Annotated in this window: 429 protein-coding genes, 12 tRNA genes, 3 rRNA genes, 8 pseudogenes, 1 CRISPR repeat array, 3 riboswitches and 2 other annotated features (2 of these 458 running past the window's edge); of the genes and pseudogenes, 363 read left to right on the forward strand and 89 right to left on the reverse strand. The window is 43.1% G+C overall.

What is annotated here, in order from left to right:
- The 7 genes from HBA50_RS02630 to HBA50_RS02660 all read left to right on the forward strand — a co-directional run.
- Positions 1–552, forward strand: the 3' portion of a protein-coding gene (locus HBA50_RS02630; RefSeq protein ID WP_045500896.1) for a PTS transporter subunit IIBC. Its footprint begins 1,641 nt before the window's first position; the window shows 552 of its 2,193 coding nt (coding positions 1,642–2,193); its start codon lies off the left edge, out of view; its stop codon occupies positions 550–552.
- Between the two features lie 17 nt (positions 553–569).
- A complete protein-coding gene (locus HBA50_RS02635) occupies positions 570–1,385 on the forward strand; it encodes an endonuclease/exonuclease/phosphatase family protein (RefSeq protein WP_045500898.1) in 816 nt (271 codons plus the stop codon).
- Between the two features lie 221 nt (positions 1,386–1,606).
- Positions 1,607–2,302: a cell wall-active antibiotics response protein LiaF gene (liaF, locus tag HBA50_RS02640; RefSeq protein ID WP_045500900.1), complete on the forward strand. Its 696-nt coding sequence runs from the start codon at positions 1,607–1,609 to the stop codon at positions 2,300–2,302.
- Entirely contained in the window at positions 2,299–3,318 is a 1,020-nt protein-coding gene (locus HBA50_RS02645) for an envelope stress sensor histidine kinase LiaS (protein ID WP_045500902.1), read from the forward strand. Before liaF ends, HBA50_RS02645 begins: the two co-directional genes overlap by 4 nt.
- The gene (locus HBA50_RS02650; RefSeq protein WP_045500904.1) at positions 3,296–3,928 is read left to right on the forward strand and encodes a response regulator transcription factor; all 633 of its coding nucleotides are present in this window, start codon (positions 3,296–3,298) and stop codon (positions 3,926–3,928) included. The genes HBA50_RS02645 and HBA50_RS02650 overlap by 23 nt, the downstream gene beginning before the upstream one ends.
- Positions 3,929–3,965: 37 nt before the next feature.
- Positions 3,966–5,366, forward strand: coding sequence for a bifunctional Cof-type HAD-IIB family hydrolase/peptidylprolyl isomerase (locus HBA50_RS02655; protein WP_045500955.1), 1,401 nt, complete (start codon positions 3,966–3,968; stop codon positions 5,364–5,366).
- Positions 5,366–5,728 (forward strand): S1 RNA-binding domain-containing protein, encoded by a 363-nt coding sequence (locus HBA50_RS02660; RefSeq protein WP_005591890.1) that lies wholly within the window; start codon positions 5,366–5,368, stop codon positions 5,726–5,728. The genes HBA50_RS02655 and HBA50_RS02660 overlap by 1 nt, the downstream gene beginning before the upstream one ends.
- A gap of 47 nt (positions 5,729–5,775) precedes the next feature.
- Here HBA50_RS02660 and cysK read toward each other — a convergent pair whose 3' ends face one another.
- Together cysK and HBA50_RS02670 are read right to left on the reverse strand one after the other, a co-directional pair.
- Positions 5,776–6,705 carry a cysteine synthase A gene (cysK, locus tag HBA50_RS02665; protein WP_045500906.1) on the reverse strand — a complete coding sequence of 310 codons (930 nt, stop codon included), beginning with the start codon at positions 6,703–6,705 and terminating at the stop codon, positions 5,776–5,778.
- Between the two features lie 116 nt (positions 6,706–6,821).
- Positions 6,822–7,457, reverse strand: a complete 636-nt coding sequence (locus tag HBA50_RS02670; RefSeq protein ID WP_045500908.1) for a YigZ family protein — start codon at positions 7,455–7,457, stop codon at positions 6,822–6,824.
- 56 nt (positions 7,458–7,513) lie between these two features.
- Here HBA50_RS02670 and HBA50_RS02675 point away from each other — a divergent pair, with 56 nt between their 5' ends.
- The 27 genes from HBA50_RS02675 (at position 7,514) to ldcB (ending at position 29,686) form a co-directional block, all read left to right on the forward strand.
- Entirely contained in the window at positions 7,514–8,815 is a 1,302-nt protein-coding gene (locus HBA50_RS02675; RefSeq protein ID WP_045500910.1) for an ATP-dependent helicase ComFA, read from the forward strand.
- Entirely contained in the window at positions 8,812–9,477 is a 666-nt protein-coding gene (locus HBA50_RS02680) for a ComF family protein (protein WP_045500912.1), read from the forward strand. The genes HBA50_RS02675 and HBA50_RS02680 overlap by 4 nt, the downstream gene beginning before the upstream one ends.
- Before the next feature lie 81 nt (positions 9,478–9,558).
- Positions 9,559–10,101 (forward strand): ribosome hibernation-promoting factor, HPF/YfiA family, encoded by a 543-nt coding sequence (gene hpf / locus HBA50_RS02685; protein ID WP_045500914.1) that lies wholly within the window; start codon positions 9,559–9,561, stop codon positions 10,099–10,101.
- Between the two features lie 149 nt (positions 10,102–10,250).
- Positions 10,251–13,364: a pilus expression-regulating Snf2 family helicase gene (locus HBA50_RS02690; RefSeq protein ID WP_045500916.1), complete on the forward strand. Its 3,114-nt coding sequence runs from the start codon at positions 10,251–10,253 to the stop codon at positions 13,362–13,364.
- 41 nt (positions 13,365–13,405) lie between these two features.
- Positions 13,406–14,068 (forward strand): divisome accessory protein ZapJ, encoded by a 663-nt coding sequence (gene zapJ / locus HBA50_RS02695; protein WP_045500918.1) that lies wholly within the window; start codon positions 13,406–13,408, stop codon positions 14,066–14,068.
- A 32-nt stretch (positions 14,069–14,100) separates the two neighbouring features.
- Positions 14,101–15,435, forward strand: coding sequence for a UDP-N-acetylmuramate--L-alanine ligase (gene murC / locus HBA50_RS02700; RefSeq protein WP_045500919.1), 1,335 nt, complete (start codon positions 14,101–14,103; stop codon positions 15,433–15,435).
- A gap of 11 nt (positions 15,436–15,446) precedes the next feature.
- On the forward strand, positions 15,447–15,950 hold the full coding sequence (locus HBA50_RS02705) for a GNAT family N-acetyltransferase (RefSeq protein WP_045500920.1): 504 nt from the start codon (positions 15,447–15,449) through the stop codon (positions 15,948–15,950).
- Positions 15,950–16,447 (forward strand): GNAT family N-acetyltransferase, encoded by a 498-nt coding sequence (locus tag HBA50_RS02710; RefSeq protein WP_045500921.1) that lies wholly within the window; start codon positions 15,950–15,952, stop codon positions 16,445–16,447. Before HBA50_RS02705 ends, HBA50_RS02710 begins: the two co-directional genes overlap by 1 nt.
- A gap of 97 nt (positions 16,448–16,544) precedes the next feature.
- Positions 16,545–18,314, forward strand: coding sequence for an endolytic transglycosylase MltG (gene mltG, locus HBA50_RS02715; protein WP_080940905.1), 1,770 nt, complete (start codon positions 16,545–16,547; stop codon positions 18,312–18,314).
- A gap of 64 nt (positions 18,315–18,378) precedes the next feature.
- Positions 18,379–18,861: a transcription elongation factor GreA gene (greA, locus tag HBA50_RS02720; RefSeq protein ID WP_005592281.1), complete on the forward strand. Its 483-nt coding sequence runs from the start codon at positions 18,379–18,381 to the stop codon at positions 18,859–18,861.
- 78 nt (positions 18,862–18,939) lie between these two features.
- The gene (gene nth, locus HBA50_RS02725; RefSeq protein WP_045500922.1) at positions 18,940–19,569 is read left to right on the forward strand and encodes an endonuclease III; all 630 of its coding nucleotides are present in this window, start codon (positions 18,940–18,942) and stop codon (positions 19,567–19,569) included.
- A 413-nt stretch (positions 19,570–19,982) separates the two neighbouring features.
- Positions 19,983–21,529, forward strand: a 16S ribosomal RNA gene (locus HBA50_RS02735).
- Positions 21,530–21,582: 53 nt separating this feature from the next.
- Positions 21,583–21,655, forward strand: a tRNA-Ala gene (locus HBA50_RS02740).
- 126 nt (positions 21,656–21,781) lie between these two features.
- Positions 21,782–24,679 (forward strand): 23S ribosomal RNA (locus HBA50_RS02745).
- Between the two features lie 100 nt (positions 24,680–24,779).
- Positions 24,780–24,895, forward strand: a 5S ribosomal RNA gene (gene rrf, locus HBA50_RS02750).
- The 16S, 23S and 5S rRNA genes sit together here with 10 tRNA genes alongside, the layout of an rRNA operon.
- A 29-nt stretch (positions 24,896–24,924) precedes the next feature.
- Positions 24,925–24,997, forward strand: a tRNA-Val gene (locus tag HBA50_RS02755).
- A 4-nt stretch (positions 24,998–25,001) separates the two neighbouring features.
- A tRNA-Asp gene (locus HBA50_RS02760) sits at positions 25,002–25,074 on the forward strand.
- 30 nt (positions 25,075–25,104) lie between these two features.
- Positions 25,105–25,177 (forward strand) — tRNA-Lys (locus HBA50_RS02765).
- 5 nt (positions 25,178–25,182) lie between these two features.
- Positions 25,183–25,264 (forward strand) — tRNA-Leu (locus tag HBA50_RS02770).
- A gap of 15 nt (positions 25,265–25,279) precedes the next feature.
- A tRNA-Thr gene (locus tag HBA50_RS02775) sits at positions 25,280–25,352 on the forward strand.
- Positions 25,353–25,370: 18 nt separating this feature from the next.
- A tRNA-Gly gene (locus HBA50_RS02780) sits at positions 25,371–25,442 on the forward strand.
- 5 nt (positions 25,443–25,447) lie between these two features.
- A tRNA-Leu gene (locus tag HBA50_RS02785) sits at positions 25,448–25,533 on the forward strand.
- A gap of 18 nt (positions 25,534–25,551) precedes the next feature.
- Positions 25,552–25,625 (forward strand) — tRNA-Arg (locus HBA50_RS02790).
- Positions 25,626–25,673: 48 nt separating this feature from the next.
- Positions 25,674–25,747 (forward strand) — tRNA-Pro (locus HBA50_RS02795).
- Between the two features lie 273 nt (positions 25,748–26,020).
- Positions 26,021–27,151, forward strand: a complete 1,131-nt coding sequence (locus tag HBA50_RS02800; protein WP_045500986.1) for a DUF6574 domain-containing protein — start codon at positions 26,021–26,023, stop codon at positions 27,149–27,151.
- Between the two features lie 18 nt (positions 27,152–27,169).
- Positions 27,170–28,894 carry a TcaA second domain-containing protein gene (locus HBA50_RS02805; RefSeq protein ID WP_045500988.1) on the forward strand — a complete coding sequence of 575 codons (1,725 nt, stop codon included), beginning with the start codon at positions 27,170–27,172 and terminating at the stop codon, positions 28,892–28,894.
- Positions 28,895–28,903: 9 nt separating this feature from the next.
- Positions 28,904–29,686: an LD-carboxypeptidase LdcB/DacB gene (gene ldcB / locus HBA50_RS02810; protein WP_045500990.1), complete on the forward strand. Its 783-nt coding sequence runs from the start codon at positions 28,904–28,906 to the stop codon at positions 29,684–29,686.
- 195 nt (positions 29,687–29,881) lie between these two features.
- Here ldcB and HBA50_RS02815 read toward each other — a convergent pair whose 3' ends face one another.
- Complete coding sequence (locus HBA50_RS02815) at positions 29,882–30,676, reverse strand: peptidylprolyl isomerase (protein WP_045500992.1); 795 nt, start codon at positions 30,674–30,676, stop codon at positions 29,882–29,884.
- A gap of 55 nt (positions 30,677–30,731) precedes the next feature.
- Entirely contained in the window at positions 30,732–31,151 is a 420-nt protein-coding gene (locus tag HBA50_RS02820) for an NUDIX hydrolase (RefSeq protein WP_045500994.1), read from the reverse strand.
- A 566-nt stretch (positions 31,152–31,717) separates the two neighbouring features.
- Here HBA50_RS02820 and HBA50_RS02825 point away from each other — a divergent pair.
- The 3 genes from HBA50_RS02825 to gloA2 all read left to right on the forward strand — a co-directional run bounded on the left by HBA50_RS02825 (position 31,718) and on the right by gloA2 (position 34,767).
- The gene (locus HBA50_RS02825; protein ID WP_045500996.1) at positions 31,718–31,900 is read left to right on the forward strand and encodes a PspC domain-containing protein; all 183 of its coding nucleotides are present in this window, start codon (positions 31,718–31,720) and stop codon (positions 31,898–31,900) included.
- A gap of 71 nt (positions 31,901–31,971) precedes the next feature.
- Positions 31,972–34,275 (forward strand): DNA translocase FtsK, encoded by a 2,304-nt coding sequence (locus HBA50_RS02830; protein ID WP_045500997.1) that lies wholly within the window; start codon positions 31,972–31,974, stop codon positions 34,273–34,275.
- Positions 34,276–34,380: 105 nt separating this feature from the next.
- Entirely contained in the window at positions 34,381–34,767 is a 387-nt protein-coding gene (gloA2, locus tag HBA50_RS02835; protein WP_045501000.1) for an SMU1112c/YaeR family gloxylase I-like metalloprotein, read from the forward strand.
- Positions 34,768–34,869: 102 nt separating this feature from the next.
- Here the strand turns inward: gloA2 and HBA50_RS02840 are convergent, their stop codons facing one another.
- Positions 34,870–35,217: a DUF3397 family protein gene (locus HBA50_RS02840; RefSeq protein WP_005589256.1), complete on the reverse strand. Its 348-nt coding sequence runs from the start codon at positions 35,215–35,217 to the stop codon at positions 34,870–34,872.
- A 149-nt stretch (positions 35,218–35,366) separates the two neighbouring features.
- Between HBA50_RS02840 and rplK the strand changes: the two genes are divergently transcribed.
- The 7 genes from rplK to HBA50_RS02875 all read left to right on the forward strand — a co-directional run bounded on the left by rplK (position 35,367) and on the right by HBA50_RS02875 (position 41,499).
- The gene (rplK, locus tag HBA50_RS02845; protein ID WP_001085808.1) at positions 35,367–35,792 is read left to right on the forward strand and encodes a 50S ribosomal protein L11; all 426 of its coding nucleotides are present in this window, start codon (positions 35,367–35,369) and stop codon (positions 35,790–35,792) included.
- Positions 35,793–35,889: 97 nt separating this feature from the next.
- Positions 35,890–36,579: a 50S ribosomal protein L1 gene (rplA, locus tag HBA50_RS02850; RefSeq protein WP_045501006.1), complete on the forward strand. Its 690-nt coding sequence runs from the start codon at positions 35,890–35,892 to the stop codon at positions 36,577–36,579.
- 129 nt (positions 36,580–36,708) lie between these two features.
- Positions 36,709–38,160 (forward strand): APC family permease, encoded by a 1,452-nt coding sequence (locus HBA50_RS02855; RefSeq protein ID WP_045501008.1) that lies wholly within the window; start codon positions 36,709–36,711, stop codon positions 38,158–38,160.
- Between the two features lie 312 nt (positions 38,161–38,472).
- Positions 38,473–39,408, forward strand: a complete 936-nt coding sequence (locus HBA50_RS02860) for a manganese-dependent inorganic pyrophosphatase (RefSeq protein WP_045501010.1) — start codon at positions 38,473–38,475, stop codon at positions 39,406–39,408.
- An 86-nt stretch (positions 39,409–39,494) separates the two neighbouring features.
- Positions 39,495–40,007: a YiiX/YebB-like N1pC/P60 family cysteine hydrolase gene (locus tag HBA50_RS02865; protein ID WP_045501012.1), complete on the forward strand. Its 513-nt coding sequence runs from the start codon at positions 39,495–39,497 to the stop codon at positions 40,005–40,007.
- Entirely contained in the window at positions 40,000–40,653 is a 654-nt protein-coding gene (locus tag HBA50_RS02870; RefSeq protein ID WP_045501014.1) for a DUF1803 domain-containing protein, read from the forward strand. The genes HBA50_RS02865 and HBA50_RS02870 overlap by 8 nt, the downstream gene beginning before the upstream one ends.
- A 96-nt stretch (positions 40,654–40,749) precedes the next feature.
- Positions 40,750–41,499 (forward strand): CPBP family intramembrane glutamic endopeptidase, encoded by a 750-nt coding sequence (locus tag HBA50_RS02875; RefSeq protein ID WP_045501016.1) that lies wholly within the window; start codon positions 40,750–40,752, stop codon positions 41,497–41,499.
- 24 nt (positions 41,500–41,523) lie between these two features.
- Here the strand turns inward: HBA50_RS02875 and HBA50_RS02880 are convergent, their stop codons facing one another.
- Complete coding sequence (locus HBA50_RS02880; protein ID WP_045501018.1) at positions 41,524–42,969, reverse strand: UDP-N-acetylmuramoyl-L-alanyl-D-glutamate--L-lysine ligase; 1,446 nt, start codon at positions 42,967–42,969, stop codon at positions 41,524–41,526.
- An 86-nt stretch (positions 42,970–43,055) separates the two neighbouring features.
- Here HBA50_RS02880 and HBA50_RS02885 point away from each other — a divergent pair, with 86 nt between their 5' ends.
- The 5 genes from HBA50_RS02885 (at position 43,056) to mgtA (ending at position 50,882) form a co-directional block, all read left to right on the forward strand.
- Positions 43,056–44,684: a putative polysaccharide biosynthesis protein gene (locus HBA50_RS02885; protein ID WP_045501020.1), complete on the forward strand. Its 1,629-nt coding sequence runs from the start codon at positions 43,056–43,058 to the stop codon at positions 44,682–44,684.
- Between the two features lie 151 nt (positions 44,685–44,835).
- The gene (locus HBA50_RS02890; RefSeq protein ID WP_045501022.1) at positions 44,836–45,930 is read left to right on the forward strand and encodes a cystathionine gamma-synthase; all 1,095 of its coding nucleotides are present in this window, start codon (positions 44,836–44,838) and stop codon (positions 45,928–45,930) included.
- Position 45,931: 1 nt separating this feature from the next.
- Complete coding sequence (locus tag HBA50_RS02895) at positions 45,932–47,098, forward strand: MalY/PatB family protein (protein WP_045501024.1); 1,167 nt, start codon at positions 45,932–45,934, stop codon at positions 47,096–47,098.
- A gap of 52 nt (positions 47,099–47,150) precedes the next feature.
- Positions 47,151–47,306: riboswitch (M-box (ykoK) riboswitch) on the forward strand.
- Between the two features lie 146 nt (positions 47,307–47,452).
- A complete protein-coding gene (locus tag HBA50_RS02900; RefSeq protein WP_045501026.1) occupies positions 47,453–48,064 on the forward strand; it encodes a glutathione S-transferase family protein in 612 nt (203 codons plus the stop codon).
- Between the two features lie 157 nt (positions 48,065–48,221).
- Positions 48,222–50,882, forward strand: a complete 2,661-nt coding sequence (gene mgtA / locus HBA50_RS02905; RefSeq protein WP_045501028.1) for a magnesium-translocating P-type ATPase — start codon at positions 48,222–48,224, stop codon at positions 50,880–50,882.
- Between the two features lie 69 nt (positions 50,883–50,951).
- On the opposite strand, the gene zwf is transcribed toward mgtA, so the two are convergent.
- From zwf to HBA50_RS02930, 5 genes are all read right to left on the reverse strand, one after another.
- Positions 50,952–52,415, reverse strand: coding sequence for a glucose-6-phosphate dehydrogenase (gene zwf, locus HBA50_RS02910; protein WP_045501030.1), 1,464 nt, complete (start codon positions 52,413–52,415; stop codon positions 50,952–50,954).
- A 121-nt stretch (positions 52,416–52,536) separates the two neighbouring features.
- Positions 52,537–53,901, reverse strand: coding sequence for an MFS transporter (locus tag HBA50_RS02915; protein WP_045501032.1), 1,365 nt, complete (start codon positions 53,899–53,901; stop codon positions 52,537–52,539).
- Between the two features lie 193 nt (positions 53,902–54,094).
- On the reverse strand, positions 54,095–54,910 hold the full coding sequence (locus HBA50_RS02920) for a TIGR03943 family putative permease subunit (protein WP_045501034.1): 816 nt from the start codon (positions 54,908–54,910) through the stop codon (positions 54,095–54,097).
- On the reverse strand, positions 54,907–55,812 hold the full coding sequence (locus HBA50_RS02925; RefSeq protein WP_045501036.1) for a permease: 906 nt from the start codon (positions 55,810–55,812) through the stop codon (positions 54,907–54,909). The genes HBA50_RS02920 and HBA50_RS02925 overlap by 4 nt, the downstream gene beginning before the upstream one ends.
- Positions 55,809–55,946, reverse strand: coding sequence for an SPJ_0845 family protein (locus tag HBA50_RS02930; RefSeq protein ID WP_142322377.1), 138 nt, complete (start codon positions 55,944–55,946; stop codon positions 55,809–55,811). Before HBA50_RS02930 ends, HBA50_RS02925 begins: the two co-directional genes overlap by 4 nt.
- A gap of 171 nt (positions 55,947–56,117) precedes the next feature.
- On the opposite strand from HBA50_RS02930, the gene HBA50_RS02935 reads away from it, so the two are divergent.
- From HBA50_RS02935 to HBA50_RS02975, 9 genes are all read left to right on the forward strand, one after another.
- Complete coding sequence (locus tag HBA50_RS02935; RefSeq protein ID WP_045501038.1) at positions 56,118–58,250, forward strand: Tex family protein; 2,133 nt, start codon at positions 56,118–56,120, stop codon at positions 58,248–58,250.
- Positions 58,237–58,686 (forward strand): SprT family protein, encoded by a 450-nt coding sequence (locus HBA50_RS02940; RefSeq protein WP_045501040.1) that lies wholly within the window; start codon positions 58,237–58,239, stop codon positions 58,684–58,686. Before HBA50_RS02935 ends, HBA50_RS02940 begins: the two co-directional genes overlap by 14 nt.
- 104 nt (positions 58,687–58,790) lie before the next feature.
- Positions 58,791–59,063, forward strand: a complete 273-nt coding sequence (locus HBA50_RS02945) for a PspC domain-containing protein (RefSeq protein ID WP_045501097.1) — start codon at positions 58,791–58,793, stop codon at positions 59,061–59,063.
- A 141-nt stretch (positions 59,064–59,204) separates the two neighbouring features.
- The gene (locus HBA50_RS02950; RefSeq protein WP_045501042.1) at positions 59,205–59,696 is read left to right on the forward strand and encodes an NUDIX hydrolase; all 492 of its coding nucleotides are present in this window, start codon (positions 59,205–59,207) and stop codon (positions 59,694–59,696) included.
- 143 nt (positions 59,697–59,839) lie between these two features.
- Complete coding sequence (gene hprK, locus HBA50_RS02955) at positions 59,840–60,775, forward strand: HPr(Ser) kinase/phosphatase (RefSeq protein ID WP_045501044.1); 936 nt, start codon at positions 59,840–59,842, stop codon at positions 60,773–60,775.
- Positions 60,768–61,547: a prolipoprotein diacylglyceryl transferase gene (gene lgt / locus HBA50_RS02960; protein ID WP_045501045.1), complete on the forward strand. Its 780-nt coding sequence runs from the start codon at positions 60,768–60,770 to the stop codon at positions 61,545–61,547. Before hprK ends, lgt begins: the two co-directional genes overlap by 8 nt.
- A 12-nt stretch (positions 61,548–61,559) precedes the next feature.
- Positions 61,560–61,955 carry a DUF948 domain-containing protein gene (locus HBA50_RS02965; RefSeq protein WP_045501047.1) on the forward strand — a complete coding sequence of 132 codons (396 nt, stop codon included), beginning with the start codon at positions 61,560–61,562 and terminating at the stop codon, positions 61,953–61,955.
- 15 nt (positions 61,956–61,970) lie between these two features.
- Positions 61,971–62,402 carry a YtxH domain-containing protein gene (locus HBA50_RS02970; protein WP_005589465.1) on the forward strand — a complete coding sequence of 144 codons (432 nt, stop codon included), beginning with the start codon at positions 61,971–61,973 and terminating at the stop codon, positions 62,400–62,402.
- Between the two features lie 180 nt (positions 62,403–62,582).
- A complete protein-coding gene (locus tag HBA50_RS02975; RefSeq protein ID WP_045501049.1) occupies positions 62,583–63,425 on the forward strand; it encodes a C39 family peptidase in 843 nt (280 codons plus the stop codon).
- 49 nt (positions 63,426–63,474) lie between these two features.
- Here the strand turns inward: HBA50_RS02975 and HBA50_RS02980 are convergent, their stop codons facing one another.
- Positions 63,475–63,765: a DUF3270 family protein gene (locus tag HBA50_RS02980; RefSeq protein ID WP_045501051.1), complete on the reverse strand. Its 291-nt coding sequence runs from the start codon at positions 63,763–63,765 to the stop codon at positions 63,475–63,477.
- A gap of 129 nt (positions 63,766–63,894) precedes the next feature.
- Here HBA50_RS02980 and HBA50_RS02985 point away from each other — a divergent pair, with 129 nt between their 5' ends.
- Positions 63,895–64,824: a peptidase U32 family protein gene (locus HBA50_RS02985; RefSeq protein ID WP_045501053.1), complete on the forward strand. Its 930-nt coding sequence runs from the start codon at positions 63,895–63,897 to the stop codon at positions 64,822–64,824.
- Positions 64,825–64,953: 129 nt separating this feature from the next.
- Here HBA50_RS02985 and HBA50_RS02990 read toward each other — a convergent pair whose 3' ends face one another.
- A complete protein-coding gene (locus HBA50_RS02990) occupies positions 64,954–65,517 on the reverse strand; it encodes a TetR/AcrR family transcriptional regulator (RefSeq protein ID WP_045501055.1) in 564 nt (187 codons plus the stop codon).
- Positions 65,518–65,659: 142 nt separating this feature from the next.
- Here HBA50_RS02990 and HBA50_RS02995 point away from each other — a divergent pair, with 142 nt between their 5' ends.
- The 6 genes from HBA50_RS02995 (at position 65,660) to HBA50_RS03020 (ending at position 72,166) form a co-directional block, all read left to right on the forward strand.
- Positions 65,660–66,361 carry an ABC transporter ATP-binding protein gene (locus tag HBA50_RS02995; protein WP_045501057.1) on the forward strand — a complete coding sequence of 234 codons (702 nt, stop codon included), beginning with the start codon at positions 65,660–65,662 and terminating at the stop codon, positions 66,359–66,361.
- Position 66,362: 1 nt separating this feature from the next.
- Entirely contained in the window at positions 66,363–69,086 is a 2,724-nt protein-coding gene (locus HBA50_RS03000) for an FtsX-like permease family protein (RefSeq protein ID WP_045501059.1), read from the forward strand.
- 95 nt (positions 69,087–69,181) lie between these two features.
- Positions 69,182–70,030: a metallophosphoesterase family protein gene (locus HBA50_RS03005; protein ID WP_045501061.1), complete on the forward strand. Its 849-nt coding sequence runs from the start codon at positions 69,182–69,184 to the stop codon at positions 70,028–70,030.
- Between the two features lie 57 nt (positions 70,031–70,087).
- Positions 70,088–70,540, forward strand: a complete 453-nt coding sequence (locus HBA50_RS03010) for an Rrf2 family transcriptional regulator (RefSeq protein WP_002931101.1) — start codon at positions 70,088–70,090, stop codon at positions 70,538–70,540.
- 226 nt (positions 70,541–70,766) lie between these two features.
- Entirely contained in the window at positions 70,767–71,624 is an 858-nt protein-coding gene (locus tag HBA50_RS03015) for a VOC family protein (protein ID WP_045501065.1), read from the forward strand.
- A 35-nt stretch (positions 71,625–71,659) separates the two neighbouring features.
- Positions 71,660–72,166, forward strand: coding sequence for a methylated-DNA--[protein]-cysteine S-methyltransferase (locus HBA50_RS03020; RefSeq protein WP_045501067.1), 507 nt, complete (start codon positions 71,660–71,662; stop codon positions 72,164–72,166).
- Positions 72,167–72,217: 51 nt separating this feature from the next.
- Here HBA50_RS03020 and HBA50_RS03025 read toward each other — a convergent pair whose 3' ends face one another.
- Positions 72,218–73,300 (reverse strand): M24 family metallopeptidase, encoded by a 1,083-nt coding sequence (locus tag HBA50_RS03025; RefSeq protein ID WP_045501069.1) that lies wholly within the window; start codon positions 73,298–73,300, stop codon positions 72,218–72,220.
- Between the two features lie 262 nt (positions 73,301–73,562).
- Between HBA50_RS03025 and yycF the strand changes: the two genes are divergently transcribed.
- From yycF to HBA50_RS03200, 34 genes and pseudogenes are all read left to right on the forward strand, one after another.
- Positions 73,563–74,264, forward strand: a complete 702-nt coding sequence (gene yycF, locus HBA50_RS03030) for a response regulator YycF (RefSeq protein WP_045501071.1) — start codon at positions 73,563–73,565, stop codon at positions 74,262–74,264.
- A complete protein-coding gene (gene vicK / locus HBA50_RS03035) occupies positions 74,257–75,621 on the forward strand; it encodes a cell wall metabolism sensor histidine kinase VicK (protein ID WP_005589490.1) in 1,365 nt (454 codons plus the stop codon). The genes yycF and vicK overlap by 8 nt, the downstream gene beginning before the upstream one ends.
- On the forward strand, positions 75,614–76,414 hold the full coding sequence (locus HBA50_RS03040; protein ID WP_037586201.1) for an exodeoxyribonuclease WalJ: 801 nt from the start codon (positions 75,614–75,616) through the stop codon (positions 76,412–76,414). The genes vicK and HBA50_RS03040 overlap by 8 nt, the downstream gene beginning before the upstream one ends.
- A gap of 312 nt (positions 76,415–76,726) precedes the next feature.
- Complete coding sequence (locus HBA50_RS03050; RefSeq protein WP_015605195.1) at positions 76,727–77,086, forward strand: YbaN family protein; 360 nt, start codon at positions 76,727–76,729, stop codon at positions 77,084–77,086.
- A gap of 145 nt (positions 77,087–77,231) precedes the next feature.
- Positions 77,232–77,921, forward strand: coding sequence for a ribonuclease III (gene rnc / locus HBA50_RS03055; RefSeq protein ID WP_045501072.1), 690 nt, complete (start codon positions 77,232–77,234; stop codon positions 77,919–77,921).
- Positions 77,921–81,457 (forward strand): chromosome segregation protein SMC, encoded by a 3,537-nt coding sequence (gene smc, locus HBA50_RS03060; protein WP_045501073.1) that lies wholly within the window; start codon positions 77,921–77,923, stop codon positions 81,455–81,457. The genes rnc and smc overlap by 1 nt, the downstream gene beginning before the upstream one ends.
- Before the next feature lie 366 nt (positions 81,458–81,823).
- Positions 81,824–82,508: pseudogene (locus HBA50_RS03065) on the forward strand (AI-2E family transporter); the annotation flags it as partial.
- Positions 82,495–83,790: a hypothetical protein gene (locus tag HBA50_RS03070; RefSeq protein ID WP_015605191.1), complete on the forward strand. Its 1,296-nt coding sequence runs from the start codon at positions 82,495–82,497 to the stop codon at positions 83,788–83,790. The pseudogene HBA50_RS03065 and the gene HBA50_RS03070, both read left to right, overlap by 14 nt.
- Before the next feature lie 4 nt (positions 83,791–83,794).
- Positions 83,795–84,022 (forward strand): annotated as a pseudogene (locus HBA50_RS03075) (nucleoside deaminase); the annotation flags it as partial.
- Between the two features lie 332 nt (positions 84,023–84,354).
- Entirely contained in the window at positions 84,355–85,146 is a 792-nt protein-coding gene (locus HBA50_RS03080) for a Cof-type HAD-IIB family hydrolase (protein WP_015605189.1), read from the forward strand.
- Positions 85,146–85,964: a Cof-type HAD-IIB family hydrolase gene (locus tag HBA50_RS03085; RefSeq protein WP_015605188.1), complete on the forward strand. Its 819-nt coding sequence runs from the start codon at positions 85,146–85,148 to the stop codon at positions 85,962–85,964. The genes HBA50_RS03080 and HBA50_RS03085 overlap by 1 nt, the downstream gene beginning before the upstream one ends.
- A 3-nt stretch (positions 85,965–85,967) precedes the next feature.
- Complete coding sequence (gene ftsY / locus HBA50_RS03090) at positions 85,968–87,476, forward strand: signal recognition particle-docking protein FtsY (protein WP_015605187.1); 1,509 nt, start codon at positions 85,968–85,970, stop codon at positions 87,474–87,476.
- Between the two features lie 156 nt (positions 87,477–87,632).
- Complete coding sequence (gene upp, locus HBA50_RS03095) at positions 87,633–88,262, forward strand: uracil phosphoribosyltransferase (protein ID WP_015605186.1); 630 nt, start codon at positions 87,633–87,635, stop codon at positions 88,260–88,262.
- 171 nt (positions 88,263–88,433) lie between these two features.
- On the forward strand, positions 88,434–89,024 hold the full coding sequence (locus tag HBA50_RS03100) for an ATP-dependent Clp protease proteolytic subunit (protein ID WP_015605185.1): 591 nt from the start codon (positions 88,434–88,436) through the stop codon (positions 89,022–89,024).
- 86 nt (positions 89,025–89,110) lie between these two features.
- Entirely contained in the window at positions 89,111–89,380 is a 270-nt protein-coding gene (locus HBA50_RS03105; RefSeq protein ID WP_015605184.1) for a DUF2129 domain-containing protein, read from the forward strand.
- 99 nt (positions 89,381–89,479) lie between these two features.
- The gene (locus HBA50_RS03110) at positions 89,480–90,640 is read left to right on the forward strand and encodes an ABC transporter substrate-binding protein (RefSeq protein WP_045501074.1); all 1,161 of its coding nucleotides are present in this window, start codon (positions 89,480–89,482) and stop codon (positions 90,638–90,640) included.
- Positions 90,641–90,779: 139 nt separating this feature from the next.
- Positions 90,780–91,661, forward strand: coding sequence for a branched-chain amino acid ABC transporter permease (locus HBA50_RS03115; protein WP_005589506.1), 882 nt, complete (start codon positions 90,780–90,782; stop codon positions 91,659–91,661).
- A 3-nt stretch (positions 91,662–91,664) separates the two neighbouring features.
- Positions 91,665–92,618, forward strand: coding sequence for a branched-chain amino acid ABC transporter permease (locus HBA50_RS03120; RefSeq protein WP_005589507.1), 954 nt, complete (start codon positions 91,665–91,667; stop codon positions 92,616–92,618).
- The gene (locus tag HBA50_RS03125; RefSeq protein ID WP_005589509.1) at positions 92,618–93,382 is read left to right on the forward strand and encodes an ABC transporter ATP-binding protein; all 765 of its coding nucleotides are present in this window, start codon (positions 92,618–92,620) and stop codon (positions 93,380–93,382) included. Before HBA50_RS03120 ends, HBA50_RS03125 begins: the two co-directional genes overlap by 1 nt.
- Positions 93,382–94,092 (forward strand): ABC transporter ATP-binding protein, encoded by a 711-nt coding sequence (locus HBA50_RS03130; protein WP_045501076.1) that lies wholly within the window; start codon positions 93,382–93,384, stop codon positions 94,090–94,092. The genes HBA50_RS03125 and HBA50_RS03130 overlap by 1 nt, the downstream gene beginning before the upstream one ends.
- Before the next feature lie 818 nt (positions 94,093–94,910).
- Entirely contained in the window at positions 94,911–95,753 is an 843-nt protein-coding gene (locus HBA50_RS03135) for an NAD(P)H-hydrate dehydratase (protein WP_045501078.1), read from the forward strand.
- Between the two features lie 221 nt (positions 95,754–95,974).
- Positions 95,975–96,199 (forward strand): helix-turn-helix domain-containing protein, encoded by a 225-nt coding sequence (locus tag HBA50_RS03140; protein WP_045501079.1) that lies wholly within the window; start codon positions 95,975–95,977, stop codon positions 96,197–96,199.
- A 101-nt stretch (positions 96,200–96,300) separates the two neighbouring features.
- Positions 96,301–97,641 carry an exodeoxyribonuclease VII large subunit gene (gene xseA / locus HBA50_RS03145; RefSeq protein WP_045501081.1) on the forward strand — a complete coding sequence of 447 codons (1,341 nt, stop codon included), beginning with the start codon at positions 96,301–96,303 and terminating at the stop codon, positions 97,639–97,641.
- On the forward strand, positions 97,619–97,831 hold the full coding sequence (locus HBA50_RS03150; protein ID WP_045501082.1) for an exodeoxyribonuclease VII small subunit: 213 nt from the start codon (positions 97,619–97,621) through the stop codon (positions 97,829–97,831). Before xseA ends, HBA50_RS03150 begins: the two co-directional genes overlap by 23 nt.
- Positions 97,828–98,703, forward strand: coding sequence for a polyprenyl synthetase family protein (locus HBA50_RS03155; RefSeq protein WP_045501084.1), 876 nt, complete (start codon positions 97,828–97,830; stop codon positions 98,701–98,703). Before HBA50_RS03150 ends, HBA50_RS03155 begins: the two co-directional genes overlap by 4 nt.
- A complete protein-coding gene (locus HBA50_RS03160) occupies positions 98,696–99,520 on the forward strand; it encodes a TlyA family RNA methyltransferase (RefSeq protein WP_045501086.1) in 825 nt (274 codons plus the stop codon). The genes HBA50_RS03155 and HBA50_RS03160 overlap by 8 nt, the downstream gene beginning before the upstream one ends.
- Positions 99,504–99,935, forward strand: a complete 432-nt coding sequence (locus HBA50_RS03165) for an arginine repressor (protein ID WP_045501088.1) — start codon at positions 99,504–99,506, stop codon at positions 99,933–99,935. The genes HBA50_RS03160 and HBA50_RS03165 overlap by 17 nt, the downstream gene beginning before the upstream one ends.
- An 8-nt stretch (positions 99,936–99,943) precedes the next feature.
- Positions 99,944–101,602 carry a DNA repair protein RecN gene (gene recN, locus HBA50_RS03170; RefSeq protein WP_045501090.1) on the forward strand — a complete coding sequence of 553 codons (1,659 nt, stop codon included), beginning with the start codon at positions 99,944–99,946 and terminating at the stop codon, positions 101,600–101,602.
- A gap of 52 nt (positions 101,603–101,654) precedes the next feature.
- Positions 101,655–102,383 carry a metallophosphoesterase gene (locus tag HBA50_RS03175; RefSeq protein ID WP_045501093.1) on the forward strand — a complete coding sequence of 243 codons (729 nt, stop codon included), beginning with the start codon at positions 101,655–101,657 and terminating at the stop codon, positions 102,381–102,383.
- Positions 102,384–102,671: 288 nt separating this feature from the next.
- Complete coding sequence (locus HBA50_RS03180; protein ID WP_166492629.1) at positions 102,672–110,642, forward strand: SHIRT domain-containing protein; 7,971 nt, start codon at positions 102,672–102,674, stop codon at positions 110,640–110,642.
- 185 nt (positions 110,643–110,827) lie between these two features.
- Entirely contained in the window at positions 110,828–111,661 is an 834-nt protein-coding gene (locus tag HBA50_RS03185; protein WP_045498438.1) for a DegV family protein, read from the forward strand.
- Positions 111,662–111,771: 110 nt separating this feature from the next.
- Positions 111,772–112,047 (forward strand): HU family DNA-binding protein, encoded by a 276-nt coding sequence (locus HBA50_RS03190; protein ID WP_005589527.1) that lies wholly within the window; start codon positions 111,772–111,774, stop codon positions 112,045–112,047.
- A 196-nt stretch (positions 112,048–112,243) separates the two neighbouring features.
- A complete protein-coding gene (locus HBA50_RS03195; protein WP_045498442.1) occupies positions 112,244–112,945 on the forward strand; it encodes a DUF4947 domain-containing protein in 702 nt (233 codons plus the stop codon).
- 70 nt (positions 112,946–113,015) lie between these two features.
- Positions 113,016–114,287 carry a TRZ/ATZ family protein gene (locus HBA50_RS03200; RefSeq protein ID WP_045498445.1) on the forward strand — a complete coding sequence of 424 codons (1,272 nt, stop codon included), beginning with the start codon at positions 113,016–113,018 and terminating at the stop codon, positions 114,285–114,287.
- A 121-nt stretch (positions 114,288–114,408) separates the two neighbouring features.
- Here HBA50_RS03200 and HBA50_RS03205 read toward each other — a convergent pair whose 3' ends face one another.
- Complete coding sequence (locus HBA50_RS03205) at positions 114,409–115,602, reverse strand: L-lactate MFS transporter (RefSeq protein WP_005589531.1); 1,194 nt, start codon at positions 115,600–115,602, stop codon at positions 114,409–114,411.
- A gap of 340 nt (positions 115,603–115,942) precedes the next feature.
- Here HBA50_RS03205 and HBA50_RS03210 point away from each other — a divergent pair, with 340 nt between their 5' ends.
- Both HBA50_RS03210 and HBA50_RS03215 read left to right on the forward strand, forming a co-directional pair.
- Positions 115,943–116,395 (forward strand): peroxide-responsive transcriptional repressor PerR, encoded by a 453-nt coding sequence (locus HBA50_RS03210; RefSeq protein ID WP_166492630.1) that lies wholly within the window; start codon positions 115,943–115,945, stop codon positions 116,393–116,395.
- 151 nt (positions 116,396–116,546) lie between these two features.
- Positions 116,547–117,239, forward strand: coding sequence for a phosphoglycerate mutase (locus tag HBA50_RS03215; protein ID WP_045498451.1), 693 nt, complete (start codon positions 116,547–116,549; stop codon positions 117,237–117,239).
- Between the two features lie 236 nt (positions 117,240–117,475).
- On the opposite strand, the pseudogene HBA50_RS03220 reads toward HBA50_RS03215, so the two are convergent.
- A pseudogene (locus HBA50_RS03220) lies at positions 117,476–118,036 on the reverse strand (transposase); the annotation flags it as partial.
- A gap of 103 nt (positions 118,037–118,139) precedes the next feature.
- Here HBA50_RS03220 and gtfB point away from each other — a divergent pair.
- The 4 genes and pseudogenes from gtfB to HBA50_RS10225 all read left to right on the forward strand — a co-directional run bounded on the left by gtfB (position 118,140) and on the right by HBA50_RS10225 (position 120,744).
- The gene (gene gtfB / locus HBA50_RS03225; protein WP_045498456.1) at positions 118,140–119,468 is read left to right on the forward strand and encodes an accessory Sec system glycosylation chaperone GtfB; all 1,329 of its coding nucleotides are present in this window, start codon (positions 118,140–118,142) and stop codon (positions 119,466–119,468) included.
- 70 nt (positions 119,469–119,538) lie between these two features.
- Positions 119,539–119,715, forward strand: coding sequence for a hypothetical protein (locus HBA50_RS03230; RefSeq protein ID WP_045498459.1), 177 nt, complete (start codon positions 119,539–119,541; stop codon positions 119,713–119,715).
- Positions 119,716–120,146: 431 nt separating this feature from the next.
- A pseudogene (locus tag HBA50_RS10525) lies at positions 120,147–120,248 on the forward strand (KxYKxGKxW signal peptide domain-containing protein); the annotation flags it as partial.
- A 343-nt stretch (positions 120,249–120,591) separates the two neighbouring features.
- Positions 120,592–120,744, forward strand: a complete 153-nt coding sequence (locus HBA50_RS10225; protein WP_243746228.1) for a hypothetical protein — start codon at positions 120,592–120,594, stop codon at positions 120,742–120,744.
- 82 nt (positions 120,745–120,826) lie between these two features.
- Here HBA50_RS10225 and HBA50_RS10230 read toward each other — a convergent pair whose 3' ends face one another.
- The 26 genes from HBA50_RS10230 to HBA50_RS10335 form a co-directional block, all read right to left on the reverse strand.
- Complete coding sequence (locus HBA50_RS10230; protein ID WP_243746229.1) at positions 120,827–121,159, reverse strand: hypothetical protein; 333 nt, start codon at positions 121,157–121,159, stop codon at positions 120,827–120,829.
- A gap of 1,317 nt (positions 121,160–122,476) precedes the next feature.
- Positions 122,477–122,605 (reverse strand): hypothetical protein, encoded by a 129-nt coding sequence (locus HBA50_RS10465; RefSeq protein WP_279539037.1) that lies wholly within the window; start codon positions 122,603–122,605, stop codon positions 122,477–122,479.
- A 321-nt stretch (positions 122,606–122,926) separates the two neighbouring features.
- Positions 122,927–123,067, reverse strand: a complete 141-nt coding sequence (locus tag HBA50_RS10235; RefSeq protein WP_243746230.1) for a hypothetical protein — start codon at positions 123,065–123,067, stop codon at positions 122,927–122,929.
- 63 nt (positions 123,068–123,130) lie between these two features.
- On the reverse strand, positions 123,131–123,280 hold the full coding sequence (locus HBA50_RS10240) for a hypothetical protein (RefSeq protein ID WP_243746231.1): 150 nt from the start codon (positions 123,278–123,280) through the stop codon (positions 123,131–123,133).
- Between the two features lie 39 nt (positions 123,281–123,319).
- Entirely contained in the window at positions 123,320–123,469 is a 150-nt protein-coding gene (locus HBA50_RS10245) for a hypothetical protein (RefSeq protein WP_243746232.1), read from the reverse strand.
- Positions 123,470–123,532: 63 nt separating this feature from the next.
- Positions 123,533–123,658 (reverse strand): hypothetical protein, encoded by a 126-nt coding sequence (locus tag HBA50_RS10470; protein WP_005589548.1) that lies wholly within the window; start codon positions 123,656–123,658, stop codon positions 123,533–123,535.
- 99 nt (positions 123,659–123,757) lie between these two features.
- Positions 123,758–123,907, reverse strand: a complete 150-nt coding sequence (locus HBA50_RS10250; RefSeq protein WP_243746232.1) for a hypothetical protein — start codon at positions 123,905–123,907, stop codon at positions 123,758–123,760.
- Between the two features lie 63 nt (positions 123,908–123,970).
- On the reverse strand, positions 123,971–124,096 hold the full coding sequence (locus HBA50_RS10475; RefSeq protein WP_005589548.1) for a hypothetical protein: 126 nt from the start codon (positions 124,094–124,096) through the stop codon (positions 123,971–123,973).
- 99 nt (positions 124,097–124,195) lie between these two features.
- Positions 124,196–124,345 (reverse strand): hypothetical protein, encoded by a 150-nt coding sequence (locus tag HBA50_RS10255; RefSeq protein ID WP_243746233.1) that lies wholly within the window; start codon positions 124,343–124,345, stop codon positions 124,196–124,198.
- A 63-nt stretch (positions 124,346–124,408) separates the two neighbouring features.
- Positions 124,409–124,558, reverse strand: a complete 150-nt coding sequence (locus HBA50_RS10260; protein WP_243746234.1) for a hypothetical protein — start codon at positions 124,556–124,558, stop codon at positions 124,409–124,411.
- Between the two features lie 216 nt (positions 124,559–124,774).
- Positions 124,775–124,924 carry a hypothetical protein gene (locus tag HBA50_RS10265; protein WP_243746234.1) on the reverse strand — a complete coding sequence of 50 codons (150 nt, stop codon included), beginning with the start codon at positions 124,922–124,924 and terminating at the stop codon, positions 124,775–124,777.
- A gap of 63 nt (positions 124,925–124,987) precedes the next feature.
- Positions 124,988–125,137 (reverse strand): hypothetical protein, encoded by a 150-nt coding sequence (locus tag HBA50_RS10270; protein ID WP_243746235.1) that lies wholly within the window; start codon positions 125,135–125,137, stop codon positions 124,988–124,990.
- A 63-nt stretch (positions 125,138–125,200) separates the two neighbouring features.
- Positions 125,201–125,350: a hypothetical protein gene (locus tag HBA50_RS10275; protein ID WP_243746231.1), complete on the reverse strand. Its 150-nt coding sequence runs from the start codon at positions 125,348–125,350 to the stop codon at positions 125,201–125,203.
- Positions 125,351–125,413: 63 nt separating this feature from the next.
- Positions 125,414–125,563 (reverse strand): hypothetical protein, encoded by a 150-nt coding sequence (locus HBA50_RS10280; RefSeq protein WP_243746235.1) that lies wholly within the window; start codon positions 125,561–125,563, stop codon positions 125,414–125,416.
- Between the two features lie 63 nt (positions 125,564–125,626).
- Complete coding sequence (locus HBA50_RS10480; protein WP_005589548.1) at positions 125,627–125,752, reverse strand: hypothetical protein; 126 nt, start codon at positions 125,750–125,752, stop codon at positions 125,627–125,629.
- Between the two features lie 99 nt (positions 125,753–125,851).
- Positions 125,852–126,001: a hypothetical protein gene (locus HBA50_RS10285; protein WP_243746233.1), complete on the reverse strand. Its 150-nt coding sequence runs from the start codon at positions 125,999–126,001 to the stop codon at positions 125,852–125,854.
- 63 nt (positions 126,002–126,064) lie between these two features.
- Positions 126,065–126,214: a hypothetical protein gene (locus HBA50_RS10290; protein WP_243746234.1), complete on the reverse strand. Its 150-nt coding sequence runs from the start codon at positions 126,212–126,214 to the stop codon at positions 126,065–126,067.
- A 216-nt stretch (positions 126,215–126,430) separates the two neighbouring features.
- Positions 126,431–126,580, reverse strand: coding sequence for a hypothetical protein (locus HBA50_RS10295; RefSeq protein ID WP_243746234.1), 150 nt, complete (start codon positions 126,578–126,580; stop codon positions 126,431–126,433).
- A 63-nt stretch (positions 126,581–126,643) separates the two neighbouring features.
- Positions 126,644–126,793 (reverse strand): hypothetical protein, encoded by a 150-nt coding sequence (locus tag HBA50_RS10300; RefSeq protein ID WP_243746235.1) that lies wholly within the window; start codon positions 126,791–126,793, stop codon positions 126,644–126,646.
- A gap of 63 nt (positions 126,794–126,856) precedes the next feature.
- Positions 126,857–127,006 carry a hypothetical protein gene (locus HBA50_RS10305; RefSeq protein WP_243746231.1) on the reverse strand — a complete coding sequence of 50 codons (150 nt, stop codon included), beginning with the start codon at positions 127,004–127,006 and terminating at the stop codon, positions 126,857–126,859.
- A gap of 63 nt (positions 127,007–127,069) precedes the next feature.
- Positions 127,070–127,219 (reverse strand): hypothetical protein, encoded by a 150-nt coding sequence (locus HBA50_RS10310; protein WP_243746235.1) that lies wholly within the window; start codon positions 127,217–127,219, stop codon positions 127,070–127,072.
- A gap of 63 nt (positions 127,220–127,282) precedes the next feature.
- Entirely contained in the window at positions 127,283–127,432 is a 150-nt protein-coding gene (locus HBA50_RS10315; RefSeq protein WP_243746232.1) for a hypothetical protein, read from the reverse strand.
- Positions 127,433–127,495: 63 nt separating this feature from the next.
- Positions 127,496–127,645: a hypothetical protein gene (locus HBA50_RS10320; RefSeq protein ID WP_243746232.1), complete on the reverse strand. Its 150-nt coding sequence runs from the start codon at positions 127,643–127,645 to the stop codon at positions 127,496–127,498.
- Positions 127,646–127,708: 63 nt separating this feature from the next.
- Positions 127,709–128,503 carry a hypothetical protein gene (locus HBA50_RS10325; protein ID WP_243746236.1) on the reverse strand — a complete coding sequence of 265 codons (795 nt, stop codon included), beginning with the start codon at positions 128,501–128,503 and terminating at the stop codon, positions 127,709–127,711.
- Positions 128,504–128,566: 63 nt separating this feature from the next.
- The gene (locus HBA50_RS10330) at positions 128,567–128,869 is read right to left on the reverse strand and encodes a hypothetical protein (protein WP_243746237.1); all 303 of its coding nucleotides are present in this window, start codon (positions 128,867–128,869) and stop codon (positions 128,567–128,569) included.
- A 69-nt stretch (positions 128,870–128,938) separates the two neighbouring features.
- Positions 128,939–129,928 (reverse strand): hypothetical protein, encoded by a 990-nt coding sequence (locus HBA50_RS10335; RefSeq protein ID WP_243746238.1) that lies wholly within the window; start codon positions 129,926–129,928, stop codon positions 128,939–128,941.
- Positions 129,929–129,944: 16 nt separating this feature from the next.
- Here HBA50_RS10335 and HBA50_RS10340 point away from each other — a divergent pair, with 16 nt between their 5' ends.
- Entirely contained in the window at positions 129,945–130,349 is a 405-nt protein-coding gene (locus HBA50_RS10340) for an LPXTG cell wall anchor domain-containing protein (RefSeq protein ID WP_235285277.1), read from the forward strand.
- Positions 130,350–130,624: 275 nt separating this feature from the next.
- On the opposite strand, the pseudogene HBA50_RS03240 reads toward HBA50_RS10340, so the two are convergent.
- Positions 130,625–131,807 (reverse strand): annotated as a pseudogene (locus HBA50_RS03240) (IS110 family RNA-guided transposase).
- A gap of 559 nt (positions 131,808–132,366) precedes the next feature.
- Between HBA50_RS03240 and pbp2b the strand changes: the two are divergent.
- The 16 genes from pbp2b to HBA50_RS03320 all read left to right on the forward strand — a co-directional run bounded on the left by pbp2b (position 132,367) and on the right by HBA50_RS03320 (position 149,060).
- Positions 132,367–134,424: a penicillin-binding protein PBP2B gene (gene pbp2b, locus HBA50_RS03245; RefSeq protein WP_005589560.1), complete on the forward strand. Its 2,058-nt coding sequence runs from the start codon at positions 132,367–132,369 to the stop codon at positions 134,422–134,424.
- A gap of 50 nt (positions 134,425–134,474) precedes the next feature.
- Complete coding sequence (gene recR / locus HBA50_RS03250) at positions 134,475–135,071, forward strand: recombination mediator RecR (protein ID WP_045496451.1); 597 nt, start codon at positions 134,475–134,477, stop codon at positions 135,069–135,071.
- Positions 135,072–135,219: 148 nt separating this feature from the next.
- On the forward strand, positions 135,220–136,266 hold the full coding sequence (locus HBA50_RS03255) for a D-alanine--D-alanine ligase (protein WP_045496454.1): 1,047 nt from the start codon (positions 135,220–135,222) through the stop codon (positions 136,264–136,266).
- Between the two features lie 104 nt (positions 136,267–136,370).
- Positions 136,371–137,744: a UDP-N-acetylmuramoyl-tripeptide--D-alanyl-D-alanine ligase gene (locus tag HBA50_RS03260; RefSeq protein WP_045496457.1), complete on the forward strand. Its 1,374-nt coding sequence runs from the start codon at positions 136,371–136,373 to the stop codon at positions 137,742–137,744.
- Complete coding sequence (locus HBA50_RS03265; protein ID WP_045496460.1) at positions 137,731–138,342, forward strand: NUDIX hydrolase N-terminal domain-containing protein; 612 nt, start codon at positions 137,731–137,733, stop codon at positions 138,340–138,342. Before HBA50_RS03260 ends, HBA50_RS03265 begins: the two co-directional genes overlap by 14 nt.
- Before the next feature lie 191 nt (positions 138,343–138,533).
- On the forward strand, positions 138,534–139,226 hold the full coding sequence (locus tag HBA50_RS03270; protein ID WP_045496463.1) for a YwaF family protein: 693 nt from the start codon (positions 138,534–138,536) through the stop codon (positions 139,224–139,226).
- 108 nt (positions 139,227–139,334) lie between these two features.
- A complete protein-coding gene (locus HBA50_RS03275) occupies positions 139,335–140,015 on the forward strand; it encodes a YwaF family protein (protein ID WP_045496465.1) in 681 nt (226 codons plus the stop codon).
- A 295-nt stretch (positions 140,016–140,310) separates the two neighbouring features.
- The gene (locus tag HBA50_RS03280) at positions 140,311–141,855 is read left to right on the forward strand and encodes a peptide chain release factor 3 (RefSeq protein ID WP_045496468.1); all 1,545 of its coding nucleotides are present in this window, start codon (positions 140,311–140,313) and stop codon (positions 141,853–141,855) included.
- Positions 141,856–142,172: 317 nt separating this feature from the next.
- The gene (locus HBA50_RS03285) at positions 142,173–143,084 is read left to right on the forward strand and encodes a magnesium transporter CorA family protein (protein ID WP_045496471.1); all 912 of its coding nucleotides are present in this window, start codon (positions 142,173–142,175) and stop codon (positions 143,082–143,084) included.
- A gap of 180 nt (positions 143,085–143,264) precedes the next feature.
- Entirely contained in the window at positions 143,265–144,158 is an 894-nt protein-coding gene (locus HBA50_RS03290) for an ABC transporter ATP-binding protein (RefSeq protein WP_045496474.1), read from the forward strand.
- Positions 144,155–145,369: an ABC transporter permease gene (locus tag HBA50_RS03295; RefSeq protein WP_045496477.1), complete on the forward strand. Its 1,215-nt coding sequence runs from the start codon at positions 144,155–144,157 to the stop codon at positions 145,367–145,369. Before HBA50_RS03290 ends, HBA50_RS03295 begins: the two co-directional genes overlap by 4 nt.
- A gap of 129 nt (positions 145,370–145,498) precedes the next feature.
- Positions 145,499–146,224, forward strand: coding sequence for a UMP kinase (pyrH, locus tag HBA50_RS03300; protein WP_005589574.1), 726 nt, complete (start codon positions 145,499–145,501; stop codon positions 146,222–146,224).
- 19 nt (positions 146,225–146,243) lie between these two features.
- A complete protein-coding gene (gene frr, locus HBA50_RS03305) occupies positions 146,244–146,801 on the forward strand; it encodes a ribosome recycling factor (protein ID WP_005589576.1) in 558 nt (185 codons plus the stop codon).
- A gap of 99 nt (positions 146,802–146,900) precedes the next feature.
- The gene (cvfB, locus tag HBA50_RS03310; RefSeq protein WP_005589579.1) at positions 146,901–147,755 is read left to right on the forward strand and encodes an RNA-binding virulence regulatory protein CvfB; all 855 of its coding nucleotides are present in this window, start codon (positions 146,901–146,903) and stop codon (positions 147,753–147,755) included.
- Positions 147,756–147,971, forward strand: coding sequence for a YozE family protein (locus tag HBA50_RS03315; protein ID WP_005589581.1), 216 nt, complete (start codon positions 147,756–147,758; stop codon positions 147,969–147,971).
- Positions 147,972–148,061: 90 nt separating this feature from the next.
- Positions 148,062–149,060 carry a PhoH family protein gene (locus HBA50_RS03320; RefSeq protein WP_045496483.1) on the forward strand — a complete coding sequence of 333 codons (999 nt, stop codon included), beginning with the start codon at positions 148,062–148,064 and terminating at the stop codon, positions 149,058–149,060.
- Between the two features lie 62 nt (positions 149,061–149,122).
- On the opposite strand, the gene nrdF is transcribed toward HBA50_RS03320, so the two are convergent.
- From nrdF to nrdH, 3 genes are all read right to left on the reverse strand, one after another.
- On the reverse strand, positions 149,123–150,088 hold the full coding sequence (nrdF, locus tag HBA50_RS03325; protein WP_005589584.1) for a class 1b ribonucleoside-diphosphate reductase subunit beta: 966 nt from the start codon (positions 150,086–150,088) through the stop codon (positions 149,123–149,125).
- Between the two features lie 126 nt (positions 150,089–150,214).
- On the reverse strand, positions 150,215–152,374 hold the full coding sequence (gene nrdE / locus HBA50_RS03330; protein WP_045496489.1) for a class 1b ribonucleoside-diphosphate reductase subunit alpha: 2,160 nt from the start codon (positions 152,372–152,374) through the stop codon (positions 150,215–150,217).
- Positions 152,375–152,468: 94 nt separating this feature from the next.
- Complete coding sequence (nrdH, locus tag HBA50_RS03335; RefSeq protein WP_005589588.1) at positions 152,469–152,687, reverse strand: glutaredoxin-like protein NrdH; 219 nt, start codon at positions 152,685–152,687, stop codon at positions 152,469–152,471.
- Between the two features lie 442 nt (positions 152,688–153,129).
- Here nrdH and HBA50_RS03340 point away from each other — a divergent pair, with 442 nt between their 5' ends.
- The 15 genes from HBA50_RS03340 to budA all read left to right on the forward strand — a co-directional run bounded on the left by HBA50_RS03340 (position 153,130) and on the right by budA (position 171,771).
- Positions 153,130–153,393 carry a phosphocarrier protein HPr gene (locus HBA50_RS03340; protein WP_005589589.1) on the forward strand — a complete coding sequence of 88 codons (264 nt, stop codon included), beginning with the start codon at positions 153,130–153,132 and terminating at the stop codon, positions 153,391–153,393.
- Between the two features lie 4 nt (positions 153,394–153,397).
- On the forward strand, positions 153,398–155,131 hold the full coding sequence (gene ptsP / locus HBA50_RS03345; RefSeq protein WP_045496492.1) for a phosphoenolpyruvate--protein phosphotransferase: 1,734 nt from the start codon (positions 153,398–153,400) through the stop codon (positions 155,129–155,131).
- 235 nt (positions 155,132–155,366) lie between these two features.
- On the forward strand, positions 155,367–156,791 hold the full coding sequence (locus HBA50_RS03350) for an NADP-dependent glyceraldehyde-3-phosphate dehydrogenase (RefSeq protein WP_045496494.1): 1,425 nt from the start codon (positions 155,367–155,369) through the stop codon (positions 156,789–156,791).
- Between the two features lie 380 nt (positions 156,792–157,171).
- On the forward strand, positions 157,172–159,085 hold the full coding sequence (gene glgB, locus HBA50_RS03355) for a 1,4-alpha-glucan branching protein GlgB (RefSeq protein WP_045496496.1): 1,914 nt from the start codon (positions 157,172–157,174) through the stop codon (positions 159,083–159,085).
- Positions 159,086–159,088: 3 nt separating this feature from the next.
- The gene (locus HBA50_RS03360; protein ID WP_045496498.1) at positions 159,089–160,231 is read left to right on the forward strand and encodes a glucose-1-phosphate adenylyltransferase; all 1,143 of its coding nucleotides are present in this window, start codon (positions 159,089–159,091) and stop codon (positions 160,229–160,231) included.
- Complete coding sequence (gene glgD, locus HBA50_RS03365) at positions 160,221–161,360, forward strand: glucose-1-phosphate adenylyltransferase subunit GlgD (protein WP_045496500.1); 1,140 nt, start codon at positions 160,221–160,223, stop codon at positions 161,358–161,360. The genes HBA50_RS03360 and glgD overlap by 11 nt, the downstream gene beginning before the upstream one ends.
- The gene (gene glgA, locus HBA50_RS03370) at positions 161,357–162,787 is read left to right on the forward strand and encodes a glycogen synthase GlgA (protein ID WP_045496505.1); all 1,431 of its coding nucleotides are present in this window, start codon (positions 161,357–161,359) and stop codon (positions 162,785–162,787) included. Before glgD ends, glgA begins: the two co-directional genes overlap by 4 nt.
- A 133-nt stretch (positions 162,788–162,920) precedes the next feature.
- On the forward strand, positions 162,921–165,317 hold the full coding sequence (locus HBA50_RS03375) for a glycogen/starch/alpha-glucan phosphorylase (RefSeq protein WP_045496508.1): 2,397 nt from the start codon (positions 162,921–162,923) through the stop codon (positions 165,315–165,317).
- Between the two features lie 142 nt (positions 165,318–165,459).
- Complete coding sequence (locus HBA50_RS03380) at positions 165,460–165,960, forward strand: phosphatase PAP2 family protein (protein WP_045496511.1); 501 nt, start codon at positions 165,460–165,462, stop codon at positions 165,958–165,960.
- A 148-nt stretch (positions 165,961–166,108) separates the two neighbouring features.
- Positions 166,109–167,050: a mannose-6-phosphate isomerase, class I gene (manA, locus tag HBA50_RS03385; RefSeq protein ID WP_045496514.1), complete on the forward strand. Its 942-nt coding sequence runs from the start codon at positions 166,109–166,111 to the stop codon at positions 167,048–167,050.
- Between the two features lie 190 nt (positions 167,051–167,240).
- Positions 167,241–168,410, forward strand: a complete 1,170-nt coding sequence (locus HBA50_RS03390; protein ID WP_045496517.1) for an AI-2E family transporter — start codon at positions 167,241–167,243, stop codon at positions 168,408–168,410.
- A complete protein-coding gene (locus HBA50_RS03395; RefSeq protein ID WP_142322396.1) occupies positions 168,403–169,632 on the forward strand; it encodes a tetratricopeptide repeat protein in 1,230 nt (409 codons plus the stop codon). Before HBA50_RS03390 ends, HBA50_RS03395 begins: the two co-directional genes overlap by 8 nt.
- A 99-nt stretch (positions 169,633–169,731) precedes the next feature.
- Positions 169,732–170,037 carry a DUF4298 domain-containing protein gene (locus HBA50_RS03400; RefSeq protein ID WP_045496522.1) on the forward strand — a complete coding sequence of 102 codons (306 nt, stop codon included), beginning with the start codon at positions 169,732–169,734 and terminating at the stop codon, positions 170,035–170,037.
- A gap of 150 nt (positions 170,038–170,187) precedes the next feature.
- Positions 170,188–170,937 (forward strand): PHP domain-containing protein, encoded by a 750-nt coding sequence (locus tag HBA50_RS03405; protein ID WP_045496525.1) that lies wholly within the window; start codon positions 170,188–170,190, stop codon positions 170,935–170,937.
- Positions 170,938–171,051: 114 nt separating this feature from the next.
- A complete protein-coding gene (gene budA, locus HBA50_RS03410; protein ID WP_045496527.1) occupies positions 171,052–171,771 on the forward strand; it encodes an acetolactate decarboxylase in 720 nt (239 codons plus the stop codon).
- Positions 171,772–171,938: 167 nt separating this feature from the next.
- On the opposite strand, the gene fbpA is transcribed toward budA, so the two are convergent.
- Positions 171,939–173,588, reverse strand: coding sequence for an Rqc2 family fibronectin-binding protein FbpA (gene fbpA / locus HBA50_RS03415; RefSeq protein WP_045496530.1), 1,650 nt, complete (start codon positions 173,586–173,588; stop codon positions 171,939–171,941).
- Between the two features lie 172 nt (positions 173,589–173,760).
- Positions 173,761–173,994 (forward strand) — a binding site (T-box leader).
- A gap of 123 nt (positions 173,995–174,117) precedes the next feature.
- On the opposite strand from fbpA, the gene trpX reads away from it, so the two are divergent.
- The 9 genes from trpX (at position 174,118) to HBA50_RS03460 (ending at position 183,563) form a co-directional block, all read left to right on the forward strand.
- Positions 174,118–175,125: a tryptophan ABC transporter substrate-binding protein gene (gene trpX / locus HBA50_RS03420; RefSeq protein ID WP_045496532.1), complete on the forward strand. Its 1,008-nt coding sequence runs from the start codon at positions 174,118–174,120 to the stop codon at positions 175,123–175,125.
- A 312-nt stretch (positions 175,126–175,437) separates the two neighbouring features.
- Positions 175,438–176,484, forward strand: a complete 1,047-nt coding sequence (gene pheS / locus HBA50_RS03425; RefSeq protein WP_045496534.1) for a phenylalanine--tRNA ligase subunit alpha — start codon at positions 175,438–175,440, stop codon at positions 176,482–176,484.
- A 164-nt stretch (positions 176,485–176,648) separates the two neighbouring features.
- Positions 176,649–177,161: a GNAT family N-acetyltransferase gene (locus HBA50_RS03430; protein ID WP_045496537.1), complete on the forward strand. Its 513-nt coding sequence runs from the start codon at positions 176,649–176,651 to the stop codon at positions 177,159–177,161.
- Between the two features lie 141 nt (positions 177,162–177,302).
- A complete protein-coding gene (gene pheT / locus HBA50_RS03435) occupies positions 177,303–179,708 on the forward strand; it encodes a phenylalanine--tRNA ligase subunit beta (RefSeq protein WP_045497682.1) in 2,406 nt (801 codons plus the stop codon).
- A 114-nt stretch (positions 179,709–179,822) separates the two neighbouring features.
- Positions 179,823–180,545: a hypothetical protein gene (locus HBA50_RS03440; protein ID WP_045496540.1), complete on the forward strand. Its 723-nt coding sequence runs from the start codon at positions 179,823–179,825 to the stop codon at positions 180,543–180,545.
- Between the two features lie 26 nt (positions 180,546–180,571).
- On the forward strand, positions 180,572–180,964 hold the full coding sequence (locus tag HBA50_RS03445) for a YbgA family protein (protein WP_045496543.1): 393 nt from the start codon (positions 180,572–180,574) through the stop codon (positions 180,962–180,964).
- Positions 180,965–181,149: 185 nt separating this feature from the next.
- Positions 181,150–181,581 (forward strand): SP_0198 family lipoprotein, encoded by a 432-nt coding sequence (locus HBA50_RS03450; protein WP_045496548.1) that lies wholly within the window; start codon positions 181,150–181,152, stop codon positions 181,579–181,581.
- Positions 181,582–181,835: 254 nt separating this feature from the next.
- On the forward strand, positions 181,836–182,897 hold the full coding sequence (locus HBA50_RS03455; RefSeq protein ID WP_045496550.1) for an ABC transporter permease: 1,062 nt from the start codon (positions 181,836–181,838) through the stop codon (positions 182,895–182,897).
- A complete protein-coding gene (locus HBA50_RS03460; protein ID WP_045496552.1) occupies positions 182,898–183,563 on the forward strand; it encodes an ABC transporter ATP-binding protein in 666 nt (221 codons plus the stop codon). It begins immediately after the preceding gene.
- Between the two features lie 106 nt (positions 183,564–183,669).
- On the opposite strand, the gene HBA50_RS03465 is transcribed toward HBA50_RS03460, so the two are convergent.
- The 3 genes from HBA50_RS03465 to HBA50_RS03475 all read right to left on the reverse strand — a co-directional run bounded on the left by HBA50_RS03465 (position 183,670) and on the right by HBA50_RS03475 (position 186,064).
- Positions 183,670–183,855, reverse strand: a complete 186-nt coding sequence (locus tag HBA50_RS03465) for a hypothetical protein (RefSeq protein ID WP_045496555.1) — start codon at positions 183,853–183,855, stop codon at positions 183,670–183,672.
- A gap of 1 nt (position 183,856) precedes the next feature.
- On the reverse strand, positions 183,857–185,230 hold the full coding sequence (gene mnmE / locus HBA50_RS03470; protein WP_045496558.1) for a tRNA uridine-5-carboxymethylaminomethyl(34) synthesis GTPase MnmE: 1,374 nt from the start codon (positions 185,228–185,230) through the stop codon (positions 183,857–183,859).
- A 219-nt stretch (positions 185,231–185,449) separates the two neighbouring features.
- A complete protein-coding gene (locus HBA50_RS03475) occupies positions 185,450–186,064 on the reverse strand; it encodes a CD20-like domain-containing protein (RefSeq protein WP_052687620.1) in 615 nt (204 codons plus the stop codon).
- A gap of 229 nt (positions 186,065–186,293) precedes the next feature.
- Between HBA50_RS03475 and rpiA the strand changes: the two genes are divergently transcribed.
- The 9 genes from rpiA to cas6 (HBA50_RS03520) all read left to right on the forward strand — a co-directional run bounded on the left by rpiA (position 186,294) and on the right by cas6 (HBA50_RS03520) (position 194,840).
- The gene (gene rpiA / locus HBA50_RS03480; RefSeq protein ID WP_045496563.1) at positions 186,294–186,971 is read left to right on the forward strand and encodes a ribose-5-phosphate isomerase RpiA; all 678 of its coding nucleotides are present in this window, start codon (positions 186,294–186,296) and stop codon (positions 186,969–186,971) included.
- A 13-nt stretch (positions 186,972–186,984) separates the two neighbouring features.
- Complete coding sequence (locus HBA50_RS03485) at positions 186,985–188,196, forward strand: phosphopentomutase (protein ID WP_045496566.1); 1,212 nt, start codon at positions 186,985–186,987, stop codon at positions 188,194–188,196.
- A gap of 25 nt (positions 188,197–188,221) precedes the next feature.
- Positions 188,222–189,034 (forward strand): purine-nucleoside phosphorylase, encoded by an 813-nt coding sequence (locus tag HBA50_RS03490; protein ID WP_045496569.1) that lies wholly within the window; start codon positions 188,222–188,224, stop codon positions 189,032–189,034.
- 158 nt (positions 189,035–189,192) lie between these two features.
- Positions 189,193–189,900: a purine-nucleoside phosphorylase gene (gene deoD, locus HBA50_RS03495; protein ID WP_045496572.1), complete on the forward strand. Its 708-nt coding sequence runs from the start codon at positions 189,193–189,195 to the stop codon at positions 189,898–189,900.
- Between the two features lie 2 nt (positions 189,901–189,902).
- Complete coding sequence (locus HBA50_RS03500) at positions 189,903–190,679, forward strand: Gbs1250 family HEPN protein (protein WP_045496576.1); 777 nt, start codon at positions 189,903–189,905, stop codon at positions 190,677–190,679.
- Entirely contained in the window at positions 190,672–191,403 is a 732-nt protein-coding gene (locus HBA50_RS03505) for an NAD-dependent protein deacylase (RefSeq protein ID WP_045496579.1), read from the forward strand. Before HBA50_RS03500 ends, HBA50_RS03505 begins: the two co-directional genes overlap by 8 nt.
- A 113-nt stretch (positions 191,404–191,516) precedes the next feature.
- Positions 191,517–192,410, forward strand: coding sequence for a CRISPR-associated endonuclease Cas1 (cas1, locus tag HBA50_RS03510; RefSeq protein WP_243746239.1), 894 nt, complete (start codon positions 191,517–191,519; stop codon positions 192,408–192,410).
- A 50-nt stretch (positions 192,411–192,460) separates the two neighbouring features.
- Positions 192,461–192,793 carry a CRISPR-associated endonuclease Cas2 gene (gene cas2 / locus HBA50_RS03515; RefSeq protein WP_045496582.1) on the forward strand — a complete coding sequence of 111 codons (333 nt, stop codon included), beginning with the start codon at positions 192,461–192,463 and terminating at the stop codon, positions 192,791–192,793.
- Between the two features lie 1,312 nt (positions 192,794–194,105).
- Positions 194,106–194,840, forward strand: coding sequence for a CRISPR-associated endoribonuclease Cas6 (cas6, locus tag HBA50_RS03520; RefSeq protein ID WP_045496584.1), 735 nt, complete (start codon positions 194,106–194,108; stop codon positions 194,838–194,840).
- A gap of 110 nt (positions 194,841–194,950) precedes the next feature.
- On the opposite strand, the gene HBA50_RS03525 is transcribed toward cas6 (HBA50_RS03520), so the two are convergent.
- Positions 194,951–195,859 carry a LysR family transcriptional regulator gene (locus tag HBA50_RS03525; protein WP_005589634.1) on the reverse strand — a complete coding sequence of 303 codons (909 nt, stop codon included), beginning with the start codon at positions 195,857–195,859 and terminating at the stop codon, positions 194,951–194,953.
- 110 nt (positions 195,860–195,969) lie between these two features.
- On the opposite strand from HBA50_RS03525, the gene HBA50_RS03530 reads away from it, so the two are divergent.
- From HBA50_RS03530 to HBA50_RS10585, 13 genes and pseudogenes are all read left to right on the forward strand, one after another.
- Positions 195,970–196,785: a hypothetical protein gene (locus HBA50_RS03530; protein WP_045496587.1), complete on the forward strand. Its 816-nt coding sequence runs from the start codon at positions 195,970–195,972 to the stop codon at positions 196,783–196,785.
- A gap of 145 nt (positions 196,786–196,930) precedes the next feature.
- The gene (locus HBA50_RS03535) at positions 196,931–197,776 is read left to right on the forward strand and encodes a hypothetical protein (RefSeq protein ID WP_045496590.1); all 846 of its coding nucleotides are present in this window, start codon (positions 196,931–196,933) and stop codon (positions 197,774–197,776) included.
- A gap of 27 nt (positions 197,777–197,803) precedes the next feature.
- The gene (locus HBA50_RS03540; protein ID WP_045496592.1) at positions 197,804–198,769 is read left to right on the forward strand and encodes a hypothetical protein; all 966 of its coding nucleotides are present in this window, start codon (positions 197,804–197,806) and stop codon (positions 198,767–198,769) included.
- A 210-nt stretch (positions 198,770–198,979) separates the two neighbouring features.
- Positions 198,980–199,786, forward strand: coding sequence for a dihydroorotate dehydrogenase electron transfer subunit (locus tag HBA50_RS03545; protein WP_045496595.1), 807 nt, complete (start codon positions 198,980–198,982; stop codon positions 199,784–199,786).
- A 12-nt stretch (positions 199,787–199,798) separates the two neighbouring features.
- Positions 199,799–200,737 carry a dihydroorotate dehydrogenase gene (locus HBA50_RS03550; protein WP_045496598.1) on the forward strand — a complete coding sequence of 313 codons (939 nt, stop codon included), beginning with the start codon at positions 199,799–199,801 and terminating at the stop codon, positions 200,735–200,737.
- 203 nt (positions 200,738–200,940) lie between these two features.
- A complete protein-coding gene (gene pyrF, locus HBA50_RS03555) occupies positions 200,941–201,633 on the forward strand; it encodes an orotidine-5'-phosphate decarboxylase (RefSeq protein WP_045496601.1) in 693 nt (230 codons plus the stop codon).
- Positions 201,634–201,680: 47 nt separating this feature from the next.
- Positions 201,681–202,310 (forward strand): orotate phosphoribosyltransferase, encoded by a 630-nt coding sequence (gene pyrE, locus HBA50_RS03560; RefSeq protein WP_005589648.1) that lies wholly within the window; start codon positions 201,681–201,683, stop codon positions 202,308–202,310.
- Positions 202,311–202,422: 112 nt separating this feature from the next.
- Complete coding sequence (locus tag HBA50_RS03565; protein ID WP_045496603.1) at positions 202,423–203,949, forward strand: glycosyltransferase-like membrane protein; 1,527 nt, start codon at positions 202,423–202,425, stop codon at positions 203,947–203,949.
- A gap of 59 nt (positions 203,950–204,008) precedes the next feature.
- Complete coding sequence (locus HBA50_RS03570; RefSeq protein ID WP_045496606.1) at positions 204,009–204,662, forward strand: uracil-DNA glycosylase; 654 nt, start codon at positions 204,009–204,011, stop codon at positions 204,660–204,662.
- Between the two features lie 8 nt (positions 204,663–204,670).
- Complete coding sequence (locus HBA50_RS03575) at positions 204,671–205,135, forward strand: NUDIX hydrolase (protein ID WP_002904550.1); 465 nt, start codon at positions 204,671–204,673, stop codon at positions 205,133–205,135.
- A gap of 12 nt (positions 205,136–205,147) precedes the next feature.
- Positions 205,148–206,416, forward strand: coding sequence for a dihydroorotase (locus tag HBA50_RS03580; protein WP_045496617.1), 1,269 nt, complete (start codon positions 205,148–205,150; stop codon positions 206,414–206,416).
- Positions 206,417–206,557: 141 nt separating this feature from the next.
- Positions 206,558–208,744, forward strand: a pseudogene (gene nt5e / locus HBA50_RS03585) (cell surface ecto-5'-nucleotidase Nt5e); the annotation flags it as partial.
- 12 nt (positions 208,745–208,756) lie between these two features.
- Positions 208,757–208,816: pseudogene (locus HBA50_RS10585) on the forward strand (hypothetical protein); the annotation flags it as partial.
- Positions 208,817–208,997: 181 nt separating this feature from the next.
- Here the strand turns inward: HBA50_RS10585 and plsY are convergent.
- Complete coding sequence (plsY, locus tag HBA50_RS03595; protein WP_045496624.1) at positions 208,998–209,642, reverse strand: glycerol-3-phosphate 1-O-acyltransferase PlsY; 645 nt, start codon at positions 209,640–209,642, stop codon at positions 208,998–209,000.
- A 222-nt stretch (positions 209,643–209,864) separates the two neighbouring features.
- Here plsY and parE point away from each other — a divergent pair, with 222 nt between their 5' ends.
- The 28 genes from parE to HBA50_RS03740 all read left to right on the forward strand — a co-directional run bounded on the left by parE (position 209,865) and on the right by HBA50_RS03740 (position 241,816).
- The gene (gene parE, locus HBA50_RS03600) at positions 209,865–211,814 is read left to right on the forward strand and encodes a DNA topoisomerase IV subunit B (protein WP_045496628.1); all 1,950 of its coding nucleotides are present in this window, start codon (positions 209,865–209,867) and stop codon (positions 211,812–211,814) included.
- 11 nt (positions 211,815–211,825) lie between these two features.
- A complete protein-coding gene (locus HBA50_RS03605) occupies positions 211,826–213,130 on the forward strand; it encodes a hypothetical protein (RefSeq protein ID WP_045496631.1) in 1,305 nt (434 codons plus the stop codon).
- A 189-nt stretch (positions 213,131–213,319) separates the two neighbouring features.
- The gene (locus HBA50_RS03610) at positions 213,320–214,066 is read left to right on the forward strand and encodes a DUF6261 family protein (RefSeq protein WP_045496634.1); all 747 of its coding nucleotides are present in this window, start codon (positions 213,320–213,322) and stop codon (positions 214,064–214,066) included.
- A 37-nt stretch (positions 214,067–214,103) separates the two neighbouring features.
- Positions 214,104–215,186: a hypothetical protein gene (locus HBA50_RS03615; protein WP_045496637.1), complete on the forward strand. Its 1,083-nt coding sequence runs from the start codon at positions 214,104–214,106 to the stop codon at positions 215,184–215,186.
- Positions 215,187–215,347: 161 nt separating this feature from the next.
- Positions 215,348–216,175, forward strand: coding sequence for an aminoglycoside 6-adenylyltransferase (locus HBA50_RS03620; protein WP_045496640.1), 828 nt, complete (start codon positions 215,348–215,350; stop codon positions 216,173–216,175).
- 29 nt (positions 216,176–216,204) lie between these two features.
- The gene (locus HBA50_RS03625) at positions 216,205–216,765 is read left to right on the forward strand and encodes a RelA/SpoT-related domain-containing protein (protein ID WP_045496643.1); all 561 of its coding nucleotides are present in this window, start codon (positions 216,205–216,207) and stop codon (positions 216,763–216,765) included.
- 23 nt (positions 216,766–216,788) lie between these two features.
- On the forward strand, positions 216,789–217,511 hold the full coding sequence (locus HBA50_RS03630; protein ID WP_052687616.1) for a hypothetical protein: 723 nt from the start codon (positions 216,789–216,791) through the stop codon (positions 217,509–217,511).
- Between the two features lie 7 nt (positions 217,512–217,518).
- Entirely contained in the window at positions 217,519–219,969 is a 2,451-nt protein-coding gene (gene parC / locus HBA50_RS03635) for a DNA topoisomerase IV subunit A (RefSeq protein ID WP_045496646.1), read from the forward strand.
- A 140-nt stretch (positions 219,970–220,109) separates the two neighbouring features.
- Complete coding sequence (locus HBA50_RS03640) at positions 220,110–221,135, forward strand: branched-chain amino acid aminotransferase (protein WP_045496649.1); 1,026 nt, start codon at positions 220,110–220,112, stop codon at positions 221,133–221,135.
- Positions 221,136–221,228: 93 nt separating this feature from the next.
- Positions 221,229–221,459 carry a DUF2969 domain-containing protein gene (locus HBA50_RS03645; RefSeq protein ID WP_045496652.1) on the forward strand — a complete coding sequence of 77 codons (231 nt, stop codon included), beginning with the start codon at positions 221,229–221,231 and terminating at the stop codon, positions 221,457–221,459.
- A 50-nt stretch (positions 221,460–221,509) separates the two neighbouring features.
- Positions 221,510–221,590, forward strand: a tRNA-Tyr gene (locus HBA50_RS03650).
- Positions 221,591–221,599: 9 nt separating this feature from the next.
- Positions 221,600–221,671 (forward strand) — tRNA-Gln (locus HBA50_RS03655).
- Between the two features lie 163 nt (positions 221,672–221,834).
- Positions 221,835–223,037 (forward strand): 30S ribosomal protein S1, encoded by a 1,203-nt coding sequence (gene rpsA, locus HBA50_RS03660; protein ID WP_015604624.1) that lies wholly within the window; start codon positions 221,835–221,837, stop codon positions 223,035–223,037.
- Positions 223,038–223,188: 151 nt separating this feature from the next.
- A complete protein-coding gene (locus tag HBA50_RS03665; RefSeq protein ID WP_200893256.1) occupies positions 223,189–223,926 on the forward strand; it encodes a matrixin family metalloprotease in 738 nt (245 codons plus the stop codon).
- A gap of 4 nt (positions 223,927–223,930) precedes the next feature.
- Entirely contained in the window at positions 223,931–224,296 is a 366-nt protein-coding gene (locus HBA50_RS03670) for a hypothetical protein (RefSeq protein WP_045496665.1), read from the forward strand.
- A gap of 425 nt (positions 224,297–224,721) precedes the next feature.
- Positions 224,722–225,555: a PRD domain-containing protein gene (locus tag HBA50_RS03675; RefSeq protein WP_045496669.1), complete on the forward strand. Its 834-nt coding sequence runs from the start codon at positions 224,722–224,724 to the stop codon at positions 225,553–225,555.
- A gap of 24 nt (positions 225,556–225,579) precedes the next feature.
- Complete coding sequence (gene lacF, locus HBA50_RS03680) at positions 225,580–225,897, forward strand: PTS lactose transporter subunit IIA (RefSeq protein ID WP_045496673.1); 318 nt, start codon at positions 225,580–225,582, stop codon at positions 225,895–225,897.
- Positions 225,897–227,603, forward strand: coding sequence for a lactose-specific PTS transporter subunit EIIC (locus tag HBA50_RS03685; protein ID WP_045496676.1), 1,707 nt, complete (start codon positions 225,897–225,899; stop codon positions 227,601–227,603). The genes lacF and HBA50_RS03685 overlap by 1 nt, the downstream gene beginning before the upstream one ends.
- Positions 227,604–227,834: 231 nt before the next feature.
- Positions 227,835–229,241 (forward strand): 6-phospho-beta-galactosidase, encoded by a 1,407-nt coding sequence (lacG, locus tag HBA50_RS03695; RefSeq protein WP_045496679.1) that lies wholly within the window; start codon positions 227,835–227,837, stop codon positions 229,239–229,241.
- 223 nt (positions 229,242–229,464) lie between these two features.
- Complete coding sequence (locus tag HBA50_RS03700) at positions 229,465–231,360, forward strand: ABC-F family ATP-binding cassette domain-containing protein (protein WP_045497688.1); 1,896 nt, start codon at positions 229,465–229,467, stop codon at positions 231,358–231,360.
- Between the two features lie 262 nt (positions 231,361–231,622).
- Positions 231,623–232,519, forward strand: a complete 897-nt coding sequence (locus tag HBA50_RS03705) for a membrane protein (protein ID WP_045496682.1) — start codon at positions 231,623–231,625, stop codon at positions 232,517–232,519.
- 4 nt (positions 232,520–232,523) lie between these two features.
- Positions 232,524–233,411 carry a hypothetical protein gene (locus HBA50_RS03710; RefSeq protein ID WP_045497692.1) on the forward strand — a complete coding sequence of 296 codons (888 nt, stop codon included), beginning with the start codon at positions 232,524–232,526 and terminating at the stop codon, positions 233,409–233,411.
- A gap of 83 nt (positions 233,412–233,494) precedes the next feature.
- Complete coding sequence (locus tag HBA50_RS03715; RefSeq protein ID WP_045496686.1) at positions 233,495–234,358, forward strand: Rgg family transcriptional regulator; 864 nt, start codon at positions 233,495–233,497, stop codon at positions 234,356–234,358.
- Between the two features lie 78 nt (positions 234,359–234,436).
- Entirely contained in the window at positions 234,437–235,627 is a 1,191-nt protein-coding gene (locus tag HBA50_RS03720) for an MFS transporter (protein WP_045496689.1), read from the forward strand.
- Positions 235,628–235,872: 245 nt separating this feature from the next.
- Positions 235,873–236,277, forward strand: a complete 405-nt coding sequence (locus tag HBA50_RS03725; RefSeq protein WP_045496692.1) for a PaaI family thioesterase — start codon at positions 235,873–235,875, stop codon at positions 236,275–236,277.
- The gene (locus HBA50_RS03730; RefSeq protein WP_045496695.1) at positions 236,258–237,019 is read left to right on the forward strand and encodes an HAD family hydrolase; all 762 of its coding nucleotides are present in this window, start codon (positions 236,258–236,260) and stop codon (positions 237,017–237,019) included. The genes HBA50_RS03725 and HBA50_RS03730 overlap by 20 nt, the downstream gene beginning before the upstream one ends.
- Positions 237,020–237,177: 158 nt before the next feature.
- Positions 237,178–237,936, forward strand: a complete 759-nt coding sequence (gene tpiA, locus HBA50_RS03735) for a triose-phosphate isomerase (protein ID WP_045496698.1) — start codon at positions 237,178–237,180, stop codon at positions 237,934–237,936.
- A gap of 64 nt (positions 237,937–238,000) precedes the next feature.
- Complete coding sequence (locus HBA50_RS03740) at positions 238,001–241,816, forward strand: GBS Bsp-like repeat-containing protein (protein WP_045496701.1); 3,816 nt, start codon at positions 238,001–238,003, stop codon at positions 241,814–241,816.
- Positions 241,817–241,847: 31 nt separating this feature from the next.
- On the opposite strand, the gene HBA50_RS03745 is transcribed toward HBA50_RS03740, so the two are convergent.
- Genes HBA50_RS03745 through HBA50_RS03760 form a run of 4 tightly spaced genes read right to left on the reverse strand, consistent with a single transcriptional unit; the run spans position 241,848 to position 246,424 of the window.
- Positions 241,848–243,083, reverse strand: coding sequence for an aminoacyltransferase (locus HBA50_RS03745; protein ID WP_045496704.1), 1,236 nt, complete (start codon positions 243,081–243,083; stop codon positions 241,848–241,850).
- Positions 243,084–243,097: 14 nt separating this feature from the next.
- On the reverse strand, positions 243,098–244,312 hold the full coding sequence (locus tag HBA50_RS03750; RefSeq protein ID WP_045496707.1) for an aminoacyltransferase: 1,215 nt from the start codon (positions 244,310–244,312) through the stop codon (positions 243,098–243,100).
- Positions 244,312–245,121 (reverse strand): sugar-phosphatase, encoded by an 810-nt coding sequence (gene yidA, locus HBA50_RS03755; protein ID WP_045496709.1) that lies wholly within the window; start codon positions 245,119–245,121, stop codon positions 244,312–244,314. The genes HBA50_RS03750 and yidA overlap by 1 nt, the downstream gene beginning before the upstream one ends.
- A gap of 1 nt (position 245,122) precedes the next feature.
- Entirely contained in the window at positions 245,123–246,424 is a 1,302-nt protein-coding gene (locus HBA50_RS03760; protein WP_045496713.1) for an HD domain-containing protein, read from the reverse strand.
- Between the two features lie 117 nt (positions 246,425–246,541).
- On the opposite strand from HBA50_RS03760, the gene HBA50_RS03765 reads away from it, so the two are divergent.
- The 3 genes from HBA50_RS03765 to HBA50_RS03775 all read left to right on the forward strand — a co-directional run bounded on the left by HBA50_RS03765 (position 246,542) and on the right by HBA50_RS03775 (position 250,714).
- The gene (locus tag HBA50_RS03765) at positions 246,542–246,946 is read left to right on the forward strand and encodes a YwiB family protein (protein WP_045496716.1); all 405 of its coding nucleotides are present in this window, start codon (positions 246,542–246,544) and stop codon (positions 246,944–246,946) included.
- A gap of 191 nt (positions 246,947–247,137) precedes the next feature.
- Positions 247,138–249,834 (forward strand): cation-translocating P-type ATPase, encoded by a 2,697-nt coding sequence (locus HBA50_RS03770; protein ID WP_045496719.1) that lies wholly within the window; start codon positions 247,138–247,140, stop codon positions 249,832–249,834.
- A gap of 88 nt (positions 249,835–249,922) precedes the next feature.
- Entirely contained in the window at positions 249,923–250,714 is a 792-nt protein-coding gene (locus HBA50_RS03775) for a DUF2785 domain-containing protein (RefSeq protein ID WP_045496722.1), read from the forward strand.
- On the opposite strand, the gene HBA50_RS03780 is transcribed toward HBA50_RS03775, so the two are convergent.
- A complete protein-coding gene (locus tag HBA50_RS03780) occupies positions 250,708–251,568 on the reverse strand; it encodes a metallophosphoesterase (protein WP_045496725.1) in 861 nt (286 codons plus the stop codon). The two genes, HBA50_RS03775 and HBA50_RS03780, sit on opposite strands and share 7 nt — an antisense overlap.
- A gap of 280 nt (positions 251,569–251,848) precedes the next feature.
- On the opposite strand from HBA50_RS03780, the gene prfB reads away from it, so the two are divergent.
- The 3 genes from prfB to ftsX all read left to right on the forward strand — a co-directional run bounded on the left by prfB (position 251,849) and on the right by ftsX (position 254,610).
- Positions 251,849–252,944, forward strand: a protein-coding gene (gene prfB / locus HBA50_RS03785; RefSeq protein WP_142322394.1) for a peptide chain release factor 2 whose coding sequence is annotated in 2 segments (ribosomal slippage) — positions 251,849–251,920 and positions 251,922–252,944 — 1,095 coding nt in all. Because the reading frame shifts where the segments join, the coding sequence is not laid out codon by codon here.
- 54 nt (positions 252,945–252,998) lie between these two features.
- On the forward strand, positions 252,999–253,691 hold the full coding sequence (gene ftsE / locus HBA50_RS03790; RefSeq protein WP_045496731.1) for a cell division ATP-binding protein FtsE: 693 nt from the start codon (positions 252,999–253,001) through the stop codon (positions 253,689–253,691).
- On the forward strand, positions 253,684–254,610 hold the full coding sequence (gene ftsX / locus HBA50_RS03795) for a permease-like cell division protein FtsX (protein WP_005589699.1): 927 nt from the start codon (positions 253,684–253,686) through the stop codon (positions 254,608–254,610). Before ftsE ends, ftsX begins: the two co-directional genes overlap by 8 nt.
- A gap of 476 nt (positions 254,611–255,086) precedes the next feature.
- On the opposite strand, the gene HBA50_RS03800 is transcribed toward ftsX, so the two are convergent.
- On the reverse strand, positions 255,087–255,719 hold the full coding sequence (locus HBA50_RS03800; protein WP_045496734.1) for an MBL fold metallo-hydrolase: 633 nt from the start codon (positions 255,717–255,719) through the stop codon (positions 255,087–255,089).
- 132 nt (positions 255,720–255,851) lie between these two features.
- Between HBA50_RS03800 and HBA50_RS03805 the strand changes: the two genes are divergently transcribed.
- From HBA50_RS03805 to HBA50_RS03845, 9 genes are all read left to right on the forward strand, one after another.
- The gene (locus tag HBA50_RS03805) at positions 255,852–258,296 is read left to right on the forward strand and encodes a bifunctional DnaQ family exonuclease/ATP-dependent helicase (RefSeq protein ID WP_045496737.1); all 2,445 of its coding nucleotides are present in this window, start codon (positions 255,852–255,854) and stop codon (positions 258,294–258,296) included.
- Between the two features lie 115 nt (positions 258,297–258,411).
- Entirely contained in the window at positions 258,412–259,386 is a 975-nt protein-coding gene (locus HBA50_RS03810) for a YeiH family protein (RefSeq protein WP_045496740.1), read from the forward strand.
- A gap of 12 nt (positions 259,387–259,398) precedes the next feature.
- Positions 259,399–260,631, forward strand: a complete 1,233-nt coding sequence (locus HBA50_RS03815) for an FtsW/RodA/SpoVE family cell cycle protein (RefSeq protein ID WP_045496743.1) — start codon at positions 259,399–259,401, stop codon at positions 260,629–260,631.
- A 36-nt stretch (positions 260,632–260,667) separates the two neighbouring features.
- Positions 260,668–261,216, forward strand: a complete 549-nt coding sequence (locus tag HBA50_RS03820; protein WP_045496746.1) for a DJ-1 family glyoxalase III — start codon at positions 260,668–260,670, stop codon at positions 261,214–261,216.
- A gap of 122 nt (positions 261,217–261,338) precedes the next feature.
- Positions 261,339–261,917, forward strand: a complete 579-nt coding sequence (locus HBA50_RS03825) for an HAD-IA family hydrolase (protein WP_045496749.1) — start codon at positions 261,339–261,341, stop codon at positions 261,915–261,917.
- A gap of 1 nt (position 261,918) precedes the next feature.
- On the forward strand, positions 261,919–263,868 hold the full coding sequence (gene gyrB, locus HBA50_RS03830; protein WP_045496752.1) for a DNA topoisomerase (ATP-hydrolyzing) subunit B: 1,950 nt from the start codon (positions 261,919–261,921) through the stop codon (positions 263,866–263,868).
- 85 nt (positions 263,869–263,953) lie between these two features.
- Complete coding sequence (ezrA, locus tag HBA50_RS03835; protein ID WP_045496755.1) at positions 263,954–265,678, forward strand: septation ring formation regulator EzrA; 1,725 nt, start codon at positions 263,954–263,956, stop codon at positions 265,676–265,678.
- 100 nt (positions 265,679–265,778) lie between these two features.
- Positions 265,779–266,450 (forward strand): phosphoserine phosphatase SerB, encoded by a 672-nt coding sequence (gene serB / locus HBA50_RS03840; RefSeq protein WP_045496758.1) that lies wholly within the window; start codon positions 265,779–265,781, stop codon positions 266,448–266,450.
- A complete protein-coding gene (locus HBA50_RS03845) occupies positions 266,435–267,568 on the forward strand; it encodes a glycerate kinase (RefSeq protein ID WP_045496761.1) in 1,134 nt (377 codons plus the stop codon). Before serB ends, HBA50_RS03845 begins: the two co-directional genes overlap by 16 nt.
- 122 nt (positions 267,569–267,690) lie before the next feature.
- Here the strand turns inward: HBA50_RS03845 and HBA50_RS03855 are convergent, their stop codons facing one another.
- Both HBA50_RS03855 and HBA50_RS03860 read right to left on the reverse strand, forming a co-directional pair.
- On the reverse strand, positions 267,691–268,050 hold the full coding sequence (locus HBA50_RS03855; protein WP_045496763.1) for a nuclear transport factor 2-like protein: 360 nt from the start codon (positions 268,048–268,050) through the stop codon (positions 267,691–267,693).
- A complete protein-coding gene (locus tag HBA50_RS03860; protein WP_045496765.1) occupies positions 268,047–268,505 on the reverse strand; it encodes a DUF1694 domain-containing protein in 459 nt (152 codons plus the stop codon). The genes HBA50_RS03855 and HBA50_RS03860 overlap by 4 nt, the downstream gene beginning before the upstream one ends.
- Before the next feature lie 184 nt (positions 268,506–268,689).
- On the opposite strand from HBA50_RS03860, the gene eno reads away from it, so the two are divergent.
- The gene (gene eno, locus HBA50_RS03865; protein WP_015604660.1) at positions 268,690–269,994 is read left to right on the forward strand and encodes a surface-displayed alpha-enolase; all 1,305 of its coding nucleotides are present in this window, start codon (positions 268,690–268,692) and stop codon (positions 269,992–269,994) included.
- A 76-nt stretch (positions 269,995–270,070) separates the two neighbouring features.
- The gene (locus HBA50_RS03870) at positions 270,071–270,655 is read left to right on the forward strand and encodes a hypothetical protein (protein ID WP_045496769.1); all 585 of its coding nucleotides are present in this window, start codon (positions 270,071–270,073) and stop codon (positions 270,653–270,655) included.
- 59 nt (positions 270,656–270,714) lie between these two features.
- Here the strand turns inward: HBA50_RS03870 and HBA50_RS03875 are convergent, their stop codons facing one another.
- The gene (locus HBA50_RS03875; RefSeq protein ID WP_005589722.1) at positions 270,715–270,900 is read right to left on the reverse strand and encodes a hypothetical protein; all 186 of its coding nucleotides are present in this window, start codon (positions 270,898–270,900) and stop codon (positions 270,715–270,717) included.
- 31 nt (positions 270,901–270,931) lie between these two features.
- Entirely contained in the window at positions 270,932–271,948 is a 1,017-nt protein-coding gene (locus tag HBA50_RS03880) for a lactonase family protein (RefSeq protein ID WP_045496772.1), read from the reverse strand.
- A 237-nt stretch (positions 271,949–272,185) separates the two neighbouring features.
- Between HBA50_RS03880 and HBA50_RS03885 the strand changes: the two genes are divergently transcribed.
- From HBA50_RS03885 to HBA50_RS04070, 36 genes and pseudogenes are all read left to right on the forward strand, one after another.
- Positions 272,186–272,452 carry a hypothetical protein gene (locus tag HBA50_RS03885; RefSeq protein WP_005592220.1) on the forward strand — a complete coding sequence of 89 codons (267 nt, stop codon included), beginning with the start codon at positions 272,186–272,188 and terminating at the stop codon, positions 272,450–272,452.
- Between the two features lie 28 nt (positions 272,453–272,480).
- Positions 272,481–273,746: an efflux RND transporter periplasmic adaptor subunit gene (locus HBA50_RS03890; protein ID WP_045496776.1), complete on the forward strand. Its 1,266-nt coding sequence runs from the start codon at positions 272,481–272,483 to the stop codon at positions 273,744–273,746.
- Positions 273,733–274,407 carry an ABC transporter ATP-binding protein gene (locus tag HBA50_RS03895; RefSeq protein WP_005589728.1) on the forward strand — a complete coding sequence of 225 codons (675 nt, stop codon included), beginning with the start codon at positions 273,733–273,735 and terminating at the stop codon, positions 274,405–274,407. Before HBA50_RS03890 ends, HBA50_RS03895 begins: the two co-directional genes overlap by 14 nt.
- A gap of 11 nt (positions 274,408–274,418) precedes the next feature.
- Complete coding sequence (locus HBA50_RS03900) at positions 274,419–275,636, forward strand: ABC transporter permease (RefSeq protein WP_045496780.1); 1,218 nt, start codon at positions 274,419–274,421, stop codon at positions 275,634–275,636.
- A 21-nt stretch (positions 275,637–275,657) separates the two neighbouring features.
- On the forward strand, positions 275,658–276,314 hold the full coding sequence (locus HBA50_RS03905; protein WP_045496783.1) for a response regulator transcription factor: 657 nt from the start codon (positions 275,658–275,660) through the stop codon (positions 276,312–276,314).
- Entirely contained in the window at positions 276,311–277,687 is a 1,377-nt protein-coding gene (locus HBA50_RS03910) for a sensor histidine kinase (RefSeq protein WP_045496786.1), read from the forward strand. Before HBA50_RS03905 ends, HBA50_RS03910 begins: the two co-directional genes overlap by 4 nt.
- Before the next feature lie 350 nt (positions 277,688–278,037).
- Positions 278,038–278,238, forward strand: coding sequence for a F0F1 ATP synthase subunit C (locus tag HBA50_RS03920; protein ID WP_005589732.1), 201 nt, complete (start codon positions 278,038–278,040; stop codon positions 278,236–278,238).
- 33 nt (positions 278,239–278,271) lie between these two features.
- On the forward strand, positions 278,272–278,985 hold the full coding sequence (gene atpB / locus HBA50_RS03925) for a F0F1 ATP synthase subunit A (protein WP_045496788.1): 714 nt from the start codon (positions 278,272–278,274) through the stop codon (positions 278,983–278,985).
- A gap of 22 nt (positions 278,986–279,007) precedes the next feature.
- Positions 279,008–279,502, forward strand: coding sequence for a F0F1 ATP synthase subunit B (gene atpF / locus HBA50_RS03930; protein WP_005589735.1), 495 nt, complete (start codon positions 279,008–279,010; stop codon positions 279,500–279,502).
- Positions 279,502–280,038 carry a F0F1 ATP synthase subunit delta gene (locus HBA50_RS03935; protein WP_045496791.1) on the forward strand — a complete coding sequence of 179 codons (537 nt, stop codon included), beginning with the start codon at positions 279,502–279,504 and terminating at the stop codon, positions 280,036–280,038. Before atpF ends, HBA50_RS03935 begins: the two co-directional genes overlap by 1 nt.
- Positions 280,039–280,053: 15 nt before the next feature.
- Complete coding sequence (gene atpA / locus HBA50_RS03940; RefSeq protein WP_045496794.1) at positions 280,054–281,559, forward strand: F0F1 ATP synthase subunit alpha; 1,506 nt, start codon at positions 280,054–280,056, stop codon at positions 281,557–281,559.
- A gap of 15 nt (positions 281,560–281,574) precedes the next feature.
- Positions 281,575–282,453, forward strand: a complete 879-nt coding sequence (locus HBA50_RS03945; protein ID WP_005589739.1) for a F0F1 ATP synthase subunit gamma — start codon at positions 281,575–281,577, stop codon at positions 282,451–282,453.
- A 37-nt stretch (positions 282,454–282,490) separates the two neighbouring features.
- Positions 282,491–283,897: a F0F1 ATP synthase subunit beta gene (atpD, locus tag HBA50_RS03950; RefSeq protein ID WP_005589740.1), complete on the forward strand. Its 1,407-nt coding sequence runs from the start codon at positions 282,491–282,493 to the stop codon at positions 283,895–283,897.
- A gap of 7 nt (positions 283,898–283,904) precedes the next feature.
- Positions 283,905–284,327 carry a F0F1 ATP synthase subunit epsilon gene (locus tag HBA50_RS03955; protein ID WP_005589741.1) on the forward strand — a complete coding sequence of 141 codons (423 nt, stop codon included), beginning with the start codon at positions 283,905–283,907 and terminating at the stop codon, positions 284,325–284,327.
- An 87-nt stretch (positions 284,328–284,414) separates the two neighbouring features.
- Entirely contained in the window at positions 284,415–284,645 is a 231-nt protein-coding gene (locus HBA50_RS03960; protein ID WP_045496797.1) for a DUF1146 family protein, read from the forward strand.
- A 68-nt stretch (positions 284,646–284,713) separates the two neighbouring features.
- Positions 284,714–285,994, forward strand: a complete 1,281-nt coding sequence (gene murA / locus HBA50_RS03965) for a UDP-N-acetylglucosamine 1-carboxyvinyltransferase (protein ID WP_045496800.1) — start codon at positions 284,714–284,716, stop codon at positions 285,992–285,994.
- Entirely contained in the window at positions 285,987–286,175 is a 189-nt protein-coding gene (locus tag HBA50_RS03970; RefSeq protein WP_045496803.1) for a DNA-directed RNA polymerase subunit beta, read from the forward strand. Before murA ends, HBA50_RS03970 begins: the two co-directional genes overlap by 8 nt.
- Positions 286,176–286,246: 71 nt before the next feature.
- Complete coding sequence (locus HBA50_RS03975; protein WP_045496806.1) at positions 286,247–287,095, forward strand: DNA/RNA non-specific endonuclease; 849 nt, start codon at positions 286,247–286,249, stop codon at positions 287,093–287,095.
- A 206-nt stretch (positions 287,096–287,301) separates the two neighbouring features.
- On the forward strand, positions 287,302–288,261 hold the full coding sequence (locus HBA50_RS03980; RefSeq protein WP_045496809.1) for an ROK family glucokinase: 960 nt from the start codon (positions 287,302–287,304) through the stop codon (positions 288,259–288,261).
- 45 nt (positions 288,262–288,306) lie between these two features.
- Positions 288,307–288,714 (forward strand): hypothetical protein, encoded by a 408-nt coding sequence (locus HBA50_RS03985; protein WP_045496812.1) that lies wholly within the window; start codon positions 288,307–288,309, stop codon positions 288,712–288,714.
- A gap of 83 nt (positions 288,715–288,797) precedes the next feature.
- On the forward strand, positions 288,798–289,637 hold the full coding sequence (locus HBA50_RS03990; RefSeq protein ID WP_045496815.1) for a thymidylate synthase: 840 nt from the start codon (positions 288,798–288,800) through the stop codon (positions 289,635–289,637).
- A 134-nt stretch (positions 289,638–289,771) separates the two neighbouring features.
- Entirely contained in the window at positions 289,772–290,257 is a 486-nt protein-coding gene (locus HBA50_RS03995) for a hypothetical protein (RefSeq protein ID WP_045496817.1), read from the forward strand.
- 153 nt (positions 290,258–290,410) lie between these two features.
- Complete coding sequence (locus HBA50_RS04000; RefSeq protein ID WP_045496819.1) at positions 290,411–290,923, forward strand: dihydrofolate reductase; 513 nt, start codon at positions 290,411–290,413, stop codon at positions 290,921–290,923.
- Between the two features lie 218 nt (positions 290,924–291,141).
- Entirely contained in the window at positions 291,142–292,371 is a 1,230-nt protein-coding gene (clpX, locus tag HBA50_RS04005; protein WP_005589758.1) for an ATP-dependent Clp protease ATP-binding subunit ClpX, read from the forward strand.
- 9 nt (positions 292,372–292,380) lie between these two features.
- A complete protein-coding gene (gene yihA / locus HBA50_RS04010; RefSeq protein ID WP_005589759.1) occupies positions 292,381–292,968 on the forward strand; it encodes a ribosome biogenesis GTP-binding protein YihA/YsxC in 588 nt (195 codons plus the stop codon).
- A 292-nt stretch (positions 292,969–293,260) separates the two neighbouring features.
- On the forward strand, positions 293,261–293,968 hold the full coding sequence (locus tag HBA50_RS04015) for a glucosaminidase domain-containing protein (RefSeq protein ID WP_045496823.1): 708 nt from the start codon (positions 293,261–293,263) through the stop codon (positions 293,966–293,968).
- Between the two features lie 136 nt (positions 293,969–294,104).
- Complete coding sequence (gene mmuM / locus HBA50_RS04020) at positions 294,105–295,052, forward strand: homocysteine S-methyltransferase (RefSeq protein ID WP_045496825.1); 948 nt, start codon at positions 294,105–294,107, stop codon at positions 295,050–295,052.
- Between the two features lie 115 nt (positions 295,053–295,167).
- Positions 295,168–295,965: a formate/nitrite transporter family protein gene (locus HBA50_RS04025; protein ID WP_045496828.1), complete on the forward strand. Its 798-nt coding sequence runs from the start codon at positions 295,168–295,170 to the stop codon at positions 295,963–295,965.
- 128 nt (positions 295,966–296,093) lie between these two features.
- Positions 296,094–296,435 (forward strand): hypothetical protein, encoded by a 342-nt coding sequence (locus tag HBA50_RS04030; protein WP_015604705.1) that lies wholly within the window; start codon positions 296,094–296,096, stop codon positions 296,433–296,435.
- Between the two features lie 60 nt (positions 296,436–296,495).
- Positions 296,496–296,630, forward strand: a sequence feature (ribosomal protein L10 leader region).
- 38 nt (positions 296,631–296,668) lie between these two features.
- Positions 296,669–297,169 carry a 50S ribosomal protein L10 gene (gene rplJ / locus HBA50_RS04035; protein ID WP_001287273.1) on the forward strand — a complete coding sequence of 167 codons (501 nt, stop codon included), beginning with the start codon at positions 296,669–296,671 and terminating at the stop codon, positions 297,167–297,169.
- Positions 297,170–297,242: 73 nt separating this feature from the next.
- Positions 297,243–297,611 carry a 50S ribosomal protein L7/L12 gene (gene rplL / locus HBA50_RS04040; RefSeq protein ID WP_001196964.1) on the forward strand — a complete coding sequence of 123 codons (369 nt, stop codon included), beginning with the start codon at positions 297,243–297,245 and terminating at the stop codon, positions 297,609–297,611.
- 316 nt (positions 297,612–297,927) lie between these two features.
- Positions 297,928–298,656 (forward strand): CRISPR-associated endoribonuclease Cas6, encoded by a 729-nt coding sequence (cas6, locus tag HBA50_RS04045; RefSeq protein ID WP_166492632.1) that lies wholly within the window; start codon positions 297,928–297,930, stop codon positions 298,654–298,656.
- Positions 298,657–298,733: 77 nt separating this feature from the next.
- A complete protein-coding gene (locus HBA50_RS04050) occupies positions 298,734–298,892 on the forward strand; it encodes a hypothetical protein (RefSeq protein WP_160290160.1) in 159 nt (52 codons plus the stop codon).
- Between the two features lie 118 nt (positions 298,893–299,010).
- Positions 299,011–299,499 (forward strand): annotated as a pseudogene (gene cas1 / locus HBA50_RS04060) (CRISPR-associated endonuclease Cas1).
- Positions 299,500–299,663: 164 nt separating this feature from the next.
- Positions 299,664–300,488: a CRISPR direct-repeat array (repeat unit 29 nt; unit sequence GTTATACCTTACCTATAAGGAATTGAGAC).
- A gap of 226 nt (positions 300,489–300,714) precedes the next feature.
- Positions 300,715–302,451, forward strand: coding sequence for an ABC transporter ATP-binding protein (locus HBA50_RS04065; RefSeq protein WP_045496841.1), 1,737 nt, complete (start codon positions 300,715–300,717; stop codon positions 302,449–302,451).
- A 9-nt stretch (positions 302,452–302,460) separates the two neighbouring features.
- On the forward strand, positions 302,461–304,233 hold the full coding sequence (locus tag HBA50_RS04070; protein ID WP_045496844.1) for an ABC transporter ATP-binding protein: 1,773 nt from the start codon (positions 302,461–302,463) through the stop codon (positions 304,231–304,233).
- A gap of 91 nt (positions 304,234–304,324) precedes the next feature.
- Here the strand turns inward: HBA50_RS04070 and HBA50_RS04075 are convergent, their stop codons facing one another.
- Both HBA50_RS04075 and HBA50_RS04080 read right to left on the reverse strand, forming a co-directional pair.
- A complete protein-coding gene (locus HBA50_RS04075; protein ID WP_045496846.1) occupies positions 304,325–305,008 on the reverse strand; it encodes a B3/B4 domain-containing protein in 684 nt (227 codons plus the stop codon).
- 56 nt (positions 305,009–305,064) lie between these two features.
- Complete coding sequence (locus HBA50_RS04080; RefSeq protein ID WP_045496848.1) at positions 305,065–306,078, reverse strand: YdcF family protein; 1,014 nt, start codon at positions 306,076–306,078, stop codon at positions 305,065–305,067.
- Positions 306,079–306,308: 230 nt separating this feature from the next.
- Here HBA50_RS04080 and brnQ point away from each other — a divergent pair, with 230 nt between their 5' ends.
- The 13 genes from brnQ (at position 306,309) to HBA50_RS04145 (ending at position 320,749) form a co-directional block, all read left to right on the forward strand.
- Complete coding sequence (gene brnQ / locus HBA50_RS04085) at positions 306,309–307,640, forward strand: branched-chain amino acid transport system II carrier protein (protein WP_045497698.1); 1,332 nt, start codon at positions 306,309–306,311, stop codon at positions 307,638–307,640.
- A 237-nt stretch (positions 307,641–307,877) separates the two neighbouring features.
- Positions 307,878–310,490 (forward strand): PavB family fibronectin-binding SSURE repeat adhesin, encoded by a 2,613-nt coding sequence (locus HBA50_RS04090; RefSeq protein ID WP_166492633.1) that lies wholly within the window; start codon positions 307,878–307,880, stop codon positions 310,488–310,490.
- Between the two features lie 80 nt (positions 310,491–310,570).
- Positions 310,571–311,269 carry a response regulator transcription factor gene (locus HBA50_RS04095; RefSeq protein ID WP_045496853.1) on the forward strand — a complete coding sequence of 233 codons (699 nt, stop codon included), beginning with the start codon at positions 310,571–310,573 and terminating at the stop codon, positions 311,267–311,269.
- Positions 311,266–312,300, forward strand: coding sequence for a HAMP domain-containing sensor histidine kinase (locus HBA50_RS04100; RefSeq protein WP_045496856.1), 1,035 nt, complete (start codon positions 311,266–311,268; stop codon positions 312,298–312,300). Before HBA50_RS04095 ends, HBA50_RS04100 begins: the two co-directional genes overlap by 4 nt.
- A gap of 143 nt (positions 312,301–312,443) precedes the next feature.
- On the forward strand, positions 312,444–313,154 hold the full coding sequence (gene ccdA2 / locus HBA50_RS04105; RefSeq protein WP_005589794.1) for a thiol-disulfide oxidoreductase-associated membrane protein CcdA2: 711 nt from the start codon (positions 312,444–312,446) through the stop codon (positions 313,152–313,154).
- Between the two features lie 27 nt (positions 313,155–313,181).
- Positions 313,182–313,502 (forward strand): hypothetical protein, encoded by a 321-nt coding sequence (locus tag HBA50_RS04110; protein WP_005589795.1) that lies wholly within the window; start codon positions 313,182–313,184, stop codon positions 313,500–313,502.
- A 68-nt stretch (positions 313,503–313,570) separates the two neighbouring features.
- On the forward strand, positions 313,571–314,134 hold the full coding sequence (locus tag HBA50_RS04115; protein ID WP_037586209.1) for a TlpA family protein disulfide reductase: 564 nt from the start codon (positions 313,571–313,573) through the stop codon (positions 314,132–314,134).
- Positions 314,135–314,149: 15 nt separating this feature from the next.
- Positions 314,150–315,268, forward strand: a complete 1,119-nt coding sequence (gene msrB / locus HBA50_RS04120; RefSeq protein WP_045496859.1) for a peptide-methionine (R)-S-oxide reductase MsrB — start codon at positions 314,150–314,152, stop codon at positions 315,266–315,268.
- A gap of 59 nt (positions 315,269–315,327) precedes the next feature.
- Positions 315,328–316,062, forward strand: coding sequence for a response regulator transcription factor (locus HBA50_RS04125; protein ID WP_045496862.1), 735 nt, complete (start codon positions 315,328–315,330; stop codon positions 316,060–316,062).
- Positions 316,059–317,762, forward strand: a complete 1,704-nt coding sequence (locus tag HBA50_RS04130) for a cache domain-containing sensor histidine kinase (protein WP_045496864.1) — start codon at positions 316,059–316,061, stop codon at positions 317,760–317,762. The genes HBA50_RS04125 and HBA50_RS04130 overlap by 4 nt, the downstream gene beginning before the upstream one ends.
- Before the next feature lie 186 nt (positions 317,763–317,948).
- Positions 317,949–318,656 (forward strand): thiol-disulfide oxidoreductase-associated membrane protein CcdA2, encoded by a 708-nt coding sequence (gene ccdA2 / locus HBA50_RS04135; RefSeq protein WP_045496866.1) that lies wholly within the window; start codon positions 317,949–317,951, stop codon positions 318,654–318,656.
- A gap of 12 nt (positions 318,657–318,668) precedes the next feature.
- The gene (gene sdbB, locus HBA50_RS04140; protein ID WP_045496869.1) at positions 318,669–319,220 is read left to right on the forward strand and encodes a thiol-disulfide oxidoreductase-associated lipoprotein SdbB; all 552 of its coding nucleotides are present in this window, start codon (positions 318,669–318,671) and stop codon (positions 319,218–319,220) included.
- Positions 319,221–319,354: 134 nt separating this feature from the next.
- Positions 319,355–320,749, forward strand: coding sequence for an IS1182 family transposase (locus HBA50_RS04145; protein ID WP_045499729.1), 1,395 nt, complete (start codon positions 319,355–319,357; stop codon positions 320,747–320,749).
- Positions 320,750–320,838: 89 nt separating this feature from the next.
- On the opposite strand, the gene HBA50_RS04150 is transcribed toward HBA50_RS04145, so the two are convergent.
- From HBA50_RS04150 to HBA50_RS04160, 3 genes are read right to left on the reverse strand one after another with little or no spacing between them, the layout of a single operon-like run.
- The gene (locus HBA50_RS04150; protein WP_045496876.1) at positions 320,839–322,071 is read right to left on the reverse strand and encodes an NAD(P)H-dependent oxidoreductase; all 1,233 of its coding nucleotides are present in this window, start codon (positions 322,069–322,071) and stop codon (positions 320,839–320,841) included.
- A gap of 22 nt (positions 322,072–322,093) precedes the next feature.
- Complete coding sequence (locus HBA50_RS04155; RefSeq protein WP_015604723.1) at positions 322,094–322,702, reverse strand: NADPH-dependent FMN reductase; 609 nt, start codon at positions 322,700–322,702, stop codon at positions 322,094–322,096.
- A 19-nt stretch (positions 322,703–322,721) separates the two neighbouring features.
- Entirely contained in the window at positions 322,722–323,651 is a 930-nt protein-coding gene (locus HBA50_RS04160; protein WP_306452458.1) for an FAD:protein FMN transferase, read from the reverse strand.
- A gap of 242 nt (positions 323,652–323,893) precedes the next feature.
- Between HBA50_RS04160 and nox the strand changes: the two genes are divergently transcribed.
- The 12 genes from nox (at position 323,894) to HBA50_RS04225 (ending at position 337,609) form a co-directional block, all read left to right on the forward strand.
- The gene (gene nox / locus HBA50_RS04165) at positions 323,894–325,273 is read left to right on the forward strand and encodes a H2O-forming NADH oxidase (RefSeq protein ID WP_045496881.1); all 1,380 of its coding nucleotides are present in this window, start codon (positions 323,894–323,896) and stop codon (positions 325,271–325,273) included.
- Between the two features lie 234 nt (positions 325,274–325,507).
- Positions 325,508–326,326, forward strand: a complete 819-nt coding sequence (locus HBA50_RS04170; protein WP_045496883.1) for a PrsW family intramembrane metalloprotease — start codon at positions 325,508–325,510, stop codon at positions 326,324–326,326.
- Between the two features lie 182 nt (positions 326,327–326,508).
- Positions 326,509–328,062: a ClC family H(+)/Cl(-) exchange transporter gene (locus tag HBA50_RS04175; RefSeq protein ID WP_045496885.1), complete on the forward strand. Its 1,554-nt coding sequence runs from the start codon at positions 326,509–326,511 to the stop codon at positions 328,060–328,062.
- Positions 328,063–328,188: 126 nt separating this feature from the next.
- Positions 328,189–329,061, forward strand: coding sequence for an iron uptake system protein EfeO (gene efeO / locus HBA50_RS04180; RefSeq protein ID WP_045496887.1), 873 nt, complete (start codon positions 328,189–328,191; stop codon positions 329,059–329,061).
- A 4-nt stretch (positions 329,062–329,065) separates the two neighbouring features.
- The gene (efeB, locus tag HBA50_RS04185; RefSeq protein WP_045496890.1) at positions 329,066–330,274 is read left to right on the forward strand and encodes an iron uptake transporter deferrochelatase/peroxidase subunit; all 1,209 of its coding nucleotides are present in this window, start codon (positions 329,066–329,068) and stop codon (positions 330,272–330,274) included.
- The gene (locus tag HBA50_RS04190; protein ID WP_045496893.1) at positions 330,252–331,949 is read left to right on the forward strand and encodes an FTR1 family iron permease; all 1,698 of its coding nucleotides are present in this window, start codon (positions 330,252–330,254) and stop codon (positions 331,947–331,949) included. Before efeB ends, HBA50_RS04190 begins: the two co-directional genes overlap by 23 nt.
- Positions 331,942–332,649: a twin-arginine translocase subunit TatC gene (gene tatC, locus HBA50_RS04195; protein ID WP_045496895.1), complete on the forward strand. Its 708-nt coding sequence runs from the start codon at positions 331,942–331,944 to the stop codon at positions 332,647–332,649. Before HBA50_RS04190 ends, tatC begins: the two co-directional genes overlap by 8 nt.
- Positions 332,649–332,834, forward strand: coding sequence for a twin-arginine translocase TatA/TatE family subunit (locus HBA50_RS04200; RefSeq protein ID WP_045496898.1), 186 nt, complete (start codon positions 332,649–332,651; stop codon positions 332,832–332,834). Before tatC ends, HBA50_RS04200 begins: the two co-directional genes overlap by 1 nt.
- Before the next feature lie 170 nt (positions 332,835–333,004).
- Positions 333,005–333,988, forward strand: coding sequence for a GMP reductase (guaC, locus tag HBA50_RS04205; RefSeq protein WP_037586165.1), 984 nt, complete (start codon positions 333,005–333,007; stop codon positions 333,986–333,988).
- A riboswitch (purine riboswitch) is annotated at positions 333,983–334,080 on the forward strand. Its footprint overlaps the gene before it by 6 nt.
- 101 nt (positions 334,081–334,181) lie before the next feature.
- Positions 334,182–334,763 (forward strand): xanthine phosphoribosyltransferase, encoded by a 582-nt coding sequence (locus HBA50_RS04210; RefSeq protein WP_045496909.1) that lies wholly within the window; start codon positions 334,182–334,184, stop codon positions 334,761–334,763.
- A gap of 1 nt (position 334,764) precedes the next feature.
- Positions 334,765–336,030: a nucleobase:cation symporter-2 family protein gene (locus HBA50_RS04215; protein ID WP_045496911.1), complete on the forward strand. Its 1,266-nt coding sequence runs from the start codon at positions 334,765–334,767 to the stop codon at positions 336,028–336,030.
- A gap of 238 nt (positions 336,031–336,268) precedes the next feature.
- Complete coding sequence (locus tag HBA50_RS04225) at positions 336,269–337,609, forward strand: MATE family efflux transporter (RefSeq protein WP_045496913.1); 1,341 nt, start codon at positions 336,269–336,271, stop codon at positions 337,607–337,609.
- 53 nt (positions 337,610–337,662) lie between these two features.
- On the opposite strand, the gene HBA50_RS04230 is transcribed toward HBA50_RS04225, so the two are convergent.
- Positions 337,663–337,845 (reverse strand): 4-oxalocrotonate tautomerase, encoded by a 183-nt coding sequence (locus HBA50_RS04230; protein WP_005589823.1) that lies wholly within the window; start codon positions 337,843–337,845, stop codon positions 337,663–337,665.
- A 167-nt stretch (positions 337,846–338,012) separates the two neighbouring features.
- On the opposite strand from HBA50_RS04230, the gene HBA50_RS04235 reads away from it, so the two are divergent.
- The 32 genes from HBA50_RS04235 to HBA50_RS04390 all read left to right on the forward strand — a co-directional run bounded on the left by HBA50_RS04235 (position 338,013) and on the right by HBA50_RS04390 (position 369,285).
- Entirely contained in the window at positions 338,013–338,594 is a 582-nt protein-coding gene (locus HBA50_RS04235; protein ID WP_045496915.1) for a thymidine kinase, read from the forward strand.
- Positions 338,595–338,619: 25 nt separating this feature from the next.
- Complete coding sequence (gene prfA, locus HBA50_RS04240; protein WP_045496918.1) at positions 338,620–339,699, forward strand: peptide chain release factor 1; 1,080 nt, start codon at positions 338,620–338,622, stop codon at positions 339,697–339,699.
- Positions 339,699–340,529 carry a peptide chain release factor N(5)-glutamine methyltransferase gene (gene prmC, locus HBA50_RS04245; RefSeq protein WP_045496921.1) on the forward strand — a complete coding sequence of 277 codons (831 nt, stop codon included), beginning with the start codon at positions 339,699–339,701 and terminating at the stop codon, positions 340,527–340,529. Before prfA ends, prmC begins: the two co-directional genes overlap by 1 nt.
- A complete protein-coding gene (locus HBA50_RS04250) occupies positions 340,522–341,112 on the forward strand; it encodes an L-threonylcarbamoyladenylate synthase (RefSeq protein WP_045496924.1) in 591 nt (196 codons plus the stop codon). The genes prmC and HBA50_RS04250 overlap by 8 nt, the downstream gene beginning before the upstream one ends.
- 47 nt (positions 341,113–341,159) lie before the next feature.
- Positions 341,160–342,422: a serine hydroxymethyltransferase gene (gene glyA, locus HBA50_RS04255; RefSeq protein WP_045496927.1), complete on the forward strand. Its 1,263-nt coding sequence runs from the start codon at positions 341,160–341,162 to the stop codon at positions 342,420–342,422.
- A gap of 1 nt (position 342,423) precedes the next feature.
- Positions 342,424–343,398, forward strand: coding sequence for a nucleoid-associated protein (locus HBA50_RS04260; RefSeq protein ID WP_045496930.1), 975 nt, complete (start codon positions 342,424–342,426; stop codon positions 343,396–343,398).
- Entirely contained in the window at positions 343,398–344,000 is a 603-nt protein-coding gene (locus HBA50_RS04265) for a lysozyme family protein (RefSeq protein WP_045496933.1), read from the forward strand. The genes HBA50_RS04260 and HBA50_RS04265 overlap by 1 nt, the downstream gene beginning before the upstream one ends.
- A gap of 86 nt (positions 344,001–344,086) precedes the next feature.
- Positions 344,087–344,920 carry an alpha/beta fold hydrolase gene (locus tag HBA50_RS04270; RefSeq protein ID WP_045496936.1) on the forward strand — a complete coding sequence of 278 codons (834 nt, stop codon included), beginning with the start codon at positions 344,087–344,089 and terminating at the stop codon, positions 344,918–344,920.
- Between the two features lie 29 nt (positions 344,921–344,949).
- Positions 344,950–345,447, forward strand: a complete 498-nt coding sequence (locus tag HBA50_RS04275; RefSeq protein WP_045497701.1) for a GAF domain-containing protein — start codon at positions 344,950–344,952, stop codon at positions 345,445–345,447.
- Positions 345,447–347,111 (forward strand): DNA polymerase III subunit gamma/tau, encoded by a 1,665-nt coding sequence (gene dnaX / locus HBA50_RS04280; protein ID WP_045496939.1) that lies wholly within the window; start codon positions 345,447–345,449, stop codon positions 347,109–347,111. Before HBA50_RS04275 ends, dnaX begins: the two co-directional genes overlap by 1 nt.
- Positions 347,112–347,149: 38 nt before the next feature.
- Positions 347,150–347,341, forward strand: coding sequence for a DUF3272 family protein (locus HBA50_RS04285; protein WP_045496942.1), 192 nt, complete (start codon positions 347,150–347,152; stop codon positions 347,339–347,341).
- Between the two features lie 209 nt (positions 347,342–347,550).
- Positions 347,551–348,834, forward strand: coding sequence for a 3-phosphoshikimate 1-carboxyvinyltransferase (gene aroA / locus HBA50_RS04290; RefSeq protein WP_045496946.1), 1,284 nt, complete (start codon positions 347,551–347,553; stop codon positions 348,832–348,834).
- Entirely contained in the window at positions 348,827–349,303 is a 477-nt protein-coding gene (locus tag HBA50_RS04295) for a shikimate kinase (protein ID WP_045496948.1), read from the forward strand. Before aroA ends, HBA50_RS04295 begins: the two co-directional genes overlap by 8 nt.
- A complete protein-coding gene (pheA, locus tag HBA50_RS04300; protein WP_045496951.1) occupies positions 349,300–350,148 on the forward strand; it encodes a prephenate dehydratase in 849 nt (282 codons plus the stop codon). Before HBA50_RS04295 ends, pheA begins: the two co-directional genes overlap by 4 nt.
- Positions 350,145–351,482, forward strand: a complete 1,338-nt coding sequence (locus tag HBA50_RS04305; protein WP_045496953.1) for an LCP family protein — start codon at positions 350,145–350,147, stop codon at positions 351,480–351,482. The genes pheA and HBA50_RS04305 overlap by 4 nt, the downstream gene beginning before the upstream one ends.
- A gap of 181 nt (positions 351,483–351,663) precedes the next feature.
- Positions 351,664–353,022 carry a 23S rRNA (uracil(1939)-C(5))-methyltransferase RlmD gene (gene rlmD, locus HBA50_RS04310; RefSeq protein WP_045496954.1) on the forward strand — a complete coding sequence of 453 codons (1,359 nt, stop codon included), beginning with the start codon at positions 351,664–351,666 and terminating at the stop codon, positions 353,020–353,022.
- A gap of 44 nt (positions 353,023–353,066) precedes the next feature.
- The gene (locus tag HBA50_RS04315; protein ID WP_045496956.1) at positions 353,067–353,873 is read left to right on the forward strand and encodes an alpha/beta hydrolase; all 807 of its coding nucleotides are present in this window, start codon (positions 353,067–353,069) and stop codon (positions 353,871–353,873) included.
- Between the two features lie 11 nt (positions 353,874–353,884).
- Positions 353,885–354,739 (forward strand): ADP-ribosylglycohydrolase family protein, encoded by an 855-nt coding sequence (locus tag HBA50_RS04320; protein WP_045496963.1) that lies wholly within the window; start codon positions 353,885–353,887, stop codon positions 354,737–354,739.
- 29 nt (positions 354,740–354,768) lie between these two features.
- Positions 354,769–355,158, forward strand: coding sequence for a DUF7668 domain-containing protein (locus HBA50_RS04325; RefSeq protein ID WP_045496965.1), 390 nt, complete (start codon positions 354,769–354,771; stop codon positions 355,156–355,158).
- Positions 355,159–355,405: 247 nt separating this feature from the next.
- A complete protein-coding gene (locus tag HBA50_RS04330) occupies positions 355,406–356,071 on the forward strand; it encodes a hypothetical protein (protein ID WP_045496968.1) in 666 nt (221 codons plus the stop codon).
- 310 nt (positions 356,072–356,381) lie between these two features.
- The gene (locus tag HBA50_RS04335; RefSeq protein ID WP_045496971.1) at positions 356,382–358,148 is read left to right on the forward strand and encodes a glycoside hydrolase family 13 protein; all 1,767 of its coding nucleotides are present in this window, start codon (positions 356,382–356,384) and stop codon (positions 358,146–358,148) included.
- 113 nt (positions 358,149–358,261) lie between these two features.
- Positions 358,262–358,573 (forward strand): hypothetical protein, encoded by a 312-nt coding sequence (locus tag HBA50_RS04340; protein ID WP_045496973.1) that lies wholly within the window; start codon positions 358,262–358,264, stop codon positions 358,571–358,573.
- Positions 358,574–358,800: 227 nt separating this feature from the next.
- On the forward strand, positions 358,801–359,688 hold the full coding sequence (locus HBA50_RS04345) for a DUF4300 family protein (RefSeq protein ID WP_045496975.1): 888 nt from the start codon (positions 358,801–358,803) through the stop codon (positions 359,686–359,688).
- 54 nt (positions 359,689–359,742) lie between these two features.
- Complete coding sequence (locus HBA50_RS04350; protein ID WP_045496978.1) at positions 359,743–359,934, forward strand: hypothetical protein; 192 nt, start codon at positions 359,743–359,745, stop codon at positions 359,932–359,934.
- Positions 359,927–360,382, forward strand: coding sequence for a hypothetical protein (locus HBA50_RS04355; protein ID WP_045496980.1), 456 nt, complete (start codon positions 359,927–359,929; stop codon positions 360,380–360,382). Before HBA50_RS04350 ends, HBA50_RS04355 begins: the two co-directional genes overlap by 8 nt.
- Positions 360,383–360,517: 135 nt before the next feature.
- On the forward strand, positions 360,518–361,030 hold the full coding sequence (locus HBA50_RS04360) for a DUF6630 family protein (protein WP_045496981.1): 513 nt from the start codon (positions 360,518–360,520) through the stop codon (positions 361,028–361,030).
- 192 nt (positions 361,031–361,222) lie between these two features.
- The gene (locus HBA50_RS04365; RefSeq protein WP_045496982.1) at positions 361,223–362,650 is read left to right on the forward strand and encodes an AcpB/EbpR/MafR family transcriptional regulator; all 1,428 of its coding nucleotides are present in this window, start codon (positions 361,223–361,225) and stop codon (positions 362,648–362,650) included.
- A 157-nt stretch (positions 362,651–362,807) separates the two neighbouring features.
- Positions 362,808–364,316, forward strand: coding sequence for a glycerol kinase GlpK (glpK, locus tag HBA50_RS04370; RefSeq protein WP_045496990.1), 1,509 nt, complete (start codon positions 362,808–362,810; stop codon positions 364,314–364,316).
- A 68-nt stretch (positions 364,317–364,384) separates the two neighbouring features.
- Complete coding sequence (gene glpO, locus HBA50_RS04375; protein WP_045496993.1) at positions 364,385–366,211, forward strand: type 1 glycerol-3-phosphate oxidase; 1,827 nt, start codon at positions 364,385–364,387, stop codon at positions 366,209–366,211.
- Between the two features lie 70 nt (positions 366,212–366,281).
- Complete coding sequence (locus HBA50_RS04380) at positions 366,282–366,986, forward strand: MIP/aquaporin family protein (RefSeq protein WP_045496996.1); 705 nt, start codon at positions 366,282–366,284, stop codon at positions 366,984–366,986.
- A gap of 191 nt (positions 366,987–367,177) precedes the next feature.
- Positions 367,178–368,215, forward strand: a complete 1,038-nt coding sequence (locus HBA50_RS04385) for a M42 family metallopeptidase (protein WP_045496999.1) — start codon at positions 367,178–367,180, stop codon at positions 368,213–368,215.
- A 119-nt stretch (positions 368,216–368,334) separates the two neighbouring features.
- Positions 368,335–369,285 (forward strand): alpha/beta fold hydrolase, encoded by a 951-nt coding sequence (locus HBA50_RS04390; protein WP_243746240.1) that lies wholly within the window; start codon positions 368,335–368,337, stop codon positions 369,283–369,285.
- 72 nt (positions 369,286–369,357) lie between these two features.
- On the opposite strand, the gene HBA50_RS04395 is transcribed toward HBA50_RS04390, so the two are convergent.
- A complete protein-coding gene (locus tag HBA50_RS04395) occupies positions 369,358–370,806 on the reverse strand; it encodes an alpha-amylase (RefSeq protein ID WP_045497005.1) in 1,449 nt (482 codons plus the stop codon).
- Positions 370,807–370,985: 179 nt separating this feature from the next.
- Here HBA50_RS04395 and HBA50_RS04400 point away from each other — a divergent pair, with 179 nt between their 5' ends.
- The 4 genes from HBA50_RS04400 (at position 370,986) to HBA50_RS04415 (ending at position 378,252) form a co-directional block, all read left to right on the forward strand.
- Entirely contained in the window at positions 370,986–374,030 is a 3,045-nt protein-coding gene (locus HBA50_RS04400; protein WP_045497007.1) for a CocE/NonD family hydrolase, read from the forward strand.
- A gap of 124 nt (positions 374,031–374,154) precedes the next feature.
- Positions 374,155–375,768, forward strand: coding sequence for a M20/M25/M40 family metallo-hydrolase (locus HBA50_RS04405; RefSeq protein WP_045497013.1), 1,614 nt, complete (start codon positions 374,155–374,157; stop codon positions 375,766–375,768).
- A gap of 110 nt (positions 375,769–375,878) precedes the next feature.
- Positions 375,879–376,622, forward strand: coding sequence for an ABC transporter ATP-binding protein (locus HBA50_RS04410; RefSeq protein ID WP_045497015.1), 744 nt, complete (start codon positions 375,879–375,881; stop codon positions 376,620–376,622).
- Positions 376,612–378,252, forward strand: coding sequence for a hypothetical protein (locus HBA50_RS04415; RefSeq protein ID WP_045497017.1), 1,641 nt, complete (start codon positions 376,612–376,614; stop codon positions 378,250–378,252). The genes HBA50_RS04410 and HBA50_RS04415 overlap by 11 nt, the downstream gene beginning before the upstream one ends.
- A 117-nt stretch (positions 378,253–378,369) precedes the next feature.
- Here the strand turns inward: HBA50_RS04415 and HBA50_RS04420 are convergent, their stop codons facing one another.
- The 3 genes from HBA50_RS04420 to HBA50_RS04430 all read right to left on the reverse strand — a co-directional run bounded on the left by HBA50_RS04420 (position 378,370) and on the right by HBA50_RS04430 (position 380,412).
- Complete coding sequence (locus tag HBA50_RS04420; RefSeq protein ID WP_045497020.1) at positions 378,370–379,128, reverse strand: CPBP family intramembrane glutamic endopeptidase; 759 nt, start codon at positions 379,126–379,128, stop codon at positions 378,370–378,372.
- 191 nt (positions 379,129–379,319) lie between these two features.
- Entirely contained in the window at positions 379,320–379,967 is a 648-nt protein-coding gene (gene trhA, locus HBA50_RS04425) for a PAQR family membrane homeostasis protein TrhA (RefSeq protein ID WP_005590131.1), read from the reverse strand.
- A complete protein-coding gene (locus tag HBA50_RS04430) occupies positions 379,951–380,412 on the reverse strand; it encodes a DUF1836 domain-containing protein (RefSeq protein WP_179856633.1) in 462 nt (153 codons plus the stop codon). The genes trhA and HBA50_RS04430 overlap by 17 nt, the downstream gene beginning before the upstream one ends.
- Before the next feature lie 155 nt (positions 380,413–380,567).
- Here HBA50_RS04430 and yaaA point away from each other — a divergent pair, with 155 nt between their 5' ends.
- Positions 380,568–381,296 carry a peroxide stress protein YaaA gene (yaaA, locus tag HBA50_RS04435; protein WP_045497024.1) on the forward strand — a complete coding sequence of 243 codons (729 nt, stop codon included), beginning with the start codon at positions 380,568–380,570 and terminating at the stop codon, positions 381,294–381,296.
- 279 nt (positions 381,297–381,575) lie between these two features.
- Here yaaA and HBA50_RS04440 read toward each other — a convergent pair whose 3' ends face one another.
- The 4 genes from HBA50_RS04440 to coaA form a co-directional block, all read right to left on the reverse strand.
- Positions 381,576–382,304: a TraX family protein gene (locus HBA50_RS04440; protein ID WP_045497029.1), complete on the reverse strand. Its 729-nt coding sequence runs from the start codon at positions 382,302–382,304 to the stop codon at positions 381,576–381,578.
- A 301-nt stretch (positions 382,305–382,605) separates the two neighbouring features.
- Positions 382,606–383,124, reverse strand: coding sequence for a DNA topology modulation protein (locus tag HBA50_RS04445; RefSeq protein WP_045497032.1), 519 nt, complete (start codon positions 383,122–383,124; stop codon positions 382,606–382,608).
- Between the two features lie 67 nt (positions 383,125–383,191).
- Positions 383,192–383,428 carry a 30S ribosomal protein S20 gene (gene rpsT, locus HBA50_RS04450; RefSeq protein ID WP_001274000.1) on the reverse strand — a complete coding sequence of 79 codons (237 nt, stop codon included), beginning with the start codon at positions 383,426–383,428 and terminating at the stop codon, positions 383,192–383,194.
- Between the two features lie 70 nt (positions 383,429–383,498).
- Positions 383,499–384,419 (reverse strand): type I pantothenate kinase, encoded by a 921-nt coding sequence (gene coaA, locus HBA50_RS04455; protein ID WP_045497038.1) that lies wholly within the window; start codon positions 384,417–384,419, stop codon positions 383,499–383,501.
- A 93-nt stretch (positions 384,420–384,512) separates the two neighbouring features.
- On the opposite strand from coaA, the gene HBA50_RS04460 reads away from it, so the two are divergent.
- The 8 genes from HBA50_RS04460 (at position 384,513) to HBA50_RS04495 (ending at position 392,280) form a co-directional block, all read left to right on the forward strand.
- Entirely contained in the window at positions 384,513–385,100 is a 588-nt protein-coding gene (locus HBA50_RS04460; protein WP_045497041.1) for a class I SAM-dependent methyltransferase, read from the forward strand.
- 2 nt (positions 385,101–385,102) lie between these two features.
- Positions 385,103–386,380, forward strand: coding sequence for a pyrimidine-nucleoside phosphorylase (locus HBA50_RS04465; RefSeq protein WP_045497042.1), 1,278 nt, complete (start codon positions 385,103–385,105; stop codon positions 386,378–386,380).
- A 17-nt stretch (positions 386,381–386,397) separates the two neighbouring features.
- On the forward strand, positions 386,398–387,060 hold the full coding sequence (gene deoC, locus HBA50_RS04470; RefSeq protein ID WP_045497045.1) for a deoxyribose-phosphate aldolase: 663 nt from the start codon (positions 386,398–386,400) through the stop codon (positions 387,058–387,060).
- Entirely contained in the window at positions 387,047–387,436 is a 390-nt protein-coding gene (locus HBA50_RS04475; RefSeq protein ID WP_045497048.1) for a cytidine deaminase, read from the forward strand. Before deoC ends, HBA50_RS04475 begins: the two co-directional genes overlap by 14 nt.
- A 71-nt stretch (positions 387,437–387,507) precedes the next feature.
- Positions 387,508–388,563, forward strand: a complete 1,056-nt coding sequence (locus HBA50_RS04480) for a BMP family lipoprotein (protein ID WP_005590144.1) — start codon at positions 387,508–387,510, stop codon at positions 388,561–388,563.
- 136 nt (positions 388,564–388,699) lie between these two features.
- Positions 388,700–390,214: an ABC transporter ATP-binding protein gene (locus tag HBA50_RS04485; protein WP_045497051.1), complete on the forward strand. Its 1,515-nt coding sequence runs from the start codon at positions 388,700–388,702 to the stop codon at positions 390,212–390,214.
- A gap of 13 nt (positions 390,215–390,227) precedes the next feature.
- Complete coding sequence (locus tag HBA50_RS04490; RefSeq protein ID WP_045497054.1) at positions 390,228–391,322, forward strand: ABC transporter permease; 1,095 nt, start codon at positions 390,228–390,230, stop codon at positions 391,320–391,322.
- Position 391,323: 1 nt separating this feature from the next.
- Entirely contained in the window at positions 391,324–392,280 is a 957-nt protein-coding gene (locus tag HBA50_RS04495; RefSeq protein WP_045497057.1) for an ABC transporter permease, read from the forward strand.
- A 100-nt stretch (positions 392,281–392,380) separates the two neighbouring features.
- Here the strand turns inward: HBA50_RS04495 and HBA50_RS04500 are convergent, their stop codons facing one another.
- A complete protein-coding gene (locus tag HBA50_RS04500; protein ID WP_045497060.1) occupies positions 392,381–393,313 on the reverse strand; it encodes a polysaccharide deacetylase family protein in 933 nt (310 codons plus the stop codon).
- 132 nt (positions 393,314–393,445) lie between these two features.
- Here HBA50_RS04500 and HBA50_RS04505 point away from each other — a divergent pair, with 132 nt between their 5' ends.
- The 8 genes from HBA50_RS04505 to HBA50_RS04540 all read left to right on the forward strand — a co-directional run bounded on the left by HBA50_RS04505 (position 393,446) and on the right by HBA50_RS04540 (position 401,939).
- Positions 393,446–394,732 carry a homoserine dehydrogenase gene (locus HBA50_RS04505; RefSeq protein ID WP_045497063.1) on the forward strand — a complete coding sequence of 429 codons (1,287 nt, stop codon included), beginning with the start codon at positions 393,446–393,448 and terminating at the stop codon, positions 394,730–394,732.
- A 1-nt stretch (position 394,733) separates the two neighbouring features.
- Positions 394,734–395,600, forward strand: coding sequence for a homoserine kinase (thrB, locus tag HBA50_RS04510; RefSeq protein WP_045497066.1), 867 nt, complete (start codon positions 394,734–394,736; stop codon positions 395,598–395,600).
- Between the two features lie 165 nt (positions 395,601–395,765).
- Entirely contained in the window at positions 395,766–396,668 is a 903-nt protein-coding gene (gene murB, locus HBA50_RS04515) for a UDP-N-acetylmuramate dehydrogenase (RefSeq protein WP_045497076.1), read from the forward strand.
- A gap of 203 nt (positions 396,669–396,871) precedes the next feature.
- Positions 396,872–398,029, forward strand: a complete 1,158-nt coding sequence (locus tag HBA50_RS04520; protein WP_045497085.1) for an ABC transporter ATP-binding protein — start codon at positions 396,872–396,874, stop codon at positions 398,027–398,029.
- On the forward strand, positions 398,010–398,816 hold the full coding sequence (locus HBA50_RS04525) for an ABC transporter permease (RefSeq protein WP_045497088.1): 807 nt from the start codon (positions 398,010–398,012) through the stop codon (positions 398,814–398,816). The genes HBA50_RS04520 and HBA50_RS04525 overlap by 20 nt, the downstream gene beginning before the upstream one ends.
- Complete coding sequence (locus HBA50_RS04530; protein ID WP_005590157.1) at positions 398,813–399,586, forward strand: ABC transporter permease; 774 nt, start codon at positions 398,813–398,815, stop codon at positions 399,584–399,586. Before HBA50_RS04525 ends, HBA50_RS04530 begins: the two co-directional genes overlap by 4 nt.
- Positions 399,583–400,653 (forward strand): ABC transporter substrate-binding protein, encoded by a 1,071-nt coding sequence (locus HBA50_RS04535; protein WP_045497092.1) that lies wholly within the window; start codon positions 399,583–399,585, stop codon positions 400,651–400,653. Before HBA50_RS04530 ends, HBA50_RS04535 begins: the two co-directional genes overlap by 4 nt.
- A 134-nt stretch (positions 400,654–400,787) precedes the next feature.
- A complete protein-coding gene (locus HBA50_RS04540) occupies positions 400,788–401,939 on the forward strand; it encodes an iron-containing alcohol dehydrogenase (RefSeq protein WP_045497094.1) in 1,152 nt (383 codons plus the stop codon).
- Positions 401,940–402,053: 114 nt separating this feature from the next.
- On the opposite strand, the gene HBA50_RS04545 is transcribed toward HBA50_RS04540, so the two are convergent.
- The gene (locus tag HBA50_RS04545) at positions 402,054–402,869 is read right to left on the reverse strand and encodes a Cof-type HAD-IIB family hydrolase (RefSeq protein WP_045497096.1); all 816 of its coding nucleotides are present in this window, start codon (positions 402,867–402,869) and stop codon (positions 402,054–402,056) included.
- A 137-nt stretch (positions 402,870–403,006) separates the two neighbouring features.
- Here HBA50_RS04545 and proB point away from each other — a divergent pair, with 137 nt between their 5' ends.
- From proB to HBA50_RS04635, 11 genes are all read left to right on the forward strand, one after another.
- Complete coding sequence (proB, locus tag HBA50_RS04550; protein WP_045497099.1) at positions 403,007–404,116, forward strand: glutamate 5-kinase; 1,110 nt, start codon at positions 403,007–403,009, stop codon at positions 404,114–404,116.
- A gap of 97 nt (positions 404,117–404,213) precedes the next feature.
- The gene (locus HBA50_RS04555; protein ID WP_045497102.1) at positions 404,214–405,476 is read left to right on the forward strand and encodes a glutamate-5-semialdehyde dehydrogenase; all 1,263 of its coding nucleotides are present in this window, start codon (positions 404,214–404,216) and stop codon (positions 405,474–405,476) included.
- Between the two features lie 2 nt (positions 405,477–405,478).
- Positions 405,479–406,324 carry a pyrroline-5-carboxylate reductase gene (gene proC, locus HBA50_RS04560; protein WP_045497105.1) on the forward strand — a complete coding sequence of 282 codons (846 nt, stop codon included), beginning with the start codon at positions 405,479–405,481 and terminating at the stop codon, positions 406,322–406,324.
- A gap of 228 nt (positions 406,325–406,552) precedes the next feature.
- On the forward strand, positions 406,553–407,164 hold the full coding sequence (locus HBA50_RS04565) for a TetR/AcrR family transcriptional regulator (RefSeq protein ID WP_045497108.1): 612 nt from the start codon (positions 406,553–406,555) through the stop codon (positions 407,162–407,164).
- An 18-nt stretch (positions 407,165–407,182) separates the two neighbouring features.
- Positions 407,183–408,949 carry an ABC transporter ATP-binding protein gene (locus tag HBA50_RS04570; protein WP_045497111.1) on the forward strand — a complete coding sequence of 589 codons (1,767 nt, stop codon included), beginning with the start codon at positions 407,183–407,185 and terminating at the stop codon, positions 408,947–408,949.
- Positions 408,942–410,687, forward strand: coding sequence for an ABC transporter ATP-binding protein (locus HBA50_RS04575; protein WP_045497114.1), 1,746 nt, complete (start codon positions 408,942–408,944; stop codon positions 410,685–410,687). Before HBA50_RS04570 ends, HBA50_RS04575 begins: the two co-directional genes overlap by 8 nt.
- Before the next feature lie 91 nt (positions 410,688–410,778).
- Positions 410,779–412,050, forward strand: coding sequence for a DUF2130 domain-containing protein (locus tag HBA50_RS04580; protein ID WP_045497117.1), 1,272 nt, complete (start codon positions 410,779–410,781; stop codon positions 412,048–412,050).
- A 9-nt stretch (positions 412,051–412,059) separates the two neighbouring features.
- On the forward strand, positions 412,060–412,503 hold the full coding sequence (locus HBA50_RS04585) for a GNAT family N-acetyltransferase (RefSeq protein WP_045497121.1): 444 nt from the start codon (positions 412,060–412,062) through the stop codon (positions 412,501–412,503).
- A gap of 101 nt (positions 412,504–412,604) precedes the next feature.
- Positions 412,605–413,483, forward strand: coding sequence for a tRNA pseudouridine(55) synthase TruB (gene truB / locus HBA50_RS04590; RefSeq protein ID WP_045497124.1), 879 nt, complete (start codon positions 412,605–412,607; stop codon positions 413,481–413,483).
- Positions 413,484–413,768: 285 nt separating this feature from the next.
- A complete protein-coding gene (locus tag HBA50_RS10485) occupies positions 413,769–425,384 on the forward strand; it encodes a collagen-flanked surface repeat-containing protein (RefSeq protein ID WP_045497127.1) in 11,616 nt (3,871 codons plus the stop codon).
- 115 nt (positions 425,385–425,499) lie between these two features.
- Positions 425,500–426,648, forward strand: coding sequence for a glycosyltransferase (locus HBA50_RS04635; RefSeq protein WP_045497130.1), 1,149 nt, complete (start codon positions 425,500–425,502; stop codon positions 426,646–426,648).
- 326 nt (positions 426,649–426,974) lie between these two features.
- Here the strand turns inward: HBA50_RS04635 and pepT are convergent, their stop codons facing one another.
- Positions 426,975–428,198: a peptidase T gene (gene pepT, locus HBA50_RS04640; protein WP_045497132.1), complete on the reverse strand. Its 1,224-nt coding sequence runs from the start codon at positions 428,196–428,198 to the stop codon at positions 426,975–426,977.
- 280 nt (positions 428,199–428,478) lie between these two features.
- On the opposite strand from pepT, the gene HBA50_RS04645 reads away from it, so the two are divergent.
- The 4 genes from HBA50_RS04645 (at position 428,479) to HBA50_RS04660 (ending at position 433,391) form a co-directional block, all read left to right on the forward strand.
- The gene (locus HBA50_RS04645) at positions 428,479–429,111 is read left to right on the forward strand and encodes a copper homeostasis protein CutC (protein WP_045497134.1); all 633 of its coding nucleotides are present in this window, start codon (positions 428,479–428,481) and stop codon (positions 429,109–429,111) included.
- 11 nt (positions 429,112–429,122) lie between these two features.
- Positions 429,123–429,794 carry an MmcQ/YjbR family DNA-binding protein gene (locus HBA50_RS04650; RefSeq protein WP_045497136.1) on the forward strand — a complete coding sequence of 224 codons (672 nt, stop codon included), beginning with the start codon at positions 429,123–429,125 and terminating at the stop codon, positions 429,792–429,794.
- 112 nt (positions 429,795–429,906) lie between these two features.
- A complete protein-coding gene (locus HBA50_RS04655) occupies positions 429,907–431,655 on the forward strand; it encodes an ABC transporter ATP-binding protein (protein ID WP_045497139.1) in 1,749 nt (582 codons plus the stop codon).
- Complete coding sequence (locus HBA50_RS04660; protein WP_045497142.1) at positions 431,652–433,391, forward strand: ABC transporter ATP-binding protein; 1,740 nt, start codon at positions 431,652–431,654, stop codon at positions 433,389–433,391. Before HBA50_RS04655 ends, HBA50_RS04660 begins: the two co-directional genes overlap by 4 nt.
- A 158-nt stretch (positions 433,392–433,549) precedes the next feature.
- Here HBA50_RS04660 and HBA50_RS04665 read toward each other — a convergent pair whose 3' ends face one another.
- The 3 genes from HBA50_RS04665 to HBA50_RS04675 form a co-directional block, all read right to left on the reverse strand.
- Positions 433,550–434,857, reverse strand: coding sequence for an aminotransferase-like domain-containing protein (locus HBA50_RS04665; protein ID WP_045497147.1), 1,308 nt, complete (start codon positions 434,855–434,857; stop codon positions 433,550–433,552).
- 138 nt (positions 434,858–434,995) lie between these two features.
- Positions 434,996–435,508 (reverse strand): transcription repressor NadR, encoded by a 513-nt coding sequence (locus HBA50_RS04670; RefSeq protein WP_045497149.1) that lies wholly within the window; start codon positions 435,506–435,508, stop codon positions 434,996–434,998.
- Between the two features lie 38 nt (positions 435,509–435,546).
- Positions 435,547–436,071, reverse strand: a complete 525-nt coding sequence (locus HBA50_RS04675; RefSeq protein ID WP_045497152.1) for an ECF transporter S component — start codon at positions 436,069–436,071, stop codon at positions 435,547–435,549.
- Between the two features lie 207 nt (positions 436,072–436,278).
- Between HBA50_RS04675 and HBA50_RS04680 the strand changes: the two genes are divergently transcribed.
- The 5 genes from HBA50_RS04680 (at position 436,279) to HBA50_RS04700 (ending at position 440,316) form a co-directional block, all read left to right on the forward strand.
- Entirely contained in the window at positions 436,279–436,617 is a 339-nt protein-coding gene (locus HBA50_RS04680; protein ID WP_005590197.1) for a zinc ribbon domain-containing protein YjdM, read from the forward strand.
- Between the two features lie 8 nt (positions 436,618–436,625).
- Complete coding sequence (locus HBA50_RS04685) at positions 436,626–437,252, forward strand: Pr6Pr family membrane protein (protein WP_045497154.1); 627 nt, start codon at positions 436,626–436,628, stop codon at positions 437,250–437,252.
- Between the two features lie 285 nt (positions 437,253–437,537).
- On the forward strand, positions 437,538–438,065 hold the full coding sequence (gene pyrR, locus HBA50_RS04690) for a bifunctional pyr operon transcriptional regulator/uracil phosphoribosyltransferase PyrR (RefSeq protein ID WP_005590199.1): 528 nt from the start codon (positions 437,538–437,540) through the stop codon (positions 438,063–438,065).
- Positions 438,062–439,342 (forward strand): uracil-xanthine permease family protein, encoded by a 1,281-nt coding sequence (locus HBA50_RS04695; RefSeq protein ID WP_045497156.1) that lies wholly within the window; start codon positions 438,062–438,064, stop codon positions 439,340–439,342. Before pyrR ends, HBA50_RS04695 begins: the two co-directional genes overlap by 4 nt.
- 56 nt (positions 439,343–439,398) lie before the next feature.
- A complete protein-coding gene (locus HBA50_RS04700) occupies positions 439,399–440,316 on the forward strand; it encodes an aspartate carbamoyltransferase catalytic subunit (protein ID WP_045497159.1) in 918 nt (305 codons plus the stop codon).
- Positions 440,317–440,462: 146 nt separating this feature from the next.
- Here the strand turns inward: HBA50_RS04700 and HBA50_RS04705 are convergent, their stop codons facing one another.
- Both HBA50_RS04705 and HBA50_RS04710 read right to left on the reverse strand, forming a co-directional pair.
- A complete protein-coding gene (locus HBA50_RS04705) occupies positions 440,463–441,029 on the reverse strand; it encodes a LytS/YhcK type 5TM receptor domain-containing protein (RefSeq protein ID WP_045497162.1) in 567 nt (188 codons plus the stop codon).
- 4 nt (positions 441,030–441,033) lie between these two features.
- On the reverse strand, positions 441,034–442,011 hold the full coding sequence (locus HBA50_RS04710) for a nucleoside hydrolase (protein WP_045497164.1): 978 nt from the start codon (positions 442,009–442,011) through the stop codon (positions 441,034–441,036).
- A gap of 121 nt (positions 442,012–442,132) precedes the next feature.
- Positions 442,133–442,177, reverse strand: a riboswitch (PreQ1 riboswitch).
- A gap of 133 nt (positions 442,178–442,310) precedes the next feature.
- On the opposite strand from HBA50_RS04710, the gene HBA50_RS04715 reads away from it, so the two are divergent.
- From HBA50_RS04715 to whiA, 4 genes are all read left to right on the forward strand, one after another.
- On the forward strand, positions 442,311–442,694 hold the full coding sequence (locus tag HBA50_RS04715) for a RidA family protein (RefSeq protein WP_005590207.1): 384 nt from the start codon (positions 442,311–442,313) through the stop codon (positions 442,692–442,694).
- A 67-nt stretch (positions 442,695–442,761) separates the two neighbouring features.
- A complete protein-coding gene (rapZ, locus tag HBA50_RS04720) occupies positions 442,762–443,652 on the forward strand; it encodes an RNase adapter RapZ (protein WP_045497166.1) in 891 nt (296 codons plus the stop codon).
- Positions 443,649–444,626, forward strand: a complete 978-nt coding sequence (locus HBA50_RS04725; protein ID WP_045497168.1) for a YvcK family protein — start codon at positions 443,649–443,651, stop codon at positions 444,624–444,626. Before rapZ ends, HBA50_RS04725 begins: the two co-directional genes overlap by 4 nt.
- A complete protein-coding gene (gene whiA / locus HBA50_RS04730; RefSeq protein WP_045497171.1) occupies positions 444,623–445,534 on the forward strand; it encodes a DNA-binding protein WhiA in 912 nt (303 codons plus the stop codon). Before HBA50_RS04725 ends, whiA begins: the two co-directional genes overlap by 4 nt.
- Positions 445,535–445,567: 33 nt before the next feature.
- Here the strand turns inward: whiA and HBA50_RS04735 are convergent, their stop codons facing one another.
- Positions 445,568–446,536, reverse strand: coding sequence for an NAD(P)/FAD-dependent oxidoreductase (locus HBA50_RS04735; RefSeq protein ID WP_045497174.1), 969 nt, complete (start codon positions 446,534–446,536; stop codon positions 445,568–445,570).
- A gap of 110 nt (positions 446,537–446,646) precedes the next feature.
- Complete coding sequence (locus HBA50_RS04740) at positions 446,647–447,963, reverse strand: FAD-containing oxidoreductase (protein WP_045497178.1); 1,317 nt, start codon at positions 447,961–447,963, stop codon at positions 446,647–446,649.
- Between the two features lie 193 nt (positions 447,964–448,156).
- Here HBA50_RS04740 and HBA50_RS04745 point away from each other — a divergent pair, with 193 nt between their 5' ends.
- The 8 genes from HBA50_RS04745 (at position 448,157) to rpsU (ending at position 453,992) form a co-directional block, all read left to right on the forward strand.
- On the forward strand, positions 448,157–448,513 hold the full coding sequence (locus HBA50_RS04745) for a DUF1304 domain-containing protein (protein ID WP_045497181.1): 357 nt from the start codon (positions 448,157–448,159) through the stop codon (positions 448,511–448,513).
- A gap of 109 nt (positions 448,514–448,622) precedes the next feature.
- Complete coding sequence (locus HBA50_RS04750; RefSeq protein WP_005592027.1) at positions 448,623–449,000, forward strand: BlaI/MecI/CopY family transcriptional regulator; 378 nt, start codon at positions 448,623–448,625, stop codon at positions 448,998–449,000.
- A gap of 15 nt (positions 449,001–449,015) precedes the next feature.
- A complete protein-coding gene (locus HBA50_RS04755; RefSeq protein WP_045497184.1) occupies positions 449,016–450,539 on the forward strand; it encodes a M56 family metallopeptidase in 1,524 nt (507 codons plus the stop codon).
- Positions 450,540–450,840: 301 nt separating this feature from the next.
- Entirely contained in the window at positions 450,841–451,572 is a 732-nt protein-coding gene (locus tag HBA50_RS04760) for a polyphosphate polymerase domain-containing protein (RefSeq protein WP_045497187.1), read from the forward strand.
- 11 nt (positions 451,573–451,583) lie between these two features.
- Entirely contained in the window at positions 451,584–452,267 is a 684-nt protein-coding gene (locus HBA50_RS04765; protein WP_045497191.1) for a DUF4956 domain-containing protein, read from the forward strand.
- Positions 452,268–452,446: 179 nt separating this feature from the next.
- Complete coding sequence (locus tag HBA50_RS04770; protein WP_371259032.1) at positions 452,447–453,019, forward strand: class I SAM-dependent methyltransferase; 573 nt, start codon at positions 452,447–452,449, stop codon at positions 453,017–453,019.
- Positions 453,020–453,032: 13 nt separating this feature from the next.
- On the forward strand, positions 453,033–453,656 hold the full coding sequence (locus HBA50_RS04775; RefSeq protein WP_005591933.1) for a Type 1 glutamine amidotransferase-like domain-containing protein: 624 nt from the start codon (positions 453,033–453,035) through the stop codon (positions 453,654–453,656).
- A gap of 159 nt (positions 453,657–453,815) precedes the next feature.
- The gene (gene rpsU / locus HBA50_RS04780) at positions 453,816–453,992 is read left to right on the forward strand and encodes a 30S ribosomal protein S21 (protein ID WP_000048054.1); all 177 of its coding nucleotides are present in this window, start codon (positions 453,816–453,818) and stop codon (positions 453,990–453,992) included.
- 98 nt (positions 453,993–454,090) lie between these two features.
- On the opposite strand, the gene mscL is transcribed toward rpsU, so the two are convergent.
- Positions 454,091–454,477: a large conductance mechanosensitive channel protein MscL gene (gene mscL, locus HBA50_RS04785; RefSeq protein ID WP_045497200.1), complete on the reverse strand. Its 387-nt coding sequence runs from the start codon at positions 454,475–454,477 to the stop codon at positions 454,091–454,093.
- Positions 454,478–454,614: 137 nt separating this feature from the next.
- On the opposite strand from mscL, the gene dnaG reads away from it, so the two are divergent.
- The 3 genes from dnaG to HBA50_RS04800 all read left to right on the forward strand — a co-directional run bounded on the left by dnaG (position 454,615) and on the right by HBA50_RS04800 (position 457,996).
- A complete protein-coding gene (dnaG, locus tag HBA50_RS04790; protein WP_080940850.1) occupies positions 454,615–456,417 on the forward strand; it encodes a DNA primase in 1,803 nt (600 codons plus the stop codon).
- Between the two features lie 2 nt (positions 456,418–456,419).
- Positions 456,420–457,532: an RNA polymerase sigma factor RpoD gene (gene rpoD / locus HBA50_RS04795; RefSeq protein WP_005590235.1), complete on the forward strand. Its 1,113-nt coding sequence runs from the start codon at positions 456,420–456,422 to the stop codon at positions 457,530–457,532.
- Positions 457,533–457,657: 125 nt separating this feature from the next.
- Positions 457,658–457,996 (forward strand): metal-sulfur cluster assembly factor, encoded by a 339-nt coding sequence (locus HBA50_RS04800; protein ID WP_045497205.1) that lies wholly within the window; start codon positions 457,658–457,660, stop codon positions 457,994–457,996.
- 82 nt (positions 457,997–458,078) lie between these two features.
- Here HBA50_RS04800 and birA read toward each other — a convergent pair whose 3' ends face one another.
- Both birA and HBA50_RS04810 read right to left on the reverse strand, forming a co-directional pair.
- Positions 458,079–459,014 carry a bifunctional biotin--[acetyl-CoA-carboxylase] ligase/biotin operon repressor BirA gene (gene birA, locus HBA50_RS04805; protein WP_045497208.1) on the reverse strand — a complete coding sequence of 312 codons (936 nt, stop codon included), beginning with the start codon at positions 459,012–459,014 and terminating at the stop codon, positions 458,079–458,081.
- A gap of 14 nt (positions 459,015–459,028) precedes the next feature.
- Positions 459,029–460,030: a LacI family DNA-binding transcriptional regulator gene (locus tag HBA50_RS04810; RefSeq protein ID WP_045497211.1), complete on the reverse strand. Its 1,002-nt coding sequence runs from the start codon at positions 460,028–460,030 to the stop codon at positions 459,029–459,031.
- Between the two features lie 197 nt (positions 460,031–460,227).
- Here HBA50_RS04810 and HBA50_RS04815 point away from each other — a divergent pair, with 197 nt between their 5' ends.
- Positions 460,228–461,373, forward strand: the 5' portion of a protein-coding gene (locus HBA50_RS04815) for a galactokinase (protein ID WP_045497214.1). It continues 33 nt past the right edge of the window; only the first 1,146 of its 1,179 coding nucleotides appear in the window; its start codon is at positions 460,228–460,230; its stop codon lies beyond the right edge, outside the window.

Here is a 461,373-nt window from a genome sequence, read left to right on the forward strand (position 1 = left end):
GATATCCAAGACTTGTTGGATTCAGGAGAAGTGATTCCTGAAACTCTACCAAGCCAAAAAGCTGAGTCTGCAGCTGCAGCAGTTAGCTACAAAGGTGTGACAGAAGCAATCGAAACAGTTGCTGATGGTGAAGTTGTCAAGTTGGAAGATGTGAAAGATCCAGTCTTCTCACAAAAAATGATGGGTGATGGATTTGCGGTTGAACCAGCAAATGGCAAGATCTATTCTCCAGTAGCTGGTAAAGTGACAAGTGTCTTCCCTACAAAACATGCTCTTGGTCTTTTGACTGAAGCTGGTCTTGAAGTTCTTGTTCATATCGGTTTGGATACTGTTAGCCTTGAAGGCAAACCTTTTGAAGTACATGTAGCAGAAGGACAAACCGTTGCTGCAGGTGATCTATTGGTAACAGCAGATTTGGCGGCTATTAAAGAAGCGGGTCGTGAAACAACCACTATCGTTGTCTTCACAAATGCTCCAGCAATCAAATCAGTAGCAGTTGAGAAATTCGGTAAAGTCGCTCCTAAGACAGTTGTGGCTAAAGTAGAATTGTAAGATAGAAAAGAGAAATCATGGCAAAATTCCTGACTTTAAATACTCATAGTTGGATGGAAGAAGAGCAAGAAAGCAAGCTAAATCAGCTAGCTGAGCGGATTCTTCAAGAAAAATATGATGTCATTTGCCTGCAGGAAGTCAATCAATTAGTGGAGTCTGAACAGGTTGTTCAGGCTCCCTTCTATTATGCGGTAGATGGCGCCATTCCGATTCATCAGGATCACTATGCCCTGTGTCTGGTTGAAAAGCTAGCTGAGGCAGGTCTGGACTATTACTGGTCTTGGGCTTATAATCATATTGGTTTTGATATTTACAATGAAGGGGTTGCAATTCTGTCCAGAAAGCCTCTGAAGGCAAGAGAACTCTTGGTGTCTGATGTCAATGATCCAAGTGACTACCATACGCGTAAAGTCTTACTGGCAGAAACAGAGCTCGATGGTCAACTCATCACGGTTGCTTCTTGTCACTTATCTTGGTGGGATAAAGGCTTCCAAGAAGAATGGGCCAAGTTTGAATCTGAGCTTTTGCAAGTTGAGACTCCGCTAGTTCTCATGGGTGATTTTAACAATCCTGTTGATTATGAAGGCTATCAGCACATTATCCAAAGTCCACTTGCTCTCCAAGACAGCCATAAGGTGGCTGACCAAACGATTGGTACAGCGACGGTCGAAGGCGATATTGCTGGCTGGGCAGGAAATAAAGATGCTCTAAAAATTGATTATATCTTTACAAGTAAAGATTTCAATATTGAAAGATCTGCTGTTGTTTTTGATGGGCAACGTGGTCCAGTCGTTAGTGACCATTTTGGCTTGGAAGCACAAGTCCATTTCTAAGCTTGTCTGAACAATAGAAATAAACTAAAAATCGTTTTAAATGTTTGTTTTGCTTAAACAGCATTTGAAGCGATTTTTTGCTTTTTAGAGGAAAAGTGCAAAGAAGTCTAGAGCCTAGAAGTTCTGCTGCTAAAGATAGGATAATCTTTCCATTTCATGCCTCAGACGGAGGTTTTTTTGCTTAATTTTGTTACAATAGAGATGTAAGGAAGGGAATAGCTATGTGGAAAGTTCAATTATTCATCTTTGTTGAAGCGATTCTATTATCAATGGCGCTGGTTACCATGCTGGCTGCCGATTTTTCACGTGTTGTTCTCATCATGCTACTCTTTCTCTTGTTTTTATATTATTATTTCGGCAAGCAGAGAGGCAATTCGCTGTTAGTCGCGACTATGATTGTCTTCTTTTTCATTGTCATGCTCAATCCTTACGTTATAGCCGCTGTGCTCTTTGCCTTGATTTACGGCATGATCGTAGCCTATCCTTATCTGTACAAGGAAAATCAGGAGACTCATCTTTTCTTTGAAGATGCGACCGAAGTTCGGGCTGAAAAAAATCGTTGGTTGGGGGATTTGCAGCATTTTTCAAAGGATGACTGCCAGTTTCATGATATCAACCTTTTAAGAATGATGGGTAAGGACACCATTCACTTAGAAGATGTCATTGTGGTCAATCATGATAATGTGATTGTGATTCGTAAGGGATTTGGGGATACCAAGATCGTCATTCCTTTGGATGTGGAAATTCAGCTTCAGATCAATACCCTATACGGAGACTTGAATTTTTTAAATCATCCGCCACGTAAGCTACGCAATGAAACGATTTCGTTGACAACGCCTGACTATAAGAGAGCCAGCAAAACTGTAAAAATTGTTTTGGTCAGCTTTTTAGGGAATGTGGAGGTTGTTAGAAAGTGAAAAAAACAAGTTATTTGCTTATTTTTCTCTATACCTTCTTTGTTTTAGGGATTATCTTTCATTACATTTTTAATCTTTTTAATTTAGAATGGCAAAAGCTGCTGAATAATCTGGACTTGCTCCAGTCCTTTGCTTTCTTTGTTCTGGTTCTGGGCTTAGCGCTGACTATTTTCTTGGCCGCTGCTGCGCGCTTCCTTCAGCATCTGTCTCTTTCTCAAGTTCAAAAGAATTTAAAAGCTATTTTAGAAGGCGGTGACATACAAGAAACTGGGCAGGTAGAACTGGACGATTCTCTCGTCCGCTTGAAAGAAAAGTTGGATAGTTTAACCGAAAATTTGCAGAAATCAGAGAATCAGGCTTTACAGGCTGAAGAGAAGATTATTGAAAAAGAACGCAGACGGATTGCTCGCGACTTGCATGATACGGTCAGTCAGGAGCTATTTGCTGCCAATATGATTCTCTCAGGTGTCGCTGGAAACGTGGAGCGTCTTGATAAAGACAATCTCCAACAACAGTTAAAGGGAATCGCAGACATTCTAGAGACAGCGCAAAAAGATTTGCGGATCTTGCTCTTACATTTACGGCCGACAGAGTTGGAAAATCGGACCTTGGTAGAGGGCATGAATGTCTTAATCAAAGAATTGACAGATAAGTCGGACTTGACTGTCCAGTTTAAGCATGAGGTGGTCAGCCTGCCCAAGCAGATAGAGGAGCATATTTTTAGGATTATTCAAGAAATCATCAATAATGCTTTGCGCCATGCTCAGGCTAGTCGTCTGGACCTCTATCTCTATCAGACGCCAAATAGACTCAAACTCAAGGTTTCTGATGACGGAATCGGTTTTGATCCAGCTAGCTTGACTGACATGAGTTATGGTTTGAAAAATATTGAAGATCGAGTGCATGATATGGCTGGCACCCTGAAGATTCTGACGGCTCCCAAAAAAGGAGTTTCTATCGAAATCAGTGTTCCATTGTTAGAGGGGGAAAAGGATGAGAATATTACTAGTGGATGATCATCAAATGGTCAGATTGGGCTTAAAAAGCTTTTTTGAATTACAGGACGATATTGAAGAAGTAACAGAGGCTACAAATGGTAGAGAAGGTGTCGAAAAGGCTCTGGAAAGCCGTCCAGATGTGATTATGATGGATATTGTTATGCCAGAGATGAGTGGCATTGATGCTACTTTGGCTATCTTGAAAGAATGGCCAGAGGCAAAGATTTTGATTTTGACGTCCTATCTGGACAATGAAAAAATCTATCCTGTCTTGGATGCCGGTGCCCGTGGCTATATGTTGAAGACTTCCAGTGCGGATGAAATTCTCCACGCCGTCAGAAAGGTTGCAAAGGGTGAATTTGCCATTGAAACAGAAGTCAGTAAGAAGGTCGAATACCATCGGAATCATATAGAGCTTCACGAGGATTTGACAGCGCGGGAGCGGGATATTTTGGGGCTTTTAGCCAAAGGTTATGAAAACCAGAGGATTGCTGATGAGCTCTTTATCTCCTTGAAAACGGTCAAGACGCATGTGTCCAATATTTTGTCTAAGCTAGAAGTGAGCGATCGGACACAGGCAGTTGTCTATGCTTTTCAGCATCATCTTGTTCCGCAAGATGATTTTTAATGATATAATAGAGAAGATTAAATTGAAAGAGGAAGATATGAAGGCGAAATTAAAATATAAGGCAAAAAAGATTAAGATTGTTTTCTTTGATATCGATGATACCTTGCGGGTCAAGGAAACAGGCTTCATCCCAGAATCCATCAAAGTTGTATTTAAGCAACTGAGAGAAAAGGGAATTCTGACAGGAATTGCTTCTGGTCGTGGCATTTTTGGAGTCGTTTCAGAAATTCGTGACTTGGATCCTGATTTTTTTGTTACCTTGAATGGGGCTTATGTTGAAAATAGAAAAGGCGAAGTCATTGCAAAAACGGTCATTCCGCAAGAATGCGTGGAATCCTACATTTCCTGGACCAAGGAAGTGGGCATTGAGTACGGTTTGGTAGGCAGTCACGAAGCGGCTTTGTCTGTTCGCAATCCTATGATTTCGTCAGCAATTGATATCATTTATCCAGATCTGGATGTCAATCCTGATTTTTATCAAGATCATGAAATCTATCAAATGTGGACTTTTGAGGATGTAGGTGACAGTTTGCAGTTGCCAGAAGATTTGGCCAAGTCTCTACGTATGGTACGTTGGCATGAGCATTCATCGGATGTCGTACCGAAAGAAGGTTCAAAGGCAGCTGGCGTTGCCAAGGTCGTGGAGCACCTCGGTTTCAAACCAGAAAATGTTTTAGTTTTTGGCGACGGACTCAATGATTTAGAATTATTTGACTATGCAGGGCTCAGTATTGCTATGGGAGTTTCCCATGAGGAATTGCAGAAAAAGGCTGATTTTGTCACAAAAACGGTCGAAGAAGACGGGATCTTTGACGCCTTGGAGCAATTGGGCATGGTGGAGAAAGAATTGACCTTTCCACAGCTCCATCTTGACGAGGTTCAAGGCCCAGTTGCAAAGATCAAAACAAACTATGGTGAACTGAAAATTCAACTCTTCCCAGACCAAGCACCCAAAACAGTTGCTAACTTTATCGCCTTATCAAAGGATGGCTACTATGACGGAGTAATCTTCCACCGAGTTATCAAAGATTTTATGATTCAAGGTGGCGATCCGACAGGTACTGGTATGGGCGGAGAGTCTATCTACGGCGAACGCTTTGAAGATGAGTTTTCACCGGAACTTTATAACATTCGTGGTGCCCTATCAATGGCGAATGCTGGACCAAATACCAATGGCAGTCAGTTCTTTATTGTCCAAAATAGCAGTCTTCCCTATTCAACCAAGGAACTGACTCGGGGAGGATGGCCGAAGTCGATCGCTGAAGTTTATGCTAGCAAGGGCGGGACACCGCATTTGGACCGTCGACATACTGTGTTTGGGCAGCTAGTGGATGAGGCATCTTATGAAGTTTTGGATAAAATTGCAGCGGTTGAAACAGCTTCAATGGATAAACCACTTGAGGATGTTGTCATTGAGACGATTGAGGTTATAGACTAATGAAAATCGGAGATAAGTTAAAGGGCAAAATTACTGGGATTCAGCCCTACGGTGCCTTTGTCGAACTAGAAAGCGGTCTGATCGGCCTCATTCATATTTCTGAGATTCGGACGGGCTATATCGACAATATTCACGATATTTTGAAAATTGGTGATCAGGTTCTTGTGCAGGTAGTAGATTATGATGAGTTTTCTGGTAAGGCCAGCCTGTCAATGCGGACTTTAGAGGAAGAAAAACATCGTTTACCAAGACGGCATCGCTTTTCAAACGATCGTTGCAAAATTGGATTTGCGCCCTTAGGTAAGCAATTGCCAATCTGGATAAGGGAAGCCAAAGCTTTTCTGAAAGAACAAAAAGAGTAAAAAATTCCTACCCAAACGGGTAGGAATTTTGTTAACTCTTTTCACGATTAAGCGTCAAATTCGTAGAGAGCGGTAGATAGGTAACGTTCACCATTATCAGGTGCTAGGGCAAGGACTTTCTTACCAGCTCCTAGTTTTTTAGCGACTTCAATGGCTGCAAAAATAGCCGCAGCAGATGAAATTCCGACTAGGAAACCTTCCTGACCACCAATATGGCGTCCTAACTCTAGCGCTTGATCAGAAGTCACGCGGACAATACCATCATAGGATGCTGTATCCAAGGTCTCTGGAATGAAGCCAGCTGAAAGTCCTTGGATTTTGTGAGGACCTGGTTTCTCACCAGAAAGGATAGCAGATTCGTCTGCTTCAACCGCATAGATTTGGACATTTGGATTCGCTTTTTTAAGAGCATGAGAAACACCAGAGATAGTTCCACCAGTTCCGACACCACCAACAAAAGCATCCAGTCCAGTTTCACCGAAAGCAGCAATAACTTCTGCTCCTGTTGTTCGTTCGTGAACTTCTGGATTGGCTGGGTTGTTAAATTGTAGTGGCAACCAGCCATTTCGCTCTTGGGCGATTTCTTCTGCCTTGGCAATAGCCCCTTTCATTCCTTCGCTACCCGGAGTCAAAACTAGCTCCGCTCCATAAGCTTGGATAATCTTGCGACGCTCCACACTCATAGTTTCTGGCATCACAATGACAACCTTGTAGCCTTTAGCTGCTCCAACCCATGAAAGGCCAATGCCAGTATTTCCGCTGGTTGCTTCAACGATAGTATCGCCAGGCTTGATAAGGCCATCGCGCTCAGCCGCCTCAATCATACTGAGAGCAATCCGATCTTTGATAGAAGAGCCAGGATTGAAGGCTTCTAACTTGACGTAAACCTCAGCAGCTCCTTCAGGAACGATATTATTTAATTTAACAATTGGCGTTCTTCCAACTAATTCTGTGATATTTTGATAAATGTTTGCCATTTTTCCTACCTCAATACTTTAATGAGACTAGTATAAGCTGAAAGTGGCACTTTGTAAAATATAAAAAAGCTATGACTACGATAAAAATTCTTTATCACTAGGCCTAGCTGTTAAGATTATTCAACTGTTAAGGGAATTTCAACCTCGCGCAAACCTTGATCATCAATTTGGATTTTTCCATTGAAAAACTCGATTAATTTCTGCTCTAGCGTTTCTTTCTCTTGTTTGTCAATATAGATGGTTGTGGCAACTAGATCTGTGAACTCTGTATCGAATTCGATCAGATCTTCGGCTTTCAAAAAGTTATCGAAGTTTTGGTACTGGCTATAAGACATTTTAAGGCGCAAGCCGGCCTGTTCCTTAATTTCAATGAGACCAATTTCTTTGATTGCCAAGGCGACGCTGCCTGCATAAGCCCGAATGAGTCCACCAGCTCCTAGCTTAATCCCACCAAAATAGCGCGTGACCACAAAGCAGACATTGGTCAGTTGGTGATTCTCCATGACACCGAGCATAGGAACGCCCGCTGTACCGCTGGGCTCACCGTCATCACTGGTTCGTTTGATCTCACTTTTTTCTCCGACAATAAAAGCAGAGCAATTATGAGTGGCTTTATAGTGCTCTTTTTTGATGGCAGCAATAAAATCCCTGGCTTCCTCTTCTGAGTAAACGCGCTTGGCGTGGCAAATGAAACGAGATTTTTTAATTTCTTCCTGGGCTTGGCCGTCTTGTCTAATTGTTCTATATTCCATAGTTTTATTGTACACAAAAAAATAGATTTTTCCAAAAGTTTTACGAATAAAAAAGTATGTTAGAAAGAAATGATTGCCTAGGTAGGATATTTACAAAAGATCAGATCAGTCCCGAACTGCGCTTGCAGGCCCAGCAGTTACCCAGTATGCGAGAGGAAAGGAGAAAGTTATTTTGCGGCCGCTGTGGCTCTCAAGTAGACAAGGAGAACTACCAGCTACCTGTCAATGCCTACTATTGTAGGGAATGCGTGATTTTGGGGCGAGTTCGGAGTGATCAAGAACTCTACTATTTTCCGCAGGAAGATTTTCCAGAAAATCAGGTACTCAAGTGGCAGGGGCAATTAACAGCCTTTCAAGCGAAAGTTTCTCAGGGACTGTTAGAGTCAGTTGCTCAAAAGCAGAATAGCCTAGTCCATGCAGTGACTGGGGCGGGCAAAACGGAAATGATTTATCAGGTGATCGCAGAAGTGATTGATCGTGGAGGTGCCGTTTGCCTAGCCAGCCCTCGGATTGATGTCTGTTTGGAGCTTTATCGCCGGCTCAAGCTGGATTTTGCCTGCCCTATTTCGCTTTTGCATGGAGAATCCGAGCCATATTTTCGCAGTCCCTTGGTCATTGCTACCACTCATCAGCTTCTTAAATTTTATCGAGCCTTTGATTTGTTGATCGTGGACGAGGTGGATGCTTTTCCTTATGTGGACAATCCTGTGCTCTACCATGCCGTGAAGCAGTCGGTCAAGGAGGAGGAAACGACAATTTTCTTAACTGCCACTTCGACGGATGAGTTGGATAAAAAAGTCCAAAAAGGAGAACTAAAACGCCTTAGTCTTCCTCGCCGCTTCCATGGCAATCCTTTGATTGTGCCCCAAAAAGTTTGGCTGGCAGATTTTCAAAAATATCTATCGAAAAAGAAACTACCGCCTAAATTGAAGAAATATATCGAGAGACAGAGAAAAACAGGCTTTCCTTTACTGATCTTTGCCTCGGAAATCAAAAGAGGTCAAGAATTTGCGCAAGTTTTAGAAAAGATTTTTCCAGCGGAAAGAGTCGGATTTGTGGCTTCAACAACTGAAAATCGTTTAGAAATCGTTGAAGAGTTTCGCAAGCGAGAAATTACCATTTTGGTTACGACAACCATCTTAGAGCGTGGTGTGACCTTTCCCTGTGTAGATGTTTTTGTTCTAGAGGCCAACCATCGTCTCTTTAGCCGTAGCGCCTTGGTGCAGATTTCTGGTCGAGTGGGACGTAGCATGGAGCGACCGACGGGAGATTTACTCTTCTTTCACGACGGCACCACACGTTCAATCGAAAAAGCGATTCGTGAAATCAAGCTGATGAACAAGGAGGCCGGCCTATGAGAAATTGCCTGTTATGCAGCCAGGCAGTAGAAGAAAATAGGACTTTTTCTTCCTTGATTTTATTGCAAAAAGAACAAAATATAATTTGTAAGAATTGTCGAGCAGGATTTGAAGCGATTTCCTCTATCCATTGCCCACGCTGCTGGAAGGAGGGAGAGACGGAAGTCTGCTCGGATTGTCAAATATGGGAAGCGCAAGGCTATTTGGTGAAGCATCAGGCTTGCTTTCTTTATAATGATTTGATGAAGGATTTCTTCAGCAAATACAAATTTCAAGGGGATTATCTTTTAAGATTTGTGTTTGCAGAAGTTCTCAAAAAAAGTCTCAGAAACTTCAAAGAATATACTCTGGTTCCTATTCCAGTCAGTCCTGAAAAACATCAAAGCCGAGGTTTTAATCAGGTGGAAGGCTTCTTGCAAGCAGCTGGCTTGCCTTATAAACAGTTGCTTGAAAAGGAAGATATGATTGCCCAATCCAGTAAAAATCGCGAAGAACGATTAAACAGTCAGCAATGTTTCACATTGGCAAAAGATGTCCTTCTACCAGAAAAAATTCTTCTGATAGACGATGTGTACACGACTGGAAAAACCTTGCAATTAGCTCGAGAATTATTGCTGGAAGCAGGTGTGAAAGAAGTTTTGACATTTTCACTCGCAAGATAAGAAAATATTTGCAAAAAAAGAATGAAAGCGTTATAATGATATTGTAAATAAAACATTTATGTTTAGAAAGAAGGTACTTATATGCTTAAATATAGTATCCGTGGTGAAAACCTAGAAGTAACTGATGCTCTCCGTGACTACGTAGTTTCTAAACTTGAGAAGATTGAGAAGTATTTCCAAGCAGAGCAAGAACTTGATGCACGGGTAAATTTGAAAGTGTACCGGGAGAAGACGGCGAAAGTCGAAGTAACGATTCCTCTTGGTTCTATTACCCTTCGGGCAGAAGATGTTTCGCAAGATATGTACGGATCTATCGACCTAGTTATCGATAAGATTGAACGTCAGATTCGTAAGAATAAGACAAAGATTGAAAAGAAAAATCGGAACAAGGTTGCAACTAGCCAGTTGTTCACTGATGCTTTAGTAGAAGAAGCTGATGCAGCATCTTCCAAAGTAGTACGTTCTAAGCATATTGATTTGAAACCAATGGATCTAGATGAAGCTATTTTGCAAATGGATTTGTTGGGACATGACTTCTTCATCTATACAGATGTTGAAGATAGTACAACGAATGTTATCTATCGTCGTGAAGATGGAGATATCGGTTTGTTAGAAGTGAAATAATGTAGAAAAGCCGTCCAATGGACGGCTTTTTGTTGTAGGGAAAGCTCTCGCTCATTCTACTTCAAAGAATGTTTACGAATAAAGAAATTCTATTTCGTTTTTATAGCTGTCCTATGGTATAATAAAGGGATAAATGTTAGGTGGTAGGTATGGCTAAATTAATTCCTGGTAAAATTCGAACGGAAGGAATTGCCCTCTGTGACAGCAAAAAAGTCGAAATTCTTGACGTCAAAGATTCCTTTTTATACACGCGCGTGGACCAGTACAATCTGCGCTATAGTCTAGATGATGAGGCAGTTTTCTGCTCCTGTGACTTTTTCCAAAAGAAGAAGTACTGTGCCCATCTGGCCGCCTTGGAATATTTTTTGAAAAATGATTCGGCGGGTAAAGATCTGCTGGCGAAGATGACAGAAAAAGAGTCTTCTAGTCAAGAAGCCCAGAAATTGGTTTCTTTTGGCAGTCTATTTTTGGATAAGATTTTGCTAGATAAATCCAGTCAGCAAATGCGTTATGAGCTATCAGCGACTGGACAGGAAGATGCTTACACAGGACAATTTTTATGGAGTCTGCGGATCAGCCGGCTACCGGATGAGCGCTCTTATGTAGTGCGTGATATTTTGTCCTTTTTGAGAACCTTGAATAAGGGTGGGCATTATCAAATCGGTAAGAACTACTATGATCCTATCCGAATGGAGAATTTTGATGAAGCTAGTCAAGACCTACTAGAATTTTTACGGGGCTTGGTGACGGATTATAAGGGACAGGACTCTTCGTTGGTCTTTCCCAATGCTGGACGGCACCTTTATTTCCCAGCCAGTCTTTTTGAGGAAGGTGTGACTCGCTTGATGAATCTCACTTCATTTCGTTTAGAATATAGCTTTTATGATTATGCTGAGGTATTTTTCCAAGATTTGCATGAAGAGGCGGAGATTTATCAGTTTGAGGTGCAAGAACGGGAAAACTTTTTTGAGCTGCTGATATCTGAAAAGAATTATAAGATGCTCTATGGGGGGCAATTTATCTTTCATAATCAGACCTTCTATCAACTGACAGCTCAGCAGACCAAGTTAATCAAGGCATTACAGGAATTGCCGATTGAGCATGAGCGCGTCAAGCGCCTGCAGTTTGATGTGTCTGAGCAGTCCAAACTAGCAGTAAGCTTACTCGAGTTCAAAAAAATTGGCCGTGTGACAGCACCTGAGCGACTGTTCATTCATGATTTTACCGTGGATTTCAATTTTTATTTAGGGACTGACAAGCAAGTATTGCTGGATCTTGTCTTTGATTATGGTAGTCAGACTGTCACCAGTCGTGAAGAGCTGAGAAACCTACCCTTTGCCAGTAATTTTGAGCGAGAACAGCAAGTTTTTAAAGCAATGCTGGAGGCAGGTTTTGCAGATGATTTTATCAGCCAGCGTCCGCCTTTACGACCCGAAGAAATTTACCGTTTCTTCTCTGTCTTGATTCCGCACTTTAGAGCATTGGGCAATGTCTACTTGTCAGATGAGCTACTGGGCCTATCTCAAACAGAACCTCCGAAGGTTTCCATCAGTATGAATGGTGGGCTCTTGGATATCGGATTTGATTTTACTGGTATCGATCAGTCTGAGGTGGATGATGTTCTAGATTCGTTGCTGAGCCAAAAGGATTACTTTATCAGCAAGACGGGTCAAGTTGTGATTTTTGATGAGAATAGTAAGCGAATCAGCCAGACCTTGCAACAATTGAGAAGCAAACATTCTAAAAATGGGGTTATCCAAACGCATAGCTTGGCTGCCTATCAACTCTCTGAATTGTTCAAAGATCAGGAAAGAGTTGACTTGTCGGAAGATTTTCGCCAGCTGGCTTATGATTTGATCCATCCTGAGGATTTTCCTCTGCCTAAGCTGAAAGTTCAGGCCGAGCTTCGAGATTATCAGGAGACAGGAGTGAAATGGTTATCCATGCTGAATAAATATGGATTTGGCGGTATTCTAGCCGATGACATGGGCTTGGGAAAGACTCTTCAGACCATTTCTTTCTTGACTGCTCATTTGACCAAGTCTAAGAAAGTTTTGATTTTGGCGCCGTCGAGTCTAATTTACAACTGGAGTGATGAGTTTGCCAAATTTGCTCCAGACCTAGATGTGGCCGTTGTCTATGGACTGAAAAATGTTCGAGATGCTGTGATTGCAGAAGACCATCAGATTACCATTACCAGCTATGCTTCCTTCAGACAAGATGTTGAAGAGTATCAGGGACTTCATTTTGACTATTTGATATTGGACGAAGCGCAGGTCATGAAGAATGACCAGAGCAAGATTGCTCAATATCTGAGGGCTTTTGAGGTGGAGCGGACTTATGCCTTATCTGGGACGCCGATTGAAAATCATCTCGGTGAACTTTGGTCAATTTTTCAGATCGTCCTTCCGGGCTTATTACCGAGCAAGAAAGCTTTTTTGAAGATGCCGACAGAAACAGTTGCGCGCTATATTAAACCCTTTGTCATGAGGCGTAAGAAAGAAGAAGTCTTGCAGGAGCTTCCTGATTTGATTGAAGTCTCTTACCGTAACGAACTTGCAGATAGTCAAAAGACGATTTATCTAGCACTGCTCAAGCAAATGCAGGAGCGAATTCTCCATGCAACGGAGGAAGAAATCAATCGCAGCAAAATTGAAATTTTGTCTGGTCTTATGCGACTCCGTCAAATCTGTGATACTCCTAAGCTTTTTATGGATGATTATGATGGGGAAAGTGGCAAGCTGGAAAGTTTGCGTGAGCTATTGGATCAGATCCAAGACGGTGAACATCGTGTTCTGATATTTTCACAATTCCGTGGCATGCTGGATATTATCGAGCAAGAACTGAGCCAGATGGGAATGGAGTCCTTCAAAATCACAGGCTCAACTCCAGCAAAAGAACGTCAGGAGATGACCAAAGCCTTTAATCAAGGAGAAAGATCAGCCTTTCTGATTTCTCTTAAAGCTGGTGGTGTGGGTCTCAATCTAACTGGTGCAAATACTGTTATTTTAGTGGATCTTTGGTGGAATCCCGCAGTAGAAGCTCAAGCTATTGGTCGGGCTCATCGTATCGGTCAGGAACGGAATGTAAAAGTTTATCGTATGATTACACGGGGAACTATAGAAGAAAAAATTCAGGAATTACAGGACACCAAACGAAATCTAGTTTCAACGATTCTAGATGGTGCAGAGTCTCGCTCCAGTCTTTCGATGGAAGAAATTCGAGAAATTCTTGGAATTTCTTCTGAATCGCTTGAAAAATAGTTTGAATAGTTTATAATAATGAAGAGTTGAAAGGACATGCTATGACAAATACTAAATTTCCTATAATTGCTGATGACGAAATCATGTTGACAGAAATGCCGCACATGAATTTGTACGATGAGTTGGATCTGATTAGCAACATTAAAGGGGACTACCAGGACCGTAATTATTTAGAATGGATGCCGATTGCTAAGCCAGAAAATCCTGCTCCTAGTCAAACTGTAAGTAAAACTAGAAAGAAGCAAGCTCCAGTTACGGACTTTAAAAAGCCAATTGATAAGAAAGATCCAGCTATTCGCTATGCTGAGCAAGCACGAGAGGAAGCTCGAGCTGATCTGAGAAAAAAACGTTCGGCTGCTTATTTGACAAGCAAGCTCCCAAATAAGGTTCGTAGTCGGAAAGTGGCACCTCCTTTTGAGGGAAATCCAGTTAAACCAACAGCCCCTTTCCAAAAGGAAAATCCAGGTGAGTTGACGAAGTTCAGTGATAAGCTAAAGCAAGATAGCTACATATTAGCGGATGTTCAGTCTCAACCTCTCATAGAAGTACCAACGAATCCAGAAAAAAAGAGAAAGAATAACTATGACTTTCTCAAAACCAGCCAAGTCTATAACAAGGGCAAGAAGCGAGAAAAACACAATAAGCATAAAAAAGCACAGGAATTGGACATCACCAAGTTGAGTTCAGATGCCCAAGGGCAATAAGGCTTCAGTTGTTTAAGATTTAAGGAGTAATCATGACGAAAACCTATCATTTTATCGGAATTAAGGGCTCAGGTATGAGCGCTTTGGCTTTGATGTTGCATCAGATGGGCCATAAGGTTCAAGGAAGCGATGTTGATAAATATTATTTCACTCAGCGTGGTCTGGAGCAGGCTGGGATTCCCATTTTGCCTTTCGATGAGAAAAATCTCCAGTCAGATTTTGAAATTATTGCCGGTAATGCCTTCCGTCCAGATAACAATGTGGAAATTGCCTATGCAGATGCCAATGGTATTAGCTACAAGCGCTACCATGAATTTTTGGGTAGCTTTATGCGTGACTTTGTCAGCTTAGGAGTAGCAGGTGCTCACGGGAAAACTTCTACAACGGGTATTCTTTCTCATGTTCTGTCTAATATCACAGATACTAGCTATCTAATTGGGGACGGTACAGGTCGCGGTTCTGCTAATGCCAAGTATTTTGTCTTTGAATCAGACGAGTACGAACGTCATTTTATGCCTTATCATCCGGAATATTCGATTATCACCAATATTGACTTCGATCATCCAGATTATTTCACAAGCTTGGAAGATGTCTTTAATGCATTCAACGACTACGCCAAGCAGATTACCAAAGGGCTCTTCGTTTATGGTGAAGACGAACAACTACGCCGTATTACTTCAAATGTGCCGATTTACTACTATGGCTTCAAGGAAGAGGGTAATGACTTTGTCGCTCACGATCTCTTGCGTTCCACCAGTGGTTCAGGCTTTAAAGTTTCCTTCCGCGGGCAAGAGCTAGGCGAGTTCCAGATTCCAAGCTTTGGCCGTCACAACATTATGAATGCGACAGCGGTCATCGGTCTCCTCTACATTGCAGGTATTGACTTGAATCTAGTAAGGGAACATCTCAAGACCTTTAGTGGGGTTAAGCGCCGCTTTACAGAAAAGATTGTCAACGACACAGTCATTATTGATGACTTTGCCCATCATCCAACGGAAATTATCGCGACTCTGGATGCAGCTCGTCAGAAGTATCCAAGCAAGGAAATTGTGGCCATCTTCCAGCCGCACACCTTCACTCGGACCATTGCTCTCTTGGACGAATTTGCGGAAGCCCTCAATCAGGCTGACTCAGTTTATTTAGCTCAGATTTACGGATCTGCGCGTGAGGTGGACAAGGGTGATGTTAAGGTAGAAGATCTGGCTGAAAAGATTGTGAAGCGGGCCAATGTTATTGATGTGGACAATGTTTCTCCGCTTCTTGACCACGATAATGCAGTTTACGTCTTTATGGGAGCTGGAGATATCCAAACTTATGAGTATTCCTTTGAACGTCTCTTGTCCAATCTGACTAGCAACGTTCAGTAGGAGGCGCCTGGATGGAAGCACCGATTCGAATCAGACAGGCTGACTTGAGCGACTGGGAAGAAATTCTTGCAATTGAGCAGCTGAATTTTCCAGCAGCAGAAGCAGCTAGTGCAGAAGTTCTAAAAGAGCAGATTGCTGATACTTTTTTGCTAGCAGAGTTGCATGGTCAGCTGGCGGGCTATATTGTTGGACCAGCTATTCAGGCGCGATATTTGACAGATGACCTCTTTAGCAAAGTGAGTGCCAATTCTCCAGAAGGTGGCTTCATTGCCGTCCAAAGTCTGTCCGTCCATCCGGATTTTCAGAGGCAGGGTGTCGGAACTTTGTTGATTGCAGCTCTCAAGGAGACAGTTGTTCAGGAACATCGGCAGGGCATTAGCCTTACCTGCCATGATGAGCTGATACCTTATTTTGAGATGAATGGTTTCGTCCACGAAGGGATTTCTGACTCAACTCACGGTGGGGGTGTTTGGTCTGATATGGTATGGGAAAATCCCAATTTTAAGGAGAAGTGATGATTATCCGTCAAGCTCAAATGGCTGATTTAGATGCCATTTATGCTATCGAATTGGAAAATTTCAGTCCAGAAGAGGCTATTAGTCATGAAATATTGGCAAAGCACATTGAAACGATTCCTTCAACTTTTTTGGTTGCAGAAAAAAGTGGCAAGATTTTGGGCTATTTAGAAGGTCCTGTCCGACCAGAACGCTATTTAAAAGATATTTCCTTTACGGAGGACGTTGAAGATTATAGCTATCTGGCTGGCGGATTTATCTCTGTGACCAGTCTATCTATTTCTAAAGAAGCACAGGGCTTAGGAGTCGGAAAAGCCTTGTTGGACACTATGAAGGAAATTGCGATTGCAGATGAACGCCACGGTATCAATCTCACTTGTCATGATTATTTGATAGCTTACTATGAGCAACATGACTTTGTCAACGAAGGCCGTTCAGCCTCAACGTATGCAGATGAAGTATGGTTTGATATGGTTTGGGAAAATCCTCAGATATAACTTTCATAAATAATATAGTTTTAAAAGTCGGAGATGATTGCATTTATCTGACTTTTAAGATATAATGTTAGGGATTATGAAGAAGGAGATCAAGTTTTTGACTGAAAATTCACAGGATAACGAAAAGACGCTGAGTTTTAAAGAGAAAATTTTGAATGAGTTGGCAGCAGCCAATGGTACCCAAAATCACTCAGTTCAGGAAGAAGCGCAGCCTCTTTTAGGTAAAGAAATGGAATTGGCGGAGAGCTTGGAATCTCTCGTTTCTGCTGTTGAAAAATCTCATGAGGTTCTAGAGAAGGATACTTCAGTAGAGGAAGAACCTAGTAAGATCAAAGTAGAAGAGTCAGTGGAACAAAGCGAGCCTACGGTTCATACTCAGGCAGATGTGCTAGAAAATATAGTTCGTAATTCTACGATTTCAGAAGTTCCATCAAATTTTGATGGACCAGGACAAGCTGATGTTGCTAAGAAGGAAAATATAGAGTCTGGAGAGGTTCAAACTTCTGTACCTCATTCAGAAGCTTATCAAGAAAAGGCAGTACCAGTTGCAGGTGAGATAAAAGAAACAGTGTTAGCTGATTCAAACACTACAGATGAAAGAGAAGTAAAAAAAGACTTTTCTACTGCAGAACCAACGCTAAGCCGTAGAGATGTTGCTCATGGAAAGAAACGTTCACGTGCAGATCGTACCAATAGTAGTAAAAAGAAAAAACGTAAAAACGGCCTAGCCAATCGAATCGTGATGACAGTCTTGGTGCTTTTCCTATTGGGCCTTGGTATTACTGGTTTTGTAGGATACAATTATGTCTCTTCAGCGCTGAAACCAGTAGATGCCAAATCAGCAGAGTATGTGACAGTGGAAATTCCTGCTGGTTCTAGCACCAAACAAATCGGAGAGATTTTAGAAAAGAAAGGCCTGATTAAGAACGCTCAAGTCTTTAATCTTTATTCAAAAATCAGAAGTTATGGTAATTTCCAATCTGGTTACTATAATCTTCAAAAGAGTATGGACTTAGACACGATTGCTAAGCAATTACAAGAAGGTGGAACAGATACACCACAGCCTCCAGTTCTTGGCAAGATAACAATTCCTGAAGGATACACCTTGGAGCAGATTGCCGAAGCAACTACTGTCAATGCTGCAAAAACTGCGAACAAGAATACTAAAACACCATTCAGCAAGGAAGATTTTCTAAATAAAGCTCAAGATGAAGATTTTATTGCAAAAATGGCAGCTAAATATCCGCAGCTTCTAGCAACTTTGCCGAGCAAGGATAGTGGTGTTAAATATCGTCTTGAAGGTTATCTTTTCCCAGCTACTTATGATTATGGAAAAGAAACCACGGTTGAAGAACTGATTGACCAAATGTTGGCTGCTATGAATACCAATCTATCGCAGTATTACTCAACAATTGAGTCTAAGAATCTGACGGTCAATGATGTTTTAACCCTTGCCTCTTTAGTTGAAAAAGAGGGATCAACTGATCAGGATCGCAAAGATATTGCGAGCGTCTTTTATAATCGTTTGAACCAAGCTATGCCACTTCAGAGCAATATTGCGCTTCTTTATGCTCAAGGAAAACTTGGTCAAAAGACAACTCTTAAAGAAGATGCTGAAATTAATACAAATCTTGACTCGCCTTATAATGTGTACAAGAAGCAAGGTTTGATGCCTGGTCCAGTAGATAGTCCAAGCCTGTCTGCTATCGAAGCTACTATTAATCCAAGTAAGACAGAGTACTTGTATTTTGTAGCAAATGTGGAGACAGGGGCTGTATATTTTGCAAATACCTACGAAGAACACGCTAAGAATGTGGAAGAACACGTTAATAGCAAATTAAACCAATCAGGTGAAAGTTCTAACTAAATTATGTGGTTTTCCACATAATTTTGTTTTATCAAAAAATAGAAAGAAGAGAGAAAATAAAGTAATGGCTGAAAAAACTTATCCTATGACCCTTGTAGAAAAGGAAAAATTAGAACAAGAATTAGAAGAATTGAAATTGGTTCGACGTCCAGAAGTAGTAGAACGTATTAAAATTGCTCGTTCTTACGGAGATTTATCAGAAAATAGTGAATATGAAGCAGCAAAGGATGAGCAGGCTTTCGTTGAAGGACAAATTTCAAGTCTAGAGACTAAAATTCGCTATGCTGTGATTGTTGATAGCGATTCAGTTGCTAAAGATGAAGTTGCCATCGGTAAAACTGTTACTATTCAAGAAGTCGGTGAGACTGAAGAAGAAGTATACATTATCGTTGGTTCAGCTGGTGCGGATGCTTTTGCTGGAAAAGTTTCAAATGAAAGCCCAATTGGTCAAGCATTGATTGGTAAGAAGACTGGTGATATTGCAACAGTAGAAACACCAGTTGGCAGTTATGACGTCAAAATCCTAAAAGTTGAAAAAACAGTCTAAGAAAGGTCGAGCTCGCTCGGCTTTTTCTTTATCAATTTATGCTATAATATAGAACAAACAAAGGAGATTGTATTACTGATGGTTTTATCAAAAAAACGAGCACGCCATGTCATCGAGGAGATCATTGCCCTATTTCCTGATGCCAAACCGAGTTTAGATTTTAGAAATCACTTTGAGCTACTCGTGGCAGTCATGTTATCCGCTCAAACGACAGATGCTGCAGTTAATAAAGCTACACCAAATCTATTTTTAGCTTATCCTACTCCAGAAGCTATGGCAGCAGCATCCGAGGCGGATATTGCCAAGCACATTTCACGCTTAGGACTTTATCGAAATAAGGCCAAGTTTCTAAAAAAATGCGCCCAGCAACTCTTGGACGATTTCAATGGACAGGTGCCTCAGACTCGGGAAGAATTAGAAACTTTAGCTGGGGTGGGGCGTAAGACAGCTAACGTGGTCATGAGTGTAGGGTTTGGTATCCCAGCTTTTGCCGTTGATACGCATGTTGAACGCATTTGTAAACACCACGATATTGTCAAAAAGTCAGCAAGTCCTTTAGAAGTTGAAAAACGTGTTATGGACGTTCTCCCACCTGAACGTTGGTTAGCTGCGCATCAGGCTATGATCTACTTTGGTCGGGCTATTTGCCATCCCAAAAATCCAGAGTGCGAACACTATCCTCAACTTTACAATTTTGATCATATTTAAGTTAGTGTCTGTGGATACAAATTTTTACTAGGCGATGAGCGCTTTAAGGGACGTAAAAGAATATTGCGAGAGTTAGAGGAATATTTAAGCGATTTTAGCAGCACGGTGATATAGTGGATAGGGGAGAGGTAAGAGGGAGAGGTTGGCTTTCCCTTTTAATTTATTGAGTTATAGGTAGTTATAGAGGTGTTAGGAAGAAAAGATGAAAAAAAGATAAAAAAATTTCAAAAAAGTGTTGACAAGGGGATAGATAGGTGATATACTGATATAGTTGTCGCTTGAGAGAGCGATAAAGACCTTTGAAAACTGAACAAGACGAACCAATGTGCAGGGCGCTACAACATATGTTGTAGTACTGAACAAAGAAAAAACAATAAATCTGTCAGTGACAGAAATGAGTGAGAACTCAAACTTTTAATGAGAGTTTGATCCTGGCTCAGGACGAACGCTGGCGGCGTGCCTAATACATGCAAGTAGAACGCTGAAGGAGGAGCTTGCTCTTCTGGATGAGTTGCGAACGGGTGAGTAACGCGTAGGTAACCTGCCTGGTAGCGGGGGATAACTATTGGAAACGATAGCTAATACCGCATAACATTGACTATTGCATGATAGTCAATTAAAAGGTGCAATTGCACCACTACCAGATGGACCTGCGTTGTATTAGCTAGTTGGTGGGGTAACGGCTCACCAAGGCGACGATACATAGCCGACCTGAGAGGGTGATCGGCCACACTGGGACTGAGACACGGCCCAGACTCCTACGGGAGGCAGCAGTAGGGAATCTTCGGCAATGGACGGAAGTCTGACCGAGCAACGCCGCGTGAGTGAAGAAGGTTTTCGGATCGTAAAGCTCTGTTGTAAGAGAAGAACGAGTGTGAGAGTGGAAAGTTCACACTGTGACGGTATCTTACCAGAAAGGGACGGCTAACTACGTGCCAGCAGCCGCGGTAATACGTAGGTCCCGAGCGTTGTCCGGATTTATTGGGCGTAAAGCGAGCGCAGGCGGTTAGATAAGTCTGAAGTTAAAGGCTGTGGCTTAACCATAGTACGCTTTGGAAACTGTTTAACTTGAGTGCAGAAGGGGAGAGTGGAATTCCATGTGTAGCGGTGAAATGCGTAGATATATGGAGGAACACCGGTGGCGAAAGCGGCTCTCTGGTCTGTAACTGACGCTGAGGCTCGAAAGCGTGGGGAGCAAACAGGATTAGATACCCTGGTAGTCCACGCCGTAAACGATGAGTGCTAGGTGTTGGGTCCTTTCCGGGACTCAGTGCCGCAGCTAACGCATTAAGCACTCCGCCTGGGGAGTACGACCGCAAGGTTGAAACTCAAAGGAATTGACGGGGGCCCGCACAAGCGGTGGAGCATGTGGTTTAATTCGAAGCAACGCGAAGAACCTTACCAGGTCTTGACATCCCGGTGCCCGTCCTAGAGATAGGATTTTGCTTCGGCACACCGGTGACAGGTGGTGCATGGTTGTCGTCAGCTCGTGTCGTGAGATGTTGGGTTAAGTCCCGCAACGAGCGCAACCCTTATTGTTAGTTGCCATCATTCAGTTGGGCACTCTAGCGAGACTGCCGGTAATAAACCGGAGGAAGGTGGGGATGACGTCAAATCATCATGCCCCTTATGACCTGGGCTACACACGTGCTACAATGGCTGGTACAACGAGTCGCAAGTCGGTGACGGCAAGCTAATCTCTTAAAGCCAGTCTCAGTTCGGATTGTAGGCTGCAACTCGCCTACATGAAGTCGGAATCGCTAGTAATCGCGGATCAGCACGCCGCGGTGAATACGTTCCCGGGCCTTGTACACACCGCCCGTCACACCACGAGAGTTTGTAACACCCGAAGTCGGTGAGGTAACCTTTTAGGAGCCAGCCGCCTAAGGTGGGATAGATGATTGGGGTGAAGTCGTAACAAGGTAGCCGTATCGGAAGGTGCGGCTGGATCACCTCCTTTCTAAGGAAAAACGGAAGCCATTGGTCGTCATGTTTAGTTTTGAGAGGTCTTGTGGGGCCTTAGCTCAGCTGGGAGAGCGCCTGCTTTGCACGCAGGAGGTCAGCGGTTCGATCCCGCTAGGCTCCATTAGGATAGTGATGACTATTCTAAACTTGTCCATTGAAAATTGAATAACTATATCAAATAGTAACAAGAAAATAAACCGAAACGCTGTGAATATTAATGAGTTTAAGACTGAAAGGTCAAAAATAAGGTTAAGTTAGTAAGGGCGCACGGTGGATGCCTTGGCACTAGGAGCCGAAGAAGGACGTGACAAACGACGAAATGCCTCGGGGAGCTGTAAGTAAGCGCAGATCCGGGGATGTCCGAATGGGGGAACCCAACAGGTACTACCTGTTACCCATCTCTGTTAAGGAGATGAGGAGGAAGACGCAGTGAACTGAAACATCTAAGTAGCTGCAGGAAGAGAAAGCAAAAGCGATTGCCTTAGTAGCGGCGAGCGAAACGGCAGGAGGGCAAACCGAAGAGTTTACTCTTCGGGGTTGTAGGACTGCAATGTGGACTCAGATTTTATAGAAGAATGACATGGGAAGGTCAGCCAAAGAGAGTAAGAGCCTCGTATTTTAAATAGAATCTGTACCTAGCAGAATCCTGAGTACGGCGGGACACGCGAAATCCCGTCGGAATCTGGGAGGACCATCTCCCAACCCTAAATACTCCCTAGTGACCGATAGTGAACCAGTACCGTGAGGGAAAGGTGAAAAGTACCCCGGAAGGGGAGTGAAATAGAACCTGAAACCGTGTGCCTACAACAAGTTCGAGCCCGTTAATGGGTGAGAGCGTGCCTTTTGTAGAATGAACCGGCGAGTTACGTTATGATGCGAGGTTAAGTTGAAGAGACGGAGCCGTAGGGAAACCGAGTCTGAATAGGGCGAATTAGTATCATGATGTAGACCCGAAACCATGTGACCTACCCATGAGCAGGTTGAAGGTGCGGTAAAACGCACTGGAGGACCGAACCAGGGCACGTTGAAAAGTGCTTGGATGACTTGTGGGTAGCGGAGAAATTCCAAACGAACTTGGAGATAGCTGGTTCTCTCCGAAATAGCTTTAGGGCTAGCGTCGACATAAAGATTCTTGGAGGTAGAGCACTGTTTGGGTGAGGGGTCCATCCCGGATTACCAATCTCAGATAAACTCCGAATGCCAATGAATTATGGTCGGCAGTCAGACTGCGAGTGCTAAGATCCGTAGTCGAAAGGGAAACAGCCCAGACCACCAGCTAAGGTCCCAAAATAATTGTTAAGTGGAAAAGGATGTGGGGTTGCACAGACAACTAGGATGTTAGCTTAGAAGCAGCTATTCATTCAAAGAGTGCGTAATAGCTCACTAGTCGAGTGACCCTGCGCCGAAAATGTACCGGGGCTAAAACAATTTACCGAAGCTGTGGATACCTTTATAGGTATGGTAGGAGAGCGTTCTATGTGTGGCGAAGGTGTACCGTGAGGAGCGCTGGAACGCATAGAAGTGAGAATGCCGGTATGAGTAGCGAAAGATGGGTGAGAATCCCATCCACCGTAAGACTAAGGTTTCCAGGGGAAGGCTCGTCCGCCCTGGGTTAGTCGGGACCTAAGGAGAGACCGAAAGGTGTATCCGATGGACAACAGGTTGATATTCCTGTACTAGAGTATGAAGTGATGGAGGGACGCAGTAGGCTAACTCGTGCGTACGAATGGATGTACGTCTAAGCAGTGAGGCGTGGTATGAGTCAAATGCTTATACCTGTAACGTTGAGCTGTGATGGGGAGCGAAGTTTAGTAGCGAGTGAGTGATGTCACACTGCCAAGAAAAGCTTCTAGCGTTGTATCATACTCTACCCGTACCGCAAACCGACACAGGTAGTCGAGGCGAGTAGCCTCAGGTGAGCGAGAGAACTCTCGTTAAGGAACTCGGCAAAATGACCCCGTAACTTCGGGAGAAGGGGTGCTGACTTTGGTCAGCCGCAGTGAATAGGCCCAAGCAACTGTTTATCAAAAACACAGCTCTCTGCTAAATCGTAAGATGATGTATAGGGGGTGACGCCTGCCCGGTGCTGGAAGGTTAAGAGGAGTGCTTAGCGGTAACGCGAAGGTATGAATTGAAGCCCCAGTAAACGGCGGCCGTAACTATAACGGTCCTAAGGTAGCGAAATTCCTTGTCGGGTAAGTTCCGACCCGCACGAAAGGCGTAATGATTTGGGCACTGTCTCAACGAGAGACTCGGTGAAATTTTAGTACCTGTGAAGATGCAGGTTACCCGCGACAGGACGGAAAGACCCCATGGAGCTTTACTGCAGTTTGATATTGAGTGTCTGTGCCACATGTACAGGATAGGTAGGAGCCTATGAGATCGGGACGCCAGTTTCGATGGAGGCGTTGTTGGGATACTACCCTTGTGTTATGGCCACTCTAACCCGGATAGGTGATCCCTATCGGAGACAGTGTCTGACGGGCAGTTTGACTGGGGCGGTCGCCTCCTAAAAGGTAACGGAGGCGCCCAAAGGTTCCCTCAGACTGGTTGGAAATCAGTCGCAGAGTGTAAAGGTATAAGGGAGCTTGACTGCGAGAGCTACAACTCGAGCAGGGACGAAAGTCGGGCTTAGTGATCCGGTGGTTCCGCATGGAAGGGCCATCGCTCAACGGATAAAAGCTACCCTGGGGATAACAGGCTTATCTCCCCCAAGAGTTCACATCGACGGGGAGGTTTGGCACCTCGATGTCGGCTCGTCGCATCCTGGGGCTGTAGTCGGTCCCAAGGGTTGGGCTGTTCGCCCATTAAAGCGGCACGCGAGCTGGGTTCAGAACGTCGTGAGACAGTTCGGTCCCTATCCGTCGCGGGCGTAGGAAATTTGAGAGGATCTGCTCCTAGTACGAGAGGACCAGAGTGGACTTACCGCTGGTGTACCAGTTGTCTCGCCAGAGGCATCGCTGGGTAGCTATGTAGGGAAGGGATAAACGCTGAAAGCATCTAAGTGTGAAACCCACCTCAAGATGAGATTTCCCATAACGCAAGTTAGTAAGAGCCCTGAGAGAAGATCAGGTAGATAGGTTAGGAGTGGAAGTGTGGCGACACATGTAGCGGACTAATACTAATAGCTCGAGGACTTATCCAATTTTCATTGAGCGCAGCTTTTGGCAAGTATTGTGAGCTTTGAGTAGTTATTCAATTTTGAGTTGACAAGGCAATAAGATATTGCAAGTTAATTCAGCAAGTTAAGTGACGATAGCCTAGGAGATACACCTGTACCCATGCCGAACACAGAAGTTAAGCCCTAGAACGCCGGAAGTAGTTGGGGGTTGCCCCCTGTGAGATATGGTAGTCGCTTAGCAGGATAGGAAGTCGGAGTACTTCCTTTTTGGGAGTTTAGCTCAGCTGGGAGAGCATCTGCCTTACAAGCAGAGGGTCAGCGGTTCGATCCCGTTAACTCCCATATAGGTCCCGTAGTGTAGCGGTTATCACGTCGCCCTGTCACGGCGAAGATCGCGGGTTCGATTCCCGTCGGGACCGTTGGAATTGTTAGACAGTTTCAAGAAGAAAGACTCGTTAGCTCAGTTGGTAGAGCATTTGACTTTTAATCAAAGGGTCACTGGTTCGAGCCCAGTACGGGTCATAAGCGCGGGTTTGGCGGAATTGGCAGACGCACCAGATTTAGGATCTGGCGCTTTAGGGCGTGGGGGTTCAAGTCCCTTAACCCGCATAGAAATATAAATGAGCCGGCTTAGCTCAGTTGGTAGAGCATCTGATTTGTAATCAGAGGGTCGCGTGTTCAAGTCATGTAGCCGGCATTTTTTTTGGATAGAGATGCGAACGTAGTTCAGTGGTAGAACACCACCTTGCCAAGGTGGGGGTCGCGGGTTCGAATCCCGTCGTTCGCTTTGAGGCCGGGGTGGCGGAACTGGCAGACGCACAGGACTTAAAATCCTGCGATTGGTAACGATCGTACCGGTTCGATTCCGGTCCTCGGCATAGCGGATATGCGACAGGGCACCCTTAGCTCAACTGGATAGAGTACCTGACTACGAATCAGGCGGTTAGAGGTTCGACTCCTCTAGGGTGCATGAATGGAAACGAGGTCATATGACTCCGTTTTACTTATGACTTATGATCGGGAAGTAGCTCAGCTTGGTAGAGTACTTGGTTTGGGACCAAGGTGTCGCAGGTTCGAATCCTGTCTTCCCGATATGCTAATTCATAAAAGACAACGGCTATATGCTGTTGTTTTTTATTTTATGGGTTCTGGTTTTTTGCTTTTCCATAATGTCTCTATAATTTATAAGTTTTCGTAAATTAGATAGTATCCATATAGGATGTGGTCTTTTTACTTTTTGATTAAAGTATTTGGCTTACTTCATATTTTTTGCTATTTATGCGTGCCTATTGCCTTGATTGAATTTTTACCTGATTTTTTGTATACTAATATGAGGATAATCATTTATTGATGGGAGACTTTTATATGTTAAAGCAAGATTGGCTCGAATATTTTGAAGCTGTGAATGGTCGTTCAGCAACGGATACAGAAATTTCTCAAGCTTTGCTGGCTGGTGAATTTGTGGAACCTGAGGTGACAAGTACGAACCAAGTTGGAAGTGAAACTGGCTCAATCATATCAGACTCTGTTCCAGCACAAGGAGGAGCTTCAAACGGTGAATATTATGTTCAGCCGCAAAATAGTTTTAAGGAACAGAATGGGCAGGCATCGTCCACTCAGCCAACTGGGCAGCAATATCAAGAGCTTCCTCAGCAACAGCTTAACCAAAATCAATTTGCTAATCAAATACAATCATTTGCCCAGCAGAGCCATCCTTATCAACAGCCAAATGGTGGGCAACCTAACCAGTTTGTTGGACAGCCTCAATCTTCTGGTCCGCAAAGCTTTAACCAGCAAGTCTATCAAAACAATCAGCAAAGTCAGTTCAATGGGCAGAATTTTCAGCACGGGTCACAGGCATATTACAGTCAGCAACAGCCGGCGCAACCAAGTGAATTTTCTAAAACAATGAAAGGTTTCTGGGCTTGGCTTGTTTCTGCTTGGAAGTCGCCAACTTCAGAAGTTGAAAGTAATAAATTAAATGGCTATCTTTCCCTAGGATTGACTGTTTTCTTTGCAGCTATTGTGGTGAATTATAATTTTTATAATATTATTTCTTCGGTGAGTTTTGGCTTTTACAGTGGTCCGACTTTTGATTTTAGACTTTTCTTGGTCTCACTGATAGCGGCAGCCCTCGTTCTTTTCTCCATTATTTTAGGAGGCTTTGCTGTAAAACGCATGGTCTATAAGGATGGAAGCTTTAGCTTTAATAAGGCATTTGACTGGTATGGCAGACTCTATGCGATTGTCTTACCTTTTGTGGCTCTTTCTGCTTTATTTAGCTTACTTGGGATTATGTCTGTATCCCTCTTCCTAGCATGGATTGGCTTAGTGTTAATTGGGGTCGGTGCAACCTTTGCTTTGATTTATTCAAAATCTAGCACGTCAATGGATCCTTTTTATAAATATTTACTGGCAATTATTGTCAATAGTGTGATTACATTTATCTTTACTTTCATCGCTTTCTCATTACTGATGAGTCTTATGATGATGTAAAGTTCTGGGAGGTGATTTATGGCAACGAAAGAAAAATGGGTTGAGCTTTTTGAGCAAGTCATTGGTAGAAAGCCAACCGCAGATGAGTTTTTAGAAGGAAAACGTTCTGACTTTGATCCCAAGAAGATTATTTCTATTGCGGCTCCTGCAGGACAAAGTAACGATAGGCTAGCTGAAGAGAAGCAAAGCTCGGTGACTCAGGAACAAAATTTGGGGCAAGAGGAGCCAGCTGTAGAGTTTCTCAAAGAAGAATTTGTTGAGGCTTCTCCTAAAGAAGAAAAGAAAGAGATTTCAGAATCGGATCAATACCAAGAGCAACGGGAAAATTGGCTACAAGCTTTCGAGACGAATATTGGTAGAAAGCCGACTAAAGAGGAATTTTTAGAAGCACGAAATCAAGGTTTTCTTAATCTACCTATTCGCTCTGAATTACTGGATTCGGAATTACCACAGAAAGCAATAAAAAAAGCAGAAAAAAGAATGTCGAAGAAGAAGGCCGTGATGATTGCTTTTCCTCTTATTCTACTTTTTGTTTTGTTGGCAGCCTTTCTTTATTTGAGCTCAGTGACAGGTGTTAAAGTTGTTACGGATGATTTTGCAAAAGCGGTTACTAAAAAAGATTATGATGGAATCGCAGACCTTCTCTCTACGAATTCAGATAAGTGGACACGTGCAGATGCGAGGGCTTTAGTCGAGCACTTAGAGAGTCAAGAAATCAATATTGAGACCGAGCTGGACAACATTGCTAAGTCAAAGGGAAAATCAGCCTATATTGATGACAATCAGAATAAACTTTTAGGTGTAACTGAAAAAAGCAAAAAATTTGGGATTTTTCAGGAATATCAAATAGTGGCCTATCCAGTAGAGGTGAAGGTTAACACGAACTTAGACAATGCGAGCATCAAAGCAGGAGATAAGAAAAGCCTTCCTTTGAGTAATAATGCTGAGACGAATATTGGCAAATATCATTTTATCAAGCAGGAATTTACCCTGAAAGGGAAGACGGAAGTCGGAGAGATTGAGAGTAAGATCCAGCTTGATTTAGCAACTGCTAAGAATAATGAAATTAAATTGGATCTTAAGTCTGAAAAGAAACGATTGAAGGTTACTATGCCAGCAGAAGCTTCAAATGCAACAGACCTTAAAATTGTTGTAAATGGCAAGGAAATTGGTAGTAGCTTAGAAACAGATATTCAAGTTGTACCACATCAAGAACTGGAAGTTTATGCTAAGTTTGTTGTTGCTGATAACACTTTTGTAACCAACAAGGAAAGTATTGTTGTCAAGGGAGACACGCTTGATGTTGCTTTATCTTTACCTAAAGAAGTGACAGATAAGATCAAAGAAAAGGACGAAGAAGCTAAAAAGGTAGAAGCTAACAAGGCAAAAATCACTAATTTCCTTAGCGAATATCGCACGGCTGTTTTCAGATCGGTCTCTAATCGTTCTAATTATTATGCTCAATATTATGACACTTCTAGTCCATCATACAAAGAGATGGTTGAGTGGACTACAGGTGGTGGTGTCAAGAAGGCGAAAATTGATTATTACGATCCAGGAGCTTTGGATATCCGTGAAGTGAGAGAGGAGAACGGCTCTTATATTGTGACGACTTATGAGGACTATACAGTTCACTATATTGATAGTACTCCAAATAGTGTCAATCGAAAAAATAAAACTTACTATTTGAAGCCGACTGGAAATTCCTTTGCAATCTACAATATTGAAGTTTCAGAAAGTTAGTGGAATACAATGAAATATAATAAAGTTATTTTTCTAGCAATGGCAGTCTTGCTTTTAAGTGCTTGCTCAGCAGCCAAAGACAAGACTGAAAGTAGTACAAACAAGCAGGCAAGTAGCTCAAAGGTATCTGTTGAAAAAAAAGAGGCTGAAAAAGACCGGTCATCTAGCCAAGATACAAGGAGTGAATCGGATAGTGCGGAGTCTAAGAAGGAGCAAAAGCAGGACGTAACTGTTGATAAAAATGTTTCTTACAACGGAAGCTACTATAGCGTTCAAGGGAAATATGACGAAATAGTCATCGCCAATAAACACTATCCATTATCAGCTGATTACAATCCAGGTGAGGATCCGACTGCTAAAGCAGAACTACTTAAGTTAATCGCAGATATGCAGTCCAAAGGTTATCCTATCAGCAACCAATATAGCGGTTTTCGTAGCTATCAAACTCAGGTCGGCCTTTATCAAAGTTATGTGAATCGAGATGGACTAGCTGCGGCTGATCGCTATTCGGCAAGACCAGGCTACAGCGAGCACCAAACTGGTTTAGCATTTGATCTGATTGATAGTAGCGGCAATCTGGTTGAAGAAGCTGGAGCTAGTCAGTGGCTCTTGGACAATGCCTATAAATATGGTTTTGTAGTACGCTATCCTGTTGGCAAGGAGGGGTCTACTGGCTATGTGCCTGAAAGTTGGCATTTACGCTATGTAGGAAAAGAGGCCAAGGAAATTTCCGAATCTGGTCTCACACTGGAAGAGTATTATCATTTTACAGGTGGTAATTATGTCCAGTAAAATCTAAGTGCAGACTCAGCGTCTACCTTATTCTCAAAAGTTAGAAGCTACATATCTCACTTTAAAAGTGGAGTTGAGCTGCTGTATGATTAGAAAAATACATAGTAAAACCAGTCCTCTTTTGGGGACTGGTTTTTTGTTTTGTTGACACTAAGACCTAACTCATAAGATGAGAGAACTCGAGTTGACTTTTTCCTATTCTTTTATAATTTCAATCTTTTCGATTTTAATATCTGTTTTGGGTTTATCTTTATCGCCAGTTTCTGTGGCAGCGATTTTGTCTACTACGTCCATTCCTTCAATAACTTGACCAAAGACGGTATAGCCGCCGTCAAGGCTTGGATTTCCGCCGTTTTTGTAAGCTTCAATGATTTTAGCTGGGAAGGTGTCGGTCGGTAATTGTTTGGATAAGTCTTTCTTGCTTTGGTTGATGAAAAATTGACTGCCGTTGGTGTCTTTTCCAGCATTAGCCATGGCTAGTGCACCGCGCAAGTTGTAGAGGTAAGGAGAATATTCATTTTTGAAGCCATTTCCTGAGTCAATAGACTCATTCTTGCCTTTCCAAATGGATTCGCCACCCGTGCCATCTCCTTTAGGATCGCCGGTCTGAATCATGAAATCATTGATAACGCGGTGGAAAATCACACCGTCATAATAGCCTTCCTTTGCATGTGTCAGAAAATTTTCGACAGCTAAAGGAGCGTATTTAGGAAACAGCTTGAGGCGAATGTCTCCTTGTGTTGTGATAATCTTGACTTCAGCCTCATCTTCGGCAACTTCTGTAGATAATTGTGGGAAGTTGGCATTTTCATTGGTCATGGCATCCTTGTACTGTTCACGGAGTTTTTGAGCTTCAGCTGCCTCAGAACTGGTATCGGTAGCAGAAGACTGCTTAGGAGCATTGGAGGACTTGGTAGTAGAATCTTCTTTAGTGGAGCAGCCTGTCAGAGCAAGTGCAGATAAAAGACTAAAAAGAATGATTTTTTTCATAAATAACCTTTCTATGCATAAGTTTATGAACTATTGCTATTTTACTATAAGTGCTTTAGTTTTTCAAACTTTCCTGCGTCAGTAATTCCAAGAGCAGGGATTTGAGGCTTTCTGGACGCAGATTGTGGTTGTAAAGTTCTTGCAAGCTGATCCATTCGGGCTGGTAAATGTTTTGGAGACTACTGCGCTGGGCTTCCTCGCCCTGCATGAGGGGAGTCTCAGCCGTACTTAGACTGGTGTAGAAATAATACTCCTCTTTTCCCTGATTGTTAAAGGAAAAAGCTGTGTGCAGCTGGTCAGCAGAAAAGCTAAGATTGACTTCTTCTTTCATTTCCCGTAAGACGGCTTCTAAAGGTCCTTCTCCAAGTTCGATAGTCCCACCGGGAATCACGAAATACTCTTGTCCATTCTTCCAGCGGTGAATCAGCAAAATCTTGTCCAAGAAAGGATTGTAGACAATCACACCTGCTCGCATACTATTCTCCTTTCCGATATTTTCTTCTAAATAGTCTAGCAAAAATAGCTAAAGATTACCAATCTGAGCTATAGAAACACTTTCTTGAAATTTCTGCTTACGAGAAAAAATATTTAAGATAGATTGAATGTGATACATCAGAAATGGAGCGCTTATACCTAGAATTTTAAAGAAGTTATATTGTTCATCTGGTTTTATAGCGGCCTTTCTAATAAATGTTCTTTTAGTAGGCCCCTTGGTCAAAGAACTGGCCGTTCGTTTTTTGAAAGATCATCATAAGCGCTGGCAAAATATTAGGGTGTGTCCTTGTCAATGGAACTTTATTTGGGAACTTGGGAAACAAATTTTGTAATGGCTGTTTCCCTTAACTTTTTCTTGGTTGGTCCGTTCTCGCGTTTTATACTAGGCCGTATCCAAAAACCTTTCCTTGGTTAAGACAAGTCGAAGATTTTGAGGACGATAGTGAAGTTCCGACAATTATTTTAGGGAAAATTATGGTAGAATAAGACAAGAATCATTCGTTTAATCTAACAAAAATTTGTAATGTAGTTGAAGGGAGTTTAATTATGGCAAGACGTTTAACAAGAAGTGCTGACGATAAAATCATTGCGGGAGTTTGCTCCGGCCTAGCTCGGTATTTTAATATAGATCCGGTCATCATCCGTGTCATCTGGGGAGTCTCCTTTTTCCCTTATGGAATTGGACTTCTTCCCTACCTCATTTTCTGGTTGATTTTGCCAGAGGAATAAAGCGGAAACTAGTTGCAAAAGGCAGCTAGTTTTCTCTTTAGTAGATCTTAAAATATGGTATAATGAAAGTTATGGCAAATAAGAAAAATACAAGAAACGGTCGGACTACGAGACGGCCGACAAAAGCGGAATTAGAAAGACAGAAAGCGATTCGACGGATGATAGTCACCTTTGTTTTGGCTATCGCTTTGTTGTTTGCTGCTTTGAAGCTGGGCGCTTTTGGAGTCACCATTTATAATTTAATTCGGGTTCTGGTAGGGAGTCTGGCTTATGTGGCGATTCTAGCTGCCTTGTTTTATCTCTTTTTCTTTAAGTGGCTGCACAAACATGAGGGGAAGATCTCGGGCTTTATCAGCTTTTTCTTAGGACTAAGCTTAATTTTTCAAGCCTATTTTGTTCATGTTTTGCATTTGAAAGGTCAGGTTTTATCCACGACGCTTACGCGAGTCCTGACAGATTTGATGGCCTTTAAAGTGACCTCATTTGCTGGTGGGGGGCTGATTGGGGCGGCTCTTTATGCTCCGATTTCTTTTCTTTTTTCAAATATCGGCTCCTATTTCATTGGTCTGCTCCTGATTTTGTTGGGGGCTCTGCTCATGAGTCCATGGTCGCTTTATGATCTTGCTGAGAAATTTAGCTTGGCTTTCCAAAACTGGAGAGAAAAAGAGGAAGAAAAACGTCAGCTTCGTTTTCTTGAGCAGGAGGAGAAAGCTGCACAGGCAGCTATGCAAGCCATTGAGGTAGAGCAGGCAGAGACTGAAGTGGATCCTGAAACGGGGGAGATTTTAGATGGTGAGGATTTGTCCTATTCGCCAATAGACTTTGATGAGGCGGAATATGCTGAATCGGGAGAGTATGATCCTCATGAGCAACTAGGCTTTGGCCGAGAAGAGGAAATAGAAGAAGCAGAGGCGGACACAGATGTAGAAGTGGATTTTACAGCTAAAGAAAATCTAGACTATAAACTACCGACTATCAATCTCTTTGCGCCTGACAAGCCTAAAAATCAGTCCAAGGAAAAGAGGATTGTCCGAGAGAATATCAAGATTTTGGAAGAAACATTTGCTAGCTTTGGGATTAAGGTTACTGTCGAGCGAGCTGAAATCGGACCTTCTGTCACCAAGTACGAGGTTAAGCCAGCTGTCGGTGTTCGTGTCAATCGGATTTCCAATTTGGCTGATGATTTGGCTCTTGCCCTAGCTGCTAAGGATGTGCGGATCGAGGCACCCATTCCTGGGAAATCCCTGGTCGGGATTGAGGTACCTAACTCTGAAATCGCGACTGTGACTTTCCGAGAACTTTGGGAACAGTCGAAGACAGATGCCAGCAAGCTCCTAGAAATCCCACTTGGGAAGGCTGTCAACGGCTCTGTCCGTTCCTTTGACTTGGCTAAGATGCCTCACCTCTTGGTGGCTGGCTCTACTGGATCTGGTAAATCTGTGGCCGTCAACGGTATTATCGCCAGCATTCTCATGAAAGCCAGGCCCGATGAAGTCAAGTTTATGATGGTGGATCCTAAGATGGTGGAGCTGTCTGTTTATAATGACATTCCCCACTTGCTTATCCCCGTTGTGACCAATCCTCGCAAGGCCAGCCGCGCTCTGCAGAAGGTTGTAGACGAAATGGAAAATCGCTATGAACTCTTCTCCAAGGTCGGTGCCCGTAATATCGCTGGCTACAATGCTAAAGTAGCTGAGTACAATGCTCAGTCAGAGTATAAGCAAGTGCCCCTGCCTTTAATCGTCGTCATCGTGGACGAGCTGGCAGACCTTATGATGGTGGCTAGCAAGGAAGTGGAAGACGCCATTATCCGTCTGGGACAGAAAGCGCGTGCGGCTGGGATTCACATGATTCTAGCTACCCAGCGGCCATCTGTGGATGTTATCTCTGGTCTGATTAAGGCCAATGTGCCGTCTCGTATTGCCTTTGCTGTGTCCAGCGGGACAGATAGTCGGACCATTCTAGACGAAAATGGAGCAGAAAAGCTTTTGGGACGTGGCGATATGCTCTTTAAGCCGATTGATGAAAACCACCCAGTTCGTCTGCAGGGCTCCTTTATCTCAGATGAAGATGTGGAGCGTATCGTAGCTTTTGTCAAGAATCAAGCTGAAGCTGATTATGACGATAGTTTTGATCCAGGCGAAGTATCTGAAAGTGATTTGGATACTGGCGGGGGCGATGATGAAGGCGATCCTCTCTTTGAGGAAGCCAAGGCCTTGGTTATCGAGACTCAGAAAGCCAGCGCCTCTATGATCCAGCGGCGACTCTCGGTCGGCTTTAATCGGGCTACTCGTCTCATGGAAGAGCTGGAAGCAGCAGGTGTTATCGGTCCAGCCGAAGGAACGAAGCCGAGAAAAGTGTTGCAGACAAGTTAAACATTTTCCCGAGCAGTTGGTTAACAAGAATAATATCCTGAAAATACAAATCTGCCAGCAGTTAGCCGGCAGATTTTCTCTACTGAAGAATGAAAGGAAAAAGTTATGAAACTAGATAGCATTCACCATATTGCGATTATTGGCCATGATTATGACAAGACTAAGGATTTTTATGTGGAAAAGCTGGGCTTTGACATGCTGGATGAGCACCATCGACCCGACAAGCAGGACATTCTCTTTAATGTCCGCAAAGGAAATCTGACGCTGGAAATTTTCATCAAGGAAGAAGCTCCCAAGCGGCCAGCCTTGCCAGCTCCAGAACATACTGGGTTGCGGCATCTGGCTTTCCGAGTGACAGATGTCGAAGAAATGCTAGCGGAATTTGACCGATTGGAGATTCCCCATACCGATCTGCGCTATGACGACTTTGACGGCCGTAAGATGGCTTTCTTCTTTGATCCAGATGGCTTGCCTCTAGAGATTCATGAATAAAACTAGGAGAATCGGAGGGGCTTTGTTTCTCAACAGAAGAATAATTCATAAGATTTGCATATGAAAACCCATCGGCTTTGCCCGATGGGGTGTGTTTTACATTTATAAAAAGAGAGCGATGACCATGGCTAGGTACATAAAGAAGGTTAAGATAAAACCAGCCCGCCAGAAGAATTTAAAGAACTTGGGATAGTAGAAAGTCCGTTTTTTCCTAAGAAAATAAGCTGTGATGGCGATAGCTAGGCCAGACAATACTAATAATAGGTGGGGTAAAAGACTATGGTAGAAGGCCTTGTCTGAAATGATATACAACTCTATAGCAAAAAAAGGGAAAGCCAAATCTGCAAAATTCAAGCCAAATTTTCTTAGCCTGAAGACCTTCACCGCGATAATCGATAAGATAAGTGTTAAAAAGATAAATAATACAGAAGCAATTTTTAATAATACCATGTAACTATTTTACCATAAAAACGAGAAAATATAAGAATTTTTCTTGCATTTTGAAAAGATTAGTGTATAATAGAAAAGTATGCAAAAAGCATACTTGTGGGAGGTAAAAATCTCTAATTACCGCCAAAACCACAAAGGAGGATTTAAAAATGGCTAAAAAAGTCGAAAAACTTGTAAAATTGCAAATCCCTGCTGGTAAAGCTACTCCAGCTCCACCGGTTGGACCTGCTCTTGGTCAAGCTGGTATCAACATCATGGGATTCACAAAAGAGTTCAACGCTCGTACAGCTGACCAAGCTGGTATGATCATTCCAGTTGTTATCTCAGTATACGAAGACAAATCATTTACTTTCGTTACAAAGACACCACCAGCTGCTGTTCTTTTGAAAAAAGCTGCAGGTGTTGAAAAAGGATCAGGTACACCTAACAAAACGAAAGTTGCTACAGTTACTCGTGCACAAGTACAAGAAATTGCAGAAACTAAGATGCCAGATTTGAACGCAGCAAACATTGAGTCTGCAATGCGTATGATCGAAGGTACTGCTCGTTCTATGGGATTCACTGTTGTTGACTAATCAATAACACCCCCAATATAACCCGCAAGACTTCATCATTTCGAGGAGTGACGTGGGAGATGAAAATCGATTGAACCACTTACAAGGAGAATAGAAAATGGCTAAAAAAAGCAAACAACTTCGTGCTGCTCTTGAGAAAATCGACAGCACAAAAGCATACAGTGTAGAAGAAGCTGTAGCACTTGCAAAAGAAACTAACTTTGCAAAATTTGACGCAACTGTAGAAGTTGCTTACAACTTGAACATCGACGTTAAAAAAGCTGACCAACAAATCCGTGGCGCAATGGTATTGCCAAACGGTACTGGTAAAACTTCACGCGTTCTTGTTTTCGCACGTGGTGCAAAAGCTGAAGAAGCAAAAGCTGCAGGTGCAGACTTCGTTGGTGAAGATGACCTCGTTGCGAAAATTAACGACGGTTGGTTGGACTTTGATGTAGTTATCGCTACACCTGACATGATGGCTCTTGTTGGACGTCTTGGACGTGTCCTTGGACCACGTAACTTGATGCCAAACCCTAAAACTGGTACTGTAACGATGGATGTTGCTAAAGCAGTTGAAGAGTCTAAAGGTGGTAAGATCACTTACCGTGCTGACCGTGCAGGTAACGTTCAAGCAATCATCGGTAAAGTATCATTTGAAGCTGAAAAATTGGTTGAAAACTTCAAAGCTTTCAATGAAACAATTCAAAAAGCAAAACCAGCTACAGCTAAAGGAACTTACGTAACAAACTTGTCTATCACAACAACTCAAGGTCCTGGTATCAAAGTTGATGTAAACTCACTTTAAGAATATGAATTGAACTACCTGCGGGTAGTTCTTTTTTTGGACAAAATGTGGTGAAGACGGTTACAAAATCTTTAAAACATGTTATAATATTACGGATCTATTTATTTTATATTCAAAGGAGATGATATGATGAAAAAAGATCAGAACCAGCTGACTTGGCTGATGGTTTCCCTGATTGCCTTTAACATGGTTTGGGGGCTGGGAAACGTAGTCAATAACTACTCCCAACAGGGGATTTCGGTTGTTGTTTCTTGGATTCTTATCCTAGCCATTTACTTTATTCCTTATGCTTTGATTGTAGGGCAGTTGGGATCGACCTTCAAGGAAAGTGGCGGCGGTGTTAGTGCATGGGTTGAAAAGACTTCTACCAAGCGCTTGGCTTATTTTGCAGCTTGGACTTACTGGGTCGTACATATCCCCTATTTGGCTCAAAAGCCGCAGGGAGTTTTGATTCCTTTAGGTTGGGCTATCCAAGGCAATGGCGATTTTTTGAGCAGCTTGGATTTCCATTGGATTGTTATTCTTAGCTTGCTGATTTTCGGTGCCTTCCTCTACTTGTCCACCAAGGGGCTGTCCACACTTAAAGTGATTGGGGGCTTGGCTGGAAGTGCCATGCTGATTATGTCCTTCCTCTTTGTTCTCTTAGCGGTTGGTGCGCCTTTTATCAAGCCGGACATGCAATTTGCGACGGCTAATATGGACAAGCTAAGCACTTATATTCCTAATTTTGATTTTTCATATTTTACGACTATTTCGCTCTTGGTCTTTGCAGTCGGTGGGGCTGAGAAAATCTCGCCTTACGTTAATCAGACTCGCAATCCAGCTAAGGAATTTCCAAAAGGAATGATTATCATGGCCATCATGGTTGGTGCCTCTGCGATTTTAGGTTCTCTGGCTATGGGTATGCTTTTTGATGGCAGCAATATTCCTGAAGATTTGATGCGCAATGGTGCCTACCAAGCCTTCCAAATGCTGGGTAACTACTGGGGTGTGGGCAATGTGCTAGTCGTTATCTATGCCCTGACCAATATGGTCGGACAGATTGCAGCCTTGGCCTTCTCTATTGATGCTCCTCTACAAATCTTGCTCAATAATGCTGATGAGGAATTTGTTCCAAGCTGGCTACGTAAGCGGACATCAAAAGGTGTGCTGATTAACGGTTACATCTTGACAGGGATTTTGGTCAGCTTCTTGATTGTCCTACCAATCTTTGGAATCAAGGAAATTGATGGTCTGGTTAAATGGATGACCAATCTTAACTCAATCGTTATGCCCATGCGTTATCTCTGGGTATTTGTGGCTTACATGCTGCTCAATAAAGCTTGGAAAAAGTACAAGGATGCAGAGTACAAGTTTACCAAAAATCCAAAAGTTGGCTTTGCTATTGGAGCTTGGTGCTTCCTCTTCACAGCCTTTGCCTGCATTTTAGGTATGGTTCCTAAGGTAGACTACGCAGCGGATCCAGCAGGTTGGCGCTTCTCTCTGATGACAAATATCTTGACGCCGATTATCTTGATTAGTTTGGGAGTCATCTTGCCTATTTTGGCTAAGCGTGAGAAAAGACAGTCGCTTAAGCAATAGTGACAATTGCCACTATCCTTAAATTGATAAAGTTTTCAGTCCTATCTTATGATAGGGCTGATTTTTATAAAAATTTCTTGTTCTTTTACAGGAAATAAACATGATAAGGCAAGCCTTTCTTCTGGAGGACATTCATCGAAGATGATATTTGTATCGAAGGTTAAGATTGGCTGATTATTTTGAAGGTTTAGCTTTGCCTTCTATTGCAAAGCTGCAATTTTTCTCAAGAAAATGTCCTTCTGCTTTTGAGAAATGCCCATAATTGTGGTAAAATAAGTGGAATAAATATTATTAAAAACGAAGAGGTTCATCATGTCTAAAATTTTAGTTTTCGGTCATCAAAATCCTGATTCAGATGCAATCGGGTCTTCTTATGCTTTTGCTTACCTAGCGCGTGAAGCTTACGGTTTGGATATAGAAGTAGTTGCACTTGGAACGCCAAATGAAGAAACAGCTTTTGTCTTAGATTATTTTGGAGTAGAAGCGCCGCGTGTGATCACATCTGCTAAGGCAGAAGGGGCTGAGCAAGTCATTTTGACTGACCACAATGAATTCCAACAATCTGTTTCAGATATTGCTGAAGTGGAAGTTTATGGCGTTGTGGATCACCACCGTGTAGCCAACTTTGAGACTGCAAGCCCACTTTACATGCGCTTAGAGCCGGTGGGATCTGCTTCTTCTATCGTTTACCGTATGTTCAAGGAGCACGGTGTAGCTGTTCCAAAAGAAATCGCAGGTCTTATGTTGTCAGGTTTGATTTCTGATACTCTTCTTTTGAAATCACCAACAACTCATCCATCTGACAAAGCTATTGCACCAGAATTGGCTGAATTGGCGGGTGTTAACTTAGAAGAATACGGTCTTGCTATGCTTAAGGCTGGTACAAACTTAGCTAGCAAGTCTGCGGAAGAATTGATCGACATTGATGCCAAAACTTTTGAACTCAACGGAAACAAGGTCCGTGTAGCGCAAGTCAACACTGTTGATATTGCTGAAGTTTTGGAACGCCAAGCAGAAATCGAGGCAGCAATGCAAGCGGCTATTGCAGCAAATGGCTATTCTGACTTTGTTTTGATGATTACAGACATCGTTAACTCAAACTCAGAAATCCTTGCAATTGGCGCAAACATGGACAAGGTAGAAGCAGCTTTCAACTTCAAACTTGAAAATAACCATGCCTTCTTGGCTGGTGCCGTTTCACGTAAGAAACAAGTGGTACCTCAGTTGACTGAAAGCTTTAACGCTTAATTTCCTGAGTGGTAGCTCAAAATAGGAAACACTGGTTTTCCACACATGTAAAGGAGTTTCGGCTCCTTTTTTGATAGACGAGAGAAATGAAGATTCAAGATTTACAAAATGGTGACCTGCTGTTCACAGTCGGCCAATCCGAGATGGCAGCAGCGATTCGGACAGCAACGGGCTCCTATAGCCATGTGGGTATCTTTTTTGATGGTGAGATTTACCATGCAACGCAGGAAAAGGGAGTGGCCCATCAACCCTTGAGCCAGTTTTTGGAAGAAGAGGACATCTATCATGTCTTTGCTTATCCAGAGATAGATGCCTCTGCTGCCTTCAAAGAAGCCAAATCCCATCTGGGAAAGTCCTATAATGCTAGTTTCTATCCTGAGAGCGAGGGCTTTTACTGCTCGGAATATATTGCTCAGATTTTGCCAATTTTTGAGACCATTCCCATGCAGTTTGCTGATGGTAAAAATGTGGTTTCTGCGTTTTGGCAGGCTTATTATGAGGAATTGGGCTTAGCAGTGCCTGTAGGACATCCTGGAACCAATCCCAGTCAGTTGGCTCAGTCAGCCAAGCTCATTTTTAAAGGAGAGCTCCATGATTAAAATTCTCAATCCGACTCGGCTGACACGACAGCCCTTATTTGAAAAACTAATCAATTATCTAGATCAGCAGGATAATGTGATTTTAAGAGAAATCAAACGTGAGTTTGCGGGCTTTCCCAATCTAGATCGCTTCATGGAGGAATGTATCAAGGAGGGCTATATTCGGCGGGAGAATAAGCGCTATTATCAGCAAGTCCCGCTTTTGGAGAAACTAGAAAATCTATCTTTGAATCAGGAAATCTTTATTCGAGATGATAGTCCGATCTATCAAGAATTGTTGAATTTGAGCTTTGAGACTCAGCTTGCTAATCAGACTAATGCGGCTATTCTGCTGGAAAAGACCGATTTTCAGAGAGATAAACTGACCTTGTCCAATTATTTTTATAAAATGCAGCGACAGTATCCGCTGTCTGAGGAGCAGAAGCCCCTTTATGCTATCTTGGGAGATGTGAATCCAGAGTATGCCCTCAAGTATATGACGACTTTCCTCCTCAAGTATGTCCGTAAGGATGAGCTCCTGCAGAAGCGCCGAGACATTTTTGTCGATAGTCTGGTGATTCTAGGTTACATTCGTCAGAATGAGACTGGCAAGTATGAGTTGAAGGCTAGCTTTGACAAGGAATGCCTAGTGTTCCAATTGGACTGATAGTTTTTAGAATGAGGGAAAAATTAGACAGCCCCACCTGTCATTTTGCCATGTTCTGTGCTATAGTAGTATATAGAATTTGGGAAAGGAATTAGAATGACAATGTTGAAAAAAATCTATCCCGAGCAACCACTAGAGAACCTTAGGTGGTTCGATATGTTGATTTTAGCAATTATTATGTTTGGTCAATTTATTTACTCCTCAACAATAAATTGGCTGACGATGTCCAGCTCTGTAGGACAAGCAATCGTGCCCAGACCAGAGGATGAAAATTTTGCCTTGCTGAGCAATTTGAAATTGCAAGTTTTCCTGCTGGTGTTGGCACTTGTCTATCTAGGCACCCGTCATTATGATTTCAAACAGCTGAAACTACGCTTGTCTTGGTCTATTCTTTGGGCGCCCTTGATTTTTGCGGTTGTCGGTCTGACTTCTGATGTGATAGCAGCTTTAGTCGGTTCCTATAATTATTTTGACTTAGAAATCTTGCAGCATATCGACTGGACCTTTGTCGAAGTTTTTCGCAAACTAGCTGCACTGGGACCTGTCGTCATTCTTTATTCCCTCTTCAATGGTGTTTATGAGGAATTCTTTTTCTTAGGCTTGCTAACATCAGTAAAAGAAGAGAGCAAATGGTGGGTTTTAGGCTTTTCAACGCTGGTTCGCTTTTCTGTCCATACCTATCAGGGGCTAGTCTCTGCTTTTCTGATTGGCGTGGTCTTCGGTCTATTCTATTATTTCTTTTATAAATACAAGGTTAAAAACTTGTTGCCTTTCTTTTTGGCACACGCCTTTGCTGATATGGTAGGCAGCAGCTTGCTCTACGTCTTAGTGATGTGGAATGGATAATAAAAAGGACTCGAAAGTCCTTTTTTATATGTATTTTTCTGCCAGTGTATAATCACCGGGATAAGGAACCTTTTGGTCATTGATGATTTGGTAGGTATCTGCTCCCTTGCCAGCTAGAATGACTGCATCGCCTTTAGCATTGGTTAGGCTGAGGGCTTTTTTGATAGCTTCTTCGCGGTCAGCAATCATATCCACCTCAAAGGAAATGTAGCTAGCAATTTCTTTTGCGATAGCAATTGGATCTTCGCGATTTGGATCATCTGCGGTCAAAATGACTTTGATTTCAGGATGCTGATTGAGTAGGAGGCCAAAGTCCTTGCGTCGACTTTCTCCCTTATTGCCAGTAGCCCCTAGTACAAGTATAGTCTGTCCTTTTTGATGTTCTTGAACGACAGACAGCAACTTAGCCAAACTGTCGCCGTTGTGGGCGTAGTCCACGAAGACCTTGGCGCCGTTTGACTGGGTCAAGACCTCCATGCGTCCTGGCACTCGTGTCTGGGCAATACCAGCTTGAATATCTTCCAATGAAGCTCCAAGTCGTAGGCAGGCTAGGCCAGCAGCAATGGCATTTTCCTGATTGAAGCGTCCAATCAGCTGGATATCGTAGGCACCAGCCAACTTTCCTTGCGCTTCAAAGGAGAAGGCTTGCGATTCTTGAATACTATTGGCGGAGTCTGCTCCATAGAAGTCGTGGTCATAGTTGGCCACTTGCTCAGCCAAAACTTGAAAATGATCCATGCCACTATTGACGACAACAGCTCGGCTATTGTCCATCAAGAGTCTCTTGTGGTAGAAGTAGTCTTCAAAAGTCGGATGCTCAATCGGGCCGATATGGTCAGGGCTGATATTGAGGAAGACCCCCACATCAAAGGTTAGTCCGTAGACCCGCTTTTTAAGATAGGCTTGGCTGGAGACTTCCATGATGAGATGGGTACGACCATTGGATACAGCTTGAGCCATCATCTCAAAGAGGTCTAAGCTTTCAGGAGTGGTCAGGGTTGATTTAAAGAAAGTTTTGCCGTCCAGAGTGGTATTCATAGTAGAAAGCAGGGCCGGTTTGTGGCTTTGTTTTAAAATATTATAAGCGAAATAAGCCGATGTGGTCTTGCCCTTAGTACCAGTGAACGCCAAAAGTTTGAGTTTTTGCTCTGGGTGACCGTAAAATTCCATAGCAATGAGGCTCATGGCTTGTTTAATATCATTGACCAAGAGTACTGGAATTCCGACTTCGAAGTCAGTTTCACTCAGGTAAAACCCTAGCCCAGCTGCTACAGCCTTTTCTAAAAATTCCCGCTTGAAGTGCTCGCCCTTGACAAAAAAGAGGGTTCTGCTGTCAGCTTGACGACTATCATAGCTAATCTTATCAAAGGTTAAGCCCTGATAGTTGAAGTAGTAGTCTCCATCAGCGATGATTTCACGAAAATTTTGGTCTTTTTTTAAAATATCTAGTATTGTTTCAATTTTTATCATATCTCTATTGTAAACCGAAAGGCTATGTTTTACAAGAGGCAAGGAAAAGTTTATAATAAAAGAAGAACAAATAGAAGAGGTTTTCTATGAGCCAAGAAACAACAAGCCAGCAGCAGAAAATGCTAAGAGGGACTGCCTGGCTGACTGCTAGTAATTTTATCAGCCGCCTTCTTGGGGCTGTTTATATCATCCCTTGGTACATCTGGATGGGCCAGCACGGGGCAGAGGCCAATGGTCTTTTTACCATGGGCTATAATATCTATGCTTGGTTCCTTTTGGTTTCCACAGCAGGAGTGCCGGTGGCTGTTGCAAAGCAGGTTGCTAAGTACAATACGATTGACAAGGAGGAACACAGCTTTGCTCTCATTCGAGAGTTTCTCAAGTTCATGCTGGTATTGGGATTGATCTTTGCAGTCATCATGTACTTGATGGCACCGGTTTTTGCCTCAATGTCTGGTGGCGGGGCTGACTTGATTCCAGTCATGCAGAGTTTGTCTTGGGCTGTGCTCATTTTTCCGTCTATGAGTGTCATTCGGGGCTTCTTCCAAGGGTTTAACAATCTGAAACCATATGCCATCAGCCAGATTTCGGAGCAGGTAATTCGGGTGATCTGGATGCTACTGACAGCTTATTTCATTATGAAAATCGGTTCAGGTGACTATGTTGAAGCCGTGACCCAGTCTACCTTTGCTGCTTTTGTCGGGATGCTGGCAAGTATGCTCGTCTTACTTTTCTATCTAGCAAAAACGGGTATGCTACGCTCTATCCTGAGAAAGCCAAAAAAATCTGCGGGAATTAGCGGTCGCTCCCTTCTCTGGGATACGATACGAGAAGCCATTCCCTTTATCATTACAGGCTCTGCTATTCAGCTTTTCCAGATTATTGACCAGGCGACCTTTATCAACATTATGACCCAGATTAGCGATTATACGAAATCAGAGCTCCTAGTACAATTCGCCTATTTTTCAGCTAATCCGAATAAAATCACCATGATTTTAATTGCGGTGGCAACTTCTATCGGTGGTGTCGGTATTCCTCTCTTGACCGAGAATTATGTCAAGGGTGACTTTCGCTCGGCTGCCCGCCTAGTGCAAGATAATCTTAGTATGTTGCTCTTCTTTATCTTTCCGTCAACAGTGGGAGCAGTTATGGTGGCTAGCCCGCTCTATACCGTTTTCTATGGTAAGCCAGATAGTCTAGCACTAGGGCTCTTCATCTGCGCTATGCTGCAGACGATCATTCTCAGTGCCTATACAGTTCTCGCTCCGATGATTCAAGCTCTGTTCCAAAACAAGAAAGCCATTCTCTACTTCTTTTATGGGGTTCTTGTCAAGCTCAGTCTGCAGGTGCCGATGATCAATCTCTTCCATGCTTATGGTCCCTTGATTTCAACGACCGTCGGTCTTTTACTGCCAATCTTCTTCATGTTTAGAGAAATTCGCAAGGTTGTTGGTTTGAATCCTAAGAACCTCTTGAAGCGTCTGCTGTTGAGTATGATTCTCACAATTGCCATGGTGATCTTGGTTCTGCTTGTCGAGTATCTACTAAGCTTCATCTTCCAACCAACTGATCGGATATACAGCTTTATCTATGTCGCTGCCGTTGGAGGAGTCGGAATGCTTGTCTATATCGTACTGTCTCTCAAGGTTCGGCTCATAGACCGTTTTATCGGACAAAAGGCAGATAGTTTACGCCAACGATTAAGAATGAAATAAGAAACGAAGAGTCGTTCAGCGACTCTTTTTTTATGGATTGTTACTCTATAGTTTCAGACTATAGCTAGCTCTTGAAAAGAAAAAAGCTCAAGACTTTCTTAAGATGTTACAATAGAAAGGTAGAATATTTTTAAAAAAGAGGAACGGTTAAATGGAGAGAGAGCGGAAATTAAATACCTTGTTGGCTCAAGCGGGAGTAAAAACAGACACAACAACGGGTGCCTTAACAACACCCCTGCATTTTTCAACGACCTACCAGCACCCTGAGTTTGGCCAGTCCACAGGATATGACTATACTCGAACCAAGAACCCTACACGGGCTAGCTTGGAAGAGACTCTAGCTGCTATCGAAAGTGCAGATTATGCCCTAGCGACTAGCTCTGGTATGTCGGCTATTGTGCTGGCCTTTAGCGCCTTTCCAGTCGGCAGTAAGGTTTTAGCTGTTCGAGATCTTTATGGTGGCTCTTTCCGCTGGTTTGCTCAGGTCGAAGCGGAAGGACGCTTTGCCTTTACCTATGCTAATACGGAAGAAGAACTATTGAACAATCTGACAGAGGATATAGATATTGTCTATATCGAGACACCGACCAATCCTCTTATGGTAGAGTTTGACATTGCCCGCATTTCCCAAGCGGCTCATGAGCGAGGAGCAGCTGTCATTGTGGACAATACCTTCTACAGTCCTATTTACCAAAGACCGCTGGAGGATGGAGCTGATATTGTTCTGCACTCAGCGACAAAATATTTGGGTGGGCACAATGATGTCTTGGCTGGAGCTATCATGACCAATGATACTGCCATCTATGACAAGCTTTTCTATAATCTCAATACAACTGGAGCAGTCCTGTCTCCATTTGACAGCTATCTGCTTTTGCGTGGTCTCAAGACCTTGGCTCTCCGCATGGAGCGCTCTACTCAGAATGCGCAAGAAGTCGTTGCATTTCTGAAGTCATCTCCTGCAGTAAAAGAAGTTCTCTATCCAGGTAAGGGCGGCATGATTTCCTTTAAAGTTGTCGATGAAAGCAAGATTCCTCATCTCTTAAATAGCCTGAAAGTCTTTACCTTTGCAGAAAGTTTAGGTGGAGTGGAGAGTTTGATTACCTATCCGACAACCCAGACTCATGCAGACATTCCTGCTGAAGTGCGTCATTCCTATGGCTTGACTGATGATTTGCTGCGCCTGTCAATTGGGATCGAAGATAGTCGAGATTTGGTAGACGATTTACGAGCAGCCTTGGAGGACTAATATGGGAAGTTATAACTTTGAAACAGCACCCAATCGGATTGGTCAGCATACTTATAAATGGAAAGAGGCGGAGAAAGACAGTCAAGTCCTGCCAGCCTGGATTGCGGATATGGATTTTGAAGTCTTGCCTGAAATCAAGCAAACTGTGCATGATTACGCTGATCAGTTAGTCTATGGCTATACCTATGCTAGTGAGGAGTTGATCGATGCTGTTCTAGCTTGGGAGCGGGATGAGCATGGCTATACCTTTGACAAGGAGGCCTTGGTCTTTATCGAGGGAGTTGTCCCTGCTATTTCGACGGCTATCCAAGCCTTTACCAAGGAAGGTGATGCCGTTCTAATCAACACTCCTGTATACCCTCCTTTTGCCCGCAGTGTCAAGCTTAATAATCGTCAGCTGATTACTAATTCCTTGATAGAACAGGACGGTCTTTTTCAGATTGACTTTGAGCAGCTGGAGCGGGACATCGTAGACAATGAAGTTAAGATTTACGTGTTGTGCAATCCGCACAATCCTGGCGGTCGAGTTTGGGAAGAGGACGTTTTAGAGAAGATTGGTCGTCTCTGCCAAAAGTATGGCGTTCTCGTGGTCTCAGATGAGATTCACCAAGATTTGACGCTGTTTGGACATAAACACCAGTCTTTCAATACTGTCTCGCCTGACTTTAAGGACTTTAGCCTGATTCTAGCCAGTGCGACCAAGACATTTAATATTGCTGGTACTAAAAATTCCTATGCAGTGATTGAGAATCCTAGCTTGCGACAAAAGTTTCAAAAGCGCCAACTAGCTAATAACCAGCATGAAATTTCGGGTCTTGGTTTTCTAGCGACAGAAGCTGCCTATCGTCATGGCAAGCCTTGGTTGACAGAGCTCAAGGCTGTCTTAGAGGAAAATATTGATTTTGTAGTCGATTATTTTGCTAAGGAAGAACCACGTCTGCGGGTCATGAAGCCTCAAGGAACTTATCTGGTTTGGCTGGACTTTTCAGCTTATGGACTGACAGATGATCAGCTCTTCCACTTGCTTCGAGAAGAGGCTAAGGTTGTCTTGAATCGGGGAAGTGATTTTGGCCAAGAAGGCAAAGGACATGCTCGTCTCAATACAGCTGCGCCGAAGACTATGATCAAAGAGATTTGTCGACGGATTGCGGAAGTTTTGGCAAAATAAAATAAAAATAGCTCTCTTTATTGACAATCTTTCTAAAGAGGAGTATAGTAATAGTATCAATCGGTAGGTGAGGCTACCATAAGGATACGGATGACTACCGCAAAGCAGTGGAGACACTACTCGTTGGTCAACAGTCCTGATCGCAAAGGTCAAGACTAAGCTCATTTCATCGCCTTATGGAGTTAAAGCTTGAACGGTGAATGCTTGTTTTATCTGTATTTAAAACAATGAAGCGAACAACCTGACATGCAAACAACCCTGCCTAGAATTGGCAGGGTCTTCTTTTTGACTGAATGCATTTTAAGAATGCAAATAGTTAATAGCTCACCTCTTAAAAAAGAAGGAGAAATAGTAATGAAATTATGGTATTCTAGTACCAGTCCTTTTGCGCGTAAAGTCTATGCTACAATTTTACACCATCATTTAGAGGAGCAAGTGGATATTCAGAAAGTTCAGGTGGCTTTCGACAAAAATTCACCGCATAATCAAGATAATCCTTTGGGTAGAATTCCTGCTTTTCAAGCTTCCAATGGAGAATGGTTGTATGGTAGTGATTTAATTTCCCAATATTTAGACGAGCTAGGTCAGGAAACTCCGCTTTTTCCTAATGGAATAGAGAAGTGGCGCGTTTTGAACATACTGTCTGTTGCTGAAGGAATCTTGGAAAACACAATGCCGATGGTTGCGGAAAAAATTTTTCATGAAAAAAAGCATTGGTGGAAAGACAGACATCAGCAAATTGAAGAGAGAAATGTCCGGAGTTTGGCTTTATTAGAGAAACTGGCTACTGAGCAAGGACTTTCTTTAAATATTGCAACAATCCAAATAGTTGCTCTTGTAGATTGGTGGAATTTACGTGAAGAAGTCATTGGATTTTCTTTGAAAGAAAATTTTCCAGAATTGCAAGAATGGACACAGGAGATGAATGCTACTTTTGATGTCTTGCAGGCATCTTGGGATTATTAACTACATTTATAAACTAAGAAAGGAGAAGTACGATGCAAATTGACGATCATCCGGAACCGCACATACACAGCCAATCGCTGATTTGTGTCGTTCTGTCCTCATAAAGTGATTGGTCCCTGTGTATGAAAATTATCAATCATACATAAAGGAGAAACCAATGAAAACAGTAAAAGAAAGATTAGTTGCTGCTTTGCAGCTTTCTGTACAAGAAACTCTGGCATTTTACAAGAGTTCCTTTCGCGGCCTGACAGAAGAGCAGGTTGAAGAAAATCGTGACCTCTATGGTGAAAATGTCATTACGAAGGGTCAGGAAGACTCTATTTTCAAGAAGATTTACGAGTCTATTATTAACCCCTTTACAGTCATCTTATTGGTGATTGCTCTGGTGTCCTTAGTGACAAATGTCTGGCTGGCCAAGCCTGGTGAGGAAGATCCGACAACTTCCATCATCATTGTTGTTTTGGTGCTGATTTCCGGCGGCATCCGTTTTATTCAGGAATTGCGGAGCGACCGCGCTGCTAGCAATCTATCTCGGCTGATTGTCAACACAGCTACGGTTATCCGTGAAGGAGCAGAGCAGGAACTTCCCATTGATGAGCTTGTTGTAGGAGATATCATCAAACTTAGTGCCGGAGACATGATTCCTGCAGATGTACTGTTGCTGGACTCGCGTGATTTCTTTGTTCAGCAGTCCGGCCTGACAGGAGAAAGTGATGCAGTAGAAAAGATCTGTTTGACCAAGGCAGATGGTCAAAATCTCGATAGCCTTTTAGAAACAGAGTCGCTGGCCTTTATGGGAACCAACGTTATTTCCGGGAGAGCTACAGCTCTGGTGCTGGTGGTTGGCGATGAGACCATGATGGGAGCCATTGAGCAGACGTTGAACACTTACGATGAGCCAACCTCTTTTGAGCGCGAGATGAATAGTATTTCCTGGCTCTTGATTCGTCTGATGCTGGTCATGGTGCCAGTTGTCTTCTTCATCAACGGTCTGACTGACGGTGACTGGCTGGAAGCAGGTGTCTTTGCCCTCAGCGTTGGAGTCGGCCTGACGCCAGAAATGCTGCCTATGATTATCACGGCGAGCTTGGCTAAAGGTTCCATTATTATGGCTCAGGAAAAGGTCGTGATTAAGAAGCTGAACGCTATTCAGGACCTAGGAGCTATTGATATCCTTTGTACGGATAAGACGGGCACACTGACCCAAGACGAGATTGTCTTGGAATACCCACTGGATATTCATGGTGATTTGGACTTGGCAGTGCTCCGTCGGGCCTTTCTCAATTCCTATTATCAAACAGGCCTTAAAAATCTCATGGATCGGGCTATTATCAATCGGACGGAGAAAGAAGCCGAAAAGCATGAGATTGTTCGTGACTTAGACCAAACCTTTAAGAAAATTGATGAACTGCCTTTTGACTTTGAACGCCGTCGCATGAGCGTTATCGTTAAGGATGATGAGGATGTCATCAGCATGGTGACCAAGGGAGCCTTGGAGGAAATGCTGGCTATCTCTAGCTATGTAGAATACAAAAATCGTATTACAGAACTGACTGAGGATATCCGTCAGGAAATCCTTGCTGAAGTGGCCCAACTCAACGAGCAAGGGCTGCGCGTGCTTGGTGTTAGCTACAAGTCAGACTTAGAAGAAGATTATGAGTATGAAGTGAAGGATGAGTCCGATATGATTTTGACGGGCTATCTGGCCTTTCTAGATCCACCTAAGTCATCTGCGGCTCCAGCTATTGAAACCTTGGCCGAATATGGTGTTTCCACTAAGATTTTGACGGGCGATAATGATAAGGTAACCCAAGCAGTCTGTGAAAAGGTTGGGTTAGATGTAGACAATATCTTGCTAGGTGTAGAGGTAGATGCTCTATCTAATGAGGAATTGAGTCAGGCAGTGGAGAACACGACAGTCTTTGCCAAGCTCTCCCCTGACCAAAAAGCTCGGATTATCCTTCAACTCAAAGCCAATGGACACAAGGTTGGCTACATGGGTGATGGTATCAATGATGCGCCTTCTATGAAGGTAGCAGATGTTGGTATTTCTGTTGATACAGCTGTCGATATTGCCAAGGAAACGGCAGATGTCATTTTGCTGGACAAGGATCTCATGGTTCTGGAGAAAGGGCTGGTAGAAGGTCGCAAGGTCTATGCCAACATGACCAAGTATATCAAGATGACGGTCAGTTCCAACTTTGGAAATATCTTTTCTCTTCTTTTTGCCAGCATTTTTCTGCCTTTTCTGCCTATGGCACCAGTTCATCTGATTGTCCTCAATCTAGTTTATGATTTGTCTTGTATCGCTCTGCCCTTTGATAATGTAGATAGTGAATTTCTCAAGAAGCCTCATATTTGGTCAGCTAGCTCTATTACCCGTTTTATGGCTTGGATCGGGCCTATCTCATCCGTTTTTGATGTTTTGACTTATCTGGTGCTTTACTTTATCATCGTGCCTATGATCACAGGAGGCAGCTATCAAGCTAGTACTGAACAGGCAGCGACCTTTATCACTCTTTTCCAAACAGGCTGGTTTATTGAGTCTATGTGGACCCAAACCATGGTCATCTACATGCTACGCTCGCCTAAACTGCCTTTTGTGCAAAGCCGTCCTGCTCTTTCCGTCATTGTGACGACCATGGCGGCAGCGCTCTTTGTCACTTCCTTGCCATATAGCCTCTTTGCGTCAGTTCTGAAGACTGCCCCGCTCAATGGCACCTATTTCCTTTGCCTTTTCTTGATTATTGTGCTTTATATGGTTAGCGTAACCCTTGTGAAAGGCCTTTATATCAAGCGTTACAAGGAATGGCTGTAATAGAAGTGCTAGCAGATGTTTAAGAATAATAAAAAAGATTGGAAAATTTTCCAATCTTTTTTATATGTATTATTCTTTATCAGGTTGCCATTGCCAGCTTGCTCCAAATTGGGCGAGTAACTCGAAGGAGGCTTCTGGTCCCATAGATCCGACAGGATATTCATGGAGTGGCACTTGATTTTGGCTCCAGAGTTCTTCGATGCGATCGATGAGCTCCCAGCTGGCTTTTACTTCGTCCCAATGGCTGAAATTAGTTGAGTCGTTATTAAGGACATCAAAAATTAGTTTTTCATAAGGGTCTGGAGAGGCTCCTGAAGCTGTGGCATCTGTCCGATAATCTAATGAGATGGGAGCTAGATTAAAGAGTTCCCCCACTTCCTTGCCATTGAGGCTGAGTGAAATCCCCTCAGTTGGCTGGATATAGATGGTTAGGACATTTGGTTTGAGAGGCTCACCAAAGATAGAGTCCATTTGTTTGAAAACGATGTTGACATGGGTGCCTTTTTTGGTGAGGCGTTTCCCTGTTCGGAAGAAGAAAGGAACGTCACGGAAGCGGTCGCTATCAATGAAGAAAGCACCAGAGGCAAAGGTTTCGGTCGTAGATTCAGGGTTGACATTTGGTTCGCTACGGTAAGAAATGTATTTTCTACCGTTGATTTTGCCAGACTTGTACTGGCCGCGAATGAAGAAGCGTTTCAAATCTTCTTCGCTCGGCTGAACGAGGCGTTCAAAGACCTTGACCTTTTCTGCTCGGATATGGTCTTTGGTAAAGCTTTTTGGTTTGTCCATGGCCAGTAGTGAGAGGAGTTGTAGGGTGTGGTTTTGTACCATATCACGAAGGGCACCGGATTGATCATAGTAGCCACCGCGTTCTTCAACTCCCAACTTTTCAGCAAAGGTAATCTGTACATTATCAATGTATTGGCGGTTCCAGACATTTTCAAAAAGCAGATTAGCAAAGCGGATGGCAAAAATCTTTTGAATCATTTCCTTGCCTAGATAGTGGTCAATGCGGAAAATCTGTTCTTCGTCAAAGGTTGCCAGTAGATCTTCGTTAAGTTTGCTGGCAGTTGCCAAATCTGTCCCAAAAGGTTTTTCGACAATCAGGCGTTCAAATCCTTTTCCATCAACGATTTGCTCAGACTTGAGATGCTTAGCAATAGTCCCGAAAAATTGCGGCGCCATAGAAAGGAAGAAGAGTTTATTATTTTCTGCCTGGTATTGCTCGTTGAGCTTGTTTTGCAGCTTGCGCAATTCGATATAATGCTCGGTATCTTGCACATCATGGCTTTGATAATAAAAGTGGCTGGCGAACTCTTGAGCCTGCTCGGCACTGTCGGCTAGGTCTGAGATTGACTCGACAACGACCGACTCGAAATATTCCTTGCTCCAAGGTCTGCGGGCGGTTCCGATAACGGCAAAATGTTGCGAAAGATTGCCAGATTTATAAAGTCGAAAGAGGGAAGGATAAAGTTTTCTTTGAGCCAAGTCTCCGCTGGCACCGAAAATTGTAATAATAACTTTTGAAGACATGAGATCTATTACCTATCTAAATGTGATTGTCTCTATTTTATCACAATTTTCAGAAAAATTGTATTTGAAAAATCTGGATTTGACCAAAGAAAATATCCCGAGGGGAAGTCGGGATAGAAAATTAGGCTTCTTTCTTCTGATGAATCGCTCGAAACAGGAAATAGTAGAAAATAAAGTTGCCTATTGCGAGAAGGAGCAGTAGGCTGAAGACATTGTGGGCGCCGCTTGTCGTATCGGGGGCTTGATTGAGCAGGACGGCCGCAATTGCTGTTCCCAAGGCACCAGCAAAGGTTTGTGCTAGTTGAAAGAGGGCAGTTACATCCGCTGCCTTTTCTCTGCTGACTTGTGAGGCCGATAAAGCCATAGTATTGTTGAAGGCCATGTTGCGCCCTAGAGTAAAGAGGATATAAAATCCTAAGATTAAAGGCAGATTGAGCCAGCTTGTAAAAAAGCTAAAGATAATCATGACCAGAAAGACTAGGCTATTGCCGCCTAGCAGAGATAGTTTTGGGCCTTTGCTATCGTACAATTTCCCCAGAAAAGGCGACATAAAAGCCCCGATCATAGTTCCGGGAAGGAGGGAAAATCCAGCTTGGGCAGTAGAGACATTCTTGGCCAGTACGAGAAAGTTGGGAATGAGAAAGTTGCTGGAAAGGTTGGAGAATTGGAAGATTAAAAAGGGAAGAATTCCAAAGAAAATCGTTGGTTCTTTCAAGATACGGATGTCCAGAAATGGATCTTGAACAGTCAGACTCCGCCAGATAAAAAAGGCAAAGGAAAGGAAGAAAATGGCTAGATAAAGCCAATTGACACTATCACCACCTTCCAAACTGGAGATGGTCATCAGTGAAAAGGAAAGAGCCGTTGCGAGCGAGAGAAAGCCCAGCACATCAAAGGGACGCTTGCTCTTGCCTGCCGAATTTTCCAAATTAACATAAGCCAGTAAAAAAGAGAGAATGGAAACTGGCATGATAAAGCTGTAGATCATGTGCCAGTCGAAGGAACCAATCATGAAGCCTCCGTAGGTCGGGCCGATGGCTGGTGCTATGCTGATGACTAAGCCGCTTAGCCCCATATAAAAGCCGATTTTCTGCCGAGGGACCCGCTCCACGATGAGATTAAACATAAGTGGAATGGCAATCCCAGTCGCTCCCCCCTGAAGGATCCGTCCAAGCATAAGGAAAGTAAAGTCTGGGGCAATCATAGAAAGCAGATTTCCAAGGGTAAAGATGGAAAGCGAGGTAAAGAGGATATGGCGTTCCGTCCAGTTGTGGGACAGAGTTGCGCCTAAAGTTATGGTAATAGCGGCAGCCAGTAGATAGCCAGTGGTAATCCATTGTAGTACCCCTAGGCTCAGGCCAAAGACCTGACTCAGGTGGGGAAAGGTCACATTCATACTAGTCTCTGAAAGAATTCCAGCAAAGGTGATTAAGGCTACAGCTAGAATAGAAAGCAAATCTCGTTTCCTTACTTTTTCTTGATTCATAAAAAGAACTCCTTTTCAAATGAGATAGTATTATTGTAGCATGATTTTCCAAGATAAGAGAGAGAAAATTAGAGAGCGAGCTTCATCAAGTCTCTTCTAATTTAGAAAAGTCGGTCAGAGCAACTTAGTAAAGGGTAGAGAATGGCATATAAAAGAAACACCCATGAAAATGGATTTTCACAGGTGTTTGATTCTAAAAGACCCGATAGACGTAGGGATTGTCCGGTTTTTCTACCTTATCAAAGCTTTCAACTTCTAGAGTTGGCAGGCTTTGTCCCAGACTTTTATGGTAGTGCATGGCAAGTTTCCCCTTGGCATGAATCCAGGTATTATCCTCGAAATGCTGGGTATTTCCAGTCGTCAAGAGGCCATAGACACCTGAGTCGGCGATACAATGGATAATACCGAAGCGAAAGAGAAATTGGCTCTTCTGGTCGCTGGGGTCGTTGTAGACAAAGCCAGTGAACTCCAGCGTTTTGCCTACAAACTCGTCGGGATAATCATAGATGACCTCCATGACTTCCATGTAGTTCTCAGTCGTGACCTGAATGGCATCTTGCTTGACATATTTCTTGGCGGCAGCACGCATTTCTTTTTCGTAAGCCCCTTTGGTAAAGTAGGTGCTGGTGTCCGGCTTCAAGTATTGGCTGGTTGTGCCTTCGTCCTGCTGGACGGCTGCAGAAGTTCCCTCAGCCAGTGGGAAATGAAATCCTTTGGCCGAAACTGTGGTCGAATCCAAGGTTACAGTTGGAAAGAAAATTCCCACAAAGAGCGGAATGACAAGGAGCAGCACGCTGCCTAGCTTGGCCCAGCGAGTGCTTAAATGACTGTGGACCTCCATCTTTTTCATCCAGATAATGAGCTGCACGACAGCCAAGACAAAGGACAGAATCATAGACAAGTAGGCCAAATAGGAATAGTGGAGATTGATATATTGATTAAGCTTGCCCGTCAGCTGTAGATACATAGTAATCTCAAAGTAGCCGACTAAGATTAGAAATCGAATCATAGCACTACCCCCACAAGCCAAGAGTAAAGAAAGACGACGATGGTAACCAGACTGATAAATTGCCAGATAAAGCGTGTCTTAAAGTAGTTTTTCATCATCAGCAGATTCTTGACATCTAGCATAGGACCAATGACCAAGAAAGCTAAGACTGGCGATAGGCCGAAGCTAGCGATTAAGGAACTCCCGATGAAAGCATCGGCTTCGCTGCACAGTGAGAGCAAGAAGGACAGCAGCATGAGCAGAAGAATAGCAACAGCTGGTGTCGAGCTGATAGAGGTCAGGATTCTAGTTGGCACATAGACTTGTACGATGCTGGCGAAGAGACAGCCAAAGACCAGATAGCGACCTGTATCGAAAAATTCGTCAATGGCCTGCACAAAGACTTGAAAAAGCTTTTGTCCCTTGCGGAGATGTGAAAAGTCATGCTCATGAACAGCCTTGCGATTTTCTTTTTGGATATTGCTGTCTGCAAAGAAGCCCAGAAAAATCCCTAAAAGAATAGCCACGACCATAGAACCTAAAGCACGCAGCAGAGCCATTCGGAAGGAATTTCCAAAAGCTGAGTAGGTCGCAAAGAGTACGATGGGGTTGATGACTGGAGCTGTAACCAGAAATGGCACAGCTGTGTAACTGGGAACTTTCTTTTCCAGAAACCGGTTTATAATGGGAACGATTCCGCACTCACAGGAAGGAAAGACTATGCCAATCAAGCTTCCAAAGAAAATCCGAGCCCATTTGTTCTTGGGCAGGAAACGATAAACTTTGTCTGGCGTGACATACACCTCGATAAAGCCAGAAATAATACTTCCGATTAAGACAAAAGGCAGGGCTTCAATGATAATGGAGAGAAAGATGGCACCAGCCTGTAAGACGCTGGAAGGAAGGTTAGAAAAGAAGCTCATGCTTTTTTAGCCTTGTCTTGCGCTTCTTTTTTCTTTTTGTCATCTGGAAATTCTACTTTTTCAAGCTTAGGCAGGGTCGCAAACTCCTCGAACATCTTATCTAAATCATCTGTTTTGGTAAATTTCACAGCCATAGGGCCACCTCATTTCTAAAATAATAATTCTATTATACTACCAAACGAAAAAAAATGATATTTTCAGCCATGATGGATCAGAGAGAGCGGACTCATCCTAGCAAGAAAAAGATGGATTAAACTAGCCTTTATAGATTTTTCAGCTTCATATTATGATATAATAGAAGCGTTATGGAAAATTTAAATATTGAAAAAATTGCCCAGAAATTGGGCCTTAAAGAAAAACAAGTATCACAGGTCCTAGATCTGACTGCTGAGGGAAATACAATTCCTTTTATTGCTCGTTACCGTAAAGAAATGACGGGAAATCTAGATGAGGTCGAGATTAAGGCGATCATTGATTTAGACAAGAGTATGACTGCCTTAGCAGAGCGTAAAGCGACGGTCTTAGATAAGATTGAGGAGCAGGGCAAACTAACGGATGCTCTTCGCTCTGAGATTGAGGCTGCTGAGAAGCTGGCTGATGTGGAAGAACTTTATCTGCCCTACAAGGAGAAACGCCGTACCAAGGCTACCATTGCGCGTGAAGCAGGTCTCTTTCCTTTGGCCCGCTTCATCCTACAGGATGCGGCTAACTTGCAGGAAGAGGCTGAGAAACTGACTAGTGAAGCCTTTCCAACAGCAGAAGCTGCTCTTGCTGGAGCAGTGGATATTCTGACCGAGGCGATTTCTGAAGATACTAAGCTGCGGGCTTGGACCTACCACGAGATACAGACCAATTCTTCTATCGTATCCAGCCTCAAAGACGGCGACTTAGATGAAAAGCAGGTCTTCCAGATTTATTATGATTTTTCTGAAAAAGTAGCGACTATGCAAGGCTACCGTACCTTGGCTCTTAATCGTGGTGAGAAGCTAGGTGTTCTCAAGGTTGGTTTTGAGCACAATTTGGAGAAAATCCTGCGCTTCTTTGAAGTACGCTTCAAGGTGAAAAACGCCTATATTATCGAAGCTGTCCAGCAAGTAGTTAAAAAGAAAATCATTCCAGCCATGGAGCGTCGTATTCGGACTGAGCTGACTGAGGTGGCTGAAGATGGAGCGATTCAGCTCTTCTCAGAGAACCTCCGCAATCTCCTCCTGATTGCCCCTCTCAAAGGTCGTGTAGTACTGGGCTTTGACCCAGCCTTTCGGACAGGAGCCAAGCTGGCTGTTGTGGATGCGACAGGCAAGATGCTGACGACTCATGTCATCTATCCAGTTCCACCAGCAAAGCCAGCTCAGATTGAAGCTTCTAAGAAAGAGTTGTCAGAGCTGATTGAGCGGTTTGGCGTGGAAATCATTGCCATCGGAAACGGCACTGCTAGCCGAGAAAGCGAAGCCTTTGTAGCAGAAGTTTTGAAATCTCATCCAAATGTCAGCTATGTTATCGTCAATGAGAGCGGAGCATCTGTCTACTCAGCTAGTGAACTAGCTCGTCATGAGTTTCCAGATTTGACGGTTGAAAAGCGCTCAGCTATTTCCATTGCCCGCCGTCTGCAGGATCCTTTGGCAGAGCTGGTCAAGATTGATCCTAAGTCTATCGGGGTTGGCCAGTACCAGCATGATGTCAGCCAGAAAAAGCTGTCTGAAAGTCTGGACTTTGTCGTTGATACCGTGGTCAACCAAGTCGGGGTCAATATCAACACTGCCAGTCCTGCCCTGCTGGCCCATGTAGCTGGTCTTAATAAAACTATCTCAGAAAATATTGTCAAGTACCGGGAAACAGAAGGCTTGATTCGGTCTCGTGAGGCCATCAAGAAAGTTCCGCGTCTGGGCGCAAAAGCCTTTGAACAGGCAGCCGGCTTCCTGCGTATTCCTGAAAGTGATAACCTGCTAGACAATACAGGCGTTCACCCAGAGTCTTATAAGGCGGTGGAGGAGCTCTTTAAGCGTCTGGAAATCAGCAGTTTGGATGAGGCAGCCCAAGCGAAATTAAAGGCTGTTCAGGTTGCTAGTTTGGCTGCAGAGCTGGGCTTAGGAGAAGAAACCCTCAAAGACATTATTGCAGATTTGCTCAAGCCTGGCCGAGATTTGCGTGATTCCTTTGACGCGCCAGTTTTGCGGCAGGATGTCTTGGATATCAAGGACCTGCGCATTGGTCAAAAGCTGGAAGGCGTTGTCCGCAATGTCGTCGATTTCGGAGCCTTTGTGGATATCGGTATCCACGAAGACGGTCTTATCCATATTTCTAAAATAAGTAAAAACTTTATCAAGCATCCTAGCCAAGTTCTATCAGTCGGTGATTTGGTCACTGTCTGGGTGGATAAACTGGATGTGGAGCGGGAGAAGGTCAATCTCTCTTTGATAGCGCCAAATGAATCTAACTAACTACGTTAAGAAGGTGTCGCTGGAAGATTTTGGCTGGGAATTTCGCCACCAAGCTTATTGGAACAAGCGACTTCGGACGACTGGGGGACGCTTCTTTCCTAAAGACGGCCACCTGGATTTCAACCCAAAAATCTATGAAACTTTTGGGCTGGATATTTTCCGAAAAATTGTTCGTCATGAGCTCGTCCACTATCATCTCTATTATCAGGGTAAAGGTTACCGCCATGGAGATAGAGATTTTAAAGACCTCCTTAAGCAAGTTGACGGTCTGCGCTACGCTCCATCCTTGTCCGACTCGCAAACCTTTCTCATCTATGAATGCTTGAGCTGTGGAGCACTTATCCGTCGCAGACGCAGAGTCAATCTTCAAAAATATCGTTGCGGTTGTTGTAGAGGAAAATTAGCATTCCTAAAAGAGGAGATAAACGGAAGCTAAGCGAACAAAAAAAACGAATAGATGCAGAATCAGCCTTCGGGCTGATTTTTTTGTTCGACCACTATGATAAAATAAAGGAAAGAATGAGAGTTGAGGTCATCATTATGAAAACTAAGTTTTATAAATTAAGAAGAAACCGAGTAATTTCAGGGGTTTTGTCGGGATTGGCTGATAAATTTAACTTTGATCTTGGCTTGTTACGCTTTTTATTCATCATCTTTACAGTTTCCAATTTGGGCTTAGGCATTTTGATTTATATTTTGCTGGCTGTCGTGATGCCTTATAAGGAAGACGTGGAAGCGGAAATGTATGGAACCGGCCCTCGTAAAATGAAAGATGCCGAGCCAATCAATGACAATGACGGTTGGTTTTGGTAAAATAACAAATATAAAATTCGGGAGTATGCCCGAATTTGTGCTAGATGTAGAGGAAACGAAAAGAGAGAATCTAGGGAAACGCAGCTGACGGAATCTGGAAGCTGATGCCGAAATACGAATGACTTTATCCAAGGAGGAAATATGACAGAAGTTTGGAATGCCTATGACTTGAATCGAAATCAGCTCCCGCATCTCCTAGTTCGAGGAGAAAACATTCCTGAAGGGCAATTTCATCTCTGTGTCAATGTTTTGGTTCGCCATCAGGATGGCGATATTCTCTTTATGCGGCGGTCAGCAAATAAAAGTCTCTATCCTGGCTACTACGAGTTTGGAGCGGGAGGAAGTGTGCTGGCGGGAGAGGATAGTCTGACAGCAGCCCTGCGGGAACTGGAAGAAGAAACAGGCCTGGTTCCCGACAGTATCAGACTGTTGGAGCAGGTGTGCTCTGTCGAAGACCAGTGCCACTTTGATTTCTATGAAGCGGTGGTGTCTAGTGACAAGAATCAAGTCCGCTATCAGGCAGGCGAAACCGATGCTCATCTCTGGCTACCTCTAAATGAAATACCAGTCTTTATTGAGAGCCATCCTTGCTTTCAAAATCAAAAAAGAATTCTCAAAAAATGGATTGGCTAGTTATTTTGACTGGCCTTTTTGCTGGTTGGGAGATGTTTTCACAAGCATCTAGGGAAAAATCCTGCTTAAATTCCAATCTTAAAAACTCTTTTAGGGTAAAAATTTGCTATAATAGAGAAAGATAAATTTGAAGGGAGCAGGGAATGTCTGTAAAGGTCAAAGATTTGATTGAAAAAGTCCGTTTACGCATCGTTTACGGCAGTGATGACCTCTTGGAAAAGGAGATTTCGACATCGGATATTTCGCGGCCAGGCCTTGAAATGACCGGCTATTTTGACTACTACACGCCAGAACGGATTCAGCTGATTGGGATGAAGGAGTGGTCTTATCTGATGAAGATGACATCCCACAACCGTCATCAAGTCCTTTTGAAAATGTTTCAACCAGAAACGCCAGTTGCCATTGTGGCGCGCAATTTGGAGATTCCTGAAGAAATGCGGCGAGCAGCTGAAGAAAAGCAAATCGCGATTCTTACCAGCCGCACATCAACCAGCCGTCTATCAGGGGAAATTTCTAGTTTCCTTGACTCACGCTTGGCGGTCAGAACCAGTGTCCATGGCGTATTGATGGACATCTACGGAATGGGCGTGCTGATTCAAGGGGACAGTGGTATTGGTAAAAGTGAAACTGGTCTTGAGTTAGTTAAGCGGGGCCATCGTTTAGTGGCGGATGACCGGGTCGATATCTTTGCAAAGGATGAAATGACTCTCTGGGGAGAGCCTGCTGAGATTCTTCGCCATCTCTTAGAAATTCGCGGTGTCGGCATTATCGATGTGATGAGCCTTTATGGAGCTAGTGCGGTCAAGGATTCTTCACAGGTGCAGATTGCTGTCTATCTGGAAAATTATGATACCAATAAGACCTTTGACCGTCTGGGTAATAATGCAGAAGAACTGGAAGTTTCCGGTGTCAGAATTCCTCGGATCCGCATCCCAGTTAAGACAGGACGCAATATCTCTGTAGTGATTGAAGCCGCAGCTATGAACTATCGGGCTAAGGAAATGGGCTTTGATGCCACCAAGATTTTTGAAGAACGACTGACTAATCTGATTAGCCAGAATGAGGTGAAAGATGCTTGATCCAGTAGCTTTTTCAGTCGGTCCCTTTAGTATTCGTTGGTATGCGATTTGCATTGTCACTGGCTTGATTTTAGCCGTCTACTTGGCTATGAAGGAAGCGCCACGCAAGAAGATGATTCCAGATGATATTCTTGATTTCATTCTGATTGCCTTTCCCTTGGCCATCCTTGGAGCGCGGCTCTACTATGTGATTTTTGAATGGTCTTATTATGGCAAGCACTCTCTGATTGAGATTTTTCAGATTTGGAATGGTGGTTTAGCCATTTACGGCGGTTTGATCACTGGTGCCCTTGTCCTTTATTTCTTTTCTCAGAGAAGGCTAATCAATCCTGTTGATTTTTTGGATATTGCAGCGCCTAGTGTCTTGATCGCTCAGAGTATCGGCCGTTGGGGCAATTTCTTTAACCAAGAAGCCTATGGAGCGGTGGTCAAAAATCTTAATTATCTACCGTCCTTCATCCGCAATAATATGTACATAGATGGTGCTTATCGCCAGCCAACCTTTTTGTACGAGTCCCTTTGGAATTTACTTGGTTTTGCCCTACTGCTGATTTTACGCCGCCGCCCTAAATTCTTCCATCAGGGAGAATTGGCAGCCTTTTACCTGATTTGGTATGGTTTTGGCCGGATGATTATTGAGGGTATGCGGACCGACAGTCTCATGTTCTTGGGTATTCGTGTATCTCAGTGGCTGTCTGCAGCTCTGATTTTACTAGGCATCGGCATTATGATTTACCAAAGAAAAAAACAAGCCCCCTATTATCAAGAATGAGAGGAGAATATTATGCTTGAAATTGCTTATACTTTAGTTGCTGTCGCTTTGATTGTCTTTCTAATCTACCTGACCCTCACCGTCAAAACTCTCGGTGATAAGGCTGCAAAAATGCTGGATGAGACAGAAAATACGATCAAAGTGTTGACTTCTGATGTTAATGTCACCCTGCATCAAACCAATGATTTGATTGCCAAAGTCAATGTGTTGACAGATGATATCAACCACAAAGTAGCAACGATTGATCCACTTTTCAATGCGGTGGCAGACCTATCCGAATCAGTCTCTGATTTAAACGATCAGGCGCGTGTTTTAGGAAAGAAAGCAGTCGCAGCAGGAAGCACGACAGCCAAAACAACAGCAGGTCTAACGGCCCTTCGTTTGTTTACAAAATTATTCAAAAAATAAGAAAGTAGGTTTACTATGGGAAAAATTTCATCACTTTTATTAGGTGCTGTGTCTGGTGCAGCTGCAGCGTACTTTCTCACCAGCAAAAAAGGTAAAGAAATCACTGAAAAAGTTCAAGACTTTGTCGTTGATTATCGTGAAGATCCAGACAAGACTCACGAAGCAGTTGTCCAATCAGTAAAGGACTTTTCAGATCAGGCTGTCAAGGCCATCAACCAAACCAAGGAAAAGGTTGAAAATGGCGAAATTACAGCTGAAACAGTATTGGAGTCTGTTAAGGATACGACCAAGTCAGTAGTAGACTATTCGCAGGATAAATTCCAAGAAATCAAAGAAAAGTTTGAAAAAGAAGAGGAAATTCTTGAAGAAGAAATTTCTGATATCGTGGTGGAAGAAGGAGAAAAAGCCCCTTCAGAAGAAATCATCATTGATTTAGAAGATAAGTAAATTCAAACTAGATATACAAGATGAGGCTGGGACAAAAGAGTCCTAGCCTCATCTTGTATTAGAATTGCACCTTTGTCGCAGTGGTATAGGAAGCAAAAATTACTACTATTTAGTTTTCCCTCAGCCATCTTGATTTCCAGGAAAGAAAGCGTTATCATATAAATAAAAGGGGGTGTCGGTATGAAAAATTTAAAAGTACTTGCCTTGCTTGGTTTAGGCTGCTGCTTACTAGCCTGTTCTCGGCAGAAAGCTTCAGAGTCCCCTCAGTCTAGAAGTTCTGACTCTTCTTCTAAGGCTTCGAGCACAAGTCAAGCCCGCTCGAAAACAGCTAGCAGTAGTCAATCTAGTGCAAATCAATCTATCCCTAGTCAGAGTTCGACTTCTACGGAGTCAGAAAGCTCTAGTCAGACCAGTGAAAAGGCCAGAGAAGAGGAGACACAGCCTTCTAGCAAAGAAGCATCTTCCCCAATCAGAAAGCGCCTGGAAGTTCCCATGCAGATCCAGCGAGCTTGGAATACTTGCGCACCGACCTCTGTCAGTATGATTTTAGCCTACAGGGGCGTTCAGGCTAGTCAGGAGGAATTGGCACGAGCGATGGGGACCGATGAGACCTTCGGCACCCATAATGTCAATGTAATCCGTGTCTTAAATCAATATTTATTTGGTTATGCGGAAGTGCCGGCAGGTCAAGCGGGCTACCATCTTGGTACAGTGACTAGTAGCGCCTCGAATTCTGAAGATATGCGGCTCTTTAAAGAGCGCCTGCGCAAGAATATTGATGATGGTTATCCGCTCTACTATACGATTGATAATGCCTCCATCTACCCAGGGCATAAGGGTGAACACAATGTTGTGGGTACGGGCTATGAATTATCAGCAGACGGCAGTGATATCCTTGCAGTTTATTACATTGATCCATCCTATACCGTTCAGGATCCAGTCTATGGAGGGCTGAAAAAGGTAACTCCAGAAGAATTGTTGGCAGCTATGTGTGCTTGTCAGGAGCCAAATTACGCTTGGTAAAGAAACGAAAAAACGAGATCTTTTGATCTCGTTTGATTTAATTCGTGAATTAACGGCGTTTCTTTCTCCGAACAGTGCGATAGCCTTGAATAACCATGAGGCTCAGGACTACAGCAAGTGTGAAAGATAGGAAAGTGCTTATCTTTGCAGATAAGAAGATAAAGCTAAAAAAGACTGTCAAAATACAGAATAAAGCGATATTTATAAAGAAAAATAGCTCACGTAATTGTGATGCTGATTCTGCTTGGGGCAGGTATTCTTGATAGGATACTTCCTTAGTTTGTTCTGTCGAATCATGCAGGGGCGCTGATTCAAACTGTTTAAAATCTCTTACAGCCATTGTCTCTCTCCTAGTAGTACCTTATCATTCTATCACGTTTCTATGATTAGATATATTACAAGATAGTTACAAAACGAATAAAATCGAATTAAGAAATCATAAATCCTATTTTTTTGGTATAATAATGATATGAAAAAGATAATTATTACAGCAACAGCTGAAAGTATAGAACAAGTTCAAGCCTTATTGGAAGCAGGAGTAGATCGTATTTATGTCGGTGAGGAAAAATACGGTCTTCGTTTACCGCATAACTTCACTTATGACGAATTAAATCGTATTTCTCAAATGGTTCATCAGGCAGGAAAAGAAGTGACCGTTGCCGTCAATGCTTTGATGCATCAGGACATGATGGACCAGATCAAGCCTTATTTGGATTTTCTTCAGGAAATTGAAGTGGACTATATCACCGTTGGGGATGCAGGTGTATTCTACGTCTTGCAGCGGGATGGTTATAAGTTGAAAACGATTTATGATGCTTCGACCATGGTTACCAGCAGCCGCCAGATTAATTTTTGGGGCAAGAATGCTGGGGTATCAGAAGCTGTTTTGGCGCGGGAAATTCCATCGGCAGAACTCTTTAAAATGCCGGAAATCCTTGAAATTCCAGCAGAAGTCTTAGTTTATGGTGCGAGCGTTATCCACCACTCTAAACGTCCACTTTTGCAAAATTATTATAACTTTACACACATCGATGATGCGAAATCAAGAGAGAGGGATCTCTTTCTTGCGGAACCGAGCGATCCTCAGAGCCATTATTCAATCTTTGAGGACAAGCATGGGACTCACATTTTTGCCAATAATGACTTGGACTTGATGACCAAGTTGATAGAATTGGTTGACCACGGCTTTACGCATTGGAAGTTGGAAGGGCTCTACACTCCTGGTCAGAATTTTGTTGAGATTGCTAAGCTCTTTGTTCAGGCAAGGGACTTGATTGAAAAAGGTGAATTTAGCCATGACCAAGCTTTCTTGCTAGATGAGCCACTTCACAAATTGCATCCGAAGAATCGTTTCCTTGATACAGGATTTTATGATTACGATCCAGACATGGTGAAATAGACAGGATTTTGTTGCCTTTATCTAAGTGGGCATCACCAAAAAGCTATTTGCTCACCAGAAACGTTTTAAGAAAAGGCACAGATGAATCTGCGCCTTTTTGAGTTTTCATCTATAAAAATGGAGTGCTGGTCATGATTTCCAATAATCATAATTGTAGGTAGCTAGGATCATTTGAGTAATTTCTTCGGGCTTCTCCTGAGCTCCGCCGGCTATCCAAAGAGAAATAATCCCCTCAACACTGGATAGGAAGATTTCCAAGGCGTATTTCTGAGGGATATGAAAGTTCTCCTCTAAAAAACGCTGGGTAGCAGCTTTTTGCTTATCGCTCAGAATGATACTGGTTATAAACTCTCGAATAGCCCCGCGAAAGTCAATATAATGGCTTCTGGTCAGGGCATTGATCAGACGTTCATTAGCACGCAGTATATGAAATTTGGCTATCATGAACCGTTTGGAATATTCGCCTTCTTCTTCAAAAAGACTATAACTATAAAGTTGGGAAATGATGTCGCTTTTTAGACTTTCAACCATCTGATATTTATCTTGGTAGTGGAGGTAGAAGGTGCCGCGATTAATCCCTGCCCGTTTGCAGAGTTTGCTGATGGAGATATTATCAAACCTTTCCTCTGATAGTAGCTGGATCAGGGCTTCTTTGATGTCTTCCTTGGTACTAGTTTTCCGTTTCTGGACCATTTTTTCTTCCTTTTTGCTTAAATCAACACTTTGTTGATTTTTGATTATTGCTTTTTGTCTAAGCTCATTATATAATATCTGTGATTTAGAATCAACACTTTGTTGATTTAAGGAAAAGAGCTTTGAAAAGGAGAGAGACGATATGGCTTACATTGAAATGAAACATAGTTTTAAACGTTATCAGGTAGGTGACACGGGGATTGTCGCCAATCATGATATTTCTTTTGAGATTGAAAAGGGGGAACTGGTCATTATCCTGGGTGCTTCTGGAGCTGGTAAGTCTACGGTGCTCAATATCCTCGGAGGTATGGATACCAATGATGAGGGAGACATTCTGATAGACGGTCAGAATATTGCTGACTACAATTCCCACCAGCTGACGGACTATCGTCGCAATGATGTGGGCTTCGTCTTTCAGTTTTACAATTTGGTGCCCAATCTGACGGCCAAGGAAAATGTTGAATTGGCTTCTGAGATTGTCAAGGATGCCCAAGATCCAGTAGCGGCTCTGACCGCAGTGGGACTAGAAAAGCGCCTCAATAATTTTCCAGCGCAGTTGTCAGGCGGGGAGCAGCAGCGAGTGTCTATTGCTCGGGCTGTGGCCAAAAATCCCAAGATTTTGCTCTGCGATGAGCCGACAGGAGCTCTGGACTACAATACTGGTAAGCAAGTGCTGCAAATCTTACAGGATATGTCCCGCAATCAAGGAGCGACAGTGATTATCGTAACCCACAATGCTGCCTTGGCTCCCATTGCTGACCGGGTTATCCGCATGCACGATGCGAGGGTCAAGAGTGTTACAGTCAATGAAGAGCCTCAGGATATAAGTACATTGGAGTATTGATATGAAGAGAAAGATTTATTGGAAAGATATTCTGCGCTCCTTCACTAGCTCTAAAGGACGTTTCCTATCTATTTTAATCCTCATGATGCTGGGTTCTCTAGCTCTCGTGGGGCTCAAGTTCGCTCCACCCAATATGCGCAGAACAGCAACAGATTATTTGAAAGAGCAGCGAACTATGGACTTGGCTGTTATGGCGGACTATGGTTTGGATAAAGCGGATCAGAAAGAGCTGGAAGCTATCAAGGGAGCTGATGTCGAGTTTGGCTATCTGACAGATGTCACCGTAGACGAGGAGGCTCTCCGAGTATTCTCAGATACCAAGGATATTTCAAACTTTCAAGTGACCTCTGGCCGTCTTCCTAAGAATGAGCAAGAAATTGCCTTGGCTAGCTTTTGGTCTAAGAAATATAAGCTTGGTCAGGAGATTGATCTAACCGAAAAAGCAGGCAGTCGGTCAGTTCTGAAAAACAAGACCTATAAGATTGTGGGATTTGTCAACTCGGCAGAGCTCTGGTCTGATAGAAATCTGGGCAATACGACTAGTGGCAGCGGGGCTTTATCAGCCTATGCTGTAGTTAGCCCCAAGGCCTTTGATACAGATGTTTACAGTATTGCTCGCCTGCGCTATCATGATTTAGAAAAGCTGGCTCCCTTTTCTGAAAGCTATCAGGAGCATTTGGAGCAGCACCAGACTGCTTTGGACAAGAGCCTTGAAGATAACGGAGTGGCTCGCTTTAAGCGATTAGAGGCAGATGCCAAAAGCACCATTCAGAAGGGCCAAGATAAGATTGCTCAGGCTGAGAGTGAGCTGACCCAAGGGAAAAAGCAATTAGAGCAAGCTCAGAGTCAGCTGGATCAGCAAAAAAGCCAGCTAGAAGTAGCTCAAGCTGCTTCTATCCTAGCTCCCGATCAGCTCGGTCAGAGCCGGCAGCAGATTCAGGAAGCTGAGTCCCAGCTCAATCAGAAAAAATCTGAGCTGGCTCAGGCAGAGAAAGATTTGTCTGCTAACAAGGACAAGCTAGCTGACGCTAAGGCAAATCTTAGTCGATTGAAAGAGCCGGCCTATCATAGCTATGACCGCAAGTCCCTGCCAGGTGGGAATGGCTATCATATGTATAAAAACTCCATGAATAGTATTGCGTCGATTGGTAATATCTTCCCGGTGGTGCTCTATCTGGTGGCAGCAATGGTGACCTTTACCACTATAACGCGCTTTGTCGATGAGGAGCGAACAAATGCAGGTGTCTTTAAGGCTCTAGGCTATCATAGCCGAGATATCATTCGCAAGTTTGCTCTTTACGGTTTGGTGGCGGGGAGTCTAGGTACCCTCATAGGGATTCTGCTGGGACATTATTTCTTATCGGGAGTGATTTCTTCTATTATTACCAGAGGAATGGTGCTTTCTGTCCCGCATGCATATTTTTATGTTTCCTATAGTATACTGGCCCTTGGACTTTCCCTTCTATCCAGTGTTCTCCCTGCCTATTTGGTAGCAAGACGGGAGCTGACAGAGGAAGCAGCACATCTGCTTTTGCCCAAGCCACCGGTCAAGGGCTCCAAGATTTTCTTGGAAAGACTGCCCTTTATCTGGCGACGTCTTAGCTTTACTCAGAAGGTCACAGCTCGCAATATCTTTCGCTATAAGCAGCGGATGTTTATGACTATCTTTGGTGTGGCGGGTTCGGTTGCCCTGCTCTTTGCCGGCCTAGGACTTCAGTCTTCTATTGGTGGTATTCCCAAACGTCAGTTTGAGGAGATTCTGCGATACGACTTGATTGTCGCTGCCAATCCTGGGGAAAATCAAGCCGAACAAGATAAGCTGAAAAAGATGTTGGCAGATGACTCGATTGCTGCCTATCAGGAGATCCACAGTGAAACTTTGACGGAGAAATACAAAGGGAAAAAAGAAACAGAGTCAGTCACTTTAATGGTTACGGACAAGGAAAATTTTAAACCGTTTATTTCTATGGAAAGTCCTGACAGCCGACAGAAGCTGTCCCTGAAGGACGGTGCAGTTGTTTCGGATAAATTGGCCCGTATAGCTGGAGTTAGCCCCGGTGGCAGTATAGAGCTGGGTGGCAAGTCTGTCAAGCTCGCAGCAGTCAATGAGAATCATTTTGGCCATTTTGCCTTTATGAAGGCAACTGACTACCAGAAGATTTACGGGAAAAAGCCTGAGAAAAATGCTTATCTAGTGCGACTCAAGGATTCTTCCAGCAAAAATATTGTGGACAAAGCCAATGAATTTATGAGCCTCAAGTCTGTCAAGAGTGTTTCGCAAAATGCTAGCATGGTGCAGCAGTTCAACGTTCTAGCTAATTCTCTTAATAATACGATGATGATTTTAGTGCTGATTTCCATTCTTCTAGCAGTCGTCATTCTCTACAATCTGACCAATATCAATGTAGCCGAGCGGATTCGCGAACTGTCCACTATCAAGGTTTTGGGTTTCCATAATAAGGAAGTGACCCTCTATATCTATCGAGAGACCATTATCCTGTCAGTGATTGGGATGGCAGTTGGGCTTCTAGGCGGTTTCTTCCTGCATCGTTTTTTGATTGAGAAGGTTGCGCCTAGCATTATCAGCTTAAACCCTCAAGTAAGTCCCTCAGTCTATCTGTTTCCTCTAACAGCAGTGACTCTTATTCTGACCTTGCTTGGCTTCTTTGTCAACTACCGCTTCAGACGGGTGGATATGCTGGAAGCGCTCAAGTCTGTCGATTGATAAAAAAACATTTCAAAACTTTCACTCACTTGATGGGTGGAAGTTTTTTTGAACTTTGATATAATATTCCTTGTAAAGAAAGAGAAAGACATACGATGACACGAAAAATTGCCTTATTATCCGATGTGCATGGGAATAGCACAGCCCTGGAAGCAGTACTGGCGGATGCGGAAAGCCAGCAAGTGACAGACTATTGGTTTTTGGGGGACTTGCTCCTGCCAGGAACCGGTCGCAGAAATATCTTAGATAGGATGGAGCAGCTGCCCATCAGCCTTCAGGTTAGAGGGAATTGGGAAGACAGTCTCTGGCATGCCCTGCACCAAAAGCTGGATTTGGATCGTCCCAGCCATCTCTACCTGACCCGGCTCTGTCATTTTGTCCTAGAGAAAATCCGTCCTGAAGAGATTGACCACATGCAAGAACTTCCTCTGCAAATCTTGACAGAAGTAGAGGGATTGAAGATTGCGGTCAGTCACCATCTGCCAGATAAGAATTGGGGGCGGGAGCTGATTCATATTGGTGAGCAGAGCGATTTCGACCGTCTTTTTGAAGGAAACGACTGCGCTGTCGCTGTTTATGGTCATATTCACCAACAGTTTCTCCGCTACGGGACTAAGGGCCAGTTGATTATCAATCCCGGCTCTATTGGTCAGCCATTCTTTCTAGATTCGACTTTGCGTCAGGACTTGCGAGCCCAGTATGCCATTTTAGAGATAGATGAGACGGGTCTGGCTGATGTCGACCTTCGGCGCGTGGCTTATGATGTGGAGCAGGAACTACGATTGGCTCGGGAGCTCCACTTGCCTTACTATGAGATTTATCGAGAGAGTTTGGTCAATGGTATCCACCATACCCACAATCACGACTTGTTGCGAGAGATTAGCGAGCGTGAAGGCTATGCAGATGAGATTGCGGCTTTCTTAAAGTCTGGTCGTAACTCTTGAAGTTACACCATTTTTGAGATATAATAGTGAGAGAAAATGATGAGGGAGGAGAAAAAAATGCAGATTTCTAGCCGTTTTACCATTGCCACCCATATGCTGATTGTTCTGGCTTTGGAGGGAAAAAAACAAAAACTGACAAGTGATATCCTTGCTGGCAGTGTCGGCGTCAATCCAGTTATTATCCGCAAGACCCTGTCCCAGCTCAAGAATGCCGGAATGATTACCGTTGCTCGTGGGACTGGAGGAGCAGAGATTGCCAAAGATTTGAAAGACATTAGCCTGTTGGACGTCTATAGTGCGGTTGAATGTCTGGGCAAGAGCGGCCAGCTCTTTAGCTTTCATGACAAGCCCAATCCAGACTGTCCTATCGGTAAGAACATTCACAATGTCTTAGATGACCGCTTGGCTGCTATTCAGGCAGCCATGGAAGCTGAATTAGCTCAGACCAGCCTTGACGAAGTTGTCGCAGCAACCGAAAAAGAAATTAAAGAACAATCTGTTTCCCAGTGAGCAGGTTGTTTTTTTGTTAAGAATTTTCCGAGATGTAATTATTGATATTACATTAGAATGTGCTATACTAATAGATGTAATAAAAACAATTACAATCTGAATAATCCTTCGGAGCAAATGGAGATGTGGAAGACTGCATCAAGAAACGTATTTCTGTTTTGGGAATAAAAAGAAAGATTGGGCAGGAAAACTACTGAACTTTAAAATTAAAGAGAGGAGAAAGAACATGACTTTTGAATATCAAAGCAAAATTTATCTAGGAGAGGTGGCACTTTATGTTGCCGATTTAGCAAGACAAAAGGACTTTTATCAGCGTGTTTTAGGGCTGGAACTTTTGGAAGAGCAGGACGGACAGGTGGCTTTGGGCAGGGACGGACAAGTGCTGGTGAGACTTTTAGCGACCAGTGACCGGCAGACCGTCAAGTCGGCTTACGGTCTTTATCATCTGGCGCTTTTGCTTCCAAGCCGTCAAGCCTTAGCAGATATCCTGAAGCATTTATCCGAAAATAAAGTACCTATGGTTGGAGGAGCGGACCACGGTTATAGTGAAGCTATTTATCTGGAGGATCCAGAAGGCAACGGCATTGAGCTTTATCGGGACAAGCCTCAGGCTGATTGGGATATTCGAGAAGATGGCCGCATTATCGGAGTGACGGAAGCGCTTGCGGCTCAAGAAATCTATGAACTAGGTCAGGAAATCCAGCCGTTTAGTATTGCCGAAGGAACTCGTATGGGCCATGTCCACCTGTCTGTGAAAAATAGCAGAGCAGCCAGTCATTTTTACCAAAAGCTTCTAGGCTTGGAGGATAAATTTTCTGTACCTTCTGCTAGCTGGCTGGCATCCGGAAACTATCATCATCATTTAGCAGTCAATGAATGGGGAGGTTCTCACTTGAATCATCGCCAACCGAAGCAACTGGGACTAGCCTATTTTGAAGCGCAAGTAGAAGGAAAAGAAGACCTAGTAGCTATTTATGAAAATGCTCAGGTCTTACAAGCGCCAGTCCGATGGATTAGCTCCCAAGAGCTAGAAGTCACAGACCCAGATGGGATTGTGGCAAAAATTAAGACAAGAGTGGTATAATAAGGCATATCAAGAAGATCGAAGAAAGAAAAAATATGTACAAGACTTATTATACATCGCCGATTGGCCGGATTCTCATCTTGACGGACTCAAATGCCTTGTTGGGACTTTGGCTTGAGGGACAGAAATATTTTGGGGCAGGCTATGATTTGGAGCAAGCAGAGGAGGAAGAGACAGAAGTCAGCCGACGCGTCTTTGCTTGGTTGGACGCTTATTTTAAGGGAGAAAATCCCGCAATAAATGAAATTCCATTGGCACCTCAAGTAACTGAGTTTAGAAGCAAGGTTCTGACTGTGCTGCAGAAGATTCCCTATGGGCAAACGGCTACCTATTCAGATATTTTGCGAGAATTGCAGGCTGAGTATGGAAAAATTGGCTCGGCTAGAGCAGTCGGTGGTGCCATCGGTCATAATCCTATTTCCCTTCTGATTCCTTGTCATCGGATTGTCGGAAGCGACGGCAAATTGACCGGCTATGCCGGCGGTCTGGATAAAAAAGCCTTTTTGTTGAAACTAGAGGCGGGGGAGAAAACAACAGGATAAATAAAACTATTAAGAAACTAAAAAAGCACCAATCGGTGCTTTTTTAGTTTCTTAATCAAAATACAGCAAGTCCTTGCTGGTTTCGGTGAAGAGTTCAAAGCCATTCTTGGTGACATAGCCGCAGTCCTCGATGCGGACGCCGACCTTGCCAGGGATGTAAATACCAGGCTCGACAGAGAAGCACATGCCCTCTTCGATGACCATGTCGTTGCCCTCCATGATGGATGGAAATTCGTGGACGTCCATACCGATACCGTGGCCGAGACGGTGATTGAAATACTCACCATAGCCCGCTTTTTCGATAACCTCACGGGCGGCGCGGTCTACTTCATGAGCTGTGACGCCTGGTTTGATAAAATCAAGTGCAGCTTGTTGGGCTTCCAGAGTCAGATAGTAGATATCCTTTTTGAACTGATCTGGCTGGCCGACAGCGACAGTCCGTGTCATATCACTGGCATAGCCATTGACCATGCAGCCCAAGTCAAAGAGGAGGAGGGCGTTGTTTTCAATTTTATTGGCACCGGGAATGCCGTGCGGATTGGCTGCGTTATTGCCTGTCAGAACCATGGTTTCAAAGCTCATTTCATAGCCTTCTCGCTTGATGGCAAAGTCGATTTGAGCGATGATGTCTGTTTCAGTATTTTCTAGTGAAATATTGTCGAAACCGATATTGACAGCCTTGTCAGCATATTGACCGGCTACTAGCATTTTCTGGATTTCATCGGCTGACTTGATCAAGCGCAAGCGGTTAATGTAAGGGGTCAGATTGACAAATTCAGCCCCATTAAAAACAGTACGCAGGCCGTGATACTTAGTTAAAATCAGATTATCAAACTCGACCGCTACTTGTTTGAAGGATTGAGATGGTAGAGAAGCCTTGATCTTTTCCCAAGGATTTTCAGAATCGACATAGCCTATAACTTGAAAGTCTACGGTAGAAGAAGCACGCTCAACTTCTAGTGCTGGTACGAAAAGGAGTGGCTCATGGTCAGTGTAGACGAATAGGAACATTTGGCGTTCATGTGGATCGCTGTAAAAGCCTGTTAGGTAATGAATGGTTACAGGATCAGAGATTACAGCCACATCCTGCTTTTCATTTTCAAGATAAGTGATGATTTGATTGATTTTTGTCATAGTTCAACCTTCTTTCTATGCCTCTATTTTTGCAGAAAAAGTGAAAAAAATCAAGGATTTTAGTGAGGATTCCTTATCATTGCTTGGAATTTTCGCAAGAGGGAAAGCTAAGGTAAAATTTCTATAAGAATGTTGGAATATAGTGTGCGAAAATAGTATTTTTTAAGGAAAATTTGATATAATAGTGCTTATGGAGCGGTAGGACAGATACAAAAATAATAGATGTCTAAGCTTAAAAATTGTATAGATATGAAGGTAAAAAATGAAAAAAATATTAGTTGTAGATGACGAGAAGCCAATCTCGGACATTATAAAGTTTAACATGGCTAAGGAAGGCTATGAAGTACTGACAGCCTTTGATGGTAAGGAAGCTCTAGAAATGTTTGAAGCAGAGCAACCGGATATCTTGATTCTGGATTTGATGTTGCCAGAAGTGGATGGACTGGATGTTGCCCGGACCATTCGCAAGACCAGCAATGTGCCGATTATTGTACTTTCGGCCAAAGATAGCGAGTTCGATAAGGTAATTGGTCTGGAGATCGGTGCCGATGACTATGTGACCAAGCCCTTTTCAAATCGTGAATTATTGGCTCGGGTCAAGGCCTTGTTGCGCCGTTCTGAACTAGTCCCAGATAGTCATGTGGATGAGAGCAGTCCAAAGGAACTGTTTATTGGGGATTTGCAGATTCTTCCAGATGCTTTTGTGGTGAAAAAACATGGGAAAGAATTGGAATTAACCCATCGTGAATTTGAACTTTTGCACCATTTGGCGACTCATGTTGGTCAGGTCATGACGCGTGAGCATTTGCTAGAGACCGTCTGGGGCTATGATTACTTTGGAGATGTGCGGACAGTCGATGTGACTATTCGCCGTCTGCGCGAAAAAATCGAAGATACTCCAAGCCGTCCGGAGTATATCCTGACTCGCCGCGGTGTCGGTTATTACATAAGAAATAATGATTGAAACGCTAAAAGAATTCGTACTTTCTCCTGACTTTGTCTTTTCACTGATTGTTGTCGGCTTTATCATCGTCGTGGCTCTTTTGCTACTGGAAAATCGACGAGATACTCAAAAGCTGGTGCAGTTAAACCAAAAGATCAAAGGATTGATTGCAGGAGATTATTCAGAAGTTTTAGATATGCAGGGCAGTCCTGAAATCACGGACATGACCAATTCCATCAATGATCTCTCTGAAGTCATCCGCCTGACGCATGAAAATTTGGAGCAAGAAACCAAGCGTCTATCCAGTATCCTGTCTTACATGACGGATGGCGTGCTTGCGACCAATCGCCGAGGACAGATTATTACCATCAATGACATGGCAACCAAGCAATTGGGTGTCAAACGTGATGATGTCCTTAATACCAGTATTTTAGATTTGCTGGATATTGCTGATGAGTATGATCTGCGCGAATTGATCACCAAGGTTCCAGAATTGACTATTGATTCTCAAGATGAAAATGGTGAATATGTAAGCCTGCGGGTTCGCTTCGCCTTGATCAGACGGGAGTCAGGTTTTATATCAGGGTTGGTAGCAGTGCTACATGATACAACGGAGCAGGACAAGGAAGAGCGGGAGCGTCGGCTTTTCGTTTCCAATGTTAGCCATGAATTGCGGACGCCTCTAACCAGTGTGAAATCCTATCTGGAAGCCTTGGATGATGGCGCTCTGTCAGAGCCTGTTGCACCGGAATTTGTCAAGGTTTCACTAACCGAGACAAACCGTATGATGCGGATGGTGACGGACTTGCTTAGCTTATCGCGGATTGATAATAATACCAGCCATCTGGATGTTGAGCTGACCAATTTTACAGCCTTTATCACCTATATCCTCAACCGTTTTGATAAGATAAAAAATCAGGATGAGACCAAAAAATATGAGATTATCAGGGATTATTCAATTACACCGATTTGGGTAGAGATTGACACGGATAAGATGACCCAGGTGATTGATAATATCATGAACAATGCCATCAAGTATTCGCCTGATGGTGGGACGATTACGGTTTCTGTGAGAACAACAGATGTTCAGTTGATTCTCTCGATTTCAGATGAAGGTCTGGGCATTCCCAAGCAGGATCTGCCAAAGATTTTTGATCGTTTCTATCGGGTGGATAAGGCCCGCAGTCGAGCCCAGGGAGGAACGGGCTTGGGTCTGGCTATTGCTAAAGAAATTATCAAGCAGCATCATGGCTTTATTTGGGCCAAGAGTGAGTATGGCAAAGGATCTACCTTTACCATTGTTCTTCCATATGATAACGATGCTGTCCGTGTAGATGACTGGGAAAATGAAGAGAATGTAGAAAGTGAACATGACTAAGGGATTTCAATATAGTATTCTAGCATCAGGCTCGAGTGGCAATTGCTTTTATCTGGAAACAGACCAGAAACGACTGCTTGTTGATGCTGGTCTATCAGGGAAAAAAATTACGAGTCTTTTGAGCGAAATAGATCGCAAACCAGAGGATTTAGATGCTATTTTGGTCACCCATGAGCACAAGGATCACATCCATGGTGTGGGGGTTTTGGCGCGTAAATACAATCTAGATATTTATGCCAACGAAGCAACCTGGCGAGCGATGGAAAAGGACTTGGGCAAGCTGGATGCTAGTCAGAAGCATATCTTTGAAATGGGTAAGATGAAGACTTTTGGCGATTTAGATGTCGAAAGTTTTGGAGTGAGCCATGATGCGGCTGCTCCCCAGTTTTATCGCTTTATGAAGGATGGCAAGAGCTTTGTCATGCTGACGGATACGGGCTATGTCAGTGACCGCATGGCAGGAGTCATTGAGAATGCAGATGCTTATTTGATTGAGAGCAATCATGATATCGAGATTCTCCGGAGCGGTGCCTACCCGTGGAGCCTGAAACAGCGCATCCTGTCTGACTTGGGGCACTTATCCAATGAAGATGGTGCGGAAACTATGATTCGTACACTTGGCAATCGCACCAAGCGCATCTATCTGGGGCATCTGAGCAAGGAAAATAATATCAAGGAGTTGGCTCATATGACCATGGTCAATCAACTGGCTCAAGCAGACTTGCCAGTGGGCCATGATTTCCAGGTCTTCGATACTTCTCCTGATACAGCGACGCCTTTGGTAAATATCTAATCATCAGTCGTTCAGAAAGAGAGTGGGACAGAAATCGGTAATTCGTTAGAATTCGATTTCGTTGTCCCACCTCCGCACAGTTGAGTAGGGCTGTAAAAGCTGATGAAATCAGCGTGGTAGAGCCCACTCAACCACTGCGTCTTGCTCAACAAACCAAAGACAATTGAGAGTCTGGGATTTTTGTCCCAGCCTCTTTTTTAGGATTGACAAGGATTGCTTTTTATGGGAAACTAGTTTTATATTTTTTAGCTTGTTTTTTATACTAGAAAGGAAGCTAAAGAATGACCATGAAAACGTACGTGAGGAAACCAAATGCGCTTGATTTATTTTGTGATTGCCTGCTTATCTTTGGCCTTAGGAGTGCTGGGGATTTTTCTGCCCCTTCTTCCTACGACTCCTTTTTTACTTTTGTCTATTGCTTGCTTTTCGCGCAGTTCCAAGCGGATTGAGAATTGGCTTTATCACACCAAGCTATATCAGACCTATGTTGCAGATTTTCGGGAGACAGGTTCGATTGCTAAGGAGCGCAAGAAAAAGATTATCGTATCCATCTATATCTTGATGGGAATTTCCATTGCGTTAGCTCCGATAATTTGGGTAAAAATTTTCTTATTCGCCCTGACAATCTTTATTACCTATTATCTTTTCAAGGTCATCCCAGATAAGGAATAGGCCAGGAATTACGCTAAGAAGACAAGTAAACAAGTGCGTTGGCACTTGTTTTTTGGTATAATGGTAGATGGTTCACAAAGAACATCATTTTAGAAAGGATGGATTGGACTCATGCTCTGCCTTGGCCTAGCATGAAAAAGAAATTATGGAACAATTAAAAGATGCACTGCTGGAGCAGTTTGGGCTGGTGTTTGAAGACAGCAGTCTGCTAGAGACCGCTTTTACTCATACCAGCTATGCCAATGAGCACCGCCTCTTAAAAATTTCACACAATGAACGCCTGGAATTTTTAGGAGACGCTGTTCTGCAGCTGATTATTTCTGAGTATTTATATAAAAAATACCCCAAAAAACCAGAAGGAGATTTGTCAAAACTACGCTCCATGATTGTTCGGGAGGAGAGTTTGGCTGGCTTTGCACGGGACTGTCAGTTCGATCAGTTTATCAAGCTGGGTCGCGGTGAGGAAAAGTCAGGAGGCCGCAATCGCGATACCATTCTGGGTGACTTATTTGAGGCCTTTTTGGGTGCCCTTCTTTTGGATAAGGATGTGGAGACTGTCAAAGACTTTATTTACCAAGTCATGATTCCCAAGGTAGAAGCAGGTGACTTTGAGCAGGTGACTGACTATAAGACTAAGCTGCAAGAACTCCTACAGGTTAATGGGGATGTGGAGATTGTCTATCAGGTTACAGATGAGACAGGGCCAGCCCATGCTAAGAACTTTGCTGTGGCTGTGTTAATCAATGGTCAGAAAGCGGGTCAGGGACAAGGCCGTTCTAAGAAACTGGCTGAGCAGGAAGCTGCCAAGGATGCATTTGAAAAGGAAAGTCACTAATGTTTTTAAAGGAAATTGAAATTCAGGGCTTCAAGTCATTTGCAGATAAGACCAAGGTGGTTTTTGACCAAGGTGTGACTGCTGTTGTTGGTCCCAATGGCTCAGGCAAGTCCAACATTACAGAGAGCCTGCGCTGGGCTCTGGGTGAGTCGAGTGTCAAGAGTCTGCGGGGTGGCAAGATGCCCGATGTCATTTTTGCAGGGACGGAGAACCGCAAGCCCCTCAACTATGCTTCGGTCGTTGTGGTTTTGGATAATCAGGATCAGTTTATCAAGCAAGCAAGCAAGGAAATCCGCGTCGAGCGCCATATCTATCGCAGTGGTGATAGCGAGTACAAGATTGACGGCAAAAAGGTCCGTCTGCGCGATGTCCATGACCTTTTCATGGATACAGGACTGGGACGGGATTCTTTCTCCATTATTTCCCAAGGAAAGGTCGAGGAAATCTTTAACAGTAAGCCAGAGGAGCGTCGGGCTATTTTTGAAGAAGCGGCCGGAGTGCTCAAATATAAGACCCGTCGCAAGGAAACAGAAAGCAAACTAGCGCAGACTCAAGACAATTTGGATCGCTTGGAAGATATTATCTACGAGCTGGATAGTCAAGTCAAGCCACTGGAAAAGCAGGCTGAGACGGCCAAGCGCTTTTTAGAACTGGATCATGAGCGTCAGGAGCTTTATCTGGATGTCTTGGTGGCTCAAATCAAGGCGAATAAAACTGATTTGACGGCGGCAGAAGCTGATTTGGAGAGTATCAAGCAGGAACTAGCGGCCTATTATACGAAACGGGATGAATTGGAGCGTGAAAACCAAGAGATTAAGGTTAAACGTCAGGAAGTGAATCAAAAACTGTCTGACGATCAGGCCAGTCTTTTGGAGTTGACGCGTTTGATCAGTGATTTGGAACGCCAGATAGACCTAGCTAAGCTGGAATCTAGTCAGGCGGCCAGCAGCCGTTTGGAAAATGAAGAACGCTTGGCTGGGTTGAGAGAAAAAAGCCAGCAGCTGACAGCTGATATTTCCTCCAAGGAAGCTCATCTGGCTGATTTAGTAGTCCAGTTGACAGAAAATCAAGAGGCTATGAGCCAGTTGGAAGCAGAATTGGCGGACTTTTCAGATGACCCAGACCAGTTGATCGAAAATCTGCGGGATCGTTACGTCAAGCTCATGCAAGAAGAAGCGGACTTGTCCAACGACTTGACCTCGCTAGAAAATCGTCTGGAGAATGAGCGGAGCCAAGCGGCCAGCAAACAGGCAGAGTTTAGCAAACTACAGGCTGATTTAAAAGCTGGTAGAGACGAAGAAGCGGCTCGACAAGCAGAATTGGAAGCGGCACAGGCTGCCCTCAGAGACTTGCTAGATCAGTATCAGCAGCAGGAGGAGCAGGTCGAGAAGTTGGCGACTGCTTATCAAAATGAGCAGACCAGCATGTTTGCCCTGCTGGATGATTTGAAAAATAAAAAAGCCCGTGCAGCCAGTTTAGAAGCTATTCTTAAAAATCACAGTAATTTCTATGCAGGTGTAAAAAGTGTCCTGCAGGAAGCTGATCGTCTGGGTGGCATTGTCGGGGCAGTCAGCGAGAAATTGAGCTTCGATCCTCATTACCAGACCGCTTTGGAAATTGCGCTGGGGGCAAGTAGTCAGCATATCATCGTTGAGGACGAAGGGGCAGCGACCAGAGCCATCGATTTTCTTAAGAAAAATCGGGCTGGTCGGGCTACCTTCCTACCTCTGACGACCATCAAGGCTCGTCAACTTCCCGAGCAAAATCAATCCAGAATTGAGGCTAGTTCAGGCTTCTTAGGTATAGCTTCGGAGCTGGTGACCTATGAGCCAGGTTTGGAGAATATTTTCCAAAATCTATTGGGGACAACCGCTATTTTTGATACGATTGAGCATGCGCGTGCGGCTGCTCGTCAGGTTCGTTACCAAGTCAGAATTGTAACGCTGGACGGAACGGAACTGCGCACAGGCGGTTCTTACGCCGGAGGAGCCAATCGCAATAATAACACAATCTTTATCAAGCCTGAACTGGACAGCCTGCTTGGAGAAATGGAGCAGCAGTCCCAGAAGCTGAAAGCTCAGGAGCAGCAAGTCGAAAGCTTGCAGTCTCAGCTATCAGAGGCCAAGCAAGCCTTGGAAGCCATCAAGTCTGAGGGTGAGCAAGCCCGCTTGACGGAGCAAAGAGTCAAGTTGGCCTACGAACAGATTGCAGAGCGGGTTGCGGAACTCAGCCAGCTGGAGCAACTCCAGGAGCAAGATTTGGCTAATCAGACTGAAGCAGCAGGCCTTGCTGAAAAGAAAAAAATGGAAGAGCGGCTGTCGGCTATCGAGGCTTCCAAAGTAGCCATTACTGCTGAAATCGAGCAAGTCAAGTCGAATAAAAACGCTGTTCAGGATCGTTTCGATCAGCTATCGGCTAACTTGTCAGAACTGAAATTGAAGAGCACGGAGCTGACTTCTAGCCAGCGCTTTGAGAAGAATGATTTGTCGCGTTTGCTAGAGGAGAAGGCTGCTCTGGACAAGGAAGTCGTTACTTTGCAGCTTTTGATAGAGCAAAAGGAAGAAGCGGTCAGCCAGAAGGTGGATATTTCCGTCTTGGAAGAGCAGCTTAAGACTGCCCAAGAGAAAAAGACAGACTTGGATCAGAGCCTCATCCGACTCAAATTTGAGCTGGACGACTTAGAGGGCCAGTCTGAGGATATTCTAGGGAACTTAGATCAAGCCCGTCAGCAAAACGAAAGTCTGATTCGCCGTCAGGCCAAGGCAGAGGCTGAAAAAGAGAAATTTTCAGATGCCTTGCGTCGTCTGCTGACTAATCTGACGGATAATTACCAGATCAGCTTTGAAGAGGCTGATCAAAGAGCGCGTTCTTTGGAAAATCTTGCAGCTGCAGAAGCCCAAGTCAAAGACTTAGAAAAGGCTATTCGTGCTTTGGGACCGGTCAATCTGGAAGCAGTAGAACAATTTGAAGAAGTCAGCAACCGACTGAATTTCCTCAAAAGTCAGCGGGACGATGTCCTCTCAGCCAAAAATCTTCTCTTGGAAACCATTGAAGAGATGAATGACGAAGTCAAGGAACGTTTCCAAACAACCTTTGAAGCCATTCGTGAAAGCTTCAAGCTGACCTTTAGCCAGATGTTTGGCGGCGGTTCAGCTGACCTGATCTTGACAGAAGGCGACCTGCTGACAGCTGGGGTAGAGATTTCGGTTCAGCCTCCGGGCAAGAAAATCCAATCTCTCAATCTTATGAGTGGTGGAGAAAAAGCCCTGTCAGCCTTAGCCCTTCTCTTCTCCATCATCCGCGTCAAGACCATTCCGTTTGTTATCTTGGATGAAGTTGAGGCAGCTCTGGATGAGGCCAATGTCAAGCGCTTTGGGGATTATCTCAATCGCTTTGACAAAGAAAGCCAGTTTATCGTTGTGACCCACCGTAAGGGAACCATGTCTGCAGCAGACTCTATCTATGGAGTAACCATGCAGGAGTCAGGAGTTTCCAAGATTGTGTCGGTCAAGTTAAAAGATTTAGAAAGTTTATAGTATGAGTATAAAATTAGTAGCAACAGAAATCGGAATAAGGTAATTGATACAATAGAATACTAAGAAAGCCTTTGAATAAGTTGTTTCAAGGCTTTTTACTGTCTATAGATAGAAGGAAATGGGTATCAGAAATACTTTGATTCTATGGAGACACCCTTGATTTGTTAAACGTTAAATTGCATGTTTCGAAAGTCAATCATCTTGAGGCAGTATAACTGCATAATAACATTTCTTTCGTCAATAGAAAGTAGGAGTTATAGTAAATTGTGAGAATTCTTGGTATAATGAGGATAATAAATAAAAAATAATTTGAAGGCACAGGTATGTTGATGGAAATAAACTAGGTTATAGATAATACAAAAGCGTATATCGTCTGTCATTACATTCCTTGGCGGATTTACAACGAATATTATAGGCTCTTCTCAAATGTGTTCTCTGTGATTATGGGGATTTTCTTCATGATTAATATTCTCGTAAGTAAGGAAATACTCGCACGTTTAACGCTTCGCATTCTCAATGTGGTGTTGCTAAAAGACAAAATTGAGCACATTCTTATGTCGGGGAAGTCATCGTGGATACGTATGACCGTTTCTTGATGAGTCAAATCATCGAGGCGGGAATTGTTGGGGTTATGATTTTTGCCGCATACTCTCTTGTAGGGTTGCCATATGCAGGACTTGTTGGGGTGCTGGCCGGAGTATTCTCGTTCATTCCGAATATCGGGCCGTTTATGGCGTGCGGAATCGTAATGCTCTTCATCTTTACAGAAAGCCCAATTCAAGCACTCATTTCGGTTGTCGTCTTTATGGTCGTTCAAACAGTGGAAGGCAATGTCGTCTATCCTAGGGTTGTCGGCAGTTCCGTAGGGTTGCCAACGGCTCTAACCCTTGCTACTACGTTAATCGGTGGAAATCTCTTTGGTTTAGTAGGAATGATTTTCTTCACACCAATCTTTGCCGTGATTTACCGTCTCGTGAAAGAATGGATGGAGAAACATGAACAAGCTGCTCCAGTGGTAGCTGTAGGAGGTATTATTGATGAAGAAAATTAGCGACTTAGGGATTACGGGGAAAAAGCTCCTCTTTGAAGGGATTGCGTTCCTTGTTGCTGGGATATTGCTCCTTATATTCGGACCAAGCTTCCCAGAATTGATGTTACGTCTGTTTTTAACATTCTTATGGGCCCGTGAACTATGGAATTTCTTATTCCGTTGGTTTAGTAAAGCGGCATCTAAAGACCCGTTATGGCTGAATATAGGGAAATTTTCCCTTTACGGATTTTTAGCAGGAAATCAATTCTTCCTGTCATTGCCGATTGCGATTGTAAGCATCTTGATGGGACTCAATGAAGTGATGAAGGCGGGAATTAGTGGTGTGACATACTATATTTATGTCAAAGATGATATTCGCCCGCGATTTCGCTTGCTCTTTGATACCATTTGGCTTTCAGTTGTCGGGGTAGCCACTTTAATTTCTCTTGGGGGCGACGGCAATTTGCAAATGTTCTTCCTTTCGCTCTATTTTATCGGGTATGGGATTAGCAATATTCGGGACGGCTGGTTCTTCGAGGCCGAAGTTGGAAAGAAAGTCCTTCGCAGACGCTTGCGTCGTGGGATGCCGCTTGTATTTGCTGCACTGATTCCTCGAGTAACCTTACAAAAAATTAATGATGCGTTGGAACTTGGAGAAGGCGAAACGGCTTCAGAAATTTACGACCGTGCCAAAGAAAATGCAGAACCAAACTTAGAGATGTTTATTCATGTCACAAAAGACGGGTTTGGAGCCATCGGGCATGTCGACCTGTGTTATAAGGGCCGCATTATTTCATTCGGAAACTACGATACGAATTCGGAGCGCCTCTTTGGAACGATGGGGGACGGGGTACTTTTCAGTGCCGACCGTGAAAAATACATCGAATTTTGTAAACGCGAAAATCATAAGACCCTACTGGGATATGGTCTTGCCTTGTCTCCAGAACAACTCGCGGCCATCGATAAGGAAATCGCCAAATTGATGTCGCTGACAGTGCCTTGGGATCCACCGAAAATGGTGAAACCTAAGCATCCTGGAATCGACAAAGAAGAACCAATGTATGCCTACAAGCTCAAACAAGAAGCAGATGCACTCTTGTATAAATTTACCTCTTCAAAATTCAAGACGTATTTTGTGATGAGTACCAACTGTGTATTGCTAGCCGATACGATTGTCGGGACAGCAGGCACCGATATTTTAAGCGCCCGAGGATTTATTTCACCAGGAACGTACCAAGATTACTTAGATAAGGAGTTTGAGAGACCGCATAGTCTAGTCGTGACGAAGCGCGTCTATCAGTAAGAACATGGAACTTCATGAAAAAGAATTCTTTATGAGGGAAGCGTTGAAGGAAGCGCAGAAAGCCTATGACCAAGCGGAAGTGCCAATCGGGGCTGTCGTGGTCTTGAATGGTGAAATTATTGGGCGTGGTCATAACTTACGTGAAAAGGAACAAGACGCCACGCTGCACGCCGAAATCAAAGCCATTCGCCAGGCAAACCAACACCTTGGAAGCTGGCGACTCGAAGACTGCTAAGTCAGTTTGTAGACCACGCTTCGCCAGAACGTATTTGCCAAATAGCAAAACATAAATTGAATTTAGGATAACTAAATATATAAAAAGTTTATGTGATGTTATTTTATAAAATAAAAAAGTAAATAGATATAGTATAAACAATATCAAAAACGGTCAGGTCATAGAAATATGATCTGACTGTTTTTCATCTGTGGAATGAAGTGTTAGTTTTATGATATAATATAAAGGATTAACAGAGATGAGAAATGATGGGGGTTGCCTAAATCCTTAAAAGATGCATACCCTAAATGCCCTTTGCACACCCCTAATTCAAAAAAGGAGATAATTGTATGATAAGACTCATTGCCACAGATATGGACGGGACTTTTTTAGATGACAAGGGTCAGTTTGATATGGAGCGGCTCAAGCACCTGCTAGCTCAGTTTAGAGAAAAGGGCATCTACTTTGCTGTTGCCAGTGGTCGAGGGATTCTCTCTCTTGAGAAGCTCTTTCATGAAGTTCGGGATGATATTATCTTTATCGCAGAAAATGGTAGCCTAGTAGAGTTTCAAGGAAAAGATCTATACGAAGCAACCATGCCAAGAGAATTTTATCTAAAGGTATTTGACAAGCTTAAGGAGTCGCCTTTTGTCAATATCAATGAGTTGCTTCTGACAGGGAAAAAAGGCTGTTATGTGCTAGAGACAGTAGATCCGACTTATCTCTCTTTCAGCGCTAATTATAATGAAAATATCCAAAAAGTTGCTGATTTTAGTGAGATTACAGACGAGATTTTTAAATTCACGACCAATTTCAGCGAAGAAACAGTGGCCGACGGCGAAGCCTGGGTCAATGAAAATGTCGCAGGTGTCAAGGCGATGACAACAGGCTATAAGTCGATTGATATCGTGCTGGACTATGTGGATAAAGGCGTGGCTCTTGTCGAGCTAGCTAAGAAGCTAGGCCTAGAAATGGACCAGGTCATGGCTTTTGGCGATAACCTCAATGACCTGCATATGATGCAGGTGGTGGGGCACCCGATTGCACCAGAAAATGCACGGCCGGAAATTTTGGCAGTTGCGAAAGAAGTGATTGGCCACCATGCGGCCCAATCTGTTATGACCTACATGGAGGGCTTATAATGGCTGATATTAAATTGATCGCTTTGGACTTGGACGGGACGCTTTTGACTACGGATAAAAAGATTTCTCAAGGGAATCTGGCAGCGCTCAAAGCGGCTCAGCAGCAAGGTGTCAAAGTTGTATTGACCACAGGGCGTCCGCTTAAGGCTATGGAATTTTTCCTGCATGAGCTGGGCACTGATGGTCAGGCAGATGAATACACCATTACCTTTAATGGTGGTCTAGTTCAGCGCAATACAGGCGAAATTTTGGATAAAACAGTTTTTGCCTACGATGATGTAGCTAGAATTTATGAAGAGACTGAGAAATTGGGTCTGCCTCTGGATGCGATTGATGGGGGCTTGGTTTATCAGATTCAATCAGACCAAGTATCGCTCTATGCGGAGTTTAATCCAGCTCTGAACTTTGAATCCATTGCTTTTGAAGACCTTTCTAGCCAAATTACCTACAATAAGTGCGTCACAGCCTTTGCTCAGGAACCGCTGGATGCAGCCATTCCTCATATTGCGCCCGAACTGTTTGACCAGTATGAGATTTTCAAATCACGGGAAATGCTGCTGGAATGGTCACCGAAAAATGTCCACAAGGCGACTGGTTTGGAGAAACTGATTGCCCACTTGGGAATTGATAAAAGCCAAGTTATGGCCTGCGGTGACGAAGCCAATGATCTGTCAATGATTGCTTGGGCTGGGCTAGGAGTTGCCATGCAAAATGCTGTGCCAGAAGTCAAGGAAGTCGCAGAAGTTGTCACTCCGATGACCAATGATGAAGATGCAGTTGCTTGGGCCATTCGGAAATATGTATTGAAGGAGAACTAAAGAATGGGATTATTTGACCGTCTTTTTGGACGTAAAAAAGAGGAACTTGAAGAAAAGCCCCAGTTAGAGGAGCAGGCAGAGGAGAGTTATCAGACTACAGAGACTGAAGTCCCATTTGAGGCAGAATCCCAGCCTCTTGCTGCTTCCAATGAAGAAACAGCGGAAACTCAGGAAGTAGAGTTTGTGTTAGAAGAGAAGATAGAGTCTACAGATTCAGCAATTTCTGAGCAGGAATTTGCCCCAACTACTCAACAAGCTGACTTATCTGAACCAGTGCTTGAAGACGAGGAAAGTCCTGAACAAGTTTTGGCTGAGGCAGAAGAGCAGTCTGAAACTTCAGCAAATCAAGCGTTGGAAAGTAGTAGCGAATCAGAAGCGGCGACTGAAAGCAGAGATTATTACCAAGAATTACAGGAACGTTTGGCTGCAGCGAGAGAGCAAATTAACTACGAATCAGAGCAAGAAGTATCTAGTGAGCAGGAAGCAAGCACTTCTTCAAAAGTAGACTCGACCGAGTATGGAGAAGAGGCAGAGGAAGAACTGACTCCCGCAGAAACATCTGAGAGTTCTACTGAATACCAAGAAGAGAGTGTTCAAGACAAGTATGACCGCAGTCTAAAAAAGACGCGGACTGGCTTTGGTGCTCGTCTCAATGCCTTCTTTGCTAATTTCCGCTCAGTTGACGAAGATTTCTTTGAAGACTTGGAAGAATTGCTGATTACCAGTGATGTCGGTGTGCAGGTAGCTTCCAATCTAACTGAGGACTTGCGCTATGAAGCACGCCTGGAAAATGCTAAGAAACCAGAAGCCTTGCGCCAACTAATCATTGAAAAATTGGTCGATATCTATGAGAAAGATGGCCGCTTTAATGAAAAAATCAATTTCCAAAACGGTTTGACTGTCATGCTCTTTGTCGGAGTAAATGGCGTAGGCAAGACGACCTCAATCGGTAAATTGGCCTATAAATACAAGCAAGAAGGTAAAAAAGTGATGCTGGTGGCAGCAGATACCTTCCGAGCTGGAGCAGTTGCCCAGCTGGCTGAGTGGGGTCGCCGAGTCGATGTGCCTGTTGTGACTGGCCCAGAAAAGAGCGATCCAGCCAGTGTCGTGTTTGACGGTTTGGAAAGAGCCAAGGCTGAAAATGTTGATATTCTCATGATTGATACAGCAGGTCGCTTGCAAAATAAAGACAATCTCATGGCAGAGCTGGAAAAAATCGGTCGCATTATCAAGAGGGTAGATCCAGCAGCGCCGCACGAAACCTTTCTAGCTTTGGATGCCTCTACGGGTCAAAATGCGCTGGTTCAGGCCAAGGAATTTTCAAAAATTACGCCTGTGACAGGTATTGTCCTGACTAAGATTGACGGAACTGCGCGCGGTGGTGTTGTTCTTGCCATTCGTCAGGAATTGGATATTCCAGTGAAACTGATTGGTTTTGGCGAGAAAATTGACGATATCGGCGAGTTTAATTCTGAGAACTTTATGAGAGGCCTCTTAGAAGGTTTGGTGTAATAGTCTATCTGATGGTGATTTGATAAAGCCTAAATTGAAATCAAACTCTTCTATCAAAAAGTAACTAAAATGGATGAAAAGGTTTGCTTGTTGCAAGCCTTTTTTCTTCTTTTTTGATATAATAAGAAGAATAAAATGAAAGAAGGAAATCCAATCATGGGAAAACTTGAAGTTATCGCTCATCCGCTCATTCAGCATAAATTGTCTATCTTGCGTCGTACAGATACCTCTACTAAAGCTTTTCGTGAATTAGTAGATGAAATCGCAATGCTGATGGGATACGAAGTTTTGCGCGATTTACCACTTGAAGATGTAGAAATTGAAACACCAATTACGAAAACAGTTCAAAAGCAGATTGCAGGGAAAAAATTGGCTATTGTCCCAATCTTGCGGGCTGGTATCGGTATGGTGGATGGTCTCCTGAGCTTGGTTCCTGCTGCTAAAGTCGGCCACATCGGAATGTACCGTGATGAAGAAACCCTGAAGCCCGTTGAATATTTGGTGAAATTGCCAGAAGACATTGATCAACGTCAAATCTTTGTTGTCGATCCAATGTTGGCTACGGGTGGTTCTGCTATTTTGGCTGTGGATTCACTTAAAAAACGTGGCGCAAGCAACATCACCTTTGTCTGCTTAGTGTCTGCTCCAGAAGGTGTCAAAGCCTTGCAGGATGCTCATCCTGATGTAGATATCTTCACTGCTGCCCTTGATGATCACCTCAATGAACACGGCTACATCGTTCCAGGTCTCGGAGATGCTGGTGACCGCCTCTTTGGTACAAAATAATAGCTAGAAGTTACAAAAAGGAAAGTTCTGCCAAACCGATGGATTCATGCTTTCCAAATCAAAGATAGACTTAGCGCTGCTTTCTGTCATCCGGCAGAGAAAGCAAATATTTGACCTTTTTTGACCAAAAAGATATAATAATGAATAGATCGAATGAAGGAGAAAATATTCATGATTCCTGTAGTTATTGAACAAACCAGCCGTGGTGAGCGTTCTTATGACATTTACTCACGCCTTTTAAAAGACCGTATTATCATGCTGACAGGTCCTGTTGAGGACAATATGGCTAATTCTGTTATTGCGCAATTGCTTTTCCTAGATGCACAAGACAGCACCAAGGACATCTATCTTTATGTTAATACTCCTGGTGGCTCTGTGTCAGCGGGATTGGCGATTGTAGATACCATGAACTTCATTAAGTCTGATGTGCAGACAATTGTCATGGGAATGGCAGCCAGCATGGGAACCATCATTGCATCTAGCGGAGCTAAAGGCAAACGTTTCATGCTTCCAAATGCAGAGTATATGATCCACCAGCCAATGGGTGGTACTGGTGGCGGTACTCAACAAACAGATATGGCTATTGCAGCAGAGCATTTGCTCAAGACTCGTAAGACCTTGGAGCAAATTCTTGCTGATAATTCTGGTAAATCGGTTGAGCAAATTCATGCAGATGCAGAACGTGATTACTGGATGAGTGCTCAAGAAACTCTTGAATATGGTTTCATCGATGAAATCATGGCTAATAATAATCTTAGCTAGTTTTCATTTATAACTACGAAAAATGCCCCATTTGCGGGCTTTTTTTGATATAATCAATAGAGTACAAATGACCAGAGAGGATTGTCATGTTTAAAAAAGAGGAACGAATGGGTTTCATCATTCATCTATACTATAATCGCGATGCAAAGAAGCTGGCTCATGTTGGAGATATTATTTATCATTCTAAGAAACACCGCTATTTGCAGCTTTATGTGGCAAAAGATCAGGCAGATTCTCTGAAGGAGAGCCTGTCAAAAGAGTCCTATATCAAAAAAATCCAGACTTGCGAGATCCAAAATTTGGATACGAATTTTGTTGGAAGTTTATTTAGAAACCAAGAAAACGCTATTATTTAAAAAAATGTCTTCTTTGGGTTGACAATTGTCAGATAATTCGGTATATTCTTACTATATCATTTGCAAACATAGCAAAAAACAAAATAGAGGAGATTATTCATGAAGAAAAAATTTGCACTTTCGCTTGTAGCTTTTGCTAGTGCTGCGCTTCTAGCAGCCTGTGGAGAAGTTTCTACAAACAACTCATCTGCTACTGGAACAGAAATCGGTAAAACACTTAAGTTCGGTTTCAACTTTGAAGAAACTGGCGCTGTAGCAGCTTACGGTACTGCAGAACAACACGGTGCTCAACTTGCTGTTGATGAAATCAACGCAGCTGGCGGTGTAGACGGTAAGAAAATCGAAGTAACTGATAAAGACAACAAATCAGAAACTGCAGAAGCTGCTACTATTTCTACAAGCTTGGTAACTCAAGATAAAGTTAATACAATCATTGGTCCTGCAACTTCAGGTGCCGTAGCTGCCGCAATTGCAAATGCTGGTAAAGCAGGAGTTCCTTTGGTAACACCAAGTGCAACACAAGATGATTTGACAAATAAACAAGATTATTTGTACCGTGCAACTTTTACTGATGGTTACCAAGGTAAAATCATTTCTAAATATGTAACTGATACTTTGAAAGCTAAAAAAGTTGTTCTCTACTATGATAATTCAAGCGATTATGCAAAAGGAATGGCAGAAGCTTTCAAGAAAGAATATAAGGGTGAAATCGTTGCGACAGAAACTTTCGCTTCTGGTGACTCAGACTTCCAAGCTGCTTTGACAAAAATCAAAGGTAAAGACTTTGATGCACTGATTGTGCCAGGTTATTACACAGAAGCTGGTAAATTGGTGAACCAAGCGCGTGGTTTGGGAATTAACCAAACAATCGTTGGACCTGATGGATTTAGCGATGCCAAGTTTGTTGAGCAAGCAACTCCAGCAGCAGCAACTAATGTTTATTATGTATCTGGTTTCTCAACTTCAGGTGACATGACTGATAAAGCGAAGAAATTCGTTGCAGCTTACAAAGCTAAATATAACGAAGAACCTTCAATGTTTGCAGCCCTTTCATATGACGCAGTTTATATGGCAGCAGAAGCATCTAAGGGTGCAAAAACATCTGTAGATATTAAAGATAACCTTGCTAAGTTAAAAGACTTTGAAGGAGTTACTGGATCTATTACCATCGATAAAGATCATAATCCTGTGAAGACAGCCTTGATGATTGGTTTGAAAGATGGTAAAGTAGAAACTGTTGAAACAGTTAAACCTGAATAAAGGGTCTGAGGCTGGGGATAAACCCAGTCTTTGACTTGTTTCTTACTTGCTTATGATGTTTGAGTAGAGACGGCAAGACAAGGCTTCGTCTGAGATTGTTGTTTCTGCTCTTATTTTATATTAGAAAGAGTGGTGTGGAATGCTCGAACAATTTCTTCAGCAATTGGCTAATGGATTGATTTTGGGGAGTGTTTATGCGCTTCTAGCCTTGGGTTATACCATGGTTTATGGAATTATCAAATTGATTAATTTCGCGCATGGAGACATTTATATGATTGGTGCTTTTATGGGATATTACCTGATTAACACCCTTCACCTAAACTTCTTTGTAGCCCTTATTTTATCTATGGTTGGAACAGCGATCCTTGGTGTAGTGATTGAGTTCTTAGCCTATCGTCCTTTGCGCAATTCAACGCGGATTGCAGCTTTGATCACAGCAATTGGGGTTTCTTTCCTCTTGGAGTACGGGATGGTCTTCTTTGTAGGTGCCAATACTCGTTCCTTCCCTCAAGTGATTAAAACAGTGCGTTATACGCTTGGGCCAATTTCGATTTCCAATATTCAATTGATGATTTTGGGAATTTCTATTTTACTCATGGTTGGTTTGCAGTTTATTGTGCAAAAGACGAAAATGGGTAAAGCTATGCGGGCTGTTTCCGTGGATAGCGATGCTGCCCAGCTGATGGGGATTAATGTCAATCGTACGATCAGCTTTACTTTTGCCTTGGGTTCAGCCTTGGCAGGAGCAGCAGGGGTGCTGATTGCTCTTTACTACAACTCACTTGAGCCACTGATGGGAATGACACCAGGTATCAAGTCCTTCGTTGCGGCAGTTTTGGGAGGAATTGGTATCATCCCTGGGGCAGCTTTGGGTGGTTTTGTAATCGGCCTCTTGGAAACTTTTGCAACAGCAGTTGGACTGTCAGATTTCCGTGATGCGATTGTGTATGCGATCTTGATTATCATTCTATTGGTTCGTCCAGCTGGTATTCTAGGTAAAAACGTGAAAGAGAAGGTGTAATGTATGAAAAATAATTTAAAAGTAAATGCGTTATGGCTTGCTCTGATCCTCTTTGGCTATCTATTGATGACAGTGCTTGCTAGCACAGGTATTCTCAATCCTTTCTATCTGCAAATCTTTGAGCAGATTGGGATTAATATTATCTTGGCTGTTGGCCTCAATCTTATCGTTGGTTTTTCTGGGCAATTCTCGCTTGGGCATGCTGGCTTTATGGCCATTGGTGCCTATGCAGTAGCTATTATGGGCTCTAAATCTCCAAACTATGGCACTTTCTTTATTGCTATGTTGGTTGGCGCTGTGATTGCGGGTGCTGTGGCCCTGCTTGTTGGTATTCCGACCCTGCGCTTAAAGGGAGACTATTTGGCGATTGCGACCCTTGGTGTTTCTGAAATTATCCGGATTCTGATTGTCAATGGAGGTGACCTGACTAATGGTGCGGCAGGTATCCTATCCATTCCTAACTTTACCTCTTGGCAGTTGGTTTATGTCTTTGTCGTAATTACAACTATTTTGACTCTTAACTTCCTCCGCAGTCCTATCGGACGTAGCACCTTGTCTGTTCGTGAAGACGAGATTGCGGCAGAGTCTGTCGGTGTCAATACAACAAAAATTAAAGTCATTGCTTTCGTTTTTGGAGCCATTACAGCTTCTATTGCAGGTTCTTTGCAGGCTGGATTTGTTGGCTCTGTTGTACCAAAAGACTATTCCTTTATCAATACAATCAATGTCCTGATTATCGTCGTTTTTGGCGGCCTTGGATCAATGACTGGAGCAATCGTTGCGGCAGTAGTATTGGGTATCCTCAATATGCTTTTACAAGATATCTCAAGTGTTCGGATGATTGTTTATTCGCTTGCCCTGATCTTGGTGATGATTTTCCGTCCAGGCGGCTTGCTTGGTACTTGGGAATTTAGCTTGGCTAAGCTCTTTAAAAAGAATAAGGAGGTCAAAGAATAATGGCACTTCTTGATGTAAAAAAATTAACCAAAAATTTTGGAGGACTAACAGCTGTTAGTGACGTGACTCTGGAATTAAACGAAGGGGAACTGGTCGGTCTTATCGGGCCTAACGGTGCTGGAAAAACAACTCTTTTCAACCTTTTGACAGGTGTTTATGAACCGAGTGAGGGAACGGTTACTTTGGATGGTCATTTGCTGAATGGCAAAACACCTTACAAGATTGCAACACTGGGTCTCAGCCGGACTTTCCAAAATATTCGTCTTTTTAAAGATTTGACAGTGTTGGATAATGTACTGATTGCTTTCGGTAATCATCATAAACCTCATGTGTTGGCTTCTTTCTTCCGTCTTCCAGCATTTTATAAAAATGAAGAGGAATTGAAAGCAAAAGCTCTAGAATTGCTGGCTATCTTTGACTTGGATAAGGAAGCAGAAACCTTGGCTAAAAATTTGGCTTATGGTCAACAGCGTCGTCTGGAGATTGTCCGAGCGCTTGCCACAGAGCCAAAGATTCTCTTCTTGGATGAGCCAGCTGCTGGGATGAATCCACAGGAAACAGCTGAGCTGACTGCCCTGATCCGTCGGATTAAAAATGAATTTAATATTACCATCATGCTGATTGAGCATGATATGAGTCTGGTTATGGAAGTAACTGAGCGCATCTACGTACTAGAATACGGTCGCTTGATTGCCCACGGCACACCAGATGAGATTAAGAATGACAAACGCGTTATTGAAGCTTATCTAGGAGGTGAAGCCTAATGTCCATGCTCAAAGTTGAAAATCTATCTGTCCACTATGGCATGATTCAGGCTGTCCGTGATGTCAGTTTTGAAGTCAACGAAGGAGAGGTTGTTTCCCTTATCGGTGCCAATGGTGCTGGTAAAACGACCATCCTCCGCACGATCTCTGGTTTGGTTCGCCCAAGTGCTGGGAAGATTGAATTTTTAGGCAATGAAATTCAAAAAGTTCCTGCTCAAAAGATTGTGGCTGCAGGGCTTTCACAGGTTCCAGAAGGGCGCCATGTCTTTCCAGGCCTGACCGTTTTGGAAAATCTTGAAATGGGAGCCTTTCTTAAGAAAAATCGTGAAGAAAATCAAGCCAATCTCAAAAAGGTCTTCTCTCGTTTTCCACGCTTGGAAGAGCGTAAGAACCAAGATGCAGCGACCCTATCTGGTGGTGAGCAGCAGATGCTAGCTATGGGACGAGCGCTCATGTCTACGCCTAAGCTCTTACTCTTGGACGAGCCGTCAATGGGGCTGGCTCCAATTTTCATCCAAGAAATCTTTGATATCATTCAAGATATCCAAAAGCAGGGGACAACTGTGCTTTTGATTGAGCAAAATGCCAATAAAGCACTATCTATCGCAGACCGTGGTTATGTTCTTGAAACAGGAAAAATCGTTCTATCTGGAACAGGCCAAGAGCTCCTCGCTTCTGACGAAGTCCGCAAAGCATATCTAGGTGGTTAAAAAGGTCCAGTGGACCTTTTTAAGTTGCGGATAAAGAAAACGAGGTTTTCGTCAAAATGTCTGGGAGACATTTTTAGGTTGTTGATAGAAAGTTATGATAGTAACTTAACATTTAGAAAAGGTCCAGTGGACCTTTTTAAGTTGCAGATAAAGAAAACGAGGTTTTCGTCAAAATGTCCAGTGGATTGTTTCAGGTTGCAGATGGGAACTCGTGGCAGCGAGTTTTCGCTTATTAAGGTCCAGTGGACCTTTTTTGTTTTCAAGATAAATTTGTTTATTTGGATGAGCCGATAGTCGTTTTTGATTACAACTAAAAAGTTACATTAGCAGCTGCATGTTTTTAAAAATCCGCTGGGCCCTTTTTAGATGAGGCTAGAGTTTCGTGGTATAGTTTTCTTTGATGAAAGTCTCCATTTTTTTAGGTACTGTGGTAGTAAGCAATGTAATAGTCCCACAGAAATCTTGCTCTGAATTTATTTCTTCATTTTAAGTATCAAGCGAAAATATGGTAAAATATGGGAGAAGAAAAATTGCTCGGGTCGAAATAAAGATTGGAAATTTCGGAAATAATTTGTCAAAGTATAGGATATGCTTATAGGCGATAACTGGCGAGATGGAGAGTCATTTTAGCTTTTGATTTTGAAGTGAAGAAAGAAGCTGTTGTCTGTTCGGCTTTATATCATTCTCTTACGCAACTAGAATTCAATAAAGATATGCCTATCAGGGATAGAAAATGGTAGTCGAGTTTCTTTGCTTGGTTTGCTCGAGCGAGTAATATTGGTTTTTGAAAACATTTAAATGATTATAGAGGATGAAAGATGAAACTAGTCAGTGACAGGCTTTTGAAAAAGGTTATTATAAATCGATCGCTAGACAGCCATAAAGGTGACTATGGACGCCTGCTCTTGATTGGCGGGACCTATCCCTACGGAGGGGCTATTATCATGGCTGCCTTGGCCGCAGTAAGGAGCGGAGCTGGTTTGGTGACTGTTGCAACTGAACGGGAAAATATTCCTGCCCTCCATGCCCATTTGCCAGAGGCTATGGCCTTTGATTTGCGGGAACAAGAGCGGCTGATAGAGCAGATCCGCAAGGCTACTGTTATTTTAATCGGACCGGGTTTGGCTAAAAATTCTTTAGAGAAATCGGTACTACAGCTGGTTTTACAGCTTGTAAACAAGCAACAAATCTTGATCATGGATGGGGGCGCTATCTCACTTTTTGCCAAGCAAGCTCTGCCTTTTCCAAACTCCCAGACAATTTTTACCCCTCACCAGAAAGAATGGGAAAGCTTGTCTGGCTTGCCCATCGAGTCGCAGGACGAAAAATCTAGCCAAAAGGCTGTTGACCAATTTCCTAAGGGAACTCTAGTTGTACAGAAAAGGAATGGAACGCGAGTTTTTCAGAGTGGAGAAAAGGATATTTATCAACTGCCGGTTGGTGGTCCCTATCAAGCAACTGGTGGTATGGGAGATACCTTGGCAGGGATGGTTGCCGGCTTTGCAGGTCAATTTCAGCAGGCTTCACTTCTTGAAAGAGTAACAGCTGCGACCTACTTGCATTCAGCCATTGCGGATGAGTTAGCCAAAGAAGTTTATGTGGTATTACCGACAGAATTGAGTCAACAAATTTCAACTTGGATGAAAAATTTTAGTCAATAAATCTTGGGAGGCTTGGAAAAATCCGAGCCTCTTTTTGTGGATTAGGAAATCTTGCCTTAGTTAGGAAAAGTCTAGGATTCATCAATTTTCTCACATATTTACTTTTTTAATTTATAGAAAAAAGTTAATACGATAGAAAACTTTTTTGTGCTATAATAAAAACAAAGTATGAGAGTTAAAAGTATAAAAACTAGTAGAAAAGGATAAGTGCAAAAAGTCTTATGTCAGAGTTAAGGATAGCAATTGGAAAAAAAATTCGAGAACTGCGGGAACAACGGAAAATGACAAGAGAATTGCTGTGTGAAGATGAGACTCGTTTGACAGTCAGACAGCTTGCTCGGATCGAGGCAGGCGATTCGATTCCTAGTTTACTAACCTTAGAATTCATTGCGCAACAGTTGCATATCGAAATGTATCAAATTATCAAGGAAAGTACAAAATCTTAGTGATTTTTATCCTGAAAATTGAGAACTTGGAAGCACTGACTTCCTCAATTTTTTGGTATAATAAAAGTCACGCAAATACTAGAAAATAGAAAGAGAGTGGCATGCCAGATTATTTATCGGTTTCTACTTTGACCCGTTATCTGAAGATGAAGTTTGACCGAGATCCTTATTTGGAGCGGGTTTATCTGACAGGTCAGGTCTCTAATTTTCGCAAGCGTCCCAATCACCAGTATTTTTCCCTCAAGGATGAGAAGGCAGTGATTCAGGCGACTATCTGGTCAGGTGTCTATAAAAAGCTTGGTTTTGAACTAGAAGAGGGCATGAAGGTCAATGTCATTGGTCGTGTGCAGCTCTATGAACCAAGTGGTTCCTATTCGATTGTCATTGAAAAGGCCGAGCCAGACGGCATTGGCGCCTTGGCTGTTCAGTTCGAGCAGCTCAAGAAAAAACTGGGAGAAGAAGGTCTTTTTCAAGATAAATTTAAACAAGCCTTGCCTCAATTTCCTAAGAAAATTGGGGTGGTGACCAGTCCTAGTGGAGCTGTCATCCGAGATATCATCACGACAGTCAGTCGCCGTTTTCCTGGCGTGGACATCCTGCTTTTTCCGACCAAGGTTCAGGGCGAAGGAGCTGCTGCCGAGGTGGCGACCAATATTCGTCGAGCCAATGAGCGGGAAGATTTGGATGTTTTGATTATTGGTCGGGGCGGCGGATCCATCGAGGATCTTTGGGCTTTTAATGAAGAAATCGTCGTACGAGCTATATTTGAGTCCCAGATTCCGATTATTTCCAGTGTGGGCCATGAAACGGACACGACGCTGGCTGACTTTGTGGCAGACCGACGAGCAGCAACTCCCACAGCAGCAGCTGAATTGGCAACGCCAGTCACCAAGCTGGATCTTCTGGGGCATTTGAGTCAGCAGCAAAATCGTCTGGCAAATGCAGCTTTAAATCGTCTGGCTTACCAGCGGGAACGCTTGGACAAGCTGGCTTCCTCTGTTATTTTTCGGCAGCCAGAGCGACTTTATGATGGCTATCTGCAAAAGTTAGACCAGCTTAATCTGCGTTTAAAGCAAAAAATTCGCGAATATTATAGTGAAGAAGTCCAACAGGTCAAGATTCTCCAGCATCGCTTGGAGTCTCTGTCACCTCTGCGACAGGTGCAGCGCTATCAGGAGCAGGTTCACCAGCAAGAACGCTTGTTGCGTAGCAATATGGCGATTATCTATGACCATAAGGTGGCTGAAGCCAAGCGGCTGTCAGATGCGCTACTCATGCTGGATACCAGTCGCATTGTAGCGCGGGGCTATGCTATTATCCAAAAAAATGAAACAGTAATCGAGTCCAGTCAGGATATCAAGGAGAAGGACCAGCTGACCATTCTCATGCGGGATGGTCAAGTCCAAGTTGAGGTAAAAGATGTCAAAAGACAAGAAATTTGAAGAAAATTTAGCTGATTTGGAAGCTATTGTCCAGAAGCTGGAAAATGGGGATGTGGCCTTGGAAGAGGCAATCGCTGAATTCCAGAAGGGCATGCAGCTGTCTAAAGACTTGCAAAAGACGCTAGATCAGGCAGAAAAGACCTTGGTCAAGGTCATGCAGGCTGATGGCAAAGAAACGGATATGGAATGACAAGAGAGTTTAAAATCAGGCAAATTGGCCTGACGATTCAAGATTTTTATCAGGTCAAGGAAGTGTCAGCGGATTTGACTGAGACCATTCTCTATTCTGTCGAGGCTGGTGGCAAGCGGATCCGCCCTCTCTTGCTTTTGGAGTTGCTGGAGGGATTTGGTCTGGAATTAACTCCCGCTCACTTTCAGGTGGCAGCAGCTCTGGAGATGATTCACACTGGCAGCCTGATCCATGATGATTTGCCAGCTATGGATAATGATGACTACCGCCGAGGCCGTCTGACCAGCCACAAGAAATTTGGGGAGGATATGGCCATTTTGGCTGGAGATTCTCTCTTTTTGGATCCTTATGGGTTGGTGGCAATGGCAGAGCTCCCTAGTCAGGTCAAGGTGGAGCTGATAGCAGAGCTGTCTCTGGCGGCTGGCTCCTTTGGTATGGTGGCTGGGCAGGTTTTGGATATGCAGGGAGAAGGCCGCAAGTTGACCATGGATCAGCTCCAGACCATCCATGCCAATAAGACAGGTAAGCTCTTGGCCTATCCTTTTGTAGCGGCTGGGATCATTGCTCAGACTGGTCAATCAGTTCTAGGGAAGCTTCGTCAGGCGGGAGAGCTCTTGGGTTTGGCTTTTCAGGTGCGGGATGATATTTTAGATGTGACGGCTAGTTTTGAGCAGATCGGTAAGACACCGCAGAAGGATCTGGCGGCTGAGAAATCAACTTATCCAGCCTTGCTAGGCTTAGATGGAGCCAGAGACTTTTTCGATGAAACGCTGGAACAAGCAAAAAGCCTGCTGGAGCAACTAGAAAAAGAAAGTGATTTTTCAGCGGAAGAAATTCAAAAAATAATAGAAAGTTTGAGACTGGATGGCTAAGGAAAGAGTGGATGTACTGGCCTATCGACAAGGCCTCTTTGAGACCCGAGAACAGGCCAAGCGTGGAGTGATGGCTGGTCTGGTCGTGTCACTTGCGAATGGAGAGCGCTTTGATAAGCCAGGTGAAAAAATCGATGATGGAACAGAGCTCAAGCTCAAGGGAGAAAAACTTAAGTATGTCAGTCGGGGCGGCCTAAAATTAGAAAAGGCTTTGCAAGTCTTTGGCCTTTCGGTGGCAGAACGAGTGGCCTTGGATATCGGAGCTTCAACTGGAGGATTTACCGATGTCATGTTGCAGGCGGGAGCACGACTAGTCTATGCTGTTGATGTCGGCACCAACCAGTTAGCCTGGAAACTCCGCCAAGACGAACGGGTTGTCAGCATGGAGCAGTTCAATTTTCGCTATGCCGAGCCAGCTGATTTTAACTTTCGGCCCAGCTTTGCCAGCATTGATGTCAGCTTTATCTCGCTTAGCTTGATTTTGCCGGCCCTCTATCAGATTTTAGAAGAGGGAGGTCAGGTCGTGGCTTTGATCAAGCCTCAGTTCGAGGCTGGCCGCGAGCAGATTGGCAAGAAGGGGATTATCAAGGACAAGAAGGTTCATTTGGCGGTGCTGGAAACCGTGACAGCCTCTATGCTGGAAGCGGGTTTTTCAGTCAAAGGATTGGATTTTTCTCCGATTCAGGGTGGGCATGGCAATGTTGAATTTTTAGCCTTTCTGGAGAAAAGTGAGCAGCCGAAAAATGACTTGGAGCAAGACTTAGTTGCTGTCGTAGAGGCAGCCCACAAGGAATTTAAAGATGAAGAAGAAAGATAGATTAGAGAAAATCAGACGATTTGTCAGTGAATTTGAGATTGGTACCCAAGAGGAAATTGTGGAACATCTCAGGGAATCTGGAATTACAGCGACACAGGCAACGGTTTCACGAGATATCAAGGAGCTAGGGATTGTAAAAATCCCTTTTAAAGATAATACCTATATCTATGATCTTCCCAAAACAGCTACCAATAGTCTGAAGCTGGCTGAAAATAATATTTTGGCCTGTCAAAATCTAGGAAATATGCTCAATCTCAATCTGGTGCCAGGGAGTGCGGCGGTAGTCAAGCGCCATCTGAGTAAAGAATTTGCTGAGGAAGTTTTCAGCATCATTGCGGATAATGACAGTATCCTAATCGTTGCAGTGAGTGAAAGTGCAGCCCAAAAAGTCACGGCTGAAATCAATAATTGGTAGGAAAGCCTATGTTATTAGAAATTTCAATTAAAAATTTTGCCATTATTGAGGAGATTTCCCTTAATTTTGAGCAAGGTATGACGGTTTTGACCGGGGAAACCGGAGCCGGCAAGTCTATTATTATTGACGCCATGAACATGATGCTAGGTAGTCGTGCGACGACGGATGTGATTCGCCATGGAGCGCCCAAAGCTGAGATAGAGGGACTTTTTTCGCTGGAAAATAGCCGAGCTTTGCGAGAGATTTTTGAGGAGCAGGGCTGGGAGCTGACCGATGAGCTGATTATCCGTCGGGAAATTCTGCAAAACGGCCGCAGTGTCAGCCGTATCAATGGCCAGATGGTTAATTTATCTGTTCTAAAGGCTGTCGGCCAGCACTTGGTGGATATCCATGGTCAGCATGATCAGGAAGAGCTGATGAGACCCCAGCTTCATATTGCCATGCTAGATGAGTTTGGCTCAGCAGACTTTTTGCATCTCAAAGGCCGCTATCAGGAAACCTTTGACCGCTATCGAAGCCTGCGTAAGCAAGTCCTGACTCTGCAGAAAAATCAGCAGGAGCATAAGGCCAGAATTGAGATGCTGGAGTTCCAGATGGCGGAGATCGAAAGTGCAGCCCTAAAAAGCGGTGAAGATACTGCCCTGCATCAGGAGCGAGATCGTTTGCTCAACCACAAGCTAATTGCCGATACGCTGACCAACGCCTATACTATGCTGGATAATGAAGACTTTTCCAGTTTGACCAATGTCCGCTCAGCTATGAATGACCTTGAGTCTATCGAGGATTACGATCCAGCCTACAAGGAACTGTCTGGTAGCTTGTCAGAGACTTATTATGTCTTGGAAGATGTCAGCAAGCGCCTAGAGGATATTTTGGATGGACTGGACTTTGACGGAGATCGGCTGCTGCAAGTGGAGAGTCGCTTAGACTTGATTAACAGCATCACCCGTAAATACGGCGGCCAAGTAGATGATGTGCTGGAATACTTTGCTCAGATTTCCAAAGAATACAGCCTTTTAACTGGCAGCAACTTGTCCTCAGAGGATATGGACCGAGAGCTGAAGACCTTGGAGAGAGAGCTGGTAGAGCTGGCCCAGGAGCTGAGTCAGGCTCGTCATGGTCTAGCAGCCCAGCTGGAAGCGGAAATCAAGCAGGAGTTGCAAGAACTTTACATGGAAAAGGCGCGCTTTAAAGTACAGTTCAGTAAGGGCAAGTTCAACCGTGAAGGAAATGAGCAAGTAGAGTTTTACATCTCAGCCAATCCGGGAGAGGATTTCAAACCTTTGGTGAAGGTTGCCTCTGGCGGCGAACTCTCCCGTCTCATGTTGGCTATCAAGTCAGCTTTTTCTCGTAAGGAAGGCAAGACCAGCATTGTTTTTGACGAAGTGGATACGGGCGTTTCTGGCCGTGTGGCTCAAGCCATCGCTCAGAAGATTTACAAGATTGGCTCCAACGGTCAAGTCTTGGCAATTTCCCATCTGCCGCAGGTCATTGCGATTGCCGATTATCAGTTCTTTATTGAGAAGATTTCGGATGAGAATTCGACCGTCTCGACGGTTCGCCTGCTGACGGCTGACGAGCGTGTTCAGGAAGTTGCTAAGATGCTGGCTGGTGAAGATGTGACGGAGGCTGCTTTGACTCAAGCCAAAGAATTATTAAAGAAATAAACAAGCGAGACTGAGACACTAGTGTTTCGGTCTCCTTTAGAAGGTGGCGCGTATGACAGAATATTTTGCAATTGGTGATGTCCATGGCAAGGCTGGCATGCTTGATGAATTGCTCCAGCATTGGGACGGTCGTAGCCAACTAGTCTTTCTAGGCGATTTGATCGATCGTGGCGAAGACAGCCGAGCAGTTTTGGAGCGGGTCAAGGACTTAGTGGACCAAGAAGGAGCTGTTTGTCTGTCTGGCAATCATGAGTATATGTTTCTGACTTGGCTGGACAATCCTGAAAAGTCTTATGACCACTATCGACGCAATGGCGGAGATACGACAATTAATTCGCTTTTAGGCCGGCCTCTCAATGCTCCTGTAGATGGAGTGGCAGACGCGGAACGTGTCAAGACGGAGGCGGTAGATTTAGTAGATTTTATTCGCCAGATGCCTTTCCTATTGGAGACAGAGCAGTACATTTTTGTCCATGCCGGCCTAGATTTGGAGCTGAAAGACTGGCGAGAGACCAGTGATTATCAAAAAGTTTGGATTCGCGCGCCATTTCATGAAGGCAGCAATCAGACTGGCAAAAGGATTGTCTTTGGCCATACACCGACATTTTACCTCTTGCATAAGGCACCGGGAACTGATCAGCTATGGATGACTGAGGATGGCAAGATTGGCATGGATGGCGGAGCTGTTTATGGCGGAGTCCTCCACGGAGTTCTCTTTGGTCATAATGGCATCATAGAGCAGTATGCGATTAGAAATGACGGTTTTGCTGCGGAGGACTGAGAAGCTGTCTACAAATGCCAAATAGTGTAACTTACCAGCATCTTGAATATTCCCTGCCGGTAGAAAGAAATCAAGAAGATTGAAGAAGTATAGCTAGCTATCTTTTTCAATTTTTTTTGGGTTGGATGAGATAATTTCTACTGAAAAAATAGGCGAATATCTATATTTATATAGGGTGAATTTGCTATCCTATAAGTAATCATAAACCCTTAAATAATAATTCAAAATATATGCAATTCCTCTTCTTTATGCTATAATAGTTATCGAAAAAGCAAAAAGGAGGAAAAGATGTTTTTCCAGGATAGAAAGATAAAGTATTCAATCCGCAAATTATCAGTTGCTACTGTATCACTTGCGATTGGATTTTTGTTTGCACCCGCAGCGATTGGAGCGGGTCAAGTAGCCCATGCGGATGAGCTTGTGGCTACAGCTCAAGTAGAAAATAAGTCAGAAAATCAAGTCTCGGTGGGAACTTCTGAACCAGCGAAAACAGAAACTCAAGAGACTGTCTCAGTAACGCCTTCTGCACCCGTGCAAGTAGAAAGTAAAGAGGCTATCACAACAACAGTTCCTGCGCCAGCACAGACAGAAACGCAAGGGGATAACCAAGCCTCATTGAAATCTGCTACGCCTGCTGAGACAGAGGCAAGTCAAGCGACAGATTCGACTATTTTTAAAAATGCTCAGCCAGCTACAGGCACAAGCCAACCAGCTGCAGCCACTGCTCAACCTGCTTCAGCAAATGCAAGTCTAAATAAGAGCGCTTTAGAGAACTACCTCAAAAACTTGCGCAGCAAGGACTTTTCAAGTAAGACAGACGATAGTCTAGAAATCTTGAATGGCGTAATGACGGCTGCTGATGGTGTGCTTCAAACTGCAACAAAGCAAGAAGAAATTGATAAGGTTTATCGCAATCTCGTGAACTTTGTCAATTCTGGTCTTCGTGATAAAAATCCGAAGTTCATCCCAGATCAGGATAAAACTCCTCGCTCAGCACTTTATGAGTTTGAAAGTGCTACACCAGGAAAAACAACTCCGCTTGCTCTGAACTACTTGAAGCCAGAAGATACAAAAATCTACAAAAAGGGCGATAAAGTAAAGGCCATCCAGCCAACTGAAACAACTTATGTAGAGTATGATGGAAGTGGTAGATGGACCTTTAAGGGCTATGACCATGATAGTCAGGTGATTGACAAAGATGATGTTTTCTTCACAGGTAAGTGGGAATTTACGCCGACACCATATAAGGCTACCTATAGAGCGGTTAATGGCTCACCTGGAAAAACTCCGCCATCTTATGTTGCAAATTGGAGTCCAGAAGATAGAAGAAGATTTGCTGAGGGTGAAGTAGTAAAAGCAAAAGAATTTCACTATGTTTTTTATACTTCAGAAGAATTTCCTAACCGAAAAGGCTATTGGGCTTTGACTGGCTTTGATGCTCCAAGTAAAGTGGCAAACAATGGCGATGTAGAGTTCGTAGGAACTTGGAAATACTTTGAGGATGTCACTGTATCCTACAAACCTATGAACCAGCACGATTTTGAGAATTTTTATCATTTACCAAGTAGTCCTAAGACCTCACGTGACGAATATAAATTACCTCTTCCTAAGGAGATAAAAGATCTAGAAAGTAGGCTATACGATTACAAGCTTTCTCTCAATCAGTTTGATGAACGCCATGAGTATTTACCTAAAGATATACTGGATACGGTAGCAGCCTTGCTTCGCTACGATGAAGCTCAAAATCTCTACAAACCCTTCTATGATGCGGAAAATGAAGGAAATTGGACCTTTGAGGAAGATGTAGTAGATTTAACCTTCAGTCGTGAACTAGAGCGGGCGGCTACATATGGGGAAATACCAAAAGTTACAATACCATTGGAGTTTGTATTTAAAGGGGTTCCTCGGAAACCGACTTATGAGTTTATCAGCGATAGCTCAGATAAGCCTCTTCCAGCGGAAATTAATAATTTGAAGCCAACAAATATGCCTGAATGGGAGTATGCAAAGAGAAAGCAATACCCGAAAGGTGAGATGGTTCAGTCTGTTAGACCGATTCAAGAGTCCTACTATGACAAAACTAACAAGGGTACCTGGACCTTTAAAGGTTACGATTTTAAAGAAAAGCCAGTGAGCGAGTGGGATCACAAAGGATGGAACCTTAAGTTCACAGGTACTTGGACTTTTGTAGCAGACAAGTATTCAGAAAACTATGAGTTCATCAGTAAGGATCCTAGCCTATCTCTACCAGAGGAAGTTAAAGCCCTAACGCCAAGTAATACAAATACCTATAATGATGGCGATACTGTAAATGCAGTAGCTCCCCTTAAGACGACCTACATGGACTTTGCCAACAAGGGAACTTGGAAATTTGAAGGCTATGACGCTGATAGTAAAGTGGTCAATAAAGATAAGGTCCTCTTTACAGGTACTTGGTCCTTCACACCACACAGAGATAAGGTTGTTTCCTTTAATTTTGTCAGTGATACTCCAGGGAAGACTATTCCTGATGATTTGAAGGCACAAATCCCTGCTCCTATCACGACATCTCCAGATGAGTATTCTGATAATGTCAAGAATGTCCTTCGCGATTTTTACACATACACAGATGAAGAAAATGATGGTACATGGGTTTCTAAGCAACCTGAGGAAGTGGAAAAGCCAACTGACGATGAGGACTCTACTTACACTCTCCACTGGACCTTTGAACCGACCAAGCGTAGTGTTTATTATGACTTCTATACAGATTCAAAAGATGATTCTGGTCAAACGATCTATCCGCCATCAACTTTGTATAATCTAATCACTTACGAAAGAGAATTTGTCAAGGGTGAAAAAGCTCGCGTTAAAATGCCATCTAAAACAAGATTTGAGGATCCTGATGGCCGAGGGACTTGGGTATTTGATGACTACTATGAAGATGATAATACGACTATTTCTCCACGTGTGAAAACAGTCGAGGCAGGAGACGTTATCTTTAGAGGGAAATGGATTTTGGTTCCTACCAATCAGTCTGATACGATCTATAGGGTAGAGTATAAATTTACTAACTCGACTCCTGCTTATCCTCTTCCAAATAAGATTCGCGATATGCTTCCAGCTGGCACTGATTTCGTTGGACGAGCTGACGATTACAAAGATGCAAGCAAGCTTGACACATCTACAGTAACTGTTCCGACAGGTACTTGGACTTTCCATGGTTTTGATACAGCTAAATACGGAAAAGCTATTGCAGGAACGAAAGTCAAAACCATAACTGGAACGTGGAGCTTTGAGCCAAATGGTGTCGACTATCAGTTCCAATCAACTAATCCTGATTTCGTATTACCAGATCATATCACCAAGTTGACTCCGAAAAACCCAATTGATTATAAGATGGGCGGTCTGTTCCTTACAGAAGTAGATGCTGAGCAACCAAGTGAAACGACTTATGTTGACACAGCAAACAAGGTAACTTGGACATTTGCAGGATACGATAAAGAAAAAATTGTTGTAGCAAAAGGCAGACAGACTTTCCTTGGAAGCTGGGTGCCTACTCCAAATCCAGAATATGTATTCAAATCTTCTGACGCGCGTGTTCCATTGCCACAAAGTATTTTGGGAATGCTGCCAAGTGATGAGGCTTCTTATAAGGTTGGAGACACCATTGTAGCCAAACAGCCTGCTAAAGAATCAGTAGTTGAAGAAGAAAAAGACTATGTCTGGACCTTCAAAGGTTACGATCAGAAGAATGCGGCCTATAATGGCAAGCGCGTGACATTTACAGGTATCTGGGAAGCAACGCCTAGACCGCATCATGTAAGCTATACTTTTGAAAGCGAAACGGCTGGTGTTGATTTGCCTGAATTTATCCAGAAGAAAGCACCAAAAGACAGCTCAAGCTATTACAACACGCAAAAAGTTGTACCAGAAGAGCCGACAACAAAGACTTACAAAGATGATGTGAATGATGGTACCTGGACTTTCGCTGGTTATGATGCCAAAAGTAAGATTGTGAAAAAAGCTGATTTGACTTTCACAGGTAAGTGGGCCTTTGAAGCCAACAAGTATCAAGCTACTTATCGCTTCGAGAGCGCAACAGCAGGTAAGCAACTTCCAGCAGCCATCGCAGCATTGACTCCAAGCGACAGTGCAACTTATGTGAATGGTGCCTCTGTTTCCGCTCAGCAACCAGCGCAAGCGACCTACACAGACACAGTGAACGATGGCACATGGACCTTCAAGGGCTATGATGCAGCTAGCGCCGTTGTTAACAAGGCTGATGTAGAGTTTGTAGGGAAATGGGCCTTTGAAGCCAACAAGTATCAAGCTACTTATCGCTTCGAGAGCGCAACAGCAGGTAAGCAACTTCCAGCAGCGATCGCAGCATTGACTCCAAGCGACAGTGCAACATATGTGAATGGTGCCTCTGTTTCCGCTCAACAACCATCTCAAACTACATACACAGATACAGTGAATGATGGCACATGGACCTTCAAGGGCTATGACGCAGCTAGCGCCGTTGTTAATAAGGCCGATGTAGAGTTTGTAGGAAAATGGACCTTCGAAGCCAAGAAGTACCAAGCTACTTATCGCTTCGAGAGTGAGACAGCAGGTAAGGCTCTTCCAGCAGCCATCACATCATTGACCCCAAGCGACAGTGCAACTTATGAGAATGGTGCCTCTGTTTCCGCTCAACAACCATCACAAACCACTTACACAGATAGTGTGAATGACGGCACATGGACCTTCAAGGGCTATGATGCAGCTAGCGCCGTTGTCAACAAGGATAATGTAGAGTTTATAGGTAAGTGGGCCTTTGAAGCCAACAAGTACCAGGCTACTTACAGCTTTGCAAGCGCAACAGCAGGTAAGCAACTTCCAGCAGGTATCGCAACGTTGCTTCCAAGCGACAGTGCAAGTTATGAAAATGGCAATACTGTTTCCGCTCAACAACCATCTCAAACCACCTACACAGACCCAGTGAATGATGGCACATGGACCTTCAAGGGCTATGACGCATCTAGCGCCGTTGTCAACAAGTCCGATGTTGAGTTTGTAGGGAAATGGGCCTTTGAAGCTAATAAGTACCAAGCAAGTTACCGCTTCGAGAGTGAGACGGCAGGTAAGCAACTTCCAGCAGGTATCGCAACGTTGCTTCCAAGCGACAGTGCAAGTTATGAAAATGGCAATACTGTTTCCGCTCAACAACCATCTCAAACCACCTACACAGACCCAGTGAATGATGGCACATGGACCTTCAAGGGCTATGACGCATCTAGCGCCGTTGTCAACAAGTCCGATGTTGAGTTTGTAGGGAAATGGGCCTTTGAAGCTAATAAGTACCAAGCAAGTTACCGCTTCGAGAGTGAGACGGCAGGTCAAGCACTTCCAGCAGCGATCGCAGCATTGACTCCAAGCGACAGTGCAACTTATGTGAATGGTGCCTCTGTTTCCGCTCAACAACCATCACAAACCACTTACACAGATACTGTGAATGATGGCACCTGGACCTTCAAGGGCTATGACGCATCTAGCACCGTTGTCAACAAGGCTAATATAGAGTTTGTAGGAAAATGGGCCTTTGAAGCCAACAAGTACCAAGTTACTTACAGCTTCGAGAGCACAACAGCAGGTAAGCAACTTCCAGCAGCCATCGCAGCATTGACTCCAAGCGACAGTGCAACTTATGTGAATGGTGCCTCTGTTTCCGCTCAACAACCATCACAAACCACTTACACAGATACTGTGAATGATGGCACCTGGACCTTCAAGGGCTATGACGCATCTAGCACCGTTGTCAACAAGGCTAATATAGAGTTTGTAGGAAAATGGGCCTTTGAAGCCAACAAGTACCAAGTTACTTACAGCTTCGAGAGCACAACAGCAGGTAAGCAACTTCCAGCAGCCATCGCAGCATTGACTCCAAGCGACAGTGCAACTTATGTGAATGGTGCCTCTGTTTCCGCTCAACAACCATCACAAACCACTTACACAGATACTGTGAATGATGGCACCTGGACCTTCAAGGGCTATGACGCATCTAGCACCGTTGTCAACAAGGCTAATATAGAGTTTGTAGGAAAATGGGCCTTTGAAGCCAACAAGTACCAAGCTACTTACAGCTTCGAGAGCACAACAGCAGGTAAGCAACTTCCAGCAGCCATCGCAGCATTGACTCCAAGCGACAGTGCAACTTATGTGAATGGTGCCTCTGTTTCCGCTCAGCAACCAGCGCAAGCGACCTACACAGACACAGTGAACGATGGCACATGGACCTTCAAGGGCTATGATGCAGCTAGCGCCGTTGTTAACAAGGCTGATGTAGAGTTTGTAGGGAAATGGGCCTTTGAAGCCAACAAGTATCAAGCTACTTATCGCTTCGAGAGCGCAACAGCAGGTAAGCAACTTCCAGCAGCCATCGCAGCATTGACTCCAAGCGACAGTGCAACTTATGTGAATGGTGCCTCTGTTTCCGCTCAGCAACCAGCGCAAGCGACCTACACAGACACAGTGAACGATGGCACATGGACCTTCAAGGGCTATGATGCAGCTAGCGCCGTTGTTAACAAGGCTGATGTAGAGTTTGTAGGGAAATGGGCCTTTGAAGCCAACAAGTATCAAGCTACTTATCGCTTCGAGAGCGCAACAGCAGGTAAGCAACTTCCAGCAGCCATCGCAGCATTGACTCCAAGCGACAGTGCGACTTATGTGAATGGTGCCTCTGTTTCCGCTCAGCAACCAGTGCAAGCGACCTACACAGACACAGTGAACGACGGCACATGGACCTTCAAGGGCTATGACGCAGCTAGCGCCGTTGTCAACAAGGCTAATGTAGAATTTGTAGGTAAATGGACCTTTGAAGCCAACAAGTACCAAGCTACTTACCGCTTCGAGAGCGCAACGGCAGGTAAAGCTCTTCCAGCGGCTATCACATCCTTGACTCCAAGCGACAGTGCAACATATGTGAATGGTGCCTCTGTTTCCGCTCAACAACCATCCCAAACCACATACACAGATACTGTGAACGACGGCACATGGACCTTCAAGGGCTACGACGCAGCTAGTGCAGTTGTCAACAAGGCAAATGTTGAGTTTGTAGGAAAATGGGTCTTTGAAGCTAAGAAGTACCAAGCTACTTATCGCTTCGAGAGCGAAACAGCAGGTCAAGCTCTTCCAGCAGCCATCGCCGCATTGACCCCAAGCGACAGTGCAACATATGTGAATGGTGCCTCTGTTTCGGCTCAACAACCATCCCAAACCACATACACAGATACTGTGAACGACGGCACATGGACTTTCAAGGGCTACGACGCAGCTAGTGCAGTCGTGAACAAGGCAAATGTTGAGTTTGTAGGTAAATGGGAATTCAAAGCAAATCCGAAAAATTCTGAAACTTATACGCCTCAGGTAACGGAAGAAATCATCAAGATTGGAGACAAACCAAACTTGATCGATAATGTGACGAACTTGCCAAGCCTTCCAGCTGGGACTAAGGTAGTCGATATCACGCCTGCGGGTCAAATAGATACTACAAAACCAGGTACTTATAGCGGTACAGTCCGTGTTGACTATCCAGATGGTTCTTCTACTGAAGTTTCTGTACCAGTTAATGTTTTGCCTGCACCGGTAACTGAAACCTATAAAGTGACTTACCGCTTCGAAAGTGCTACGGCAGACAATAACTTGCCAACAGAAGTATTGAGCTTACTTCCACAAAGTGGAACATATACTACAAGTTCTTCTGCAGCGATTGCTTTTGTTCCAGAAGCACCGATGCCTGTAGAAGTGGCTGCTGCAAATGGTACTTGGAAATTCCTGGGCTATGAAAAAGTGGAAGAGGAGACAAGTTTGACCTTCGTAGGTAAGTGGGCCTTTGAAGCGAAGCAAGTTCCTAGTCCTCAACCACGACCGGAACCAGCACCGCAGCCGAAACCAGAACCTCAACCAGAACCAGCGCCACAACCGCAACCGGTTCCGAAACCAGAACCTCAGCCAAGTCCAGTTCCACCAGTGACTCCAGAAGTGAAGCCAACTCAAGAGACTGATTCAGAAGCTAAAGTTCAAACGGATCAGTTGGCGAAGAAGCCTGAAAGCAAACCTGTTCCAAATGCTAAGCCAGCTGTTCCAACTCCTGCAGGAGATAAGACTAAACAAGCGACCTTACCAAATACAGGTAGCACTGCTCCAGTTTCAATCGCGGGAGCGACGACAAGTGCTCTTCTTGCGGGTCTAGGATTCATGATTCTTGGTCACAAGCGCAAAGATGATGAGGCTTAAAAGAGCATCTCTTTGTGTAAGCTTTGGCTAGTGCCTCAATCAACTAGTTAAGAGTCTTCTAAGTAGTGTTTGACTTAGAAGGCTCTTATTTTTCTGAGATTTATGGATTAAGCTAAGATTGATTCACAAAAATTTAGGATTTTTTGGTATAATAGACTCAATAATAGGATAAAAGTAGGGAAAATATGGCAAAAATTAAAATTGTGACAGACTCTTCGATTACGATTGAGCCTGAACTAGCAAAAGATTTGAATATTACGATAGTTCCTTTGACAGTCATGATTGACGGTGTAGTCTACTCGGATGCAAATTTGAAAGAGGGAGAATTCCTTCGGTTGATGAAGTCTAGTAAAAATCTACCTAAGACTAGCCAACCACCAGTTGGAGTATTTTCTGAGGTTTTCGAAGATTTGTCAGCGGAAGATGTCCAAATTATCTCGATTCACATGTCTCATGCTTTATCTGGCACTGTAGAGGCAGCTCGTCAGGGTGCTACCTTGGCTAAGGCTGATGTAACGGTTGTCGATAGTTCTTTCACGGACCAAGCGATGAAGTTCCAAGTCGTTGAGGCTGCTAAAATTGCAAAAGCTGGAGCGAATTTGGAGGAGATTTTAGAAAAACTTGAGGAAGTCAAAGCCAAGACGGAGCTATACATCGGCGTATCAACCTTAGAAAATTTAGTCAAAGGTGGTCGTATCGGCCGTGTGACCGGTCTGATTAGCTCGCTTTTAAATATTCGTGTCGTCATGCAGATGACAAATCATACCTTGACTCCTATTGTCAAAGGAAGGGGCGCTAAAACCTTCAAGAAATGGCTGGATGACTTGAAAGAGTCTCTGAAAGAGAAGGAAATTGAAGAAATAGGAATTTCCTATGCGGGTGGACCAGAATTTGCCAATCAAATGAAGGAAGAGTTACAAGAGTTTGTTGAAAAACCAATCTCTGTCTTAGAAACAGGTTCCATCATCCAAACTCACACTGGAGAAAATGCATGGGCCGTTCTAGTTCGCTATAAATAGAGTAAATTATTTGTAAAATGTCTGCTTAAGACTTGACCTAGGCGCTTTTTTTAGATATGATAATATCTGTTAGGGTTATTAACCCAGAAAAAAATTGGAGGATTTGTTAAATGGCTAACAAACAAGATTTGATCGCAAAAGTGGCAGAAGCTACAGAATTGACTAAAAAAGATTCAGCAGCAGCAGTTGACGCTGTATTTGCAGCAGTTACAGAATACCTTTCAAAAGGTGAAAAAGTTCAATTGATCGGTTTTGGTAACTTTGAAGTTCGTGAGCGTGCAGCACGTAAAGGTCGCAACCCACAAACTGGTAAAGAAATCACAATCGCAGCTTCTAAAGTTCCAGCTTTCAAAGCAGGTAAAGCTCTTAAAGACGCTGTTAAATAAGACAAAAATTAAAAGCCTACTGTATCAGCTTCCTAGCTTGTGCAGTAGGTTTTTTCTTATGTTTTGGTATAACATTAATCATCTGAACTTTCTAGAAGACATAGTATTTGTTTATTAGAGAAGGCAGCAAAAATCAGGATACTCCTTCTGATCAATTTAAAATATGATATAATGTAGCTAAGAAATGGGGGTAGCTATGAATTTTAAAAGAGTAATAACCTTTTTAACCATGCTTGTGGCTGTTATAGCTTTGACAGCTTGCTATTATCCAAGGAAAAGAGTTCCTAGGTCTGAAGCCTCTTCTGTCCAAAAGGTGAAAATACCAAAGAAATCAGAATCGACGAAAGCTACAGGCTCCAGTCAGCAAGAAAAATCAAAGAGTAGCCAGACCTCATCATCTAGTGCTCCAGCTTCTGAGAGTAAGGCGACAAGTTCGCCAGATGAAGTAACGGATGGTTTGCCTCAAGATGCACAGTCTGCCAATAAAGACAAGATCTATGCAACAGGTAATGCCAAGGTGTATTATCGTTCTTTTGAAGGAGGATTTAGTGCTCAAACGCCTGATTTCAAAGGCTATACAGAGGAGCAAGTCAAAAAGGTTCTTGGCGAGCCAGAGGCCGTCATAAAGGATCCGAATTACATTAAGGACACTTTTAAAGCTCAGGAGTTAGAAAATATAAAAGAGCTCTATCGAGGTCAGCATGTGACGGAAGAGCAGGCAAAAGCTTTCTATGTAACAGCAGCGGATATTGCACAGGCAGCTAGCTTGAACCAAGACCATCAGTTGGAGAGTGACTATATTTTATATAGCTATAAGCAACATAAAATTAATCTGATTTTCTCTAAAGGAGAGTTGTATTATATGACTCCCAATCCTGATTATCTTTATTTTAAATAATCTTGGAAAATTCTTGCGCTAGTTTACTAGGCTTGCTATAATAGCTAAAACGAAATGAGAAGGAGCAAGGATGAAAGCTTATACAAATGTCAATCTGGTGACCTGTGACAGCGCATTTCATGTTTATTGGGAAGGTTTACTTGTGGTTGAGGATGAACGCATTGCCTACTGTGGTCCCTATGACGAGGCCTGGCTAGAACAGTGCAGCGAGCTGGTGGATTATGAAGGAGCATGGATCATGCCAGGGCTGGTCAACTGCCATACGCACTCAGCCATGACCTTGCTGCGTGGGATTCGTGATGACAGCAATCTACATGAATGGCTGGAGGATTATATCTGGCCAGCAGAAAGCCAATTCACATCGGCTCTAACAACCAAAGCTGTCCAGCTGGCTCTAGCTGAAATGCTCCAATCGGGAACAACGACTTTTAACGATATGTATAATCCTCAAGGGGTGGAGATTGACCGAATCTATGAGACTGTGCGGCAGTCTGGTATGCGCTGCTATTTCTCACCAACCCTCTTTAGCTCAGAGTCGGAAACAGCCGAAGAGACTCTGGCACGTACTCGGGCCATTATTGAGGAAATCCTCGCTTATGAAGATGAAGATTTTAAGGTCATGGTGGCGCCGCATTCGCCCTATGCCTGTGACGAAGATCTACTCAAGGGCAGTCTTGAGCTAGCTCGTGAGCTGGATTTGAAGCTTCATATCCATGTGGCAGAGACTCAGGAAGAAAATAAAATCATCCTGGAGCGCTATGGTAAACGGCCTTTGGCTTTCTTGAAAGAGCTTGGCTACTTGGAGCAGCCAGCCATTTTTGCTCACGGGGTTGAGCTCAATCCGTCAGAGATTGCGGATTTAGCGGCTTCTCCAGTCAGCATCGCCCACAATCCTATCAGCAACCTCAAGCTGGCTTCTGGTGTGGCTCCAGTGACAGACTTACTAGCCGCTGTGGTGACCGTTGGCTTAGCGACGGACTCTGTCGCTTCTAATAATAATCTGGACATGTTTGAAGAAGGTCGGACAGCAGCCCTCCTCCAGAAGATGCGAGCAGGAGATGCGACCCAGTTTACGATCGAGCAGGCCTTGAAAGCTTTGACCATTGAAGGAGCCAAGGCACTAGGATTGGATAACAAAATTGGCAGTCTGGAAGCGGGCAAGCAAGCCGATTTCATTGCCATTCAGCCTAAGGGACGACTTCACCTCTATCCTTTGGAAAATATGCTGTCGCACCTAGTATACGCAGTCAAGGGTAGCGATGTTCAGGATGTCTACATTGCTGGGCAGCAGGTTGTCCGAGACGGCCAAGTGCTGACCGTTGATCTAGAATCGTTCCGTTAAACATAAAAGCCGAGTTTGTCTCGGCTTTTATACTAATCAGAAGAGCTCTTTTCACTTTCTGCTGGCTAACAGTTTCTTTGTCAAAGAAAAACTCTGGGTTACCCCAGAGTTAGTAATAGATTTAAGCTTTCTTTGATTTAGAAATATAGAATAATTGTAGGACGATACCAAGGAGTGCCATACCAATAACGATGTAGAAAGCCATTGAATAGTCTCCCTTGTTTGCTTGAGCAAGTCGAGCTCCCAACTGTGGTCCGGCAATAGCTGCAACACCATAGGCCGTGAACATCCAGCCGTAGTTTGTACCGACGTTGGCCACGCCCCAATTTTCGGCTGTAATACCTGGGAAAGATCCAAGGAAGCCACCGAAGGATAGGGCGACAAGCATGACGCCTAAGATTGCAAGGATGCTTCCCTCCCCTTTAAAGAGAGCGGTCAGCGCCAAGCCACCAGCGACGGCGCCAAACATGGCGATTACAGTAGGGTAGCGCCCGATTTTGTCCGATACAGCTCCCCAGAAGATTCGTCCAAAAGTATTGGCAATAGAAACCAGCATAACGAATAGAGTGGCTTCTCCAACTAGTTTATATTGGTCAGAGATAGACGCTGCTGAACCGATAATCATCATACCACCAGTAGCACCTAAAATGTAGATGAGCCACAGCAACCAGAAGTTGCCTTCGCGTAGCATTTCTTTGTGAGTTTTTCCTGTCGGTGAAGAACTTCCTGCTGCTGGAGCAGCTACTGGAGCTTTTTCCATGACAAGAGAAGAGCAGCAGATAACGACAAGTAGGGCAATTCCCAGAACTTTAAATGTAGAATAAACGCCCATTGAAGCGATGAGAGTTTTGGCAAGTGGTCCGATGATTAGTGGTCCAAGTCCAAAGCCAGCAGCGGTTAAACCACCCGCGAGCCCTTTTTTATCAGGGAACCATTTGGTAGCGACAGAAGTTGAAGCGCCATAGGCTGATCCGATACCGAGACCAAGGACAACCCCGTAGGTTAAGTAGAGTACAGGAAGAGAAGTTGCAAATCCTGTAGCAAACATACCAGCACCAAAGAGAATGCCTCCTAGAAAGACAAATTTCTTAGGGCCTAATGAATCGACTTTAGGTCCGAAAATAATCATGCCGATTGGCACCATTGCAAAAGAGATACTGAAGGCTAGAGAGGTTTGAGCTTGCACCCATCCTTGGCTAGCATTGGCTTCCAGCAGCGCTTTTTGAAAAACAGACCAGGCGTATCCAGCACCTAAAGAAAGGTTGGTTAAGATAGCTGCTGCTAAAATGAACCAGCGATTTGGTGTTTTTTTCATAATGATATCCTCATTTATATATTTTTTCTAAAAAGTGATAGAAAACCAGCTGTACCCAAATAGTTGTCCTGCATGTTTCCTGCAAGGCAGGTAAAATAGCAGAAGTTTGGCTACAGAATTTCTTACTATAAAACTGATATATTAAAATTAAGCGCTTACATATTTGTTAACATCTCTATCATATCGTGCTTTGAGGCAAAAATCTACTTAATTAAAATGAATAAGTCTATTAGGCAGATTAATATTTTTCCTTATTTACAATCATTCTTAATAGAAAATCTATGTTTGTCATGATATAATGGAAATAAGCTAGAATGAATGTGGATGGAGTATAGAGAAGATGAATGAAGAGTATGAAAAGAATTACCAGGAAGTAATTGAACATCTGAGGCTGAAAGGTGTTCGAATCACAGAGACGAGAAAGGCCGTGATTGCTTTTATCATCAGCAGTCATGACCACCCTAGCACAGAGATGATTTACCAAGCCCTCTTGCCTGAATTTCCCAATATGAGCTTGGCGACTGTTTATAACAACCTAAAAGTGTTGATTGATGAGGGCTTTGTATCTGAGCTCAAAGTCCGAAATGACACGACGACCTATTATGATTTTATGGGGCATCAGCACCTCAATGTCATTTGTGAAAAATGTGGTCGGATTGCGGATATGGACTTGGATTTGCCAGACGTTCAGCAGGAAGCAGCAGAGCAGACCGGTTATCAAATCACCAAGAGTCAGATGGTCGTTTATGGTATTTGTCCAGAGTGCGCCCAGCAAGAACAAGTGGCTAGCTAGAAGTCTTGAGTGAGAATTAATTTTTTCAAAAGTCTGAGCAAGTGGAAAATTTCACAAATATCTCACTGAGACTAGATTTTTGAGAGAAAATTTTGTAAAATAGAATAGATAAACGGGGCAAACCCCGGAAAATAAAAGGAGAATCCATCTAATGGTAAAATTGGTTTTTGCTCGCCATGGTGAGTCTGAATGGAACAAAGCTAACCTTTTCACTGGTTGGGCTGATGTAGATCTTTCTGAAAAAGGGACACAACAAGCAATCGACGCTGGTAAATTGATCAAAGAAGCAGGTATCGAATTTGACCAAGCTTACACTTCAGTTTTGAAACGTGCGATCAAAACAACAAACTTGGCGCTTGAAGCAGCTGACCAACTTTGGGTTCCAGTTGAAAAATCATGGCGCTTGAACGAACGTCACTACGGTGGTTTGACTGGTAAAAACAAGGCTGAAGCTGCTGAACAATTTGGTGATGAGCAAGTTCACATCTGGCGTCGTTCATACGATGTATTGCCTCCAAACATGGACCGTGATGATGAGCACTCAGCTCACACTGACCGTCGTTACGCTTCACTTGACGATTCAGTTATTCCAGATGCTGAAAACTTGAAAGTAACTTTGGAACGTGCCCTTCCATTCTGGGAAGATAAAATCGCTCCAGCACTTAAAGATGGTAAAAATGTATTCGTAGGAGCTCACGGTAACTCAATCCGTGCCCTTGTAAAACACATCAAACGCTTGTCAGACGACGAAATCATGGACGTGGAAATCCCTAACTTCCCACCATTGGTATTCGAATTCGACGAAAAATTGAACGTAGTTGCTGAATACTACCTTGGAAAATAATTGATGATAGAGCTCTGCCTAGCAGGGCTTTTTCTCATTATTGGAGAAAAATTCGGCTCTTTTCTACCATTTGTCAAGTCTATCAAGGCTTTAAGTAAAAAAAGAGATAAGACAGTAGCTATTCTGAGGTTACTGTCTTATTTTTAACACTTTTTGATCCATAAAAGGGCATGCTAAAAAACACCTTATCTGGTATTTTTGAAACAAGGTGTTACCATAATACGGCATAGACAGCCTTATCGATTTTGGGTCAAAGAATAATCGTAAAGTTTGTTATGCGTAATGAGGTAATACATTGTTCGAATGAGACGATGTATAGAGGCAATCGTAAGTGGCTTAGTTGAAGCTATTGTCGATTGTCTTTTTCGTTTCTCATAAAAGTCAGCGATATGGCAGGGATTGGTATGACTAGCTGAAGCGATGTTGTGAATGCACTTGAACAAGATTTTTCTGGCATAGGGATTACCTCGTTTAGTGATGTGTTCCTTAGCGAGAAAGTTCCTAGATTCATAGTGTCTCAGGTCAATGCCAATAAAAGCATTGAATTGATTGGTAGACTGAAAGCGATGAATATCTCCCAATTCGCCAATGATAGATGTCGCTGTGGTTTCTGCGATGCTAGGAATTGACCGTAAGATGTCATACTCTGGTAAAGGCTGAGCTAGAGCTACCATGTCGTTTAAGACAACTTGTCTGCGTTCAGAAAGACGAAGCAATTCTTGAGCATAGTAGCGAACCTCTTCAAGCATTGGAGAGGTTTTCTTGACCGCACAAAAAGATTGTTTAGCGAGTGAGATAGCTGAGCCTTACCTTGATGAGCATATTGCCCAGCGCTGGTCTGATCTGGTTCGATCGGCTCAGACCAACTAAGTAGGATTCAGAAAGAAAGGCATAACCACTATGATTTGTTTGTTTGACCGCTATGATCAAGCAAGTTTTGATTTGTTACGTTCATTAAAAGCAACAGGACTTGATTGTCCTGTTGTTGTTGTACAAGACGATGGCTATCTTTCACCAGATGTCGAGTCTCCTTACAGTTATTTTACAGGAGATTTGGACACACCAGAGGGCCGTCCAATTTATTTTAATCTTGTCCCCAAACCGCATCTATGGGAGATTCGCTCTAGCAATGTAAATGGCGAAATCTTGGATATGGGCAAGAAGCGTGCGAATATTTTCTATCGCCAACCGACACATGAAAGACGTGTGCGGGCTGTCGAATGGTTGGATACAGAGGGGCAAGTCCGAGCGGCAGATATCTACAATCGCAAAGGACGGCTTTTTGCACAAATAACCTACGACCAGACACAACGTCCGACCCATACTCGTTATTTTGACCAGAGCAATGTCGTGGTCATTATGGAAAATCATCTGACTGGTGATATCATCTTGACACTTGAAGGAAAGCGTCATATTTTTAAATCTAAACAAGAATTTGTCGTCTTTTATCTGCAATATCGTGGATATGATACAGATCGTATTATTTATAATTCTCTAGCAACCCCCTTCTTGGTGGCCTACGCTCTTCGTCCTAAAAATGGTCGTGCAGAAGATGTTCTTTTCTGGCAGGAGCCTATCGGAGAAGCCTTACCTGGAAATATGAAAGTAGCTATGAAAATGCCTCATCGCAATATCCGCATCGCTGTTCAGGACAGGCAGGTATATGAGAAAATTCAAAGCTTGGCAACACCGGAAGAAAAAGTCTATTTCCACAATATTGGTTATATTTATGATTACCAACGTCTTAATAATATGAATCCAGAAGCCTTGATTTTGACCAATAGTGATCAGCTTGAGCAAATAGAGCAGCTCTTGACTCAGCTGCCAAATGTACATTTCCATATTGGAGCCATCACAGAAATGTCTGGCCATTTGATGGGGCTCAATCGTTATCCGAATGTTTCGCTTTATCCAAATATTCGTCCGGCAAAGGTTGCAGAGCTTTTTGAGAGATGTGACTTGTATCTAGATATCAATATCAGCGATGAAATTCTTAATGCTTGTCGCACAGCTTTTGAGAACAACATGTTGATTCTCAGTTTCACAAATACTTGTCATAGCCGTCGATTTATTGCGGATGATCACATTTACGCACCAGAAAATGTCTCAGGCATGGTGGATAAGATTCAAAGTGCCCTTGCCCATTCATCAGAGATGGAAGCAGCACTTACTAGACAGAAACAGGCTGCTAATCAAGCTAGTTTGGAGCAATATAAGGCCATTATTTAACCAGATACATGAGAACTTGCTTTCGATGAGGGCAAGTTCCTTTATGCAGATTTAGTAAGGGAGGACAATCATGCCAGAGAAGCAAAAGGGAATTCTGCAGGAACATATCAACGAGCAACTAGATAATCGTAGGAGACCGTTGAAAAGAGAGAAGCAAGAGTTTAGTATGATTGCAGTGTTAGGTGGCATTCTCTTTCTTATCACCCTCTTGGTCACAATCATCATGCAGTTGGGACACTTTTTCTAGGATTTTTTCTGGATGGAGGAGGTCTCTGGAAAAGATGAACCTTGACGAGCAAATCGTCAAGGTTTTTTTGCCTCTATCTAATTGAACTAGTGTGAAAGGGGGGAGTAGAGGTTCAAAAGATAATAAAACGCTTTCAACAATTTGAAGCTTAAAAGCGGATTTTCTGAAAAAATTAGCTATTTTCATTTGTTATTTTACATATAATTACTTGAAAAAGGGAATCCGTTTTGGTAAAATGATGAGTGGTATATACTGGATAAAAACGGCTGGTATATCCCAGATGGAATCTGCTTTTTCTGAGTCAAAGGGATAAAAACTGAAACTGACTGCAACTTTTATTAACTCTGGTTTTGGGAGGCAGCGCAATCTACACTTTGTTAATGGTCATGAGATTAACAAAGGGTCGCAATTGGATAAAAGAAAGGAATCGAATGTTTCGAAGTAAAAAATTTAACAAAGATTTCGAGATCGTAGATGAGAAAAAGCGTTATAAGCTTTACAAGTCGGGTAAAAACTGGGTAAAAGCCTCGAATTCTCAATTGGATCTCTTCCGTATCGGTGGGATGGGCGAAGTTGTCTCTAGTACCCTGTCAGACACTGAAGAACTTGATCACGCATACCTTAGTTTTAACACGCTAGCGGGTATAGGGGGAATCCTGGCCGCGGGGGCTGCAGGATTTGTGATGACTCAAGAGCAAACTGTTTATGCGGATGAAACATCTGAGTATACAGAAAAGGATAAAACAGTCATCGCAGCTGAACCGAAAGCGGCTGAAACAAGTGCCAACTCAATCATCGCTCAAGCGCAAGCAGAAGTAAAGAAAGCTCAAGCAGAACAAGCATCTGCAACAGCTTCTGTATCAGTCAGTCAATCTGTTGAGGATCAAGCGAGTGCGAGTCAGTCAGTTTCAGTCAGTCAATCTGCCTCAGCAAGTCAGTCAGCTTCAGTCAGTCAATCTGCCTCAGCAAGTCAATCAGCATCAGCTCCTACATCAGTCTCAGCAAGTGCAAAAGCATCTGCATCAGTAAGCTCTACACCATCAGAATCAGCAAGCGCTCAAGCACCTGCCTCTGTAGTTGAGAGTGCATCAGTTGTTAGCGAACCATCAGCTCAGGCTTCTGTGTCTACCTCAGCTTCTGCATCGCTCAACCTTAAGGTCAACCCTGAGGTAAGTCTTGTATCAGGTAGTGCTAACCAAAGTTTGGCAAGTGCAGCTCTTAGCACAAGCCAAGCAGCAACGACAAGCAACAATATCGCAGCTGGTGTGATAGCGGATAAGAACCAAGCCCAAGGCAAGGATACAACCAAGCAAGCTGAGAAAAACCAAAAGGTAGACAATACTGTAGCGACTGCACCAAAGACAGGGTATTCTGGATTTAGAGCAAATCCGATCGATACTGGATCAAAAGAACCTTTCTTTCTAAATACCGATCCATATAGCATCAACTCTCCAGAAACAAGTGGTCGTTTAAATAGACAACGGGTCTTTCTGGGACGAGCAGGTGTTCCTTTCTCGGTAACATATTACATGCATAAGTCTCAATTTGATGCGGACGAATATCCTTACGGTTCATATAAGGATAGTGAGTTTGCAGGACTTTCTGCAAGAACAACTCTAGAGACTCGAAACTGGCAAGAAGCACAAGAGAAATATAATATTACCTCGGAAACAGGTCGTGTGGAAGTGGCTCCTGGACGTTATATTCCATATGTAACTTTCAAGAGTGATAATCCAAAAGCATTTAATAGTAGTGTCAATCTGGATGTGACCTTTGATGGACGTAGCTTTCCTCAAACCAGCATATTCATGAACCTTACTACTACTCAGTTTAAGGGACCTGCTGTAACGTATGATGCTGAAGGGAAACAAGAAGCACTGGCTCCTCTTGCAAAATATAAAGTAGGCGATAGAGTTAATGAAACTTTATATTTCCATAATGATAAACAGTATAGATATGAGCAAGATGCTAAAAATTCTATGCTTTTGTACACTGGTAATGGTGGTACAACCAAATATAGTGGCTTGAGGTATGTTACAGGGGTGGAAAGGCGTGCTGATTTCACCTATGTTCCAAAACTCACTATTACAGGGACGGTTTTAACTGAAAATCCTAATGTACTCGTCAGACAGACTAATGGATCGGGAGGTAAGGATGCTGACTTCTTTACCTATCTAGGCCGTCCAGAAGAAGTTGTAACTGAGGCTGCGCAGGAGTCAATTATCAACAAGAGCAAAGACTCACTAATTCCTTCCCCTGAACCACTAGTTCCTGAGCTTGAAGTCGGTAAACGAGTTAATGAAACTTTATATGTTCATGATGGTAATAACAAAGGAGATAAGTCTGTTGGCTCTTGGCAAAGTTCTTACCTTGCAGATCAAGCGGTTGAACTGATTCATGGTAAGAAAGAACTAGAAGCTCTTGGATTAACAGTTACTACTAAAAGCAATGAACCAGGGGCTGGTAAAACTGGCTATATCCCATCTATCCAAATTTCTGGAACGCCTACTGGAACAGGAACTGTAACACTCAAATATAAGATCACTGACGAAGCGGGACAGCTTAACTTTAAGGACATTCAAGTAAATGTTAAAGAAAGCGGATCCCTTAGCCAATCAGTTTCAGCTTCTGTATCTGCAAGTCAAAGTGCTTCAGCATCTATCTCAGCAAGCATCAGTGCGAGCCACTCAGCATCAAGCTCAGTAAATGCTAGCCAAAGTGCATCAGCAAGCCAATCAGCCAGCGCATCCGTATCAGCTAGTCAAAGTGCTTCAACCTCAGTAAGCGCGAGCCACTCTGCGTCAATTAGTTCGAGCCAAAGCGCTTCAGCATCTATCTCAGTAAGCATCAGTGCTAGCCACTCAGCATCTGTATCAGCTAGCCAAAGCACTTCAGCATCAGTAAGCTCAAGTCAATCAGCTTCAGCTTCTGTAAGTGCAAGTCAATCAGCTAGCGCATCAGTATCTGTAAGTCAATCAGCTTCAGCTTCTGTAAGTGCAAGTCAATCAGCTAGCGCATCAGTATCTGTAAGTCAATCAGCTTCAGCATCTGTATCAGCTAGCCAAAGCACTTCAGCGTCAGTATCTGCAAGTCAATCAGCTTCAGCATCTGTATCAGCTAGCCAAAGCGCGTCAGCATCAGTAAGCTCAAGTCACTCAGCTAGCGCATCAGTATCTGTAAGTCAATCAGCTTCAGCATCAGTAAGTGCTAGTCACTCAGCATCTGTATCAGCTAGCCAAAGCGCATCAGTTTCTGTATCTGCAAGCCAAAGTGCTTCAACCTCAGTAAGCGCGAGCCACTCTGAGTCAATTAGTGCGAGCCAAAGTGCTTCAGCCTCTATCTCAGCAAGCATCAGTGCTAGCCAATCAGCCTCTGTATCAGCTAGTCAATCAGCTTCAGCGTCTGTATCTGCAAGTCAAAGTACTTCAGCATCAGTAAGCGCAAGCCAAAGTGCCTCAGCTTCAGCATCTAACAACCAGAACTCAGCGTCTATCTCAGTAAGCGCGAGCCACTCTGCGTCAATTAGTGCGAGCCAAAGTGCTTCAGCCTCTATCTCAGCAAGCATCAGTGCTAGCCAATCAGCTTCAGCGTCTGTATCTGCAAGTCAAAGTACTTCAGCATCAGTAAGCGCAAGCCAAAGTGCCTCAGCTTCAGCATCTAACAACCAGAACTCAGCGTCTATCTCAGTAAGCGCGAGCCAGTCTGCGTCAATTAGTGCGAGCCAAAGTGCTTCAGCATCTATCTCAGCAAGCATCAGTGCTAGCCAATCAGCCTCTGTATCAGCTAGTCAATCAGCTTCAGCGTCAGTATCTGCAAGTCAAAGTACTTCAGCATCAGTAAGCGCAAGCCAAAGTGCCTCAGCTTCAGCATCTAACAACCAGAACTCAGCGTCTATCTCAGTAAGCGCGAGCCAGTCTGCGTCAATTAGTGCGAGCCAAAGCACTTCAGCATCAGTAAGTGCTAGTCAATCAGCTTCAGTATCAGCTAGCCAATCAGCCTCTGTATCAGCTAGTCAATCAGCTTCAGCGTCTGTATCTGCAAGTCAAAGTACTTCAGCATCAGTAAGCGCAAGCCAAAGTGCTTCAGCTTCAGCATCTAACAACCAGAACTCAGCGTCTATCTCAGTAAGCGCGAGCCAGTCTGCGTCAATTAGTGCGAGCCAAAGTGCTTCAGCATCTATCTCAGCAAGCATCAGTGCTAGCCAATCAGCCTCTGTATCAGCTAGTCAATCAGCTTCAGCGTCAGTATCTGCAAGTCAAAGTACTTCAGCATCAGTAAGCGCAAGCCAAAGTGCCTCAGCTTCAGCATCTAACAACCAGAACTCAGCGTCTATCTCAGTAAGCGCGAGCCAGTCTGCGTCAATTAGTGCGAGCCAAAGCACTTCAGCATCAGTAAGTGCTAGTCAATCAGCTTCAGTATCAGCTAGCCAATCAGCCTCTGTATCAGCTAGTCAATCAGCTTCAGCGTCTGTATCTGCAAGTCAAAGTACTTCAGCATCAGTAAGCGCAAGCCAAAGTGCTTCAGCTTCAGCATCTAACAACCAGAACTCAGCGTCTATCTCAGTAAGCGCGAGCCACTCTGCGTCAATTAGTGCGAGCCAAAGCACTTCAGCATCTATCTCAGCAAGCATCAGTGCTAGCCAATCAGCCTCTGTATCAGCTAGTCAATCAGCTTCAGCTTCTGTATCTGCAAGTCAAAGTACTTCAGCATCAGTAAGCGCAAGCCAAAGTGTCTCAGCTTCAGCATCTAACAACCAGAACTCAGCGTCTATCTCAGTAAGCGCGAGCCACTCTGCGTCAATTAGTGCGAGCCAAAGCACTTCAGCATCTATCTCAGCAAGCATCAGTGCTAGCCAATCAGCCTCTGTATCAGCTAGTCAATCAGCTTCAGCATCTGTATCTGCAAGTCAAAGTACTTCAGCATCAGTAAGCGCAAGCCAAAGTGCCTCAGCTTCAGCATCTAACAACCAGAACTCAGCGTCTATCTCAGCAAGCATCAGTGCTAGCCAATCAGCCTCTGTATCAGCTAGTCAATCAGCTTCAGCTTCTGTATCTGCAAGTCAAAGTACTTCAGCATCAGTAAGCGCAAGCCAAAGTGTCTCAGCTTCAGCATCTAACAACCAGAACTCAGCGTCTATCTCAGTAAGCGCGAGCCACTCTGCGTCAATTAGTGCGAGCCAAAGCACTTCAGCATCTATCTCAGCAAGCATCAGTGCTAGCCAATCAGCCTCTGTATCAGCTAGTCAATCAGCTTCAGCATCTGTATCTGCAAGTCAAAGTACTTCAGCATCAGTAAGCGCAAGCCAAAGTGCCTCAGCTTCAGCATCTAACAACCAGAACTCAGCGTCTATCTCAGTAAGCGCGAGCCAGTCTGCGTCAATTAGTGCGAGCCAAAGTGCTTCAGCCTCTATCTCAGCAAGCATCAGTGCTAGCCAATCAGCCTCTGTATCAGCTAGTCAATCAGCTTCAGCGTCTGTATCTGCAAGTCAAAGTACTTCAGCATCAGTAAGCGCAAGCCAAAGTGCCTCAGCTTCAGCATCTAACAACCAGAACTCAGCGTCTATCTCAGTAAGCGCGAGCCACTCTGCGTCAATTAGTGCGAGCCAAAGTGCTTCAGCCTCTATCTCAGCAAGCATCAGTGCTAGCCAATCAGCCTCTGTATCAGCTAGTCAATCAGCTTCAGCGTCTGTATCTGCAAGTCAAAGTACTTCAGCATCAGTAAGCGCAAGCCAAAGTGCCTCAGCTTCAGCATCTAACAACCAGAACTCAGCGTCTATCTCAGTAAGCGCGAGCCAATCTGCGTCAATTAGTGCGAGCCAAAGTGCTTCAGCCTCTATCTCAGCAAGCATCAGTGCTAGCCAATCAGCCTCTGTATCAGCTAGTCAATCAGCTTCAGCGTCAGTATCTGCAAGTCAAAGTACTTCAGCATCAGTAAGCGCAAGCCAAAGTGCCTCAGCTTCAGCATCTAACAACCAGAACTCAGCGTCTATCTCAGTAAGCGCGAGCCAGTCTGCGTCAATTAGTGCGAGCCAAAGCACTTCAGCATCAGTAAGTGCTAGTCAATCAGCTTCAGTATCAGCTAGCCAATCAGCCTCTGTATCAGCTAGTCAATCAGCTTCAGCGTCTGTATCTGCAAGTCAAAGTACTTCAGCATCAGTAAGCGCAAGCCAAAGTGCTTCAGCTTCAGCATCTAACAACCAGAACTCAGCGTCTATCTCAGTAAGCGCGAGCCACTCTGCGTCAATTAGTGCGAGCCAAAGCACTTCAGCATCTATCTCAGCAAGCATCAGTGCTAGCCAATCAGCCTCTGTATCAGCTAGTCAATCAGCTTCAGCTTCTGTATCTGCAAGTCAAAGTACTTCAGCATCAGTAAGCGCAAGCCAAAGTGTCTCAGCTTCAGCATCTAACAACCAGAACTCAGCGTCTATCTCAGTAAGCGCGAGCCACTCTGCGTCAATTAGTGCGAGCCAAAGCACTTCAGCATCTATCTCAGCAAGCATCAGTGCTAGCCAATCAGCCTCTGTATCAGCTAGTCAATCAGCTTCAGCATCTGTATCTGCAAGTCAAAGTACTTCAGCATCAGTAAGCGCAAGCCAAAGTGCCTCAGCTTCAGCATCTAACAACCAGAACTCAGCGTCTATCTCAGCAAGCATCAGTGCTAGCCAATCAGCCTCTGTATCAGCTAGTCAATCAGCTTCAGCTTCTGTATCTGCAAGTCAAAGTACTTCAGCATCAGTAAGCGCAAGCCAAAGTGTCTCAGCTTCAGCATCTAACAACCAGAACTCAGCGTCTATCTCAGTAAGCGCGAGCCACTCTGCGTCAATTAGTGCGAGCCAAAGCACTTCAGCATCTATCTCAGCAAGCATCAGTGCTAGCCAATCAGCCTCTGTATCAGCTAGTCAATCAGCTTCAGCATCTGTATCTGCAAGTCAAAGTACTTCAGCATCAGTAAGCGCAAGCCAAAGTGCCTCAGCTTCAGCATCTAACAACCAGAACTCAGCGTCTATCTCAGTAAGCGCGAGCCAGTCTGCGTCAATTAGTGCGAGCCAAAGTGCTTCAGCCTCTATCTCAGCAAGCATCAGTGCTAGCCAATCAGCCTCTGTATCAGCTAGTCAATCAGCTTCAGCGTCTGTATCTGCAAGTCAAAGTACTTCAGCATCAGTAAGCGCAAGCCAAAGTGCCTCAGCTTCAGCATCTAACAACCAGAACTCAGCGTCTATCTCAGTAAGCGCGAGCCACTCTGCGTCAATTAGTGCGAGCCAAAGTGCTTCAGCCTCTATCTCAGCAAGCATCAGTGCTAGCCAATCAGCCTCTGTATCAGCTAGTCAATCAGCTTCAGCGTCTGTATCTGCAAGTCAAAGTACTTCAGCATCAGTAAGCGCAAGCCAAAGTGCCTCAGCTTCAGCATCTAACAACCAGAACTCAGCGTCTATCTCAGTAAGCGCGAGCCAATCTGCGTCAATTAGTGCGAGCCAAAGTGCTTCAGCCTCTATCTCAGCAAGCATCAGTGCTAGCCAATCAGCCTCTGTATCAGCTAGTCAATCAGCTTCAGCGTCAGTATCTGCAAGTCAAAGTACTTCAGCATCAGTAAGCGCAAGCCAAAGTGCCTCAGCTTCAGCATCTAACAACCAGAACTCAGCGTCTATCTCAGTAAGCGCGAGCCAGTCTGCGTCAATTAGTGCGAGCCAAAGTGCTTCAGCATCTATCTCAGCAAGCATCAGTGCTAGCCAATCAGCCTCTGTATCAGCTAGTCAATCAGCTTCAGCGTCTGTATCTGCAAGTCAAAGTACTTCAGCATCAGTAAGCGCAAGCCAAAGTGCCTCAGCTTCAGCATCTAACAACCAGAACTCAGCGTCTATCTCAGTAAGCGCGAGCCAGTCTGCGTCAATTAGTGCGAGCCAAAGTGCTTCAGCATCTATCTCAGCAAGCATCAGTGCTAGCCAATCAGCCTCTGTATCAGCTAGTCAATCAGCTTCAGCGTCAGTATCTGCAAGTCAAAGTACTTCAGCATCTGAATCAGCAAGCACAAGCATGAGCAACAGCGTGTCCGCCTCAATCAGTGCATCTGAATCAGTAAGCACAAGCATGAGCAACAGCGTGTCTGCTTCAATCAGTGCTTCAGTATCAGCAAGCACAAGCATGAGCAACAGCGTGTCTGCCTCAATCAGTGCAAGCCAATCAGCAAGCACAAGCATGAGCAACAGCGTGTCTGCCTCAATCAGTGCTTCAGTATCAGCAAGCACAAGCATGAGCAACAGCGTGTCTGCTTCAATCAGTGCTTCAGTATCAGCAAGCACAAGCATGAGCAACAGCGTGTCTGCTTCAATCAGTGCTTCAGTATCAGCAAGCACAAGCATGAGCAACAGCGTGTCTGCTTCAATCAGTGCTTCAGTATCAGCAAGCACAAGCATGAGTAACAGCGTGTCTGCCTCAATCAGTGCATCTGAATCAGCAAGCACAAGCATGAGCAACAGCGTGTCTGCTTCAATCAGTGCTTCAGTATCAGCAAGCACAAGCATGAGCAACAGCGTGTCTGCTTCAATCAGTGCTTCAGTATCAGCAAGCACAAGCATGAGCAACAGCGTGTCTGCTTCAATTAGTGCATCTGAATCAGCAAGCACAAGCATGAGCAACAGCGTGTCTGCTTCAATCAGTGCTTCAGTATCAGCAAGCACAAGCATGAGTAACAGCGTGTCTGCCTCAATCAGTGCATCTGAATCAGCAAGCACAAGCATGAGCAACAGCGTGTCTGCTTCAATTAGTGCATCTGAATCGGCAAGCACAAGCATGAGTAACAGCGTGTCTGCCTCAATCAGTGCAAGCCAATCAGCAAGCGCGTCAGTATCTGCAAGTCAAAGTACTTCAGCATCTGAATCAGCAAGCACAAGCATGAGCAACAGCGTGTCAGCGTCAATCAGTGCTAGCCAATCAGTAAGCACAAGCATGAGCAACAGCGTATCAGCGTCAATCAGTGCCTCAGTATCAGCAAGCACAAGCATGAGCAACAGCGTGTCTGCTTCAATCAGTGCTTCAGCATCAGCAAGCACAAGCTTGAGTAACAGCGTATCAGCGTCAATCAGTGCTTCAGCATCAGCAAGCACAAGCATGAGTAACAGCGTGTCAGCATCAATCAGTGCATCTGAATCAGCAAGCACAAGCTTGAGCAACAGCGTGTCTGCCTCAATCAGTGCAAGCCAATCAGCAAGCGCGTCAGTATCTGCAAGTCAAAGTACTTCAGCATCTGTATCAGCTAGCCAATCAGCAAGCACAAGCATGAGCAACAGCGTGTCTGCCTCAATCAGTGCAAGCCAATCAGCAAGCACAAGCATGAGCAACAGCGTGTCTGCCTCAATCAGTGCTTCAGTATCAGCAAGCACAAGCATGAGCAACAGCGTGTCTGCTTCAATCAGTGCTTCAGTATCAGCAAGCACAAGCATGAGCAACAGCGTGTCTGCTTCAATCAGTGCTTCAGTATCAGCAAGCACAAGCATGAGCAACAGCGTGTCTGCTTCAATCAGTGCTTCAGTATCAGCAAGCACAAGCATGAGTAACAGCGTGTCTGCCTCAATCAGTGCATCTGAATCAGCAAGCACAAGCATGAGCAACAGCGTGTCTGCTTCAATCAGTGCTTCAGTATCAGCAAGCACAAGCATGAGCAACAGCGTGTCTGCTTCAATCAGTGCTTCAGTATCAGCAAGCACAAGCATGAGCAACAGCGTGTCTGCTTCAATTAGTGCATCTGAATCAGCAAGCACAAGCATGAGCAACAGCGTGTCTGCTTCAATCAGTGCTTCAGTATCAGCAAGCACAAGCATGAGCAATAGCGTGTCTGCTTCAATTAGTGCATCTGAATCAGTAAGCACAAGCATGAGCAACAGCGTGTCTGCTTCAATCAGTGCTTCAGTATCAGCAAGCACAAGCATGAGTAACAGCGTGTCAGCCTCAATCAGTGCATCTATCTCAGCAAGCACAAGCATGAGCAATAGCGTGTCAGCCTCAATCAGTGCTTCAGTATCAGCAAGCACAAGCATGAGCAACAGCGTGTCTACTTCAATCAGTGCATCTGAATCAGCAAGCACAAGCATGAGCAACAGCGTGTCTGCTTCAATCAGTGCATCTGAATCAGTAAGCAACAACTCAAGTAGTACTTCAGTTTCAACAAGTACTTCAGTAAGCTTGAGTAACAGCGTAAGTACATCTACATCACTTAGCAATAGCGTTTCAAACAGTTTGAGTACAAGTGCGTTACAACAATCTAACTCATTCAGCTATAGTAAGGGTGAGCCAACAAGCGAATCTAAGCCAGAGTTTAACCTTCCTAGCTACCTTGAATCTGTAAGTGCAAGTGAGTCAGTCTCAACAAGCACAAGCATGAGTGACAGCGCAAGTACCTCAGCTAGCTTGTCCGACAGTGCTTCAATCTCAAGTGCTACAAATCACTCTCAAGCACCTAAGCCACAGCCTGCACAACCAGGACAAGTCAAAGTTACTCCAAACGCTAAGGCTTTACCAAATACAGGAACTGCAAGTAACCAATTTGCTGGTCTTGGATTAGGAGTAGCTGCCTTGGTAACTGCCTCTCTTCTTGGTAAGAAGAAGAGATCAGCAGCTTCTGAAATGGATTTAGAAGACTAAGTTCCAAAAATCGGCTACAATGAAATTTTGTTGATATCATTTTAGCGATGAAAATAAGAACCCCGGATGGCTCAAGGCTATCTGGGGTTTTTCGGCTCTTTTCTACCATTTGTCAAGTCTATCAAGGCTTTAAGTAAAAAAAGAGATAAGACAGTAGCTATTCTGAGGTTACTGTCTTATTTTTAACACTTTTTGATCCATAAAAGGGCATGCTAAAAAACACCTTATCTGGTATTTTTGAAACAAGGTGTTACCATAATACGGCATAGACAGCCTTATCGATTTTGGGTCAAAGAATAATCGTAAAGTTTGTTATGCGTAATGAGGTAATACATTGTTCGAATGAGACGATGTATAGAGGCAATCGTAAGTGGCTTAGTTGAAGCTATTGTCGATTGTCTTTTTCGTTTCTCATAAAAGTCAGCGATATGGCAGGGATTGGTATGACTAGCTGAAGCGATGTTGTGAATGCACTTGAACAAGATTTTTCTGGCATAGGGATTACCTCGTTTAGTGATGTGTTCCTTAGCGAGAAAGTTCCTAGATTCATAGTGTCTCAGGTCAATGCCAATAAAAGCATTGAATTGATTGGTAGACTGAAAGCGATGAATATCTCCCAATTCGCCAATGATAGATGTCGCTGTGGTTTCTGCGATGCCAGGAATTGACCGTAAGATGTCATACTCTGGTAAAGGCTGAGCTAGAGCTACCATATCGTTTAAGACAACTTGTCTGCGTTCAGAAAGACGAAGCAATTCTTGAGCATAGTAGCGAACCTCTTCAAGCATTGGAGAGGTTTTCTTGACCGCACAAAAAGATTGTTTAGCGAGTTTTATCAGTTTATCAGTCAGGTAAGCAATACGCTTTTCAGAGATGCGTTTGGAGGTAGATTGACGGATAATCTCATACAAGTCACTTTGAGATAGGCTTAATACAAACTCTTTACATGGAAAAGCTATCACTAAGTTCCAATATTGCTCTCCAGTTGGTGTGGATAAGAGATTTTCCAATTCAGGAAAGGTGACTTGTAGGACCTTGTGCAGACGGTTTTTAGCTCGAACAAGATCTTCAGTCATATTTTGATAGAAACGGCTTAAATCACGCAGGTGTTGATAAACTTCTTCCTGCACGTAAGTTGGTTTACGATTGTGCACAAGCTGAGATTTAGCCAACTTTTCAGCGTCAATTTTATCTGTTTTACGAACTCGCAGACTGTCCAATTGCTAGCCGTATATAAGCGTAACCAGATTCCTCAAGAAAGGCCTGAAGACGCCGAGAATAGACGCCTGTGGCCTCAAATATAATCTCAGGGTTATGAACAGTTTTCAAGTCCCCCAACAGGCGATTGAATCCAATGGCATCATTGAGTATGGTGTAGCCATGAACCTTCTCACCGTTGACTAAAATTGCCACCTCAGAACTTGTTTTACTTACATCCATTCCAAATACTGCACGCATGACATTACCTCTTTTGTCTTGAATAATTCCATGTTTTAGTGATTTTATTTTCAATACGCGACGTTTAGCGTCCCACATACTTTGATCAAACTCCACCTAAAACAAGGTGTCTTGCCAATTTGTCAAGCGACGTCTAGCGCCATAGAGCCCTACGACTTTACAAGACACCACTACTTTAACATAAAGAAAAAGTAGTGAGTACTCTCTTCCGTCGGAGATTTCTTCACTACTAATCTTAGTATGTTTGTCAACTGTAGTGGGTTGTTGAAAAGTTACAACCTGGAGAGGACCAAATTTGTTCTCTCCTTTTTGATATTCAAAGCGACGAGAATTCTAGTTTTAAAGTTGTCAAAGTTCCGAAAGCTAAAAGCGTTGCGTTTGAGTAGGTAAGATCTAAGGCGTTTATAATTTTAGATCCATAATTCCTACAGTGGTTTTACCCACTACAGAAATTATAGATTTTCTCATTATTGGAGAAAAATTCTTTTTCGATCCTTTTAGATTTCCATGCTTCATTGCTGGGGAAATGTGGTAAAATAAAAGATAGATTTTTACGAGAATGAGAGAAGAAATGTCTAAGAGGAAATTTGATAGCCATTCTATCACAGGCCGACTCTACCTTCTATTTGGAATTGTCGGAGCCTTATTTTTGGTGCTGATCGCTCGTCTGGGCTACATGCAGGTCGTCAATCAAGAATTTTATACAGATAAATTAGCTAAAGCAAGTAAAACAAAGATAAAATCGAGTTCGGTTCGTGGGCAGATCTATGAAGCTTCAGGCAAGCCCCTGGTGGAGAACACAACCAAGCAAGTGGTGACCTTTACGCGAGATAATAAACTGACAGCAGAAGAAATCCGTGAAACAGCACAAAAGTTACTGCAGTATGTGTCCGTGTCTGACCTAAAGGTGACCGAGCGCCAAGAAGTTGACTATTATCTGGCGGATAATAAAGTTTACCGAGAAGTGGTTGAAAAATTACCCAAGGAAGAAAAATTTGATACAGATGGCAATCGTTTACCTGAAGCCAAGATCTATAAGGCAGCAGCGGAGAGTATTGATCCAAGCCAGCTAGGCTATACAGATGAGGAAAAGAGGATTATCGCTCTATTTAGCCAGATGAATGCTGTTCCAAACTTTTCAACAGGGACGATTCAGACGGATGATTTGACGACGGAGCAGGTCGCTACGATTGCGTCCATCGGCAAAGAGCTTCCGGGTATTAGTATTTCAACCAGCTGGAACCGGAAAGTTTTGGAAACATCGTTGGCTTCAATTGTTGGTCAAATTTCAACCGAAAAAACAGGTCTGCCAGCTGAGGAAGCGGATGACTATGTCAAGAAGGGCTATTCTCTGAATGACCGAGTGGGAATTTCTTATCTGGAAAAAGAGTATGAGTCTGTTTTACAAGGAAAACGAGCAGAGAAAGAAATTCGGCTGGACAAAAATGGCAACATGGAGAGCGTTGAGACCATTTCTGAGGGAAGCAAAGGGAACAACCTGAAGCTAACCGTAGATCTGACCTTCCAGCAGGGTGTTGAGGATATTCTTAGAAATGCCTTTAATATGGAGCTAGCCAAGGGCAACGCCACCTATTCAGAAGGTGTCTATGCCGTGGCTATGGATCCCAATACGGGGTCAATCTTGGCCCTGGCTGGTGTCAAGCACGATCTGGAAACAGGCGATATCTCAGCGGATGCGCTGGGTACCATTACAAATGTTTTCGTTCCAGGTTCTGTCGTCAAGGCGGCTACCTTAACCGCTGGTTGGCAGTACGGAGCTATTTCTGGGAATCAATCCTTGGTCGATCAGCCGATTCTTTTCGCGGGTTCTGCTCCCATCAATTCTTGGTTTACGGCCTATGGTTCTCGCTCTATTACAGCGGTGGAGGCGCTGGAATATTCGTCTAATACCTATATGGTTCAGGTGGCCCTAAATATGCTTGGGACTCCGTATAGCCCAAATATGGCCTTAGGAACCAACAACGTCGATGCTTCAATGAAAAAACTCCGTTCGACTTTTGCAGAATATGGTCTAGGGACTGAGACAGGAATTGATTTACCGACAGAATCTACAGGCTATATTCCCAAAAACTTCACAGTCAGCAATTATATTACGGATGCTTTTGGTCAGTTTGATAACTACACACCACTTCAGTTGGCTCAATATGCGTCGACAGTAGCCAATAACGGTAAACGGGTAGCTCCGCATCTGGTTGAAGGTATTTACGCCAACAATGACCAAGGTGGACTGGGAGACTTGATTGAGAAGAAGGAAACAAAAGAATTAAATCAGGTCAATATTTCTGAGGAAAATATGGCTCTGATAAAACAAGGTTTCTATCAGGTGGTTAATGGATGGAGTGGCTTTACAACTGGACGGACGATTGCGCAGGGCGCTATGGTTTCTATCAGCGCCAAAACAGGTACTGCTGAAACCTTTGTCAACGGTGGTACATCTGCTATCAACACCAATGTTGTATCCTATGCACCAAGCGATAATCCTAAAATAGCTGTAGCCGTGGTATTTCCGCACAATACTGACCTTTCCTCAACGGTCAGCCACAGTATCACCCGTGATATTATCAACCTTTATAACCAACAGCACCCTATGAATTAGAAAGGAAAAGCAGTAGAATCGGATCAAGATTTTACTGCTCAACTATTATTATGCTTTATCCAACTCCTATCGCTAAATTGATTGATAGCTTTTCCAAACTGCCGGGGATCGGCATCAAGACAGCTACTCGTCTGGCCTTTTATACCATCGGGATGAGTGACGATGATGTCAATGAATTTGCCAAAAATCTACTAGCTGCCAAGCGTGAGCTGACTTACTGCTCTATCTGTGGCAATCTGACGGACGATGATCCTTGTGCTATCTGTACGGATCAAACGCGCGATCAGACTGTGATTCTGATCGTTGAGGATAGCCGCGATGTGTCTGCTATGGAAAATATCCAAGAATACCACGGCCTTTATCATGTTCTCCACGGCCTCATCTCCCCCATGAACGGTGTAGGACCAGATGACATCAACCTCAAGAGTCTCTTGACTCGCTTGATGGACAGCCAAGTGACGGAAGTGATTGTGGCTACTAATGCAACGGCTGACGGAGAAGCGACTTCTATGTATATTTCTCGAGTGCTCAAGCCTGCAGGCATCAAGGTGACTCGTCTGGCCCGCGGATTGGCTGTCGGCGCTGATATCGAATACGCAGACGAAGTGACCCTGCTCCGAGCGATTGAAAATCGGACAGAATTGTAAGATGAAAGAAAGATTTCCTGCTGAAAAACAGCTTTGGGAGTCTTTTTTCTATTCAAAAATGCGGGGAAATATGGTATACTGAAACAGTCTAAAAAGAAGATGGGGCAACCCAAAATGAACTTATAGCTAGAAATGTTAGGATAAGATAATGGTCAAACAAACCTTGATTTTACTATACGGTGGCCGCAGTGCTGAGCGAGAAGTTTCAGTCTTGTCGGCTGAGAGTGTCATGCGAGCTATCAACTATGACAAATTTTCTGTCAAGACTTATTTCATCACAAAAGCTGGCGATTTTATCAAGACGCAGGAATTCACAGAAAAGCCGTCTGCAGATGAAAAGCTCATGACTAATGCAACGGTTGATCTTTCACAGCAAGTCAAACCGAGTGATATTTATCAGGAAAATGCAGTTGTCTTTCCTGTTCTTCATGGTCCTATGGGCGAGGATGGCTCTATTCAAGGCTTTCTTGAAGTGCTGCGGCTTCCTTATGTGGGCTGCAATATCTTGTCTTCAAGTGTTGCCATGGACAAAATCACTACCAAACGTATTCTGGAATCTGCTGGAATCCCACAGGTTCCTTATGTAGCAGTGATTGAGGGTGAAAATCTGGAAGAAAAAATTGCCGAAATCGAAGAAAAATTGACTTATCCGATTTTTACCAAACCGTCTAACATGGGCTCTAGTGTCGGTATTTCTAAGTCTGATAATCAAGAGGAGCTGCGGGCGGCGTTGGATTTGGCCTTCAAGTACGACAGCCGTGTCTTGGTTGAGCAGGGAGTCAATGCGCGTGAGATTGAGGTTGGTCTCTTAGGAAATTATGACGTTAAGAGTACCTTGCCGGGCGAAGTGGTCAAAGATGTGGCTTTCTACGACTATGAAGCCAAGTATATTGACAATAAGATTACCATGGATATTCCTGCAAAAATCTCGGATGAGGTTATTTCAGTCATGCGTACGAATGCTGAGACAGCCTTTCGTGCCTTGGGCGGACAGGGATTGGCGCGCTGCGATTTCTTTTATACCGAAGAGGGGGACATCTTCCTCAATGAGCTCAATACCATGCCTGGCTTTACTCAATGGTCTATGTATCCCTTACTTTGGGAAAATATGGGACTGCCTTATTCTGAGTTGATTGAGAAATTGGTAAATCTAGCTGAAGAGGCCTTTGCTAAGAGAGAAGCGCATCTTTTATAATTATGATATAATAGAGGGACTGAGATGACAGACTGAGTGTTCAACATTTGGTCTGGGCTCACTCCCTTCTTTTTTGGGAAAAAGCGGAAAAATGAGTTGAAAACATGAAATTAAATTTATATGAAATAGCAGAAGTCTTGGCTGCCAAAAATGATGTCACTCAGTTTGAAAATGTGACTTTTCGAAATGCTGAATTTGACAGCCGTTTGATTGAGGCGGGGGATCTTTTTATCCCGCTTAAGGGCGCGCGTGACGGCCATGACTTTATCGCGACAGCTTTTGCTCAGGGAGCTGCAGCTACCTTGTCTGAGCGTCCAATAGCAGAAGGACCTTACGTCTTGGTCGATGATGTGCTGGCGGCCTTTCAAGGCTTGGCTCAATACTATCTGGAAAAGACAGGCGTAGATGTGCTAGCTGTGACGGGCTCCAATGGGAAGACCACAACCAAGGATATGCTGGCTCAGCTACTGGCTACTAGCTACAAAACCTATAAAACCCAGGGCAACTATAATAATGAAATCGGTCTGCCCTACACGGTGCTCCACATGCCAGACGACACAGAAAAGCTAGTTTTGGAAATGGGACAGGATCATTTGGGAGATATTCATCTTCTGTCTGAAATTGCCAAGCCAAAGACTGGCATTGTGACCTTGGTTGGTGAAGCTCACTTAGAATTTTTCGGAAGCCGTACGGAGATTGCTAAAGGCAAGATGCAAATTGCAGATGGCATGAGGAAAGGTGGTCTGCTCTTGGCTCCAGCTGACAAGATTGTCAATGACTTTCTGCCAGACCAGCAAAAAGTAGTCCGCTTTGGTCCCGATGCAGATATTTGTCTGACGCGTCTAGAAGAGCGCAAGGACAGCTTGACCTTTGAAGCGAATTTTATGGAGCTGGTGATTGACTTGCCCGTGACTGGCAAATACAATGCGACCAACGCTATGATCGCCTCTTACGTTGCCTTGCAGGAGGGTGTCAGTGAGTCGGCGATCCGTCAGGCTTTTGCCCAGCTGGAATTGACCCGCAATCGAACCGAGTGGAAGAAGGCGGCTAATGGGGCCGATATCCTGTCAGATGTCTACAACGCCAATCCAACAGCCATGCGTCTGATTCTTGAGACTTTTTCAACGATTCCAGCCAGTCAGGGCGGCCGCAAGGCTGCGGTATTAGCCGATATGAAAGAGCTGGGAGCTGACTCCAAGCTCATGCACGGAGCCATGATTACCAGTCTCAATCCAGAGATTATAACCGATCTTTTCCTCTATGGAGAGGATATGGAAGCCCTCTATGTCTATGCTCGGGAAATCTATCCACCAAATCGGGTGCATTATTTTGTCAAAAATGCTGACAAAGACCAGTTTGAAGATTTGACCAAGACCGTTAAGACTTGGTTGCAATCTGCCGACCAAATCTTGCTCAAGGGCAGTAATTCTATGAAGTTGGATAAACTAGTGGAGGCCTTGGAGCATGGGGACAAGTGATACAGCTTTAATTTTGCAACGACTGCTGGCTATAACGGATACAGGTTTGTCTTTTGCAGCAAGTGACTTTGATCGAGAACGCTATACGGATATCAGAGACAATCTGAATCAGCTGCTTAGCGAGACCAGTCATCTGGAACCGGATGAGCTGTCTGACTTGCTCCGTCCGACAGATTTTTATGCGACTCCTTTGGTCGATGTCCGAGCTTTTATCGTTCAGCAGGGCAAGATTTGTCTAGTACGAGGACAGCAAGAGGAGACATGGGCTCTGCCGGGTGGTTTCTGCGAAGTAGGCTTATCTCCCAAAGAAAATATAGTAAAAGAAATTCAGGAAGAAACGGGATTTCAAGCTAGCGTAGTGCGCTTGCTGGCTGTCTTTGATAGCAATAAATTTCAGCCACAAAGTAAGCAGTATGTCAAGCTTGTGTTTGAATGTCAGCTGAAAGAGGGAGATTTTCACCCCAATTTAGAAATTGCCGAGCTGAGTTTCTTTGCCCCACAGAATTTGCCTCTTTTATCCGAGAAAAGGATAACAAAAGAGCAGATGCAGCTTCTCTGGGATATTTATCAGAATCAGCAAGAACAATATATAGACTAGATTGAAGTTGATGCTGACTAGATGCTTATATCCAGTAGACCAGATAATCTAGCTCAATCTGTCCAGAGTTGTAATGGCCAGAAGCTATTACTCTAGGAAGTTGAAAACTTTTTGAAAAAAATTAAGGACTTTGCTAGGAAGAGCAAGCCCAGTGGCCTTAAAAATTATTTATTAGGATGAAAATTTAAAAGATGAATTTACTAGATTTTTTTACTAGTCACAAAACAGAACCGCCTGTGATGACGCCTTTTGCTTATATTCTGCTTTTGATGAGCCTAGTGTCCGTCATCTATGTTGCTAGTCGTTATTTTGAACAAAAGAAAGTGCAGACTTTTTTTAGAGTTGCCCAAATCGTGCAATTAGTCTCTTTGTATGGCTGGTACTTGGTTATTCAGGAGCCTTTGTCGGAGAGTCTCCCCTTGTATCATTGCCGAGTCGCTATGTTTGCTGTCTTGCTACTGCCAGATAAAGTAGCTTATAAGCAATATTTCGCCTTATTGGGAGTATTTGGACCGATTTGCGCCATTGTCTATCCGATTTTGGACCCCTATCCATTTCCGCATATCACGCTATTTTCATTTTTCATCGGTCATTTAGCCCTTTTAGGCAATTCGATTATTTACCTGATGAAGCATTATGATAGACTAAATCTGTCCTATCGCCGTATCGTAGAAATCACCTTTGGCTTAGATTTCCTCATCTTACTTGGAAATATTGCATTCGGGGGCAACTACGGTTTCTTAAAGGAGCCACCTCTGGTAGGAGATCATGGTATGCTTGGCAACTATATGATCGTGTCTGTGGTCTTAGCGACTGCCTTGCTTCTATTTTCTTACTTGTTCAAAGAAATGAAGGAAAGACAGGCAGAGCGATTGACCCAATAAAGATTGGAAGAGGAAATGATTTCTCTAGCAACTAGGAAAATTCTGCCTAGATTTTCAATCTGACTGCGAGTTTGAACATACAGATTTTAAAAGTAGAAAGGAAACTGGATGCATCATTTTTTGACTACCAACCAAACTGAACCACCCTTTGTTTCAGCATTGGCCTATTCTTTGATGATGGCATTGCTTTTGCTGTCTATCTACGCATCGATAAAATACCATAAGAATCCTAGCTTTATCAAAAGCATGAAAATTCTTCAATTGTGCCAACTGGCAGTTCTTTATAGCTGGTATGTGGGTTTTCAGCTTCCTCTTGCAAATAGTCTGCCTTTGTACCATTGCCGTTTGGCCATGTTTGCGGTGGTCTTTCTGCCAGATAAATGGCCCAGCAAGCAGTATTTCGCTCTTTTAGGAGCCAGCGGGGCAGTCTTCGCCCTCGGCTATCCAGTCTTTGATCCTTATGATTTCCCGCATATTACCAGCTTCTCTTTCCTGATTGGTCACTATGCCCTCTTGGTTAATTCCCTGATTTATCTGATGAATCACTACGACAAGACCCAGCTCAAGAAATATACGATTGTCCTCTATACTTTTGTGCTTGATGCCTTTCTTGTCGGTGTTAATCAAGTGACGGGTGGGAATTACGGTCTGCTAAAAAGCCCGCCTTTTATCAGCCAGCACAATCTTTTAGTAAAATATCTAGCTGTGTCGATTATTTTGTCCGCTACCTTGCTTCTTTTTGATGAAATATTTAAGAAACGGTGGAAAAAGCAGCTAGAAATTGTTTAAAATGAAATTTTGTAGCTCCTGTCAAGTTTAGTTGGCAGGACTTTTCTTAAATCTGATTTTAATCTCACTCTTTGCAATTTTCCTCTTTAGCAGTGTCATTGTCAAATTTTAAGACAAATTTGACAAAAATAAAGAATAGAATCGCTGGAAAGAGCGATTTTTATGTTCTTCAGATAATTGAAAAAAAGCGCTAAATCCGCTATAATAGGTAGGTTGAAAGGATTAGAATATTCCAATGTAAAATATAAAAATACTGACATTCACCATTATCCTAAAATGAAAGAAAGAGAAGAAAATGACTTTACAAGAAGAAATTAAGAAACGACGTACCTTTGCCATTATTTCCCACCCAGACGCGGGGAAAACGACCATCACTGAGCAGTTGCTCTACTTTGGGGGCGAAATTCGTGAGGCTGGTACTGTAAAAGGTAAGAAGACAGGGACTTTTGCCAAGTCTGACTGGATGGATATCGAGAAACAACGTGGGATTTCGGTAACCTCATCTGTTATGCAGTTTGACTACGACGGCAAACGCGTCAATATCCTAGACACACCAGGGCACGAGGACTTCTCTGAAGATACCTATCGGACCTTGATGGCGGTGGATGCTGCGGTCATGGTCGTGGACTCTGCCAAGGGTATTGAGGCCCAAACCAAGAAATTGTTTGAGGTTGTCAAACACCGTGGAATTCCCGTCTTTACCTTTATGAACAAGCTGGACCGTGATGGACGTGAGCCACTAGACCTCTTGCAAGAATTGGAAGAAGTCTTGGGCATCGCCAGCTACCCTATGAACTGGCCAATCGGGATGGGGAAAGCCTTTGAGGGTCTCTATGACCTCTATAACCAACGTTTGGAGCTCTATAAAGGGGATGAGCGTTTTGCTAGTTTAGAAGACGGAGACAAACTTTTTGCGAGCAATCCTTTCTATGAGCAAGTCAAGGATGATATCGAACTCTTAAATGAAGCAGGAAACGAGTTTTCAGAGGAAGCTATTTTAGCTGGTGAGTTAACCCCAGTCTTCTTCGGTTCAGCCCTGACTAACTTTGGGGTGCAGACCTTCCTTGAGACCTTCCTCAAGTTTGCTCCAGAACCTCATGGACACAAGAAAACAGACGGAGAAATTGTGGATCCTTATGACAAGGATTTCTCAGGATTCGTCTTTAAAATCCAAGCCAACATGGACCCTCGTCACCGTGACCGTATTGCCTTTGTCCGTATCGTATCGGGGGAATTTGAGCGCGGTATGAGTGTCAATCTGCCTCGTACTGGGAAGACTGCTAAACTGTCGAATGTTACTCAGTTTATGGCGGAAAGTCGTGAGAATGTAACCAATGCCGTAGCAGGAGATATTATCGGAGTTTACGATACCGGTACTTATCAAGTTGGGGACACCTTGACGGTTGGAAAAAATAAGTTTGAATTTGAACCACTGCCCACCTTTACACCTGAGATTTTCATGAAAGTTTCTGCTAAGAACGTCATGAAGCAAAAATCCTTCCACAAGGGGATTGAGCAGTTGGTTCAAGAGGGAGCCATTCAGCTTTATAAGAATTACCAAACAGGCGAGTACATGCTGGGCGCCGTCGGCCAACTCCAGTTTGAAGTCTTTAAACACCGCATGGAAGGCGAGTACAATGCAGAAGTGGTTATGAGCCCAATGGGTAAAAAGACGGTTCGTTGGATCAAGCCGGAAGACCTAGACGAGCGCATGTCTTCAAGCCGCAATATCTTGGCCAAAGACCGCTTTGACCAACCAGTCTTCCTCTTTGAAAATGACTTTGCCCTCCGCTGGTTTGCGGACAAGTATCCAGATGTAGAGTTAGAAGAGAAGATGTAAATCGTTACAAATGACTAGCAACATAAAGTTGCTGTCATTTGACGGTAACCGCTATGGCGGTTTACCTAAACGCTTCACTAGGAAAGTAAGCGTAGTGCCTAACTGCCTCACTAACTCATCGGTGAACAAAAATCGTTTCCGCCTCTTCGTGTCGTAGCTAGTGATTTGATTTAGCTAACTTCCTTACAGCTATATTTAAAAGATGATTAGACTTGATGGCTTTCTTGTCAGGACATGGGAGCTTTGGCTATGAGGATAAGTGTGGACGTTAGGCGTGAGCTATTAGACAATCATTCTAGATCCCAGAAAGGAGTTCTATGTTTCTGGAAAGAAAACTAAAAGACCAATCTGTCTGGATCAACATTGACTCAGATGATGTTAAAAAGAATGGGCAGATTTATCAGGATTATAATATCGACCTTGAAACCATCGAATATGCGCTGGATAAAAACGAGCGAGCTCACATGGACTACAATCGCGAGAATGGGACGGTTCTTTTCATCTATAATGTGCTAAATTTAGCGACAGAGAAGGACTACTATGAGACTATTCCGATGACTTTCGTGGTGCAGCAGGATCGTCTTATCACCATCAGCAATCAAGACAATGCCTATGTGGTTGATATCATGAAGGCTTACACGGAGCATCATGAGCCTGTGTCAGTCTATAAGTTTCTTTTTGCCAGTCTAGAGTTGATCTCCAATTCCTACTATCCGGTCATAGAGCAGATGGACAAGCGAAAGGATGAGCTTAACAGACTTTTGCGTCAAAAGACCACCAAAAAGCAGCTGTTTGCTCTATCGGACTTAGAAACCTCCATGGTCTATCTAGTAGCAGCATCCAAGCAAAATAGTATACTGCTGGAGCATATCAAGAGCCATGCTGTTTATCGTGGCTTTGATGAACTAGAAACCGAGCAGTTTGAAGATGCCATGATTGAGGCACGTCAGCTGGTGTCAATGACGGATTTAATTGCTCAGGTTCTTAGCCAGCTTTCGGGCTCCTACAATAACATCCTGAACAACAATCTGAATGATAATTTGACTGTCTTGACCATTATTTCAGTTCTTCTGGCAGTTTTAGCAGTCATCACTGGCTTCTTTGGTATGAATGTCCCACTGCCTTGGGCAACGGACAAGAATGCCTGGCTCTACATTGTCACCATCAGTATTGTTCTTTGGGTTCTTCTGACCAAGCTTCTCAACTGGGTGGTCAATAAAGAGCGATGAATAAAATACATTAAACGAATGAGGCTTTCGAGCCTCATTTTTTTGTGGTGTTAGCTGGAGTGAGTTTTATATTCTATTTATGAAAAATAGAGAGAAAATTTCTTGTATACTAGGACAAAAAGTTGAAAACCTGCTTTCAAAGTAGTATAATAATCTTAGTATCATAACAGGAGGTTTCATATGCTGCATGTAGAAAAACTAGAAAAAAGTTTTGGGCAAAAGCAAGTGTTGTTCGGTATTGATTTTGAAGCCCAGCCGGGGCATATCCTTGGTTTGATTGGGAAAAACGGTGCTGGGAAAACAACGATTTTTCACAGTATTTTGCGCTTCCTAGACTATAGTGGAGAGATTCGTTTCGAAGGGCAGGCTATTGAGCAGGAGACCTATAGCAGGATTGGCTATCTGCCAGAGGAAAGAAGCTTGATGCCCAAGCTGACGGTCTTTGAGCAAGTGCGCTATCTGGCAAATCTAAAAGGAGTGCCGACCGCTGTTGTTAAAGAAAAACTGCCCCAGTGGATGAAAAAACTCCAGGTCAAGGGGAAATTAACCGACAAAATCAAGAGTTTGTCTAAGGGGAACCAGCAAAAGGTTCAGCTGATTATCACGCTTTTGCATGAGCCAGACTTGATCATCTTAGATGAGCCTTTCAGCGGTCTGGATCCTGTCAATACTGAAATTCTAAAGGAAGTCATTATTGAGGAGAAAAAGCGCGGAGCGACGATTATCTTCTCGGATCATGTCATGACAAATGTGGAAGAGCTGTGCGATGATGTCCTGATGATTCGTGACGGGCAAGTGGTCCTCAATGGGGATGTACAGGCAGTCCGCAACCAATATGGCAAGACTCGTCTTTTCGTTTCAAGTGACCTGTCCCAGGCTGAATTAGAAGCCCTGCCCCATGTTGTCAAGGCGACACAGACCAAGCAAGGAATCTGGAAATTGATTTTGGACGACGAAACAGCTGGTCCTGAATTGTTTAGTCGCTTGACTAAGGGAAACTATGTAGCAACTTTCGACCAGCAGGCACCGACAATTGATGAAATTTTTAAATTAGAATCAGGGGTGGAAGTATGAAACAAATGTTAATCGTCATCAAAGAAACCTACCTGCGTCATGTCAAGTCTTGGAGTTTTGTCTTTATGGTCTTGTCTCCTTTTCTCTTTCTTGGGCTAAGCTTGGGGATTGGCTATCTGCAGGGAAGCTCCATAGCCTCTTCTCAAAAGGTAGCAGTGCTGACCCAGCTTGATTCTGTCAGAGAAGTTTTAAGAGCTGAAGATCAGCTGACCTTTGATTACAAAGATGAAGCCGCAGCCAAGCAGGCTGTAAAAGATAAGAAAATCGCGGGCTATCTGACGATTGAGGAAAGAGATGGACAGCTTTCTGCCACCTACTATGCAGAAACCAGTATGAATACTGCAACGAAAATGGCTCTTTCTAATTCCCTTATCCAGGTTCAGCAGGCTTTAAACTTGGCTCAGGCCAATTTATCAGATGAGCAGAGTCAGATTCTTGCGCGGACAGTCCAGTTTGAAGAAAAAATTGATGAAAATAAAGAAAGCAAGAAGATGGTTCAGACCTTTGCTGCAATGGGGCTGGGCTTACTGCTCTATATGATTCTGATTACTTATGCCAGCGTTACTGCCCAAGATGTGGCCAGTGAAAAGGGTACAAAAATCATGGAAGTTATCTTCTCTAGTATTAAGGCAACCGATTATTTCTATGCTCGTATGATTGGGATTTTTGCGGTGATTCTTAGCCATCTAGGCATTTATGTGCTTGGTGGGTTGGCAGCCCTTCTCTTTGCGAACAGGATTCCACTTGTATCTCAAGTCTTGAAGAGCAATCCGGCTATTCAGCAGTATATCGGAGAAGCTGTTTCCTTGAATACTCTAGCTTTTGTAGCAGTTAGTATCTTTATGTATGTCGTCTTGTCGGCCTTTCTTGGTTCCATGGTGGCACGAGCAGAAGATACAGGAAAAGTCCTTTCGCCAGTTATCATGCTGATTTTAGTCGGCTTCATGGGAGTTTCAGCTTTGGGGGCAGCAGGAGATAATGTGATTTTGAAGGTTGGTTCTTATCTTCCTTTCATCTCAACCTTTTTCATGCCTTTCCGAGCTATCAATGGTTATGCGACCAGCTTGGAAGCTTGGATTTCTCTAGGAATTACAGTTGCTTTTGCGGTTATGATGACAGTTTTCATCGCGCGAATCTACTCCAGCCTTGTCCTGCAGACGGATGATTTGGGAGCTTGGAAGACCTTCAAACGTGCTTTAAAATATAAATAAATCACAACTTCACTGGAGTCATCTGGTGAAGTTCTCTTTTTGTATTTTAATTTAATATTTTGAATAATAGGGCTAGGTAAAAAGTGGAATTTATGGTAAAATAGTACAGACAAAACAAGGAGTAGAAAAATGGTAGAACCTAAATATAAGCGTATTTTGATTAAACTATCTGGAGAAGCTTTGGCTGGCGAAAAAGGTGTGGGTATCAATATCGCCACTGTTCAAAAGATGGCTGAAGAAATCAAGGAAGTCCATGAACTGGGCATTCAAATTGCCTTGGTTATCGGTGGCGGTAATCTTTGGCGAGGCGAGCCGGCAGCAGAAGCAGGCATGGATCGTGTTCAAGCGGACTATACTGGCATGTTGGGAACAGTTATGAATGCACTTGTAATGGCAGATTCTCTGCAGCAAGTGGGCGTTGACACTCGCGTTCAAACAGCAATTGCCATGCAGCAGGTAGCTGAGCCTTATATTCGTGGACGTGCTCTTCGTCACCTAGAAAAAGGTCGGATTGTTATTTTCGGTGCTGGTATTGGTTCACCATATTTCTCAACAGATACGACAGCTGCTCTGCGGGCTGCGGAAATTGAGGCAGACGCTATTCTCATGGCTAAAAATGGTGTAGATGGAGTCTACAATGCCGATCCAAACAAGGATAAAACAGCTGTGAAGTTTGATGAATTGACCCACCGTGACGTTATTAACAAAGGCTTGCGTATCATGGATTCGACTGCTTCTACCCTTTCTATGGACAATGACATTGACCTAGTCGTCTTTAACATGAATGAACCTGGCAATATCAAACGAGTGGTCTTTGGCGAGCAAATCGGGACAACTGTCTCAAATAATTTATAAAAATCAGGGAGAAAAGAAAATGGCAAATGCAATTGTAGAAAAAGCAAAAGAAAGAATGACCCACTCGCACCAAAGCTTGGCGCGTGAATTTGGTAGCATCCGTGCAGGCCGCGCTAATGCTAGCCTTTTGGATCGTATCCATGTGGAATACTATGGAGTAGAGACACCGCTTAACCAACTCTCTTCTATCACAATTCCAGAAGCGCGTGTTCTTTTGGTGACACCTTTTGACAAGTCTTCTATCAAGGATATCGAGCGTGCGATCAATGCCTCTGACTTAGGTATCACACCATCTAGCGACGGATCTGTCATTCGTTTGGTTATTCCAGCTCTGACGGAGGAAACTCGTCGTGAATTGGCTAAAGAAGTGAAAAAAGTCGGTGAAAATGCTAAGATTGCGATTCGTAACATCCGCCGCGACGCTATGGACGAAGCAAAGAAACAGGAAAAGGCTAAAGAAATCACTGAAGATGAATTGAAAGTTCTTGAAAAGGATATCCAAAAAGTCACTGATGATGCAGTGAAGCATATCGATGACATGACAGCGACTAAAGAAAAAGAACTTCTAGAAGTTTAATATTTTAGCAGAATCAAAACTCAGTTGGCCTAGGCTGGCTGAGTTGTTTTAACATAAAAATCCTTGCGATTAGAAGAGGCAAGGTAGAAGTAGGACTATATGAACACAAATCTTGCTAGCTTCATCGTGGGGATTATCACAGATGAAAACGATCGTTTTTACTTTGTCCAGAAGGATGGACAAACCTATGCCCTTTCTAAGGAAGAAGGGCAACATGAGCTCGGTCAATCTGTCAAGGGTTTTGCCTATAGCGATATGAAGCAGAAGCTTCGCCTGACGACTCTTGAAGTCACAGCTACCCAAGAGCAGTTTGGCTGGGGAACAGTGACGGAGGTTCGCAAGGATCTCGGCGTCTTTGTCGATACCGGTTTGCCAGATAAGCAAATCGTCGTGTCACTAGACATCTTGCCAGAAATCAAGGAACTTTGGCCTAAGAAGGGCGACCGCCTCTATATTCGTCTGGATGTGGACAAGAAAGACCGCATCTGGGGTCAACTGGCTTATCAGGAGGATTTCCAGCGTCTGGCTCGTCCTGCCTACAATAACATGCAGAACCAAAACTGGCCAGCCATCGTTTATCGCCTCAAGCTTTCTGGTACCTTTGTCTACCTGCCAGAGAATAATATGCTGGGCTTCATCCATCCGAGCGAGCGCTATGCAGAGCCACGTCTGGGGCAGGTCTTGGACGCACGAGTGATTGGCTTCCGTGAAGTAGACCGCACCCTTAACCTCTCCCTCAAGCCTCGCTCCTTTGAAATGCTGGAAAATGATGCTCAGATGATTCTGACTTATCTGGAGAGCAACGGCGGCTTCATGACTTTGAACGACAAGTCTTCACCAGACGACATCAAGGCTACTTTTGGCATTTCCAAAGGCCAGTTTAAAAAAGCCCTGGGCGGTCTCATGAAAGCCGGTAAAATCAAGCAAGATCCGACTGGGACGGAGCTGGTTTAAATGAGAAAATCTTTTTACAGCTGGCTAATGACAGAGCGCAATCCTAAAAGTAATAAGCCCAAAGCTATTTTGGCGGATTTGGCTTTTCAGGACACGGCCTTTCCCAAGCATACGGATGATTTTGATGAGGTCAGTCGTTTTCTGGAGGAGCACGCAAATTTTTCCTTTAACTTGGGCGAGTTTGATGCGATTTGGGAAGAATATCAGGCCCATTAAGTGGATAGTGGCTAGGGATAGTCATTTTCTGCTTGCTTTGATATAATAAAGATAATTCATTCAAAAAAATAAAGTAGAGAGGTTCTTTGTTTGCAGGAACATTCAGTAGAATTGAAACTGGGCCATCCAGATGATGCCTTTCATCTCTTTGGCTCTAATGAACGCCATCTGCGCCTGATGGAGCAGGAATTAAATGTCACCATCCATGCCCGAACCGAGATTGTGCAGATTCTGGGCACGGAGGCCGCCTGTGAGGAGGCTCGCCAGGTCATTCAGGCTCTCTTGGTCTTGGTCAATCGTGGTATGACTATCGGAACGCCCGATGTGGTAACAGCCATTACCATGGTCAAAAATGACGAGATTGATAAGTTTGTAGCTCTTTATGAAGAAGAGATTATCAAGGACAGCTATGGCAAGCCGATTCGGGTCAAGACACTTGGCCAGAAAATCTATGTGGACAGTGTTAAAAATCATGATATCGTCTTTGGTATCGGGCCAGCTGGAACAGGGAAGACTTTTCTAGCGGTGACCTTGGCCGTGACAGCTCTCAAGCGTGGGCAGGTCAAACGCATCATCTTGACGCGACCAGCGGTAGAAGCCGGTGAGAGTTTGGGATTTCTGCCTGGTGACCTTAAGGAAAAGGTAGATCCTTATCTGCGACCGGTCTATGATGCCTTGTATCAGATTTTGGGCAAGGACCAGACGACGCGTCTGATGGAGCGAGAAATCATTGAGATTGCACCCCTGGCCTATATGCGGGGGCGGACGCTGGATGATGCTTTTGTCATTCTGGATGAAGCGCAGAATACCACCATCATGCAGATGAAGATGTTTCTGACACGTCTCGGCTTCCAGTCCAAGATGATTGTCAATGGTGACATCAGTCAGATTGATCTGCCTCGCAATGTTAAGTCTGGCCTCATTGACGCTCAAGAGAAATTGAAAAATATCTCCCAGATCGATTTTGTGCATTTCTCAGCCAAGGATGTGGTTCGCCATCCAGTAGTGGCGCAAATTATCCGTGCCTATGAACCTCCAGCTCCTAAGAAAGAGGATAGTGAAGTAGCTGAAGACAAAAGCACTAGCTGAGGATAAATGATAAAAAACGACTAACTTGATGAGCAAGTTAGTCGTTTTCTAGTGTCTGCAAATTATTTGGTTAAACCGTAGTTGTAGTCATCGTCTTGCATGGCTTCAACTTCACCAAGAAGGTAACCATTTCCGACTTGAGAGAAGAAGTCGTGGTTAGATGTTCCTGTTGAGATTCCGTTCATGACGATTGGATTGACATCGTCTGCTGAATCTGGGAAAAGTGGATCCTGTCCTAGGTTCATGAGGGCCTTGTTGGCATTGTAACGAAGGAAGGTTTTCACTTCTTCGGTCCAACCAACACCGTCATAGAGACTTTCTGTATAACCCTCTTCATTCTCGTAGAGAGTGTAGAGCAGATCGTACATCCATTCTTTGAGTTTTTCTTGCTCTTCTTCTGGCAATTCGTTGAAACCAAGTTGGAATTTGTAACCAATGTAAGTTCCGTGAACAGACTCATCACGGATGATCAGTTTGATGATTTCCGCAACGTTGGCCAGTTTGTTGTTACCGAGATAGTAGAGGGGTGTAAAGAAACCAGAGTAGAAGAGGAAGGTTTCAAGAAAAACACTGGCAATCTTCTTTTCAAGGGGGCTACCATTGAGGTAGATTTCATTGATAATTTCTGCTTTTCTTTGTAGGTATGGGTTTGTGTTAGTCCATTCAAAGATTTCTTCAATTTCAGCCTTGGTATTCAAGGTAGAAAAGATAGAAGAGTAAGATTTTGCGTGAACGGACTCCATAAATTGGATGTTGTTGAAGACGGCTTCTTCGTGGGCAGTACGGACGTCCTTGCGTAGGGCATCTACACCAGATTCAGATTGGAGGGTATCCAGCAATGTCAATCCTCCGAAGACCTTGCCGACCAAGTCTTTTTCTTTGTTTGATAGTTTTCTCCAGTCGTCTAGGTCATTTGACAAGGGGATACGCGTATCGAGCCAGAATTGCTCCGTCAGCTTTTCCCAAGTTGATTTGTCAATGACATCTTCGATAGCATTCCAGTTTATGGCTTTATAGTATGTTTCCATGATAATCTCGCTTTAAACTTCTAATACTTGCTTATGTCGCCGATGGAATGATTTCCTTGGCGACATTGCGATAGGTGTTTTTTTATTTTGTTGAATTTAAATGGTGTAATTGTAAATTGTTACTTACTAGATCACACAGCTTTCACATTGGTTAGCTCCTACTTCGCCGCCATCGTCAGTAAAGGTGCGGACGTAGTAGATGGACTTGATTCCCTTGTTGAAGGCATAGTTACGCAGGATAGAAAGGTCACGGGTTGTTTGCTTGCTTTCTTTTTTCCACTCGTAGAGGCCCTTAGGAATATCGCTGCGCATAAAGAGTGTGAGTGAAAGTCCTTGATCCACGTGCTCAGTTGCGGCTGCATAGACATCGATCACCTTGCGCATGTCCATGTCATAGGCGCTGGTGTAGTAAGGAATGGTCTCAGTTGACAAACCTGCCGCAGGATAGTAAATCTTACCGATTTTCTTTTCCTGACGTTCTTCGATCCGCTGAGTGATTGGATGGATTGAAGCAGAAACATCGTTGATGTAGCTGATAGAACCATTTGGTGCAACAGCTAGGCGGTTTTGGTGGTAGAGACCGTCCGCTTTTACCTTGTCACGAAGTTCTGCCCAGTCAGCAGCGGTTGGGATAAAGATATCTTTGAAAAGTTCCTTCACACGGTCAGACTTAGGTACAAATTCACCCGTCAGGTATTTGTCAAAGTAAGTGCCGTTGGCATAGTCAGATTTTTCAAAGTTGTGGAAGGTCACGCCACGCTCACGAGCGATATTGTTAGACTCAACTAAAGTCCAGTAGTTCATGAGCATGAAGTAGATGCTGGTGAACTCTACAGCTTCCGCTGATCCATAATCGATCAGCTGCTGTGCCAAGTAGCTGTGCAGTCCCATAGCTCCCAGACCAAAGGTATGCGCCAGACTGTTACCGTTGTCGATAGAAGGCACAGCTGTGATGTGTGAGCTGTCAGTGACAAAGGTCAAGGCGCGTGTCATAGTCCGGATGGATTTTCCGAAGTCAGGCGAAGTCATCATATTGACGACGTTAGTAGAACCCAAGTTACATGATACATCTGTTCCTAAGTGTAGATACTCTTGAGCATCATTCAAGAGGCTAGGCTCCTGAACTTGTAGGATTTCTGAGCAAAGGTTGCTCATGATGATTTTACCGTCAATTGGATTGGCACGGTTAGCTGTATCGATATTTACGACATAAGGATAGCCAGACTCTTGTTGGAGTTTAGAAATCTCTGTTTCCAAATCACGGGCCTTGATCTTAGTCTTGGTGATATTAGGATTGGCAACTAGCTCATCGTATTTCTCTGTGATATCGATATAGGCAAATGGTACACCGTATTCACGTTCGATTGAGTAAGGGCTGAAGAGATACATATCTTCATTCTTGCGCGCCAATTCATAGAACTTATCTGGAATGACAACACCGAGTGAGAGGGTTTTGACCCGAACTTTTTCGTCAGCATTTTCTTTTTTGGTAGAAAGGAAAGCGATGATATCTGGGTGGAAGACATTGAGGTAAACAACTCCAGCTCCCTGACGTTGGCCCAGCTGGTTAGAATAGGAGAAGCTATCTTCAAACAGTTTCATAACAGGAACAACGCCAGATGCAGCTCCTTCATAACCCTTGATAGGCGCTCCAGCTTCTCGCAGATTGCTGAGGGAAATACCGACCCCACCTCCGATACGAGACAATTGCAGGGCAGAGTTAATGGAGCGGCCGATTGAGTTCATGTCATCAGTTACTTGGATGAGGAAACAAGAAACCAATTCACCACGACGAGCCCGGCCAGCATTGAGGAAGCTTGGTGTAGCCGGTTGATAGCGCTGGTGGATGATTTCATTAGCAATATCCTTGGCAATGGCTTCATCTCCGTTGGCAAAGTAGAGGGCGTTGAAGAGCACCCGATCTTCCATGCTTTCCAAATAGTATTCACCATCATTTGTCTTCAGTGCATACTGGTTATAGAATTTATAGGCAGCCATGAAAGATTTGAACTTGAAATCTTGAGCATGGATAAAAGCAGACAATTCTTCAATGTATTCAGGAGAATAGAGTTGGATAAATTCTTTTTCCAAGTAGTTCTCTTCGATTAAGTATTGAATTTTTTCAGTAATAGAAGCAAACTTCATCGTGTTTGGTTCAACATTTTCTTTAAAGAAGGCTTCCAAGGCTTCTTTGTCTTTGTGAAGCATGATTTGCCCATTGACTGGACGGTTGATTTCGTTATTTAGACGGAAGTAAGTCACATCTTCTAAGTGTTTGAGTCCCATAATTTTCCTTTTTCTAAAATGTCTTTTGCTTTTACAAAATAAACGGCTCCTACGAATGATAGGAGCGGCAACAAAGCTCTAAATACTGGCGAGATTATGATAATTTTTTAAGTTTACCAGGCTGGAAACCAGAAAATGCTTCAGTTGGTGTTTGAATAACAGGCGCTGCATTGAAACCGAGGCTTTTAACATGGTCGATGTATTCTGGTTGCTCATCAAGGTTGATTTCGCGATATTCTACATTGTTGGTATCAAGAAAACGCTTGGTCATCTTGCATTGAACACAATCGTTTTTAGAGTAAATAGTTACCATTAGATGATTCCTCTATACTTTCATTTTCTTAAATTTAAATCTGAAACTAGTATATCTAAAAGCGAATTCGATGTCAACAGTTTTGAACTAAATATTGTATGATATTTTCTTATAGCAACTATTGAGATACAATATATAGTGTGTAAAACATCGAAATAAAGATAAATAACCACAAGGAGTAACAGCGCTTACTGTACTTTAAGCGAAGCTAGACCAAGAAGAATTCATTATAAGGAAGAAAGCCTTGAAACTATTTCGGAAAGAGAGGGAGTTGACGATTGAATCTACTATTTTAAAACAGAATTCATTTTCAAAGTCTAACGAAATATTTTGTAAGCGGGCTATAAAATTCTTGAAAAAGATTTCAAAAAGTGATATAATATCAACTTGTAAGGGTTATCACTTTAACTCAAAAAGAATTATTTTAAAGGAGAGTCTAACTATGGCTTCTAAAGATTTCCACATTGTGGCAGAAACAGGTATTCACGCGCGTCCAGCAACATTGTTGGTACAAACAGCTAGCAAATTTGCTTCAGATATCACTCTTGAGTACAAAGGTAAATCAGTAAACCTTAAATCAATCATGGGTGTTATGAGTCTTGGTGTTGGCCAAGGTGCTGACGTTACAATCTCAGCTGAAGGTGCAGACGCGGATGATGCTATCGCTGCTATCTCAGAAACAATGGAAAAAGAAGGATTGGCATAAGAAAATGACAGAAATGCTTAAAGGAATTGCAGCATCTGACGGTGTTGCTGTTGCTAAGGCATATCTATTAGTTCAACCGGATTTGTCATTTGAGACTGTTTCAGTCGATGATACGAATGCAGAAGAGGCTCGTTTGGATGCAGCTCTTGAAGCTTCACAGAACGAGCTTTCTGTTATCCGTGAGAAAGCAGTAGATAGCCTTGGTGAAGAAGCAGCTCAAGTATTTGACGCTCACTTAATGGTACTCGCTGACCCTGAAATGGTTGGTCAAATCAAAGAAACGATCCGTACTAAGAAAGTAAATGCGGAAGCTGGTCTGAAAGAAGTTACAGACATGTTTATCGCTATTTTTGAAGGTATGGAAGACAATCCATACATGCAAGAACGTGCGGCAGATATTCGTGACGTAACGAAGCGTGTTTTGGCAAACCTTTTGGGCAAGAAATTACCAAATCCAGCTTCTATCAATGAAGAATCAGTTGTAATTGCACATGACTTGACTCCTTCTGATACAGCTCAATTAGACAAGAAATTTGTTAAGGCGTTTGTAACCAATATCGGTGGACGTACAAGCCACTCTGCAATCATGGCGCGTACGCTTGAAATCGCAGCGGTATTGGGAACAAATAATATTACTGAACTCGTTAAAGACGGCGATATCATCGCAGCTAATGGTATCACTGGTGAAGTAATCATTAACCCAACTGAAGAGCAAGCAGCAGCATTTAAGGCAGCTGGTGAAGCTTATGCGAAGCAAAAAGCTGAATGGGCTCTCTTGAAAGATGCTCAAACAGTGACTGCCGATGGCAAACACTTTGAACTCGCTGCTAACATTGGTACACCAAAAGACGTTGAAGGTGTCAATGCAAATGGTGCTGAAGCCGTAGGTCTTTACCGTACAGAATTCCTTTACATGGATTCACAAGACTTCCCAACAGAAGACGAGCAGTACGAAGCATACAAGGCTGTACTTGAAGGAATGAATGGTAAACCTGTTGTCGTTCGTACAATGGATATCGGTGGAGATAAGGAACTTCCTTACTTCGATATGCCGCATGAAATGAACCCATTCCTTGGTTTCCGTGCATTGCGTATCTCTATCTCTGAAACTGGTGACGCTATGTTCCGTACACAGATCCGCGCTCTCTTGCGTGCTTCTGTCCATGGACAATTGCGCATCATGTTCCCGATGGTTGCTCTCTTGACAGAATTCCGTAAAGCTAAAGCAGTTTACGAAGAAGAAAAAGCGAAATTGCAAGCTGAAGGCGTTGCTGTAGCGGATAATATCCAAGTGGGTATCATGATTGAAATTCCAGCGGCAGCAATGTTGGCGGATCAATTTGCCAAAGAAGTTGACTTCTTCTCTATCGGTACTAACGACTTGATCCAATACACAATGGCTGCCGACCGCATGAACGAACAAGTTTCATACCTCTACCAACCATACAACCCATCAATCCTTCGCTTGATCAACAATGTTATTAAGGCTGCTCACGCTGAAGGCAAATGGGCAGGTATGTGTGGGGAAATGGCCGGTGACCAAACAGCTGTGCCGCTTCTTGTCGGAATGGGCTTGGATGAATTCTCTATGAGTGCAACTTCAGTTCTTCGGACTCGTAGCCTTATGAAGAAATTGGATACGAAGAAGATGGAAGAACTTGCACAACGCGCATTGACTGAATGTGCAACGATGGAAGAAGTTCTTGAACTTGAAAAAGAATATCTTGACTTCAATTAATCTGAAAATTAAGATCAGGAAATTTTCCTGGTCTTTTTTACTTTTCTTCAGCGTCATAGTAGACCTAGTGTAGAAAGTGAGACTCGATGAAAAATCGAGAAATATGGAGAGTTCATATAAACAAAAGAAAATGATTTGTGAAATTTGTGAAAAATTTCCTTAAATTTATAAAATTTAGTTGAAATTTTCAGAAAATTTGATAAAATGATACTTAATAACATTTTGGAGGGGACACGTGACACAATATAAGAACTATATAAATGGAGAGTGGAGAGCTTCTGAAAATGAAATCACCATCTCATCTCCTATCAATAATGAGATTTTAGGAACTGTGCCTGCCATGAGTCAGGCAGAGGTTGATTATGCGATGGCGAGCGCCCGTGCGGCTTTGCCAGCTTGGCGCGCTCTTTCAGCGGTTGAACGTGCGGCTTATTTGCATAAGGCTGCGGATATTTTGGAGCGTGATCAGGAGAAAATCGGCGAAATTCTGGCAAAAGAAGTTGCTAAGGGCATTAAAGCGGCAGTCGGAGAGGTAGTCCGAACAGCAGACTTGATTCGCTATGCAGCTGAAGAGGGGATTCGTATTCACGGTCAGGTTATGGAAGGCGGGGGTTTTGAAGCTGCCAGCAAGAAAAAACTAGCTGTAGTCCGCCGTGAGCCTGTAGGAGTTGTATTGGCTATTGCGCCATTTAACTACCCAGTTAATCTGTCTGCTTCTAAAATTGCTCCTGCCCTTATCGGCGGAAATGTCGTGATGTTTAAGCCACCTACTCAAGGTTCAATCTCTGGTTTGCTCTTGGCTCAGGCTTTTGCTGAGGCAGGTCTGCCTGCTGGTGTTTTCAATACCATCACTGGCCGCGGTTCAGAAATCGGAGACTACATCATTGAGCATAAGGAAGTAAACTACATTAACTTTACTGGCTCCACTCCAATCGGTGAGCGCATCGGTAAGTTAGCTGGTATGCGTCCAATTATGTTAGAATTGGGTGGTAAGGATGCTGCAGTTGTGCTGGAAGATGCCGACTTGGAGCATGCAGCTAAGCAGATTGTTGGCGGAGCATACAGTTATTCCGGTCAGCGCTGTACGGCTATTAAACGTGTCATTGTCATGGAGAGCGTAGCAGATAAATTAGCGGCGCTGATTAAGGCAGAGGTAGAGAAACTGACGGTTGGGGATCCCTTTGATAATGCGGATATCACACCAGTCATTGATCATGCATCAGCAGATTTCATCTGGGGCTTGATTGAAGATGCTCAAGAAAAGGGAGCGTCAGCCTTGACAGAAATCAAACGTGAAGCAAATCTCATCTGGCCTGCCTTGTTTGACCATGTGACACTAGATATGAAATTAGCTTGGGAAGAGCCATTTGGTCCTGTTCTTCCGATTATTCGTGTGACTTCCCTTGAAGAGGCTATTCAGATTTGTAACCAGTCAGAATTTGGCCTGCAATCTTCAGTATTTACAAATGATTTTCCGAAAGCATTTGAAATTGCTGAAAAATTGGAAGTGGGTACTGTACACATCAATAACAAGACCCAGCGTGGTCCAGATAACTTCCCATTCCTTGGTGTTAAGGGGTCTGGAGCCGGAGTGCAAGGGATTCGGTACAGTATCGAAGCGATGACACAAGTGAAATCCATCGTGTTTGATGTGAAATAATGAGAAAGGCGGCTTTGTGCGGCCTTTTTTCTTACATTGATGAACTTGTAATTCTATAACAAGTGTTCGAACAATATAAAAATAAGCAAGCCTTTATATTTTCGATTACTTATCATTTTAAAATGTAAATTTACATATTGGTCTATACAAATTTTAACCGTTTTATCTCTATTTTTATATCAAATAATTAAGGTAAAAGCCTGTAGAATTAGTATTTCATGAGATCTTCTTCAATGGCCTGTTGATATAGTAATTCATTCTTTTGAAGGAATTGGGCTTTTGAAATTTTTGATATAGTTTTTGGAAATTTACTTGAAAAATATAAGAAAATGGGGTAAAATAGAAACATAGAAAACGCTTACAAATAGAAAGGTGACTAAATGGACAAAAAAGAAGCATTAAGAACCTTTACAACAGGTGAAAACTTTCATTTGCAGCATTATTTGGGAGTGCATCAGGATGTGGTGGATGGCAAGGCTGGCTACACCTTTAGAGTCTGGGCTCCAAATGCGCAGAATGTGCATCTGATTGGAGATTTTACCAACTGGTATGGAGAGCAGATTCCTATGACTCGCAATGAAGGTGGTGTATGGGAAGTCTTCACGGAGTTGCCTAAGGAAGGAGATATTTACAAGTACAATATCAAACGCAGTAGTGGTCAGGAAATCTTGAAAATTGATCCGCTGGCTATCTATTTGGAAGAGCGCCCGGGTACGGGAGCTATTGTTCGGACTATTCCAGAGAAGAAGTGGCAAGATGGACTTTGGCTGGCTCGGAGAAAGCGTTGGGGCTTTTTTTCAAGACCGGTCAATATCTATGAAGTGCATGCTGGATCTTGGAAACGCAATCCTGACGGCAGTCCATATTCTATGGCTCAGCTTAAGGAGGAGTTGATTCCTTATCTGGTCGAAATGAACTACACGCACGTTGAGTTCATGCCGCTCATGGCCCATCCTTTGGGACTCAGCTGGGGTTACCAGCTCATGGGCTACTTTGCCTTTGAGCATACTTATGGAACGCCAGAGGAATTTCAGGACTTTGTCGAGGAATGTCACTTGAATAATATTGGTGTCATTGTGGACTGGGTTCCAGGTCACTTTACCATCAATGACGATGCCTTGGCCTACTATGATGGAACACCAACCTTTGAGTACCAGGATCATGACCGAGCTCATAACTATGGCTGGGGTGCCTTGAATTTTGATCTAGGAAAAAATGAAGTGCAATCTTTCTTGATTTCTAGTATCAAATTCTGGATTGATTTCTACCATCTAGATGGGGTTCGTGTGGATGCGGTTAGCAACATGCTCTATCTAGACTACGATAGTGGTCCTTGGCAGCCAAACAAGGACGGCGGTAACCGTAACTATGAAGGCTATTATTTCTTGCAGCGTTTGAATACAGTTATCAAGCTGGCTCATCCAGATGTCATGATGATTGCTGAAGAGAGCTCGTCCGAAACCAAGATTACGGGCATGAGAGAGATGGGCGGTCTGGGCTTTGACTTCAAGTGGAATATGGGCTGGATGAACGATATTCTGCGTTTCTATGAAGAAGACCCGATTTACCGCAAGTACGATTTTAATCTGGTGACCTTCAGCTTTATGTATGCTTTTTCTGAAAATTTCCTCTTGCCTTTCTCTCACGACGAAGTCGTTCATGGTAAGAAGAGCATGATGCATAAGATGTGGGGTGACCGCTATAATCAATTTGCTGGTCTCCGCAACCTCTTGACCTATCAAATCTGCCATCCAGGCAAGAAATTGCTCTTTATGGGTTCAGAATTTGGTCAATTCCTAGAGTGGAAGTCAGAAGAGCAGCTGGAATGGTCAAATCTGGACGATCATATGAATAAGCAGATGCAAACCTTCACTTCTGCCCTCAACGCCTTTTATCGAGATAATCGTCCGCTTTGGGAGATTGATCTTAGCTACGATGGCATCGAAATCATTGATGCCGACAATACCGATCAGAGCGTCCTTTCCTTTATTCGTAAGACGGAAAAAGGAGATATGCTGGTCTGTGTATTCAACATGGTGCCAGTAGAGCGCAAAAACTTTACCATTGGTGTGCCAGTGGCAGCTGTTTATGAAGAAGTATGGAATACTGAATTAGAGAAATGGGGAGGTGTTTGGAAAGAACACAACGAAACAGTTCAGTCTCAAGAGGGACTATGGAAAGATTATCCGCAGACCTTGACCTTTACGCTACCAGCTTTGGGAGCAAGTATTTGGAAAATCAAGCGTCGTGTGAATGTTCGTAAAAATGCTAAAAAAGATTCCACAAAGGAGTAGGATATGAAGAATGAAATGCTAGCTTTGATTCTTGCCGGTGGGCAAGGAACTCGTCTTGGAAAGCTCACACAAAGTATTGCGAAACCAGCAGTACAGTTTGGTGGTCGTTATCGTATTATTGATTTCGCGCTGTCGAACTGTGCCAACTCTGGGATTAACAATGTCGGTGTGATTACCCAGTACCAACCACTTGCTTTGAACAGTCACATCGGGAACGGTTCAAGCTGGGGCTTGGATGGTATCAATACAGGTGTATCTATTCTTCAGCCTTACTCTGCCAGTGAAGGAAATCGTTGGTTTGAGGGAACTAGCCACGCTATTTTCCAAAATATTGACTATATTGACAGCATCAATCCTGAATATGTTTTAATCCTATCTGGAGACCATATCTACAAGATGGACTATGATGATATGCTCCAATCCCACAAGGATAACAGCGCTAGTTTGACGGTTGCCGTCTTGGATGTGCCTCTCAAGGAGGCTAGCCGTTTTGGTATCATGAATACCGACGCTAACAATCGGATCGTTGAATTTGAAGAAAAACCAGAAAATCCTAAATCTACCAAGGCTTCTATGGGAATCTATATCTTTGACTGGCAACGTCTCCGCAATATGCTGATTGCTGCTGAAAAGAGCAATGTAGATATGTCCGACTTTGGTAAGAATGTTATCCCTAACTATCTTGAATCTGGCGAAAGTGTTTATGCTTATGAATTTAACGGCTACTGGAAAGACGTTGGTACGATTGAGTCACTTTGGGAAGCTAATATGGAATACATTAGTCCAGAAAATGCTTTAGACAGTCGTGATCGTCAGTGGAAAATTTACTCACGTAACTTGATTTCACCACCAAACTACCTTGGTGCAAATGCTCATGTTGAAGATTCTTTGGTAGTTGACGGCTGTTTTGTGGATGGAACTGTTAAGCATTCTATTCTTTCAACAGGCGCTCAAGTTCGTGAGGGTGCAGAAGTCACTGATTCTGTCATTATGAGTGGCGCTATCATTGGTCAGGGAGCTAAGATTAAACGTGCGATCATTGGTGAGGGTGCTGTTATTTCTGATGGTGTGGAGATTGACGGGACAGATGAAGTGCAAGTAGTCGGATATAATGAAAAAGTGGGGGTACCAACAGATGAAGATTGATAAATATTCAGCGATTTTAGGAAATACGGTCGGTTTCCACGACATGTCAACCTTAACAGAACATCGTCCAGTTGCTAGTTTGCCATTTGGTGGGAAATACCGTTTGATTGACTTCCCACTGTCTAGTCTTGCTAATGCTGGTGTTCGTAGCGTCTTTGGTATCTTCCAACAAGACAATATCAGCTCTGTCTTTGACCATATTCGTTCAGGTCGTGAGTGGGGCTTGTCTACACTTTTGAGCCACTACTATCTAGGCATTTACAATACTCGTGTAGAAAGTAGCACAGTTGGTAAGGAATATTATGAACAGTTATTGACTTATCTGAAGCGCTCAGGCTCTAACCAAACTGTAGCCCTAAACTGTGATGTATTAATCAATATTGACCTTAATCAGGTCTTCCACTTGCATAACACAACCCAGCAACCGATGACAGTGGTTTACAAGAAATTGCCATCTAAAGATATTTCAGATGTCAATGCAGTTCTGCAAGTCAGTGAAACAGACCATGTCCTAGGGCATAAGCTGCATAGTGATAGAGACGAGGGCGAGCTCTTCAATATGTCTACAGATATTTTTGTAGTAGATACGCCTTGGTTGATTGAAAAATTGGAAGAAGAAGCCCAAAAAGAATTCCCACAAAAACTGCGCTATGTTCTTCGGGACTTGGCAGCTGAAGTTGGAGCTTTTGCTTACGAGTATACAGGTTATCTGGCAAATATTTACTCTGTTGAATCATACTATAAGGCCAATAAAGATATGCTTGATCGGCAGAAATTCTACTCTCTCTTCTCACCAAATCAAAAGATTTATACAAAGGTGAAAAACGAAGAGCCGACTTACTATGCAACAGGATCGAAAGTAAATCGCTCTCAGTTTGCGTCAGGTAGTATTGTAGAAGGTGAAGTTGTAAACTCTGTTATTTCGCGGAATACAAGAATTTTAGCGGGTAGCAGTGTCAAAGACAGTCTCCTCTTCCCGCGCGTTGTCGTTGGAAAAAATGCAGTGGTAGAATATGCAATTGTGGACAAGGGCGTTGAGATTGCTGAAGGAGTTGTCGTTCGAGGGACAGCTGAACATCCAGTTGTCCTGAAGAAAGGTCAAAAAGTTACAGAGGACATCGTTTCATGAAAATTTTATTTGTAGCAGCAGAAGGGGCACCTTTTTCAAAGACGGGTGGTTTGGGGGACGTTATCGGCGCCCTCCCCAAATCCTTGGTCAAAGCTGGTCATGAAGTGGGGGTTATTCTGCCATATTATGACATGACGGATGCTAAATTTGGTGATCAAGTTGAAGACCTCTTCTCTTTTGAAGTCAGTGTCGGTTGGCGTCGGGAATATGTCGGTGTCAAAAAGATTGAGTTGGAAGGTGTCAACTTCTACTTTATCGATAATCAGCATTATTTCTTCCGTGGACATGTCTATGGTGATTTTGATGACGGTGAACGCTTTGCTTATTTCCAATTAGCAGCAATCGAACTGATGGAGCGCATTGACTTTATTCCAGATGTTCTCCATGCGCACGACTACCATACGGCCATGATTCCTTTCTTGGTCAAGGAAAAATACCGCTGGATTCAGGCCTATAACAACATCAAGACAGTACTGACTATTCATAATTTAGAGTTTCAGGGACAATTTCCGGATAGCATGCTTTGGGAACTCTTTGGTGTCGGCTATGAACGTTATGCAGACGGCACTCTCCGTTGGAATGACTGCCTCAACTGGATGAAGGCGGGCATTCTCTATGCAGATCGCGTGACAACTGTTTCACCGAGCTATGCCAACGAAATTCGGACAGCTGAGTTTGGCTGCGGTCTGGATCAGATTCTTCGGATGGAGTCAGGCAAGCTGGTCGGCATTGTCAATGGTATCGATACAGATATCTACAATCCAGAAACCGATAAATTGCTGGCTTACCACTTTAACAAAGATGATTTGACTGGGAAATTGGAAAATAAACGAGCTCTTCAAGTAAAAGTAGGCTTGCCAGTTCGGGATGATGTTCCTGTCGTTGGTATCGTCTCTCGATTGACACGTCAAAAAGGTTTTGATTTGGTGGTGGAAGAGCTGCATAATCTGCTTCAGGAAGATGTGCAAATTGTGCTACTTGGAACAGGTGACCCTGCATTTGAACGGGCCTTCGCTTGGTTTGGCCAGGCTTATCCTGAAAAATTATCCGATAATATCCTTTTTGATGTTACTTTGGCTCAGGAAATCTATGCAGCCAGTGATATTTTCCTTATGCCGAGCCGCTTTGAACCTTGCGGTCTATCTCAGATGATGTCTATGCGTTACGGGACACTGCCACTGGTTCATGAGGTTGGTGGTTTGCGTGATACGGTTGAACCTTTCAATGTCTATAGTGGACAGGGAACAGGCTTTAGCTTCAATAACTTCTCTGGTTATTGGCTAACATGGACTTTCAAAGAAGCCCTCAATCTTTACTGGCATGACCAAGAAGCTTGGCATAGTCTGCAAATACAGGCGATGGAAAGAGATTTCTCTTGGGATACAGCCAGTCAAGCATACAGTGATTTATATGAGTCACTACTCTAGTATGTTGCATTAGAACAGCAATCCTCTCTTGTTTCTGACAAGAGAGGATTTGTCGGGTAAGTGGTCTTTCTCATGTTGACATCTTATCCAGACGGATGCTTTTCCCTAAAAGAAAGAAAGTTGATTGGTAAAAATGGAATTAAATAAAGAACAGTTTATCCGAGATTTCAAGGATACTTTGCACGAACGACAGCTGATTAAGATTGCGGATGCTACACCTGCCGAGCTTTTTCAAGCACTCGCTAGTACCATTCGTAAATATATTACGCCACTGTGGTTGGAGCGCCGCAATAAACTCGTGGAACAGCAGCAAAAAACAGCTTATTATTTCTCAATTGAGTTTCTGCCGGGACGTATGCTGGAAACTAACCTACTCAATTTGGGCATTCTCAATACGGTCAAGGAAAGCTTTGCTGAGCTAGGAGTTGATTTTGAGGATGTAAAAAATGCTGAGCACGACATGGCGCTGGGAAATGGAGGCCTTGGTCGCTTGGCAGCGGCTTTTATGGACTCGCTAGCTACAACGGGCTATCCAGGTTTTGGAAATGGGATTCGCTATCGCTACGGTCTTTTCAAGCAGAGAATCGTGAATGGCTATCAGGTGGAAATTCCAGATGATTGGTTTGGCAGTCTGGGCAATGTCTGGGAAACCCGTAAGGATCACGGCATTGTGGATGTTAAAATCTTTGGTAATGTCTACTTGCGTGCCAATGAAGAAGGCCGCATTGTACCGGTTTATGAGAATTCTAAAACTTTGCGTGCTGTGCCTTATGACGTGCCTCAGATTGGCTTTGGCAATGACAATATCAACAATCTCCGTCTATGGGATGTTGAAATCCCAGAAGAATACGAACTGGACTATCCAACTATTGAAGCCCGTCGACGGGTGCAGGATATTACAGCCATTCTCTATCCAGACGATTTTAGCTACGAAGGAAAAGAACTGCGCCTGATTCAGGAATACTTCATGACCAGCGCAGGGCTGCAAACCATTATCAAATCCTACCTCAAGCAAGGTCGTCCGCTCAAGGATATTCATGAGAAGGTTTCTGTCCATATCAACGATACCCACCCAGCAGTTGCGCCAGCTGAGTTTATGCGCCTTTTGCTGGATGACTATGGTCTCGAGTGGGCAGATGCTTGGAATGCGACGGTCAAGACTATGAGCTACACCAACCACACCATTCTGTCTGAAGCTTTGGAAAAATGGGATGCGGAGCTCTTCAAGAATGTCCTGCCACGGGTTTATCAAATTATCCTAGAAATAGACAATCGCTATGTGGCTGAAATGGCTGGACGTGGACTTGATCCGCAAGTCATCGAAAACACTCGGATCGTCAAGGACAATCAAGTCCACATGGCTCACTTGGCTATCATCGGTGGTCATTCAATCAATGGTGTTGCCAAACTCCACACCGAACTGCTCAAAGAAGACACCTTGCGTGATTTCTACAGTATTTATCCAGAGAAGTTTAATAACAAAACCAATGGGATTATTCAGCGCCGCTGGCTGCAGATTGCGGACCAGCCTCTGTCAGCTGAGATTGATAAGCTGATTGGTAAGGGCTGGAGAAGTGATATCCATGAGCTGCGCAAGCTTTTAGAATTCAAGGATGATCAGCAAGTGCTGGGCGATTTCTACCGAGTGAAGCAAGAAGCTAAGGCTCGTCTGGCTGACTTCATCAAGGAATCAACAGGAGTAGAAGTTTCTACAGAAGCTATCTTTGATGTGCAGGTAAAACGCCTCCACGCCTACAAACGTCAGCTGCTTAACTTGCTTCATATCATCAAGCTTTATTGGGACCTCAAGGACAATCCAGACAAGGACATGGTACCGCGCGTTTTTATCTTCGGTGCCAAGGCTGCTCCAGGCTACCACTTTGCCAAGTCGGTCATCAAGCTAATCAATGAAGTAGCCAATCTGGTCAACAAGGATGAAAGCCTGCAAGGCAAACTCAAGGTTGTTTTCCTAGAAAACTACCGGGTCAGCCTGGCTGAGCTCATCATTCCAGCAGCAGATGTATCAGAGCAAATTTCTCTGGCTTCCAAGGAAGCTTCTGGTACTTCCAACATGAAGTTCATGATGACAGGTGCCATTACCCTAGCTACACTGGACGGAGCCAATATCGAAATCAAGGATGAAGTCGGTGACGACAACATTGTCATCTTCGGGATGGACAAGGACCAAGTTTACGAGCACTATGCCCGCCATGATTACTACTCACGCGGTGTCTATGAAAGCAATCCAGACATTCGTCTGGTGGTCGACACCTTTGTTAATGGAACGATTCCAAACGTTCGTGAAGAAGGCTCTGAAATCTACGAAGCCCTTATCACCCACAATGATGAATACTTCCTCTTGGAAGACTTCCATGCTTACATGGAAGCTCAAGAGAAGATTGATGCTCTCTATCGTGACAAAGAAAAATGGGCCCGCATGAGCCTGATTAACATCGCTACATCTGACAAGTTCACCTCAGATGATACCATTGAGCAATATGCCAAGGAAATCTGGAACTTGGAGAAATAAGGCTCTTCATAAAACATGAATACTAAGAGATTGGGGCTTGAGTCTCAGTCTCTTTTGCTATCCATCTACCATCTTATCTAGAAATATGCTATAGTAGAGAAAGTATGAGAATTCGACTTTTTGAAAAGCAGGGTAAGCAAGCATGAAAGACTACGCGATTTTTTATCAACAATTAACGGCTCCCTTTCGCAGTTGTCCTAGGATAGTGAAAGGGATGGCTTATTTTAATAGGGGGATGACTGTTTTTATGCCTCTGGTGTATGGATTGGTCTTGATTGATGCCTTTCTGACGGAAGGTTGGAAAGGGCTGCTTGCTTTTTTTCTCCTTCCAGCTATTGGATTTGGTCTCTTGTCAGCGATTCGTAAATGGCTGAATCAAGCACGCCCTTACGAAAAATGGTCTATTCAACCCTTGCTGGCCAAGGATACATCAGGCAAGTCCATGCCCAGTCGACATGTCTTTTCGGCGACAGTGATTTCCATGTGCCTGCTCTACTTTTTCTGGCTGCCGGGACTTATCTGCCTCTTGCTTTCAGCAGGGTTAGCTGCAGTGCGCGTGATTGGCGGAGTGCACTATCCAAAGGATGTAGTGATAGGATACCTTTGCGGAATTTGCTGGGGAGCTTTAGTCTTTTTATTATAAATGTCTGGCGAGAGCCAGATTTTTCTTTGTAAAGTAAGTTGAGGAGTAGACAAAGTGCCCGAGTCTATATTATAATGTAAGCAGTACCAAACTTTTATCATCAAGGATTGCCTGATTTTGGATGTAAAAAATATTTAAGGAGACTATTATGTCAGAACCGTTATTTCTAGAGTCTGTGATGCAGGAGAAAATTTGGGGCGGCACTAAGCTGCGTGATGTTTTTGGCTATGAAATCCCCAGCGACCATGTGGGAGAGTATTGGGCAATTTCGGCTCATCCGAACGGTGTCTCAACCGTCAAGAATGGCCGTTTTGCAGGTCAGAAGCTAGATGCGCTCTATGCCGAGCACCGTGAACTCTTTGGCAATCGTCCAGAGCCCGTCTTTCCACTTTTGACAAAGATTTTGGATGCCAATGACTGGCTCAGCGTTCAGGTCCATCCAGATGATGCCTATGGATTAGAGCACGAAGGAGAGCTTGGCAAGACAGAATGCTGGTATGTTATCGCTGCAGACGAAGGGGCAGAGATTATCTACGGTCATAATGCCCAGAGCAAGGAAGAGTTGCGCCAGCAGATTGAGAGCAAGGACTGGGACCATCTTCTGACCAAAATTCCAGTCAAGGCTGGTGACTTCTTCTATGTACCAAGTGGCACCATGCATGCCATTGGTTCAGGCATTCTGATTTTAGAAACTCAGCAGTCTAGCGATACTACTTATCGGGTCTATGACTTTGATCGTAAGGACGATGCAGGCAATCTTCGTGAGTTGCATTTGGAGCAATCGATTGATGTTTTGACTATCGGAGAGCCTGCTAATAGCTGTCCCGTTACTATTCAGGCAGACGATTTGACCTCTACTCTTTTGGTGGCCAATGACTTCTTTGCTGTTTACAAGTGGGATATTGCTGGTTCTGTTGAATTTAAAAAGACTGCAGATTACAGCTTGTTCAGTATCTTGGAAGGTGCTGGTGAGCTGACAGTAGATGAATCAGTGTATCCAATCGAAAAAGGCTCTCATTTCATCCTGCCGAGCGATGTCACAGAGTGGACCTTGTCTGGCGACTTGCAACTAATTGTCAGCCATCCATAGTGAAAAAATACATGGACCGAGTGCTCATCTCGGTCTATTTTTCTTTATTTTCGCAGAATGAATAGAGAAAACAGGACTTTAACTTCAATCGGTGAAAAAGTCCGATAAATGAGGCATTTCATCATGGTTGCTTGAAGAATTTTTTTTTGAAAAATGGTACAATGAAATGGAATATTCAAAGGAGTCGAATATGGAACATAAAGAAAAAGATTTTAGTTTATCCTGGTTTTTTAGATGGTTCTTGGATAATAAGGCCATTACCGTATTTTTGGTGACCTTGCTCATTGGTTTGAACATTTTTATTCTTAGCAAAATTAGCTTTATTTTTACACCGGTGATTGAGTTTATTGGTGTCATTATGTTACCAGTGATTTTGGCTGGGCTGCTTTACTATCTGCTCAATCCCATTGTCGACTGGATGGAAAAGCGTAAGATTAACCGTGTGGCTGGGATTACAATTGTCTTTGTCTTGATTGGTGTTTTGATTGTGTGGGGCTTGGCGGTTGCTATTCCTAACTTGCAGCATCAGATAGTGAGTTTTTCAAAAAATGTTCCCGCCTATCTCAAGCAAGCCAATAAAATGATTGATGATGTTTTGACCAATCATATTTCAGATGATTTGAAGCCACAAATCGAGCAAGTTACGAATAAGTTATCGACTCAGATCACTTCATGGGCCAGCAATTTTTCATCTAAGGCAGTTAATTGGGCTAGCAATTTGATTAGTACAGCTTCACAAATCATTGTGGCTATTATCATCGTGCCTTTTATTCTTTTCTATTTGCTGCGCGACGGGAAAAATCTCAAAGGATATATGGTTCAGTTCTTGCCAACGAAATTCCGCGAGTCATTTGGTCAGGTTATGACAGATATCAATACCCAGTTGGCCAATTATGTTCGTGGTCAGGTGACCGTAGCAATCATCGTGGCTCTTATGTTTATGATTTTTTTCAAGATCATCGGCTTGCGGTACGGTGTGACTCTAGCCGTTGTGGCAGGAGTTTTGAACTTGGTGCCTTATCTGGGAAGCTTCCTTGCCATGTTGCCGGCTTTGGTTCTTGGATTGATTGCTGGTCCGATCATGCTGTTGAAAGTCATTATCGTCTTTATCGTGGAGCAGACCATTGAGGGGCGCTTCGTGTCTCCATTGATCTTGGGAAGTCAATTAAGCATCCATCCGATTACGATTTTATTTGTTTTGCTGACTTCAGGAGCCATGTTTGGTATCTGGGGTGTCTTGCTGGGAATTCCAGCTTATGCATCAGCCAAGGTTGCCATCACAGCGCTCTTTAAGTGGTACAAGAAGGTTAGCGGTTTGTATGAAGAAAGTGTTCAAGAATTAGGAGAAGGCAGTGAATAAGAGTGAACGAATGTTAACAGCCCTGCAAAATCAGGATTTAGCACAGGCTGAGAAGTATTTTGAAGAGGCTTTGAGCCAAGATACCGATCAAGAGTTATTAGAATTAGCCGATTACTTAGAAAGTATCGGCTTTTTCCCTCAAGCCAAGCGAATTTATGAAAAATTAGCTCCGCTCTTTCCGGAATCCTATATCAGTCTGGCAACGATTGCTGCTGACGATGGTGACTTGGAAGAAGCTTTTGCCTATTTAGAGGAAATTAACTCGGAAAGTGAATGGTATGTGGCAGCTCTCTTGGCCAAGGCTGACCTCTATCAGCTAGAGGGATTGCCAGATGTGGCACGGGAGAAATTGCTGGAAGCTGCCAAACTGTCAGACGAACCTTTGGTGACTTTTGGTTTAGCAGAAATTGAGTTTGAATTGGAAAATTTTGCCCAGGCCATCAAGGAATATGCCCAGCTAGATAATCGCTCTATCTACGAGCAGACAGGCGTGTCCACCTATCAGCGTATCGGCCTTTGCTACGCCAGTCTGGGGAAAATCGAAGCAGCCATTGAATTTTTGGAAAAGGCTGTGGAGCTGGAGTACGACGAAGAGACGGTCTATGAATTAGCAGCTATCTTGTATGAGCAAGAGGAGTACCAAAAAGCTAATTTGTACTTCAAGCAGCTGGATACGATTTCGCCGGATTTTGAAGGCTATGAGTATGCCTATGCGCAGTCTCTCCACGCGGAGCATAAGACGGAGGAAGCCTTGGAAATGGCTGAGCAAGGCTTGACCAAGAATCCTTTCGAGACTCGCCTTCTGCACCTTGCTTCCCAACTATCTTACGAACTGCATGATGTGGAAAAATCTGAAAACTACTTGCTGGCAGCTCAGGAAAATGCAGATGATTTAGAGGAAATTGCTCTACGTCTGACCAATCTCTATCTGGAGCAGGAACGCTACGATGAGGTCTTAGCTTTTGAGGAACAAGATCTAGACAATGTCTTGACTCGCTGGAATCTGGCACGTGCTTATCAGGCCTTGGAAAATCTGGAGAAAGCTGGGGAGCTTTATCAGGAGCTGGCAGTTGACTTGCAGGAAAACCCTGAATTTCTGGAAGAATATGTTTATTTATTACGCGAACTAGGGCGTGTGGAAGAAGCGAAAATACAGGCTGGTAAGTACCTGCGTTTGGTTCCAGATGACACTGCTATGGCAGATTTGTACGAAAGTTTGTAAAATTTTATTGAGAAAGCTCTTTTGTACTGCCTTTCGGGTATATTAGCAAGAAGATTTTCTTGCTAACACGATAGTTTGATTAAAGAAGGAGTAGAGATATTGTCCCAACTGAAACGAATTCAAGAAATGGAAGAGCATTTGAATAAATACGCTCAGACGCTGGCTGCAGCTCAATCTGCTTTGGCTGAGCTGGAGGCCAGCCAGAAGAATTATATCCAGCTCCGAGATTATTACACCAGCCAAGTTTTCTTTGACGATTTGGAATTTTCCAATCGACCAGACTTTCCTGAGGATGTGGCCTGTGGCGTTCTGAGCGAAGATGCTGTTTATGACCTGATGGGAGAGCACTTTGAGACGGCGTTGCAGCTGCTAGACCTATCCAGTGCCATGCTGAAAGAAAGGTAAAGGCCTAGGAAGAAATAAAATGGCTTCTGTCGAAAGGCTAGAGCATGGACAACGTCAACGAAAGGATCGGAATGTGGGAAATATAAAACAAGGGCCGACCAACCGTTGACATTATTAAAGGAACACAAGATTTGCAGAAAGGCGGCAAGCATGCGCGACAATCATCTTCATACCTATTTTTCCTATGATTCTGAGGCGGATTTTTCTGACTATCTGGACCATTACGAGGGCGAGATTGTCACCACCGAGCACTATGATTTGTCCAATCCCTACCCTTACCAAGCTGCCTCGCCCCATGATGATGTACCTGACTATGCGGCTTATTCAGCAAAAATAGCAGAGCTAAACCAGCAATATGGCAACCGCATCAAAAAGGGGATTGAAATTGGTTACTATGCTCCGCGTAAGGCCGATATTTTAGCTTTCCTAGCCGACAAGGAATACGACCTCAAGCTCCTGTCTGTCCACCACAATGGCAGTTTTGACTATCTGGAAGAGCCTGTCTTGCAGCTGGACAAGATGGAGTTAATTCCTCGCTACCTGAGAGAGCTAGAGGAGGCTATCGAGGCTGTGCCAGCAGATGTCCTAGCCCACTTTGACTATGGTTTTCGAAAATTTGCGCTTACCGTGGAGGAGTTAAAAACTTTTGAACCGCAGCTGCGACAGCTTTTTCAAAAGATGATCGACTATGATCTGGCCTTTGAACTTAACTGCAAGTCCATGTACCTCTATGGCCACGAGGAACTCTATCTCTACGCTCTTGGTCTGATCAAGGAGCTGGGTGGTCAGCGCTTTTCAGTTGGCTCCGATGGTCACAAACTAGAACATTTTCGACTTAAGTTTGACCGTGTGGCTCAAATCCTCGCTAATGCCGGTATTGAGGAAAGTCAGTTGATTTAAGGCTACCGTGCGTTTTTTCAAACTTCTATTAAACGATTTTTTTGAATTTCGACCAGAATATGATATACTTAATTATCTTAGAAAATACAGAAATTTGTTGATATAGGAGAAAAAATGGCAGAGCCAGTGAAATTATTTCAGTATAACACCCTAGGAGCTTTGATGGCTGGACTTTATGGTGGGAGCATGACGATTGGGGAGCTCCTGAAATACGGCGATTTGGGGATTGGTACACTGGATTCCATTGATGGGGAATTGATAGTTCTTGATGGTAAGGCCTATCAGGCTAAGGGATCTGGCGATGTGCCTGAAGTTGTAGAAGTTTCAGATGATGTAACGGTGCCCTACGCTGCGGTTGTTCCCCACCAAGCGGAGGTCATTTTCCGCCAACGATTCGAAATGACAGATGAAGAGCTGGAAGAGCGAATTGAATCCTATTACGATGGAGAAAATTTATTCCGCTCCATCAAGATTCATGGAGAATTTTCCCACATGCATGTGCGAATGATTCCAAAATCAACCTCAGAGAAGAAATTTGCTGAAGTAGCCGTGAGTCAGCCAGAGTACCATGCTGATAATGTCTCCGGCACCATTGTTGGCTTTTGGACACCCGAAATTTTCCACGGTGTCAGTGTAGCCGGCTATCATCTTCACTTTATTTCAGACGACCATACCTTTGGTGGTCACGTTATGGACTTTGTTATCAAGGAAGGGATTGTGGAGCTAGGTGCTGTCGATCAGTTGGATCAACGTTTCCCAGTTCAAGACCGTAAGTTCCTTTTTGCAAAATTCAATGTCGATGAAGTAAGATCGGACATGGACAAGGTTGAGTAGTCAATTACTGTGACAATTGTTTACTTTTGATAAAAAAAGAGGCTAGGAATCTGCCGTCCCAACCTCTGAAAGATAACTAGAATTTTAAATTTAGTAAGTTTGAGGAGTCTTGGCTCCTCTTTTGTTTTTCAATATCCGCCAAATCCATATTTTAGAAACAGATTAGTTTACATTTTCATGCTTCTAATCTTTTCTTCATCTGGTGTGACGCGCAGGGTTTTCTGGCCTGTATAGGTGACAAATCCTGGCTTGCCACCGGTTGGTTTGTTGAGTTTTCTGACTTCAATCATGTCCACTTGGACCAGATTAGAGAGTCTAGCCTTGGAGAAGTAGGCTGCTAGCTCGGCAGCATCTGTCTTGACTTCATCGCTGGGCTGAAGATTACCGGTGATGACCACATGGCTACCCGGAATATCCTTGGCGTGGAACCAAAGCTCGTCCTTCTTAGCCATCTTAAAAGTCAGTTCGTCATTTTGGAGGTTGTTGCGGCCGACGAGTATAATGGTTTGACCGTCAGTTGCCAAATATTTCTCTGGTTTCTGCCTTTTCTGGATTTTCTCTCTTTGGCGTCGTCGGATAAAGCCGGTCTGGATTAGTTCCTCTCGGATTTCCGCAATTTCAGTTAGGCTGGCCTGAGCAAGGGCGGTTTCCACGCTCTCTAGATAGAGAATCGTAGCCCGAGTCTCCTCAATCAAACTGGTCAGATGTTTGACGGCTTCCTTGAGCTTCTGGTAGCGTTTAAAATAGCGCTGGGCATTTTGGTTTGGGGTCAGGGCCTTGTCAAGTGCAATGATAATCTTCTCACCTGTGTAGTAATTATCCAGTTCCACCTGATCCTGATCGTTGGGCACCTGATGGAGAAAGGTGGTCAAGAGTTCCCCTTTTTGGCGGAATTCTTCTGCATTCTCCGTTGCTAGGAGCTCTTCCTCTTGCTTGCCCAACTTTTTCCGGTTCTTTTCCAACTCATTTTCTACCCTGCGGATGAGTTCGCTGGCCTGCTGGTTGACCCGATCGCGCTCAGCCTTGTCCTTATAGAAAGTGTCTAAAAGCTCGGATAACGTGGACATTTGGGTCTTGCTGTCAGAAAATAGCAGAGCAGAGAAGGATTTTTCGGTCAGGCTTGGCTGAGTCGGACTGGCAAAGAAGGCTCGGAAAGTTTTGAGCTTGTCAGCGGTCAGACGACCACTGAGTTCAGTAGCCGTATCCCGACCCAAGCCCTGAAAAATCTGCTGCAGGCGTTTGGGCTCTAAGTCTTCAGTATGTAAGATTTCAAAGAGCTTTTCATCACCCACAGTGAAAGGATTGAGACTACCTGTTTGAGGCGGTGCGACATGGGTTGAGCCTGGGAGGATCGTTCGATAGCTATTTTGCGAAAATCCGACATGTTTGATGGCTTCAATAATCTTGCCACTAGCCTTGTCCAAGAGAATGATATTGCTGTGCTTGCCCATGATTTCGATGACCAGAGTCACAGCCACGCTATCTCCGATTTCGTTCTTATTGGAGACGCTGATTTCCAAAATCCGGTCATTCTCCACTTGCTGGATCGCTTCAATAACAGCGCCCTGCAGGTATTTGCGCATGACCATGATAAAGGTATTGGGAACAGCAGGATTTTCAAACGTAGTATCTGTCAGTTGGACGCGTCCAAAGACCGAGTGGGCTGACAGGAGCAATTTGTGACTTTTTCGATTGCTGCGAATCTGCAAGACCAGCTCCTGTTCAAAAGGTTGATTAATCTTTTGAATGCGGCCACCCAGCAGTTCGCGGCGCAGCTCCTCTGTCATGTGGTGTAAAAAAAATCCGTCGAAAGACATGCTTTTCTCCTTGAAACTTGCTAAAGAAGATTATAACAAAAAACCAAGCTAAAAGCTCCTAAAGTCTCATCAAAAAGAAATTTATTTTTTGTCAATGATTATCGATATAAACAAAAACCGAACATTTTATAAAAATTTTCAAAAAGGTCTTGACATCTTTTCAGGAAAAATTTACAATATAGGAAATTAGAAAAGTAGTAGATGCATTTGTTTTTAGCGAGCTTGTGGTTGGTGGAAATGAGCAACAAATCTTTACGAATTGGGCTAATGGATAAATATGAATTTGAAACAATAAGAATTCGGTAGGCACACCTTACAGTGCAGCTTGTTTGATGACAAGACAGAGATATGGGGAATATTAGCTATTTTCCATAATTGAGGTGGCACCGCGATTTACGCCCTCACACAGAATACCTGTGTGAGTTTTTTTGTTGCTTATTATAAAAAAACAAGGAGAATTGCCTATGTTTAAACGATGGCGTCCCTAGGGATTGAATAGAAAAAATGAAATAAAGAAATGGAGAAAAATATGAAAAATAAACGTTTAATGACTATTTTGGGCCTCTTGGCTATTTTGGTAATCGGTGGAATGGCTTATTCCAGCTTGAGCGGAAAGAGCAACGGATCTAAGACTGGCGACGATAGTAAGACAGTCAAGGTTGGTGTCTTGCAATATGTCAGCCACCCTTCGCTTGATTTGATTTACAAGGGAATTCAAGATGGTCTAGCTGAGGAAGGATACAAGGGCGACAAGATCAAGATTGACTTTATGAATGCTGAAGGAGATCAGAGCAAGGTTTCTACTATGAGTAAGCAGCTGGTGTCCAATGACAATGATGTGCTGATTGGGATTGCTACTCCATCTGCGCAAGGACTAGCTGCGGCTACTAAGGACAAGCCTATCGTCATGGGAGCTATCACAGATCCAGTCGGAGCAAACCTAGTGAAAAATCTGGACAAGCCAGGTGGCAACATCACTGGTGTTTCTGACCACAATCCAGCTAAGCAACAACTAGAGTTGATTAAAAAATTGACGCCAAATGTGAAAACAATCGGTGCCCTATATTCTAGCAGTGAAGACAACTCCAAAGCTCAGGTAGAAGAGTTCAAAAAATTGGCTGAAGAGGCAGGCTTCAAGGTAGAGGAATATTCTGTTCCTTCAACCAATGAAATTGCATCAACCATGAATGTCATGACTGGTAAGGTTGATGCTATCTGGATTCCAATTGACAATACCATTGCGTCAGCATTTGCGACAGTTGTGTCCAGCAATAAAGAAGCTAAGAAACCGATTTATCCAAGTGCGACAGCCATGGTAGAAGAAGGCGGTCTTGCCTCTGTCGTTGTAGACCAGTATGACCTCGGTGTTGCGACAGGTAAAATGGCTGCTAAAGTCCTTAAAGGTGCCAAGCCTGCTGATACTGCAGTAGATATTTTTGATAAAGGTAAATCTGTTATCAATACTAAAAATGCCAAAGAACTCGGTATCACTGTACCAGAAGATACTCTCAAAGAAGCAGGACAAGTGATTAAATAGAAAGAAAGGAAGTCTGTTGCTCAACGGACTTCCTTTTCTTCTTGTAAATTCTATAACTGAGCTTGCGAAATGTTTAGAAATCTGTTAGAATGAATTATAATTGAATAGCAATCCGCAAGACCAGTAACCTAGGGGAAGTTTAACAGGGAAGGGAGCCAGCGACTGAGAGCTCTCTAGATGAAAGCTAGGCGAATTCACTTGCTTTGGGGTTGGTAATTAAGGTCTGGCTTGCCAGATAAAAAACGGATGGTACCGCGTGTCAACGCTCCGCTTCGGTGTGAGTGAGACCGTGGTTTTTATTTTGGAGGAACTATGTCAACAATTGAAGAACGATTGCAGAGTCTGCGTGAGGAAACTTTAGCACAATTGCAGACCATTACTCTGGAAAATGCTAAGGACATGCAGGAGCTGAAAGTATCTGTCCTAGGGAAAAAAGGAAGTCTGACTGAGATTCTCAAAGGGATGAAGGATGTTTCTGCTGAGATGCGCCCTATTATCGGGAAGTACGTCAATGAAGCACGAGATGTGCTGAATGCAGCCTTTGAAGAAGCTGCTCAAATCTTGGAAGAGCAGAAAGTCGCAGCCCAGCTGGCCAATGACGCCTTGGATGTAACCCTGCCAGGTCGTAAGATTCCAGCTGGAAATCGCCATATTTTGACCCAAACAAGTGAAGAAATTGAAGATATCTTTATCGGTATGGGCTATCAGGTTGTGGATGGTTTCGAGGTTGAGTCAGACTACTACAACTTTGAGCGGATGAACCTGCCTAAAGACCACCCTGCGCGGGATATGCAGGATACCTTCTACATCACAGAAGAGATCCTCTTGCGTACTCACACATCTCCTGTCCAAGCTCGTGCGATGGATGCCCATGACTTTAGCCAAGGGCCACTCAAGATGATCTCTCCAGGACGTGTTTTCCGTCGCGATACAGACGATGCGACTCACTCTCACCAGTTTCACCAGATTGAAGGTCTGGTCGTAGGGGAAAATATCTCTATGGCTGATTTGCAAGGAACCTTGCAGCTGATTATTCAAAAAATGTTTGGTGCAGATCGTAAGATTCGTCTGCGTCCATCTTACTTCCCATTCACAGAGCCATCTGTCGAAGTGGACGTATCTTGCTTTAAGTGTGGTGGTGCCGGCTGTAATGTCTGCAAGAAGACTGGCTGGATCGAAATCATGGGAGCTGGAATGGTGCACCCAAGTGTCTTGGAAATGAGTGGCATCGATTCAGAGAAATATTCTGGCTTTGCTTTTGGTCTCGGTCAAGAGCGGGTGGCCATGCTTCGCTATGGTATCAACGATATCCGTGGCTTCTACCAAGGCGATGTACGTTTTTCACAGCAGTTTAAGTAAGAAGGCAGTGGAATAGGACTTTAAGTAAGCCTATTGCGATAGGTCTGATTAGCAATGTTTGCAGACTTGAAATGCGTAGCAAAGATGCTCGTTAGTTTAGTTGCCTATAAGACGATTTTAGCTGGGAATATCGCTCACAGCTGCTTCTGGGAAAGGAATGCCCTATGTTAGTTAGAGTTCGGCCAGAGGATCTGGATATGTTGCGGGAGTTGGAAGTGCAGACCTACCAAGAAACTTTTGGCCCTTTCATTAAGCAGGAAGACTTGGAGCATTATTTTGCCCATGAGCTGGCGCGTGAAAGGCTGGAGTTGGAGTTGGCAAATCCTGAGTCTGAGCATTATTTTGTACTGGACAAGGAAGAAAAAATCGCTGGTTTTCTCAAGTGTAACTGGGGTCAGGCTCAGACAGAGCAGGAGTTGGAAGATTCCTTTGAAATTCAACGGATTTATGTGCTTGCCTCCCATCAGGGTCTCGGCTTGGGCAAGGAAATGTTTGAATTTGCCCTAGAAGAAGCCCAAAAACGTGGTTTTAGCTGGGCTTGGCTGGGCGTTTGGGAAAGAAATTTCAAGGCTCAGAATTTTTACTTTAAATATGGCTTTGAAAGGTTTAGCCAGCATGAATATATCACTGGTGACACAGTCGATATTGACTGGCTTTTAAGGAAGAAATTAAACTAAAAAGACGATAACATCGCTGTTTATTGGGCTTTTAGTGAAAACAGAAATTTATAGAGAGGAATCAAATACGACCGAAGATAGAACGGACTGGCTTTGTCTATGAAATCAAAGTTAGTTTTGGTCGGTTGTAAAATCATAAATATGTTAGTTAGTTATAAATGGTTAAAAGAACTGGTTGATTTGGATGTGACGAGCGCCGAGCTGGCAGAGAAAATGTCCACAACTGGTATTGAAGTAGAAGGAGTCAGCTCGCCAGCTGAAGGTCTTTCGAAAATTGTTGTCGGCGAAGTTCTGAGCTGCGAGGATGTACCTGAAACCCACTTGCACCTCTGTCAGGTCAATGTCGGTGAAGGAGAGCCTCGCCAGATTGTCTGTGGCGCACCGAATGTCCGCGCTGGAATCAAGGTCATGGTGGCTGTACCAGGCGCTCGCATTGCGGATAATTATAAGATTAAAAAAGGAAAAATCCGTGGGCTAGAGTCGTTGGGCATGATCTGCTCTCTTGGTGAGCTGGGAATTTCAGATTCTGTTGTGCCAAAGGAATTTGCGGATGGCATTCAAATTTTGCCAGATAGTGCTGTACCAGGAGATGAGGTATTCACTTATCTAGACCTGGACGATGAGATTATCGAGCTTTCTATCACGCCAAACCGGGCTGACGCTTTGTCTATGCGTGGGGTAGCGCACGAAGTAGCAGCTATCTACGATAAGCCTGTTCATTTCAAAGAATTTCCTTTGACTGAATGGGATAAAGAGGCTGCGGCTAGCTTGTCTGTTGCCATTGAGAGCGAAAAAGCACCGTTTTATGCAGCTCGCATTTTGGACAATGTGACTATTGCTCCGAGTCCTCAGTGGCTGCAAAATCTCCTCATGAACGAAGGAATCCGTCCGATTAACAATGTAGTGGACGTGACTAACTACATCTTGCTCTACTTTGGTCAGCCCATGCATGCCTTTGATTTGGACACATTTGAGGGTGACCAGATTGTTGTCCGAGAAGCGCGTGCTGGTGAGAAATTAGTGACGCTGGACGGCGAAGAGCGTGAGCTGGAAGTCGGAGATTTAGTCATTACTGTGGCGGATAAGCCAGTGGCACTTGCTGGTGTCATGGGCGGAGCGGCAACCGAAATCTCTGACAAGTCGACTCGTGTCGTTCTAGAAGCGGCTGTCTTTGATGGCAAGTCAATTCGTAAGACAAGCGGGAGACTTAACTTGCGCTCGGAATCATCTTCTCGCTTTGAAAAAGGGATCAACCTGGCAACTGTTAATGAAGCTTTGGATGCTGCGGCAAGCATGATTGCAGACTTGGCAGGTGCAACTGTTCATGCTGGTATTGTCCAAGCAGGACAGTTAGATACGACTGACAAGCAGGTTTCGACTAGCCTTTCTGATGTTAACCGAGTTTTGGGAACAGATTTGACTTATGCGGATATTGAAGATATTTTCCGTCGTCTAGGTTTTGGTCTTAGCGGATCTGCGGACTCCTTCACAGTCAGCGTGCCTGCTCGTCGCTGGGATATCAGTATTCCAGCAGATCTTTACGAGGAAATTGCTCGTATTTATGGCTACGACCGCTTGCCAGTTTCCCTACCTCAAGATGCTGGAACGGCTGGCGAATTGACGACCACTCAGAAGCTACGTCGCAAGGTTCGGACGGTGGCTGAAGGAGCAGGGCTGACCGAGATTATTTCCTATGCCTTGACTACGCCAGAAAAAGCTGTCGAATTTACGCTTAATCCTACAAATCTAACGGAGCTTATGTGGCCTATGACAAGGGAGCGCAGTGTTCTCCGCCAAAATATGCTCTCAGGCATGTTGGATACTGTCAGCTACAATGTTGCTCGTAAAAATAAGGATTTAGCCCTGTATGAAATTGGGAAAATCTTTGAACAAACAGGCAATCCGAAGGAAGAACTGCCTAACGAAATCAATAGCTTTGCCTTTGCCCTAACTGGCTTGGTAAGTGAAAAGGATTTCCAAACGCCAGCGACTCCTGTGGACTTCTTCTACGCTAAGGGTGTGGTTGAAGCGCTCTTTGACCGCCTAGGATTAGAAGCTGATTATCAAGCAACTGACCAGCTTAAGAGTCTGCACCCAGGTCGGACAGCGCTGATTTCGATCAAAGGTCAACCAGTGGGCTATGTTGGGCAGGTTCATCCAGTGACGGCCAAGGCTTATGACATCCCAGAAACCTATGTGGCGGAGCTCAATCTGACGGCTATTGAGGCGAGCCTTGAGCCAGAACAGCCTTTTACAGAGATCACCAAATTCCCAGCTGTTACTCGCGATGTGGCCTTGTTGCTCAAAGCAGAGATCAGCCACAGACAGGTTGTTGAAGCGATTCAAGCTGCCGGAGTGAAACGTTTGACGGATATCAAGCTCTTCGATATCTTCTCTGGTGAAAAATTAGGTGTTGGCCTCAAGTCTATGGCCTACACTCTGACCTTCCAAAATCCAGAAGACAGCCTGACTGATGATGAAGTGGCTAAATACATGGAAAAAATTGAAAAATCCTTGGAAGAAAATGTTGGAGCAGAAGTGCGCTAGTATATACAAAGAGAAGCAGTCCTTTGGGCTGCTTTTGACTATAAAAGAGCTTTATAAAAGTCTTGATTTATGGTATTCTAGTCCCAATAAAGATTTTACAGAAAGAATATTTTAATGGGATATAAAAGAAGTTATGCAGCTGAAATTGTAGCTATTATTATTGTTATTATTGGAACCTTCATATTCATTGGGGTAATGCAATCACCAAATAGTAGTGGTGGGAACCACAGTGATCGCTTAGAACAGCTAGAGTCTGAACGAAAAGATGCAAAGTTGAATGAAAGCCCGATGACTATTGAAAAAGCCAAAACCTTGGTTAATTCGGATTTTGCACCTGAGAATGAAACACCAGAAGAAGAGCAAAAAAGACTGCAAGCTTTTGTAGAGACCTATAATAAACAATTAGAGTCTGAACAAGCTTCTATCCAAAGAGAAAAGGAATCTGAGCAAGAAATTCTCAATCAAAATAATGAATATGTGGGTCCAATTCTGATTGGTGCAGGTATTATAGTTACTATTTTAGGTGTTTCGGCTTATAAGAAAGCTCATGAGCCTGCAGCTTTTACTATTTCTGATGATAAGATTGATGTTAAACCCTCTGTTTTCCAAGATATAAATCACATTAATTTAACAAATATTAAGCAAATTGAGTATGAAATTAGACGTGCTTATTCTAAAAATTCGAGATCAACTTATCGCATACTTTATTTTAAAGACGAAGAAGGAAAAACACTGGAAGAGATTGACTTGAATGATCTTGTTGATGCTGATTTCAATACCATTTATAAAGAAATCAGTAAACGAGCTCCGCATATCGAATGGATTTTTCCGGAATAAAAGGAAAGATTGTAGGAATATTAATCATGGAAAATTCAAACCAAATATCCCAATGTCAGACTCTTTGGGCTAGAAATAAATATCAGGTGCTCAGTCATTCCAGTAAGATCTATCTGGAAATCCGCCAATATCTGAAAAGCGACTCGGTGGAAGCAGCACATGTCCAAGACTTGATTGATCAGGCGGTAGCCCTGCCTGAAAACCGAGGTCAGGTCTGCAATGCCTTTCAGCATGTTTGGGGCTATTTTAAGAAAAAAGCCAGCCCAGCTGAAAAAGAAAATTTTATGCTTCTTTTAGAGCGATACCAAGTAGGTCAGGTGGAGCAGGAGGTTTTGGTAGAAGCTGTGAAAGATTTGCTTCAAAAGTACCCCAATCCCTATCTGCAACAGTCAACCTTGATATTTGGTGATAAGGCATAAGGCTCGGCCATCAAGGATGACTAGCTTTGATCCTCTAAAAGAAGCAATAGATTGTATATCTCCAGTTTAATAAGGCTGGGGAATTTTTTATTTTTAGATAAAAAAATGCTATATGATTGACAAACAAAACAGACAATTGTAGAATATAATTATAAACTACAAATGTAGAAAAAGGAGAAAACACTATGACTATTTCGAAAAAAGCCTTTACTGGAATCTTATCATTGACAGTCGCAGTTCTATTGACTGCTTGCTCAGGCAATGCTAATCAGGGAGGAAATGCTAACTCATCACAAAATACCCAAAGCCAAACATCACAGCCTGCGCAAGAACAGGCTTCTTCATCCAATGCAGGTCAGACCAGCAATATAAACGGACGCTACCAAGCAACCGACCATGATGGAGACCAACATGTCCTCGAAATCAATGGTAGGACTGGTACTTGGACTGAGACCGAGGTCGATGGTAGTAAGGAAATCAAGCAGGTACAGGTAGATGCAGCGAACCAAAGACTAATTGTCGGTGACGATGTCAAAAGTTACCGACAAAATGGCAATCAGCTGATTGTGGACGAACTAGATGATGATCCAGACACTCTGACCTTTACCAAGCAGTAAAGCGTTTCTCAATCTGCTCAGAAAAAGAGTGTGCGAAGCGTAAAGAAAAAGAAACAAGAACGGTTTCGGTATATGAACTGAAGCCCTTGTTTCTTTTTATTTTATGAATTTCTTTCAAGGAAAGTTTCTTACTTAGGGAATCGCTATACGACTTAGTGATTTTCGTGTGAATCTAGTTACCATTAGTCTCATATGTTTTTCTAGCTTGATTCTTTATGATATAATGATCTTTAATATCTTAAAGGAGGACAGCTTTGTTTTTAGCTTTTAAAGAGATTATCTACAGCCGTGGACGCTATCGTTTAGTGGTTGCTGTGGTCTTTCTCATTACCTATATGGTTTTCTTTTTATCCAGTCTTTCTGTCGGTTTGGCTAGGCTCAATCGCTTGGCTCTGGACCAATGGCATGCTGAGTCGATCGTCTTGTCGGAGTACGCCAATAAGAATCTAATAGCTTCGACTCTCAAGGAAGAGGAATACAGCCGCCTGCTTCAAGGGGACTCAATTGCGGCTTTGGGACAAACGTCAGCAGTGGCCAATTATGAAGATGGGACTGATAAACTCAATGCTCAGGTTTTTGGTCTTTCCTGGGATAGTTTTCTAGCGCCTGATATTATTGAGGGACGTCCTGCTGAAACCGCTTATGAAGTCATTGCGGATAAGCGCCTGCAGCAAAAAGGTCTAAAACTAGGCGATCAGCTTCAGCTCAATGGCAGTGAGCGCCTCTATCAGGTTGTTGGTTTCACAGAGGATAATACCTTCTTTACGCAACCTGTAATTTTTATGGATCTAGATGATTTCAGGGAATTAAAGTACGGCTCTAGTCAGGTTAAGAATATCAGCGCACTTGTGGTCAAAGATAGTCAAAAAATTGAAGAAACAGGGCTCAGTCAGCTTTCTATGAGTGATTTTATAGAAAATATCCCTGGTTATCAGCCTCAGGTTCTGACTTTTTCCTTTATGATTGGGGCCATGGTTCTGATTACCTTTTTAGTATTGGGGATTTTCATGTACATTATCACCATTCAGAAGATCCAACTTTACGGTATTATGCGTGCCCAAGGGATTGCCAGTGGGAAGATTATTGCTTCTATTTTCTGGCAGATTCTCATCCTATCCACTCTGGGAATCAGCTTAGCTGTCTTGGCTCTTTTGGGAACCCAGCTAGTCTTGCCGGCTTCTATGCCTTTTTACAGTGACTGGCGAGCTTATGCTGGCTTGATTGTCCTGATTGTTTTCATGTCACTTGCTGGCGGGCTCTTGTCCATTCATAGGGTTCTGAAAATTGACCCTATCACAGCGATTGGAGGTGAGTAAATGCCAATTATAGAACTAAAAGGGGTTACAAAAGAATATGGTCAAGGGCATACGCTGGTCCAAGCCTTGAAGCCAACTGATTTCCAACTGGAAGCTGGGCAGTTTGTAGCTATTATTGGGCCATCAGGGTCGGGTAAAACAACTTTTCTGACCTTGCTAGGGCATTTGCAAACTCCCTCAAAAGGACAGATTCTCCTGCATGGGAAAGATACCTCCCAGCTCAAGGAAAAGGAACGGGCTGCTCTACGTTTCAATGATTTTGGATTTATTTTGCAGGCTTCCAATCTCATTCCTTTTTTGAAAATAGAAGACCAGTTTCAGCTAATTGATCGTTTGTCTAAAAAAGAAAGGACAGATCTGGACAGTTTGATTGAGCTGCTAGATCTAAAAGACACGCTCAAACAGTATCCCAAAGAATTGTCTGGCGGGGAAAGGCAGAGGGCTGCTATCGCTAGAGCGCTTTACAACAGCCCTGATATTATCTTGGCTGATGAGCCGACAGCTAGTCTGGATACGGAGCGGGCCAAGCGCGTGGTCCATCTGCTCAAAGAAGTGACTCAAAAATTCAACAAGAGCGTGGTCATGATTACCCATGATACTCGCCTACTGGACGAGGTTGACAAGGTCTATGAAATGCAAGACGGAGTGCTGACTCAAGTCCGATGAAGATGTAGCCAATCAAAAAATAGTTTGGGACAAGGAGAGTGCCACGATTCATGATCAGGCAAATCTTTAGCTGGATTGAATAGACAAATAAACACGGTTCTATTTTTCAAGAACCGTGTTTCGTTTTCTTCATTTTTTGGTGATTTTCAGGATTTATTTTGGTAGTGCGGGCCTTGTGGAGGAGAACCTCCAACCAGCTGCGTTCTTTGAGGCGCTCTCTGACTTGTCCATTCTTTCGACTTTCTAAGTATTCGCCCAGATTTTTTGATTTGATAAACTCTGTGATTCCCATATTATTTTCCTAGGCAGAATTGGCTGAAGAGCTGGGTGATGAGCTCGTCTGGAGCAGCATCACCAGTGATTTCGCCAAGGATTTCCCAAGTGCGGGTCAGATCGACTTGGAGGAGATCCACAGGCATGCCTAGTTCCAGTCCCTGATTGACGGCTTGCAGGCTTTCGACAGCCTTTTCGATGAGAGAGATGTGACGGGCATTGGACAGATAGGTGGCGTCTTGCTCGACAATTCCAGCATTCTCAAAGAAGAGCTGATTGATGCGATCCTCGATTTTATCAATATTTTGATTGTGAAGAACGGATATCTTGATTGCATCAGTCGGCAGCTGGTCTAGCTCAATCTTTTCTTCAAGATCAGTCTTGTTCAGTAGGACGATGCGATTGCTGTCTTGGCTGATTTCAAGTAATTGTTTGTCTTGGTCAGTCAGAGGTTCGCTGGCATTGAGAACCAAGAGAACCAAATCAGCTTCCTGTAAGGCTTTTTTAGAGCGCTCAACGCCAATCTGCTCCACAAGATCATCCGTTTCCCGAATCCCTGCGGTATCAATAAGCTTGAGCGGTACGCCGTTAATATTGACATACTCCTCGATCACATCACGAGTTGTCCCCTCAATATCGGTCACAATAGCCTTGTCCTCGCGCAGAAGATTGTTGAGCAGGCTGGATTTGCCGACATTAGGTCGACCGATGATAGCAGTCGAAATCCCTTCGCGAAGAATCTTGCCGCGTCGAGCAGTTTTGAGGAGATGGGTCAGAAGTTGCTCGAATTCAAGTGTTTTTTCACGAATGATTTCTGTCGTTGCTTCCTCAACATCGTCGTACTCAGGATAGTCGATGTTGACCTCGACCTGAGCCAGTGTGTTGAGGATTTCCTGGCGGGTGCTATTGATAAGGTCGGAGAGAGAGCCGTCCAGCTGTTTGACAGCATTGTTCATAGCTTTATCTGTCTTGGCTCGGATGATGTCCATGACAGCCTCAGCCTGAGTCAAATCCACGCGCCCGTTAAGAAAGGCTCGCTTGGTAAATTCGCCAGGTTCTGCCAGTCTAGCCCCCTCGCGGATAGCCAGTTGCAGGATTTCATTGGTCACTGCAATCCCGCCGTGGGTGTTGATCTCGATGATATCCTCGCGTGTGAAAGTCTTGGGAGAGCGCATGGCCCCGACCATGACCTCATCCAGAATCTCCTGATTTTGAGGGTCAACGATATGGCCGTAGTTGAGTGTGTGGCTGGCCACTTTACTTAAATCCTTACCTCTAAAGATTTTTTGGGCAATAGCAAAGCTGTCAGTCCCGCTTAGTCTGACGATACCGATGGCTCCTTCCCCAAGAGGGGTCGAAATCGCAGCGATTGTATCAAATTCTCGTGTTATCATGTATATCCTTTCTGAAAATCTATTTTGCAAACATCTGTCTCAAATTCATCCAAAAAGTTTTTGAGATTTGTGCATCATTTTGTCATTGCTTTGCATCAATTAATAGGTATAATAGGAAAGTGGTAGTTAAATCCTTGTGTCTCAGTAAAATGCGATTGATGGCTAGAGTTCTTTCCAATATTGGTAGAAGATAAATAGCTGTCGGGTAGGAAATTTATGTTATTCTAAACCTGTTCCTATCTTGCTAGTCAGTAGGAAAGAACCGTCTTCATTTTTTGAAAAAGTTAGGATGACGGCTTGATATTTGCTTCCTCCTGGTAAGTAGGTGATTGTTTTTAATTCAGAGCCGCTGACAGTGGAAGTGGTTTCGTCAGTTGGTTTGCCGTGGTCGCGAATGACGTCGTCGTATTTTGTTCCGCCTGCACCTCTTTTCAAAATATCACCCTCTTTGAGTGCATCAAATTCTGCTTTTGTCCATGTAAACGTCGTACTTTCTTCTTTTTCCTTTTCTTCTTCTCTTTCTGACGAATCAATATAGGAACGATAAGTGCTCGAAAGAGTATCAAACCTTTTTCCCATTTCATTGAACATACGGGAATAGAATGATAGAGTGACCAGTGCTATAATTAAGGAGAAAAAGGAAATGACAGAGCCAATAATGGCCAAAGTTTTCGGTTTCTTTTGGTTAATAATGAGACCGATAATAGCAAGGATAAGAGCAATAGTACCGATAAAAAAAGATAGATAATTGATGATTGGTATCCAGGAGCCAAGTAAAGCGATTGCTCCAAAGACAATGGCTAAAATACCTAAAACTTTATTTTCTTGCTGCATCATAACAACCTCCTCAGATTTTCTATAGCTTACTACTTGAAATATGTATTTCTTTTAGTAATTTGCCTATCTTCATTGTAGCGTAAAATAGAACTAGGAGCAAGATTTTAAGGAGATTTTCGTGAAATGGAGCACTGTTAAAACGTGAAGAACCGTTTAAAGAGCTGAAAACACTTTCAAATTTCAAAGAATTGTGATATACTAAACACAGTTGATTTGAGGAGGTGCTATGGAAACTCTAAAGAAACTAGCAGGCATCAAGGCTGCTGAATTTGTCGAAGACGGGATGGTGGTCGGTCTGGGAACAGGTTCGACTGCTTACTATTTTGTCGAGGAAATTGGTCGACGTATCAAAGAGGAAGGCTTGCAGATTACTGCAGTCACCACCTCTAGCGTGACTAGCAAGCAAGCAGAAGGCTTGGGCATTCCGCTGAAATCCATTGATGAAGTGGATCAGGTCGATGTGACCGTTGATGGAGCCGATGAAGTGGATCCTCAGTTCAACGGCATCAAAGGCGGAGGCGGAGCCCTGCTGATGGAGAAAGTTGTCGCGACCCCTACCAAGGACTACATCTGGGTGGTTGATGAAAGCAAATTGGTTCAAAAGCTAGGTGCTTTCAAGCTGCCAGTCGAAGTAGTGCAATATGGTGCAGAGCAAGTTTTCCGTCGCTTTGCTGAGGCAGGCTACAAGCCAAGTTTCCGTGAAAAAAATGGCCAACGTTTTATCACGGATATGCAGAACTTCATTATTGATCTAGATCTAGGTGTAATCGAAAATCCAGTCGAATTTGGCCGAGAATTAGATCATATCGTGGGCGTTGTTGAGCACGGCCTTTTCACCAAAATGGTCAACAAGGTGATCGTCGCAGGACAAGGTGGCGTGAACATTTTAGAAACAGACAACTAGAAAAGAGGTTTTTATGTCAAAATTTAATCGTATTCACTTAGTCGTTATGGACTCGGTCGGCATTGGGGCAGCACCAGATGCTAACAATTTTGTTAATGCAGGGGTGCCAGATGGAGCTTCCGATACGCTGGGACATATTTCCAAAGCAGTCGGTCTAGACGTGCCAAATATGGCTAAGCTGGGTCTGGGCAATATTGAGCGTGAGCAAGCCTTGAAAACTGTACCAGCTGAGGAAAATCCAAGTGGTTACTATACTAAATTAGAAGAAGTTTCTTTAGGTAAAGATACCATGACAGGCCACTGGGAAATCATGGGGCTGAATATTACTGAGCCTTTTGATACTTTCTGGAACGGCTTCCCAGAGGAAATCTTGACTAAAATTGAAGAATTTTCTGGTCGCAAAGTTATTCGTGAGGCGAACAAACCTTATTCTGGCACGGCAGTTATTGACGACTTCGGGCCTCGTCAGATGGAAACTGGCGAATTGATTATCTATACTTCTGCAGATCCAGTTCTTCAAATTGCGGCCCACGAAGAAGTGATTCCTTTAGACGAGCTCTATCGTATCTGTGAATTCGCCCGCTCTATTACCTTGGAACGCCCTGCGCTTCTAGGACGGATCATCGCTCGCCCTTATGTAGGTGAGCCAGGCAACTTCACTCGTACACCCAATCGCCATGACTATGCAGTCTCTCCATTTGAGCCAACTGTTTTGGACAAACTCAATGAAGCAGGTATTGATACCTATTCTGTTGGTAAGATTAACGATATCTTCAACGGTGCAGGTATCAACCACGACATGGGTCACAACCAATCCAATAATCATGGAGTGGACAATCTAGTCAAGGCTATCCAGTCTGAGGACTTCAAGTACGGCTTCTCATTTACCAACTTAGTGGACTTCGATGCTCTTTATGGTCACCGTCGTAATCCGCATGGCTATCGTGATTGTCTGCAGGAGTTTGACGCTCGCTTGCCAGAAATCATTGAAAACATGCGTGAAGATGATTTGCTCATGATTACCGCTGACCATGGTAATGACCCGACCTATGCCGGAACAGATCACACTCGTGAGTACATTCCGCTCTTGGTCTTTGGTAAATCCCTCAAGGGGAATGGTCACTTGCCTGTCGGACATTTTGCGGACATTTCAGCAACCATCGCTGACAACTTCGGTGTGGATAAGGCCATGATTGGTGAAAGCTTCTTGGACAAATTGGTATAAGCATAGAGAGTGAGGAAAATATTTTATGGCAACATTATCTGAGAAAATCAAAGCAACGGCCGCCTTCTTGAAAGAAAAAGGGATGACAGAACCTGAATTCGGCTTGATCCTGGGATCTGGTTTGGGAGAATTGGCTTCTGAAATCGAAAATGCCGTTAGTCTTGACTATGCGGATATTCCAAACTGGGGCCGCTCAACTGTCGTTGGCCACGCTGGTAAATTAGTCTATGGAGATTTGGCAGGGCGTAAAGTCTTGGCACTGCAAGGTCGTTTCCATTTCTACGAAGGAAATCCTCTCGAAGTTGTTACTTTCCCGGTGCGCGTGATGAAGGCTCTTGGTGCGACAGGTGTTATTGTGACAAATGCTGCCGGTGGTATTGGATATGGTCCTGGTACTTTGATGGCTATTTCAGACCATATCAACATGACGGGTCAAAATCCTTTGATCGGTGAAAACTTGGATGAATTTGGCCCACGTTTCCCTGATATGTCTAAATCTTACACTCCAGAATACCGTGTAACTGCTCATCAAGTCGCTGATAAGCTTGGCATTAAGCTGGATGATGGTGTCTATATCGGTGTTACCGGTCCAACTTACGAAACGCCAGCAGAAATCCGTGCTTATAAGACACTCGGAGCAGATGCAGTTGGCATGTCTACTGTTCCAGAAGTCATCGTGGCTGCCCACTCAGGCTTGAAAGTCCTCGGAATTTCATGCATTACCAATCATGCTGCCGGCTTCCAAGAAGAACTCAACCATGAGGAAGTGGTTGAAGTAACAGAGCGTGTCAAAGGTGATTTCAAACGACTACTTAAAGCCATTCTTGCTGAATTGTAAGAAAATAAAATATTAAACGAAGGAAAGGTAGAGTGAAGTGTTCAGATTTGAACACGAGCGGAAAACTTGGAAAATAGATAATCTGACTGAGAAATCCTGATTTCTCGTCAGATTCCTAATTTTCAGTCGTTTTCTTGTCGCTCTTTGTATCATAAATTATGTCTATCCATATTGCTGCTAAACAAGGTGAGATTGCTGATAAAATTCTCTTGCCAGGCGATCCGCTTCGTGCTAAGTTTATTGCGGAGAATTTCCTTGAAGATGCTGTTTGTTTTAACGAAGTGCGGAACATGTTTGGCTACACTGGTACTTACAAGGGTCAGCGGGTTTCTGTCATGGGAACGGGCATGGGAATGCCGTCTATTTCCATCTATGCGCGTGAGCTGATTGTTGACTACGGTGTGAAAAAGCTGATTCGTGTGGGAACGGCTGGTTCGCTCAATGCAGATGTTCATGTTCGTGAATTGGTTCTAGCTCAAGCGGCTGCGACCAACTCAAACATTATCCGCAATGACTGGCCTCATTATGATTTTCCGCAGATTGCCAGCTTTGATTTGCTGGACAAGGCTTATCATATTGCCAAAGACTTGGGCATGACAACCCATGTCGGAAATGTTTTGTCGTCAGATGTCTTTTATTCGAACTATTTTGAAAAAAATATCGAGCTGGGCAAATGGGGCGTCAAAGCTGTTGAAATGGAAGCAGCAGCCCTTTACTATCTGGCTGCTCAGCACCAAGTAGATGCTCTGGCTATCATGACCATTTCTGATAGTTTGGTCAATCCTGACGAAGATACGACAGCAGAGGAACGTCAAAATACCTTCACTGATATGATGAAGGTTGGTTTGGAAACCCTGATTGATTAAGCATGAATTTAGATTTAAAAGAGGAAATTCTCTTTGCGATTTCCCGTTACGACTATGCTTATGCCTATAAGCTGGCGCAACAGTTGATGAGCGGCTCACCAGTTTTGACAAAATTGTTGCATATTCTGGCAGAGCGAAGAGAGCTCAATATTCTGCCAGCCATGGATGAAGAGTTGAAGACTGCCTTGCAGACGCAAAGCGGTTTTCAGCTTTTTTGTCATACCGATTTGGCTGATGAGCAGCTGGCCAACTATCTCTACGATTTGGAAGCCAAGCTGCGCAATGAGCAGATTATTGACTTCGTTCGGGCGGTCAGCCCAGCGATTTATCGGATTTTCATGCGCTTGATCAAGCTGGAAATTCCTGATATTGAGCACTTTATCCATAATTCTCGTAAAGCCAGCTATGACCGCTGGAAGTTTGAACGGATGCGGGAGTCGGATTATGCTGCCTTGCATGATTTTCATGCAGAGAGCACGGTCAATTCATCCAGTCTGACAGAGCTAATTTTGCATTTGGATCTGCCGGAGTCTGTCAAGGAAGAGGTCAGACAGCTGCGGGAGTTGGAGAAGTCAGTCCGAAATCCGCTGGCTCATCTGATTAAGCCCTTTGATGAGGCAGAATTATATCGGACAACTGGTTTTTCCTCCCAGCATTTTATGGAGATTTTGGTGGATTTGGCGCGCTTTACAGGGATTGTCTACGATCGGGAACAGTTTTATTTTGATGAGGCAAATCGCTTGGTTAAAGCTTTATTGACAGGAGAGGAAAATGGATAAAATACAGCAGTTGCAAGACATGATTGACCAAAGTCAGCATATCGTCTTTTTCGGTGGGGCGGGTGTCTCGACCGAGTCCAATATCCCTGACTTTCGTAGTTCGGATGGGATTTATAGTGTCAAGTTAGGTCGGCATTTTACAGCAGAGCAGCTAGTTTCGCATACCATGTTTGAGCGCTATCCGCAGGAGTTTTTCGACTTTTACAAGAAATACCTGCTCTATCCAGATGCCAAGCCCAATGCGGCTCACGCCTATCTGGCTCATCTGGAGAAGACCGGCAAGCTCAAGACTGTAGTGACGCAAAATATTGACAGCCTGCACGAAATGGCTGGTTCAAAAAATGTCCTCAAGTTGCACGGCAGTGCGGATAGAAATTTCTGTCTAAACTGTCAGCGATTTTACGATTTGGAGGCATTTCTAGCTCTGTCTGGGACGGTGCCCTACTGTCCTGACTGCGGCGGCGTGATCAAGCCCGATGTGACCCTCTATGAAGAGTCTTTGGATATGGAGACTTTCCAGCAAGCTGCGCAGGCCATTCATCAAGCCGACTTGCTGATCATCGGGGGCACCTCCTTGGTGGTCTATCCCGCAGCCAGTCTCATCCAGTACTTTGCTGGCAAGCATCTGGTCGTTATCAACAAGACCAGTATTCCACAGGACAAGCAAGCTGACCTCGTCATCGAAGGCAAGATTGGGGAAGTGTTTGCGCAGTTGAGGCAGTAAAACTAAAAATGTTTTTTGCTAGAAATGTTTGGTTAGAAAATAAAAATAGGATTTTTATGGCTGATTTATATATTCAAAATTCGTCTTGTAGCTTGTCGGTGAGGGAGCAGCGTGTGCTTGTGAGAAACGAGGAGCAGATTCTTTTGAAAGAAATTTCTTTTAATCTGATTGATAATATCTTGGTCTTTGGTAATGCTCAGCTGTCTACTCAGCTACTGAAAGCCTGGGCTAATAGGGACATTTTTGTGTTCTATTTCTCGAGCAAGGGCGAGTTTCTATTTTCCTTTGATTCTTTTAGGAAGGAAGATTTTGAAAAGCAGCGCAGTCAGGCTCGGGCTTCTTTTGACTCGGACTTTTGCTTGGGCATCGCTCGGAAAATCGCTGCGGCCAAGATCGGAAATCAGCTCAATCTGCTCCAAGCTTTTGATGAAAATGACCTGCTGGACCAGGAGGATTTCAAACGCTTTGGAGATGCGCTGGTGAATCTCGAGCAAGCGAGAAGCATAGCGGAAATTATGGGAATCGAAGGAAGACTGGCTAAATCTTACTTTTACCTCTTGAACTTACTGGTCATTGATGGTTTTCATTTTTCTGGTCGGAGTCGGAGGCCAGCTCTGGACAAGTTTAATACCCTGCTAAACTTTGGCTACTCTATTCTTTATTCTTGCTTTATGGGCTTGATTCGCAAGAATGGTCTGAGCTTGGGCTTTGGAGTGATGCATCAGCCACATGACCATCATGCTGTCTTGGCGAGTGATTTGATGGAGGAATGGCGGCCAGTGATCGTGGATGATACGGTGCTGGGGCTGATCAATCGTCAGGAGATTCTTGAAGAGCATTTCATTGAGAAGGAAGATGGTATCTTTTTGACGCCTGAAGGGATCGAAATCTTTTCTCGGGCTATGAGGGAGAGGATCTTTGAGATTCATCACTATGTCGAGCTGGATAAAAACCGCTACACTTTTCTATACGCGGCTGATCAGCAAATCCTTGATCCGGAGCTTTGAAGCCTTGGATCCAGCTGAGTATGTGTCGAGCTATACGGAAGGAGGGAAAGATGGTCTTCTTTAATCTTGATGATGATGAAAAAGAGTTTGCCAGAAAGAAAACGAAATTTTGTCTGGTCATTTATGATATCGTGAGCCATAAGCGACGCCTGAAGCTATCAAAGCTTTTAGAAGGCTATGGTGTGAGGGTTCAGCGTTCCTGCTTTGAGCTGGCTCTTGATAAGCTGGACTTTGACTGCCTTGTGAGGGAGCTGAGGGCCTTTTATCAGGCAGAAGAAGGGGACAATATCATTATCTATCTGGGGCACAAGGAAGAGGAGGCTGGGACAAAAGTCCTAGCCTCTCAATTGTCTTTGGATTGTCGAGCAAGACGCAGTGGTTGAGTGGGCTCTACTACGCTGATTTCATCAGCTTTTACAGCCCTACTCAACTGTGCGGAGGTGGGACGACGAAATCGAATTCTAACGAATTACCGATTTCTGTCCCACTCTCTATGATGGCGCGGAGTTGATAGACGATATTTTGTTCTTTTAAGCTTTGATTTCTGGGCTAGGCATGGTATAATGAGGTTAGGGTTTAACTAGTTTTTAGGGGACACAAGATGTAGTGGTGGGGCTTCTGCGCATCTGTACAAGATATGGCGTTAGACCCCCCCTAAACCTCGAGAGGGGACGGAAACTTCCTGTTCTACCGTCAATCCAGCCGCTTTCGCTTTGGTTAGCCCCCCCCTAAACCTCGCGAGGGGACGGAAACAATCATCTTTGTAATGCTAAAGTGAAATTCCTTATCGGTTAGAACCCACTAATCCTCGCGAGGGGACGGAAACCCAGCCTCGTCAGTTTGACCGATGGCCATGTAATTGGTTAGAACCCCCTAATCCTCGAGAGGGGACGGAAACTCATTAAGCCTGTTAATCTTGATGATTGCTGCCATCGTTAGAACCCCCTAATCCTCGAGAGGGGACGGAAACGAAACGTATAGTCTCGCACAGATACCATTTCAAACGTTAGACCCCCCTAATCCTCGCGAGGGTACGGAAACGGAGCACGGCGGACATTGATAGCATCCACAGTCAGGTTAGACCCCCCTAAACCTCGCGAGGGGACGGAAACAATCATCTTTGTAATGCTAAAGTGAAATTCCTTATCGGTTAGAACCCACTAATCCTCGCGAGGGGACGGAAACAAATTGACGACGACCATTGATGATGACAGGGCGCTTTGTTAGAACCCCCCTAATCCTCGCGAGGGGACGGAAACTCAACTGCTCTAGAGTGAGTATCATTGTAGTAAGAGTTAGAACCCTCCATATCCTCGAGAGGGAACGGAAACGGATTTGCTGATTTTGCTTGTCGATAGTCTGCATGCTGTTAGATCCCCCAAACCCTCGCGAGGGGACGGAAACTCATTTTGGTAATCGGTCATTGGTTTACCGATTTTGTTAGCCCCCTCCTAAACCTCGAGAGGGGACAGAGTAGATGGGGGCTTTTTTACTTTCCCTCAGCTTCTTGCTTTGCCAAGAAAGAAGGATCTTGACTGCTTAAGCTTTTTTAAACGCTTCAAAAAAATTGACAACGCTTTCAAAACTTGATATAATAAGCTGAGTAAATAATAATCGTTCTAAAGGGCGCCATGAAATCGGTGAAAGATTCTTTTGCCTTTTTCGGGCGCTTTTGCAGTATAGAGAGGAGACCGTGTGAAGAAAGTAGAGTTACATTTATCAAAAACAAGACTAAAAGACGAAGAATTGATCAGTAAACTTCAGGGCTTTTTGATGGCGCAGATTTCGCCAGACTTTGCGACCTTTCTACATGAGCAGGAGACCAATCCCTACTCGCTGAATCTGAGCTCCAGGCACGATGAGTCGGTGTGGGTTGTCAATTTGCTTTCAGAAGAGGCGGAACAGCAAATGCTAGCTCCCTTATTAAACTTGGAAACCATCAAGCTAGAGAGCTATGCTGAGGAAATCCTTGTCAAAAAGGTGGAAATCCACTCCTTGTCCCAGCAGAACTTGCTGGATATTTACCAAGATGATGATGCTTCCCACCTGATACGGGTGCATTTTTATACGCCAACGACCTTTAAGCGACAGGGGCAGTTTGTGCTATTTCCAGACACGCGTCTGATCTTTCAAAGTTTGATGCAAAAATATAGTCGACTGGTGGAAGGAAGAGCGGAAATCGAAGAGGAGACCTTACAGTTTTTAGCAGACCATAGCCAAATCACCAGCTATCATCTAAAAAGTCATTATTTTCCAATTCATGGACGAAAATACCCCGCCTTTGAAGGCAGGGTGACAATTCAGATAAAGGGAGCATCCACACTAAAAGCTTATGCACAGATGCTCCTAAGATTCGGTGAGTATGCCGGAGTCGGCACAAAGTGTAGCCTAGGAATGGGAGGGATGAGAATTGAAGAAAGAAAAGGTTGATTGACCCTCACCCTTTCCCCTACCTGATAGACCTGAAGGGAAAACAAGTTTCAAAAACAGAAAAAACACCTAGATCCTGCAGTAATCTGCCTGCTTCTAGGTGTTTTACTTTATTTATCAAACTGTACTTCCTCAATCAGGTACTCGATAAAGCGCTCGCCCATCTTGGACAGGCTGGCTTTTTCGTGCTGGATATAGACCAGCTCGATTGGGTCATCGATATCCAGAGGGATGGAGACGATATTGTCTCCGTTGAGGTTACTGTTGAGAATACCGGTCGCAATCGTGTAGCCGTCCAGACCGATCAAAAGATTAAATAGGGTTGCACGGTCGCTGACGACGATAGATTTTTTATGGTGCTCCTGAGAGAGAATTTCCTCAGAAAAGTAGAAGGAGTTGTGAGTACCTTGGTCATAGCTGAGATAAGGGAAATCTTCCAAGTCTGACAGTTGTACCAGCTTTTTCTTGGCCAGCGGGTTGGACTTGCTGACAAAGATATGGGGCTGAGCTGTGAAGAGGTGAGTCGCAATCAGATGGCTATCATCCAGCATTTTAGAGAGGACATCACGGTTGTAACTATTGAGGAAGAGGACACCGATCTCGCTGCGGAAGTTCTTCACATCATCAATGATTTCCCAAGTCCGAGTTTCCCGTAGAAAGAGCTCGTATTTCTCCATATCGCTTTTTTTGAGCAGGGAGACAAAGGCATTGACCACAAAGGCATAGTGTTGGGCAGAGACGCTAAAAAGCTCGCGGTGGGCGACAGGATTTTTGTATCGCTCTTCTAGAAGCTGAGTCTGCTCCACCACTTGGCGGGCATAGGAAAGGAACTCCATGCCGTCCTTGGTCAAGGTGATTCCTTTGGGATTGCGAATGAAAATCTCGATGCCCATTTCATTTTCCAAATCCCGCACAGCGTTGGACAAGCTAGGCTGGGTGATAAAAAGTTGCTTGGCAGCCTCGTTCATGCTGCCTGTCTCGACGATTTTGATAATGTAGTGTAATTGTTGAATTCTCATAGGTCTATTTTATCACAAACTGGGGATTTTTTCCTGATAAATCAGAAGTTTAGCAAATGTTTGCCTGCTAAAGTTTCCTATGCTAAAATGAAGGAAATAAGGAGGGCGATATGGCCAAAGAGGATGACTATAAAAATCGTTCGGTAGGACTACCCATCACTATTTTTATAGTATTTTTGACAATTTGCTTAATGATTCCACTTGGGAAGGTGATGATCATGTGGGGGCTTAAATCAGCTTATGAGGGACTTGGGCGAAGCAGTGTGTCTTCAACTGTTCGTCAAAAGTCATCAGAGGAGCTTAGGCTAGAAGAGAAAGTTTTAGAGAGAGGAAACCATCGTTTTACATGGACAACTGATGACATCATCAATCTGCAAATTAAGGATACCACTGCTGGTCAAAACGGAGCTTCTCTGGATCAAATCCTTGAAAAGCATGGCAAAGCTTCAAGTTTTTTTTATACTGAGAGCAATGAAAATATTGAATTAAACTATACAAGTGAGATTACTCAAGGCCATCATAGTAGTTTAAGGTTGACATTTGAAAAAGATGGATCAGGTTATCATCTCATTGGAAAGAGCGCGAATATTCTTGATGAGGCCTATCCAAGGTTGCCTCAGGGAGATAGTCCCCATCTATGGACAAAGGATGACATTGCTGGTTTACAAGTTCGTGACGAGAGCACAGGCAATCTTGGTATGTCCTACGATGAAATCATTCAATTATTTGGCCTACCTAGAGAATCAGAAGTGGTTATTTCTCACTTGGATGTGGCAGATAGTCAGCATATTGGCTTGGAACTCAAATACTTAACATCAGATGAAAGATATAATAATGAATGGGTTCATTTAATCTTTCATCGTCAAGAAGATGGCGTCTTTCGGTTGACGACAGTTACTAGTCATATCGATAGAAGAGAAAGATAGGGAGACTGATGGTCTCCTTAGGTAACCAAAGCAAGCAGAAAAGACGGGGAATTTGGGCTTTCTTCTGTATAAACAGACTGAAGTACATTTTGCAATCTTAACCTATTCATGATATGATAAGTTTTTAGACTGATAAGGAGCAGTGATGAAGAGACAAGAAGATTCGTTTGAAGATATTGCTTTTGAGCTAGAAAAGGAAACCCATAAGTCTAAGTTTTTGCCGTTCATGGTAGTAGCTATTGTTGTATTTTCTCTCATTGGAACAGTTTTTTTGACACTTTCTCTGTCAGAAAAAAGCAAAGCTAAGCAGACGCCAACTCCGTCTAGCCAGATTAGTTCGTCATCAAATAGTTTGGAAGATGAGAAAGCTGAAGCAGAACAATTCGCTAAAAGTCTTATTGTTTCTCCAGAAAAAAGCGGTCCCTTTCTTTGGACAGTTGAAAAGGCAGTCGCGCTTCCCATGAACAAATACAAGGGCGGAGCCGTCTTGGAAGATGTTTTAAAGGAATTTGGGAAACCAGTTCAAGGTGGGGCCTGGATTGATTTTTTGCCAAATCATAAAGTTCAAAAACATATTCGCCTTGTCTGGGAATCGAAAAATGGTAGTACGGGCTATGTATCTTTAACCTTTGCTGAATTTGATGGTGTCTATAAGGTTATTTCAAAATACCATTTTAGTCTTTCAAGTGATAAAATTCAGGTGGATAACAATCCTAAAAGATCCTTTTTATGGACGCAAGCATACATCGATAGTCTTGTTATTGGTGCTAGAGAAGGAACAGCTAAAGGTACACCATATGATGAGATTGTTTTAAAAGTCGGCTTACCTCTATATCAGACGATTTCTGGAGACGACAATCAACTGAAGATGCGGGTTGATTATGTTAATCCGCATTCTTGGCAAAATCCAGAACAATTGAAAAGAGTTCATTTAGAATTCTACAAGCAAGGAGATGGTAGATGGCGTTTGGTGTCTAAAGAAAGTGAGTAAACTAAATCGATAAGAAAGAGGAGGAAAATGAGGAGAAGTAGCAAGAAAAAACGTGATCTTCATTCGTTTAGAGAGATCAAAAGAGACCTTTATCGTCAACAAAAGCTAAAACGAGAAGAGCTCAGCACGATGACGATGCAGGAGGAGAGAAAAAGAATTAGCTTGGCTTTTACCCTTCTTTGTGTGGCAATCTCTTTTGCTTTGTTCTTTGGCTTCTATTATTTATCGCAACAGGTTCCTAATAAAGCTGAACTGAAGTACAAATATGACGATAAATCCTCGTCAGTTAGTGGAGATAGCTCGGCTAGTCAGCAAAATGATGATGAATCAAAATTGACCCAAGAACAAAAGGAGCTGAAAAAGAAAATTGTTGAGGAAGATGAAGAGAAGTTTGCTTTTAATTGGACATTGGATAATTTTGTAGAGCTCAAGGTGGAAAATGGGGGGACTAATAGCCCAACTTTAGAAGAAGTCATTGCGAAATACGGTAAGGGTTCAAATGTGAGTTTTACCGAAAATGGATTGACACTAACTTATAAAACAAGAATTGTAGATGTTCCGAGATATGGTTCATCAGGACATCCTCAGGAAATCAATTTGGTTTTTTATGACCCTGATTCGAATGGCAAGAACTATTATTTGATAAGTAAAAGTGCAGTATATTTAGATGACAGTAACTATCCTTCAGCGACGAAAGACGAATTTGTCTTTAAGTGGAAGCCAGAAGATATGGATACATTAAAAATAGGCGATAGCCAGCATGGCAAAGGCGGGATGACCTATCAAGAGGTTGTTGGGCGTTTTGGACTTCCTTCAGAACTTAATATTTATGGAAGTGGCATGAGCGATAGCCCCTTATCACTACGGGCCAATTATAGAAACTTTCGAAATCTAGAACGAAAATATGATTCAGTAACCCTGATTTTCAAGCGGCAGGAAGATGGCAGTTTTTATCTGGCAAATGCAAATAGTGAATTTGACAAGAGCTGGTAAGGCTGTGGTAAGTCGGAGACATGAAAATTCTAATAATTTTTATGCCTTGACATTCCTCATCTCTAACGATATAATGTTTACAATTTAACCTTTAATCAAGTCCAGTGAGGCTGCAAGGTAGGAAAAACGGTATAAGAGGCAATTTGACTGCCTTGTTTTTTGCGAAACCTTGCTGCGGCGAGGTTTTTTCTTGTAGAAAGTGAGGTTGTCATGGTTAGTGATAGTTGTAAAAAGAGATTTGGCAAGATTATGCTGGAGCAGATGGAGCTGCTGGAGCAAGTAGAAATTGCGCCTCAGATTTTTTCGATGCGCCTGAAAGGCCAGATGGTGAGCCAGATGCAGGTCGGGCAATTCCTGCATATCCGAGTGCCAGATGATAGCAAGCTGCTGCGGCGTCCGATTTCTATATCGGAGATTGACCGAGAGCAAGGTATCTGCCGGATTATTTATCGGGTCGAAGGTGGCGGGACGGCCATTTTCTCTCAGCTTCCTGTCGGTAGCTATCTTGATGTCATGGGGCCTCAGGGTAATGGCTTTGATTTGTCTCCGGTAGAAAAGGGCGACAAGGTCTTGATCATTGGTGGTGGTATCGGTGTGCCTCCTCTCTTACAAACGGCCAAAGAACTGCATGCTAAGGGTGCCCAGGTTACAGCAGTATTAGGATTTGCCAATCAATCTGCGGTTATTTTGGAAGAAGAATTTCGTGAGTGTAGCCAGTTGTTTATCACTACAGATGATGGGACTTATGGTCAAAAAGGCTATGTATCAACCATTGTCGATGAGCTGACAGAAGAGTTTGCTGCGGTCTATTCTTGTGGGGCGCCCGGTATGCTCCAGTATGTGGATCGAAAATTTCACGATCATCCCCATGCCTATCTATCGATGGAGTCTCGCATGGCTTGTGGCATGGGCGCCTGCTATGCCTGCGTCGTTCATGTAGCAGGTCAGGATGAAGCGGTCAATAAGCGGGTTTGTGAAGACGGTCCAGTTTTTGAGACTGGGACTATCGTGCTTTAGGAGGATAAGGAAATGACTGAAAATCGTTTGAAAATTTCTCTGCCAGGCTTAGAGCTGAAAAATCCAATCATTCCAGCTTCAGGTTGTTTTGGTTTCGGTCAAGAGTATGCCAAATACTATGATTTGGATCTACTGGGCTCTATCATGATCAAGGCGACGACGCAAAATCCTCGCTTTGGCAATCCAACGCCCCGTGTGGCTGAGACGCCAGCTGGCATGCTCAATGCTATCGGCCTCCAAAACCCAGGTGTCGATGCCGTTTTGGCCGAAAAACTTCCTTGGCTGGCTCAGCACTATCCAGACTTGCCGGTTATTGCCAATGTGGCTGGTTTTTCCAACGAAGAATATGCTTATGTATCTGGAAAAATCTCCCAAGCTCCCAATGTCAAGGCGATTGAGCTCAATATTTCCTGCCCCAATGTGGATCATGGCAATGCGGGGCTTTTAATCGGACAAGTCCCTGAGCTAGCCTATGAAGCAGTAAAAGCAGCAGTTGCTGCCTCTCAAGTTCCAGTCTATGTCAAATTGACCCCCAGCGTAGCAGATATTACCCAAGTAGCCAAGGCGGCAGAAGATGCGGGCGCGAGCGGTCTGACCATGATCAATACCTTGGTGGGAATGCGTTTCGATCTGAAAACGAAGCGGCCGATCATTGCTAATGGAACAGGTGGCATGTCTGGTCCAGCTGTCTTTCCTGTAGCACTCAAGCTGATTCATCAGGTCGCTCAGTTTACCAAACTGCCAATCATCGGCATGGGGGGAGTTGACTCGGCAGAGGCAGCGCTGGAGATGTTTATCGCTGGTGCATCGGCCATCGGCGTCGGAACAGCGAATTTTACTGACCCGTATGCCTGTCCCAACATTATAGAAAAGCTTCCGCAAGTCATGGATAAATACGGCATTGAAAGCTTAGAAAGCTTGAGAAAAGAAGTCAGAGAAAATTTACTTTAAGCTCTATTTTCTCTTGACAAACTTCCCAGTAAATTATAGAATGTTTAAGATAAAACCTTTAAAGAAGTCCAGAGAGGCTCTAAGGCGCATACGTTTAAAATGGCAGATTTTGCCACATTTTCGTGTAACCTTGCTCTCGGGCAAGGTTTTTTCTATGATTGTAATCATCCTTATAGTAAGTAACAAGCAAGGAGAAAAACTGCATGCGTGAAGAACGTCCTATTATCGCCCTAGACTTTCCATCTTTTGATGATGTCAAAAACTTTCTGGAGCATTTTCCTGAAGATGAAAAACTGTACGTCAAGATCGGCATGGAATTCTTTTATGCCATTGGTCCAGAAATTGTGCATTATCTGAAAGGCTTGGGACATAGTATTTTCCTCGATTTGAAATTGCACGACATCCCTAATACTGTGCGTTCAGCTATGTCTGTTTTGGGAACATTTGGGGTTGACATGGTGACAGTTCATGCGGCTGGTGGCGTTGAGATGATGCAGGAGGCAAAAAAAGTTCTCGGTGACAATGCGAAGCTAGTAGCGGTGACCCAGTTGACTTCGACCAGTGAAGAAGATATGCGCGACTGCCAAAATATCCAAACAACCGTGCAAGAATCCGTTGTCAATTATGCCAGAAAAGCCAAGGAAGCTGGGCTGGATGGGGTTGTTTGCTCGGCCTTGGAAGTTGAGCTCATCAAGGCAGCCACGGCGGACGATTTTCTTTGCGTGACACCGGGTATCCGGCCGGCCGGTGCTGAAATCGGTGACCAAAAGCGGGTCATGACACCGCAGGAAGCCCACCAGATTGGCAGTAATTATATTGTGGTTGGTCGCCCGATTATTCAGGCTGAGAATCCTTGGGATGCTTATCACGAAATTAAGAAACAGTGGAATAGCTAAATAAGAATTTTAAATGAAACGAATAACAGATGTATAAGGAGTAAAAAATGACTTTAGCCAACGATATTGCACGTGACTTGTTGAAAATCAAAGCGGTTTACTTGAAACCAGAGGAGCCTTTTACTTGGGCTTCTGGGATTAAATCACCGATTTATACCGATAACCGAGTGACTTTGGCCTATCCAGAGACTCGGACCTTGATTGAAAATGGCTTTGTCGAAAAGATTCGTGCGGAATTTCCTGATGTGGAAGTGATTGCGGGCACGGCAACGGCGGGCATTCCTCACGGTGCTATCATTGCCGACAAGATGAATCTGCCTTTTGCATATATCCGCAGCAAACCCAAAGATCATGGAGCAGGCAATCAGATTGAAGGCCGAGTGGCTCCTGGTCAAAAGATGGTTGTGATTGAAGATTTGATTTCCACTGGTGGCTCTGTCTTGGATGCTATTGCGGCAGCCAAGCGTGAAGGAGCAGATGTAATCGGTGCTGCAGCTATCTTCACCTACGAATTACCAAAAGCAGATAAGAACTTTGCGGATGCAGGTGTGAAGTTGGTGACCTTGTCTAACTACACAGAACTTATCCACTTGGCTGAGCAAGAAGGCTACATCAATGCAGAAGGATTGACTTTGCTGAAGAAGTTCAAAGACGATCAAGAAAACTGGCAAAATTAAGAAGGTACGAGGAGGCGGGACTAGCATGTTCCTGTCTCCTTTTTAGGATTTACTTGGCCTCTGCTCACTTTTTAAAATAGCAAAAAGTGCCTGATTTTGTTATAATAAAGCCATGTCTAAGATTTATCATATCACTTTTTTGATTCTACAAAAAATCATGCTGGTATTGAGTCTTCATTGGCTGTTTACAGCTATTTTTCATGTGTCGCAGTTGAGTAGCTTGGCTCTGATTTTGTTTGGAGTCTTGGCGATCTTAGCGAATCGCTATCGGTTTCAGCTTAAAAAGTTTTATCATTTTCTCATGAGGCACAAGCTGGCCATTGCTTTAGCAGCTCTCCTTTTTCAGCTCATCATGCTCCTATCGGCTGAGCTTTTGATTCGACGGGATGCGGCGGTGGTTTTTACAGGGGCTTTCAAGTATCTGAAAGAGTCCTCTATTTCCAGCTATCTAACGCGCAATCCTAATAATCTGCCCCTCTTTCTCTATGAGCGTTTTTTCTTTAACCTTTTTGGCGATGCAGCGCTCTGGATTATGCAGGGACTCAATCTTTTTTACGTCAATATTGCGTCTTGGATCCTCTACAAAGGCTGTCAGCGATACTTTTCGCAGGCTACATCAGATGCAGTTTTTAGCCTTTATGTGGCCTTGGTCGGATTTTCGCCATACTACATGTCCATGTACACGGATATTCCTCCCTTGCCTTTGATTAGTTTGCAGATTTTTCTGGCTCTCAGTCTGTTGGAAAATAAGGACGATAGTCGCCAAATCATTGCTAGAAGCCTTTTATTAGGAATTCTAACCAGTCTTGCCTTTTTGATTCGTCCGACAGTGATGATTCTGTTGATTGCTGTTTTTGGAGTTTTGTTTCTGAGACAAAACTGGAAAAAGTTTTTCTTGACTGCTGCGGTCTTTGCCCTAAGCTTTTCAGCTGGCTACCTTCCGCTTCATTATGGTCTAGCCCACCAGACTGAAGTGCCGATTATCCAAGGCCAAGGACTGGCCAAAGGGCCACTACTTTTCATCAATCTGGGGCTAACCAATATCGGTCACGATCAGGAGGACATGAAGGAAGGGTTGTTGCAATATGTGGAACCCGACAAGCGGGCTGACTACAATAATGGCATGTTTGCCAGGGAAAATGTCATCAAAGAAATCAAGCGCCGTCTGAAAGAATACACTCCGCTGACCTTTCTACAACACCTGTATTATAAACACTCTTTGACGGTTGCTGAAGGGAACTTGGGTTGGCTCTATCGCAGTGTTGAAAATGAAAAGACACCTTATATTTCACCGCTTTATGAGTTCACAAAAGACAATGCATTTGCTCAGTTTATCCGTGACTTTTTCCTCAATTCTGATAAGAATAGTTTTCGTTTTTATTCGCTGCTCAAGCAGGCAGTTTGGATTATTATGGCTTTGGGGCTTGTCTTTGCCCTTTGGAAATACCGACCAAATGATTCCTTGAATTTCTTAATTTTGGCAGTCTTTGGTGGCCTCCTCTTTTTGCAAATTTTTGAGGGAGGCAAGACCCGTTATCTGATTCAGTTTTTGCCACAGATTTTGATTCTATCTGCTGTTGGCTTGACCCAATATCCGCTCGACTTGACTCGCATGAAATTTTGGGAAAAGAAGGTCTAACTAGACTTGTCAGCTTAGTTGCCCGTAAGTATGGAATGTAAAATAAAAAGGAGACATGTATGCAGCATTCAGCTTGGCACGCTTTGATTAAGGAGCAGTTGCCGGAAGGTTATTTTGCAAAAATCAATCATTTTTTAGACGAAGTGTATGCTTCAGGGACCATTTACCCACCTCGGGAAAAGGTGTTTAATGCGATTCAGACGACGGATTTAGCGGATGTTAAGGTGGTTATTTTGGGGCAGGATCCCTACCACGGACCGAGACAGGCACAGGGATTGAGTTTTTCGGTGCCTGATGACATTCCAGCTCCGCCTTCTTTGCAGAATATTCTCAAAGAACTGGCAGATGATATCGGAGTGAAAGAGTCGCATGATTTGACTTCCTGGGCTCAGCAGGGTGTTCTCTTGCTCAATGCTGGTCTGACAGTGCCTGCTGGTCAGGCCAATGCGCATGCCGGCTTAATCTGGGAGCCTTTTACTGATGCTATTATCAAGGTCGTCAATGCAAAGTCGGATCCAGTTGTCTTTATCCTATGGGGGTCTTACGCCCGCAAGAAAAAAGCCTTGATTAGTAATTCCCAACATTTGATTATCGAGTCGGCCCATCCAAGCCCCCTCTCTGCTTATCGAGGTTTCTTTGGCAGCAAACCCTTTTCACGTACCAATGAATTCTTAGTGGCTAAGGGCTTGGAGCCAATCGATTGGTTAGCATAGGAGGTAGTATGGTTCAGTTAGCAACGATTTGTTATATCGATAATGGGCGGGAATTTCTCATGCTGCACCGCAACAAAAAGCCCAATGATGTTCATGCTGGGAAGTGGATTGGTGTCGGTGGCAAGCTAGAGCGAGGAGAAACCCCGCAGGAATGCGCTGCTAGAGAAATTTTAGAGGAAACAGGTCTAAAGGCCAAGCCTGTTCTCAAAGGTGTTATTACTTTTCCAGAATTTACTCCCGACCTGGACTGGTACACCTATGTTTTCAAGGTGACGGAGTTTGAGGGGGAACTGATTGACTGCAATGAAGGGACTTTGGAATGGGTGCCCTATGATCAGGTTTTATCTAAACCAACCTGGGAAGGCGATCATACCTTTGTTGAGTGGCTACTGGAAGATAAGCCCTTCTTTTCAGCAAAGTTTGTTTATGATGGTGATAAACTGCTCGACACGCAGGTCGATTTTTACGAGTAAAGGAGATAAAAAATGCTACTAATCAAGAATGGCCGTGTAATGGACCCTAAGTCTGGTCTGGATCAAGTGTGCGATGTGCTGGTGGAGGGCAAGAAAATTGTCAAAATCGGCCAAAATCTGGAAGCGGCTGATGCCCAAGTCCTAGATGCTAGTGGTTTGGTCGTTGCCCCCGGTCTGGTCGACATTCACGTTCACTTCCGGGAGCCGGGCCAGACTCATAAAGAAGACATTCACACAGGAGCCTTGGCAGCGGCAGCGGGCGGTTTTACAACGGTTGTTATGATGGCCAATACCAATCCGACCATTTCTACAGTTGAAACCCTGAAAGAAGTGCTGGAGTCAGCTAGTCGTGAAAATATCCATATCAAGTCCGTCGCGACGATTACTGAGAATTTCGATGGTCAGCATTTGACAGACTTCAAAGCTCTCTTGGCAGCTGGTGCAGTAGGTTTTTCTGACGACGGTATTCCGCTGACCAACGCTGGCATTGTCCGCCAAGCCCTCGTAGAAGCACGCAAAAACAATACTTTTATCAGCTTGCATGAGGAAGATCCCAACCTCAACGGCATCCTCGGTTTCAATGAGCATATCGCTAAAGAGCATTTTCATATCTGTGGCGCGACAGGTGTGGCCGAATACAGTATGATTGCCCGCGATGTTATGATTGCCCACGATGCTAAAGCTCATGTGCATATCCAGCATTTGTCCAAGGCTGAGAGTGTAAAGGTGGTCGAATTCGCTCAGAAGCTAGGCGCTCAAGTCACTGCTGAAGCAGCACCTCAGCACTTCTCGAAGACAGAAGCTCTGCTATTGACCAAGGGCAGCAATGCTAAGATGAATCCGCCTCTGCGCTTAGAATCGGATCGTCTGGCCGTTATCGAAGGGCTCAAATCGGGTGTCATTTCTGTCATTGCGACGGACCACGCACCTCACCATGCCGACGAGAAAAATGTAGAAGATATCACTAAAGCACCTTCTGGCATGACTGGTCTTGAGACCTCGCTTTCTCTAGGTCTGACCTACTTGGTTGAGGCTGGTCATCTAAGCTTGATGGAACTTTTGGAGAAAATGACAGTCAATCCAGCTAGTCTCTACGATTTTAATGCTGGTTTTCTAGCCGAAGAAGGCCCAGCGGATATCACTATTTTTGATCCTAAAGCTGACCGTCTGGTTTCCGACCATTTTGCCTCCAAGGCAGCCAATTCACCTTTTGTTGGCGAAGAGCTCAAAGGCCAAGTCAAATATACCATCTGCGATGGGGAAATCGTCTTCCAAGCCTAGCAGACATTCATATAAAATCAACGTTCCATGTTATTTTGGAACGTTTTTCGTATTAAGAAGAATGATTCTTTGAAATAGCATTCCCTTTTTACAGAAAAAACAGTATAATAGTAGAAAAAACATAGACTGGAGCTTTTATTTATGAAAAAGAAGCATCTTATTTTACCTGTTTTGTCGACGGTTCTGTTGGCACCTGCCTTTTTGGACCATCAAGTTGCTGCGGATGAGGTTCAGCCAGCAACTGCTGTAGCAAATGTGAGTGACTCAGCTCCAAAACCAGCTGACACGGATTTAGCACAAGCAGGTGGCGTTTCTGCCGATGAAGCTAGCGTAAATGCGGCCATCGCAGCTAATGCTCAAGATGTATCAGGAGCGTCTGACGCAAGCTTGCCTGAAGCTACCATCCTTCATACAAACGATGTGCACGGTCGTATCGTCGAAGAAAAAGGTGTTATCGGAGATGCCAAACTTGCAACAGTTATCAAGGAAGAACGTGCGAAAAATCCTCAAACGCTGGTTGTAGATGCAGGAGATGCTTTCCAAGGTCTGCCAATTTCTAACAGCTCCAAAGGGGAAGAGCGAGCGAAGATTCTCAATGAAATCGGCTATGATGCTATGGCGGTCGGAAACCATGAATTTGACTTTGGTTTGGATGAAGCCAAAAAATACAAAGAAATCCTCAATTTTCCACTTCTCAGTGCTAATACCTATGCCAATAATGCCCGTGTGTTCCAAGCATCAACTATTGTGGACAAGGATAAGAATGTAGAAGGTGATGAATTTGTCGTGATCGGGGTGACCACTCCTGAGACAGCTACCAAAACGCACCCCAAAAATATTCAAGGTGTGACTTTTGCGGATCCAATCACAGAGGTTAATCGCGTGATTGACGAAGTTGAAGCACGTGCAGCAGCTGAAGGCAAGACTTACAAAAACTATGTCGTTCTGGCTCACTTGGGTGTGGATACTACGACACCAGTTGAATGGCGCGGTTCTACCTTGGCTGAAGCTCTTTCTAAAAACGCTAAGCTGAAGGGCAAGCGGGTTACAGTGATTGACGGCCATTCTCACACAGTAGAGTCCACTACTTACGGTGAAAATGTGACCTACAACCAAACTGGTAGTTATTTGCACAATATCGGTAAAGTTACTTTCAAGGCCAACCAACTTCTGGGCAATCCTCAGCAAATCCCAGCTGCAACAGCTAAAAAAGCTAGTCCAGACCCAGTTGTAGCAGAAATGGTCAAGAAGATCAAGGAAAAATACGATGCAGAAAATGCTAAGGTAATCGTGGCCAATAGCCCTGTTGAGCTTAACGGTGACCGTGAAAATGTCCGCGTTCGAGAAACCAATCTGGGGAATGTGGTAGCAGATGCCCTTTACAAATACGGACAGACAGGCTTTGCCAACAAAACAGACTTGGCTGTGACCAACGGTGGCGGCCTACGGGAAACCATTGCCAAAGACAAGCCAATCACAAAGGGAAGTGTCATCGCTGTATTGCCTTTTGGAAATACCATTTCTCAAATCAAGGTAACAGGTCAGAATATCGCAGATATGTTTGCCAAATCTTTAGGCTCCATTCTGCAAGAAAAAGATGGAAAACCTGTCTTGGATGAAAACGGCCAACCATTGCTAGAGCCAAGCGGCGGTTTCTTGCAAGTCTCTGGTGCCAAAGTTTACTATGACACAACTCTGCCAGCAGAGAAACGGATCCTTCGCATCGAAATCAAAAACAAAGAAACAGGTGCTTATGAAGCCCTTGACTTGGCTAAGACCTATTACCTGACAACCAATGACTTCCTAGCAGCTGGTGGTGATGGTTATACCATGCTGGGTGGTGCGCGTGAGGAAGGTCCATCTATGGACGTGGCCTTTGCAGAATATCTGGAAAGTGCAGATTTGACAGCTTATGCAGCAATCAATCCAAATTCTCGCACGATTTCTATGTCTGCTAGCAAGGATACAGATGGAGATGGTTACACAGATATCGAGGAAATCCAGCAGGGCACTGATCCAAAAGATGCCGCTTCTAAGCCTGGACAAAGCAATCCAGCAAACCCAACCAATCCGACTAACCCAGCAAATCCTACCAACCCAACTAATCCAACAGTTCCAACAAGACCAAGCAATCCAGTGGCTCCGAGCCAGCCTAATCATCCGGTTGTGCCTGAGACAAAACCACAAGAACAACCTTCTGTTGAGAAGCCAAATACAGCTCAGCCAGCAGCTAATAAGGCGACTTATCAAGCTCCAGCACAGGTTCGTCCGACAGAAGTAGCAAGCAAACAAGGAACTCTTCCGAAAACAGGAAGCAAGAATCCTTTCCTTCTTTCTATGTTTGGCTTGGTATTCGGAATGCTGGGTGCAGCAGGCCTGAAAAAAACTCAAAAAGATTAAAAAAATGAGGCTGGGACAAAAGTCCTAGCCTCTCAATTGTTTTTTTGGATTGTCGAGCAAGACGCAGTGGTTGAGTGGGCTATATTACGCTGATTTCATCAGCATTTACAGCCCTACTCAACTGTGCGGAGGTGGGACGACGAAATCGAATTCTAACGAATTACCGATTTTTGTCCCACTCTCATTTTTTTGGATTTTGCTTGGTCAGGTTGATGCCCCAAGGGATTAGGTTTTCAGTTTTATTTCGAATCCGCTGGATATTGTCCCGATGACGAAGGATGATAATAGTTGCTAAGAGAATGATAATCAGGGTAAAGAGGAAATCATAGCTAGGTAGGATAAAGCCTAAAGCAGGGAAAATCAAGACAGATAGGCTAGCCACGCTTGCAGAAACCACGCTAGCGAGGGAAATCATACTTCCCAGATAGAGGGTTGTCACAAAGACCAATATCAGATAGATAAAGAAAGCGGGTGAGAAGCCCAGAACAGCTCCTGCACTAGTCGCTACGGCTTTGCCACCCTTAAAGCCAGCAAAGATTGGAAAGGTATGGCCAATCACGGCCAAGAGACCAAAAATCAGTGGTGAAATCCCTTCAATATGTAGGAAAAGCGGCAGCAGCGTTGCCAGTGTACCTTTGAAAAAGTCAATGGCAAAGGTGGCAGTGCCGGCCGTCTTTCCCAAAATCCGGAAAGTATTGGTCGTGCCGGTATTGCCACTGCCGTATTCGCGGAGATTCTTTTTAAAGAAAATCTGTCCAATCCACAAACCTGTCGGAATGGAGCCCAGTAAATATGCTAGTAATAATCCAATTATCGTGTTCATCATGATTTTATTATACCATGATTTGGAACTTGGACAAAGGACTATGATAAGAATATTTTTAGAGAATTGTCTAGTCTGACGCCTGCAGCTAGGCTGCCTTTCTCCAAAATCACTTAAAATCCAGATTCTATCAGCCTTTAAAGGGTATTTTGTAGAAAAAAACTTTGCAAAATTTATCAAAAACTTGTAAGATAATAAGGATGACTATCATGCAGGAGGTTCCTTGTGGCAAAAAAGGAAATCAATATTAACAATTACAATGACGATGCCATTCAGGTATTAGAAGGGTTGGATGCGGTCCGCAAACGTCCAGGGATGTATATCGGATCGACCGACGGAGCGGGACTTCACCATCTGGTCTGGGAGATTGTGGACAATGCAGTCGATGAAGCCTTATCAGGCTTCGGTGACCGGATCGATGTGACGATTAATAAAGACGGCAGTCTAACCGTTGCAGACCACGGACGCGGAATGCCAGTCGGTATGCACGCGATGGGCATTCCCACGGTTGAGGTTATTTTCACCGTTCTCCATGCTGGGGGTAAGTTCGGTCAAGGGGGTTATAAGACCTCGGGCGGTCTCCACGGTGTAGGCTCCTCTGTTGTCAATGCCCTATCCAGCTGGCTGGAAGTGGAAATCACGCGCGACGGGGCTGTTTACAAGCAACGCTTTGAAAATGGGGGAAAACCAGTCACCACGCTCAAGAAAATCGGCACTGCACCTAAGTCCAAGTCTGGGACCAAAGTAACCTTCATGCCGGATGATACGATTTTTTCAACGACAGACTTCAAGTACAACACCATTGCGGAGCGGCTTAAGGAATCAGCCTTCCTACTCAAGAATGTCCGCCTGTCGCTGACCGATGCTCGCACTGGCGAAGAAGTAGAATTCCACTATGAAAACGGGGTTGAGGACTTTGTCAGCTACCTCAATGAAGACAAGGAAACCCTGACTCCTGTCCTCTATTTTGAGGGGGAGGAGAGTGGTTTCCAAGTTCAAGTGGCCCTCCAGTATAACGACGGCTACTCCGACAATATCCTGTCTTTTGTCAATAACGTCCGCACCAAGGATGGCGGTACCCACGAGACGGGACTCAAGACCGCTATTACCAAGGCCATGAATGACTATGCTAGAAAGACAGGCCTGCTCAAGGAAAAGGACAAGAATCTGGAAGGCTCAGACTATCGCGAGGGTCTAGCTGCTGTTCTTTCTATCCTAGTTCCAGAGGAGCACCTGCAGTTTGAAGGCCAGACCAAGGACAAGCTGGGCAGCCCTTTGGCTCGTCCTGCCGTGGACTCCATCGTCTCTGACAAGCTGACCTTCTTCCTCTTGGAAAATGGTGAGCTAGCATCTAACCTTATCCGTAAGGCCATCAAGGCCAGAGATGCCCGTGAGGCAGCCCGCAAGGCGCGTGACGAAAGCCGCAATGGCAAGAAGAATAAGAAAGACAAGGGCTTGCTCTCTGGTAAGCTGACTCCAGCCCAGTCCAAGAATCCAGCCAAGAACGAACTCTATCTGGTCGAGGGAGACTCTGCCGGTGGCTCTGCCAAGCAAGGCCGTGACCGTAAGTTCCAAGCCATCCTGCCTCTGCGTGGTAAGGTTATCAATACTGCTAAGGCTAAGATGGCTGACATTCTCAAGAACGAAGAAATCAACACCATGATCTACACCATTGGAGCGGGTGTTGGGTCAGACTTTACCCTTGAGGATGCCAACTATGACAAGATTATCATCATGACCGATGCGGACACCGACGGTGCCCATATCCAGACCTTGCTGCTGACCTTTTTCTATCGCTATATGCGCCCGCTGGTCGAGGCCGGCCGCGTCTATATCGCCCTGCCGCCTCTCTACAAGATGTCCAAGGGCAAGGGCAAAAGCGAAGTCGTTGAGTATGCCTGGACTGATGGCGAGTTGGATGACCTGCGCCGTAAGTTTGGCAAAGGAGCTATGCTTCAGCGCTACAAGGGGCTCGGTGAAATGAACGCCGACCAGCTCTGGGAGACCACCATGAATCCTGATACCCGCACTCTTATCCGTGTCACCATCGAAGACTTGGCCCGCGCCGAACGCCGTGTCAATGTCCTCATGGGTGACAAGGTCGAACCACGCCGCAAGTGGATTGAAGATAATGTTAAGTTTACGCTTGAGGAGAGTGGGGAAGTTATTTTTTAGGAGAATAATATATGGATAAACAAAAACTAGCATCTTTTGCATTTGGTATAACTGGATTAGATTTAGATAAATTGCTAGAGGGAACAGGGCTAAATGAGAAAATAGAACGCCAAGAAATTCAAAAAGCGGTAAGCGATTTTGAAAATATAATATTGGAGAGACACGGCGACAATCCGAGTTATGATGATATAGCCAAATTCTGGAAGGAAAATCAAGTTTTTGAAGAGCTTGTGAAGATTCGCTATTCATTGAATAGTAATTATAACAGTTATGAAGGGTTTAAAGATTTCCTTAGTAGAAAGGATAGACCCCAAGATTTTAATGATTCCCTATCATCTGAATTGATGGATGAATTAGATAAATGCTTGATTAAAGCTGTTCAAAAAGCTTCTAATATGAGTCAATCTGATTTAGGAGCTCATTCTGAAATGCATGAGAAAACTAGAGATAAAATCTCTGAGTTACAGGAACAAGGCAGCAAGCAACATCAGGAGCTTTTAGAAGCGATTAAACAAGTGCAGAGTCCGGATATTTCAGATTTTGATTGGTATTTTGAAGCTATCGAGTTAGAAGGTCGTTCTGTTAACTGTTATGAATTGAAATCTCAGTATGAAGATTTAGTATTGAAGGATGTCAATTTTTGGTATGTCAATAAGTTATGGAAAAAGACGCTTGAATACGAAATCAATCGAGCTTTAACATGGATTGAATTAATTGAACATAAAATAAATTTTATAGATAAATTATCTGAAATGGATATGCTAAAAATCTTAGGAGATAAATCTGTTACCTTATATCAAAAATCTGATTATCAGAATATGAAAATGTGTTTTGAAGGATTATCTTTTAGAGAGCACTATCTACAAAGTAAAGCTATTTTTGAAGATTTGTTTTCCGATGGAACTTCAGATAAATGGATTGTGACGAATAAAGCCGAAATAGGGGATATCAAAGTTGGGAGTAAACTTTCTAATAGAATGATGAAAGGTTTCAAAAAATTCTATACCTTTGATTGTGTTGGCGGACCAGCACAATTGGTGAATGATTTTTTCTATGAAGGGAAAAGTCTTTTGGTTATTGAAGGAACTTTTAAAGGTAATAAAATTTATACTGTGTTTGAATTTACGACTTCAAGTCAGGCTAATACAAGAAATCTAATCCCGAGCAGACCCCAATCGTTATCTGATGAAGATGATAAAATTATTGAATTAATAGAAAATTCAATTAAAAAAGGCTTATCTTATGATTTAGATGACATTATTACTTATAGTCATCTATTAAGCATGAAGAATTACTTTATTGAACCTTTGGATTAAAAATGATATATATCCTAGTATTTCACCTCTAAAATAAAAAATGATACATCAAGATTTTCTTGTTTCAGAGCAAAAAACTAAATCCCATATATGTGATTTGCATTTTTAGAGTAAAAACCGAACGTTTACATGTGTTCCGAGCAATTTTGGAGCAAAAGATTAAAAACCACATGAAGAAAGAGGAGTTTTATGAAAAAAGAATATGGAATCACTAGTTTAACTGTACGCAATTTAGAAAACAACGAATTTTTCCAGCTCATGTCTGAGAGCATGGAGGAGATTGCGGCTTTTAATAAGGCTAACAAGGTGGATGCTATTTACACGACTAAGCTGGCGGAGATGGAGCAGCTTTTGGCTAAGCTACAAGGCGGGCTTCATCAGACCAAGTCCAGCAAGCTGGTGGCTAGTTTGGATCAGGCTGACCGCGAGCGTGACGATGCTTTGGCTACGCTCCAGTCTTTGGTTCGGGCCTTTGCACGGGTCAAGGACGCAGCGACCAAGGAAGCCTACGAGACCCTATCTCAGCTCCTGAAAAACTACAGTGGCCTAGCTAGCACTAGCTTTGAAAAGGAGACGGAAGGCATCAACCATCTGCTTCAAGAGCTGAAAAAGCCGGCCTACCAGACAACACTGAGCAAGCTTCATCTGGAAGCCCATGTCGACAGTCTGGCTGCTGCTCAGAAAGCTTTTAACAAGATCTACAAGGAGCGACTGACTGAGCTCAAGGGCAAGGCTCCAAGCCAGAATAAGACTGTCCGCCTCAAGCTGCAAGAAATCTATGATTTCCTTGTGGACTTCACCGCCATCGGTGCTTACGCTTATCCCGAAAGAACTCACATGGTCAATCTCCGTGACCACCTCAACACTATCCGCAGCCGCTACAAAAAACGCAAACCTGCTAAGAAGGTGAAAGAAGAAGTGGCGGGGGCGAAGTAGAAGTTTCTTGTAAATACATTTTGGCAAGGAGAATGCTATGTTTACTGAACAAAGAATATTACAAAGACTTGGATTAGAAAATCAAGAAGAATTACTTGTTTTTTTAGACCTTAGCAATAGACTTGATAAGATTAAATATTTCTATCCCGAATTTCAATTCAGCACAAATAATTTGATTGAAATGTCATGGGAAAATAATGGATATTTTAAGCTAACCGGATTCGATAATGAAAAAACAAAGGAAACCACTTCTCTTAGAAGAGGGTGGGAAACGATTTTAAAGTTTCCCGCTAAAAGTGATGATTTGGGATCATTAAACGAAACTCCGGATGCTTTTCCGAAAGGAAATATTCCCAAAGGGGATGGTGAAGATTGGTACTTTCACAGAGGACATGTTTTTGCGAGAAGATTCCATAAATATGTAGTTGGATATAAAATTTTAAATGCTCAACATCAGGATACCCAAGAAAAGTGGTCTAAAATTTCTATCGATTCTCGGGATAAAAATCTTTTTACACAATTTTCTAGAGCAAATAAAGAGCAAGCAGAAATCGAAGAAAAAGTGCACCGGTTATTGCTAAGCGAAGAATCAGTCTATTATGAAGTGAAACTGGTCTTTAAAAATTCAAGTGACAAATATCCTATTGGAACTGAAATATTTTTTGTACCCATATCATCACCAGATGAGTTTAACCACTATTTTATTCCAAATGTTGATTCTGGTTTTGATTTAGAAAGCTCACAAACGGACTATGATGATTTTTATAAGAATGGATATAGTGAAGAAGATCATAGAGAGTTTTTTGCTGATAGTGATAGAAAACATAGAAATTGGCAGATTAGCGAGAATGAATCTTGTACTATAGAGTCGAATGGTGGTAATTTTTCTATTAGAGAATTATCTAAGATAGCGGTAGATAGTCTCATTGAAAATCTGAAAAAAAACAATAAAATAACTACATGTAGTAAGTATGTGCAACATGGTGAACAATGGACATTTTTAGGTCAAGCATTAACTCATTACCCTTCTACAGGTACGCTATTATTACAGGGGAATAAATTGCAAGAATTTGAAAAGGTCAAACAATGCCTTTTAGACTATCTGTCTAAGGAATACTGACAGTACAATCTTGATATTAACTGATTCTAATAGACTAAATTAGAAAAGAAAGAAGAGTAATATGTAAAACAATTCGATAAAAAATCTGATTGACCATTTCTGTTATTTTATAGTCCTGCTCTTTTCAAAACTAATATAAACAAAAATTAGAAGGTATTCCCATGAGAACTGAATCTGAAATGTTTGATGTGATTTTGCAAACCGCAAAAGTGCTACAAGTCAACGCTGTCGCCATGTCCGGCTCACGGACAAACCCAAATGCCCCCAAGGACGAGTTCCAAGACTATGATGTGGTCTACATTGTGGAGGATTTGGATGGTCTGACGGCCGACCTTGCTTGGTTGGAAAGGTTTGGCAAGCGCATCATCGAGCAGCATAACCTACTTGACCATCGCCGCCTCTATCTCATGCTCTTTGAAGATGGCAATCGGATAGATTTGACCCTCTGCCCCAAAGAGCACATCAAAGAGTGGGTGAATAGTGAAGCAGATTTCACGGTGCTGGATGACACGCAGGGGCTTTTTGAGTCTTATGCACCGACACCCAAGCGCTATTGGACGGCACCAGCCAGTGCGACTGACTTTTACAAATCCTGCAATGAATTCTGGTGGGTGTCAGCTTATGTAGTCAAGGGCATTTATCGAAATCACCTTGTCTATGCGACGGATCATTTGTATGGAATCTGCCAGCAAGAATTGCTCAAGATTTTAGCTTGGCAAGTAGCAGCAGATAAGGGTACGGTTGATGTTGGTAAGAACTACAAGTACCTCTTTCAGTATTTGCCTGCTGAGAAAGGGAAAGAATTTACAGCCTTGCTTGACTTTTCTGAGCAGAAAAGCCTCACCAAGTCTCTCTTAGCTACCATGGACTTTTTCCACAAAGAAGCACAAGATTTCTCTCTCAAAACCGGCTTCCCTTATGACAAAGAAACCGCAGAGAAGATGATTGAGTATGCTGAAGAGAGAGTGAAGAAGTTTGGGAATAACTAGAAAAATGAAAAAGTGAGAGGAGAAGACTCATGATCGAAAAAGTGGAACGCCTCATTACAGAGATTAATCGTATTCATCTAGAATATTCTAAAGATTATTTTGAAACTGGTAAGGTGGAGAAAATCAATCTCAAGCATACCTTTTCAAAAGTTCCGACTAAAGCGATTTTGGCCTACCGTCTGAATTTACATGAGTCAATTAATGACTATCTGATGAAAGCGGAGGTCCAAGATATTGCCTATGTTTATCGTGTCAAAACTTCTGAGTCTATTTTAGATAAAATTACACGTTTTTCCGAGCGTCAAGAGGGCTATCCTGTGAATTCCATTCTTAATGATATTTTTGGTGCTCGTATGATTTTAAGTTCCAAAGAGATAGCTCAAGTCATGGATAAATTAGATGATTGGCAAGAGATGTACGGACTAAAAAACTGGTATTTACGTGATAAAGATGGCTATGTCGGTATTCATATCTATTTTAAAAATAAAAGTAATTTTTACTATCCATGGGAACTCCAACTTTGGGATAAGAAAGATGTAGATAGCAATATCGCCAGTCATATCAAGTATAAACGAGGATTTGTGAGGTAGGAGAGTGAATAAGAGTAGTAACTATGACACCGGAAATGTTTGAGAGATTAATCAATGCGATTGATTCAACAGATTGGATTTCAAATGTGATTGGAATTTTTTCAATCGTCATTCCTATTTGTTATGCAATTTCTATTTCAAAGAAAGATACTAAAGAATTAGATGAACGGCAAAAAAAATTGGAAGAAATTCAAGGAGATATTAGAGATAATATAAAACTTTTATCTGAGTATCAGGTGAAAATTGGATTGTATGAAAAGAGATTAAATTTATATCATTTTTTTAAAGATTTAGGTGATAATTGGACTTTTTATTATGATCGTGTGCAGAGTAATCCTTATATAGTACCACTTAATTATTTTTGTAAAGAATATTTTATATTAAATCAAATAGAAATTAATGTCCATGAATTGAAAGCTCCTCAAATTGACAAATTAGTAGAATATCTTACAGAAAAACATAATATACATGATAGAGAGTTTGAAAATTTAAAATTATATTATTCTTTATCTGAAGCTGATATTACTTTAGTTGAGGAAATTAAAAATCATTTTGTGGTAATTTATGGAGAATTATTAAACCTCCTAGAAGGAATAAAAAATAATCGTCCTACTAGCGTAAACTTTAAAAGTAATGGAGAGCTATATAATGTTTTTAAAATAGAAAATGAAAAAGGTGAGAGTACACAGTATGCAAGTCTATTAAAATTTTTAGAAACAGAGTTGTTAATCAACTATAAAAAATGAGGGAAATATGTCTAACATTCAAAACATGTCCCTTGAGGACATCATGGGAGAGCGCTTTGGTCGCTATTCCAAATACATCATTCAGGAGCGGGCCTTGCCAGACATTCGCGATGGCTTGAAGCCTGTTCAGCGCCGTATTCTTTATTCCATGAACAAGGACGGCAACACCTTTGACAAGGGCTACCGTAAGTCTGCCAAGTCAGTTGGGAACATCATGGGGAATTTTCACCCCCACGGTGACAGCTCCATCTACGATGCCATGGTTCGCATGTCTCAGGACTGGAAAAACCGTGAGATTCTCGTTGAGATGCACGGGAATAATGGTTCCATGGATGGTGATCCACCAGCGGCGATGCGTTATACTGAAGCACGCTTGTCTGAGATGGCTGGCTATCTTTTGCAGGATATCGAGAAAGATACCGTTCCTTTTGCTTGGAACTTTGACGATACTGAGAAGGAGCCGACTGTTCTGCCGGCGGCCTTTCCTAATCTCTTGGTCAATGGAGCAACTGGGATTTCAGCTGGTTATGCGACGGATATTCCGCCTCATAATCTAGCTGAAGTCATTGACGCGGTCATCTATATGATTGACCATCCGTCTGCCAAGGTGGACAAACTCATGGAGTTTCTGCCTGGTCCAGACTTCCCGACAGGAGCCATTGTCCAAGGTCGAGATGAGATTAAGAAAGCTTACGAGACTGGGAAAGGTCGAGTTGTAGTGCGTTCCAGAACTGAGATCGAAAAGCTGAAAGGCGGAAAAGAGCAAATCGTCATTACCGAGATTCCTTACGAGATTAATAAAGCGGTCTTGGTCAAGAAAATCGACGATGTGCGGGTCAATAACAAGGTAGCTGGCATTGCTGAGGTGCGGGACGAATCCGACCGGGACGGTCTTCGCATTGCCATCGAGCTCAAGAAAGACGCCAATACCGAGCTGATTCTCAACTATCTTTTCAAGTACACTGATTTGCAAGTCAATTACAACTTCAACATGGTGGCGATTGACAATTTCACGCCTCGTTTGGTGGGGATTGTGCCAATCTTGACCAGTTATATTGCCCACCGCAAGGAGATTATTCTGGCTCGCAGCCGCTTTGACAAGGCCAAGGCTGAAAAACGACTTCATATCGTGGAAGGACTGATTCGGGTTATTTCCATCTTGGACGAGGTGATTGCCCTGATTCGTGCTTCAGAAAACAAAGCAGACGCCAAGGAAAATCTTAAAGTCAGCTATGATTTCACTGAGGAGCAGGCTGAGGCTATCGTCACTCTCCAGCTCTACCGTTTGACAAATACAGATGTAGTGGTTCTGGAAGAGGAAGAAGCAGAGCTGCGCGAGAAGATTGCCATGCTGGCTGCCATTATCGGCGATGAGCGAACTATGTATAACCTCATGAAGCGGGAGCTCCGCGATGTCAAGAAGAAGTTTGGCAATCCCCGTCTCAGTGAGCTACAGGATACAGCAAACGCCATCGAGATTGATACAGCTAGTCTCATTGTTGAGGAAGAGACCTATGTCAGCGTGACACGTTCTGGATACATCAAGCGGACTAGTCCTCGTTCCTTCTCAGCTTCAACCTTAGAAGAAATGGGCAAGCGTGACGATGACCGACTGATTTTTGTTAGCCCGGCCAAGACGACTCAGCATTTATTGATTTTCACCAGCCTGGGAAATGTTATTTATCGGCCTGTTCATGAGCTGTCAGATATCCGCTGGAAAGAAATCGGAGAACACCTCAGCCAGACTATCAGTAACTTCGATACCAAAGAAGAGGTTATCTATACGGAATTGCTGGACAGTTTTGAGGAAGGCACTTACTTTGCAGCGACTAAACTGGGACAAATCAAGCGAGTGGAGCGCAAGGAGTTTAGTCCTTGGCGGACCTACAAGTCTAAGTCCCTTAAGTTTGCTAAGCTGAAAAATGAAGACGATCAGGTCATTGCTCTGGCGCCGATTAAGCTGGATGATGTTATGCTCGTGACCAAGAATGGCTATGCTCTTCGCTTCAATATTGAGGAAGTACCAGTTATCGGAGCTAAGGCAGCTGGGGTTAAAGCCATCAATCTCAAGAAAGACGATGTCCTAGCGGCAGCCTTTATCGCCAATACAGACTCACTTTACCTCTTGACTCAGCGTGGTTCGCTCAAGCGTATGGCAGTCGCAGATATTCCTGTTACCAGTCGGGCAAATCGCGGTCTTCAAGTTCTGAGAGAGCTTAAGACCAAGCCCCATCGTGTCTTTGCAGCTGGACCAGTCTTTGGCGAAGCAGCAGATTTTGACCTCTTTACTACTGAAGCAGAAGCCAGTGAAGAGCAGATTTTGCAAGTGCTTTCTAATAAAGGAACGGTCTATGAAATCAATCTGGCTGATCTTAGCCTGTCTGAGAGAACCAGTAATGGCAGCTTCATCTCTGATACTATTTCAGACGAAGAAGTTTTCTCAGCTTATATCAAGTAATCAACAAGCCAGTTCACACGAACTGGTTTTTTAAAAAATAAATTTTCAGAAAATTGAAAATAATGATTGAATTTTTCAGAAAAAGGTGTACAATAGGGAGTATCTATAAATTGAAAGATAAGGAAAAGAGGAAAAAGACTATGACAGTAAATCTTGATTGGGAAAATCTTGGCTTTTCATATATGAAATTGCCCTATCGCTATATCGCTTATTATCGGAATGGTCAGTGGGAGGAAGGACAGCTGACAGAAGATGCGACCCTGCATATTTCTGAGTCTTCACCAAGCCTTCACTATGGCCAGCAGGCTTTCGAAGGTCTAAAGGCTTATCGTACCAAGTATGGTAGTGTTCAGCTTTTCCGTCCAGATGAGAATGCTAAACGCCTGCAACGCACATGCGATCGTCTCTTGATGCCACAAGTTTCAACTGAAATGTTTGTGGAAGCTTGTAAGGCTGTTGTCCGCGCCAATGAAGAATATGTACCGCCATATGGAACAGGGGGAACTCTCTACCTTCGTCCCCTTTTGATTGGTATCGGAGATATCATCGGGGTAAAACCAGCAGAGGAGTATATTTTTACGATTTTTGCTATGCCAGTTGGAAACTACTTCAAGGGTGGTTTGGTTCCAACCAACTTCTTGATCCAAGACGAATATGACCGCGCAGCTCCACATGGTACGGGTGCGGCCAAGGTCGGTGGTAACTACGCAGCTAGTCTCCTACCAGGTAAGATGGCTAAGTCTCGTAACTTTTCAGACGTTATCTACCTAGATCCGTCAACTCATACCAAAATTGAAGAAGTCGGATCAGCCAACTTCTTTGGAATTACAGCAAACAATGAATTTGTGACTCCGCTTAGCCCATCCATTCTCCCATCCATTACCAAATATTCCCTGCTTTACTTGGCAGAGCATCGCTTGGGCTTGACGCCAATTGAAGGTGACGTTCCGATTGATAACTTGGATCGCTTTGTTGAAGCAGGAGCTTGTGGTACGGCAGCAGTTATCTCGCCAATTGGAGGAATCCAGCATGGCGATGATTTCCATGTATTCTATAGCGAGACAGAAGTCGGACCAGTGACTCGCAGACTCTACGATGAGCTGACTGGTATCCAATTTGGTGATGTAGAAGCTCCAGAAGGTTGGATTGTAAAAGTAGACGAATAACTTTAAGAGCCTTTCGAGGCTCTTTTTATTGAGGAAATCACTTGCCAGCTTTGCTATTTTTGTGTAAAATAGAAACTTGAAAGAGGTAGAAGAATGAGTAAAAAAGATAAAAAAATTGAGATTCAGATTGCGGATAGTAAGGTGAAGCTTGGCGCGGATCAATTTGATGGCTACACCCTTTCTATTGGGAAAAAAGTCATTGGCGAGATTGCTGAGTTTGACGGCCAATTTGCTATTATCAAAAATGGCAATGTTGAAAGTTTATATAAAAAGCTTGAAAAAGCAGTGGAAACTTTGATTGAAACCTACAATTTAGGAAAATAAGGGCTTGCGCTTTTATTAGATTAATGATATAATTGATATCGTTGATTGTCGGAGAGATAGCGAAGAGGCTAAACGCGGCGGACTGTAAATCCGCTCCTTCGGGTTCGGGGGTTCGAATCCCTCTCTCTCCATTTCATCATTGGGGTATAGCCAAGCGGTAAGGCAAGGGACTTTGACTCCCTCATGCGTTGGTTCGAATCCAGCTACCCCAGTTCTTAGGTAATATATCAGATAAAGGATAAAATATCGTCGGATATTTTATTTCTTTATAGGGTGGAAAACGGTAAAAGATAAATCAATGTCGTTTGCGGGTGCTTAGGAAAATAATTATAAGTATGTCAAGTAGTATACTTGATTGTTGGAGGATTTTTTTAGATGAATGAATTTGAAGATTTGCTAAACAGTGTTAGCCAAGTCGAGCCAGGTGATGTCGTTACTGCTGAAGTATTGACAGTGGATGCTAACCAAGCTAATGTTGCCATTGCTGGTACTGGTGTTGAAGGGGTTTTGACTCTGCGTGAGTTGACAAATGATCGTGATGCTGACATCAATGACTTTGTGAAACCAGGTGACACACTTGAATTGCTTGTTCTTCGTCAAGTAGTAGGTAAAGATACAGACACAGTTACTTACCTAGTATCTAAAAAACGTTTAGAAGCTCGCAAAGCATGGGACAAATTGGTTGGTCGTGAAGAAGAAGTTGTTACTGTTAAGGGCACTCGTGCTGTTAAAGGTGGACTTTCTGTTGAGTTTGAAGGACTTCGTGGATTTATTCCAGCTTCAATGCTCGATACTCGTTTCGTTCGCAACACTGAACGTTTTGTAGGTCAAGAATTTGATGCTAAGATCAAAGAAGTAGATCCAAAAGAAAACCGCTTCATCCTTTCACGTCGTGAAGTTGTTGAAGCAGAAGCTGCAGCAGCGCGTGCAGAAGTATTTGGTAAATTGAATGTTGGTGATGTTGTGACTGGTAAAGTTGCTCGCATCACAAGCTTCGGTGCTTTCATTGACCTTGGTGGTGTTGATGGTTTGGTTCACTTGACTGAACTTTCTCATGAGCGCAACGTTTCACCAAAATCTGTTGTTTCAGTTGGTGACGAAATCGAAGTGAAAGTTCTTGATTTGAACGAAGAAGAAGGCCGCGTGTCACTTTCACTTAAAGCTACAACTCCTGGACCATGGGATGGTGTTGAACAAAAACTTGCTGCTGGCGATGTAGTTGAAGGTACAGTAAAACGTTTGACTGACTTCGGTGCTTTCGTTGAAGTATTGCCAGGTATCGACGGACTTGTTCACATCTCACAAATTTCACACAAACGTGTTGAAAATCCAAAAGATGCTCTTAAAGTTGGTCAAGAAGTAACTGTTAAAGTTCTTGAAGTGAATGCTGCTGCTGAGCGTGTATCACTTTCTATCAAGGCTCTTGAAGAGCGTCCAGCTCAAGAAGAAGGCCAAAAAGAAGAAAAACGTCAATCTCGTCCACGTCGTCCACGTCGTCAAGAAAAACGTGACTTCGAGCTTCCAGAAACTCAAACTGGTTTCTCAATGGCTGATCTTTTCGGTGATATCGAATTGTAATTTACTTAAGAAGAGGCTGAGTTTCTCAGCTTCTTTTTTCGTCTTTTCAAGTGGGACTTTGTATCCGAGTCATTTATTGCGATACTTGCTCTTTATGCATATTCAGTTTTATTTAAGCGAAAGATGCTAGACTAAATCTCTCGTGCATTCTATGAGAAAGGAGGCTGCCGTGAAGTTTATTTTCAATTCTATTAGATTCATAGTTAGCTTGGTTTGGCGGCTCATCTGGGGGCTTATTTGGTCTGTGGCACTCAGTTTTCTTGTTCTTGTAGGTGTTTTTTATTTTACTACTTCGACAGAGACGGGGGCAGAGGGATTATCGCAGGCTCTTCGAACTACTGTTACTCAAGTGGATCAATTTTTAACGCATCAAGGACTTTCCACTGGTCTTCAGACTAGTGAGGGAATTCAGCCCAATCAGCTGACAGATGAGCATAAAGGGACGGGAGCTCGCTGGGAGAAGGCTGGTGCTACGGTATATATCGATACCACGAATGCAACTTTACGTTCAGCCTATCAGGAGGCTATTAATTCCTGGAACCAGACAGGAGCTTTCACCTTTCAAATCATCAATGACAAAGAAGAAGCGGATATTGTTGCGACGGAGATGAATGACGGCAGTGTCAGTGCAGCTGGTGAGGCAGAGTCCAAGACCAACCTGCTGACCAATCGTTTCACCCATGTGACTGTTCGCCTTAATAGTTACTACTTGTTGGACAGACGCTATGGTTACTCTCATGAGCGGATTGTCAATACAGCAGCGCACGAATTGGGCCATGCTATCGGATTAGACCATAATGAGGAGGAATCAGTGATGCAGTCGGCAGGCTCATTTTATAGTATTCAGCCAGCAGATATCCAGGCTGTAAAAGACTTGTATCAATCATAAAGGTATGCTAAAAACGATTTTTAATTTTATTAGACGCTTCCCAGAGCAAGTTTTCCTCTTTCTTTTTAATTCAGGAATTTTTGCTTGGCTGTGGAAAAGCGGCAGCGATATTGCTAACCAGCTAGGCGTGACAGCAGCTTGGGAAGCTCATGTTCCAGCGCCTATTCAGGCCTTCTTTGGAGAGAATGTTGAGACCGTTCAAGGATTTTTCCAGCATTCGGCCATTATGTGGCTGATTGGTTCTATGATTATTCTTTGGATTGTTCGTTTTGTCAAAGGGATGATAAAGCTAAGTCTCTTTGTTTTGATTATTTTGCTGGGCATTTATCTGGTCATGCAAAATCAAGAAGTTCTAGGGAGTTTTCTGTAAACTACAAGCAATTTATAGAAGAAAATTCTTCTAATACGAAGAGACTTAATTGAGCGAGAGCAAGTCTTTTATAGCAAATTCAGAGCAAGCTTTCCGAGAAGTTTTTAGGAAGTCTTTCACTGTTTGCTCTTGGTTCCTACTTTTATCTAAAATCGAGGATTCAAGCTTGAAAAAGCTTGATGAGCGTTGGTCATGCTTAGTAAAAAAAGGCTTTTAAAAAATATTTTAAAAAAAGCAAAAGAAAGGGTTTACATTCACGTTTTGATATGCTATAATGAAACCACAAATTGAATAGGGTGAGCGTTACTAAGTTGGATTAGGCGTGACCGCAAATGAATTGGAAGAGGCAAGTGCTCTTGTATTTTCCGTTTATTTGCGGTCATTTTTATTTCACGAAAACCCAAGAAAATGATAAGGAGGGAACTATGTATCGAATCATACTTCCTATGAATAACAATGTTGCTCTAGCCAAACATGAAAATGGTGAAGAGGTTGTTCTGATTGGTAGTGGGATAGCATTCAATAAGAAAAAGGGTGATCCTGTTCTGGAAAGTAAGATTGAGAAAGTCTTTCGTATGAGAACGGAAGAGTCCAAGGAAAACTTTGTGGCCTTGCTCAAAGATGTTCCACTGGACTTTATCACAGTGACCTATGATGTGATTGACACGCTTTCCAAGAAATACCATTACCCAGTCCAGGAGTATATCTATGTCACACTGACGGACCATATCTACTGTTCTTATCAAGCGCTTCAGCAGGGGCGGTACAAGAGCAGTGACCTGCCAGATGCTTCAGGTAAATATCCCATTCCTTATCAAATTGCACAAGAAGCAGTGGCTATTTATCGGGAACGACTCTTAGAAGCCTTTCCGGAGGATGAAATAAATAGAATTGCTTATCACTTTATCAATGCAGAAGGGGTCTCCAATCCAGCAGGCCAGGGTTATTTGGATCAGCGGAAGGAAATTCTAGCTGCTGTAGAAGAAGAGCTAAGAAAACAGGGAATAAAAAGAACATCGGATAATAGCAACTTCTATGATCGGTTTATGATTCATCTCAATTACTTCTTAGATTACTTAGACAGAAGCCGAGATGATAATGTTTCACTGTTAGAAATGGAAAGTCAGATTAAACTGACCTATCCTCAAGCCTATCAAATTGGAACCAGCCTCTATGATATTATTGCCCAGAAAACTGGAATAGATTTGTATCATAGTGAGCGAGTTTATCTGGTCTTACATATTCAACGATTACTATAAGGAACATTAAATGGAGGATCTATCATGAATAGAGAAGAAGTAACATTACTTGGTTTTGAAATCGTAGCCTACGCGGGCGATGCTCGTTCCAAGTTGCTGGAAGCATTAAATGCAGCGCAGTCTGGAGAATTTGCCCGCGCTGAAAGTTTGGTGGAAGAAGCAAATGCTTGTATTGTCGAAGCGCACCATGCTCAGACCAGCCTTTTGACCAAAGAAGCTGCTGGTGAGGATTTGGCCTATAGCGTGACCATGATGCATGGTCAAGACCACCTGATGACAACCTTGTTGCTCAAGGATTTGATGAAACACATGATTGAACTATATAAAAGAGGAGTAAAATAATGAACAAACTCATTGGACTTATTGAGAAAGGGAAGCCTTTCTTTGAGAAGATTTCTAGGAATATTTATCTTCGTGCTATTCGGGATGGCTTTATCGCTGGTATGCCAGTTATCCTCTTCTCATCTATCTTTATCTTGATTGCCTATGTGCCAAATGCATGGGGCTTCCATTGGTCTAAGGACATTGAAACTTTCTTAATGACCCCTTATAGCTATTCAATGGGGATTCTTGCTTTCTTTGTGGGCGGGACCACTGCAAAGGCTTTGACGGACTCTGTCAATCGCAGCCTGCCTGCGACCAACCAGATTAACTTCTTATCTACTATGCTGGCTTCTATGGTCGGCTTCCTCCTCATGGCCGCTGAGCCTGCCAAGGATGGTGGTTTCCTGACAGCCTTTATGGGAACAAAAGGTCTTTTGACAGCTTTCATCGCAGCCTTTGTGACCGTTAATGTCTACAAAGTTTGTGTGAAAAATAATGTCACCATTCGTATGCCAGAAGAAGTTCCACCCAATATCTCGCAAGTATTTAAAGACTTGATTCCATTTACTGTATCAGTTGTTCTGCTCTATGGTTTGGAACTGCTTGTTAAAGCAAGTCTGGGAGTAACCGTTGCAGAATCTATCGGAACGCTTCTTGCTCCACTCTTCTCAGCGGCAGATGGCTATCTGGGAATCACTCTTATCTTTGGTGCTTATGCCTTCTTCTGGTTCGTGGGAATTCACGGTCCGTCTATCGTTGAGCCTGCCATTGCTGCTATTACTTATGCCAATATCGATGCCAACTTGGCTCTAGTTCAAGCTGGTCAACATGCGGATAAGGTTATTACTTCTGGTACTCAAATGTTCATCGTTACTATGGGTGGTACTGGTGCGACCTTGATTGTTCCTTTCCTCTTCATGTGGATCTGTAAGTCTGAGCGTAACCGTGCAATTGGACGGGCATCTGTTGTCCCAACCTTCTTTGGTGTTAATGAGCCTATTCTCTTTGGTGCTCCAATCGTACTGAATCCGATTTTCTTTATTCCATTTATCTTTGCACCTATCGCAAACGTATGGATTTTCAAATTCTTTGTTGATACCTTAAACATGAACTCCTTCTCAGCCAACCTTCCTTGGGTGACACCTGGACCTCTGGGAATTGTGCTAGGTACCAACTTCCAGCTTCTGTCCTTTGTTCTTGCAGCCCTTCTTGTCGTAGTGGATGTGGTTATTTACTATCCATTTGTCAAGGTTTATGACGAACAAATCTTAGAAGAAGAACGTTCTGGCAAAGCCAACGATGCTCTTAAAGAAAAAGTAGCTGCTAACTTTAACACTGCTAAAGCGGACGCTATCCTTGAAAAAGCAGGAGTGGATGAAGAAGCTCCAGCGCAAAACAATATTAGCGAAGAAACCAATGTTCTGGTGCTCTGTGCAGGTGGTGGTACTAGTGGATTGCTGGCCAACGCTTTGAATAAAGCAGCAGCTGAATACAATGTTCCTGTCAAAGCAGCAGCGGGTGGCTACGGTGCTCACCGTGAAATGCTGCCTGAGTTTGACCTGGTTATCTTGGCCCCCCAAGTTGCCTCCAACTTTGAAGACATGAAGGCGGAAACTGATAAATTGGGTATCAAGCTGGCTAAGACTGAAGGCGGCCAATACATCAAACTAACCCGTGATGGTAAAGGGGCGCTTGCCTTCGTTCAGGAGCAATTTAACAACTAAATCTGTTTATTTGAGATGAAGCAACTTGATAGAGAGTGGGACAAAAGTCCTAGCCTCTCAATTGTCTTTGGATTGTCGAGCAAGACGCAGTGGTTGAGTGGTCTCTACTACGCTGATTTCATCAGCTTTTATAGCCCTACTCAACTGTGCGGAGGTGGGACGACGAAATCGAATTCTAACGAATTACCGATTTCTGTCCCACTCTCCAAATGTTATTGAAAGGAAAATAAGATGACAAAAAGCTTACCTAAAGATTTTATTTTCGGTGGTGCAACAGCAGCCTATCAAGCTGAGGGAGCAACCCATACAGATGGCAAAGGACCTGTTGCCTGGGATAAGTACCTAGAGGATAACTACTGGTACACGGCAGAACCTGCCAGTGACTTTTACCACAAATACCCTGTGGATCTGAAATTGGCTGAAGAGTATGGTGTCAATGGTATTCGGATTTCCATTGCCTGGTCACGGATTTTCCCGACGGGCTATGGCGAGGTCAATCCAAAAGGTGTGGAATTTTACCATAATCTTTTCGCAGAATGCCACAAGCGTCGTGTAGAACCTTTTGTGACCCTTCACCACTTTGATACACCAGAGGCTCTTCATTCAAATGGAGATTTCCTCAATCGGGAAAATATTGAGCACTTTGTGGACTATGCGGCTTTCTGTTTTGAAGAATTTCCAGAAGTTCGCTATTGGACGACTTTCAATGAAATTGGTCCCATTGGTGATGGTCAGTACTTAGTTGGGAAATTCCCTCCGGGTATCCAGTATGACTTGGCCAAGGTTTTCCAATCTCATCACAACATGATGGTCTCCCATGCCCGTGCTGTTAAGCTCTATAAGGACAAGGGCTACAAGGGTGAAATCGGTGTCGTTCATGCACTTCCTACAAAATATCCTTACGATCCAGAAAATCCAGCAGATGTCAGAGCAGCAGAGTTGGAAGATATTATCCATAACAAGTTTATCCTAGATGCGACTTATCTGGGGCACTATTCAGATGTAACTCTGGCAGGGGTGAATCATATCCTTAAGGTCAATGGTGGCCAGCTGGATCTGCGAGATGAAGACTTTGCGGCTTTAGAAGTAGCCAAAGACCTCAATGACTTCCTCGGCATCAACTACTATATGAGTGATTGGATGCGCGACTTTGATGGTGAAACAGAAATTATCCATAATGGAAAAGGCGAAAAGGGAAGCTCTAAGTACCAGATTAAGGGAGTAGGGCGCAGAGAATCTCCAACCCATATTCCGAAAACTGATTGGGATTGGATTATCTATCCGCAAGGCCTCTATGACCAGATCATGCGGATTAAGAAAGATTATCCAAACTACAAGAAGATTTATATCACAGAAAATGGTCTGGGTTATAAAGATGAATTTGTGGACAATACGGTTTACGACGATGCTCGGATTGACTACGTCAAGCAGCATTTGGAAGTTTTATCCGATGCGATTGCGGACGGGGCTAATGTTAAGGGCTACTTTATCTGGTCTCTGATGGATGTCTTTTCTTGGTCTAACGGTTATGAAAAACGCTACGGCTTATTCTACGTAGACTTTGAAACGCAGGAACGATATCCGAAGAAATCCGCTCACTGGTATAAGAAACTAGCTGAAACACAAATCATTGAATAAAAAATAAAGCCGTTAGAGTTGAGCTCTTTCGGCTTTTTTGGGCATGCTAATCCATAGAAGTCTGATTTGATGGTATTCAATCGCTAGACAGGATATTCTGGTCTGAGTGCTTGCGGAAAAATTTAAAATTCTCCTTTGAATTGGCTTGAGAGATAGACAGTTTGGATTTCATTTTTTATGACAGCCAATGGCTCTGTACTTGGAAATCTGCTATAATGGTTTTATGATTATTTTACAAGCAAACAAGATTGAACGCTCTTTTGCAGGGGAGCTACTTTTTGATAATATCAACCTGCAGGTGGATGAGAGTGACCGGATTGCACTGGTCGGTAAAAATGGAGCTGGGAAGTCAACCCTGCTCAAGATTTTGGTGCGCGAGGAAGAGCCTACTTCTGGTCAGATCAATAAAAAACGAGACCTATCTCTGTCCTATCTGGCTCAGGACAGTCGCTTTGAGTCGGAGAATACCATCTACGACGAGATGCTGCTGGTCTTTGATAGTCTGCGTCAGCAAGAAAAACGCTTGCGGCAGATGGAGCTGCAAATGGGAGAGTTATCAGGAGAAGAGCTGACGGCTCTCATGACCCAGTACGACCAGCTGTCCGAGGACTTTCGCCAGAAGGGTGGTTTTACCTACGAGGCCGATATTCGAGCTATTTTGGATGGTTTCAAGTTTGACCAGTCCATGTGGCAGATGAAGATTTCTGAGCTTTCAGGCGGGCAGAATACCCGTCTGGCTCTGGCCAAGATGCTTTTAGAGAAGCCAGAGCTGTTGGTACTGGACGAGCCGACTAACCACTTGGATATCGAGACCATTGCTTGGCTAGAAAATTATTTGGTAAATTATAAAGGTGCTCTCATCATCGTCAGCCACGACCGCTATTTCCTAGACAAGGTTGCGACCATCACGCTGGACTTGACCAAGCATTCCTTGGATCGCTATGTGGGCAATTACTCCGGTTTCGTGATCCAAAAGGAGCAGAAGCTAGCCACTGAAGCCAAGAACTATGAAAAGCAACAGAAAGAAATCGCTGCGCTGGAGGACTTTGTTAATCGCAATCTAGTCCGGGCCTCCACAACCAAACGGGCTCAGTCCCGCCGTAAGCAACTGGAAAAGATGGAGCGTTTGGACAAACCAGAAATCGGCAGCCGCTCGGCCAATATGACTTTCAGATCTGATAAGGTTTCTGGAAATGTTGTGCTGACCTTGGAAGATGCAGCTATTGGCTACGGAGAGGAAGTCCTGTCGGAGCCGATTAACCTTGACATTCGTAAGTTCAATGCGGTAGCTATTGTCGGGCCAAATGGGATTGGAAAGACGACCTTGATTAAATCACTAATCGGTCAAGTTCCTTTCATCAGAGGCAAGGAGCAGCTGGGAGCTAATGTGGAAGTAGGCTACTATGACCAGACCCAGAGCAAACTGACTGCCAGCAATACGGTTCTTGATGAGCTATGGAATGACTTCAAGCTGACGCCAGAGGTCGAGATTCGCAATCGCTTAGGCGCTTTCCTCTTCTCGGGAGATGATGTCAAGAAGTCTGTCGGCATGCTGTCGGGTGGAGAGCGGGCGCGGCTGCTCCTAGCCAAGCTGTCTATGGAAAATAACAACTTCCTCATCCTAGACGAGCCGACCAACCACCTGGACATTGACAGTAAGGAAGTGCTGGAAAATGCCCTAATTGACTTTGACGGCACCCTGCTCTTTGTCAGTCATGACCGTTACTTTATCAATCGTGTAGCCACCCAGATTATCGAGCTCTCTGAGACGGGCTCTACCCTTTATCTGGGTGATTATGACTACTATCTGGAGAAAAAGGCAGAGCAGGAAGCCTTGCGTGAGGAGACGGAGCAGGTTGATTTTGACAAGCTTGTCCCTGCCAATGACTATCAGCTCCAAAAGGAAAACCAGAAAGAACAGCGTCGGCTGGCCCGCCGCTTAGAGCAATTGGAAGCGCAAATCGAGGACTTGGACAGTCAAATCAGTCAGCTTCAGGAAGCTATGCAGGCTACTAATGATGCCAATGAACTCATGGAGAGACAGCAGCAAATCGACCAGTTGACCGCCGCCCAAGAAGAAGCCATGCTAGAATGGGAAGAACTGGCGGAGAAGGTGTAGGAGTATGCAGTTTCTGTGAGAAATGAGCTTCTTAGAGCTCAGAATGCTTAATTCACATGTGAAATCAGCCAAAAAGAAAAAAGTGAATGTTTATATATTAAATCTTTCGTTTTTGTAGAAAAAATTTGATTTTTCCTGAAGACTCATCTCGCTTAGAGTAAGTTTTAAACTTTCTCATGCGTGCTGAGTCCTTTTTAGGAGATACTGCTAAGGCTGTTTCGAGCGGGTGGAAATCTATGACATATGGGTTTGGAGATTAAAAATGAAAAAGAAATCGATTTTTAAAGCAAGTTTTGAAGAGAGTTTAAATCTGGAAGATGATGGTTTTTTACAGTATCTATTGAAGGAGCAAGATAAAAAAGTGTCCAAACCTCCAAGGAATGTATTTGATTATTTCAAAAACTCTCTTTTGTATGGTATATTGACACTCATTTTCCCGATTGGATTCAACTTTTTATTATTAGCTTTTTCAACAATGCTTTATAGTAGTGACCCCAAAGATTTAGCCTTACCCATTTCTAATTATAATTTTTTAACGGCTCATGTTTATGTAATCGGGTTACTTATATGGCTTCTCTTCGTTCTAATTGGTAAATTTATCAAACCATTTTTTATCCTTCCATATAGGACTCATTTTCATGTCATAACGTTTTTGATTTGGTTTGTCATAGAGTTCGACCTCGCTGTTCTTGGTTTAGTATTGCCTTTTCTAAAAATTTTAGGAATTTTTCTTCTTGTTTGTGTTCTTTTAGCCTTAATTTATTGGATGTTAAGGATAGAACTTAGAAGTTTGGCAAAACGGATGTATGGAGAAGGTCAGTCCCCCACCTTACTTGATAAAATTGCTAGAGGCCTTGCTATATATGGAGTAGGGGTATTAGGATTGGGTGTGATTGTTAATTCTATTTTTAAAGCTTTTTCTATTAGTTTTTCACCTTCCGTAACTGTTTTTGGTCTCTTCATATGTTGGATTTTGTTAAACATTGGTTTAATTGCAATGCTTATTTTTATGGAATTTCCTTATTTCCTTTATGCTTACTATAAATGGAAATATCCTGAAGAATACCGCGAGTGGGAAGGGAAAACAGTAGAAGAATGGTATGGCTTGAGATATTTGAAAGAGCACTCAGAATTAGTAGAAAAGAAGATTGAGAATTAAACTTATGACAAAAAAGTCACTATTTACAGCCAGTTTTGAAGAGAGTTTAAATCTATTAGATGATGCTCCACTTCAGTATTCAAAGAAAGAGTATTATGAACATTTAGGAAAGGGATTACATAATGGAATTCCAAGTATTGGTTTCAGAATTAAGAATATTCTCTTTAGTATTTTCTTTGTTTTTGGTGGAAATTTTCTTTTAGCAATTTTCGCTAATTCTTTGAACAATGCGGATCCTAAAGATCTTACATTACCCATTTACAAACCGCAACTATTGACACCTGAAATTTTCTTGATTGGGTCGTTTATTTGGCTTGCGTTGATTATAGTTGGAAAAATTTTTCGAGAGCCATTTATCCGTCCATATAGACATCGTTTTCATATTTTAACCTATTTAATTTGGTTGGCTATAGAGTTTAATTTATTTGGAATAACAGTAGCTTTACCGACTCTCACATTAGTTGGTATCGCTGGTATCTATTTTCTCATATTTGTTCTTGCTTTGTTCTTTATTCGTACCGAGAGAAGAAGTTTAAAAAATCGTTTCTTTGGTGAGGTGAGCGAGAATACTCTACTTGATAGAGTGCTGCGTTATATTGCTTTGTATGGTTCTGGAGTGCTAGGGATTGCTGTAATTTTAAAGATAATTTTATCCAATACTGGAATAGTTGTTTCGCCTCATTTAACTTTATTAGGATTATTGTTGGTATGGATAGGATCGGATATCGCTCTTTTGGCAATGATAGTATTTATGGAGTTTCCTTACTTTCTAGAAGGCTATTACAAATGGAAATACCCCGAAGAATACCGCGAGTGGGAAGGCAAATCAGTGGAAGAATGGTATGGAAAAAAATATTTAAAAAAGCACAAGGAGTTATTGAAAAATAGGTAAAAAGAACGATTGGTGCGGATATAGAGATAAGTGAACAGAGTTTTTAGCAGAACAGCAATTAAAGGAATTTAAGTGGTAAGCAAATGGAAGATTTAGGCAAAGTTTTTCGTGATTTTCGTTTAAATGGGCATTATTCTTTGAAGGAAGCGGCGGGTCAGGTTTGCTCGACCTCTCAGCTGTCTCGTTTTGAGCTGGGAGAGTCGGACATGACCCTCTCGAAATTTTTAGATCTCTTGGATAATATTCATGTGACACTTGAGAATTTTATGGAAAAGGCAAGGAATTTCCAGCAGCATGAGCACGTGGCCATGATGGGTAAGATTATCCCTCTTTACTACTCAAATGACATCAAGGGATTTCAAGACTTGCAAGCGGAGCAGTTGGAAAAGGCCAAGGCCAGCAGTGCGCCTCTTTACTATGAGCTGAATTGGATTTTGATGCAGGGCTTGATTTGTCAGCGAGACAGCCAGTTTCGCATGAGGAAAGAGGATTTAGATAAGGTGGCTGATTATCTTTTCCAAGTGGAAGACTGGACTATGTATGAGCTGATTCTCTTTGGCAATCTCTATAGCTTTTATGATGTGGACTATGTCTACCGTTTGGGCAAGGAAGTCATGGAGCGGGAGGACTACTACAAAGAAATCGGTCGCCATAAGAGACTAGTCTTGATTCTAGCTCTCAATTGTTACCAGCACTGTTTGGAAAGTCGTTCTTTTGATAAGGCTAGTTATTTTGAGGCTTACGTAGAGAAAATTATTGGCAAAGGCATCAAACTCTATGAACGCAATGTGTTCCTCTATCTCAAAGGTTTTGCGGCTTATCAGAAGGGAAAGAAGAAGCAGGGAATCACGCAAATGCAGGAAGCCATGCACATCTTTGAAGTGCTGAATTTACCTGAGCAAGTCGCCTATTATCAAGAGCATTTCGATAAGTTTGTAAAAGCATAATTTCCCAAATATGGGAAAAATAAAGAACCTCCCTCCATTCCTGATACAATAGTTTCAGAAATGGAAGGAGGTATTTTTATGAATCGACAGGCGGCGCAGCTGATTACACGGGCTGCTATTAATAAAATTGGAAATATGCTTTATGACTATGGGAATAGCATCTGGCTTGCTTCTTTGGGAGCTCTGGGACAGACGGTCTTGGGCATTTATCAGATATCGGAGCTAGTCACTTCTATCTTATTTAATCCTTTGGGTGGGGCCATTACGGACCGCTTTTCCAGACGTAAGGTGCTGATGGTAACGGATTTGATTTGTGCCGGTCTTTGTTTGCTGATTTCTTTTATCTCTAATGATCAGCTCATGATTGGAGCGCTGATTTTTGCTAATGTGGTTCAGGCTATAGCCTTTGCCTTTTCTCGGCCAGCTAATAAGTCTTATATTACCGAAATTGTGGACAAGGAAGACATCGTAGCCTACAATTCTCATCTGGAACTGGCCTTGCAGGTCATCAGTGTCTCAGCTCCAGTTTTGTCTTTTATTGTGATGCAGTATGCAAATCTGCGTGTGACCCTTCAGCTGGATGCGCTGAGCTTCTTTCTGGCCTTTGCCTTAGTTTACTTTCTGCCTAATCATGAGCCAAGCAAGCAGCAGTTTCCCATTAATCTTGGAAATATCCTGATTGATATCAAGGAAGGCTTAGTTTATATCCGTCAGCAAAAGGAAATCTTCTTTCTACTCTTGGTAGCTTCTGCAGTCAATTTTTTCTTTGCGGCCTTTAATTACCTATTGCCTTTTACCAATCAGCTTTACGGTAAGACCGGCTCTTATGCGACCATTCTGAGTTTGGGTGCTATAGGCTCAATCATTGGAGCTATTCTAGCCAGCAAGGTCAAGGCCAGTATGGGCAACTTACTTGTAGCCCTGCTATTGACTGGTGTCGGGGTAGCAGTCATGGGCCTCTCTGCCTTGATACCAGTTCATCCATATTTTTCTTATTCTGGTAATCTTATCTGCGAGCTCTTTATGACTGTGTTCAACATTCATTTCTTCAGCCAGGTTCAGACCAAGGTGGATAAGCAGTATCTAGGCCGCGTTTTCTCAACGATTTACACGCTGGCAATTCTTTTCATGCCTCCTGCGACTTTTCTGATGACGCTGCTGCCAAGTGTCCGCACCCTTTCCTTTCTTCTGATTGGTTTCGGAGTGATGGGACTGGCTTTGATTTCCTACCTTTATCAAAAGAAAATAGAACAAACTAGGTTGGAGTGATTTCCAACCTAGTTTAATGTTTTGTCTTGCAAATCTTCAACTGAGAATTTTTAAATTCATTACCAGCCTAATTTGGCTTAGAACTTTATTTCCAAGCTACTAGTCCAATTGGCTGATAAATTAGTAGTGCGAAGTGTTTGAATCGCTTGTAGAAGAATTTTTTCCATTGGAATGTATATATAATCATTGTTCCTTGCTAGTAAAAGTAGTATGATGAAGTATAAGTAAAATTAATGGAGTGAGGAATGAAAGATTTTCATTTTGATGCGATTTCAGCATTTGAAAACTATAAAATTGAGGAGGCCAAAGATGGCCATGTTTTAGTAACCACAGAGGTCGTCCCCTCTTCTCTGAACTATTATGGCAATGCACATGGAGGCTACTTGTTTACCTTGTGCGATCAGATAAGTGGTTTGGTTGTCATTTCACAAGGAGCTGACGCTGTGACCTTGCAATCTTCCATCAACTATCTTAAAGCGGCTAAACTAGGCGATACTCTGAGCATTGAGGGGAGCTGTATCCATACTGGCCGGACGACTAGAGTGGTGGATGTGGATATTGTCAACCAAGATGGAAAGAATGTCTGCAAGGGGACCTTTACCATGTTTGTCACTGGCGAAAGGGGCGAAAATGCACAAGTTAGAATATAAACATTATCTTTTTGACTTTTACGGAACACTAGTAGATATCCGAACTGACGAAGAGGATCCGACTTTATGGTTGTATCTTTCCCGCATCTATGCAGTATATGGAGCAGATTATCAGCCAGAAGACTTGAAAAAGAAGTATGGACAATTGGTAGTAGAGCAGGAAAACAAGATAGCTCAAGAGAAAGGCCTTGCCTATCCAGAGGTTGATTTGGTGGCGGTTTTCATTCAGCTTTTGCAGGAAGCTCCAACTAAGCATGAAACCCAGACTCCGCTTCCAGATGTGCAGGCTTGGGGAGAGCAGCTGGCCGTAACGTTTCGGAGTTTGTCCCGTCGTCAGCTCCATGCCTATCCCAATACCTTGAAAGTTTTAAAGGCTATTAAGGACCAGGGAGGCGATGTTATTTTGCTCTCTAATGCTCAAAAGGCTTTTACAATGCCAGAAATTGAATTGACGGGTTGTGCTGCTTATCTGGACAAAGTTTATATTTCTTCGGATTATCAGATCAAAAAACCACAAGCAGAATGGTTAGAACTCGTACTGGAGGAGAATCAGTTCAATCCAGAAGCTACGGTGATGGTTGGCAATGATTTTTCTACGGATATGGCTATTGCTCAAGCTGTTGGAATTGATAGCGTTTTGCTGAACACCTTTCCATACTCAGCTGCAGAGATAAATAAGCTTAATAAAATGCAGGCCAGAGTCATTACGGATATAGAAGAACTGCTGGAAAATAGGAAGTAAAAGATGTTACGAGGTCTTTGAATGATTTATTCACAGCCAAAACTGTGGATAACTCAGAGAAACATTACGATTTGATGAAAAATTGTGGATAACCTTTATTAATTTGCTTTCTTATGATATAATAGCCCATATAAATAAAAATAGAAGAGGTATGTGAAATGTCACGTAAACCATTTATCGCTGGTAACTGGAAAATGAACAAAAATCCAGAAGAAGCAAAAGCATTTGTTGAAGCAGTTGCGTCAAAACTTCCTTCATCAGACCTTGTTGAAGCAGGTATCGCAGCTCCTGCAGTTGATTTGACAACTGTTCTTGCTGCTGCAAAAGGTTCAAACCTTAAAGTTGCTGCTCAAAACTGCTACTTTGAAAATGCAGGTGCTTTCACTGGTGAAACAAGCCCACAAGTTTTGAAAGAAATCGGTACTGACTACGTTGTTATCGGTCACTCAGAACGCCGTGACTACTTCCATGAAACTGACGAAGATATCAACAAAAAAGCTAAAGCAATCTTTGCAAACGGTATGCTTCCAATCATCTGTTGTGGTGAAAGCCTTGAAACTTACGAAGCTGGTAAAGCTGCTGAATTCGTAGGTGCTCAAGTATCTGCTGCATTGGCTGGCTTGACAGCTGAACAAGTTGCTGCAACTGTTATCGCTTATGAGCCAATCTGGGCTATCGGTACTGGTAAATCAGCTTCACAAGACGACGCACAAAAAATGTGTAAAGTTGTTCGTGACGTTGTAGCTGCTGACTTTGGTCAAGAAGTTGCTGACAAAGTTCGCGTTCAATACGGTGGTTCAGTTAAACCTGAAAATGTTGCAGAATACATGGCTTGTCCAGATGTGGACGGAGCTCTTGTTGGTGGAGCATCACTTGAAGCAGAAAGCTTCCTAGCTCTTCTTGATTTTGTGAAATAAGAATAACAATAAATGGCTTGTTGCCTTAAAGGTGGCAAGCTTTTTAAAAGTTTGGAGATAAAAGGTGAAATCAAAGGAACTTATCTATTTAGCCAGTACTGCCATATTGCTAGCAGCAACGGCTAACGTGGTACAGGCAGAAGAAAATACTCCGACAACCACAGACCCTGAAGTAGCTAAGGCAGAACTTCAAGTAGAAAAGGATCATCAACCTCAGCAGGTATCCTTACCAGAAGCGGTATCCACAGATCGTCAAGTCAAACAAGAAAGCTCGGCCGCAAAATCTGAAGCTAGTACAGTATACAAGGCACCAGAAAATCTGGCACCTGCTGCTAGTCTGGTCAAGGAGAATGTGCCAGAAAATAAAGCGAGTGAACAAGCAAAGGCAGCTGCTTCTGAAGCGATTCAGAATCCAGTAAAGGCTGAGCAGACTTCCCCAGCGATCAGCGCCAATCCTGTATCTAAAAAAGGCAGCACTTCTTTTTATAATGCGGCTTCTTCAGCAGGACAAACAGCGCGTGGGAATTCACAAGCAGAAATCAAGGGCTCTACCTTTGTGGATGTGAGTAGTCATAACGGCCATATCAGCGTAGAAGACTATCGCCAATTAGCATCCAAAGGTGTTGGCGGTGTCGTTGTCAAACTGACAGAAGGAACCCACTATACTAATCCTTATGCTGAGTCTCAGGTTCGAAATGCGCAAGCAGCTGGTTTGCAAGTATCAACCTATGCCTTCTCGCACTATACAAATGATGCAGAAGCGAGAGCAGAGGCTCGTTACTATGCTGCTTTTGCTAATAAACTGTCCCTGCCTAAAAATACAGTCATGGTCAATGACATGGAAGACCCTAAAATGCAAACGGGGATCAACCAGCATACTCAGGCTTGGGCAGATGAAATGCGCAAGCAGGGATATGCAAATCTGATGTATTACACAAGTGCTAGCTGGGTTGACCAGAACAACCTACGCCACAAAGGTTCAATCAATACATCTCTCTTTGGCCTTGATAATTTTTGGATTGCTCAGTACCCAGCACCGAAGCTAAGTGCAAATGATGCTAAAAATTTGAAGTACAATAGCAGAGCAGGAGCTTGGCAATTTACTTCTCAAGCGCAACTGCTTTCTGGTAAGCATGTTTTTGACCAAAGTATTGACTACTCTGGTAGATTTACAGCTAGAGCTACTTTGGTTAAACAACCGCTGACAGGTAAGATTAGTATTCAAAATAATAATCCAAAAACTGGCACATTTGATGTTGTTGTTTCCGAAGTTTCCGCACCACATGGAGTTCAGGAAGTTAAACTTCCGACTTGGTCCAGTGAGCGTGGACAAGATGATATTGTTTGGTACACTGCAACGAAGCAAGCCAACGGGACTTATAAGCTGACAGTGAATGCTGCCAACCATAAAGGTTCTACGGGCGAATACAATGTTCATTTGTATTACGTTCAAGGTGACGGCAAGTTAGTCGGCGTCGGTGGTACAACGACTAAGGTTTCAGTTGCTAAGCCAGAAGGCAAGCTGACTATTGCCAACAATAATCCCAAGACCGGTACATTCGATGTGATTGTTTCTGAGGTTTCTAGCCCACAAGGGGTTCGTGAAGTCTTGCTTCCAACTTGGTCAAATGAGAATGATCAGGATGATATTATCTGGCACAAGGCTCAAAGACAGTCAGACGGTACATATAAATTTACCGTCCGTGCTAGCGAGCACAAGAATTCTGTCGGCGACTACAGTGTCCACTTGTACTATGTCCAAAACGATGGTAAGATGGTTGGTGTCGGTGGCACAACGACTAAGGTGTCCGTTGCGAAGCCAGAAGGCAAGCTGACTATTACCAACAACAATCCCAAGACGGGTACATTCGATGTGATCGTGTCCGAGGTTTCTAGCCCACAAGGGGTTCGTGAAGTCTTGCTTCCAACTTGGTCAAATGAGCAAGGTCAGGATGACATCATCTGGCACAAGGCACAGAAACAGTCAGATGGTACATATAAATTTACGGTTCGTGCTAGTGAGCATAAGAACTCTGTAGGTGACTACAGTGTCCACTTGTACTATGTCCAAAACGACGGCAAGTTAGTCGGCGTTGGTGGTACGACGACTAAGGTATCCGTTGCGAAACCAGAAGGCAAGCTGACTATTACCAACAACAATCCTAAGACTGGTACATTCGATGTGATCGTGTCCGAGGTTTCTAGTCCGCAAGGCGTTCGTGAAGTCTTGCTTCCGACTTGGTCAAATGAAAATGGTCAGGATGACATCATCTGGCACAAGGCACAGAAACAGTCAGACGGTACTTATAAATTCACCGTCCGTTCTAGCGAGCATAAGAACTCTGTAGGTGACTACAGTGTCCACTTGTACTATGTCCAAAATGACGGCAAGATGGTTGGTGTTGGTGGTACAACGACTAAGGTATCCGTTGCGAAACCAGAAGGCAAGCTGACTATTACCAACAATAATCCCAAGACCGGTACATTCGATGTGATCGTGTCCGAGGTTTCCAGCCCGCAAGGCGTTCGTGAAGTCTTACTTCCAACTTGGTCAAATGAACAAGGTCAGGATGACATCATCTGGCACAAGGCACAGAAACAGTCAGACGGTACATATAAATTCACGGTTCGAGCCAGCGAGCATAAGAATTCTGTCGGCGACTACAGCGTCCACTTGTACTATATTCAAAATGATGGCAAGTTGGTTGGTGTCGGTGGTACAACGACTAAGGTTAGTCTTGCTTCAGCTGCGAAACCAGAAGGCAAGTTGACTATTGCCAACAACAATCCCAAGACCGGTACATTCGATGTGATCGTGTCCGAGGTTTCTAGCCCCCAAGGTGTTCGTGAAGTACTGCTTCCAACTTGGTCAAATGAGAATGGTCAAGATGACATCATTTGGCACAAGGCACAAAGACAGTCAGACGGCACTTATAAATTCACCGTTCGTGCCAGTGAGCACAAAAACTCTGTCGGCGACTACAGTGTCCACTTGTACTATGTCCAAAACGACGGTAAGATGGTCGGTGTTGGTGGCACAACAACTAAGGTTTCCATTGCGACAGGGGAGAAACCACAGGGAAAAATCAGTATTCAAAATAAAAACAATGAAACTGGTGAATTTGATATCGTCGTTTCTGGTGTTGTAGCTCCAGAAGGTGTCAAAACTGTCTATTTGCCAACTTGGTCCAGTCAAAATGGACAAGATGATATTCAATGGTATACGGCGGAACGCCAAGCTGATGGTACTTATCGCAAGCATGTTTATGCAAGAGACCATAAAAATAGCCAAGGCGAGTACAATGTTCACCTATATTACTTGAACAATCGCAATCAGCTGCAAGGAGCTGGTGGAGAGAAGACCACGGTTTCTATCAAACATCCTCAATCGCCTAGCAATCAGCGTGATCGTGTTCTTGCAGCAGCAGCAGCGATGGTTGGCGTCAAGGGAGGCAGTGCTGAGCACCACCGTTTGGTCAATGACTATAATAGCGTTAGACCGCTACCAGTCGGTTATGCTGTAAAGAATTCAGATGACTGGTGCGACATTTTCACAACAGTTATTTTCCAAAGAGAAGGCTTGAGCGATCTCATCGGTCGCGAATGTGGTGTTGAGCGCCATATTCATATCTTTAAACGTCTAGGTATCTGGAATGAAGATGGTAATTCTACACCTAAAGCGGGCGATATTATCACCTTTAACTGGGATAAAGATACCCAGCAAAATGATGGCTGGGCTGATCATATCGGTATTGTCGAAAAAGTTGAAAATGGTATCATTCATACGATTGAAGGTAACAGTAACGACGAAGTTAAACGTAATACTTATCGTATTGGTCATGGAAATATCCGTGGTTTCGCGTCACCTCGTTATAGATAAACACAAAAAAACCAAGGGAAACCTTGGTTTTTTAACGTCTTAGCATTTTCTTTATGAGCTGAAGCAGCTTAAACTTGAGTGGGTTAGGATAATAACGGAAAGTCCCGATTTTTCGGACGATGAAGCCGTTGAAGTTCTGTTTGAAGCGCAGAACACCGTCAGAACCGTCGAAAATTCCCATAATACCGAGGAAATTATAAAATGGAATGCCTCTCTTGATGCTTTCGGTCATAACGTATTCCTGCAGCAGGGCTGGAGCGTAGAATTTGTTAAACTCAGGATAGGAGCCGCTGAAAAGATAGGTTGCTTCCTGGGGGGTGTAGATAAAGAGGCTGGCAGCCAAAACTTGGTCTTGGTCGCCGTACTTATCAATCAGTTCTTGGGCTTCTGCTTTGCGGGTTTCAAAGCTGTCAAACTGGCTGGAAAGCTCTCGCAGCTGATTTTGCTTCTTTTCAGACTGCGGATTTTTTTCCAAGTCTGCTTGCAGTTTCTGAATTTTCTGGCCCAGTTTATCTTGATCTTTTTGTAAGTTTTGGAGATAGTCCTGAAAGTTGAGACTGGCTGTCATAAAGTCCGCCTGTTGACCAAAGCTATCATAAAAATCTTGATAGTAGTCTAGTGGCTTGTCATCATATTCCCGCCGGTCAGAAGTAGCAGCTGTGATGTCTTTAAAAATGCTGAGTTGGTCACGTTCCAGTCTTTTTAGCTTGATACCAAAAGTATTAGCCTTTTTAACTGTCGCCTTGCCGTTTTTGCTGAAGGATTTGAGCAGGTCTTTCTCCGTCAGACCAGCTAAATCTTTGACATAATGCCAATCAGGCTCCCCGCCTGGATAGCCTGTCTGTAAGCCGTCAAAGGCAAAGCCCAAGTCAGTCAGTTGCTGGATAAGCTCGGCTTTTTCATCAGATGTGGGCTGGCCATTGCTGTCAAAGATCTGATAAGTCTCGTAGGGCTTGATGATCAGCTCTAGAGCGCCTTCTTTTTTAGCATAGGCCTGCAAAGCTTGATAGAAGGGGGTCAGGTATTGAGCATCAGTAGAGACAGGGCCGCAGTTGATTTCCATGTGAAGACCGCCAGTCATAGGCATGCTGTAGAGGACAGCAGACACCACTACCTGTCCCTGCGGGTCGGTGTAGCCGACATACTGGGTACTGAAGCCACGTTTGCTCAGCAGCTCTGCCATTTCTACGGTCTGCATAAAAGAACGTTGGGAGCTAGCTAAGGTATGCTGGATGAATTCTTCTTGGCTGAGAAGTTTAAAGGTCATAGGCTTCCTTTCTGTTAATGCTTGCTGCGCAGTTTCTTTCTGATAGTGTAGGCAAGATTGGAGAGATGATAGAGAGGATTGGTTGGCAGGTTAAACTCACCAGCGAATTCCTCAATGGTTGGATTGAACTTGGATTTAAAGCTGTAGAGACCGCCCTTGAGGTCGTTTTCGATTCCGCCCATATTTTGCCAATCTGCTCCGCGCTCAAAAGCGTGTCTAGCCGTTTCGTACCAAGTGATGATGGCAGGCTGATAACGACGGTATTCCTCATCCATTCCGGCATAGATATTTTCAGAGGTCTTGCCGTATTCTAAGACCAAGGTGCCAGACAGGGGAACGACAGCAGCCCCTTGACTGATTTTGTCCTGCAGAAAGTCAATCTCTTCTTGGAGGCGTTTTTGTTCTTGCTGGTTATTCTCAATCTTTCCGGGCTTGGTTTTCTCGGTAAATTTCTCTGCTTCCTTAAGTGTCTTGGTCAGCTGAGTCTGCAAGTCTTCCAAGCGTTCTTTTAGATCAATGCTGGATAAGGTGATGTAGGAGTGGTCAGGATAAGTGTCCAAGAGTTTTTGATAATAGTCTTTGCCGCGTAGGTGGATGTTTTTTCTATTTTCCGTTTTCTTCATCAGGGCTGAAAATTCATCCAGTAATTCTGCTCCGCCAAATTGGATTTGAATGTCTTTGTTACGGGCTGTACGAATAGCCTGTCGGGTACTCTTAGAAAGCAGCTCCTCGCTGAAATCTTCTTTATGGATATTGGCCTGCAAGCGAGGCTGGATGGTTTCATCCAGAGACTCAGTCCGTCCGACCCAGACAGCTCCTGCCTGCTGCAACTCTTGAATCAGTTCAACTGTCTCTGTATTGTCTTGCAATTCAGCACCCATCTTGCTTTCTGCCAGAAAGAGGCTGGGGTCAAACTTGACAAAGAGCGCTTTTTTCTCCTTGGCAAATTTCTTGAGCGACGCCAAAACAAAGGTCAGCAGCTCTTTGTCACCATAGTCCATGATGGGACCGCGCGGAATATAAAGCATGGTCATCCTCAAGGGCAGTGGTTTAATCAGGACACTGGCTGCAGCAACCAAATGGTCGTCTTTATAGAAGCCCAGACGTTCATTTCCCCAGTTATCCTTGATTTGAGCCCAGGCAGAACTCTGCAGAAGATTGGCCTGCGGATGAGCCGTGACAAAATCATCGTGTTCTTGAGCTGAAATTCCAATTTTGTAGCTAAACATTATTTTAAAACCCACTCTCTAATAGCGTGTGCTACGCCAGATTCTTCGTTCGACTTGGTGATGTATTTGGCGATTTTCTTGAGTTCCTCTCTGCCGTTTTCCATGACAACAGGAGAGCCGACTGCTTCTAGCATGGCGCGGTCGTTTTCTTCATCACCAATAGCCATGGTCTGCTCCTTGCTCAAGCCAAGTTTTTCAGCTAGATGGAGGATAGCAGCCCCTTTATTGACAGTTTTTTTGACAATTTCTAGATAGAAAGGAGCTGATTTAACTAGTGTATATTTTTCGGTTAATTCCGGTGGAAGCTTGGCAATGGCTGCGTCCAAAATTTCTGGCTCATCGACATACATGCACTTGACGATTTCTTTATCAGCCATTTCTTCAGGCGTACGATAGAAGATCGGCATGTTGACCAGATTGGACTCGTAAACAGTGTACTTGCCGATGTTGCGATTGGCCGTATAGATGCCGTCTTTTGTGATGGCATGCATGTGAACGCCTAATTTTCGCCCGAGCAGTTCGATATCCAGATAGTCGTCGTAGGTTAGTGTTTCTTTGATTAATTCTTGACCTGTAACAGTATCCTGCACCAGTCCGCCATTGAAAGTCACGACATAGTTGCCTGGCTGATTAAGCTTTAGCTCCTCGAGGAGTTTTTTAACACCTGCAATAGGACGGCCGGTCGCAATGACGATTTTGACGCCAGCAGCCTTGGCATCCTGAACAGCACTGAAGACTTCAGGCGTGATTTCTTTTTGGTTATTTACAAGGGTGCCGTCAATGTCAACGGCAACTAATTTGATAGACATATTATTCTCCGTAGGTAAATTGGTCGTTTTTGATATAGTGCATAAAGGTCTGGTTTTTTTCGCTGAAAAGTCCTGTATCTGCCAGCATTTCCTTGGGGAAGTAGAAGCGATTGTCGCCCTGTCTGGTGCCGGCCAGCGAATGGACGATAGGAGACAGGCTGGACAGTTCTGCTAAGCTGCCATCTTTTTGCAGAATCTCAATCTGGGTCCGGGGTTTTTCAACATCGGGCCTGTAGAAATCATAGGGCAAATCAAAATTACGATGGATAGCAGTATAGTAATCAGGGTCAAAGCCAACTTGTCCAACAAGGTCTCGCATGATATCCAAATGCGCTTCGTTCTCCTGGGAGAAGACGATAGACTTGAAGACCTTGCGGTTAATAAAACGCTGAGCCAAGTCAGATAAAATCTTGTCTGGACTCGTCATCCAAACTTGGAAATAGGTATTCATAACACCATCATCCAAGGCCAGATAATCCTGCAGGGTCACTCTGTTTTCAAAGAATGAAATGAGATTGGGCGATGACAGCGCAAAATAATCCTTCTGAGCCGGATAGAGAAACTTGGCCCGCTTGAGCAGATTTTGCAGCAGAACTTCCATAGCTCGACTGGCCGGGTGGAAATAAACCTGCATGTACATCTGGTAGCGGCTGACTACATAGTCTTCTACTGCATGCATGCCATTGCGCTTGAAGGCGATGCCGTTTTCTACTGGACAAATCACTCGTAAAATTCTGGTTAAGTCAAATTGCCCATAGGAAGCGCCGGTAAAGAAGGAATCTCGTAAGAGGTAGTCCATCCGATCCACATCAATCTGGCTGGAAATCAGCTGGACCACTTGCTTATTGGGGTAGGTATGGTTGATGACGCTAGCTACCTTTTCTGGAAAGTCCGGCGAAACCTGCACCAAGACCTGATGAATCTCTGTCTCAGGACTAGTGATGATTTGCCGCGTAATGTCCTCATGGTCGGTATCAAAGAGGCGTTCAAAAGTATGTGAATAAGCGCCATGTCCCAAGTCATGCAAAAGAGCAGCCGTCATGGTCAGCAGACTTTCGTGACTGTCCCAGACCTTGCTGTATTTTTCATTGAAAATCTTGGTGATACGTCGGGCAATCTCATAAGCTCCCAGACAATGCGAAAAACGGCTGTGCTCCCCGCCGTGGAAGGTATAGCCGGAAGTACCCAGCTGTTTGATGCGGCGCAGCCGTTGAAATTCTTTGGTATTGATTAAATCATAAATGACCTGATGATCCACATGCACATAATTATGGACAGGATCTCGAAATACTTTTTCAATCATAGTCCTATTATATCATAAATGCTCAGTGGACGAAATTCAAAGCCTGAAGTAGAAAGGAAGAATTCTCAAGAAATTTTTGGTAAAATAGAGGAAAGAAACAAGGAATGTGAGAAAATCATGAAAATTAGAATGAGAAATCAAATCAAATTAGATGAACAAATGGAGTTGATTGACCAGGTCTACGATGTAGAATGGACAAAAAAAGGAAGCAATAACTATTTGATTTATCAGAGCGAGGAGCAGGAAAAGGTCGTTCTGAAGTTTGATGAGGACAAGCTGACCATGACCCGCTTTTCTGAGCCTAAGACTATTCTTCATTTTATTAAGAATGGTCAGCATGTAGTATCCATCCCGACTCCGCTAGGAGCTCAACAGTTTGTGACAGACACTCAGCACTATCACTTAGATGCAGAAAATCAAGATTTGGAACTTCACTATGATTTGAAAAGGGCCGACGATGATCAGCTTTTTGCTTCCTATCAGATGAAAATCGAATGGACGGAAGAAAAGTTTGAAAAATAACAGCTCTGCCTTGAAAAATACAAAAATTTTGGTATAATAAATACACTCAAGGGAGTAGCTAACGGTTTTACCGTTACAAGGTCGTCAATACGAAAGAAATTTCCGGCCTTGTATGAAATAGCGAGACTTGTTAATCAACAGGTCTCTTTTTTGTTTATTTTGAAAGAGGCCCATCAAAAGGAGGAGACATTTTGTCAAAAGAACAAAAGCGCCAAGCTTTTTATACGCAAAGTCCTGAGGAAGTTTTGCAAGCAATGGAAGCTTCCAAACAAGGGTTGACCAGCAGCCAAGCCCAGCAACGTTTGTCGGACTACGGTCGCAATGAATTGGAAGAAGGAGAGAAAAAGACTCTCTTGATGAAATTCATTGAGCAGTTCAAGGACTTGATGATTATCATCTTGTTGGTAGCGGCTATCTTGTCTGTTGTGACGTCAGGTGGTGAGGATATTGCGGATGCTGTGATTATCTTAGCTGTTGTCATCATCAATGCTATCTTTGGTGTCTACCAAGAAGGTAAGGCTGAAGAAGCCATTGCGGCTCTCAAATCTATGTCCAGCCCAGCTGCGCGTGTCCTGCGTGATGGCCATGTCACAGAGGTTGATTCTAAGGATTTGGTGCCTGGCGATATCGTCAGACTGGAAGCCGGCGATGTTGTCCCAGCAGATATGCGACTGTTGGAAGCTAATTCCCTGAAGATCGAAGAAGCCGCTCTGACAGGTGAGTCTGTGCCAGTTGAGAAAGATTTGACTGTCGACGTAGCAGCAGATGCTGGTATTGGCGACCGTGTGAATATGGCCTTCCAAAACTCCAATGTCACTTACGGTCGAGGAGTAGGGGTTGTTGTCAATACAGGTATGTACACAGAAGTCGGTCATATCGCAGGCATGTTGCAAGATGCAGATGAGACTGATACGCCACTCAAGCAAAATCTCAATAGCCTGTCTAAGGTTCTGACCTATGCGATCCTAGTGATTGCTGCGGTGACCTTTGTAGTCGGTGTTTTCATTCAAGGAAAAGATCCGCTTGGTGAATTGATGACTTCGGTTGCTCTTGCAGTTGCAGCTATTCCAGAAGGTCTGCCTGCTATCGTTACTATCGTCTTGGCTTTGGGAACACAGGTTCTGGCTAAGCGAAATTCGATTGTCCGTAAGTTGCCAGCAGTAGAAACGCTTGGTTCAACTGAAATTATCGCTTCAGATAAGACCGGTACCCTGACCATGAATAAGATGACGGTCGAAAAAGTCTTTTATGACGGAGTTCTGAATGAAGCTGGACAAGATATTGAACTTGGCTTGGAACTGCCACTCTTACGTTCTGTTGTCTTAGCCAATGATACCAAGATTGACCAAGAAGGGAAGCTAATTGGTGACCCAACAGAAACAGCCTTCATCCAGTATGCTTTGGACAAGGGTTATGATGTCAAAGGATTTTTAGAGAAATATCCTCGTGTAGCTGAGCTGCCATTTGACTCAGACCGTAAGCTCATGTCTACTGTCCATCCATTGCCAGACGGGAAGTTCCTCGTGGCGGTCAAGGGAGCTCCTGACCAACTCTTGAAACGCTGTGTTGCCCGTGATAAGGCTGGAGCTATTGCGGCGATTGATGATGTTACTTCACAGTTGATCAAGTCTAATAACTCAGAAATGGCTCACCAAGCTCTGCGCGTGCTGGCTGGTGCCTACAAGATTATTGATGCAGTTCCAACCGACTTGACATCTGAAAATCTAGAAAATGATTTAATCTTTACAGGTTTAATCGGTATGATTGACCCTGAGCGTGCCGAAGCGGCAGAAGCCGTTCGTGTGGCTAAGGAAGCAGGAATCCGTCCAATCATGATCACAGGTGACCACCAAGACACAGCAGAAGCAATTGCTAAGCGTTTGGGAATCATTGAAGCTGGAGATACGGAAGACCATGTTTTGACTGGTGCTGAACTCAATGAACTTTTAGATGCAGAATTTGAAAAAGTGGTTGGTCAATACTCTGTCTATGCTCGGGTTTCTCCTGAACACAAGGTTCGTATCGTGAAAGCATGGCAAAACCAAGGTAAGGTCGTTGCCATGACAGGTGATGGTGTCAATGACGCACCAGCTCTGAAGACAGCCGATATCGGTATCGGTATGGGAATCACAGGTACAGAGGTTTCTAAGGGAGCTTCTGACATGATTCTGGCGGATGATAATTTTGCAACCATTATCGTTGCAGTCGAAGAAGGACGGAAGGTCTTCTCTAATATTCAAAAGACCATCCAGTATCTCCTTTCAGCTAATACAGCTGAAGTGCTGACTATTTTCTTGGCAACCCTCTTTGGATGGGATGTCTTGCAACCAGTTCATCTGCTTTGGATCAACTTGGTAACGGATACTTTCCCAGCTATCGCTCTTGGTGTTGAACCTGCCGAGCCAGGTGTCATGACTCACAAGCCTCGTGGTCGTAAGTCTAGCTTCTTCTCTGGTGGTGTCATGAGTTCCATCATCTATCAAGGATTGCTACAAGGTGCTCTCGTTCTATCCGTCTATGGCTATGCTATTGCTAATCCTGTACATATTGGTGATGTAAAAGCGATCCATGCGGATGCCCTTACCATGGCCTTTGCAACTCTTGGACTTATTCAGCTCTTCCATGCTTACAATGTGAAATCTGTTTACCAATCTATCTTTACAGTTGGTCCATTCAAGTCTAAGACTTTTAACTGGTCTATCCTGGTTTCTTTCATCCTATTGATTTCAACTATTGTAATTGATCCACTGGAAAAGATTTTCCATGTGACTAAGTTAGATGTGACTCAATGGGCTGTTGTCCTGATCGGCAGTTTCTCTATGATTATCATTGTTGAAATTGTGAAGTTCATCCAACGTAAATTAGGTATGGACAAGAATGCCATTTAACAGCAAAAAGTCATCTACGGATGGCTTTTTTATGTACAAGGCGGTATAATCAACTTCAAAGAGTTTAACTCGAAAGGACGGTGAAAGTATGTATCAAAATTTACGAAAGAAGTTGGAAGAAGCTTCTCCTTTATATTGTGAAGAAGAAATCTTATGGTTGCTGGATCATATTGGTCATCCAGAAGCGACAATCCGTGATGAGTTAGTCTTTTCGTCCTTGGCAAGGGGACTTCAGGCTGATTTGTTTTCAGTTGAACAGTTTCGTTTCTTGGCTCAAGAGGCAGTCAAAAGACAAGGTTTTTTTTACAAGAGTGACGAAAATGGTCAAGCCACCTTAACACGTTCCTTCACGGCTTTGCTTTATGCTAATCTCTTAAACTGTGATGGTAATCCAAACTCTTTGTATTATCAGGCTTTATCAGTACAAGAAAGAACCTATTTACTAGATAAGGGGCTAAGCTATTTGTCAGTAGAAAGAGACACAAGAGGTTACTCCAGGAAATACGGTTGGGTTCATGCCTTCGCTCATGGAGCAGACTTATTGACAGAAGTGGCTTGTCATCCGGACTTTCCCTCCAGTAGGATGCCAGAGATTCTAGAGGTTCTTCATCAAGTTTTTAAAAGAGTTTCAGTCCGTTTCGGAAATGATGAGGACTGGCGCTTAGCCCAGGTGCTCTATCAAGCTGTTTTAAAGGAAAAACTGTCGCAGCATGAACTTAGACTGTGGCTTCAATCACAGAATTTTCCCTTGGAAAGCAAGCAAGACTTCATAGCTTTTTCCAATTTTCGCTCTTGTTTATTAGAAGTCTATGTGCAGTTAGACAGCAAAAAACAGCTCTCAGATGAGCTGAGAGCTGCTATTCAAACATTCCATTACTGAACTTCAATCACCGTTACAGCATCTCGCAGTTCATCTGCCAAGTGTTTTTTCTTATAGTCTAGAAATTCGACTAAATCTTTAACAGCATTATAACGCTTGTGCAGGCGGTGCATCTGGGGAATTTGATACTGAGGAAAGTCATTAAAAAAGTTCCGAGTCAGTTTCCATTCGCGGATGTAGCCTAGAGGACGCATATGGTAGCGGACACCTTCGATAATACGGCTTTGGTGGCGGTGGTGGAGATGGCCGAAAACTACCTCTTTCACCTTGTATTTGACAAAGATCCGATGAAAAGCTTGGCTTCCTAGGAAGGCGTTGAAGCGTTGGAAATAGGGATGGTCGTATAGAAAGTCTTGATGGGGAACAAAATGCAGAGCAATAATAACGGGACCATCTAAAGTCATCAGCAGTTTTTCCAACTCTTGCAGCGTCTGAGCTGTAATGCTAGGGTCGTCAAGTTGACGCTCCAATCTACGGTCAAACCAGAAATTGGTCTTGGTTCTCAGATGCTCTTCCTTGCTTTTTTCTGGAACAAAGCTGTAGTCGTACCAGCCAGAAAAGCTGACGAGCTTAGTTTGTCCGAACTGCTGGACCTGAAAATCATGGTTTGAAATTTCTTCTTCAGAAAGTCCCAGCATATCGTGGTTTCCCAGATTAAAAGAAATGGGAATCTCTTGCTTCAAAGTTTCAAGAAAGGGCAAACTGATCTTGTTCAGGTCGTTGGACAGGTCCCCTGCAATGTGTAGATGGTCAATTTGCTCCTCTTTTAAAAGCTGGCAAAGAGTTTGCCGCTCAAAATCTCCAAACTGATTAGAGTCTAGATGGAGGTCGCTCATAAATCCGATTCTTGTCATGATTTTAGTCTAGCATATTTTGAAAAACTTGAAAATATTTAAGCGTCTTATGGAGGGGATCACTTCTATCTGAATCCCAAATAGATTATTAGAACCTTGTAATCCAGAATAATTCTTCCAACCCCATGTCATTATATTACTTTTTTAACAATTCCGTAACAAGCAGCTCCCATTCTTGCCTATCCATTAAAAATTGTATAAAATGAAGGTGCTTCATTATCCGATTAGGCAAATGTCTGAAAATGTGTTATAATAAAACGATATATGAAAAGAGGTATTTATGGACATTTCAGAAATTCGTCAAAAGATTGACGCAAATCGTGAAAAATTAGCTTCTTTCAGGGGGTCTCTTTGACTTAGAAGGTCTGGAAGAAGAAATTGCCATCTTAGAAAATAAGATGACAGAACCTGACTTTTGGGACGACAACATTGCAGCCCAGAAGACATCTCAAGAGCTCAATGAACTCAAGCAAACCTATGAAAATTTTCATCAGATGACCGAGCTTTTTGATGAATCGGAAATCTTGCTTGATTTTCTGGCTGAGGACGACTCGGTTCAAGAAGAGTTGGAAGAAAAGTTAACCGAGCTTGATAAAATGATGACCAGCTATGAGATGACTCTCTTGCTGTCAGAGCCTTATGATAATAACAACGCCATTCTTGAAATTCACCCAGGATCTGGTGGTACAGAGGCTCAGGATTGGGGCGATATGCTGTTGCGAATGTACACGCGCTTCGGCAATGCCAAGGGCTTCAAAGTAGAAGTCTTGGACTATCAGGCTGGCGATGAGGCTGGGATTAAGTCAGTGACCCTATCATTTGAAGGGCCGCATGCTTATGGTATACTCAAGTCAGAGATGGGCGTTCATCGCTTGGTTCGGATTTCGCCATTTGATTCGGCGAAACGTCGTCATACTTCCTTTACCTCAGTAGAGGTCATGCCAGAGTTGGACGATACTATTGAGGTAGAGGTCCGTGATGATGACATCAAGATGGATACTTTCCGTTCAGGTGGAGCCGGCGGACAGAACGTCAATAAGGTATCAACTGGTGTGAGATTGACCCATATTCCGACAGGAATTGTCGTACAGTCTACCGTTGACCGAACCCAGTATGGAAACCGTGACCGAGCTATGAAAATGCTGCAGGCCAAGCTTTATCAGTTGGAGCAAGAGAAAAAAGCAGCAGAAGTCGATTCGCTCAAGGGAGATAAAAAAGAGATTTCTTGGGGCAGTCAGATTCGTTCTTATGTCTTTACTCCCTATACTATGGTCAAAGATCATCGAACTAGCTATGAAGTAGCTCAGGTAGATAAGGTTATGGACGGAGACTTAGACGGATTTATTGATGCCTATTTAAAATGGAGACTCAACTAAAAACAGAGTGAAATCGCTAGATAAAAACTCTGATGAAAGGAATTGTACTAATTCATGTCAATGATTGAAATGAAAGACGTTGTTAAAAAGTATGACAACGGGACAACTGCTCTACGTGGTGTATCTATACATATCGAACCAGGTGAATTTGCCTATATTGTAGGACCATCAGGAGCAGGTAAATCAACCTTTATTAGACTCCTCTATCGTGAAATTAAAATCGATAAAGGAAACCTTGCTGTAGCAGGTTTTAACTTGGGAAAAATCAAGAAACGGGATATTCCAATGCTACGCCGTAGAGTCGGTGTGGTTTTCCAAGACTATAAACTACTTCCTAAAAAGACCGTTTATGAGAATATTGCCTATGCTATGGAAGTTATCGGTGAGCATCGTAGAAATATTAAGAAACGCGTCATGGAAGTTTTGGATCTGGTTGGCCTTAAGCACAAGGTTCGTTCCTTCCCTAATGAGTTATCAGGGGGAGAACAGCAACGGATTGCGATTGCGCGTGCCATTGTTAACAATCCCCAGGTCTTGATTGCTGACGAGCCGACTGGTAACTTGGATCCAGATAATTCATGGGAAATCATGAATTTGCTGGAGCGCATTAACCTGCAAGGAACTACAGTCCTGATGGCGACTCACAATAGTCAGATTGTAAATACCCTACGTCACCGCGTCATTGCTATCGAAAATGGTCGTGTGGTGCGTGATGAGGCGGAAGGAGAATACGGATACGATGATTAGAAGGTTTTTCCGTCATTTGATTGAATCGCTTAAGAGCCTTAAGCGGAATGGTTGGATGACAGTCGCAGCTGTGAGTTCAGTTACGATTACTCTCAGTTTAGTTGCTATCTTTGCCTCTGTTATTTTAAATACCGCAAAGCTAGCGTCTGATATTTCAAACAACGTTCGTATTGTTGTCTATATGCGCAAAGACATCGCTGACAACAGCAAAACAATCGTTAAAGAAGGTCAGACCGTTAAAAATAATGATTACCATAAGATTTATGACGCCCTAACTTCGATGGATCATGTCTCAAAGGTTACTTATTCAAGTAAAGAAGAACAGTATGAAAAGCTGACAGAGACAATGGGAAGTGAGTGGAAGGTCTTTGAGGGGGATTCAAACCCGCTTTATGATGCTTATATTGTCGATACGACAGAGCATAAATACGTAGATTCTGTTGCGGCAGAAGCCAAGAAGCTGGAAGGCGTTTCGGAAGTGCAGGATGGTGGAGCTAATACGCAAAAACTGTTTGCCTTATCTGATTTTATCCGAGTATGGGGACTGGTAGGGGCAGGCTTGCTCATCTTTATTGCAGTCTTCCTGATTTCCAATACGATTCGGATTACTATTATTTCACGGAGTCGTGAGATTCAGATTATGCGCTTAGTGGGTGCAAAAAATAGCTATATCCGCGGTCCCTTCCTATTTGAAGGCGCTTGGATCGGTTTGCTAGGTTCAGTTTTGCCAGTAGTTTTAGTTTATTTTGGTTATAATATGGCCTATCAAACCATGAATAAAAATCTCGTTGCGCAAAATCTTTCCATGATTGAGCCACACCTGTTTGTCCCTGCTATGATTGGGGCTGTGTCAGTCTTGGGAATCTTTATCGGTTCACTTGGTTCATCCATTTCTATGAGACGATTTTTGAAGATTTAATAAAAAAACAGCCTACAAAGGCTGTTCGGATTGAAAACAAACATCATTTGGTGTTTGTTTTTTTATTGTATTAAAAATATAAATTACTACTATCGCTTTGTTTTCGAGAGGCCGAGGCTGATTATAATGAGGGTAAAAAAGAATGCAGACAAGAGGCCTTTTGTGGTACTGTTTAGAAAAGGCTTGTCAAAAACATAAAAATTATAAGCAGAAAAACCTAATCCAAGGAGAGTTAGTATAGATGAAATAGCCAGCAGAATTAACAAAATTTTTCTTTTATCCATCATGAAGACCATCCTTTGTTTTCTATGAACCAAGTATATCATATTAAGCAAAAAGCGACATGACATGAAAGACAGGTTCTAGAGCAATTTCCTGACTTTTTCTAAAAGCTCCTCTTTTCATTCTTACATAGAAATAGTCATTTACTAGATAAAAAATGAGGCAGTCTTGATTTCTGCCTCGTTATTAGTTTATTAGAAAAATGGATTGAAATTCTTTTCGTGACCAATCGTTGTGTCATTTCCATGGCCGGGATAGACACGATAGTCTTTGGGCAAGACAAATAATTCTTCGCGGATGCCAGCAAGGAGCTGGTCCATATTACCAGTCGGTAGATCTGTTCTGCCGATAGTTTCACGGAAGAGGGCATCACCAGTCAGGACGACTTGCTCTTCTGGGAAAATAATGGAAACTCCTCCGATAGAATGACCAGGTGTCTGAACAGCATAAAAATGAAAGTCGTCCAGTTGGTAGTCTTGGTGATAGGCGAAATAATATTCAGCAGGTCTGAGAATGACGTCTTCCAAATCTGCATGGCGGTCAAGACCTGAAAGATTATCAGTAGGAGTATAGAGCCAGCTTGCTTCGCTCTCCGCTACATAGACGGGCGGATTGGCAAAGTTATCTCGGACCTTATCCAGACTCATAATATGATCGTAATGCGTATGAGTCAGCAGAATAGCAGTGATGGGCTTAGCAATTTCTTCTAGCTTGCGTTGGATCTTCCGCCAGTCGCTGCCTGGGTCAACTACGATGACATGACGGTCATTTTCAAGGATATAAGTGTTTTCAAAAGCGATGAGATTGACAATTTTGTGAACTTTCATTGGGCTTCCTTTGCGTATGTTTTCTCAATAAAGAGTGTAACAAAAAAGCAGAAATTTTGCACAAAATTTATTTTAAGGCTCAGCTCATTTTCAGATGTCTCAGGCTGGCATTTGTGATATAATCATAGCAGTATGACACAATCGAACTATAAATATGCTGTCATCGACTTGGAGGCTACAAGTGCGAACAGCAATGCAAAAATTATTCAAATCGGCATTGTCATCATTGAAAACGGGGTGATTTGCCAAACGTATGAAACAGATGTGAATCCGCATGAGGCTCTGGATGAGCATATTAAGCAGCTGACAGGATTGGATGATCAGCGCTTGCGTCAAGCTCCGGACTTCTCACAGGTTGCCCGTGAAGTTTACGAGCTGATTGAGGATGCGATTTTTGTCGCTCATAATGTCAAGTTTGATGCTAATCTCTTGGCAGAAGCTCTCTTTTGGGAAGGCTTTGACCTGCTGACTCCGAGAGTGGATACGGTTGAACTAGCTCAGGTTTTTTACCCGACCTTTGATAAATATGCCTTAGGCAATCTGTGCGAACTTCTGGAGATTCCTCTGGAAAATGCTCACACAGCTTTGGCAGATGCTCAAGCGACAGCTCAGCTATTTCTAAAAATCCAAGAAAAGATGGCTGGACTGCCAAAGGCTTTGCTAGAGAAGGTTCTGGAATTTTCCGATAGTCTCATCTATGAGTCACGGCTAGCGATCGAAGAGATTTTTCAGTCGATGCCAGAGGATTCTGGTCAGGATTTGCAGGAGACGCATGGCATCTTTTTGAAAAGGCCGAAAATCTTGCCGCCTGAGAAGAAACTTTCACAGGACTTTCTGACCAACCTTTATCTGCTGGGGCTGGACGAGCGCCCTGAGCAGTTGAGATTTGCGCAATATGTGACTGAGGCGCTTAGTCAGACTGCGGCTAGCTTTTTGGAGGCCCAGACAGGGCTTGGCAAGACCTTTGGCTATTTATTGCCTATTTTGGCTCATGGTCGGGAAAGAGTCTTGGTAACCGTTCCAACGAAGATTTTACAGGATCAACTGATACAAAAAGAAGGTCGACTCTTAGAGGAAGTCTTTCATATCTCCTTTCATAATCTCAAAAGTCCCGAAAATTATCTGAAATTAGATTATTTTTATCAAAGTCTATCGGTACTGGACGATAATCGACTTGTTAATCGTTGCAAAATGCAGCTTTTGGTTTGGCTGACAGAGACCAAGACGGGTGATTTAAATGAAATCGGTCAGGCTTATCGTTTCGAGTCTTACTTTAGCCAGATACGCCATGATGGGAAATTAAGTAAGCATTCGCTCTTTTATGAAGAGGATTTTTGGCGACTGGGGCAGGTCAAGGTGGCCAGCAGTCGTGTCGTGATTACCAATCATGCTTATCTTTTGACGCGCTTAGAAGATGACCAGTCTTTGCTGGACAATCGGATGCTGGTAGTGGACGAGGCTCAAAAAATGTTTTTTGCCTTGGAAAGTTTTTCGCAAGCCAGTATCAATTTGACCAAGCAATTGCAAACTATCAGTCAAGCTCTACAGACAGAAAAACGGATTTTACAAGAACGCCTCTTGCAAAGCATCCAATTTGAACTGGCAGATGCTGCCGAAAAGCAACGGGGTAAGACCAGTGAATTGGATTCCAAGAAGATAGCCAAGCTGCGTCAGGATGTGTCTGAGCTGGATGAGAGCTTATTGCCAGAGCTCAGGGAATTGTTTTCAACCAAGTACCAATACTATTGGCTAACGGAAGAACAATTTGCAGATCATCGGGTGACAAGGCTTCATGCTGGGCGCTCAGAACTCATGAGATTTAAGGATTTCCTGCCTGATACCGTCAAGGTTATCTTAGTCTCCTCTACTTTGGAGATTAGTTCCAAGGTAAATTTGCCTCAATTACTAGGTTTTGAGGATTATCATTTTTATAAACTTCCTCAGCAAAAGAAGCCCCAGCAGAAACTTTTTTTAGATCTAGATTTTCCAGATGTGGTGGAGTTATCAACGCAGGAATATGCTGAGAGGATTGTCGCAAGTTTGGAGAGCTTAGCTCCACTGGATTTGCCGATGGTGGTTCTCTTTACCTCCAAGGATTTATTGCTGGCCACTTCAGACCAGCTGACCTTGCCGCATTTGGCCCAGTATAAGAACGGCGAGCCAGCCAATATCAAGCGGCGCTTTGACAAGGGAGAGGCACCCATCTTGCTAGGAGCAGGCAGTTTCTGGGAAGGAGCGGATTTTGCTCAGCAAGAGCAAATCATTCAGCTCATCACGCGGATTCCTTTTGATAATCCCAAAGATTTCTTTGTGCAAAAAATCAATCATCATCTGAAGGCAGAAGGCAAAAATCCTTTTTACGATTATCAGTTGCCGTCAGCTATTTTACGATTGAAGCAGGCTATGGGGCGAACCCGTCGCAATGAACATCAGAAGTCGGCGGTTATTCTTCTAGACAAGCGTATTTCAACCAAGCGCTACGGTCGGCAAATCCAGCAAAATCTAAATCAGCTGGCATCTCTAGAAATGCTTTCGAAACAGGATATTTTAAAGGAATTAAAAGAATTTTTCGATTAAAACTGCTTGAAAACAGTCAATTTTATCTGGCTGTTTTTCTAAATGATTGCAAATTTTCTCGGCTACTGATGCCAAAAATCTGCTATAATGAAAAGAATAGGAAGAAGGTTATGACGTGAAAAAGAATCTACCAGGAATTGCTCTATCATTTGCGATAGCGGCTGTTTCCATTTGTTTAGGAAATTGGTTTCCGCTGATTGGATCCAGTGTGTTTGCCATCATTTTAGGAATTTTGCTCAGTAATTCATGGAAACTTCCAGTTTCCTTTCAGCCGGGCTTGACCTATTCAGGAAAGAAACTGCTTCAATATTCTATTATCTTTTTAGGTTTTTCTATGTCAATCGGAAAGGTCTCTGCGACGGGTTTGTCCTCTCTGAAGATTAGTATTTTGACTATTTTGATCGCTTTTTTGGCGGCTTATGCCGCTGGTAAATTCTTCAAGATGAGACGTGTTTTAACCATTTTGATTGGCTTTGGAACGGCAATCTGTGGTGGTTCAGCTATTGCAGCAGCTTCGCCCATTTTAGAAGCAGAAGAAGAGGAGATTGCACTTTCTATTTCAACCATCTTCTTTTTCAATATTTTAGCTGTTTTCATCTTTCCTTTTTTGGGTCATCTCATGCAGATGTCCGATGGATATTTTGGAACTTGGGCAGGGACGGCCATCAATGATACTTCGTCAGTCGTTGCAGCAGGTTATACTTACAGTCAAGCGGCGGGAGATTTGGCAACCATTGTCAAACTAAGTCGAGCTTTGATGATTGTACCCGCCTGCCTCATCTTTGCAGGTTATCGCTATGTCCTAGATAAGCGGTCAGCTCAAAAAGTAGACCTCAAGAAGATTTTTCCCTGGTTCATTCTGTGGTTTGTTATGGCTTCTGTTGTGAGCAGCTTGGGAATTTTTCCATCAAATCTAGTTCCTTACACAAAACTCTTGTCCCAATGGCTGATGGCTATGGCCTTAGCCGGGATTGGAGCTAAGGTTTCATTCAAACAGTTCAAGGAAGCTGGAGCTGGTCCTTTATTAACCGGGGCTTTTGCTTGGTTCTGCGTCGCAGTTTCTAGCTTGATTATCCAATATTTTTTGTAAGAAAGGAAAATTATGCCTTCACAGCAAAGAACATTTGAGTCTCGGATTGATTACAGCTTGCTTTTACCTGTCTTGCTCTTACTATCAATCGGAGTTACGGCTATTTATATAGCGGTTAGTCATGATTATCCAAATAATATCTTGCAGATTGTTGGTCAGCAAGTAGTTTGGATTTTATTAGGCTTTCTGATTAGCTTTATCGTTATGTTTTTTAACACTAAGTTTCTTTGGAAGATGACACCTTTTCTGTATCTTTTAGGCTTAGGACTTATGGTTCTTCCGCTTGTATTTTATAGTGAGAGCTTAGTGGCTTCTACAGGGGCGAAAAACTGGGTATCTATTCGCGGTGTTACTCTCTTTCAGCCATCTGAATTTATGAAAATCTCATATATTTTGATGCTGTCACGAGTTGTAGTGAAGTTTCTGCAGCAAAATAAAAAATATGAGCGAACCATTGCTTTAGATCTCTTTTTGATTGTAAAATTAGCATTATATACCTTACCTGTTTTGTTGCTTTTGGCCTTGCAGAGTGATTTGGGGACAGCTCTAGTATTTGCTGCGATTTACTGCGGCATTGTTCTCTTATCTGGTGTTTCGTGGAAGATTATTCTACCGGTTTTCTTGACAGTATCCCTTCTTTTTACTGTCTTTATGTTGATCTTTATTTCAAATGGTGGGCGTGCTTTTCTACATGGTTTAGGGATGCCGACTTACCAGATTAATCGGATCTCAGCCTGGCTCCATCCTTTTGAATATGCTCAGACAGTAACCTATCAGCAGGCACAGGGACAGATTGCTATCGGAAGTGGTGGTTTGCTAGGTCAAGGATTTAATGTCTCAAATCTTCTAGTACCTGTCCGTGAAAGTGATATGATTTTCACCGTGATTGCAGAGGATTTTGGTTTTCTTGGTTCGAGTTTGGTGATTGTTATTTATCTGTTCTTGATTCATCGTATGCTTCAGATTACTATTAAGTCCAACAATCAGTTCTACACCTATATCTCTACTGGTCTCATTATGATGCTACTCTTTCATATTTTTGAAAATATTGGTGCTGTGACAGGGATTTTGCCTTTGACAGGGATTCCACTCCCCTTCATTTCCCAAGGGGGGTCCTCTATTGTCAGCAATCTCATCGGAATCGGCCTCCTACTGTCTGTCTCTTATCAAAATAGCCTAGAAGAGGAGAAGCATGCGGTGACTCCACCTGTTCGTAAAAAAATTGTACTTAGAAAAATAAAATAAGAAGTGGATACCTTGTATCCTAGAAAGGTGTTTTACATGAAAAAAGTAGCTCTTATGTTAGCCAATGGCTTTGAAGAAATTGAAGCCCTCACTGTTGTCGATGTCTTGCGTCGCGCAGGCTTTATCTGTGATATGATTGGTTTTGAAGAGGCTGTGACAGGCTCTCATCAGATTACTGTCAAAGCCGATCAAGTCTGGAATGGGAATCTATCTGCTTATGATATGGTTGTTCTTCCAGGCGGTATGCCAGGATCAACAAATCTGCGTGATGATGACCACCTGATGGAAGTTCTACAGGAATTTCAAGCAGAAGATAAATTTGTCGCAGCGATTTGTGCGGCTCCGATTGCTCTTGACCGCGCAGGTCTGCTGAATGGCAAGAACTTTACTTGCTATGATGGAGTGGAAGCCAACATTGAGAACGGTAGCTATCAGAAGCAGACCGTTGTCGTAGATGGAAAGTTAATCACCAGCCGTGGCCCATCTACAGCCCTACCTTTTGCCTATGAGTTGGTTCACCAGCTAGGCGGAGATGCGGATCAATTGGCAAGTTCTATGCTTTTTAAAGATGTTTTTGAGAAGTAAAAAATTCACTCGATTTTCGAGTGAATTTTTTCTGTCTAAGTTGGATGAAAAATCGATGAAAATATGCTATTTCATCATAAATAAAAGCCCTTTTTTTCAAAAAATATGATATAATAAAGGGTATGAATTATCAAGATTACATCTGGGATTTGGGTGGGACTCTCTTGGATAATTATGAGACTTCAACCGCAGCTTTTGTCCATACCTTGCAGGACTTTGGTCTGACTGGGAGTCATGATGAAGTTTATAAGGCTCTCAAGGTCTCAACAGATTATGCAGTCCGCCAGTTTGCCCCTGGAAATAAGGAATTTTTAAAGTCTTATAAGGCGAATGAGGCCAAGGAATTAGAACATCCGATCTTGTTTGAGGGAGCTTCAGAATTATTAGCACAAATTATCCAGCAGGGTGGTAGAAATTTTTTGATTTCTCACCGAGATGATCAGGTGTTGGAGATTTTGCAGAAGACGCAGATCAGTGCTTATTTTACAGAAGTAGTGACAGCTACTAATGGTTTTAAACGCAAGCCAGATCCTGAGTCTATGCTGTATTTAAAAGATAAATACCAGATTGAGTCTGGGCTGGTTATAGGAGATCGGCCGATTGATACCGAAGCTGGTCAGGCGGCAGGATTTAGTTGCTATCTCTTTGATAATATGAGAAATCTTGAAGAATTTGTAGATATTGAACTAGAAAAGGAATAACATGACAGAAGAAAAGCAACAAGACATACAAGCGCAAGAATATGACGCCAGTCAGATTCAGGTCTTGGAGGGCTTAGAAGCCGTTCGAATGCGCCCTGGTATGTATATCGGTTCGACCTCTAAGGAAGGTCTGCACCACTTAGTATGGGAAATTGTTGACAACTCGATTGATGAGGCGCTGGCTGGCTTTGCCACTCACATTCAAGTTTTTATTGAAAAAGATAATTCGATTACAGTTGTTGACGATGGTCGAGGCATTCCGGTTGATATTCAGGAGAAAACAGGCCGTCCGGCTGTGGAAACCGTCTTTACTGTCCTTCACGCAGGAGGAAAATTCGGCGGTGGTGGCTACAAGGTCTCAGGAGGTCTGCACGGTGTAGGCTCTTCCGTTGTAAATGCCCTATCCACTCAGCTGGATGTCCGTGTTTATAAAAACGGACAGATTCATTACCAAGAATACCGTCGTGGTCATGTAGTCGCGGACTTAGAAGTCATTGGCGAGACAGATCGTACAGGTACGACCGTTCACTTTGCACCGGATCCAGAGATTTTCACTGAAACAGTAGAATTTGACTTTGAGAAGCTTAATAAACGGGTGCAGGAATTAGCTTTCCTTAATCGTGGTCTCAGAATTTCCATCACAGATAAGCGAGATGGAATGGAGCAGGTCAAGGATTACCACTATGAGGGTGGGATTGCCAGCTATGTCCAATACATCAATGAAAACAAGGATGTAATCTTTGAAACGCCGATTTATACTGACGGCGAAATGGACGACATTACGGTTGAAGTCGCTATGCAGTACACGACTGGCTACCATGAAACAGTTATGAGCTTTGCCAATAATATCCATACCCACGAGGGTGGAACGCATGAGCAAGGTTTCCGGACAGCCCTGACACGGGTCATCAATGACTATGCCAAGAAAAACAAACTTCTCAAAGAAAATGAGGACAATCTGACTGGGGAAGATGTGCGTGAGGGACTGACAGCAGTCATCTCTGTCAAGCACCCCAACCCTCAGTTTGAAGGTCAGACCAAGACCAAGCTGGGCAATAGCGAAGTAGTCAAGATTACTAATCGCCTCTTCAGTGAAGCCTTCTCTGATTTCCTTTTGGAAAATCCTGCGGTGGCTCGAAAAATCGTTGAAAAAGGAATTTTGGCTTCTAAGGCTAGAATTGCTGCCAAGCGAGCTCGGGAAGTAACCCGTAAGAAGTCTGGCTTGGAAATCTCTAATCTGCCAGGAAAATTGGCTGACTGTTCGTCCAACAACCCACAGGAAACAGAACTCTTCATCGTGGAGGGGGACTCAGCAGGTGGTTCAGCTAAGTCTGGGCGTAACCGTGAATTTCAGGCTATTTTGCCGATTCGCGGTAAAATTCTCAACGTTGAAAAAGCCAGCATGGATAAGATTCTGGCTAATGAAGAAATCCGCAGTCTCTTTACTGCTATGGGAACTGGTTTTGGGGCTGACTTTGATGTCAGCAAGGCTCGCTATCATAAATTAGTCATCATGACCGATGCAGACGTGGACGGAGCTCACATTCGGACTTTGCTCCTAACTTTGATTTACCGCTACATGAAGCCGGTTCTGGAAGCAGGCTATGTCTACATCGCCCAACCACCCATCTACGGTGTCAAGGTCGGCAGCGAGGTAAAAGAATACATCCAGCCAGGTGCTAATCAAGAAGAAGAACTGCAAGCTGCTCTTGAGCGCTATAGTGAAGGTCGCTCTAAGCCGACGATTCAGCGCTACAAAGGTCTGGGAGAAATGGATGACCATCAGTTGTGGGAAACGACTATGAACCCAGAACACCGTCTAATGGCGCGAGTTTCTGTCGATGACGCAGCAGAAGCTGATAAGATTTTTGATATGCTGATGGGAGATCGTGTAGAGCCTCGTCGTGACTTTATCGAAAAAAATGCAGTATATAGCACACTTGATGTCTAAAAAGTTAGAAAAAACAACCATTACAAATGAATTTGTGATATAATCAATATGTTTGCTTTTTAGTAAAAGAATGAAGGAGTTTTATATGTCTAATGGACTGATTATTCTCATTATTGTAGTAGCGGCACTATTAATTTTAGGCTATTTTACTGCTATCTATATGAGAAAACGAAATGAAGCGAAGCTTCGAAGTTTGGAGGAGAAAAAAGAGGAACTTTACAATCTTCCCGTGAATGATGAAGTGGAAGAAGTTAAAAATTTACATTTGATTGGGCAAAGTCAAGTGACTTTCCGTGAGTGGAATCAAAAATGGGTAGACCTCTCTTTAAATTCATTTGCTGATATTGAGAACAATCTCTTTGAGGCAGAGGGCTACAATAATTCTTTCCGTTTCCTCAAAGCTAAGCATGCGATCGAAAATATTGAAAGTCAAATTGATTTAATCAGTGAGGATATTCATGCAATTCGTCAAGCTTTAGAAGATCTGAAAAAACAAGAATCTAAAAATAGCGGACGAGTTTTACACGCCCTAGATCTGTTTGAAAATTTGCAGCATACTGTAGCTAGCAATCCTGATGCTTATGGTCAAGCACTTGCAGAAATTGAGAAGCAGATGGAAAATATTGAGTCTGATTTCTCTCAATTTGTTACCCTCAATTCTTCTGGGGATCCTGTTGAAGCAGCGGAAATCTTGGACAAGACCGAAGATCGTATCCTAGCTTTGACGCAGATTGTTGAAAAAGTTCCAGCAATTGTGGAAGATTTGACTAAGAAGTTGCCAGATCAATTAGAAGACTTGGAGTCAGGTCACCGTAAGTTATTGGAGACCAATTATCATTTCATCGAAACAGATTTGGAAGCACGTTTCCAACAACTTCATGCTAGTTTGAAGCGAAATGAAGAAAATCTTGCGGCTTTGGAATTGGATAATGCCTTGTATGAAAATGAGCAAGCTCAAGAGGAAATGGATGCTCTTTATGCCATCTTCACTCGAGAAATTGAAGCTCATAAGATGGTTGAAAAGTTAGTCAACTACCTTCCAAATTACTTGGCTCATACTAAAGAAAATAATCAACAGCTGCAAAATGAAATGGAACGCTTGTCACATTCATTCTTATTGTCAGAACCTGAGATTAGCCATGTTAGAGATTTAAAATCTGAACTATCTGCTCAAGAAGAAGTCGTTCTGACTGCTCTCGAAGATGCAGGTGAGATGAAGAAGCCATTCTCACTTGTTAAGGAAGAGTTGGAATCCATTCAAGCTCGTTTGAGAGAAATCGAAGATGAACAAGTTGAACTTGGTGAGCAACTAGATAAGATTGAAAAAGACGATGCCAATGCTCGTCAAAAAGTTACGATTTATGCCAATAAATTGCATACAATCAAGCGTTTTATGGAAAAGCGCAATTTACCAGGTATTCCAGAGTCCTTCTTAACCATTTTCTTTGGTGCAAGTGACTATATCGAAGAGCTTGCAAGAGAGTTGGAGGCAACTCGTGTGAATATTGACTCTGTTAACCGGTGGTTGGAAATCTTGGCAAATGCCATGAATGATTTGGAAGAGGAGACTTATCGAATTGTTCAAAATTCCACATTGACAGAGCAGTTGTTGCAGTATTCTAACCGTTATCGTTCGTTTGATGACAATGTGCAGGCAGCCTTCAATGAATCCCTTCATGCTTTTGAAGTTGAATTTGATTATGCAAAATCTTTGGAAATCATTTCAAAAGCCTTGGATGTTGTTGAGCCTGGGGTTTCAGCTCGTTTCATCAACTCATATGAAAAAACACGCGAAAATATTCGCTTCTAAGAAAGTTCCTTCGGGAACTTTTTTTCTTTGCAATCTAGCTTGTCTTGTCACTGAAAATCCTGTATAATACAACAAATTACAGAAAATATGAGGTGAACAGATGAGTCAGATCAAAGGCTTATTGGTGATGGATGTAGATAGCACGCTTATTATGGAAGAGGGCATTGATTTGCTGGGCGAGGAAGCTGGAGTTGGGAAGCAAGTGGCTGCTATCACTGAGCGAGCTATGCGCGGGGAATTGGATTTCGAGGCAGCTTTGCGGGAGAGAGTTTCCCTTTTGGCGGGGCTTCCAGAAACTATCTTTTCTCAGATAGCTGACAAGATTCATTTCACGCCTGGTGCTAAAAAATTAGTAGATGAGCTACATGCGCGTGGTTACAAGATTGGTTTGGTTTCGGGTGGTTTTCATGAAACGGTGGATAGACTGGCTGAAGAGCTAGGAATTGACTATGTAAAGGCCAATCGCTTAGAAATCAAGAATGGCTTGCTTACAGGTCATGTGTTGGGAGACATTGTTAGCAAAGATACTAAAGTTCAGATGCTGAAAGAATGGGCTCAAGAAAACAATTTGGGATTAAATCAAACCATTGCTATGGGGGATGGCGCCAATGATTTGCCTATGATTCAAACGGCAGGTATTGGAATTGCTTTTAATGCCAAGCCAATTGTAAGAGAGCAAGCGCCCTATCAAATCAATGTTTATGATCTCTATCAAGTAATGGATATTTTGGATGGGAAGGAAAAACAGGAGGCGCGATGCATATCTTGTTAGCACCAGATTCTTTTAAGGAAAGTTTGTCTGCTGTTCAGGTAGCAGAAGCCTTGAAAGAAGGTTTTTCCCAAGCCTTGCCAGAGGCGACTTTTGACTTACTGCCTATTGGAGATGGCGGCGAAGGGACTGTGGCTGCCTTGATTTCGGCTATGAAGCTAAAAGAGTTTCGTCACTGGGTGACTGGGCCTTTCGGCCAGCCAGTCGAAATGAAATATGCAAGACAAGACCAGCTCGCTCTCTTTGAAATGGCAGATTTAGTGGGACTGGCTTTAATTCCTAAAGAAAAACGTGATCCCTTAGGCTTGGAAACGAGAGGTCTGGGAGAGCTGATTCTTCATTTAGCTGAAAATGGAGTCAGGAAGATTCTGGTCGGTGTTGGAGGATCGGCAACGAACGATGGAGGTATCGGTATGGCAGCTGGTCTGGGCTATGAATTTTTTGATGAAAGCAATCATCAACTGCGGCCTGTCGGCTCTTCTCTAGGGAGAGTTGTCCGAATTTCTGCGGACCGTGTTCCAACTTGCTTGGATGATATAGAAATTGAGATTTTGACAGATGTTTCCAATCCTTTATGTGGTCAGCAGGGAGCGACGCAGGTCTTTGGACGACAGAAAGGACTGTCTGAATGGCTTCTTTCATCTGTGGATCAGGAAATGAGGAACTTCTATGAGCTGGCCAATCCACAGATTTTTACCCAAGCTGGTGCTGGTGCAGGAGGAGGCATGGCAGCAGGGCTGGTCACATTTGCTAAGGGGAAAGTCGTGTCAGGAATTGACACCTGTCTGGATTTGCTGGATTTTGACCGCAGGGTTAAAGAAGCGGATTTAGTTGTTGTTGGTGAGGGGCGCATGGATCAGCAGTCTTTGGCAGGAAAGGCTCCAGTTGGAATAGCAAGGCGGACGCCAAAAGAGATTCCTGTTCTTGCGATTTGTGGCAGTTTGGCTGATGATTTGCCTCCATTTCCTTCGGAGAATATCCATGCAGCTTTTCCCATTATCTCGCAAGTGGCAGATTTGGACGTAACCTTAGCTCAAGCGAGGGAAAATCTGGTTCGTACAGCTCGCAATATTGGCAACCTATTAGCCATCAAAAAAAGAGAGTGGGACAGAAATCGGTAATTCGTTAGAATTCGATTTCGTCGTCCCACCTCCGCACAGTTGAGCAGGGCTGTAAAAGCTGATGAAATCAGCGTAGTAGAGCCAGCTCAACCACTGCGTCTTGCTCGACAATCCAAAGACAATTAAGAGGCTAGGACTTTTGTCCCAGCCTCTTTTTTCAGTAAATATTCGACTTCTTTGACGATTAATCCGTTTGCAAATTCAAATAGATCGCAGGAAAGGTCTCCGTGATCATTGACCAAAACTGTTAGAATCCGATTTTGCTCGGAATTGCTGTGATAGTATTGGCAACTAAACTGGGCGAAACTGTCCTGATAGGCCTCCTGTATCCTGTGGAGGTAGGCTTCTTTTCCTTGAATGATTTCTGAGGATTCTCCATGCAGCTCCCAGACGACATGCTCGTCTAAAAAAGTTTGATAAATGTCCCAATTACGCTGATTTTCCGCCTCGAAAAAGGTAAATAATTTCTCTAAATTTGTCATTTATGAAACATTTTTTTCCAAAGGGAGGTCTTCTTGAGGGGAGATGGTTTACTATCTGCTGGGTGGAGGACATCGGCAAATTGCTTGCTCAAGTCCTTTTCTTCCACAGTCACAGGACGATCACTATGGATCACCAACCCGAAAGGAGAGGATTGGCAAAAAGCAGAGACGATGGTGGCCTCGCAGCCTAAGTCTTTGGCGGTTTTTAGGTAGAAAACCTGCTGGCTGGATATGACTTCAGGCGATATTTTGACTGTGACGGGCTGGTAGCTTTCAGTGATCTTCTCAACTATTTCTTTAAAATGCTGCTTTAGAAGAGTAGAATTGGCATCAGAAATAGAGCAGTAGCCAATCACCCGCTCTTCAAAAGTTTCCAGAAATTTGCGTTGTTCATCAGGATTGAGCTTAGCATTTCCCTGAGATTTTTCCATGATAATGTTATTTAGATCTGTCATGTTTCTAGTATATCATAAATAAAGGATTTCTGATTTTCAAACTGTTAAGAAAAAGATAGGATGTAACCGATTGCATTTCAAAAATTGTGATTTTTCACGCAAAGGCACTGTTTTTCCTTGAAAAAAAAGCGCTTTTGAGGTATCATAGACTAGTAAATAATTTTAAACAATAAGGAGAGTCAAAATGTCAATTATTACTGATGTTTACGCTCGCGAAGTCCTAGACTCACGCGGTAACCCAACACTTGAAGTAGAAGTTTATACTGAATCAGGTGCTTTCGGACGTGGTATGGTTCCTTCAGGAGCTTCTACTGGTGAACACGAAGCAGTTGAACTTCGTGATGGTGACAAATCTCGTTACGGCGGTCTTGGTACACAAAAAGCAGTTGACAACGTGAACAACGTTATCGCTGAAGCTATTATCGGTTACGATGTACGTGACCAACAAGCTATCGACCGTGCAATGATCGCTTTGGACGGTACTCCAAACAAAGGTAAATTGGGTGCGAACGCAATCCTTGGTGTGTCTATCGCCGTAGCTCGTGCTGCTGCTGACTACCTTGAAATCCCACTTTACAGCTACCTTGGTGGATTCAACACTAAAGTTCTTCCAACTCCAATGATGAACATCATCAATGGTGGTTCTCACTCAGATGCTCCAATCGCTTTCCAAGAATTCATGATCGTACCTGCTGGTGCACCATCATTCAAAGAAGCTCTTCGTTGGGGTGCTGAAATCTTCCACGCTCTTAAGAAAATCCTTAAATCACGTGGTTTGGAAACTGCTGTTGGTGACGAAGGTGGATTCGCTCCTCGTTTCGAAGGAACTGAAGATGGCGTAGAAACTATCATTGCTGCTATCGAAGCTGCTGGTTATGTTCCAGGTAAAGACGTATTTATCGGATTTGACTGTGCATCATCAGAATTCTACGATAAAGAACGTAAAGTTTACGACTACACTAAATTCGAAGGTGAAGGAGCTGCTGTACGTACTGCTGCAGAACAAATCGACTACCTTGAAGAGTTGGTAAACAAATACCCAATCATCACTATCGAAGATGGTATGGACGAAAACGACTGGGACGGTTGGAAAGCTCTTACTGAACGTCTTGGTGGTAAAGTTCAATTGGTTGGTGACGACTTTTTCGTAACAAACACTTCTTACCTTGAAAAAGGTATTGCAGAAGGTGCTGCTAACTCAATCCTTATCAAAGTTAACCAAATCGGTACTCTTACTGAAACATTCGACGCTATTGAAATGGCGAAAGAAGCTGGTTACACTGCCGTTGTATCACACCGTTCAGGTGAAACTGAAGATTCAACAATTGCTGACATCGCAGTTGCAACAAACGCAGGACAAATCAAGACTGGTTCACTTTCACGTACAGACCGTATTGCTAAATACAACCAATTGCTTCGTATCGAAGATCAACTTGGTGAAGTTGCTGAATACCGTGGATTGAAATCATTCTACAACTTGAAAAAATAATTCCTTCTAATGGAATGAAGCAAATCCCTTGAGGCCAACTCAAGGGATTTTTAATAAATAAGGGGAGACTTTTGGGATGCTTTATTTTACTCTGTATATCCTAAGCAGAGAGTGGCCAGCTCTTACTGTTTTATTTATAGGCCTCTTTTTGGCTTATAAACGCAAATCAAGCTCTCTGGCGCTTTTGGCAGTTCTATTATTTCTTATAATCACCAGTATATTCTGGTATCCTCAGTTCAGCCCATGGTTTGCTTTTCCCTTTTTGTTTCTTGTTTCCTATTTATTTGTAAAAAGATATAGGTGGGTTCTTTATCCCGTTCTTGCTCTAGGAGCCTTGTTAGTGGCATTTTCCCCTATTCTTGGATATCTTTTCACGGTTTATGTTCCAGTGACTCAGTATGCCTATCTTGAGGAAAAAGGGCAGACAGTTGTGGTTAGGGAAGATTACTATGGAGCATTTTTTAGTGAAAGCGATATAGAAATCACGACCTATGTAAATGGTCAACTCCCTCTTGCCAATAAGCTAGTTTATGAAAAGGTTGACTTACATGATTTTAATAAGAATAAAGATGTCGATAAGGATATTTTTCTTGCTCAACCATTGACAAGAGAACGACTGGAAGAATTAGATGATTTTATGAATCGGAAATGGGCTAAATAAGGTCTAATCAAATAAAAAAGCTATTGGAATTTTATCCAACAGCTTTTTTAAATAATATTTTAGAAAATAGATTTAACTTTGTTGATGACGTCGTTGAGCCCTTTTGAATTTGCTACTAAATCTTTTGCCTTATCTAAGTATTCGCCTAGCTCATCTTTGTGGTCTTCGACAAACTTCTTAGCTGCATCAAAATCTTTCTTTTCGATCAATTCTTTGACTTGGTTAAACAATTCTACTGGATTCATTTTGAATGCTCCTTTGATAATTTTCTTTTGATTATTGGAAGGTCACGCAGACAGCTTCTGGCACATAGAAATCATGAGAAATTTCTGTTAATCGGCCTGTTTCAGAATCGCGTTTGAAGACAGTTGCATTGTCCGAATCTTGGTGGGCAGCGATAAGGTAGTTTTGGTCAGGTGTAATATTGAAATCGCGCGGATTTTTACCCTTTGTTGGCGTGATTTCAACGAGCTGTAGACTTCCATCAGCTAGAATTTGATAAACAGCTATTGAGTCATGACCGCGGTTAGAGCCATAGAGGAATTTCCCATCAGCAGAGAGACGGATGGCTGCAGTGCCGTTAAAATCTTCAAATCCTGCTGGGAGAGTTGAGATGGTCTGTAGGTGTTCAAACTGACCAACACCATCATAAATCAATACTTCGATAGTAGAGTTTAGTTCGCAGATAAGGTAAGCAATTTTATAGTGGTTATGAAAGACAATGTGGCGTGCCCCGGCCCCAGCCCCAGCAGCACATGTGTAGGTGGCCAATTTGTTCAGTTGTCCGTCTTCCGTCACATCGTAGGTAGTGACTTGATCTGTTCCGAGGTCACAAGTAATCAGATATTGATCGGGAGTCAAGTCAGCATAGTGGACATGGGCAGAGGCTTGATTGGCGTGAGGTCCTTGCCCGACATGGGTGTCTGAATCAGCCAGTTTTAGACTGCCATCTTCTTGCTGCTTGTAGACCAGCACTTGTCCCTTGTGGTAGTTGGCCCCGTAGACAAGTCCTCTTTCTTTATCTACAGCAACATAGCAAAGCGGCGCGCCCTCTTCAACCACATGATTGAGAAGCTGTCTCTTTTGGTCATAGGCTGCAATCCCCCCTTGTCCGTCTTTGGCACCAACGGTGTATAGATGACCAGCTTGGTCAAAGGCTAGATAAGTGGGACTTGGCTCTTCGGCTACTAATTCTAAGTTTGAGAGTTGTCCTTTTTCAGTGTCAAAATCTGCCTTATAAATCCCTTGGGAATCTCGTCGGGTGTATGTTCCAAAATAAACTGTTTGAGTCATGTTTCCACCTCATTTTTTTAAATCAATCTATTATACCATAAAACGACTTAAGAAGCTGTTTGGATAGGAAAAGTCCTGTATCTAGAGGAGAATCCCAAATTTTATCAAAAAATAGATAAAAAATAGATGGCGGGTAGGAAGGGGATAGACCACTTTGATAGAATGGAATTGTTCAAAAAAACAAATACGATCAGGAAAGCTCAAAATTCCTGTTTTCTAAAACAAAGGAGAAATCAAATGAACGTAAAAAAATTCGCTATGCTTGTAACTCTTATCGGAATGTCTGTCTTCTTCCTAGCTGCATGTGGTTCTAAGAATGCTGACAATAAAGAAATTAGTGATGGAAAAAAAGTAGATTTTAAGAAAGATGCTGTTGATCAAAAAACGAAAACAGTAGACGGCAAGGAAGTGACAGAGTACACCATGCCGGACGGAAACGTGATTCAAATCCCAGCGGATGGAGAAGAATTACCAACAGATGAATCTGAATCAACTGATAAATAAAAGTTAGAACTTGTAGGTTGGAGGCAATATGTTTCAAATAAAAAAAATGAATCGTAAAACCATTCTATTGGGAAGCACGGTCATTCTTGCTTGTGCAGGGCTGGGAGGCTATGTACTTCTTCATCAGGTTAATCAACAACAAGCCATGAAAATGGTCGATAATAAGATTGATTCACTGACGGTCCAAGATGCTGTTAATAACAGTAAAAAAACAAGCCTAGTTTTATCTGGAGAAGTAGTTGCTAACAATAGTAGTAAGGTCAAGATTGACCCATCAAAAGGTGAAGTTAAGGAAGTATTCGTTAAAAATGGCGATACTGTTACACAAGGCCAGCCCCTCTTTTCCTATGTGACATCTCAGGAATTGACAGCTCAGTCTGCTCAGTATGATGCTCAAGCTAAAGCCAATAGCATTACGGCTGCACAAACTAGCGCATCTATCAAATGGGAAACCTATAACCGAAAGCTGGCTAATCTCAATACTCTTAAGAATAAATACAATTCTAGTAAGGATGAGTCTTTGTTAGATCAGATAAAATCTGCTGAAGATGAACTGGCTCAATCGCTAAGTGACGCAAAGACTGCTGACAATGAAGTAACGAATGCGCAGATTGAGGCTGAAAAGGCTCAGGTGACAGCTCAGACGGAATCAGACCGTATGAAATATGATACCGTGACGGCTGATACAGCGGGGACCATTACCTCTATGAACGAAGATCTTCCGACTCAGTCCAAGGCTAAAAAGGAAGAAGAAACCTTTATCGAAATCATGGACAAGTCCAAAACTCTGATCAAAGGAAGCGTTAGTGAATTTGATCGTGAGAAGCTGAGTGTGGGTCAGAGAGTAGATGTTGTGGACCGTAAGGATCCTAAGAAACGCTGGAGTGGTACCGTGACGCAAGTCGGCACCTTGACAACTGCAAATACTGGAAATAGCAATGGTGGAAATAAACAACAGGAAAATCCCAACCAAGGCAAGTTCCCTTATACTGTCGAGCTGGACCAAGGCGGTGAAATGCCACTTGTAGGCTCCCATTCTTATGTGAATGTCGTAGAAAATGCTCCTGAAGCCGGCAAGGTAGTCGTCAATAAGGCCTATACTTTCAGTAAAAATGGTAAGACCTATGTCTGGAAGGTAGAGGGTAAAAAGGTGAAAATGAAGGAAGTTAAGACCAAGAAAGTCTCTGACCGTTTGGTAGAGATTACAGAAGGTCTGACTATGAAGGATACCATTTCGACGCCTAGAGAAGGCATGAAAGACGGAATGGAGGTAGGACAGAATGTTAAAGCTTAAGAACATCCACAAATCTTATCAACAGGGCAGTCAGGAATTTCCGATTTTGAAAGGAATTGATTTGCATGTGAAAGAGGGGGATTTTCTAGCGATTATGGGGCCGTCTGGATCAGGTAAGTCCACTTTGATGAACATTATCGGCTGTTTGGACAAGGCTAGCGCAGGTTCTTATCATATCGAAGGGACTGACGTCTCTGACCTGTCTGACAACCAACTATCTGATTTGCGTAATCAGAAGATTGGCTTTGTTTTCCAGAATTTCAACCTCATGCCTAAGCTGACAGCCTGTCAAAATGTTGAACTGCCTCTGACTTACATGAAAGTTCCTAAAAAAGAGAGACGCGAGCGCGCTTTGGAAATGCTGCGATTGGTCGGTCTGGAAGAGAGAAGCGACTTTAAGCCTATGGAGCTGTCCGGCGGTCAAAAGCAACGGGTAGCTATTGCGCGTGCTCTGGTGACCAATCCCAGCTTTATTCTGGGAGACGAGCCGACTGGAGCGCTGGATACCAAGACCAGTGTTCAGATCATGGAGTTGTTCAAGCAGTTTAACGAACAAGGCAAAACTATTGTCATCATTACCCACGAGCCGGAAGTGGCTCAGCTTTGCAAGCAAACGGTTGTCTTGCGGGACGGTAATATAGAGACTCGGGCATTAGGATAGAAGGGGGCTATATGGAAGATATTTTTGTAGCTCTAAACTCCATCCTGTCCCACAAAATGCGCTCTATGCTGACCATGCTGGGGATTATCATCGGGATTGGCGCTATTATTGCTATCTTTTCCATCATTGAAGGAAATACAGAAAATACCAAACGTCAGCTGATCGGTGGTAGCAATAATACCATCAAAGTCGTCTACGACAAGAAAAGCGCCATCGATCCCTCTATTCCAGAGAAATCCCAAGCGCAGAAGCCTTCCTACATTCCTTTCATGGGAGAGGATGTCTTGTCCAAAATCAAGGAAATTCCTGGAGTTAAAAATGCTTTGATGACCTATGGGGCGGACGAAAAGATTTATTATCTTAGTCAAAAGTCATCTAGCAAGGTTCAGGCAGTTTCCCAGTCGGTAGCTGACATCAAGCAGCAACGGCTGTTGGAAGGGGAGGGATTTGACTCTGAAGCCTTCAAAAATCAAGAGCAAGTAGCTTATCTAGAAAAGTCTCTTTATGATACCCTCTTTCCTAAGGGAGACGGTATCGGTAAGTATGTAGAAGTCAAGGGCAATCCTTTTAAAGTTATTGGCGTCTTTGAGTCTACTGAGCAGAGTGGCCTGACCTCTGGTTCGGAAAAGGTAGCCTATATTCCTCTGCAACAATGGCATCGGATTTTTGATACCATCAATGTCAGCCCAGAAGTCACCGTTCAGACCCACAAAGCCGATGATTTGAAGAAGGTAGCCAAGAAAGTTAGTGATTACCTCAATCAGCAGATGCCTCAGTCAGACTATATGTTTGGTGTGCTAAATCTGCAAGAATTTGAACGTCAATTGGATAACCTTAACCAGTCTAACTTTGTCTTGCTAGCGGGTATTGCCAGCATCTCCCTATTAGTCGGAGGTATTGGGGTTATGAATATCATGCTGGTTTCGGTAACAGAGCGGACGCGTGAAATCGGGATTAAAAAGGCTCTCGGAGCTCGGCGCAAGATCATTCTTAAGCAATTTCTGATTGAAGCAGTCATCCTGACTCTGATGGGTGGTATTATTGGCGTAGTAGCAGGTATCGCCTCTGGTTTTGCTATTACCCAGTCTTTGGCCTATCCATATATTTTATCTCTGTTTTCTGTCTTTGTAAGTTTGCTCTTTTGTTGTATAATAGGAGTAGTATTTGGGCTCTTGCCGGCTGTGAAAGCATCCAAGCTGGATCCAATTGAAGCCCTGCGATTTGAATAAATAAAGGAGAATCAAGCATATATGCACAAGATTTTAGTAGTGGAAGACGATACTACGATCAATCAAGTCATTTGTGAATTTTTAAAAGAAAGTAACTATGCAGTTACACCAGTCTTTGATGGAGGCGAGGCTTTGCTTCAATTTGAAGCAGAGTCTTTTGACTTAGTTATTTTGGACATGATGTTGCCAACCATGAGTGGACTGGATGTCCTCAAGGAAATTCGCAAGACTTCTCAGATTCCAGTCATGATCCTGACGGCGCTAGATGACGAGTACACTCAGCTAGTCAGCTTTAACCACCTTATCAGTGACTATGTGACCAAGCCTTTCTCACCACTGATCTTGGTCAAACGGATTGAGAATATTCTGCGACGAAATACGGTTGCGTCAGAGATTACTGTTGGTGATTTGACCGTCTCTATCGATGATTGTACCGTTTACTGGCAGGAAGAAAAGATGCCTCTGACCAAGAAAGAGTACGAAATCTTGCAGGCTCTAGCCAAGAGAAAGGATCACTTAGTGACCCGCGATCAGCTCATGAATACCATTTGGGGCTACAGCGAGCTAGATAGCCGGGTGTTGGACAATCATATCAAGAACATTCGTAAGAAAATCCCAGGTATTCCTCTGAAAACCATCACAGGCATGGGCTATCAGCTTGGAGGAGAAGACACGTGAAGATTGTCAAAAAGAACTTCCTCTTGACGACTTTCATTATCTTTGTCGTTGTGACGATCGTTCTATCCACTCTCTATTTTGCCATGCCGGTTTACTACCAGCAGGTCAAGGGAGGAGAAGCCCAGCGTGAGTTTGCTCAGGTAGCCAAGCAGGTCAAGGGAAAGTCCAGCCAAGAAATCAGTGAGCTCTTGAGCAATTATAGCAAAAAAAGCAATCAGATCTGGTTCACCTTGTTAGCTAAAGACAATACGATTCTTTACCCAGCACTTGAAACGAATGGAGAAAGCTCTCTCCAGCTGACGATTGTTCCGACCATTGCCAATAGTAATTACGAAAGCAAGACTCTGTCAGAAAGCTTTCAGACGTCGGACGGAAAAGAAGTAGTCCTGCGAGGGGAATATTCTCTGCAACCCGTTTCGGATGCCAGTCGGATCTTGCTTAATCTCTATCCTTTTGTATTATTTTTGTCGTTGAGTCTGGGAGGGCTTGCTGCCTATCTCTATAGTCGGACCTCCAGTCAGCGAATTAAGGATATTTCCTCTAGCACTCGGCAAATGACGAGTCTGCTTCCAGATGTTTCCTGTCAGGTGAAAGGGCACGATGAGATTGCTGACTTAGCTCAGGATATCAATCACTTATATGCCAACCTCCTAGCAAGTATGGAAGCTCTGCGATTAGAAAATGAAAAAGTTGCAGAAAGCGAGCGCGAAAAGGCAGAATTTCTCCGAATGACCTCCCACGAACTCAAGACCCCCATCACCAGCATGATGGGAATGATTGACGGGATGATTTATGGAGTGGGTGATTTTAAAGATCGGGACAAATACCTACAGAAGTGCCGCGAAATATTGGAAGAACAATCAGGTCTAGTTCAGTCTATCCTAGCCATTTCAAAACTAGAAATGACCATGGAGACAGAGCGAGAAATCTTCTCTCTCAAAGAGCTGCTTGAAGCAAATATCAGTACCTACAAGGTTCTGGCTGACCTCAAGCATTATCAATTTAATGTCCAACTTTCAGAAACAAAAGTCCGAGGAAATAAGACCTATTTACTGAAAGCTATTAAAAATTTGATTGATAATGCCTTCCATTATACAGTAGAAGGCGGAGAAATCTTGGTTCGTTTAGAAGATGGGATGTTAGTTGTAGAAAATGAAGCTGAGCGAGTGTTGGATGAATCACAGATTCAGCAGATTTTCCAGCCGTTTTATCGACCAGACTACAGTCGCAATCGTAAGGATGGCGGTACAGGACTGGGACTCTTTATCGTGCAGCAAATTTTAGAAAAGCACCATCTCACTTATCGCTTTGAAGCAGTTGAAAATAGATGGATGCGCTTCACAATTTTTTTACCTCAAATGGAACAGATATGAGGCTGGGACAAAAGTCCTAGCCTCTCAATTGTTTTTGGATTGTCGAGTAAGACGCAGTGATTGAGTGGACTCTACTAGGCTGATTTCATCAGCTTTTACAGCCCTACTCAACTGTGCGGAGGTGGGACGACGAAATCGAATTCTAACGAATTACCGATTTCTGTCCCACTCTCATTTTTGCTTGGATTTTTATAGGATAAATGTTTGAAAAGCACTTTTATTCAAGTTTTGTTTTAAATTTAAAAGAAAAGTGCGAAAAACGCTTACAATATCACAAAATAATTGACTATTACCTTTATTAGGAGTAAACTAATGGGGTACATTTAAAAAATATAAAAGGAGAATTCATCATGAATTTAACATTTTTAGGACTTTGTATTGCCTGCTTTGGCGTCTCATTAGCTGAAGGTTTGATTATGAGCAATCTGTTTAAAGCAGCTTCACGTCAGCCAGAAATGGTTGATCAATTAAGAAGCTTGCTCATCATGGGTGTCGCTTTTGTTGAAGGTACTTTCTTCGTTACTTTGGTTATGTCTTTCATTATCAAATAGTTTTTTCTATTTTAGAAAAGGGGGTGTCAAACCTTGGAAGAGAGTCTTAATCCGACTATTCAGCTAGGCCCAATATCCTTTGATTTGACCCTGCTTGCTATGTCACTTGTGACCGTTTTGATGGTCTTTGGCTTTATCTACTGGGGCAGTAGAAAAATGTCCATCCGACCAAAAGGAAAGCAAAACTTACTTGAGTACGTCTATGATTTTGTCATTGGCTTTACTAAAGAAAATATTGGGGAACACTACATCAAAGATTATTCTTTGTTTATGTTTGCCTTGTTTCTTTTTATTGCAGTTGCCAATAATATCGGTTTGATGGCTAAAATTCAAACCACCAATGGCTACAATCTCTGGACCTCACCGACGGCAAATTTGGGCTATGACCTAGCCTTGTCCTTTATTATTACATTGATTAGTCATGTGGAAGGAATCCGTCGTCGTGGTTTTAAAGATTACTTAAAAGCTTTTGCAACACCTGGATTTATGACTCCAATGAATATCTTGGAAGAATTTACCAATTTTGCCTCCTTAGCTCTGCGGATTTTCGGAAATATCTTTGCAGGGGAAGTTTTGGCTGGCTTGTTGCTTACCTTGTCACAACAAGCATTTTATTGGTATCCAGCTGCTTTCCTAGGTAGTATGTTATGGACAGCCTTCTCGATATTTATTTCATGTATCCAGGCCTATGTCTTTACCATGCTGTCTTCGATGTATATCGGTAAGAAAATAAACGGTGAAGAATAGTAAGTAGAAAGGAAGAAAAGGAATGCACGTAACTATCGGTGCCATTATTGGTGACTTTATTCTCATCGCTGGTTCCTTCCTTTTATTAATTTTTTTAGTAAAGAAGTTTGCCTGGGGCAATATTACCAGTATCTTAGAAGAACGTTCTAAAAAGATTACGGATGATATTGACGGGGCTGAATCAGCCCGCAAAAAGGCTGAGGAACTTGCGCAAAAACGTGAGAACGAATTAGCAGGAAGTCGTCAGGAAGCAACGACGATTATCGAACATGCTAAGGAAACAGCTGAAAAAAATAAGGCTGGAATTTTAGCGGATGCAGCTGAAGAAGCTGGACGTTTGAAAGCAAAAGCCAATCAGGAAATTGCTCAAAGCAAGGCAGAAGCCTTGAATAGCATTAAAGACGATGTGGCTGACCTAACAGTAAGTCTTGCAAGTAAGATCTTGAGCCAGCAGCTTGATACAAAAGCACACAGTGAGCTTATTGATCGTTATATTGATAAATTAGGAGATGCTTAATGGACAAAAAGCACTATGCGGTAGTTGAAAAATATACCTTGCCTTTTGTTCAATTAGTATTTGAAAAAGGTCAGCAACAAGATGTTTTTGAAAAACTAAGCCAAATTAGGGCCGTGTTTGAGGAAACAAATCTTGCTGACTTTTTATCACATATTGGCGTTGATGAGGGAGAGAAGGAGAAGGCTCTTCGACTTTTCCAAAACTCAGATTCACAGCTGATTGATAACTTTATCGAAATCGTTATTCTCAATCATCGAGCAGATTTGTTCTACGATATGTTGGTAGAAATTCAGCATCAGATTGAGAAACAAAGCAATGAATTTGAAGTGACGGTTAAATCTGTTCAAGCATTGACAGACAGTCAAAAAGAAAGATTGAAACCAATGATTGAGCAAAAAATGGGCCTCAAGGTTCGCTCGCTCAAGCAGGAATTGGATGCCAGCCTGATTGGCGGCTTCGTCATTTCAGCCAATAATAAGACAATTGATGCAAGTATAAAACGTCAATTACAACTCGTAAAAGAAAATTTGAAATAGAAAGTGGTGTGAATTTTGGCGATTAACGCACAAGAAATCAGCGCTTTAATTAAGCAACAAATTGAAAATTTCCAGCCAAATTTTGACGTCACAGAAACTGGGGTCGTCACTTACATTGGTGATGGAATCGCTCGTGCCCACGGTCTTGATAATGCCATGAGTGGCGAGCTCTTGATTTTTGAAAATGGTTCTTATGGTATGGCTCAAAATTTGGAGTCAACCGATGTCGGAATTATTATCTTGGGTGATTTTACAGATATTCGTGAGGGCGATACGATTCGCCGCACGGGTAAAATCATGGAAGTTCCTGTCGGAGATGCTTTGATTGGTCGTGTCGTAGATCCACTTGGTCGTCCTGTTGACGGTTTGGGTGAGCTTGCTACAACTAAAACACGCCCTGTAGAAGCACCAGCTCCAGGAGTTATGCAACGGAAGTCTGTATCAGAACCATTGCAAACAGGTTTGAAAGCTATTGATGCCCTTGTACCAATTGGTCGTGGTCAGCGGGAATTGATTATCGGTGACCGTCAGACTGGTAAAACCAGCATTGCCATCGATGCGATCCTCAACCAAAAAGGGCAGGATATGATCTGTATCTATGTTGCTATTGGACAAAAAGAATCTACTGTCCGTACACAAGTGGAAACTCTCCGTCAGTATGGAGCCTTGGATTATACTATCGTGGTAACAGCGTCAGCTTCTCAGCCTTCTCCATTACTTTTCTTGGCTCCTTATGCCGGTGTAGCAATGGCTGAAGAATTTATGTACAATGGCAAGCACGTCCTCATTGTTTATGATGACTTGTCAAAACAAGCGGTAGCTTATCGTGAGCTTTCCCTCTTGCTTCGTCGTCCGCCAGGTCGTGAAGCCTTCCCAGGGGATGTCTTCTATCTTCACAGCCGTCTGCTTGAACGTTCGGCTAAGGTTTCTGATGAGCTGGGTGGTGGTTCAATCACTGCATTGCCATTCATCGAAACGCAGGCAGGAGATATCTCTGCCTATATCGCGACCAACGTAATTTCAATCACAGATGGACAAATCTTCCTTGGAGATGGTCTCTTTAATGCAGGGATTCGTCCAGCTATTGACGCTGGTTCTTCTGTATCTCGGGTAGGTGGATCTGCACAAATCAAGGCCATGAAGAAGGTTGCAGGAACCCTGCGTATTGACCTTGCTTCATATCGTGAGTTGGAAGCCTTTACCAAATTTGGTAGTGACCTCGATGCAGCAACCCAGGCTAAGTTGAACCGTGGACGCCGTACAGTAGAAGTATTGAAACAGCCAGTTCATGAGCCACTGCCAGTTGAAAAGCAAGTTGTGATCCTCTATGCGTTGACTCACGGCTTCCTTGATGCAGTACCAGTAGATGAGATTCTTCGGTTTGAAGCAGAGATTTTTGCTTACTTTGACGCTCATCATGAAGACATTTATGAAACCATTCGTCAGACAAAAGATTTGCCGAGTGAAGAAGTGCTGGACGCCGCTATTACTGAATTTATCAATCAGTCTAACTTCAAATAAGAATAGAGGTGTCAGATGGCAGTTTCATTAAATGATATAAAAAATAAAATTGCATCCACAAAAAACACCAGTCAAATCACTAATGCGATGCAGATGGTTTCTGCATCTAAGTTGGGCAAATCCGAAGAAGCGGCAAAGAACTTTCAAGTCTATGCTTCTAAGGTTCGGAAACTCTTGACCGACCTTTTGCATGGTCATGAGGAAGAAAATGTTAGCCATCATCCACTGCTAAAGAGCAGACCAGTTCAGAAAACGGCTTATATCGTCATTACGTCTGATCGTGGTTTGGTCGGTGGCTACAACGCAACCATTCTCAAATCCATGATGGAATTGATTTCGGAATACCACGAAAAGGATGACTATGTCATTATTTCGATCGGTGGAATGGGAGCGGATTTCTTCCGAGCACGGGGCATTCAGCCAATTTATGAATTGCGCGGTTTAGCCAATCATCCGAGTTTTGATGAAGTTCGGAAAATCATTTCCAAGACCATTGAAATGTATCAGAATGAGCTTTTTGATGAACTTTATGTGTGTTATAACCACCATGTCAACAGTTTGACCAGTCAGATGCGGGTAGAGCAGATGTTGCCAATCGTCGACTTGGATCCTAGTGAAGCCGATGAGAACTATATCCTCAATCTAGAACTAGAATCCAGTCGAAATGCGATTTTAGATCAGCTCTTGCCTCAGTTTGCTGAAAGTATGATTTACGGGGCCATTATTGACGCAAAAACTGCTGAAAATGCTGCTGGTATGACAGCCATGCAAACAGCAACAGATAACGCTAAAAAAGTTATCAATGATTTGACCATTCAGTATAACCGTGCTAGACAAGCAGCTATCACGCAGGAAATTACTGAAATTGTGGCGGGTGCAAGTGCACTGGAATAGTGTCACAGAAAATAAATAGTATAAAGAGGAGAAAAGAATGAGCTCAGGCAAAATTACTCAGGTTATCGGACCGGTTGTAGACGTAGCGTTTGCAGCTGGCGACAAGCTACCTGAGATCAATAATGCACTTGTAGTCTATAAAAATGACGAAAAAAAATCAAAAATCGTCCTTGAAGTAGCTCTTGAGCTTGGTGATGGAGTGGTTCGGACCATCGCTATGGAATCAACGGATGGGTTGACTCGTGGCATGGAAGTGCTAGATACTGGCCGTCCAATTTCTGTGCCAGTCGGCAAAGAAACACTTGGTCGCGTCTTTAACGTTTTGGGAGATACCATTGACTTGGATGCTCCTTTTGCGGATGATGCAGAGCGCCAGCCAATCCATAAGAAAGCTCCAACCTTTGATGAGTTGTCTACTTCATCAGAGATCTTAGAGACAGGTATCAAGGTTATCGACCTGTTAGCCCCTTATCTGAAAGGTGGTAAAGTTGGACTCTTCGGTGGTGCCGGAGTTGGTAAGACCGTCTTGATTCAGGAATTGATTCATAACATTGCCCAAGAACATGGTGGTATTTCCGTGTTTACCGGTGTTGGGGAACGTACCCGTGAAGGGAATGACCTTTACTGGGAAATGAAGGAGTCTGGCGTTATCGAGAAAACAGCCATGGTCTTCGGTCAGATGAATGAGCCACCAGGAGCGCGTATGCGGGTTGCTTTAACTGGTTTGACGATTGCAGAGTACTTCCGTGATGTGGAAGGTCAAGATGTGCTTCTTTTCATTGACAATATCTTCCGTTTCACGCAGGCAGGTTCTGAGGTTTCTGCCCTTTTGGGTCGGATGCCATCAGCCGTTGGTTACCAACCAACACTTGCGACTGAAATGGGACAACTCCAAGAGCGTATTACATCGACTAAGAAAGGTTCTGTAACTTCTATTCAGGCCATCTACGTACCAGCCGATGACTATACTGACCCAGCTCCAGCAACGGCTTTCGCCCACTTGGACTCTACAACCAACTTGGAACGTAAATTGGTTCAATTGGGAATTTATCCAGCCGTTGATCCGCTTGCTTCAAGCTCTCGAGCTCTTTCTCCCGAGATTGTTGGTGAAGAGCACTATGCAGTGGCAGCTGAAGTAAAACGCGTATTGCAACGTTATCATGAATTGCAGGATATCATTGCCATCCTAGGTATGGATGAGTTGTCAGATGAAGAAAAGACTTTGGTTGCGCGTGCGCGTCGGATTCAATTCTTCCTATCTCAAAACTTCAACGTTGCGGAGCAATTTACTGGTCAGCCGGGATCTTATGTGCCTGTGGCTGAGACAGTTCGTGGCTTTAAAGAAATCCTCGAAGGCAAGTACGATAAGTTACCAGAAGATGCCTTCCGTGGTGTCGGTTCGATTGAGGATGTCATCGCTAAAGCTGAAAAAATGGGATTCTAAGAGGTGAATGATGGCTCAAATGACAGTACAAATCGTTACACCGGATGGTCTGATTTATGACCACCGTGCTGCATTTGTTTCCGTAAAAACGATTGACGGAGAAATGGGGATTTTGCCTCGCCATATCAATACAATTGCTGTTTTGGAAGTGGATCAAGTCAAGGTACGCAGAATCGATGATGACAAGCATATTGACTGGATTGCGGTCAACGGTGGCATCATAGAAATTGCTGATAATGTGATTACTATTATCGCAGACTCAGCTGAGCGTGAGCGTGATATTGATATCAGCCGCGCTGAACGAGCTAAGCTACGTGCTGAGAAAGAGATCGAAGAAGCCCAAGACAAGCATTTGATTGACCAAGAGCGACGTGCTAAAATCGCCCTCCAGCGTGCCATCAACCGTATTAACGTTGGAACAAGAATGTAATGAAAAAAGAATGGAATTTCCATTCTTTTTTGCTGTCCCATACTCCTTTCCGCTAGAAATCGCTCTTCTTATGGTATAATAAAGTCTATGATAGAATTAATGTTTCGATTATGCAGTCATCTGCTCTTTATCTTTATGTCTTTTCATCTTTTGTCTACAGTGGTCTGTTGGGAAAGATTGCTAAAAGTAAATGCTGATAATGCCATCAAAATTCGTTTTTTGATTTTATTGCTAAGTATTGCCTTGGGCTACATGGCTAGCCTATTTTTTATCGGTATTTATGATATGAGTCGGGCAATCTTTAATGGAACTTTATAAGGTCAGAATCTTGATTTTATGGTATGATAGTAAGGATGAATTTATAAGGTTTGGAGTAACTATTTAGTATGGAAAAAATTATTATTCAGGGTGGAAATAACCGTCTGGTTGGCAGAGTTAAGATTGAAGGAGCTAAAAATGCTGTGCTGCCGCTGTTGGCAGCAACTGTTTTAGCCAGTGAGGGAAAAACAACTCTTAAAAATGTGCCAGTTCTTTCCGATGTTTTTACCATGAACAATGTTGTTCGCGGCTTGAATACGCAGGTAGACTTTGATCAAGATGAAAATACTGTAGTTGTAGATGCGACTAAACCATTAACCGAAGAGGCTCCTTATAAGTATGTCAGCAAGATGCGGGCTTCGATTGTTGTATTGGGTCCCATTCTTGCTCGAAATGGGCATGCTAAAGTGTCCATGCCGGGCGGTTGTACGATTGGTAGCCGACCTATCGATCTTCATTTGAAGGGCTTGGAAGCAATGGGTGCTCAGATTACGCAGACTGCAGGATACATCGAAGCCAAGGCAGACCGCTTGATGGGGGCGCATATTTACATGGACTTCCCAAGTGTTGGTGCGACACAGAATATTATGATGGCAGCGACTTTGGCTCAAGGTACCACTGTTATTGAAAATGCTGCTCGAGAACCTGAAATTGTCGACTTGGCCTTACTATTAAATAAAATGGGAGCTAAAGTCAGAGGGGCAGGAACGGAGAATATAACAATCATCGGTGTTGAAAAACTTCATGGAGCTGAGCACAATGTCGTGCAAGACCGTATCGAAGCTGGTACATTTATGGTTGCCGCTGCTATGACGGGTGGTGATTTGCTAATTGAGGATGCGATTTGGGAGCACAACCGTCCGCTTCTATCAAAGATGCAAGAAATGGGTGTAGAAGTGACGGAAGAAGACGAAGGAATTCGCGTCCGCTCAGATGTTTCAAAGTTAAAAGCTGTTTCTGTCAAAACCTTGCCTTATCCAGGTTTCCCAACCGATATGCAGGCTCAGTTTACTGCCTTGATGGCGATAGCTCAAGGAGAGTCTGTCATGGTTGAGACGGTCTTTGAAAACCGCTTCCAGCACTTAGAAGAGATGCGACGGATGGGTCTTCACTCCGATATTATGCGGGATACCGCTCGGATTTGGGGTGGTAGCAGTTTGCAAGGAGCAGAAGTGATGTCGACAGATCTTCGAGCTAGTGCGACCTTGATTTTGATGGGCTTGATTGCTGAAGGGGAAACAAAGGTTAGCAAGTTGGTCCATTTGGATCGTGGCTATTATAAATTTCACGAAAAGCTGGCGGCTCTTGGTGCCAACATCAAACGCGTAAAGGAAGAAGATGATGAGTGAAAATTGGAAATATTTGGCTAGACAACTAGGCATCATGGCCTTGGTGCTGGTAGTCGCTTTTATCATTTTTTGTCTTGGTCTGGTCATCGGATATGGCGTGATTGGAAATGCAGAAAATCCTTGGTCTATCTTATCGCTAGATACTTGGAATGAACTTGTTTCTAAGTTCACTGGTCATTAATCTGCTAAGATACCCGAAAAATTACCGACTGTGCAGAATTTTGCGCAGTCCTTTTAAATGGAAAAGGAAAGATGCCAAAAAGAAAGAAATTACAAAAAAAGAGCACTAAATCTACTCAGACTATAGCTGGGCTTCTTGTTGCTCTGACTTTATCACTGGGAGCCTACTTTTTTGGAAATGGCACTCAGTCACCAGCGGTAAATACATCGTCAGCCATTAGTCAAAATAGGGATACCAGCACACCAGATCAAGCGCTGGCTGAGAGTGTTCTCACAGACTCAGTGCGTTCTCAACTTGGTGGAAAAATCGAGTGGAATGGGGCTGGTGCCTTCATCATCAATGAAAATCAAACAAACTTAGACGCCAAAGTTTCGAGTGTCCCTTATGCGGATAATAAAACGAAGATGGTTCAGGGGCAGACGGTTCCAACAGTTGCCAATGCCTTGCTTGCCAAATCGACCCGCCAGTATAAATCACGGGAAGAAACAGGGAATGCGTCTACTTCTTGGGTTCCTGCTGGTTGGCACCAAGTCAAACATCTATCAGGTGACTATAATCATGCAGTGGATCGCGGACATCTCTTGGCTTACTCTCTAATCGGTGGCTTAAAGGGCTTTGATGCTTCCACTAGCAATCCAGCCAATATCGCAGTCCAGACAGCTTGGGCCAATCAGGCCAATAAAGACAACTCGACGGGGCAGAATTACTATGAAACTCAGATTCGTCGTGCCTTGGATCAGAATAAGCGAGTCCGTTATCGTGTCACCTTGATCTATGCTTCGGAAAATGATCTGGTGTCCTCTGGCTCGCATTTAGAAGCTAAGTCCAGCGATGGAAGTTTGGAATTCAATGTTTTTGTCCCAAATGTCCAGTCAGGAATTGTCCTTGATTATCGCACTGGCAAAGTGAGCATTAGATAAATATGATTTAAATAATATGATCCATTTGAAGTTAGCAGCTAGGATGATTTGTGTGCTTCAATAGACTTGTCGGTATCTCAAGAGATGCCGATTTTTATTTTGAGTGAAATAAGCACAAACTAAACGTAAAAAATCCCATGCAAACCTTTTCACCGTTAAAAAAATCTGCTATAATAAGAGGGAGAACGAATACAGAGGAGAATATCATGTCAAAAAAAATTATTGGGATTGACCTTGGTGGTACATCTATCAAATTTGCAATTTTAACGCAAGAGGGTGAAATCCAAGAAAAATGGTCTATTAAAACTAATATTTTGGATGAAGGAAGCCATATTGTAGACGATATGATTGAGTCTATTCAGCATCGTTTGGAGCTCCTAAATCTATCAGCTGAGGACTTTGTCGGAATTGGCATGGGATCACCGGGTGTGGTTGATCGTGAGAAAGGGACTGTTATAGGTGCCTATAACCTAAACTGGAAGACCCTCCAGCCAGTAAAAGAGAAAATCGAAAAAGCGACAGGCATTCCATTCTTCATTGATAATGATGCCAACGTAGCTGCGCTTGGTGAGCGTTGGATGGGTGCTGGTGAAAACCAGCCAGACGTTGTCTTTATGACGCTTGGTACAGGTGTTGGTGGCGGTATCGTTGCGGAAGGTAAATTGCTCCACGGTATGGCAGGTGCGGCAGGCGAGCTGGGCCATATCACTGTTGATTTCGATCAACCAATCGTATGTACTTGTGGTAAGAAAGGCTGTCTTGAAACAGTAGCTTCTGCAACAGGGATTGTCAATTTGACTCGTCGTTACGCTGATGAATATGAGGGTGACGCAACTTTGAAACGCTTGATTGATAACGGAGAAGAAGTAACCGCTAAAACTGTATTTGATTTGGCAAAAGAAGGCGACGATCTTGCCTTGATCGTTTATCGTAACTTCTCACGTTACTTGGGGATTGCTTGTGCCAATATCGGCTCTATCCTAAACCCTTCAACCATTGTTATCGGTGGCGGAGTGTCAGCAGCGGGAGAATTCCTTCTACAAGGTGTCCAAAAAGTTTATGATGAAAATACCTTCCCACAAGTGCGTACATCAACTAAATTGGCGCTGGCTACACTTGGAAATGATGCTGGCGTAATTGGAGCAGCTTCGCTGGTACTTCAATAGTTCTAATTACTTCCTCTCTTAGCATAGCTATAAGGAGGGCTAAAAATGAAGAGAAAAGTTGCATATTTTCTAATATTATTTCCCATTTTTCTTTTGATCCTATCCGCTTGCAAATCAAAGACAGAAGGTTTTCTGACCATATTGGATAGTCAGAATCAGCAAGTTTATCAGACGAATAATACCAAAACTTTGGATGAATTTGCAGACATTCTGGATAAGGTCGAATCTGAGGAAGATAATGAAGATGCCTGGGTTGATTTACCTGATGATGCAGAGGTTAATTACATCTACGATATTAGTGGGAGAAAGGGAGAAAGTGGCGTTAAATTCACGACCTACAAAAACTACCCCTATGTCACCCTTTCAAATATCCCTGCTGTGTCAGATATTACCTTGAGATTATCAGAAAAAGATGCTAAAAAACTTAATCATCCAGATGAATGGGTCAAATAAAGTTTTCTCCTGCTAAACTTGGCAGGAGAATTTTTTTGAAAAATTTGCTATACTAAAGAAAGTTTAAGGATTCAGGAGATATCATGACCAAAGCAGATACGATTTTTAAAGAGAATATAAAAAAGATTATGGAGCAAGGTGTTTTTTCTGAGAATGCCCGTCCGCGCTACAAGGATGGAAATGTGGCCAACTCTAAATATATCACTGGTTCTTTCGCAGAATACGATTTGAGCAAGGGAGAGTTCCCAATCACGACTCTGCGCCCCATTGCTATCAAGTCTGCCATCAAGGAAGTGCTCTGGATCTATCAAGACCAGTCTAATAGCTTGGAACTGCTCAACGACAAGTATCATGTTCACTATTGGAATGACTGGGAAGTTGGCGACACGGGTACTATTGGCCAGCGCTATGGTGCTGTTGTCAAGAAGCACAATATTATCCATAAAATTCTCCAACAGCTGGAAGCCAATCCTTGGAATCGTCGCAATATCATCTCTCTCTGGGATTATGAAGCGTTTGAAGAAACAGACGGTCTGCTTCCATGTGCTTTTCAAACCATGTTTGACGTTCGTCGTGTGGATGGGGAGATTTATCTGGATGCGACTCTGACCCAGCGCTCAAATGATATGCTAGTTGCTCACCACATCAATGCTATGCAGTATGTGGCTCTGCAGATGATGATTGCCAAGCATTTTGGTTGGAAAGTCGGCAAGTTCTTTTACTTTATCAATAACTTGCACATCTATGACAATCAGTTCGAGCAGGCGGAGGAACTCTTACGCCGAGAACCTAGCGACTGCCAACCTCGACTCGTTTTAAATGTGCCAGATGGGACCAATTTCTTTGATATCAAAGCGGAAGATTTTGAGTTATTAGATTATGATCCGGTCAAACCTCAACTCAAGTTTGATTTGGCGATTTGATTGTATTTTTCCTACTGAATGACAGTCAGTAGGTTTTTTAATTTTCAAGAGCAAATGATTGAAATATATTTTGTAAGTGCTATAATGACAATAGATATATGTGTTTCGCTAGTGCCTATCTCGGAGGTATTGATATGGAAGCAAATTTTTTAACACATAGAAGCAGGAGAAAACTCTTTAGTCTGGGCATTTGTTCATTTTTGCTTGGTCTATCGGTTTCTGTGACACCGATGGCTGTTGTGGGTGCGGATGAAGTCCAGCAGGCAGAGTCCCAACTTGAGCAAATTGCGGATTCTTCAATGGAAGAAGATGACTTTCTGCAGCTTGTAGACCAAGGTTCGGATGGGGCAAATCAGGGAAAGAAATCCTATACGATTGATTTGCTTTGTCATGGAAAAGGCCCTAAGAATAAAGGGACCGAGCAAAGCAATGCTGATGCTTCAACTGAAGGTAAGTCAGTCAAAAGAGAGGGATGCGATATTGATCCCTTAGCGGATAAAAAAGAGGCTGCCACTGCTGAGCCTAAGAAGACAGACTCAACGCTCTTGAATGTCTCCCTGTTTGGCCTTGTGGCTGCTGTTGTAGGATTTATCTTTGTCAAAAAGATGAAGAAAGGGTGATTTACCTAGCAAACGAATAGTCGATAATCTTTTTGGTTATCGATTTTTTATCTGGATTGGCTGACAAAAATAAATAGATAGAAGTGATAGTCCAAACAAGTCTTTTTTAATAAATTTTGATAGAATAGAAATATCAATGTGAAGGATAGAGAAATGACAAAAAAGATTGCGGCGATTTGGGCACAGGATCAAAATGGTCTGATTGGCAAAGACCAAAGCTTGCCATGGCATTTACCAGCAGAGTTGAAGCATTTCAAAGAAATCACGACTGGACATGTGATTTTAATGGGTCGGGTGACTTTTGATGGTATGCATCGGCGCGTGCTGCCAAATAGAAAAACTCTGATTTTGACACGCGATAGGGATTATCAGATTGAAGATGAGCGTGTTTTGGTATTTCATGATCTTTCAGCGGTGTTGAAATGGTACCAAGAGCAAGAGAAGAATCTCTATATTATCGGTGGCGGCCAGATCTTTTCTTTATTTGAGCATGAATTGGATGAGGTGATTAAGACAGAAATCCATGCTAGCTTGGAAGGCGATACTTATTTCCCAACAGACTTTGATTTGACACAGTTCGAGGAAGTGAGCAGTCGCTTTCGACCAAAAGATGAAAAAAATGAGTATGATTTCACCGTAAAAATCCTCAAAAGAAAGGGTTCATAGGAATGGAAAGAAGTGTTTTTGGTTTTTTTACGGCCTTTTTATGTGCAATTTGTCTGATCTGTTCGCTTCAGACTTTTCGTAAAAAACGTTATGGATTGGCTATTTTATTTTTGTTAAATGCTTTTACGAATCTTGTTAATTCCATCCATGCTTTTTATATGACCCTCTTTTAAAATGTAAATAAAAATTGAATTAGAAATTTAGAATGGGAGTAAAAAATGCCTACAAATCGTAATAATGAGATGATGGTATATTGTTCTTTCTGTGGAAAGAATCAGGACGAAGTCCAAAAAATTATTGCGGGCAACAATGCCTTTATCTGTAATGAATGTGTCGAGTTGGCGCAGGAAATTATTCGAGAAGAATTAGCTGAGGAAGTTTTAGCTGATCTTTCTGAAGTACCAAAACCACAAGAATTGCTCAATATTTTGAACCACTATGTGATTGGTCAAGATCGGGCTAAGCGGGCTTTGGCAGTTGCTGTTTACAATCACTATAAGCGGATTAATTTTCATGACAGTCGCGAAGAGGATGATGTGGAACTACAAAAATCAAACATCCTCATGATTGGTCCAACTGGATCTGGGAAAACATTCCTGGCTCAGACCTTGGCGCGCAGTCTCAATGTTCCTTTTGCTATTGCGGATGCCACTGCTTTGACTGAGGCTGGCTATGTTGGTGAAGATGTCGAAAATATCTTGCTCAAGCTTTTACAAGCAGCAGATTTTAATATTGAACGGGCAGAACGTGGTATCATCTATGTGGATGAAATCGACAAGATTGCTAAGAAGAGCGAAAATGTTTCTATCACCCGTGATGTTTCAGGTGAGGGTGTTCAGCAAGCCTTGCTGAAGATTATCGAAGGAACGGTAGCCAGCGTGCCTCCTCAAGGTGGTCGTAAGCATCCACAGCAAGAAATGATTCAGGTTGATACCAAGAATATTCTCTTTATTGTTGGTGGTGCTTTTGACGGTATCGAAGAGATTGTCAAGCAACGTCTTGGTGAGAAGATTATCGGTTTCGGTCAAAATAATAAGGCAATTGACGAGGGTGCGTCATATATGCAGGCCATTGTCGCTGACGATATTCAAAAATTTGGGATTATTCCTGAGTTGATTGGTCGTTTGCCAGTTTTTGCAGCTCTAGAGCAGCTGACTGTTGATGACTTAGTTCGCATTTTAAGTGAACCGAGAAATGCACTAGTGAAGCAATACCAAACCTTGCTTTCTTATGATGATGTTGAGCTTGAATTTGACGAGGAAGCCCTGCAAGCCATTGCGAGAAAAGCCATCGAACGTAAGACAGGTGCGCGTGGACTTCGTTCAATTATTGAAGAAACCATGATGGATGTCATGTTTGAAGTGCCAAGTCAGGAAAATGTTAAGCTGGTTCGTATCACGAAGGAAGCAGTGGATGGCACAGACAAGCCAATCTTAGAAACTGCCTAGGGGAAGCTTATGGAAATCAATACACATAATGCTGAGATTTTACTGAGCGCAGCCAATAAATCGCATTACCCGCAGGATGATATCCCAGAAATCGCCTTGGCGGGTCGCTCCAATGTTGGTAAATCTAGTTTTATCAATACTCTGCTCAATCGTAAAAATCTAGCACGAACTTCAGGCAAGCCTGGTAAAACGCAACTGTTGAATTTTTTCAATATCGATGACAAGCTCCGTTTTGTGGACGTTCCTGGCTATGGTTATGCCAAGGTTTCGAAAACAGAGCGAGCTAAATGGGGCAAAATGATTGAGGAATACTTGACCAGTCGGGACAATCTGCGAGCGGTCGTGAGCCTAGTAGACTTACGCCATGATCCTAGTGCGGATGATGTGCAGATGTATGAATTCCTCAAATACTATGAAATTCCAGTTATTGTTGTGGCTACCAAGGCTGATAAAATTCCGCGAGGTAAGTGGAATAAGCATGAAAGTGCCATTAAGAAAAAGCTGGACTTTGATAAAACTGATGATTTTATTATCTTTTCTTCAGTTGATAAAACTGGTCTTGATCAAGCCTGGGATGCGATTTTAGGCAAGATCTAGATGTTAGATTTTATCGGAATGATAGTTGAACTTTCAGAGTTTAAGATCATAGCCTGATTCCGTATGGGTTGGAGTCAGGTTATTTTTATCTTCAGTTCAGTCTGTATATCTTAGTGATAAGACTCATTATGCAAGCCAAACGAGGAAGTTTTGAATGGAACAATCGTGGCTTGTAAAACTTATATTCGTAGAAGATCTAAAAAATGTCATATACTTGTAATTTATTGCTAATGTTATTTTGTTTTTAGTATGTTACAATAGTAGAATAAATATTGTATTTAGGAGAAAGACTGTGAAGAAGAGAATTTCAAAAGAAAGAAAAAAACTTTTGACAGGTTTGACAGGTTTGGCAGTGATGGCCTCAACCGTTGTCTTTGGTCTGGCTTTGTCAAAGCAAATCAAGCCAGCAAGTGCAAATGATGCTGTTCAGCAGCCATTGAACCAAACAGAATATTTCATTTCACAAATCAGTGAGCCGGCTCGCCAGTTGGCTCAGGATAATGATCTATATGCTTCTGTGATGATTGCACAAGCTATTTTAGAGAGTGGTTCTGGCCAGTCTGGTCTATCAGGCTATCCTCACTATAATTTGTTTGGGATTAAAGGAGCTTATGCTGGTCAGTCAGCGACGATGGAGACCTTGGAAGAAGATGGTCAGGGCAATACTTACGCAATCAATGATCAATTCCGCTCTTACTCAAGTTACGCTGAGTCACTTCAGGATTATGTCTACGTCTTGAGACAAAGTCATTTTGCGGGAGCTTGGAAGAGCAATGCCCCGACTTATCAAGATGCGACAGCTGCCTTGACAGGTGTATATGCAACGGATAGTCATTACTATGCAAAATTGAACTATCTGATTGAAGCATACAATCTGACTCAGTTTGATTCGCCTAGCTATCAGACAGGAGCGTCTAATATGGTTTACAATCCTTACCGTGGACAATACACGACTCAAGATGTTCTGGAAACAGATCAAGCATGGGCATCACATAACTAGATAAGAAAAAAGAGATTGTAATAATCTCTTTTTTGTGTTTTACTAATAAAGTAGACGATCATTTCAAATAAGCAGACTTATTTATCTTTAGCAAAACTGACTAATTTGCTATTTTAGAAAAGGCTTAAGGAGCAAGATGGGAGCGTTTAAAGACTTACTTGAAAAGCAAGACATAATAATTCTAGATGGTGCTTTGGGGACAGAGCTGGAGAGGCAGGGCTATGATGTTTCTGGTCGGCTTTGGTCAGCCAAGTACTTGCTTGAGAATCCTCAGATTATCCAAGGCCTGCATGAGGACTATGTTCGGGCGGGCAGTGACATTATCACCACTTCCAGTTATCAGGCCAACATTCCAGCTTTTGTCGAAGAAGGATTGAGTTTAGATAAGGCTTATGAACTCTTCAAAGAGACGGTCTTTTTGGCACAGGCAGCTATCAAAAATGTTTGGCAGGGGTTATCGCTAGATGAGCAGAAGAAGCGCTCTTATCCTTTGATAGCTGGGTCGGTCGGACCATATGCTGCTTATCTGGCTGATGGTTCGGAGTACACAGGAGCCTATCACTTGAGTGAGGAGGAATTTAAAGACTTTCATCGTCCGCGTATTCAGGCCTTGCTGGATGCGGGCTGTGACTTATTGGCACTTGAAACAATTCCTAACGGAGCAGAAACCAAGGCGCTTGTTCATTTACTATCAGAAGCATTTCCGCAGGTGGAAGCCTATTTATCTTTTACCGCTCAAACGGTATCAGCGATTTCGGATGGAACACTGATAGAAGAAGTTGGACGCTTGGCTCAGTCGAGTCCACAAGTATTAGCTGTCGGTTTTAACTGCACAGCTCCACATTTGATTGCTCCTTTATTAGAAAAGTTGAAACAGGTGTGCGATAAGCCCTTGCTGTCCTATCCAAATTCTGGAGAGATCTATAATGTGGCGACGAATACTTGGCAGGACAATCCTGAGCAGCAGCTCTGTTTAACTGATTACAGCCATCTTTGGAAGAAGCAGGGCGTTCAGCTTTTTGGCGGTTGCTGTCGAACTCGGCCAGAAGATATAAGGCGGCTAGCAGGCGAACTAAGAACTTGAAATATAGTATTCCAATTTCAAGTTCAAATTTAGAAAAAAAAACTTACAGAAAACGCTTTCGAAAAATAAAAGTTTGTGATATACTGTACATAGTTTAACTTAGAGGAGAATTATTATGGTCGAATCGACATTTATTCCAAAAATAGAAGCAGCTTGCCGTAAGAAAGAAGGCTTGTTCGACACAAACAAAGGGAAGTATGCTGTCCGCTCTATCTTTGCGGGGGCCTTTCTGACCTTCAGTACAGGAGCAGGAGCTATTGCGGCAGACTTGACAAATAAGATTGTTCCAGGCACAGGACGCTTTCTCTTTCCTTTTATCTTCGCTTGGGGATTGGCCTATATCGTCTTTCTGAATGCTGAGCTGGTGACTTCTAACATGATGTTTCTGACAGCTGGCACTTTCTTGAAGAAGATTGATTGGAAAAAAGCACTGATTATTTTGTTCTATTGTACTTTCTTTAACTTGATTGGGGCTTTGATAGCTGGTTGGCTTTTTGCTAATTCAGCGGCTTATGCGGGACTTAGTAAGGAAAGTTTCATTGCTGGTGTTGTACAGATGAAACTTGCCCGCTCCAATGAGCTTATTTTACTTGAGGGAATACTAGCCAATGTCTTCGTTAATATTGCGATTCTTTCCTTCGTCTTGGTGAAAGATAGCACAGCTAAGCTTTTCTTAGTTATTTCAGCCATTTATATGTTTGTATTCTTAACCAACGAACACTTGGCGGCTAACTTTGCTTCTTTTGCTATCGTTAAGTTTAGTTCAGCTGCGTCACAGGTGGCAAATTTTGGTATTGGAAATATCCTGCGTCACTGGGCTGTGACCTTCGTAGGAAACTTGATTGGTGGTGGTCTTCTAATCGGTCTGCCATATGCTTGGTTCAATAAAAAAGAAGAACATTATGTAGATTAAAATGTAGTCTTAGGGCTACATTTTTTTGAAGAAACGACGCTCTGATTCTTGTCTAGATTTTCCTAAATTGACAAACATATAAAATTTTGTTAAACTTTATTAATATTTTTATATTTAAGGAGATCTTGATGAATAAACTTACTATTCAAGCACCAGATGGCAGCAATGTTAAGACTTTGTCACCTATGTACTCTATTACAACCTTGCTATTTAACTTTTTCGTTCCTCTTTTTCGTAAAGACTGGAAATACTTTGGGATCATGCTTGGATCACTGTTTGTATTTGCTGTGATTGCAACACTTCTTATCCCAGATGATTTCTTGAGACCTGTAGGAACTGCCTACAACTTGTTTTGGGCCTTTTTCTATAATCGTCTTTGGATAAAAGACCGAGTTTTCACTGATGGTTGGGTGCCTGCTGACGATGCTAGTAAAGCCTTGCTTGACAAGACTTTTCCTAAAAATGCATAAAAAAAGTAAAAAGATTGCACAAAAAGCTTGCAATCTTTTTTTTCTTTTGCTATAATTATCAATGGTTTGAAAAAACTGCCTAAGACAGTAGGGGAGCTCGACTCATAAAAATCCTACCGAGGACAAAACGTATCATGTAAAAGAAGCGTATTGTACTTTCGTGTCTAGGTTTGGGCGCGTTTTTCTTTTAGAAAAATTCCCCAAGCAAAATAATTACGGAGGTGAAACACTAAATGAGTGAAGCAATTATTGCTAAAAAAGCAGAATTAGTTGACGTAGTAGCTGAGAAAATGAAAGCTGCTGCATCAATCGTTGTTGTGGACGCTCGTGGTTTGACAGTTGAGCAAGATACTGTTCTTCGTCGTGAGCTTCGTGGAAGCGAAGTTGAGTACAAAGTGATTAAAAACTCAATCTTACGTCGTGCAGCTGAAAAAGCTGGTCTTGAAGATCTTGCATCAGTATTTGTTGGACCATCTGCAGTAGCATTTTCTAATGAAGATGTTATCGCACCAGCGAAAATCTTGAACGATTTTGCTAAGAATGCAGAAGCACTTGAAATCAAAGGTGGTGCTATCGAAGGCGCTGTCGCATCAAAAGAAGAGATTCTTGCACTTGCAACTCTTCCAAACCGCGAAGGACTTCTTTCTATGCTCCTTTCTGTACTTCAAGCGCCAGTTCGCAACGTTGCACTTGCTGTCAAAGCAGTTGCAGACAACAAAGAAGACGCAGCTTAATCTTAAGCTACGCAGCGTAGCCTAGCTACAAAACATTATTATAAAAATAAAAACTTATTTGGAGGAAATAACAATGGCATTGAACATTGAAAACATTATTGCTGAAATTAAAGAAGCTTCAATCCTTGAATTGAACGACCTTGTAAAAGCTATCGAAGAAGAATTTGGTGTAACTGCAGCTGCTCCTGTAGCTGTTGCTGCAGCTGGTGCTGCTGACGCTGGTGCTGCTAAAGATTCATTTGACGTTGAATTGACAGCTGCTGGTGACAAAAAAGTTGGCGTTATCAAAGTTGTACGTGAAATCACTGGTCTTGGCCTTAAAGAAGCTAAAGAACTTGTTGATGGTGCACCAGGTGTCATCAAAGAGGGCGTTCCAACTGCAGAAGCTGAAGAAATCAAAGCTAAATTGGAAGAAGCTGGAGCTTCAGTTACTCTTAAATAATCGTTTATCGATTGCTTAGGACTGAAAGCCTAGTATTAAAGCCTTTTCGTTGAGTTAAGGCAATTAAAAAATAGGAAGTTTGTTTGAAACTTCCCCAAAAACACCCCCACAAAGTATTGTGGGGGTGTTTTGTATTTTTAGGAATAAAGTTTTTACATCAAGATTGAAGAGACTTCATTGAATTAGGGGACTTGGAAGGAATGTTCTATTTTACTAAAGCTGATAAACTTTAATGTTGTAAATTGACAGCGTTTACATTTTCGTGTAATATCAATACTATAGGACAAACATATATTAATTTAAGGAGGAAACTAGGATGCAATTATTGATTGAACTGCAAAAAATAGATCAGTTTATCTTGCCGGTGAACTATAATTACCTCCTTCAATCGATGATTTATAATTTATTAAAAAATAAGGAAGACTTGTCTGCGCAACTTCATGAGAGGGGGTATCTGTTAGAGGATAAATATTTTAAACTTTTTACATTTTCATTGTTGCAAGGTCAATATAAAATGCAAGGAAAACGAATAGAGTTTCTTGATAAGGTGCGTTTTGAAATTAGAACGATTGATCAATCCATTTTATTCACTATTGCAGAGGCCTTGTCAAATCTAGATGAATTGCGAATTGGTCGAAACCTTGTAAAAATTTTAAATGTGAAAATTGGGGAGAAGAAATTAACGGGTACTTCTTATAAGATTCGGATGATTTCTCCCTTGGTGGTTCGTTCTACAGATGCTGACACTAAAAAAACATTGTATTACAATCCGTTTGATATGGAGTTTCATAGCAGAATCATGGAGAATTTTGCGAGGAAATATCAAGCTTATTATCATAAAGTACCGACAGGTAAATTCGATATAGAGCCGATAAATTTTTCTTTAAAAAATAAATTTGTTACCAAATACAAAGACTTTCTCATAACAGGTTGGAAAGGAGAATTTGAGATAAGAGGAGATGCGGAGGTGTTAGATTTCCTCTATCAAGTTGGGCTTGGTGAGAAGAATTCGATGGGATTCGGAATGTTTGTAATTGAAGAATAGGAGGATAAAATGGATATGGAATTTAGGAATTGTAAGTTAGAGCTTGACTTAAAATGTCATGCGCCGATTATCCCTTTTTGACCAGAAGAACTAATCTTGCTTGCTCGTTCAGTGAAAGCAAGGTTTATTGGGTATTGGATGAAGAGAATTTCAAGCCTGAAAAACGTTTGAAAACTTACACAATGGACTTTATCGCCCAGAATCCTCGCCTTGTTTCTAAGACTATTGAGCCGTAGAAAAATATGATAGACGGATCATTTAGATAGAAGATAATTGTTACTTGTATTTTGCTGAAGAGGGGGAAACTAGAGTAGCCACAATCCCTACAATGCTTACTCTATCTTCAATGAGATTCTGAATCAAAGTGGTTTTTCTTTTGTTAAGCGAACCAAACGGCCACCCCGAGATCCACTAAATGCCTTGATTAGCTTTTGCAATACGATTTTATACAGTCGTGTTCTGCGCTTGATCTAGCAGGCTAGACTAGATCCTAAAATCGGAGTGCTGCATGCTTCAAATAATCGTCCTTATAGTTTGCATCTGGATTTTGCAGATTATATGAAGCCGGTTATCGTGGATCGAGTGATTTTGAGTTTGATCAATAAACATCAAATCAATGCCACAGATCATTTTGAAGAAAGGGAAGATGGCTCGGTTTATCTGAATCGTGAAGGGAAGTATATCGTCTTGAGAAGTTTTGAGGAAAAGCTACAGACGAGGCTAGTCATGGGAGGCTCGACCTATACCTATGCCCAGCTCATCCAGCACGACATCCGGCAGTTTAAGAGAATCTTGCAGCAGGATGGGAACTTAAAACGCTTTAAACCCTACAAATACTATTAAAAAGTCGGTCGATCTTTTCGATTTTTTGCCTCCTTTTTAAAAGCTGTCAACCAAGCGGTTTATAAGCGTTAGGACAAAAAAGATCGACCGACTTTTTTCATTGAAATCTTGAAAAAAGCCCTATTTTTTGATACAATCAATCTAGAAACAGCGAGAATGCTGTTGTTATACCTTACCTATAAGGAATTGAGACTAGTAAAACACCACCTTTTTAATAATACTTGTCTAATAAGACAGTTATACCTTACCTATAAGGAATTGAGACAAATTACTATAGCCATTATAATCACCTTCTTTCTATGTTTTGGCTATGTTATACCTTACCTATAAGGAATTGAGACGAAAAGTACTGGCATATTAGCCACCTTCTTTCTTAATTTGTTATACCTTACCTATAAGGAATTGAGACAGATTCCAAGGCGCAATATGGTAGATAGGTAAACCTTCTACCGTTATACCTTACCTATAAGGAATTGAGACGTAAAATTGGTATAAAAGTCGCAGTAAAAGACCCTCATACCGTTATACCTTACCTATAAGGAATTGAGACTTAAATTCGTGCGTTCTCTCCTCATGATAGGTATGCAAGTTACTGTTATACCTTACCTATAAGGAATTGAGACAATATTGAATATATCGGTTTATTAGTTTGTACAATTAATACTCTAAGTTATGCCTTACCTATAAGGAATTGAGACATTTTTTCAATTTTATACCGATAATCATCTTCTAGGTAAGCTACAAGGTTATACCTTACCTATAAGGAATTGAGACGAAATTCCAGTTGGTTTTTCACCATTTAAAATTTCGAAAGTTATACCTTACCTATAAGGAATTGAGACTCATATATTGACCTCATTTCTAAAAGAACTATTTATAAAAAATATGTTATACCTTACCTATAAGGAATTGGGACTTGAGTACGTTCATCAAAAATCCGCCAGAATTTTTCAAAATTTCGTTATACCTTACCTATAAGGAATTGTTTGTGTGTCTTTGTCTGTCTCTAAGGCACCAAAAAAGCGAGCATATTCTTTTCGGCTGGGAAGCCTGAGAATTTGTTCGCCTTTTGTTTTGTAGGAATATTTGAAATTTCCGTCATAATTTGCTATACTAGTAGCAGTTAGAGATTGTGGCGGAGCTGTTGGCCGCTGCATGGATAATCAAGAAAAGTACTCTTCAGTGCTTTTTTATTGTTATAAAAATGGAGGGATTATGCTTTACATTTGGTCTTATTTGAAACGCTACCCCAAGTGGTTGGTACTGGATTTTGTGTCGGCCATCTTTTTTGTAGTGGTCAATCTAGGGCTGCCAACGGTTTTGGCGCGCATGATTGACGAGGGGATTAATCAAGGCAATCAGGAACGCCTGTATTTCTGGGGCTTTATCATGCTGCTGGTTATTATCCTTGGAATCTTGGGGCGGATTGTCCTTTCCTATGCCGCTGGAAAATTAACGACCAGCATGGTGAGGGATATGAGGAATGATCTCTATGACAAGCTACAGGAGTATTCCCATCATGAGTACGAGCAGATTGGCGTTTCTTCGCTGGTGACGCGGATTACCAGTGATGCCTTTGTCCTTATGCAGTTTGCTGAGCAAACGCTCAAGATGGGAGCTATCACGCCTATCATGATGCTGTCGTCTATCCTCATGATTTTCCTGACCAGTCCGTCCATGGCTTGGATTGTGGCGATTTCAGTGCCTTTTTTGGCAATCGTAGTCTGGTATGTGGCGGTCAAGACGCGTCCTCTGTCTGAAAAGCAGCAGAAGACGCTGGACAAGATCAACCAGTATGCTCGGGAAAATCTGACCGGTCTGCGGGTCATTCGAGCCTTTGCCCGTGAGGAATTTCTGGAAGAGCGCTTCGCTAATGAAAATGAAATCTATGCGGAGAATTCCAACCGTCTCTTTAAGTTGACGGGTTTGACGGAGCCTCTCTTTGTGCAGATTATCATTGCTATGATTGTGGCCATTGTCTGGTTTGCTCTTAAGCCACTGGGCAGCGGCGAGCTGAAAATCGGGGATTTGGTTGCCTTTATCGAGTACAGTTTCCATGCCCTTCTATCCTTCCTGCTCCTGTCCAGTCTCTTTACCATGTATCCACGGACGGCGGTTTCTAGCGAGCGACTGAAGGAAGTCATGGATATGCCTATTTCCATCGATCCAAATGAGAATGGGATCACGGAAACTGCGACTCGTGGCTATCTGGAATTTGACAATGTAACCTTTGCCTATCCAGGTGAGACAGAAAATCCTGTCCTGCATAATATTTCTTTTAAGGCCAAACCGGGGGAAACGATCGCCTTTATCGGCTCAACAGGCTCTGGTAAATCTTCCTTGGTTCAGCTGATTCCGCGTTTCTATGATGTGACCTTGGGCAAGATTTTGGTGGATGGTGTGGATGTCCGCGCCTACAATCTCAAGGCTCTCCGTCAGAAGATTGGCTTTATCCCGCAGAAAGCTTTGCTATTTACCGGAACGATCGCCGAAAATATCCGCTATGGTAAGGAAGATGCTAGCTCTGAGGAGCTTAATCAAGCAGCAGACGTAGCTCAGGCTCGGGACTTTATTGAGAGTAGAGAAGAGCGCTTCGAGACGCATTTGGCTGAAGGTGGCAGCAATCTATCTGGTGGTCAAAAGCAGCGTCTGTCCATCGCGCGTGCGGTTGTTAAGGAGCCAGATATTTATATCTTTGATGATTCCTTCTCGGCTCTGGACTACAAGACGGATGCGACTTTGCGCCGCCGACTTAAGGAAGTGACGCAGGATGCAACGGTTCTTATCGTGGCTCAGCGGGTTGGAACCATTATGGATGCAGATCAAATCATTGTCTTAGACAAGGGTGAGATCGTGGGTCGAGGCCGGCATGAGGAGCTGATGGAAAATAATGCCATCTATCGCGAAATTGCCAATTCCCAGCTCAATAGCCAATCACTAACAGAAGAATAGGAGGAAGAGATGAAAGAAAATAGTTTTGTCCGCTTATGGGGCTATCTAAAAGTCTATAAAGCCGCCGTGCTTCTTGCAGTCTTCCTCAAGATTGTCAGTGTGGTCATGAGTGTCCTAGAGCCTTTTGTCCTAGGACTTGCCATCACAGAGCTGACACAAAATCTGCTGGATATGGCCAAGGGAGTACCCGGTGCAGCCATCAATAGCAGCTATGTGGCTTGGATTATGCTGCTTTACTTTATTCGTGCCCTCTTTTATGAGATTGGTGCTTATTTCTCTAACTATTTTATGACCAATGCTGTGCAGAGCACCGTTCGCGATATGCGCAATGAGCTCAGTCGTAAAATCAATCGAATTCCTGTTTCCTACTTTGACAAGCACCAGTTCGGTGATCTGATTGGGCGCTTCACCAGTGATGTGGAGACCGTCTCAAATGCACTTCAACAAAGTTTTTTGCAGGTGGTCAATGCCGTCATGACCCTTATTTTGGTCATTGGGATGGTTCTTTATCTGAATATCCAGCTGGCCTTGATCGTTATCGTCAGCATTCCTCTGACTTATCTTGGAGCTAGATTCATCCTCAAAAAATCCCAGCCCTACTTTAAGCAACAGGCAGATGTTTTGGGTGCTATGAATGGCTTCGTCCAAGAAAATCTGTCTGGCTTCAATGTTCTCAAGCTTTATGGTCGGGAAGAGACCTCGGCTGAGGATTTTCGAGCTATTACTCAAAATTTGCAGGAAGTCGGCTTTAAAGCCAGCTTTATCTCAGGACTCATGATGCCTGTTCTTAATGGGATTTCAGATTTGACCTATCTCATCGTGGCTCTGGTAGGCGGTTTGCAGGTTATTGCTGGTCAGCTGACCATCGGGAATATGCAGGCATTTGTCCAGTACGTCTGGCAGGTCAATCAGCCTATTCAAAACCTTACCCAGCTGGCAGGTCAGCTCCAGAGCGCTAAGTCTTCGCTGGATCGGATTTTCCAGATTTTGGATGAACCAGATGAAGTCATGGATAATACTGTCCGGCTAGATAAGGACTTGACTGGTCAGGTCAGCTTCAAAGATGTAGACTTCCAATATGTGGCAGATAAGCCGCTGATTCGCAACTTTAATCTGGAAGTTCAGCCAGGTGAAATGGTGGCTATTGTCGGGCCGACTGGAGCTGGTAAGACGACCTTGATCAATCTTCTCATGCGTTTCTACGATGTGACCAAGGGCTCTATCAGCGTGGATGGCCACGATATCCGCCAGCTATCCCGCCAAGACTATCGTAAGCAATTTGGTATGGTTCTGCAGGATGCTTGGCTTTATGAAGGGACTATCAAGGAAAATCTCCGCTTTGGTAACCTTGATGCTACCGATGAGGAGATTGTGGAAGCAGCCAAATCAGCCAATGTGGATCACTTTATTCGTACCTTGCCGGGTGGCTACAATATGGAAATGAATCAGGAGTCTAGCAATATTTCGCTGGGTCAAAAACAACTTCTGACGATCGCACGGGCGCTCTTGGCCGATCCTAAGATTCTAATTTTGGACGAGGCGACATCCTCAGTGGACACTCGTTTGGAGCTGTTGATTCAGAAGGCCATGAAAACTCTGATGCAGGGGCGGACGAGCTTTGTCATTGCTCACCGTTTGTCCACTATCCAAGAAGCAGACAAGATTTTGGTGCTCAAGGATGGACAAATCATTGAGCAGGGCAATCACGAGTCGCTGCTGGCTGACAAGGGCTTCTATCATGACTTATATATGAGTCAATTTTCAGATAAGAAAGAAGACTAGATATACAAAAAGAGGAAACTCAGCTGAGTTTCCTTTTTGATTTATAATTTGATGGAGTTTTAAACCAAAAGCTTGTCGGGTGAAAAGGTGCTTAAAGATCGTCTACTTGAATGACATGGGTTTCGAATTCGAGATTTGGCATGGCTGCTGCTAAATCCTGGTGGATGCGTTCAAGCGCTTCTAGACGCATTTGGATAGATGTATGGGCATTTCCTTGGATAATGAAAATGGCATTTTTAGTGCTATTATCAAATTTATAAAGGTCGCTGTCACGGACATCAAGCCAGGCAAGGATGCCTTTTTCATCTCGATAGACATAGTCGGTCGGAGCCACGTGTTTTTCCTTGGATAAGATAGGAAGGAAAATATCATCCTTCTGACTGACAGTAAACTCGATCTCATCACCGATTTTATCAAGGTCATGACCGCCGATAGCTAGGAGAGAATGCAAGGATTCTACATTATAAATATCAATAACGCTGTTAATCCTTGGAATGGAGCCACGGTGTTGGATATTGCGGATCAAAGCTGGTACTGTTGGCGGGTTCTTTTTAACACTGCGCCCAACTTTCTGCAACAAATCACAGTAGCCTTGGATAGTCGGATGGTCAGTGATTTCCGCTAGATTGCAGTTCAAGGCCCAGTTTTCTGCTTCCTTCTGTTTCTGGAGAAAGTCTTCTGATAAAGGTGCTTGGGGATCGACGTTTCTAGCAATGCCAAGGACGACACTTGTGATGCCAAGTTCTGCTAAACTTTTATCAATGGTAAATTTCATCTTAGACGGACCTCCATTTTTTTTCTTACCATCATTATACCTTCTTCAAGGGCTTTTCACAATGAAAAATATGCGTGGAATAAGGAGAAAAGGAAGGGAAGCAGTAGAATTCCGATGATAAACGCATGCCATTTCCAGTAGATACGGATCAAACCGGCAGTTTCTCGGATCCATGCAGAAGGAAGAAAATAGAAAGCCGTGCGAGAACCAATACTGCGGCCTTTGAGACCAACTTGTCTCATATAGATCCCTGCACGTAGCGCGTGGAAAGAATTTGTGACTAGGAGAACTCGATCTTGCTCCAATCCATGTGCGAGCATGAGCTCTTTACTGAATATGAGATTTTCAAGCGTAGTACGAGATTTATTTTCGAGGAAAATACTGTCAGCTGGGACTCCTTTTTCCATCAAATAACCTGCCATAGCCTCTGCTTCGGAAATCCACTCGTCGTCTCCCTGACCGCCAGAGACAATGATGACTGGCTTCTGATTAAATTTTTCATAGATGGCTCGTCCTTTATCCAAGCGCTGAGCCAGTAGAGGAGGTACCTTGTCTCCAAACAATCCTGCACCGAGGATAATAATAGTCTGAGGCTCTTTCTTAACTGGAAAAATATTTAAAAAGAATGCGTAGATGATATAGGAAAGATAGAGAAAGGTTCCGTAAAATAGTAGTAAATCAGCGAGGGAAATCAAAATTGCAAGGAAAGACCGAGGAGCGAGAAAATGCAGTAAACCAATTCCCACAATTGCTAGGCCGTAGAGAAGGGATAGGAGATTGGCTAGTCTGAGTCCCTCTAGCTGTAGCATTTGGCGACCATTAAAAATCAAATAGGCAGTAGAAGCGAAAATACTAATAGGAATTGCTAAAAGCAGGATATAAAAGCTAATCATAGCTGGTGTATAACCAATAAATCGCTCAAGACTAACAATCGTAAGCCCAGCTAAAACAATGCCCATCATTACAAGAGTGAAGGTCAGGAGATAAGCATTGAATAAACTTCCAGGTTCCCGATAGAATAAAAAAGTAAAGATAGCAGCAGGAATGAGCCAGATTAGATGAAGTAACATATTAAAACCTCGCAATTGAACTTATAACTAGTATAGCATAAGTCCATCTCATAAAAAAGGAATTACTTATAGGATATAAATCGAAAATAAATAAGAATAATTCGTGATAAATCGAATTACATTCCGCTATTTTCTTAAGGTTGAGAAAAGGCGATTTTTATTTCAAAATCCTTGCAATGAGTGGTGTTTATGGGTATAATGGAAAAATCTTAAAAAGACTGGAGATGACGATGATAAAAAAAGGATCCTTGACCGGTTTGCTTTTGTTTGGAATGTTTTTCGGAGCCGGTAACCTGATTTTCCCACCTCAATTGGGTTTGGAATCTGGTCAAAATTTCTGGCCAGCTATTGGAGGCTTTGTCCTATCGGGCGTCGGTATTGCTATTCTAACCTTGATTATAGGTACTTTGAATCCCAAGGGTTATATTGATGAAATTTCGAAAAAGATTGCCCCTTGGTTTGCGGTAGTTTACTTGGTAGCTCTTTATCTTGCAATTGGTCCCTTTTTTGCCATTCCTCGGACGGCGACCACTGCATTTTCTGTCGGGATTGAGCCCATGTTGCCTGCAGGATCTCATGCCATTTGGCTTTTTGGGTTTACGCTGGTTTATTTTGCCTTTGCCTATCTGATTGCACTTAATCCATCGAAAATCCTTGATAGTATTGGTCGTTATTTAACGCCAATCTTTGCCCTATTGATTGTAGTTTTAGTTGTATTGGGCGCTGCCAAATATGGTTCCACTGCTCCTCAAGGAGCAACAGCGGAATATGCTGCTTCAGCTTTCGGAGCAGGATTTCTTCAAGGTTACAATACTCTGGATGCCTTAGCTTCAGTTGCTTTTAGTGTGGTTGCCGTGACAACCCTCAATCAGCTCGGTTTCAAGAATAAAAAGGAATATATTTCTACTATTTGGGTCGTGGGTATTCTTGTGGCACTTGGCTTTAGCGTTCTTTATATTGGCCTTGCCTTTCTTGGAAATCACTTTCCACTAAATCTAGCGAATTTGCCGAAAGGAGCAAATGTGGGAGCCTCTGTTTTGTCTTCCGCAACTCAGGCCATCTTTGGGCCGATGGCTCAAGTTTTCCTAGCAATTATGGTAACAGTGACTTGTTTTACGACAACAGCTGGACTTATCGTCTCAACTGGCGAATTTTTCCATAATACCTTCCCGAAAGTATCTTATAAGGTGTATGCGACCATTTTTACGCTAGTTGGTTTCGCTATTGCAAATCTTGGTTTGAATGCTATTATTCAGTATTCGGTTCCAGCTCTGGAAATTCTTTACCCTATCACCATTACGATTGTGATGATTGTCATGGTTAATCGCTTTTTACCACTTTCTAAACCAGGGATGCAGTTGACCATCGCAGTGGTAACGCTGATTGCTTTTGCTAGCATTTTGGGACGACAATTCAAGCTAACTGCCATTCTTAATCTGGTCAATGCTCTGCCATTTGCTCAAGCTTCTCTACCTTGGTTGCTGCCGGCTCTGGTTGGAATCTTGCTCTCGCTCCTTTTGCCAAACAAGCAAATAAGTGACGCTTTTGAATTTGAAGCATAAGAAGAAAATTCACCACAGTGTGGTGGATTTTTTGACTCATTGCCAATTGTATTAGGTGATTTAAGTTTAAGACTGGGAATGTTTGGTGAAGAAACTCAAGTTGTTTCTTATGAACAATAAGACAATATAAGCATTTTATAAGATAGATTTAAGAGAAATTTTAACTCTTTCTTATCCCTATTTAATCTTAGGAGATTATACTAGATTCATAAAAAAACAAACCTAAAGGAGAATCTTATGAAATTCAACCTAAATCAAAAGTATGCTCGCTGGTCAATCCGTCGTTTAAGCGTGGGTGTGGCTTCCGTCGTAGTTGCCAGTGGTTTCTTTTTGCTAGTTGGTCAACCAAACACTGTACATGCAGATGTTCTCACTACGACTCCGACTGAAGTTCTTCAAACAGATTCATCATCACTAGAAAAGAATGAGTTGCCAGAGACAGTTTTAAAAGAAGGAGTGGATTCAAATCTTCCTGAAAATCAGTCAGCTTCAAAGGAAGTAGCTGATGAAACTATTTCTTTAGACAAGTCTAGCCTAACTCCAAAGGAAGAAGTAACAAAAACCAAAGAAGAACAGAATATTACAGAAGTTACCGATCAGAAAGAAGAAACTAAGCCAGTGGCAACTCTTGATGTAGTTTCAAACCAAGCTCGTGAAGCAGCTATTTCTCAATCAGTAACGACTCAAGATGAAGTTAAAAAAGGAGTTGAAGAAAATACTAAGGACTCAGTAGACGTCCCAGCTAGCTACTTAGAAAAAGCGAACGTTCCCGGTCCATTCTTGGCCGGTGTTAATCAAGTTATTCCGTATGAAGCTTTCGGTGGAGATGGTATGTTGACGCGTCTCTTGCTCAAATCTTCTGATAAGGCACCTTGGTCAGATAATGGAACAGCTAACAATCCAGCCCTCTTGCCACTTGAAGGCTTGGCCAAAGGTCAATACTTCTACGAAGTGGATTTGAACGGCAATACTACAGGTAAAGACGGGCAAGCCCTTCTTGACCAACTTCGCACTAATGGAACATATGCTTACCAAGCGACTGTTAAAGTCTATGGTGCTAAAGATGGAAAAGCAGATTTGACCAATCTTGTAGCAACAAAAAATGTAACTGTTAGTTTAAATGGCCTTATTTCAAAAGAAGCAGTCAAAGATTCAGTCACTAAAAATATTAAAGACCATATCGACGTTCCAGCCAGCTACCTAGAAAAAGCAAATGTTCCTGGTCCATTCTTGGCGGGTGTTAACCAAGTCATCCCGTATGAAGCTTTCGGTGGCGACGGCATGTTGACGCGCCTCTTGCTCAAATCTTCTGACAAGGCTCCTTGGTCAGACAATGGAACAGCTAAAAATCCAGCTCTCTTGCCACTTGAAGGCTTGGCCAAAGGTCAATACTTCTACGAAGTGGATTTGAACGGCAATACTACAGGTAAAGACGGGCAAGCCCTTCTTGACCAACTTCGTGCTAACGGAACTCACAGTTACCAAGCTACTGTCAAAGTCTATGGTGCTAAAGATGGAAAAGCAGATTTAACCAATCTTGTAGCAACAAAAAATGTAACTGTTAGTTTAAATGGCCTTATTTCAAAAGAAGCAGTCAAAGATTCAGTCACTAAAAATATTAAAGACCATATCGACGTTCCAGCCAGCTACCTAGAAAAAGCAAATGTTCCTGGTCCATTCTTGGCGGGTGTTAACCAAGTCATCCCGTATGAAGCTTTCGGTGGCGACGGCATGTTGACGCGCCTCTTGCTCAAATCTTCTGACAAGGCTCCTTGGTCAGACAATGGAACAGCTAAAAATCCAGCTCTCTTGCCACTTGAAGGCTTGGCCAAAGGTCAATACTTCTACGAAGTGGATTTGAACGGCAATACTACAGGTAAAGACGGGCAAGCCCTTCTTGACCAACTTCGTGCTAACGGAACTCACAGTTACCAAGCTACTGTCAAAGTCTATGGTGCTAAAGATGGAAAAGCAGATTTGACCAATCTCGTAGCTACAAAAAATGTAACTGTTAACTTGAACGGCCTTGTTTCAAAAGAAGCAGTCAAAGATTCAGTCACTAAAAATATCAAAGACCATATTGACGTCCCAGCCAGCTATTTAGAAAAAGCGAACGTTCCCGGTCCATTCTTGGCTGGTGTTAATCAAGTTATTCCGTATGAAGCTTTCGGTGGAGACGGCATGTTGACGCGTCTCTTACTCAAATCTTCTGACAAGGCTCCTTGGTCAGATAATGGTTCAGCTAACAATCCAGCCCTCTTGCCGCTTGAAGGCTTGGCGAAAGGTCAATACTTCTACGAAGTGGATTTGAATGGCAATACTACAGGTAAAGATGGACAAGCTCTTCTTGACCAACTTCGCACTAATGGAACTCACACTTACCAAGCGACTGTCAAGGTCTATGGTGCTAAAGATGGAAAACCAGATTTGACAAATCTTATCGCGACTCGTCAAGTAACGATTCAGCTTCGTGGAAAAGAAATGGCTACAATACCATCTCAAGAAGGTCAAATGAATATGAAACCTTCTACAACACCATCTCAAGAAGGTCAAATGAATATGAAACCTTCTACAACACCATCTCAAGAAGGCCAGATGAATAAGAAGCCTTCTGCAACAGATTCTATGAGTACAGCTGAGGGTACGAAGGAAGTAGATCATCGCATGACTGATGTGAAGGGGCAACACCCAACTTCTAAGCCGATGGCAGATACGATGAAAAAAAATGATAAGGCTACGTTACCCACAACTGGTGAAGCTCAAACAGCTACAGCTACCATTGGTTTCTTAGGACTAGCTTTGGCAGGAATTCTTAGCCTTCTAGGTTTGAAAGAAAAACAAAAAGATTAAGGTTCAAATCATTTAAAAATTACTCAAAATAGTGTTATACTAAAGCCAGTATAACACTGTTTTTATCAGGAGATTGGCAAATGGGAAAGACAATTTTACTCGTTGATGATGAGATGGATATTCTAGATATTCAAAAGCGCTATCTTATGCAGGATGGCTACCATGTTTTAGTGGCTCGAGATGGCGTGGAGGGGTTGGATCTTTTCAGAAAGAAATCTGTTGACCTGATCATCACGGACATCATGATGCCGAATATGGACGGTTATGAGTTTATCAGTGAGGTTCAGTATATAGCACCTGATCAGCCTTTTCTTTTTACAACGGCTAAGACTAGCGATCAAGACAAAATTTACGGTTTGAGCTTAGGAGCAGATGATTTTATAGCCAAACCTTTTAGTCCGCGTGAGCTAGTTCTAAGAGTCAATAATATTTTGCGCCGACTTCATCGTGGAGGCGAGATCGAACAAATTGAGCTCGGTGATTTGGTGATGAATCATGCGGTTCATGAGGCTCGCATCGGAGAGCATTTTTTGGAACTAACAGTGAAATCCTTTGAATTGCTCTGGATTTTAGCTAGTAATCCTGAGAGAGTTTTTTCAAAGACGGAGCTTTACGAAAAGGTGTGGCAGGAAGACTTCGTAGATGATACCAATACCCTTAATGTTCATATCCATGCTCTGAGACAGGAATTGACCAGGTATGCCAGCTCAGACACTCCTGCCGTCAAAACTGTCTGGGGTCTGGGGTATAAAATGGAAGGAGCACGAGGTATAAAATGAAATTAAAAAGTTACATTCTGGTGGGGTATCTGATTTCTAGCCTACTAACGATTTTACTCGTTTTCTGGGCAGTCCAGCGAATGTTGATTGTAAAAAGCGAGATTTATTTCCTAGTTGGAATGACCTTGATTGCTAGTTTTATAGGAGCGGCAGTCAGTCTCTTTCTTTTATCGCCAGTATTTTCTTCCCTTCGGCATCTGAAAAAACAGGCTCAGAATATAGCTGACAAGGATTTTAGTACAGAGATTGACGCCAAGGGCCCTATCGAATTTCAAGAGTTAGGTCAGGCTTTTAACGATATGTCGCATAATTTGCAAGAAACGTTTGAATCGCTTGATGAAAGTGAACGAGAAAAAGGAATGATGATTGCCCAGCTTTCTCACGATATTAAAACTCCCATTACCTCTATTCAGTCGACTGTGGAGGGGATTTTAGATGGAGTGATCGAAGAAGAGGAGCAGATTCATTACTTGACCACGATTAGCCGTCAGACAGAGCGTTTGAATAAATTGGTGGAAGAATTGGATGTTTTGACTCTTAATGCCCAGCCTCGAATAGAATCAGATGGAGAAGCTGAAATAGTCTTTCTAGACCAGCTATTGATTGAGGTCATGAGTGAATTTCAACTATTGATTGAGCAGGAGGAGCGAGACATCTACATTCAAGTGTCTCCTGAGTCAGCGAAAATTAAGAGCCATTACGATAAACTTTCTCGTATCTTGGTCAACTTGCTAAATAATGCCTTTAAGTATTCAGACCCTGGAACTAAAATTGAGGTCGTGGCTCAATTAACTGAGCCAATCTTGACAATAAGTGTGAAGGATGAAGGACAGGGTATTGCTCCTGAGGATTTGGATAAGATTTTCAAACGCCTTTACCGTGTGGAAACATCTCGTAATATGAAGACAGGCGGGCATGGTCTAGGTCTTGCTATTGCGCGTGAGTTGGCTCATCAGCTGGGTGGAGAAATAACGGTCGAAAGCCAGTGTGGTCTAGGAAGCACTTTTACATTTGCTCTTAACTTAACATAAATCCACAGCAATTGGTGAACGTTTTCAATTCTTGATTTAGCAAAGATAAAATCAAATTCAAGTTTTTTCAAATCGATCTCCCTATTTTTAGGGGGATTTTTATTTTATACTAGAGTCAGAAAAATGATCGAGAGGTTTTTGAAATGGCAACAAGTTTTTTGTTCTTTATTTCTGTTTTTCTGGCGGGGATTCTTTCCTTTTTCTCCCCTTGTATCTTACCGCTTATGCCGGTTTATGTAGGAATTTTGCTGGATTCGGATCAGCCGAAAACAGTTCGGTTTATGGGAAAAGATATTTCCTTGTATGGTCTAGCTAAGACGCTCTGCTTTATAGCAGGTCTATCTACTGTATTTTTGGTTTTGGGCTACGGAGCTGGCGCTCTAGGGCAAGTCCTCTATGCCCCTTGGTTTCGCTATGTTCTGGGCGGGATTGTCATTCTACTGGGAATCCACCAGATGGGAATCATCAATATCCAGCAGCTGCAAAAGCAAAAGAGCATCCAACTTAAAAAGAATAGTAAAAGAAGTGATTTTCTTAACGCTTTTCTCTTGGGTATCACCTTTAGCTTTGGTTGGACGCCCTGTGTGGGACCTGTTCTGAGCTCTGTTTTAGCAATTGCTGCTTCTGGCGGTAACGGCGCTCTTCAGGGAGGCTTGCTTATGTTGGTTTATACACTTGGCTTAGCCCTTCCTTTTCTAGCCATGGCTTTGGCTTCTGGCTGGGTATTACAGCGCTTTGCCAAACTCAAACCTCATATGGGAACACTTAAAAAAATTGGTGGAGCACTCATCATTCTCATGGGAATTCTGCTTATGCTCGGAAATCTAAACGCTTTAGCGTCACTATTTGGATAAATATTATATAATTAAAGGAGAAATATCATGAAAAAAATCGCTACCCTTACAATGGCTACTCTTAGTATCTTTGCCTTGGCTGCTTGCTCCAGTCAAAAGTCAAATTCAGACATGAAAAAGATGGATGACAGCAGCATGATGAAGAAAGAGGATATGAAAAAAGACGACATGAAGAAGGAGGATATGAAAGACTCTAGCATGTCTGATGATAAGATGAAAAAGGATGACATGAAGGACTCGTCTATGATATCCGAAAGTAAGTCTGACATGAAAGATGATATGAAATCAAGCGATTCAAGCATGAAGGATGACATGAAAGATTCATCCGAAATGTCATCTGAAAAATAAAATTATCAATAAGGGTGGAAGTCGTCAGTTTTGTCGGCTTTCTCCTTATTTTGAAAGGAAAGAAAATGATAAAGAAACTATCGATTTTGACTGCTAGTCTGCTTTGTGTCGGTTTATTGGGAGCTTGCTCAAATCAGCAAATGAATTCGGAAGCTTCTAAAAATGATAAAAGTTCCATGACTAGTAAGGCAAATTCTAATCAAGCTACAAAAATGGCTAAGAACTTTAGTCTACAAGGAGTAGACGGCAAGACCTACAAGTTGTCTGATTTCAAAGGCAAGAAAGTCTATCTAAAATTTTGGGCTTCTTGGTGCTCTATCTGTCTATCCACTCTTGGAGATACCAATGATTTGGCTAAGGAGCAGGAAGGGAAGGACTATGTCGTCTTATCAGTGGTATCTCCGACCTTTAATGGAGAAAAGTCAGCAGATGATTTTAAGAAATGGTACAAGTCTTTGGACTACAAAGACTTCCCAGTTCTCATGGATACCAAGGGAGAATTGCTGAAAGAATACGGTATTCGCTCGTATCCATCTGCTCTCTTTATCAATAGTGATGGCTCACTTGCTAAAACTCATGTGGGCTATATGAGCAAGGAAGATATTGAAAAAACACTGAAAGAAATCAAGTAGAAAGGAGCAATAAACATGGAAGGCAAATGGAAGGTATTTCTGATTTTGATTGGCTTGCTTGCCTGTTTTGGTCTATTTTTCTTAATCAAGGGCTCCATGTCTATTAACTCATCTCAGGCCAATATTGAGCAAATCAAGAAAGCCTCTATGAGCAAGACAGAAGTGACCAAACAAAAGAAAGAAGATGTCAAGGAAGAGGACAAGCGGGAGATTTATCTGGCTGGCGGCTGTTTCTGGGGAGTAGAAGAGTACTTTTCTCGTGTGCCAGGTGTAATTGATGCTGAGTCTGGCTATGCAAATGGTAGGAGCGACACGACCAAGTATGAATTGGTCTCTCAAACTGGTCACGCTGAGACGGTAAAAATCACCTATAACGTTAAAAAGATATCTCTCAAAGAAATATTACTTCACTATTTCCGCATTATTGATCCAACTTCTAAAAACAAGCAGGGAAATGATCAGGGTACCCAGTATCGGACAGGTGTTTATTATAAGGACGAAGCAGATTTGAATACCATCAATCAAGTTTTTGATGAAGTTGCTAAGAAATATGATAAGCCTTTAGCTGTCGAAAAAGAACCTCTAAAAAACTTTATCAAAGCAGAAGATTACCATCAGGATTACCTAAAAAAGAATCCTAATGGATATTGCCATATCGATGTTAATCAAGCTGCTTATCCTGTTATCGAAGCTAGTCGCTATCCTAAGCCTAGCGATGAAGAGATTAAGGCTAAGCTCTCGCCAGAAGAATACGCAGTTACACAAAAGAATGACACAGAGAGGGCTTTTTCTAACCGCTATTGGGATAAGTTTGATGCTGGTATCTACGTGGATGTGGTGACAGGCGAGCCTCTCTTTTCATCAAAGGATAAGTTTGACTCAGGCTGCGGTTGGCCGAGTTTCACACGTCCTATCAGTCCGGATGTTGCGACTTACAAAGAAGACAAGAGCTTCAATATGACACGAACGGAAGTTCGTAGTCGGGTTGGAAATTCCCATCTGGGCCATGTTTTCACAGACGGTCCTAAGGACAAGGGTGGCTTACGCTATTGTATCAATAGTCTGTCAATCAAGTTCATTCCCAAAGCTGAGATGGAGGAGAAGGGCTACGGTTATCTTTTGGATTATGTTTAAGAGCATTTTGATTGGAAATTTGCTATAATAAATCCAGTATAAATAAGGAGTTGAATCTTGTGTATTCAATTATGATTGTAGAGGATGAGTATCTGGTGAGACAGGGTATTGCATCCTTGGTAGACTATGAACAGTTTGGTATGCAAGTCATTGCCCAGGCTGAAAATGGAATAGAAGCTTGGCAAAAGTTTCAGAAAAATCCTGCTGACATCCTGCTGACTGATATCAATATGCCACAGATGAACGGCCTCGAACTGGCCAAGCTAGTCAGAGACCAGGCTCCTAAGTGCCATATCGTTTTTCTGACGGGATATGATGATTTTGACTATGCTCGGACGGCCATTAAGCTAGGTGCAGATGACTATCTTCTCAAGCCATTTTCCAAGGATGATGTTGAGGAAATGTTGGCTAAGGTGCAGACTAAGCTTGATAAAGAGCGTAAAAAAGCCCAGATTCAAAACTTGGTCGATCAAGGCCAACGTTCTGAGTTGGAAGAAGCTATTCAAGCGCGTCTAGCTGATTCAGAATTAAGTCTGAAAAGTTTGGCTTTCCAATTGGGGTTTAGTCCGTCCTACCTCAGCGTTCTTATCAAAAAAGAGTTAGGCTTGCCCTTTCAGGATTATCTGATCCAAGAGCGGATGAAAAAAGCAAAACTCTTACTCTTGACCACAGATTTGAAGATTTATGAAATAGCAGAGCAGGTAGGTTTTGACGATATGAACTATTTTTCTCAACGCTTCAAGCAGGTGGTCGGGCTGACACCTCGGCAGTTTAAAAAAGGAGAGGAGAAATGAAACGATATCCGCTTCTTATCCAGTTGATTGTCTATATTTTTCTGCTGGTTCTTTTACTCTTGGGGTTTGTTGGGAGTCTCTACTATCAGACTAGCTCGCAGACTATTCGGCAGCTGACAGAGCGGACGACGCGTAATAGTATGGAGCAAAGCGGGCAGTTTATTGCTTCCTATTTGCAGAAATTAAAACAAACCACCTCCACACTGAGCAAGGAAGAAACGATTCGTAAGTTTGCTCATAATCAAGAAAGCAGCGAAAAGTCAGTTCAGGCTTTGATGAAAACCATCATTGAGACTGATCCAGATTTGGTGTCGGCAGTATTGGTTACCAAGGACGGGCGCGTGGTCTCAACAGATTCTCGAATCAGCATGCAGACATCCTCTGATATGATGAATGAAAAATGGTATCAGGAAGCTGTTCATACCAAAGCCATGCCTGTCTTGACTCCTGCTCGCAAGGAGTCTCTGTCATCAGAGAAGGAGAAGTGGGTTGTTTCCGTCACTCAGGAAGTAGTGGATGAAGCAGGGCAGAATCTCGGTGTTTTACGTTTGGATATCGGCTATAACAGTCTCAAAGCCTATCTGGATCGGCTTCAGCTAGGAAAGAAGGGTTTTAGCTTTATTGTCAATAGCCAGCATGAATTTGTCTACCATCCCAAGAAGAGTGTTTATTCCTCCAGTCAGGAAATGAAAGCTATGCAGCCCTATATTTCGGTCAAGGATGGTTACGCAGGCCAGAAACAAGCTTTTGTCTATCAAATTGATATCGCAGACAGCGACTGGACTTTAATTGGCGTTGCTTCATTAGAGCAATTGCAGATGCTTCAGTCACAGATGCTTTATTCTTTTATAGGACTGGGCGTTTTAGCACTCCTGATATGCTTGACTGGTATTTGGTTTGTCCTGCGTTTGTGGATTAAGCCTCTGCAGAATTTACAAGCAGTTATTCTAAAGATTGGCGCAGGCGAATCAAACCTTCGGGCGGAAGCAAAGGGTTCTCCAGAGTTGGTTGACTTGGCTCAGCAATTTAATAAAATGCTGGACCAAATTGAACAACTGATGGAAGCTGTCAAGGCTGAAGAACAAAATGTCCGTCGTTATGAGCTCCGAGCTCTCTCGGCTCAAATCAACCCCCATTTCCTTTATAATACCTTGGATACGATTGTCTGGATGGCTGAGTTTAATGACAGCAAGCGTGTTGTTGAGGTAACAAAATCACTCGCCCAGTATTTCCGCTTGGCACTCAATCAAGGGCATGAACAGATTTCTCTCAAAGATGAGATTGACCACGTTCGTCAGTATCTTTTTATCCAGAAGCAACGCTATGGCGACAAGCTCCAGTATGCGATTGAAGAGGATGAATCCATAGCTGATTATAAACTGCCCAAGCTAGTACTTCAGCCTTTGGTTGAAAATGCCATCTACCATGGCATCAAGGAAATTGACCGACAAGGCATGATTCGGGTGACGTCGAAAGCAGAAGAGGGGCGGCTGATACTGTCTATCTATGATAACGGCCGCGGCTTTGATCTCCAAAATTCAGAGGACCAGACTCTCCTTCGCTTAGGTGGTGTCGGTCTGAAAAATGTCGATCAACGCTTGAGGTTGCAGTTCGGAGACGACTACCATATGGAAATCCAGTCTGAACCAGATAAATTCACCCAGATTTGTCTTTATTTGCCGCTAGTAACAGATGCTTAAGTTCGCTATCCTTCAGTACTCAAGCCGGAAACTTTCCGGCTTTTTTGCTGTTTAGGAATGAAATAGGCCTTTTACAGACGGCTTCTCTGCTAAATTATACAAAGATGAGGATAGTGTAGCAAAATGTGGAAAATTTTAAATCGTTTGTTATAATAATATTGAAAACACATCTTAAAGGAGGTTGGGATGGAGTCTGGTTTATTTTTTGTTTCGGTCTTTTTGGCTGGAATTCTCTCGTTTTTCTCGCCTTGCATCTTTCCCTTGTTACCAGTCTACATAGGGATATTGCTGGATGAAGAAGAGCCTAGAGAAGTCAAGTTTTTAGGCAGAAAGATCGCTTGGACTGGTCTGATCAAGACCCTGTGTTTCATTGCTGGAATTTCTTTAGTTTTCTTTCTACTAGGCTTCGGTGCAGGATTCTTAGGAAGGGTGATTTACGATGAGAAATTCCGTTATCTGATGGGGATCATCATCATTTTGCTAGGAATTCACCAGATGGAGCTGATTAATATCAGGCAGTTACAATTCCAGAAAAATGTGGAATTTAAGAAGAACAGTCGTCGGAATGATTTTCTGTCAGCCTTTTTACTTGGTATTAGTTTCAGTTTTGGTTGGACACCTTGTATTGGCCCTGTCCTTAGTTCGGTTTTGGCTCTAGCTGCCTCTGGAGGAAATGGAGCTATCCAAGGAGCGCTCCTAACATTGGTTTATACTTTGGGAATGGCCTTACCATTTCTCATCTTGGCTTTAGCTTCTAGCTTCGTTATGCGCTATTTTTCAAAAATCAAACCCTATATGGGGCTAATGAAAAAAATTGGAGGAGCCTTAATCATTTTTATGGGAATCCTTCTCATGCTCGGGCAGTTAAATGCCTTATCAGGAATTTTTGGATAAAAGGAGAAAAAGATGAAAAAAATTCTTTCGTTAGTTGTTGCTTCGATAGCTTTTCTGACACTATCAGCTTGTTCATCTGATGAAAAGGGGATGGATAGTCAAAGCCAGTCCAGTACAAGTGTCCAATCGCAGGTTGCAGTTGGTCAGGAGGCACCGGACTTCACTCTTCAGTCGATGGATGGAAAAACTGTCAAGCTTTCTGATTACCGTGGAAAAAAAGTCTATCTGAAGTTCTGGGCTTCTTGGTGCGGACCTTGTAAGCGAAGTATGCCAGAATTGGTCGAATTAGCTGGTAAAAAAGACCGTGATTTTGAAATATTGTCTATTGTAGCACCGGGTCTCCAAGGAGAGAAGTCTGTTGAGGACTTCCCAAAATGGTATCAAGAACAAGGATATAAGGATGTGCCCGTTCTATTTGACACGTCTGGTGCAATCTTCCAAGCCTATCAGGTTCGCAGTATTCCAACAGAAATCCTCATTGATAGCAAAGGAAAAATTGGGAAGATTCATTTTGGAGCAATCAGCAACGAAGAAGCAGAAAAGGCCTTCAAGGAAATGAAATAAAATAAAGAAAAAGAATGGATGTAAAAATCCATTCTTTCAGATTGAAGACAAAGTCCTTAGAAGACACTTTTCTAAGGGCTTTTCTTTTTGTAAAGTCGTATAATAGAGGTGAGAAGAATTGTGAGGTATTCTCTATGTTTCACAAAGAAAAACCTGATTATCATCGCTGCCAATATGGCTTCTATACGATCGACGAATTGGTCCCAGAGGATCACTTTCTTCGCCAAGTGGATTCAAAGCTTGATTTTGATTTTATCTATGACTTGGTAGAAGACACCTATAGTCCAGATAATGGTCGTCCTAGTCTCGATCCTGTCATGTTAGTCAAAATCTCTTTGATTCAATGTTTTTATGGCATTCGCTCCATGCGCCAAACCATTAAAGATATTGAAGTAAATGTAGCTTATCGTTGGTTTCTTGGACTAAGCTTGGATGACAAGGTCCCTCATTTTACCACCTATGGAAAGAATTACAGTCGTCGTTTTCAAGATAAAGAATTAATTTCAGAGATATTTTCGCGAGTGCTCCATCAAGCTTTATGTGCTGGCTTAATTGATCCTTCGGAACTATTTGTGGATGGTACTCACATCAAAGCGGCAGCTAACAGTCACAAATATCGTAAGAAAATGGTTGCCCAACAAGCTAAATTTATGAGTGAGCAATTGGAAGTTGAGATTGATTTAGATAGGAGGAAACATGAAAAAAAGTCCTTAAAGCCCGCAAAAGAAAGCGAGGCTAAAGAAAAGAAAATCTCAAGGACAGACCCAGAGAGTGGCTGGTTCCACAAGGGTCAACACAAGGAAGTATTTGCCTATTCTGCCCAGGTAGCTTGTGACAAGCATGGTTGGGCACTAGCTTATAGTGTTGAAGCAGGAAATGTACACGATAGTCAGGCTTTCCCTGCCCTTTTTTCAAAGATAGAAGCTTTCTCCCCACGCTACATTATTGCGGACTCAGGCTATAAGACCCCAGCTATTGCTCATTATTTATTAGAGCGAAACATCATCCCTGTCTTTCCCTATACCCGCCCCAAGGGTGTAAAAGGGAACTTAAGGCCCGGTGATTTTGTTTATGATGCCTTCTATGACTGTTACCTCTGCCCAGAGAACCAAGTGTTAACCTATCGCACGACGACCCGAGCAGGCTACCGTGAGTATAAGAGTGATCCAAAAGTATGTGTCGCCTGTCCCCTATCATCAGTTTGTACCCAGAGCCAGAATCAGCAGAAAGTCATCACAAGACATGTATGGAAAGATGACCTTGAATTTTGTGAAGAGATTCGCCACAAAAGAGGGATGAAGGAGCTTTATAAGAAGCGCAAGGAAACAATTGAGCGACTCTTTGGGACTGCTAAGGAATATCATAACTTGAGATACACCAGAGAGAAAGGAAAGTCCAAAATGGAAGATAAGGTTGGGCTTACTTTGGCGTGTTTGAATCTTAAAAAACTAGTAAAAATGAGGGTGGACAAGCCTTTTTATTTTGTTCAAATGACCATTATTCTATCAAAAGATGAAATATTAGCCTGACAAACAGAAAAAGACAAACACCATTTGGAATGTTTGTCTTCAATCTGAAAGAATGGATGTAAAAATCCATTCTTTTCATTTTGTTCTGATTAAGCACTAGCGCCAGATGTTGCATCGGCATCTCCACCGCCGTGACCACCGCCAGTATCTGAAGCACCAGAAGTGGCATCGGCTGCTGCAGCTGCAGGAGCAAAAGGACCACTTCCTCCAACCAAGCGTTGACCAGTTGTTTTTAGATACCAATCTAGCCAAGGTTGGAAGTTGAAGACGATTTCGTTGATACCAGCGTAGGATCCGTCAGGATAGTACATTGCTTGGTAGTTGTGGGTATTGATAACACCTGCTGGTGAGCCCGGCACGATTGTACGAACGTACTCTTGATCACCGTTACGAAGAACACCAACTACCCATTCTACGTTCTTCATGCGAGCAGCAGGAAGAGAGTTGTGTAGAGTTGAGAGACGGCCACCTGATTGGGATGGTACACGTTTGGCAAACATAGTGTCCGGATCTTGATGAGCGTTGTTATAGTAAAGGAACTGGTTGTTATCATCTGCATAAGTCAATTCAAACGGCATAGCCTTTAAGAACATGTCGATTTGGTTAACAGTCAGGATACCATGGTCAAGCTTGACATAGGTATCGCCAGAAACAGCACCAACAGCTTTTGCAGCTTTTTCTACCCATTCTGGATCGTCAGGGTCAACTTCTGTGATGGTTGTTGCGATTGGGTTCGTGACATCTAAGTCTTCAGGAGCAATTGGTTTAGGTTTTTTCAATTTTGAGACTACCTCAACATATTTTACAAAGTTATCTAAGCAAGATTCAAGGAATTTAACAGTTCCTTCGTTTGTGATGTTGCCTTCATTATCAAAAGCTTCTTTCGCTTTACCAAGAAGGAATTCATTTCCTGGTAACGTATAAGCATTGACACCTGGAGCATCCAAGATCTTACGCAAATGTACTTGGGCACGAGACGTTCCTTGGTCGTAGTAGGAAGCTCCCACAATCATGACAGGCTTGCTTTCAAATGGGTGAACTTCATAAGAGAGCCATTCAAGGACGCTCTTGAGAGCTGCTGTAATGGTATGGTTGTGCTCAGGAGTAGCAATGATGACACCATCAGCGCGCGTGATGCGGTTGTACAAAAGGCGTAGCTGGAAGGATTCGTCCCATTTTTCATCTTGATTAAAGAGTGGAACTTCATCAATTTCCAAAACTTCTAATTCAAATTTCAGTTTAAATTGTTTTCTGATATATTCTAGTAATTTACGGTTGTATGATTGGTCTGCATTTGAGCCGACAAGTCCAACAAATTTCATGTGATTCTTTCCCTTCTAATTCTTACAAATTTTCCCAGTCAAAGTTTTCTGCTTCTTGTTGAAGAAGTGCTTGGGCGCTTGATAATTTTTCTGTAATTTTAACAAACAGACGGAAGTCGTCAAAAAGAGCGTCTAATTTTTGAATGGTTTCAAGATCAATCAAGTCCCCATTTTTATCAAAGGCTTGAAGTGAGTGAGAAAGTAGGAATTCAGAACTCGGCATAACAGAGGCCTTGAGCTCTGGAGAATCCAAAATTTGACGGAGTTGCAGTTGGGCACGAGACGATCCTAGTGTTCCATAAGAAGCCCCTGTAATCATCACTGGTTTTCTAAGCAAAGGATAGATACCGTAAGACAACCAAGCCAAGGCGCTCATGAGAGCAGCTGGGATGGAGTGGTCGTATTCAGGTGTTCCGATGATAACACCATCCGCTGCTTCAATTTTCGCAGCGATTTCTTTAACGATTTCTGGCACTTGCATATCTGCCGGTTTGTTGAAAATAGGAATATCCTTGATTTCAATCAACTCGATTTCTGCTTTATCAGCGAAATGCTTTTGCATATATTGAAGGAGTTGGCGGTTGGTTGATTTCTTTGAATTTGTACCAACTAGACCGATGAATTTTAACATAGTAGGTTCCTTTCTGGATTTAGGATAAGATTTCTGGGCTGAGACCAGATGAATAAAAAATTTGATGATTTTCTGTAATAACGAAGGCTTCGATTCCATTTTCTTGCTCGACTTTTTCTAAGATAGAAGTAGGACTTTCCCCAAATAAACGGGTTGTCCATATTTCACCATCGACTGATTTTGATGAAACAATCGTGAGACTAGCTAGCTGATTGTCGATCGGATAACCTGTGGTGCGGTCAAAAATATGATGATAGACCCTGCCGTTAACTTGCAGTTTTCTTTCATATATTCCTGAGGTCACGACAGACTGATCCTGAACGGACAGAAGAGCTAGGTTATTTCCCCGTGGCAGACTTGGATTTTGAATGCCAATCCACCAGCAACGATTATTTTTTTCATTTTGACCAATGGTTAAGATATTTCCACCAAGATTGATGAGGGCAGAGGTGACACCTTTTCCTCTTAGAAAAGCAGCGATTTTATCTGCGATATAGCCTTTGGCAAGGGCGCCTAAGTCGATTTTCATGCCTTCCATTGTCAAAAAGACACTGGAGGCAGCTGCATCTAACTCGATACACTCAGGGTCAGTGAGTGCCAGCGCTTGCTTGATTTCTTTGGGACTGGGAACTTTCGCATCCGCAAAGCCTATCCGCCAAGTTTGAACCAAGGGACCTAAGGTAATATTGAGATGACTGTCTGGAGCGAGACTATGCTTTTTTCCCAACTCAATCAGCTCAAACAGATCAGGATGGACGCAGACGGTATGTTTACCAGCAGCGTGATTGATTTGCATGAGCTCAGAGCTGTCATCATTTGCACTAAAACGCTTTTCGTACAATCTAAGAAGTGAAAACACTTGATCCAGAAGACTGTCAGCATCTTCATGGAGAATCGAAATAGTAATAGTTGATCCCATTAAATGGATGGATCTAGACTTAAGATCCACTTTTATCACAACCTTCCCTATTAAATTTCTTAATCGTCTCTATTAGTATACCAGAAAGATACCGTTTTCACAATTGTAAATATATATTATTTTCAGAAAAATTGAAATTTTTTGCTTAAATTTATGAAGAAATCGAATTTATTTGCCATATTTTTAAAAATTCTGAGCATATATCTTGTAAACGCTAACAGAAACATGATATACTAGTCTAGTAAATTAAATTTTAAAGGTGGAATTATTCTATGAGTAAAATTGTTGTAGTTGGTGCTAACCACGCAGGTACTGCATGTATCAACACTATGTTGGATAACTTTGGTCATGAAAATGAAGTCGTTGTATTTGACCAAAACTCAAATATTTCATTCCTAGGTTGTGGAATGGCGCTTTGGATCGGTGAGCAAATTGACGGTGCTGAAGGCTTGTTCTACTCTGATAAAGAAAAATTGGAAGCAAAAGGTGCTAAAGTTTACATGAACTCACCAGTTCTTTCAATCGACTATGACAACAAAGTTGTTACAGCAGAAGTTGAAGGAAAAGAGCACAAAGAATCTTATGACAAATTGATCTTTGCGACTGGATCTACTCCAATCTTGCCTCCAATCGAAGGTGTTGAAATTGTCAAAGGTAACCGCGAATTCAAGACAACTCTTGAAAATGTTCAATTTGTTAAGTTGTACCAAAATGCTGAAGAAGTTATCAACAAACTTGCTGATAAGAGCAAACATCTTGAGCGTATCGCTGTTGTTGGTGGTGGTTACATCGGTGTTGAGCTTGCCGAAGCCTTCGAGCGTCTTGGAAAAGAAGTGGTGCTTGTGGATATCGTAGACACTGTGTTGAACGGCTACTATGATAAGGACTTCACTCAAATGATGGCTAAGAACTTGGAAGACCACAACATCCGCTTGGCTCTTGGCCAAACTGTAAAAGCAATTCAAGGTGATGGCAAAGTAGAACGCTTGGTAACAGACAAAGAAACATTTGATGTGGACATGGTTGTTCTTGCAGTTGGTTTCCGCCCTAACACAGCTCTTGCTGATGGTAAGATTGAACTCTTCCGCAACGGTGCCTTCCTTGTAGACAAGAAACAAGAAACATCAATCCCAGGCGTTTACGCAGTAGGTGACTGTGCGACTGTTTATGACAATGCTCGTAAAGACACTAGCTACATCGCACTTGCTTCAAACGCTGTTCGTACTGGTATCGTTGGTGCTTACAACGCTTGTGGTCATGAACTTGAAGGAATCGGTGTTCAAGGTTCAAATGGTATCTCAATTTACGGACTTCACATGGTTTCAACTGGTTTGACTCTTGAAAAAGCAAAAGCAGCTGGCTACAACGCTACTGAAACAGGCTTTAACGACCTTCAAAAACCAGAATTCATGAAACATGACAACCACGAAGTTGCAATCAAGATTGTCTTTGATAAAGACAGCCGTGAAATCCTTGGTGCTCAAATGGTATCTCATGACTCATCCATCGGTATGGGAATCCACATGTTCTCACTTGCTATCCAAGAGCATGTGACAATTGACAAGTTGGCTTTGACAGACCTATTCTTCCTGCCACACTTTAACAAACCATACAACTACATCACAATGGCTGCACTTACAGCTGAAAAATAATCAATGAAAGTCCCGATGAGGGACTTTTTTGCTACTTGTTTTATCGAGTTGAATTGTCAATACAATTTGGAACAAGAAGAATAGCTGAATATGAGAATACAAGATAAATAAAAATATTATAGTAATATCGACTAGAATGCTAATCAAGAATCATTCTAATGAGTCTTAAAATTAGTTCTATTTTAGATTTTTTTGTTATACTAAGATGAAAATAAAATTTTAGAAAGTTATTATATGAAGAAAAATATTGTTCTTTTCATTTTTCTCCTTCTAAGCGCGATTGGCTTGGAATACGAGACGCAAGCTTATACTACTGGCAGTATGTCAGGTACTGGTTATGGAATTGTCGGACTGTCAGCCCTTTTGGCCCTGCTCTATATCATTCCAGCTCTGCTTTTGATCCGCAGCTTGGGTAAAAAATGGCAGACGCCTGCACTTAGCCTTGGGATTGCTCTGCTAGGTGGGCTATTCATTTCTGGATGGACGTCTGGCTTAGCCAATACTTATATTCACGAGTGGGTTAGTACGAGCTTTCCAAATACAGTGATCAGTTATCTGGAGAATGCTCTCGCAGCTCCGCTGGTTGAAGAGCCGCTTAAGCTTTTGGCAGTTGCTTTCGCTGTCTATCTAGTGCCAGTCAAAAAACTTAAAGGCTTTTTACTGTTGGGAATTACAGCTGGCATAGGTTTTCAGATTAGTGAGGACTTTTCTTACATCCTTTCCGATCTTCCTGAAGGATTTTCCTTCACTATCTCTGGCATTTTAGGGCGTATCACAGGTGGGGTAGCTTCTCACTGGCTCTATACCGCTTTGACCACTATTGGATTAGCTCTGATGTTCCGATTTGCTAAAACGCAAAAGGTCTACTTTAAAGCTGGACTATTTTATTTCTTATTAGCTTTTGTTCTCCATTTCCTCTGGAACTCTCCATTGACTTCTATTGAAACGGATATCCCAGTCATCGTTCCTATCATGACTGCTGTGGCTGTCTTCATTTTCTACCAAGCTTATCGAACAGCACACAAGATTGATCAGGAAGATTTGTCAATCTAAACACGAAACGACCTTCAAGGTCGTTTTTTGATGTCCAAACTGCATTTTTGGCATTCTTTTAAATCTGATAAAGTTGATGTTAAAAAATTTATGTCCAAAAGCAAAATGTTCATGGCTATCGCCTTGTTTCTGGCCTATATTTTGTGCTAAAATGTTGCTATAAGATCTTTTGGAGAGAGATTATGATCAAACAAAAAGAACAGATTTCTGATACGAGAAAAGAATTTAATTTTATATCCAGCTCTATTATTTCCCAAGTGTTCAGGGGGATTCTGGTAGGCATTTTTGCTGGACTAGTAGTGGGAGCATTTCGTTTTTTGATTGAGAAAAGTTTTCACTTGGTGCAAGCGACTTATGTGAGGGGCAGGAGCGAGTGGATTTGGCTAGTAGCCTTGCTTTTCTTCTATGCTTTCATTGTCTTTATTAATGCTAGATTGGTAGCTACAGAAAAGGATATAAAGGGTTCAGGGATTCCACAAGTTGAGGCCGAGTTGAAAGGCTTGATGTCACTTTCTTGGTGGAGCATTCTCTGGAAAAAATTCTTAGTTGGTATTTTAGCGATTTCCAGTGGCTTGATGCTGGGACGTGAGGGACCGAGTATTCAGCTAGGAGCGATGAGTGGAAAAGGCATATCTAAGTGGCTGAACTTGAGTCCGGTAGAGGAGCGGACCTTGATTGCCAGTGGTGCAGCTGCGGGTTTGGCAGCGGCTTTTAATGCACCGATTGCAGGTTTGCTTTTTGTCGTTGAGGAAGTTTACCATCATTTTTCCCGCTTCTTTTGGGTTTCAACATTGGCAGCAAGTTTGGTGGCAAATTTCATTTCCCTGTCCATCTTTGGCCTGACTCCTGTTTTGGACATGCCGGATAATATTCCTTTCATGGGGCTGGAGCAGTACTGGATTTATATTTTAATGGGCTTGTTTTTGGGCTTGGCTGGCTTTGTCTATGAAAAAGCGGTCCTCAATATTCATTTGATTTATGAAGCTCTGGGAAAATTTTTTAGGCTGCCGAAAAACTATTATCCGATTTTTGCCTTTGTTTTAATCATTCCGATTGGCTATTTTCTGCCTCATTTGCTGGGCGGTGGGAATCAGCTGATTTTGTCTTTGACGAGTGCTCATTACACAGTTGGAACCTTGATTCTCTTTTTCTTACTCCGTTTTGTATGGAGCATGATTAGTTATGGCAGCGGACTTCCTGGTGGTATTTTTCTGCCCATTCTGGCTTTGGGTTCTTTACTAGGCGCAGCAATTGGAGCCCTTTGTGTGGAGGCTGGCTTTATCACGCAGGAACAATTTCCAATTTTTATCATCTTGGGAATGAGTGGGTATTTTGGCGCTATTTCTAAGGCTCCACTAACGGCTATGATTCTCGTGACGGAGATGGTTGGAGATATTCGAAACCTCATGCCACTGGGCTTGGTCACTCTGATGGCCTATATTGCTATGGATCTGCTAAAGGGAGCGCCTGTCTATGAAGCTATGCTTGAAAAAATGCTGCCAGATCGGATTGAAGATGACGGAGAGACAACCTTGATTGAAATTCCTGTTTCAGAAAAGGTCGCGGGTCGGCAGGTGCATGAATTGGAGCTACCGCATGGCGTTTTAATCACGATGAATATCCATAAGGGTAAGACTCAGACGGTCAATGGAGCCAGTCGTCTCTACCTAGGAGATACGATTTATGTAGTCCTTAAGAAGTCAGAAATTGGCAAAATTAAGGATATCTTGCTTTGAAATGCTCATGTTTTACTCAGAAAGAAAAGTTTTATTATAATTATCTGACAATTTATTGAAATATGAGAAATAAATTGTTATAATTTATATGAATTCGCCCCTTTTAGGGAAAATAAAGGAGTCAAGATGAAAAAACTTGGAATTGTCTTATTGTCAACAGCTATTTTACTGACTGGCTGTGCTGCTAATCAAAAATCGAATACTAGTGCCAGCAGTTCGGAAGCTAAAACCAGTCTATCGGCCTCTGACCAGAAAGCTTTGGATAAGGCAACAGCAGAGTATAAAGCCTTTGTACAGAAAGAAATTGATCAATTATTGACGGATACGGAGAAATTCAGAGATACGCTCAAAGAAGGCAAGCTTGATGAAGCTAAGAAAATGTATCCACTAATTCGTATGAGCTACGAGCGTTCAGAGCCGATTGCCGAAAGCTTCGGAGAGTCCGATGTGAAAATTGACTTCCGCTTAGCTGACTATGTGGATGAAAACAAGACCGAAGAAGGTTGGTCAGGCTTCCACCGGATTGAAAAAATTCTGTGGGAAACTAATACAACGACTGGTACAGAGAAATATGCAGACCAGTTGATCAATGACATCAAAGAATTAAAGGCTAAAATCGCGACTGTTGAGGTTACGCCAGATATCATGTTGACTGGTGCAGTTGACCTCCTTAACGAAGTGGCGACCAGCAAGATTACTGGTGAGGAAGAAATCTTTTCACATACGGATTTGTATGACTTCCGTGCCAATATTCAAGGGGCAGAAAAGATTTTCGAACTCTTTAAACCTTTGATTGAGAAGAAAGATGAAAAACTGGTAAAAAGTATAGAAACTGAGTTCAAGAATGTTAATAGTTTGTTAGACAAGCACATGACGGATTCTAAGAATTATAAACTTTATACCGAATTGAGCAAGGAAGATACTAAAGAGCTAGGAGAAGCTGTCACAAAACTGGGCGAGCCTCTCTCTCAAATGGGTATCATCCTAGATGGGAAGTAAGAACATGACCAAGGACGAAAAATGGTTTAATAAAAAAATGGATCGTCGGGAATTTCTTAAAAAAGCAGGGATTGGAGGCGCAGGCTTAGCACTTGGTGTCTCCAGTGCATCTGCTTTTTTCGCTAATCAAGCGAAAGAAGACAAAAAATTAGCTGACGGTGATGAAGAAATCAGTTTTTACGGTGAGCATCAAGCTGGCATCACAACAGCCATGCAAAAGAATATCTATTTTGTCATCCTGGACTTACATACGACGGATAAAGAGACCATTATCCAGATGTTCAAGGACTGGACCGCTTACAGTGAAAAGTTGGTCAATGGAGATTTAGTCAAAAAAGATGGTTCTAATGCCCTCTTGCCACCTACGGATACTGGAGAAACGGTCGGACTCAACCCTTACCGACTGACCTTGACCTTTGGCGTCTCCGCTTCTTTTCTGAAAAAAATGGGCTTGGAGGATAAAAAGCCTAAGGAATTTCGCGATCTGCCTCCTTTCCCTAAGGAACAACTGAAAGAGAAATATACTGGCGGTGATATTGTCATTCAAGCTTGCGCAGATGACGAGCAGGTGGCTTTTCATGCCGTTCGCAATTTGGTTCGTAAAGCACGAAATGCTGTCACCATGAAATGGAGTCAGGCTGGCTTTGCTGCTATAGGCGATCGTATGTCTACTCCCCGCAATCTATTTGGTTTTAAAGACGGCACGGCCAATGTCACCAAGGAGAAAGATTTTGACAAGGTGGTTTGGTGCGACAGCAAGGACTGGATGAAGGGTGGCTCTTATATGGCTGTCCGCCGAATCCAGATGTTCCTTGAGACTTGGGATCGGACCAATTTGCAAGAGCAGGAAAACACCTTTGGTCGTTATAAGGATAGCGGAGCGCCCTTTGGTAAGAAGAATGAATTTGACGAGGTAGACTTGGACTTGCTTCCAGTTGATGCACATGTGCGACTGGCCAAAGAAGTCGACAAGCCCCTCTATCGCCGTTCCTATTCTTATTCAGATGGTATTGATGAAACAACGGGTCAATTTGATACAGGTCTGCTTTTTATCTCTTTCCAAAAGGATCCCGACAGCTTTATCAAGGTGCAGACCAATCTTGGAGCACAGGATAAGATGAATGAATATGTCACCCATGTGGGTAGTGGCTTGTTTGCTTGCTTCGGCGGTGTCAAAAAAGGAGAATATCTTGGTCAGAAATTATTTGAATAAAGTCCTGTTTTTGCTCCTGACTCTCTTGCTCCTAGCTCAGCCTGTATCAGCTGAGGATTCCTATAGCAGTCTCTTTATCAAGATTACGGATGCTAGCACCGCTGTTCAAAAGGGTGACCAAGCTAGTGCCAAAGAATTGCTGGAGGAAATCCAGACAGAATTTGCAGCTTTAAGCAATCATGAGTCAGCTGCAGGGAAAGAAGTCAGCAAGGCATTGACTATCTCGGGCGATGTAACAGAGGACAAGCTGACCAAGGTTTCAGCTGCTCTTTTAGCTTTTGAAAAGGAGCAGAATCCAGTTGATCTTGAGGCGGAAAAAACCAAGTTAGTCAATAAACTAGAATCAAAGTTTCAAGCTCTTCAGGCAGCGATTGAGAGCAAGGATCTTGAAAAGATTCGTGAAGCCTATAAAAAAATGAATTCGACTTGGACTGCCAATGAAGGAGTGGTGCGAGATCATAGCACGGCTCATTATGGTAAGGTGGAGACGGCCATTTCCTTTTTACGGAGTGCCATCGAGACAGAGCCAACGGATTTTGAAGCCATTCAAACTTCCTATGATGACCTGAGAGCAGCGATTGATAGCTTTGTCAAGGGAGAAGAAGCGACAGCTAGCAGTGAAAATCTTACGCTGGCAGATGGTATTGGTCTGCTGAAAAAGGCTCTGCTTGCTTTCCAAAAAGGGGACGAAAAGCAGGGCAAGGCTGCGATGAAGAAATTTATCACGATTTGGCCAAGTGTTGAAGGAGATGTCAGCACGAAAAATCCTTCCCTCTATACCAAAGTAGAGAGCCAATCACCTGTCATCATGGTGAAGGGCAAGGATAAGGAGTATCAAGACCAGCTCGCGTCCTTAATCAGTGAGCTAGAACAGATTGACACCAGCGGGTCTTATACTTTCTTTGATGCCATGCTGATTTTGTTGCGTGAGGGCGTTGAGGCTCTCTTGATTGTGATGGCACTTGTCACGACGCTTAAGACCTCCAAGATGAAAAAAGGCCTCAAATGGGTCTATACTGGTGCTGGCTTGGGTGTACTAGCCAGTGCGGTCATTGCTATTTTGCTGCAAACTCTTTTTCCAGTCGTTGCCTCTGGCTCTAATCGTGAAATCATTGAGGGAGCAGTGGGGATTTTTGCGGTTGTCATGATGATTTTGGTCGGCATTTGGCTCCACAGCAAGTCCTCTGTCAAGAAGTGGAATGACTTCATGGAAAGTCAGATGCAGGCAGTGACAGCCAGTGGTAGTTTTATTTCCATGTTTGCCTTGAGCTTTCTCGCTGTCTTCCGTGAGGGAGCGGAGACCATCTTGTTCTATGCAGGAATTTTACCGCGCATTACTGCTCTAGATTTCTTTTTAGGACTGGGACTTGCTATCTTGGTTTTAGTTTTGCTTGCAATTCTAATGACCAAGGCCAGCAGTCTCATTCGGCCTCATCGGATTTTCTTTGGTCTGACCTGGCTGATTTATGCCTTGGCCTTTAAGATGTTAGGTGTCAGCATTCATGCCCTGCAATTAACAGCTATTTTTCCTAGTCACTTGCTTGCGCATCTTCCAACCATTGATTGGTTGGGAATTTATCCGAGCTTAGAAGTAGTACTAAGTCAAGCCATCTTTCTTGTCGTTGTTCTCTATGTGACCTTTAGAAATCGGCAAAGGGAGCGAGCAGATGCCTAGTAAGGAACAGACCATTGTTGAGCATTTGGCGGAATTTAGATGGCGTTTTATAGCTGTTTTAATTTGGTTCGGTTTGATTTTTCTGGTTAGTCTGCTTTTTGCAGCTGATATTTACAAATGGTTGACCGCTTCTTTTGAGCAGAAGCTGATTGTATTGGGACCAGACGACATCCTTTGGATTTATATTAGCTTGGCTAGTCTTGTGGCTTTCTCACTAACCCTGCCTTTTATGGTCTATCAGATTTGGGAATTTATCCGACCTGCTCTGAGAAATAGTGAGGCAAAGGCGATTTTTGCTTACATACCAGCTACATTTTTCAGCTTTATCTTAGGATTGGCCTTTGGTTTTTACTTTGTCAGCCCTGCTATTTTGCAAGTTTTACTTTCTTTAGGTGATGGATTGTTTGCCGTTCAGATGACAGCGCAGAACTATCTGTCCTTTCTGTTTCACACGACCATTCCGATTGCTTGCTTGTTTGAATTGCCTGTCATTGTGGCCTTTCTGACATCAATCGGTTTGCTCAAACCGCAATTTTTGATAAAATATAGACGCTATGCTTATTTCGTTTTATTGGTATTAGCAGTTGTCTTGACGCCGGCTGATTTCATCAGCGATTTGTCGATGACAGTGCCACTGATTTTGCTGTATGAAGTTAGTATCCTACTGAGTAAAATGATTGAGAAAAGGAGAACATCGTAATGGGAATTTTAAAAGACATCGGACTACCGGGACTTATCGTTATCGTCCTAGGTGCCTTACTGATTTTTGGACCAAAACGTCTGCCAGAGCTAGGGCAGTCTATTGGAAAAATGTTTTCAGAGTTTAAAAAGGCAGTCGATGGAGGAGCAGAAGACTCCAACTCAGAAAAAGATAAGAAAGATTAAAACACGGTCGACCGTGTTTTTCTTAATTTCCGAACATTATCAATAATATATTTGAAATATTTTACAAAACCTGTACCTTGTGATATACTTTTTCTGGAAACGTCTGGATAGATGTAGCGATGCTGAAGAGCATAGGTAGGTCATTTTTAAGTATTGATAAGGAGTTTTCCATGCTCAATGATTTTCAGGTTTTTGACTATGAAGATATTCAACTAATTCCAGCGAAATGTATTGTGAAAAGTCGCTCAGAGGCTGATACCAGTGTGAAATTTGGTAAACATACGTTTCGGATGCCAGTCGTTCCGTCCAATATGCAGACGATTATTGACGAATCTGTCGCTGAAGAGCTTGCTCGAGGAGGCTATTTTTACATTATGCACCGTTTCGATGAGGAAGGGCGCAAACCATTCGTTAAACGAATGCATGAGCAAGGCCTGATTGCATCGATCTCCGTCGGTGTAAAAGACTATGAATATGACTTCGTTAGCAGTCTCAAAGATGATGCACCTGAATACATTACCATTGATATCGCACACGGGCACTCAGACAGTGTGATTCAAATGATCCAACACATCAAGAAAGAATTACCAGAGACCTTTGTTATTGCTGGAAATGTCGGAACTCCAGAAGCTGTGCGGGAGCTGGAAAATGCTGGCGCAGATGCGACTAAAGTCGGCATTGGCCCAGGCAAGGTTTGCATTACCAAAGTCAAGACAGGTTTTGGTACAGGCGGCTGGCAGTTGTCTGCTCTTCGTTGGTGCTCAAAGGTTGCCCGCAAGCCTATTATTGCGGACGGAGGGATTCGAACGCATGGTGATATTGCCAAATCGATCCGCTTCGGAGCCAGCATGGTCATGATTGGTTCGCTCTTTGCCGGCCACATTGAAAGCCCAGGTGAAACCATCGAGGTAGATGGTGATAAGTTTAAAGAATACTATGGTTCTGCATCCGAGTATCAAAAAGGTGCTTATAAAAACGTCGAAGGCAAGAAGATTTTGCTGCCAGCTAAGGGCCACTTGCAAGATACATTAACTGAAATGGAGCAGGATTTGCAGAGTTCGATTTCCTATGCCGGAGGTCGCGATTTGCATAGCCTGACTCGCGTGGACTATGTCATTGTTAAAAATTCCATCTGGAATGGCGATGCTCATTAATGAAATAGAATAACTTATTTATCTTGCTAATGATTGGGGCAAGGTCTCTACAAGATGCCAAACATCTAACAATAAGTGAGTCTAATGACTTTCTGGTACTTTCAGTGTCAGGCTATTTGTCATTAAAAGAAAGGACTTGCTTATCGTGGCAGGTCCTTTCTTCATTGAACCAAGATATGTTAAGAGGAGATACATGAAAAAATTAGAAGAGAGAATTCTGCAAGACGGCAACGTTTTGGGAGAAAATATTCTCAAAGTTGACTCTTTCCTGACCCATCAGGTTGATTTTTCGCTTATGAAAGAAATCGGACAAGTATTTGCCGAGCATTTCAGGAATGCAGGCATTACAAAAGTTGTGACGATTGAGGCTTCAGGGATTGTACCGGCTGTCTATACAGCGGAAGCCCTGGGTGTTCCCATGATTTTTGCTAAAAAGTCTAAGAATATCACCATGACTGAAGGGATTTTAACGGCGGAAGTGTATTCATTTACCAAGCAGGTCACTTCGACGGTTTCCATCGCTAGTAAGTTTTTGGAGTCAAGTGACAAGGTCCTGGTCGTTGATGATTTCTTGGCAAATGGTCAGGCAGCTAAGGGCTTGATTAAAATTATTGAAGAAGCAGGTGCTGAGGTGGTAGCCGTTGGAATCGTGATTGAGAAATCTTTCCAAGATGGTCGAAGCTTGCTAGAAGCTCAAGGACAAACAGTTCTTTCTCTGGCTCGAATTGACCGATTTGAAAATGGAAAAGTTGTATTTAGAGAGGCAGATCTATAAGATGAACTATAATGAAGAAAAACATTCACAGGCAGCCATTTTAGGTTTGCAGCATTTGTTGGCTATGTACTCAGGCTCCATTCTGGTACCGATTATGATTGCTGGGGCTCTGGGATACTCGGCTGAGCAGCTGACTTACCTGATTTCGACAGATATTTTTATGTGTGGTGTTGCAACTCTCTTGCAGCTTCAATTAAATAAATATTTTGGTATCGGTCTGCCAGTCGTGTTGGGCGTGGCCTTCCAGTCCGTTGCTCCCTTGATTATCATTGGGCAGAGCCATGGTAGTGGCGCCATGTTTGGTGCCTTGATTGCGTCAGGGATTTATGTTATTCTGATCGCTGGGATTTTCTCAAAAATCGCTAATCTGTTTCCATCTGTTGTGACTGGTTCGGTCATTACGACCATTGGGTTGACTTTGATTCCAGTTGCCATTGGCAATATGGGAAATAATGTAGACAAGCCGACCGCCCAAAGTCTGATTCTAGCAGCTGTGACGGTGCTGATTATCCTTTTGATTAACATTTTTACCAAAGGTTTTATCAAATCCATCTCTATTTTGATTGGGTTGATTGTCGGTACGGGCATTGCTGGAGCCATGGGCTTGGTGGATCTGACGCCCGTCGCACAGGCTCCGCTGGTCCATGTGCCAACCCCTTTCTATTTCGGAGCTCCAAAGTTTGAATTTTCTTCTATCGTGATGATGTGTATCATCGCAACGGTTTCCTTAGTAGAGTCAACAGGGGTGTACTTGGCACTTTCTGACATTACCAAAGATAAAATTGACAGCACCCGATTGCGAAATGGTTATCGAGCAGAAGGACTTGCGGTCCTGCTGGGTGGTGTCTTCAATACTTTCCCTTACACAGGGTTTTCTCAAAATGTTGGCTTGGTCAAATTATCCGGTATCAAAACGCGGTTGCCGATTTATTATGCCGCTGCTTTCCTGATTCTCCTCGGTCTTTTACCAAAATTCGGAGCCTTGGCACAAATTATCCCAAGTCCAGTTCTTGGTGGTGCCATGCTGGTTATGTTTGGTTTTGTCTCCGTTCAGGGGATGCAAATCTTAGCGCGTGTTGACTTTGAGCACAGTGAACATAATTTCCTCATTGCAGCAATTTCTATTTCAGCAGGTGTCGGACTCAATGGTAGCAGCCTTTTCAACAGCCTACCGACCAGCCTTCAGATGTTCTTCTCAAATGGAATTGTCATGGCCAGTCTGATTGCCATTGTCCTAAACGCGATCTTAAATCGCAAAAATAAATAAGAAAGAGAGTGGGACAGAAATCGGTAATTCGTTAAAATTCGATTTCGTCGTCCCACCTCCGCAAAGTTGAGTAGGGCTGTAAAAGCTGATGAAATCAGCGTAGTAGAGCCCACTCAACCACTGCGTCTTGCGCGACAATCCAAAGACAATTGAGAGGCTAGGACTTTTGTCCTAGCCTCTTTTGACTATTTAGTTGGCTTGTAGTATAGTTAAAGAAGATTAAAAAAAGGACTTCAACATGTATCAGACTTATCATTTGAAACAACGCCTAAGCTTGTTTGTCTCAATTTTTCTTCCCATCCTGATTTATCAGCTGGCAAATTTCTCGGCTTCCTTTGTTGACACGACCATGACGGGCCAATACGATACCTTGCATCTGGCAGGTGTCTCTATGGCGACCAGTCTGTGGGGCTCATTTTTCTCCTTTCTGACGGGGATTGTGTCTGCCTTGGTTCCGATCATTGGTCATCATTTGGGACAGGGGAAAGATGAAAAAATAGCCTCTGATTTTTATCAGTTTATCTATCTTTCTTTGGCTTTATCGCTGATTTTATTTGCGCTGGTATTTTTAGGTGCCCCTTTGGTTTTGCAGCGTTTGGGCTTAGACCCCCTGGTAAAAGATGTGGCCCAGCGTTATCTTTGGTACTTGTCCATCGGTATCATTCCCTTCTTGCTCTTTAGTGTTATTCGCTCTCTCTTGGACGCTTTGGGGTTAACTCGGCTTTCTATGTATTTGATGCTTTTGCTCCTACCTTTGAATGCTAGCTTTAATTATGTTTTGATTTATGGGGCTTTTGGCTTTCCAGAGATGGGCGGGGCTGGTGCGGGACTAGGCACTTCTTTAGCTTATTGGGTTTTATTAGTCATATCACTATTATTGGCCATCAAACATCCTAAAGTCCGCCAATACCAACTCTGGAAAATTCGTCCCTTGAGCACAACTGGTTTGGCTGAAGGTTTTCGCTTAGGCTTGCCAATAGGAGGGACAGTCTTTGCCGAAGTTGTCATCTTTTCAATCGTCGGACTGGTGATGTCAAAATTTTCATCTTTGATTATCGCTAGCCATCAGTCCGCTATGAACTTTTCTACTCTCATGTATGCTTTCCCTATGAGTATCTCTACAGCTATGGCCATTATCGTCTCTTATGAGTTGGGAGCTGAAAGACTTGACGATGTGAAGAAATATTGTACTTTGGGGAGAATTGTGGCATCCATTTTCGCGGTCTTTACCTTGATTTTTCTCTATATTTTCCGAGACAAGGTTGCCAGTCTCTATGGCTCAGATCCAGATTTCATACGTCTGACCTCAATCTTTCTTACTTTTAGCCTCTTTTTCCAATTGGCTGATACAATTGCCGCTCCTTTGCAGGGAATTTTGCGAGGCTACAAGGATACGAAAGCTCCATTTTACTTAGGCTTGCTAGCTTACTGGGGCGTTTCTTTGCCTCTGGGCTTGTTTTTAGATCAGGCTACGGACTTGGGACCTTATGGTTATTGGATTGGACTGATTGCGAGTTTGGTCGTGAGTGCAATCCTTTACCAACTGCGATTGAATTATATCCAAAAGAAGCGACGCTGAGCGTTTTCATCATAAAATTAAAAGGCTGAGTTATTATCTCAGCCTTTTTGATTTTATTTTGTTCGCATTTCACCTTGAGGGAAGTAAGTGCCTTCTGGCATGTCGTTGATGATGACATGGACAGCAGACTGAGGTGCGCCAGTATTTCTGACAACGGCTTCGGTGACTTCCTTAGCCAAAGCTTTCTTTTGTTCCAAGCTGCGGCCTTCAAATAAATCAATTCTGACAAATGGCATATGATTTCTCCTTTTCTTTTGCTAATCTTATTTTATCACAAATTAGGTTTTAAAGAATAGTGAATTATGGTAAAATAATAGGAAGTATGGTTGGTCTTTCCAGCAGAGTTTATGGACAGTGCTGAAAGTCCTAGAAAGACAATACTTAGAGAGAATGTAAGAATAAAATGGCTCAGTTATATTATAAATATGGCACAATGAATTCGGGCAAGACCATTGAAATTTTGAAAGTGGCCCACAACTACGAAGAGCAGGGCAAAAGCGTGGTAATCATGACCTCGGCTGTCGATACACGAGATGGCTTTGGCGTTGTTTCCAGCCGTATCGGCATGAAGCGATCTGCTATGGCAATCGAGGATCAAACGGATATTTTTGGCTATATTCAAAGTCTGCCTGAAAAGCCGTACTGCGTTTTGATTGATGAGGCTCAGTTTTTGAAACGTCACCATGTCTATGATTTGGCTAGAGTAGTGGATGAGCTGGATGTTCCAGTCATGGCTTTTGGTCTGAAAAATGATTTTCGCAATGAACTCTTTGAAGGCTCCAAGCATCTCTTGCTCCTGGCTGATAAGATTGACGAAATCAAAACCATTTGCCAATATTGTTCAAAAAAAGCAACTATGGTTTTGCGGACGGATAATGGGAAACCTGTCTATGATGGCGAACAGATCAAAATTGGTGGCCATGAGACCTATATTTCTGTTTGCCGCAAGCATTATTTCAATCCCCCATTAAGTAGAATGAATTAGAAAATCAAGGAGATAGATTACAAAGATGAATATTTATGACCAGTTACAGGCAGTGGAAGACCGCTATGAAGAGCTCGGAGAATTACTCAGTGACCCAGATGTGGTCTCAGACACCAAGCGTTTCATGGAGCTTTCAAAAGAAGAGGCTTCTACTCGTGATACGGTAACAGCCTACCGCGAATACAAGCAAGTCCTTCAAAACATCGTTGATGCTGAAGAGATGATTAAAGAGTCTGGCGGAGATGCTGATTTGGAAGAAATGGCCAAGCAAGAACTCAAAGATGCCAAGGCTGATAAAGAAGCATACGAAGAAAAGCTGAAAATTCTCCTATTACCTAAGGATCCAAACGACGACAAGAACATCATCCTTGAAATCCGTGGAGCAGCTGGTGGAGATGAAGCGGCGCTTTTTGCTGGAGATTTGCTGACGATGTATCAGAAGTATGCGGAAGCCCAAGGCTGGCGTTTTGAAGTCATGGAAGCCTCAATGAACGGTGTCGGTGGTTTCAAAGAAGTAGTGGCCATGGTTTCAGGGCAATCTGTTTACTCTAAACTCAAGTATGAATCAGGTGCTCACCGCGTGCAACGGGTCCCTGTGACAGAAAGTCAAGGCCGTGTTCATACCTCAACAGCAACTGTCTTGGTTATGCCAGAAATCGAAGAAGTAGAATACGATATTGATCCAAAAGACCTTCGTGTCGACATCTACCACGCATCTGGTGCTGGTGGACAGAACGTCAACAAGGTTGCGACTGCCGTTCGTATCGTTCATTTGCCAACCAATATCAAGGTTGAAATGCAGGAAGAACGGACTCAGCAGAAAAACCGTGAGAAGGCTATGAAGATCATCCGTGCGCGTGTGGCTGATCACTTTGCTCAGATTGCTCAGGATGAGCAAGACGCTGAACGTAAGTCAACGATTGGTACTGGTGACCGTTCAGAGCGGATCCGTACCTATAACTTCCCGCAAAACCGTGTCACAGACCACCGTATTGGTTTGACTTTGCAAAAGCTTGATACGATTTTAGCTGGCAAACTGGATGAAGTCGTCGACGCCTTGGTTCTCTATGACCAAACGCAAAAACTAGAAGAGCTGAATAAATAATGACATTAGCTCAATATTTAGCTGAGTTAGAGCAGGAGCTAGTGGTAGCAGGAGAAGAAGCAGAAAGTCTGTCTTTCGTTTATCGAGCTCTCAATGAGCTCTCCTTTACCGATTTTGTTCTCAAGCTTCAGGCAGAGCTTAGTCAGGAAGATCGTGACCACCTGAAAGCAATTCAAGAGCAGCTGCTTGCTCATAAGCCAGCTCAGTATATTATCGGTAGTAGTGATTTTCACGGCTTGACTCTCAAGGTTGATGAGCGGGTCTTGATTCCAAGGCCTGAGACGGAGGAGCTGGTGGAGCTGATTTTGTCGGAGAATCCTGAAAAATCTTTGTCAGTCTTGGATATCGGAACGGGTAGCGGAGCCATCGCTCTGGCATTGGCAAGCAGTCGCCCAGACTGGCAGATTACTGCTTCTGACCTTTCGGAAGATGCACTTGCTTTGGCGGCGGAAAACGCCCAGTCCTGTGGGCTTGATCTTGCCTTTGTCCAATCCGATTGCATGGAAGCGATTAGCGGGAACTTTGACATTATCGTTTCCAACCCACCCTATATTTCAGAAGCAGATAAAGACGAAGTCGGACTTAACGTTCTGACCTCAGAACCTCACATGGCCCTCTTTGCTGAGGAGAATGGCTATGCCGTCTATCGGAAAATAGCAGAGCAGGCAGAGGACTATCTGACAGAAAAAGGAAAAATTTATCTGGAAATTGGCTACAAGCAAGGAGACGGCGTTGCGGAGTTATTCAAAAAATCTTTCCCTCAAAAACGAATCCGAGTCTTGAAAGATCAATTTGGAAAAGATAGAATGGTGGCGGTTGACAATGGATAAGATAAAAAAGACTCTGGCAGCAGGTGGAGCGGTTGTCCTGCCCACGGAAACGGTGTATGGCCTTTTTGCTCAAGCTTTAAACGAAGAGGCGGTTGAGCGAGTCTACGAATTAAAAAGAAGACCTCGTGACAAGGCTCTCAATATCAATGTGGCTAGCTTGGAAGAGATTTATGCTTTTTCTAAGAACCAGCCCAGTTATCTGAAGCAACTCTATCAAGCCTTCCTACCTGGGCCACTGACTATTATCCTCCAGGCTAATGACCGTGTGCCATCTTGGATTAACTCTGGTATGGAAACTGTGGGCTTTCGGATTCCTAAGCATCCAGTTACGCTGGACTTGATTCGCAAGTACGGACCCTTGATTGGTCCATCCGCCAATCTTTCTGGAAAAGCCAGTGGAACTGATTTCCAGCAGATTATGATGGATTTTCAAGAGCAAGTCTCGGGAGTAGAAGATGATGCTTCCTTGACTGGTCAGGATTCAACCATTCTAGACTTGTCTGGAGAAAAGGCTCTTATTTTACGCCAAGGGGCAATCACTCGCGAGGATATTCTCGCCCAAGTAAATGATATAACATTTTAACTTTTAGGAGCCTAGCGCCCTATTTTCTCAAAAAAAGGAGACACCTTATGATTTTTGACCAAGAAGACTACAAAACATTTGACAAAGAACTCTGGGATGCCATTGCCAATGAGGAAGATCGTCAGCAACATAATATTGAGCTGATTGCTTCAGAAAATGTCGTTTCTAAAGCTGTTATGGCGGCTCAAGGTTCTATTTTGACCAATAAATATGCTGAAGGCTACCCAGGTCGCCGCTATTATGGTGGAACAGACGTAGTGGATGTAGTGGAGAGCTTGGCAATTGAGCGCGCTAAGGAAATCTTTGGTGCAAAGTTTGCCAATGTGCAACCTCACTCAGGTAGCCAGGCCAATTGCGCAGCTTATATGGCTTTGATTGAGCCAGGCGACACAGTGATGGGCATGGATTTGTCTGCGGGTGGTCACTTGACCCATGGTGCTCCAGTAAGCTTCTCTGGCCAAACCTACAATTTTGTATCCTATAGTGTTGATCCAGAAACAGAATTACTGGACTTTGATGCCATCCTCAAGCAAGCAAAGGAAGTACAGCCTAAGTTGATTGTGGCAGGTGCTTCAGCCTATTCTCACATCATCGACTTTTCAAAATTCCGTGAAATCGCTGATGCGGTGGGTGCTAAGCTTATGGTCGATATGGCTCACATCGCTGGTTTGGTTGCTGCGGGTCTCCATCCTAGTCCTGTGCCTTATGCAGATATCACAACAACAACAACTCATAAGACTTTGCGTGGGCCTCGCGGTGGTTTGATTTTGACAAATGATGAAGAATTAGCTAAGAAAATCAACTCAGCTATCTTCCCAGGTATTCAGGGTGGGCCGTTAGAGCATGTCATCGCAGCCAAAGCAGTGGCCTTTAAAGAAGTGCTGGATCCAGCTTTCAAGGTTTATGCCCAGCAGATTTTGGACAACGCCCAAGCCATGGCGCAAGTCTTCCGTCAGCATGACAAGTTCCGTGTGATTTCTGACGGAACTGAAAATCACCTTTTCTTAGTCGATGTCACTAAGGTTGTAGAAAATGGGAAAGTTGCTCAAAATCTCTTGGATGAAGTCAATATTACCCTTAATAAAAACTCCATCCCTTACGAGACTTTGTCACCATTTAAGACTAGCGGCATTCGTATCGGTACAGCAGCCATTGCAGCTCGAGGCTTTGGTGTCACAGAAAGTATCAAGGTAGCTGAGCTTATTATCAAGACTCTGGAAAACGCTGAAAACGAAGCGGTGCTGAACCAAGTGCGGGCGGAAGTTCGTGAATTGACGGATGCTTTTCCGCTCTATGAAGGTTTGAACTAAGATGGACATTTACGTAAAAAAGGCCATCATTCATCAATTCAGCCCAGCTGATACCGAGCTGCTACTGGCGGATAAGTTGCTTAACATTACTCCCAAGATTGAGGAATACCTTCGTAAGAAAATCGAGCGGGTCTATTCTGACGAGGCTAAAACAGGCATTTTCGAACCTGATAATGTCTTTTTAGCCCAGCTTTCAGACGACTTACTGGAAACATCCGTGACGGTGGCCAAGCTTTGGCAGGAAGAGTTTTCGGTCAGTGAAAACCAGAAAACCAACGATCTGATTTTCGTTCAGTTTGACAAGGAAGGCGTGGAGCACTTCGCTTTTCTGCGGATTTCTCTGCGGGAAACCTTGACCCACTTGGGTGGTGAGACGGACAATCCAATCAAGCTGACGCAGAACAATCTGCCTGGCTTTGGTACAGGTGCGGACGAGGCTTTGGTCATCAATCTCCAGTCTCGCAAGTACCATCTGATTGAAAAGCGTATCAAGTACAATGGTGCCTTCCTCAACTATTTTTCTGACAATATCTTGCAGGTCAGTCCCAAGATTTCACCAAAAAAATCTATCAAAACTCTGGAAAAAACGGCTCAAAAGATTGCTGAAAGCTTTAACACAGACGACTTTCAGTTCCAGTCTAAGGTCAAATCCAGCATTTTCAAAAATCTGGAAGAAAATGACGAATTGTCTCCTGAAAAGTTGGCAGACGAGCTGTTTGACAGCAATCTGACAGCCCGACTTACCTTTATTGACCAAGTTAAGGAAACTGTTCCAGAGCCAATCAAGTTTGATGAGATTGACAGCAGTCGCCAGAAAAAGAAGTTCGAAAATCAAAAATTATCCCTCTCTAATGGAATAGAGCTAATCGTTCCCAATAATGTTTATCAGGATGCTGAATCCGTGGAATTTATCCAGAACGACAACGGGACTTACTCTATTCTCATCAAAAATATCGAGGATATACAAAGTAAATAATGTTTAAATTTATCAGAAGATTGATTTTGCTCATCATTCTGGCTGCCATCGCGATAAAAGGCTATCAAGTCCATCGTGATGTTAAGCAGGTTATGACCTATCAAAGCTTGGTTAGAGAAGTGCTGGACGAGCAGGACACAGCGGCCAATGAAGAGCTAGTCCTAGCCATGATCTACACGGAAACCAAGGGAAGAAACAACGACCTCATGCAGTCTAGTGAGAGTGCAACAGGCGAAATCAATTCGATTACAGACAATAAAGAAAGTGTCCGGCAAGGGATTCAGACTTTATCGGATAATCTAGAGCTGGCCAGCGAGAAAAAGGTGGATGTCTGGACGGCAGTTCAGGCCTACAATTTTGGTCAGGCTTATATCGACTATGTTGCGCAAAATGGCGGCGAGAATACGCTCGAGCTTGCAAAAAAATACTCAAAAGAAGTGGTTGCTCCGAGTCTTGGCAATGTGACTGGAAAAACCTATTCATACTATAATGTACTTTCCATTTTTTACGGACCCAAGCTTTATATTAATGGTGGAAATTACTACTATTCGCGTCAGGTACGACTAAATATGTACCTTATCCGCTTTATGGGGTGGCTGTAAACAGATGATTTGAGTATAGCTTGCCTTTCTATAGGAATAAATTGAGATAAACTATACTAAACCAATTAGAATGCGAGTGTTGAACTTTGATTGAAAAAACATATGAAACACCAAGTGGAAAAATTCATTATTGGACAAATGATGCTGTTGAATCATCCCAAAGTAATCTTATCTTTTTACCTGGGCTAACTGCTGACCATAGGTTATTTGAAAAACAAATAGAATATTTTAAAGATACATATAGAGTCTTGGTTTGGGACGCACCTGGACACGCTTCATCTTATCCATTTCGTCTCGATTTTACTTTATTTGATTTAGCAACTTGGCTGGATGAAATATTTGTCAAAGAGAGAATAGAAAATCCAATAGTAATTGGTCAGTCAATGGGAGGATATGTAGGACAGGTTTATGCTCAACTTTTTCCTGAGAAATTAAAAGGCCTTGTTACGATTGATTCACCATCCCTTCAAAGGAAGTATTATACAGCTATGGAATTGTGGCTCTTAAAAAAAATGGAGGCAATTTATAGAATCTATCCATGGAAATCTCTTTTGAAATCTGGGCCTAAAAGCGTATCAACAACAGACTATGGAAGAAAACTGATGTATGATATGATGATGGTTTATGATGGCGATCAAGAAAGGTATGCTCGTCTTGCGGGATACGGATATAAGATATTTTCAGAAGCAGTAGAGAAGAAGCTTTCTTATGAAGTAAAATGTCCACAATTGGTTATATGTGGAAAAGAAGATCGTGCAGGGTCTTGTATACGATATTTGAAAGCCTATGAAAAAAATACTGGGAAGTCTGTTCAATGGATTGATAAGGCGGGACATAATTCTAATACCGACCAACCCGATATTGTAAATAGACTGATTGATGAATTTTTGGATAACAAAATTAAAGAAAAGCTTGGTTGAAAGACCGGCTTTTTGATATAATAGACTCTATGAACACAAAAGAAAAAATTTCAAATTATCGACTATTACTGGCTCAGCTGGAAGCCTTGTTGGAGGGTGAGACCAACGCTTTGGCCAATCTTTCTAATGCTAGCGCCCTGCTCAATCAAGCCCTGCCCAATTCGGTTTTTACTGGTTTCTATCTTTTTGATGGGAACGAGCTGATTTTGGGGCCCTTTCAAGGGGGCGTTTCTTGTGTCCACATTGCATTAGGTAAGGGAGTCTGTGGGGAATCTGCTGAGAAAGAGCAGACGATTATCGTAGATGATGTGACCCAGCATGCCAACTATATCTCTTGTGATAGCCGTGCTAAGAGCGAGATTGTAGTGCCCATGGTAAAAGATGGCCACCTTTTGGGAGTGCTAGATTTGGACTCAGCCTTGACGGGTGATTATGATAAGGTAGATCAGGAATATCTAGAAAAGTTTGTTCAGATTTTGCTTGAAAAAACGACTTGGAATTTTGAAATGTTTGGAGAAAAAGCCTAATGTATCAAGCTTTATATAGAAAGTACCGCAGTCAGACCTTTGGTCAGCTGGTGGGTCAGCAAGTAGTAGCTACGACTCTGCGGCAGACTGTGGAGCAAGGCAAAATAAGCCATGCCTATCTCTTTTCTGGCCCACGTGGAACAGGGAAAACCAGTGTTGCTAAGATTTTTGCCAAGGCTATGAACTGTCCGAATCAAAAGGACGGTGAGCCCTGCAATGATTGCTATATCTGCCAGGCTATTACTGAGGGGAGTCTTGAAGACGTTATCGAAATCGACGCGGCTTCTAATAATGGTGTCGATGAGATTCGTGATATTCGGGACAAGTCTACCTATGCGCCCAGTCTTGCCAAGCACAAGGTCTATATCATTGATGAGGTGCACATGCTCTCGACTGGAGCCTTTAACGCCTTGCTCAAGACCTTGGAAGAGCCAACCGAAAATGTGGTCTTTATCCTAGCGACGACAGAGCTGCATAAGATTCCAGCGACCATTCTTTCTCGTGTTCAGCGATTTGAGTTTAAGTCTATCAAGACGCAGGACATCATTGGTCATATTGAGTGGATTCTGGAGCAGGAAGGCATTGATTTTGAGCAAGAAGGTGTGCAGATTATTGCCCGTCGAGCTGAGGGTGGTATGCGGGATGCTTTGTCTATCCTTGATCAGGCTCTCAGTTTAACTCAGGAAAACCGTCTGACCACTGATATTGCTGAAGAGATCACAGGCTCTATCAGCTTGGGAGCCTTGGATGCTTATGTAGCAGCCTTGATTGCGCATGATGCAGTTGCGGCATTGGATAATCTCAATCTGATTTTTGACAGCGGTAAAAACATGGCTCGCTTCGTGACGGACCTCCTGCAATATCTTCGTGATTTGCTCATTGTCAAAACTGGTGGGGAGAATACTCATGCTAGTGAGCTTTTTTTAGAAAATCTCAAGACACCGCAGGAGACTCTCTTTGCCATGATTGAGATAGCGACCAAGAGTCTAGCAGATATCAAGAACAGCCTGCAGCCTAAGATTTATACAGAAATGATGACCATTCGACTGGCTGAGGAAAAAGCAAGCTTGGATCAGATTCCTGACAACTTGGCAGAAGAACTGTCTAATCTCAAGCAGGAAATCCAAGAGCTTAAGCAACAATTAGCCAATGTAGGCAGTCAGCCAGCTCCAGTAGCTAAGAAATCAGAGGCACGACCTCAGAAGGCTAAGACCTATCGCGTAGACCGCAATAAGGTCAATGCTATCTTGGAAGAAGCGGTGGAAAATCCTGAATTGGCTCGCAGCAATTTGACCAAGCTGCAAAATGCTTGGGGTGAAATCATCGAGAGTTTGGCAGGAGCAGACAAGGCGCTGCTCATTGGTTCGCAACCAGTTGCAGCCAACGAAAACCATGCTATTTTGGCTTTTGAGTCTCATTTCAATGCTGAGCAGACCATGAAAAGAGAAAATCTCAATACCATGTTTGGAAACCTGCTGAGCAATGCTGCTGGCTTTTCACCAGATATTTTGGCTATTTCCCTCGAGGACTGGACTCAGATTCGGGCAGAATTTTCAGCTAGAAGTCGCAGCAATAAAGCAGAAGTAGCTGAAAAGCAGGAAGAAAGATTGATACCAGAGGGCTTTGATTTTCTAGCGGAAAAAATCACTGTTCAAGATGATTGAATTTAGATTTTTATGATTTTTCATGCTATAATGGAAGAATGAATAGACGACAATTTATAGTAATGGCGGCTTTTACAGCCTTAGAAACGTACTTTTTTAATAAATCAATCATGTCTGAAGACTATCTGATGGCTATTTTCTGGGCTATCTTGATTGGTCGAAATCTGCAGATTAGCTATGTGATGGGGCGGATTATAGATGAGATTGATAAGCATTTAGGACACAAATAATGGTTAAATCAGAGAATGACTAGAGTAAGAATCTGGTACTCTCGTGGTTTTGACAAGGAATAAGGGAGGCTGAGAGACGATTGTCGCAGCCTCTTTTATCATGTAGAAAAGTAGAAAGAAGGAAGAAGTCGGAATGAATACAAGAATTTTTTAGAAAATTGCTATTTTTATGATAAAATAGAAGTTAGTAGCAATTGAAAGGGGCATCTATGAAGTTAAGAACAAAGGCAAAAGGCCTGAATGGTCGCATCCGTGTGCCGGGCGACAAATCAATCAGTCACCGTTCGATTATGTTCGGAAGCTTGGCCAAAGGCCTTACAGTGGTTCACGATATTTTGAGAGGTGAGGATGTCCTTTCTACGATGCAGGTCTTTCGCGATTTAGGCGTCAAGATAGAGGATGATGGAAAGACTGTCAAGATCCACGGTGTTGGGTTTGATGGCCTCAAGGCGCCGCACAATAAATTGGACATGGGAAATTCAGGGACCTCTATCCGCTTGATTTCGGGTGTCTTGGCAGGTCAGGATTTTGCAGCAGAGATGTTTGGGGATGATAGTTTGTCCAAGCGTCCGATGGATCGGGTAACCCTGCCTCTTAGTCAGATGGGTGTGGATATTTGGGGTCAGACAGAACGAGATTTACCGCCACTTCACATCCATGGCCGAAAAGATTTAAGGCCTATCCATTATCAGCTGCCAGTGGCTTCCGCTCAAGTTAAATCAGCCTTGATTTTTGCAGCTTTACAGGCTCAAGGCGAGTCGGTCATTATTGAAAAGGAAATCACCCGTAACCATACCGAGGATATGATTGTCCAATTTGGTGGTCAAATTAAGGTCAAGGATAAAGAAATCCGTGTGCAGGGTGGTCAGACCTTTACTGGACAAGAAGTGAGAGTGCCTGGTGATATTTCCAGTGCAGCCTTCTGGCTGGTTGCAGGCTTGATTCTGCCCCATTCCAAAATCGTCCTTGAAAATGTTGGGATCAATGAAACCCGGACGGGGATTCTTGATGTTATCAAGGCAATGGGCGGTAAGATGACCCTTTCTAATATAGATGAGGTGGCCAAATCCGCTACGATTACCGTTGAGACTTCCGAGCTGAAAGGAACGGAGATTGGCGGAGAAATTATTCCGCGCTTGATAGACGAGCTTCCGATTATTGCCCTTTTAGCCACCCAAGCTGAGGGCAGAACGGTGATCCGAGATGCCGAGGAGTTAAAGGTCAAAGAAACCGATCGGATTCAGGTTGTCGCAGATGCTTTAAATAGCATGGGAGCAGCCGTTACCCCTACAGCAGATGGCATGGTTATCGATGGAAAAACGCCTCTTCATGGTGCAACCATCAATACATTCGGCGATCATCGTATTGGAATGATGGTAGCCATTGCGGCTCTATTAGTTTCAGATGGAGAGGTGGAGCTGGAGCGGGCAGAGGCTATCAATACCAGCTATCCAAGCTTCTTTTCAGACTTGGAGGGCTTGGTGAATGGCTAAGATTTTACTTGGCTTCATGGGGGCGGGAAAATCAACGATTGCGAGAGCCTTGTCAGCAGATTTTCTGGATATGGACGAGCTGATTTTCCAAAAGATCGGCCTGTCCATCCAAGAGTATTTTGCTCAATATGGTGAATCAGCCTTTCGGAAAATTGAAGCTGAAGTCTTGGCTGAGTGTATCCAGCAGGATGTCGTGCTTTCTACGGGAGGCGGTGTCGTCTTGAGCTCCCAAAATCGTGACTTATTGGCTAAAAATCCCCAAAATATTTATCTGAAAGCTGACTTTGAGACCCTCTTTCGTCGGATTGAGGAAGATCAGGAAAATCAGCGCCCCTTGTATCTGACCAAGAGCAAGGCAGACTTGCAGGAGATTTTTGAACAACGCCAGGCTCTCTATGAGGCAGTCGCGACACAAACAATTGACGTGGTAGGAAAAACGCCACAAGAAATTATTGAGGAAATTCAATGAAAGTAGCTTTTTTAGGACCTAAGGGATCTTTTTCCCACCATGTTGCCCAAGAAGCCTTTCCCCAAGCAGACTTGGTGCCCTACCAAAATATCACAGAAGTGATGAAGGCCTATGAAGGGAAAGAGGTGGATTATTCAGTCGTTCCCGTGGAAAATTCGATTGAAGGAAGTGTCCATGAGACCTTGGATTATCTTTTCCATCAGGCTGAGATTCAAGCGGTAGCAGAGATTATTCAGCCCATTAAGCAGCAGTTGTTGGCGACCAGTTTGGACAAGCCCATTGAGAAAGTTTTTTCCCATCCTCAGGCGCTTGCTCAGGGGAAAGGCTATATTCGCCAGCATTATCCAGCAGCAGCAATTGAAATTACTGCCAGTACAGCTTATGCGGCTCGCTTTGTGGCTGAGCATCCTGACCAACCTTTTGCCGCTATTGCACCGCGGACTGCGGCAGTTGAGTATGGTTTGCAAGTGGTGGCTCAGGATATTCAGGAAATGGAGGAAAATTTCACTCGTTTCTGGATTTTAGGACAAACCACCCCTGCTCTTAAGCTTGTAAAGCAAGAGGAAAAGCAGAGTTTAGCTTTGACCTTACCGGATAATCTGCCCGGTGCATTGTATAAGGCACTATCAACCTTTGCCTGGCGCGGTATTGACCTGACAAAGATTGAAAGTCGCCCTCTTAAAACAGCCCTAGGGGAATATTTCTTTATTATTGATATTGATAATGAACGGAAAGAATTAGTGGATTTCGCTTACCAAGAGCTTGCTACACTTGGTATCACCTTTAAAATTCTAGGAAGTTATCCCGTTTTTCAAATTCAGGATTATAGATTGGAGCAGAGATGAGAGAAACAGAAAATCTGAGTCGACACGAGCAGTTAAGGCTGGATTATCTCCATACAAACTATTACTATCTTAACGAACATGAAAAAGAGGAGTATAATTATCTCCGCCAAAAGTCGAAAGGACGGCCAGATGCTGCGCAAAAAACGCCTACCAAGCAGACCGTGCAGGCTTCGCCAGAGGATTCGAAGACGGATTCATCCGGTTTGTTACCCAAATACCCGGGTAAAGGTTCTCTTAGCAGAAGTCAAAAGAATTCCCGCACTTCTTCAAAGCAAGAAGCGAAAAAATCAACTCAGAAAACTGCTAGAACCTACAAAAAAATTCGTCCGAAGCGCGTGCTGATGTGGCTCCTTATTTTTGTGCTTTTGGTTGTTTCTGGCATGCTCTTTATGTTTTTCAAAGGCTTAAATACAGCGAGACCAGGAAATCTCAAAGCGGCTGATGTTGAGTACTTTGATGGCCATGATGCTCGAGATGGGATCAACATTCTTGTTTTAGGGACGGATGGCCGAATTGGAGAAAATTCAACGGAGACTCGGACTGATTCAATTATGGTCTTGAACGTTGGCAATAAAGACCATAAAATGAAGTTAGTCAGCTTTATGCGTGATACCTTGATTCATATTGACGGTGTCAGCAATTCCTACACGGAGCCAACGGATGATGATTATTATGATCAAAAATTGAACTCCGCCTATACTTTTGGTGAACAAGACAATCATCGTGGAGCTGAGGCAGTTCGTCAAGCTTTGAAAGATAACTTCGATATTGACATTAAATACTATGCTTTAGTAGACTTTAACACCTTTGCGACTGCAATTGACACCCTCTTTCCAAATGGTGTATTTATGGATGCTAAATTTTCGACCATTGATGGGGAAAAAGTCACAGAAGTGGAAGTTCCAGATGATTTAAACATGAAGGATGGAGTGGTTCCTACTCAAACCATCAAGGTTGGTCGTCAGCACATGGACGGTCGGACGCTCTTAAACTATGCCCGTTTCCGTAAGGACGATGAGGGTGACTTTGGTCGTACACGTCGCCAGCAAGAAGTCTTGACTGCTATCATGCAGCAGATAAAAGACCCTACGAAGCTTTTTACAGGATCTGAAGCATTAGGAAAAGTTTTTGCCTTGACCTCGACCAATGTACCTCAGAGTTTTATTTGGTCACAAGGCTTATCCTTGGTGCTTGATTCACGCAATGGGATAGAGCGCCTCACTATACCAGAACTAGGCGACTGGACGGATACCTATGATATGTATGGTGGACAAGGACTCTTGATTGATTTTGAAGCCTATAAAGAAAGATTGAAACAAATGGGCTTAAGATAGGGCTCTTATGATATAATGGGAAGTGGCAGATTTTGTCTCTTCCCTTTCTTTTTGGAAAATAGCAGAGCAGAAATGTGAACATATTTTCCAATAGGAAGAAAGAAATAAACAGTAGAAATCCTGTGATTCCCTGCTTTAGTATAATTGTAGTTGAGTGCAGGATTGATTAGAAAGTAAAGAAATGTTAAAAAAGAACGATATTATTCAAGTAGAAATTGTAGATCTGAGTCATGAGGGAGCGGGTGTGGCCAAGGTAGACGGCCGCGTCTTTTTCGTTGAAAATGCCCTGCCGAGTGAAGTGATTCGCATGCGTGTCCTCAAGGTCAATAAAAAAATCGGCTTTGGCCGTGTTGAGGAATTTGTGAAGAAGTCTGATCAGCGCAATGAGCATGTCGATTTGGCCTATCTGCGGACTGGAATTGCTGATTTGGGGCACTTGTCCTACCCAGCCCAGCTAGCTTTTAAAGGCAAGCAGGTGCAGGACTGTCTTTATAAAATCGCTGGTATTTCGGACGTAGAAGTTCTGGAAACACTGGGCATGGATCAGCCACTGGCCTACCGTAATAAAGCACAGGTGCCAGTCCGTCGTGTCAATGGACAGCTGGAAACTGGCTTTTTTCGAAAAAATTCCCATGACCTCTTACCGATTGAGGACTTTTACATTCAGGATCCAGTTATCGACCAAGTCATCGTTTTTGTACGCGACTTGCTGCGCCGATTTGACCTCAAGCCTTACGATGAGAAGGAAGGTACTGGTCTGATCCGCAATCTGGTTGTCCGCCGTGGACATTATTCGGGTGAAATCATGGTGATTTTGGTGACCAGTCGGCCTAAGATTTTCCGAGTGGATCAGCTAATTGAGCGTTTGACAGAGGCTTTCCCAGCTATCAAGTCTATCATGCAAAATATCAACGACCAGCTGGGCAATGCGATCTTTGGTCGGGAATTCCGAACACTCTACGGCCAAGACTTTATCACTGACAGCATGCTGGGCAAGCAGTTCCAGATTGCTGCGCCAGCCTTTTACCAAGTCAATACCGAGATGGCGGAGAAGCTGTATCAGACGGCCTTCGACTTTGCTGATTTTAAAAAAGAGGATATTGTGCTGGATGCCTACTCGGGCATTGGCACCATTGGTCTGTCGCTTGCTGATCAAGTCCAGCAGGTCTATGGAGTCGAAGTCATTCCTGAGGCCGTGGAAAATAGTCAGCGAAACGCAGAGCTCAACGGTATCACCAATGCCAGCTATGTTTGCGCCCCTGCAGAACAAGCCATCCAAACTTGGCTGAATCAGGGAATCAAGGCGGATGTCATCCTAGTCGATCCGCCGCGCAAGGGCCTGACAGAAAGCTTTATTACTTCTAGTGTCAGCATGGAGCCCCAGCGGATTGTCTACATCTCCTGCAATCCTGCTACCATGGCGCGTGATATCAAACTTTATCAAGAGCTGGGCTATGAACTGAAGAAAGTCCAGCCAGTGGATCTCTTTCCGCAGACGCATCATGTTGAGGCGGTATCACTGCTTGTACGAGCTGATTAAACAAGGGTGTAGCTAGTGAAAGCCCTACAGTAAGGAGTTTAAACATGAAATTCCATGAATTTGGTGATAAGAATTTGCCTCCTATTTTACTGATACATGGTGGTGGCAGTTCTTGGTGGAATTATCTTCGTCAAGCACGAATCTTGTCAAAAGAATACCGTATTATTCTACCCACTTTGAATGGCCACGGCGAGGAATATCAACTTGATTATGTTTCTACTGAAGATTCTGCTTTGGAGATTCTAGACTATATCAAAGCAAACTGTGGTGGGAAATTGTTTGCAATCGGTGGTGTTTCACTTGGTGGTCAAATTGCCATGGAGCTTTTGTCTTTAGACAGTGAAATTGCTGAGAAGGCCATCATAGATGGAAGCCTCTGTATTCCTCAACCGAGGTTAGCTAAAATCAGCATCTTTCTAGTGTCTCTATTTGGTAAACTGATGTTCAATAAATTCTCTTGCAAACTTCAGTTCAGCATGATGAACAAATTCTATCCTAAACTGGCTTTTCCAGAGGAAATAAAAGCTTATTATTTGGAGGATTTGCCAAGGACGCCTATCAAAACATTGGTGACCATTTACAAAAACTATATGGGATGTTACAAGCTGAAAGATGTGATTTCTGCTAGCAAGGCTCAGGTTCTGTATATCTATGGTGAAAAAGAATTGAACTGTGTGAAAGAATCAGCGAAATTATTTCATCAGCTACATTCAAATACAATTTTGTATGAAGCAAAGGGCTATAATCACGGCTATTTATCAGCTTACCTGCCTTATGAGTGGATTGATTTGGTGGTGCCATTTTTAAAGAGTGATTCATTAGAAATGTGTAACGAATCTGATATGCCATAAGGAGGAGACGGATGCTAGGAGCAATTATTGGGGATATTGTAGGTTCAGTTTATGAATGGAACAATATCAAAACGAAGGATTTTCCTTTATTTCGTGAGGATTGTTTTTTCACGGATGATACGGTCATGACCTGTGCTGTTGCTGAGGCTATTATGAATGGTGGTCGGAAGGATGACTTTATTGACGCCATGAAGAAATACGGCAAGATGTATCCCGATGCGAGCTACGGTGCTCGGTTTAGTAGGTGGCTCAATAGTGACAATCGTGAACCTTATTACAGTTTTGGAAATGGTTCTGCGATGCGTGTTTCTCCCTGTGCTTGGCTTATGGACTGTGGCTTTTGTGCGAGAACTGGTATGACGCCATCAACTAGAGAGCTTGCACGACTTTCTGCAGAAGTGACTCATAATCATCCCGAAGGTATCAAGGGAGCTATGGCGATAACTGATGCTATCTTTCTGAGTCGTTATTACTTTGGAGGTTATTGTGGGGATTACGAGCAACCAATCAACCACAATCCTACAGAGTGCAAAAGACGGATCAAGGATTATATTGAGCAGGAATACGGCTACAATCTATCTCAAACTCTAGATGAAATTCGTCCTAACTATCGTTTCAATGAAGCATGTCAGGATACCGTACCTCAGGCTATCATTGCATTTCTGGAAAGTAGAGACTTCGAAGATGCTATTAGAAATGCCATTTCCCTTGGTGGCGATAGTGATACAGTTGCTGCAATAACGGGGAGCATAGCTGAGGCAGCATATGGTATTCCTGATTGGATCAAGGAAAAGGCCTATTCCTATCTAGATGAATCGTTAAAGGATGTAATTGGTCGATGGGAGCTTTACATAGCAGGAAAATGATTGTTTAGTTGAATAGAAAGGTGTCACCTATGGAATTACTTGATAAGTATAAAAAAGAAAAAGTTATAGACGTTATCACAAATATTTTAAAAGCTATTCACCTGAAAAAATACGAAGACATTATGAATTATGTCGATGAATCAGAGATTGACGATTTAAACGAATTCTTTGGTTATGTTGAAAAGACATTAGAATTGAATGATTTTGACACGATTGATGAGTATGGTGTGGAATGTCATTTCAATCCGCCTTATGAGTATTCTCAATTGGAGATTTATGATTATGATGACCAGACTGGGTTTGCTGTTGATTATGATTTGACTTCAAATTCTGGACTAGTAGATATGAGATTGCAATTAGAGTTTCTATATACCGACAATGGCTATACAGTAAGATTTCTTAATGTCGATTCTGATTAGGAAATGAGATTGATAGAGTTCAACAAACGATATCTTTGATACCGTATTTATACAGACATTTAAGATTTTCTTGAATGTCTTTTTTTGTATAAGAGTAAGGTTGAAGGTTTTAAACCATTAAATTTTCCTATCAATAGGTCGAATGTCTTTAAATGAACTTTATGAATGAATCTAAATGGTTATAGAAAGTCATTTCCAGTATGTTTATGCTATAATAGACTTAAGTTTCGTGATTTTGGAGATATAAATGAAAAAATATAAGCATTTATTATGGCTTTCTGGCTTGGTCATCACACTGATATCACTATTATCATTGAATGGCTGTAGTTTGAGTAGTGAAACAATTCCCAAAAACAGAACAAAGGAACAGTACGAATTTGAAAAAACGTTTGAACCTATGTTTAAATTTTTAGAGCAAGACAAGAAGGAGTTTACTGGATTAAAGCTTTACAAAAATAGTATTTATATAGAGAGTGGAAACGCAGTAAAGGATTATGAAGTATCCTTAGATACTAGCCAATCTGACATTAAGGGTGACTATACAATAAAAATCGGGGATAATAAAGAAACAGTTCCTGTTACTTACTCTAATGGGAGATTACAGTACGAATCGAAGTTAGAACCTTTGTTTGACGAAGAAATTCTTAATTTGATAGTACAAAGAGATTATTTCGCTTCCTTGAATATAAAAGAAACCTTTAAGAGTGCTGAAACTGAATTGAGCGATATTATCTACCGGCCTGAAAATTACTCTGAGTTCTTCAAAAAACTCAAAAGCAAGTACGATTTACCAGAGGATACAACCTGTAGAATCAGAGTAAGGTACTCTAGTAGCTCGATTTATGGGATTACAATCCAATTGAATTCGAAGACTAAGACAGTTCAGCTAGATTTAACAATATTTAAACAATAGGGGGGAGTTTATGAACGAAATTGAAAAAAGCAACCGTCTGGTTGAAATGTCTGCAGTATTATCGAAAGTAGTGTTGAATTGGAAATGAAATATTTGAAAGTGTTCGAAAAATTGAATCAAGATTTGATAAATTAGTCAGAATTGGAAAGCAGTAAGTCGTAAGAATTGCTGCTTTTTTATTTTTAAAAACAAACCACTTGAAACTATGGACAAGCCTTGCAAATAAAATTTTAAAGTAGTATACTAGAATTATGAAATCGTTTGCACAAAATTTCGATAAACTTATAATGAGAAATCTAGGAGAGAAAATATGGAATTGTCAGCTATTTATCACAGGCCAGAGTCGGAGTTTGCTTATCTTTATAAGGATAAGACAATGCACATTCGCATTCGGACGAAAAGGGGAGATATTGAAAGAGTCAACTTGCATTATGGGGATCCTTTTATCTTTATAGAGGACCATTATGAGGACAGCAAGGAAATGGTCAAAGTCACCTCCGATGCTTTGTTTGATTACTGGCAGGTGGAGATTACAGTTGGCTATGCACGACTCCAGTATCTCTTTGAGATTAAGGATAAGCAAGGCCAGACTATCTTGTATGGCGATAAGGGTTGTGTTGAAAACACACTCGAAAACCTTCATTACGAAGGAAACGGCTTTAAGCTTCCTTATATTCATGAAATTGATGCTTGTCATGTACCTGATTGGGTTTCAAAGACAGTTTGGTATCAGATTTTTCCAGAACGCTTTGCTAATGGCAATCCTGAGATTTCTCCAGAAGGGGCTCTGGCTTGGGATTCATCTATCAAACCAAAGACGAGTGATTTTTTTGGTGGCGATTTACAGGGAATTATTGACCATCTAGATTACTTGCAGGACTTGGGCATTACAGGCCTTTATCTCTGTCCTATCTTTGAGTCCCCGAGCAATCACAAGTACAATACGACGGATTATTTCGAAATTGACCGCCATTTTGGAGACAAGGAAACTTTCCGTCAACTGGTGGATGAGGCCCATCAGAGAGGCATGAAAATCATGCTGGACGCTGTTTTCAACCATATCGGAGACCAATCTCCACAGTGGCAGGATGTTCTCAAACATGGTGAAGATTCTGTTTACAAAGACTGGTTCCATGTTCAAGAGTTCCCAGTGACCAAGGATAAGCTAGGTAATCCGAGAAAACTACCTTATCACACCTTTGCCTTTGAGAGCTATATGCCTAAGCTCAATACGGCCAATCCTCAAGTGAGAGACTATTTGTTGAGTGTTGCGACCTACTGGATTGAAGAATTTGATATCGATGCTTGGCGCCTGGATGTAGCTAATGAAGTCGACCATCAATTTTGGCGAGATTTCCGTAAGGCTGTCTTGGCTAAAAAGCCTGACCTTTATATTCTTGGGGAAGTCTGGCACACTTCTCAGCCTTGGCTAAATGGCGATGAATTCCACGCGGTCATGAACTATCCTCTCTCTGATAGCATCAAGGATTATTTCTTGCGTGGGGTAAAAAAGACGCCTCAATTCATCAATGAAATCAACGGTCAGTTCATGTATTATAGACAGCAGATTTCGGAAGTGATGTTTAATCTTCTGGATTCGCACGATACGGAGCGCATTTTGGCTACTGCCAAGGGAGATGGCCAACTTGTTAAGTCTGCCCTTGCCTGCCTCTTTTTGCAAAAGGGAACTCCGTGTTTCTACTATGGAACCGAGCTAGAGTTAGATGGAGGACCAGATCCAGATTGTCGTCGTGTTATGCCTTGGGAACGTATTTCCGATAGCAATGACATGCTTAATTTCATGAAGAAGTTGATTCATCTTCGTAAGAGAGTTGCGGACATTATTCAGCATGGGAAATATAGTCTAGAAGAAATCAAATCTGATGTGCTGTCTCTGGAATGGGATTATGATGGGCAAAAGGTCCGAGCAACTTTTAACCAATCCAAGGAGAATTACCTGTTAGAAAGTAATTCTGCAACTCTAGCAAGTCATTGCCAAGTATCGGAGGGGCAACTTCTTATCTCACCAAAAGGCTTTGTGATCTTTGCGGAAGATTTGGAATCTGCTACAAATTAATTTTTGGAAATCTAACTTAAAGACTTGTCAGAGTTACTCAAATTTCAAAAACCCAATCTAAGAGCAGTCTATTTAAGAAGAGCAAGTAACTTACTAGAAAGGAGGAGTTCAGAATGGAATTAAAAGATTTTACCGAAAAAGAGCAGGAGCAGATCAAAGAGGGGCTTAGTACAGCCGTCATTAGCGATAAGGAAGCAGCTAAAAAGATTTTGGCGCTGGTACCACAAGAATGGCTTAAGCAAATTCCTTTCCTTGTGAGAGGGCATGCAACGACCAAGACGGTTGAGCGAGTTGCCAAGCAATACCCAGAACTTTACGCTGTGGCCAAGCAAGCAGGAGAGCTTCCTGAAAAGGAGCGTGAAGAATTGCTCGCCATCATGACGGCTATCTTCGAAGAAAAGATGAACAAGCACAAGATTAAGTAGACTTACCAGTTTATAGCGAGTCCCTTTTTTAAGTTGGCTACTCTACATTATTCATCTATTCATAAATCAAAGTGACTGCAGTTGATAAAAGTGCAGTCATTTATTATGGCTTAAGGAAGTTTCTATCCAAGATATATTTTTCCTTTCTGTTTTTCAGCATTTCTTGATATAATAACAAGAGGAATTATTTGAAGAAGATATAGTAAAAATGTAAAAAGGACGAAAGAATGAAGAAAGTAAAAAAGATTATGTTGATGAGTGCCTGCACTTTGGCAATTCTTGGCTTAGCTGCATGTGGGAAGGCACAAAAGCAATCAAACGGCAGTCAAGAGAATCCAACAGTTGGTCAGACTAGCTCAGAAAAATATCCATGGAAGGCAACTTATTCAAATCTAAACAGTAAAAAGAGTGTCGAAGAAGTTAAGAATTTGTTGGCTGCCGACTTGGATAAAGACAGTGTCGATAACTTTGTCAATCTAGTCAATGACTACAATGGACTTGTTGGCTCTACTGGATTAACGGGCGATTTCACTAAGTTTACCAAAACCGAATATGACGTAGAGAAAATCAATCCTCTATGGCAGGCAAAAAAGGGCGATTTTATCGGGACAAATTGCCGGATCAATACTTATACCTTGCTGAAAAATAGCATCGAAATTCCTCAAATAGAAAAAGATGACGAACTCTTGTTCATAGATAATGATTCGATTGACAAGGGCAAGCTCTTTGATGCCAAGGATAAGGAAGATTTTAATATCCTGTTTTCAAGAGTCAAGACTGAAGCGACCCAAGATGTCAAAGTCCATGCTAAGAAGATGGAGGAATACTTCAAACAGTTCAAGTTTAACGAAAAGGCTCGGATGCTCTCCGTCATCGTCCACGACAATCTTGACGGCGATTCTCTCTTTGTAGGGCATGTCGGCGTCTTGGTTCCAGATAAAGACGGTTATCTGTTTGTAGAAAAGCTAACATTTGAAGAGCCTTATCAGGCTATCAAGTTTGCGACTAAGGAAGATGTCTACAAATACCTGCAGACAAAATATAAAGATTACACAGGAGAAGGACTGGCCAAGCCCTTTATCATGGACAATGATAAGTGGGTAGAGGGGAAATAGAATTTCGAGCTAGTTAAATTTTATGTAAACTCTAGTTAAGGGAAGGACATAAAAATGGATAAAAAACAGACATATTTTTCGATTGCCCTTGTTCTTATCGGTTTTCTACTTGTGGAATCAAGTATCTATATCATACCCTATATTGAAGGATTAAAAGAATTAGAAATAGCTGTTTTTGTAATTGGAATTCTTATTTTACTAGGTGTCATCATCTTATTAGCAAAGACTAAGAGGCATCATGATTAAAGAGCAGTGCTTAAAAATAAAAGATTTAGAAATTATTTTATGGGAATTTATTGGTCATAAAATAGAGGAATTGTCTGTCTTCAAAGCATTATCTGAGGATTTGAACTATCTTAATAGAGAAAAGCTAGACATGGTTGATGCATCCGAAATTCATGATAGCGAAGGTCTTACTATTGTAGATTTGCAGCAAAATGGTAGGGAATTGTTTATTAGCTTTGAAATGGACTTTCAACTAATGGGCTGGGCATCTGCTAGCAATGACTATGCAGCCTATATCCAAGCGAGTCTTATTGGAAGTTGTCGAGTTGACTTGAAGGCAAAGCTTGCTTTTTCTAACAAGAATGTAAATTCTCTCACTAAAGCTCAATTATTGGAATATGGCGAAAAATTGATTTCGGATTTAGAACTCCACTACCGAAATATTGAAGGTTCTGAACACTATGGATGATGAAACCTTCTTAAACGAACAAGTGATAATTGCCTAAATCATCAGTCCTATGACTAGGTTTTAGTCGGGATTGTAGATAAAAATTTTTTCAATAACGTTAAAAATATGTCCTTATGGACAAGAAAGGAGTCAGTTATGACAAATGAACTGAACAAAGAAATTTTTACCAGCATGGTTGAACTGCTTACGGAGGACAGCTCTGTCCGTTCTGCTATAGAAACTTGTCTTGCCTCACCGTGGGACTACTTTGATGAAAATATCGATCGCTATGACGATCGTGGGATAGAGGACGATGAGTCAGAAGATACCATCGTTTGGATCGGGATTGCGGATGAGTTAATTGAGAGTGGTAATGCTATTGAGCTGGATTGGAAGGCTGAGTTAGAAGACTTCACCTATTTCATGAAAGAATTGGCAGATCAAAAGAATCTCCCACTGCAAGATGAGTGTCTAGATGAAGATGGAGACATTCCATCATGGTGCAAGGTCTTGGATGAAAAATGGGAGGAAGCAGGCTTCTGCGTCGGAGCAATGGATATTGACAGCGACAGTTATGTCATGTTTATTTGCAGCAGAGAGACTTTGACTGAACTGACTCAATTAGGTCAAAAGGTTGGGTTCCGTTTTGATTTTGCAAAGAATATGTAAATATCATGTTTAAAAGAGTGAACCAAGCCTGATGATGCATAAGGAAGCCTGAGATGGCTGGGGAAAGTATCCCGCTGGTTCAGGTTTCTTTTTTTCGCTTATGCTTAAAAGGATGTAGCAGATGAAGCAGATTGCTTCGTCTTTTTTTCTTTTTGTGTTAAGCTAAGATTAGCAAACTGAAAGGGTTTTCGAATGTATCTAGCAGACTTAATGGAAAAGAGTGAAGCGGGGCAGTTTATTGTCCTGTCTTATTTACAGCAGCATTCTACATCCAGTTTGAAGGACGTTATGTCTGAAACAGGCTTCTCGAAAGTAACCTTGACCAAGTACATTAGCTTGATTAACGACAAGGCTATGGAATATCAGACAGCCTTATCTATCCAGCTTCAAGACGAAACGCTCAGTCTGTCTATCGGATCTGATACCAAGGGACGGGACATTCGCAGACTTTTTTTGGACAATGCTGTTAAATACCAGATTTTAGACTACCTGCTCTACCATCAGCAGTTTTTAGCCCATCAATTAGCCCAAGAGCTCATGATCAGTGAAGCAACACTCGGCCGTCATATATCCGGTTTAAATCAGATTTTATCAGAGTTTGAGCTATCTATCCAAAACGGCCGCTTGAAAGGGCCTGAGCATCAAATCCGCTATTTTTATTTCTGCCTCTTTCGTAAGGTTTGGTCTAGTCAAGATTGGGAAAAAGAACTTCAAAAACCAGAAAGAAGGCAGGAAGTTGCCGTCTTAGAAGAACTCTGTGGAGCTCAGCTCTCTCAAGGGCAGCGATTGGACTTGGCCCTTTGGGCACATATTACCCAACAACGCCTAAGAGTCAATGCCTGTCAATTTCAAAACATTGAGCAGAAAATGCAGGGCTATTTTGAAAATATCTTCTACCAGCGCTTGCATCGCCGAACAAATGATTTCTTTGCCGGACAGCACATCACCCTGAGCCAGGAAGATGGTGAAATGATGATTTTCTTTTCATTTCTGATTTCCCATCGGATTCTGCCTCTGCACACCATGGAGTATGTTCTGGGCTTTGGCGGTGAAATTGCCAGTCTGATTACGCAAATCATTCAAGAGATGAAGTCTCATGACTTGTTAGGTGACTACATCGAAGACCAAGTGACCTACGAACTAAGCCAGCTCTGCGCCCGCGTCTTTCTTTTCCGAGGCTATCTCTTGCAAGACAAATACAAGCATGACTTGGAATTGCGCCATCCTTACTTATGGAGCGAAGACGATTATCGACAAGTAGCAGACACTATTTTTAGCAAACTGCCTATTTTCCAGCAGGGAACATCTCTGGATAAAAAGGTGCTGTGGGAATGGCTCCAGCTGATGGAGTACATTGCTGAAAATGACGGTCAAGTCATCAAGATAGGCATGGACTTGACAGATAGCTTTATCGTTGTTTCCAGGATGACAGCCATTTTAAGACGGTATTTAGAGTACAATCGCTTTATTACGATTGAATCCTACGACCTTACCCGAAATTACGACCTTATCATCACCAACAATCCTATTCATCAGGCCCAGCAGGCTCCCATCTATTATTTAAAAAATGACTTGGATTTGGAAGATTTGGCTCAAATCCGTCACATGATATTTCATTGAGAAACTTGGAGAAATCCAGGTTTCTTTGTGATTTCCGCACAATCTCCTCAGATTTTTTTAAAATTTGAAAAAAGTTGATAAAAAAGAAAGCGTTTTATTTTATATACTAGTTACTGTAGAGGAAACATCCTCAAGATTTTTACTAGGAGGACAGTTCATGTCACAAGAAAAATACATCATGGCCATCGACCAAGGAACTACTAGTTCCCGCGCCATCATCTTTAACAAAAAAGGAGAAAAAGTTAGCTCCAGTCAAAAAGAATTTACTCAGATTTTCCCTCAAGCTGGATGGGTTGAGCACAATGCCAATGAAATTTGGAACTCCGTGCAGTCCGTTATCGCCGGTGCCTTCATCGAAAGTGGAGTCAAACCCAACCAAATCGAAGCTATCGGAATCACCAACCAGCGTGAAACAACTGTCGTCTGGGATAAAAATACAGGTCTTCCTATCTACAATGCTATCGTTTGGCAATCTCGCCAGACTGCTCCTCTGGCTGAACAGCTGAAAAGCCAAGGCTATGTGGAAAAATTCCACGAAAAGACTGGTTTGATTATTGACGCTTACTTCTCTGCTACCAAGGTTCGCTGGATTTTGGACCATGTAGAAGGTGCGCAAGAAAGAGCTGAAAAGGGCGAATTGCTCTTTGGTACTATTGATACCTGGCTGGTTTGGAAATTGACTGACGGCGCGGCTCACGTGACCGACTACTCAAATGCAGCCCGTACCATGCTCTATAACATCAAGGAACTCAAATGGGATGATGAGATTTTGGAAATACTCAACATTCCAAAGGCTATGCTTCCTGAAGTTCGTTCTAACTCAGAAATTTATGGTAAAACAGCTGCCTTCCATTTCTATGGTGGAGAGGTTCCAATCTCTGGTATGGCTGGTGACCAACAGGCGGCTCTCTTTGGACAGTTAGCTTTTGAGCCTGGTATGGTCAAGAATACTTACGGAACTGGTTCATTCATCATCATGAACACTGGTGAAGAGATGCAGCTGTCTGAAAACAACCTCTTGACAACCATCGGCTACGGTATTAACGGAAAAGTTTACTATGCTTTGGAAGGTTCTATATTCATCGCAGGAAGTGCTATTCAATGGCTACGCGACGGTCTTCGGATGGTGGAGAGCTCACCAGAATCTGAAAAATATGCCCTCGATTCTCACAACAATGACGAAGTCTATGTCGTACCTGCCTTTACAGGTCTGGGCGCTCCATACTGGGATCAAAATGCACGTGGATCTGTCTTTGGCTTGACCCGCGGAACCAGCAAGGAAGACTTTATCAAGGCTACTCTGCAATCCATCGCTTACCAAGTACGAGATATCATCGATACCATGCAAGTGGATGCCAAGACTGCTATTCAAGTCCTCAAAGTCGACGGCGGTGCTGCTATGAACAACTTCCTCATGCAGTTCCAAGCTGACATTTTGGGAATCGACATCGCACGCGCCAAAAACTTGGAAACAACTGCTCTCGGTGCAGCCTTCTTAGCAGGACTGTCAGTAGGCTACTGGAAAGACTTGGACGAACTCCGCACTCTCAATGAAACTGGAGAACTCTTTGAACCGTCTATGAATGAATCCCGCAAGGAACAACTTTACAAAGGATGGAAAAAAGCCGTTAAAGCAACTCAAGTCTTTGCAGAAATCGACGACTGATACTGATTCATATTTTGATAATCAAGTCAGTAGAAGCATGAAATGACTAAGTTAGAAAGTGTGAAATTATGGAATTTTCAAAGAAAACACGTGAATTATCGATAAAAAAAATGCAGGAACGCACCTTGGATCTCCTGATTATTGGTGGTGGGATTACCGGTGCTGGAGTAGCCTTGCAAGCAGCTGCTAGTGGCCTGGAGACCGGTCTGATTGAAATGCAGGATTTTGCAGAAGGGACTTCTAGCCGTTCTACCAAACTGGTCCATGGTGGCCTTCGTTACCTTAAGCAATTCGACGTAGAGGTGGTCTCAGATACAGTTTCAGAGCGTGCTGTCGTTCAGCAAATTGCTCCTCATATTCCAAAACCAGACCCAATGCTCTTGCCAGTTTACGATGAGGATGGAGCGACATTTAGCCTCTTCCGTCTCAAAGTGGCTATGGATCTCTACGACCTTCTGGCTGGTGTTAACAACACACCAGCTGCTAACAAGGTCTTGAGCAAGGAAGAAGTGCTAGAACGGGAACCTGAACTCAAGAAGGAAGGCCTGATTGGTGGCGGTGTCTATCTTGACTTCCGCAACAACGACGCACGCCTCGTAATTGAAAATATCAAACGCGCCAATCAAGACGGCGCCCTGATTGCCAACCATGTCAAGGCAGAAGGCTTCCTCTTTGATGAATCTGGAAAGATTACAGGCGTTGTTGCGCGTGACCTCTTGACGGATGAAGTCTTTGAAATCAAGGCTCGCCTAGTCATCAACACAACTGGACCTTGGAGTGACAAGGTACGCAATCTGTCAAATGACGGTGAGCAATACTCACAAATGCGTCCAACCAAGGGTGTTCACTTGGTTGTTGACTCTAGCAAGATCAAGGTTTCGCAGCCAGTCTACTTTGACACAGGCTTGGGGGATGGCCGGATGGTCTTTGTTCTTCCACGTGAAAATAAAACCTACTTTGGTACGACTGACACTGACTACACTGGCGACCTAGAGCATCCAAAAGTAACACAAGAAGATGTGGATTACCTCTTGGGAATTGTCAATAATCGCTTCCCAGAAGCCAACATCACAATTGATGACATCGAAAGCAGCTGGGCAGGTCTGCGTCCTTTGATCGCAGGAAACAGCGCGTCTGACTACAACGGCGGAAACAACGGTACTATCAGCGATGAAAGCTTTAATGCCCTGATTGCAACTGTTGAGAGCTATCTGGCTAAAGAAAAATCTCGTGAGGATGTTGAAGCGGCTGTTACTAAGCTTGAAAGCAGTACATCTGAAAAACACTTGGATCCATCTGCCGTATCTCGTGGTTCGAGTTTGGATCGTGATAACAATGGCCTTTTGACCCTTGCTGGTGGTAAGATTACGGACTACCGTAAAATGGCGGAAGGCGCTATGGAGCGCGTGGTTGATATCCTCAAAGCAGAATTTGACCGCAGCTTCAAGCTCATCAACTCTAAGACCTATCCTGTTTCAGGTGGAGAGCTCAATCCAGCAAATGTAGATTCCGAAATCGAAGCTTTTGCTCAACTTGGCGTCTCACGCGGCTTAGACAGCAAAGAAGCCCTCTATCTTGCAAATCTTTACGGTTCAAATGCTCCTAAAGTCTTTGCCCTCGCTCACAGCATCGAACAAGCACCAGGACTTAGCCTAGCGGATACCTTGTCACTGCATTATGCGATGCGTAACGAATTGGCACTCAGCCCAGTAGACTTCCTCCTTCGCCGGACAAATCACATGCTCTTTATGCGGGATAGCTTAGACGCTATTGTTGAGCCTGTTCTGGATGAAATGGGACGATTCTACGATTGGACAGAAGAAGAAAAAGCGGCTTATCGCAATGACCTAGAAGCTGCCCTTGCAAATAATGATTTAGCAGAATTGAAAAAATAGAAAATAGAAGAAGAGGTGGCGGACCAGTTCTCCTGTCTAGCCTCCCCTTCTTTTAAATGGAGTAAAATAGATGATGAAAGAAATATTTGGTGAATTTTTAGGGACCCTGCTCTTGCTCCTTTTGGGAAACGGCGTCGTTGCAGGCGTGGTTCTTCCCAAAACTAAGAGCCACAATTCTGGTTGGATTGTGATTACCATGGGATGGGGGATTGCCGTTGCCATCGCTGCTTCTGTATCTGGCAACCTTGGCCCAGCCCATCTGAATCCTGCCCTAACCATCGGAGTAGCTCTCAAAGGTGATTTACCTTGGGCATCTGTTCTTCCGTATATCCTTGCTCAGTTTGCAGGAGCTATGGTTGGACAGTTCCTTGTCTTCCTGCAGTTCAAGCCTCACTATCTGGCTGAAGAAAATCCAGCTAATATTCTTGGCACATTCAGCACTGGCCCAGCTATCAAAGATACCTTCTCGAATCTGATTAGCGAAATCCTTGGAACTTTTGTCCTTGTACTGACTATCTTCGCTCTAGGACTTTATAAGCTGCAAGCAGGCATTGGCACTTTTGCAGTCGGAACACTCATTGTCGGGATTGGCCTCTCACTTGGTGGAACGACTGGCTATGCCCTCAACCCTGCGCGTGACTTAGGACCTCGCATCATGCACAGCCTCCTTCCGATTCCAAACAAAGGAAATGGTGATTGGGCTTATGCTTGGATTCCAGTTATCGGACCAATCATTGGAGCCGTCCTTGCAGTAGTGGTCTTCACCCTATTTTAGAATAAAATAAAGCAATCCTCTTCTCTAAGATTGATACATGCTTGGAGAAGAGGATTTTTGTATAGATTTTCAAATTTCATCGAAGACTTTGCTAAATCAATCTAAAATCAGGAGGAAAGAGCCAGTCAGGACGATATTTGACAGCGGATTTATGCTATAATTGACAGTATAAATGATCTAAAGGAGTTATGATGAATCAAACTGTTCAATATTTACAAGAATTAACGGCTATCCCTTCTCCAACAGGCTTTACGGCTGAGGTGGCAGACTATTTGGTAAAGACACTCGAAGACTTGGGCTATGAGCCTGTCCGGACTAATAAAGGCGGTGTCCATGTCGTGGTTAAGGGCGAAAATGATGCCCAGCATCGGGTCGTGACTGCCCATGTGGATACACTGGGGGCTATTGTGCGTGCAATCAAGCCAGATGGTCGTCTCAAGCTGGATCGGATTGGCGGTTTCCCTTGGAACATGATTGAAGGAGAAAACTGTCTAGTCCATGTGGCTAGCAGTGGCAAGACTATCAGTGGCACAATATTGGTTCACCAGACTTCCTGCCATGTCTATAAGGATGCTGGGACGGTTGAGCGTACTCAGGACAATATGGAAGTCCGCTTGGATGAAAAGGTGACGAATGAGAAAGAAACGCGTGATTTAGGAATTGAAGTCGGTGATTTTATTTCCTTTGATCCGCGTACCACCGTCACCGAGTCAGGCTTTATCAAGTCCCGCTTTCTAGATGACAAGGTCAGCGCAGCTATTTTGCTCAATCTTTTGCGCGTCTACAAAGAGGAAAATGTTCAGCTACCAGTGACGACTCATTTTGCTTTCAGTGTCTTTGAAGAGGTTGGTCATGGGGCTAATTCCAGCCTGCCTGAGCAAGCGGTAGAGTATTTGGCGGTTGATATGGGTGCGATGGGTGACGACCAGCAGACGGATGAGTATACGGTTTCCATCTGTGTCAAGGATGCTTCAGGACCTTATCACTATGCTTTCCGCCAGCATTTGGTTAATTTGGCCAAGGATCAGGACATTCCTTACAAGCTGGATATCTATCCATTTTACGGGTCAGATGCCTCTGCGGCCATGAGCGCAGGAGCAGAAGTCAAGCATGCCCTGCTAGGCGCTGGCATCGAATCCAGCCACTCTTATGAGCGTACGCATATTGATTCAGTCGTAGCGACAGAGCGCATGGTGGATGCTTATCTAAGAAGTGGCTTGGTGGAGTAATAGCAGGGCATCTAGTCTTGAATAAAAGGCAGCAATCTGAGTATCCTATGGAAATCAGAATGGCTGTTCTTGTTCAATCGGTTATGTCTTCGTAGATGCTTAAAGATATTTGGAAAGTTATGATGTTCAGGTATTTGAAGAAATTCTTTCTGTGTTTGCTTTTTACAATCATCAGTGCTCTGGTCTTAATCTTTACTTATCATCAAATCTGCCTGACTAAAGAGCAAAAAACGCTTGATAATCCCTCAGGTCGTCTGGTTCAAGTAGATGGCAAGAATATGAATGTCTATGTAACTGGTCAGGGAGAGCAGACGCTGGTCTTTTTGGCGGGTGGTGGCACAACGTCGCCTATTCTTGATTTTAAGACCCTCTATTCAAGATTGGAAAAAGATTATCGCATAGTTGTGGTCGAACGGTTAGGTTACGGCTTCAGCGATGACATTCAAGGTGATAGTAGAGACATTAACACGGTACTTGCCCAGACGAGGCAGGCTTTAAGAAAGGCTGAAATCACTGGCCCATATACTTTGGTAGCTCACTCTATGGCTGGGCTAGAAGCGCTTCATTGGGTTGCAACATATCCAGAAGAAGTCCAAGGCATTATCGGACTGGATATGGCTTTACCGAGTTCTTACACTGATTTGAGGCTCTATCCTTTGGCTTATAAAGGATTACAAATGGCTGCTAATTTAGGCCTTAGTCGGGTATTTTATGATGCTGACAAGCAGGTTCCCGCTCTTGCGTCTGGCAATTTGACAGCAGAAGAAAAGCAGGTATATAAAGCGATGTTTTATCGACGTCCATTGGCAAATGCCGTTTATGAAGAGGTCACCCAGGTCAAACAAAATGCTGAGCTAGTTTCGAGGGAAAAGCTTCCTGAACGACCGTTCTTGCTCTTTTCTTCAAATGGCCAAGGGACTGGCTATAGTCAGGGAGAATGGCAGAGCTTCCAGAAGGATTTTGAAGCGCAGCATCCACAGACAGAGCTAATTCTACTAGACTGCCCTCATTATGTGCATGATTACGCCAGTGATGAGTTGGCAGAAAAAATAAAGCAGTTTTTAAAATAGTAGGTTTTATAGGAGCTTGAAATACGAGAAAACCGAGAGGGAATTTTTTCCTCTCGGTTTTGGATATACAAATTATTTGACAGACCAGACACTGACTGATTTTTCCTCCACTGGAAATTCTCCCCAGCCGTCTTCGTCAATGGTCACGATTTGAGAGCTCTTGCCCAGATAATCGCTGAATTCTCTACCAGCCCATTCTGAGCCGACCAGCATACGCTTGCTGCTGGCTTGGTCATTGCTGACAACAACAGCGATTGGCTGACCATCGTCCTTGCCTTGGCGAGTCCATCCGATACAGTTAGCATCGTCAAAGTAGTCAGTCTGCTCGCCGTAAGCGAGATTGAGGCGGACATCTAAGAGCTTGTCCAGCACGTCTTGGAAGCTCTCTTGGGCAAATTCTCCACTAATACCATAGTAGTCACCATAAAAGACGCAAGGCAGTCCTTCATCTCGCAGCAGGATGAGAGCATAGGCCGCTGGCTTGAACCATTCTTCGACAGTGGACTCCAGAGCTTGCCCTCGCTGGGTGTCGTGATTGTCCACGAAGGTCACGGCTGATTCAGGATGATTCTTAGCAAGCGTCTGATCAAAAATCGTCCGTAGGTCAAAGTCTGCCCCAGCTATGCTAGCGTCAAAGAAATTATGGTGGAGCTTGACGTCAACAAGATCAAAGCGGTATTCGATATTTTTTAGATAGTCGTTATTAGCTGTCTCATCGCTGTTCCAAAATTCCCCAAAAACATAGAAATCCTCACCGTATTTTGCAGTTATATCGCGGATAAAATTTCTCATAAAGAAGGAGTCAATGTGCTTGACAGCATCTAAGCGAAATCCTTGAACGCCTGTTGTTTCGATAAACCAGTAAACCCAGTCGTAGAGGTTTTGAATAACCTCTGGATGCTTGAAGTCAATATCGGCATACATGAGATAGTCATAGTTGCCGTTTTCATTGTCCACAAGCTCATCATCTGCCCAGCCTTTATTGTCTCCTTGGATAAGGAAAATGCCTGACTTGTTGTTTTTGGCGTCATAGTCCGTACCGGTAAAATGGTACCAATGCCATTCAAAGTCATTGTAGGTTTTATTGCGGCCTGGGAAGACAAACTTAGTCCAGCCTTTGATTTCGAAAGGTTCTGACAAGACCTTAGTTCGATCGTTGGGATCCACTTCAACAACAGTAAAACGCTCTTTGTGGTCTGCAGCTGCCTTGTGATTGAGGACTACATCAGCCATGGGCTCAATGCCGTTGGCTTTGAGAGTTTGGATAGCTTTTAGGTAGTCTTCCTTAAAACCATATTTGGTGCGGACGGTTCCTTTTTGGTCAAACTCACCTAAGTCGAAGAGATCATAAACTCCATAGCCGACATCATTTGAGCCTGTTGCTTTGAAAGCTGGCGGCATCCAAACCTTGCGGATACCTTTTGATGCTAGATGTGGGGCATCCTCCGCCAAGCGATTCCAATGTTGTCCATCATTTGGTAAGTACCATTCAAAATATTGCATTAATGTTTGATTTTCCATACGAGATACCTCACATTCATGGGATGGGTCTATTTTACCAAAAGAAGAATGATGACACAAACGTTTATACAAGTTAATTTTATATTTTTTGATGATAAGCTAAAACTAGCATTGAATTTAAAACGCTTACATAGTATAATGGACAAGTAATAAACTTTATAAAAAGAAAGGGGTTCTTTATGAAAAAGAGAGGACTAGTGAGGTTACTCTTATCAGTCTCGCTATTTTCACCTTTGGCCCTAGGTCGGGTTGTTCAAGCTGATGAGACGAGTCAGGCGAATGTCGAAAGCAAGGAAATTCTTCAAACAGAAGCTGTCGCAAAGCCATCTGAACCGGTATCTTCAGTCCAGCAGCCAGCAGTTTTAGAGGTTGAAAGCAAGGAATCGTCGGTTACTGCAAGACCAGAAAAGCAAGAAGAGGAATCGGTCACTGCTGAAAAACCAGACGCGATCCCTGAAGTACCTGCTTTGTCACTGGAGTCTCCGCCTTTAGCTTGGGCTCAAGATGCTAGCTTAGTACCTTCTGCTGTGCCTGCTACTGCCAAAGGCCAAGACCTGTCTGCTTATACGGGGAGTCTTTCAAATCCAGCTTTAGCTGATAAGGAACTGACCCTGCAGGAAGCAGTCGATGAGCTACTGAAATGGGCAGCTGTCAATGAATCTCAGTTAGGTACCAGTGCCCGAGATAGGGTGAATCTAGCCAAGAGCATGGGAATGATTGACAAAGAGGCTGATTTGACAGCCCGCGTACAGGGAAGTAATCTGCAGACTATGTATGCTGTTGCTAAGCGGCTGCATGATGCCTATCGTGCTGAAAAGAAAGCACCGCTCTTTTTGAATGGTCGGGCGCAGCCAATTTTCCCATACAGCAGTGGAGCTAAGGAAGATAAAGACTATTCGTATGAGAAAAGCGATATCGTCCGTTTTCCTGTTTATGTTGAGACGGATCATGATACGGATGGAGACGGAAAGCGTGATCTCGTCAAGGCTATCGTACAACTTCCGAAAGCAGTAGCTCAAGGTGATTTTAAGGCTTCGACGATTTTAGAAGCCCGTCCTTACGTCGCGGGGACTTTGGATGAAAACTATGTGACCTTAGAAAGTCTCAATCTGCCGACAAACGGTTCTTATGACATGAAGAGTTTGCACAATAAGCCCGCTAAGCGCCAGCCGGTTTCTAGCATGAGTAGTATTGAAGCGGCGAAGAAAGCCAAAGCGTCAGATTGGTACTATTATAGCCCTTATGAAGGGATTTATGATTACGAGAATTTGAACTGGTATGATTACTTCCTAGTGCGCGGATATGCCTTTGTTTCCAGTGCTGGTCTGGGAACTAAGGGTTCAGAAGGCTTCAATACAACTGGATCTGATTTGGAAGTAGAAGCTTTTAAAAATATTGTTGAATGGGTCAACGGTAAACGGACGGCCTACACAGATAGAACTAGCAATATTGAAATCAAGGCTGACTGGGCCAATGGCAAAGTCGGCATGACTGGCCTATCTTGGGCCGGTACGACAACTTTCGGTGTGGCAACAACGGGTGTAGACGGCCTGAGAACCATCGTTCCAGCCGCAGGAATTGCTAGCTGGTATGATTATTTCAATAGTCAAGGAACAGCCTACAGCAATCCGCCATACAGTGATCTGTCTTGGCTGTCACTCTACGTTTCTACTCGGATGCTTGATCAAGACGATTGGGCTTCAATCTGGAACAAGTATGCTGATTACATTAATCAGCTAAACAAGGACCAAAAAGCTCACGGTCGCAATTATAGCCAAGTTTGGCGTGAACGCGATTATACCCTAAATTCAGGAAAGATAAAGACTAGCGCCCTGCTGGTACATGGATTAAATGATGACAATGTCAAAACCAAACAGTTTGAGCTCATGTACGATGTCTTGAAAAAAGCAGGACAAAATGTAAAACTCTATCTCCACCAAGGAGACCATGTCCATCCAGCAGCTATCTCTCGAGGGTATGGCATCAAGGCCAACAATCAAGATTTCTACGACTTGCTCAATATTTGGTTCTCTCATTATCTTTACGATGTCAAGAACGATGTTAGCAAGCTTCCTGCTGTTTTGGCACAAAATAACTACGATCCAAATAAATGGACGAGCTATGACAATTGGAAAAGCACCAATCGTTTGATTTTGACAGCTAAGTCCAAACGTCTCGAAGAAACCATCTCTAGTGACTATGCGGCTGCTGGGATTGACACTAGCAAGCGAGATGAGGCAGTCAGTCAAGCTTCTTCTAAGGCCAACATGACCTTTATGACAGAAGTCAAAGAAGACACGACTATCAAGGGCCATATTCCAGTCCACTTCAAGGCAGCCTTGGCCAATGGAAGTGGCAAAAACTTGCAGGTCAATGCACTCTTGGTAGATGTATCAGACCAAGAGTTTGATGTTGTTGGAAATGGTGCTGCTAGTGATGACAGCAAGGCTGGTGATTTCTGGATGGGCAGCAATCTTAGCAATCTGGATGTTAAAAACTTTGCAACAACCAAAACTAAATACAAGGTCATTGCTAAGGGCTGGCTAAACTTAGCCAATCCAGAATCAGGTTATACACCGTCTAGTTCAGAAAAGAGTATTAAGCCAAAAGTCGGCCAATTCCATGATTATACCATGTATTTGCAGCCGAATCTTTACACGGTGAAAAAAGGCCACAAGCTGGCTCTGGTCTTCAATACCTATGACCCTAGTGACTTGACAATTAAGCGTCAATATGCGGTGACTTTCAAGACGGATTCTATTAGTGCGCTAGTACCGACTGTAGAAGCTAGTCGTTCTCAAAAAGCTGATTATGTAGCAAGTGCCCTTGATACCGAATATGCCAACTTACCTGAAATTCTTGGTGAAAAATTAGTTGCACCAGAAATCAGAGAAGTTCCAGAATATATCTTTGATAGACAGGAGCCACAAGAAGAAGCTCCGTCAGTTGATTCGAGGGTTGGACGTAAAGAAGAGCAGCAAGGAACGACTGACCATGTGCAGCAATTAGGCAGTCAGAAAATGGTGCCTCAGGTGCAGCAATTGGCTAGTCAACCAGAAGCGTCTCAAGTGGAGCAGGCAGCTGTTCAACAAGCTCAACAAGCCGCAGCTTCCTTGCCAAAAACTGGTAGCCATTCAGAAAAAGGAATGTTCTATCTAGGCTTGCTGCTTCTTGCTAGCACATTCGGCATGTCTGGCCTCGTTAAGAAATATTCTCATCGTTAGTCATTACAAGAAAAAAGCAGCCAAACATTCCTGACTAGGTAAAGACTGGCTGCTTTTGCCTTATCGTCTTTCAGCTGGACTTGGCTTGCAAGTCAGAAGTGCCAGCAATATAGAGGTAGAAAGAATGAAACAGTATATTCAAGATATTTTTGACCAAAGTATGGCGATTGAAAGTTTTACCCATACTAGTTCTGAGCGGAAGATTGAAGCATTTCTTCAGGAGCGGATAGGGGAGATTCCTTATTTTCAGGAGCATCCAGAACAGTTTGGATGCTATCAGATTCCAAATGATTTTTATAACCGTAGTGTCAACTGGGCTCTGGTCAAGCGAGATACGGCTGACACCGTGATTCTTTTTCATCATCATGATACAGTGGACATTGAGGACTTTGGCAGTCTCAAAGACTGGGCTTTTGATAATCAGTCCCTTAAAGAAAAACTGCCCTCCATTTCTTCAGATTCAGATCTTTTAGCGGATATTGCGTCGGACAAATGGCAGTTCGGTCGGGGCTCTTGCGACATGAAGGCGGCTCTGGCCATGCAGCTGGGAGTGGTGGAAAGATACAGTCAGATACAGTCTGGTCAGGTCAATTTGCTCTATTTGTCGGTCGGAGATGAGGAGTCCTATTCCCAAGGCATGCGGGCAGCAACAGCCTTGCTTGCTGAATTGAAGGAGCGCTTCCAGCTTCATTACCTTCTGGCTGTGGATTCTGAGCCTTTTGAGAGCCAGTCAGCGGAGGAAAAGGTGCTTCATGTAGGAACAGTTGGCAAGTTGATGCCAGTTGTCGTGACTCAGGGTATCCTTTCTCACATGAAAGAGCCACTCAAGGGGATTAATGCCCTGTCCTTGCTGGCCAAGGTTGCTGAAAAAATTGACCTTAATCCGGCTCTATCCGACATGGCCTACGGAGAACGCTCGCCCCTACCATCATGGTCCTATCTGCGTGATTTGAAGGACAATTATGATGTGTCAACTGTGCTGCGTGCTGCAGGCTATTTCAGCGTCCTTTATTTAGAAAAGAGTCCAAGTGAGCTGCTGGCGACCATAAAGAATCTCAGTCAGGAAGCAGTGGAGGACTTTTATCAAAACTACTGTCAGTTGCAGAAGGTTTATGAAGAAAACAAGCTTGTAGCGAAACCGCACGTGCTGACCTATCAGGAATTACTGCAAGAATGCCAAGAAAAAGTCGGTTTTGAAGACACTTTGCAGCAAATTTATGAGGAAGCGCAACAAGCCTTGCAAGAGGGTGCCTCCTATCAAGAAATCAGCATTCAAAATATCCAGAAAGTGTTAGATTTCTACGACCGTAAGGAAGCTTTGGTGGTCTTAGCGATCGCGCCGCCTTACTATCCATCCATGAATTGTCGTCGTCTGTCGGACAGTCCGATTAGTATTGAAAAGGTCGTTCAACTTTATGGGGATTTTCTGGACAAGGAAGCTGGTTGTCAGCTCCAAGTGGACGAATTCTTCATGGGAATCTGTGACCTTAGTTACTGTGCCTTAGAGAAGCCTGCCACTGAATACCAAGACCTGATTGCCAGTATGCCTGTACCTGAGAATCTCTATCATCTGGATTTCCCAGAAATTGCAGCCAATCATATCCCCGGTATCAATCTCGGTCCATGGGGCAAGGACTTGCATCAGCTGACCGAGCGTGTCTATGAGCAGGACATGCTGGAAACCATTCCCAATTTCTTGCTCTATCTGCTGGAAAATGCTCAATCTTTCAAGGTTTAAAGGATGGTTCTTCCTTGTTTTAAAGCAAAATCCGAACTTTTTCGCTAGTTTCTAGACAATTGACTTTTAGGATAGTATAATAACCTTAAAACATAGCAAAGGAGATTCCCATGATTGAATTTAGAGATGTTACAAAAGACTATGATGGCAAGCTGGCGCTTAACCATTTGAATCTGACCTTGGAAAGCGGTGAGATTGTTGGTCTGATAGGGCATAATGGAGCGGGTAAGTCAACGACCATTAAATCCTTGGTCAGCGTCATCAATCCGACACAGGGACAAATTTTTGTGGACGGCAAGGAGCTATCCAGTAATCGTCTAGAAATCAAGAAAAAAATCGGCTATGTAGCTGATTCTCCTGACCTTTTCTTGCGCCTGACAGCCAATGAATTTTGGGAGCTAGTGGCGACTTCCTACGATATGACTACGGCAGAAGTAGAGGCTCGTTTGGGTGAATTGCTGGCTATCTTTGACTTTGCTAGCCATCGCTATGAAGTAATTGAGTCGTTTTCACACGGTATGCGGCAGAAGGTCTTTGTCATTGGTGCCCTTTTGTCCGATCCAGATATCTGGGTCTTGGATGAGCCTTTGACAGGCTTGGATCCTCAGGCAGCTTTTGATCTCAAGCAGATGATGCGTGAGCATGCTAACAAGGGAAATACAGTTCTGTTTTCAACCCACGTGTTAGAAGTGGCTGAGCAGCTATGCGACAAGATTGCCATTCTCAAAAAAGGAGAGCTGATATTCTACGGAACGGTTGAAGACCTAAAAGCCCAGCATCCAGACCAGTCCCTCGAAACCATCTATCTAGGTCTGGCTGGCCGCAGAGAAGAGGTGAGTTCAGATGCGCCTTAAAGCGATTAAAAAATTAGTTGATATCAATATTCTCTATGCTATTCAAGCTTCGCAGTTGCAGCAATACCGCAAGAAGCAGGAAAAAAATCCAGAGGTAAAAGTCAATGTCTCCCTGCAGGCTATTCGAATGTACTTGATTTTGGGGTTGGTCTACCTGTTCTTCTTTGGTATCATGAGTGCCTTCAATCACATGGTAGGCAATCCGGGACATTTTGCCAATATGGTCTCCATATTTGCTGTATTCTCCATGTCGCAGGGCTTCCTCGTTTTCTATAATGTCTTCTATGAAAGCAAGGACCTGCAGTCCTATCGGCCCTATGCCTTTAGTGAATCAGAAATCATTGTCGGAAAGAGCATCTCTGTTGTCCTGACCCTCTTGATTGCGATTCTGCCCATGTACAGCTATTTCATCGTGCTAGCTCTTCAAGGCGGAAATCCTTTAGTCGGTCTTCCTCTGGCCCTGATTTCGATTGTCATTTTAAGCTCGGTTATAACCTTTGTCATTTTGATCTTGGTGCATTTTATCACCAAGACAGCTTTCTTTAGAAAGTATAAGACTATTCTATCCAATGTGATTCTGGGGCTGGTTTCCCTAGGTTCGGTAGGACTCTATATCTTTATCAATCAAATGAACAGTCGTAGTATCGCCAGCAATACAATAGCCACACCTTATTTCCCGCCAGTTGTAGCCTTTTACGACTTTATCATCAATCCTCTTAGCTTGTCTGCAATTTTAGGGATTCTAGCTTGGCTTGCCGTGGGGGTTCTGCTCTTTTTGGTGGTTAAGTTCAAGGTCATACCAGAATTTTATGAAGCAGCCTTGATGACAGGTGCAGCAAGTGGCAAACGTGAGCGAGTGCACGATATCAATATAGACGAGGCCAAGAATTTTAAGAAGTTCGTCTGGCGCTATCACATTCGGCTGCTGAGTGAAGGTTCGGTTATCTTGCAGGCTCTCTTCATGTCGGCACTGATTCCTTACATCATCATTTTTAGTATGGCCATGGGGGCAGTCAAAGCAGATCTAGATGTTAGCCCGTTCTTGATTCCGCGATTTTTACTTCCGCTTAGCTTCCTATCTATGTTTATCGCCACCCTCAATTCGGGCGGGAATAATCTGACCTCTATTGGTTTATCCTTGGAGCGGGAAAATTTTGATTATCTGAAGGTCTTACCTTTTGAGCTAAGAAAATACGTTCGTCTCAAATTTTGGTATCTCTTTGCTATTCAGTCCATTCTACCAGTGATTCTTCTTTTGGTGACTAGTCTTATCTTTCATGTTCATTTGGTGACGTTTCTCGTTATGCTGCTGGTTTGGTTTATGGCCAGTCTAGCTTGGAGCGCTTGGGGCTATCATCGGGATTATAAGCATCTGGTGACCAACTGGTCCAATGTCAACGAGCTGATGAGTCGAGATAACAGTATGGGTAAGACCCTATTGGCACTAGCCTTTACCATTGGAGTGATGATCGTGATTGGCGTTCTCTATGCGATTTCATACTTCCTATCTCTCACGGTTCTCTATCTCCTTTCTGTTCTGCTGATTTTGATTTGTGGATTTGTTTCTTATCTGATCTATCGCTACTATATGAAAAAACTTGATAGCGAAATTGCTAGTTTTAATTGCTAATTGATCATAATAAAAAGCTTAGCAGCGAGGTTACTTGATACCTTGCTGCTAAGCTTTTTAGTTGCGATTTATTTTATAGTTTTCCGATATAAACTGTATGTCAGCTGATTTTTATCCTTAAGAACGCCAGCTAATCAGTACATACATCAAGCTGGAGCCAAACATATCCGCCAAGGCGTGCATGAGAAAGAAAGGCAGGAGGTTCTTGACCTTGTACTTGTAAAGAAAATAGTAGAAGAGACCATAGACCACTCCGATAACCAAGGCCCAGAGCATTCCTTGATAAGTATGGAAAGAAATCCGAATGATGGTAGAGTAGGCCAGTGCCCACCACTTATACTTATCCTTGACTGAGGTCATGAGGCCAAGAAAGAAGAATTCCTCATAGAAGCCATTGAGCAGTGCATAGAGGATGGTCATTGGTGTCAGATCAGCAAATTTCCGGAAGATTTCTAGCAAATCTATATAAGACCAGAGGGTCGGATCAAAGTAATTATACTCGCCACTCAGCGTCATCACGATGTCTCCAAAGAATCCTACTGCGGCAAAAATAAGAAGAGTCCAGAGGAGAACCGACCAGCTCAGGCGGATAGGGAGCTGCTTAAAGTCAAAGCGCCGAAGCAATAGGTAAAGAATGGTCAAGACCAGCATCAGGAGCTGAAGATTGAAATTGCTTGAGAATGCTGCGCCTTCGCTAGCTGTATTGCTGATTGTTTCAGTTGCTGCTGTCGTCGCTGTCGGTGCAAAGCTAGCCAGGTAAAGCTCGGTTGATCTGTAGATGAATTGACCAAACATGAGCAGAGTAATCACAAGAATGTCAAACCATTTCAGCTCTTTCAGAGGCTGTGATGGGCGGATTTTTGATAAAATAGTCATTCATTTCCCTTCCATAACTGGCAGATTTAAATACCAGAGATCATCTTTTCTATCTTTATCTTATCAGAGAAAGCTTAAATTTATATTATTTTCAAAGTCGCTGATTTTGAGAGGAGATTTTTGCAGACCAGTTGTAGGTTTGGCTGAAGAGCTGCATTATGCTATAGAAAAAACTGCTTTGAAAAGCAGTTTTACATGAAATAGACAATTGCTAGGTATTGGAGGGCAGAGGCAGCTAGGATGAAGAGATGCCAAATCATGTGGAAGTAGGGCTTCTTTTTGGCATAAAAACCAGCGCCGACTGTGTAGCAAAGACCGCCTGCTAGCATCAGTCCCCAAAACACTGGCCCAGTTTGTCCGATAATCTGTGGAATGATAAAGATCACCAGCCAGCCCATAATTAGATAGAGAGCTAGGCTGAATTTCTCATTGACCTTCTTGGCAAAGATCTTGTAGAGAATACCAAAGATGGTCGTTCCCCACTGAATCACGATAATCAGATAGCCCCGCCAGTCATTCATGAGTGAAAGGACGACTGGCGTATAGCTGCCCGCGATAGCGATGTAAATCATGGAGTGGTCAATAATCCGCAGGATGTATTTGTGGGTAGAGCCGTAGGACATGGAGTGGTAAATGGTAGAAGAAAGAAACATGAGGAAAAGGCTAATGACAAAGATAGAAGTGCCAACAGCAGAAACGAGGCCATGCCCTTCATAACTGTAAATAGCAGAGATGGGCAGGAGAATCAGCATCAAAACAGCTCCGACGGCATGAGTGACAGCATTGGCAATTTCCTCTCCAAAAGAGAGTTGTTTACTGAGTTTAAGCGCGTAGTTCATCGTTATCGGCCTCCTTTTCGGGTACTTGGATAAAAGCAAGGGTTTGCTGGTAGAGTTTTAAGGTCTGACAAGCACTGGCAATGATGGGCGTCACTTCAAGCTTCCGTCCGTTCATATAATCCACAAAATCATTGTAGAGCTCTTCAGACTGGGTCTCAGCGTTGAGCATATCTAAAGTAGCCGCAATATCTTGAATAGAAAAAACAGTTTTCAAACTTGTAATAGCAATCAAGCGGGCAACTTGCTGGCGATTGTATTTTTTCTTGAAAGGTTTTTCAAGGTAGCCATGTTTGACATAATTATTGATCATGGATGCAGTCAAGCCTTTGTCGGATGCAGTAAAAGCTGGCTTACAGACCTTGTTGACGTAGAGCAGGACTTGGTCAAGATACAGGTCAAGAACAGGTAATTCATCCCATCTCGGGAACAGATTTTTCGTTTCCAAATTTTAAACTTTCTAATATCTAGTTTTGATAACTAGATATTATCATTTTTGAAAATTAAAGTCAAGAATAAATCCGATTTGTCCAAAATTTGCTATAATCATGAGTAAGGAAAACAGAAAAATGAACTAAGGATCCGAAATGAGAAAGGAAAAGTATGAAGATTTTAATTCCGACTGCCAAAGAAATGAATGAAAATCAGAGTTCGCTGGGGCGCTCCCAGTTGACGCCTAAAAGCAAAACTATAATAGAAGAGTTGTTGCAATTCTCAGTCAAGGAGCTGGAAACATTATACAAAATCAGTCCGCAGATGGCTGAAATAGAATACCAGCGAATTCAAAACCTGAGCAAGAATGAAGCGGAGACCTATCCAGCCTTGCACTTATTTGACGGGCTTATGTATCGCAATATCAAGCGAAAAGATTGGACACAAGAGGAGAGTTCCTACATTCAGGAGCATTTGCTTTTAACTTCTAGTCTATATGGGGTCATTCCTGCCCTTACTCCGATTGCCCCTCATCGGTTGGATTTTTTGGTGGGGCTAAAGCCCAATGGTCAAACGCTGAAAAAATTTTGGCGGGAAGAGTATACAAAAGCGGTAGCGGATGAAGATATGCTGCTTTCGCTCTTGTCCAGTGAATTTGAGGATGTTTTTGAAAAATCCGTCAGAGAGAAGATGCTTCGGTTCAAGTTTTTAGAAGAAAAATCTGGCAAACTTAAAAGTCATTCTACTATTTCTAAAAAAGCGCGTGGGCAGTTTTTGACTGCTTTGATGGAAGCCCAGGTTGATAATCTTGAGCAGATCAAACAGCTCTCTTTTGCAGATTTTGCCTATCGAGCGGATCTTTCAGATGATAAAGAATTAGTTTTTGTAAAAGAAGAATAAGAAAAGGAGGCTGAGACAAAAGTCCGACCTCAAATATAGAAAGCGAACAAAACTAGTTTTCTGGTAATCAGAATTCTGCTTTGTTCGCTTTTCGCATTTATTATAGATTAGAAGGGCTTAATAATTAAGATTTTTAAAAATTGAAATTTTTTTGTCTCAAACTCTTTTTTGTAGCAAAGAGACTATTGTCCCAGACTCTTTTATTCTATTATTGAGACTTACCAAAAGAAAAATTAACTTAACAGGTATTTCTACTGCAACTTTTAACACATTCATTAACTACATTAGAAATAAGAGAAAGGCAATTCGAAACAGAGACAGGGCGAGCAAATGAAGGGGGTAAAACCAGTAAAATACTTTTCCAATATTGGCCCCTTTTTGACCGTTGTAGAAAGAGGTCACGAGGAGAAACAGAAGACAGGTGGCAGCCAGATCAGCCAGACCATCATAGGAGAAATTGAAGGCCAAAATTAGGATTTGCACACTGTTCAGTACCAAGACACCGCCAATTTTTCGGAAGATTGGGTCTTTAATCTTTGCAAAGGCATAGATACCAAAAACTCCTCCCGTCAGTCCGCCGTCAGCGATAATGGACAGAGTAAAACAGAGTAGAATAATTAGAACTTTTCTCCAGGTTGCTGTTTGCTGATCACTGTAATAAAGAGCACAGAGCCCCAAAAAGAGAGTAACAACCGTATTTTGCATGATAAAGCCAAGACCAGTAACCCAGCCCATCAGAGAGAAAGGGATGATACTGATAAGAGCCAGCAGCCCCAATCGTCTCATATACTTGCTCACATCATGACTGTGCCGATATCCTTCCGCGATACAAAAGGCAAAGACTGGAAAAGCCAAGCGGCCTATTATGTGCATACTATTGGCCAGCCAGTTAGTAGAGAGAATATTCATATTGGTAGCAAGTGGAAAAGATACCCAGGCGATATGGTCAATCAGCATTGCAAGCATAGCAAGCAGTTTCAAACTGCTATTGTCAATCATTTTTTTCATAGGATTCTCCTTTTTCCTTTCCTATGATACAAGAAAGAGTTTCTTCTTTCCATTTCTTTAGCTTACATTTCTCTCATTTTTCTTACAATTTTGTAAGTTGGAATTTCACCTTTTTACCTCATCGATAAATACTTCTGATTTTTCTTGACAAATAATACTGAACGAGGCTGGGACAAAAAGATTTTGATTTTAGGGATTCTTTATTATAAATTTTTAAAATTGATAGATTAGACAAAAAAGTGAACAAGACAGAATTCTGAGTGTCAGATAACTCCGTTTTGTTCGCTTTTTATATTTAAGGTTAGACTTTTGTCCCAGATTCTTTTACATAGTCTGATAATTGCTTTTGATTCTGCAATTCGATAAATTTCTCAGGATAGGTCTGACGAACTTTTTCATAGAGATTTTTAGTCTCTCTTGTCCTTCCATCCCAAAGGATCCAGCGGATGAATTCCCAATCTAGTCTTTCAGTACAGCCAGAAGCCATACTCTCTCGTACCTGATTTCGGTATTTGAGGTAGCGTTTGAAGGCGCGATAGAGGCAGTTCCAGCGAGAAAAGTTCATAAAGATAATCTGATCAGCCTGAGCCATCCTTTCCTCAAAGCAGGCGAAGGAGTAGTTGCCATCGATGACCCAGGATTGTTCTCGCTTGAGGAAATCCGCTAAATCATCCTTGACTTGGTCTTGGCTACGAGTCTGCCAGTTTTCTTCAAACCGAATCGTATCCAGATGAAGCACGGGAATATGGTGGAAGTGGCCTAACTGCTGGGCTAAGGTTGACTTGCCAGAGCCTGAGTAGCCGATGATAGCAATCTTCATATACATTCTCCTAATTGCAGTGAGCAACAAAAAAAGCTCCGTGGAGCTCCTTTGTATGCGCGATGCATTATTTAGCAAGTTTAGCTGAAAGACGTGCTTTATCGCGGCTTGCTTTGTTTTTGTGGATCAAACCTTTTGTTTCTGCTTTATCGATAGCTGAGCTAGCAGCACGGAAAAGTTCTTCAGACGGGTTTGCTTCAAATGCTTTGATTGCAGTACGCATAGCTGATTTTTGAGCTGAGTTTTTTTCGTTTTGTTTAACGTTCAATTCAGCGCGTTTGATAGCTGACTTAATGTTTGCCAAGTTATTCACCTCCATTGAAAATACTAACTATCTAATTATATATGAAAAGTTGTGATTTGACAAGTCTAAATTATTTTTTTAGATAGATTTCGTCAATTTCATGATTTTTAGCCTTGTGCAAAATCACTTCGGCTCTATTACGAGTTGGCTCAATATAGTCTAATAGATTCACCAGATTGATTGTTTCCCAGATATTATGGGCCAGCGCCATGACTTCTTCTTCAGGCTGAGTTGTAAAGCGATGGTAGTAATTATTCGTGTCATGCTTGGCTAGTGCCAATAATTTTTTAAAGCGATCCAGATACCAAGACTCGATATTTTCGACTTCGGCATCTACGTAGATAGAGAAGTCGAAAAAGTCAGTCATATAAAGGCGTTCATTTTGCGGATTTTGGAAAACATTGATACCTTCCACGATGACAAAGTCAGCTGCCTTAATCTCCTGCTTATCATTTGGGACAATATCATAAATTTCGTGCGAGTAGACGGGAATTTCATAGTTTTGACCATTTTTAATGCGGTCTAAAAAGTCCAGCAAGAGTTCCATATTATAGCTTTCAGGGAAGCCTTTGCGATTTAAGATACCTGTTTCAATCAGAGTTTGATTAGGATAGAGAAAGCCATCTGTCGTCACTAATTCAACGGTGGCATTTGTAAAAGTCCGTGACAGGAGGATTTGTAATAGGCGGCTAATCGTTGATTTTCCAACGGCAACACTGCCAGATACTCCGATAATAAAGGGCTGCCTTTTGCTTTCCTTTTGTAGAAAAATACCTTTTGAAAAGGCGAGATCTTCTTTGGAACGTTTATAAATCTGAATGAGATTTGTCAGAGGCAGATAAACATCTGTCACATCCTGTAGACTGATTTTGTCATTGAAACTCTTGATAGAATTGAGTTCGGACTCAGTGAGCGGTGGATTTTTCTTTCGATGCAGATTCTGCCAAGTTTGGCGGCTGATTTTTTCAAAATGAAGAAATTCGTTAGTCATAAGTTACTCCTATATGATGGATTTTAGTATAACATACTTTTGGAGAAATGAAAACGATTTACAAATCTAGAAAATTTATGATAAAATGGTTTTATGACTAAAATGTATTTTGCAGAAAATCCGGATGCCAAACATGACATTCATGAATTAAAAGTGGAATTATCAGGACAACAGATGACCTTTTTAACAGATGCTGGTGTCTTTAGTAAAAAAATGATCGATTACGGCAGTCGAGTGTTGTTGTCTGCCTTGGAATTTAACAAAAAAGAAACGCTGCTGGATGTGGGTTGCGGCTATGGAACGCTGGGCCTGACTCTGGCTAAAGCGCAAGAGCTGGAAGTTACTCTCGTGGATATCAATCAGCGAGCGCTAGACTTGGCTAGAAAGAATGCGGATGCGAACCAAGTATCTGCAGATATTTTCCAGTCCAATGTTTACGAACATGTGACCGGACAATTCCATCATATTATCAGCAATCCACCGATTCGGGCTGGTAAGCAGGTGGTGCATGAAGTTATTTCAGGTAGCTATGATCACTTGTTAGCGGATGGGGATTTGACGATTGTCATCCAAAAGAAACAAGGAGCTCCTAGTGCTAAAGCCAAGATGGAAGAAGTGTTTGGCAACTGCGAGACTCTCAAGAAGGACAAAGGTTATTATATCCTAAGGAGTGTGAAATAAAGATGCGGGCAGTTGATATTATTCAAAAGAAACGAGATGGACTAGAATTGTCCAGTCAAGAGATTGAATGGCTGATTGAGGGGTATGTAGCTGGAACAGTACCAGATTACCAGATGTCAGCCTTTGCCATGGCTGTTTACTTTAAAGGAATGACTACAAGAGAAATTTCTGATTTGACCATGGCCATGGTAGGTACAGGCCAGCAGTTCGACCTGTCAGCTATTTCAGGGATTAAGGTCGATAAGCATTCGACTGGTGGAGTGGGAGATAAGGTTACCTTAATCTTGGCTCCTCTAGTAGCTAGCTTTGGAGTACCCGTTGCTAAGATGAGCGGTCGAGGCTTGGGACACACGGGCGGTACCATAGACAAGCTCGAGTCTGTCAAGGGCTACCAGGTAGAGCGCAATCAGGAAGATTTCATCAAGCAGGTTCAGGAGATTGGTGTATCCGTCATCGGTCAGTCAGACCAGCTAGTTAAGGCAGACAAGCTTCTCTATGCCCTGCGTGATGTGACCGCTACAGTTGATACCATTCCTTTGATTGCCAGTTCGGTTATGAGCAAGAAAATCGCCGCTGGTGCAGACAGCATCTTACTGGATGTAACCGTCGGTGAAGGTGCCTTTATGAAAAATCTAGAGGATGCCCGTGTCCTAGCCCGTACCATGGTAGACTTGGGTAAGGCTGTCGGACGTAGAACAGTTGCAGTCATTACGGATATGAGTCAGCCTTTAGGTACTAGCATTGGCAATCGTTTGGAAATCCTAGAAGCGCTGGAAATCCTTCAAGGACAAGGACGCGAAGACATTACGGACTTTATCTGCGAGCTCGCTCGGATTATGCTTGATTTGGCTAATATTGAGAAGTCAGTTTCTGAAATTAGAGAGCATCTGACAAATGGAGCGGCTTTGAAAAAATTTGAAGAGATGATTGCGGCTCAAGGTGGAGATCTAGAGGACTTGTATCGACCATCCCAAGCGGCATATGTGGCTGAAGTGAGAGCAGAGCAATCTGGCTTTATCACAGAGCTTCCAGCTATGGAATTTGGCTTGTTTGCGATGAGATTAGGAGCAGGCCGAGCGGTCAAATCTGATAAACTAGATTATGAAACTGGTATCGTGTTTGAAAAAAAGGTTGGCGAAACAGTCGAAATTGGGGAAATTGTTGCAAAAATTTACGCAAATGAAAAAATTTCTCAAGAACTAGTTACAGAATTCCAAAAAAATGTTAGAATAGGTAGTGAAAGCGTTGCAGTAAGCGAGATTGTCGAAGTGATCGCTTAATTCTAGGAGAATCCAACATGAAATTAAACAAATACATTGACCATACGCTTTTGAAACCTGATGCAAGTCAGGAGCAGATTGAAACCTTGATTGAGGAAGCAAAGAAATACGACTTTGCGAGCGTCTGTGTCAATCCGACTTGGGTGAGTTTTGCTGCGCAAGTATTGAAAGGGACAGATGTTAAAGTCTGTACGGTCATTAGTTTTCCTCTGGGAGCAAATACTCCGGAGCTCAAAGCTTTTGAAACGAGTGATGCCATCCAAAACGGAGCGGATGAAGTCGACATGGTCATCAATATCGGTGCTCTAAAGTCTCGAAACTTTGATTTAGTTGAAAGAGACATTCGAGCTGTTGTGGAAGCTGCCAAAGGAACCTTGGTCAAGGTCATTATTGAGACCTGTCTCTTGACAGATGATGAGAAAGTGAAAGCTTGTCAAATTGCTCAGAAAGCTGGTGCGGATTTTGTCAAGACATCTACTGGCTTCTCAACTGGTGGTGCAACCGTTGAGGACGTAGCTTTGATGCGTAAGACAGTTGGGCCAGATATGGAAGTCAAGGCTTCTGGTGGTGCCCGTTCTTACGAAGATGCACTTGCCTTTATCAAAGCTGGTGCGACTCGCATTGGAGCATCCTCTGGTGTAGCGATTATGGAGGGAGACGTGGCTAATGGCGACTACTGATTTGATTGATTTAGTTGTAGAAACCACGAAGAATGCCTATGTTCCATACTCTCATTTCCCTGTCGGAGCTGTTTTAGTAGCTAAAAATGGACAAGTTTTCACAGGTGTCAATATCGAAAATGCTAGTTTCGGCTTGACCAATTGTGCAGAGCGAACAGCCATTTTTAAAGCTGTTTCTGAAGGCTTTTTAGACTTTGAGGAATTAATTGTTTACGGAGAAACGGAAAAACCGATCTCTCCGTGTGGTGCCTGCCGCCAAGTAATGGCAGAGTTTTTTAATCAGGATTTACCAGTGACCTTGGTCGCTAAAGATAAATCGACGGTCGTGATGACGGTCAAGGAGTTACTTCCATACTCTTTTACAGACTTAACTTGAGTCTGTTGCTGGTCAACTGACCAAAATTAAACTTGCAACTAAGTTGCACATCTTATATAGGAGGTTCAGAAATGAACAAGAAACAATGGCTAGGTCTTGGTCTAGTGTCTGTCGCAGCAATCGGACTTGCTGCATGTGGGAATCGTGCGTCTAAATCAGATAGCTCTAACGCTAAAACTGATTTAAAAGCTGCTATCGTAACCGATACAGGTGGTGTTGATGATAAGTCATTTAACCAATCTGCATGGGAAGGTTTGCAAGCTTGGGGGAAAGAAAATGGCCTTTCAAAAGATAACGGCTATACTTACTTCCAATCAACAGACGAGTCACAATATGCGAACAACCTAAACCAAGCTGCTACGGATGGTTACAACTTAGTATTTGGTATCGGTTTTGCCCTTCGTGATGCCGTTGAATCTGCTGCTAAAGATAATTCAAGTATTAACTACGTTATTATTGACGATGTGATTGAAGGTCAAAAGAATGTTGCTTCAGCAGTCTTTGCGGATAATGAAGCAGCTTACCTTGCTGGTGTTGCAGCTGCAAAAACTACTAAGACAAAACAAGTTGGTTTCATTGGTGGTATAGAAGGAACAGTTATCACACGTTTTGAAAAAGGTTTCGAAGCTGGTGTGAAATCAGTTGACCCATCTATCAAGATTAAAGTGGACTATGCTGGTTCATTCGGCGATGCAGCTAAAGGTAAAACAATTGCTGCTGCTCACTATGCTGGTGGTGCGGATGTTGTTTACCAAGTAGCTGGTGGTACTGGTGCTGGAGTATTTAACGAAGCTAAGTCAATCAACGAAACAAGAAATGAAAATGAAAAAGTTTGGGTACTTGGTGTTGACCGTGACCAAACTGAAGAAGGTAAATACAAATCTAAAGATGGTAAAGAATCTAACTTTGTTTTGGCATCAAGCTTGAAACAAGTTGGTAAGACTGTCCAAGACATTGCTAACCAAACTGCTAAAGGTAAATTCCCAGGTGGTAAAACTACAACCTTTGGTTTGAAAGACGGTGGTGTTGATTTGACAACAACCAACCTTTCTGAAGATGCTAAAAAAGCTGTTGAAGAAGCGAAAGCTAAAATCCTTGACGGTAGCATTACAGTTCCTGATAAATAATTGAATGTTGAGCGATCCGACCTACTAGGGTCGCTCATTTTTAAATTCTGACGCCTTTGCATCGGTTAAGCCTACTAGGATAGGAGTCCGAGGAGGTTATATCGACATAAAATGAAATTCTGGAAAGGAAAGAGCCATGACACATGAAAATGTCATTGAAATGCGAGAAATTACCAAGATTTTTGGTGAATTTGTGGCCAATGATAAAATCAATCTGGAACTCCGAAAAGGTGAAATTCACGCTCTTTTAGGAGAAAATGGTGCCGGGAAGTCAACCTTGATGAATATGTTGGCCGGCCTACTTGAGCCGACTAGTGGTGAGATTGTAGTAAACGGAAAGCCAGTTAAGCTGGACTCTCCATCAAAGGCGGCCTCACTTGGTATCGGGATGGTGCATCAGCACTTTATGCTTGTGGAAGCCTTCACTGTTGCTGAAAATATTATTCTTGGAAGTGAGATTACAAAAAATGGTATCTTAGACTTGAAACGCGCTACGCAAGAAATTAAGCGTTTGTCTAAGAAATATGGTTTGTCGGTCGATCCATCTGCCAAGATTGAAGACATTTCCGTCGGAGCACAACAACGGGTTGAAATTCTGAAGACCCTTTACCGTGGTGCAGATATCCTAATCTTTGACGAACCAACAGCTGTTTTGACACCATCTGAGATTGATGAATTGATGAAAATCATGAAAAACTTAGTCAAGGAAGGTAAGTCTATCATTCTTATTACCCATAAGTTGGATGAGATTCGTGCAGTTTCTGACCGAGTGACCGTTATTCGTCGAGGAAAATCGATTGAAACCGTTGAAATTGCTGGTGCAACCAACCAAGATTTGGCAGAAATGATGGTAGGACGTGCCGTTTCCTTTAAGACGGAGAAGAAACCTTCTAATCCTCAAGAAACGGTTCTTTCAATCAAGAATCTTGTCGTTGAAGAAAATCGCGGCGTTCCAGCTGTTAAGGGACTTTCACTGGATGTTCGTGCTGGTGAGATTGTTGGGATTGCAGGAATTGACGGAAATGGTCAGACTGAGTTGATTCAAGCTATTACAGGACTTAGAAAAGCAAGCTCGGGTGAAATTTTGATCAAGAACCAGTCCGTGATTGGTAAGAAACCACGTCAGATTACTGAGATGAAGGTCAGCCACGTTCCTGAAGATCGTCATCGCGATGGTTTGGTGCTGCAGATGTCCATTTCTGAAAATATTGCTTTGCAGACTTACTACAAAGAGCCGCTCAGCAAAAACGGCATCTTGAACTACAATAATATTTACTCTTACGCGTGCAATCTGATGAAAGAGTTTGACGTGCGGGCAGCTAGCGAGTATGTACCTGCTTCAGCCCTCTCAGGAGGAAACCAGCAGAAGGCTATCATTGCTCGGGAAGTGGATCGTGATCCAGACTTGCTGATTGTCAGTCAGCCAACCCGCGGTCTTGATGTCGGAGCAATTGAGTATATCCATAAACGCTTGATTGAGGAGCGTACTCAGGGCAAGGCAGTACTTGTTGTTAGCTTTGAGCTAGATGAAATACTCAATCTTTCTGACAGAATCGCCGTTATCCATGATGGCAAGATTCAAGGAATTGTGACTCCAGAGAAAACCAATAAGCAAGAACTTGGTATTCTCATGGCTGGTGGTAAGATTTAGAAGGGAGATTCAAATGTCTAAAAAAACACAGCAGATCGCAGTTCCCTTAATCTCAGTTCTTTTAGGGATTTTATTGGGAGCGATTGTCATGGCTATCTTTGGCTATGATGCCATCTGGGGATATGAATCCCTCTTTAAAACGGCATTCGGTTCTTTGAGAAGTTTGGGTGAAATTTCTCGGGCGATGGGACCTCTAGTTCTCATTGGTCTGGGTTTTGCCGTTGCTAGTCGGGCTGGATTTTTCAATGTCGGACTTCCGGGCCAAGCCTTGGCTGGTTGGATTTTGGCTGGTTGGTTTGCCCTTTCCTTCCCTGACCTACCCCGCCCACTGATGTTGCTAGCAACTGTAGTGATTGCAGCAGTAGCTGGTGGGATTATTGGTGCTATTCCAGGGGTTCTGCGTGCCTATTTAGGAACAAGTGAAGTCATCGTTACGATTATGATGAACTATATCGTCCTCTTCGTTGGAAATGCTTTTATCCGCAGCTTTCCAAAATCTGTGATGCAGAGTGTTGACTCTAGTAAGCGTGTTGGTGCCAATGCGATTTATCAAACAGAATGGCTGAGAAGTTTGACAGCTAACTCTCGGATGAATATTGGTATTTTCTTTGCTTTGATTGCAGTTGTGCTGATCTGGTATATGCTGAAGAAAACAACGCTTGGCTTTGAGATCCGTGCTGTTGGTCTTAACCCAAATGCAGCTGAATACGCAGGGATGTCCTCTAAACGGACTATTATCTTGTCCATGATTATTTCTGGAGCCCTTGCAGGACTTGGAGGAGTAGTAGAAGGACTAGGTACTTATCAGAATGTCTTTGTACAAGGAAGTTCCTTGAGTGTTGGTTTCAATGGTATGGCAGTCAGTCTTTTGGCAGCCAATTCTCCAATTGGAATTCTCTTTGCAGCCTTCCTCTTTGCAGTTTTAAGTGTTGGTGCGCCAGGTATGAACGTGGCTCAGATTCCGACAGAATTAGTCAATATCGTGACAGCTTCGATTATCTTCTTTGTCAGCGCCCATTACTTGATTGAGCGTCTGACTGGTAAGACAGTTTTTGAATTATTTAAAAACCGTAAGCAAGAAGCTGGTAAAGTGAAAGGGGGAAACTAGGATGAGTATTGTAACGATATTAGGTTTATTAGTATCATCTATGCTGATTTATGCGGCTCCCTTGATTTTCACAAGTATCGGTGGAGCTTATTCGGAGCATGCCGGAGTCGTCAATGTCGGCTTGGAAGGGATCATGGTAATGGGAGCATTTACAGGCGTTCTCTTTAATCTGACTTTCGAAAGTAGTTTTGGCAGCTTGACTCCGTGGCTCTCCTTGATTGCTGCTGGCTTAGTCGGAGTGCTCTTCTCCCTTATCCATGCTGTAGCAACTATTAACTTCCGCGCGGATCACGTTGTTAGTGGTACGGTTTTAAACTTATTAGCACCAGCCTTGGCAGTCTTCCTTGTTAAAGCTATCTACAACAAGGGGCAAACAGACAATATTCAGCGTTCATTTGGTAAATTTAATTTTCCTATTTTGTCTGATATTCCCGTCATAGGAGATATATTCTTCAAACATACAAGTCTGATGGGATATTTGGCCATCGCCTTCTCTTTCCTTGCTTGGTTTATTATGTTTAAGACAAAATTCGGATTGCGCCTTCGCTCAGTTGGAGAACATCCGCAGGCAGCAGATACACTAGGAATCAATGTTTATCTCATGCGATACTGTGGTGTTATGATTTCTGGTTTGCTCGGCGGTATTGGAGGGGCTATCTATGCTCAGTCAATCTCCGTTAACTTTGCTGTGACAACTATCATAGGTCCAGGATTTATCGCCTTGGCAGCTATGATCTTTGGTAAATGGAGTCCTATCGGTGCTATGTTGGCAAGTCTCTTCTTTGGAGCTTCTCAAAGTTTAGCCGTTATTGGAAATCAGTTGCCTCTTCTTTCAAATGTGCCAACGGTTTATCTACAGATTGCGCCATACGTTTTGACGATTGTGGTTCTTGCAGCCTTCTTCGGTAAAGCTGTTGCTCCGAAAGCAGACGGTATCAACTATATCAAGTCTAAATAGCCTTTTACACCAGTTCTTTGGAACTGGTTTTTTTGTGATTGGAAAAAGTTGCTATCGGAAATAGAAAAAGCCTGCTTCGTCTGAAGCAAGCTTTATGAGATTAATTTGTAGCGATTTCGTTTAATAAATCTTCTGCAGTAGTAGTTGGGTTCACTCGAACACGATTGAGTGAGAGTAATCCATTAGACAGGGAAGCCAGGCCGTTATTGGTCGTTAATCCCATCTTATAGCCCAGACTTTCAGCGATCTGCAAGGTCGCATCACTATAGCGGCCAGATGGATAGGCAACAGTCGTCGTCTTCTGTGATAGATTGTCATCTAAAAAGGCTTTAGAATCGCGTAGTTCAAGGGTTTGTTGATCAGCAGTAGCAGTTGATAGATCAGGGTGGTTGACGGTATGGTCTTCAAAGGACATCCCCTTTTCCTTCATTTCTTTGATCTCATCTAGCGTCAGCATATCTTCACGGCCAGCTTGGACAAATCCAGTAATGACATTGTTGGTTGCCTTCATCTGGTACTTTTGAAGTAGCGGGAAGGCATTGGTGTAAAAGTCTTTCAAACTATCATCAAAGGTCAGCCAGACTACTTTTTTATTTTCAGGAAGGACATTCTCTGTCAAAGCTTTGTAAGCTTCGTCTGGGGTTAAAGTATAATAACCGGCCTCTTTCAGAGCCTGCAAATGACTTTCAAAAGTAGTTGGATCTACAATCAAACCAGCATTGGCTGCCTCAGAGGGATCCATTACATGGATCGCATGGTACATCAAGATTGGGATCTTAACCGGCTCGTCTTGTTTTACCCACTTGATTTTTGAAGCTTCTTCATTTTTTGAGGTAGAGTCTGGCTTGGAGGTGGATTGCACAGTTTGGTTGCCCGCAGAGGATTGTTTGCTAGGAGAGAACTGAGTCTTCCAAAGATAAATTCCGCCTACGATTAGGGCAAGGAGCAAGAAAAGATTGATAATAGAAAAAAGGAATGCCTTTTTCTTAGCTTTATGTCTTTGCATGCGTCTTCCAATATGTTTATCTGTCATGGTATCTCCTTCTAATCTCATGAGTTTAAAATTTTTATTTACATTATAACAAATATACAAATAGATTTGTAGGCATTTCTATATATTTTTGTTATAATGTTTTTTATATAAGAAATATTCAAGGAGTTCCTCATGTCTATTAAAATTGCTTTACTTGGTTTTGGAACAGTTGCCAGTGGTGTTCCTTTCTTGTTGAAAGAAAATGGAGAAAAGATTGTTCAGGCTGCTCATTCTGAGATTGAAGTTGCTAAAGTCTTGGTCAAGGATGATGCTGAAAAAGAGCGTCTTTTGGCAGCTGGAAATGATTACAATTTTGTAACTAATGTAGATGAAATCTTAAATGACGGCGAAATTGCGATTGTAGTGGAGCTGATGGGACGTATTGAACCAGCTAAAACCTTTATCACACGTGCACTTGAAACAGGTAAGCATGTGGTGACAGCCAACAAAGACTTGCTGGCAGTTCATGGTTCTGAATTGTTAGACATTGCTAAGAAAAATGGCGTTGCCCTTTACTATGAAGCTGCTGTTGCAGGCGGTATCCCTATTTTACGTACCTTGGTCAATTCATTGGCATCTGACAAGATTACTCGCGTTTTGGGCGTGGTCAATGGAACGTCTAACTTCATGATGACCAAGATGGTAGAAGAAGGTTGGTCTTATGAGGATGCTCTTGCGGAAGCGCAACGTTTAGGATTTGCTGAGAGCGATCCAACTAACGACGTTGATGGAATTGACGCAGCCTATAAAATGGTTATCCTCAGCCAATTTGCTTTCGGTATGAACATCAAGTTTGAAGACGTCAGCCACCAAGGTATTCGCAACATCACGCCTGAAGACGTCGCTGTTGCTCAAGATTTGGGCTATGTAGTGAAATTAGTTGGCTCAATTGAGGAAACACCATCAGGAATCGCTGCGGAAGTGACACCGACTTTCTTGCCAAAAGCGCATCCACTAGCTAGTGTAAACGGCGTAATGAATGCGGTCTTTGTCGAGTCAATCGGTATTGGAGAATCCATGTATTATGGTCCAGGGGCAGGCCAAAAACCAACTGCGACCAGTGTCGTTGCAGATATCGTCCGCATCGTCCGTCGATTAAATGAAGGCACGATCGGCAAAGCCTTCAATGAATTTAGTCGCGAGCTTGTCTTGGCTAAGCCTGAGGATGTCAAGAGCAGCTATTATTTCTCTATCTTGGCTCCAGATGCCAAAGGTCAAGTTTTGCATCTGGCTGAAATCTTCAATGCTGAAGAAGTTTCCTTCAAGCAAATTCTGCAAGAAGGTACGGATGGTGAAACTGCTCGTGTAGTCATCATCACGCATGCTGTTAGCAAGACTCAGCTTGAAAATGTAGTGGCCAAGCTCCGTGAGGTACCAGAGTTCGAATTGCTCAATACCTTTAAAGTATTAGGAGAATAAGATGAAAATTATTGTACCAGCAACCAGTGCCAATATCGGGCCTGGTTTTGACTCAGTTGGTGTCGCAGTCTCCAAATATCTAGAAATCGAAGTCTTGGAAGAAAGTCAGGAGTGGGTCATTGAGCATGACCTCAATCCTCGAATTCCAACTGATAAACGGAATTTACTAATCAAAATTGCCCTGCAATTAGCCCCGGACCTTCAGCCACATCGCTTAAAAATGACCAGCGACGTTCCTTTGGCGCGTGGTCTCGGCTCTTCTAGCTCCGTTATCGTGGCAGGGATTGAACTGGCTAATCAGTTGGCAAATCTGAACTTATCGGATCATGAAAAGTTGAAAATTGCGACAAAAATCGAAGGCCATCCGGACAATGTCGCACCAGCGATTTATGGAAATCTAGTGATTGCAAGCTCTTTCCAAAATCAAGTTTCAGCTGTTGTGTCAGATTTCCCAGAGGTCAGCTTTATCGCTTTTATTCCAGATTATGAGTTGAGAACAGTTGAAAGCCGCCGTGTCTTGCCTAATCGCCTTTCATACAAGGAAGCTGTTGCGGCAAGCTCTGTAGCCAATGTCGCTGTTGCAGCGCTCTTAAATGGCGATATGAAAACAGCTGGTCGTGCCATTGAATCTGATCGTTTCCATGAGAGATATCGCCAACCGCTTATCAAAGAATTTTCTGATATTAAATTCTTAGCCAGAAAACAGGGCTCTTTTGCGACTTATATCTCTGGAGCTGGTCCGACTGTTATGGTTTTATCTCCGAAAGACAAGGCTGAACAGATTTATCAGCAAATCAAGGAACAAGGTTTTGATGGACAAGTCTTCCAGTTGCAAGTAGATACTCAGGGTGTACGTGTAGAAAAATAGAAGAGAGTTTGAGGATGACGAACTTGTGGACGCAGTGTTGGTCTACAATCTTCGTTCTCCTCTTTCTTTTTGTTTTGAAAAAGAATCTTTATTTCCCTCAGTCTATCGTAAATATCATTTAATTTTGATATAATAGAGTGTAATTTGTAAAGAAGAGAGTAAGTCATGCAAAACCTAGAAAAATTTTCTGCGGAATTAGAAGGAATCGACATCCGTTTCAATGAACCTTTGAGTCAATACACTTATACGAAGGTAGGCGGAGCTGCCGATTTCTTAGTTTTTCCACGCAACCGTTATGAATTGGCTCGGATTGTCAAGTTGGCCAATCGTGAAAATATTCCTTGGTTGGTGCTTGGGAATTCAAGCAATATTATCGTTCGAGATGGCGGTATTCGAGGCTTTGTCATCATGTTTGACAGTCTAAATAACGTAGCAGTAGATGGCTATACGATTGAGGCAGAGGCTGGTGCAAATCTAACTCAGACCACTCGTATTGCCCTGCATCATAGTTTGACTGGCTTTGAATTTGCCTGTGGCATCCCGGGTAGTGTCGGCGGTGCTGTCTTTATGAATGCTGGCGCTTATGGCGGAGAAATTACTCATGTGCTCGTTTCCTGCAAGGTCTTGACACCTGAAGGGGAAATCAAGACCTTAGATGCGCGTGATATGCGCTTTGGCTATCGTCATTCACTTATTCAAGAAACTGGCGACATCGTCATTTCAGCTAAGTTCGGTCTGGCACCAGGTGTCCACCAAAACATTCGTCAGGAAATGGAACGTCTGACCTATCTGCGTGAACTCAAGCAGCCTTTGGAATATCCATCATGTGGGTCGGTCTTTAAGCGTCCTCTGGGACATTTTGCTGGCCAGCTAATCAGTGAGGCTGGTCTAAAAGGCTATCGAATCGGTGGTGTAGAGGTTTCAGAAAAGCATGCTGGTTTCATGATTAATGTCGATCATGGTACAGCTAGCGATTATGAAGAGTTGATTGCTCATGTCATTAAAACAGTCGAGGAGCATTCAGGTGTCACTCTGGAACGAGAAGTTCGAATTATTGGAGAAGCATAAGAGTCCAATATGTAATTATCTGATTGCTTTTCTAAGATTTGTCTAAGTCTTTGGGATAGCCCATATCCATGTGTCATTAGTAAAGGGGGTGAAAGCCTATCGATATCGCAAGTATGCAGGGCCATAGTAGCCCTCGAGAGGTTCTTTTGGTCTGACAGAACCAAAAATCTGTTAATACATGGAAAAGAAGGAATTTATGCCAATTGAAAAAACCAATTATTGAGTTCAAAAACGTTTCGAAGGTTTTTGAAGACAGTAACACCGTCGTTCTCAAAGATATTAACTTTGAATTAGAAGAAGGAAAATTTTATACGCTTCTAGGAGCTTCTGGCTCTGGGAAGTCAACCATCCTCAATATTATTGCAGGACTGCTAGATGCGACAACGGGAGACATCTTTTTGGATGGTGTTCGCATCAATGACATTCCTACTAATAAGCGGGATATTCACACCGTATTTCAGTCCTACGCCCTTTTCCCGCATATGAATGTTTTTGAGAATGTAGCCTTTCCGTTGCGGTTGCGGAAGGTAGACAAAAAAGAAATTGAAGAACGGGTTACTGAAGTTCTGAAAATGGTGCAGCTGGAAGGATATGAGCGCCGTTCAATTCGGAGACTTTCAGGCGGTCAACGCCAGCGGGTAGCCATTGCTCGTGCCATCATCAATCGGCCACGGGTTGTCCTACTTGACGAGCCTCTTTCTGCGCTAGATTTGAAGTTGCGGACGGATATGCAATATGAGCTCCGTGAACTCCAACAGCGCCTCGGGATCACTTTCGTCTTTGTCACCCACGACCAGGAAGAAGCCCTAGCTATGAGTGACTGGATTTTTGTCATGAATGAAGGGGAAATTGTCCAGTCAGGAACGCCAGTGGACATCTATGATGAGCCGATTAACCACTTTGTTGCAACCTTTATCGGAGAATCGAATATCCTGCCGGGTAAGATGATTGAAGACTACTTGGTCGAGTTCAATGGCAAGCGCTTTGAAGCGGTTGACGGAGGAATGCGACCAAACGAATCCGTTGAAGTGGTGATTCGTCCAGAGGATTTGAGGATTACGCTTCCTGAAGAAGGAAAACTGCAAGTAAAAGTAGATACCCAGCTCTTCCGCGGGGTTCATTATGAAATTATCGCCTATGATGAGCTCGGCAATGAATGGATGATTCACTCGACTCGCAAGGCCATCGTTGGAGAAGAAATCGGTCTGGACTTTGAGCCAGAGGATATCCATATCATGCGCCTCAATGAAACCGAAGAAGAATTCGATGCTCGGATTGAAGAATACGTAGAAATCGAAGAACAAGAAGCAGGGCTGATCAATGCCATTGAGGAGGAAAGAGATGAAGAAAACAACCTCTAACCTTTTTATGGTTCCCTATTTCCTTTGGATTCTGCTCTTTGTCCTAGCTCCAGTGATGATGATTGTCTGGAAATCATTCTTTAATATCGAAGGTCAGTTCACGCTGGAAAACTATCGGATTTATTTCACATCGCAGAATTTAACCTATCTGAAAATGAGCTTTAACTCGTTATTTTACGCAGGCATCATCACCTTGGTGACCTTGCTCATTTCCTATCCGACTGCTTATTTTTTGACCCAGCTCAAGCATCGCCAGCTCTGGCTCATGCTGATTGTCCTGCCGACTTGGATCAATCTTTTGCTTAAGGCTTACGCCTTTATCGGTATTTTTGGGCAAAACGGCTCGGTAAATGAATTTCTGACCTTTGTCGGTATCGGTCCCAAGCAGATTCTTTTCACTGACTTTTCTTTTATCTTTGTTGCCAGCTACATTGAGCTGCCCTTTATGATTCTGCCCATTTTCAACGTCTTGGATGATTTAGATCCCAATCTCATCAATGCCAGCTATGACTTGGGTGCCAATCGTTGGCAGACTTTCCGCAATGTCGTCTTTCCGCTTTCAATGAATGGCGTGAGAAGTGGCGTGCAGTCTGTCTTCATTCCTAGTCTCAGCCTCTTCATGCTGACGCGTTTGATCGGTGGAAATCGTGTCATTACGCTGGGTACGGCTATTGAGCAGCATTTCTTGACAACGCAAAACTGGGGAATGGGCTCAACCATCGGAGTGGTTCTGATTATTGCCATGCTCTTCACCATGTGGGCAACCAAGGAAAGGAGAGAACGATGAAAAAATTTGCTAATCTCTATTTAGCGATCGTGTTTCTAATCCTTTATCTTCCGATTTTTTACTTGATTGCCTATGCTTTCAATGCTGGCGATGATATGAATAAATTTACTGGATTTGATCTGGTTCATTTTCAAAAGTTATTTGAAGATTCACGCTTGATTTTAATTTTGGCGCAGACTTTCTTCTTAGCCTTTCTTTCTTCCCTCATTGCTACGATTATCGGAACTTTTGGTGCTATTTATATTTACCAAGCCCGCAAAAAATATCAGGATGCTTTCTTATCCATCAATAATATTTTGATGGTGGCGCCTGACGTTATGATTGGAGCAAGCTTCCTGATTCTCTTTACCACGGCTAAATTCCAATTGGGCTTTGTGTCCGTTTTGGCCAGCCACGTTGCTTTTTCAATTCCCATCGTTGTGCTGATGATTTTGCCAAGGCTGAAAGAAATGAATGATGACATGATTAAAGCTGCTTATGATTTGGGAGCTAGTCAAGTCCAGATGCTCAAGGAAATCATGCTGCCTTATCTGACGCCAGCGATCATTGCCGGTTATTTTATGGCTTTCACCTACTCACTGGATGACTTTGCTGTGACCTTCTTTGTGACAGGAAATGGCTTCTCGACTCTTTCGGTAGAAATTTATTCCCGTGCACGGCAAGGAATTTCCTTAGAAATCAATGCCCTGTCTGCTCTGGTCTTTCTCTTTAGTATCGTTTTAGTCATTGGCTATTACTTTATCACGCGTGAGAAGGAGGAAGCAGCATGAAAAAACTCTATTCGTTTTTAGCAGGGATTATTGCGATTATCCTGATCTTGTGGGGAATTAGCTATCGGATTGAGAGTAAAGCTAATAGCAAGGGCAGTGATAAATTGGTTGTCTATAACTGGGGAGATTACATCGATCCAGACTTGCTGACTGAGTTTACCAAGGAAACAGGTGTGCAGGTCCAGTACGAAACTTTCGACTCCAACGAAGCTATGTACACGAAAATCAAACAGGGTGGAACAACCTACGATATTGCCATCCCGAGTGAGTACATGATTGCCAAGATGATGAAGGAAAACTTGGTGGAAAAATTGGATCATAGCCAGATCAAAGGCTTAGAAAATATTGGTTCAGACTTTTTGGATCAGCCATTTGATCCAGGAAATCAGTATTCCATTCCTTATTTCTGGGGAACGCTAGGCATTGTTTACAATACTAAAATGGTCGAGCACGCGCCTGAGCACTGGAACGATCTCTGGAAGCCAGAATACAGAAACTCCATCATGATGATTGACGGAGCCCGCGAAGTCATGGGGATTGGTCTGAACTCGAATGGTCATAGTCTTAATTCTAAAGATGCTGACCAGTTGCAGGAGGCTGTTGATAAGCTTTATACTCTGACGCCCAATATCAAAGCCATCGTCGCTGATGAGATGAAGGGCTACATGATTCAGAATAACGCGGCTATCGGCGTTACCTTCTCTGGTGAAGCTCGTCAAATGCTGGAAGCCAACGAAGATCTGCGCTATGTCGTGCCTACAGAAGCCAGCAACCTTTGGTTTGACAATATCGTTATTCCAAAGACAGTCAAAAATAAAAAAGCTGCCTATCAGTTTATCAATTTCATGTTGAGACCGGAAAATGCTTATAAGAATGCGCTCTATGTTGGCTATTCAACGCCAAACCTTCCTGCCAAGGCCCTGCTGCCAGAAGAAGTACAGGAAGACGAGGCTTTCTATCCAACCGAAGAAACCATGAAGCATCTGGAAGTCTATCAGCAATTAGGACCAAAATGGCTCGGAACATACAATGACCTCTATCTTCAAGTCAAAATGTATCGCAAATAGCCAAAGAAACCTGAATTTATTCAGGTTTTTTTGTATTTTGACTTGTATAATTATTTGAAAAGTAGAAGAGAAAGTAGTAAAATTATATTAACATATGCAATAGAGCTTTATGCTCAATTAAGGAGGAAGTCATTATGTCAGTTTTCTACGTTCCATCAGTCAATTTGATTGGTAAAGGTGTCATTAATGAATTTGGCGGTCATGTCAAAGAGCTGGGCTTCAAGAAAGCTCTCATCGTTACAGACCACTACATTGCATCCAGTGACATTTTACCAAAAGTCATCAAGCCGCTAGAAGCAGAAGGCATTAAATATGTGGTTTTTGAAGGTGTAGACCCAAATCCTTCTTGTAAGAATGTTTATGATGGCTTAGCTACTCTTCAAGAAAATGACTGTGATTTTATCATCAGTGTCGGCGGTGGCTCACCTCAAGATGCTGCTAGCTGTATTTCCATCATGGCAACAAATGGTGGTAAGCCGCAAGATTATGAAGGGCTCCACAAGTCTAAAGAAAAGGGTCTGCCAGTTGTAGCCATCAACACCACGGCAGGGACTTCCGCCGAAATCACTATCAACTATGTTATCACGGACGAAGAACGCAAGGTTAAGATGGTGATGGTTGATAAAAATAGTCTGGCTCTCATCTCTGTCAATGACCCAGAGCTCATGGTTTCCAAACCAGCTAATTTAACAGCAGCAACTGGGATGGATGCTTTGACTCATGCTGTTGAGGCCTTGGTAACTCCTGGTGCTTATGGCGTAACCAAGAAGTTGTCTATTGGTGCTATTGAGTTGATCAAGGAATATTTGCCGCGAGCAGTTGCTAATGGTCATGATATAGAAGCCCGTGAAGCTATGGTCAATGCCATTTTCCTCGGCGGCATGGCCTTTAACAACGCAGGTCTGGGATATGTGCATTCGATGGCTCACCAGCTTGGTGCGGTCTATCATCTGCCTCATGGCGTTTGCTGTGCTATGCTCCTACCAGTAGTTGAGCGTGAAAATGCCAAACGTGTACCAGCAGCCTTTAGAAATGTAGCTAAAGCTTTAGGCTTGCATACCGAAGGCAAGACTGATGAAGAATGTGCAGCATATGCCATTTCGGAAATCGAAACCTTGTCCGAAACGGTCGGTATTCCTAAGAAACTGACCGAGCTTGGCATTGAAGAAAAGGACTTTGACTTTGAATACCTTTCTAAGAATGCTTTGATTGATGCTTGCGCACCTGGCAATCCTTTCATGCCGACTTTGGAAGAAACCATTGCTTTATACAAGGAATTGTTTTAAGCCAAAGGAAAAAGGCTCTACCTCTAAACTTAGTTGATTTATATCAAAAAAAGACAGTTGCTCTCTCTCCTACAACTGTCTTTTTAATTTATGGAAATGGGATGATGTACAGAATTAGTGCCCTAGAATAAACTTAGCAATAGCTGTAGCGACGCCATTTTCTTCATTGCTATCTGTCACATAGTCGGCCAAGCTTTTGACATGGTTGCTAGCATTCCCCATAGCAACGCCCAAGCCAGCAAACTGCAGCATTTCAATATCATTATTCGCATCGCCCAGTGCCATGATTTCCTCAGGATTGATCTCTAGGCGTTGCGCTAGACGCTCTAGGGCAAAGGCTTTGGTAACACCTTTTGGCATCGCCTCGTAGATGACAGGCTGGGAACGGACGCCACTGAATCGTTGGCAGAGTTCTTGAGCGAACTTGGTCTCAAAATCGTCTACCTGTTCTGGATTTCCTAGAAACATAGCTTGAAACATTCGATGCTGACCGCTGCAAGCTTCTTCAAGGCTGATTTCAGTAGGAGTCGTAAAGACGAGGGTCGCATCATCTGTCACAATTTTGCTGGCTTTTTCTCCCACGACGAAGTAATGATCTTCATCAAACAAGGTCAACTGCACTTGGCTCTGCTCTGCCAAACTGTAGAGGTAGCGAATATCATCGGGATTTAATTCTTGCCAGTCAACGACCTGCCAATCGCTAGTCTGATGGATAGCGCAGCCATTGTCTACGATGACATATTCATTTTCATTCTCCAAGCCTAGCTCCTGAAAGTAAGGCTTGACTCCCACGAGCGGTCTGCCTGTACAGAGAACCAGCTTGACTCCAGCTTGGATAGCTTGGTGGATGGCATCAATATGAGCTTGAGGAATCTTTTTTTCCTCAGTCAGCAAAGTTCCGTCCATATCAAGGGCAATTAGTTTAATCATAGTTTTTCTCCAATAGTATTTGTGAATATTATAGCATATTTTCTATTGCTAGGAGAGCAGGAATGGGGAAAGATTGTTTTTTTAATTTTCCTGTCCTTATGGTATAATAAGAAAATCTAGTAAGGAAAAGAGAAGCTATGAAAGCAAAGCGTATTGTATTTAAAGTTGGAACGAGCTCATTGACAAATCCTGACGGGAGTCTGTCGCGGGCGAAGGTGCGGGAAATCACGCATCAATTATCGGTCTTGCATGAAGCCGGACATGAGTTGATTTTGGTATCGTCTGGAGCCATTGCGGCAGGTTTTTCTTCTCTAGGCTTTAAAAAACGCCCAACCAAAGTAGCCGACAAACAGGCTTCGGCTGCTGTTGGTCAGGGGCTTCTCCTAGAGGAGTACACCACCAATCTGCTCTTGAAGAAGATTGTGTCTGCCCAGATCTTGCTGACGCAGGATGATTTTGCGGATAAACGGCGTTACAAAAATGCCCACCAAGCTTTGTCAGTCCTCCTTAATCGCGGTGCCATTCCCATTATCAATGAAAATGACACAGTTTCTATCGAGGAGCTAAAGGTGGGGGACAATGACACGCTGAGTGCTCAGGTGGCAGCCATGGTTCAGGCGGATCTTTTGGTACTTTTGACAGATGTTGATGGGCTTTACACAGCCAACCCAGCTTCAGATCCAACTGCCCAACGTCTTGAAAGAATTGAGGCGATCTCTAGCGATTTGATTGACATGGCAGGCGGTGCGGGCTCCAGCAATGGTACTGGTGGCATGCTGACCAAGATCAAAGCAGCAACTTTAGCGACTATGTCTGGTGTACCAGTTTATATTTGTTCGTCACTTAAAAGCAATGCTTTATTGGAGGCGGCGAGCCAGACTCGAGATGGTAGCTTTTTCACAGCACAGGATAAGGGCTTGAAGACGCAAAAACAGTGGCTAGCTTTCTATGCCAAGAGCCAAGGTGCCATCTTTGTAGATCGGGGGGCGGCACAGGCACTCCGCTACGATGGTAAAAGCCTTCTGGCATCAGGAATTGTTAGGTTAGAGGGGCATTTTTCCTACCAAGATACGGTGACAGTGTACGAAGAGGAGACTGGTGCGATTTTAGGAAAGGGGCGCGTGCGCTTTGGTAAATCGGCTCTCAAGGACATGCTGCGATCTAGCAAACCAAAGGGAGTTGTCATTCATCGTGACGATTGGATTTCTATTACTCCAGAGCTCCAACTGCTTTTTTCTGAATTTTAAGTGGAAATAGGAACTTACTTATTTCCTTTACCCGAACTCTCCAACATTTTCGCCAATAGAAAAAAAGAAATCATTGTATCTTACGAAAGGAGGCGCTATGACCTCAACACAAGAATTATTTGAAATTGTAAAAAAATCAAAAAAATCAATCAACATAGCTACAACTGCTGAGAAAAACAAAGCGTTGGAAGAAATGGCAAAGCAGCTCTGGCTTTCTCGGACCGATATTTTAGCAGCCAATGAACTGGATATGTCAGCGGCTAAAGGTAAAATCTCTGATGTGATGCTGGACCGCCTTTATCTAGATGAGGATCGGATTGCTGGCATGGCAGAGGGCATTCGTCAGCTGATTGACTTGGAGGATCCTGTGGGGCAAGTCTTGGAAAAGACTGAGCTTGAAAACGGCCTCGTCATCAGTAAAAAGCGGGTGGCTATGGGCGTAATTGGTATTATCTACGAAAGCCGGCCCAATGTCACTTCAGACGCTGCGGCTCTTGCGCTAAAGAGTGGCAGTGCAGTAGTTCTCAGAAGTGGCAAGGATGCTTATCAGACAGCACTAGCTATTGTCACAGCTTTGAAAGAAGGCTTGGCTCAGACCAAGATTTCGCCGGATTGTATCCAATTGGTTTCTGATACCAGCCGAGCTTCAGCTCAAGCTATGATGAAGGCCAAGGGCTATCTGGATTTGCTTATTCCTCGTGGAGGTGCCGGGTTGATTCAGGCAGTCGTGGAGAATGCGACTGTGCCGGTTATTGAGACAGGTACTGGAATTGTCCATGTCTATGTAGATAAGGATGCTGATCAAGACAAGGCTTTAGCGATTATTGAAAATGCCAAGACCAGTCGCCCCTCTGTCTGCAATGCCATGGAGGTACTGCTGGTTCATGAAGAGATTGCAGCAGCATTTTTACCACGCTTGCAGAAGATGCTGGTGACAGATCGTAAGGCTACACAAGAAAATTCTGTTGAATTACGTTTGGATGAGAAAGCGGCTCAGTATATCTCGGGCTCGCAAGCTAGACCAGAAGATTTTGACACAGAATTCTTGGACTATATCTTAGCAGTCAAGCTGGTTTCCTCGCTGGAAGAAGCGGTGGAGCATATTGAAGCTCACAGCACCCATCACTCGGATGCCATTGTGACGGAGAATGATGCAGCGGCGGCTTACTTCACAGAGCAGGTGGATAGCGCAGCAGTTTATGTCAATGCCTCAACCCGCTTTACAGATGGCGGTCAATTTGGCCTTGGTTGCGAAATGGGGATTTCCACTCAAAAACTGCATGCCAGAGGTCCTATGGGACTAAAAGAGTTGACCAGCTATAAATATGTCATCCAAGGGACGGGTCAAGTGAGGAAATAATGATGAAAATTGGTTTTATCGGTCTGGGAAATATGGGTGGTAATCTCGCTCGTCTAGTTGCCCAAGATGAAAGATACAGAAGCGAATTGCTACTGGCCAATCGCAGTCGTGACAAGGCTGAAAAGATTGCTGCAGAACTTGGTGGTCAGCCGGCCAGTAATGCAGAAGTTTTTGCTCAGGCAGAGGTGATTTTTCTGGGCATCAAACCTGCTCAATTTGCTGACTTGCTGGCTGAGTATCAGGAAATTCTAGACAAACGGGATTCTCTTCTGCTGGTTTCGATGGCTGCGGGTCTGCCTTTAGAAACGTTAGAAAAATTGACACCTAGCCACCATCGTTGGATTCGTATAATGCCTAATACACCGGTAGCTGTTGGCGAGGGGGTTATTACTTATGCCTTATCCCAGCAGGCGAATCAAGTAGACGAAGATTTGTTGCGTGAGCTTCTGTCTTCGGCTGGCCTTTTGGTCAAACTAGAGGAAAAGCAGTTGGATGCGGCGACAGCTCTTGCTGGCTGTGGACCAGCCTTCGTCTATCTCTTTATAGAGGCTTTAGCGGATGCAGGTGTCCGAGCTGGACTTAGTCGCGACATATCGCTTGAACTGGCCAATCAAACCCTTTTAGGCGCTGCCAAGCTAGGTCAGGTCAGCGCTCAACATCCGGCTCAGCTCAAAGATCAAGTCTGCAGTCCAGCTGGTTCGACCATCGCTGGGGTAGCCAGTCTGGAAGAAAATGCCTTTCGAGGAACGGTCATGGCAGCCGTTCAAGCTGCCTATCAAAGGACACAAGAACTTGGTAAGTGGAATAATTGTCATTTTGCCTTTTTTGAAGAAAAAATAGAATCGTAAAGCGATATGATACATCATCATATAAGTAATGCAGAGAGACACTCGTAGATGGCTTGTTTAAAGTCAGTACGAGTGTCTTTTTGTTTTTCAAAAAACTTATCTCTAAGAAGAAGTAGATTTTACAATCAACAGCTTAGCCCATTTTTCTTTTGTTTTTCCTTGACAGTTAAATTGTCAGAATTTATAATAAAAGAAGAAAGGTGATAACAGTGTTATCTAGTTGAAAGCATGAAAAAAGAAACAGATGAGTTAAACGAAAAAATCTTGGAAAGCGCGAGGAGTGAGTTCTTGGCTTATGGCTATCAGGATGCTTCACTGCGGAGAATTTGTCGCACGGCTGGCTTGACGACTGGGGCTCTTTATAAGCGATATGAGAGTAAGGACAGTCTCTTTACTGCCCTGCTTGAGCCTACTCTGATAGCCTTAGACCAGTATGGACAAGAGCAGAAGCGACGTGACTATGCTTTCCTAGAAGAGGGACACCTATCTGACATGTGGGCACATCGCTTAGAGGATCTCCAGTCTCTGATGCGGATTCTCTATGAGCATAAGGATATTATGCAGCTCTTGCTCTTTAAATCTCAGGGTTCTTCGCAAGCGGACTTCAGGATGCGTCTGCCTCATTTGGCAGCAGACGAGACTTATCGCTATTTGGAGCTGGCTTACAAAGAGGGGAAGATCAATCATTTGGTCAAACACGAGTTTCTGCGATCGTGCATGACAGCTTATTACACAGCTGTATTTGAGCCCTTGGCTCAAGACTGGCCCCAAGAGCAGGCGCTGGAATTTTGCCATTCCATTATGGACTTGTTTGACTGGGGAGGTTTGCTCGGTTTTTGATAGAAAGAAGGAAATTCTATGAAGAAAAAATCTGTCCTTACTTGGATCTGGGACTTTGTTTCCCTTCATAAGATATATTTTGTGCTCAGTCTGATCTTTGCCTTTGCCTCTGTGATTTCAGGATTTCTGCCTTATTTCTTTATTGGTGGAATGATTAATCAACTCTTGGCTGGCAATAAAAACTGGGATTTTTACCTGCAGCAGTCAGCGTGGGCGGGTCTGGCCTGGATTGGCTACTGGGGCTTCCACGGTATTTCCACCATGCTGTCGCATACGGCTACTTTTAAGATTCTAGCGGAAATGCGTCACCGTCTGACAGACAAGCTGGCTAAACTGCCTCTAGGTACAGTGCTTAGTCAGTCATCTGGCAGTTATAAAAACATTATCGTTGAGCGGGTGGATGCGACCGAAACGACCTTGGCTCACCTGATTCCAGAGTTTACCGCTGGGATTTTTGGTCCGATTATTGTTCTCATTGCTATGCTGGTTATTGATTGGCGGCTGACCTTGCTATCTCTCCTGACTATTCCTATTGTGATATTGGCCTATATGCGGATGGCTGTCAATAGCGAAGCCGACTATCAAAATACTCTGGTCAAGACCAAAAAACTAAATGATACAGCGGTGGAATACATCAATGGGATTGAGGTTATCAAGGTTTTTGGCAAAGAAAAGTTCTCTTACGATAAGTTTGTGACGGCTGCTAGAGAAGGAGCAGACTGCTTTATTGAGTGGATGCGCAAGTTCAATCTAGAGATGGGCATTGTGACTTCTTTTCTGCCATCAGGCTTGCTCTTTCTTCTGCCGGCTGGTTGTTATTTCTATTTGCAAGGCAGTTTGACTGCCGGCAATTTCATTCTGATGATTATTCTTTCGCTCAGTCTTCTGACTCCTCTGATTTTAGTGGCTAGTTACATGGACGATTTACGGAAAATCGGGACTATTTTTGGCCAAGTCATTGATATTTTGGAAAAGCCTGATTTGAAAAGGCCTCAGGAGCTGAGAGAAATTCCAAAAGGAAGGGATCTGGTCATGACGAATGTCAGCTTCGGCTATACAGATGAAGAGGAAGTACTGCACGATATTTCGCTAGATATTAAGGCTGGCAGCATCAATGCTTTAGTCGGTCCATCAGGATCAGGTAAGTCTACAATTGTCAAGCTTCTGGCTTCTTTCTGGGATGTCGGTTCTGGTCAGATTACCTATGGTGGCTTGGACATTCGCCAGCTTCCGCTAGACTATTACAGTCGGCAGATTGCTTATGTGACCCAGGATAACTATCTCTTTGATGAGACTATTATGGAAAATATCCGGATGGGAAATCCAGCAGCATCTGATGAAGAGGTCATCGAAATTGCCCGTCGCTGTGGCTGTTATGACTTTATCATGAACTTGGAAGACGGCTTTGGAACTCAAGTAGGCTCTGGCGGCGGTCATCTATCTGGTGGGGAGCGCCAGCGGATTGCTATCGCCCGTGCTATGCTTAAGGATGCGCCGATTCTTATCCTGGATGAAGCGACTGCTTATACAGATCCAGAAAATGAAGCACGGATTCAGTCCAGTCTAGCTCGTCTGATTGAAGGACGGACCTTGATTGTCATTGCTCACAGACTGTCTACGATTATGAGTGCAGACCAGATAGTCCTGGTCAATGATGGTCGTATTGAAGCTAGGGGGCGGCATGAAGAGTTGCTGGCAGCCAGTCCGCTTTATGCTTCCATGTGGCAGGCCCATATAGCTACCAGAGATAGTGGTGAAATGGAAGGTGGGCTGACTCATGCTTAATATACTGAAGAAATTCTTTGATTTCTGTACGGCCGAGGACCGTAGGAAATTTTATCAATCCATTTATCTGGGCATCATCAAGTCCTTTATCATCGCTCTGCGTATCCCAGCGATCGGCTTAGTCGTTATGGGACTGATTGAGAAGAATCTCTCTATGCAGACCTTCTGGCTGGCTCTGGCTATCATGCTGGTATCCACTGTACTAAACGTCTGGATTACTCTAAAAATCACCATGCTTCAGACGGAAGCGGGCTATCATACCTGTGCTCAGAAGCGGATCGAAATTGCCGAGCACATGCGCTATCTACCCATGGGTTACTTTAATCACAATAGCTTGGGCAAGATTACCAGTGTTACGACTAATACGCTGGAAGGGCTGTCTGATGTAGCTACGCGAGTGGTTATGATGACTGTGCAAGGATTCCTAACGACTGGTCTCATTACCGTTTTGGTCTTTCTCTATGACTGGCGGGTTGGTCTGGTTCTCTTGGTTGGTCTCGTCCTCTTTCTCCTGCCAAATACTCTCATGCGTTGGCAAGTTGGCAAGGTTTCTGATGACAAGTATCAGGCGGATATGGACCTGGTAGCTGTTGTTTTGGAGTACAGCCAAGGGATTGCAGAAGTTAAGAACTACAATCTGGTCAACCGTTCTGCCAAGAAGCTGTCCAAGGCTATTGAAGGCAAGAGTCAGCTAGATACCAAAATGACACTCGTGACCTCACCTTACATTGCTCTCCAGGGCATGGTGACCAAGCTGACCGGTCTCTTTATGGGTCTTTTCTCTATCTATTTTTATCTCAATGGCAGTATGGAGCTGCTGGTAACCATTATGATGATTGTCAGTGGTTTTATGATTTATGAAAATCTAGACGGCGTTGGCTCTTTCTCTTCTCTTCTGCGCATTGTTGATTTGTCTGTTGATATGGTCAATCAAGTCCTGGCTATCCAGCCTATGGACATCAGCGGTCAGGATATTGAGCCTAAGAGCAGCCGGATTGAGTTGAGAGATGTTAGCTTCTCTTATGGAAATAAGAAAATCATTGACGGGGTTTCCCTCACCATTCCAGAAAAAACGACAACTGCCTTGGTCGGACCATCTGGATCAGGCAAAACAACGCTTTGCGACCTCATCGCCCGCTTCTGGGATGTGGATCAAGGAAGTATCAGTCTGGACGGGCATGACGTCAGGGATTACAGCTATGACAGCCTGATTCGTAATTTCAGCTTTGTCTTCCAAAGCGTCTATCTCTTTGAGGATACTATTGCTAATAACATTCGTTTTGGCAAGCCGGAGGCCAGTCAGGAAGAAGTAATAGAGGCTGCCAAGAAAGCTGCCTGTCATGACTTTATCCTCTCGCTGCCTGATGGCTATGACACCAAGATTGGTGAAGGAGGTGCTAGTCTTTCTGGAGGTGAGCGCCAGCGCATTTCCATCGCTCGAGCAATTATCAAGGATGCTCCTATTATCATTCTGGATAAAGCAACAGCCAATGTTGACCCAGAAAACGAAGAAGCCCTCATGCAGGCTATTCAGGCTCTAACACGCGATAAGACCATTATCATGATTGCCCACCGACTCAAGACAGTTGAGCATGCAGACCAGATTTTGGTGCTGGATCAAGGCCGTATTGTCGAGCAAGGAAAACATCAAGACTTACTGGACAAACAAGGTATCTACAGTAAGTTTATCCAAGAAAGAAAAACTGCCGCCAGCTGGCGGATTGAGATGGGGGAATGATAACCTGAAACAGCAGGCCAGCGGCTTGCTGTTTTTCATTTAAAGGGAAGAATGGTATAATGAAAGAGAAAAATCTTGAATGAGGTACCCCATGAATGAAATCAAATGCCCCAACTGCGGGGAGGTTTTTACTGTCAATGAGAGCCAGTACAGTGAGCTTTTGTCGCAGGTTCGGACAGCAGAGTTTGACAAGGAAATTCATGCTCGGATTGAGCAGGAACTGGCTTTAGCAGAGCAAAAATCCCAGAATGCCCAACAAGTCCTCCTATCGCAGAAAGAACAGGAAATTAGCAAGCTTGAAAATCAAATTACTCAGTTTGAGACCCAGCAGGAATTGGCAAAGAAAGAGGCGGAGCAGGCAGCTAGTCTTCAGTTGCAAGAAAAAGACAAGGAAGTTCAGCAATTGGAAAGTCAGCTGACAACTCTGCGCTTGGAGCATGAAAATCAACTGCAAAAGACCTTGTCTGCGCTGGAAAAAGAGCGAGACGAGGTTAAGAACCAGCTAGTCTTGCAAGAAAAGGAAGCAGCGCTGGCTCAGACCTCGCTCAAAGAGCGCTATGAGGTAGAGCTACGGCAGAAAGATGAGACCATAGAGTTCTACAAGGATTTCAAGGCCAAGCAGTCCACTAAGATGATTGGTGAGAGTTTGGAACAGCACTGCGAGTACGAGTTTAACAAGAACCGTATGGCTATGTTCCCACGAGCGGAGTTTGGCAAGGACAATGATGCAAGAACAGGCAGCAAGGGTGACTACATTTATCGAGAGGTGGATGAAAATGGTGTAGAAATCCTCTCCATCATGTTTGAGATGAAAAATGAAGGTGACGAGACGGCGACCAAGAAGAAAAATGAGCATTTTTTCAAAGAGCTGGATAAGGATCGGCGTGAGAAAAGCTGTGAATATGCTATTCTTGTGACACTTCTTGAAGCTGATAGCGAACTCTACAATTCAGGTATTGTCGATGTGTCTTATGCTTATGAGAAGATGTATGTTATCCGACCACAATTCTTCTTGCCCATGATTACCCTCCTGCGTAATGCTGCGCTTAACTCGCTCCAGTACAAGCAGGAACTGGCCTTGGTGAGGGAGCAGAATATTGATATTACGCATTTTGAGGAAGATTTGGATGCCTTTAAAGTAGCTTTCGCCAAGAACTATCAGTCTGCTTCGACCAACTTTGGTAAGGCCATCGAGGAGATTGACAAGGCCATCCGCCGGATGGAAGAAATCAAAAAATTCCTGACGACCTCTGAAAACCAGCTGCGTTTGGCTAATAACAAGCTGGACGACGTCTCTGTCAAAAAATTGACACGCAAAAATCCTACCATGAAAGCGAAGTTTGAAGCGCTTAAGGGGGAGTAGGAGGATCCTATGCAGATACGAAAAGCAACCATGAAAGATGCTGAAGCACTACTGTCTCTATACGAAGACTTGGGCTATCCAACGACCGCTTCTAAGCTGTCTCGACGTTTAGAAATGATTCTTTCTCAACCACATTATGGCTGTCTTCTAGCTGAAAGAAACGGAGAAATTTTAGGTTTCTTAGGTTATGCGAAGCTCTTCTTTTTTGAAGCAGATGGATCTTACTATCGTATTTTAGCTTTGTCAGTTGCAAAAGAAACAAGACGACAAGGAATTGCTAGTAGGCTAATCGATGAATTGAAAAAACAAGCGGTAAAAGAAGGAGTTGAGGCACTGGCTCTAAATAGTGGAATAACCGCTGAACGAAATGCTGCACATCAGTTTTATCAGACAGTTGGATTTGAAAAAGTGACTGCCGGCTTTGCCCTGCATTTAAAAAGTCAACATAAATAAATCATGAAAAATAGCAGAGGAAACAAAGTAATGTCTACAGCAAATATGAACAGCATAAGGGCTTCCAAAAGCGAGTTTTAGTATTTTTAGAAAGTTAATCAATGAACGGAATTATCAACTTAAGAAAAGAAGCGGGAATGACTTCGCATGACGCGGTCTTTAAGCTGCGTAAAATTTTGGGAACGAAGAAAATTGGTCATGGGGGCACCTTAGACCCAGATGTGGTTGGGGTGCTTCCGATTGCTGTGGGCAAGGCAACACGTTTAGTTGAATTTATGCAGGAGGAAGGAAAGATCTACGAGGGGGAGATTACTCTGGGCTGCTCAACGACGACAGAGGATGCCAGCGGAGACATCCTAGAGCGGACGCCAGTGACGGAGCTTTTAGAAGAGGCTCTCATCGATGAAGCGATGGAGTCCATGACTGGTGAGATTCGCCAGATACCGCCCATGTACTCAGCAGTCAAGGTCAATGGCCGCAAGCTTTATGAGTATGCTAGAGCGGGTCAAGAAGTAGAGCGACCAGAGCGGCAGGTGACCATCTATAGTTTTGAGCGCACCAGTCCGATTTCCTATGAAGATGAGCAAGCTCGTTTTCGCTTTCGGGTCAAGTGTAGCAAGGGAACATATGTTCGAACCCTGTCTGTTGATTTAGGAGCAAAGCTTGGCTTTGCCAGTCACATGTCTCAGTTGACACGGACTTCTTCAGCAGGTATGAGCTTAGATGATGCCTTGACCTTGGAGGAAATAGCGGAGCGAGTAGCAGTGGAGGATTTTACATTTCTTCAGCCTTTGGAGTTGGGGACAGGTGATCTACCCAAGATTGAACTAACGATAGAGCAGTTAGAGGAAGTCCGCTTTGGTCGCTTTATTTTCATTGAAAATGCGGCAACAATCTTGGCTGGTTTTCATAAAGGTAAGCTTATCGCCATCTTAGAGAAAAGAGACGAATATTATAAACCCAAAAAAGTTTTTCTTTGATGGTATATAGCATATTAGCATCCTGAAATATATTTTCAGGATTTTTTATATGACTTGAATAATCAAATAAATATTGAAGTTAAAAATGGTCAGAAATTTTGTCTCCAAAGGCATAGAAGACGCTTGTATATCTTAGTACATGTTTTGAAATAAGAATACTCCAAATTTAGGCATTTTGGTAAAAAATGATAGAGAAAAAACAGGGGATTATCATTGCTTAAATCCTACTTATATGGTACACTTGGGAAAGTGACAATTTTAGAATAATAAGGAGGGTTCCAATACATGGGACAAGACTGGAAGAAAATAGAAAGGCAACGTTTTACAATTCGTAAGACGAGAGCATGGGGCGCATGTTCAGTTTTTCTAGGATCAAGTATTTTCTTTCTAGGAGGGGGAGTTGCAAGTGCACAAGAAGTTAGTCCTTCTGCACAAGACCAAGCACCTCAAGTAGCAGAAGCTGCTAGAGTTTCAGATGAAAAAGAGTCTGAGAAACCGGCAACTGAAGCGCAAGCCGAGCCTGAAAAGAATGCTGCGTCAGTAAGTGCAGGTGTTCAAGCAACTGAAGCTAAGGAACAAGCTGCGCCTAGCACTGAAGAAGTAGCTAAAGCAGAAGAAGCAGCTGTTTCAAAAGACGAAAAGTCAGAAGAAACAAGTGCTCCGAAAGAAGCTAAAGCAGAAGAAAAGGCTGAGCCAAAAGAAGAGAAAATAGAAGCAAAAACAGCAAGTTCTGAAACTAATGCAGCCACACAACCTAAGCGTTCAGGCACATCAGGATTCAGAAGTGTTAGTGGTACATCAGGATTCCGAAATACTGGTGCTGCTCGCCAAGGATCTGACTATACTGTTACTCAAGATGGTAATCTAGCTACAGTTCAAGCTAATGCCTTGAAAACTCAGCTGGATAGAGCAGCGTCAGAGAACTTGCCAGTTACACCGAACCAGCTTAGAAATTTTGGAACCGCAACAACTGACGAAGAAAGACGCAGATTAGAACGTCAAGCAGCTGATCTTCAAAATGCTGAAGCTCAGACAATGAATAAAAAAATCTCTGATTACTTGACGGCTAAACAAAGAGCTCAACAATTAACAGGTAGAGAAGGAAGCTTGCAACAAATTGCTCCTCAAAACCTCGTTTTCTCTGATGAGCCAAATGCAACAGCTAAGATTAGGCTGGCACAAGGAGACTGGTTTGTCAAAGACAGTACGCTCACATCTCGAAATCAATATGTTCGTGAAGCTTTGGATAGTCGAAGCTACAGTGAGTGGCGAGACGGGACAACTACTCAACCGAATGCAGTTATCACTAGAGCCGATACAAGCCAACCGGCAGCAGAGCGAATCATCAAGGATCAAACAGATGCTTACTACATGGTTCATACGCAAGTTGGTAGAACTACAACAGTAGAGTACACCTTGCACAACTCATTTGCAGGTGGTCGACCTATTACGAAAGCTATTGCTCGATATACGCCTAAGAAGAGTTCTGCTTATGATGATAGTATGGTAATGGCTATCCATAAAGACCCAACTATGACAGTTTGGAATGGATCCAGCTATGATCGTAAAGGAACTGGTAACCAATTGCATATGGAATGGGAATTCTATTATGCGGATGGCACTAAGGTAGACTTTGGCAGAACACCTGGTGTTGTTTCTTTCGCTTCACGTAACCACCACGGGAATGATATTTACGCTGAAATTTATGGTAATTTGAGCTCAAATATGCAGAATGTACAAATTGTAGGTTCTTCTATCGTTCCACAGGCAAATGGTTGGTACTATGCAAATGGTAAGAACAACTCTTATAAAGGCCAAACTGAATATCAATGGGACCAACAAGGTAATCCAAATGAATTCTGGGGAGCGGGTGCTGCAAAAGTTACAAGTGGTACATCATTGAGCTTTGATATTGCTACTACTAATCCTGGTCAGCACTGGCCACGTCCAATTCGCCAATGGTTCTCATTTAATACCAACGTAAAAGCTAATAACGTCGTAACTAACCCTAATTTGACTTATACTCCTGCAGCATATGTCAATGAAGTTCCAGCACCAGAACCAGAAAAGTCTTATGACAGATTTGTCATGGATATTCCACATAATGTCAGAGTCGTAGATTATGAGAATGCCACTCCAGATCAAAAACGCGCCTTTGACAATCAAACTGGTTCTCAGATTGTTTACCAACAAGGTAAAGACGGACAAGTTATTGTTGTAGGACCAAAACCAGAAAACCTAAATGACGTACCAAATCCTAAGTTTACAGCTCAAGAACTTGAGACACTTAAAAATGGTGGAACTGTAAGAGGATTTAAAGGACACAATTACGTTGATCCTGTAGATACCATCATGGTTGTCAAACGTAATGCGGGACCAACTGGGCCTAAGGGTGATAAAGGCGCAACTGGAGCAACTGGAGCCACCGGTGCAGCAGGACCAAAAGGTGATAAAGGCGCAACTGGAGCCACAGGTGCAACCGGTGCAGCAGGACCAAAAGGCGATAAAGGCGCAACTGGAGCAACTGGAGCCACCGGTGCAGCAGGACCAAAAGGTGATAAGGGTGCTACAGGCGCAACTGGAGCCACAGGCGCAGCAGGACCAAAAGGCGATAAAGGTGCAACTGGCGCAACAGGAGCCACAGGCGCTTCAGGACCGAAAGGTGACAAAGGTGCAACTGGCGCAACAGGAGCCACAGGCGCTGCAGGACCAAAAGGCGATAAAGGTGCAACTGGCGCAACCGGAGCGACAGGCGCTGCAGGACCAAAAGGTGATAAGGGTGAAACCGGAGCCACAGGAGCCACAGGCGCAGCAGGACCGAAAGGTGACAAAGGCGCAACTGGCGCAACAGGAGCCACAGGAGCTGCAGGACCAAAAGGCGATAAGGGCGCAACAGGAGCCACAGGAGCAACCGGAGCTAAGGGTGATAAAGGTGAAACCGGAGCAACAGGTGCCACTGGTGCTACAGGAGCTAAAGGCGATAAAGGTGAAACCGGAGCTAAAGGTGAAGATGGTAAGCCGTCATTGGCTCAAGTCGTAGACAACAACGATGGCACTCATACTGTTAAAGTTGGTCTTGATAAGAATGGCAATGGCCAGTTGGATCCAGATGAAGTAACATCATCTACTATCGTTAAAGACGGAAAAGATGGTAAATCTCCACTAGCTAAAGTTGTCGATAATAACAACGGTACCCACACAGTTCAAGTCGGTCTCGATAAGAACGGTAATGGTGAACTTGATCCAGACGAAGTAACATCTTCAACTATCATCAAAGATGGTAAGGATGGAAAAGCTGGTGCAACTGGTGCTACAGGAGCTAAGGGTGATAAAGGTGAAACCGGAGCTACAGGCGCAAAAGGTGAAGATGGTAAGCCGTCATTGGCGCAAGTCGTAGACAACAACGATGGCACTCATACTGTTAAAGTTGGTCTTGATAAGAACGGCAATGGCCAGTTGGATCCAGATGAAGTAACATCATCTACTATCGTTAAAGACGGTAAGGATGGTAAGTCTCCATTAGCTAAGGTTGTTGACAACAACAATGGCACCCACACAGTTCAAGTCGGTCTCGATAAGAACGGTAACGGTGAACTTGATCCAGACGAAGTAACATCTTCAACAATCATCAAAGATGGTAAGGATGGAAAAGCTGGTGCAACTGGTGCTACAGGTGCCACTGGAGCTAAGGGTGATAAAGGTGAAACCGGAGCTACAGGCGCAACAGGTGCTACAGGAGCGACCGGAGCAAAAGGTGAAGATGGTAAGCCGTCATTGGCTCAAGTCGTAGACAACAACGATGGCACTCATACTGTTAAAGTTGGTCTTGATAAGAACGGCAACGGTCAGTTGGATCCAGATGAAGTAACTTCTTCAACCATCGTCAAAGACGGTAAGGATGGTAAGTCTCCATTAGCTAAGATTGTTGACAACAACAATGGCACACACACAGTTCAAGTCGGACTCGATAAGAACGGTAACGGTGAACTTGATCCAGACGAAGTAACATCTTCAACTATCATCAAAGATGGTAAGGATGGAAAAGCTGGTGCAACTGGTGCTACAGGCGCGACCGGAGCTAAAGGTGAAGATGGTAAGCCGTCATTGGCTCAAGTCGTAGACAACAACGATGGCACTCATACTGTTAAAGTTGGTCTTGATAAGAACGGCAACGGTCAGTTGGATCCAGACGAAGTAACTTCATCTACCATCGTTAAAGACGGTAAGGATGGTAAGTCTCCATTAGCTAAGGTTGTTGACAACAACAATGGCACACACACAGTTCAAGTCGGACTCGATAAGAACGGTAACGGTGAACTTGATCCAGACGAAGTAACATCTTCAACAATCATCAAAGATGGTAAGGATGGAAAAGCTGGTGCCACTGGTGCCACTGGAGCTAAGGGTGATAAAGGTGAAACCGGAGCAACAGGTGCTACCGGAGCTAAAGGTGATAAAGGTGAAGATGGTAAGCCGTCATTGGCTCAAGTCGTAGACAACAACGATGGCACTCATACTGTTAAAGTTGGTCTTGATAAGAACGGCAATGGCCAGTTGGATCCAGATGAAGTAACATCATCTACTATTGTTAAAGACGGAAAAGATGGTAAATCTCCACTAGCTAAAGTTGTCGATAATAACAACGGTACCCACACAGTTCAAGTCGGTCTTGATAAGAACGGTAATGGTGAACTTGATCCAGACGAAGTAACATCTTCAACTATCATTAAAGATGGTAAGGATGGAAAAGCTGGTGCCACAGGAGCAACCGGAGCTAAGGGTGATAAAGGTGAAACCGGAGCTACAGGTGCTACAGGCGCGACCGGAGCTAAAGGCGATAAAGGTGAAACTGGAGCTACAGGCGCAACAGGTGCCAAAGGTGAAGATGGTAAGCCATCATTAGCCCAAGTCGTAGACAATAACGACGGTACTCATACTGTTAAAGTTGGTCTTGATAAGAACGGCAACGGTCAGTTGGATCCAGATGAAGTAACTTCATCTACCATCGTTAAAGACGGAAAAGATGGTAAATCTCCATTAGCTAAAGTTGTCGATAACAATAACGGTACCCATACAGTTCAAGTCGGTCTTGATAAGAATGGTAACGGTGAGCTTGATCCAGATGAAGTGACATCTTCAACTATCATCAAAGATGGTAAGGATGGAAAAGCTGGTGCAACTGGTGCTACAGGTGCCACAGGAGCTAAGGGTGATAAAGGTGAAGATGGCAAGCCGTCATTGGCTCAAGTCGTAGACAATAACGACGGTACTCACACTGTTAAAGTTGGTCTTGATAAGAACGGCAACGGTCAGTTGGATCCAGACGAAGTAACTTCATCTACCATCGTTAAAGACGGTAAGGATGGTAAGTCTCCATTAGCTAAGGTTGTTGACAACAACAATGGCACCCACACAGTTCAAGTCGGTCTCGATAAGAACGGTAACGGTGAACTTGATCCAGACGAAGTAACATCTTCAACAATCATCAAAGATGGTAAGGATGGAAAAGCTGGTACAACTGGTGCTACAGGTGCCACTGGAGCTAAGGGTGATAAAGGTGAAACCGGAGCTACAGGCGCAACAGGTGCTACAGGCGCGACCGGAGCTAAAGGCGATAAAGGTGAAGATGGCAAGCCGTCATTGGCTCAAGTCGTAGACAATAACGACGGTACTCATACTGTTAAAGTTGGTCTTGATAATAACGGCAACGGTCAGTTGGATCCAGATGAAGTAACTTCTTCAACCATCGTCAAAGACGGTAAGGATGGTAAGTCTCCACTAGCTAAAGTTGTCGATAATAACAACGGTACCCACACAGTTCAAGTCGGTCTCGATAAGAACGGTAATGGTGAACTTGATCCAGACGAAGTAACATCTTCAACTATCATTAAAGATGGTAAGGATGGAAAAGCTGGCGCAACTGGTACGACAGGAGCTAAAGGAGACAAAGGTGAAACCGGAGCTACAGGCGCGACCGGAGCTAAAGGTGAAGATGGTAAGCCGTCATTGGCTCAAGTCGTAGACAACAACGATGGCACTCATACTGTTAAAGTTGGTCTTGATAAGAACGGCAATGGCCAGTTGGATCCAGATGAAGTAACATCATCTACTATCGTTAAAGACGGAAAAGATGGTAAATCTCCACTAGCTAAAGTTGTTGATAATAACAACGGTACCCACACAGTTCAAGTCGGACTCGATAAGAACGGTAATGGTGAACTTGATCCAGACGAAGTAACATCTTCAACTATCATCAAAGATGGTAAGGATGGAAAAGCTGGTGCCACAGGAGCAACCGGAGCTAAGGGTGATAAAGGTGAAACCGGAGCTACAGGTGCCAAAGGTGAAGATGGTAAGCCGTCATTGGCTCAAGTCGTAGACAACAACGACGGTACTCATACTGTTAAAGTTGGTCTTGATAAGAACGGCAACGGTCAATTAGATCCAGACGAAGTAACTTCATCTACCATCGTTAAAGACGGAAAAGATGGTAAATCTCCATTAGCTAAAGTTGTAGACAACAACAATGGTACCCACACAGTTCAAGTCGGTCTTGATAAGAACGGTAATGGTGAGTTGGATCCAGATGAAGTGACATCTTCAACTATCATCAAAGATGGTAAGGATGGAAAAGCTGGTGCAACTGGGGCTACAGGCGCGACCGGAGCTAAAGGCGATAAAGGTGAAACTGGAGCTAAAGGTGAAGATGGCAAGCCATCATTGGCGCAGGTCGTAGACAATAACGACGGTACTCATACTGTTAAAGTCGGTCTTGATAATAACGGCAATGGTCAGTTGGATCCAGATGAAGTAACCTCATCTACCATCGTCAAAGACGGTAAGGATGGTAAGTCTCCACTAGCTAAAGTTGTAGATAATAACAACGGTACCCACACAGTTCAAGTCGGTCTTGATAAGAACGGTAATGGCGAGCTTGATCCAGACGAAGTAACATCTTCAACTATCATTAAAGATGGTAAGGATGGAAAAGCTGGCGCAACTGGCGCTACAGGAGCCACAGGCGCAACCGGAGCTAAGGGTGATAAAGGTGAAACCGGAGCAACAGGTGCCACAGGTGCCACTGGTGCTACAGGAGCTAACGGTGATAAAGGTGAAGATGGTAAACCATCATTGGCGCAAGTCGTAGACAATAACGACGGTACTCATACTGTTAAAGTCGGTCTTGATAATAACGGCAACGGTCAGTTGGATCCAGATGAAGTAACCTCATCTACCATCGTCAAAGACGGTAAGGATGGTAAGTCTCCACTAGCTAAAGTTGTCGATAATAACAACGGTACCCACACAGTTCAAGTCGGTCTCGATAAGAACGGTAATGGTGAACTTGATCCAGACGAAGTAACATCTTCAACTATCATTAAAGATGGTAAGGATGGAAAAGCTGGCGCAACTGGTGCGACAGGCGCGACCGGAGCTAAAGGTGAAGATGGCAAGCCATCATTGGCGCAAGTCGTAGACAATAACGACGGTACTCATACTGTTAAAGTTGGTCTTGATAAGAACGGTAACGGTGAACTTGATCCAGACGAAGTAACTTCATCTACCATCGTTAAAGACGGAAAAGATGGTAAATCTCCATTAGCTAAAGTTGTCGATAATAATAACGGTACGCACACAGTTCAAGTCGGTCTCGATAAGAACGGTAATAGTGAACTTGATCCAGACGAAGTAACATCTTCAACAATCATCAAAGATGGTAAGGATGGAAAAGCTGGCGCAACAGGTGCCACTGGTGCTACAGGCGCGACCGGAGCTAAAGGTGAAGATGGCAAGCCGTCATTGGCTCAAGTCGTAGACAATAACGACGGTACTCACACTGTTAAAGTTGGTCTTGATAAGAACGGCAACGGTCAATTAGATCCAGACGAAGTAACTTCATCTACCATCGTTAAAGACGGAAAAGATGGTAAATCTCCATTAGCTAAAGTTGTAGACAACAACAACGGTACCCACACAGTTCAAGTCGGTCTCGATAAGAACGGTAATGGTGAACTTGATCCAGACGAAGTAACATCTTCAACTATCATCAAAGATGGTAAGGATGGAAAAGCTGGCGCAACAGGTGCCACTGGTGCTACAGGCGCGACCGGAGCTAAAGGTGAAGATGGCAAGCCATCATTGGCGCAAGTCGTAGACAATAACGACGGTACTCACACTGTTAAAGTTGGTCTTGATAAGAACGGCAACGGTCAGTTGGATCCAGATGAAGTAACTTCTTCAACCATCGTCAAAGACGGTAAGGATGGTAAGTCTCCACTAGCTAAAGTTGTCGATAATAACAACGGTACCCACACAGTTCAAGTCGGTCTTGATAAGAACGGTAACGGTGAACTTGATCCAGACGAAGTAACATCTTCAACAATCATCAAAGATGGAAAAGCTGGCGCAACAGGCGCGACCGGAGCTAAGGGTGATAAAGGTGAAACCGGAGCTACAGGCGCGACCGGAGCTAAAGGTGAAGATGGCAAGCCGTCATTGGCGCAAGTCGTAGACAACAACGACGGTACTCATACTGTTCAAGTCGGTCTTGATAAAAACGGCAATGGTCAGTTGGATCCAGATGAAGTAACCTCATCTACTATCGTTAAAGACGGAAAAGATGGTAAATCTCCATTAGCTAAAGTAGTCGATAATAACAACGGTACCCACACAGTTCAAGTCGGTCTCGATAAGAACGGTAATGGTGAACTTGATCCAGACGAAGTAACATCTTCAACTATCATCAAAGATGGTAAGGATGGAAAAGCTGGTGCCACAGGAGCAACCGGAGCTAAGGGTGATAAAGGCGCAACCGGAGCTACAGGCGATAAAGGTGAAACTGGAGCTACAGGCGCAACAGGTGCCAAAGGTGAAGATGGTAAGCCATCATTAGCCCAAGTCGTAGATAATAATAACGGCACTCACACTGTTAAAGTTGGTCTTGATAAGAACAATAACGGCCAGCTCGATCCAGACGAAGTAACCTCATCTACCATCGTTAAAGACGGTAAGGATGGTAAATCTCCACTAGCTAAAGTTGTCGATAACAATAACGGTACTCATACTGTTCAAGTCGGTCTCGATAAGAACGGAAATGGTGAGCTTGATCCAGACGAAGTAACATCATCTACAATCATCAAAGATGGTAAGGATGGAAAAGCTGGTGCAACCGGTGCTACAGGCGCGACCGGAGCTAAAGGCGATAAAGGTGAAACTGGAGCAACAGGCGCAACTGGAGCTAAAGGCGAAGATGGTAAGCCATCATTAGCCCAAGTCGTGGATAATAATAACGGCACTCACACTGTTAAAGTTGGTCTTGATAAGAACGGCAACGGTCAGTTGGATCCAGACGAAGTAACTTCTTCAACCATCGTCAAAGACGGTAAGGATGGTAAGTCTCCACTAGCTAAAGTTGTCGATAATAACAACGGTACCCACACAGTTCAAGTCGGTCTCGATAAGAATGGTAACGGTGAGCTTGATCCAGACGAAGTAACATCTTCAACAATCATCAAAGATGGAAAAGCTGGCGCAACAGGCGCGACCGGAGCTAAGGGTGAAGATGGTAAATCATCATTAACTGAAGTAGTTGATAACAACGACGGTACTCATACTGTTAAGGTTGGTATCGATAAGAACGGCGACGGTAAACTTGATCCAAGTGAAGTAACCTCAACAACTATCGTCAAAGACGGTGCAACTGGCGCAGATGGTAAGCCATCATTGGCTAAGGTTGTAGACAATAACGATGGCACCCATACCGTTCAAGTCGGTCTTGATAAGAACGGTAATGGTCAGTTGGATCCAGATGAAGTAACATCATCTACTATCGTTAAAGACGGAAAAGATGGTAAATCTCCACTAGCTAAAGTTGTCGATAATAACAACGGTACCCACACAGTTCAAGTCGGTCTCGATAAGAACGGTAATGGTGAACTTGATCCAGACGAAGTAACATCTTCAACTATCATCAAAGATGGTAAGGATGGAAAAGCTGGTGCCACAGGCGCAACCGGAGCTAAGGGTGATAAAGGTGAAACCGGAGCTACAGGTGCGACCGGAGCTAAAGGCGAAGATGGTAAGCCATCATTGGCTAAGGTTGTAGACAATAACGACGGCACCCATACTGTTCAAGTCGGTCTTGATAAGAACGGTAATGGTCAGTTGGATTCAGATGAAGTAACCTCATCTACCATCGTTAAAGACGGTGCAACTGGCGCAACTGGTGCTACAGGAGCGACCGGTGCAACTGGTGCGGATGGTAAAGATGGTAAATCATCATTAACTGAAGTAGTTGATAACAACGACGGTACTCATACTGTTAAGGTTGGTATCGATAAGAACGGCGACGGTAAACTTGATCCAAGTGAAGTAACGTCAACGACTATCGTTAAAGACGGCGCAACTGGTGCTACAGGCGCAACTGGAGCGGATGGCAAGCCATCATTGGCTAAGGTTGTAGACAATAACGATGGCACTCACACTGTTCAAGTCGGACTCGATAAGAACAATAACGGTCAGTTGGATCCGGACGAAGTAACATCTTCAACTATCATCAAAGATGGTAAAGCTGGCGCAACCGGTGCTACAGGAGCGACCGGAGCTAAGGGCGATAAAGGTGAAGATGGTAAATCATCATTAACTGAAGTAGTTGATAACCACGACGGTACTCATACTGTTAAAATTGGAATCGATAAGAATGGTGATGGTAAACTTGATCCAAGCGAAGTGACTTCAACAACGATCGTTAAAGATGGTGCAACTGGTGCTACAGGAGCGACCGGTGCAACTGGTGCGGATGGTAAAGATGGTAAATCATCATTAACTGAAGTAGTTAACAACAACGACGGTACGCATACTGTTAAGGTCGGTCTTGATAAGAACAGCGACGGTAAACTTGATCCAAGTGAAGTAACCTCAACGACTATCGTCAAAGACGGAAAAGATGGTAAGACACCATTGGCTGAAGTAGTTGACAATCAAAATGGAACACACACCATTAAGATCGGATTTGATACAAATGGCAATGGTAAGCTTGATCCAGAAGAAGTAACCTCTGCTACAATCGTCAAAGATGGAAAAGACGGAAAAGATGGTAAGGACGGCAAAGACGGAAAAGATGGTCAAAGCTCTCTTGTAACTATCGTTGAAAATGGAGATGGCACTGTTACTATTCTTGTTGGAATTGATAAGAATAATAATGGTAAGGTTGATCCTGATGAAGTAACATCTTCTACAATTATCAGAAATGGTAAAGATGGCAAGGACGGCAAAGACGGAAAAGATGGTAAGGACGGTAAAGATGGCAAGGGTGTAACCGGTCCAACCGGCCCAACTGGTCCAATCGGTCCAACCGGTCCAACTGGTCCAACCGGCCCAACTGGTCCAACCGGTCCAACTGGTCCAACCGGCCCAACTGGTCCAACCGGCCCAACCGGTCCAACTGGTCCAACCGGTCCAACTGGTCCAACTGGTCCAACCGGTCCAACCGGCCCAACTGGTCCAACCGGTCCAACTGGTCCAACCGGTCCAACCGGTCCAACTGGTCCTACAGGTCCAACTGGTCCTACAGGTCCTACAGGTCCAACTGGTCCTACAGGTCCAACCGGTCCTACAGGTCCAACTGGTCCAACCGGTCCAACCGGCCCAACAAAACCAGTAGTTCCAACTGATCCAACTGGTCCTACTAAACCAATAAAACCAGTAGTTCCAACCGATCCAACAGTTCCGGCTAAGCCAACAAAACCTGCAGGAACAACCAAAGTAGTAGCTAAGTCAGGAACACTCCCTAATACTGGTGACAATAGCAACCATGAAGTAGGTGTTGTGGGTGCAGGCCTTCTATCTGCTGCACTTCTAGCTGCCTTAGGTGTTTCTAAGCGAAAAGAAGAAGAACTCTAAGATATTCCCTTTGTAAACTTTAAGGAATATCAAGTTTAGAGTAAAACAGAGGCTATTAGAATTGTAAATTCTATTAGCCTCTAGTTTTGTTGTATTAATGTTTTGGAGGAATTGAATGTCATCAATTGTATTGAATATGATTGTAAAAAATGAAGCCCATATAATTTTGGAAACGCTCCAAAATTTAGTCAATTCGATTACTTTTGACTACTGGGTCATTTCTGACACTGGATCCACAGATGGAACGGAAAACCTCATTTTGAACTTTTTTAGTGAAGTTGGGATTCCGGGAGAGTTGTATAAAGATGAATGGCAGAACTTTGCGCACAATAGAAATGTTGCCTTAGACCATGCAAGAGGAAAGGGAGACTATGTTCTTACCTTTGATGCAGATGACAGGATTGAAGGGAATTTAAAAATTTCTACTGATCTGGAAGCAGATGCCTATTATCTTAATTTTTCAGATGAGAGCGGAACTCTTTCATTTCGTCGCGTAGCCATTTTTAAAAATAGGCCAGAAGTCTATTGGCGAGGGGTCGTGCATGAATTTATTGAATTGCCTGAGGGTGCCACCTATGGAAATCTTGTCGGACCTTATTCAGTCATTGCTAGAACTAGAGGTGCACGAAGCCTAGACAGTGCTAAATATTTTAATGATGCAACTTTACTTGCAAATGCTGTTCATAATAACCAAGACCCTGATTTAGAGCCCAGATATACTTTTTATTGCGGGAGATCATACCGTGGTGCAGGCTTAAATCATGAGGCACTTCCTTGGTTCAAAAAGCGGGCAGATATGACGAATGGATGGTCAGAGGAAGCTTATTATTCTTGTCTAGAAATAGCACAAATTTATGAAAATGAAGGGAAGGCTTTTGAAGGTCGAGAGTATTTGGAAAAAGCTATCCAGATCAATCCTAATCGTGCTGAAGCATGGTCTGAATTAGCTAAATTGTATAGAGAAAAAGGCCAGCATCACATTGCTTTTGCCTATGCTTACATGGCTAAGGATTTAGAATTAAATCCAGATAGTCTATTTAGCTGGGAGACGGTTTATGATTATTGGATTCCATTTGAATTGTTAGAAAATGGTGTCAAGATAGGGAATTTTGAAGTTGCCTACCAAGGCTTCAGATCATTAATTCTGGCAGGACAAGCCGATACTTATAAAAATTATTATGAATACTTGCCTCAATTTGAACAATATCTAGATAATGAGATTATTGAGAAGATAATAGAAGTAATCAATGGGACAGAAGCTTGATAGCAGCAATGCTAGATAGACTTTTGTCGATTAGAGTGGCTTGATACAGCCTAAACTTTGAGAGTGGGACAGAAATCGGTAATTCGTTAGAATTCGATTTCGTCGTCTCACCCTCCGCACAGTTGAGTAGGGCTGCAAAAGCTGATGAAATCAGCCTAGTAGAGCCCACTCAACCACTGCGTCTTGCTCGACAATCCAAAGACAATTGAGAGGCTAGGACAAAAGTCCTAGCCTCATTTGTTTTGGAGAAGTTGCTATTAGCCTAGTTCTTAGTTTTGAAAGGCAGAAAAAAACCAGAAATTCCTTATGAATTTCTGATTTTTTATTTATTCTTGATAAGAAACGATGCCAATGATGGTATCGACAGCGCGTTCCATAGTTTCTAGGCTGACATATTCGAAACGGCCATGCATGTTTTCACCGCCAGCAAAGAGATTAGGTGTCGGGATTCCCATAAAGGAAATTTTTGAGCCATCAGTACCGCCACGGATCGGCTCGATAATCGGCTGGATGTCCAGACTTTCCATGACTGCTTTGGCGATATTGATCGGTGTCATGTCCTTTTCAATGACCTGCTTCATGTTGTAATACTGGTCTTTGAGGGTCAAGATGACGCGCTCGCTGCCCAGCTCTTGGTTCATTTTATCAGCAATAGCCTGCATAGCAGCTTTGCGATTTTCAAAAGCCTCTGTCTCAAAGTCACGAACAATGTAGCTGGCTTGTGCTTCCTCGACTGTACCGGTCAGGTTCATCAGGTGGTAGAAGCCTTGGTAGCCATCGGTCTTCTCTGGCCGGTCGGCTTCTGGCAGCTGGTTATGGAAGTCAATAGCCAGCTGGAGAGCATTGACCATCTGGTCTTTAGCAGTCCCTGGATGGACATTGCGGCCCTGGAAGGTCAGTTCTGCTCCAGCAGCGCTAAAGGTTTCGTACTGGAGCTCGCCTAGAGGTCCGCCGTCTACTGTGTAGGCAAAGTCCACATCAAAGTCTTCAGCGTCAAACTTATCAGCACCGACACCGATTTCCTCATCTGGTCCAAACCCAACTCGGATTTCTCCATGCTTGATTTCTGGATGGGCAGACAGGTATTCAATAGCAGTCATGATTTCAGCAATACCTGACTTGTCGTCTGCTCCCAAAAGGGTTGTGCCGTCAGTCGTAATCAGGGTTTGGCCCTTGTATTTATGGAGACTGGCGAAGTCTGCAGGATCTAAGTTAAAGCCAGATTGCCCCAGCGGAATCACGCCGCCGTCATAATTCTCAATGACCTGCGGCTGGATGTTTTCTGCGTTGAAATCTGCTGTATCCATGTGGGAAATAAAGCCAATTTTGCGAGTAAAGCTAGGGTCGTTGGCTGGCAGAGTCCCAATCGCAAAGCCATTTGGTAGGTAGTAGACATTTTCCAAGCCAACTCGCTTCATTTCAGGAATGAGGACATTGTTAGCAAAGTCGACCTGACTCTGAGTGCTGGGTGTAGTAGTAGATGTCTCGTCTGAGCGTGTGTTAACCTTGACATAGGTCAGGAAACGATCTAAAAGATTAGGGTATTTCATAAGAGCTCCTTGTTTTCATAGATTAAGTCTATTTTAGCACAATCTTGAACAAAAGACATCTGTAAGTCAACATTTCTCTAATTGAAGGTCTTGGAAGATGCTCGTAGTGAAAATAGCTGCAAATAAGATTTGTAAGAGTAGACAATAGACAATTTTTGCAAGCTATTAATATAAAATTGTTGAGAAAAGCAATGGCAAATATGCTAGAGGAGTATGTTAAGAGAAATTTTGTGATATAATAAAAAGTAGAAAATCAATATAGTAAATAAGAGGTAGTGCCATGATTTATGAATTTTGTGCAGAGAATGTCACCTTACTAGACAAGGCTTTAGAGGCTGGAGCCAAGCGGGTTGAGCTGTGTGATAACCTATCAGTTGGTGGGACAACGCCTAGCTACGGTGTCATTGAGGCTGCAGTACGAATGGTCAAGCCTTATGATGCGACTGTGATGACCATGATTCGTCCTCGTGGTGGGAATTTTGTCTATTCAGACGTGGAAATCGAGATAATGCTTTCGGATATTCAAAAGGCACGTGAGGCAGGGAGCCATGGCCTCGTTTTTGGTGCCTTAACGGAAAATAATGAGATTGATTATCCTAAGATGGAGCGACTGCTTGAAGCGGCTCAGGGGCTGGATGTGGTCTTCCATATGGCTTTTGATGCGATTCCTGCTGAGTATCAGTTTGGCGAGTTAGACTGGTTGGTTGAACATGGAGTGAAGCGGATTTTGACTCATGGCGGTCCAGCGTCAGAGTCCATTCTAGAGCATTTGGCTTGGCTGGATGAATTGATTGAGCATGCGGCAGGGCGGATAGAGATTTTACCTGGTGGTGGAATTAATCTAGAAAATCGTGCTGAGATTGCTGACACTTTGGGTGTTGATCAATTGCACGGCACCAAAGTAGTATTTTAGCAGGAAAGCTCATGCTGGATTTATTTGAAAAATACAGGCTGAAGGAAGAAAATTTGCTGGATTATGGCTTTGTCAGGTCTGGTGCAGAATATAGCTATTCGACCAGGATTATGGCTGGCGACTTCCAGATGGATGTGCTGATTTCCGATGGAAAGCTAGATTTTCAGGTACTTGACTTGGATACAGGTGACGAATACCGGCAAGTCAAGATGGAAAGTATGGCTGGAGAATTTGTCGGACAAGTCAGGGCGGCCTGTCAGGAGCTTTTGCTGGATATTCGGCAGCATTGCTTTGAGGAAGTAGGATTTCTTTATGAGCAAAGTCAGCGACTGAGTAGCTATGTGGCAACTACTTATCAGGGACAGTTGGAGTATCTCTGGGAGAATTCTTCTCGTAAAAGTACTAATGGGGCTGCTGTTTTTCGCCATCAGGATAGCAAGAAATGGTACGGAGCTTTTTTGACGACCGACTGGTCTAAGTTTGAGAAGGAGCGCAGTGGTCTGATTGAGGTTCTCAATGTCAAGAGTGACCGAGTTGCGGAACTTATTCAGCAAAAGGGTATTTATCCCGCCTTTCATATGAATAAAAAATACTGGCTCAGCCTGCCCTTGGATGGAACCTTGTCGGATCAGCAACTTTTTGATTTGCTGGATACCAGTTTTGCTCTGACCAAGAAAAAATGAGCATAGTTTGCCTGAGTTTCATTTTCAGATGAAATAACGTATAATAGAGATAGCGAGAAACGGACAGTCGGATTAGGGGCTGTCCGTCCTTTGTTTGGAATGAGGAAACGAAATGAATCTTATCAGAAAATTGGACTGGTTTTTTAAACTGGAGAAGCGACATTATATGATTGGCATCTTGGCCTTGTCTCTGGTCAGTGTTTTTAATCTGATTCCACCACGAGTCATTGGACAGGTTATAGACAGGATTGCGGGGCAGAGTCTGACTGCTAGAGAACTTGCTTATAATCTTCTCCTTTTGATTTCGTCCGCTTTTATCATGTATGGTTTGCGGTATGTCTGGCGGCTCTATATCTTTGGCACTGCAAATAATCTGGGGCGCATCTTACGCTTTCGGCTTTTTGAGCATTTTACGCAAATGCCGCCAAGTTTTTATCAAAAATACCGAACGGGTGACCTCATGGCTCATGCAACCAATGATATCAATGCGATAGTCAGCGTGGCTGGCGGTGGTGTAATGTCGGCGGTAGATGCATCTATTACTGCCTTGGTGACCCTCATCACCATGTTTTTGGTCTTGGACTGGCGGCTGACCCTGATTGCCATTCTCCCTCTGCCCTTTCTGTCTTGGGGGACCAGTTTGATTGGTCGGAAGAATCACGAAAGCTTTAAAGCAGCTCAGGAGGCTTTTTCTGATCTCAATAATAAAGTTCAGGAAAGCGTAGCGGGGATTAAAGTAACAAAGTCCTTTGGCTATCAGAATGCGGAGACGGAGTCTTTTGCAGCAATCAACCAAGAAGTCTATCAAAAGAATATTTTAGCTGCTAAGTATAATTCTCTGTTTGACCCCATGGTGCTTATTTTTGTCGGTTTATCCTATGTTCTGACCCTGATTTTTGGAGGAATGTTTATCTCCCAAGGTCAATTTACAGTCGGTGAGCTGGTTACCTTTATGACTTATCTGGATATGCTAGTGTGGCCGCTGCAAGCGATGGGTTACCTAGTGAATATCAGCCAGCGGGGAGCTGTTTCCTATGAACGGATTGAGAACTTGCTGGCTGAGGAGTCGGATGTTGAGGAAGCCCAGCAGCCACTTGCCAATATTCAAAATGGCCGACTGGACTATGAGATAGATTACTTTGCTTATGAGAACGAAGTGACGTTGAAGGATATTCACTTTACATTAGAAAAAGGGCAGACCTTGGGGATTGTTGGGCCGACTGGATCTGGGAAGACCACCTTGCTACGCCTTTTGCTGCGGGAGCAGGATATTCAGCAAGGAGCAATTTATCTGAATGGGCACGATATCCGAGAGTATGCTCTTAAGGATCTGCGAAGTCTGATCGGCTATGTGCCTCAGGATCAGATTCTTTTTGCTCTATCCATTCGGGACAATATCCGCTTTGCCAATCCACAACTGTCAGATGAGCAAGTTATCCGAGCATCCCGACTTTGTGGTGTTTATGAGGATATTAAGGCTATGCCGGATGGTTTGGATACGCTGCTTGGTGAGCGGGGCGTCTCGCTTTCTGGTGGTCAAAAGCAGCGTTTGGCTATGAGCAGAGCCCTCATCACCAATCCAGAAATTTTGATTTTGGATGATTCCTTGTCAGCAGTGGATGCCAAGACCGAGCATGTGATTTTAGAAAATCTCAAGCAGGAACGAGCTGGCAAGACGACCATTATCACTGCCCATCGTCTGTCAGCCATTGTCCATGCGGATTTGATTTTAGTGCTGGAGAATGGCCACATCAAGGAGCGAGGTAGCCACCAAGAGCTGCTGGCAGCACAGGGCTGGTATGCTCAAACCTATCAAAATCAGCAACTATATGAACGCTTTAAGGAGGAGTCTTCAAAATGACAAAACAATCAACTTTTAGACGCCTCCTAGGCTATATGTGGCGCTACAAATGGATTAGCCTCTTGGCTCTGGCCTTTATTTTTGCGACAACCTTGGTGACAACGGCCTTACCGCTCTTGGCTCGTTCTTATATAGACCAGTTTGTCAGCCGAGAGGCAGCCACAAATGGGCTCTATCTGCTGGGAATTTACTATGGCCTCTTTCTTTTGCGTGTACTCCTTACTTTTCTGGGGCAATATGCCTTTGCACGGGTGGCCTATAGCATTGTCCGTGATCTTCGGCAGGAAACTTTTGCGAATATGCAACAATTACGAATGGCTTACTTTGACCAGACTGCAGCAGGGGCTATCGTTTCTCGCTTGACCAACGATACCCAGTCAGTGGCTGATATTTTTAGCAGTATTTTTTCTAACTTCCTCAGCTCCATGCTTATCTTGGTGGTGACAATCGTAACTATGCTGGCTCTGAATTGGCGGCTGACTCTGCTGATTGTCCTCTTTTTGCCTATCATGCTTGGTTCGATTATCTTGTATCAGCGGCTGTCCAATCGCTTGCTCAAGCAAGTTCGAGCTAAACTAAGCGACCTCAATGTCAAACTTTCTGAGAGCATTGAAGGGATGCGGATCATTCAAGCTTTTAGTCAGGAAAAGCGGCTAATCGAAGAATTTGAAGCAATCAATGGAGAACACCTAGACTTTAGCAATCGCTATCTGAATGTGAACAACCTCTTTCTGCGCCCTGCTATGTCCTTGCTGAAAATCTTGGCTTATGCCCTTATTCTGACTTATTTTGGCTTGAGCTGGCAAGTAGCTGGAGTGACTGCGGGTATCATGTATGCCTTTATCCAGTATGTCAACCAGCTTTTCAATCCCTTGATCGATGTCATGCAAAATTACTCAGTTCTTCAGACATCTATGGTGGCTGCGGAGCGCGTTTTTGAACTGATGGATCGTCGAGACTTTGAGCCTGAGCAAGCAGAAGAAGGACCTGAGATTCAGGCAGGCAATATTGGCTTTCAGCATGTGAGCTTTTCCTATGACGGAAAGAGAGAGATTCTAATGGACATTTCCTTTAGCGTTAAGCAAGGTGAGACGATTGCCTTTGTCGGATCAACGGGTTCGGGCAAATCCTCCATTATCAACCTTTTCCTGCGCTTTTATGAATTTGAGAAAGGCAAAATTCTTATTGATGGCAGAGATATCAGAGACTATAGTCAAGCAGAGTTACGACGAAATATTGGTCTTGTTTTGCAGGATCCCTTCCTCTACCATGGCACCATTGCCTCCAATATCCGTATGTATCAGGAAAATCTATCGCAAGTAGAGGTCGAAGAAGCAGCTCGCTTTGTCGATGCCCATGACTTTATCAGCCAGCTAGCTCAGGGCTATGATAGTCCGGTTACTGAGCGCGGCTCCACCTTCTCTAGTGGCCAACGACAGCTTTTGGCTTTTGCCAGAACCATCGCAACCAAGCCTAAAATTTTGATTTTGGACGAAGCCACTGCCAATATCGATTCGGAAACTGAGGAGCTGATCCAGCATTCTCTTCGGAAAATGCGGCAGGGCAGAACGACTATTGCCATTGCTCATCGGCTGTCTACGATTCAGGATGCCAATTGCATCTACGTTTTAGATAAAGGGCGCATCATTGAGTCTGGTAGCCATGAAGAGCTTCTAGCGCAAAATGGGACGTATAAGAAAATGTACCAGCTGCAGGCTGGAATGTTGGATGCCTGAAAAACAAGGAAAAATTCAAAGAAAAGAGGTTGGGACAAAAGTCCTAGCCTCTTAATTGTCGATCAAGACGCAGTGGTTGAGTGGGCTCTACTCCGCTGATTTCATCAGTTTTTACAGTCCTACTCAACTGTGCGGAGGTGGGATGACGAAATCGAATTCTAACGAATTACCGATTTCTGTCCCCCTCTCTTTTTTAGATAGTCTTTAAATTTTTCCAGATTTTCTTTTAAATCATCAAACTGTAGCTTAGCGTAGTGGTAGGGGCAGGTCTGAATGTAGCTGCTTTCAAAAAAGTCCAGCGGCAGCTTGCTATGTTTGAGGGAGCTGACGGAGGGAAGGGATTGGAGGTTAAAAATCACGCCATCTGTTGTCAACTGGTGGGGCAGAGGGAAATTAATAGAGTCCAAGAGGAATCGTGCCTTATTTTTTTCAGTTTCCAGTCGGTTAAGTAAGCCTAGACGATTCTTTTCAAACATCAGATTGTCAATGTAAAGGGAGAGAGCCTTTTGCATAATGAGGTTGCTGTCGTAGTCAACCGCTATTTTATAGGACAGAAAGGTTTCTCGAATCTGAGGTGGCAGAGCCAATGCTGTGATGCGTAGGGCAGGAAAGAGACTGGTAGAAAAAGACTTGATATAGAGGACATGTTGACTATTATCCAGATAGTGAAAAGGCAGTTCTCGCTTGCTATCAAAGTCAGCCAGATAGTCGTCCTCAACAATATAGACATCATAACGTTCAGCAAGGGCAAGGATTTCTTCCTTTTCCTGACGGCTGTAGGAATGTCCTAGTGGATAGTGAAAACGGGGAATCGTATAGAAAAACTTGATCCGCCTTGTTTGAAAAATCCTCTCTAACTCTTTCAGGTCAATCCCAGTCGGTTTACGTTCAATGGTCTCATAAGGCAATTTCTGATTTAGCAGTAAATCATTGATTCGGTGGTAGGTTGGTTGCTCAACCAGAATGGTCTCTTTACCATTGGGGAAATCAATCTGGGAGAGAATGTAGAGGGCTTGTTGGGTACCGGAAGTCAGAATCAGATTGTCTGCAGAAGTGTAGACTGCGGAGTCCAAGAGCAAGCGCTGAACTGACTGTCGCAACTCCTCCAGTCCTTCTTGTTGGGAATAGTAGTTGAAAAGATAGTTTTCCCGACCAATCAGTGTCTCATTGACACACAGGCGGAAGTCTTCATAGGCTTGGTGGCGGTCGTCTGTCACAGCCAGTTCGATATCTTCCTTTTTGTTTTGGTCATTTTCCAAGACATAGTAGCCACTCTTAGGTACAGCATAGATGTACTTCTGATAACGAAGCTCAATCAAGGCCTTCTGAGCAGTATCCTTGCTGCAACGGTAGCGGTCTGCCAGTTTGCGGACGGAGGGAATCTTTTGACCCGTAGTAAGTCTTCCCTTATCAATATCCCTGATAATTTTATCCATGATGGTTTGGTATTTAGCTTTTGTTGCCATCCTGTCCCCCTACAGATTTCTTTCTCTTATTTTACCCTATTTCTGGGAAGCTGACAAAGTTTCTTGTTCATTCAAAATATAAAAACCAGCCTTGAATTTTCTTCAAAACTGGTTCAATCTAGAACATTTGCGCCGTGCCTATTCTTGCAGAAAGCCCAGTATCGCTAAGGCTTCCTCGATATAGTCTAAGTCCTGCTGAGAATCTGCCTCGATTAGATGGTAGTGGACTCCATTTGTTAGCTCGGATAAGGCACGAAAATCGCTCTCTGAGACTTGCTCTAAAAATTGCTGCACATCACGACGGCAGGTTAATTTCAGATAGGTCTGGATTTCCCCATAGACAGGATGCTCAATCATGATATTTTGCACTCGTCCGCCATTATCAACAATGGCCAAAAGTTCTGCTTCGATATCATCTGCCTTGTGTTTGAGTTTAAAAAGTCTGTGAAAATGAGCGGGCTGATTACTTTCTTTATAGAGATAGCCCCTATTGGTACTGATAATGGGAGTGCCATCGGCTCGCAGTAGGGCAATATCCTGAACGATAATCTGACGAGTGACATGAAATTGTTCCGCCAAAAATTGTCCATTTAAAGGTTGTCGAGCTTCTTTTAAAAGCTCTAATAAATCATTTCTTCGTTTTTTTGTCATAACTTCATTGTAAATCAAATCTCTAGAAGATTCAAGCTTTAACGAATCTTTTTCAGAGCCTGATAGACAAATTTTGCAATGACAAAGTCCACCATGCTGTGAACAATTGTGCCAAATCCAACTAAACCGAAGAGGATATAGAAGGCATTCGCTGGATAGGCTGTCGTCGTATAAAAGAGAATGCAGACCACTACCTCACCAAAGGCATGAATCAGGGCCAGCACGAAATTAAAGATCCAAGCCTTTTTCTGACTGTCCAGTGTTTCAGGATGCTTTTGCAGATAAAGAGCTCCGATAGTACCGAAGAGTAGGTGAGACAGGGCTCTCAGGGTGATGATGAAAGGAAGACCGGACATGAAAAATCCGATGGTAGAGCCGAGAACGACAATCACTGTCATGAGTGGTGAGATGAACATGGCCAGAAAGATTGCAACGTGGCTGGCTAAAGTGAAGGAAGCAGGCGGAATGACAATCTTAATCGGCATGACTAGCGGGATAACGATGGCTAGGGCAGTCAAGAAAGCGGTCAGTGTCATAAACTGATTTTTGGATCTTGGTTTCATAATAAACTCCTTTTAACTTCTGTATATACACTAGAATAGTACATTGTTTTGACACAAAAGTCAAGAAAGTTTTTTAAAAACAAGTGATTTTCTTTGCCCATTTGTCAAATAAGATAAAATATCGTATAATAAGACGGTAAAATATGGCTGTCATTCGGTTCTTATTTTTTTCTGAATGTCTGCCCACTTATAAGGAGAAATGAATTAATGAATAATTTACCAAATTGCCCAAAATGTAACTCAGAATACGTTTATGAAGATGGTGTCCTCTTGGTTTGTCCAGAATGTGCTTATGAATGGGATCCAGCAGAAGTTGCAGCAGGAGAAGCTGGTCCAGTAGCCATTGATGCGAACGGAAACCAGTTGGCTGATGGGGATACAGTTACCTTAATCAAGGACTTGAAAGTAAAGGGTGCTCCTAAGGATCTCAAACAAGGAACGCGCGTAAAAAATATCCGCATCGTCGAAGGCGACCACAATATTGACTGTAAGATTGACGGATTTGGCGCTATGAAGCTCAAGTCAGAATTTGTCAAGAAAATCTGAGAAGCGTTATGAATAAAAAAGTAATTCTTTCTTATCGCCTTCTTCTTCTGGTTTTGGCTTTTGTAGGGGTCTATCTGGAAATTGCTAAACTTGGCGTGGGAATGCTGATGTACTACACGGTCTTGTCTAATCTTCTGGTTCTATTATTCACCGCCTATCTCATTTTTAGAATGTGGACGGACAATAACTGGGAGAGTTCCAAGCTGTTGCGCGTGAAGGGCGGTGTGACCATGTGTATCATGATTACCTGCGTGGTCTATCACTTGCTCCTAGCTCCGATTGCGACCGATTTTTATCGCTTAGAAAATTTCCTTTGCCATTACATTGTGCCTCTCATGTTTTTCTTTGATACTCTTGTATTTGATAAAACTCGGCAGTATCGTTGGTTTGATCCCATTTCTTGGACAAGTGTTCCGCTGATTTACATGATTTTTGCCCTTATTAACGGTTTTTTCTTGAAAATTGATATTCCCAATGCTAAGGATAAACCCTTTCCCTACTTTTTCCTGAATGTCTATAAGCACGGTTGGCCTTATGTTATCAAGATGTGCTTGATTATCTTTGTGGCCTATCTAGTCTTCGGTTATATTTTTTACGGAATCAAATCTATCTCATTTTCAAAGAAGAAAACTTAGATTCTTATAATAGGAATAGAAAACAGATGTTCTCTGTTTTTTATTTTGTTGAAATGGATTAGCAATTTATCGTAAAAAAAGTTTATTTTTTTCTTGAAATGGAATTGAAATTGTGGTATAGTTATAAACAATTAAATAGTCCTTTAATTCTATCCAGAGAGATAGGCAAGGAGCAAAGTAAAAATGATAGGTGGAGTGTGACAAGTGCGTCTTGTTTCAGCCTGTCTCTATTTTCTGAGGTCTCCTTGCAAAAGGAGGCTTTTTTAATGTTTTTAGGAGGTTTAGATGAAGACAAAGGAAGTTGTCGATGAGATCACTATGAATCGTGCCATCACGCGAATCACCTATGAAATCATCGAGCGCAACAAGGATTTAAGCCAAATCGTTTTGGCAGGCATTAAGACCAGAGGGGTTTTCATTGCCAAGCGGATCCAGCAACGACTGGCTCAGCTTGAGAAAATTGAGATTCCAGTTTGCGAAGTGGATACAAAGCCCTTCCGAGACGATATCAAGGTCAAGGAAGACACGACAGTGATTCCAGTTGACATTACTGATCGTGAAGTGATTATCGTTGACGATGTGCTTTATACAGGTCGGACTATCCGCGCAGCCATTGATAATCTTGTCAGCAATGGGCGGCCATCACGTGTCAGCCTTGCTGTTCTAGTGGACCGCGGGCACCGTGAGTTGCCGATTCGGGCAGACTATGTTGGTAAAAATATTCCAACGAGCCACCTTGAAGAGATTATTGTTGAAATGACTGAAAAAGATGGTCAGGACCGAGTTCTGATTGTAGAGGAGGAGACAAGATGAGTCAAGAAGTTAAATACGATGTCCATGATATGCCAAAACCTGGCTTACTCTTAGGACTTTCATTCCAGCATTTATTCGCCATGTTTGGGGCGACAGTGTTGGTTCCGATTCTGGTGGGAATTGACCCAGCGGTAGCCCTGTTTTCAAGTGGTTTAGGAACGCTGGCCCACTTAACAGTGACCAAGTACAAAATCCCTGCTTATATGGGTTCCAGCTTTGCTTATATCGCTGCCATGCAAATCCTAATGAAGACAGATGGGATTGCTGCGGTTGCTCAAGGTGCCATCACAGGCGGTCTGGTCTACTTCATCGTGGCCCTCATCGTGAAATTCGCAGGAAACGCCTGGATTGATAAGATTTTGCCACCAGTAGTGGTAGGGCCTATCATCATGGTGATTGGTCTGAGTCTAGCGGGTACAGCCGTTGGCGATGTGATGTATAAGACCGTTGGAGACCAGAAGGTCTACGACATCACCTACTTTGCTATCGGGATGGTAACCCTTCTCTGTGTTATTCTCTTTAACATCTACGGTAAGAAAATCGTTGGTATTATTCCAGTTCTGCTGGGCTTGATTGTTGGCTATATCTTCGCTCTGATCGTCGGAGCAGTGACAGGTCAGGAGATTATCTCTTTTGCTAACGTGACAAAAGCTTCTTGGTTCCATGTTCCGCCGATGAATCTTCCGTTTATAGATTATGATTTTAAATTGTATCCAAGTGCAATTCTAACAATGGCCCCGATTGCCTTTGTAACGATGACAGAGCACTTTGGGCATGTAATGGTTCTGAACAGCTTGACAGGCAAAGATTTCTTTAAAGAGCCTGGTTTGGATAAGACTTTAGCTGGAGATGGTCTGGCTCAGGTTATCGCGGGTATCTTTGGTGCTCCGCCAGTGACCAGCTACGGTGAAAATATCGGGGTTATGGCGCTCAATAAAATCTACAGTGTTTATGTGATTGCTGGTGCTGCTGTATTGGCGATTGTCATGAGTTTTGTTGGAAAAGTATCCGCCCTGCTCCAATCAATTCCAAGTCCAGTTTTGGGAGGCATTTCCATCGCCCTCTTCGGGGTAATTGCTTCCAGCGGTTTGAAAATTCTGATTGAAGCGCAAACCAATTTTGACAATAAAAAGAACCTGCTGATTGCCAGTGTCGTTCTGGTATCTGGTATCGGTGGTCTGACCCTGCAACTATCAGGTCTGCAAGTTTCAGGAGTTGCCTTGTCAACTGTTCTCGGAATTGCCCTCTACCTCATCCTGCCAGAACCTAAAAATTAGGCTGACGAGATTGCTACATTTGTCCAAAGTTTTTAATAAAAAAGGAGTATAACATCATGTCATCAAATCAAATCGCACTTAAAAATCTTGTATCTATGGAACACCTTACGAACGAAGAAGTAATGGCTTTGATCAAGCGCGGGATTGAATTTAAAAACGGCGCAAAGGTTCATTATGATGAGCAGCATATCGTTGCAAATCTCTTCTTTGAATCTTCAACACGGACTCACAAGGCTTTTGAAGTAGCAGAATTAAAACTTGGATGCGACCTGCTTGACTTTGATGTCAAGACAAGCTCAGTCAACAAGGGAGAAACCTTGTACGACACGATTTTGACTATGTCAGCTCTCGGTGTAGATGTCTGTGTCATCCGTCACCCTGAGGTCGATTACTATAAAGAATTGATCGAAAGCCCAACGATTACAACTTCTATCGTAAATGGTGGTGATGGCTCTGGTCAGCACCCAAGCCAAAGTTTGCTTGACTTGATGACAATTTACCAGGAATTCGGTCATTTTGATGGTTTGAAAGTAGCTATCGCTGGTGACCTTGATCACTCTCGTGTAGCCAAATCTAATATGCAAATCTTAAAACGTCTTGGTGCCGAGCTCTTCTTTGCTGGTCCAGATGAGTGGAGAAGTGCGGAATTTGCTGACTATGGTAAATTCGTAACGATTGACGAAGTGATTGACCAAGTGGATGTCATGATGTTCCTGCGCGTGCAGCATGAGCGCCATGACTACAACTCCATTTTCTCTAAGGAGAATTATCATAAACTCCACGGTTTGACGCAAGAGCGTTATGATCGTATGAAGGATACCGCTATCTTGATGCACCCAGCGCCTGTTAATCGCGATGTAGAAATTGCAGATCATTTGGTTGAGGCTCCAAAATCTCGAATTGTAGAACAAATGACAAATGGCGTCTTTGTCAGAATGGCAATCATTGAGGCTGTTCTCAAAGGACGAAACTAATCTCAAATGTAGCTTTGGAGTAGGATTGGACTCTAGAAGGGTCTGTCTACTCCTTTTTTATAACTTGACATTAAAGACGGATAAAAGACAAATGTTAAACTAAAAAGAACTACTCGAAATCACTGTTTCTGAGTAGTTCTTTTGATTTATGCATTGCTGGATTTTGCAAAGATTCTTGGGATGACTTTTTTGAGTTGTGGGATGAAGACGAGGCTGACCCCAATAACGATGAGTCGGTCTGCATAGTCGGTCAGTGCTTGAACAATGATAGTGCTGGTGACCAGATCTAAGCCTAAGCCATGTAAACCTTGTACGATAATACTGGAACCACTCGGAGTGATTCCTTTGAAGACTATCACAGTGATCAGAGAGGCCAAAGCAGTAGCTGGTAGAGAGACTAGAACCGTTTTCCAGAGAAGGTTTAGTCTTGGTTTTGAATCAGAAGTGAAAAAGACTGAGACGAGCAGAGCCAAAAGAATGGCTACTGGAGAGAAATAAATAGCAGAAATGTCTGTTGTAAAGGCGCTAATAAGAGCACTAGCAACCGCAGTTCCTACTCCGAAAATAGGTCCTAAAACGAGGCTGGCCAATATCGTTCCAAAAGTATCCAAATAAACAGGAAGTTTTAGAAAAAGTGCGATGTTGGCACCGATATAGTTTAGAGCGATGCAGATAGCTGTAAATGTAATGGTAAATGGTGTTATTTTTTTCATAATTTTATCCTAAATTTAAAGTTTCTAGATCTTGGCAGATGATTTCCTTTGAAGTGTTGAGTATCACGGAGAGAAAATCCTGAAAGAAGAGGTGGGTGTTTACTTGAGTCAGCACCTTAGCATTGGCTTGCTTACCATAAAAATGATAGGCATCAACTAGCGTTTGTCCCATGGCAATGCCTTCCGTTGCGAGATCGACGAAGGAGTCAAATCCTTGGCAAAGGTCTTCATGCAGAAAATGGGCAACGGCCAATGGATCGTTGATGACACAGCCGATGATATGTTCATACTTCCAATGAAAATCCCAGTAAAAACGAGTGATTTTTTCGATAAAGTCAGCGACTTCAGGATTGATAAATCGCATATATTCCAAGAGATTGGGCGTCAAGACAATCTTTCGCGTGACATCTAGACCGACCATTTCGATCTTCTTTCCAAGTTTTTCGTAGGTTTCTTGGGCTGCATGCGGATCGCACCAGTAGTTGTATTCGGCCACGGGTGAACAGTTGCCGTGCGATTTGTAGCTGCCGCCCATACTGACAAATCGGTCTAGATGTTGCCCAAGGTTAGGATTTTTCCTAAGAGCCAAAGCAATATTGGTCAAAGGCCCCAGTGCAATGATGGAAGTATCACTATTTTTCTGGAAATAGTCTGCCAGAAAGTCATAAGCAGCTTTTGGCTGGGCTTGGGTGGAGCTGCATCTTGCTATTCCGCTTTCCCCCAATCCATCCATGCCGTGGGTATCCTGAGCGGAGACGAAATCACGAACCAAGGGCTTGTCGGCTCCTGCATATACTGGAATATCTAGCCGATTCAGCCTTTCTAGGATTTTAAAGGCATTTTCAAGACCAAGTTCTACTGGGACATTTCCAGCGACTATGGTCAAAGCCACGACCTCTAAATCAGGGTGTTGTAGGGCATAGAGCAGAGCTAGGCTGTCGTCTATGCCGGGATCGCAGTCAATAATAACTTTTCTTTTCATAGGTCCTCCTTTTGAGAAATAAAATAAGGCTGAAACCTCAGTCTCAACCTCTCAGTTAGTTCTGCCAAAGTGGCAGGACACCAGAAAAAACTATGCGCAATTACATTACTTTAGAATATAAGGGTACTTAGTTTTTTATACTGGGAAGTTTGCGAACCAGTCCAAAACAAGTGTTTTGAATTATGCATTTACTATCATAAAGAAAAATTTCCTAAAAGTCAATGGGAAGGAGGACAAGAATAGTCAGTCTTTTGACTTTATGATATAATAAGTAAGATAAAAGAAATGAGGAGAATACAATGGCAAAAATAGTACAAACAGATAAAGCACCAGCAGCAATCGGACCATATGTTCAAGGAAAAATCGTTGGTAACCTTCTATTTGCAAGTGGTCAGATTCCTTTGTCACCAGAGACAGGAGAAATTGTAGGAGCAACGATTGAAGAGCAGACCCAGCAAGTTCTAAAAAATGTAGGAGCTATTTTGGAAGCAGCTGGAACAGATTTTGACCATGTGATCAAGGCAACCTGCTTCCTAAGTGATATCAATGATTTTGTGCCATTTAATGAGGTCTACAAAACGGCCTTTAAAAGCGAGTTTCCAGCTCGTTCGGCAGTAGAAGTGGCTCGCTTGCCTCGTGATGTAAAAATCGAAATCGAAGTCATTGCTGAGATCGTAGAATAAATGATTGGGACCGGGAGAAGTTTCCCGTCCTTTTTTAGAAATAAAATGTTAGACGAAGGGAGAAAGAATGGCTGAACACAAGATTCAATTAGTGATTGTGACAGGAATGAGCGGTGCCGGAAAGACTGTCGCTATCCAGTCTTTTGAGGATTTGGGTTATTTTACCATTGATAACATGCCGCCGACCCTAGTACCAAAGTTTTTGCAGTTGGTCGAAGGAACAAAGGACAATGATAAGTTGGCTCTGGTTGTTGATATGAGGAGTCGCTCCTTCTTTTTGGAGATTCAGGATATTCTGGATGAGCTAGAAAGAAGCACGGAAATTGATTTTAAAATTTTATTTTTGGATGCGGCCGACAAGGAGTTGGTGGCTCGCTATAAGGAAACTAGACGCAGTCACCCTTTGGCAGCTGACGGGCGAATTTTAGATGGAATCAAACTGGAGCGTGAACTCTTAGCCCCTCTGAAAAATCTCAGTCAAAATGTTGTAGATACGACAGAACTGACACCACGGGAGCTCAGAAAGACCATCTCTGAACAATTTTCAAACCAGGCTGATCTGCACAGTTTCCGCATCGAGGTTATGAGTTTCGGTTTTAAATATGGTTTGCCTCTGGATGCGGACTTGGTTTTTGATGTGCGTTTCCTGCCAAATCCCTACTATAAACCTGAGCTGCGTAATCAGACAGGATTGGATAAGGATGTATTTGACTATGTCATGAACCATGCTGAGTCAGAAGAATTTTACCAGCATTTGCTGGGCTTGATTGAGCCAATTTTGCCCGGCTATCAAAAGGAAGGAAAATCTGTACTGACCATCGCAGTCGGCTGCACGGGCGGACAGCACCGTAGTGTGGCCTTTGCACAGCGTTTGGCGGATGATTTAGCGAAAAACTGGCCTGTCAATGCCAGCCATCGCGACAAAAATCGCCGGAAGGAAACGGTGAACCGCTCATGAGAAAACCGAGAATTACAGTTATCGGCGGCGGTACAGGAATTTCAGTCATTTTAGACAGCCTGCGGAAAAAGGATGTAGAAATCACAGCCATTGTCACAGTTGCAGATGATGGCGGCAGTTCTGGTGAGCTGCGTAAGAACATCCAGCAGCTGACGCCGCCGGGTGACTTGCGAAATGTTTTGGTCGCCATGTCTGATATGCCAAAGTTTTATGAGAAGGTCTTCCAGTATCGCTTTGCCAAAGGAGACGGCGTTCTAGCAGGCCATCCCTTGGGGAATCTGATTATTGCAGGCATTTCCGAAATGCAGGGTTCGACCTATAATGCCATGCAGCTTCTAACCAAGTTTTTCCATACAACAGGTAAAATCTACCCTTCAAGCGACACTCCGCTGACTCTGCATGCTGTGTTTACAGATGGAACGGAAGTTGTCGGTGAGAGCAATCTGGCTAGTAAGGCTGGTATGATTGAGCGGGTCTATGTGACCAATACCCATGATGATGAAAAGCCTGTTGCCAGTAGAAAGGTGGTTCAGAGTATTTTGGATAGCGATATGGTGGTGCTGGGACCGGGATCTCTCTTTACCTCCATCTTGCCAAACCTCGTAATCGAAGAAATCGGCCAAGCTATTTTAGATACTAAGGCAGAAGTAGCTTATGTCTGCAACATTATGACCCAGCGCGGCGAAACCGAGCACTTTTCAGATAGCGACCACGTTCAAGTATTGCATCGTCATCTGGGCAAAAAGTTTATTGATACTGTCTTGGTCAATATCGAGCCAGTTCCGCGCGAGTATATGAATAGCAATAAATTTGATGAATATCTGGTTCAAGTTGAGCATAATTTTCAAGGGCTGCAAGAGCAAGTTCCGCGTGTCATTTCATCGAATTTCCTTCGATTGGAAAATGGCGGAGCTTTTCATGATGGAGAGTTACTTGTTGATGAATTGATGCAGATTATACAGGTGCGCAAATGAGCTTTACAGTAAAAGTAAAAGAAGAGCTTTTAAGCTTATCTGTAAAAGACAAAAACGAGTTGGCTGCCATCATTAAGATGGCTGGTAGTTTGGGAATTTCTTCGACTGGCCTCACCTTATCCATTTCAACAGAAAATGCCAAGATTGCTCGCCATCTCTATGAGTTGCTGTCGGACCTTTATCAGGTCAAATCAGAAATCCGTCACCATCAGAAGACTAATCTGCGCAAGAATCGCGTTTATACAGTATTTCTAGATCAGAAAGTGGAAGAAATCCTTTCTGACCTGCACTTGGCTGACTCCTTTTTTGGTATTGAGGCAGGGATTGACCAGACCATTTTGTCAGATGACGAAGCCAGCCGAGCCTACCTCCGGGGAGCCTTTCTCTCAAATGGCAGCATGCGGGAGCCAGACTCAGGCAAGTACCAGCTAGAAATCCTGTCCGTTTATCTGGATCATGCTGAGGATTTGGCTGACTTGATGCGGCGTTTTCTGCTGGATGCCAAGACCATCGAGCGCAAGAAGGGGGCTGTCACTTATCTGCAGAGAGCTGAGGATATCATGGATTTTCTCATTGTCATCGGTGCTATGGAAGCCATGGCTGAGTTTGAGTCTCTTAAGCTCATGCGGGAAGCGCGCAACGATCTTAATCGCGCCAATAATGCAGAGACAGCGAACATCGCTCGCACGGTCACAGCCAGTATGAAAACCATCAACAATATTGCCAAAATCAGCGACAATATTGGTATCGAGAGTTTACCTGTAGACCTGCAGGAGGTAGCCCAGCTTCGTATCCAACATCCAGACTACTCCATACAGCAGCTAGCTGATAGTCTGAGCCGGCCTCTAACTAAGAGCGGTGTCAATCATCGCTTGAGAAAAATCAATAAAATCGCAGATGAATTATAAAAGCTGCTGAGCTTGAGCTCGGCAGCTGTTTTTTTATAGGCTTGTAGAATGCTTGGGTTGGACCTTCTGATCAGGATAAATATGGTTAATGGCATTGTTGACAGCAGTAGGTGCCTCACCTAGCCCGGTCGCAATCAAATCAATCTTCCCCTCGTAGCTACAGCAGTCTCCAGCTGCATAGATACCTGGCACGGAAGTTTCTTGCTTGCTATTGACCAAAATCTTGTGACGGTTAAGCTCCAAGCCCCAATCTTTGAGATTGCCGACAGAGGATTTAAAACCGTAGTTGACAAAGAGGTGATCCAGAGGCAGAAGCTGGCTCTCCTCTCCCTTGACTTGGCTGATTTCCAAGTGAGTAATCTTACCATTTTCACCGACCAATCGACTAGGTACAAATGGTGTCTTAATCTCAACACTAGAAGCCTTGAGTTCTTCCACACTATGCTCTAAAGCCCGGAAGTTGTCCCGACGATGAACCAGACTGGTTTCCGCAATCTTTTCAAAAGCTAGCGCCCAGTCAACAGCCGAGTCGCCGCCGCCCAGAACAACAACCTTTTTGCCAGCATACTGGCTGATGTTTGAAACGTGATAGTGAAGGTTGCTGTAGCTTTCAGCATCGTCTAACTCCAAAGCCCTCGGTTTGAAGGCGCCGCCTCCCATAGCGATGATAATGGTTTTGGTCTGATGCTGGGCTTTAGAAGTCGTAATGGTGAAGTCATCATCAGATTTAACGATATCCAGAACCGTTTCATTGAGGCAAATGTCGGTCTGGAAAGTTTCCAGCTGCTCAATCAGACGCTGTGTCAGTTCTTCGCCACTTAGATTGGTAAAGCCCGGCACATCCAAAATCTTCTTCTCTGGATAGAGAATGGCTGGCTGTCCGCCCAGCTGAGGCAGAGAATCAATGATTTTCACCTTGGCTTGGCGCAAATGAGCGTAAAATGCAGCGAATAAGCCAACTGGACCGCCGCCGACAATCGTAATATCATACAGTTCAGACATAATTTTCCTCAATCTTTTTAAAATAAACTAGCATTATTGTACCACAAAAAGAGGTTGAAATGTAGTTAAATTTTTGTAGGGATTGTAAAAGCCCCATCAGGGGCTTAACATTAAATAGCAAATAAATCATTGAGGTTTTCAGCCAAAGTCGGGTGAGTGAAGATTTGCTTACTCAAGTAGGTGTAAGGAATCTTATTATCCATGGCTACAGTCAGGATATTGATAATTTCCTGAGCCCCTGCTGAGAAGATTGTTGCTCCGACGATTTCCTTGGTCTCTGTGTTGACAACAGCCTTGAAGGCACCGCGTAAGTCAGCATTGACATGTCCGCGAGGCATAGCTGCGACTGGAATCTCCTTAACTGCAATCGGCAGTCCTTGCTCTTGCGCTTCCTTTTCAGTCAGTCCGATTTGAGCCAAAGGTGGTGTGATGAACATGCTGGTAGGTACGTTCTTACGGTCTTCCAGTGTGTAGCTGCCGTCGCCAGCCAGATAGCTATAAAGGATGCGGAAGTCATCCAGTGAGATATAAGTGAACTGCAGACCGCCATTGACATCGCCCGCTGCAAATACACCAGGTACAGATGTTTCCAAGTGCTTATCGACCTTAATCGCTCCGCGTTCTGTCAGCTCAATATCTGTATTTTCCAAGTGTAGTGGCTCAACATTCGGCTTACGGCCAGTAGCATAGAGCAGGGCATCAAAGCGGAATTCTCCATCCTCAGTCACAACGACAACTTCAGCACCATCATTTTTAACCTGTGTAGTACGTACATTTTGTAAGAGCTGGATTCCGTCTTCTTCCATGTACTGCTTAGCTAGGGCAGCGATAGAAGGCTCTACTCGAGGGAGAAAGACAGGTGCAGCATCCAGTACAGTTACTTGACTGCCCAATTTGTTGTAGAGTCCAGCGAATTCTAGGCCGATATTACCGCCACCTAGAACTCCCAAGCGTTTAGGAAGTTCTTTCAGGTTTTGGATACCTGTTGAATCGTAAACATTTTTAGTATCAGTCAATCCAGGAATCGGTAGGACGTTGGAAACAGCACCAGTATTGATGACAATAGTTTCAGCCGTCAGTTCCTCTTTTTCATCACCAGCTGTGATTTCGATGACCTTATTGGAAAGGAAATGAGCTTCCGCATCGATGATGTCGACACCAGCACCACTGATTGCTGCATAGTTCTTTCCGTTGAGACGGCTAGTTACAGCGTTCTTCTCAGCCATGACCTGGTCGAAAGCTAGCCCTTTTTCAGCTGCGACGAGCAGGGTCTTGGTTGGGATGCAGGCGATATTGATACAGGTTCCCCCATACATAGCCTTGCTGCGCTCAATCAAAGCAACTTTTTTTCCTTGGGCCGCCATTTTGGCTGCCAATGTTTTACCGGCCTTACCAAAGCCGATGACAATTAAATCATAGGTTAACATAATTTACCTCCATTTTTCAAAAAGATTGTATCACATCTAGTTAGAAATTGCTGAGTTTTGCTACGCCTATTTTAAAAATGTAATCTAAAACATTTTAATACACTTTGTCCATTTTATTGGAACTAAATTTTAGCGCTTTTTCTTGCTATATGTTATACTTTTTTTCATCATAAATTACTATAAGGAGAAGAAAATGTCTGTTTTTACACTGATTTTGGCAAGTTTGGTTGCCTTGGAATTTTTTTATATTATGTACTTGGAGACCATGGCGACGACTTCGGCTACGACAGCACGGGTTTTCGGTATGTCACAAGAGGAGTTGGAGCAGCAGTCGGTCAATACACTTTTCAAAAACCAAGGAGTTTACAACGGGCTGATAGCTGTTTTGGTCTTGATTGCGGCTTTTGTGCAGCCTAGTCCAGTTTGGCTGGGGATTTTTATGGTTTATATCATCTTGGTAGCTGTTTACGGTGCAGTGACTAGCGATCCGAAAATTTTGTTCAAGCAGGGCGGACTAGCAATGTTGACTTTGTTGAGTTTATTTTTCTAGAAAGAGCGGAAATAGTGATTCCCAGCTCTTTTTTACATAATGATTGACTTTTATATTAGACATGTGTAGAATAAAATTAGAAGAAGACTTTAGAAAGTATGGAGATGTAATGAATCATTCAATTAAACGTTTACCAGATGGTGAATTTGCTATCTTAAAGATTATTTGGCACCTGCCAAATCCAACGACCTCTGCCCAAATTATGGAAAAGCTGGGTGAAGATAACCATTGGAAGCCTCAGACTTTGTTGACAGTCTTAGCTCGCTTGACGGAAAAGGGGTTCTTAGAAAGTGTTCGAAAGGGTCGTGAGAGGCAGTATACGGCCTTGATTTCGGAAGAGGAATATTTAGAAGTAGAGACGTCAGACTTTTTGAAGCGCTATAGCGGACATTCCATGGGAGGCTTTGTCAAGACTCTCTTTTCATCTAATTCTTTTTCAGAAAATGAACTGGATGAGCTGCGTAATTTACTGAATCAGAAAGAGTAAGATGAGGTAGTATCCATGAAACAGTTCCTTTTGTCTTTCCTTTTAACCAGTTTTTCAACCTCGATCTTGGTTCTGTTTTTGAGCCTTCTTTTTGCAGCCCTCAAGACCAAGATTTCAGTCAAGGTCAAGTATGTTATCTGGTTTTTAATCTTGCTGAGTTTTTTATTCCCATTCCGTCCTCAGTTTGGCTCTGGTTTGATTCGGCTGAGTACTGGGGCGACTATTCAGACAGCTGTTAGAGCTGGTCAGACAAGTGGAGGGCAGGCTGTTTCTCAAGTAGCTGAAAAAGCTAGCCAGGCCAATCTCTGGGAGGCTTTTCTAGGTCTACCTTGGTTTGAAATATTCTTTGCTATTTGGCTACTTGGTTGTTCATTTAACTTAGGTAAGTATGCCTATTCTTATATCCGTTTTAAAAAGATGTTGCAACGTTGGGGGACAGAGGTTGAGGACGAAGAGACTTTGTTCCAGTTGCATTTGATTAAAGAAAAGATGGGCGTTAAAAGTAAGATTCGTCTGCTCTACTATCCTATGACACAGAGTCCAATGTTGCTGGGATTCAGAGATATTTTGATTGTGCTACCGGAGCTGGACTATACGGAGGAGGAGCTGCAGCTGATTTTCCAGCATGAGTTGACCCATTATCAGCACTATGATGTCTTGATTAATCTTTTCGCGATTCTTGCCAAGAGCCTGCATTGGTTTAATCCAGTGGTTCGTTTTGCTTGTCAGGAAACTCAAGAAGCAGGAGAAATGTACTATGACTACGATGTTCTGAGTAGAAAAGACACAGCTTATCACACTTTTTATGGCGAGACCATTCTGACGATGATTGATCGCAGTAAGAAGACCCCGATTGCTTTGACGACTTGTTTTTACTCGGATAAGTTTAATCTCAAGCGTAGGATTATTGGTATCATGGACAGCCGGCTACCGAAAAAGTTTCTGTCTGCTTCTTTCGTAGTAGCAGTTCCCCTACTTTTGCTCTTGACTAGCTCGGTCTTTGCCTTAGAAAATCCAGTCGCACAAGATAGTAAACTTGTGTTAGAGTCTAAAAAAGCGGAAGGGCTTAGTCAGCGTCAGGCCTTAGAAACAGTTTTGAAGGAACTTTCTCTGGCTGAAAAGGACATTAAGGATATGCAGATTTTACGTGACAAAGGCAATTATAAGATTCTCTTTCCACACGGACAGACGGCTCATGAAATGCTTGTCAATGCCAAGACTGGAAAAGTCGTCCAACCCAAGCAGCATACCATTGTCGAAAAGACAGTAACAGTTGAAAAAGAAGTTACGCCATCTTCGTCTTCTGCAGCGGCTCCAGCTGATAGTGGAAGTGGGAATGGGAATGCAGGTCAGACGGGAAGTGTTAGCTCTCCGCCTCCTACGACCAATACTGTAACAAATTCGAATACAAACACTAGTACAGCACCTGTCCAACCTCCTGCTCAAACTAGCTCCTCAAAGAGTAAGGATAAAGATCGTGATGATGACAAAGACGATGACGACGATGATGATGACGATGATGATGACGATGACGATTAGATAAAAGATTCTACCAATTGAGGTTTCTTGATAGAAGCAGCGATTGGTAGAATTTTTTTATCTTTATTTTTTGTAGAATCTAGTCCTTAACTCATAAATTGAGGTTAATTTTCAAGTTTTTTTAAATTTTAGTAATTTTCCTCTTGACTTTTAAAATCTACAAGTGTAGATTTTAGCTATAAACTACAAATGTAGAATAAAGTTTTGAAAATACTGTCCGGAAAGTATTAGAGTAGTAGAGCAAGGACGCTCTTTCTTTTAAAGCTATAAACTACATTTGTAGAATAAAAGGAGAATACAAATGAAACAAAAACAAATCCAAACGAACTTCCAACGTGTTGAAACAAAGTACATCTTAGACTGTGCGACCTTGGCTCGCTTAGAAGCTGAAATGCATGCTTACCTCATTCCAGATGATTACGCAACTTCGACCATTTCAAATGTCTATTTTGACAATGATGATTTTCAAATGATCCAAGACTCGATTGCTAGAAGAGGTGGTCGTGAAAAGCTACGGATGCGGACTTATGCAGCGGAGCCAACAAAGGATAGTCAGGTATTTTTGGAAATCAAGAAAAAGTCGGAGGACGTTGGCTTCAAGTATCGACTAGTTTCAAATCTTACTTCGGTCGTTAATTATATTGAGAAGGGACTTGCAGACCAGACTATTTCTGATGAGCGGGTCAAGACAGAAGTGGAGCTGTTGCAGGAGCGTTATGCAGGCTTAAAACCGAAAATGGTGATTAGCTATGACCGTTACTCGATGAAAGGCTCAGAGGACAAAAAAGTTCGTGTGACGGTTGATTCCAATATCCGCTTCCGTGATTATGATGTAGACTTGACTTTAGGACGCCACGGCTATCCTCTGTTGGAGGATAATATGGTGATTATGGAAATCAAGGTTCCAGGGGAATATCCTGAGTGGATGTCTGAAATTTTGAACGAATACGGCCTTGAAGATCAGTCCTTCTCAAAATACGGCAAAGCCTACCTAAAATCTAAAGAATTGATTCCCCAAGCCGCCAAGGTTTAAGGAGAGAAACAATGATTACACAACTATTTAACAGTATCTATTCTTCGGCTGAAATCAAAGTTAACCCTCTAGCCCTGACAGCCTCCCTCGTGACGGGTTTGATTTTGGGAATCATTTTGGCCAAGGTCTATAAGCACCAAACTATTTATACCAAGGAGTTTGTCATCACACTGTCTCTCTTGCCAGCCATTATCTCCATTATTATTTTCTTGGTAAATGGAAATCTGGGAACCAGTGTCGCTGTAGCAGGAACATTCAGTTTGATTCGTTTCAGATCAGCAGCAGGAGGGTCCAAAGAACTTTTGGCCATCTTCATGGCGACAGCGATTGGGATCACGACAGGGATGGGTTTCTTAGCTCTAGGAGTTTTTTTCACGCTCCTCATTTCCTTCTTTTGGTTGCTCTTTGAAAAGATGGGCTTTAGTTCGGTCAGTCAAACCAGACGTTATGTTCAAATTCAGATTCCTACTGAGTTAGACTATGAAGTTCTTTTTGAAGCAATCTTTGAAACGGCCTGTAAAAGCTTTGAGTTGACCTCTGTCCAGTCAGTTGACAATAAGTTTATCAAATTGGACTATGTGGTTGATTTGAAAGCAGATGTGAGTGACCAACGTCTCATCCAACGTTTCTTACGCTATGAGAAGATTAAGAATATTTCCTTCTCGAAAGAAGCCAAAAAACGAAAGACCTTGTAAGGTAAAAAACGGCTGTTTTGAATGACTTGCATCCCAAAAGTTATCTTTTGGGATGCAAGTGTTTTGTTGATTGATTTAGCTGTAATCTCTCTAAAATGGTATAATGTAGCTATACAGAAGTGGAGGATTGAAGAGTGCTTCATATAATAATTATTATTTGTATTATACTTTTATTACTCATGTTTCATTCTTTGATTCAGCAATCAAAGAATCCTTCGGGCTTTCTAGGAAAACGAATGATGAAATTGTGGAATTGGGCCTATCTTCCCATGTTTGTATGGGCAATTCGTCATCTGGATAGGACATTTTACCCTGCAATCTTAGATGTAGGAGTTGGGAATGGCCGTTCAACCATCCTACTGAAAGAAACCTTTCCGCAAAGTACTGTAACTGGAATCGATATTTCAGACACTGCAATAGCTCAAGCCAAACAGATAGGGATAGTCAATCTAAATTTTGAACGAAGAGACGTTAGAGAGACAGGCTTTTCTGATGAAAGTTTTGATTTAATCACAGCCTTTCAAACTCATTTTCATTGGCAAGATCTAGAGGCTTCTTTTATAGAGCTTCGAAGGATACTCAAATCAGACGGGATGCTCTTACTAGCTTGTGAATATAACAAGTTATCTTATTTTTTACCGAAATTTCAAAGCGAAGAAGTATTTAAACGATTCTTGTTATCAGTAGGCTTTGCGCTCGTAACTAGTCAAAGAAGGGGATCGTGGATCCTTTATAAAATTGTTAAAAACTAATGGAGGTACAATCATGAAACAATTATTTTTATGTTCATATTTTGCTGGTGTCAAAAATCTTTTTAGTGATTATGCAAAGGAAAAAAATCTAGAAAAAAAGGTTCTATTTATTCCTACCGCTGGGAACAAAGAGGACTATACTGCCTATATCGATGAGGCTCAGCAAACATTCAGAGATTTAGGCTTTGAAATAGAGGTTCTAGATATTGCTTCTTGTGATCGAGAAACTGCACAGGCAAAGATTTTCCAAAGCAAGATTCTTTATGTCTCAGGCGGAAATACCTTTTATTTGTTGCAAGAATTAAAGAAAAAGCAACTCCTATCTCTCATCAAAGAACAAATAAGAGATGGGTTGGTCTATGTGGGAGAATCAGCAGGGGCTATCATTACAGCTAAGGATATTGACTACAATAAACTCATGGACGATAAGACCGTAGCGACAGAGTTATCTGATACAGCAGGATTGGATGAAGTGGATTTTTACATCCTTCCACATTATGGTGAGGAGCCTTTTACTGATAGTAGCAAAAAGACCTTTGAAATGTATAAAAATAAGCTCAGTTTAATGCTAACGAACAATTCCCAAGCCGTAATTGTAAATGGTGAAGAAAGAGAAGTCGTTTCTGAACAGGATTAAAATAAATTTCTTTTTGCTATTATGATGTTCATTCTAACAATTTGTTGCTTTTAAAAAAGAAAGTGAAGATAATATAAGTTTATGGCAGTTTTTTCCTTGACATTTATCCATTTTGTGTGTAGAATAGAATAGATCTTGGACTTGAAGGGAGTGAAAAAAATGTCAAAAACAGTAGTACGTAAGAATGAATCTCTTGACGATGCTCTTCGTCGTTTCAAACGTGCGGTTACTAAAGCTGGTACTCTTCAAGAAACACGCAAACGTGAATTCTATGAAAAACCTTCTGTAAAACGCAAACGCAAATCAGAAGCAGCTCGTAAACGTAAAAAATTCTAATCAATAGAATGAGGAAGCAGCCGATTTGGCTGTTTTTTTCTTTTGAATGGGAAGTATATAATAAAAACAGCACTGATTTTTTCAGTGCTGTTTGGATATTAGCTTTGTTTTTCAAGCAAGCTCTTGATTTCTTGCAGAACTTCAAGTTCTGTTGGTCCAGCTGGTGCTTCTTCAGCAGCTTCTTCGTTTTTCTTAGTAAGATTTTGTGCTTTTTCCGCAGCCTTAACGATGAAGAAGAGAACAGTACCGATTACTAAGAAGTTGATCACGGCGCTCAAGAAATTACCATAAGCAATTCCGTTCCATTTCAATTCAGCGATTTGCTTCAAGTTTGCAGCTTTCAAAATTGGGTTGAGGAAGAGGGGAGTGATAACGTCAGTAATCAATGAGTTGACGATTGCTCCGAAAGCGTTCGCAATGATAACCCCGACTGCCAAGTCAATCACGTTACCGCGTAGCAAAAATTCTTTAAGATCCTTTAACATTTTCTTTTCCTTTCAAAAAATAATTTAATATTTGAGATTATATTATAGCTTAAAGAAGCAATTATTTCAAGTTATTTGCCTATCAAATGTTTTACATTTGCGTCAAATTATTATAGAATATAGAGTGATATTCTGTGATGAATTGGAGGTATTGTCTATTGGATAAAGAAATGATTTCTGAAATAAAAAATAGTGTCAATATCGTCGATGTCATAGGAGAAACAGTAGCCTTGACCAAGGCTGGGAGAAATTTTCTGGGACTTTGTCCCTTTCATGGCGAAAAGACGCCCTCTTTCAACGTTGTAGAGGACAAGCAGTTTTATCACTGTTTTGGCTGTGGCAAGTCGGGGGATGTTTTCAAGTTTATTGAGGACTACCGAGGCGTATCCTTCATGGATGCTGTTCAGATTGTCGCAGACAGAGCGGGCATTTCCTTAGGGATGGAGAGAGCTAGCGCAGATCGACCGAGACAGGCTCATCCGCATCAGGCGCTCTACGATATTCATACAGAGGCAGCGAAGTTTTACCATGCGGTTCTGATGACGACCAAAATAGGAGAAGAAGCACGCGCTTATCTCTACAATCGTGGGCTGACAGATGAGGTCATTAAGCATTTTCAAATCGGCTTGGCTCCTAATGAAGGCAACTATCTTCATAAGAGTATGGCTGGTAAGTTTGATGAGTCCACTATCATGAACTCGGGTCTTTTTAATCTGGCAGAGAATAATCTGGTCTATGATGCTTTTCAGAACCGGATTATGTTTCCCTTGACCAATGACAAGGGTCAGGTTGTCGCCTTTTCTGGTCGAATTTGGCAAGATTCGGAGGCTGGTTCACAGACTGCCAAGTATAAGAATAGTCGCAGCACCCCTATTTTTAATAAAAGCTATGAGCTTTATCATCTGGATAAGGCCAAGCCGGTTATCAAGAAGAGCCATGAAGTCTATCTGATGGAAGGCTTTATGGACGTGATCGCGGCTTATCGGGCTGGAGTTGAAAATGCAGTCGCATCGATGGGAACAGCTCTGACACCTGAGCATGTCCAGCACCTGCGTAAGTATTGCAAGAAAATTATTCTGACTTATGATGGAGATAGGGCTGGTCAGGCTGCGACAGCTAAGGCTTTAGAGGAGCTACGGGATATGTCGGTAGAGATTGTGTCCTTTCCTGACAATATGGATCCGGATGAATTTATTGCTAAAAATTCTGCCGAAGAATTGCGACAATTTCTGACCAAAACGCGAATTAGTGATGTAGAGTTCCTTTTACGCTATCTCAAGCCGGATAATATTGAAAATTTGCAGGCTCAGATTGAATTCGTGGAGCGAATGGCGCCTATTATTGCTCAGACGCAATCTATTACAGCTCAGAATTCCTATATTTATATGTTGGCTGAGTTGCTGCCGGATTTTGATTATCAGCAGGTAGAGAATACGGTTAACAATAGTCGTTTGGCTGAGCGAAGTAGTCGAAGCGGACAGCAGTCAGAATCTCTAAGAAGACCTGTACTGGTAGATCTTCCACTGTCTAAACAGCTATCACGGTTGATAAAGGCAGAGATCCATATCCTTTATCGTATGGTACACAATCCGCTGGTTTTAAATAGCTATCGGCTTCGCACGGATTTTGCCTTTGATACGGCGGAACTGCAGGAGTTATACGAGCTTTTACTAGCCAATGGTGAAGTAACCTCGCAGGATTTATCTAGCTTACCGGAAAGAGTCCAGCAACTTTGGTATCGGATGTTGGAGGAAGATTTGCCAGAGGAGATGGAAGACGGAGAGTTAGCAGAAGTAGAACTGACTAGGGAACGCGAATTGCTTCGTAAGAATAATCAGCTGATTAGCAAAAAGATTCGAGAAGCTTTGCATACTGGAGATGAGAATGCCGCTATATTAGAGGTGGAGCGCTTAATCGCACAAAAAAGAAGAATGGAGTAGGTATGGCTACAAAACAAAAAGAAGTAACAACATTAGACGTTCAAATTGCAGAATTCATCCGCAACCACAAGCAGACAGGTGTAGCGACAGACGATGAAATCAATGACCAACTGGTCATTCCTTTCACTTTGGACGCCGATGGGATTGAGGATTTGCTGCAACGCATTCAGGATGCGGGCATTTCTATCACGGATAAGGAAGGAAATCCTAGCGCGCGTGTCTTGAATACTGAAGAGGAAGAAGTAGAACTGACCGATGAAGAGCTCTTGGGTAGCAATTCAGCCAAGGTTAATGACCCAGTTCGCATGTATCTGAAGGAAATCGGGGTTGTGCCGCTTCTTAGCAATGAAGAAGAGCAAGAGCTGGCGATTTTGGTAGAGCAGGGAGACTTAGAAGCCAAGCAGCGCCTGGCTGAGGCCAACCTTCGTCTAGTTGTTTCCATTGCCAAGCGCTATGTCGGTCGTGGTATGCAGTTCCTTGATTTGATTCAAGAAGGAAATATGGGACTGATGAAAGCCGTTGATAAGTTTGACTATACTAAAGGATTTAAGTTTTCAACTTATGCGACTTGGTGGATTCGTCAGGCCATTACCCGTGCGATCGCTGACCAAGCTCGGACTATTCGGATTCCAGTCCATATGGTGGAAACCATTAACAAATTGGTCCGTGAGCAACGCAATCTCTTGCAGGAATTGGGTCAAGACCCAACACCAGAGCAAATTGCTGAGCGTATGGATATGACGCCGGACAAGGTTCGTGAGATTCTCAAGATTGCTCAAGAGCCAGTTTCTCTGGAAACACCTATCGGTGAAGAGGACGATAGCCATCTAGGAGACTTTATCGAAGACGAAGTGATTGAAAATCCAGTTGATTACACAACTCGTGTCGTTCTTCGTGAGCAGTTGGATGAGGTCTTGGATACTTTGACAGATCGTGAGGAAAACGTCTTGCGTCTGCGCTTTGGTCTGGACGATGGGAAAATGCGGACACTGGAAGATGTTGGCAAGGTCTTCAATGTCACCCGTGAGCGGATTCGCCAGATTGAAGCCAAGGCCCTACGTAAACTCCGCCATCCAAGTCGTAGCAAACCACTCAGAGACTTTATCGAAGATTAAGAACTGAAGAGCAAGAAGGGGCAGGAATCTTTCAGTAGGAAGTGTCAAGTAGGCAATCCTAGCTGAAAACAAAAGCCCCCTCGAGCTAACTTGAACTTTCTGCTATATCTATAAGGAGGATATGCATGTCAGAAAAAAAATACAGCCCCGAAGAAGTTGAAAAGATTAAAACGCGTATTTTGGAGAGCTTGGAGCAGGTCATCGACCCAGAGCTGGGAATTGATATTGTCAATCTCGGCTTGATTTATGAGATCCGTTTTGATGAGACCACTGGAGAAACGGAAATCGATATGACCTTGACCACTATGGGATGCCCTCTGGCGGATCTTCTGACTGACCAGATTTATGACGCCATGTCAGATGTTCCTGAGGTTACCAAGACGGATGTTAAGTTGGTTTGGTATCCCGCTTGGACAGTGGAAAAGATGAGTCGTTATGCTCGAATTGCATTAGGGATTAAATAGCGACATCACACTGGAAGAAAGACTATACAGAAAAGCGCTTGAATGGAACATCAAGTGCTTTTTGAATGCAATTTTATACAAACTACCAGCTAGTCAGTGAAATTTCCCCGCTGTTGAGCCAGATATTTTGGCCGTTCTCCAACTGGACTAGAAGTTGGCCACTGTCTGAGATATCGCTAGCAATTCCCTTATAGGTTTGATTATTTTGCTGGAAGCTCACTTGGCGACCGAGGACTAGAGAGTGCTTTTTGTAAAGATAGAGTAGGTCTTGGGGATCGCTTTCGTAGAAACATCTCCAGATTTCAGCAATCAGCTCATTTCTGCTGATAGGAGCTCGCTCTGTAAAGAGTGATCCAGCCTTAGATTCCAATTCTTCTGGAAAATCATTAATGCAAAAGTTAAACCCGACCCCGATAATAATATCTGTGACTAAGCCTGTCTCGACTGAAGTAGTAGCCTCGGTTAAAATGCCTGCGATTTTTTTATCTTTGTAGTAAATATCGTTGACCCACTTGATATCTATGTCTATGAGAGTTAGATTTTTTACAGCCTGATAGATGGCTCCAGCTGTTAGGAGAGTATAGGCAGGAATTTGATCGAAAGCCAGGTCGGGCTTGAGATGGAGGGACATGTAAAAGCCGCCTTGTTTTGGAGAGAAAAAGTTTCGGCCGAAGCGACCGCGTCCGGCTGATTGAGCAGCAGCTAGATAGAGGGTATTTGCTTCGCCGCCCGCTTCCAGACCTGCTTTGGCATCTATCTGAGTAGATTGGCAGTTGGGTTTGAAGGAAACCTTGATGGGTGCCTCCTTTTCAATGATTTCTGGGATTAGTAAATCCCCTGCTTTGAGCTTATAGCCCCGATTTTTAACGGAATCAATCTGGATTCCTTCTTTTTCCAAGCGTTGAATGGCCTTCCAAATGGAGGTTCTGGAAATGCCTAATGTCTGAGCTAGACTTTCTCCATTGACATAATCGTCAGCTTGGCTGAGAATGGTAAATAATTGTTCGTAGGTTTTCATTCGTTCTTTCTCTGTTAAATACTGCTTTCTCGAATGGTCAGCTTGGTAGAAAGTTTGACCATATAGGGAATGGAATCCTCTTCGGATGTTAAAATTTGATTCAGAATGTGCAGAGCCTGCTTGCCCATTTCTTCAGTAAAAACGGTGACCGTACTGAGACTGGGATAGATATACTTAGCAATAGACGTATCATTAAATGAAATGATGCTGACATCTTGGGGAACCTGAATTCCGTGTTCTTGCAAAGCCCGCAAGGCACCAATTGCTAAAGCATCGCTAGAGATGAAGAAGGCGGGTGGCAGCTGGTCCTTGTGCTCGCTAAGAAGCTCAGTCATCATCTGATAGCCTGATTCCGAAGAAAAACTGCCTACCTTAACCAAGTCAGCTTGAAAGATTCCTTTTTCGGATAGATACTGCTTAAAACTCGCTAAACGAGGGTCACTGATAACGCTAGCTTGGTCAGAGGTTCTTTCTTGCCCGGCAATCATGCCAATCTGGTCAAAACCAGCGTTCATGAAGTGCTCAAGAACCTTCTGTACAGCATTCTCAAAATCAACCGTTACACAGCTGTGGCCTGCATTAAGCGTATCACTATCGACAAAAACTAAGTGGTTGCTGTACTGCTCTAGCTGCTGGATTTGAGCTGGGCTGAATTTGCCGATGGCAATCAAGCCATCAATATCTTTCAATTGCTCAAGAGAATCATTTTGAAACACTCTTTGAATCTCATAGCCCAATTCTTGGGCTTTTTTTTCAATACCCAAGCGAATAGAGTAGTAGTAGAGGTCATCGAGCTCTTCCTGCTCAGTGTACCATTCAATGAGCCCAATACGGTAGGCCTGAGTCTTATTTGGCTTGGTTTTTCTTGATTTTTTATAGTTCAGCTGCTCAGCGATGTCAAAAATCTTTTTACGAGTGCCATCACTGACCGACATGGCTGGGTCGTAGTTGAGTACGCGAGAGACCGTAGCGGGAGAGACCCCAGCAGCTTGGGCAATATCCTTAATCGTAGCCATTTTTTTCTCCTATTGTCTTATATGGGCTATTATACCTCAAAAACAAGTAAATAACAAAGAGGAATTTAGTAAATAATATCTAATAATTTTCTTAAGTAAAATTTTACTAAAATTATTGAAGTTTTACTTGAAAATAGTTATAATAAAGATAAGAAAACGATTACAATATCGATCATCATTTTAAAGGAGTTTAGTTTATGTCAAATGTCATTTCAGTAGAGCAAATCCGCGCAGATTTTGCCAAGGTTTTTGGAGTAGAAGCGGACCACACTTTCTTTTCACCCGGTCGGATCAATCTGATCGGCGAGCATACGGACTATAACGGCGGCCATGTCTTTCCTGCAGCCATTTCTCTTGGAACTTATGGAGCGGCTCGCAAGCGGGACGACCAGCTCTTGCGATTCTTCTCAGGGAATTTTGAAGAAAAAGGGATTATTGAAGTGCCGCTGGAAAACCTGCACTTTGAGCCTGAGCATAACTGGACCAACTATCCGAAAGGAGTCCTGCATTTTATGCAGGAGGCAGGCCATACGATTGACCGAGGCATGGATGTCTATGTTTATGGAAATATTCCCAACGGCTCGGGCTTGTCTTCTTCTGCATCGCTAGAGCTTTTGACGGGTGTCATTGCTGAGAAATTCTTTGATTTGCAGTTGGAACGTCTGGACCTAGTGAAAATCGGTAAATTAACTGAGAATGAATTTATCGGGGTTAATTCTGGCATCATGGACCAGTTTGCTATCGGAATGGGAGCTGACCAGCGGGCTATTTACCTAGATACCAATACTCTTGAATATGACTTGGTGCCGCTTGATCTCAAGGACAATGTCGTAGTGATTATGAATACCAACAAGCGTCGTGAGTTAGCTGACTCTAAGTACAATGAGCGTCGGGCGGAGTGCGAAAAAGCTGTTGAAGAACTGAACAGCAAGCTATCTATCGCTACCTTGGGTGAGTTGGATGAGTGGTCCTTTGACGAGTATAGCTATCTGATAGAGGACGAAAATCGTCTCAAACGGGCTCGCCATGCTGTTTTAGAAAATCAGCGTACTTTGCAAGCTCAGGCAGCTTTGCAGGCAGGCGATCTTGACAAGTTTGGCCGTCTCATGAATGCTTCTCACGTTTCTCTAGAACATGACTACGAAGTGACTGGTCTAGAGCTGGACACCTTGGTTCACACAGCCTGGGAGCAAGAAGGTGTTTTGGGAGCTCGTATGACAGGGGCAGGTTTTGGTGGCTGTGCCATTGCCTTGGTGCGAAAAGATGCTGTTGAGGCCTTTAAGGAAGCTGTAGGCAAGCACTACGAGGAAGTCGTTGGATATGCTCCAAGCTTCTATATCGCT

The sequence above is a fragment of the Streptococcus cristatus ATCC 51100 genome (assembly GCF_011612585.1).
Classification (GTDB): Bacteria; Bacillota; Bacilli; order Lactobacillales; family Streptococcaceae; genus Streptococcus; species Streptococcus cristatus_H.

Coding starts and splice junctions, on each gene's coding strand:
- pyrR (WP_005590199.1), top strand. CDS start 437,538: ATGAAGACAAAGGAAGTTGTCGATGAGATCACTATGAATCGTGCCATC.
- HBA50_RS04725 (WP_045497168.1), top strand. CDS start 443,649: ATGAGAAAACCGAGAATTACAGTTATCGGCGGCGGTACAGGAATTTCA.
- HBA50_RS04445 (WP_045497032.1), bottom strand. CDS start 383,124: ATGAAGATTGCTATCATCGGCTACTCAGGCTCTGGCAAGTCAACCTTA.
- HBA50_RS03295 (WP_045496477.1), top strand. CDS start 144,155: ATGAAACAAATGTTAATCGTCATCAAAGAAACCTACCTGCGTCATGTC.
- HBA50_RS02660 (WP_005591890.1), top strand. CDS start 5,366: ATGAAAATCGGAGATAAGTTAAAGGGCAAAATTACTGGGATTCAGCCC.
- HBA50_RS04660 (WP_045497142.1), top strand. CDS start 431,652: ATGACAAAACAATCAACTTTTAGACGCCTCCTAGGCTATATGTGGCGC.
- clpX (WP_005589758.1), top strand. CDS start 291,142: ATGCCTACAAATCGTAATAATGAGATGATGGTATATTGTTCTTTCTGT.
- HBA50_RS04755 (WP_045497184.1), top strand. CDS start 449,016: ATGAAACAGTTCCTTTTGTCTTTCCTTTTAACCAGTTTTTCAACCTCG.
- HBA50_RS02710 (WP_045500921.1), top strand. CDS start 15,950: ATGATTATCCGTCAAGCTCAAATGGCTGATTTAGATGCCATTTATGCT.
- HBA50_RS04315 (WP_045496956.1), top strand. CDS start 353,067: ATGAAATTCCATGAATTTGGTGATAAGAATTTGCCTCCTATTTTACTG.
- parC (WP_045496646.1), top strand. CDS start 217,519: ATGTCTAACATTCAAAACATGTCCCTTGAGGACATCATGGGAGAGCGC.
- mnmE (WP_045496558.1), bottom strand. CDS start 185,230: ATGATAACACGAGAATTTGATACAATCGCTGCGATTTCGACCCCTCTT.
- HBA50_RS04775 (WP_005591933.1), top strand. CDS start 453,033: ATGAAACAATTATTTTTATGTTCATATTTTGCTGGTGTCAAAAATCTT.
- HBA50_RS02840 (WP_005589256.1), bottom strand. CDS start 35,217: ATGGTATTATTAAAAATTGCTTCTGTATTATTTATCTTTTTAACACTT.
- HBA50_RS03135 (WP_045501078.1), top strand. CDS start 94,911: ATGAAACTAGTCAGTGACAGGCTTTTGAAAAAGGTTATTATAAATCGA.
- rpsA (WP_015604624.1), top strand. CDS start 221,835: ATGAATGAATTTGAAGATTTGCTAAACAGTGTTAGCCAAGTCGAGCCA.
- HBA50_RS02670 (WP_045500908.1), bottom strand. CDS start 7,457: ATGGAATATAGAACAATTAGACAAGACGGCCAAGCCCAGGAAGAAATT.
- recR (WP_045496451.1), top strand. CDS start 134,475: ATGCTTTATCCAACTCCTATCGCTAAATTGATTGATAGCTTTTCCAAA.
- HBA50_RS04415 (WP_045497017.1), top strand. CDS start 376,612: ATGCGCCTTAAAGCGATTAAAAAATTAGTTGATATCAATATTCTCTAT.
- HBA50_RS04385 (WP_045496999.1), top strand. CDS start 367,178: ATGAATCAAACTGTTCAATATTTACAAGAATTAACGGCTATCCCTTCT.
- lacG (WP_045496679.1), top strand. CDS start 227,835: ATGACAAAAAGCTTACCTAAAGATTTTATTTTCGGTGGTGCAACAGCA.
- HBA50_RS10230 (WP_243746229.1), bottom strand. CDS start 121,159: ATGCTATATGGATCGGTATTTAGAAAGAAAGGTTCTTTTGATCCAGTA.
- HBA50_RS04090 (WP_166492633.1), top strand. CDS start 307,878: ATGAAATTCAACCTAAATCAAAAGTATGCTCGCTGGTCAATCCGTCGT.
- ftsE (WP_045496731.1), top strand. CDS start 252,999: ATGTCAATGATTGAAATGAAAGACGTTGTTAAAAAGTATGACAACGGG.
- HBA50_RS04395 (WP_045497005.1), bottom strand. CDS start 370,806: ATGGAAAATCAAACATTAATGCAATATTTTGAATGGTACTTACCAAAT.
- HBA50_RS04680 (WP_005590197.1), top strand. CDS start 436,279: ATGAATAATTTACCAAATTGCCCAAAATGTAACTCAGAATACGTTTAT.
- HBA50_RS03750 (WP_045496707.1), bottom strand. CDS start 244,312: ATGTTTAGCTACAAAATTGGAATTTCAGCTCAAGAACACGATGATTTT.
- pheS (WP_045496534.1), top strand. CDS start 175,438: ATGTCAACAATTGAAGAACGATTGCAGAGTCTGCGTGAGGAAACTTTA.
- fbpA (WP_045496530.1), bottom strand. CDS start 173,588: ATGTCTTTCGACGGATTTTTTTTACACCACATGACAGAGGAGCTGCGC.
- HBA50_RS03430 (WP_045496537.1), top strand. CDS start 176,649: ATGTTAGTTAGAGTTCGGCCAGAGGATCTGGATATGTTGCGGGAGTTG.
- pepT (WP_045497132.1), bottom strand. CDS start 428,198: ATGAAATACCCTAATCTTTTAGATCGTTTCCTGACCTATGTCAAGGTT.
- HBA50_RS03575 (WP_002904550.1), top strand. CDS start 204,671: ATGGTTCAGTTAGCAACGATTTGTTATATCGATAATGGGCGGGAATTT.
- HBA50_RS10485 (WP_045497127.1), top strand. CDS start 413,769: ATGGGACAAGACTGGAAGAAAATAGAAAGGCAACGTTTTACAATTCGT.
- HBA50_RS04575 (WP_045497114.1), top strand. CDS start 408,942: ATGCTTAATATACTGAAGAAATTCTTTGATTTCTGTACGGCCGAGGAC.
- HBA50_RS10305 (WP_243746231.1), bottom strand. CDS start 127,006: ATGCTTGCTGAGATAGAGGCTGAAGCACTTTGGCTCGCACTAATTGAC.
- birA (WP_045497208.1), bottom strand. CDS start 459,014: ATGAAAACCTACGAACAATTATTTACCATTCTCAGCCAAGCTGACGAT.
- HBA50_RS04465 (WP_045497042.1), top strand. CDS start 385,103: ATGCGGGCAGTTGATATTATTCAAAAGAAACGAGATGGACTAGAATTG.
- HBA50_RS03905 (WP_045496783.1), top strand. CDS start 275,658: ATGCACAAGATTTTAGTAGTGGAAGACGATACTACGATCAATCAAGTC.
- HBA50_RS03440 (WP_045496540.1), top strand. CDS start 179,823: ATGGGATATAAAAGAAGTTATGCAGCTGAAATTGTAGCTATTATTATT.
- HBA50_RS10285 (WP_243746233.1), bottom strand. CDS start 126,001: ATGCTTGCTGAGATAGATGCTGAAGTGCTTTGGCTCGCACTAATTGAC.
- HBA50_RS02820 (WP_045500994.1), bottom strand. CDS start 31,151: ATGCGAGCAGGTGTGATTGTCTACAATCCTTTCTTGGACAAGATTTTG.
- HBA50_RS03360 (WP_045496498.1), top strand. CDS start 159,089: ATGAAGAATGAAATGCTAGCTTTGATTCTTGCCGGTGGGCAAGGAACT.
- HBA50_RS03070 (WP_015605191.1), top strand. CDS start 82,495: ATGAAGAAAATTAGCGACTTAGGGATTACGGGGAAAAAGCTCCTCTTT.
- HBA50_RS04075 (WP_045496846.1), bottom strand. CDS start 305,008: ATGAAATTTACCATTGATAAAAGTTTAGCAGAACTTGGCATCACAAGT.
- pheT (WP_045497682.1), top strand. CDS start 177,303: ATGTTAGTTAGTTATAAATGGTTAAAAGAACTGGTTGATTTGGATGTG.
- HBA50_RS03545 (WP_045496595.1), top strand. CDS start 198,980: ATGGTTAGTGATAGTTGTAAAAAGAGATTTGGCAAGATTATGCTGGAG.
- glpO (WP_045496993.1), top strand. CDS start 364,385: ATGGAATTTTCAAAGAAAACACGTGAATTATCGATAAAAAAAATGCAG.
- HBA50_RS04155 (WP_015604723.1), bottom strand. CDS start 322,702: ATGTTAAAATTCATCGGTCTAGTTGGTACAAATTCAAAGAAATCAACC.
- cvfB (WP_005589579.1), top strand. CDS start 146,901: ATGAACACAAATCTTGCTAGCTTCATCGTGGGGATTATCACAGATGAA.
- HBA50_RS03405 (WP_045496525.1), top strand. CDS start 170,188: ATGCGCGACAATCATCTTCATACCTATTTTTCCTATGATTCTGAGGCG.
- HBA50_RS02885 (WP_045501020.1), top strand. CDS start 43,056: ATGAGCCAAGAAACAACAAGCCAGCAGCAGAAAATGCTAAGAGGGACT.
- murC (WP_045500919.1), top strand. CDS start 14,101: ATGACGAAAACCTATCATTTTATCGGAATTAAGGGCTCAGGTATGAGC.
- HBA50_RS04490 (WP_045497054.1), top strand. CDS start 390,228: ATGTCTAAAAAAACACAGCAGATCGCAGTTCCCTTAATCTCAGTTCTT.
- HBA50_RS04460 (WP_045497041.1), top strand. CDS start 384,513: ATGACTAAAATGTATTTTGCAGAAAATCCGGATGCCAAACATGACATT.
- HBA50_RS04210 (WP_045496909.1), top strand. CDS start 334,182: ATGAAAAAATTAGAAGAGAGAATTCTGCAAGACGGCAACGTTTTGGGA.
- trpX (WP_045496532.1), top strand. CDS start 174,118: ATGAAAAATAAACGTTTAATGACTATTTTGGGCCTCTTGGCTATTTTG.
- HBA50_RS10240 (WP_243746231.1), bottom strand. CDS start 123,280: ATGCTTGCTGAGATAGAGGCTGAAGCACTTTGGCTCGCACTAATTGAC.
- HBA50_RS04745 (WP_045497181.1), top strand. CDS start 448,157: ATGTCTGTTTTTACACTGATTTTGGCAAGTTTGGTTGCCTTGGAATTT.
- HBA50_RS04320 (WP_045496963.1), top strand. CDS start 353,885: ATGCTAGGAGCAATTATTGGGGATATTGTAGGTTCAGTTTATGAATGG.
- rpoD (WP_005590235.1), top strand. CDS start 456,420: ATGGCTACAAAACAAAAAGAAGTAACAACATTAGACGTTCAAATTGCA.
- HBA50_RS03995 (WP_045496817.1), top strand. CDS start 289,772: ATGGAAGCAAATTTTTTAACACATAGAAGCAGGAGAAAACTCTTTAGT.
- HBA50_RS04285 (WP_045496942.1), top strand. CDS start 347,150: ATGAATAGACGACAATTTATAGTAATGGCGGCTTTTACAGCCTTAGAA.
- HBA50_RS03955 (WP_005589741.1), top strand. CDS start 283,905: ATGATGGCTCAAATGACAGTACAAATCGTTACACCGGATGGTCTGATT.
- HBA50_RS04330 (WP_045496968.1), top strand. CDS start 355,406: ATGAAAAAATATAAGCATTTATTATGGCTTTCTGGCTTGGTCATCACA.
- guaC (WP_037586165.1), top strand. CDS start 333,005: ATGCTCAATGATTTTCAGGTTTTTGACTATGAAGATATTCAACTAATT.
- HBA50_RS03825 (WP_045496749.1), top strand. CDS start 261,339: ATGAATTATCAAGATTACATCTGGGATTTGGGTGGGACTCTCTTGGAT.
- hprK (WP_045501044.1), top strand. CDS start 59,840: ATGTCTGTAAAGGTCAAAGATTTGATTGAAAAAGTCCGTTTACGCATC.
- cas2 (WP_045496582.1), top strand. CDS start 192,461: ATGGTCTTCTTTAATCTTGATGATGATGAAAAAGAGTTTGCCAGAAAG.
- HBA50_RS04355 (WP_045496980.1), top strand. CDS start 359,927: ATGATTAAAGAGCAGTGCTTAAAAATAAAAGATTTAGAAATTATTTTA.
- truB (WP_045497124.1), top strand. CDS start 412,605: ATGAACGGAATTATCAACTTAAGAAAAGAAGCGGGAATGACTTCGCAT.
- tatC (WP_045496895.1), top strand. CDS start 331,942: ATGCCTAGTAAGGAACAGACCATTGTTGAGCATTTGGCGGAATTTAGA.
- HBA50_RS04540 (WP_045497094.1), top strand. CDS start 400,788: ATGTCAGTTTTCTACGTTCCATCAGTCAATTTGATTGGTAAAGGTGTC.
- HBA50_RS03100 (WP_015605185.1), top strand. CDS start 88,434: ATGATTCCTGTAGTTATTGAACAAACCAGCCGTGGTGAGCGTTCTTAT.
- HBA50_RS03080 (WP_015605189.1), top strand. CDS start 84,355: ATGATAAGACTCATTGCCACAGATATGGACGGGACTTTTTTAGATGAC.
- HBA50_RS03970 (WP_045496803.1), top strand. CDS start 285,987: ATGAGTGAAAATTGGAAATATTTGGCTAGACAACTAGGCATCATGGCC.
- HBA50_RS04740 (WP_045497178.1), bottom strand. CDS start 447,963: ATGTTAACCTATGATTTAATTGTCATCGGCTTTGGTAAGGCCGGTAAA.
- HBA50_RS02830 (WP_045500997.1), top strand. CDS start 31,972: ATGGCAAATAAGAAAAATACAAGAAACGGTCGGACTACGAGACGGCCG.
- HBA50_RS04345 (WP_045496975.1), top strand. CDS start 358,801: ATGAAGAAAGTAAAAAAGATTATGTTGATGAGTGCCTGCACTTTGGCA.
- ezrA (WP_045496755.1), top strand. CDS start 263,954: ATGTCTAATGGACTGATTATTCTCATTATTGTAGTAGCGGCACTATTA.
- HBA50_RS03980 (WP_045496809.1), top strand. CDS start 287,302: ATGTCAAAAAAAATTATTGGGATTGACCTTGGTGGTACATCTATCAAA.
- HBA50_RS03465 (WP_045496555.1), bottom strand. CDS start 183,855: ATGGGAATCACAGAGTTTATCAAATCAAAAAATCTGGGCGAATACTTA.
- HBA50_RS04380 (WP_045496996.1), top strand. CDS start 366,282: ATGATGAAAGAAATATTTGGTGAATTTTTAGGGACCCTGCTCTTGCTC.
- hpf (WP_045500914.1), top strand. CDS start 9,559: ATGCTTAAATATAGTATCCGTGGTGAAAACCTAGAAGTAACTGATGCT.
- HBA50_RS03190 (WP_005589527.1), top strand. CDS start 111,772: ATGGCTAACAAACAAGATTTGATCGCAAAAGTGGCAGAAGCTACAGAA.
- HBA50_RS04535 (WP_045497092.1), top strand. CDS start 399,583: ATGAAAAAACTCTATTCGTTTTTAGCAGGGATTATTGCGATTATCCTG.
- HBA50_RS03985 (WP_045496812.1), top strand. CDS start 288,307: ATGAAGAGAAAAGTTGCATATTTTCTAATATTATTTCCCATTTTTCTT.
- upp (WP_015605186.1), top strand. CDS start 87,633: ATGGGAAAACTTGAAGTTATCGCTCATCCGCTCATTCAGCATAAATTG.
- HBA50_RS03745 (WP_045496704.1), bottom strand. CDS start 243,083: ATGACCTTTAAACTTCTCAGCCAAGAAGAATTCATCCAGCATACCTTA.
- HBA50_RS04810 (WP_045497211.1), bottom strand. CDS start 460,030: ATGGCTACGATTAAGGATATTGCCCAAGCTGCTGGGGTCTCTCCCGCT.
- nth (WP_045500922.1), top strand. CDS start 18,940: ATGGTTTTATCAAAAAAACGAGCACGCCATGTCATCGAGGAGATCATT.
- HBA50_RS02990 (WP_045501055.1), bottom strand. CDS start 65,517: ATGGTCCAGAAACGGAAAACTAGTACCAAGGAAGACATCAAAGAAGCC.
- HBA50_RS03900 (WP_045496780.1), top strand. CDS start 274,419: ATGGAAGATATTTTTGTAGCTCTAAACTCCATCCTGTCCCACAAAATG.
- budA (WP_045496527.1), top strand. CDS start 171,052: ATGGCAGAGCCAGTGAAATTATTTCAGTATAACACCCTAGGAGCTTTG.
- HBA50_RS03565 (WP_045496603.1), top strand. CDS start 202,423: ATGTCTAAGATTTATCATATCACTTTTTTGATTCTACAAAAAATCATG.
- HBA50_RS03505 (WP_045496579.1), top strand. CDS start 190,672: ATGGATAAAATACAGCAGTTGCAAGACATGATTGACCAAAGTCAGCAT.
- HBA50_RS04325 (WP_045496965.1), top strand. CDS start 354,769: ATGGAATTACTTGATAAGTATAAAAAAGAAAAAGTTATAGACGTTATC.
- HBA50_RS03855 (WP_045496763.1), bottom strand. CDS start 268,050: ATGACAAATTTAGAGAAATTATTTACCTTTTTCGAGGCGGAAAATCAG.
- deoD (WP_045496572.1), top strand. CDS start 189,193: ATGTCTATCCATATTGCTGCTAAACAAGGTGAGATTGCTGATAAAATT.
- HBA50_RS04390 (WP_243746240.1), top strand. CDS start 368,335: ATGATGTTCAGGTATTTGAAGAAATTCTTTCTGTGTTTGCTTTTTACA.
- HBA50_RS10295 (WP_243746234.1), bottom strand. CDS start 126,580: ATGCTTGCTGAGATAGATGCTGAAGTGCTTTGGCTCGCACTAATTGAC.
- HBA50_RS10255 (WP_243746233.1), bottom strand. CDS start 124,345: ATGCTTGCTGAGATAGATGCTGAAGTGCTTTGGCTCGCACTAATTGAC.
- HBA50_RS03150 (WP_045501082.1), top strand. CDS start 97,619: ATGTCAAAAGACAAGAAATTTGAAGAAAATTTAGCTGATTTGGAAGCT.
- HBA50_RS03675 (WP_045496669.1), top strand. CDS start 224,722: ATGTATCGAATCATACTTCCTATGAATAACAATGTTGCTCTAGCCAAA.
- HBA50_RS03260 (WP_045496457.1), top strand. CDS start 136,371: ATGAAATTAAATTTATATGAAATAGCAGAAGTCTTGGCTGCCAAAAAT.
- smc (WP_045501073.1), top strand. CDS start 77,921: ATGTTTTTAAAGGAAATTGAAATTCAGGGCTTCAAGTCATTTGCAGAT.
- sdbB (WP_045496869.1), top strand. CDS start 318,669: ATGAAAAAAATTCTTTCGTTAGTTGTTGCTTCGATAGCTTTTCTGACA.
- rplJ (WP_001287273.1), top strand. CDS start 296,669: ATGAGTGAAGCAATTATTGCTAAAAAAGCAGAATTAGTTGACGTAGTA.
- HBA50_RS03155 (WP_045501084.1), top strand. CDS start 97,828: ATGACAAGAGAGTTTAAAATCAGGCAAATTGGCCTGACGATTCAAGAT.
- gyrB (WP_045496752.1), top strand. CDS start 261,919: ATGACAGAAGAAAAGCAACAAGACATACAAGCGCAAGAATATGACGCC.
- HBA50_RS03315 (WP_005589581.1), top strand. CDS start 147,756: ATGAGAAAATCTTTTTACAGCTGGCTAATGACAGAGCGCAATCCTAAA.
- vicK (WP_005589490.1), top strand. CDS start 74,257: ATGATTGAAACGCTAAAAGAATTCGTACTTTCTCCTGACTTTGTCTTT.
- HBA50_RS04545 (WP_045497096.1), bottom strand. CDS start 402,869: ATGATTAAACTAATTGCCCTTGATATGGACGGAACTTTGCTGACTGAG.
- glpK (WP_045496990.1), top strand. CDS start 362,808: ATGTCACAAGAAAAATACATCATGGCCATCGACCAAGGAACTACTAGT.
- glgD (WP_045496500.1), top strand. CDS start 160,221: ATGAAGATTGATAAATATTCAGCGATTTTAGGAAATACGGTCGGTTTC.
- rpsU (WP_000048054.1), top strand. CDS start 453,816: ATGTCAAAAACAGTAGTACGTAAGAATGAATCTCTTGACGATGCTCTT.
- HBA50_RS03105 (WP_015605184.1), top strand. CDS start 89,111: ATGTTTAAAAAAGAGGAACGAATGGGTTTCATCATTCATCTATACTAT.
- HBA50_RS04110 (WP_005589795.1), top strand. CDS start 313,182: ATGAAAAAAATCGCTACCCTTACAATGGCTACTCTTAGTATCTTTGCC.
- HBA50_RS03715 (WP_045496686.1), top strand. CDS start 233,495: ATGGAAGATTTAGGCAAAGTTTTTCGTGATTTTCGTTTAAATGGGCAT.
- HBA50_RS03265 (WP_045496460.1), top strand. CDS start 137,731: ATGGGGACAAGTGATACAGCTTTAATTTTGCAACGACTGCTGGCTATA.
- HBA50_RS02985 (WP_045501053.1), top strand. CDS start 63,895: ATGAAAAAGATAATTATTACAGCAACAGCTGAAAGTATAGAACAAGTT.
- HBA50_RS03605 (WP_045496631.1), top strand. CDS start 211,826: ATGGATAAACAAAAACTAGCATCTTTTGCATTTGGTATAACTGGATTA.
- rapZ (WP_045497166.1), top strand. CDS start 442,762: ATGGCTGAACACAAGATTCAATTAGTGATTGTGACAGGAATGAGCGGT.
- HBA50_RS02680 (WP_045500912.1), top strand. CDS start 8,812: ATGAGAAATTGCCTGTTATGCAGCCAGGCAGTAGAAGAAAATAGGACT.
- HBA50_RS10290 (WP_243746234.1), bottom strand. CDS start 126,214: ATGCTTGCTGAGATAGATGCTGAAGTGCTTTGGCTCGCACTAATTGAC.
- HBA50_RS04405 (WP_045497013.1), top strand. CDS start 374,155: ATGAAACAGTATATTCAAGATATTTTTGACCAAAGTATGGCGATTGAA.
- HBA50_RS10315 (WP_243746232.1), bottom strand. CDS start 127,432: ATGCTTGCTGAGATAGATGCTGAAGCACTTTGGCTCGCACTAATTGAC.
- glgA (WP_045496505.1), top strand. CDS start 161,357: ATGAAAATTTTATTTGTAGCAGCAGAAGGGGCACCTTTTTCAAAGACG.
- HBA50_RS04580 (WP_045497117.1), top strand. CDS start 410,779: ATGAATGAAATCAAATGCCCCAACTGCGGGGAGGTTTTTACTGTCAAT.
- HBA50_RS04765 (WP_045497191.1), top strand. CDS start 451,584: ATGATTACACAACTATTTAACAGTATCTATTCTTCGGCTGAAATCAAA.
- HBA50_RS03390 (WP_045496517.1), top strand. CDS start 167,241: ATGGAACATAAAGAAAAAGATTTTAGTTTATCCTGGTTTTTTAGATGG.
- prfA (WP_045496918.1), top strand. CDS start 338,620: ATGAATATTTATGACCAGTTACAGGCAGTGGAAGACCGCTATGAAGAG.
- HBA50_RS04665 (WP_045497147.1), bottom strand. CDS start 434,857: ATGGCAACAAAAGCTAAATACCAAACCATCATGGATAAAATTATCAGG.
- HBA50_RS03610 (WP_045496634.1), top strand. CDS start 213,320: ATGAAAAAAGAATATGGAATCACTAGTTTAACTGTACGCAATTTAGAA.
- cysK (WP_045500906.1), bottom strand. CDS start 6,705: ATGGCAAACATTTATCAAAATATCACAGAATTAGTTGGAAGAACGCCA.
- HBA50_RS04695 (WP_045497156.1), top strand. CDS start 438,062: ATGAGTCAAGAAGTTAAATACGATGTCCATGATATGCCAAAACCTGGC.
- HBA50_RS02920 (WP_045501034.1), bottom strand. CDS start 54,910: ATGATTCGATTTCTAATCTTAGTCGGCTACTTTGAGATTACTATGTAT.
- liaF (WP_045500900.1), top strand. CDS start 1,607: ATGTGGAAAGTTCAATTATTCATCTTTGTTGAAGCGATTCTATTATCA.
- HBA50_RS02800 (WP_045500986.1), top strand. CDS start 26,021: ATGTTAAAGCAAGATTGGCTCGAATATTTTGAAGCTGTGAATGGTCGT.
- HBA50_RS04700 (WP_045497159.1), top strand. CDS start 439,399: ATGTCATCAAATCAAATCGCACTTAAAAATCTTGTATCTATGGAACAC.
- HBA50_RS03025 (WP_045501069.1), bottom strand. CDS start 73,300: ATGACAAAAATCAATCAAATCATCACTTATCTTGAAAATGAAAAGCAG.
- HBA50_RS03705 (WP_045496682.1), top strand. CDS start 231,623: ATGAAAAAGAAATCGATTTTTAAAGCAAGTTTTGAAGAGAGTTTAAAT.
- HBA50_RS03205 (WP_005589531.1), bottom strand. CDS start 115,602: ATGAAAAAAACACCAAATCGCTGGTTCATTTTAGCAGCAGCTATCTTA.
- HBA50_RS03175 (WP_045501093.1), top strand. CDS start 101,655: ATGACAGAATATTTTGCAATTGGTGATGTCCATGGCAAGGCTGGCATG.
- HBA50_RS03125 (WP_005589509.1), top strand. CDS start 92,618: ATGGCACTTCTTGATGTAAAAAAATTAACCAAAAATTTTGGAGGACTA.
- HBA50_RS04750 (WP_005592027.1), top strand. CDS start 448,623: ATGAATCATTCAATTAAACGTTTACCAGATGGTGAATTTGCTATCTTA.
- HBA50_RS03570 (WP_045496606.1), top strand. CDS start 204,009: ATGCAGCATTCAGCTTGGCACGCTTTGATTAAGGAGCAGTTGCCGGAA.
- HBA50_RS03815 (WP_045496743.1), top strand. CDS start 259,399: ATGCCTTCACAGCAAAGAACATTTGAGTCTCGGATTGATTACAGCTTG.
- HBA50_RS02825 (WP_045500996.1), top strand. CDS start 31,718: ATGGCAAGACGTTTAACAAGAAGTGCTGACGATAAAATCATTGCGGGA.
- HBA50_RS02805 (WP_045500988.1), top strand. CDS start 27,170: ATGGCAACGAAAGAAAAATGGGTTGAGCTTTTTGAGCAAGTCATTGGT.
- HBA50_RS04200 (WP_045496898.1), top strand. CDS start 332,649: ATGGGAATTTTAAAAGACATCGGACTACCGGGACTTATCGTTATCGTC.
- HBA50_RS10310 (WP_243746235.1), bottom strand. CDS start 127,219: ATGCTTGCTGAGATAGAGGCTGAAGCACTTTGGCTCGCACTAATTGAC.
- gtfB (WP_045498456.1), top strand. CDS start 118,140: ATGATTTGTTTGTTTGACCGCTATGATCAAGCAAGTTTTGATTTGTTA.
- HBA50_RS02895 (WP_045501024.1), top strand. CDS start 45,932: ATGGGAAGTTATAACTTTGAAACAGCACCCAATCGGATTGGTCAGCAT.
- plsY (WP_045496624.1), bottom strand. CDS start 209,642: ATGATGAACACGATAATTGGATTATTACTAGCATATTTACTGGGCTCC.
- HBA50_RS03500 (WP_045496576.1), top strand. CDS start 189,903: ATGAATTTAGATTTAAAAGAGGAAATTCTCTTTGCGATTTCCCGTTAC.
- HBA50_RS04440 (WP_045497029.1), bottom strand. CDS start 382,304: ATGAAAAAAATGATTGACAATAGCAGTTTGAAACTGCTTGCTATGCTT.
- HBA50_RS02945 (WP_045501097.1), top strand. CDS start 58,791: ATGAAAACTAAGTTTTATAAATTAAGAAGAAACCGAGTAATTTCAGGG.
- HBA50_RS04335 (WP_045496971.1), top strand. CDS start 356,382: ATGGAATTGTCAGCTATTTATCACAGGCCAGAGTCGGAGTTTGCTTAT.
- HBA50_RS04655 (WP_045497139.1), top strand. CDS start 429,907: ATGAATCTTATCAGAAAATTGGACTGGTTTTTTAAACTGGAGAAGCGA.
- HBA50_RS02875 (WP_045501016.1), top strand. CDS start 40,750: ATGACAATGTTGAAAAAAATCTATCCCGAGCAACCACTAGAGAACCTT.
- HBA50_RS04675 (WP_045497152.1), bottom strand. CDS start 436,071: ATGAAACCAAGATCCAAAAATCAGTTTATGACACTGACCGCTTTCTTG.
- HBA50_RS04130 (WP_045496864.1), top strand. CDS start 316,059: ATGAAACGATATCCGCTTCTTATCCAGTTGATTGTCTATATTTTTCTG.
- yihA (WP_005589759.1), top strand. CDS start 292,381: ATGGAAATCAATACACATAATGCTGAGATTTTACTGAGCGCAGCCAAT.
- HBA50_RS04685 (WP_045497154.1), top strand. CDS start 436,626: ATGAATAAAAAAGTAATTCTTTCTTATCGCCTTCTTCTTCTGGTTTTG.
- HBA50_RS04770 (WP_371259032.1), top strand. CDS start 452,447: ATGTTTCATTCTTTGATTCAGCAATCAAAGAATCCTTCGGGCTTTCTA.
- ccdA2 (WP_005589794.1), top strand. CDS start 312,444: ATGGCAACAAGTTTTTTGTTCTTTATTTCTGTTTTTCTGGCGGGGATT.
- HBA50_RS03535 (WP_045496590.1), top strand. CDS start 196,931: ATGAAGAGACAAGAAGATTCGTTTGAAGATATTGCTTTTGAGCTAGAA.
- proB (WP_045497099.1), top strand. CDS start 403,007: ATGAAAGCAAAGCGTATTGTATTTAAAGTTGGAACGAGCTCATTGACA.
- HBA50_RS04565 (WP_045497108.1), top strand. CDS start 406,553: ATGAAAAAAGAAACAGATGAGTTAAACGAAAAAATCTTGGAAAGCGCG.
- pbp2b (WP_005589560.1), top strand. CDS start 132,367: ATGAGAGAAGAAATGTCTAAGAGGAAATTTGATAGCCATTCTATCACA.
- mscL (WP_045497200.1), bottom strand. CDS start 454,477: ATGTTAAAGGATCTTAAAGAATTTTTGCTACGCGGTAACGTGATTGAC.
- HBA50_RS03230 (WP_045498459.1), top strand. CDS start 119,539: ATGCCAGAGAAGCAAAAGGGAATTCTGCAGGAACATATCAACGAGCAA.
- HBA50_RS02675 (WP_045500910.1), top strand. CDS start 7,514: ATGTTAGAAAGAAATGATTGCCTAGGTAGGATATTTACAAAAGATCAG.
- HBA50_RS03475 (WP_052687620.1), bottom strand. CDS start 186,064: ATGCAGCAAGAAAATAAAGTTTTAGGTATTTTAGCCATTGTCTTTGGA.
- HBA50_RS02940 (WP_045501040.1), top strand. CDS start 58,237: ATGAATCTAACTAACTACGTTAAGAAGGTGTCGCTGGAAGATTTTGGC.
- HBA50_RS04305 (WP_045496953.1), top strand. CDS start 350,145: ATGAGAGAAACAGAAAATCTGAGTCGACACGAGCAGTTAAGGCTGGAT.
- HBA50_RS03700 (WP_045497688.1), top strand. CDS start 229,465: ATGATTATTTTACAAGCAAACAAGATTGAACGCTCTTTTGCAGGGGAG.
- HBA50_RS10300 (WP_243746235.1), bottom strand. CDS start 126,793: ATGCTTGCTGAGATAGAGGCTGAAGCACTTTGGCTCGCACTAATTGAC.
- HBA50_RS04175 (WP_045496885.1), top strand. CDS start 326,509: ATGATCAAACAAAAAGAACAGATTTCTGATACGAGAAAAGAATTTAAT.
- HBA50_RS03645 (WP_045496652.1), top strand. CDS start 221,229: ATGAGTAAAAAAGATAAAAAAATTGAGATTCAGATTGCGGATAGTAAG.
- HBA50_RS04350 (WP_045496978.1), top strand. CDS start 359,743: ATGGATAAAAAACAGACATATTTTTCGATTGCCCTTGTTCTTATCGGT.
- glyA (WP_045496927.1), top strand. CDS start 341,160: ATGATTTTTGACCAAGAAGACTACAAAACATTTGACAAAGAACTCTGG.
- HBA50_RS02975 (WP_045501049.1), top strand. CDS start 62,583: ATGAAAAATTTAAAAGTACTTGCCTTGCTTGGTTTAGGCTGCTGCTTA.
- HBA50_RS03255 (WP_045496454.1), top strand. CDS start 135,220: ATGGTCAAACAAACCTTGATTTTACTATACGGTGGCCGCAGTGCTGAG.
- nrdF (WP_005589584.1), bottom strand. CDS start 150,088: ATGGAAACATACTATAAAGCCATAAACTGGAATGCTATCGAAGATGTC.
- HBA50_RS03895 (WP_005589728.1), top strand. CDS start 273,733: ATGTTAAAGCTTAAGAACATCCACAAATCTTATCAACAGGGCAGTCAG.
- HBA50_RS03115 (WP_005589506.1), top strand. CDS start 90,780: ATGCTCGAACAATTTCTTCAGCAATTGGCTAATGGATTGATTTTGGGG.
- HBA50_RS03935 (WP_045496791.1), top strand. CDS start 279,502: ATGGACAAAAAGCACTATGCGGTAGTTGAAAAATATACCTTGCCTTTT.
- HBA50_RS02925 (WP_045501036.1), bottom strand. CDS start 55,812: ATGAGCTTCTTTTCTAACCTTCCTTCCAGCGTCTTACAGGCTGGTGCC.
- HBA50_RS02880 (WP_045501018.1), bottom strand. CDS start 42,969: ATGATAAAAATTGAAACAATACTAGATATTTTAAAAAAAGACCAAAAT.
- HBA50_RS03530 (WP_045496587.1), top strand. CDS start 195,970: ATGGCCAAAGAGGATGACTATAAAAATCGTTCGGTAGGACTACCCATC.
- HBA50_RS04295 (WP_045496948.1), top strand. CDS start 348,827: ATGGCTAAGATTTTACTTGGCTTCATGGGGGCGGGAAAATCAACGATT.
- HBA50_RS03670 (WP_045496665.1), top strand. CDS start 223,931: ATGCTAAAAACGATTTTTAATTTTATTAGACGCTTCCCAGAGCAAGTT.
- HBA50_RS03005 (WP_045501061.1), top strand. CDS start 69,182: ATGACACGAAAAATTGCCTTATTATCCGATGTGCATGGGAATAGCACA.
- HBA50_RS03580 (WP_045496617.1), top strand. CDS start 205,148: ATGCTACTAATCAAGAATGGCCGTGTAATGGACCCTAAGTCTGGTCTG.
- HBA50_RS03920 (WP_005589732.1), top strand. CDS start 278,038: ATGAATTTAACATTTTTAGGACTTTGTATTGCCTGCTTTGGCGTCTCA.
- HBA50_RS03620 (WP_045496640.1), top strand. CDS start 215,348: ATGAGAACTGAATCTGAAATGTTTGATGTGATTTTGCAAACCGCAAAA.
- HBA50_RS04000 (WP_045496819.1), top strand. CDS start 290,411: ATGACAAAAAAGATTGCGGCGATTTGGGCACAGGATCAAAATGGTCTG.
- HBA50_RS03780 (WP_045496725.1), bottom strand. CDS start 251,568: ATGACAAGAATCGGATTTATGAGCGACCTCCATCTAGACTCTAATCAG.
- greA (WP_005592281.1), top strand. CDS start 18,379: ATGGCTGAAAAAACTTATCCTATGACCCTTGTAGAAAAGGAAAAATTA.
- HBA50_RS03845 (WP_045496761.1), top strand. CDS start 266,435: ATGCATATCTTGTTAGCACCAGATTCTTTTAAGGAAAGTTTGTCTGCT.
- rlmD (WP_045496954.1), top strand. CDS start 351,664: ATGTTAAAAAAGAACGATATTATTCAAGTAGAAATTGTAGATCTGAGT.
- HBA50_RS03860 (WP_045496765.1), bottom strand. CDS start 268,505: ATGACAGATCTAAATAACATTATCATGGAAAAATCTCAGGGAAATGCT.
- HBA50_RS04475 (WP_045497048.1), top strand. CDS start 387,047: ATGGCGACTACTGATTTGATTGATTTAGTTGTAGAAACCACGAAGAAT.
- zapJ (WP_045500918.1), top strand. CDS start 13,406: ATGACAAATACTAAATTTCCTATAATTGCTGATGACGAAATCATGTTG.
- HBA50_RS03975 (WP_045496806.1), top strand. CDS start 286,247: ATGCCAAAAAGAAAGAAATTACAAAAAAAGAGCACTAAATCTACTCAG.
- HBA50_RS04480 (WP_005590144.1), top strand. CDS start 387,508: ATGAACAAGAAACAATGGCTAGGTCTTGGTCTAGTGTCTGTCGCAGCA.
- HBA50_RS03960 (WP_045496797.1), top strand. CDS start 284,415: ATGATAGAATTAATGTTTCGATTATGCAGTCATCTGCTCTTTATCTTT.
- HBA50_RS02815 (WP_045500992.1), bottom strand. CDS start 30,676: ATGAAAAAAATCATTCTTTTTAGTCTTTTATCTGCACTTGCTCTGACA.
- HBA50_RS04570 (WP_045497111.1), top strand. CDS start 407,183: ATGAAGAAAAAATCTGTCCTTACTTGGATCTGGGACTTTGTTTCCCTT.
- HBA50_RS03765 (WP_045496716.1), top strand. CDS start 246,542: ATGAAAATTAGAATGAGAAATCAAATCAAATTAGATGAACAAATGGAG.
- HBA50_RS04800 (WP_045497205.1), top strand. CDS start 457,658: ATGTCAGAAAAAAAATACAGCCCCGAAGAAGTTGAAAAGATTAAAACG.
- HBA50_RS03000 (WP_045501059.1), top strand. CDS start 66,363: ATGAAGAGAAAGATTTATTGGAAAGATATTCTGCGCTCCTTCACTAGC.
- HBA50_RS03040 (WP_037586201.1), top strand. CDS start 75,614: ATGACTAAGGGATTTCAATATAGTATTCTAGCATCAGGCTCGAGTGGC.
- mgtA (WP_045501028.1), top strand. CDS start 48,222: ATGAAAACAGTAAAAGAAAGATTAGTTGCTGCTTTGCAGCTTTCTGTA.
- HBA50_RS03200 (WP_045498445.1), top strand. CDS start 113,016: ATGAAAGCTTATACAAATGTCAATCTGGTGACCTGTGACAGCGCATTT.
- HBA50_RS03215 (WP_045498451.1), top strand. CDS start 116,547: ATGGTAAAATTGGTTTTTGCTCGCCATGGTGAGTCTGAATGGAACAAA.
- HBA50_RS02870 (WP_045501014.1), top strand. CDS start 40,000: ATGATTAAAATTCTCAATCCGACTCGGCTGACACGACAGCCCTTATTT.
- HBA50_RS04030 (WP_015604705.1), top strand. CDS start 296,094: ATGAATAAACTTACTATTCAAGCACCAGATGGCAGCAATGTTAAGACT.
- HBA50_RS04760 (WP_045497187.1), top strand. CDS start 450,841: ATGAAACAAAAACAAATCCAAACGAACTTCCAACGTGTTGAAACAAAG.
- HBA50_RS03160 (WP_045501086.1), top strand. CDS start 98,696: ATGGCTAAGGAAAGAGTGGATGTACTGGCCTATCGACAAGGCCTCTTT.
- HBA50_RS04365 (WP_045496982.1), top strand. CDS start 361,223: ATGTATCTAGCAGACTTAATGGAAAAGAGTGAAGCGGGGCAGTTTATT.
- HBA50_RS03460 (WP_045496552.1), top strand. CDS start 182,898: ATGCCAATTATAGAACTAAAAGGGGTTACAAAAGAATATGGTCAAGGG.
- HBA50_RS03275 (WP_045496465.1), top strand. CDS start 139,335: ATGCATCATTTTTTGACTACCAACCAAACTGAACCACCCTTTGTTTCA.
- HBA50_RS10250 (WP_243746232.1), bottom strand. CDS start 123,907: ATGCTTGCTGAGATAGATGCTGAAGCACTTTGGCTCGCACTAATTGAC.
- HBA50_RS04555 (WP_045497102.1), top strand. CDS start 404,214: ATGACCTCAACACAAGAATTATTTGAAATTGTAAAAAAATCAAAAAAA.
- gloA2 (WP_045501000.1), top strand. CDS start 34,381: ATGAAACTAGATAGCATTCACCATATTGCGATTATTGGCCATGATTAT.
- HBA50_RS04070 (WP_045496844.1), top strand. CDS start 302,461: ATGAAAGAAAATAGTTTTGTCCGCTTATGGGGCTATCTAAAAGTCTAT.
- HBA50_RS02865 (WP_045501012.1), top strand. CDS start 39,495: ATGAAGATTCAAGATTTACAAAATGGTGACCTGCTGTTCACAGTCGGC.
- HBA50_RS03210 (WP_166492630.1), top strand. CDS start 115,943: ATGAATGAAGAGTATGAAAAGAATTACCAGGAAGTAATTGAACATCTG.
- rplK (WP_001085808.1), top strand. CDS start 35,367: ATGGCTAAAAAAGTCGAAAAACTTGTAAAATTGCAAATCCCTGCTGGT.
- HBA50_RS03725 (WP_045496692.1), top strand. CDS start 235,873: ATGAAAGATTTTCATTTTGATGCGATTTCAGCATTTGAAAACTATAAA.
- HBA50_RS04065 (WP_045496841.1), top strand. CDS start 300,715: ATGCTTTACATTTGGTCTTATTTGAAACGCTACCCCAAGTGGTTGGTA.
- HBA50_RS04080 (WP_045496848.1), bottom strand. CDS start 306,078: ATGTTACTTCATCTAATCTGGCTCATTCCTGCTGCTATCTTTACTTTT.
- HBA50_RS03490 (WP_045496569.1), top strand. CDS start 188,222: ATGGCAACATTATCTGAGAAAATCAAAGCAACGGCCGCCTTCTTGAAA.
- HBA50_RS02890 (WP_045501022.1), top strand. CDS start 44,836: ATGGAGAGAGAGCGGAAATTAAATACCTTGTTGGCTCAAGCGGGAGTA.
- xseA (WP_045501081.1), top strand. CDS start 96,301: ATGCCAGATTATTTATCGGTTTCTACTTTGACCCGTTATCTGAAGATG.
- HBA50_RS03720 (WP_045496689.1), top strand. CDS start 234,437: ATGAATCGACAGGCGGCGCAGCTGATTACACGGGCTGCTATTAATAAA.
- HBA50_RS03880 (WP_045496772.1), bottom strand. CDS start 271,948: ATGACTCAAACAGTTTATTTTGGAACATACACCCGACGAGATTCCCAA.
- atpF (WP_005589735.1), top strand. CDS start 279,008: ATGCACGTAACTATCGGTGCCATTATTGGTGACTTTATTCTCATCGCT.
- HBA50_RS04225 (WP_045496913.1), top strand. CDS start 336,269: ATGTATCAGACTTATCATTTGAAACAACGCCTAAGCTTGTTTGTCTCA.
- deoC (WP_045497045.1), top strand. CDS start 386,398: ATGAAATTAAACAAATACATTGACCATACGCTTTTGAAACCTGATGCA.
- HBA50_RS10280 (WP_243746235.1), bottom strand. CDS start 125,563: ATGCTTGCTGAGATAGAGGCTGAAGCACTTTGGCTCGCACTAATTGAC.
- HBA50_RS04495 (WP_045497057.1), top strand. CDS start 391,324: ATGAGTATTGTAACGATATTAGGTTTATTAGTATCATCTATGCTGATT.
- HBA50_RS03710 (WP_045497692.1), top strand. CDS start 232,524: ATGACAAAAAAGTCACTATTTACAGCCAGTTTTGAAGAGAGTTTAAAT.
- HBA50_RS03110 (WP_045501074.1), top strand. CDS start 89,480: ATGAAGAAAAAATTTGCACTTTCGCTTGTAGCTTTTGCTAGTGCTGCG.
- HBA50_RS03630 (WP_052687616.1), top strand. CDS start 216,789: ATGACACCGGAAATGTTTGAGAGATTAATCAATGCGATTGATTCAACA.
- HBA50_RS02995 (WP_045501057.1), top strand. CDS start 65,660: ATGGCTTACATTGAAATGAAACATAGTTTTAAACGTTATCAGGTAGGT.
- HBA50_RS03165 (WP_045501088.1), top strand. CDS start 99,504: ATGAAGAAGAAAGATAGATTAGAGAAAATCAGACGATTTGTCAGTGAA.
- HBA50_RS03875 (WP_005589722.1), bottom strand. CDS start 270,900: ATGAATCCAGTAGAATTGTTTAACCAAGTCAAAGAATTGATCGAAAAG.
- msrB (WP_045496859.1), top strand. CDS start 314,150: ATGGAAGGCAAATGGAAGGTATTTCTGATTTTGATTGGCTTGCTTGCC.
- HBA50_RS03615 (WP_045496637.1), top strand. CDS start 214,104: ATGTTTACTGAACAAAGAATATTACAAAGACTTGGATTAGAAAATCAA.
- HBA50_RS03185 (WP_045498438.1), top strand. CDS start 110,828: ATGGCAAAAATTAAAATTGTGACAGACTCTTCGATTACGATTGAGCCT.
- HBA50_RS10320 (WP_243746232.1), bottom strand. CDS start 127,645: ATGCTTGCTGAGATAGATGCTGAAGCACTTTGGCTCGCACTAATTGAC.
- HBA50_RS02900 (WP_045501026.1), top strand. CDS start 47,453: ATGAAATTATGGTATTCTAGTACCAGTCCTTTTGCGCGTAAAGTCTAT.
- HBA50_RS03285 (WP_045496471.1), top strand. CDS start 142,173: ATGTTTCTGGAAAGAAAACTAAAAGACCAATCTGTCTGGATCAACATT.
- HBA50_RS04250 (WP_045496924.1), top strand. CDS start 340,522: ATGGATAAGATAAAAAAGACTCTGGCAGCAGGTGGAGCGGTTGTCCTG.
- HBA50_RS02915 (WP_045501032.1), bottom strand. CDS start 53,901: ATGAATCAAGAAAAAGTAAGGAAACGAGATTTGCTTTCTATTCTAGCT.
- pyrF (WP_045496601.1), top strand. CDS start 200,941: ATGCGTGAAGAACGTCCTATTATCGCCCTAGACTTTCCATCTTTTGAT.
- rplA (WP_045501006.1), top strand. CDS start 35,890: ATGGCTAAAAAAAGCAAACAACTTCGTGCTGCTCTTGAGAAAATCGAC.
- HBA50_RS04705 (WP_045497162.1), bottom strand. CDS start 441,029: ATGAAAAAAATAACACCATTTACCATTACATTTACAGCTATCTGCATC.
- HBA50_RS10235 (WP_243746230.1), bottom strand. CDS start 123,067: ATGCTTGCTGAGATAGAGGCTGAAGCACTTTGGCTCGCACTAATTGAC.
- HBA50_RS03180 (WP_166492629.1), top strand. CDS start 102,672: ATGTTTTTCCAGGATAGAAAGATAAAGTATTCAATCCGCAAATTATCA.
- yycF (WP_045501071.1), top strand. CDS start 73,563: ATGAAAAAAATATTAGTTGTAGATGACGAGAAGCCAATCTCGGACATT.
- HBA50_RS10325 (WP_243746236.1), bottom strand. CDS start 128,503: ATGCTTGTGCTTGCCGATTCAGATGCACTAATTGAAGCAGACACGCTG.
- HBA50_RS03990 (WP_045496815.1), top strand. CDS start 288,798: ATGACCAAAGCAGATACGATTTTTAAAGAGAATATAAAAAAGATTATG.
- HBA50_RS03640 (WP_045496649.1), top strand. CDS start 220,110: ATGACAGTAAATCTTGATTGGGAAAATCTTGGCTTTTCATATATGAAA.
- trhA (WP_005590131.1), bottom strand. CDS start 379,967: ATGAACTACGCGCTTAAACTCAGTAAACAACTCTCTTTTGGAGAGGAA.
- HBA50_RS10260 (WP_243746234.1), bottom strand. CDS start 124,558: ATGCTTGCTGAGATAGATGCTGAAGTGCTTTGGCTCGCACTAATTGAC.
- HBA50_RS02970 (WP_005589465.1), top strand. CDS start 61,971: ATGGGAAAAATTTCATCACTTTTATTAGGTGCTGTGTCTGGTGCAGCT.
- HBA50_RS03445 (WP_045496543.1), top strand. CDS start 180,572: ATGGAAAATTCAAACCAAATATCCCAATGTCAGACTCTTTGGGCTAGA.
- HBA50_RS04530 (WP_005590157.1), top strand. CDS start 398,813: ATGAAAAAATTTGCTAATCTCTATTTAGCGATCGTGTTTCTAATCCTT.
- HBA50_RS03085 (WP_015605188.1), top strand. CDS start 85,146: ATGGCTGATATTAAATTGATCGCTTTGGACTTGGACGGGACGCTTTTG.
- brnQ (WP_045497698.1), top strand. CDS start 306,309: ATGATAAAAAAAGGATCCTTGACCGGTTTGCTTTTGTTTGGAATGTTT.
- nrdH (WP_005589588.1), bottom strand. CDS start 152,687: ATGGTAACTATTTACTCTAAAAACGATTGTGTTCAATGCAAGATGACC.
- eno (WP_015604660.1), top strand. CDS start 268,690: ATGTCAATTATTACTGATGTTTACGCTCGCGAAGTCCTAGACTCACGC.
- HBA50_RS03280 (WP_045496468.1), top strand. CDS start 140,311: ATGACTTTACAAGAAGAAATTAAGAAACGACGTACCTTTGCCATTATT.
- HBA50_RS03945 (WP_005589739.1), top strand. CDS start 281,575: ATGGCAGTTTCATTAAATGATATAAAAAATAAAATTGCATCCACAAAA.
- HBA50_RS02650 (WP_045500904.1), top strand. CDS start 3,296: ATGAGAATATTACTAGTGGATGATCATCAAATGGTCAGATTGGGCTTA.
- manA (WP_045496514.1), top strand. CDS start 166,109: ATGTCAGAACCGTTATTTCTAGAGTCTGTGATGCAGGAGAAAATTTGG.
- HBA50_RS03665 (WP_200893256.1), top strand. CDS start 223,189: ATGAGAAAGGAGGCTGCCGTGAAGTTTATTTTCAATTCTATTAGATTC.
- HBA50_RS03775 (WP_045496722.1), top strand. CDS start 249,923: ATGTATCAAAATTTACGAAAGAAGTTGGAAGAAGCTTCTCCTTTATAT.
- HBA50_RS02705 (WP_045500920.1), top strand. CDS start 15,447: ATGGAAGCACCGATTCGAATCAGACAGGCTGACTTGAGCGACTGGGAA.
- zwf (WP_045501030.1), bottom strand. CDS start 52,415: ATGTCTTCAAAAGTTATTATTACAATTTTCGGTGCCAGCGGAGACTTG.
- HBA50_RS03010 (WP_002931101.1), top strand. CDS start 70,088: ATGCAGATTTCTAGCCGTTTTACCATTGCCACCCATATGCTGATTGTT.
- HBA50_RS03730 (WP_045496695.1), top strand. CDS start 236,258: ATGCACAAGTTAGAATATAAACATTATCTTTTTGACTTTTACGGAACA.
- HBA50_RS03380 (WP_045496511.1), top strand. CDS start 165,460: ATGAAAGACTACGCGATTTTTTATCAACAATTAACGGCTCCCTTTCGC.
- HBA50_RS10245 (WP_243746232.1), bottom strand. CDS start 123,469: ATGCTTGCTGAGATAGATGCTGAAGCACTTTGGCTCGCACTAATTGAC.
- HBA50_RS04025 (WP_045496828.1), top strand. CDS start 295,168: ATGGTCGAATCGACATTTATTCCAAAAATAGAAGCAGCTTGCCGTAAG.
- HBA50_RS02965 (WP_045501047.1), top strand. CDS start 61,560: ATGCTTGAAATTGCTTATACTTTAGTTGCTGTCGCTTTGATTGTCTTT.
- proC (WP_045497105.1), top strand. CDS start 405,479: ATGAAAATTGGTTTTATCGGTCTGGGAAATATGGGTGGTAATCTCGCT.
- HBA50_RS04145 (WP_045499729.1), top strand. CDS start 319,355: ATGTTTCACAAAGAAAAACCTGATTATCATCGCTGCCAATATGGCTTC.
- murA (WP_045496800.1), top strand. CDS start 284,714: ATGGAAAAAATTATTATTCAGGGTGGAAATAACCGTCTGGTTGGCAGA.
- HBA50_RS04710 (WP_045497164.1), bottom strand. CDS start 442,011: ATGAAAAGAAAAGTTATTATTGACTGCGATCCCGGCATAGACGACAGC.
- HBA50_RS04420 (WP_045497020.1), bottom strand. CDS start 379,128: ATGACTATTTTATCAAAAATCCGCCCATCACAGCCTCTGAAAGAGCTG.
- mmuM (WP_045496825.1), top strand. CDS start 294,105: ATGGGAGCGTTTAAAGACTTACTTGAAAAGCAAGACATAATAATTCTA.
- HBA50_RS04100 (WP_045496856.1), top strand. CDS start 311,266: ATGAAATTAAAAAGTTACATTCTGGTGGGGTATCTGATTTCTAGCCTA.
- HBA50_RS04260 (WP_045496930.1), top strand. CDS start 342,424: ATGGACATTTACGTAAAAAAGGCCATCATTCATCAATTCAGCCCAGCT.
- aroA (WP_045496946.1), top strand. CDS start 347,551: ATGAAGTTAAGAACAAAGGCAAAAGGCCTGAATGGTCGCATCCGTGTG.
- HBA50_RS02655 (WP_045500955.1), top strand. CDS start 3,966: ATGAAGGCGAAATTAAAATATAAGGCAAAAAAGATTAAGATTGTTTTC.
- HBA50_RS02950 (WP_045501042.1), top strand. CDS start 59,205: ATGACAGAAGTTTGGAATGCCTATGACTTGAATCGAAATCAGCTCCCG.
- HBA50_RS04635 (WP_045497130.1), top strand. CDS start 425,500: ATGTCATCAATTGTATTGAATATGATTGTAAAAAATGAAGCCCATATA.
- HBA50_RS04170 (WP_045496883.1), top strand. CDS start 325,508: ATGAAGAAAAATATTGTTCTTTTCATTTTTCTCCTTCTAAGCGCGATT.
- HBA50_RS04400 (WP_045497007.1), top strand. CDS start 370,986: ATGAAAAAGAGAGGACTAGTGAGGTTACTCTTATCAGTCTCGCTATTT.
- HBA50_RS04360 (WP_045496981.1), top strand. CDS start 360,518: ATGACAAATGAACTGAACAAAGAAATTTTTACCAGCATGGTTGAACTG.
- nox (WP_045496881.1), top strand. CDS start 323,894: ATGAGTAAAATTGTTGTAGTTGGTGCTAACCACGCAGGTACTGCATGT.
- lacF (WP_045496673.1), top strand. CDS start 225,580: ATGAATAGAGAAGAAGTAACATTACTTGGTTTTGAAATCGTAGCCTAC.
- HBA50_RS03140 (WP_045501079.1), top strand. CDS start 95,975: ATGTCAGAGTTAAGGATAGCAATTGGAAAAAAAATTCGAGAACTGCGG.
- rpiA (WP_045496563.1), top strand. CDS start 186,294: ATGGAAACTCTAAAGAAACTAGCAGGCATCAAGGCTGCTGAATTTGTC.
- HBA50_RS03685 (WP_045496676.1), top strand. CDS start 225,897: ATGAACAAACTCATTGGACTTATTGAGAAAGGGAAGCCTTTCTTTGAG.
- HBA50_RS02635 (WP_045500898.1), top strand. CDS start 570: ATGGCAAAATTCCTGACTTTAAATACTCATAGTTGGATGGAAGAAGAG.
- HBA50_RS04715 (WP_005590207.1), top strand. CDS start 442,311: ATGGCAAAAATAGTACAAACAGATAAAGCACCAGCAGCAATCGGACCA.
- yaaA (WP_045497024.1), top strand. CDS start 380,568: ATGAAGATTTTAATTCCGACTGCCAAAGAAATGAATGAAAATCAGAGT.
- HBA50_RS02690 (WP_045500916.1), top strand. CDS start 10,251: ATGGCTAAATTAATTCCTGGTAAAATTCGAACGGAAGGAATTGCCCTC.
- HBA50_RS03375 (WP_045496508.1), top strand. CDS start 162,921: ATGGAATTAAATAAAGAACAGTTTATCCGAGATTTCAAGGATACTTTG.
- HBA50_RS02980 (WP_045501051.1), bottom strand. CDS start 63,765: ATGGCTGTAAGAGATTTTAAACAGTTTGAATCAGCGCCCCTGCATGAT.
- HBA50_RS04410 (WP_045497015.1), top strand. CDS start 375,879: ATGATTGAATTTAGAGATGTTACAAAAGACTATGATGGCAAGCTGGCG.
- HBA50_RS04265 (WP_045496933.1), top strand. CDS start 343,398: ATGTTTAAATTTATCAGAAGATTGATTTTGCTCATCATTCTGGCTGCC.
- prmC (WP_045496921.1), top strand. CDS start 339,699: ATGACATTAGCTCAATATTTAGCTGAGTTAGAGCAGGAGCTAGTGGTA.
- HBA50_RS03130 (WP_045501076.1), top strand. CDS start 93,382: ATGTCCATGCTCAAAGTTGAAAATCTATCTGTCCACTATGGCATGATT.
- serB (WP_045496758.1), top strand. CDS start 265,779: ATGAGTCAGATCAAAGGCTTATTGGTGATGGATGTAGATAGCACGCTT.
- HBA50_RS03270 (WP_045496463.1), top strand. CDS start 138,534: ATGAATTTACTAGATTTTTTTACTAGTCACAAAACAGAACCGCCTGTG.
- HBA50_RS02935 (WP_045501038.1), top strand. CDS start 56,118: ATGGAAAATTTAAATATTGAAAAAATTGCCCAGAAATTGGGCCTTAAA.
- HBA50_RS04645 (WP_045497134.1), top strand. CDS start 428,479: ATGATTTATGAATTTTGTGCAGAGAATGTCACCTTACTAGACAAGGCT.
- dnaG (WP_080940850.1), top strand. CDS start 454,615: ATGAATTGGAGGTATTGTCTATTGGATAAAGAAATGATTTCTGAAATA.
- HBA50_RS03020 (WP_045501067.1), top strand. CDS start 71,660: ATGTACAAGACTTATTATACATCGCCGATTGGCCGGATTCTCATCTTG.
- HBA50_RS03340 (WP_005589589.1), top strand. CDS start 153,130: ATGGCTTCTAAAGATTTCCACATTGTGGCAGAAACAGGTATTCACGCG.
- glgB (WP_045496496.1), top strand. CDS start 157,172: ATGGACAAAAAAGAAGCATTAAGAACCTTTACAACAGGTGAAAACTTT.
- ccdA2 (WP_045496866.1), top strand. CDS start 317,949: ATGGAGTCTGGTTTATTTTTTGTTTCGGTCTTTTTGGCTGGAATTCTC.
- HBA50_RS03450 (WP_045496548.1), top strand. CDS start 181,150: ATGACTATTTCGAAAAAAGCCTTTACTGGAATCTTATCATTGACAGTC.
- HBA50_RS03290 (WP_045496474.1), top strand. CDS start 143,265: ATGCTGCATGTAGAAAAACTAGAAAAAAGTTTTGGGCAAAAGCAAGTG.
- HBA50_RS03805 (WP_045496737.1), top strand. CDS start 255,852: ATGACACAATCGAACTATAAATATGCTGTCATCGACTTGGAGGCTACA.
- HBA50_RS04150 (WP_045496876.1), bottom strand. CDS start 322,071: ATGAAATTTGTTGGACTTGTCGGCTCAAATGCAGACCAATCATACAAC.
- tpiA (WP_045496698.1), top strand. CDS start 237,178: ATGTCACGTAAACCATTTATCGCTGGTAACTGGAAAATGAACAAAAAT.
- nrdE (WP_045496489.1), bottom strand. CDS start 152,374: ATGGGACTCAAACACTTAGAAGATGTGACTTACTTCCGTCTAAATAAC.
- HBA50_RS04735 (WP_045497174.1), bottom strand. CDS start 446,536: ATGTCTGAACTGTATGATATTACGATTGTCGGCGGCGGTCCAGTTGGC.
- HBA50_RS04525 (WP_045497088.1), top strand. CDS start 398,010: ATGAAGAAAACAACCTCTAACCTTTTTATGGTTCCCTATTTCCTTTGG.
- HBA50_RS10265 (WP_243746234.1), bottom strand. CDS start 124,924: ATGCTTGCTGAGATAGATGCTGAAGTGCTTTGGCTCGCACTAATTGAC.
- HBA50_RS04650 (WP_045497136.1), top strand. CDS start 429,123: ATGCTGGATTTATTTGAAAAATACAGGCTGAAGGAAGAAAATTTGCTG.
- HBA50_RS04235 (WP_045496915.1), top strand. CDS start 338,013: ATGGCTCAGTTATATTATAAATATGGCACAATGAATTCGGGCAAGACC.
- HBA50_RS03800 (WP_045496734.1), bottom strand. CDS start 255,719: ATGAAAGTTCACAAAATTGTCAATCTCATCGCTTTTGAAAACACTTAT.
- efeO (WP_045496887.1), top strand. CDS start 328,189: ATGAAAAAACTTGGAATTGTCTTATTGTCAACAGCTATTTTACTGACT.
- HBA50_RS03120 (WP_005589507.1), top strand. CDS start 91,665: ATGAAAAATAATTTAAAAGTAAATGCGTTATGGCTTGCTCTGATCCTC.
- HBA50_RS03885 (WP_005592220.1), top strand. CDS start 272,186: ATGAACGTAAAAAAATTCGCTATGCTTGTAACTCTTATCGGAATGTCT.
- HBA50_RS03540 (WP_045496592.1), top strand. CDS start 197,804: ATGAGGAGAAGTAGCAAGAAAAAACGTGATCTTCATTCGTTTAGAGAG.
- pheA (WP_045496951.1), top strand. CDS start 349,300: ATGAAAGTAGCTTTTTTAGGACCTAAGGGATCTTTTTCCCACCATGTT.
- HBA50_RS03525 (WP_005589634.1), bottom strand. CDS start 195,859: ATGAGAATTCAACAATTACACTACATTATCAAAATCGTCGAGACAGGC.
- recN (WP_045501090.1), top strand. CDS start 99,944: ATGTTATTAGAAATTTCAATTAAAAATTTTGCCATTATTGAGGAGATT.
- HBA50_RS04500 (WP_045497060.1), bottom strand. CDS start 393,313: ATGACAGATAAACATATTGGAAGACGCATGCAAAGACATAAAGCTAAG.
- ftsY (WP_015605187.1), top strand. CDS start 85,968: ATGGGATTATTTGACCGTCTTTTTGGACGTAAAAAAGAGGAACTTGAA.
- HBA50_RS03760 (WP_045496713.1), bottom strand. CDS start 246,424: ATGATTGAAAAAGTATTTCGAGATCCTGTCCATAATTATGTGCATGTG.
- cas6 (WP_166492632.1), top strand. CDS start 297,928: ATGCAATTATTGATTGAACTGCAAAAAATAGATCAGTTTATCTTGCCG.
- HBA50_RS04230 (WP_005589823.1), bottom strand. CDS start 337,845: ATGCCATTTGTCAGAATTGATTTATTTGAAGGCCGCAGCTTGGAACAA.
- murB (WP_045497076.1), top strand. CDS start 395,766: ATGCAAAACCTAGAAAAATTTTCTGCGGAATTAGAAGGAATCGACATC.
- HBA50_RS03890 (WP_045496776.1), top strand. CDS start 272,481: ATGTTTCAAATAAAAAAAATGAATCGTAAAACCATTCTATTGGGAAGC.
- frr (WP_005589576.1), top strand. CDS start 146,244: ATGGCAAATGCAATTGTAGAAAAAGCAAAAGAAAGAATGACCCACTCG.
- HBA50_RS10275 (WP_243746231.1), bottom strand. CDS start 125,350: ATGCTTGCTGAGATAGAGGCTGAAGCACTTTGGCTCGCACTAATTGAC.
- HBA50_RS02860 (WP_045501010.1), top strand. CDS start 38,473: ATGTCTAAAATTTTAGTTTTCGGTCATCAAAATCCTGATTCAGATGCA.
- dnaX (WP_045496939.1), top strand. CDS start 345,447: ATGTATCAAGCTTTATATAGAAAGTACCGCAGTCAGACCTTTGGTCAG.
- HBA50_RS10270 (WP_243746235.1), bottom strand. CDS start 125,137: ATGCTTGCTGAGATAGAGGCTGAAGCACTTTGGCTCGCACTAATTGAC.
- ldcB (WP_045500990.1), top strand. CDS start 28,904: ATGAAATATAATAAAGTTATTTTTCTAGCAATGGCAGTCTTGCTTTTA.
- HBA50_RS04215 (WP_045496911.1), top strand. CDS start 334,765: ATGAACTATAATGAAGAAAAACATTCACAGGCAGCCATTTTAGGTTTG.
- rplL (WP_001196964.1), top strand. CDS start 297,243: ATGGCATTGAACATTGAAAACATTATTGCTGAAATTAAAGAAGCTTCA.
- HBA50_RS04505 (WP_045497063.1), top strand. CDS start 393,446: ATGTCTATTAAAATTGCTTTACTTGGTTTTGGAACAGTTGCCAGTGGT.
- HBA50_RS04585 (WP_045497121.1), top strand. CDS start 412,060: ATGCAGATACGAAAAGCAACCATGAAAGATGCTGAAGCACTACTGTCT.
- efeB (WP_045496890.1), top strand. CDS start 329,066: ATGACCAAGGACGAAAAATGGTTTAATAAAAAAATGGATCGTCGGGAA.
- HBA50_RS02930 (WP_142322377.1), bottom strand. CDS start 55,946: ATGGCTGTGAAATTTACCAAAACAGATGATTTAGATAAGATGTTCGAG.
- thrB (WP_045497066.1), top strand. CDS start 394,734: ATGAAAATTATTGTACCAGCAACCAGTGCCAATATCGGGCCTGGTTTT.
- pyrH (WP_005589574.1), top strand. CDS start 145,499: ATGGTAGAACCTAAATATAAGCGTATTTTGATTAAACTATCTGGAGAA.
- HBA50_RS04095 (WP_045496853.1), top strand. CDS start 310,571: ATGGGAAAGACAATTTTACTCGTTGATGATGAGATGGATATTCTAGAT.
- HBA50_RS03820 (WP_045496746.1), top strand. CDS start 260,668: ATGAAAAAAGTAGCTCTTATGTTAGCCAATGGCTTTGAAGAAATTGAA.
- coaA (WP_045497038.1), bottom strand. CDS start 384,419: ATGACTAACGAATTTCTTCATTTTGAAAAAATCAGCCGCCAAACTTGG.
- whiA (WP_045497171.1), top strand. CDS start 444,623: ATGAGCTTTACAGTAAAAGTAAAAGAAGAGCTTTTAAGCTTATCTGTA.
- lgt (WP_045501045.1), top strand. CDS start 60,768: ATGCTTGATCCAGTAGCTTTTTCAGTCGGTCCCTTTAGTATTCGTTGG.
- HBA50_RS03195 (WP_045498442.1), top strand. CDS start 112,244: ATGAATTTTAAAAGAGTAATAACCTTTTTAACCATGCTTGTGGCTGTT.
- rnc (WP_045501072.1), top strand. CDS start 77,232: ATGGAACAATTAAAAGATGCACTGCTGGAGCAGTTTGGGCTGGTGTTT.
- HBA50_RS03015 (WP_045501065.1), top strand. CDS start 70,767: ATGACTTTTGAATATCAAAGCAAAATTTATCTAGGAGAGGTGGCACTT.
- HBA50_RS04340 (WP_045496973.1), top strand. CDS start 358,262: ATGGAATTAAAAGATTTTACCGAAAAAGAGCAGGAGCAGATCAAAGAG.
- HBA50_RS02855 (WP_045501008.1), top strand. CDS start 36,709: ATGAAAAAAGATCAGAACCAGCTGACTTGGCTGATGGTTTCCCTGATT.
- HBA50_RS03485 (WP_045496566.1), top strand. CDS start 186,985: ATGTCAAAATTTAATCGTATTCACTTAGTCGTTATGGACTCGGTCGGC.
- ptsP (WP_045496492.1), top strand. CDS start 153,398: ATGACAGAAATGCTTAAAGGAATTGCAGCATCTGACGGTGTTGCTGTT.
- pyrE (WP_005589648.1), top strand. CDS start 201,681: ATGACTTTAGCCAACGATATTGCACGTGACTTGTTGAAAATCAAAGCG.
- HBA50_RS04670 (WP_045497149.1), bottom strand. CDS start 435,508: ATGACAAAAAAACGAAGAAATGATTTATTAGAGCTTTTAAAAGAAGCT.
- HBA50_RS04485 (WP_045497051.1), top strand. CDS start 388,700: ATGACACATGAAAATGTCATTGAAATGCGAGAAATTACCAAGATTTTT.
- HBA50_RS03050 (WP_015605195.1), top strand. CDS start 76,727: ATGCGCTTGATTTATTTTGTGATTGCCTGCTTATCTTTGGCCTTAGGA.
- atpD (WP_005589740.1), top strand. CDS start 282,491: ATGAGCTCAGGCAAAATTACTCAGGTTATCGGACCGGTTGTAGACGTA.
- HBA50_RS03870 (WP_045496769.1), top strand. CDS start 270,071: ATGCTTTATTTTACTCTGTATATCCTAAGCAGAGAGTGGCCAGCTCTT.
- HBA50_RS03625 (WP_045496643.1), top strand. CDS start 216,205: ATGATCGAAAAAGTGGAACGCCTCATTACAGAGATTAATCGTATTCAT.
- ftsX (WP_005589699.1), top strand. CDS start 253,684: ATGATTAGAAGGTTTTTCCGTCATTTGATTGAATCGCTTAAGAGCCTT.
- HBA50_RS04275 (WP_045497701.1), top strand. CDS start 344,950: ATGAACACAAAAGAAAAAATTTCAAATTATCGACTATTACTGGCTCAG.
- yidA (WP_045496709.1), bottom strand. CDS start 245,121: ATGTCTATCAAATTAGTTGCCGTTGACATTGACGGCACCCTTGTAAAT.
- HBA50_RS03550 (WP_045496598.1), top strand. CDS start 199,799: ATGACTGAAAATCGTTTGAAAATTTCTCTGCCAGGCTTAGAGCTGAAA.